The sequence below is a fragment of the Bradyrhizobium sp. USDA 4353 genome, assembly GCF_054063215.1.
Window position 1 is genome coordinate 1,013,749 of the sequence record NZ_JBSSGB010000001.1, and the last position, 461,373, is coordinate 1,475,121.

General features: G+C 66.2%; 390 protein-coding genes, 3 tRNA genes, 1 other RNA gene and 7 pseudogenes (2 of these 401 cut by a window edge). 196 read left to right on the plus strand and 205 right to left on the minus strand.

Going from position 1 to position 461,373, the window contains the following annotated elements; genetic code table 11:
• Positions 1–315, plus strand: partial view of an amidohydrolase family protein gene (locus ACVILH_RS04555; RefSeq protein ID WP_456711825.1) — the 3' portion only. Its footprint begins 891 nt before the window's first position; the window shows 315 of its 1,206 coding nt (coding positions 892–1,206); its start codon lies off the left edge, out of view; the stop codon is at positions 313–315.
• A 6-nt stretch (positions 316–321) separates the two neighbouring features.
• Here the strand turns inward: ACVILH_RS04555 and ACVILH_RS04560 are convergent, their stop codons facing one another.
• The 5 genes from ACVILH_RS04560 to ACVILH_RS04580 all read right to left on the minus strand — a co-directional run bounded on the left by ACVILH_RS04560 (position 322) and on the right by ACVILH_RS04580 (position 6,471).
• Complete coding sequence (locus ACVILH_RS04560) at positions 322–1,554, minus strand: carboxylate-amine ligase (RefSeq protein ID WP_456711826.1); 1,233 nt, start codon at positions 1,552–1,554, stop codon at positions 322–324.
• 19 nt (positions 1,555–1,573) lie between these two features.
• On the minus strand, positions 1,574–3,346 hold the full coding sequence (locus tag ACVILH_RS04565; RefSeq protein WP_456711827.1) for an N-acetylglutaminylglutamine amidotransferase: 1,773 nt from the start codon (positions 3,344–3,346) through the stop codon (positions 1,574–1,576).
• A gap of 68 nt (positions 3,347–3,414) precedes the next feature.
• Positions 3,415–4,200: a class II glutamine amidotransferase gene (locus ACVILH_RS04570; protein WP_456711828.1), complete on the minus strand. Its 786-nt coding sequence runs from the start codon at positions 4,198–4,200 to the stop codon at positions 3,415–3,417.
• A 41-nt stretch (positions 4,201–4,241) separates the two neighbouring features.
• On the minus strand, positions 4,242–5,129 hold the full coding sequence (locus tag ACVILH_RS04575; protein WP_456711829.1) for a phosphatidylserine decarboxylase: 888 nt from the start codon (positions 5,127–5,129) through the stop codon (positions 4,242–4,244).
• Between the two features lie 85 nt (positions 5,130–5,214).
• Positions 5,215–6,471, minus strand: a complete 1,257-nt coding sequence (locus ACVILH_RS04580) for an NAD(P)/FAD-dependent oxidoreductase (protein WP_456711830.1) — start codon at positions 6,469–6,471, stop codon at positions 5,215–5,217.
• A gap of 176 nt (positions 6,472–6,647) precedes the next feature.
• Here ACVILH_RS04580 and ACVILH_RS04585 point away from each other — a divergent pair, with 176 nt between their 5' ends.
• Positions 6,648–7,175: a DUF4142 domain-containing protein gene (locus ACVILH_RS04585; protein WP_456711831.1), complete on the plus strand. Its 528-nt coding sequence runs from the start codon at positions 6,648–6,650 to the stop codon at positions 7,173–7,175.
• Positions 7,176–7,199: 24 nt separating this feature from the next.
• Here the strand turns inward: ACVILH_RS04585 and ACVILH_RS04590 are convergent, their stop codons facing one another.
• The 3 genes from ACVILH_RS04590 to ACVILH_RS04600 form a co-directional block, all read right to left on the minus strand.
• Positions 7,200–7,406, minus strand: coding sequence for a hypothetical protein (locus tag ACVILH_RS04590; RefSeq protein ID WP_456711832.1), 207 nt, complete (start codon positions 7,404–7,406; stop codon positions 7,200–7,202).
• 68 nt (positions 7,407–7,474) lie between these two features.
• Positions 7,475–8,251, minus strand: coding sequence for a succinate dehydrogenase iron-sulfur subunit (locus tag ACVILH_RS04595; RefSeq protein ID WP_456711833.1), 777 nt, complete (start codon positions 8,249–8,251; stop codon positions 7,475–7,477).
• 107 nt (positions 8,252–8,358) lie between these two features.
• Positions 8,359–9,246 carry a LysR family transcriptional regulator gene (locus tag ACVILH_RS04600; protein ID WP_456711834.1) on the minus strand — a complete coding sequence of 296 codons (888 nt, stop codon included), beginning with the start codon at positions 9,244–9,246 and terminating at the stop codon, positions 8,359–8,361.
• 110 nt (positions 9,247–9,356) lie between these two features.
• On the opposite strand from ACVILH_RS04600, the gene ACVILH_RS04605 reads away from it, so the two are divergent.
• On the plus strand, positions 9,357–9,776 hold the full coding sequence (locus tag ACVILH_RS04605) for a CidA/LrgA family protein (protein WP_456711835.1): 420 nt from the start codon (positions 9,357–9,359) through the stop codon (positions 9,774–9,776).
• Positions 9,751–10,461 (plus strand): LrgB family protein, encoded by a 711-nt coding sequence (locus ACVILH_RS04610; RefSeq protein ID WP_456711836.1) that lies wholly within the window; start codon positions 9,751–9,753, stop codon positions 10,459–10,461. The genes ACVILH_RS04605 and ACVILH_RS04610 overlap by 26 nt, the downstream gene beginning before the upstream one ends.
• On the opposite strand, the gene ACVILH_RS04615 is transcribed toward ACVILH_RS04610, so the two are convergent.
• The 6 genes and pseudogenes from ACVILH_RS04615 to ACVILH_RS04640 all read right to left on the minus strand — a co-directional run bounded on the left by ACVILH_RS04615 (position 10,451) and on the right by ACVILH_RS04640 (position 16,563).
• A complete protein-coding gene (locus tag ACVILH_RS04615; protein ID WP_456711837.1) occupies positions 10,451–11,284 on the minus strand; it encodes a type 1 glutamine amidotransferase in 834 nt (277 codons plus the stop codon). The genes ACVILH_RS04610 and ACVILH_RS04615 overlap by 11 nt on opposite strands.
• Positions 11,285–11,317: 33 nt before the next feature.
• Positions 11,318–12,149 (minus strand): annotated as a pseudogene (locus tag ACVILH_RS04620) (hypothetical protein).
• 91 nt (positions 12,150–12,240) lie between these two features.
• Entirely contained in the window at positions 12,241–13,077 is an 837-nt protein-coding gene (locus tag ACVILH_RS04625; RefSeq protein WP_456711838.1) for a dienelactone hydrolase family protein, read from the minus strand.
• Positions 13,078–13,178: 101 nt separating this feature from the next.
• A complete protein-coding gene (locus ACVILH_RS04630) occupies positions 13,179–13,583 on the minus strand; it encodes a hypothetical protein (protein WP_456711839.1) in 405 nt (134 codons plus the stop codon).
• Positions 13,584–13,715: 132 nt separating this feature from the next.
• Positions 13,716–15,695 (minus strand): SPFH domain-containing protein, encoded by a 1,980-nt coding sequence (locus ACVILH_RS04635; RefSeq protein ID WP_456711840.1) that lies wholly within the window; start codon positions 15,693–15,695, stop codon positions 13,716–13,718.
• Positions 15,696–15,873: 178 nt separating this feature from the next.
• A complete protein-coding gene (locus ACVILH_RS04640; RefSeq protein WP_456711841.1) occupies positions 15,874–16,563 on the minus strand; it encodes an HAD family hydrolase in 690 nt (229 codons plus the stop codon).
• A gap of 149 nt (positions 16,564–16,712) precedes the next feature.
• On the opposite strand from ACVILH_RS04640, the gene ACVILH_RS04645 reads away from it, so the two are divergent.
• The 3 genes from ACVILH_RS04645 (at position 16,713) to ACVILH_RS04655 (ending at position 21,388) form a co-directional block, all read left to right on the plus strand.
• A complete protein-coding gene (locus ACVILH_RS04645; protein WP_456711842.1) occupies positions 16,713–17,381 on the plus strand; it encodes a hypothetical protein in 669 nt (222 codons plus the stop codon).
• A 129-nt stretch (positions 17,382–17,510) separates the two neighbouring features.
• On the plus strand, positions 17,511–19,550 hold the full coding sequence (locus tag ACVILH_RS04650) for a YgiQ family radical SAM protein (protein WP_456711843.1): 2,040 nt from the start codon (positions 17,511–17,513) through the stop codon (positions 19,548–19,550).
• A gap of 869 nt (positions 19,551–20,419) precedes the next feature.
• Positions 20,420–21,388 (plus strand): IS110 family RNA-guided transposase, encoded by a 969-nt coding sequence (locus tag ACVILH_RS04655; RefSeq protein WP_456711844.1) that lies wholly within the window; start codon positions 20,420–20,422, stop codon positions 21,386–21,388.
• 716 nt (positions 21,389–22,104) lie between these two features.
• Here the strand turns inward: ACVILH_RS04655 and ACVILH_RS04660 are convergent.
• A complete protein-coding gene (locus tag ACVILH_RS04660) occupies positions 22,105–22,545 on the minus strand; it encodes a hypothetical protein (protein WP_456711845.1) in 441 nt (146 codons plus the stop codon).
• 506 nt (positions 22,546–23,051) lie between these two features.
• Positions 23,052–24,284, minus strand: a complete 1,233-nt coding sequence (locus ACVILH_RS04665) for an NF038122 family metalloprotease (RefSeq protein WP_456711846.1) — start codon at positions 24,282–24,284, stop codon at positions 23,052–23,054.
• A 260-nt stretch (positions 24,285–24,544) separates the two neighbouring features.
• On the opposite strand from ACVILH_RS04665, the gene ACVILH_RS04670 reads away from it, so the two are divergent.
• The gene (locus ACVILH_RS04670) at positions 24,545–25,495 is read left to right on the plus strand and encodes an aldo/keto reductase (RefSeq protein ID WP_456711847.1); all 951 of its coding nucleotides are present in this window, start codon (positions 24,545–24,547) and stop codon (positions 25,493–25,495) included.
• A gap of 276 nt (positions 25,496–25,771) precedes the next feature.
• Positions 25,772–26,887 (plus strand): TAXI family TRAP transporter solute-binding subunit, encoded by a 1,116-nt coding sequence (locus ACVILH_RS04675; RefSeq protein WP_456711848.1) that lies wholly within the window; start codon positions 25,772–25,774, stop codon positions 26,885–26,887.
• 42 nt (positions 26,888–26,929) lie between these two features.
• Here the strand turns inward: ACVILH_RS04675 and ACVILH_RS04680 are convergent, their stop codons facing one another.
• A complete protein-coding gene (locus tag ACVILH_RS04680; RefSeq protein ID WP_456711849.1) occupies positions 26,930–28,366 on the minus strand; it encodes a sensor histidine kinase in 1,437 nt (478 codons plus the stop codon).
• The gene (locus tag ACVILH_RS04685; RefSeq protein ID WP_456711850.1) at positions 28,366–29,037 is read right to left on the minus strand and encodes a response regulator transcription factor; all 672 of its coding nucleotides are present in this window, start codon (positions 29,035–29,037) and stop codon (positions 28,366–28,368) included. Before ACVILH_RS04685 ends, ACVILH_RS04680 begins: the two co-directional genes overlap by 1 nt.
• A 485-nt stretch (positions 29,038–29,522) precedes the next feature.
• On the opposite strand from ACVILH_RS04685, the gene ACVILH_RS04690 reads away from it, so the two are divergent.
• From ACVILH_RS04690 to ACVILH_RS04760, 15 genes are all read left to right on the plus strand, one after another.
• The gene (locus ACVILH_RS04690) at positions 29,523–31,082 is read left to right on the plus strand and encodes a glycosyltransferase family 39 protein (RefSeq protein ID WP_456711851.1); all 1,560 of its coding nucleotides are present in this window, start codon (positions 29,523–29,525) and stop codon (positions 31,080–31,082) included.
• An 864-nt stretch (positions 31,083–31,946) separates the two neighbouring features.
• Complete coding sequence (locus ACVILH_RS04695) at positions 31,947–33,380, plus strand: SWIM zinc finger family protein (protein ID WP_456711852.1); 1,434 nt, start codon at positions 31,947–31,949, stop codon at positions 33,378–33,380.
• A gap of 2 nt (positions 33,381–33,382) precedes the next feature.
• Positions 33,383–34,777, plus strand: a complete 1,395-nt coding sequence (locus ACVILH_RS04700) for a DUF5691 domain-containing protein (protein WP_456711853.1) — start codon at positions 33,383–33,385, stop codon at positions 34,775–34,777.
• Positions 34,778–34,806: 29 nt separating this feature from the next.
• Entirely contained in the window at positions 34,807–35,910 is a 1,104-nt protein-coding gene (locus ACVILH_RS04705) for an ATP-binding protein (protein ID WP_456711854.1), read from the plus strand.
• Between the two features lies 1 nt (position 35,911).
• Positions 35,912–38,293, plus strand: coding sequence for a DUF5682 family protein (locus ACVILH_RS04710; protein ID WP_456711855.1), 2,382 nt, complete (start codon positions 35,912–35,914; stop codon positions 38,291–38,293).
• Positions 38,290–39,474 (plus strand): VWA domain-containing protein, encoded by a 1,185-nt coding sequence (locus tag ACVILH_RS04715; protein WP_456711856.1) that lies wholly within the window; start codon positions 38,290–38,292, stop codon positions 39,472–39,474. Before ACVILH_RS04710 ends, ACVILH_RS04715 begins: the two co-directional genes overlap by 4 nt.
• Before the next feature lie 103 nt (positions 39,475–39,577).
• Positions 39,578–39,796, plus strand: coding sequence for an addiction module protein (locus ACVILH_RS04720; RefSeq protein WP_456711857.1), 219 nt, complete (start codon positions 39,578–39,580; stop codon positions 39,794–39,796).
• Positions 39,793–40,089, plus strand: coding sequence for a type II toxin-antitoxin system RelE/ParE family toxin (locus ACVILH_RS04725; RefSeq protein WP_456711858.1), 297 nt, complete (start codon positions 39,793–39,795; stop codon positions 40,087–40,089). Before ACVILH_RS04720 ends, ACVILH_RS04725 begins: the two co-directional genes overlap by 4 nt.
• Before the next feature lie 582 nt (positions 40,090–40,671).
• Positions 40,672–40,995, plus strand: a complete 324-nt coding sequence (locus ACVILH_RS04730) for an STAS domain-containing protein (RefSeq protein ID WP_456711859.1) — start codon at positions 40,672–40,674, stop codon at positions 40,993–40,995.
• A gap of 103 nt (positions 40,996–41,098) precedes the next feature.
• A complete protein-coding gene (locus ACVILH_RS04735; protein WP_456711860.1) occupies positions 41,099–43,165 on the plus strand; it encodes a chemotaxis protein CheA in 2,067 nt (688 codons plus the stop codon).
• Positions 43,165–43,665 (plus strand): chemotaxis protein CheW, encoded by a 501-nt coding sequence (locus tag ACVILH_RS04740; protein ID WP_456711861.1) that lies wholly within the window; start codon positions 43,165–43,167, stop codon positions 43,663–43,665. The genes ACVILH_RS04735 and ACVILH_RS04740 overlap by 1 nt, the downstream gene beginning before the upstream one ends.
• Positions 43,662–45,485, plus strand: a complete 1,824-nt coding sequence (locus tag ACVILH_RS04745; protein ID WP_456711862.1) for a methyl-accepting chemotaxis protein — start codon at positions 43,662–43,664, stop codon at positions 45,483–45,485. Before ACVILH_RS04740 ends, ACVILH_RS04745 begins: the two co-directional genes overlap by 4 nt.
• A gap of 36 nt (positions 45,486–45,521) precedes the next feature.
• Entirely contained in the window at positions 45,522–46,007 is a 486-nt protein-coding gene (locus ACVILH_RS04750) for a chemotaxis protein CheW (RefSeq protein ID WP_257170207.1), read from the plus strand.
• Positions 45,988–46,869, plus strand: coding sequence for a CheR family methyltransferase (locus ACVILH_RS04755; protein ID WP_456711863.1), 882 nt, complete (start codon positions 45,988–45,990; stop codon positions 46,867–46,869). Before ACVILH_RS04750 ends, ACVILH_RS04755 begins: the two co-directional genes overlap by 20 nt.
• 13 nt (positions 46,870–46,882) lie before the next feature.
• Entirely contained in the window at positions 46,883–47,977 is a 1,095-nt protein-coding gene (locus ACVILH_RS04760; protein ID WP_456711864.1) for a protein-glutamate methylesterase/protein-glutamine glutaminase, read from the plus strand.
• A 90-nt stretch (positions 47,978–48,067) separates the two neighbouring features.
• Here the strand turns inward: ACVILH_RS04760 and hisC are convergent, their stop codons facing one another.
• From hisC to ACVILH_RS04775, 3 genes are all read right to left on the minus strand, one after another.
• Positions 48,068–49,141 carry a histidinol-phosphate transaminase gene (gene hisC, locus ACVILH_RS04765; protein WP_456711865.1) on the minus strand — a complete coding sequence of 358 codons (1,074 nt, stop codon included), beginning with the start codon at positions 49,139–49,141 and terminating at the stop codon, positions 48,068–48,070.
• Positions 49,142–49,234: 93 nt separating this feature from the next.
• Positions 49,235–49,311: transfer RNA gene (locus tag ACVILH_RS04770), tRNA-Arg, on the minus strand.
• 203 nt (positions 49,312–49,514) lie between these two features.
• A complete protein-coding gene (locus ACVILH_RS04775; protein WP_456711866.1) occupies positions 49,515–50,990 on the minus strand; it encodes a sensor histidine kinase in 1,476 nt (491 codons plus the stop codon).
• A 505-nt stretch (positions 50,991–51,495) separates the two neighbouring features.
• On the opposite strand from ACVILH_RS04775, the gene rpmH reads away from it, so the two are divergent.
• The 10 genes and pseudogenes from rpmH (at position 51,496) to dapE (ending at position 60,570) form a co-directional block, all read left to right on the plus strand.
• On the plus strand, positions 51,496–51,630 hold the full coding sequence (gene rpmH / locus ACVILH_RS04780) for a 50S ribosomal protein L34 (RefSeq protein WP_006609582.1): 135 nt from the start codon (positions 51,496–51,498) through the stop codon (positions 51,628–51,630).
• Positions 51,631–51,661: 31 nt separating this feature from the next.
• Positions 51,662–52,078, plus strand: a complete 417-nt coding sequence (gene rnpA / locus ACVILH_RS04785; RefSeq protein WP_456711867.1) for a ribonuclease P protein component — start codon at positions 51,662–51,664, stop codon at positions 52,076–52,078.
• Positions 52,079–52,100: 22 nt separating this feature from the next.
• A pseudogene (yidC, locus tag ACVILH_RS04790) lies at positions 52,101–53,967 on the plus strand (membrane protein insertase YidC).
• Between the two features lie 138 nt (positions 53,968–54,105).
• Positions 54,106–54,771: a ribosome biogenesis GTP-binding protein YihA/YsxC gene (gene yihA / locus ACVILH_RS04795; RefSeq protein ID WP_456711868.1), complete on the plus strand. Its 666-nt coding sequence runs from the start codon at positions 54,106–54,108 to the stop codon at positions 54,769–54,771.
• On the plus strand, positions 54,768–55,136 hold the full coding sequence (locus ACVILH_RS04800; RefSeq protein ID WP_456711869.1) for a DUF423 domain-containing protein: 369 nt from the start codon (positions 54,768–54,770) through the stop codon (positions 55,134–55,136). The genes yihA and ACVILH_RS04800 overlap by 4 nt, the downstream gene beginning before the upstream one ends.
• A gap of 75 nt (positions 55,137–55,211) precedes the next feature.
• Positions 55,212–56,108, plus strand: a complete 897-nt coding sequence (gene argB, locus ACVILH_RS04805; RefSeq protein ID WP_006609577.1) for an acetylglutamate kinase — start codon at positions 55,212–55,214, stop codon at positions 56,106–56,108.
• Positions 56,109–56,188: 80 nt separating this feature from the next.
• Positions 56,189–57,253 (plus strand): DUF1036 domain-containing protein, encoded by a 1,065-nt coding sequence (locus ACVILH_RS04810; protein ID WP_456711870.1) that lies wholly within the window; start codon positions 56,189–56,191, stop codon positions 57,251–57,253.
• Positions 57,254–57,457: 204 nt separating this feature from the next.
• A complete protein-coding gene (locus ACVILH_RS04815; RefSeq protein ID WP_456711871.1) occupies positions 57,458–58,153 on the plus strand; it encodes a pyrimidine 5'-nucleotidase in 696 nt (231 codons plus the stop codon).
• Between the two features lie 357 nt (positions 58,154–58,510).
• Positions 58,511–59,356 (plus strand): 2,3,4,5-tetrahydropyridine-2,6-dicarboxylate N-succinyltransferase, encoded by an 846-nt coding sequence (dapD, locus tag ACVILH_RS04820; protein ID WP_456711872.1) that lies wholly within the window; start codon positions 58,511–58,513, stop codon positions 59,354–59,356.
• Between the two features lie 59 nt (positions 59,357–59,415).
• On the plus strand, positions 59,416–60,570 hold the full coding sequence (gene dapE, locus ACVILH_RS04825; RefSeq protein ID WP_456711873.1) for a succinyl-diaminopimelate desuccinylase: 1,155 nt from the start codon (positions 59,416–59,418) through the stop codon (positions 60,568–60,570).
• A gap of 19 nt (positions 60,571–60,589) precedes the next feature.
• Here dapE and ACVILH_RS04830 read toward each other — a convergent pair whose 3' ends face one another.
• The 4 genes from ACVILH_RS04830 to def form a co-directional block, all read right to left on the minus strand.
• The gene (locus ACVILH_RS04830; RefSeq protein WP_456711874.1) at positions 60,590–62,647 is read right to left on the minus strand and encodes a methyl-accepting chemotaxis protein; all 2,058 of its coding nucleotides are present in this window, start codon (positions 62,645–62,647) and stop codon (positions 60,590–60,592) included.
• Between the two features lie 158 nt (positions 62,648–62,805).
• On the minus strand, positions 62,806–63,543 hold the full coding sequence (truA, locus tag ACVILH_RS04835; protein WP_456711875.1) for a tRNA pseudouridine(38-40) synthase TruA: 738 nt from the start codon (positions 63,541–63,543) through the stop codon (positions 62,806–62,808).
• A gap of 116 nt (positions 63,544–63,659) precedes the next feature.
• The gene (gene fmt, locus ACVILH_RS04840) at positions 63,660–64,595 is read right to left on the minus strand and encodes a methionyl-tRNA formyltransferase (RefSeq protein ID WP_456711876.1); all 936 of its coding nucleotides are present in this window, start codon (positions 64,593–64,595) and stop codon (positions 63,660–63,662) included.
• 142 nt (positions 64,596–64,737) lie between these two features.
• Positions 64,738–65,265 (minus strand): peptide deformylase, encoded by a 528-nt coding sequence (def, locus tag ACVILH_RS04845; protein WP_456711877.1) that lies wholly within the window; start codon positions 65,263–65,265, stop codon positions 64,738–64,740.
• Between the two features lie 169 nt (positions 65,266–65,434).
• Between def and ACVILH_RS04850 the strand changes: the two genes are divergently transcribed.
• Both ACVILH_RS04850 and ACVILH_RS04855 read left to right on the plus strand, forming a co-directional pair.
• A complete protein-coding gene (locus ACVILH_RS04850; RefSeq protein WP_456711878.1) occupies positions 65,435–66,691 on the plus strand; it encodes a DNA recombination protein RmuC in 1,257 nt (418 codons plus the stop codon).
• A 43-nt stretch (positions 66,692–66,734) separates the two neighbouring features.
• A complete protein-coding gene (locus tag ACVILH_RS04855) occupies positions 66,735–68,117 on the plus strand; it encodes an AmpG family muropeptide MFS transporter (RefSeq protein ID WP_456711879.1) in 1,383 nt (460 codons plus the stop codon).
• Between the two features lie 11 nt (positions 68,118–68,128).
• On the opposite strand, the gene ACVILH_RS04860 is transcribed toward ACVILH_RS04855, so the two are convergent.
• The 7 genes from ACVILH_RS04860 to ffs all read right to left on the minus strand — a co-directional run bounded on the left by ACVILH_RS04860 (position 68,129) and on the right by ffs (position 73,067).
• Entirely contained in the window at positions 68,129–68,536 is a 408-nt protein-coding gene (locus ACVILH_RS04860) for a DUF6915 family protein (protein WP_456711880.1), read from the minus strand.
• A 22-nt stretch (positions 68,537–68,558) separates the two neighbouring features.
• Positions 68,559–69,257 (minus strand): hypothetical protein, encoded by a 699-nt coding sequence (locus ACVILH_RS04865; protein WP_456711881.1) that lies wholly within the window; start codon positions 69,255–69,257, stop codon positions 68,559–68,561.
• Positions 69,258–69,354: 97 nt separating this feature from the next.
• Positions 69,355–69,780 carry a hypothetical protein gene (locus ACVILH_RS04870; protein WP_456711882.1) on the minus strand — a complete coding sequence of 142 codons (426 nt, stop codon included), beginning with the start codon at positions 69,778–69,780 and terminating at the stop codon, positions 69,355–69,357.
• A 20-nt stretch (positions 69,781–69,800) separates the two neighbouring features.
• Positions 69,801–70,400, minus strand: coding sequence for a recombination mediator RecR (gene recR, locus ACVILH_RS04875; RefSeq protein WP_008964175.1), 600 nt, complete (start codon positions 70,398–70,400; stop codon positions 69,801–69,803).
• Positions 70,401–70,632: 232 nt separating this feature from the next.
• Positions 70,633–70,953 (minus strand): YbaB/EbfC family nucleoid-associated protein, encoded by a 321-nt coding sequence (locus tag ACVILH_RS04880; protein WP_006611474.1) that lies wholly within the window; start codon positions 70,951–70,953, stop codon positions 70,633–70,635.
• Between the two features lie 20 nt (positions 70,954–70,973).
• A complete protein-coding gene (locus ACVILH_RS04885) occupies positions 70,974–72,824 on the minus strand; it encodes a DNA polymerase III subunit gamma/tau (protein ID WP_456711883.1) in 1,851 nt (616 codons plus the stop codon).
• A gap of 146 nt (positions 72,825–72,970) precedes the next feature.
• An RNA gene (gene ffs / locus ACVILH_RS04890) (signal recognition particle sRNA small type) lies at positions 72,971–73,067 on the minus strand.
• Positions 73,068–73,215: 148 nt separating this feature from the next.
• Between ffs and ACVILH_RS04895 the strand changes: the two genes are divergently transcribed.
• From ACVILH_RS04895 to ACVILH_RS04915, 5 genes are all read left to right on the plus strand, one after another.
• On the plus strand, positions 73,216–73,635 hold the full coding sequence (locus tag ACVILH_RS04895; RefSeq protein WP_456711884.1) for an HIT domain-containing protein: 420 nt from the start codon (positions 73,216–73,218) through the stop codon (positions 73,633–73,635).
• Between the two features lie 3 nt (positions 73,636–73,638).
• Positions 73,639–74,577, plus strand: coding sequence for an NAD(+) diphosphatase (gene nudC / locus ACVILH_RS04900; RefSeq protein WP_456711885.1), 939 nt, complete (start codon positions 73,639–73,641; stop codon positions 74,575–74,577).
• Between the two features lie 115 nt (positions 74,578–74,692).
• On the plus strand, positions 74,693–75,193 hold the full coding sequence (locus ACVILH_RS04905; protein WP_006611470.1) for an Lrp/AsnC family transcriptional regulator: 501 nt from the start codon (positions 74,693–74,695) through the stop codon (positions 75,191–75,193).
• A gap of 142 nt (positions 75,194–75,335) precedes the next feature.
• Positions 75,336–75,665 carry a hypothetical protein gene (locus ACVILH_RS04910; protein WP_456711886.1) on the plus strand — a complete coding sequence of 110 codons (330 nt, stop codon included), beginning with the start codon at positions 75,336–75,338 and terminating at the stop codon, positions 75,663–75,665.
• A gap of 19 nt (positions 75,666–75,684) precedes the next feature.
• A complete protein-coding gene (locus ACVILH_RS04915; protein WP_456711887.1) occupies positions 75,685–77,151 on the plus strand; it encodes a methyl-accepting chemotaxis protein in 1,467 nt (488 codons plus the stop codon).
• 57 nt (positions 77,152–77,208) lie between these two features.
• On the opposite strand, the gene ACVILH_RS04920 is transcribed toward ACVILH_RS04915, so the two are convergent.
• The 4 genes from ACVILH_RS04920 to ACVILH_RS04935 all read right to left on the minus strand — a co-directional run bounded on the left by ACVILH_RS04920 (position 77,209) and on the right by ACVILH_RS04935 (position 83,469).
• Entirely contained in the window at positions 77,209–78,708 is a 1,500-nt protein-coding gene (locus ACVILH_RS04920) for a phosphomannomutase/phosphoglucomutase (protein WP_456711888.1), read from the minus strand.
• Positions 78,709–78,899: 191 nt separating this feature from the next.
• On the minus strand, positions 78,900–79,400 hold the full coding sequence (locus tag ACVILH_RS04925; RefSeq protein ID WP_456716871.1) for a TIGR02281 family clan AA aspartic protease: 501 nt from the start codon (positions 79,398–79,400) through the stop codon (positions 78,900–78,902).
• A gap of 160 nt (positions 79,401–79,560) precedes the next feature.
• Positions 79,561–82,035, minus strand: a complete 2,475-nt coding sequence (gene hrpB, locus ACVILH_RS04930) for an ATP-dependent helicase HrpB (RefSeq protein WP_456711889.1) — start codon at positions 82,033–82,035, stop codon at positions 79,561–79,563.
• A 114-nt stretch (positions 82,036–82,149) separates the two neighbouring features.
• Positions 82,150–83,469 (minus strand): UDP-glucose dehydrogenase family protein, encoded by a 1,320-nt coding sequence (locus ACVILH_RS04935; protein ID WP_456711890.1) that lies wholly within the window; start codon positions 83,467–83,469, stop codon positions 82,150–82,152.
• A 151-nt stretch (positions 83,470–83,620) separates the two neighbouring features.
• Here ACVILH_RS04935 and ACVILH_RS04940 point away from each other — a divergent pair, with 151 nt between their 5' ends.
• From ACVILH_RS04940 to ACVILH_RS04950, 3 genes are all read left to right on the plus strand, one after another.
• Positions 83,621–84,673 carry an acyltransferase family protein gene (locus ACVILH_RS04940; RefSeq protein WP_456711891.1) on the plus strand — a complete coding sequence of 351 codons (1,053 nt, stop codon included), beginning with the start codon at positions 83,621–83,623 and terminating at the stop codon, positions 84,671–84,673.
• 282 nt (positions 84,674–84,955) lie between these two features.
• Positions 84,956–88,030 carry a DNA polymerase I gene (gene polA, locus ACVILH_RS04945; RefSeq protein WP_456711892.1) on the plus strand — a complete coding sequence of 1,025 codons (3,075 nt, stop codon included), beginning with the start codon at positions 84,956–84,958 and terminating at the stop codon, positions 88,028–88,030.
• Positions 88,031–89,009: 979 nt separating this feature from the next.
• Positions 89,010–90,188 (plus strand): glycosyltransferase family 87 protein, encoded by a 1,179-nt coding sequence (locus ACVILH_RS04950; protein WP_456711893.1) that lies wholly within the window; start codon positions 89,010–89,012, stop codon positions 90,186–90,188.
• A 126-nt stretch (positions 90,189–90,314) separates the two neighbouring features.
• Here ACVILH_RS04950 and ACVILH_RS04955 read toward each other — a convergent pair whose 3' ends face one another.
• Positions 90,315–90,941 (minus strand): glutathione S-transferase family protein, encoded by a 627-nt coding sequence (locus ACVILH_RS04955; protein ID WP_456711894.1) that lies wholly within the window; start codon positions 90,939–90,941, stop codon positions 90,315–90,317.
• Between the two features lie 192 nt (positions 90,942–91,133).
• On the opposite strand from ACVILH_RS04955, the gene pyrE reads away from it, so the two are divergent.
• Together pyrE and ACVILH_RS04965 are read left to right on the plus strand one after the other, a co-directional pair.
• The gene (pyrE, locus tag ACVILH_RS04960; protein ID WP_456711895.1) at positions 91,134–91,691 is read left to right on the plus strand and encodes an orotate phosphoribosyltransferase; all 558 of its coding nucleotides are present in this window, start codon (positions 91,134–91,136) and stop codon (positions 91,689–91,691) included.
• 241 nt (positions 91,692–91,932) lie between these two features.
• On the plus strand, positions 91,933–92,781 hold the full coding sequence (locus ACVILH_RS04965; RefSeq protein ID WP_456711896.1) for a DUF2865 domain-containing protein: 849 nt from the start codon (positions 91,933–91,935) through the stop codon (positions 92,779–92,781).
• Between the two features lie 48 nt (positions 92,782–92,829).
• Here ACVILH_RS04965 and ACVILH_RS04970 read toward each other — a convergent pair whose 3' ends face one another.
• Positions 92,830–93,261, minus strand: coding sequence for a hypothetical protein (locus ACVILH_RS04970; RefSeq protein ID WP_456711897.1), 432 nt, complete (start codon positions 93,259–93,261; stop codon positions 92,830–92,832).
• A 133-nt stretch (positions 93,262–93,394) separates the two neighbouring features.
• Here ACVILH_RS04970 and ACVILH_RS04975 point away from each other — a divergent pair, with 133 nt between their 5' ends.
• The 3 genes from ACVILH_RS04975 (at position 93,395) to ACVILH_RS04985 (ending at position 97,411) form a co-directional block, all read left to right on the plus strand.
• The gene (locus tag ACVILH_RS04975; RefSeq protein ID WP_456711898.1) at positions 93,395–93,658 is read left to right on the plus strand and encodes a hypothetical protein; all 264 of its coding nucleotides are present in this window, start codon (positions 93,395–93,397) and stop codon (positions 93,656–93,658) included.
• 196 nt (positions 93,659–93,854) lie between these two features.
• Positions 93,855–96,362, plus strand: a complete 2,508-nt coding sequence (locus ACVILH_RS04980; protein ID WP_456711899.1) for a glycogen/starch/alpha-glucan phosphorylase — start codon at positions 93,855–93,857, stop codon at positions 96,360–96,362.
• Between the two features lie 233 nt (positions 96,363–96,595).
• Positions 96,596–97,411: an acyl-CoA thioesterase gene (locus ACVILH_RS04985; protein WP_456711900.1), complete on the plus strand. Its 816-nt coding sequence runs from the start codon at positions 96,596–96,598 to the stop codon at positions 97,409–97,411.
• 246 nt (positions 97,412–97,657) lie between these two features.
• Here ACVILH_RS04985 and ACVILH_RS04990 read toward each other — a convergent pair whose 3' ends face one another.
• Positions 97,658–99,271 (minus strand): phosphoenolpyruvate carboxykinase, encoded by a 1,614-nt coding sequence (locus tag ACVILH_RS04990; protein ID WP_456711901.1) that lies wholly within the window; start codon positions 99,269–99,271, stop codon positions 97,658–97,660.
• 944 nt (positions 99,272–100,215) lie between these two features.
• Positions 100,216–100,944, minus strand: coding sequence for a HugZ family pyridoxamine 5'-phosphate oxidase (locus ACVILH_RS04995; RefSeq protein ID WP_456711902.1), 729 nt, complete (start codon positions 100,942–100,944; stop codon positions 100,216–100,218).
• Between the two features lie 216 nt (positions 100,945–101,160).
• On the opposite strand from ACVILH_RS04995, the gene ACVILH_RS05000 reads away from it, so the two are divergent.
• The 5 genes and pseudogenes from ACVILH_RS05000 to ACVILH_RS05020 all read left to right on the plus strand — a co-directional run bounded on the left by ACVILH_RS05000 (position 101,161) and on the right by ACVILH_RS05020 (position 105,249).
• Entirely contained in the window at positions 101,161–101,862 is a 702-nt protein-coding gene (locus tag ACVILH_RS05000; RefSeq protein WP_006611449.1) for a response regulator transcription factor, read from the plus strand.
• A gap of 199 nt (positions 101,863–102,061) precedes the next feature.
• Positions 102,062–103,868, plus strand: a pseudogene (locus ACVILH_RS05005) (stimulus-sensing domain-containing protein).
• On the plus strand, positions 103,865–104,317 hold the full coding sequence (locus ACVILH_RS05010) for an HPr kinase/phosphorylase (protein ID WP_456711903.1): 453 nt from the start codon (positions 103,865–103,867) through the stop codon (positions 104,315–104,317). Before ACVILH_RS05005 ends, ACVILH_RS05010 begins: the two are co-directional and overlap by 4 nt.
• Before the next feature lie 204 nt (positions 104,318–104,521).
• Entirely contained in the window at positions 104,522–104,923 is a 402-nt protein-coding gene (locus ACVILH_RS05015) for a PTS sugar transporter subunit IIA (protein WP_006611446.1), read from the plus strand.
• A complete protein-coding gene (locus ACVILH_RS05020; protein ID WP_456711904.1) occupies positions 104,920–105,249 on the plus strand; it encodes an HPr family phosphocarrier protein in 330 nt (109 codons plus the stop codon). The genes ACVILH_RS05015 and ACVILH_RS05020 overlap by 4 nt, the downstream gene beginning before the upstream one ends.
• 233 nt (positions 105,250–105,482) lie before the next feature.
• On the opposite strand, the gene ACVILH_RS05025 is transcribed toward ACVILH_RS05020, so the two are convergent.
• The gene (locus ACVILH_RS05025) at positions 105,483–107,087 is read right to left on the minus strand and encodes a glycosyltransferase family 39 protein (protein WP_456711905.1); all 1,605 of its coding nucleotides are present in this window, start codon (positions 107,085–107,087) and stop codon (positions 105,483–105,485) included.
• A gap of 116 nt (positions 107,088–107,203) precedes the next feature.
• Between ACVILH_RS05025 and lepA the strand changes: the two genes are divergently transcribed.
• Both lepA and ACVILH_RS05035 read left to right on the plus strand, forming a co-directional pair.
• Positions 107,204–109,015, plus strand: coding sequence for a translation elongation factor 4 (lepA, locus tag ACVILH_RS05030; RefSeq protein ID WP_456711906.1), 1,812 nt, complete (start codon positions 107,204–107,206; stop codon positions 109,013–109,015).
• Between the two features lie 152 nt (positions 109,016–109,167).
• A complete protein-coding gene (locus ACVILH_RS05035; protein ID WP_456711907.1) occupies positions 109,168–111,135 on the plus strand; it encodes a methyl-accepting chemotaxis protein in 1,968 nt (655 codons plus the stop codon).
• A gap of 183 nt (positions 111,136–111,318) precedes the next feature.
• On the opposite strand, the gene ACVILH_RS05040 is transcribed toward ACVILH_RS05035, so the two are convergent.
• The gene (locus tag ACVILH_RS05040; RefSeq protein ID WP_456711908.1) at positions 111,319–111,717 is read right to left on the minus strand and encodes a rhodanese-like domain-containing protein; all 399 of its coding nucleotides are present in this window, start codon (positions 111,715–111,717) and stop codon (positions 111,319–111,321) included.
• A gap of 99 nt (positions 111,718–111,816) precedes the next feature.
• On the opposite strand from ACVILH_RS05040, the gene ftrA reads away from it, so the two are divergent.
• A complete protein-coding gene (gene ftrA / locus ACVILH_RS05045) occupies positions 111,817–112,803 on the plus strand; it encodes a transcriptional regulator FtrA (RefSeq protein WP_456711909.1) in 987 nt (328 codons plus the stop codon).
• A 220-nt stretch (positions 112,804–113,023) separates the two neighbouring features.
• Here the strand turns inward: ftrA and ACVILH_RS05050 are convergent, their stop codons facing one another.
• The gene (locus ACVILH_RS05050) at positions 113,024–115,249 is read right to left on the minus strand and encodes a putative bifunctional diguanylate cyclase/phosphodiesterase (RefSeq protein WP_456711910.1); all 2,226 of its coding nucleotides are present in this window, start codon (positions 115,247–115,249) and stop codon (positions 113,024–113,026) included.
• A gap of 410 nt (positions 115,250–115,659) precedes the next feature.
• On the opposite strand from ACVILH_RS05050, the gene mepA reads away from it, so the two are divergent.
• The 4 genes from mepA to ACVILH_RS05070 all read left to right on the plus strand — a co-directional run bounded on the left by mepA (position 115,660) and on the right by ACVILH_RS05070 (position 117,893).
• Complete coding sequence (mepA, locus tag ACVILH_RS05055) at positions 115,660–116,601, plus strand: penicillin-insensitive murein endopeptidase (protein WP_456711911.1); 942 nt, start codon at positions 115,660–115,662, stop codon at positions 116,599–116,601.
• Positions 116,602–116,782: 181 nt separating this feature from the next.
• Positions 116,783–117,298, plus strand: coding sequence for a hypothetical protein (locus ACVILH_RS05060; protein ID WP_456711912.1), 516 nt, complete (start codon positions 116,783–116,785; stop codon positions 117,296–117,298).
• A 63-nt stretch (positions 117,299–117,361) separates the two neighbouring features.
• The gene (locus ACVILH_RS05065; RefSeq protein WP_456711913.1) at positions 117,362–117,580 is read left to right on the plus strand and encodes a hypothetical protein; all 219 of its coding nucleotides are present in this window, start codon (positions 117,362–117,364) and stop codon (positions 117,578–117,580) included.
• Positions 117,567–117,893 (plus strand): type II toxin-antitoxin system RelE/ParE family toxin, encoded by a 327-nt coding sequence (locus tag ACVILH_RS05070; RefSeq protein WP_456711914.1) that lies wholly within the window; start codon positions 117,567–117,569, stop codon positions 117,891–117,893. Before ACVILH_RS05065 ends, ACVILH_RS05070 begins: the two co-directional genes overlap by 14 nt.
• Positions 117,894–117,909: 16 nt before the next feature.
• On the opposite strand, the gene ACVILH_RS05075 is transcribed toward ACVILH_RS05070, so the two are convergent.
• Complete coding sequence (locus tag ACVILH_RS05075; RefSeq protein WP_456711915.1) at positions 117,910–119,703, minus strand: potassium/proton antiporter; 1,794 nt, start codon at positions 119,701–119,703, stop codon at positions 117,910–117,912.
• Between the two features lie 209 nt (positions 119,704–119,912).
• Here ACVILH_RS05075 and ACVILH_RS05080 point away from each other — a divergent pair, with 209 nt between their 5' ends.
• From ACVILH_RS05080 to ACVILH_RS05095, 4 genes are all read left to right on the plus strand, one after another.
• Entirely contained in the window at positions 119,913–121,238 is a 1,326-nt protein-coding gene (locus ACVILH_RS05080) for a mechanosensitive ion channel family protein (protein ID WP_456711916.1), read from the plus strand.
• A 280-nt stretch (positions 121,239–121,518) separates the two neighbouring features.
• On the plus strand, positions 121,519–123,111 hold the full coding sequence (locus tag ACVILH_RS05085) for a hypothetical protein (protein ID WP_456711917.1): 1,593 nt from the start codon (positions 121,519–121,521) through the stop codon (positions 123,109–123,111).
• A 100-nt stretch (positions 123,112–123,211) separates the two neighbouring features.
• Complete coding sequence (locus ACVILH_RS05090; protein WP_456711918.1) at positions 123,212–123,469, plus strand: hypothetical protein; 258 nt, start codon at positions 123,212–123,214, stop codon at positions 123,467–123,469.
• A gap of 58 nt (positions 123,470–123,527) precedes the next feature.
• Entirely contained in the window at positions 123,528–125,348 is a 1,821-nt protein-coding gene (locus ACVILH_RS05095) for a S8 family serine peptidase (protein WP_456711919.1), read from the plus strand.
• A gap of 71 nt (positions 125,349–125,419) precedes the next feature.
• Here ACVILH_RS05095 and ACVILH_RS05100 read toward each other — a convergent pair whose 3' ends face one another.
• Positions 125,420–126,139: a LuxR C-terminal-related transcriptional regulator gene (locus ACVILH_RS05100; protein WP_456711920.1), complete on the minus strand. Its 720-nt coding sequence runs from the start codon at positions 126,137–126,139 to the stop codon at positions 125,420–125,422.
• A 420-nt stretch (positions 126,140–126,559) separates the two neighbouring features.
• On the opposite strand from ACVILH_RS05100, the gene map reads away from it, so the two are divergent.
• Both map and ACVILH_RS05110 read left to right on the plus strand, forming a co-directional pair.
• Positions 126,560–127,384, plus strand: a complete 825-nt coding sequence (gene map, locus ACVILH_RS05105; RefSeq protein WP_456711921.1) for a type I methionyl aminopeptidase — start codon at positions 126,560–126,562, stop codon at positions 127,382–127,384.
• 86 nt (positions 127,385–127,470) lie between these two features.
• Positions 127,471–128,274 (plus strand): intradiol ring-cleavage dioxygenase, encoded by an 804-nt coding sequence (locus ACVILH_RS05110; RefSeq protein WP_456716872.1) that lies wholly within the window; start codon positions 127,471–127,473, stop codon positions 128,272–128,274.
• On the opposite strand, the gene ACVILH_RS05115 is transcribed toward ACVILH_RS05110, so the two are convergent.
• Both ACVILH_RS05115 and mddA read right to left on the minus strand, forming a co-directional pair.
• Positions 128,275–129,465: an MFS transporter gene (locus ACVILH_RS05115; RefSeq protein WP_456711922.1), complete on the minus strand. Its 1,191-nt coding sequence runs from the start codon at positions 129,463–129,465 to the stop codon at positions 128,275–128,277.
• Positions 129,466–129,669: 204 nt separating this feature from the next.
• Entirely contained in the window at positions 129,670–130,449 is a 780-nt protein-coding gene (gene mddA / locus ACVILH_RS05120; RefSeq protein ID WP_456711923.1) for a methanethiol S-methyltransferase, read from the minus strand.
• 168 nt (positions 130,450–130,617) lie between these two features.
• On the opposite strand from mddA, the gene ACVILH_RS05125 reads away from it, so the two are divergent.
• Both ACVILH_RS05125 and radC read left to right on the plus strand, forming a co-directional pair.
• Positions 130,618–132,171 carry an alpha/beta fold hydrolase gene (locus tag ACVILH_RS05125; protein ID WP_456711924.1) on the plus strand — a complete coding sequence of 518 codons (1,554 nt, stop codon included), beginning with the start codon at positions 130,618–130,620 and terminating at the stop codon, positions 132,169–132,171.
• 90 nt (positions 132,172–132,261) lie between these two features.
• Positions 132,262–132,975 (plus strand): RadC family protein, encoded by a 714-nt coding sequence (gene radC / locus ACVILH_RS05130; protein WP_456716873.1) that lies wholly within the window; start codon positions 132,262–132,264, stop codon positions 132,973–132,975.
• A gap of 45 nt (positions 132,976–133,020) precedes the next feature.
• Here radC and ACVILH_RS05135 read toward each other — a convergent pair whose 3' ends face one another.
• Positions 133,021–133,827 carry a Crp/Fnr family transcriptional regulator gene (locus ACVILH_RS05135; protein ID WP_456711925.1) on the minus strand — a complete coding sequence of 269 codons (807 nt, stop codon included), beginning with the start codon at positions 133,825–133,827 and terminating at the stop codon, positions 133,021–133,023.
• On the opposite strand from ACVILH_RS05135, the gene ACVILH_RS05140 reads away from it, so the two are divergent.
• The 3 genes from ACVILH_RS05140 (at position 133,819) to ACVILH_RS05150 (ending at position 136,501) form a co-directional block, all read left to right on the plus strand.
• Positions 133,819–134,025, plus strand: coding sequence for a hypothetical protein (locus ACVILH_RS05140; protein ID WP_456711926.1), 207 nt, complete (start codon positions 133,819–133,821; stop codon positions 134,023–134,025). The genes ACVILH_RS05135 and ACVILH_RS05140 overlap by 9 nt on opposite strands.
• A 14-nt stretch (positions 134,026–134,039) precedes the next feature.
• The gene (locus ACVILH_RS05145) at positions 134,040–135,713 is read left to right on the plus strand and encodes a methyl-accepting chemotaxis protein (protein WP_456711927.1); all 1,674 of its coding nucleotides are present in this window, start codon (positions 134,040–134,042) and stop codon (positions 135,711–135,713) included.
• A 74-nt stretch (positions 135,714–135,787) separates the two neighbouring features.
• Positions 135,788–136,501, plus strand: coding sequence for a hypothetical protein (locus ACVILH_RS05150; RefSeq protein ID WP_456711928.1), 714 nt, complete (start codon positions 135,788–135,790; stop codon positions 136,499–136,501).
• 4 nt (positions 136,502–136,505) lie between these two features.
• Here ACVILH_RS05150 and ACVILH_RS05155 read toward each other — a convergent pair whose 3' ends face one another.
• Positions 136,506–137,366, minus strand: coding sequence for a DMT family transporter (locus ACVILH_RS05155; protein WP_456711929.1), 861 nt, complete (start codon positions 137,364–137,366; stop codon positions 136,506–136,508).
• Positions 137,367–137,470: 104 nt separating this feature from the next.
• On the opposite strand from ACVILH_RS05155, the gene ACVILH_RS05160 reads away from it, so the two are divergent.
• Positions 137,471–138,931 carry an aminotransferase-like domain-containing protein gene (locus ACVILH_RS05160; protein ID WP_456711930.1) on the plus strand — a complete coding sequence of 487 codons (1,461 nt, stop codon included), beginning with the start codon at positions 137,471–137,473 and terminating at the stop codon, positions 138,929–138,931.
• Here ACVILH_RS05160 and ACVILH_RS05165 read toward each other — a convergent pair.
• The 8 genes from ACVILH_RS05165 to ACVILH_RS05200 all read right to left on the minus strand — a co-directional run bounded on the left by ACVILH_RS05165 (position 138,925) and on the right by ACVILH_RS05200 (position 147,250).
• Entirely contained in the window at positions 138,925–139,254 is a 330-nt protein-coding gene (locus tag ACVILH_RS05165) for a hypothetical protein (protein WP_456711931.1), read from the minus strand. The genes ACVILH_RS05160 and ACVILH_RS05165 overlap by 7 nt on opposite strands.
• A 91-nt stretch (positions 139,255–139,345) precedes the next feature.
• Positions 139,346–141,001 (minus strand): PAS-domain containing protein, encoded by a 1,656-nt coding sequence (locus tag ACVILH_RS05170; RefSeq protein WP_456711932.1) that lies wholly within the window; start codon positions 140,999–141,001, stop codon positions 139,346–139,348.
• 150 nt (positions 141,002–141,151) lie between these two features.
• Positions 141,152–142,804 (minus strand): PAS-domain containing protein, encoded by a 1,653-nt coding sequence (locus ACVILH_RS05175; RefSeq protein ID WP_456711933.1) that lies wholly within the window; start codon positions 142,802–142,804, stop codon positions 141,152–141,154.
• A 113-nt stretch (positions 142,805–142,917) separates the two neighbouring features.
• A complete protein-coding gene (locus ACVILH_RS05180) occupies positions 142,918–143,517 on the minus strand; it encodes an AprI/Inh family metalloprotease inhibitor (protein WP_456716874.1) in 600 nt (199 codons plus the stop codon).
• 92 nt (positions 143,518–143,609) lie between these two features.
• Entirely contained in the window at positions 143,610–144,593 is a 984-nt protein-coding gene (locus tag ACVILH_RS05185; RefSeq protein WP_456711934.1) for a 2-hydroxyacid dehydrogenase, read from the minus strand.
• Complete coding sequence (locus ACVILH_RS05190) at positions 144,593–145,378, minus strand: ABC transporter permease (protein WP_456711935.1); 786 nt, start codon at positions 145,376–145,378, stop codon at positions 144,593–144,595. The genes ACVILH_RS05185 and ACVILH_RS05190 overlap by 1 nt, the downstream gene beginning before the upstream one ends.
• Positions 145,379–145,404: 26 nt before the next feature.
• Positions 145,405–146,205, minus strand: a complete 801-nt coding sequence (locus ACVILH_RS05195) for an ABC transporter ATP-binding protein (protein WP_456711936.1) — start codon at positions 146,203–146,205, stop codon at positions 145,405–145,407.
• A gap of 25 nt (positions 146,206–146,230) precedes the next feature.
• Complete coding sequence (locus ACVILH_RS05200) at positions 146,231–147,250, minus strand: ABC transporter substrate-binding protein (protein WP_456711937.1); 1,020 nt, start codon at positions 147,248–147,250, stop codon at positions 146,231–146,233.
• Positions 147,251–147,329: 79 nt separating this feature from the next.
• Between ACVILH_RS05200 and ACVILH_RS05205 the strand changes: the two genes are divergently transcribed.
• The 3 genes from ACVILH_RS05205 (at position 147,330) to ACVILH_RS05215 (ending at position 152,184) form a co-directional block, all read left to right on the plus strand.
• Positions 147,330–148,166 (plus strand): creatininase family protein, encoded by an 837-nt coding sequence (locus ACVILH_RS05205; protein ID WP_456711938.1) that lies wholly within the window; start codon positions 147,330–147,332, stop codon positions 148,164–148,166.
• Positions 148,167–148,554: 388 nt separating this feature from the next.
• The gene (locus ACVILH_RS05210) at positions 148,555–150,537 is read left to right on the plus strand and encodes a carbohydrate porin (protein WP_456711939.1); all 1,983 of its coding nucleotides are present in this window, start codon (positions 148,555–148,557) and stop codon (positions 150,535–150,537) included.
• 336 nt (positions 150,538–150,873) lie between these two features.
• Entirely contained in the window at positions 150,874–152,184 is a 1,311-nt protein-coding gene (locus ACVILH_RS05215) for a hemolysin family protein (RefSeq protein ID WP_456711940.1), read from the plus strand.
• Between the two features lie 1,237 nt (positions 152,185–153,421).
• Here the strand turns inward: ACVILH_RS05215 and ACVILH_RS05220 are convergent.
• Positions 153,422–154,798 (minus strand): annotated as a pseudogene (locus tag ACVILH_RS05220) (IS30 family transposase).
• A gap of 397 nt (positions 154,799–155,195) precedes the next feature.
• Between ACVILH_RS05220 and ACVILH_RS05225 the strand changes: the two are divergent.
• Entirely contained in the window at positions 155,196–156,929 is a 1,734-nt protein-coding gene (locus ACVILH_RS05225; protein WP_456711941.1) for an ABC transporter permease, read from the plus strand.
• A gap of 15 nt (positions 156,930–156,944) precedes the next feature.
• Complete coding sequence (locus tag ACVILH_RS05230; RefSeq protein WP_456711942.1) at positions 156,945–158,246, plus strand: ABC transporter ATP-binding protein; 1,302 nt, start codon at positions 156,945–156,947, stop codon at positions 158,244–158,246.
• A 226-nt stretch (positions 158,247–158,472) separates the two neighbouring features.
• On the opposite strand, the gene ACVILH_RS05235 is transcribed toward ACVILH_RS05230, so the two are convergent.
• The 3 genes from ACVILH_RS05235 to ACVILH_RS05245 form a co-directional block, all read right to left on the minus strand.
• The gene (locus tag ACVILH_RS05235; RefSeq protein WP_456711943.1) at positions 158,473–160,095 is read right to left on the minus strand and encodes an FMN-binding glutamate synthase family protein; all 1,623 of its coding nucleotides are present in this window, start codon (positions 160,093–160,095) and stop codon (positions 158,473–158,475) included.
• 246 nt (positions 160,096–160,341) lie between these two features.
• Positions 160,342–161,907 carry an acyl-CoA synthetase gene (locus ACVILH_RS05240; RefSeq protein WP_456711944.1) on the minus strand — a complete coding sequence of 522 codons (1,566 nt, stop codon included), beginning with the start codon at positions 161,905–161,907 and terminating at the stop codon, positions 160,342–160,344.
• Positions 161,908–162,117: 210 nt separating this feature from the next.
• Positions 162,118–162,891 carry a ferredoxin--NADP reductase gene (locus tag ACVILH_RS05245; RefSeq protein WP_456711945.1) on the minus strand — a complete coding sequence of 258 codons (774 nt, stop codon included), beginning with the start codon at positions 162,889–162,891 and terminating at the stop codon, positions 162,118–162,120.
• 288 nt (positions 162,892–163,179) lie between these two features.
• Here ACVILH_RS05245 and ACVILH_RS05250 point away from each other — a divergent pair, with 288 nt between their 5' ends.
• The 3 genes from ACVILH_RS05250 (at position 163,180) to ACVILH_RS05260 (ending at position 166,993) form a co-directional block, all read left to right on the plus strand.
• Positions 163,180–164,133: an ATP-grasp domain-containing protein gene (locus tag ACVILH_RS05250; RefSeq protein ID WP_456711946.1), complete on the plus strand. Its 954-nt coding sequence runs from the start codon at positions 163,180–163,182 to the stop codon at positions 164,131–164,133.
• A gap of 110 nt (positions 164,134–164,243) precedes the next feature.
• Positions 164,244–165,383: an FAD-dependent monooxygenase gene (locus ACVILH_RS05255; protein ID WP_456711947.1), complete on the plus strand. Its 1,140-nt coding sequence runs from the start codon at positions 164,244–164,246 to the stop codon at positions 165,381–165,383.
• Positions 165,380–166,993 (plus strand): benzoate-CoA ligase family protein, encoded by a 1,614-nt coding sequence (locus tag ACVILH_RS05260; protein ID WP_456711948.1) that lies wholly within the window; start codon positions 165,380–165,382, stop codon positions 166,991–166,993. The genes ACVILH_RS05255 and ACVILH_RS05260 overlap by 4 nt, the downstream gene beginning before the upstream one ends.
• A gap of 38 nt (positions 166,994–167,031) precedes the next feature.
• Here ACVILH_RS05260 and ACVILH_RS05265 read toward each other — a convergent pair whose 3' ends face one another.
• On the minus strand, positions 167,032–167,541 hold the full coding sequence (locus tag ACVILH_RS05265; RefSeq protein WP_456711949.1) for a MarR family winged helix-turn-helix transcriptional regulator: 510 nt from the start codon (positions 167,539–167,541) through the stop codon (positions 167,032–167,034).
• On the minus strand, positions 167,531–168,163 hold the full coding sequence (maiA, locus tag ACVILH_RS05270; protein WP_456711950.1) for a maleylacetoacetate isomerase: 633 nt from the start codon (positions 168,161–168,163) through the stop codon (positions 167,531–167,533). The genes ACVILH_RS05265 and maiA overlap by 11 nt, the downstream gene beginning before the upstream one ends.
• Before the next feature lie 101 nt (positions 168,164–168,264).
• Between maiA and gtdA the strand changes: the two genes are divergently transcribed.
• Positions 168,265–169,302: a gentisate 1,2-dioxygenase gene (gene gtdA / locus ACVILH_RS05275; protein ID WP_456711951.1), complete on the plus strand. Its 1,038-nt coding sequence runs from the start codon at positions 168,265–168,267 to the stop codon at positions 169,300–169,302.
• Positions 169,303–169,307: 5 nt separating this feature from the next.
• Here gtdA and ACVILH_RS05280 read toward each other — a convergent pair whose 3' ends face one another.
• The 8 genes from ACVILH_RS05280 to ACVILH_RS05315 form a co-directional block, all read right to left on the minus strand.
• Positions 169,308–170,135: an ABC transporter permease gene (locus ACVILH_RS05280; protein WP_456711952.1), complete on the minus strand. Its 828-nt coding sequence runs from the start codon at positions 170,133–170,135 to the stop codon at positions 169,308–169,310.
• Positions 170,128–170,901 carry an ABC transporter ATP-binding protein gene (locus ACVILH_RS05285; protein WP_456711953.1) on the minus strand — a complete coding sequence of 258 codons (774 nt, stop codon included), beginning with the start codon at positions 170,899–170,901 and terminating at the stop codon, positions 170,128–170,130. The genes ACVILH_RS05280 and ACVILH_RS05285 overlap by 8 nt, the downstream gene beginning before the upstream one ends.
• A gap of 41 nt (positions 170,902–170,942) precedes the next feature.
• Positions 170,943–171,944: an ABC transporter substrate-binding protein gene (locus ACVILH_RS05290; protein WP_456711954.1), complete on the minus strand. Its 1,002-nt coding sequence runs from the start codon at positions 171,942–171,944 to the stop codon at positions 170,943–170,945.
• Between the two features lie 121 nt (positions 171,945–172,065).
• On the minus strand, positions 172,066–172,758 hold the full coding sequence (locus tag ACVILH_RS05295) for an alpha/beta hydrolase family protein (RefSeq protein WP_456711955.1): 693 nt from the start codon (positions 172,756–172,758) through the stop codon (positions 172,066–172,068).
• 60 nt (positions 172,759–172,818) lie between these two features.
• Entirely contained in the window at positions 172,819–174,834 is a 2,016-nt protein-coding gene (locus ACVILH_RS05300; protein ID WP_456716875.1) for a methyl-accepting chemotaxis protein, read from the minus strand.
• A gap of 35 nt (positions 174,835–174,869) precedes the next feature.
• Positions 174,870–175,850: a TRAP transporter substrate-binding protein gene (locus tag ACVILH_RS05305; RefSeq protein ID WP_456711956.1), complete on the minus strand. Its 981-nt coding sequence runs from the start codon at positions 175,848–175,850 to the stop codon at positions 174,870–174,872.
• A gap of 260 nt (positions 175,851–176,110) precedes the next feature.
• Complete coding sequence (locus tag ACVILH_RS05310) at positions 176,111–176,755, minus strand: nucleoside-diphosphate sugar epimerase (protein WP_456711957.1); 645 nt, start codon at positions 176,753–176,755, stop codon at positions 176,111–176,113.
• A gap of 141 nt (positions 176,756–176,896) precedes the next feature.
• Positions 176,897–179,212, minus strand: a complete 2,316-nt coding sequence (locus ACVILH_RS05315) for a Tex family protein (RefSeq protein WP_456711958.1) — start codon at positions 179,210–179,212, stop codon at positions 176,897–176,899.
• 196 nt (positions 179,213–179,408) lie between these two features.
• Between ACVILH_RS05315 and ACVILH_RS05320 the strand changes: the two genes are divergently transcribed.
• Positions 179,409–181,469 carry an ATP-dependent helicase gene (locus ACVILH_RS05320; protein WP_456711959.1) on the plus strand — a complete coding sequence of 687 codons (2,061 nt, stop codon included), beginning with the start codon at positions 179,409–179,411 and terminating at the stop codon, positions 181,467–181,469.
• A 229-nt stretch (positions 181,470–181,698) separates the two neighbouring features.
• On the opposite strand, the gene ACVILH_RS05325 is transcribed toward ACVILH_RS05320, so the two are convergent.
• Entirely contained in the window at positions 181,699–182,658 is a 960-nt protein-coding gene (locus ACVILH_RS05325) for a fatty acid desaturase (protein ID WP_456711960.1), read from the minus strand.
• Positions 182,659–182,672: 14 nt separating this feature from the next.
• Entirely contained in the window at positions 182,673–183,698 is a 1,026-nt protein-coding gene (locus ACVILH_RS05330) for an alpha/beta fold hydrolase (RefSeq protein WP_456711961.1), read from the minus strand.
• A gap of 822 nt (positions 183,699–184,520) precedes the next feature.
• Here ACVILH_RS05330 and ACVILH_RS05335 point away from each other — a divergent pair.
• Entirely contained in the window at positions 184,521–185,642 is a 1,122-nt protein-coding gene (locus tag ACVILH_RS05335; RefSeq protein WP_456711962.1) for an LLM class flavin-dependent oxidoreductase, read from the plus strand.
• Positions 185,632–186,444 carry a hypothetical protein gene (locus ACVILH_RS05340; protein ID WP_456711963.1) on the plus strand — a complete coding sequence of 271 codons (813 nt, stop codon included), beginning with the start codon at positions 185,632–185,634 and terminating at the stop codon, positions 186,442–186,444. The genes ACVILH_RS05335 and ACVILH_RS05340 overlap by 11 nt, the downstream gene beginning before the upstream one ends.
• An 80-nt stretch (positions 186,445–186,524) precedes the next feature.
• Here the strand turns inward: ACVILH_RS05340 and ACVILH_RS05345 are convergent.
• Positions 186,525–188,622 (minus strand): annotated as a pseudogene (locus tag ACVILH_RS05345) (tetratricopeptide repeat protein).
• 340 nt (positions 188,623–188,962) lie between these two features.
• Here ACVILH_RS05345 and ACVILH_RS05350 point away from each other — a divergent pair.
• Positions 188,963–192,496, plus strand: coding sequence for an autotransporter domain-containing protein (locus tag ACVILH_RS05350; protein WP_456711964.1), 3,534 nt, complete (start codon positions 188,963–188,965; stop codon positions 192,494–192,496).
• Between the two features lie 244 nt (positions 192,497–192,740).
• Here ACVILH_RS05350 and ACVILH_RS05355 read toward each other — a convergent pair.
• Together ACVILH_RS05355 and ACVILH_RS05360 are read right to left on the minus strand one after the other, a co-directional pair.
• Positions 192,741–192,817, minus strand: a tRNA-Arg gene (locus tag ACVILH_RS05355).
• 96 nt (positions 192,818–192,913) lie between these two features.
• Positions 192,914–193,942, minus strand: coding sequence for an alpha/beta hydrolase (locus ACVILH_RS05360; protein ID WP_456711965.1), 1,029 nt, complete (start codon positions 193,940–193,942; stop codon positions 192,914–192,916).
• A gap of 304 nt (positions 193,943–194,246) precedes the next feature.
• On the opposite strand from ACVILH_RS05360, the gene ACVILH_RS05365 reads away from it, so the two are divergent.
• The 3 genes from ACVILH_RS05365 to ACVILH_RS05375 are packed head-to-tail and all read left to right on the plus strand — an operon-like array spanning position 194,247 to position 196,754.
• Positions 194,247–195,170, plus strand: coding sequence for a spermidine synthase (locus ACVILH_RS05365; RefSeq protein ID WP_456711966.1), 924 nt, complete (start codon positions 194,247–194,249; stop codon positions 195,168–195,170).
• Entirely contained in the window at positions 195,167–195,784 is a 618-nt protein-coding gene (locus ACVILH_RS05370; protein ID WP_456711967.1) for a fused MFS/spermidine synthase, read from the plus strand. Before ACVILH_RS05365 ends, ACVILH_RS05370 begins: the two co-directional genes overlap by 4 nt.
• A gap of 25 nt (positions 195,785–195,809) precedes the next feature.
• On the plus strand, positions 195,810–196,754 hold the full coding sequence (locus ACVILH_RS05375) for a M28 family peptidase (RefSeq protein WP_456711968.1): 945 nt from the start codon (positions 195,810–195,812) through the stop codon (positions 196,752–196,754).
• A gap of 15 nt (positions 196,755–196,769) precedes the next feature.
• Here ACVILH_RS05375 and ACVILH_RS05380 read toward each other — a convergent pair whose 3' ends face one another.
• Positions 196,770–198,896: a phytoene desaturase family protein gene (locus ACVILH_RS05380; RefSeq protein ID WP_456711969.1), complete on the minus strand. Its 2,127-nt coding sequence runs from the start codon at positions 198,894–198,896 to the stop codon at positions 196,770–196,772.
• 414 nt (positions 198,897–199,310) lie between these two features.
• Here ACVILH_RS05380 and ACVILH_RS05385 point away from each other — a divergent pair, with 414 nt between their 5' ends.
• The 3 genes from ACVILH_RS05385 to ACVILH_RS05395 all read left to right on the plus strand — a co-directional run bounded on the left by ACVILH_RS05385 (position 199,311) and on the right by ACVILH_RS05395 (position 201,087).
• Positions 199,311–199,973 (plus strand): hypothetical protein, encoded by a 663-nt coding sequence (locus ACVILH_RS05385; RefSeq protein ID WP_456711970.1) that lies wholly within the window; start codon positions 199,311–199,313, stop codon positions 199,971–199,973.
• 194 nt (positions 199,974–200,167) lie between these two features.
• A complete protein-coding gene (locus tag ACVILH_RS05390; RefSeq protein WP_456711971.1) occupies positions 200,168–200,785 on the plus strand; it encodes a YidB family protein in 618 nt (205 codons plus the stop codon).
• A 35-nt stretch (positions 200,786–200,820) separates the two neighbouring features.
• Entirely contained in the window at positions 200,821–201,087 is a 267-nt protein-coding gene (locus ACVILH_RS05395) for a GlsB/YeaQ/YmgE family stress response membrane protein (protein WP_456711972.1), read from the plus strand.
• Positions 201,088–201,170: 83 nt separating this feature from the next.
• On the opposite strand, the gene ACVILH_RS05400 is transcribed toward ACVILH_RS05395, so the two are convergent.
• The gene (locus ACVILH_RS05400) at positions 201,171–201,953 is read right to left on the minus strand and encodes an SDR family NAD(P)-dependent oxidoreductase (RefSeq protein WP_456711973.1); all 783 of its coding nucleotides are present in this window, start codon (positions 201,951–201,953) and stop codon (positions 201,171–201,173) included.
• Positions 201,954–202,202: 249 nt separating this feature from the next.
• On the opposite strand from ACVILH_RS05400, the gene ACVILH_RS05405 reads away from it, so the two are divergent.
• From ACVILH_RS05405 to ACVILH_RS05415, 3 genes and pseudogenes are all read left to right on the plus strand, one after another.
• Complete coding sequence (locus ACVILH_RS05405) at positions 202,203–203,267, plus strand: acyl-CoA dehydrogenase family protein (protein ID WP_456711974.1); 1,065 nt, start codon at positions 202,203–202,205, stop codon at positions 203,265–203,267.
• 487 nt (positions 203,268–203,754) lie between these two features.
• A pseudogene (locus ACVILH_RS05410) lies at positions 203,755–204,913 on the plus strand (acyl-CoA dehydrogenase family protein).
• 241 nt (positions 204,914–205,154) lie between these two features.
• Positions 205,155–205,961, plus strand: a complete 807-nt coding sequence (locus tag ACVILH_RS05415) for an enoyl-CoA hydratase/isomerase family protein (protein ID WP_456711975.1) — start codon at positions 205,155–205,157, stop codon at positions 205,959–205,961.
• A 324-nt stretch (positions 205,962–206,285) separates the two neighbouring features.
• Here the strand turns inward: ACVILH_RS05415 and ACVILH_RS05420 are convergent, their stop codons facing one another.
• The 3 genes from ACVILH_RS05420 to ACVILH_RS05430 form a co-directional block, all read right to left on the minus strand.
• Positions 206,286–207,044: a VOC family protein gene (locus ACVILH_RS05420; protein WP_456711976.1), complete on the minus strand. Its 759-nt coding sequence runs from the start codon at positions 207,042–207,044 to the stop codon at positions 206,286–206,288.
• 21 nt (positions 207,045–207,065) lie between these two features.
• Positions 207,066–207,872, minus strand: a complete 807-nt coding sequence (locus ACVILH_RS05425) for an enoyl-CoA hydratase (protein ID WP_456711977.1) — start codon at positions 207,870–207,872, stop codon at positions 207,066–207,068.
• A 106-nt stretch (positions 207,873–207,978) separates the two neighbouring features.
• Entirely contained in the window at positions 207,979–209,199 is a 1,221-nt protein-coding gene (locus ACVILH_RS05430) for an ABC transporter substrate-binding protein (RefSeq protein ID WP_456711978.1), read from the minus strand.
• Between the two features lie 157 nt (positions 209,200–209,356).
• Here ACVILH_RS05430 and ACVILH_RS05435 point away from each other — a divergent pair, with 157 nt between their 5' ends.
• The 3 genes from ACVILH_RS05435 to ACVILH_RS05445 are packed head-to-tail and all read left to right on the plus strand — an operon-like array spanning position 209,357 to position 212,713.
• Positions 209,357–210,154: a thermonuclease family protein gene (locus ACVILH_RS05435; RefSeq protein WP_456711979.1), complete on the plus strand. Its 798-nt coding sequence runs from the start codon at positions 209,357–209,359 to the stop codon at positions 210,152–210,154.
• 49 nt (positions 210,155–210,203) lie between these two features.
• Complete coding sequence (locus ACVILH_RS05440) at positions 210,204–211,670, plus strand: M48 family metalloprotease (protein WP_456711980.1); 1,467 nt, start codon at positions 210,204–210,206, stop codon at positions 211,668–211,670.
• A gap of 50 nt (positions 211,671–211,720) precedes the next feature.
• Positions 211,721–212,713 (plus strand): hypothetical protein, encoded by a 993-nt coding sequence (locus ACVILH_RS05445; protein WP_456711981.1) that lies wholly within the window; start codon positions 211,721–211,723, stop codon positions 212,711–212,713.
• 19 nt (positions 212,714–212,732) lie between these two features.
• Here ACVILH_RS05445 and ACVILH_RS05450 read toward each other — a convergent pair whose 3' ends face one another.
• The 7 genes from ACVILH_RS05450 to ACVILH_RS05480 form a co-directional block, all read right to left on the minus strand.
• A complete protein-coding gene (locus ACVILH_RS05450; RefSeq protein ID WP_456711982.1) occupies positions 212,733–213,149 on the minus strand; it encodes a hypothetical protein in 417 nt (138 codons plus the stop codon).
• Between the two features lie 319 nt (positions 213,150–213,468).
• A complete protein-coding gene (locus tag ACVILH_RS05455) occupies positions 213,469–213,717 on the minus strand; it encodes a hypothetical protein (protein ID WP_456711983.1) in 249 nt (82 codons plus the stop codon).
• An 87-nt stretch (positions 213,718–213,804) separates the two neighbouring features.
• Complete coding sequence (locus ACVILH_RS05460) at positions 213,805–214,632, minus strand: CarD family transcriptional regulator (protein ID WP_456711984.1); 828 nt, start codon at positions 214,630–214,632, stop codon at positions 213,805–213,807.
• Positions 214,633–215,133: 501 nt separating this feature from the next.
• Entirely contained in the window at positions 215,134–215,472 is a 339-nt protein-coding gene (fdxA, locus tag ACVILH_RS05465; RefSeq protein ID WP_456711985.1) for a ferredoxin FdxA, read from the minus strand.
• Between the two features lie 117 nt (positions 215,473–215,589).
• The gene (locus ACVILH_RS05470) at positions 215,590–215,919 is read right to left on the minus strand and encodes an RNA-binding S4 domain-containing protein (protein WP_456711986.1); all 330 of its coding nucleotides are present in this window, start codon (positions 215,917–215,919) and stop codon (positions 215,590–215,592) included.
• Between the two features lie 12 nt (positions 215,920–215,931).
• Positions 215,932–219,471 (minus strand): helicase-related protein, encoded by a 3,540-nt coding sequence (locus ACVILH_RS05475; RefSeq protein ID WP_456711987.1) that lies wholly within the window; start codon positions 219,469–219,471, stop codon positions 215,932–215,934.
• A gap of 552 nt (positions 219,472–220,023) precedes the next feature.
• Positions 220,024–220,872, minus strand: coding sequence for a DUF3108 domain-containing protein (locus ACVILH_RS05480; RefSeq protein WP_456711988.1), 849 nt, complete (start codon positions 220,870–220,872; stop codon positions 220,024–220,026).
• A 556-nt stretch (positions 220,873–221,428) separates the two neighbouring features.
• Here ACVILH_RS05480 and rpmB point away from each other — a divergent pair.
• Together rpmB and ACVILH_RS05490 are read left to right on the plus strand one after the other, a co-directional pair.
• Positions 221,429–221,737 carry a 50S ribosomal protein L28 gene (gene rpmB / locus ACVILH_RS05485; RefSeq protein ID WP_456711989.1) on the plus strand — a complete coding sequence of 103 codons (309 nt, stop codon included), beginning with the start codon at positions 221,429–221,431 and terminating at the stop codon, positions 221,735–221,737.
• 327 nt (positions 221,738–222,064) lie between these two features.
• Positions 222,065–223,327: a T6SS phospholipase effector Tle1-like catalytic domain-containing protein gene (locus ACVILH_RS05490; protein WP_456711990.1), complete on the plus strand. Its 1,263-nt coding sequence runs from the start codon at positions 222,065–222,067 to the stop codon at positions 223,325–223,327.
• Between the two features lie 48 nt (positions 223,328–223,375).
• On the opposite strand, the gene ACVILH_RS05495 is transcribed toward ACVILH_RS05490, so the two are convergent.
• The 3 genes from ACVILH_RS05495 to ACVILH_RS05505 form a co-directional block, all read right to left on the minus strand.
• The gene (locus tag ACVILH_RS05495) at positions 223,376–223,561 is read right to left on the minus strand and encodes a hypothetical protein (protein WP_456711991.1); all 186 of its coding nucleotides are present in this window, start codon (positions 223,559–223,561) and stop codon (positions 223,376–223,378) included.
• A gap of 146 nt (positions 223,562–223,707) precedes the next feature.
• A complete protein-coding gene (locus ACVILH_RS05500) occupies positions 223,708–223,950 on the minus strand; it encodes a transcriptional regulator (RefSeq protein ID WP_456711992.1) in 243 nt (80 codons plus the stop codon).
• Between the two features lie 128 nt (positions 223,951–224,078).
• Positions 224,079–224,285, minus strand: a complete 207-nt coding sequence (locus ACVILH_RS05505; RefSeq protein WP_008966330.1) for a cold-shock protein — start codon at positions 224,283–224,285, stop codon at positions 224,079–224,081.
• Positions 224,286–224,768: 483 nt separating this feature from the next.
• Here ACVILH_RS05505 and rpsU point away from each other — a divergent pair, with 483 nt between their 5' ends.
• Positions 224,769–225,086 (plus strand): 30S ribosomal protein S21, encoded by a 318-nt coding sequence (gene rpsU / locus ACVILH_RS05510; protein ID WP_456716876.1) that lies wholly within the window; start codon positions 224,769–224,771, stop codon positions 225,084–225,086.
• A 49-nt stretch (positions 225,087–225,135) separates the two neighbouring features.
• Here the strand turns inward: rpsU and ACVILH_RS05515 are convergent, their stop codons facing one another.
• The 11 genes from ACVILH_RS05515 to cobS all read right to left on the minus strand — a co-directional run bounded on the left by ACVILH_RS05515 (position 225,136) and on the right by cobS (position 238,287).
• A complete protein-coding gene (locus ACVILH_RS05515; RefSeq protein ID WP_456711993.1) occupies positions 225,136–225,333 on the minus strand; it encodes a hypothetical protein in 198 nt (65 codons plus the stop codon).
• Between the two features lie 214 nt (positions 225,334–225,547).
• The gene (locus ACVILH_RS05520; RefSeq protein ID WP_456711994.1) at positions 225,548–227,170 is read right to left on the minus strand and encodes an ABC transporter ATP-binding protein; all 1,623 of its coding nucleotides are present in this window, start codon (positions 227,168–227,170) and stop codon (positions 225,548–225,550) included.
• 171 nt (positions 227,171–227,341) lie between these two features.
• Positions 227,342–228,181 (minus strand): ABC transporter permease, encoded by an 840-nt coding sequence (locus ACVILH_RS05525; protein ID WP_456711995.1) that lies wholly within the window; start codon positions 228,179–228,181, stop codon positions 227,342–227,344.
• Positions 228,178–229,149, minus strand: coding sequence for an ABC transporter permease (locus ACVILH_RS05530; protein WP_456711996.1), 972 nt, complete (start codon positions 229,147–229,149; stop codon positions 228,178–228,180). Before ACVILH_RS05530 ends, ACVILH_RS05525 begins: the two co-directional genes overlap by 4 nt.
• Before the next feature lie 82 nt (positions 229,150–229,231).
• Positions 229,232–230,779 carry an ABC transporter substrate-binding protein gene (locus tag ACVILH_RS05535; protein WP_456711997.1) on the minus strand — a complete coding sequence of 516 codons (1,548 nt, stop codon included), beginning with the start codon at positions 230,777–230,779 and terminating at the stop codon, positions 229,232–229,234.
• Between the two features lie 290 nt (positions 230,780–231,069).
• Positions 231,070–231,495, minus strand: coding sequence for a hypothetical protein (locus ACVILH_RS05540; protein ID WP_456711998.1), 426 nt, complete (start codon positions 231,493–231,495; stop codon positions 231,070–231,072).
• Between the two features lie 77 nt (positions 231,496–231,572).
• Complete coding sequence (locus ACVILH_RS05545) at positions 231,573–232,673, minus strand: LLM class flavin-dependent oxidoreductase (RefSeq protein ID WP_456711999.1); 1,101 nt, start codon at positions 232,671–232,673, stop codon at positions 231,573–231,575.
• 216 nt (positions 232,674–232,889) lie between these two features.
• Positions 232,890–234,002, minus strand: coding sequence for an NADH:flavin oxidoreductase/NADH oxidase (locus tag ACVILH_RS05550; protein ID WP_456712000.1), 1,113 nt, complete (start codon positions 234,000–234,002; stop codon positions 232,890–232,892).
• A 97-nt stretch (positions 234,003–234,099) separates the two neighbouring features.
• Positions 234,100–235,173 carry an esterase-like activity of phytase family protein gene (locus tag ACVILH_RS05555; protein WP_456712001.1) on the minus strand — a complete coding sequence of 358 codons (1,074 nt, stop codon included), beginning with the start codon at positions 235,171–235,173 and terminating at the stop codon, positions 234,100–234,102.
• A 70-nt stretch (positions 235,174–235,243) separates the two neighbouring features.
• A complete protein-coding gene (gene cobT, locus ACVILH_RS05560; RefSeq protein WP_456712002.1) occupies positions 235,244–237,145 on the minus strand; it encodes a cobaltochelatase subunit CobT in 1,902 nt (633 codons plus the stop codon).
• A 143-nt stretch (positions 237,146–237,288) separates the two neighbouring features.
• Positions 237,289–238,287: a cobaltochelatase subunit CobS gene (cobS, locus tag ACVILH_RS05565; RefSeq protein WP_257167879.1), complete on the minus strand. Its 999-nt coding sequence runs from the start codon at positions 238,285–238,287 to the stop codon at positions 237,289–237,291.
• A gap of 297 nt (positions 238,288–238,584) precedes the next feature.
• Between cobS and ACVILH_RS05570 the strand changes: the two genes are divergently transcribed.
• A complete protein-coding gene (locus tag ACVILH_RS05570; protein WP_456712003.1) occupies positions 238,585–239,241 on the plus strand; it encodes a DedA family protein in 657 nt (218 codons plus the stop codon).
• Positions 239,242–239,257: 16 nt separating this feature from the next.
• Here the strand turns inward: ACVILH_RS05570 and ACVILH_RS05575 are convergent, their stop codons facing one another.
• The gene (locus ACVILH_RS05575) at positions 239,258–240,481 is read right to left on the minus strand and encodes a citrate/2-methylcitrate synthase (protein ID WP_456712004.1); all 1,224 of its coding nucleotides are present in this window, start codon (positions 240,479–240,481) and stop codon (positions 239,258–239,260) included.
• An 81-nt stretch (positions 240,482–240,562) separates the two neighbouring features.
• Between ACVILH_RS05575 and ACVILH_RS05580 the strand changes: the two genes are divergently transcribed.
• Positions 240,563–241,648, plus strand: coding sequence for a citrate synthase/methylcitrate synthase (locus tag ACVILH_RS05580; RefSeq protein WP_456712005.1), 1,086 nt, complete (start codon positions 240,563–240,565; stop codon positions 241,646–241,648).
• A gap of 41 nt (positions 241,649–241,689) precedes the next feature.
• On the opposite strand, the gene ACVILH_RS05585 is transcribed toward ACVILH_RS05580, so the two are convergent.
• On the minus strand, positions 241,690–242,334 hold the full coding sequence (locus tag ACVILH_RS05585) for a J domain-containing protein (protein WP_456712006.1): 645 nt from the start codon (positions 242,332–242,334) through the stop codon (positions 241,690–241,692).
• Between the two features lie 110 nt (positions 242,335–242,444).
• On the opposite strand from ACVILH_RS05585, the gene ACVILH_RS05590 reads away from it, so the two are divergent.
• The gene (locus ACVILH_RS05590; protein WP_456712007.1) at positions 242,445–242,714 is read left to right on the plus strand and encodes a BolA family protein; all 270 of its coding nucleotides are present in this window, start codon (positions 242,445–242,447) and stop codon (positions 242,712–242,714) included.
• 18 nt (positions 242,715–242,732) lie between these two features.
• Here ACVILH_RS05590 and ACVILH_RS05595 read toward each other — a convergent pair whose 3' ends face one another.
• The 3 genes from ACVILH_RS05595 to ACVILH_RS05605 form a co-directional block, all read right to left on the minus strand.
• Positions 242,733–244,037, minus strand: a complete 1,305-nt coding sequence (locus ACVILH_RS05595; RefSeq protein ID WP_456712008.1) for an HlyC/CorC family transporter — start codon at positions 244,035–244,037, stop codon at positions 242,733–242,735.
• Between the two features lie 75 nt (positions 244,038–244,112).
• Positions 244,113–245,261, minus strand: a complete 1,149-nt coding sequence (gene aroB, locus ACVILH_RS05600) for a 3-dehydroquinate synthase (RefSeq protein ID WP_456712009.1) — start codon at positions 245,259–245,261, stop codon at positions 244,113–244,115.
• The gene (locus tag ACVILH_RS05605; RefSeq protein WP_456712010.1) at positions 245,258–245,926 is read right to left on the minus strand and encodes a shikimate kinase; all 669 of its coding nucleotides are present in this window, start codon (positions 245,924–245,926) and stop codon (positions 245,258–245,260) included. Before ACVILH_RS05605 ends, aroB begins: the two co-directional genes overlap by 4 nt.
• Positions 245,927–246,082: 156 nt before the next feature.
• On the opposite strand from ACVILH_RS05605, the gene ACVILH_RS05610 reads away from it, so the two are divergent.
• From ACVILH_RS05610 to ACVILH_RS05625, 4 genes are all read left to right on the plus strand, one after another.
• Positions 246,083–246,229: a hypothetical protein gene (locus tag ACVILH_RS05610; protein ID WP_008966351.1), complete on the plus strand. Its 147-nt coding sequence runs from the start codon at positions 246,083–246,085 to the stop codon at positions 246,227–246,229.
• 171 nt (positions 246,230–246,400) lie between these two features.
• A complete protein-coding gene (gene xerD / locus ACVILH_RS05615) occupies positions 246,401–247,357 on the plus strand; it encodes a site-specific tyrosine recombinase XerD (RefSeq protein ID WP_456712011.1) in 957 nt (318 codons plus the stop codon).
• A gap of 219 nt (positions 247,358–247,576) precedes the next feature.
• The gene (locus ACVILH_RS05620) at positions 247,577–248,539 is read left to right on the plus strand and encodes an acetyl-CoA carboxylase carboxyltransferase subunit alpha (protein WP_456712012.1); all 963 of its coding nucleotides are present in this window, start codon (positions 247,577–247,579) and stop codon (positions 248,537–248,539) included.
• Between the two features lie 303 nt (positions 248,540–248,842).
• Entirely contained in the window at positions 248,843–250,300 is a 1,458-nt protein-coding gene (locus ACVILH_RS05625) for a L,D-transpeptidase family protein (RefSeq protein WP_456712013.1), read from the plus strand.
• Between the two features lie 498 nt (positions 250,301–250,798).
• On the opposite strand, the gene ACVILH_RS05630 is transcribed toward ACVILH_RS05625, so the two are convergent.
• On the minus strand, positions 250,799–253,249 hold the full coding sequence (locus tag ACVILH_RS05630; RefSeq protein ID WP_456712014.1) for an adenylate/guanylate cyclase domain-containing protein: 2,451 nt from the start codon (positions 253,247–253,249) through the stop codon (positions 250,799–250,801).
• Between the two features lie 252 nt (positions 253,250–253,501).
• Positions 253,502–255,613 (minus strand): AsmA family protein, encoded by a 2,112-nt coding sequence (locus tag ACVILH_RS05635; protein ID WP_456712015.1) that lies wholly within the window; start codon positions 255,611–255,613, stop codon positions 253,502–253,504.
• A 212-nt stretch (positions 255,614–255,825) separates the two neighbouring features.
• Here ACVILH_RS05635 and ACVILH_RS05640 point away from each other — a divergent pair, with 212 nt between their 5' ends.
• Entirely contained in the window at positions 255,826–256,500 is a 675-nt protein-coding gene (locus ACVILH_RS05640; protein ID WP_456712016.1) for a Crp/Fnr family transcriptional regulator, read from the plus strand.
• Positions 256,501–256,775: 275 nt separating this feature from the next.
• On the plus strand, positions 256,776–258,410 hold the full coding sequence (locus ACVILH_RS05645; protein ID WP_456712017.1) for a glycosyltransferase family 39 protein: 1,635 nt from the start codon (positions 256,776–256,778) through the stop codon (positions 258,408–258,410).
• A 39-nt stretch (positions 258,411–258,449) separates the two neighbouring features.
• Here ACVILH_RS05645 and ACVILH_RS05650 read toward each other — a convergent pair whose 3' ends face one another.
• The 4 genes from ACVILH_RS05650 to ACVILH_RS05665 form a co-directional block, all read right to left on the minus strand.
• Positions 258,450–261,566, minus strand: a complete 3,117-nt coding sequence (locus ACVILH_RS05650) for an efflux RND transporter permease subunit (protein ID WP_456712018.1) — start codon at positions 261,564–261,566, stop codon at positions 258,450–258,452.
• Complete coding sequence (locus ACVILH_RS05655) at positions 261,566–262,492, minus strand: efflux RND transporter periplasmic adaptor subunit (protein WP_456712019.1); 927 nt, start codon at positions 262,490–262,492, stop codon at positions 261,566–261,568. Before ACVILH_RS05655 ends, ACVILH_RS05650 begins: the two co-directional genes overlap by 1 nt.
• Positions 262,493–262,665: 173 nt before the next feature.
• Complete coding sequence (locus tag ACVILH_RS05660) at positions 262,666–263,343, minus strand: OmpA family protein (protein ID WP_456712020.1); 678 nt, start codon at positions 263,341–263,343, stop codon at positions 262,666–262,668.
• A 140-nt stretch (positions 263,344–263,483) separates the two neighbouring features.
• The gene (locus ACVILH_RS05665; RefSeq protein WP_456716877.1) at positions 263,484–264,968 is read right to left on the minus strand and encodes a caspase family protein; all 1,485 of its coding nucleotides are present in this window, start codon (positions 264,966–264,968) and stop codon (positions 263,484–263,486) included.
• Between the two features lie 324 nt (positions 264,969–265,292).
• On the opposite strand from ACVILH_RS05665, the gene ACVILH_RS05670 reads away from it, so the two are divergent.
• Entirely contained in the window at positions 265,293–266,099 is an 807-nt protein-coding gene (locus ACVILH_RS05670; protein ID WP_456712021.1) for an N-acyl homoserine lactonase family protein, read from the plus strand.
• 778 nt (positions 266,100–266,877) lie between these two features.
• Here ACVILH_RS05670 and ACVILH_RS05675 read toward each other — a convergent pair.
• Positions 266,878–267,852 (minus strand): L,D-transpeptidase family protein, encoded by a 975-nt coding sequence (locus ACVILH_RS05675; RefSeq protein ID WP_456712022.1) that lies wholly within the window; start codon positions 267,850–267,852, stop codon positions 266,878–266,880.
• A 199-nt stretch (positions 267,853–268,051) separates the two neighbouring features.
• Between ACVILH_RS05675 and ACVILH_RS05680 the strand changes: the two genes are divergently transcribed.
• Positions 268,052–268,912: an efflux RND transporter periplasmic adaptor subunit gene (locus tag ACVILH_RS05680; RefSeq protein WP_456712023.1), complete on the plus strand. Its 861-nt coding sequence runs from the start codon at positions 268,052–268,054 to the stop codon at positions 268,910–268,912.
• 369 nt (positions 268,913–269,281) lie between these two features.
• Here ACVILH_RS05680 and ACVILH_RS05685 read toward each other — a convergent pair whose 3' ends face one another.
• Positions 269,282–270,145, minus strand: a complete 864-nt coding sequence (locus tag ACVILH_RS05685) for a caspase family protein (RefSeq protein ID WP_456712024.1) — start codon at positions 270,143–270,145, stop codon at positions 269,282–269,284.
• 453 nt (positions 270,146–270,598) lie between these two features.
• Between ACVILH_RS05685 and ACVILH_RS05690 the strand changes: the two genes are divergently transcribed.
• From ACVILH_RS05690 to ACVILH_RS05705, 4 genes are all read left to right on the plus strand, one after another.
• The gene (locus tag ACVILH_RS05690; RefSeq protein WP_456712025.1) at positions 270,599–272,323 is read left to right on the plus strand and encodes a hypothetical protein; all 1,725 of its coding nucleotides are present in this window, start codon (positions 270,599–270,601) and stop codon (positions 272,321–272,323) included.
• A gap of 381 nt (positions 272,324–272,704) precedes the next feature.
• Entirely contained in the window at positions 272,705–273,430 is a 726-nt protein-coding gene (locus tag ACVILH_RS05695) for a thermonuclease family protein (protein WP_456712026.1), read from the plus strand.
• Between the two features lie 154 nt (positions 273,431–273,584).
• On the plus strand, positions 273,585–274,772 hold the full coding sequence (locus ACVILH_RS05700) for a pyridoxal-phosphate-dependent aminotransferase family protein (protein WP_456712027.1): 1,188 nt from the start codon (positions 273,585–273,587) through the stop codon (positions 274,770–274,772).
• Positions 274,773–274,780: 8 nt separating this feature from the next.
• Entirely contained in the window at positions 274,781–276,880 is a 2,100-nt protein-coding gene (locus tag ACVILH_RS05705) for a S9 family peptidase (protein WP_456712028.1), read from the plus strand.
• 190 nt (positions 276,881–277,070) lie between these two features.
• Here ACVILH_RS05705 and ACVILH_RS05710 read toward each other — a convergent pair whose 3' ends face one another.
• The 5 genes from ACVILH_RS05710 to ACVILH_RS05730 all read right to left on the minus strand — a co-directional run bounded on the left by ACVILH_RS05710 (position 277,071) and on the right by ACVILH_RS05730 (position 282,354).
• Positions 277,071–277,790, minus strand: a complete 720-nt coding sequence (locus ACVILH_RS05710; protein ID WP_456712029.1) for a ribonuclease activity regulator RraA — start codon at positions 277,788–277,790, stop codon at positions 277,071–277,073.
• 167 nt (positions 277,791–277,957) lie between these two features.
• A complete protein-coding gene (gene araD / locus ACVILH_RS05715) occupies positions 277,958–279,694 on the minus strand; it encodes an L-arabinonate dehydratase (protein ID WP_456712030.1) in 1,737 nt (578 codons plus the stop codon).
• Positions 279,691–280,551, minus strand: coding sequence for an ABC transporter permease (locus ACVILH_RS05720; protein ID WP_456712031.1), 861 nt, complete (start codon positions 280,549–280,551; stop codon positions 279,691–279,693). The genes araD and ACVILH_RS05720 overlap by 4 nt, the downstream gene beginning before the upstream one ends.
• Before the next feature lie 10 nt (positions 280,552–280,561).
• Positions 280,562–281,326, minus strand: a complete 765-nt coding sequence (locus ACVILH_RS05725; RefSeq protein ID WP_456712032.1) for an ABC transporter ATP-binding protein — start codon at positions 281,324–281,326, stop codon at positions 280,562–280,564.
• The gene (locus ACVILH_RS05730) at positions 281,326–282,354 is read right to left on the minus strand and encodes an ABC transporter substrate-binding protein (protein ID WP_456712033.1); all 1,029 of its coding nucleotides are present in this window, start codon (positions 282,352–282,354) and stop codon (positions 281,326–281,328) included. Before ACVILH_RS05730 ends, ACVILH_RS05725 begins: the two co-directional genes overlap by 1 nt.
• Positions 282,355–282,479: 125 nt before the next feature.
• Here ACVILH_RS05730 and ACVILH_RS05735 point away from each other — a divergent pair, with 125 nt between their 5' ends.
• Positions 282,480–283,190, plus strand: a complete 711-nt coding sequence (locus ACVILH_RS05735; RefSeq protein WP_456712034.1) for a GntR family transcriptional regulator — start codon at positions 282,480–282,482, stop codon at positions 283,188–283,190.
• A gap of 30 nt (positions 283,191–283,220) precedes the next feature.
• Here the strand turns inward: ACVILH_RS05735 and ACVILH_RS05740 are convergent, their stop codons facing one another.
• Positions 283,221–285,347, minus strand: a complete 2,127-nt coding sequence (locus ACVILH_RS05740; RefSeq protein WP_456716878.1) for a HAMP domain-containing methyl-accepting chemotaxis protein — start codon at positions 285,345–285,347, stop codon at positions 283,221–283,223.
• Between the two features lie 118 nt (positions 285,348–285,465).
• Positions 285,466–287,556 (minus strand): methyl-accepting chemotaxis protein, encoded by a 2,091-nt coding sequence (locus ACVILH_RS05745; RefSeq protein ID WP_456712035.1) that lies wholly within the window; start codon positions 287,554–287,556, stop codon positions 285,466–285,468.
• Between the two features lie 387 nt (positions 287,557–287,943).
• Here ACVILH_RS05745 and ACVILH_RS05750 point away from each other — a divergent pair, with 387 nt between their 5' ends.
• Together ACVILH_RS05750 and ACVILH_RS05755 are read left to right on the plus strand one after the other, a co-directional pair.
• Complete coding sequence (locus tag ACVILH_RS05750) at positions 287,944–288,378, plus strand: response regulator (RefSeq protein ID WP_456712036.1); 435 nt, start codon at positions 287,944–287,946, stop codon at positions 288,376–288,378.
• A complete protein-coding gene (locus ACVILH_RS05755) occupies positions 288,359–291,970 on the plus strand; it encodes a PAS domain S-box protein (protein ID WP_456712037.1) in 3,612 nt (1,203 codons plus the stop codon). The genes ACVILH_RS05750 and ACVILH_RS05755 overlap by 20 nt, the downstream gene beginning before the upstream one ends.
• A gap of 60 nt (positions 291,971–292,030) precedes the next feature.
• Here the strand turns inward: ACVILH_RS05755 and ACVILH_RS05760 are convergent, their stop codons facing one another.
• The 10 genes from ACVILH_RS05760 to ACVILH_RS05805 form a co-directional block, all read right to left on the minus strand.
• Positions 292,031–292,666: a response regulator transcription factor gene (locus tag ACVILH_RS05760; RefSeq protein WP_006612093.1), complete on the minus strand. Its 636-nt coding sequence runs from the start codon at positions 292,664–292,666 to the stop codon at positions 292,031–292,033.
• Positions 292,667–293,113: 447 nt separating this feature from the next.
• Positions 293,114–293,623, minus strand: coding sequence for a response regulator (locus tag ACVILH_RS05765; protein WP_456712038.1), 510 nt, complete (start codon positions 293,621–293,623; stop codon positions 293,114–293,116).
• Positions 293,624–293,817: 194 nt separating this feature from the next.
• Positions 293,818–294,138 (minus strand): PilZ domain-containing protein, encoded by a 321-nt coding sequence (locus ACVILH_RS05770; protein ID WP_456712039.1) that lies wholly within the window; start codon positions 294,136–294,138, stop codon positions 293,818–293,820.
• A 35-nt stretch (positions 294,139–294,173) separates the two neighbouring features.
• Positions 294,174–295,040, minus strand: coding sequence for a CheR family methyltransferase (locus ACVILH_RS05775; protein ID WP_456712040.1), 867 nt, complete (start codon positions 295,038–295,040; stop codon positions 294,174–294,176).
• A gap of 30 nt (positions 295,041–295,070) precedes the next feature.
• A complete protein-coding gene (locus ACVILH_RS05780; RefSeq protein WP_456712041.1) occupies positions 295,071–295,460 on the minus strand; it encodes a response regulator in 390 nt (129 codons plus the stop codon).
• Positions 295,461–295,489: 29 nt separating this feature from the next.
• Complete coding sequence (locus ACVILH_RS05785; protein ID WP_456712042.1) at positions 295,490–295,966, minus strand: chemotaxis protein CheW; 477 nt, start codon at positions 295,964–295,966, stop codon at positions 295,490–295,492.
• A 27-nt stretch (positions 295,967–295,993) separates the two neighbouring features.
• Positions 295,994–298,792, minus strand: coding sequence for a hybrid sensor histidine kinase/response regulator (locus ACVILH_RS05790; RefSeq protein WP_456712043.1), 2,799 nt, complete (start codon positions 298,790–298,792; stop codon positions 295,994–295,996).
• Positions 298,793–299,039: 247 nt separating this feature from the next.
• Entirely contained in the window at positions 299,040–299,435 is a 396-nt protein-coding gene (flbT, locus tag ACVILH_RS05795) for a flagellar biosynthesis repressor FlbT (protein WP_456712044.1), read from the minus strand.
• A 195-nt stretch (positions 299,436–299,630) separates the two neighbouring features.
• Positions 299,631–301,178 (minus strand): flagellin N-terminal helical domain-containing protein, encoded by a 1,548-nt coding sequence (locus ACVILH_RS05800; RefSeq protein ID WP_456712045.1) that lies wholly within the window; start codon positions 301,176–301,178, stop codon positions 299,631–299,633.
• A 296-nt stretch (positions 301,179–301,474) separates the two neighbouring features.
• Positions 301,475–302,221: a histidine kinase dimerization/phospho-acceptor domain-containing protein gene (locus ACVILH_RS05805; RefSeq protein ID WP_456712046.1), complete on the minus strand. Its 747-nt coding sequence runs from the start codon at positions 302,219–302,221 to the stop codon at positions 301,475–301,477.
• Between the two features lie 702 nt (positions 302,222–302,923).
• On the opposite strand from ACVILH_RS05805, the gene ACVILH_RS05810 reads away from it, so the two are divergent.
• The 5 genes from ACVILH_RS05810 to ACVILH_RS05830 all read left to right on the plus strand — a co-directional run bounded on the left by ACVILH_RS05810 (position 302,924) and on the right by ACVILH_RS05830 (position 308,012).
• Positions 302,924–303,646: a Crp/Fnr family transcriptional regulator gene (locus tag ACVILH_RS05810; protein ID WP_456712047.1), complete on the plus strand. Its 723-nt coding sequence runs from the start codon at positions 302,924–302,926 to the stop codon at positions 303,644–303,646.
• 278 nt (positions 303,647–303,924) lie between these two features.
• A complete protein-coding gene (locus tag ACVILH_RS05815) occupies positions 303,925–304,314 on the plus strand; it encodes a response regulator (RefSeq protein WP_006614400.1) in 390 nt (129 codons plus the stop codon).
• Positions 304,315–304,538: 224 nt separating this feature from the next.
• On the plus strand, positions 304,539–304,952 hold the full coding sequence (locus tag ACVILH_RS05820; protein WP_456716879.1) for a response regulator: 414 nt from the start codon (positions 304,539–304,541) through the stop codon (positions 304,950–304,952).
• 6 nt (positions 304,953–304,958) lie between these two features.
• A complete protein-coding gene (locus tag ACVILH_RS05825; protein WP_456712048.1) occupies positions 304,959–307,511 on the plus strand; it encodes an ATP-binding protein in 2,553 nt (850 codons plus the stop codon).
• A 255-nt stretch (positions 307,512–307,766) separates the two neighbouring features.
• Positions 307,767–308,012 carry a hypothetical protein gene (locus ACVILH_RS05830; protein ID WP_006614403.1) on the plus strand — a complete coding sequence of 82 codons (246 nt, stop codon included), beginning with the start codon at positions 307,767–307,769 and terminating at the stop codon, positions 308,010–308,012.
• A 108-nt stretch (positions 308,013–308,120) separates the two neighbouring features.
• Here ACVILH_RS05830 and ACVILH_RS05835 read toward each other — a convergent pair whose 3' ends face one another.
• Positions 308,121–308,708 carry a response regulator transcription factor gene (locus tag ACVILH_RS05835; protein WP_456712049.1) on the minus strand — a complete coding sequence of 196 codons (588 nt, stop codon included), beginning with the start codon at positions 308,706–308,708 and terminating at the stop codon, positions 308,121–308,123.
• A 315-nt stretch (positions 308,709–309,023) separates the two neighbouring features.
• Here ACVILH_RS05835 and ACVILH_RS05840 point away from each other — a divergent pair, with 315 nt between their 5' ends.
• The gene (locus ACVILH_RS05840; RefSeq protein WP_456712050.1) at positions 309,024–310,172 is read left to right on the plus strand and encodes a hypothetical protein; all 1,149 of its coding nucleotides are present in this window, start codon (positions 309,024–309,026) and stop codon (positions 310,170–310,172) included.
• A 240-nt stretch (positions 310,173–310,412) separates the two neighbouring features.
• The gene (locus ACVILH_RS05845) at positions 310,413–310,796 is read left to right on the plus strand and encodes a hypothetical protein (protein WP_456716880.1); all 384 of its coding nucleotides are present in this window, start codon (positions 310,413–310,415) and stop codon (positions 310,794–310,796) included.
• Between the two features lie 35 nt (positions 310,797–310,831).
• Here the strand turns inward: ACVILH_RS05845 and ipdC are convergent, their stop codons facing one another.
• Together ipdC and ACVILH_RS05855 are read right to left on the minus strand one after the other, a co-directional pair.
• Positions 310,832–312,469, minus strand: coding sequence for an indolepyruvate/phenylpyruvate decarboxylase (gene ipdC, locus ACVILH_RS05850; protein WP_456712051.1), 1,638 nt, complete (start codon positions 312,467–312,469; stop codon positions 310,832–310,834).
• Between the two features lie 124 nt (positions 312,470–312,593).
• Positions 312,594–312,794 carry a hypothetical protein gene (locus tag ACVILH_RS05855; protein WP_456712052.1) on the minus strand — a complete coding sequence of 67 codons (201 nt, stop codon included), beginning with the start codon at positions 312,792–312,794 and terminating at the stop codon, positions 312,594–312,596.
• A gap of 172 nt (positions 312,795–312,966) precedes the next feature.
• Between ACVILH_RS05855 and gmd the strand changes: the two genes are divergently transcribed.
• Entirely contained in the window at positions 312,967–314,058 is a 1,092-nt protein-coding gene (gmd, locus tag ACVILH_RS05860; protein ID WP_456712053.1) for a GDP-mannose 4,6-dehydratase, read from the plus strand.
• Positions 314,059–314,110: 52 nt separating this feature from the next.
• On the opposite strand, the gene ACVILH_RS05865 is transcribed toward gmd, so the two are convergent.
• Positions 314,111–315,025 (minus strand): acyl-CoA acyltransferase, encoded by a 915-nt coding sequence (locus tag ACVILH_RS05865; protein ID WP_456712054.1) that lies wholly within the window; start codon positions 315,023–315,025, stop codon positions 314,111–314,113.
• A 178-nt stretch (positions 315,026–315,203) separates the two neighbouring features.
• Entirely contained in the window at positions 315,204–316,424 is a 1,221-nt protein-coding gene (locus ACVILH_RS05870) for a hypothetical protein (RefSeq protein ID WP_456716881.1), read from the minus strand.
• Between the two features lie 132 nt (positions 316,425–316,556).
• On the opposite strand from ACVILH_RS05870, the gene ACVILH_RS05875 reads away from it, so the two are divergent.
• Complete coding sequence (locus tag ACVILH_RS05875; protein WP_456712055.1) at positions 316,557–317,741, plus strand: glycosyltransferase family 4 protein; 1,185 nt, start codon at positions 316,557–316,559, stop codon at positions 317,739–317,741.
• Positions 317,742–317,747: 6 nt separating this feature from the next.
• On the opposite strand, the gene ACVILH_RS05880 is transcribed toward ACVILH_RS05875, so the two are convergent.
• The 10 genes from ACVILH_RS05880 to ACVILH_RS05925 all read right to left on the minus strand — a co-directional run bounded on the left by ACVILH_RS05880 (position 317,748) and on the right by ACVILH_RS05925 (position 331,572).
• Positions 317,748–318,923: a glycosyltransferase family 4 protein gene (locus ACVILH_RS05880; protein WP_456712056.1), complete on the minus strand. Its 1,176-nt coding sequence runs from the start codon at positions 318,921–318,923 to the stop codon at positions 317,748–317,750.
• Positions 318,916–319,938, minus strand: a complete 1,023-nt coding sequence (locus ACVILH_RS05885) for a polysaccharide deacetylase family protein (protein ID WP_456712057.1) — start codon at positions 319,936–319,938, stop codon at positions 318,916–318,918. The genes ACVILH_RS05880 and ACVILH_RS05885 overlap by 8 nt, the downstream gene beginning before the upstream one ends.
• Positions 319,935–321,455 carry a lipid II flippase MurJ gene (locus ACVILH_RS05890; protein WP_456712058.1) on the minus strand — a complete coding sequence of 507 codons (1,521 nt, stop codon included), beginning with the start codon at positions 321,453–321,455 and terminating at the stop codon, positions 319,935–319,937. Before ACVILH_RS05890 ends, ACVILH_RS05885 begins: the two co-directional genes overlap by 4 nt.
• Entirely contained in the window at positions 321,452–322,831 is a 1,380-nt protein-coding gene (locus tag ACVILH_RS05895) for an O-antigen ligase family protein (RefSeq protein ID WP_456712059.1), read from the minus strand. Before ACVILH_RS05895 ends, ACVILH_RS05890 begins: the two co-directional genes overlap by 4 nt.
• Entirely contained in the window at positions 322,828–323,985 is a 1,158-nt protein-coding gene (locus tag ACVILH_RS05900) for a glycosyltransferase family 4 protein (RefSeq protein ID WP_456712060.1), read from the minus strand. Before ACVILH_RS05900 ends, ACVILH_RS05895 begins: the two co-directional genes overlap by 4 nt.
• Positions 323,982–326,252: an exopolysaccharide transport family protein gene (locus ACVILH_RS05905; RefSeq protein ID WP_456712061.1), complete on the minus strand. Its 2,271-nt coding sequence runs from the start codon at positions 326,250–326,252 to the stop codon at positions 323,982–323,984. Before ACVILH_RS05905 ends, ACVILH_RS05900 begins: the two co-directional genes overlap by 4 nt.
• A gap of 24 nt (positions 326,253–326,276) precedes the next feature.
• Positions 326,277–327,431: a glycosyltransferase gene (locus tag ACVILH_RS05910; RefSeq protein ID WP_456712062.1), complete on the minus strand. Its 1,155-nt coding sequence runs from the start codon at positions 327,429–327,431 to the stop codon at positions 326,277–326,279.
• Between the two features lie 375 nt (positions 327,432–327,806).
• Positions 327,807–328,499 (minus strand): DUF2848 domain-containing protein, encoded by a 693-nt coding sequence (locus ACVILH_RS05915; protein ID WP_456712063.1) that lies wholly within the window; start codon positions 328,497–328,499, stop codon positions 327,807–327,809.
• 70 nt (positions 328,500–328,569) lie between these two features.
• A complete protein-coding gene (locus ACVILH_RS05920; RefSeq protein WP_456712064.1) occupies positions 328,570–329,892 on the minus strand; it encodes a DUF3422 domain-containing protein in 1,323 nt (440 codons plus the stop codon).
• A 996-nt stretch (positions 329,893–330,888) separates the two neighbouring features.
• Entirely contained in the window at positions 330,889–331,572 is a 684-nt protein-coding gene (locus ACVILH_RS05925) for a DUF3387 domain-containing protein (RefSeq protein ID WP_456716882.1), read from the minus strand.
• On the opposite strand from ACVILH_RS05925, the gene ACVILH_RS05930 reads away from it, so the two are divergent.
• The 3 genes from ACVILH_RS05930 to ACVILH_RS05940 all read left to right on the plus strand — a co-directional run bounded on the left by ACVILH_RS05930 (position 331,559) and on the right by ACVILH_RS05940 (position 333,628).
• Positions 331,559–331,786 (plus strand): type II toxin-antitoxin system Phd/YefM family antitoxin, encoded by a 228-nt coding sequence (locus ACVILH_RS05930; protein ID WP_456717167.1) that lies wholly within the window; start codon positions 331,559–331,561, stop codon positions 331,784–331,786. The two genes, ACVILH_RS05925 and ACVILH_RS05930, sit on opposite strands and share 14 nt — an antisense overlap.
• Before the next feature lie 300 nt (positions 331,787–332,086).
• The gene (locus ACVILH_RS05935) at positions 332,087–333,391 is read left to right on the plus strand and encodes a PQQ-dependent sugar dehydrogenase (protein ID WP_456712065.1); all 1,305 of its coding nucleotides are present in this window, start codon (positions 332,087–332,089) and stop codon (positions 333,389–333,391) included.
• A gap of 63 nt (positions 333,392–333,454) precedes the next feature.
• Positions 333,455–333,628: a hypothetical protein gene (locus tag ACVILH_RS05940; protein WP_009030065.1), complete on the plus strand. Its 174-nt coding sequence runs from the start codon at positions 333,455–333,457 to the stop codon at positions 333,626–333,628.
• Positions 333,629–333,852: 224 nt separating this feature from the next.
• Here ACVILH_RS05940 and ACVILH_RS05945 read toward each other — a convergent pair whose 3' ends face one another.
• On the minus strand, positions 333,853–334,734 hold the full coding sequence (locus tag ACVILH_RS05945) for an NAD-dependent protein deacetylase (protein ID WP_456712066.1): 882 nt from the start codon (positions 334,732–334,734) through the stop codon (positions 333,853–333,855).
• Positions 334,735–334,779: 45 nt separating this feature from the next.
• Here ACVILH_RS05945 and ACVILH_RS05950 point away from each other — a divergent pair, with 45 nt between their 5' ends.
• Positions 334,780–334,932 (plus strand): hypothetical protein, encoded by a 153-nt coding sequence (locus ACVILH_RS05950; protein ID WP_456712067.1) that lies wholly within the window; start codon positions 334,780–334,782, stop codon positions 334,930–334,932.
• Positions 334,933–334,935: 3 nt separating this feature from the next.
• Here the strand turns inward: ACVILH_RS05950 and ACVILH_RS05955 are convergent, their stop codons facing one another.
• Genes ACVILH_RS05955 through ACVILH_RS05975 form a run of 5 tightly spaced genes read right to left on the minus strand, consistent with a single transcriptional unit; the run spans position 334,936 to position 339,616 of the window.
• Positions 334,936–335,841 (minus strand): polysaccharide deacetylase family protein, encoded by a 906-nt coding sequence (locus ACVILH_RS05955; RefSeq protein WP_456712068.1) that lies wholly within the window; start codon positions 335,839–335,841, stop codon positions 334,936–334,938.
• Positions 335,842–335,845: 4 nt separating this feature from the next.
• Positions 335,846–336,643, minus strand: coding sequence for an ABC transporter permease (locus ACVILH_RS05960; protein ID WP_456712069.1), 798 nt, complete (start codon positions 336,641–336,643; stop codon positions 335,846–335,848).
• Positions 336,643–337,509, minus strand: coding sequence for an ABC transporter permease (locus ACVILH_RS05965; RefSeq protein WP_456712070.1), 867 nt, complete (start codon positions 337,507–337,509; stop codon positions 336,643–336,645). The genes ACVILH_RS05960 and ACVILH_RS05965 overlap by 1 nt, the downstream gene beginning before the upstream one ends.
• Complete coding sequence (locus ACVILH_RS05970) at positions 337,506–338,585, minus strand: ABC transporter ATP-binding protein (RefSeq protein ID WP_456712071.1); 1,080 nt, start codon at positions 338,583–338,585, stop codon at positions 337,506–337,508. The genes ACVILH_RS05965 and ACVILH_RS05970 overlap by 4 nt, the downstream gene beginning before the upstream one ends.
• Positions 338,582–339,616, minus strand: a complete 1,035-nt coding sequence (locus ACVILH_RS05975; protein WP_456712072.1) for an extracellular solute-binding protein — start codon at positions 339,614–339,616, stop codon at positions 338,582–338,584. Before ACVILH_RS05975 ends, ACVILH_RS05970 begins: the two co-directional genes overlap by 4 nt.
• Before the next feature lie 199 nt (positions 339,617–339,815).
• Here ACVILH_RS05975 and ACVILH_RS05980 point away from each other — a divergent pair, with 199 nt between their 5' ends.
• Positions 339,816–340,562 (plus strand): GntR family transcriptional regulator, encoded by a 747-nt coding sequence (locus ACVILH_RS05980; RefSeq protein WP_456712073.1) that lies wholly within the window; start codon positions 339,816–339,818, stop codon positions 340,560–340,562.
• 16 nt (positions 340,563–340,578) lie between these two features.
• Here ACVILH_RS05980 and ACVILH_RS05985 read toward each other — a convergent pair whose 3' ends face one another.
• The 3 genes from ACVILH_RS05985 to ACVILH_RS05995 form a co-directional block, all read right to left on the minus strand.
• A complete protein-coding gene (locus ACVILH_RS05985) occupies positions 340,579–342,174 on the minus strand; it encodes a hypothetical protein (protein ID WP_456712074.1) in 1,596 nt (531 codons plus the stop codon).
• Between the two features lie 97 nt (positions 342,175–342,271).
• The gene (locus ACVILH_RS05990; RefSeq protein WP_456712075.1) at positions 342,272–343,780 is read right to left on the minus strand and encodes a glycosyltransferase; all 1,509 of its coding nucleotides are present in this window, start codon (positions 343,778–343,780) and stop codon (positions 342,272–342,274) included.
• 602 nt (positions 343,781–344,382) lie between these two features.
• Positions 344,383–344,880, minus strand: a complete 498-nt coding sequence (locus tag ACVILH_RS05995; RefSeq protein ID WP_456712076.1) for a YchJ family protein — start codon at positions 344,878–344,880, stop codon at positions 344,383–344,385.
• A 498-nt stretch (positions 344,881–345,378) separates the two neighbouring features.
• On the opposite strand from ACVILH_RS05995, the gene ACVILH_RS06000 reads away from it, so the two are divergent.
• A complete protein-coding gene (locus ACVILH_RS06000; protein ID WP_456712077.1) occupies positions 345,379–346,431 on the plus strand; it encodes a hypothetical protein in 1,053 nt (350 codons plus the stop codon).
• Between the two features lie 551 nt (positions 346,432–346,982).
• On the opposite strand, the gene ACVILH_RS06005 is transcribed toward ACVILH_RS06000, so the two are convergent.
• Positions 346,983–347,732 (minus strand): DUF7168 domain-containing protein, encoded by a 750-nt coding sequence (locus ACVILH_RS06005; RefSeq protein WP_456712078.1) that lies wholly within the window; start codon positions 347,730–347,732, stop codon positions 346,983–346,985.
• Positions 347,733–348,057: 325 nt separating this feature from the next.
• On the opposite strand from ACVILH_RS06005, the gene ACVILH_RS06010 reads away from it, so the two are divergent.
• From ACVILH_RS06010 to ACVILH_RS06020, 3 genes are all read left to right on the plus strand, one after another.
• Complete coding sequence (locus ACVILH_RS06010; protein ID WP_456712079.1) at positions 348,058–349,113, plus strand: sugar phosphate isomerase/epimerase family protein; 1,056 nt, start codon at positions 348,058–348,060, stop codon at positions 349,111–349,113.
• Positions 349,114–349,125: 12 nt separating this feature from the next.
• Positions 349,126–350,301 carry a Gfo/Idh/MocA family protein gene (locus ACVILH_RS06015; protein WP_456712080.1) on the plus strand — a complete coding sequence of 392 codons (1,176 nt, stop codon included), beginning with the start codon at positions 349,126–349,128 and terminating at the stop codon, positions 350,299–350,301.
• A gap of 268 nt (positions 350,302–350,569) precedes the next feature.
• Positions 350,570–350,773, plus strand: a complete 204-nt coding sequence (locus ACVILH_RS06020; RefSeq protein WP_456712081.1) for a hypothetical protein — start codon at positions 350,570–350,572, stop codon at positions 350,771–350,773.
• Positions 350,774–350,875: 102 nt separating this feature from the next.
• On the opposite strand, the gene ACVILH_RS06025 is transcribed toward ACVILH_RS06020, so the two are convergent.
• The 3 genes from ACVILH_RS06025 to ACVILH_RS06035 all read right to left on the minus strand — a co-directional run bounded on the left by ACVILH_RS06025 (position 350,876) and on the right by ACVILH_RS06035 (position 353,427).
• Positions 350,876–351,382 carry a deoxyribodipyrimidine photolyase gene (locus ACVILH_RS06025; RefSeq protein ID WP_456712082.1) on the minus strand — a complete coding sequence of 169 codons (507 nt, stop codon included), beginning with the start codon at positions 351,380–351,382 and terminating at the stop codon, positions 350,876–350,878.
• Positions 351,383–351,523: 141 nt separating this feature from the next.
• Positions 351,524–352,099, minus strand: a complete 576-nt coding sequence (locus tag ACVILH_RS06030; protein WP_456712083.1) for an FAD-binding domain-containing protein — start codon at positions 352,097–352,099, stop codon at positions 351,524–351,526.
• Positions 352,096–353,427, minus strand: coding sequence for an ABC1 kinase family protein (locus ACVILH_RS06035; RefSeq protein WP_456712084.1), 1,332 nt, complete (start codon positions 353,425–353,427; stop codon positions 352,096–352,098). The genes ACVILH_RS06030 and ACVILH_RS06035 overlap by 4 nt, the downstream gene beginning before the upstream one ends.
• 776 nt (positions 353,428–354,203) lie before the next feature.
• On the opposite strand from ACVILH_RS06035, the gene ACVILH_RS06040 reads away from it, so the two are divergent.
• Together ACVILH_RS06040 and ACVILH_RS06045 are read left to right on the plus strand one after the other, a co-directional pair.
• Positions 354,204–354,845, plus strand: coding sequence for a DUF6036 family nucleotidyltransferase (locus tag ACVILH_RS06040; RefSeq protein WP_456712085.1), 642 nt, complete (start codon positions 354,204–354,206; stop codon positions 354,843–354,845).
• Positions 354,846–354,875: 30 nt separating this feature from the next.
• Entirely contained in the window at positions 354,876–355,082 is a 207-nt protein-coding gene (locus ACVILH_RS06045; protein WP_456712086.1) for a nucleotidyltransferase family protein, read from the plus strand.
• A gap of 296 nt (positions 355,083–355,378) precedes the next feature.
• Here ACVILH_RS06045 and ACVILH_RS06050 read toward each other — a convergent pair.
• Positions 355,379–355,468, minus strand: a tRNA-Ser gene (locus ACVILH_RS06050).
• 482 nt (positions 355,469–355,950) lie between these two features.
• On the minus strand, positions 355,951–357,093 hold the full coding sequence (locus ACVILH_RS06055; RefSeq protein ID WP_456712087.1) for an ROK family protein: 1,143 nt from the start codon (positions 357,091–357,093) through the stop codon (positions 355,951–355,953).
• Between the two features lie 360 nt (positions 357,094–357,453).
• Between ACVILH_RS06055 and rplU the strand changes: the two genes are divergently transcribed.
• The 3 genes from rplU (at position 357,454) to ACVILH_RS06070 (ending at position 358,969) form a co-directional block, all read left to right on the plus strand.
• Positions 357,454–357,837 (plus strand): 50S ribosomal protein L21, encoded by a 384-nt coding sequence (rplU, locus tag ACVILH_RS06060; RefSeq protein WP_456712088.1) that lies wholly within the window; start codon positions 357,454–357,456, stop codon positions 357,835–357,837.
• Positions 357,838–357,969: 132 nt separating this feature from the next.
• Entirely contained in the window at positions 357,970–358,239 is a 270-nt protein-coding gene (rpmA, locus tag ACVILH_RS06065; protein WP_009026714.1) for a 50S ribosomal protein L27, read from the plus strand.
• Positions 358,240–358,378: 139 nt separating this feature from the next.
• Positions 358,379–358,969: a GNAT family N-acetyltransferase gene (locus ACVILH_RS06070; protein ID WP_456712089.1), complete on the plus strand. Its 591-nt coding sequence runs from the start codon at positions 358,379–358,381 to the stop codon at positions 358,967–358,969.
• Between the two features lie 172 nt (positions 358,970–359,141).
• Here the strand turns inward: ACVILH_RS06070 and ACVILH_RS06075 are convergent, their stop codons facing one another.
• On the minus strand, positions 359,142–360,059 hold the full coding sequence (locus tag ACVILH_RS06075; RefSeq protein ID WP_456712090.1) for a DMT family transporter: 918 nt from the start codon (positions 360,057–360,059) through the stop codon (positions 359,142–359,144).
• Positions 360,060–360,260: 201 nt separating this feature from the next.
• On the opposite strand from ACVILH_RS06075, the gene obgE reads away from it, so the two are divergent.
• The 13 genes and pseudogenes from obgE (at position 360,261) to ACVILH_RS06140 (ending at position 372,221) form a co-directional block, all read left to right on the plus strand.
• Complete coding sequence (obgE, locus tag ACVILH_RS06080) at positions 360,261–361,331, plus strand: GTPase ObgE (protein ID WP_456712091.1); 1,071 nt, start codon at positions 360,261–360,263, stop codon at positions 361,329–361,331.
• A gap of 315 nt (positions 361,332–361,646) precedes the next feature.
• Positions 361,647–362,780 carry a glutamate 5-kinase gene (proB, locus tag ACVILH_RS06085; protein WP_456712092.1) on the plus strand — a complete coding sequence of 378 codons (1,134 nt, stop codon included), beginning with the start codon at positions 361,647–361,649 and terminating at the stop codon, positions 362,778–362,780.
• Between the two features lie 64 nt (positions 362,781–362,844).
• On the plus strand, positions 362,845–363,135 hold the full coding sequence (locus tag ACVILH_RS06090; RefSeq protein ID WP_456712093.1) for a type II toxin-antitoxin system prevent-host-death family antitoxin: 291 nt from the start codon (positions 362,845–362,847) through the stop codon (positions 363,133–363,135).
• On the plus strand, positions 363,128–363,595 hold the full coding sequence (locus ACVILH_RS06095; protein WP_456712094.1) for a hypothetical protein: 468 nt from the start codon (positions 363,128–363,130) through the stop codon (positions 363,593–363,595). The genes ACVILH_RS06090 and ACVILH_RS06095 overlap by 8 nt, the downstream gene beginning before the upstream one ends.
• 78 nt (positions 363,596–363,673) lie before the next feature.
• Positions 363,674–364,963 carry a glutamate-5-semialdehyde dehydrogenase gene (locus ACVILH_RS06100; protein ID WP_456712095.1) on the plus strand — a complete coding sequence of 430 codons (1,290 nt, stop codon included), beginning with the start codon at positions 363,674–363,676 and terminating at the stop codon, positions 364,961–364,963.
• 66 nt (positions 364,964–365,029) lie between these two features.
• Entirely contained in the window at positions 365,030–365,653 is a 624-nt protein-coding gene (locus ACVILH_RS06105) for a nicotinate-nucleotide adenylyltransferase (protein WP_456716883.1), read from the plus strand.
• Positions 365,654–365,958: 305 nt separating this feature from the next.
• Positions 365,959–366,330, plus strand: a complete 372-nt coding sequence (gene rsfS, locus ACVILH_RS06110; RefSeq protein WP_456712096.1) for a ribosome silencing factor — start codon at positions 365,959–365,961, stop codon at positions 366,328–366,330.
• A gap of 57 nt (positions 366,331–366,387) precedes the next feature.
• Positions 366,388–366,870, plus strand: a complete 483-nt coding sequence (gene rlmH, locus ACVILH_RS06115) for a 23S rRNA (pseudouridine(1915)-N(3))-methyltransferase RlmH (RefSeq protein ID WP_456712097.1) — start codon at positions 366,388–366,390, stop codon at positions 366,868–366,870.
• Positions 366,871–366,903: 33 nt separating this feature from the next.
• Positions 366,904–368,275: pseudogene (locus tag ACVILH_RS06120) on the plus strand (murein hydrolase activator EnvC family protein).
• Entirely contained in the window at positions 368,272–369,624 is a 1,353-nt protein-coding gene (locus tag ACVILH_RS06125; protein WP_456712098.1) for a S41 family peptidase, read from the plus strand. The pseudogene ACVILH_RS06120 and the gene ACVILH_RS06125 overlap by 4 nt, the downstream one beginning before the upstream one ends.
• A gap of 169 nt (positions 369,625–369,793) precedes the next feature.
• Positions 369,794–370,999 carry a divergent polysaccharide deacetylase family protein gene (locus tag ACVILH_RS06130; protein WP_456712099.1) on the plus strand — a complete coding sequence of 402 codons (1,206 nt, stop codon included), beginning with the start codon at positions 369,794–369,796 and terminating at the stop codon, positions 370,997–370,999.
• An 83-nt stretch (positions 371,000–371,082) separates the two neighbouring features.
• Entirely contained in the window at positions 371,083–371,589 is a 507-nt protein-coding gene (locus ACVILH_RS06135) for an RNA pyrophosphohydrolase (RefSeq protein WP_456712100.1), read from the plus strand.
• 134 nt (positions 371,590–371,723) lie between these two features.
• Complete coding sequence (locus ACVILH_RS06140) at positions 371,724–372,221, plus strand: RNA pyrophosphohydrolase (RefSeq protein WP_456712101.1); 498 nt, start codon at positions 371,724–371,726, stop codon at positions 372,219–372,221.
• A gap of 296 nt (positions 372,222–372,517) precedes the next feature.
• On the opposite strand, the gene ACVILH_RS06145 is transcribed toward ACVILH_RS06140, so the two are convergent.
• The 6 genes from ACVILH_RS06145 to ACVILH_RS06170 all read right to left on the minus strand — a co-directional run bounded on the left by ACVILH_RS06145 (position 372,518) and on the right by ACVILH_RS06170 (position 379,534).
• Entirely contained in the window at positions 372,518–374,209 is a 1,692-nt protein-coding gene (locus ACVILH_RS06145; protein WP_456712102.1) for an adenylate/guanylate cyclase domain-containing protein, read from the minus strand.
• Positions 374,210–374,374: 165 nt separating this feature from the next.
• Positions 374,375–374,782, minus strand: coding sequence for a F0F1 ATP synthase subunit epsilon (locus ACVILH_RS06150; protein ID WP_456712103.1), 408 nt, complete (start codon positions 374,780–374,782; stop codon positions 374,375–374,377).
• A 94-nt stretch (positions 374,783–374,876) separates the two neighbouring features.
• Positions 374,877–376,319, minus strand: a complete 1,443-nt coding sequence (gene atpD / locus ACVILH_RS06155) for a F0F1 ATP synthase subunit beta (RefSeq protein WP_006609208.1) — start codon at positions 376,317–376,319, stop codon at positions 374,877–374,879.
• 90 nt (positions 376,320–376,409) lie between these two features.
• Positions 376,410–377,288, minus strand: coding sequence for a F0F1 ATP synthase subunit gamma (locus tag ACVILH_RS06160; protein WP_456712104.1), 879 nt, complete (start codon positions 377,286–377,288; stop codon positions 376,410–376,412).
• Positions 377,289–377,444: 156 nt separating this feature from the next.
• A complete protein-coding gene (gene atpA / locus ACVILH_RS06165) occupies positions 377,445–378,974 on the minus strand; it encodes a F0F1 ATP synthase subunit alpha (protein ID WP_008961301.1) in 1,530 nt (509 codons plus the stop codon).
• Positions 378,974–379,534 carry a F0F1 ATP synthase subunit delta gene (locus tag ACVILH_RS06170; RefSeq protein ID WP_456712105.1) on the minus strand — a complete coding sequence of 187 codons (561 nt, stop codon included), beginning with the start codon at positions 379,532–379,534 and terminating at the stop codon, positions 378,974–378,976. The genes atpA and ACVILH_RS06170 overlap by 1 nt, the downstream gene beginning before the upstream one ends.
• Before the next feature lie 653 nt (positions 379,535–380,187).
• Between ACVILH_RS06170 and ACVILH_RS06175 the strand changes: the two genes are divergently transcribed.
• Positions 380,188–380,736 (plus strand): septal ring lytic transglycosylase RlpA family protein, encoded by a 549-nt coding sequence (locus ACVILH_RS06175; RefSeq protein ID WP_456712106.1) that lies wholly within the window; start codon positions 380,188–380,190, stop codon positions 380,734–380,736.
• 155 nt (positions 380,737–380,891) lie between these two features.
• Here ACVILH_RS06175 and ACVILH_RS06180 read toward each other — a convergent pair whose 3' ends face one another.
• Positions 380,892–383,102, minus strand: coding sequence for a primosomal protein N' (locus tag ACVILH_RS06180; protein WP_456712107.1), 2,211 nt, complete (start codon positions 383,100–383,102; stop codon positions 380,892–380,894).
• 345 nt (positions 383,103–383,447) lie between these two features.
• Here ACVILH_RS06180 and ACVILH_RS06185 point away from each other — a divergent pair, with 345 nt between their 5' ends.
• Together ACVILH_RS06185 and ACVILH_RS06190 are read left to right on the plus strand one after the other, a co-directional pair.
• Positions 383,448–384,431 (plus strand): tyrosine recombinase XerC, encoded by a 984-nt coding sequence (locus ACVILH_RS06185; protein WP_456712108.1) that lies wholly within the window; start codon positions 383,448–383,450, stop codon positions 384,429–384,431.
• 81 nt (positions 384,432–384,512) lie between these two features.
• A complete protein-coding gene (locus tag ACVILH_RS06190; protein WP_456712109.1) occupies positions 384,513–385,103 on the plus strand; it encodes a DUF4337 domain-containing protein in 591 nt (196 codons plus the stop codon).
• 132 nt (positions 385,104–385,235) lie between these two features.
• Here ACVILH_RS06190 and ACVILH_RS06195 read toward each other — a convergent pair whose 3' ends face one another.
• From ACVILH_RS06195 to ACVILH_RS06250, 12 genes are all read right to left on the minus strand, one after another.
• Positions 385,236–385,775, minus strand: a complete 540-nt coding sequence (locus tag ACVILH_RS06195) for a hypothetical protein (protein ID WP_456712110.1) — start codon at positions 385,773–385,775, stop codon at positions 385,236–385,238.
• A gap of 130 nt (positions 385,776–385,905) precedes the next feature.
• Positions 385,906–387,309, minus strand: coding sequence for a dihydrolipoyl dehydrogenase (gene lpdA / locus ACVILH_RS06200; RefSeq protein ID WP_456712111.1), 1,404 nt, complete (start codon positions 387,307–387,309; stop codon positions 385,906–385,908).
• 45 nt (positions 387,310–387,354) lie between these two features.
• Complete coding sequence (locus ACVILH_RS06205; RefSeq protein WP_456712112.1) at positions 387,355–388,101, minus strand: SDR family oxidoreductase; 747 nt, start codon at positions 388,099–388,101, stop codon at positions 387,355–387,357.
• A 9-nt stretch (positions 388,102–388,110) separates the two neighbouring features.
• Positions 388,111–388,491 carry a hypothetical protein gene (locus ACVILH_RS06210; protein ID WP_456712113.1) on the minus strand — a complete coding sequence of 127 codons (381 nt, stop codon included), beginning with the start codon at positions 388,489–388,491 and terminating at the stop codon, positions 388,111–388,113.
• 12 nt (positions 388,492–388,503) lie between these two features.
• Positions 388,504–389,742 (minus strand): 2-oxoglutarate dehydrogenase complex dihydrolipoyllysine-residue succinyltransferase, encoded by a 1,239-nt coding sequence (gene odhB, locus ACVILH_RS06215; RefSeq protein WP_456712114.1) that lies wholly within the window; start codon positions 389,740–389,742, stop codon positions 388,504–388,506.
• A gap of 144 nt (positions 389,743–389,886) precedes the next feature.
• Entirely contained in the window at positions 389,887–392,844 is a 2,958-nt protein-coding gene (locus ACVILH_RS06220) for a 2-oxoglutarate dehydrogenase E1 component (RefSeq protein WP_456712115.1), read from the minus strand.
• 136 nt (positions 392,845–392,980) lie between these two features.
• Positions 392,981–393,865 carry a succinate--CoA ligase subunit alpha gene (gene sucD / locus ACVILH_RS06225; RefSeq protein WP_009031544.1) on the minus strand — a complete coding sequence of 295 codons (885 nt, stop codon included), beginning with the start codon at positions 393,863–393,865 and terminating at the stop codon, positions 392,981–392,983.
• A 56-nt stretch (positions 393,866–393,921) separates the two neighbouring features.
• Complete coding sequence (sucC, locus tag ACVILH_RS06230; RefSeq protein WP_456712116.1) at positions 393,922–395,118, minus strand: ADP-forming succinate--CoA ligase subunit beta; 1,197 nt, start codon at positions 395,116–395,118, stop codon at positions 393,922–393,924.
• Between the two features lie 125 nt (positions 395,119–395,243).
• Positions 395,244–396,212, minus strand: coding sequence for a malate dehydrogenase (mdh, locus tag ACVILH_RS06235; RefSeq protein WP_456712117.1), 969 nt, complete (start codon positions 396,210–396,212; stop codon positions 395,244–395,246).
• A 226-nt stretch (positions 396,213–396,438) separates the two neighbouring features.
• On the minus strand, positions 396,439–397,620 hold the full coding sequence (gene zapE / locus ACVILH_RS06240; RefSeq protein WP_456712118.1) for a cell division protein ZapE: 1,182 nt from the start codon (positions 397,618–397,620) through the stop codon (positions 396,439–396,441).
• Between the two features lie 144 nt (positions 397,621–397,764).
• Positions 397,765–398,304, minus strand: coding sequence for an RNA 2',3'-cyclic phosphodiesterase (gene thpR / locus ACVILH_RS06245; protein WP_008964385.1), 540 nt, complete (start codon positions 398,302–398,304; stop codon positions 397,765–397,767).
• 205 nt (positions 398,305–398,509) lie between these two features.
• Positions 398,510–399,142: an arylesterase gene (locus tag ACVILH_RS06250; RefSeq protein ID WP_456716884.1), complete on the minus strand. Its 633-nt coding sequence runs from the start codon at positions 399,140–399,142 to the stop codon at positions 398,510–398,512.
• Positions 399,143–399,197: 55 nt separating this feature from the next.
• Between ACVILH_RS06250 and ACVILH_RS06255 the strand changes: the two genes are divergently transcribed.
• The 4 genes from ACVILH_RS06255 (at position 399,198) to ACVILH_RS06270 (ending at position 404,274) form a co-directional block, all read left to right on the plus strand.
• On the plus strand, positions 399,198–399,932 hold the full coding sequence (locus ACVILH_RS06255; protein ID WP_456712119.1) for an ABC transporter ATP-binding protein: 735 nt from the start codon (positions 399,198–399,200) through the stop codon (positions 399,930–399,932).
• Positions 399,929–402,499, plus strand: a complete 2,571-nt coding sequence (locus ACVILH_RS06260) for an ABC transporter permease (protein WP_456712120.1) — start codon at positions 399,929–399,931, stop codon at positions 402,497–402,499. The genes ACVILH_RS06255 and ACVILH_RS06260 overlap by 4 nt, the downstream gene beginning before the upstream one ends.
• Positions 402,500–402,791: 292 nt before the next feature.
• Positions 402,792–403,583, plus strand: coding sequence for a Bax inhibitor-1/YccA family protein (locus ACVILH_RS06265; RefSeq protein WP_250172563.1), 792 nt, complete (start codon positions 402,792–402,794; stop codon positions 403,581–403,583).
• 163 nt (positions 403,584–403,746) lie between these two features.
• Positions 403,747–404,274 (plus strand): N-acetyltransferase family protein, encoded by a 528-nt coding sequence (locus tag ACVILH_RS06270; protein ID WP_456712121.1) that lies wholly within the window; start codon positions 403,747–403,749, stop codon positions 404,272–404,274.
• Between the two features lie 297 nt (positions 404,275–404,571).
• On the opposite strand, the gene ACVILH_RS06275 is transcribed toward ACVILH_RS06270, so the two are convergent.
• The 3 genes from ACVILH_RS06275 to acnA all read right to left on the minus strand — a co-directional run bounded on the left by ACVILH_RS06275 (position 404,572) and on the right by acnA (position 409,060).
• Positions 404,572–404,937 (minus strand): DUF2794 domain-containing protein, encoded by a 366-nt coding sequence (locus ACVILH_RS06275; protein WP_006609304.1) that lies wholly within the window; start codon positions 404,935–404,937, stop codon positions 404,572–404,574.
• A 430-nt stretch (positions 404,938–405,367) separates the two neighbouring features.
• Positions 405,368–406,150, minus strand: a complete 783-nt coding sequence (locus ACVILH_RS06280; RefSeq protein ID WP_456716885.1) for a DUF1223 domain-containing protein — start codon at positions 406,148–406,150, stop codon at positions 405,368–405,370.
• Positions 406,151–406,339: 189 nt separating this feature from the next.
• Positions 406,340–409,060, minus strand: a complete 2,721-nt coding sequence (gene acnA / locus ACVILH_RS06285) for an aconitate hydratase AcnA (protein ID WP_456712122.1) — start codon at positions 409,058–409,060, stop codon at positions 406,340–406,342.
• A gap of 223 nt (positions 409,061–409,283) precedes the next feature.
• Between acnA and ccmA the strand changes: the two genes are divergently transcribed.
• The 5 genes from ccmA to ACVILH_RS06310 all read left to right on the plus strand — a co-directional run bounded on the left by ccmA (position 409,284) and on the right by ACVILH_RS06310 (position 412,616).
• Entirely contained in the window at positions 409,284–409,913 is a 630-nt protein-coding gene (gene ccmA, locus ACVILH_RS06290; RefSeq protein ID WP_456712123.1) for a heme ABC exporter ATP-binding protein CcmA, read from the plus strand.
• A gap of 376 nt (positions 409,914–410,289) precedes the next feature.
• Positions 410,290–410,958 carry a heme exporter protein CcmB gene (gene ccmB, locus ACVILH_RS06295; protein ID WP_456712124.1) on the plus strand — a complete coding sequence of 223 codons (669 nt, stop codon included), beginning with the start codon at positions 410,290–410,292 and terminating at the stop codon, positions 410,956–410,958.
• Between the two features lie 107 nt (positions 410,959–411,065).
• A complete protein-coding gene (locus tag ACVILH_RS06300; RefSeq protein WP_456712125.1) occupies positions 411,066–411,842 on the plus strand; it encodes a heme ABC transporter permease in 777 nt (258 codons plus the stop codon).
• 1 nt (position 411,843) lies between these two features.
• Entirely contained in the window at positions 411,844–412,023 is a 180-nt protein-coding gene (ccmD, locus tag ACVILH_RS06305) for a heme exporter protein CcmD (RefSeq protein ID WP_011923618.1), read from the plus strand.
• Positions 412,020–412,616 (plus strand): DsbE family thiol:disulfide interchange protein, encoded by a 597-nt coding sequence (locus ACVILH_RS06310; protein WP_456712126.1) that lies wholly within the window; start codon positions 412,020–412,022, stop codon positions 412,614–412,616. The genes ccmD and ACVILH_RS06310 overlap by 4 nt, the downstream gene beginning before the upstream one ends.
• A 99-nt stretch (positions 412,617–412,715) precedes the next feature.
• Here the strand turns inward: ACVILH_RS06310 and ACVILH_RS06315 are convergent, their stop codons facing one another.
• Together ACVILH_RS06315 and ftsY are read right to left on the minus strand one after the other, a co-directional pair.
• Positions 412,716–413,318, minus strand: a complete 603-nt coding sequence (locus tag ACVILH_RS06315; RefSeq protein WP_456712127.1) for a septation protein A — start codon at positions 413,316–413,318, stop codon at positions 412,716–412,718.
• An 84-nt stretch (positions 413,319–413,402) separates the two neighbouring features.
• Positions 413,403–414,350, minus strand: a complete 948-nt coding sequence (gene ftsY, locus ACVILH_RS06320; protein ID WP_456712128.1) for a signal recognition particle-docking protein FtsY — start codon at positions 414,348–414,350, stop codon at positions 413,403–413,405.
• A gap of 60 nt (positions 414,351–414,410) precedes the next feature.
• Here ftsY and ACVILH_RS06325 point away from each other — a divergent pair, with 60 nt between their 5' ends.
• Positions 414,411–415,319: an RluA family pseudouridine synthase gene (locus ACVILH_RS06325; protein WP_456712129.1), complete on the plus strand. Its 909-nt coding sequence runs from the start codon at positions 414,411–414,413 to the stop codon at positions 415,317–415,319.
• A gap of 51 nt (positions 415,320–415,370) precedes the next feature.
• Here ACVILH_RS06325 and mtaB read toward each other — a convergent pair whose 3' ends face one another.
• Together mtaB and dapF are read right to left on the minus strand one after the other, a co-directional pair.
• On the minus strand, positions 415,371–416,693 hold the full coding sequence (gene mtaB / locus ACVILH_RS06330) for a tRNA (N(6)-L-threonylcarbamoyladenosine(37)-C(2))-methylthiotransferase MtaB (protein ID WP_456712130.1): 1,323 nt from the start codon (positions 416,691–416,693) through the stop codon (positions 415,371–415,373).
• Positions 416,690–417,559: a diaminopimelate epimerase gene (dapF, locus tag ACVILH_RS06335; protein WP_456712131.1), complete on the minus strand. Its 870-nt coding sequence runs from the start codon at positions 417,557–417,559 to the stop codon at positions 416,690–416,692. Before dapF ends, mtaB begins: the two co-directional genes overlap by 4 nt.
• A 171-nt stretch (positions 417,560–417,730) precedes the next feature.
• Here dapF and ACVILH_RS06340 point away from each other — a divergent pair, with 171 nt between their 5' ends.
• Positions 417,731–418,471, plus strand: a complete 741-nt coding sequence (locus ACVILH_RS06340) for a GyrI-like domain-containing protein (protein WP_456712132.1) — start codon at positions 417,731–417,733, stop codon at positions 418,469–418,471.
• 5 nt (positions 418,472–418,476) lie between these two features.
• Positions 418,477–419,190 carry an SIMPL domain-containing protein gene (locus ACVILH_RS06345; protein WP_456712133.1) on the plus strand — a complete coding sequence of 238 codons (714 nt, stop codon included), beginning with the start codon at positions 418,477–418,479 and terminating at the stop codon, positions 419,188–419,190.
• A 219-nt stretch (positions 419,191–419,409) separates the two neighbouring features.
• Here the strand turns inward: ACVILH_RS06345 and ACVILH_RS06350 are convergent, their stop codons facing one another.
• The gene (locus ACVILH_RS06350) at positions 419,410–420,402 is read right to left on the minus strand and encodes an MBL fold metallo-hydrolase (protein ID WP_456712134.1); all 993 of its coding nucleotides are present in this window, start codon (positions 420,400–420,402) and stop codon (positions 419,410–419,412) included.
• A gap of 392 nt (positions 420,403–420,794) precedes the next feature.
• Between ACVILH_RS06350 and ffh the strand changes: the two genes are divergently transcribed.
• The 9 genes from ffh to ACVILH_RS06395 all read left to right on the plus strand — a co-directional run bounded on the left by ffh (position 420,795) and on the right by ACVILH_RS06395 (position 428,684).
• Positions 420,795–422,345 (plus strand): signal recognition particle protein, encoded by a 1,551-nt coding sequence (gene ffh, locus ACVILH_RS06355; RefSeq protein WP_456712135.1) that lies wholly within the window; start codon positions 420,795–420,797, stop codon positions 422,343–422,345.
• Positions 422,346–422,485: 140 nt separating this feature from the next.
• A complete protein-coding gene (gene rpsP / locus ACVILH_RS06360; RefSeq protein ID WP_456712136.1) occupies positions 422,486–422,818 on the plus strand; it encodes a 30S ribosomal protein S16 in 333 nt (110 codons plus the stop codon).
• Positions 422,819–422,946: 128 nt separating this feature from the next.
• Positions 422,947–423,516, plus strand: a complete 570-nt coding sequence (gene rimM, locus ACVILH_RS06365; protein ID WP_456712137.1) for a ribosome maturation factor RimM — start codon at positions 422,947–422,949, stop codon at positions 423,514–423,516.
• Positions 423,517–423,657: 141 nt separating this feature from the next.
• A complete protein-coding gene (locus tag ACVILH_RS06370) occupies positions 423,658–424,323 on the plus strand; it encodes a TapB family protein (RefSeq protein WP_456712138.1) in 666 nt (221 codons plus the stop codon).
• Positions 424,324–424,383: 60 nt separating this feature from the next.
• Complete coding sequence (locus tag ACVILH_RS06375) at positions 424,384–425,061, plus strand: hypothetical protein (protein ID WP_456712139.1); 678 nt, start codon at positions 424,384–424,386, stop codon at positions 425,059–425,061.
• A gap of 63 nt (positions 425,062–425,124) precedes the next feature.
• Entirely contained in the window at positions 425,125–425,898 is a 774-nt protein-coding gene (gene trmD, locus ACVILH_RS06380; RefSeq protein WP_456712140.1) for a tRNA (guanosine(37)-N1)-methyltransferase TrmD, read from the plus strand.
• Between the two features lie 107 nt (positions 425,899–426,005).
• On the plus strand, positions 426,006–426,386 hold the full coding sequence (gene rplS / locus ACVILH_RS06385; RefSeq protein WP_006611497.1) for a 50S ribosomal protein L19: 381 nt from the start codon (positions 426,006–426,008) through the stop codon (positions 426,384–426,386).
• 482 nt (positions 426,387–426,868) lie between these two features.
• On the plus strand, positions 426,869–428,275 hold the full coding sequence (leuC, locus tag ACVILH_RS06390) for a 3-isopropylmalate dehydratase large subunit (RefSeq protein WP_456712141.1): 1,407 nt from the start codon (positions 426,869–426,871) through the stop codon (positions 428,273–428,275).
• A gap of 193 nt (positions 428,276–428,468) precedes the next feature.
• A complete protein-coding gene (locus ACVILH_RS06395; protein WP_456712142.1) occupies positions 428,469–428,684 on the plus strand; it encodes a hypothetical protein in 216 nt (71 codons plus the stop codon).
• Positions 428,685–428,766: 82 nt separating this feature from the next.
• Here the strand turns inward: ACVILH_RS06395 and ACVILH_RS06400 are convergent, their stop codons facing one another.
• The 4 genes from ACVILH_RS06400 to ACVILH_RS06415 form a co-directional block, all read right to left on the minus strand.
• Complete coding sequence (locus ACVILH_RS06400) at positions 428,767–429,408, minus strand: hypothetical protein (RefSeq protein ID WP_456712143.1); 642 nt, start codon at positions 429,406–429,408, stop codon at positions 428,767–428,769.
• Positions 429,409–429,708: 300 nt separating this feature from the next.
• Entirely contained in the window at positions 429,709–430,008 is a 300-nt protein-coding gene (locus ACVILH_RS06405; RefSeq protein WP_456712144.1) for a hypothetical protein, read from the minus strand.
• A 93-nt stretch (positions 430,009–430,101) separates the two neighbouring features.
• Positions 430,102–430,386, minus strand: a complete 285-nt coding sequence (locus ACVILH_RS06410) for a hypothetical protein (protein WP_456712145.1) — start codon at positions 430,384–430,386, stop codon at positions 430,102–430,104.
• Between the two features lie 219 nt (positions 430,387–430,605).
• A complete protein-coding gene (locus tag ACVILH_RS06415) occupies positions 430,606–430,914 on the minus strand; it encodes a hypothetical protein (protein ID WP_456716886.1) in 309 nt (102 codons plus the stop codon).
• A gap of 136 nt (positions 430,915–431,050) precedes the next feature.
• Here ACVILH_RS06415 and ACVILH_RS06420 point away from each other — a divergent pair, with 136 nt between their 5' ends.
• From ACVILH_RS06420 to ACVILH_RS06440, 5 genes are all read left to right on the plus strand, one after another.
• Positions 431,051–431,449: a metallopeptidase family protein gene (locus ACVILH_RS06420; protein ID WP_456716887.1), complete on the plus strand. Its 399-nt coding sequence runs from the start codon at positions 431,051–431,053 to the stop codon at positions 431,447–431,449.
• Between the two features lie 94 nt (positions 431,450–431,543).
• Entirely contained in the window at positions 431,544–432,146 is a 603-nt protein-coding gene (gene leuD, locus ACVILH_RS06425; protein WP_456712146.1) for a 3-isopropylmalate dehydratase small subunit, read from the plus strand.
• Positions 432,147–432,230: 84 nt separating this feature from the next.
• A complete protein-coding gene (locus ACVILH_RS06430) occupies positions 432,231–433,028 on the plus strand; it encodes a hypothetical protein (protein WP_456712147.1) in 798 nt (265 codons plus the stop codon).
• Between the two features lie 99 nt (positions 433,029–433,127).
• Positions 433,128–433,544, plus strand: a complete 417-nt coding sequence (locus tag ACVILH_RS06435; protein WP_456712148.1) for a hypothetical protein — start codon at positions 433,128–433,130, stop codon at positions 433,542–433,544.
• Positions 433,545–433,580: 36 nt separating this feature from the next.
• Complete coding sequence (locus ACVILH_RS06440; protein ID WP_456712149.1) at positions 433,581–433,952, plus strand: c-type cytochrome; 372 nt, start codon at positions 433,581–433,583, stop codon at positions 433,950–433,952.
• Between the two features lie 25 nt (positions 433,953–433,977).
• Here ACVILH_RS06440 and ACVILH_RS06445 read toward each other — a convergent pair whose 3' ends face one another.
• Positions 433,978–434,856, minus strand: a complete 879-nt coding sequence (locus tag ACVILH_RS06445; protein WP_456712150.1) for an HpcH/HpaI aldolase/citrate lyase family protein — start codon at positions 434,854–434,856, stop codon at positions 433,978–433,980.
• 102 nt (positions 434,857–434,958) lie between these two features.
• Here ACVILH_RS06445 and ACVILH_RS06450 point away from each other — a divergent pair, with 102 nt between their 5' ends.
• The gene (locus ACVILH_RS06450) at positions 434,959–435,603 is read left to right on the plus strand and encodes a carbonic anhydrase (protein ID WP_456712151.1); all 645 of its coding nucleotides are present in this window, start codon (positions 434,959–434,961) and stop codon (positions 435,601–435,603) included.
• A gap of 59 nt (positions 435,604–435,662) precedes the next feature.
• Here ACVILH_RS06450 and ACVILH_RS06455 read toward each other — a convergent pair whose 3' ends face one another.
• Both ACVILH_RS06455 and ACVILH_RS06460 read right to left on the minus strand, forming a co-directional pair.
• A complete protein-coding gene (locus tag ACVILH_RS06455) occupies positions 435,663–436,229 on the minus strand; it encodes a TIGR00645 family protein (RefSeq protein WP_456712152.1) in 567 nt (188 codons plus the stop codon).
• A gap of 288 nt (positions 436,230–436,517) precedes the next feature.
• On the minus strand, positions 436,518–437,552 hold the full coding sequence (locus ACVILH_RS06460; RefSeq protein WP_456712153.1) for an aspartate-semialdehyde dehydrogenase: 1,035 nt from the start codon (positions 437,550–437,552) through the stop codon (positions 436,518–436,520).
• Between the two features lie 114 nt (positions 437,553–437,666).
• Here ACVILH_RS06460 and ACVILH_RS06465 point away from each other — a divergent pair, with 114 nt between their 5' ends.
• Both ACVILH_RS06465 and ACVILH_RS06470 read left to right on the plus strand, forming a co-directional pair.
• On the plus strand, positions 437,667–438,470 hold the full coding sequence (locus ACVILH_RS06465; RefSeq protein WP_456712154.1) for a hypothetical protein: 804 nt from the start codon (positions 437,667–437,669) through the stop codon (positions 438,468–438,470).
• Positions 438,471–438,686: 216 nt separating this feature from the next.
• Entirely contained in the window at positions 438,687–439,064 is a 378-nt protein-coding gene (locus ACVILH_RS06470; RefSeq protein ID WP_456712155.1) for a hypothetical protein, read from the plus strand.
• A 1,105-nt stretch (positions 439,065–440,169) separates the two neighbouring features.
• On the opposite strand, the gene ACVILH_RS06475 is transcribed toward ACVILH_RS06470, so the two are convergent.
• The 4 genes from ACVILH_RS06475 to leuB all read right to left on the minus strand — a co-directional run bounded on the left by ACVILH_RS06475 (position 440,170) and on the right by leuB (position 445,456).
• Positions 440,170–441,111, minus strand: coding sequence for a substrate-binding domain-containing protein (locus ACVILH_RS06475; RefSeq protein WP_456712156.1), 942 nt, complete (start codon positions 441,109–441,111; stop codon positions 440,170–440,172).
• A gap of 81 nt (positions 441,112–441,192) precedes the next feature.
• A complete protein-coding gene (locus ACVILH_RS06480) occupies positions 441,193–442,230 on the minus strand; it encodes an ABC transporter permease (RefSeq protein ID WP_456712157.1) in 1,038 nt (345 codons plus the stop codon).
• The gene (locus tag ACVILH_RS06485) at positions 442,227–443,747 is read right to left on the minus strand and encodes a sugar ABC transporter ATP-binding protein (protein ID WP_456712158.1); all 1,521 of its coding nucleotides are present in this window, start codon (positions 443,745–443,747) and stop codon (positions 442,227–442,229) included. The genes ACVILH_RS06480 and ACVILH_RS06485 overlap by 4 nt, the downstream gene beginning before the upstream one ends.
• Positions 443,748–444,343: 596 nt before the next feature.
• The gene (gene leuB / locus ACVILH_RS06490; RefSeq protein WP_456712159.1) at positions 444,344–445,456 is read right to left on the minus strand and encodes a 3-isopropylmalate dehydrogenase; all 1,113 of its coding nucleotides are present in this window, start codon (positions 445,454–445,456) and stop codon (positions 444,344–444,346) included.
• 259 nt (positions 445,457–445,715) lie between these two features.
• Here leuB and ACVILH_RS06495 point away from each other — a divergent pair, with 259 nt between their 5' ends.
• On the plus strand, positions 445,716–446,906 hold the full coding sequence (locus tag ACVILH_RS06495) for a YbfB/YjiJ family MFS transporter (RefSeq protein ID WP_456712160.1): 1,191 nt from the start codon (positions 445,716–445,718) through the stop codon (positions 446,904–446,906).
• 351 nt (positions 446,907–447,257) lie between these two features.
• Here ACVILH_RS06495 and ACVILH_RS06500 read toward each other — a convergent pair whose 3' ends face one another.
• The 3 genes from ACVILH_RS06500 to ACVILH_RS06510 form a co-directional block, all read right to left on the minus strand.
• On the minus strand, positions 447,258–448,040 hold the full coding sequence (locus tag ACVILH_RS06500; RefSeq protein ID WP_456712161.1) for a molybdopterin-dependent oxidoreductase: 783 nt from the start codon (positions 448,038–448,040) through the stop codon (positions 447,258–447,260).
• A gap of 15 nt (positions 448,041–448,055) precedes the next feature.
• Positions 448,056–448,685, minus strand: coding sequence for a cytochrome b/b6 domain-containing protein (locus tag ACVILH_RS06505; protein ID WP_456712162.1), 630 nt, complete (start codon positions 448,683–448,685; stop codon positions 448,056–448,058).
• Positions 448,686–448,884: 199 nt separating this feature from the next.
• The gene (locus ACVILH_RS06510) at positions 448,885–449,439 is read right to left on the minus strand and encodes a fasciclin domain-containing protein (protein ID WP_456712163.1); all 555 of its coding nucleotides are present in this window, start codon (positions 449,437–449,439) and stop codon (positions 448,885–448,887) included.
• A 481-nt stretch (positions 449,440–449,920) separates the two neighbouring features.
• On the opposite strand from ACVILH_RS06510, the gene ACVILH_RS06515 reads away from it, so the two are divergent.
• Positions 449,921–450,289, plus strand: a complete 369-nt coding sequence (locus tag ACVILH_RS06515; protein WP_456712164.1) for a hypothetical protein — start codon at positions 449,921–449,923, stop codon at positions 450,287–450,289.
• A 6-nt stretch (positions 450,290–450,295) separates the two neighbouring features.
• On the opposite strand, the gene ACVILH_RS06520 is transcribed toward ACVILH_RS06515, so the two are convergent.
• Complete coding sequence (locus ACVILH_RS06520; protein ID WP_456712165.1) at positions 450,296–451,483, minus strand: DNA topoisomerase IB; 1,188 nt, start codon at positions 451,481–451,483, stop codon at positions 450,296–450,298.
• Between the two features lie 381 nt (positions 451,484–451,864).
• Between ACVILH_RS06520 and acs the strand changes: the two genes are divergently transcribed.
• The 7 genes from acs to cysN form a co-directional block, all read left to right on the plus strand.
• Positions 451,865–453,817, plus strand: coding sequence for an acetate--CoA ligase (gene acs / locus ACVILH_RS06525; RefSeq protein ID WP_456712166.1), 1,953 nt, complete (start codon positions 451,865–451,867; stop codon positions 453,815–453,817).
• A 105-nt stretch (positions 453,818–453,922) separates the two neighbouring features.
• On the plus strand, positions 453,923–454,642 hold the full coding sequence (locus ACVILH_RS06530; RefSeq protein WP_456712167.1) for a hypothetical protein: 720 nt from the start codon (positions 453,923–453,925) through the stop codon (positions 454,640–454,642).
• A 189-nt stretch (positions 454,643–454,831) separates the two neighbouring features.
• Positions 454,832–455,365 carry a L,D-transpeptidase gene (locus ACVILH_RS06535; protein WP_456712168.1) on the plus strand — a complete coding sequence of 178 codons (534 nt, stop codon included), beginning with the start codon at positions 454,832–454,834 and terminating at the stop codon, positions 455,363–455,365.
• Positions 455,366–455,529: 164 nt separating this feature from the next.
• Positions 455,530–457,560 carry a methyl-accepting chemotaxis protein gene (locus ACVILH_RS06540; RefSeq protein ID WP_456712169.1) on the plus strand — a complete coding sequence of 677 codons (2,031 nt, stop codon included), beginning with the start codon at positions 455,530–455,532 and terminating at the stop codon, positions 457,558–457,560.
• A 99-nt stretch (positions 457,561–457,659) separates the two neighbouring features.
• Positions 457,660–458,679, plus strand: coding sequence for a sulfotransferase family protein (locus ACVILH_RS06545; protein WP_456712170.1), 1,020 nt, complete (start codon positions 457,660–457,662; stop codon positions 458,677–458,679).
• The gene (gene cysD, locus ACVILH_RS06550; RefSeq protein ID WP_456712171.1) at positions 458,676–459,647 is read left to right on the plus strand and encodes a sulfate adenylyltransferase subunit CysD; all 972 of its coding nucleotides are present in this window, start codon (positions 458,676–458,678) and stop codon (positions 459,645–459,647) included. Before ACVILH_RS06545 ends, cysD begins: the two co-directional genes overlap by 4 nt.
• On the plus strand, positions 459,647–461,373 hold the 5' portion of the coding sequence (gene cysN, locus ACVILH_RS06555; RefSeq protein WP_456712172.1) for a sulfate adenylyltransferase subunit CysN. Its footprint extends 169 nt past the window's final position; only the first 1,727 of its 1,896 coding nucleotides appear in the window; it begins with the start codon at positions 459,647–459,649; the stop codon falls past the right edge of the window. Before cysD ends, cysN begins: the two co-directional genes overlap by 1 nt.

A 461,373-nucleotide genomic window follows, 5' to 3' on the forward strand; every position in this document is an offset into this window, starting at 1 on the left:
AACGACAACATCCGAGATAGCTGGTGGCCCTATGGCGACGGCGACCTTCTGAACCGCGCAATGATGGTCGGCTACCGCTCCGGCTTCTATATCGATGACGACCTGCGCAGCGCTTTCGACCTGGTTACCGGCGCCGGCGCAAAAGCCTTGCGGCTGTCCGACTACGGATTGCAGGTCGGCGCACGCGCCGATTTCGTGACGCTGAACGCCGAGCACGTCCCGGAAGCCGTGGTGGCCGTTCCCAAGGGACGCTCCGTCTACAAGGACGGCCGTCTCGTCGCCCAGGACGGCCGCGTCATCAGAGCAGCGGCGTAGGAAACGTCACTGCGCCTTCTCGGCCAGCGCCTGCAAGCGCGGGGGCTCGGCACGCGACACCGTCGCGGCCTCGATCCACTGCATCACCGCCGACAGCTGACCGCCGGACGCGCGGTACGCCTGCAACTGATAGTCCGCCGAGCTGCCGAACTGCATGATGGTCCGGCAGCGCTCGACCTCGGCACCACAACCCAAGGCCTCCGCATGCGGCGTCACGTCGGCGATCATCTGGTTCAGGATCTCCTGCCCCGTCACCGGGCCATCCTCAGTGACGAACAGGCAATCCGTGCCATAGCGCTGCGCCCGCCATTTGTTCTCGACCGCGATCGCACGCTCGACATTGCCGACGGCATCGGCAAGCTGCGGGTTGAGATCGAGATGGCGCGCCAGGCAGCGATACAGTGACGCCACGGCGACCGCGTCGTCGACCGCGGTGCAGACATCAGGCGCGCGCAACTCCAGGGTCGGATGCCGCAGCGACGGCCGCATCGCCCACCAGACGTGGCTCTCATCCGGCATCACGCCGGACTTCGTGAGTGCCGCGACATAGCGATCATAATCACGCTTGGACGTGAACAGCTCGGGCAATCCCGTGCGCGGCAGCTCGTCATAGGCGGCGAGGCGATAGCCCTTCAGCCCGGTCTCGCGCGAGTTCCAGAACGGCGACGACGCCGACAGCGCAATGAACACCGGGATGTAGGGGATCATCGCCCGCATCACGGCGAAGCGGCGTTCCGGCTCCGGCAGCTGAACATGCACATGCATGCCGCACAGCATGTTGCGCTGGCCGACGAAGCGCAGATCCTCCATCATCTCGGCATAGCGCGGCTTCGGGCTGGGCTGCGAGTTGCGCCACGTCGCCGTCGGATGGGTCGAGCAGGCCAGGATGGTCAGGCCGTATTGAGCCGCGACAGCGGCGACCTCGCGCCGGAGAAATTTGAGCTCCTCGCGGGCATCGCCGACGTCGACATGCACGTTCGTTGCGACCTCGAGCTGGGATTGCAGCATCTCGCGCATCGCCTGCCCGCCGGTCGACCAATTGGCCGCCTCGAACAGATCGTCGGGGGTGCGGATCGCGACATCCAGGGTCCGCGCATCGACCAGGAAATACTCCTCCTCGATGCCGAAGGAATATTCGGTGATGTCCTCGCCCCCCGTCGCCGAGCGGATGACCAGGCGACGTTCGTCATCGCTCAGGCCGAGCCTAAGGCGTTCGAGAATTTTCGGGTCCAATGCCATCGAATCAATCCTGTCAGATTCAAATGCCGTGAGTCTGCAGCCAGGCCTCCAGCAGAGCCGCCTGCCACAGCCGCGAATGACCCTTGGGACTCATCTCGGCTTCAGGGTGTTGCAGCATGTGGTCGACGAAATCGCGCAGATACAGCCCGCGAGAGCGCGCCTTGTCGGCGTTGAGCACGTCGCGCACGTAGTCGAGGAACGGCCCGCGCAAGTACCGCAGAGACGGCACCGGAAAGTAACCCTTCGGGCGATCGATCACCTCGGATGGCACGCAGCGGCGCGCCGCCTCCTTGAGGATATACTTGCCGCCATTCCTGACTTTCAGCTCAGGCGGAATGCGCGCGGCGAGCTCGACCACCTCGTGATCGATGAACGGCACCCGCGCTTCCAGCCCGAACGCCATCGTCATGTTGTCGACCCGCTTCACGGGATCATCGACCATCATGATCTCGGTATCGATCTGCAGCACCTTGTCGACGGCCGATGCGCGATCATGACCGGCGAAAAACCGCTCCACCAGGTCGAGGCTCACATCCTCGCCGATCAGATCCGGCGTCAGCAGCCGCTTGAGATCGGCATGCTGCCAGTCGAAATAGGCGCTCTGATATTGCTGCACGGGATCGTTCGCCGACAGGAAGCCGGGATACCAACTGTAACCGCCGAACACCTCGTCGGCGCCCTGCCCGCTCTGCACCACCTTGACGCGCTTGGCGACCTCGGAGGACAACAGGTAGAACGCGACGGCGTCGTGGCTGACCATCGGCTCGGACATTGCGGCGATCGCATGCGGCAAGGCTTCCAACGCGCGGTTGCCGCCGATCCTGATCTGCTCGTGATTGGTGCCGAACGTGCGTGCGATCACGTCCGAATAGCGGAACTCGTCGCCGCTGTGCTCGCCGACGGCATCGAAGCCGATCGAGAAGGTGCGGATGTCCTCATGTCCCAGCTTGGACAGCAGCGCGACCAGCAGCGATGAATCGAGACCGCCGGACAGCAGAACACCCACCGGCACGTCCGCGACGCGGCGACGATCGACCGCCGCGGTCATCGCGTCCAGCACCGCGTCGGACCATTCCTCGTGACTCATCGCTCGGTCCGTCGGACGTTGCTCGCCGACATTGAAGTGCCAGTAGCGCTCGCGCCGCTGCGTGCCGTCCGGCTCGATGGTGAGCAAGGTCGCGGGCTCGAGCTTCTTCACGCCATTGAGTATCGTGCGTGGCGCCGGGACAGCCGCATGAAAGCTGAAGAAATGGTGCAGCGCCGTCCGGTCCAGCGAGGTATCGACGTCGCCGCCCGCGAGCAGCGCCGGCAGAGACGAGGCAAAGCGGAAGAAGCCCGGCCCTTCGGTGTAGTAGAGCGGCTTGATGCCGAGCCGATCACGCGCCAGCACCACGCGACCGCTGTCGCGCTCCCACAGCGCGAAGGCGAACATGCCCTTGAAGCGCTGCACGCAGGACGTGCCCCAGGCATGGTAGGCCTTGAGGATCACCTCGGTGTCGCCGTCAGAGAAGAAGCGATAGCCTTTCGCCTGCAACTCGGAGCGAAGCTCACGGAAATTGTAGATGCAGCCGTTGAACGCAATGCCGAGCCCGAGCGCCGCATCGATCATCGGCTGCTGCGCGGCAGAAGACAGATCTAGAATGCTGAGACGACGGTGGCCGAGCGCGATGCCGCCTTGGACATAGAGCCCTGCCGCATCGGGACCACGCGCCTGCATGGCATCGTTGACTCGGCCGAGCGCCGCAAGCGCAGGCTGGCCCGAGGACCTGATTTCACCACAAATGCCGCACATCGCGGTTCCGAACGCTCCTGCTGTTCTACGTACCTCCTACAACCCTCTGTGATCGCTTACGTTCCTGGTCAAAAGCCGCTGGCGCCGCAGCAAACAGCGGAACGATCTCGGCCGGTCGCGACGCGCGCGCAACGAGCACGTGATCCGGCGGCACCTCGATCCAGTCCGGCTCCCTGTCGTACGGCTCCGAGACGGCGATGACCTGATCGCCGTCTTCGCGGTAATAGAGCGAGTTGGCGCGATCGTTTTCGGCGAAGCGAAACGCGTAGAGATCGTGACCGTTTGATAATGCCGACGTGAAGCGCAGATGCTCGCGCAAGCCGTCCTCGTTGACGAGCTCGCAGAGCGCACGCATCACCTTGCGCGTCGCGCCGATCGGGTCCTGATCGATGCCCGCGCCGACGATGGCGAGAAAACACCGCCTCGGAATCCGTGGTGCCCAAGCGCGACGGATAGAGCGCATCCGGGATCAGCGCCTCGACCTTGCGGCGCAGCCTGTTCCAGCTGCCGACGAAGCCGTTGTGCATGAACAGCCAGCGCCCGCAGGCGAAGGGATGGCAATTCTGTCGCGTCACCGCCGTGCCCGTCGCCGCACGCACATGGGCGAAGAACAGATGCGAGTGCAGGTGACGGCAGAGATAACGCAAGTTCTCATCCGACCAGGCTGGCCGCGTCTCGCGATACAGCCCCGGCTCCGGATGGTCGCCGTACCAGCCGAGGCCGAAGCCATCGCCATTGGTGCCGGCGGTCGACTCGAGCGCGCGGATGCTTTGGGTGACCAGCGAATGCTCGGGCTCGGTGACATAGTGTTCAAACGCGGTCGTCTCTCCGCGATAGGCGATCCAGCGGCACATGGCGGCGCTCCAATGCGATGGGATGGCTTTGGCGCGAGCGGCTACGCGCAATGCGCGATCGGCTCGCCCAGCCGAACGAAGGTCTCGATCCCGCGCGCGGTGTTGTCGAGCAGATCGCGCGCGGGCATCCAGCGGCCGGGCTCTCCGAACAGCACGACGGCGGAGCCGCCGAAACGGAAGGTCGACTTCTCCTGCCCACGGCTGAAGGGGCGCGCGAACGGATGCTGCTGCACGATCCGCCCGACCGTCAACGCGCCGATCTCGACGAAGCCGACCACCCCGAAATGCGCGGTTCGGAGCAATTGCACGACGCGCTCGTTCTGGAACAAGAGCCCGGGTTGATGCTGAAGCGCGTTGCGGTTGACGGTCCAGAGCCGCCCGCCGATCCGCTGCTGATGAATGGTCTCGCCGTCATCGATATAGTGCAGGTGATGATAGTCGACCGGCGCCAGCCGCGCGCCAATCACCGGGCCTCCTGCGAAGCGCGCGGCGAGCTCGGCATTGCCCAGCAGATGTTCCGGCCGCAACGAAGCGCCCTTGATCGGAAACTCCATGTCAGGACGCAGCTTCTCCCAAGCGAAGTAGCGCGCTTCGGCATACGCGCCCATTTGCTCGGCCCGCTCGGGAAAGCTGCGCATCCCGTCCCGAAACCTGCGCTCGAAGAAGGCGGCATAGGTCCGAAACGGCCCGGGCTCAAACTGCGACATGTCGATGCCGTGCTTGCGGATGAACGGCTCGATCTTGCGCGCACTGAATCGCGTATCCTGATAGGCGGCGATCAGCCAATCGATCGCGGGCTGCGACTGCAGCCATTGCATCCATGACCGGCGTGGCTCGCTCTCATAGGTCGCCGGACTATCGTCCATGAACTCCTGGAACACGCGACCGGACGCTCGGTCACAGACAGGAAGCGGCAGCGGCTTGCTCACGATCACGTCTCCTGCTGAGCTTCGAGGCAACCGGAAACGCCTCGCGCCATTCCAGGTTCCATCACCTCTCGGGAACCGGCACTCATCACGAGATGAGGCGCGCGCCGCGTTGGAACGTCAGGTACTCCCACAGCCAGTTGAGGGCCACCGTGATGCGGTTGCGCAGACCGATCAGGAAGTAGATGTGTACTACGCCCCAGAACGTCCAACCGAGCAGCCCCGTCAGCTTGAGGTGCTTGAGCGACACCACGGCAGACTTTCGCCCGATGGTCGCGAGGTCGCCCTGATGGTGATAGACGAACGGCGACGGACTGCCGATCGTACCGCTCACGTCGCGCGCAATCAGCTCGCCGACATAGCGGCCCATCTGCTTCGCCGCCGGCGCGAGCCCCGGCACCGGCTTGCCGGCGCTTTGGGCTGCGGCGATATCGCCGACGGCGAAGATGTTGGCGTGCGAGGGCACCCGGAGATGATCATCGACGATGATCCGCCCGGCGCGATCGGCCTGTGCGCCGATCCAACTCGCCGCTGGTGTCGCGCGCACGCCGGCGGCCCATAACAGCGAACAGCACGCGATATGGCGGCCGTTCGACAACGTAACGCCATCGCCCGTGCAATCGGTGACGGCTGCGCCGGTGATCACCTCCACATTCATTCGTTGCAGCGCGTTTCGCGTGTAGTCCGACAGTTCGCCTGCAAAGGTCGAGAGCAGCCGCTCGCCGGCCTCGATCAGCACGACCTTGGCTGATTGTGGATCGATGCGCCGAAAGTCACCGGCCAGCACGTTGTGGGCGATGTCCGCGATCGAGCCGGCCATCTCGACGCCGGTCGGGCCACCGCCGACGATGACGAACGTCATCAGCTTGCGACGGAGAGCTTCGTCGTCGGTCCGCTCGGCGCGCTCGAAGCAGGTCAGGAGCTGGCCGCGAATGCGGGTGGCATCCTCGATGGTCTTCAGACCCGGCGCGAAGCGCGCCCATTCCGGATGGTTGAAGTAGGACGTGGTGACGCCGGTCGCGAGGATGAGATAGTCGAAGGGCATCGGCGGCCCTTCCGAGGTGATCACCGCTGACGCGTCGAGGTCGACGCGATCGACCTCTGCCATGATGACGGTGGCATTGGTCTGGTCCGACAGGATCGCGCGGATCGGCCAGGCTACATCCGCTGGCGACAAGGCAGCGGTCGCGACCTGGTACAGCAGAGGCTGGAAGCAGTGATGGTTCTTGCGATCGATCAGCGTGACCGATACGTCCGCTTGCGCCAGCGCGCGGACCGCTTCAAGACCGGCAAAGCCGGCCCCCACCACGACGACTGAGCGTTTCGATGCTGCGTTCGTGTCCATGATCGAAGTTGCTGGCCGCCGGGGCAAAGGCATCCGGCAGCGAAGGGGCTCTGCGCACCGTTAAGACCTGCACTCGCGCGACGTTCCTAAGCACGACGCTGAGGAGAGCCCCTGCGCAAAAATCCGATCATCTCAGCGGATCTCCATCGAGAGCGTAGACAAGTAGGAACGAAGGTTTGCTGCGCCGGTCATTAGCTGACAACTCAAAAGGGAGATTCGTCTTGCAACGCAGATCATTTCTTCTCGCACTGGGCGCCCTCGGCTTGAGCGCAGGCGCCACACAGGCGCGGCCGCGCATGGTCGCCGACTTCCGAACCGCCGATCTCGCGGGGGGCGCGTTCGCGATGACGACGAGTCAGCTCGCCCTGACACGCACCGGCAACCCTGATGTCATCAATTTCGCTAATGCCGAGATCGCCGAGCAGGTGCAGGTCGCCACGGCCCTGGGCGCGGCGCCAGGATCGGCGCCGATGCGCACCGACCATGCCGTTCTGCTTCGTCAGCTCGAAGCCGTGCCCGCGGGCGGCGCATTCGACCGGATGTATGTGCAGGGTCAGATCAGGGGCCATCGCGAGCTTCTTGCGCTCAACAGCGCCTATCTGCGCACTGGCGGCAATCCGCAGGAGCAGCAGGTCGCGCAGATGTCGCTGCCGCTCATCCAGCGTCACCTCGCCATCCTGGACGGACTGCGCGAAATGGCGTAGTTGCGGTCGAGAATGGGCGCCGGCCTATCCGGTCGGGCTTGGATTGGAGTCGCCTGGCTCCGGCAGCATGCCGGTGCCCGGCGTCTTCTCGGAGTCGGTCAGCTCCGGACGTGCATGCGGTCCCGCCGGAGGAAGCGTTTCGTTCGCGGGCTTCCTCGACTCGCTGTCGCTGGCCCGTCTCGGGTCTTTGCCCGCCTCATCGGCCGGCTTCTCGCGATCATGGTCGCTCATCGATTTGCCCTGTCGGCTGGAGTGTTCGCACCGGGCGATCGACTTGTGTCGATACGCGCCGTTCCCGCTCACATCTTGCGCGCCACGAGCTTCATGCGCAGCTCCGAGATCGCCTCGCCGGGATTGAGTCCCTTCGGGCAGGCCTTTGCGCAATTGAGGATGGTGTGGCAGCGATAGAGCCGGAACGGGTCCTCGAGAATATCGAGCCGCTCGCCGGTGGCCTCGTCGCGGCTGTCATTGATCCAGCGTGCCGCCTGGATCAGCGCTGCCGGACCGAGGAAGCGCTGCGAGTTCCACCAATAGCTCGGGCATGACGTCGAGCAGCACGCACACAGGATGCACTCGTAGAGGCCGTTGAGCTTGTCGCGATCTTCCTCGCTCTGCCGCCACTCCTTCTGCGGCGTCGGCGTTTTGGTCTGAAGCCAAGGCTCGATCACCGAAAGCTGCGCGTAGAAATTGGTGAGATCCGGCACGAGATCCTTCACCACCGGCTGGTGCGGCAGCGGCAGCAGCTGCACCGGCCCATCATGGTCGCTCATCGACTTGGTGCAGGCGAGCGTGTTCTGACCGTTGATGTTCATCGAGCACGAGCCGCAGATGCCTTCGCGGCAGGAGCGGCGGAAGGCCAGTGTCGAATCGATGTTGTTCTTGATCCAGATCAGGCCGTCGAGCACCATCGGTCCACAATCCGACGTGTCGACGTGATAGCTGTCGATCTGCGGATTGCCGCCGATATCGGGATTCCAGCGATAGATGCGAAACTCGCGTAGCGTGATGCTCTTCGGCTTGGGCCACGATTTGCCCTCGCGAAGCGCCGAGTTCTTCGGGAGTCGGAATTCAGCCATGACGGAGTCTCGGGCGTTGGAAGATCGTTAGCCGCGACCAACCACCCGATCAGCCGCGCGTTCCTACGCGGCTGAAGCGACAATGTCGCATCATTCCTATTCGCCCATCACTCCCGGGCCTCGCCACGCTCGCGCACCAGCCTGAGCCATGCCGCCGCAGCCGGCGACAGATAGGCCCCCCGCCGCCAGGCCATGGCCAAGGTCCACTCGGTCTCTGGCTCGTCGAGCAGAACGAGACTGATCGGCACCTGCGTGCGCTGGGTGGCGATCATGCGCGGCAGGAACGCGACGCCGAGACCGGCGCCGGCGAGCTCGGCGATGAAGTCGATCTGGGTGCTGCGCGCCGCCACGATCGGCTCAAAGCCGTTGCGCCGGCAGGCCTCGCGAAGGATGCGGTTCAGCGCGAAGCCGGCCTCGAACAGCACGAACGGGGTCTCGCGCAACGCCGCGAGCGTGATGGTCTCATGCCGGGCGAGCGGATGATCGACTGCAATCAGCGCCATCAGCGGCTCCCGACGGACGATTTGCGCGGCGAACTCGTCCGCGATCGGCGGCAGCAGCCCGGCGAAATCGATATCGCCCGCGGCGAGCAGCTCGCTGAGGCGGTCGCTGCCGTGCTCGACCAGCCGGATCTCGATATCGGGATAGAGCTGGCGGTACAGCGCGAACAATGGCGCGAACAGCGTGGCGGATCCGATCGGCGGCAGGCCGAGGCGCAGCACGCCGCGCTTCAGGCCGCGCAACTCCGCCAGCTCCGCCTGCAGGTCGTCACGCTCGGCCAGCAGCCGAATGGCCCGGCGGTAGACGATCTCGCCGGCGGCGGTCATTCGGCTCTTGTGGCCGAGCCGGTCCAGCAGGGGCAGGCCGAGCTCGTCCTCGAGCTGCTTGATCGCCTTGCTGACGGTCGACTGCGTCGCAAAGACCGTCTTGGCGGCCTGCGAGAAGCCGCCCTGGCGAACGACTTCGGTGAAGGTTTTCAGCGCCTTGAGTTCCATAATGGTGAGCAATATTCCATTTTGGACTTGAAGTCATTCAATCAATTCATTTTCTACATGTTGCATTGCGTCATATCCTTGCTGCGCCGGGACGATTTCGGATCAGAGCCATGACGCAGCGCAACATCACCATCCCCCTTCAACGCCTGCTTCGCCGCAGCCGCATGCTTCAGATCGGGCTTTTGGGCCTGTTCTGGGCGACCGGCGAGATCCTGGCGCGGTCCACCGGTCTGCCGCTGCCCGGCGGTATCATCGGCATGGCGCTGGCGCTCCTGCTGTTCCTGGCGGGCGGGCTGAAGGTCGCGAACATGAAGCGCGGCGCCAACTGGATGCTGGCTGAGATGCTGCTGTTCTTCGTGCCGGCGGTGCTCGCGCTGCTCGACCATCGCGAGCTGTTCGGCCTGCTGGGCCTCAAGATCTTCGCCGTCATCATCGTCAGCACCACCGCCGTGATGTGCGTGACCGCGCTCACCGTCGACCTCTGCTATCGCTGGACCGAACGTCATGACGCTGGCAATGCTGTGGCGTGAGCCGCTGGTCCAGGCTGCGGTCTGGTCGCTGGCGACGGTCCTGTTGTATCTGCTTGCCAAGCGCGTGCACCGACGCTGGCCGCGCTGGTGGCTGATGCCGCTCGCGGTGGCGCCGGCGCTTCTGATGATCGCGGCGCTCGCGCTCAACGTCTCCTATCGCGACTACATCCGCGGCACGCATTGGCTGGTGGCGCTGCTCGGTCCGGCCACGGTGGCCTTCGCCGTGCCGATCTATGAGCAGCGCGCGCTGATCCGCCGCCGCTGGCCACTGCTCCTCGCCGGCATGGTCGCCGGCAGCCTCACCGCCGTCGCGACCAGCTGGGCGCTGGCCTATGTGCTCGGCATCGACGGCGAGTTGCGGCTGAGCCTGTTGCCGCGCTCGATGAGCACGCCGTTCGCGATGGAGGTGTCCGGCGAGATCGGCGGCATTCCGGACCTCACTGCGGTGTTCGTCGTGCTCACCGGCATCATCGGAGCCGCGGTCGGCGACATCGTGCTGGCGCGGCTGCCGCTGCGCTCGACGCTCGCCAAGGGCGCGCTGTTCGGCGTCGGCGCGCACGGCGCCGGCACCGCGCGCGCCCACCAGATCGGCCGCGAGGAAGGCGCGATCGCTGGCCTCGTGATGGTGCTGGTCGGCCTGATGAACGTGGCGCTGGCCCCGCTGATCATGCAGCTCATGAAGTAGCTCGCAGCGAGCCGATCCAGTTGCTGATCTCGGCCTGGCGCAGCCCGTCCTTCGCCACGTCCTGATCGAGCCCGAGCCGCCACAGAATGTCGCGCCGGGCACGATCATGGTGGAGCGCGGCGAGATCGGCCGCGTAGCTTTCGAGCTCGGCCATATCGGCGAAGAAGCCCTCTTCCACCAGCGGATGGCCGATGCGCCTGATGACCCAGGCGACGTCTTGCAGGCTGAATTCCGGGTGATATTGCACGCCCCAGAAACGGCCGCGGCCGCTCCTGATCTCGGCCGCCTGCACCTCGCTGAAAGCATTGCGGGCCGTGACCGTCGCATCCGGCGGCAAGGTCGTCACGATGTCGCTATGGATCGCCGGCGCATCGAACACCTCGCCACGCCCCGTATGCAGGGCATGGCCGCGGCCCGCCTCCGTCAGCGCGATCTTGCGCGCGAAGCCGACCTCCCGGCCGGCCGGATTAAGCGACACCTCGCCGCCTGCGGCCACCGTCGCGAGCTGCAGGCCCCAGCACGAGCCGAACATCGGCACGCCCTGGGCGAAGATCGTTCGCACCAGCTCGATCTGGCGCAGCGCCTCGGGCTCACGCTGATAGATGTTGAGCGCCGAGCCGGTGATGACGATGCCCTGATAGGCGTCGATCGGCTGCGGCAACGTCGCATCCGCATCAGCCGGCGTGGCGATGTCGACGATCGCGTCCGGCGCCAGCGCGCGCAGCACGTCGGCATAGCTCTCCGATGGCGTGTGCCCGGCAACCTCCGCCCAGCGCCGGCGTCCGGCCAGCGAGTTGCCTTCGAGGACGAGCAATTTCAGCACCTCATTCTCCGAATTCTCATCGCAACCGTCGCCTTACTGCTGATCAAGGACACCGCGCAGGAAGCGCGCTCCGCTCCCGCACCTCGGTGCGGTTGAGGATGGTGTGAACGTCGGCGTCGATCACCATCACCTCGGCCTTCGGATCATCCTTCAGGGCCGCGGCGCAAGAGCCAGTCACGGCGCGATCCTTGTTCCAGGGATTGGCCGCCGAAAAATACGGGTCGCGCGCCGAGATCGCATTGAGCACCGGCTCCTTCGGGCCAATGCCGAGCCGTGGGGAAGTAACAAAGTAGTTGTCCTCGCAGGACCAGGAATAGATCAGCCGCGCGGCGACGTCCTTGCCGGCGTAGCGGCCGACTGCCACCGCGCCCTCGCTGGTGCCGGCAATGACGACGCGCTGACGGTCGACCCAGCTCCAGTCGCGCGACGCCTTCAGCGCGTTCTCCAGCTCGGCCAGCCGGAGCGCATGGACACGCTCATAGATCGCGACATCGACGGGCGACGTATAGGTCAGCCGGTCCGGGATTGCGAGACTGTCGGGCGCGACCGACGCAACGCTGAGCTCGTCCGCCAACCAGGCCTGAAACTCCTTGATCGCCGGAGCCACGCCGCTCGAGCCGTGCATGACGATGACCAGCGGCACAATGCCGATCACGTCAGGCGCATCCTCGGCATACCCCTCCCAGCGCCGCCCGCCGGCCAGCACCGGCGGCAGCACGAGATTGGCCTTCGCCCAGGTCAGCGCGACGTTCTCAGGCGACGGCTCCAGAATCGACCCCTTGGTGTCCCCGGGCTTGTCGGCAGCGAGGACGGCGGTCGCGAACAGCAGCGTCAAACCAGCCAACAGACAGCGCAACAAGACCATCGCCAGGACCGACCTTTCGCAGCGGACAACACGGCAGCAACTCGCGTGGTTCATCTCACGACGTAGCGATCGGCACAAGCTGGTGGCAATGCTACTTTCCAAGATGAGCTGCCAGGAAATCATGCATCTCCGCGGTCGAGCGCGCCGTCGCATCCGGATCGTATTGCAGCCAGTGGCCAAAGTAGGACCGGCCCGGCCGGGGCGTATCGAAGGAATGATAGGCGCCAGGATAGACCTCGAGCTTCACGGGAGCCCCTTTGTCCGGGCGTAGCGACATCCATTGCTGGCAGTCCTGCGCCGGCGTCCAATCGTCCTTGTCGCCGATCAGGATCAGCGTGGGCACCGCCAGCCATCTCGAGGCGACACCGCATCGGGGATAGTAGGCGACCGCGACCTTGAAGGTCAGGTCCTCGGGCACCTCGTAGATCTTGACATCTCGCACCGAGGCAAGCCGCATCGCAGCGATGCCGCCTTGTGAGGAGCCGACGACGCCGATACGCGCGCGATCGACGAAGGGAAGCGACGCGAGATATGCCATTGCTCCCCAGGCATCGGCTTGACGATCGACCCCGGGACGCGTGCAGGCCTGCGTCAGTCCGCGGGCGCCGAAGCTGTCAACGGCGAGTGCGACGTAGCCCCAGCCGGTCAACAGCCGCGCGAAACGCTGGCGCGTCGGCTGGCTGAGCCCGCCACATCCGTGCAGGTACACGATCGCCGCGAACGGGCCATCGCCTGAAGGTTTTGACAGATATCCGCCGATGGCCTGGCTCGAAGCGCCCACCATCTCGCCGCGCTCCAGGGCCATGCGCTGTTGAAGCTGGCCCATGACGTAGGGCGCGGAGTTGAAGGTGACCGGCTCATCGAAGGTCTGAGCCAGGGCGCGCTGCGGCAGCCAAACCAGCGTGATCAGCAGTGCGACGCTCAACATGAACCGATGCATGGCGCGCGAGCCCTCGTGAGACCGGCGGCAGCATAGGTGCGATGGACGCGAGAATCCATCGGGATCGGCGAGCGCGCAGGCGTCGGGGATCAAGAGCGCCGGCAACGGCCGCGCAAGTGGCGCAAGTGATGGCGTGGGGTCACTGCCGCACACAAGAAGATGCTCGGCAAGCGAGGTGCTGGATTCGTCACATCCAGCGCGCGGCCGCAATCGCGAACGAGATGCAGCCACGGTGGGGCCGAGGACGACGGCAGCATCTCTTGGCGGGGCTCGTCCGCAGGGCTGTGAAGCTCCCGCGGCATCAGCACCATCAGCGTGGCCCTGAGACCTCTCAGGATGACCTTCATGGCGCGAGACCGCCGTGCCGACCGATGCCGGCTCAACGCCAGCGGGCGACCTCGGCGCTGTTCGGTCGCCGCTGTGGTTTCCTCGGCGGGCAGCAGCACGCGAAGCGGCTGCTCCGATGGACCGGTTGCAATCAACATCTTGCGCATGCGTCTCACCTTCGTGTTCTGGCGACCGATGCATCAGCCGCGTTCGATGCGACCATTGCGCCAGGTACGGTGACGGCGAGCTGTTGGCGGATGTCAGCCAGATGTCAGCTCGCCGTCCCACGTGCCTCGCTCCTACTGCCGCGCGCTGCGCGGGGCTTCGCGCTTCAGCTGCTCCAGCGCTTCCGGCATCATGCGGCCGAACATCGAGCTCAGCATCGCCGTCGGGATCAATCCCGAATTGCCGCTCTCCTGCCCCGGCCCGCCGGACATCAGGAATTGCGGCACCAGCGGCTGGTTGATCCGGGTCAGCGCGTCGGCGAATTTCGCGAAGTTCTGCTCGGCCAGCCTGAACTCCGGTCCGCCGTAAGCATCGACCGCGAGCTTGGTCGCTTGCGCGTTGGCTGCACCGACGGCGAGCGCGCGATCCGCCTCGCCCTGGCCCTCCAGCCGCGACTGCTCGCCGACGGCGGCCGCCGTCACCTTGCGCGTCTCGGCATCCTTCTGCGCGCGGGCGAGCGCGGCCGCGCCTTCGTTCTCGTTGACGCGGATCTGGATCAGCGACTGCGTCAGCGCGGCCTGCGCCGCGGCGGTCGCCTTGGCCTCGTTGAGCGTGCGCTCCTGGATCGCGGCCTTCTCCTGCTCCTGGAAGGTCTCGACCTGCTCACGCGCGACCTGGCGCATGCGCAGCTGGATCAGGATGTTCTCGATGGTCTGGTCGCCGGGCGCCGCCCGCGGCGTGCCGATCAGCACCTCCTGCAGCTCGAGCGAATAGCCCTCGAACTTCACCTTCATCTCGGCCGCGGACTCCTCCTGAATGGCGGCGCGGTTCTGCAACAGCTCGATCAGGGTCATCTTCTGCGCAATGTTCTTGAAGAACGCACTGACCATCGGGTCGAGCGTCTGCTCGACCAGCTTCTTCACGTCGCCGAAGCGCTGGATGATCATCGGCGCCTTCTTGTAGTCGATGTGCATCACCACCGAGAGCGGCAAGGTCGGCTCGAACGCGTCCTTGGTGATCAGCGAGATCTCCGACAGGTTTTCGTCGAGCTTCATCGCGCCGACCTCGCCGCGCACCCATTTGAGGATGAAGTTGACGGTCGGGATGATCTCGATCTTGCCGGCATAGGTGTTGAACGCGTATTTGCCAGGCAGCAGCGGATCCTTCCAGACGCCGCGGCCACCGTTCCTGACGAGCTCGCCATGGCGATAGGTCTCGCCCGACACGTCGGCCATGTGCGGGCCGGTGTAGAAGATGACGACGCCGACATTGCCTACGGGGATGATGGTCTTCGGCACGTTCTCGACGGTGGCGAACAGGCGGTTGATGTACCAGGTGCCCTCGACGATGACCTGAAGCTGACGGCCGCGATGGCCGCCGGCGGCGAGGAATTTCTCGGGCTCCTGGAAATTGTTGTGAAAGGTCGCGGCGTCCCGCAGCTCGGTGCCGACCTCGGGCGCGATGATCTCGCCGGGAGGCAGCGACGGGCCGTCATGTACGGTGACGATGCCGACCAGGTCATGATCGGCCGCCAGGATCACGGGCGTGAAGCCCCAGCGCTCGGCGATCGTCAGCTGCATGGCGTCGAGCACGATGCGCTCCTGGTCGCTCAGCGCGTGACCATAGACGCGCTCGTCGGTGATGATGGCGAACTGCGTCGTGTTGATCGCATAGGTGCCCTCGCGCAGGATCTTGCGCTGCGGACCCTTCTGGCCGCCGGCCAAAAGAAAGCGGCGTGCATCCTGGAAGTCGCTCCTGTCCTCGCTGTCGTTGGCGCCCAGCACCTGGGAGGCGCCAAGCGGCGCGCCGTCGCGGGCAAACACATAGGCGATCTTGCCCTGGCCGACCGTCACCAGATCGGAGGTGTGGATTCGGTACATGAAGGGGAAGAACAGGTGCAGGCCGCCGCGCAGCACCTCCGGCTCGAAGCCGGCCTCGCCGTTCAGCGCGATGAAGCCGTCGGCGACGGAGCCGCGGATGCTCCAGAGCTTCTCGACGATGCCGACCTGGTTGTTGGGGATGTAGCGGATGACGTTGGAAAGCTTCAGCAGTGCAAGCAACGCAATGATCGCCCCGGCCGCGAGGGCCGGCTGGATCACAGTGGTGATGTCCATGAGGGGTCTCCAAGTCGCGCATGGCCGGGGCGGCTGCTGCCGCCGCGCTGTCACCGCGCGCGATCATGCCGATCGATGTCGGCGCGCGAGAAACTAGACCTCCTGCGGATTTTTCAAAGACCATCGCCGCCGAAATATTTCGTCTCCCTGGTTTGAACCTGCGTCGCGATGCGGCGACTCAATCGCCTCGCAAACGCCGCTGCACCAGCGCCAGCAACTCGGGGTCGTCGAACGCCGCGGCGGACAGCGCGGCTCCCGCGGCGATCAGATCGTCATGGCCGAGATTGGTCCGCATGCCCACGGTGACGATGCCCGCGGCGGTTGCCGCCGTGATGCCGGCGCGGGAATCCTCGAAGGCGACAGCGCAGTCCGGCGCGGCATCCGCGGCACGCAGCCCTTCGAGATAAGGCAGCGGGTGCGGCTTGCCGTGCGGCAGCTCGTCGCCAATGATGACGGCGCGAAACCGGTCGGCGATGCCGATCCCCTGCAGGATCAGCTCGGCATTGGCGCGCGGCGCGTTGGTCACCGCGACCACCGGCACGGCCGCCGCCGCGGCCTGATCGAGCAGCGCCATCAGGCCCGGCAGCGGCTCGACCTTGCCGGCGGCGAGGCTGCGAAACACCGCCTCCTTTTCCGCCATGATTTCGACGCGCCGCTCGGGCGGCTCATCGGGCAGAAACTCGGCGCCGATCGACGCATTCGAGCGGCCGAGCAGTTCGCGTGCCGCCCGCGGACGGTCGAACACGTGGCCACGAGGCCCGAATACGGCATTGAACGCCTCGATATGCAGCGCATCCGTATCCGCAAGCGTGCCGTCGATGTCGAACAGCAGCACCGGCCGCCTATTAAGAACGCCTCGCATCAGCAAATTGACCTCAAACTCATCCGGATGTTGACGTGATCTGATCCAACTCTCGACCACAGCGGCTGTCGTTATCTCCGAAACGGCGTGAAACCGCGACGGGGGAAATTGCGATGATCGGCCATTTGCAAGCGACGTCCCATTCGAGATCCATCATGACGCTCGGCGCGGCCTCGGCGATGCTCACGGCCATGCTGCTCGCGGCCCCCGGCCCGGCGCAGGCGAGCGAGGACATGGTCAACGGCCAATACTGCAACTCGATGTGCAAGGCCTACATGTCCTGGTCCAATCGCATGTTGGCCATGACCCAGCCGAACTATGCCCGGCCTCAGGTTCGCGTGGCGGTCCCGCACAACCCGACGCCGGAGAAGATGGCCAAGGCGGAATCGAAGACGGAATCCAAAGCGGACAAGGCCGAGCCGCGGGTGACGCAGCATCCCGCCAAGCCGCACCGCCCAGCCAACATGAACTCCTTCGCGCAGCTGCCCGCCGGCGCCCATGCCGGACAGGCCGCCATGGACCCGCCGCAGGGCGACGACAGCTCGGTCGCCTCTGCCGGCGCAGAGATGGGCCGCATGCTGTCGGCCGATCCGCAGCCCGCGGTGGCCGGCCTGCGCGGTAGCACCACCGACGGCGCCGACATGCGGCTGGTCTCGATGCGCGACAGCGGCATGGCGCAGGGCCCGATGACGGTCGGCGAAGCCGGCAGCTCCCGGTCCCGAATGCCGTCGATCTGGATCATGCTCGCTGCCGCGGCGCTGCTGGCGTTTTTCGGCCATGGCTGGCTGAAGCGGCGCACCGAGGCGAACCACGGTCTGAACTGACACCCGACCGACCGGAACGGCCCTCCCGCGATACCCCGCGGGAACCATTCCGGACAAATTGATCGTCCGCCGCGGGCTGCGACAGGCGGCTCGGTTGAACTGACAGCCCCGTTTCTTTATGCGTGGGCGATGAACATCGCCCTCACCGCCCCGCCCCTGAGCGCTCCGTCCTTGAGTTCCTGGCCGCGCCACCGCGCCGACCTCAAGCCCGCGCCGTTCCTGCCGATGAGCCGGAAGGAAATGGACGCGCTCGGCTGGGATGTCTGCGACATCGTGCTGGTCACCGGCGACGCCTATGTCGACCATCCCTCCTTCGGCATGGCGATCATCGGCCGGCTGCTCGAGGCCCAGGGCTTCCGCGTCGGTATCATCTCGCAACCCGACTGGCATTCGGCCGAGCCGTTCAAGGCGCTCGGACGCCCGCGCGTGTTCTTCGGCGTCACCGGCGGCAACATGGACTCCATGGTCAACCGTTACACCGCCGACCGCCGCATCCGCAGCGACGACGCCTATACGCCGAACGGCGAGGGCGGCAAGCGGCCGGACCGCTGCACGCTCGTCTATGCGCAGCGCTGCCGCGAGGCGTTCAAGGATGTGCCGGTCGTGCTCGGCGGCATCGAGGCCTCGCTGCGTCGGATCGCGCATTACGACTACTGGTCGGACAAGGTGCGCCGCTCGGTGCTCGCCGACGCCAAGGCGGACATCCTGATCTACGGCAATGCCGAGCGTGCCGTGATCGAGGTCGCGCACCGCATCGCCGGCGGCGAAGCGCCGAAGGAGATCCAGTCGGTGCGCGGCACCGCGCTGTTCCGGAAGGTCCCCGAAGGTTTCGTCGAGCTGCACGCCGACGATCTCGATTCCGCCGACGAAGGCGCCGCGCGCGAGAAGGGCGACGTCGTCATCCGGCTGCCGTCCTGCGAGCAGGTCGAGGCCGACAAGGAAGCCTATGCGCGGGCCTCGCGCGTGCTCCATCGCGAGAGCAATCCCGGCAATGCGCGCCCCCTGGTGCAGCGCCACGGCGACCGCGACCTCTGGCTCAATCCGCCGCCGATCCCGCTGACCATGGCGGAGATGGATAGCGTCTACGACCTGCCCTATGCCCGCGCGCCGCATCCCTCTTACGGCGAGGCCAAGATCCCGGCCTGGGACATGATCAAGTTCTCGGTCACGATCATGCGCGGCTGCTTCGGCGGCTGCACCTTCTGCTCGATCACCGAGCATGAGGGCCGCATCATCCAGAGCCGCTCGGAAGGCTCGATCCTGCAGGAGATCGAGCGTATCAGAGACAAGACGCCGGGCTTCACCGGCGTGATCTCCGACATCGGCGGCCCCACCGCCAACATGTACCGGATGGCGTGCAAGGACCCGAAGGTCGAGGCGGCGTGCCGCCGGCCGAGCTGTGTGTTTCCGGAGATCTGCCCGAACCTCAACACCTCGCATGACGATCTCATCCGGCTCTATCGCAAGGTGCGGGAGGTCCAGGGCGTCAAGCGCGTGATGGTCGCCTCCGGCGTGCGCTACGATCTCGCGGTCGAGAGCCCGGCCTATATCAAGGAGCTCGTGACGCATCACGTCGGCGGCTATCTGAAGATCGCGCCGGAGCATACCGAGCGCGGCCCGCTCGACAAGATGATGAAGCCGGGCATCGGCACCTATCACCGCTTCAAGCAGATGTTCGATGCCGCCGCCGCGCAGGCGGGCAAGAAGTACTATCTGATCCCGTATTTCATCGCGGCGCATCCGGGCACGTCCGACGAGGACATGATGAACCTCGCGCTGTGGCTGAAGAAGAACCGCTACCGCGCGGATCAAGTGCAGACCTTCCTGCCATCGCCGATGGCCACGGCCACCGCGATGTACCACACCGGCGTCAATCCCTTGCGCGGCGTCCGCCATGGCGCCAGCGACAAGGTCGAGGCGATCAAGGGCCTGAAGCAGCGCCGGCTGCACAAGGCGTTCCTGCGCTATCACGACCCGGACAATTGGCCGGTGTTGCGCGACGCGCTCCGCGCCATGGGCCGCGCCGACCTGATCGGCTCGCGCCCGGATCAACTGGTGCCGGCGCATCAGCCGCCGGGAACGGGCAAGGCGGCCGTGACGCGGCGGCCGGTACGGCCCGAGCAACGGCCGCAGAAGTTCACGACCAAGGGCGTGAAGATCAGGAAGTAGTTGGCAGCCGTCGTCTTGTCATGAAGCGCGCTCTCGCCTCCTCTCCGCTGTCGTCCCGGGCCTGACCCGGGACCCAACCACAGGGAGATGTTTTGGGCACGCCTTGAGCCACTAGCCTGCCTTAAACACCCGCTGGTGGTTATGGGTCCCGGCTCAAGGCCGGGACGACACCGAGGTCGTTGTAAGGCCGTTCCAACTCGCAGGCGTGATGCGCATAGCTCATGCGTGCGCCTCCGCCTCACATCCATTGTACGACTTTCCAAACAGCCCACCACAGCCCCGCGGCGCGTCCGCGCCCGGGTCATGCTGCCGACATCGCCCTCGACAATGAGAGGGCGCGGGGAAGGCCGGACCTCGACTGAGGCCCGTGGCCCGCCTGCGGAAAAAAATGCAGGCGGCAGGTACCACAGGTCCAGCCGGACGACCCGGCCTTCCCCGCGCGGCTGGTTTTAACGGCTGCTTCGCGCTCTCCCTGGGGACCGGCTTGTTGCCCCCATCACCGCCGAGACGCGTCTTCCGCATCATCGACCGGCTTGACCTCAGCCTCGGGAGGCCAGGACCACGCGACTTGACCGTACGCATCCGGCTCGCTCGTCGGCCCGCTTGCGCGAGAGCCCCAAGCCCGACACGTCCACCGCTCCCCGCTCGCTACGCTCCGTGACGATCGGCCGAAACGCCCCTTGTGTTCAGAAATTCTGTCAGAATGTGCGAACGGGCGGTTCTCGCAAAACCGCCCGTCGCTGGATCTGAGCCCGTAACGCCCCAAACGCGGCAGAGCCTGTATCAGAGCGAGGGACAGCTCCGGTGATCTTCCTCAACCCGAACAGTTGCAAGGGCTTCGAGCCCATACAAGGCAAGGAAGGGAGTGGATGATGACACAGATCGCAAATGGTGTCGCTGGTATCGATGTGGCCAAGGACAAGGTGGACGGCTGCATTCGGAAACTCGGAGTACGGCAGACATTCCCGAGCAGTTCGCTTGGGCATCGCCAGTTGGTGGCCTTGCTTCGCAAGCACAAGGTGACCAAGGCCGTCATGGAGGCCAGCGGCGGCTATGAGCGCGAATGGGCCAAGGCGCTGCGCGAGGCCGGGATAGAGGTGCGGATCGTTGATCCCAAACGGGTTCGCAGCTTCGCCTTGTCGGCGGGTCGACTGGCGAAGAACGACACGATAGACGCAGAGATGATCGCCTGGTTCGCCGAGACGTTCGACGAGGCACCGAGCCAGATCTACGATGCTGCACGCGAGGAACTGGCGGGGCTGGTGAAAGCGCGCAAGAATCTGATGGATCTGAAAACCCGTTTGCAGAACCAGACCGAGCATGTTGTGCCGGGATTGGCGCAGAAGGCCCATTCCCAGGTGTTGAAGACGCTCGCGGCTCAGATTGCGAAGCTCGAGGCTGCGATCTTCGCCAGGGTCAAGGCGACGCCGGAATTTGCCGAGCGCGCCGAGATCATTGAAAGTGTGCCGGGGCTTGCCGTCATGACCTCCGCGCTCCTCATCGCAGGAGCGCCGGAACTCGGCAAGGTGAGTGATAGGATCGCCGCTGCCCTGATCGGTGTTGCCCCTTACGACGACGACAGCGGCAAGCGCCGAGGCGAGCGCCACATCAAGGGAGGTCGGCGCTGGGTGAGAAACGGCCTGTTCCTTCCCTGCCTCGGAGCAGCGACGCAGCATAATCCGGTGCTCAAGACCTACTATGAACACCTCATCGCCAAGGGCAAAGAGCCGAAAGTTGCCCTCATCGCCTGTATGCGCAAGCTGATCATCATCCTCAACACGATGATCGCCCGCGGCGAAAAATGGAATCCCAAGCAGCCGCGCGTTGCGATGAGCTGATCGAGCGCCACATGCGCTCGGTTCACGACCGAGCGCATGCCAAGCCAACAGGACGGCGAGCGGACGGGGTCAAGGCCTTCAGCCGCCGAAGGCGGGGGCGCGTCTCGCGCCAGCCTTGAGGCCGGCCGTTCGCCGGCCTACCTCAAAAGCACAGTTGCTCTTCATCGCGAACGGGATGGCCGAGAGCATCGATCTGATTTGCCCGACGACACAAGCCGGTGAGCGTGCGACAAACTGGCTCGACGGGCACTTGGTGCATGATAGCAATGCGGAGATTGCCCGTCGGGCATGGCGGCGACGTCGAGCACCGCCGAGTAACAATGCGAGACCATAGCGAGCAATTGCGTCGCTGGGGGGTCCAACATATACTCGATTAACGCTGCGAACGAAGGACGATTTCGTGACGTCGACCACCTTGACCGTGAACGTCGATGCGAGCGTGAATGAGCGTCTGGAACGGCTGGCCAAGCGCACCGGTCGGAGCCTCACGTGGTCGCGGCTGAACTGATCAACGACTCGCTTGATTTTTATTGAGTCGCACGCGGAGGGAATCCAGCAGGCCATCTCGTCATTCGATCAGGGTGAAGGCATCCCCCATGACGACGTCAGGGATTTGGATTGCGTCCTGGGGAAGTCCGACCGAAAAGCCGGTGCCTGCGACCGCGCTCGTCGCTTCGATATCCTAGTGGCTGTCGTGGACCGCTCACCGCTCCGAGCTAACAGCTCGAATCCCCGCTAGCCCATCGATAGATCCGGCTGCTCAACGGACCCGCTCCCATCGGATTGCTGACCTTGATGGTCACGCGCGAGCCGGAGCCGGACTTTTCGATGCGCGCCGCGACGAAGTAGTTCATCCGGATGCCATAGCTGCCTGCGACCAGGCGAAACTCCGCGAAGCCGCGGTCGCGGTGGATCTCGCCTTCGGCTTCGATCTGTCCCCCGCCCGGGTTGGCCGGATTGCCAAAGACCGGGACAGGCGGGTTACAGCTTTTGCCGGTCTCGATCAGGCGACGGTAGATCTCCTCGTAGCTTTCGGAAAAGCTTCTGCTGTCGGCGACGTCGCGCGAGTTCAATCCCTCCGGCGACGCCGCGCAGCCAACGAGCAGCGCCACGGTGGCGGCCGTTACCGCCGCGCGCAAAGCGAACTTCATTCCCATGAACGGTCCCCAGCGCCGAACGGTCGCCTCGCCCCCGAGTGATCACCGTCGTCATCGCGCGACCTGAAGGATATGCGAGTTCCCGTAAGCCGCGCAACACGCGACACGCCGGGTCCGGTGCTTCAGCCCCGGACGTCTCCCGACGATAGCCCTACCAACAGCGCCCGATGGCGGAAATCTCGGAACGATCGCCGCCGGCTCCCGTTAATTCCAATGCCTCGGATCGAACTCGCCAAGCCGCTCTCTCGAGCGATGCAGATCTATCGCCGCGTGGCCAGACACGATCTGGACCAGGGAACGCGGCGCGCGTTGGCGCGGCACATGCGGGGGATGGCCGAACAGGGCATGCATGATCCCGGGCGGCTGACCGTCTGCGGTCTGAGCTATTTGCGGCAACTCGAGAGGCAGCGCGACCGCGAGCGATCCTGACCGGTCGCGTGAAACGCGGTGTAGAGCATGCGTTGATCGGATCTCGGCCGATCAATCGTATGCCATCGCGCACTTGCTCAGTTCGCGCTGATCGCATGCAGATGCATCGCGAGCATCATCGGGTCGTGGTGAGACTCTGTGGAGTAGGACGCGTAGCTCGCGGTGTGATCATGGCTTGCCCCGGACTCGGTGCCGTTGGCTGCGGCCGCATCGGCTTGCGCATTCGCCAGCACCTGGGCAGCGCCGGCGGCATCGCCGAGCTTGGTCAGGCTGGCCGCCGTTTCGGCGGCCACCGCCGAGGCGATCGCAGCAGCCTGCGCCGGGGTCTGCATCGGCGCGGCGACGCCGGCGGCCTGGGGGAGCTGGGCGAGCAGCGCAGCGGTGTCCGGCGTCTTGATGTTGTAGCCGAGCGTTTCCAGCACGACGAGGTCGATCGGCGACAGCGTCTGCGAGGTCGTGGGGTTGTAGAACTCGTTCAGCGGATCATGGGCGCCCTGGATGCCGGTGTTGAGGAAGTCGGCCGGATCCGACATCTGGCCGTAATCGGCGATCTTGGTCACGCCGCCGTCGAGCGAGAAATAGGCGGGAGGGCCGGCGGCGATGTTGTTGTTGATCAGATTGTGGCCGGCCTTCGTGAAGTCGAACAGGTCGAAGATGTCGAGATTGCCCGGCGAGGGCACGCGGCCCAGCGCATGCGACAGCTCGTGCAGCGCGACGCCGACCAGCGACTGGTTGGGAATGTCGGTGTTGAAGACGGCGAAGCCGTCCTGGGTGGTCGCATCGTTCGGATTGATCAGGCCGAGCACCTTGGCCTGCGCATTGGCGACGAACACCTGGGAATGGCCCTGCACGGCCCTTGTGGTCGGCAGATTGTCGAACACGGTGTCGCCGGCCGCGGCGTGATCCTGCAGATCGGTGCGGAGCTGCGTGTAGTTGGCGAGCACGCCATTGCTGACATTGGCGCCGGCGCCGCCGCCGGTGCCGGCGAAGTCGATCGCGAGGTTGACCGTGGCCTTGTCGGTGATCGCCGAGGACAGGATCGCAGCCGCCTGCTCGACGCCGGCGCGGAAGCTTTCGGGCGCGGCCGCCGCCGCGGCATCGAAGTTCAGATTGAAGGTGAGGCCGCCGGTGTGGACCGAGACGGTCTCCGAACCGTCGGCATGCACGACCGGAGCCGAGACAGCGCCGGCGGGCAGCGTGAACGGCGTCGCGGCCGCAGCCGTCGCGGTCGTCGTGTTCTTCGCCGCAGCCGTGTCCTGCATCAGGGCATCGGAGCTCAATCCGAGCTGGTCATAGGTCAGCGTGTTCATTGGCCGGACTCCCTCCCGTGCCCCGCATCCTCATTTGCGAGACGTTCGCAATGGGCGGACCATCATCGGCAACTAAGTGCAAAGTCTGACGCCGTCGGACCCTCTTCAGGGCATCGGTGCCACGGTTTGGATGCGCGAGGCGCGCCTTGCCATGCTCCCGCCGCGCTGGTCAGTCGCGGCGAACGCAGGCAATCTGTCGCCGGCGTTCCGCCACACATCCAGCCACAGCTTTATCAGCCCGTCCGCATCGAGAGATCGTCATGAAGCATCGTCAGCTCGGCCGCTCCGGCCTCAATGTTCCGCCCCTCTGCTTCGGCTGCAACGTGTTCGGCTGGACCGTCGACGAAGCGGCATCATTCCGCCTGCTCGACAAGGTGCAGGACGCCGGGATCACCTTCCTCGACACCGCCGACGTCTATTCGCGCTGGGTACCCGGCCACACCGGCGGCGAGTCCGAGACCATCATCGGCAAATGGATGAAGCTGCGCGGCAACCGCGACAAGATCATCCTGGCCACCAAGGTCGGCATGGACATGGGCGACGGCAAGGTCGGACTGAAGCCGGACTACATCGCGCGCGCGGTGGACGATTCGCTGCGCCGGCTGCAATCCGATGTCATCGATCTCTATCAGTCGCACAAGGACGACGAGACGACGCCGCAGGAGGAGACGCTGGCGGCCTATGACAGGCTGATCAAGGCCGGCAAGGTGCGGGTCATCGGCGCCTCGAACTTCTCCGCCGAGCGGCTGCAGGCCGCGCTCGATATTGCCAAGGCCAACAATTTGCCGCGCTATGAGAGCTTGCAGCCGGACTACAGCCTCGCCGAACGGTCAGTGTATGAAGGCGCGCTGCAGCGCGTGTGCGAGCAGAACCAGGTCGGCGTCATCACCTTCTTCTCGCTCGCCGCGGGCTTCCTCACCGGCAAATACCGCTCCGAGGCCGATTACGGCAAGAGCCCGCGCGGACAACGCGGCATCCCGAAATACATGAACGAGCGCGGCATGCGCATCCTCGCTGCACTCGACGAGGTGGCGAAGGAGACCGGCGCCCAGCAGGCCTCCGTCGCGCTGGCGTGGCTGCTCGCAAAGCCGTCGGTGACGGCGCCGATCGCCAGCGCGACCAAGCCGGAGCATGTCGATACCTTGGTCGCGGCGACGCAGCTCGCGCTGACGCCCGATCAGGTTGCGCGGCTCGACGCCGCAAGCGCTTGAGTTGTTAGTTCGTTCATCTGGAGCACGGCGCGGCGCGTTGACGCATCGCGCCGTGGACTACGCAGATCTTCCGCACAACGCAATTCCAGCACAGGCGTGGAGCCAGTCGGGCTAATTTGCAGCGTCTCGAGCAGCATTGGGGGCATCGCCTCGCCGCGGCCAAAATTCGGCCCGGATCGAAACGTTAAGTGCGTTGCCAAATTAGAAAGACTCAAAGGGAAAGCGTTGGGGGCAGGTGTGTCGCGTGTTCGTCTGTGCGTACTCGTTTCGACAATCATGCTGGCGGCTACTGCGGCGTTCGGGCCCGGTGCCGAGGCACAGCAGCAGCCGCGTCCGGCTGCCGGCGCGGCCAATGTCGGCAATCTGCCGGATCGCGAGTCGCTGAACTCCGGCACGGTCACGGTCATCACCGCGCCGATCGGCGGGCCGATGTCGGTGATGGGCTCGGACATGGCCGCGGTGCTCGACGACGGCGAGAATCTCCGCGTGCTGCCGATCCTCGGCAAGGGCTCGGCACAGAACCTCGTCGACATCATCATGTTGAAGAACATCGACATGGGGTTCGTTGCGACCGACGCGCTGGAATTCGTCAAGACGGAATATAACATCCCGGACATCGCCCAGCGCGTCCGCTACATCGCAAAGCTGTTCCACAACGACGTCCACATCATCGCGCGGCGCGAGATCCGCTCGCTCGAGGATCTCAACGGCAAGCGCGTGTTCGCCGAGCGCTCGATCGGGCTGCCGGCCGCGCACACGATCTTCCGCCGCCTCGGCATCCGCGCCGACATCGACTCGGTGACGGACCCGACCGGCGGCCTGCAGAAGCTCGTCGACGGCCAGGGTGATGCCTGGATCGCCTCGGTGTCGAAGGACGCGCCGATCATCAAGGGCATCAAGAACGACGGCGGGCGGCTGCATCTGCTGCCGGTCCCGTATGACCGCGCGCTGCAGGACATCTATCTGCCGACGTCGTTCTCGTCGGAGGAATATCCCAATCTGGTGCCGCCGGGCACCAAGGTGGACGCGGTCGCGGCCTCGACCGTGCTGATGGTGTATAATTGGCCGGAGAATAGCGACCGCTATCGCCGCACGGCGCGGTTCGTCGATGCGCTGTTCGGCAAGATCCAGGTGCTGCAATCGCCGCCGCGGCATCCGAAATGGCGCGACACCGTGCTGTCGGCGCCGGTGCAGGGCATGATCCGCTTCAAGGCGGCGCAGGATTGGCTCGATGGCGCACGCGCGGTGCAGTCTCCCACGAGTGATGGCAATCCGGCCGAGTTCCGCAAGTTCCTCGACGAGCGCAAGGCGCAGGCGCGGATGTCGTCGGACGAGGCGGCGAAGCTGTATAGCGACTTCCTGAAATGGCAGCGGAGCAAGGACGCGCGCTGAGGCTGCGGATCGAGGCCGGCAGCAAGCCCAACGCCGCGACGGCTAGGCCTTTGCAGCGGCGCGGCGCCGGAGCGGCAGCGCCGCTTCGCCTGCCACGGATACGCTCGCAGGCTTCTGCGCTGCGCGTGCAAAGCTCAGCTCGACCGTGGTGCCGCCGCCCGGCGTCTCCCGCAGCTCGATGCGGCCCTGATGCGTCGCCATGACCTGCGACACGATCGACAGACCGAGACCCATGCCGTCGCCGCGCGCATGTCCGCGCTCGAACGGCTGCAGCAGGCGCTCGGGCTGATCGGAGTCCAGACCGGGGCCGGAATCGATCACGCTCAGCTGCGCCGCCGGGTTGACGTCGACGAGGATCGGACCGCCCGTGCCGGCATGCGTGACGGCATTCCTGATCAGGTTCGACAGCGCCACCGCGATCGCGGGCTCCGAGCCTTGAATCCAGACCGGGGTCTCGGGTGCGACGAAGCCGATCTCGAGGCCGGCCTTCAGCGCCATCGGCACATGCTCGGCCGTCACGCGCCGCGCCAGCGCGACGAGATCAATCTCCGTCAACTCCACCGGCTCCATCGAGATGCGGGCGAGCTGCAGCAGCATGGTGACGATCGACGACAATTTCTGGTTCTCGGCCACGAGCCGTGTGCGCAGAGCGGGGTCCTCGATCGTCTCCAGCATCGTCCGCGCATTGGTCAGCGGCGTTCGCAGCTCATGCGCGGCATTGGAGAGGAAGTTGCGCTGCGCCTCGGCGGCATGGTCGATGCGCGACAGCGCGCGGTTGAACGCGGTGACCAGCGGCAGCAGCTCCGCGGGCGCATCCTGCTCGGGCAGCCGGCGGCCGTCGGGCACGCCGTCGATCAGCTCGGCCGCCCGCGCCACCGCGCGAACCGGGCGCGCGATCAGCGCCGGCATGAACACCAGCGCCGCAACCACGGTCGCCAACAGGACGAGAATGATCGGCAGCGCGACGATCGTCGCATCGGTCAGCGTGCCCAGCATCAGCTGGGTCGAGGTGTAGGCGACGCCGCCGGTCTCGATCCAGACCTCGCCGACCGGCGTGTTGCGGACCGCGGTCATGCGCTTGAGATTGCGGGTCTCGCCGTCGATGACATAGGCCAGAAAGCTGGTGCCGTCCTGCGTTGACGGGTTCTTGTGCGGCCGCCATTTCGGGAGCGGGCCATAGCTGACCTCTCCGCTCTTGTCCGAGACGACGTACCAGAAGGTCGGAAAATCCTGGATGATCTTGTCGAGCCGCGCCGTCTGCTTGACGAGCAGCTTGCCGCCGGCATCGCGCGCCACCGCCTCCTTCAAGGCATCGGCGACATCGGCCGCGCCCCAGGTGCCGTCATCGTCGCCGCCGAACCGGATCAGCAGGGCGGCGGCGCAGATCAGCATGATCGTGCTGACGAGGCCGATCAGCGTCGCCGACAGCAAGGTGATGGAGCGCCGGATGCGCGCGAGCTTCTGCCATCTGACCCGCATCACTCGCCGCTCATGAGATAGCCGAGGCCGCGGACCGGCTTGATGGTGGCCTTGCAATGGGCCTCGCGCAAGCGACGGCGCAGCCGCGACACATGCGCCTCGATCGCGTTCGACTGGATCTCGTCCTCGAAGCCGTAGGCCGCCGATTCCAGCGTCTCGCGCAGCACTACACGGCCACTGCGGCGAACGAGCGCTTCGAGGATCGCAAGCTCGCGGCGCGGTACGACGATCGGCGTCTGATCGACGGTGACCGCGCGGTTGACGATGTCGTAGCTCAGGTTGGCGATCGAGACCATCGCGCCGCGATCGAGCGACAGCCGGCGCAGCACGGCGCGGGCGCGCGCGACCAGCTCGATCGGCTCGAACGGCTTGGCGACATAATCATCGGCGCCCTCGTCGAGCGCGCGGGCGATATCGGCGGGATCGTCGAGCGCGGTCAGCACGACGGTGGCCGGGCTCGGCTTCTGCTGCCGCAGGTCCGGCAACAGCTCCAGCCCGTCGCCATCGGGCAGGCCGCGATCAATCACGACGAGCTCGAAATTGCGCACGGCGATCGCCGCGCGGCCCTCATCCAGTGTGGTGACGACGTCGGACGAGCCGAAGGCCGTTGCGAGCGTATCCCGCAGCCAGATTCCGAGCTGCGGATCATCCTCGACGACCAGTACGCGCACGCTGTTCTCCTGCATGATAGGCAAGCCGGGGTCTTCTATCATTACGAACGGATTACAAGAGGATTACGTCGCCAACACCCACGTACCATTCTCGAAAAGCTCCTGATCGCAAGAGGGAGTTTTGCCCGGGCGCGGCCGAGCGCGTATTGTCTTGGTCGCATGGCCCGCGCTGAGGGGGATGCCGCGATCCGCATCTTCGACAGCACAAGCACGGTTGGCTTGTGCGTCGGAGCCCTTGCAATCGTATGACATGAGGACAACGGCCCGGGATCACGCTCCGCCGGTCAATCGCCGCTATGGCTTGACGTCAGTCTGTCGTAATCCTCTCCGCAGAGAACTTGAACAAACAAGCAAGCCCCAAGGAATCCTTCACATGAAGCCGGACGCATGATCGACCGTACAGGGCGGCAGCCAATTCCGGTTCCATCAGCGGCAAGGTCCCGGCGAACGTCGCATCCGGCGCACCGTCATTGATGCCATCCGGAATGTTCTACGATCTGTCTTTCTCCGCGGCCGCTGAGCGGTCGGACCGTAATCCGGCGGCGTGGCGCCGGCCGCTGCTGTGCTGGCTCGACGGCGTCGAGACCGGCTGGGCCGTGCCGCTGCTGCTGGCCGTCTTCGTCGCGGTGTGGACCGGCTATCTCGCGATCGCCTATGGCGGCGCCGGGCTGCACCCGGACGTCCTGGAGACCTGGAGCTTCGGGCGGCATTTCGACTGGGCCTATGCCAAGCATCCGCCGCTGATGGGCTGGGTCGCCGGCGCCTGGAGCGCGCTGTTTCCGGCGACCGACTGGTCGCTTCACCTGATGGCGATGACCAACGCCGCGCTGGCGCTGTGGTTCGTCGACCTGGTGTCGCGGCGCTTCATGACCGGCGACAAGCGGGTCATCGTGCTGCTGCTGCTGATGCTGACGCCCGCCTACCAGTTTCATGCGCAGCGCTTCAACGCGAACTCGGTACAGCTCGCGACATGGCCGCTCGCCACCTACTGCTTCCTGCGCGCGTTCGAAACGCGCAACGTGCTCTGGTCGGTCGCGACCGGCGTCGCGGCTGCGCTCACGCTGCTCGGCAAGTATTATTCGGTCTTCCTGCTGATGAGCTTCGCGCTCGCCGCGTTGGCCCATCCGCAGCGGCGGGCCTACTACGCCTCGGCGTCGCCCTGGATCTCGGCGGCGACGGGGCTCGCCGCGTTGTGGATGCATCTGGACTGGCTCGCCGCGAACGATGCAGCCCCCATTCATCACGCGATGACCCATGCGAGATCGGACATCTCGACCTCATTGCGGGATTCGCTGTTCTTCGTGCTCGGACTGGCAGCGGCGATGGCCGTCGCCGCCGTGACCTGGATCTTGGTCGCAGGCACCAGGATCAAGCGCTTAGGTTCGGAGATGGCCGCGCTGGACGATGGCCTGAGGCTGCTGTTCTACATCGCGATCGGCACGGTCGTCCTGCCCGTGATCAATGCGCTGGTGATGGGCACCGACCTGCCCTCGTTGTGGGCGCTGCAGGGATTGTTCCTGTTCGTGGTGGTGATCGTCGGGGGCGCCAGCTATGAGATCACGCGCTTTCACACCGTCAACATGGCGGTGTTGACCGCCGTCATCGCCCTCGTCGCGTTCACGATCGGCGCTCCGCTGCACGCATTCTATCGCAACAACCACGGCTATGAAGAGGGCCGCACCTTCTATCGGCAGACCGCGGAGGAGGCGACGCGGCTCTGGCGCGAGCAGACGGGAACGCCGCTCGAGCATGTCAGCGGCACCGAAAGCCTCGCGCTGGCCACGGCATTCTACAGCCCGGACCATCCCCATGTCGGCCTGCTCGCGACCGCGCAGCAGCGGCTGCAAGAGGCCGAACGGAACACCAGCGGCACCAAAGGCTGGGCTTTGCTCTGCTTCGAGGACCAGCAGGATTGCATCAAGGCCGCCGAGGCGATCGCCGCGGCCGGAGCGAGCTCCAACCGACACGCATTCACCGTGCAATCGCGCCTGTTCGGATGGCCGGGGCGAACGCGCGGCGTGGTCGCGTTCCTGGTCACCCGCTGATTGGTGCCAACGTCCGTCCAAAAAGGACGGACCAAGAAGAAAGGCCCCGCACTGGCGGGACCTTTCCCATCATGGTCAGGCTAATCGTAGACGCGATAACGGCGATGAACCACGCGCGGCGGGAGGTCATCATCATAGCTGTACACATAGGTGGGAGCTGCCGTCGCGAGCCGCTTCGGCAACGCGAACCAGGCCGGACGATGCGGTGACGACGGGATGAAACGGACTGCAGCGCCATCATCGCAGGCCGTCCGGGTGTGTGTGGGGCTGGGGTCACAGCCCGGACGACCTGCTCGCTGGACTCCGACGACGTTCGAAGCCATACGGCACCAGCTCATGATGGTAGACGCCGCAGTCGGGACGGAGCCGACCCCGTGAGGCCGGTTCAGCTCTGCAACGCCGATCCATTGTCTTTGCGGTCGAACCACACATTGCAGATCGGCAAGCTATCAATGCCGACAACGCAAATGGCTTTGCGAGTTCGATGCGTCCTCGACCGTAAGGACGTGAGGACATTGCAGTCCCGGGCTTACCGCAGCATTACATTCTGCGCGCCGATGCCGAGCTTGCAGCTATCGTGCGGATGAAAATCGAATTCGCGCGCTCTGCTCGCAGCGCTGGGAGATATCTTCCCCGCCACATGCGGGCAGTTTTCCCGGCATGGAATTGGATCAATTGCAACGAAGGTCATGGCAAGCTGGACGCCGCCGGACACGTGTTCTCCCGATCGTCACCAGATTTTCTCATTCCTCGGTGCAACGTAGCGATGATGCGAATCGGCGGGCGTCCCGCCTGACGTGTTGTGCGGCTCTCCTGCCATCTGCTAGGGAATGCGCCATCGCGATCGACCGGTTGGGAGAGTGGGTGTCTCTGACACGCGAACGGATCGAGGGGCTCGCGCCCGACCAGGCCTCGCTTGCCGCAGCGCTCAAGCTGGTGAAGCCCGCGAGCTGGCCGGTGCTGGCTGCCAGCACCGATGCCGAGACGCTGTGGGGCGAGTGCCAGGGTTCCGGCTCGACGCCGTACCGGGTCGTGACGGCCGCCGATGGCGGCGGCTACAAATGCACCTGCCCGAGCCGCAAGTTTCCCTGCAAGCATGTGCTCGCCGTGCTGTGGCTGCGGGTCGACAAGCCGGAGCGGTTCGAGAACGCAAGCCCGCCGCAATGGGTCGAGGATTGGAGCGCACGGCGGCGCGGCAGCAGCGGCCGCGCGCCCGGCAAGCCGAAGACCGAGGGCGATGAGACCAGCGCGGCGCCTTCGCTCGATGCGGCGCTGGCCGAAGCCGCGACGCCGGCCACGGTCGATCCGAAGGCGGCGGCGCGCGCCGAGGCGCAGCGCGAGCGCATCAAGGCCGAGCGCGAGGCCGCGATCCTCGCCGGTCTCGACGAGCTCGACCGCTGGATCGCCGATCAGCTCAATCAGGGCCTTGCCGATTTCGCCACGCGCGCGGCAGCGGCCGCGCGCACGCTCTCGACGCGTCTTGTTGATGCCAAGGCCGGCGGCCTGGCCGCGCGGCTCGAAGCGCTCGGCACCGAGCTGTTTCGCGTCGGCGACGAGCGCCGCGCCGATCTGGCGATCGAGCGGCTGGGCGCGATGACCTTGATCGCCTCGGCCTATAGGCACCAGGACCGCCTACCGGCGCCGCTGCGCGAGGATGTCAGGCGCGCGGTCGGTTGGTCGGTACGCCGCGAGGAGCTGCTGGCCGACGCCACTGCGCCACGCGCAAGCAGCGTCTGGATCGTCGCCGCCAATTTGTCCGAGGTGCAGCCCGACAAATTGCGACGGCTGGAGACGTGGCTGGTCAACGCACGCGACGATGTCAGTCAACCGCGCGCCGCTGTGCTGATCGACTTCGTGCCGGTCTCCGGCGGCGGCGCCGGCTTTCCGTTCACACCCGGCGAGGTGATCGACGGCGAGATCGTGTTCTATCCCTCAGCGGCGCCTTTGCGTGGGCTGCTGGCGAGCCGCAAGACCGCGGCCGCCGCAGCGTCGTGGCCGCGGCCGCTGCCGGGGCTCACGCCGGCGCTCAAGGACTACGCGGTGACGCTTGGCGTGCTGCCATGGCTGGAGCGCTGGCCCTTGCTGCTGGCGAATGTCGGGCTGCGCACCGTGGGCAAGGGCGCGCTTGCGATCACTGACGCCAGCGGCGCGGCCATCGCGGTCGAGCGCGGCCAGTCCGATCAGTTGATGCCGCTGCTTGGTCTCGACGGCCTGTCAATGCTGTGCCTGTGGGACGGCCGCATCGCGCAGGTGCTCGCCGCCGATACGCCGCTCGGCCGCTGGCATCACGAGGATTGACGATGGCGAGCCCGATCGATCCGCAGACCCACGCCCGGCTGCGCCAGTCCTTCCTGCTCGGCCTGACGCGCCAGCCGCTGGCCGTGCCAGCCGCCCTCACCGAGCTGTTGCCGCGAGAGCGCGAGCCGGCGCTGCCGCTGCTCGCGCTGGCGGCGCAATGGCAGCGTTTTGCCGGCGCGCCAGCGCTCGTCGCCGATGCCGTTCCCGACGCCGCGCGGCGGCTGCACGAGGACGCGCGGCCGATCCTGCCGGAATCCGCGCGGCGCGCATTGAAGGCGTTGGCGCGCAGCGTCGAGAAGTCGCTCGCGTCCAACGTCCTGCCGCTGGCGCTGCGCCGTATCCACGCCAGCGGCTGCCGGCTGCATCCGTTCGACCTGCCGGACTTTGCCGCCCACATCAAAGCCGAGGCCGGCGACCAGGGCCTCGCCGAACGCGCCTTTCTCGCGCTGATCGCCGCCGACTCCGACGAGGATGCGGCGAAGGGCCTGTTCTTCGAGCGCATCACCGTCGAGACCTGGACGACCTTTCCGAAGGCGCAGCGCCGTGCCTTCGTCGCCGGGATTCGCCGCGACAATGCCGCTGAAGGCCGGGCGCTGATCGAATCCGTCTGGAAGAGCGAGCCCGCGCCCGTGCGGGCCGCGCTGCTCGATGCGCTGGTGGTCGGGCTCGGCGACGAGGACAAGCCATTCCTGGAGAGCCTCGGCACCGATCGCGCCGACAGCGTCAAGCAGCTCGCTACTCAATTGCTGACGCGGATCGAAGAACGTGCCGAGCGCGGAACTCGCTTGGCGGAAGCGGCGCAATGCTTCAAGCGCACGGGCTCCTTGCTGGCCAAGATCGGCCTCGGCTCGGCAGCGACGCTGACCTTCAAGCTGCCGAGCGATGGGCTGAAATGGCAGGAGACCGAAGCGCTGCGCGAGCGGCTGTTCGGCGGCCTGCAGCTCTCCGCGCTCGCAGAAGCGGTTGGCGCACCGCCCGACGCGCTGATCGCGGCGCTGCCGCCGAGCGAGCATCGCGTGCTGATGCTGCTGATGGACGCCGCCGCGGCCGAGGGCGACGATGACACGGTGATGCGCATCATCGGCGCACGCCTCGGCGCCGGCGAGCAGCTCAACGGCTACACGTTGATGTCGCTTGCGACGAAGGCCCGCCAGCCGCTGGCCCCGTCGATCGCCGAACGCTCGCTGGCGTCGTCCGCCTGGCAGAAGACCGTTCAGGAGCTCGCTGAGGCGACCACGCCGGCCGCGCAGAAGGATGACGGTCGCCTGGTGCTGATGGCCGCGCTGATGCCGTCAGCGACGATCTCCGCGTTCACCGCCTCGCTCGCTGCCCTGCCGCTCTCGACGAGCCGGGCAGCGAAGGACTTCACCGATCTCGTTCTCGCGCTGCCCGCGTGAGCACGCCACATGATGCCGGGAGTACGCCCATGACCACCGCCGATGCGAGCCCCAAAGACGGCCAGCTACGCCGCTCAGCCGAAGCGCTCCACGCTCATGAGCTCGACGCGCTGGCGCAGGAGGATACGAAGCCGCGGCCGGCGCAATGGCGGCTGTCGCCGCAGGCGGTCGTCACTTATCTGATGGGCGGCCGCACCAAGTCCGGCGTCGAGATCTCGCCGAAATATATCGGCAACCGCCGGCTGATCGAGACCGCGGTGGCGACGCTCGCGACCGATCGCGCGCTCCTGATCCTCGGCGTGCCCGGCACGGCGAAGTCGTGGGTGTCGGAGCATCTGGCCGCCGCGATCTCCGGCTCGTCCGAGATGATCGTGCAATGCACGGCCGGCACCGACGAGAACCAGATCCGCTATGGCTGGAACTACGCGCTGCTATTGGCGAAAGGCCCCTCGCGCGAGGCGATGGTGGCGACGCCGCTGATGCGGGCAATGGAGGCGGGAAGGATCGTGCGCTTCGAGGAGCTGACACGCATGCCCTCGGACGTGCAGGATACGCTGATCACCGTGCTGTCGGAGAAGCTGATGCCGATCCCGGAGATCAACGATTCCATTCACGCCACGCGCGGCTTCAACATGATCGCCACGGCGAATGCGCGCGACAAGGGCGTCAACGAATTGTCGTCGGCGCTGAAGCGGCGCTTCAATGTCGTGGTGCTGCCGCTGCCCGCCGACCTCGACGAAGAGGTGAAGATCGTCACCAAGCGCGTCGGCGAGATCGGCGGCGGCCTGGAGCTGCCGACCATTGCGCCGGCCGACCAGGAGATCATGCGCATCGTCACGGTGTTCCGCGAGCTGCGCGACGGCCAGACGCTCGACGGCCGGCTGAAGCTCAAATCGCCATCCGGCTCGCTGTCGACGGCGGAGGCGATCGCGGTGACTATCGGCGCCTGGGCCGAGGCCGGCCACTTCGGCTCCGGCGTGATCGATGCGCAGAGCATGGCGGCCAATCTGGTCGGCGCGATCGTCAAGGACCCGGTGCAGGACAAGGTGGTGCTGCAGGAATATCTCGAGACGGTGGTGCGCGAGCGCAAGCCCTGGGCCGATCTCTACGGCGCCATCCGCGACGTGATGTGACATGGCATCAGCGCAGCCCGATCGCCTGCATCTCCTCGGCATAAGGCATCACGGGCCGGGCTCGGCGCGCGCGGTGCTCACGGCGCTCGATGCCGCCGATCCCGCGGTCGTGCTGATCGAAGGGCCGCCGGATGCCGATGAGCTGATCAGTTTCGCCGCCTCGCCCGCGATGGTGCCGCCGATCGCGCTGCTGGTGCACGCGCAGGACGATGCAGCGAATGCGAGCTTCTTTCCGTTCGCGGTGTTCTCGCCGGAGTGGCAGGCGATCCGCTGGGCGCTGGCGAAGCAGCGTCCGGTCCGCTTCATCGATCTGCCGGCCTCGCATCGGCTCGCCGAACGGGCCAAAGCGGCGAAGCGAGAGGATGATGCGGGCGAGGCCTCGCCGGAGGACGCCGGCGCAGCCGCGCCGGATCAGCCTGAGACGATCGATCCGGAGCTCGCGCAGATCCGGCGCGATCCGCTGGCCTATCTCTCGACCCTGGCCGGCTATGACGACAGCGAGGCCTGGTGGAATGCGCTGGTTGAGCAGGGCACGCACGGACCGGAGATCTTTGCCGCGCTGGAAGCGGCGATCGGCGCGCTGCGCGAGAAGATCGATCCCCTGCCCTATCAACCCGCCGACGAAGCGCAACGCGAGCTGCGCCGCGAGGCGCATATGCGCCTGGAAATCGCCGCCGCGCTCGGCGCGCAGGAAGGCCCTGTCGCCGTGGTCTGCGGCGCCTGGCACGTGCCGGCGCTACGCAAGAAGGTCGCGCTGAAGGACGACCGCGCGCTGCTCAAGGGACTGCCGCAGGTCAAGGTGACCGCGACCTGGGTGCCGTGGACCGAAACGCGGCTTGCCGCGTCGTCAGGCTATGGCGCCGGCGTGATCTCTCCCGGCTGGTACGCGCATCTGTGGCAGGGGCTGGAGCACGGTGAGAGGACTGCGCGCGATGCCACCGGCTTCACGACACGCTGGCAGGCGCGCGTGGCCGAGCTGCTGCGGCGAAACGGCCGACCGGCGTCGACGGCATCGGTCATCGAGGCGTCGCGGCTGGCGATCACGCTCGCCGCGTTGCGCGACGTCGCGCTGCCGGGATTGGCGGAGATGCGCGAGGCGAGCCTCGCCACGCTGTGCGAAGGCGAGACCGCGCTGTTTCGCCTGATCGAGCAGCAGCTCATCATCGGACAACGTGTCGGCGAGATCGACGACAGCGTGCCGCAGATGCCGCTCGCCGCGGATCTCGCGCGCTGGCAACGCAAGCTGAAGCTCAAGCCCGAGGCGCTGGACAGCGACATCGCGCTCGATTTGCGCAGCGAGGCGGGCCTCGCCAAGTCGCAGCTGCTGCATCGCCTCGCCTTGATCCAGGTGCCATGGGGACGGCTGCAGGGCTCCGGACAGAGCCGCGGCACGTTTCGCGAGAACTGGCGGCTGCGCTGGGAGCCGGAATTCTCGGTGCGCCTGGTCGAGGCGCTGGTGCATGGCACGACGGTCGCGCAGGCCGCAAGCAACGCGGCGATCAGCAACGCGCAGACGGCGACGTCGCTGAGCACGGTCGCGGCCATCGTGCGCGGCTGTCTCGAAGCCGGCCTGAGCGAGGCCGCCGAGACGACGATCGCGCTGCTGCAACAGCGCTCAGCCGCCACCAGCGACGTCAGCGATCTCACCGAGGCTGTGCCGCCGCTCGCAGAGATCCTGCGCTATGGCACCGCGCGTGAGCTGCCGACCGAGGCGCTGCGGCTTTTGGTGATCAGCCTGGTCGAGACGATCTGCGCCGGTCTCGTCTATGCCTGCCGCAACCTGCAGTCCGATGTCGCCGCCGATCTGCGCGGCCGGCTGGCGCGGCTCGACGCTGCGATCGGACTGATCGAGGATGCCGGCCTGCGCGAGGGCTGGCGGCGCGCGCTGGCCTCCGTCACCAATGACGCGGCGGCGCATCCCCTGTTGAAGGGGCTGGCGAGCCGGGCACTCTATGATCATGGCGTGGTCTCGCCGGAGCAGACGGCGCTCGCTCTGTCGCGCGCACTGTCGCACAGCGTGCCGACCTTGCAGGCCGGCGACTGGCTCGACGGCTTCCTCGGCCAGAGCGGCCAGGTGCTGCTGCACGATCACGCGCTGCGCCGGATTATCGACGGCTGGCTCGCGGCGATCGATGACGAGGCGTTCAACAATCTGTTGCCGGTGATGCGCCGCGCTTTCTCGAGCTTCGATCGCAGCGAGCGACGGCGGCTGCTCGATGAGCTCGCGAAACAGCGTCCGCTGGCTGCGGCGACGACGACCGAGGCCGCGCCGTTGCAGCCGCTCACGCCGCTGCCTGCCGGCACTGCCGATTTCGAGGCCGCGCTGCCGCTGCTGCTGACGATCCTCGGCGCGGACCGGCCGATGAAGGATGCCAAGCGATGAGCGATGATGCTGACGCCGAGCGCAATCGCCGCTGGCGCCTCGTGCTCGGCGGCGACGATCAGGCCGGGCTGTCGGATCGCGACCGCAGGCTCGATGCCGCGCTCGCCGGGCTCTATGACGCCGGCTCCGGCGGCAAACGCGGCGGCGGACGCCGTGGCGGTCTCGGCGGCTCGGCGCCGCGGGTGGCGAGCTGGCTCGGCGACATCAGGGAGTTCTTTCCCGCGCCGGTCGTGCAGGTCATCCAGAAGGATGCGTTCGAGCGGCTCGGTCTCAAGGAGATGCTGCTGCAGCCGGAGTTTCTCGCCGCGCTGGAAGCCGACGTGCATCTCGTCGCCGATCTGATGGCGCTGCGCTCGGTGATGCCGGAGAGGACCAAGGCGACGGCGCGTGAGGTGGTGGCGAAGGTGGTGAAGGAGCTGATGGAGAAGCTCGACGCCCGCACCACCGAGACCATCCGCGGCGCGGTCGATCGCCGCCGCCGCACAAGGCGGCCGCGCGCTGGTGACATCGACTGGCCGCGCACCATCGGGAAGAACCTGCGGCACTGGCAGGCCGAGCATCGCACCATCGTGCCGGAGACATTGGTCGGCCACGCCCGCGCGGCGCGGCGGACCAATCTGGAGGAGGTCATCCTCTGCGTCGACCAGTCAGGCTCGATGGGGACCTCGGTGGTCTACTCCTCGATCTTCGCGGCCGTGCTGGCCTCGATCCCGGCGATCGCGATGAAGCTCGTGGTGTTCGACACCAGCATCATCGATCTCACCGAGGAGCTCGCCGACCCCGTCGAGGTGCTGTTCTCGGTGCAACTCGGCGGCGGCACCGACATCAACCAGGCGTTGGCCTATTGCGAGCGCCTGGTGCGCGAGCCGTCACGCACGCACATGGTGCTGATCAGCGATCTCATCGAAGGCGGTATCGCCGAGCAGATGCTGGCGCGCGCGAAAGCGCTGGTCTCCTCCGGTGTGAACCTGATCGTGCTGCTCGCGCTCAACGACGACGGCCGCCCCGCCTACGACGCCAGGCACGCCGCGATCCTGGCTTCGCTCGGCTGCCCGGTGTTCGCCTGCACCCCGCACCAGTTTCCCGAGCTGATGGCCACCGCGCTGAAGCGCCAGGACATCTGGTCCTGGGCCGCCGCGCAGGACATCAAGCTGGTGCGGCCGGAGGACAAGGGGAGCTAGCGGGCTGGCCTATTGGAAGCACGCCCGATCATCTGTCCGAAGCCTGTTCTTGAGGAGTTGCTACTGCGTCGCTAATCTACAACTGTAGCAGCGAGGAGCGAAGATGAGCAGCAAGGCCAAAACGCTGACCGAGCAGGCACGTGCTCTGCCCCCGCAGGATCGCATAGCACTGGTTGAGGACGTGCTCGACAGCCTGGATCGGGCCGATCCCGAGATCGATCGACTCTGGGCGCAGGAGGCGAGCGACCGGCTGGCGGCCTACCGGCGCGGCGAGCTCGCAGCCAGAGATCTGCACGACATCATCGCCAAATACCGGCCGTGACGGTTCGTTTTGTTGAGATCGCCGAGATCGAGCTCGACCAGGCGATCCAGTGGTACGGCGCACAGGCGCCGGGCTTGGACAACGCGTTTCTGCTTGAGGTGCTCTCGGCCGTGGACCGCATCGCGCGTTTTCCGGAAGCCTGGCACCCAATCGGCGAAGGTATTCATCGATGCCGTCTCAGCCGATTTCCATACGGGCTGATCTACACCCTCGACGGTGATGATATCCTCGTCTTGGCTGTGGCGCACCTGCATCGCCGCCCCGACTACTGGCGTGATCGGCTGAAGCGATGACCCGCCCGCTCGCCTGAGACGAAGCCTCTGCGCCTGCGATCTGGCGAGAGCTCAATCCGGGCTTGGCCAGCCGAAGCGCACATTGAGGTTCGATGCCGCGTTCAATGCGTCGATCAGCAAAGCGCGTGGCCAGGCCGGCATCTTCGGCCAGCATGTTACGATGGCTGTCGGGTTGCGGCTTCTGATGATTCTCGACGAGCGGCCTGCCGCCGGCTGCGGCGATCGGCCGCGCGACCGACGTCTGACAGGCTCGATCGGATCACCCCGGATCTTACCGGTCGTAGTTCGACGGGGCCAAGCCTGACCATCTCGGGTCGGCCTCCATCGATTGCACGTCCATGGGCACAACGATCCAGCGATCGGTATCTTATACCCGGCGATGCGCCTTTTCCTCCGTGAAAGCCCGGATGCGAGCGGCGCCTCGCATCTGCGTAGCGCACATCAATGATGCACAACGAGCAGCTAATTAGATCGTCCGATTTGAATCGAGTTATCTGGATGCGCGAAATGCGCAATGCACTTTAGTGAATCTCTAATGCGCGTTTTGCACGATGCCGCCACGACGTGCTCGCTGGAGACGTGATGGTGTCTGAGTATCTGAAGTCGAAACAGGCCGTAAAACTACCGGCCGATTGCAGCATTTCTGCAATCCGGGAAGTCCACGGCATGATCCGCGACGCGTTTGAACAGCCCGCTGCGCTCGAGATCGACGGCTCCTGCGTCGACAAGGCGGATGTGACCTCGATCCAGCTTCTCATTTCAACCGCGAAGACCGGACGCGCGCATGGTCGCGCCGTCGCGCTGACGGCCCCCTCCGAGGCTCTGCGCAACGTCATTCGCCGCGCCGGCTTCGCCGGCGATGCCGCGGTCGATCATCACTTCTCGCACAAGATGGATGGCATCTGATGGCGACCATCCTGACCATCGGGGAGAGGGTGAAGTCCGCCGCCGACGCAGCGGGCTGCAGGTCCGATCGACTCATCTGCACCATGGCTCGGCGGGTCCGCTCATGAGCACCCCCGATTGGACCGAATCCTTCCGGCAGGAATCATCCGAGCTGCTCGAGACGCTCGAAGGCGCGCTGCTCGATCTCTGCGATCAGCCTGACGACCGCGAGCTGATCGATTGCGCGTTCCGCGCCCTGCATACGATCAAGGGCTCGGGGTCGATGTTCGGCTTCGACAAGGTCGCCAACTTCACGCACGAGTTCGAGACCGCCTTCGACCGCGTCCGCAAGGGCGAGATCCCGCCGACGCGCGAGCTCATCACGGTGGCGCTGGCGGCCAAGGACTACATCCGCGCGCTGATCGAGGCGCCTGACAGCACCGACCAGATCATCGGCGACGGCATCCTCGACGACCTCCGGCGGTTTGTCGCGCCGAGTACGGATCAGGAGACAGGTTCACCACAACCAGCGGCGTCTCCCGTCGTAGCCGATGAGGAGCCGCGCGATGACACCGCCCTGGCCGGGTGGCGCCTGCATCTGGAGTTCGAGTCGCACATTCTCCGCAACGGCTCGAATCCGCTCCATCTGCTCGACGATCTCTGCAGGCTCGGCCCCTGCTTCGCCGTCGCTCTGATCGATGACGTGCCGCTGCTCGACGCGCTCGATCCCGAGGAGTGCTACCTGAAATGGGACGTGACCCTGCACTCCGCCTGCAGCAGGGAGATCATCGACGATATCTTCATGTTCGTCATCGAGGAGATGACGCTGACGGCCACGCCGCTGTCGCGTCGCGAGCTGTCGCCGGCGGCGCAACCGCCGACGCCGAAAGCCCCCGCGCCGCGCACCGCCATTTCCGATCCGGCGCCAGCACCGACGCCGGCGCCAGCGCCCAACGAGGCAGAACGGGCGCCGGAGCCGCGCCGCGAGGAGCCCAAGCGCAGCGACGATCGCGGCATTGCGACCGTGCGCGTGCAGGCGCGCCGCCTCGACGAGATGATGGACCGCGTCGGCGAGCTCGTCATCGCGCAGGCCCGGCTCAGCCAGCTCGCCTCCGCAAGCTCCGACCCGTCGATCAAGATCATCGCCGAGGAGATCGAGCGCCTCGCCGGCAGCCTGCGCGACAGCACGATGGGCGCGCGCATGGTGCCCATCGGCTCGCTGTTCGGCCGCTTCCGCCGCCTCGTCCACGACCTCTCGCTCGAATTGTCGAAGCCCGTGGACCTGATCACGTCGGGCGAGGACACTGAGCTCGACAAGACGATGATCGAGTGCCTCGCCGATCCGCTGGTGCATCTGATCCGCAACGCGATCGATCACGGCATCGAGCAGACCGCCGTGCGCAACGCCGCAGGCAAGACCGAGAAGGGCCGCATCGAGCTGCATGCGATCCATTCCGGCGCGCAGGTGCTGGTGACGGTGCGCGACAACGGCGCCGGCCTGAACACGGCGCGCATCCGCGCCAAGGCCGAGGAGCTCGGACTGCTGGCGCCGGACGCCGAGCTGTCCGACGCCGACATTCACCAATTCCTGTTTCATCCGGGCTTCTCGACGGCGCAGACGATCTCGGCGCTGTCCGGCCGCGGCGTCGGCATGGATGTGGTCAAGCGCACCATCGAGAACATGCGCGGATCGATCGACATGGCCACGAAGCCCGGCGAAGGCACCACGGTCACGCTGCGCCTGCCGCTGACGCTCGCGATCATCGAGGGGCTGATGATCCGGGTCGGCGAAGGCCGCTACATCATTCCGCTGTCGGCAGTGGAGGAATGCGTGGAGCTCACCGCCGCAGACCAGCGCGCCCGCGGCCGCAACTTCCTCAACATCCGCGGCGACCTCGTGCCGTTCCTGATGCTGCGCGACATCCTCCACGCCACCGGCTCGCCGGACGAGTATCAGAAGACGATCATCGTCTCGACCGGCGAGACGCGCGTCGGCCTCGTCGCGGACCAGATCATCGGCAGCCACCAGACGGTGATCAAGTCGCTGTCCAAGCTGCATTCCGACGTCACGATCTTCTCCGGCGCCACCATTCTCGGCGACGGCACCGCCGCGCTGATCCTCGACGTGCCGCAGCTTGTCGGGCTTGCACAGGCGCATGCCGACAAGCACCATCTGAACGAGGCCGCCTGATGGCCCAGCAAGTCCAACAAGCCGCTGCCGCCTCGACCGATCATGCGCTTCAGGTCGTGATGATCGGGCTCGGCGACGAGAAATTCGCGCTCGACGCCGCGATCGTGCGCGAGATCATCGATCCCGTGCCGGCGACGCGGGTTGCCGGCGCCAAGCCGTTCGTACCGAGCATCATCAATGTCCGCGGCAATATCGTGCCGCTTGCCGATCTCAGGCTTCGCTTTGGGATGCCGCTGACCGAGGCCTCCGCCGATACCAGGATCGTGGTGGTCGAGATCGCGGTCGAAGGCGAGCCGGTGCTGGTCGGGGTCATCGCCGACAAGGTCTACGAGGTCAGCGAGATCTTCCATGCCGACATGCAGCAGACGCCGCGCGTCGGCGTGAACTGGAAACCCGAATTCATCCGCTGCATCACCAAATGGCGGGACGAGTTCGTGATCGTGCCGAATATGGAACGCATTCTGAATCAGTCGAGCAAGACTTCTGAGGGGCTACAATGAGATTCACGGTTAAGGCCAAGCTGGCTGCATCGTTCGGCGTCGTGATCCTGCTGTCGATGATCGCGGGGGCCGTCGGCTACATCAAGCTCACCGACACGATCGCGATGACGGATAGTATCGTGGCGGCGGCGGGGCGCTTGGAAAAAGGCATGGAGCTGGAGACCACGCTGCTGTTCCAGGTCCGCGCCGAGAAGAATGCGCTCCTGACCAGCTCAGACGCCGAGTTCGACCGCTTCACGGCGGAGATCGCGACGCTGCGCGCACAGATGATCAAGACCAAGGACGAGATCTATGCCGCCGCGACCGAAAGCGGCCGAAAGCTGCTGGACCAGGTTGCGGTTCAATACGGCAATCTCAACGCTCTCCAGGACGAGGCGCTGAGGATCGGCAGGGCGGACCGCGCGAAGGGCGCCGCCAGCTCGATGAGTGACGTGCGCAAGGCGGTGGGACAGACGACCAACGCCTTGAGCGAGTATGTTCACTACGTGCAGGGGCTGATGGCGTCGCGCGCCGAGCAGTCCAGGTCCGAGGGCGCCCGGTCGCAGATGTTGATGCTCAGCCTCGTGGCTGCGGGGCTGCTGGTGGGCGTGATATCTGCGCTGTGGATCGCCATCAACATCAGCCGCGGCCTCAGCCGCGCCGTCGGACTCGCGGAAGCGGTGGCGGTCGGCGATCTCAGCCAGACCATCGAGCACAAGAGCAACGACGAAGTCGGCGATCTCATCAAGTCGCTGAATGCCATGACGGCGAACCTGAAAACGATGGCCATCGTGGCCGACGAGATCGCCAACGGCAACCTCGTCATCGAAGCCAAGCGCCAGTCCGACAAGGACACGCTCGGCATGGCGCTGGAGCGCATGGTGGAAAGGCTTCGCCAGATCGTGTCCGAGGCCCTCACCGCAGCTCAGAACGTCTCAGCCGGCAGCCAGGAGCTCTCGGCCAGCGCCGAGCAGTTGTCGCAGGGCGCAACCGAGCAGGCGTCCTCCGCCGAGGAGGCCTCCTCGTCGATGGAGGAGATGGCGGCGAATGTGAAGCAGAATGCCGAGAATGCCAGCCAGACCGAGAAGATCGCGGCGCAGTCGGCCAAGGATGCGGAAGCCAGCGGCACGGCCGTCGGCCGCGCGGTGGAGGCGATGCAGACCATCGCCGGCAAGATCACCATCGTGCAGGAGATCGCGCGGCAGACCGATCTGCTGGCGCTCAATGCCGCGGTCGAAGCGGCGCGGGCCGGCGAGCACGGCAAGGGCTTTGCCGTCGTCGCCTCCGAGGTTCGCAAGCTCGCGGAACGCAGCCAGGCGGCGGCCACCGAGATCGGGCAGCTGTCGAGCGAGACGGTCAAGGTCGCACAGGAGGCCGGCAGCATGCTGGCGAAGCTCGTGCCCGACATCAAGCGCACGGCGGAGCTGGTCGAAGAGATCACCGCCGCATGCCGCGAGCAGGACGTCGGCTCGGCGCAGATCAACCAGGCGATCCAGCAGCTCGACCAGGTGGGTCAGCAGAACGCCAGCGCCTCGGAGCAGGTGTCGGCGACGTCCGAAGAGCTGGCGGCCCAAGCCGATCAGTTGCAGGCGACCATTGCCTTTTTCCGCATCGACGGGGGCATCGCACAGAACGGGGCCGAGTCGGCCGCCCCGATCGACGCCGCCGTCAGCCAACTGCGGAGCAAGGCTGCCAGCATGGCCGCGGCGGACCGCAGCCCTAAGAAGCCGGCCCCCGCCAAGTCCAGGCCCGCGCGTGCGGTCAAGGCCGCCGGCGGCGGCGGCTTCGCCTTCAGCCTCGACGACGGCGAGGACGAGCGTGATGCGGACTTCCGGCGCTAGGTCGAGGTATCGCGAGAGCAGAGGACAGGACTCAGCATGGCCGAGACCTCACAATATCTGACGCTTGGTCTGGCGGGTGAAACCTTCGGCATCAGCATCCGCAACGTTCGCGAGATCCTCGATATGAGGCCGATCTCGCGGCTGCCGCACGCGCCGCACTTCCTGCTCGGGATGATCGACGTGCGCGGCAGCGGCTATCCGATCGTCGATCTGAGATTGAAGCTCGACCTGCCGAGCGTGCCTGCGACGGAGGCGACGCGGATCATCATTCTCGATGTCCCCGTCGGCAACCGCCTGGTCGGGGTCGGCTTCGTCGCCGACTGCGTGTTCGAGGTCACCGACATCGACGAGAGCTCGGCTGAGCCCGTTCCGGAGGTCGGCGGCCGCTGGACGTCCGACTACATCGCCGGCATCGGGCGGAAGGGCGACAAGTTCGTCATTCTGTTCGATCTGGCGAAGCTGATGGCTCAGACCAGCCTGCCCGGCGCAACCCTCGGTGATCATGCCCCAGCCGCAGCTTAAGCCCGGCTGGGCGGAGACATTCGGTAGCGCGGGGACGTTGTCCGATGCGCATTTCCGCGCGCTCGCGCAGCTCATCGAAGCACAGGTCGGCATCCAGCTGCCGCCGGCCAAGCGCTACATGCTGGAGGGCCGGCTGCAGAAGCGCGTCCGCGCGCTCGACCTCGCCAGCATGCGCGAATATGTCGATGCCCTGTTCGACGCGGATCGGTTCGAGGACGAGCTGGTCCACTTGATCGACGTCGTGACGACCAACAAGACCGACTTCTTTCGCGAGCCGGCCCATTTCGATTTCGTTCGAAACACGGCAGTCCCCGAACTGATGAAGCTGCGTGGCGGCGGGCCTCAGCGCAACCTGAAGCTCTGGAGCGCCGCGGCCTCGACCGGAATGGAGGCCTACACGATGGCGATCGTGATGGATGACATGATCCGAGGAGGCTTGCGCGCCGACTTTCGCATCCTCGGCACCGACATCTCGAATCCCGTTCTGCGGATGGCGAAGAAGGCGATCTACGACATCGAGGCGCTCACGCCGGTGCCGGAGCATCTGGCGAAGCGCTATTTCCTGCGCTCGCGCGATCCGTCGCGAGCGGAATGCCGCGTGGTGCCCGAGCTGCGCAGCCGCGTCAATTTCGAGCGCATGAACCTGATGGACACGACGTACCCTGTGGACCGCGACGTCGACATCATCTTCTGCCGCAACGTCCTGATCTATTTCGACAAGCCGACCCAGCGCAAGGTCGTCACCCGGCTCTGCTCGCATCTGCGGCCCGGAGGATATCTGATGGTGGGGCACTCCGAATCCATGGTTCACAATGTCGTGCCGGGTCTGAAGCAGATCCGGCCGACGATCTTCACCGTGTAGACGAGGCGATCGCATGACCAAACAAAAGGTGCGTGTGCTGATCGTGGACGATTCCGCGTCTGTCCGGCAGATCATGACCTCGATCCTCGGTGAGGATCCGGAGATCGAGGTGACGGGGACGGCAGCGGATCCCTTCGCGGCGGCGCGCCGGCTGCAGATGCAGCTGCCCGACGTCATCGTGCTGGACATCGAGATGCCGCGGATGGACGGTCTCACCTTCCTGCGCAAGATCATGGCGCAACATCCGATCCCGGTGGTGATCTGCTCCTCCGCCACCGACGGCAGCTCGCAGCTGACCTTCGAGGCGCTCGAGGCCGGCGCCGTCGATATCGTCCCCAAGCCGCGCGTCGACACCCGCCAGGCCTTGCTGGAGTCGTCGGGACGGCTGCGCGACGCGGTGAAATCTGCGGCGCGCGCACGGGTCCGGCCGCGCTCGGAGCGCCGCATGCTCGTCGAGAAGAAGCTGACCGCCGACGCCATCATGCCGCCCCCGGTGGAGACGCGCTCGCGGCCAACGACGGAACGCATCGTCTGCATCGGGGCCTCGACGGGCGGCACCGAGGCGCTCGCCGACGTGCTCGAGGCGCTGCCGGCGGACTGCCCGGGCATCCTCATCGTCCAGCACATGCCGCCGGGCTTCACGGCAGCCTTCGCGCGCCGCCTCGACTCGATCTGCGCGATCCACGTGAAGGAGGCGGAGGACGGCGAAACGGTGCATGCCGGCTGCGCCTATATCGCGCCGGGAGCACGGCACATGCTGCTGCAGCGCTCGGGCCTGCGCTATCACATCGCGATCAAGGACGGCCCGCCGGTGTCGCGTCATCGCCCCTCGGTCGACGTGCTGTTTCGCTCGACCGCGCAATATGCAGGGCGCAATGCGCTGGGCGTCATCATGACCGGTATGGGCGATGACGGCGCGCGAGGACTGCTGGAAATGCGCAAGCTCGGCGCGGCCACGCGCGCGCAGAACGAGGAAAGCTGCGTCGTCTTTGGAATGCCCAAGGAGGCGATCGCCCATGGCGCGGTCGAGAAGGTTATCAGCCTTGATCAGATTCCCCGCGAGATCGTCAAATGGCACCAGGCCGGCCACCCGGCAGCGGCGAGCTAATCGAGATGAGCGACGCGATCCGATGTCCAGCCCCCCGTCCCTCTCGCCACCTGCGTCGGGACGCGCTGCGCGGTTCGAGCCTGGCCGCGATCAGTCGGGCTGCGGGCTCGCCAGAATTTCGCGCAAGGCGTCGGTCAGGCGCGCCAGCTCCGCCGCCGAGCCGATCGTGATGCGCAGATAGTCCGCGATGCGCGGCGCGGTGAAGTGGCGCACCAGCACCGCACGTTCGCGCAGGCCCGCCGCGAGTGCTGGGCCTGAACGGTGCGGGTGACGCGCGAAGAGGAAATTGGCGCTCGACGGCAGCACCTCGAAGCCGAGTTCGGCCAGCGCGGCGGTGAGATCCGCGCGATTGCGCATGATCTCCGAACGCGTCTGCTGGAAATGCGCCTCGTCCTCGACCGACGCGATCGCCCCTGCCTGGGCGGGACGGCCGAGCGGATAGGAGTTGAAGCTGTCCTTCACCCGCGTCAGGCCCTCGATCAGCTCGGCATTGCCGATCGCATAGCCGACGCGCAGGCCAGCCAGCGCGCGCGACTTGGACATCGTCTGCACCACAAGCAGATTGGGATGCTCGGCGATGAGCGGGATGGCGGTCTCGGCGCCGAAATCGACATAGGCCTCGTCGATCACGAGCACGGTGTCGCTGCGGGCCGCGGCAAGCCGCGCGATCTCCGCGAGCGGCAACGCGATGCCGGTCGGCGCATTCGGGTTGGCGATGATCACCGGCCCGGGACGGCCGATATAGTCGTCGATCCGCACGCGCATCCCGGCATCAAGCGGGACGGTCGTGGTGTCGATCCCGAGCAGGCGGCAATAGACGGGATAGAAGCTGTAGGTCACGTCCGGAAACAGCACCGGCTCCGACTGCTTCAACAGCGCGGCGAAGGTGTGCGCGAGCACCTCGTCGGAGCCGTTGCCGACGAACACCTGCGCGGGCGAGACTTGGTGATAGTCCGCCAGGACCTCGCGCAGGCGGGTGGCCTGCGGATCGGGATAGAGGCGCAGCGCATCGGACGCCGCCGCCCGGATGGCTTCGATCGCCCTGGGCGACGGTCCGAACGGGCTCTCATTGGTGTTGAGCTTGACGAGGCCCGGAATCTGCGGCTGCTCGCCCGGCACGTAGGGCGACAGCCCGCGGGCCAGCTCTGACCAGAAACGACTCACGACCGTTCTCCAGCGGACACGAACGTCGGCACCCGACGCAGCGCCGGGCGACAGAAAAAGTACGGATACGAGGGATGGGGTTTCATGAGCAAATGGCGCGCCCGGAACGATTCGAACGTCCGACCCTCAGATTCGTAGTCTGATGCTCTATCCAGCTGAGCTACGGGCGCGTTTTCGCTTTTGGCGGGCTCCAGGCCAGAAGGCTGGATCCCGGAAGGCCGGAGCGGCAAATGCTGGCAGGCCTTGCGAAGGGCCTCTGACTAACGGCTCGGAGGCCGGTTGGCAAGGCTGCAGCGCGACATTTTGTGACCCTTTTTTTGGGGACGGCTCCGGCGGAGGCGGACGGCTTGGCGTCGGGAACGCCCGGGCTGGCTCATGCGCTGGCGCGCTCGTTCCAGAACGTCTGGAGCTCGACCGGGCGGTCGGGGATCGTGATCCGGAAGGTGGCGCCCAGGGTGCCCTCGACCAGCTGGATGTCACCGTCATGGGCCCGCACCAGTTCGGCGGCGATGGCGAGGCCCAGCCCCGAGCCGCCCGGACGGCCGGCGCCCCGGAACGCCTCGAACAGGTGCTCCCGCACCTTGGCCGGTACGCCGGGACCGGTGTCGGACACTTCCAGGATCGCCACCGCGCCCTCGCGTCGGCCGGTGATGCGGATCTGGCGCACGCCCTCGTCGGCCGCGAGGCTGTCCAAGGCCTGCGCGGCATTGCGCACCAGATTGAGCAGCACGCGGAACAGCTGGTCCGGATCGGCATCGATCTTCAAACCGCGCTCGATCGCCGCGACCCAGGTGATCGAGGCGTCCGGCGCCAATCCCGCGGTCTCGCGCACCTCGGCCACCACCGACTCCACCGCGACCATGCGGCGGTCCGGCGCCGGCTCCTGCACCTTGCCGTAGGACAAGGTCGACTGGCAGAACGCGATGGCGCGCTCCAGCGAGCGCATCAGCTTCGGCGCGAAGCGCTGCACCCGCGGATCGGGCACGCTGGCGAGCTGATCCGACAACAGCTGCGACGAGGCCAAGAGGTTGCGCAGATCGTGATTGATCTTGGAGACCGCGAGGCCGAGCGCGGCGAGCCTACTCTTCTGATGCAGCATCGAGACGAGGTCGCGCTGCATGTCGGCGAGCTCACGCTCGGCGACGCCGATCTCGTCGGAGCGCTGGCTCGGCACGATGATTCGCGCCGCGCTCTCGGGATTCTCATGGAAGCCCACGAGACTCGCGGTCAGCCGCCGCATCGGCCGCACGAACAGGTAATGCAGGGCCAGATAGACCAGCGCCGCGGTCAGCATCGCGAGCAGCAGGGAGACGCCGAGCAGGTTGCGCGAGAAACGGTACATCGCCCGGCGCAGCGGCTTCTCGTCGGTCACGACCTCGATGAATTGCGCGCGGCCAGGCGACGGACCGATCACGCGCATGGTGTGATCGCCGGTCTCCATCATCATCTTCAGCGAGTTCACGATCGACGACCACACGGTCATGTCGCGCATGTCGTAGTCATGATCGATCGAGGCCGGCAGATCGGCGCTGGCGAGCAGCCGGCGCTGCTGACCCATCTTGATGGCGACGCCGCGCGCATTGATCGAGGTCAGGATCTGGCGCGCCAGCGAATCCGGCACCATGCCCGAGGGCGCAGCGTCGAGCACCAGCGCGGCGGTATTGGCGGCGGCCAGGCGGTCGTTGAGGCGGTTGGTCCAGAAATTCGCGATGGCCGGCACGTAAACCAGGACGGCCGCGATCATCACCAGCGGAATGGTCAGCAGCAGCAGCTTTCCGGACAAGCCGAGCCGGCGCGACCGCTTCGGTCGCAGACGCTCCAGGATCGGCTGGTTGTCGCTCTCTGTCACGTATCGCCCTTGTAAGAGACACCCCCACCCTTACGGGTCCGCAAGATGGGACTGCACCGGAGTCCGGTCAAATTACGGATCGCTCATGTTGAGGTTTCCAAACCGTTCATAATGGAACCCAGAATTGCGCGATCCTGATCGTCCTTGGCCCGACCGAGACATGGGTCTAGCGCTCCGTTTGCGTCCCGGTCTTGTACGCTATTGATCTGGCCACATGACCGGACGCTGACCAGCATCGATGACCACGGCGCTTACGCCGCCTGCTTCAGCCCCTGTCTCATGCGTCGCTCGAGCGGCCGGTCGGACGTCTTGCCGCGATTGACGAAGGCGGGACGCTCCCTTATAAGCCGCGCCAACCGTCCGCGATGACCCGGCTTGCCCGGGGCGGCTCGATTTCAGGGCCGGCAGCGGTCCGTTTCGGGCCAGGAAGCATCACCGGACATCCTCGACATTTCAAGCCGGCAAGTTGTCAACTGGCAAATTGCCCGTCAGCGGAGATCGACCCGTGAAGCGGACCTATCAACCCAGCAAACTGGTGCGCAAGCGCCGTCACGGCTTCCGCGCCCGCCTCGCGACCACCGGCGGCCGCAAGGTTCTGGCCGCGCGTCGCGCCCGGGGCCGCAAGCGTCTCAGCGCCTGAAGCCAGGGCGTCCGTCCCGGAGATTTCCATCATGGATCGGCTGCGGCAGCGGGCGGACTTCCTCGCCGTTGCCGATGGCGTGCGGGCGAACAGCCCTGCCTTCGTGGTCCAGCGTCGTGAGCGCGCGGACCAGGGCCCGATCCGGATCGGCTTTACCGTCACCAAGAAGAATGGCACCGCCACGGAGCGTAATCGCATCCGTCGGCGGTTGCGCGAGCTTGTGAAACGGCTCGATCCCCTGTCGATGCGCCCGCACAGCGACTATGTGCTGGTCGGCCGGCGGGACGCGCTGTCACGCGACTTCGATATCATGCTCGCCGACCTCCAGGCGACGCTCCGCCGCCTCGACCGGCCGCAGGCCAAGCAGCAGATCAAGCCGCAGCCGCGCAAAACCTCGGATGCGAGCAGGCGACACGCTCCCACGCGCATTCCCGTGAAACCGGATTGAACGACGAGACGATAAGAAAACGATGACCGACAATCGCAACACCATTCTCGCCGTCATTTTGTCCGGCCTCGTGCTGATCCTCTGGCAGGTCTTCTACAACGGCCCGCAGATGGAGAAGCAGCGCGCACAGGCGCAGCTGCAGGCCGAGCTCGCCAAGAAGCAGGCGCCGGCGCAGCCTGACGGCACCGCGCCGTCGGCCACGCCGCAGCCGAACGCGAGCGGCTCCGGCACCCCGAGCGCGCCCGGTGGTGCGACGGCTCCCGCCACAGGCGTGATGCCGCGGGACACCGCGATCGCCGCGACACCCCGCGTCAAGATCGACACGCCGCGGCTGACCGGCAGCATCTCGCTGAAGGGGGCGCGCCTCGACGATCTCGCCTTCGTGCAATATCGCGAGACGGTCGACCCGAAATCGCCGGCCATCGTGCTGTTCTCGCCGTCCAACACCGCCGAGCCCTATTACGCCGAGTTCGGCTGGGTCGCCGCACCCGGCGCCAAGGTCCAGGTGCCCGACCAGAACACGGTGTGGCAGCAGGACGGCAGCAACGCGCTGACGGCGACGACCCCGGTCAAGCTGACCTTTACCAACAGCGACGGCCTGACGTTCAAGCGCACCGTCTCGGTGGACGAGCACTATCTGTTCACGATCAAGGACGAGGTCGCCAACGCCGGCAGCGCGCCCGGTCACGCTGTATCCGTTCGGCCTGATCTCGCGCCACGGCACGCCGCACGTGTCAGGCTACTACATCCTGCATGAGGGCCTGATCGGCTATCTCGGCGAGAAGGGCCTGCAGGAATACACCTACAAGAAGATGGACGACGACAAGACGGCGAAGTTCGACGTCACCAATGGCTGGCTCGGCATCACCGACAAATATTGGGCGGCGGCGCTGCTGCCGATGACGGATGCCCGCCTGACCGCCAACTACTCCTCGAAGCTGGTCGACAATCAGCATCGTTACCAGACCGATTACGTCGAGGACGCTCGGACCGTCGCGGCCGGCGGCTCGGCCACCGTCTCGACCCGGCTGTTCGCCGGCGCCAAGGAGGCCGGCGTCGTCGGCATGGGCTTCCCGATCGGCGGTCTCGGCGGCTACAATCAGCAGCTCGGGCTCAACCATTTCGATCTCTTGATCGACTGGGGCTGGTTCTACTTCCTGACCAAGCCGATGTTCCTGGCGCTCGACTTCTTCTTCCGCTTCTTCGGCAATTTCGGCGTCTCGATCCTGCTGGTGACGGTGCTGGTGAAGCTCTTGTTCTTCCCTCTCGCCAACAAGTCCTACGCCTCGATGGCGAAGATGAAGGCGATCCAGCCGCAGCTTCAGGCGCTGAAGGAGCGCTATCCGGACGACCGGATGAAGCAGCAGCAGGAGATGATGGAGATCTACAAGAAGGAGAAGATCAACCCGGTCGCCGGCTGTCTTCCGGTCGTGCTGCAGATCCCGGTGTTCTTCTCGCTCTACAAGGTGCTGTTCGTCACGATCGAGATGAGGCACGCGCCGTTCATCAGCTGGATCAAGGACCTTTCGGCGCCGGATCCGACCAATCTGTTCACGCTGTTCGGCCTGATCCCGTTCGACCCGACCCAGTTGCCGCTGTTCGGGCACTACCTCGCGCTCGGTATCTGGCCGATCATCATGGGCATCACGATGTGGTTCCAGATGAAGCTGAACCCGACGCCGCCCGATCCGACCCAGGCGATGATCTTCAACTGGATGCCGCTGATCTTCACCTTCATGCTCGCGGGCTTCCCGGCCGGACTCGTGATCTACTGGGCCTGGAACAACACGCTGTCAGTGCTTCAGCAGAGCTACATCATGCATCGCAACGGCGTGAAGGTGGAGTTGTTCGACAACATCCGCGGCACGTTCAAGAAGAAGCCGGCGTGACGGCCAAGGCGGCTTGAGAAAGTCGGCGGCGCCATTGGCGACCGTCATTGCGAGGAGCGCAGCGACGAAGCAATCCAGAGTCCTTGCTCAGCCCTGGATTGCTTCGCTTCGCTCGCAATGACGAGGCGAGAGCATTTCATGACCACCAGCGCCGACACTGATGAGCGCCTGATCGAAAAGGGCCGCAAGCTGTTTGCGCAGGCCTGGCGCTTCACCCACGCTTCGCCGTCGATCGCGAGCCTGCCGCCGATGTCGGGGCAGATCGAGATCGCCTTTGCCGGCCGCTCCAATGTCGGCAAGTCCAGCCTGATCAACGCGCTGACCGGCCAGAATGCGCTGGCACGCACCTCGCACACCCCGGGCCGCACCCAGGAGCTGATCTTCTTCGAGGGACCGGCGAATGCGTCGCTGCGGCTCGTCGACATGCCCGGCTACGGCTATGCCGCCGCCGCCAAGACCAAGGTCGCGTCCTGGACCGAGCTGATCCACCAGTTCCTGCTCGGCCGCGCCTCGCTTGCCCGCGTCTATGTGCTGATCGATGCCCGCCATGGGCTGAAGGAGGTCGATCAGGAGATTCTCAAGACGCTCGACCGCTCCGCGGTCAGCTACCAGCTGGTGCTGACCAAGGCCGACCAGATCAAGCCCGCCGAGCTCGCGAGCCGCATCGCCGAGACCGAGGCCGCGCTGGCCAAGCATCCGGCGGCCTTCCCGCAGGTGATGGCGACGTCGTCGCGCTCCGGCACCGGCATGCCCGAGTTGCGCGCCGCGATGGCGCGGCTGCTCGAGGAGCGCGGCGCATCATGATGCGGTGGCGAATCCTGGTCGCGCTGGCCGGGCTGATGGGCGCTGCCGGCGTCGCGCTGGCCGCCAAGGCCGCGCATGATGCCGATGCGTCGCGGCTCGCGACGGCCTCCACCATGCTGCTGTTCCACGCCTGCGCGCTGCTCGGCACCGTCGCGCTGGCCGAGCGCGGCGTCGTGGCCAGGCGCATCGGCCTGATCGCCGCGATCGGCTTCGTCCTGGGACCGGCGCTGTTCGCGGGCGATCTCCTGATGCGGCAATTCGCCGGTGACCGGCTGTTTCCGTTTGCAGCACCGATCGGCGGCAGCCTGCAGATCGCAAGCTGGATTGCGCTTACGGTCTGTGCGCTGTGGCCGCGCCGGGCCTGATCCGGCGCTTTGCGCCCTGCCCGGCAATCGGCTAGAACGCGGCGCGACGCCCCCGACAGCCGAGACCTCCCAGACATGACCGACGCGACCACCATCAGCCCGCTCGATCAAGCCCGTATCCTGTCCGAAGCGCTCCCGCACATGCAGGAGTATGACGACGAAACCATCGTCATCAAATATGGCGGCCACGCCATGGGTGACGAGGAGACCGCAAAGGCCTTCGCGCGCGACATCGTGCTCTTGGAGCAGACCGCGATCAACCCGGTGGTCGTCCACGGCGGCGGGCCGCAGATCGCGACCATGCTGAAGCGCCTCGGCATCGTCTCCGAATTCGCCGCAGGTCTGCGCATCACCGACGCCGCGACGATCGAGATCGTCGAGATGGTGCTGGCCGGCTCGATCAACAAGCAGCTGGTCGGCTACATCAACGAGGCCGGCGGCAAGGCCGTGGGCCTGTGCGGCAAGGACGGCAACATGGTGCGTGCCGTCAAGGCGACCCGCACGATGGTCGATCCCGACAGCCACATCGAGAAGGTGGTCGATCTCGGCTTCGTCGGCGAGCCCGACAAGGTCGATCTCACGCTGCTCAACCAGCTCATCGGCTACGAGCTGATCCCGATCCTCGCACCGCTGGCGACCTCGAAGGAAGGCCAGACCTTCAACGTCAACGCCGACACCTTCGCGGGCGCCGTCGCCGGTGCGCTGAAGGCCAAGCGGCTGCTGCTGCTGACCGACGTGCCGGGCGTGCTCGACAAGTCGAAGAAGCTGATCCCGGAAATCTCGATCAAGGATGCGCGCAAGCTGATCGCCGACGGCACCATCTCCGGCGGCATGATCCCGAAGGTCGAGACCTGCATCTACGCGCTCGAGCAGGGCGTGCAGGGCGTCGTGATCCTCGACGGCAAGGTGCCGCACGCGGTGCTGCTCGAGCTGTTCACCAACCAGGGCACGGGCACGCTGATCCACAAGTGAGCACATTGCCCCCTCTCTCTCCGTCATGGCCGGGCCTGACCCGGCCATCCACGTCTCGCGGCGAGGCCGGAGCGAGAGACGTGGATGCCCGGGTCAAGCCCGGGCATGACGACGCGGGAAGAGCACGGCAAACAAACTCTTTCTGGACTCGTGTTGCGCCGGCCTTGGTGGTCGCGCTTCTTCCATTTCTCGCCGCCACCCCCGCACGCGCCGACCTCAAGCTTTGCAACCGCATGAGCTATGTCGTCGAGGCCGCGATCGGCATCGACGAGAAGGCGGCGACCGCGACGCGGGGCTGGTTCCGGCTCGATCCCGCCACCTGCCGCGTGGTGCTGCAGGGCACGATGACGGCGGATCGAATCCTGCTGCATGCGCGCGCGCTCAGCCTCTATGGCGCTTCGCCGATCGCCGAGAACGGCAACGATCAGCTATGCGTGGCGGCGTCCGACAATTTCGTCATCGCCGCCGCACGGCAATGCCGCACCGGGCAGACGCCGGCGGCGTTCACGCAGGTGACGCCGACCAAGACCGATGACGGCACCCTGATCGCCTATCTCGCCGAGAGCGCCGAATATGACGATGAGCAGGCACGGCTCGCCGGCATCCAGCGGCTGCTCGGCATCGCCGGCTATGACGCCTCGCCGATCGACGGCGTCGACGGGCCGAAGACGCAGGCCGCGCTCGCCGCGTTCCTGAAAAGCCGCGGGCTGGCGTCCGACGTCGTCTCGCAACCGAGCTTCTTTGCCACGATGGTCGATGCCGTGCAGACTCCGTCTCCTGTGGGACTGACCTGGTGCAACGACACGCCGCACAAGGTCATGGCCGCGGTCGGCACCGATGACGGGCGCACCGTGGTCAGCCGCGGCTGGTATCGCATCGATGCCGGCAAGTGCCTGCATCCCGACATCACCGGGCAGCCGAAAAAGGTCTACAGCTTTGCGGAAGCAGTCGACGACGACAACCGCACCATCAAGCTGAAGAACAAGCCGCTGAATTGGGGCGGCCTGGTGCAGCTCTGCACCCGCGAGAACAAGTTCGAGACCACCGAGCAAGGCGATTGCCCGAGCCGCGGCTTCACCGCGACCGGCTTCACCGCCGTCGACATCACCCGCGGCGGCAAGACGCTGCGCTTTGCGCTGCCGTGATGCTGGCTCAATGATGCCCAGGACGCCGGCCAACCCACAGTCGTCATCCCGGCGAACGCCGGGATCCATAACCACCGTCCGTGGTGAAGGCCACCGGCGTCAGCCATCCTGCCACAAGCGACATCACGCGGTATGGGTCCCGGCGTTCGCCGGGACGACAGCAGAATGTGCCGCCCTAGCCGGGCAGAACCGATCGAGGCAGACATGACGAAATCCCCCCGCGCCTTCGATCACGTGGACACCTGGGTGTTCGATCTCGACAACACGCTGTACCCGCATCACGTCAATCTCTGGCAGCAGGTCGATGCGAGGATCGGCGAGTTCGTGTCCAACTGGCTGAAGGTCGGTGCCGACGAGGCGCGCCGCATCCAGAAGGACTACTACCGCCGCTACGGCACGACGATGCGCGGCATGATGACCGAGCACGGCGTGCATGCCGACGACTTCCTGGCCTACGTGCACAAGATCGACCACTCGCCGCTGGAGCCGAATCCGGCGATGGGCGCGGCGATCGAACAGCTGCCGGGGCGCAAGCTGATCCTGACCAACGGCTCGGTCGATCATGTCGACGCCGTGCTGGCCCGGCTCGGCATCCGCGATCACTTCCACGGCGTGTTCGACATCCTTGCCGCCGAGCTGACGCCGAAGCCGGCGCGCGAGACCTACGACAAATTCCTCGGACTGCACGACGTCGATCCGACCCGCGCCGCGATGTTCGAGGACCTCGCCCGCAATCTGGTGGTGCCGCACGACCTCGGCATGACCACCGTGCTGGTGGTGCCCGACGGCAGCAAGGAAGTGGTGCGCGAAGACTGGGAGCTGTCGGGGCGCTATGATCCGCATGTGGACCATGTGACGGATGATCTGACCGGGTTCTTGCAGCGGCTGGTAGGCGCCTAAAGTCGCCGTCGTCCCGGCCAGGCGAAGCGCCCGGCGTAGATGAGGCGCGACGGCCTTCCGACAAACTCAGTGTCGTCCCGGGCTTGACCCGGGACCCATATCCACCGGCGGATCTGTGGGGCACCCAACTGGCTAATGATGTGCCCAACACGTCTCCCAGTGGGTATGGGTCCCGGATCGGCGCTCGCGCGAGAGAGCCTTCGCATGAGCGGACAGCCGGGCGCTCCGCTTGTCCGGGACGACAGCGGTGGGTGCCTTGACTCCCCTGCCCCAAACTCCGAAAAAGCCCGCCTGCCCCACCCTGCTCGTACATGACCGGCCCAGGCGACATGCCCGGGACCAAGCGAGGATCGACCGATGTCACTGTCCGCCCTGGAATCCACCATCAACAGCGCCTTCGATGCCCGTGACGGGGTCTCGACCTCGACCAAGGGCGAGGTTCGCGACGCCGTGGAGAGCGCGCTGGAGCTGCTCGACAAGGGCGAGGCCCGCGTCGCCGAGCGGGCTGCGGACGGCAAGTGGAGCGTCAACCAGTGGCTGAAGAAAGCGGTGCTGCTGTCGTTCCGCCTCAACGACATGAGCGTCATCCCCGGCGGCCCCGGCCACGCGTCGTGGTGGGACAAGGTGCCGTCGAAGTTCGAGGGCTGGGGCGAGAACCGTTTTCGCGATGGCGGCTTCCGGGCCGTGCCCGGCGCCATCGTGCGCCGCTCGGCCTTCATCGCCAAGAACGTCGTGCTGATGCCGTCGTTCGTCAATCTCGGCGCCTATGTCGACGAGGCCACCATGGTCGACACCTGGTCGACGGTCGGCTCCTGCGCCCAGATCGGCAAGCGTGTGCACATCTCCGGCGGCGTCGGCATCGGCGGCGTGCTGGAGCCGCTGCAGGCCGGCCCCGTCATCATCGAGGATGACTGCTTCATCGGCGCGCGCTCGGAGGTCGCCGAGGGCGTCATCGTCCGCAAGGGCGCGGTGCTGGCGATGGGCGTGTTCCTGGGCGCCTCGACCAAGATCGTCGACCGCGAGACCGGCGAGACCTTCGTCGGCGAGGTGCCGGAATACGCGGTGGTGGTCCCCGGCGCTCTGCCGGGCAAGCCGATGAAGAACGGCCAGATCGGCCCGTCGACCGCCTGCGCCGTCATCGTCAAGCGCGTCGACGAGCGCACCCGCTCCAAGACCTCGATCAACGAGCTCTTGCGCGACTGATCGTCCAGGCCCGGGCGGCCGCACTAGCCGCCGCCCGAACGGCCATGATAAGCGAGGGCATGACCGATGCCCTTACCATCACCCGTGATCTGATCCGCTGCCCCTCCGTCACCCCGGCCGACGCCGGGGCGCTTGGCGTGCTCGAAGCCCTGCTGAAGGATGCGGGCTTCACGACGCATCGCGTGACGTTCTCGGAAGCCGGCACCGCCGACATCGACAATCTCTACGCCCGCATCGGCACCGAAGGACCGCACATCACCTTCGCCGGCCACACCGACGTGGTGCCGCCTGGTGATGAAGCCGCATGGAGCCTCGGCGCCTTCTCCGGCGAGGTGAAGGACGGCTACATCTATGGCCGCGGCGCCGTCGACATGAAGGGCGGCATCGCCTGCAGCGTCGCCGCGGCGCTGGACTATCTCCGCGACAATGGCGGTCAGCCGAAAGGCTCGATCTCGTTCCTCATCACGGGCGACGAGGAGGACGTCTCGATCAACGGCACCATCAAGCTGCTGCAATGGGCAGCGGAGCGCGGTGAAAAGTTCGATCATTGCGTGCTGGGCGAACCGTCCAATCAAGAAGTCATGGGCGACTGCATCAAGATCGGCCGCCGCGGCTCGCAATCCGGCACCCTGATCGTCGAGGGCAAGCAGGGCCACGTCGCCTATCCGCACCGCGCCTCCAACCCAGTGCCGGACATCTCCCGCCTGATCGTGGCCCTCTCGGACGAGCCGCTGGACAATGGCAGCGCGCAATTCCAGCCGTCGAACCTCGAATTCACCACCGTCGATGTCGGCAACACCGCGACCAACGTCATTCCCGGCCTGGCCCGGGCGAAGTTCAACATCCGCTACAATGACTGCCATACGCAGGACTCGCTACGCGCGCTGGTCGAGGAGCGGCTTGCAAAAGCTTGCGGCAACCGCATCCGCGCCCGCATCGACTGGCTGCCGTCGAACTCCAACGTTTTCCTGACCAAGCCGGGTCCGTTCACCGATCTTGCGGTCGCTGCGATCGAAAGCGTGACGGGGCGCAAGCCGGAGCTTTCGACAACGGGCGGCACCTCGGATGCGCGCTTCATCTCAAGCTACTGCCCGGTGATCGAGTTCGGCCTGGTCGGCCAGACCATGCACCAGATCGACGAGCGCGCCTCGGTAGCCGACATCGCGACCCTGACCAAGATCTATCGCGGCATTCTCGATCGCTATTTCGCCTGAGCGGCGCGCCTGACTCGGATCAGGCGGCCTTCACCTCCGCCAGGAACTGATCGACCTCGCGGCGCAGGTCGGTGGCCTGGCCGGCGAGACTCGCTGCAGAATCCAGCAGCGAGCGCGCCGATCCTCTGGTATCGGCGGCGGCAGCGCTCACCAGTGCAATCGACGACGAAACATCGTTGGTGCCGCTCGCGGTCTGCTGCACGCTGCGGGCGATCTCCCGCGTCGTCGCGCTCTGCTCGGCCACCGCGCTTGCGACGGCTCCGGTGACGCCGCTGATCGTGTTGACGACGGCCGCGATCTTCTCGATCGCAGCGACCGTGCTGCCGGTCTCGTTCTGGATCGCCGCGATCTGGCTCTCGATCTCCTCGGTGGCCTTGCTGGTCTGCGACGCCAGGCTCTTCACCTCGGAGGCGACCACGGCAAAGCCCTTGCCGGCCTCACCCGCACGCGCCGATTCGATCGTGGCGTTGAGCGCGAGCAGATTGGTCTGCGAGGCGATCGCGCGGATCAATTGCACGACGTCGCCGATGCGGGTGGCGCTGCCGGCGAGCGTGCGCACCTTGTCGGTGGTGTCGAGCGCCTGGCTGGTCGCATTCGACGATTCCGACGCGGCTTCCGCGATCTGGCGGGTGATCTCCTTCATCGATGCGTCGAGCTCTTCGGATGCGGCCGCCACCGTGTTGACGCCGGAGGTCGCCTGCGCCGCGGCCTCCGCGACAGCCGTGGCACGGGACGCCGTGGTGCTGGCCGAGCCGTCGAGCGTTTCGGCCGACTGCTTCAGCCCGCTGGCGGCATCGCTCAACCGGCCGCACAGCGTGTCGATCACCTCGCCGAAGCGGCGGGTGAGCGCCTCGATCTTCTGCCGGCGCGCATCGCGCCGCGCCTCGGCATCGGCGCCCTGCAGCGCCAGCCGGTCGGCCTCCGCAGACTTCTCCTGCAACACACCGATGGCATTGGCGAGGGTGCCGACCTCGTCGGTGCGGTCACGATAGGCAATCGCCACGTCGCGCTCGCCGCCAGCGATACGACCGATCAGCTCGGTCAAGGTCGAGAGCGGCTTGATGACGCGGCCGTTGAACCAGATCGTGCCGAGCGCGGCAGCGGTGATGTTGACCACCAGCAGGACGAGCGCAAGGACGAAGCGAGCCTGGGCTTCGCTGATCGCGGCCTCGCTCTGCCGCAGCGCCTCGGTCAGCGCGGCATCACGCAGGGGCAGGATAGTGTCGAGGATCGGGAACAGCGAGCGCAGGAACTGATCGGGATCGAGCTCCAGCACCTTGCCGCGGTTCGGCGCCACCTGCGACGTATAGAGCTCGCCGCCGCGCGCCCAATAGCCGTTCTCCACCTCGGCGATCGCGGCGAAGATCGGCTTCTGATCGATCTCGGCCGCGGCGAGCTTGGCCGTCGCCCAGATGCGGTCGATGCGTCCCTTGAAGGCCGCCAGCGCCTCGGCCGGCTCGCCGGCCATCGGCTGCTTGGTCGCGATCATGCGAATGAGCGTGGTCGTGGCACGGCCGGCCCAGTCGCGCAGGTCCCAACCGATGACAGCCAGCCGAGCCGCCTGGCCGACGGCGGGATTGGCCGCATTGATGCGGCGAACGATGACCTCGACATGGCTGCCGGTCGCTTCCTGCACCGTGAACATCTGCGGCACGTAATCGCGCACGATCGCGTCGGGCCTGGACGACTTGGGCTGGGCCACCGCGTCGAGCGCCGTGCCCCGCAGCGACTTCAGCTTCTGCTCGATCGAGTCCAACGCCGTCAGGTCGTCACGCAGTTGCGCGAGGCTGCGTGCCTTGGCGAACGCCTCGTCCGATCCACCGGTGATCTTCTTGAGGGCCGCCAGCTCCTCGGCCGTCGCCGGATTGGCGGATGCGAGGCGCGGGTTCACCCAGGCGCGCTCGATGTTGAGCTTCTCGGGCAGCCGAAGCATGGCCGCGAGCAATTGCGCATCGCTTCCTGCCGTCCGAGCCGCCTGCAACGAGGTCAGCTGCTGCCAGGCGAACAACACGGTGGCGAGCAGGCCGATCACGGCCCCGAGCAGCAAGGAGAGCAGGAACACTTGACGAATGCGCACGACAGACCTCGCTGAACAACAGCCTCCAGGTTCGATACCAGCGAGGATTTCAATTTGAAGTTAAGAATGTCCGTCCCGCGCTGCCCAACCGGAACTAATTAGGACAGAAATTCTCATATGTTAACAACACGGACCAAAGGCCTGCTGCGGAACCGACCTCAGTAGTCGACCTTCACCAGGTAAAGTCCTTCCGGCGGCGCGACGACGCCGCAGGCTGCGCGATTGCGCGCGGCGAGCGCGGCTGCGAGATCGTCGGCGCTCCAGCGGCCCTGCCCGACCCACACCAGCGAGCCGACCATCGAGCGCACCTGGCTGTGCAAATAGGAGCGCGCTGACGTGATGACGGTGATGGCATCACCGTCCCTGACGACATCGAGCTGATCGAGCGTCTTCTCCGGCGACTTCGCCTGACATTCTGTGTCACGGAACGTCGTGAAATCATGCTTGCCGATCAGGCGTTGGGCAGCGGCATGCATCGCATCGGAATCGAGCCGCTGGGGCACGCGCCAGACGCGGCCGACCTCGAGCGCGAGGTTGGAGCGGCGATTGACGATGCGATAGCGGTAGTGCCGCTTGCGCGCGGAGAAGCGGGCCTCGAATGAGTCGGGCACGATCTCAGCATCGAGCACGGCGACCGGGTTCGGCCGCAGATGCGCGTTGAGGGCGTCGCGCAGCTTGTCCGTCCGGAACTCTTTCTCGATGTCGCAATGCGCGACCTGCCCGGTGGCGTGGACGCCGGCATCGGTGCGCCCCGAGCCGTGCACGCGGGTGGCCACGCCGCAGGTCGCCTGCACCGCATTTTCCAGCGCGCCCTGCACCGACGGCAGCGTCTCCTGCAGCTGCCAGCCGCAGAAGGGAGTGCCGTCATATTCGATGGTGAGCTTGTAGCGGGGCATTGCCTCGATCGCATGTGGGCGTCATTGCCGGGCTTGACCCGGCAATCCATCCAGGAACGAAGCTTGTTCGCGAGATGGATGCGCGGGTCAAGCCCGCGCATGACGAGCTGAGATGGTCAGCCGAAGCGCAGGCCCGGCGCGACAGGTGTGCCGCGCAGGAAATCCGCGGCCTTCATCGGGCCCTTGCCGGCGCGCTGCAGCTCGGTGACGCGGATGGCGCCGTCGGCGCAGGCGATGGTGAGCTGGTCGTCGAGGACGGTGCCGGGCTCGCCCGCACCGTCGGCAAGCGCACAGCGCAGGATCTTCAGCCGCACGGCTTCGCCATCGAGCACGACCTCGCTCCAGGCGCCGGGGAATGGGGACAGGCCGTGGATGTGCCGCAGCACGGCGTGCGCCGGCTTCGCCCAATCGATCCGCGCCTCCACCTTCTCGATCTTGGCGGCGTAGGTCACGCCGTCCTCGGCCTGCTTCCTCAGCGTCAGCCCGCCGCGCTCCAGCGCGGACATGGCGCGCACCATCAGGTCGGCGCCGATGCGGGAGAGCTTGTCGTGCAGATCCGAGGCGGTCATCGCATCGGTGATGGGAAGGCGCTCGGCCATCGCGACGTCGCCGGTGTCGAGACCGACATCCATCTTCATCACCATCACGCCGCTCTCGGCGTCACCCGCCATGATCGCGCGATTGATCGGGGCGGCGCCGCGCCAGCGCGGCAGCAGCGAGGCATGTAGATTGTAGCAGCCGAGCCGGGGCGTATCGAGGATCGCCTGCGGCAGGATCATGCCGTAGGCGACGACGACGGCGGCGTCGGCCTGGTGCGCGCGGAAATCGGCCAACGCCTCCTCGGTCTTCAGCGTCTTCGGCGTGAGCACGGGAATGCCGAGCCGCCGCGCCTCGGTCTCGATCGGCGTGGGCACCAAGGCGAGCCCGCGGCGGCCACCCGGCTTCGGCGCACGGGTGTAGACGGCCACGATCTCGTGGCCGTGGCCGGCGAGCTCGAGCAGGGTCGGCACGGCGAAATCCGGCGTGCCCATGAAGATCAGGCGAAGGGGCATGCAGCTCACTCGATGCGTTCCCTCCCCCCTTGTGGGGGAGGGTTAGGGAGGGGGGTGAGCCCAGGAAGCGGTGGGCGTGGGCCCGCCTCTCACCACCGACGGGAGAGAGCCCACCGGGCAAGCCGATGGGTCGCGAACTCAATCACTCGCCCGCGCGCTTGGCGGCCTTGGTGAACTTCTTCATCACGCGGTCGCGCTTGAGCTTCGACAGATAGTCGATGAACAGCACGCCGTTGAGATGGTCGATCTCGTGCTGGATGCAGGTGGCGTAGAGACCCTCGGCATCCTCCTCGCGGACGACGCCGTCGAGATCGGTGAAGCGCACGCGCACCCGCGCCGGCCGCTCGACCTCCTCGTAATATTCGGGGATCGACAGGCAGCCTTCCTCATAGACCGACAGCTCATCGGACTTGGCGATGATCTCCGGATTGATGAAGACCCGCGGCTCGCGCTTGGTCTCGCCGCCCGCATCTGGCTTGGCCAGATCCATGGTGATGACGCGCAGGGGTTGCGCGACCTGGATCGCCGCAAGCCCGATGCCGGGGGCGTCGTACATGGTCTGAAACATGTCGTCGACCAGCTGCCGGATGTCCGGTGTGACCTTCTCGACAGGCTTGGACACCAGCCGCAACTGCTTGTCGGGCAGGATGATGATTTCTCTGAGGGACATGGCGCGCGATTTAAGCCCCGAAGCAGGCGCGGTCAATGTGATGGCGCGCGGTTAAGACTTCGCTAACCATGAATTTCAACGATCCGTTAACCATACTTCTTAACCCGGCCTTAACCATAAATGTTCTCTCTTCGTTCGCGACACTTTGCGAATCGGATAGACGGGGGTGATGACTGCCAGCCAACAGCTGAATCCTGCGCTGAATTCTGCGCTCAATCCTGTCGTCGTCATGATCGGCGACCTGCCCGTCCGCGCCAGCGACGCGCTGATCGGGTTCGGCGTGCTGGTGCTGCTGCTGCTGGTGATGATCGGCCTGGCGGTGGCCCGCTCGGGACGGCGGAGCGCCGAGCTTGCGGCCCAGCAGGCAATGCGCACCGAGGAGATCGAACAACGGTTCGGCGAGATGATCCGGGTGCAGAGCGAGGCCTCCGGCCGCGTCGACGCCATGGCCCAGTTGCTCGCCGGCCGCCAGGTCGACCTCGCCCGCAGCGTCAACGAGCGCCTCGACGCCGTCACCCACCGCGTCGGCCAGTCGATGGAGCAGACCACGCGCCACACGATGGATTCGTTGCGCGTGCTGCACGAGCGGCTCGGCATCATCGACAATGCCCACCGCGATCTCAGCGAGCTGACGACGCAGGTCACGACCTTGCGCGACGTGCTCGCCAACAAGCAGTCGCGCGGCGCGTTCGGCCAGGCGCGGATGGAGGCGATCGTGCAGGACGGGCTGCCGAAGGGCAGCTACGCGTTCCAGTACACGCTCGCCAGCGGCAAGCGGCCCGACTGTGTGGTGTTCCTGCCCGATACCAGGCCGCTGTGCATCGACGCGAAATTTCCGCTGGAAGCCGTGACCGCGCTGCACGATGCGGAGACCGAGGACGAGAAACGCGCCGCCGCACAGCGTCTGCGGACCGACGTGCTGCGCCACGTCAACGACATCGCCGAGAAGTACCTGGTGGTCGGCGAGACGCAGGACACCGCGCTGATGTTCGTGCCGTCGGAGTCTGTCTATGCCGAGATCCACGATGGTTTCGACGACGTGATTCAGAAGGCCTATCGTGCGCGCGTCGTGCTGGTGTCGCCGTCGCTCTTGATGCTCGCGATCCAGGTGATGCAGCAGATCATGAAGGATGCCCGCATCCGCGACGCCGCCGACCAGATCCGCAACGAGGTGATCCATCTCGGCGACGACCTCGGCCGGCTGCGCGAGCGCGTGCTCAAGCTGCAAAAGCATTTCGGCGACGTCGGCGAGGATATCCGCCAGATCCTGATCTCCGCCGACAAGATCGAGAAACGCGCCGCGCGCATCGAGGAGCTGGATTTCGGCAAGCAGGACGCACCGATGGACTCGCCGCGGATCGCGCCGGCTGCAAGCACGACGCCGGACCTGTTTCCGCTGGCGGGGCGGATGCAGGCGGGGGAGTGATGGCGGCGTCGCGACAGCCGTCCAAATCTGCTACCACCCCGCCATGACCGCACCCGACGCGACATCCGACCTCGCAGCGACCGCTGCAAAGCCCGAAGCCAAGCCGGCTCCCACCTGGCGCGAGAGCATGGCCGTGTATCTACAGCCGCGCGTGCTCGTGGTGCTGTTCCTGGGCTTTTCCTCGGGCCTGCCGCTAGCGCTGTCCGGCTCGACCCTGCAGATCTGGATGCGCGAGCTCGGCGTCGATCTCGGCACCATCGGGCTGTTCGCGCTGGTCGGCACGCCCTACACGCTGAAGTTCCTGTGGGCGCCGCTGGTCGACGCCCTGCATGTGCCGCTGCTGACGCGCGCATTCGGGCGACGGCGCGGTTGGCTGGTGTTCGCGCAGCTCTTGCTGATCGCAGCGATCCTGCTGCTGGCTCTGACCGACCCGGCGCACGCACCGTTCATGGTCGCACTGGCAGCGCTGCTGGTCGCCGCCACATCATCGACCCAAGACATCGTCGTCGACGCCTTCCGCGTCGAGAGCCTGCCCGAGAGCGAGCAGGCCGCGGGCATGGCGGCCTATGTCGCGGCCTACCGCATCGGCATGCTGGTCTCGACGGCCGGCGCGCTGGTCGTGGTCAGCGCGTTCGAGAGTTCGGGACTGACCCGCCCGGTGTCATGGATGTGGGGCTACGTCGTGATGGCCGCGCTGGTGCTGATCGGCACGATCACGGCGCTTGCGGCGACGGAGCCGACCCAGTCGAAGCAGGCCGAAGCCGCGATGGGCGCAGACACCGCCCTCACCCGTGTCGCGCATGCTGCCGCCGGCGCCTTCCTCGAATTCCTCGGCCGACGCGATGCGCTGGCCGCGCTCGCCTTCGTCGTGCTGTTCAAGTTCACCGACGCCTTCTCCGGAACGATGACCGCGCCGTTCGTCATCGATCTCGGCTTCACCAAGGTCGACTACGCCGCGATTGTGAAGGGCGTCGGCCTCGCCGCCACGCTCGCCGGCGGCTTCGCCGGTGGCTTCGTGGCGCGGCGCTATTCGCTCGCCACGAGCCTCTGGATCGGCGGCATCGTGCAGGCGCTCGCGAACCTGTCGTTCTCCTGGCTCGCGATCGTCGGCGTCAATCAATGGGCGCTGGCGCTGGCGATCTCGGCGGAAAACTTCACCAGCGCGATCGGCACCGTGATCTTCGTCGCCTATCTCTCGGCCTTGTGTAAGAACCCGCTGCATACCGCGACCCAATATGCGCTGCTCACCGCGCTCGCCGCCGTCGGCCGAACCTATCTGTCGTCAGGCGCGGGCTACGTGGCCAAGGCCACTGGCTGGCCGCTGTTCTTTGTCATCTGCGTGCTGGCGGCGATCCCGAGCCTCGTGCTGCTGGCGTGGCTCCAGCGCCGCGGGCACTTCGATACGCTGGGACCCGTCAAGGTCTGAGACCCGGCGGGTCAGCGCTCCAGCGACGCCGCATCATCCTGCGGCTGCTCGCCTCCGGGCGCGCCTGCAGCCTGCCGCTCGTCGGTTTGCGGGCGAAACGGCGTTCGTCCCATCCAGGGCTGGACCTCCAGATGTTGCAGCCAATCCTTGACGGTCGGGATCCAACCCAGATCGTCCTTGACGTGCTGCTCGCCGATCGTCCTAACAGGAATGACCTTGCCGATGCTGTTGGTCAGAGTTGCGCCGAAGATGGCCTCGCACAGGAATATCCCTTCGCTGTGGTGACGCAGGGCGCGATGGCGAACGTCGGCCAGATGCGCCTTGCTTTCGTCGAACCAGTCGTGGATCGCCAGATAGTCGGCGGGCTCTCCACCGAACAGGCGGGCCGAGCGAACAGCGTGGTGATAGGGATGCGCCATGATCGCCTCTCATAGGCCGCCGCTATTTTGCGATGATGATGTTCTGCACGACCGGATCGGCGTTACGATCATCGGTGATGGTGCATGCTTCGAGGTCGACCCAGAACGCCCCGTACATGCAGTATTCGCCGGTCCCATATCCTCCACCGAACAGCAGCATGGCCCACTCCTCGACCAGCTCATCCGACATGACGGCGCGCAGCTCGGCGAGCTTTTGATGCCTGAAGCTGGCTGCGGATCGGAAACGAGATCCAACGGTCCGCAGCTGATCATGAACGCCGATGTCGAGAAGCCGCGCGGCCAGCGCATCGAGATCGAGGCGATCCCCCGCCTCGTTCTCGTAGTGATCGAGCCAGGAAAATCCCTCGTCGTGACCGCCATCGTAGCGGCAATAAGCCCGCCTGGCGCCGGCCGCGCGCAGCGGCGGAACCAGCGCCCCGAACAGCAATTGCTGGCGGCGCTGGTTGTCCAGGATCTCGCGGCTGATCTGCGCCGACGATATCCGCCGGCCGAACAGGCCACGGAAAAAGCTCCACCTTGCGGCGCGCACAGGCGGTGCGGTGATTTCCCCGTCAGGGGTCAGCAGTGAGAAAGGGACCGGCTCCTGTTGCCCGCCGAATTCGGGCGCAGGCAAATAGACGAAGTCGCTGGCCCGCGGATCCGGCGGATCGGAGTCCTCGTCGTGCCACTCGCGCTCAGATTCGTCGTAGATGAACGGCATTGCCTTCTCTCCTCTGCGGCGCGACACGCTAACCCGCGGCGGTCGAGGCAAGGAAGGACCATCGCGCAACAGCTATGACCGAGCGAGGATCGCGCGCTCAGCGCTTCACCAAGGTCCACTTGGTCACGACCGCCTCGCTGATCTGCCCGGCATCCTGCGCGCAGGCGATCTCGTCGACCTTCACCGCGATCTGCTTGCCGAGCAGCCCCTTGAGCTGCGAAGCCTGCGCGGGTGTCGCAGTGACGAGTTGAAAGGTCTCCGGGCCGGTCTCGAGATTGCACAGGCCGCTCGGCGGCGGCAGGCGGCGGGGCTCGCTGGTGATCTGATAGGCGGATGACGGCTGGCCCGGCTTGGCGCCCTTGACCTTCAACGCGGTCAGCTCGCCCGACAGCACGTCGCCGGTGTTCAGCGGCTTGCCGGCCTTCTGCGGCGCGTCGCCCTGCTGGGCGAGCACTGACGCTGCCGAGAGCGCCATCCAAATCGCGCCCAAAGCCAGCCGTTTGCCGAATCCGCGTTTCGTCATCATTCCACTTCCGTTTGTGCTTAGAACAAGGTCCGCTGCCGCATCGCGGCCGAGAGCGTGCCTTCGTCGAGATAGTCGAGCTCGCCGCCGACCGGCACGCCATGTGCAAGCCGCGTGACCTTGACGTTCGCCTCCTGTAGGAGGTCGGTGATGTAATGCGCGGTGGTCTGGCCATCCACCGTCGCGTTCAGTGCGAGAATGATCTCGGACACCTCCGGCGCATGCGCCCGCTGCACCAGCGCGTCGATGGTGAGGTCCTGCGGACCGACGCCGTCGAGCGGCGACAAGGTGCCGCCGAGCACGTGATAGCGGCCGTTGGAAGCCTTCGCGCGCTCCAGCGCCCAGAGGTCGGCGACATCGGCGACGACCACGATCATGGCGGGATCACGCCGCGGATCGGTGCACACCGTGCAGGGGCTCTGCGTGTCGATGTTGCCGCAGGTCTTGCAGACCTGGATGCGGTCGATCGCGACCTGTAGCGCCGACGCCAGCGGCACCATCAGCGCCTCGCGCTTCTTGATCAGATGCAGCGCAGCACGCCGCGCCGAGCGCGGCCCGAGACCGGGCAGGCGCGCAAGCAGCTGGATCAGGCGCTCGATTTCAGGACCGGCGACAGCCATCAGGTCACAATAGGTATGAGGGACAGCCCGTCATTGCGAGCCGAACTGGCCGCCGCGAGCGTGCGTCACCTCTCCCCGTTGGGGAGAGGTCGCGCCGCAGGCGCGGGTGAGGGGGTTCAGCAGGATGGAGGGACCTGTTGCCCTCACCCGGATTGCATCTGGCGATGCAATCCGACCTCTCCCTTCGGGAGAGGTGGATCTCATCTGCCGCACCCCACGAATGCATCATGAACTAGCCGAAGCCGAAGCCGGGCGGCAGGCCGAGCTTGCCGGTGATGGCCTGCATCTTCTCCTGCATCGCGGCTTCCGCCTTGCGGCGCGCATCGCCATGCGCGGTGACCAGCAGATCCTCCAGGATCTCGGCCTCCTCCGGCTTCAACAGCGACGGATCGATCTTGATCGACTTCACGTCCATCTTGGCGGTCATGCGCACGGCGACGAGACCGCCGCCGGAGATGCCCTCGACCTCGACATTGCCGAGTTCCGCCTGCATCTCCTGCATCTTCGATTGCAGCTGCGCCGCCTGTTTCATCATGCCGAGAAAGTCAGCCATCGGAGCACCTCGTCATCAGCTTAGAAATCATCATCATCATTGTCGGAGTCGGACTCGTCAGGCGGCTCGACAGCACTGGCGTCCGATTCGGGCGGCTCGGGGGCGAGGCGGCGCACTTCGACCACCTTGGTACCCGGGAACCGCGCCAGGACCTCCTGCACGCGCGGATCGGCTTCCGCGGCCGCCTCGCGCTCGCTCTTGGCGCGCAGGTTCTGCTCGCGCAAGGTCGCCTGGCCCTGCTCGTTGGACACGATCACGGTCCAGCGCCGACCGGTCCAATCCTCCAGCTTGCGCCCGAGGTCCGAGACAAGCGAGCGCTGCGCCGTCCGTTCCAGGGCGATCTCCAGCCGGCCCTCCTCGAAACGGACCAGCCGAACGTCCATCTCGAGCGCGCTCTTGGTGATCAAATCGCGATTCTTGCCGGCGAGCGCCACGAGCTCCTGGAAGCTCCCGATGCGCAGCGCCGGCTGATCCTGTGATGCCGGCGCCGGCGATGTCATCGCCTGCGGCCGCATGCCGCCGCCGACCGCAGCCAGCGTCGGCCCCTGCGTGCGCGGCGCCGGCTGCATCGGCGTCGAGCTCATGATCGCCGGCGCGCCCGCGCTCATGCTGTGCGCCGGTGCAGAGCGTCCGCCGCCACCGTTCGTGACGACCGGTGATCCCCCGCCATTCTGGTCGATCATGCGAATGGCTTCATCGGGCGTCGGTAGATCGGCCGCATAGGCGATGCGCACCAGCACCATCTCGGCGGCCGCCGCGGGACGCGTCGCGCCCTGCGTCTCGGCGATGCCCTTGAGCAGCATCTGCCACATCCGCGACAGCACGCGCATCGACAGCTTGGTCGCGAAATCACGCGCGCGCAGCCGCTCGGTCTCGCTGAAGGCGACATTGTCGGCGGTGGCCGGAACGACCTTCACGCGGGTGACGAAGTTCACGAACTCGGCGAGATCCGACAACACGACCACCGGATCGGCGCCGACGTCATATTGCTCGCGGAATTCCTTGAACGCAGCCGCGATGTCGCCGCTCGCGAGGTGATGAAACAAATCGATGACGCGGGTGCGATCGGCCAGCCCCAGCATCTGCCGGACGTCGTCGGCTCGCACTTCACCAGCGCTGTGCGCGATGGCCTGGTCGAGCAGCGACAGCGAATCGCGCACCGAGCCTTCGGCGGCGCGCGCGATGATGCCGAGCGCCTCGGGCTCGATCGTCACGCCCTCCTTCGTCGCGATGCCGGCAAGGTGCTTCATCAGCACGTCGGCCTCGACGCGGCGCAGATCGAAGCGCTGGCAGCGCGACAACACCGTGACCGGGACTTTTCGGATCTCTGTCGTCGCAAACACGAATTTGGCGTGCTCCGGCGGCTCCTCCAACGTCTTGAGGAAGGCGTTGAACGCCGCCGTCGACAGCATGTGGACTTCGTCGATGATGTAGACCTTGTAGCGCGCACTGGCCGGCGCATAACGCACGCTGTCATTGATCTGGCGAACGTCGTCGACACCCGTATGCGACGCCGCATCCATCTCCAGGATGTCCATGTGCCGGCTTTCCATGATCGCCTGGCAATGGGTGCCGAGCACCGGCATGTGGATGGTCGGCCCCTTCACCGAGCCGTCGGGCAGCTCGTAATTCAGCGCGCGGGCGAGGATGCGGGCCGTCGTGGTCTTGCCGACGCCGCGGACGCCGGTGAGAATCCAGGCCTGCGGAATGCGGCCGGTCTCGAACGCGTTCGAGACCGTGCGCACGACGGCCTCCTGGCCGATCAGATCCGCGAAGCTGGAGGGGCGGTATTTGCGCGCCAGGACCCGGTAGGGCTTGGCGGGAGCGTCGGCGCTGTCGGGCGGAACGGGTGGGGCGCCAGCGTCAGTCATCGAGCGATCCGCAAGTGAGCATTCCAGGCCGGCTTCGATCGCGGTCGTCGACGCCAACAGCCGCGACGCAATCAACCGGAGTGCGGTCGAGCGCCCGCCCTGCGCGGGGTCCCCGCCAACTTTGCGCGATTCGCTCGAGAAAACAGGTAGGAGACTGACGAGCGACCCGATCCGGACCTCGTTAGGGCTGCTTCCTTCCGGACCTGACCCGGTTGGCGAGTGGCTCGTCCACCGCCAATCTCCCGCTGCCTATTTGGGGCCAAACCGTCCGGAAAGCAAGCGCGAGCTTCGCCGGCCCGGCCCGCCATCCCGCGGGCTTGTGCCGCAGCTCGGAAAGGCTTTAGGTGCCGCAGCGCTTCCCGCATGAACGTCCTGCCAGGAACCCCGCCGCATGCCCGAATCAGCCTGGTCGCTGCATCCGCAATTGGCGAAGGACACCATCAATATCGGCGACCTGCCGCTGTCGCGGGTGCTGGTGATCAAAGACGCGAACTATCCCTGGCTCTTGCTGGTGCCGCGGCGGGAGGGCGCCGTCGAGATCATCGATCTCGACGAGGTCGCCCAAGCACAATTGATGACCGAGATCACGCGGGTGTCACGCGCGGTCAAGGAGATCACCAAATGCGACAAGCTCAATGTCGCCGCACTCGGCAACATGGTGCCGCAGCTGCACGTCCACATCATCGCGCGCCGCACCAGTGACGTCGCCTGGCCGCGCCCAGTGTGGGGCGTCGCCCCACCGGTGCCGCACGACCCGCAGGAGGTCGAGAGTTTCATCAGCGCTGTCAGGCGCAAGATCTGGCTAGGGTAAGAGATGTCGCCATTCGACCTGTTTCCGCTGGGCAAGCCGGCCTTCGTCGGCCATCCGATCGAGCGCGCCGCGCATCTGCGTTTCCATGACGACAAGCTGCTCGCCTTCGAAAGCCAGCCATCGACGCGCGCCTATGTCGTGCATCGCGATTCACTGGTGCTCAAGCGCGACGGCGACCAGCTCCGCGCCCTGCTCACCATCGACGAGGCGCTCAAGTTCGGCGCCAATCCCGGGACGATCTTCCTTGGCCTGCAGGACGGCGCGGCCGTGTTCGGCATGGGCATCTCGCCGGCGGCGGTCGAGAAGCTCGCCGGCCGCGAGGACGTGTCCGTGACCGAGTTGCGCGGCTTGGCCATGCAGGGCGCAATCCCGGTGGACCAGCTCGCGACCATCGCGATGGCCAAGTCGATGGTGTCCTGGCATCAGCGCCACGGTTTCTGCGCCAATTGCGGCACCAAGACCGCGATGCGCGAGGGCGGCTGGAAGCGCGAATGCCCTGCTTGCAAGACCGAGCACTTTCCGCGCACCGACCCCGTGGTGATCTCGCTGGTCGCCTCGGGCGACAAGTGCCTGCTCGGCCGACAGAAGCAGTTTCCGGCCGGAATGTATTCGTGCCTTGCGGGCTTCGTCGAGGCAGCCGAGACGATCGAGGACGCCGTGCGCCGCGAGGTGTTCGAGGAATCCGGTATCCGCTGCACGGATGTCACCTACTACATGACCCAGCCCTGGCCGTACCCGTCATCGCTGATGATCGGCTGCAGCGCGCGGGCGCTGAATGAGGACATCGTCATCGACCACAACGAGCTTGAGGACGTCCGCTGGTTCAGCCGCGACGAGGCCCGGCTGATGCTGCAGCGGCAGCATCCGGATGGACTGGCGGGACCGCATCCCTTCGCGATTGCCCATCATTTGGTCGGCCGCTGGCTGAGCGACGCGACCTAGCGGTAATTGAAAACCGTCAGGGATTTGACCGCTCGGCCTGAACGGCCCATCCTTGCCTTGGAACGATTTTCTCTATATGAGGGTTTCCTGACCTTCATATGGAACAAATTTCTCCATGTCCGACGTCTCCGCCCAGAGCCCCGAAGCCAACCGCCGGCTCGACGCCATCGACCGCAAGATCCTGATGGTCTTGCAGGAGGACGCCTCGTTGTCGGTCGCCGAGATCGGCGACCGGGTCGGACTGTCGTCGACGCCGTGCTGGAAGCGGATCCAGCGGCTTGAGGCCGACGGCGTGATCCTGCGCCGCGTCGCCCTGGTCGATCAGAACAAGATCGGGCTCGGCATCTCCGTGTTCGTGTCGGTCGAGAGCGCCGACCATTCCGACGCCTGGCTGAAGAAATTCGCCGAGGCCGTCAGCTCAATGCCGGAGGTGATGGAGTTCTATCGGATGGCCGGCGACGTCGACTACATGCTGCGCGTCGTCGTTGCGGACATGCAGAGCTACGACGTGTTCTACAAGAAGCTGATCAGCGCCGTTCCGCTCAAGAACGTCACCTCGCGCTTCGCGATGGAGAAGATCAAATCAGTGACCGCGCTGCCGGTGCCACCGGTGTAGTTCGGCGCACCTATTTGGACCGCTCCTCTCCGAGTCCCCACCAGGAGCGAGAGCAGACTTTTGTTTTTCGTCGCCGTTCTTTTGTTTCGTTTCCAATCATCGTTTACCGGAAGTTATCTCCATCCATCTATCTTCGGATGTGATGATTTCCGGTGCAACCATACCTTCGTCGTCGCGCGCCTGGCTGAATGCAATTGCCCTTTTGATCGCGAGCTTTGTCGGGGTGGCAGCGCTGTCGCTGCAGGTGCATCCCGGACGCGAGATCGTGGCCGTCGCCTTTCCACCCTGGTGGAGCGCGCAACAGACGATGCTCGCTGCAGCATCGGCTGACGCCGCTCTCGTGCGCACGACGACGTTTTCGTCGTTGCTGGTGGTCCGGCCCGGTGATCAAGACGGCTTGGCGCGACTGCGCGAGGCGGGAGCCTGGCTCGTCATCGACCCACAGGCGGTCTCCGCCTGCTTCGCAAAATGAATGATATTGGGGAGTGGAAATGACCGGCGAGACGGACGATCTGGCAATGCTCCGCGATACGACCAGCAAAGTTCTGCTGGCGGTGCTGTGGATTCACGTTCCGCTCGCTCTCATCATCGGGCTGTCGCGCGGCGACTGGATGATGCCGACCATGATGATGGCCGTCTTGGCCGCCGTCCCGACGCTCTCCTGGCGCAGCGCCGGCGATAGCCTGTCGACCCAGCTGACAGTCGCGGTTGCTCTCATGGGCGGCGTCTCCGTGCTCGTCTACCAGATGTCCGGACATGCATGGCAGATCGACATGCACATGTACTTCTTCGCGGCGCTGGCCTGTCTCGTCGCCTATTGCGACTATCGGCCGATCCTGGCCGGCACGATCGCGGTCGCGCTTCATCATCTGGTGCTGAACTTCGTGTTTCCGGCCGCGGTGTATCCCGGCGGGGCCGATTTCGGCCGCGTCGTGCTGCACGCGGTCATCCTCCTGATCGAGGCGGGCGTCCTCGTCGCACTCGCGCTCAAGCTCACTCAGCTGTTCGAAACCAGCATGCGCAAGACTGCGGAAGCCAATGCGGCGATCGCAGCCGAAGCGCGCGCCAACGCCGAGCGGATCGAGGCCGAGCAGCGGATCAAGCAGCAAAGCGATCTCGCCCGGCGCGAGCTCGCGGAAGGCTTTGAACGCAAGATCGGCGGCATCGTCGAAGCCGTGGCCGTCGCTGCGAACGAGGTGCAGAACCTGTCATCTCTGATGAGCCGGAACAGCGCTGACGCCTCGCGCCAGACGTCTGCCGCGGCTCACGCCTCGCAGCGGGCCTCGACCAATGTCGAAACGGTCGCGGCCGCGACAGAGCAGCTCACGGCGTCCATCGGCAGCATTTCCCAGCAGGTGACCCGCTCGGCGGAAATCGCTGCCAAAGCCGCCGAGGAGGCGCGCCGCACCAACAGCGTGGTCGAAAGCCTCGCCGCGGGCACGCAGAAGATCGGCGAGGTGGTCACGCTGATCCAGACGATCGCCAGCCAGACCAATCTGCTCGCGCTGAACGCCACCATCGAAGCCGCCCGCGCCGGCGAGCACGGCAAGGGCTTTGCCGTCGTGGCCAGCGAGGTGAAGGCCTTGGCCAATCAGACAGCCAAGGCAACCGAGGAGATCTCCAGCCAGGTGCAGAGCATCCAGAGCGCCACGGGCGATGCGGTCAGCGCCATCCAGCTGATCGGCGGGACCATCGCGGAGATCGACGGGATCTCCAAGGAAATCGCCACTGCGGTCGAACAGCAGGGGCTCGCGACCGGCGAGATCTCCGGCAATGTGCAGCAGGCCTCGGAAGGCACGCGGCTGGTCAGCCAGAGCATGGGCAGCGTGACGAACGCCTCCAACGAGACCGGCGGCGCTGCATCCCGGCTGCTGGAATCCGCGAACGGCCTGTCCTCGCAATCGGCTCGGCTCAAGTCAGAGGTCGATCAGTTCTTGAAATCGCTGCGAGCCGCCTAGTTCGCATCGTTGGACGTCTGCGAGCATGCCTCTTGGGAGGGCATGCTCGCGCTCGCGTCAGATCGTCTGGTTGTAGGCGCCGACTTGTGGATGCGTGCGCAGCACGATGTTCACGGCCTCGAACATGTCGTGCATGCGCCGCTCCGACACCGGGCTTTCCACCACGACGACGAGCTCCGGCTTGTTCGATGACGCCCGCACCAGGGCCCAGCTGCCGTCCTCGACCGTGACACGCACGCCGTTGACGGTGACGAGGTCGCGGATCAGCTGACCGCCCACCTTCCCGCCCTGCTGCTGCAGCGCCTGGAAGTGCTTCACCACAGAGTCGACCACGCCGTATTTGACCTCGTCGCCACAATGCGGCGACATCGTCGGCGACGACCAGGTTTTTGGCAGCGCCTCCTTCAGATCCGCCATCGACTTGCCGGGCGCGCGGTCGAGCATCTCGCAGATCGCGATTGCGGAGACGAGACCGTCGTCATAGCCGCGGCCGAACGGCTTGTTGAAGAAGAAGTGGCCGGACTTCTCGAAGCCGGCGAGCGCGCCGAGCTCGTTGGTGCGACGCTTCATGTAGGAATGACCGGTCTTCCAATATGCGGTCTTCGCGCCCTGCGCCCGTAGCACCGGGTCGGTCATGAACAGGCCCGTCGACTTCACGTCGACCACGAACTGCGCATTCTCATGGATCGCCGACATGTCGCGCGCCAGCATGACGCCGACCTTGTCGGCGAAGATCTCCTCGCCGGTGTTGTCGACGACGCCGCAACGATCGCCGTCGCCGTCGAAGCCGAGGCCGACATCGGCCTTGTGCGCGAGCACGGCGTCGCGGATGGCGTGCAGCATCTCCATGTCTTCGGGATTGGGATTGTATTTCGGGAAGGTGTGATCGAGCTCTGTATCGAGCGGAATCACCTCGCAGCCGATGGCTTCGAGCACCTGCGGCGCGAACGCGCCCGCGGTCCCGTTGCCGCAGGCGGCGACGACCTTCAGCTTGCGCTTCAGCTTGGGACGGTTGGTGAGGTCGGCGATGTAGCGCGCCGGGAAATTCTCGTGAAACTGATAGGAGCCGCCGCCGGTGGTCTTGAACTCGGCGTTGAGCACGATCTCCTTCAGCCGAGTCATCTCCTCAGGGCCGAAGGTCAGCGGCCGGTTGGCGCCCATCTTCACGCCGGTCCAGCCATTGTCATTGTGCGAGGCGGTGACCATCGCGACGCAGGGCACGTCGAGATCGAACTGCGCGAAATACGCCATCGGCGTCACGGCCAGGCCGATGTCGTGCACCTTGCAGCCCGCGGCCATCAGGCCGGAGATCAGCGCATATTTGATCGAGGCGGAGTAGCCGCGGAAATCATGGCCCGTCACGATCTCCTGCTTCACGCCCCGTTCGGCGATCAGCGCGCCCAGCCCCATGCCGAGCGCCTGCACGCCCATGAGGTTGATCTCCTTGTTGAACAGCCAGCGCGCGTCATATTCGCGGAAGCCCGTCGGCTTCACCATCGGCTCGGACTCGAAGGCGTAGGTGTTGGGGACCAGGGCGGGCTTCGGCTTGGGAAACATCAGGGGGAGCCTCGGGAAAATCACATCAAAGGACAAAGCAGTCGTGCGAGGCACGACGTCATCGGACAATGGCAGAAGGCAGATGAATGCAGGCAACAATCGGGCAGGATGGCCCTCCCTGCCCGCTCGATCACCGAGCCTGCTGGTATATGGGAGCCGCCAAGGCGTCGGCCAAGCCGATGTGGCGGAGCCTATTGCTCCAGCACCATCTGGCCGTTGGCATAGGCGAAGCGCTTCAGCTTCGACAGGAAGGACAGGCCGAGCAGGTTCTCCGACAGCGCCGCATCGGGCAGCACCAGCGCGTCGACGTCGCGCACGGTCAGCTCGCCGAGCTCGACCATCGCAAGCTTGGCCCGCGCCGCCTTCACGGTGCCGTTGGCCGTGGTCACCGTCGCGGTGTAGTCGCCACGCGCCGGGCGCAGGCCGAAGCGGGCGGCGGAGGTTTCGTTCAGCGCGACCATCGAGGCGCCGGTGTCGATCATGAAGCTGATGCGCTGGCCGTCGATGCGGCCATCGGCGCGAAAATGGCCGCGGCGGTCGGTCGGGACGCTGAGGCTGCGCTGGCCGGCGGCAGGGGTATCCACGGTCGCGCTGCGCACGGAGGTCGTGGCGGACGCGGGCGCCGGCGTCAGGCGATCGGCCAGTTGCGCCATGAAAGTGCCGAGGCCGACGAGAACGGCCGCGAAGATCATTATATTACGCATGACGCAACGCCCGACTTTACCCCGCAACCGACTTGACCATGAAAGCCGCTGACGGGCGACTGAGGCGGAGCGGCTGCCGCTGCCATTTTGGCGAAAACGATGAGCGAAGCGTTAACGTTGCCAGAGCAGACGGTATAATTTGCATCGCTCACGTCCCCCGCGGCTTGGCGCGCCGGGTCGGCATGGCGCTGGCGGGATCCTCGGGCCAGGGATGCCTGGGATAGCGGCCGCGCAGGTCGGTGCGAACAGCGGCATAGGAGCCGCGCCAGAAGCCCGGCAGATCGCGCGTCACCTGCACCGGGCGCTGCGCCGGCGACAGCAGCTCCAGGACCAGCGGCACGGCCCCCCTGGCGATCGAGGGGTGGACGTTGAGCCCGAACAGCTCCTGCAGCCGCACGGCGATGGTCGGGCCCTGCTCGGCCTGGTAGTCGATCGCCAGCATGGTGCCGGTGGGCGCCTCGAAATGGGTCGGCGCCTCCTTGTCGAGCCGGGCGCGCAGGTCCCAAGGCAGCAGCGCCATCACGGCGTCCGAGACGTCGCCCGGAGAGACCTCCTTGAGGGAGGTCTTGTCGGAGAGCAGCGGCACAAGCCAGTCGTCGCGCCGGGCGCTCAGTCCGGCATCTGAGAGGTTCGGCCAGCTGTCGCCCTCCGCCTTGCGGAGGAAGGTAACCCGGTCGCGCCACTGTTTGGCGGCCTTGGACCAGGGCAGCCGGTCGAGGCCGGCGGCACAGATGCCTTCGGCAAAGATGCGCGCGGTCTCCTCCGACGGCGTCAACGCCACCGGCGCATCGGCCATCACGATCGCATGCAGCTTGCGCCGGCGCCGCGCCCGCAGCGCCATCGCGCTCGGGTCAAAGCTGACCTCGTCCTTGGCTTCGATCTGCGCCGCGAAATGACGCTCGATGTCCTCGATCGCAAGCGGCGCCGCGAGCAGGATGCGACCGCTCGCGGCCGTGCCGGTCAACTCGCCTACTGCGATATAGGGCACCCGCGCCAACGACGAGGTTGGCTCGACGGCAGCGCCACGGCCATTGGCGAGCACGAAGCTGCCATTACCGCGGTTGCGCGCGACGCGGTCGGGGAATGCGAAGGCCAGCATCAGACCGGTGGTCAGCTCCCCTGTCCCTTGCGGCGATGAGGACGTACCGACCTGCTGCGCCCAGCGCCGCGCCATGTCACGCGCGCTCTGCGCCCGCGGCGAGCGATCGCGGCGGAGCTGATCGAGCCGGACCTCCAGGTCGACGCTGTCGCCGCCGAGGCCGCGCTCGGTCAGGATCGCCGCGATGTCGGCAGCCTGCGCGGCCGCGCCGTAATCGGCGGCATCGACGATCATCCGTGCCAGCCGTGGCGGCAGCGCCAGGGCGCGCAGCCGCCGGCCCTCGTCGGTGAGGCGGCCATCGCCGTCGAGCGCGCCGAGCTCATTGAGGAGGTCGCGCGCCTCCTTCCAGGCCGGCTGCGGCGGCGGATCGAGGAAGCTCAAGCTTGTGGGATCGCTGACGCCCCATTGCGCGAGGTCGAGCACCAGCGAGGACAGGTCGGCGCTGAGGATCTCGGGCTGCGTATAGGCGGCGAGCGACGCGGTCTGCGGCTCGTCCCAGAGCCGGTAGCAGACGCCGGGCTCGGTGCGGCCGGCGCGGCCGCGGCGCTGGTCGACGGCGGCACGCGAGGCGCGGACCGTCTCCAGCCGGGTCAGGCCGATATCCGGCTCGTAGCGCGGCACCCGCGCCAATCCAGAATCGACCACGATGCGCACGCCCTCGATGGTCAGCGACGTCTCGGCGATCGAGGTCGCCAGCACCACCTTGCGGTGCCCCTTCGGCGCCGGCGAGATGGCGCGGTCCTGGACCGCGGCATCGAGTGCGCCGAACAGCGGCACGATCTCAATGCTCGCGTCGTGAACGCGCTCTGCCAGCATGGTCTGGGTGCGCCGGATCTCGGCGGCCCCCGGCAGGAACGCCAGCACCGAGCCGGCATCCGCGCGCAGCGCGCTCGCGATGGTCTCCGCCATCTGCCGCTCGACCCGCGCATCCGGCTTGCGGCCGACATAGCGGGTCTCGACCGGATAGGCACGGCCCTCGCTCTCGACCACCGGCGCGTTGCCGAGCAGGCTGGCGACGCGGGCGCCGTCGAGCGTCGCCGACATCACGAGGATGCGGAGGTCCTCGCGCAGGCCCTGCTGCGCATCGCGCGCCAGCGCCAGGCCGAGATCGGCGTCGAGCGAGCGCTCGTGGAATTCGTCGAACAGCACTGCGGCGACCCCGGTGAGCTCGGGATCATCGAGGATCTGCCGGGTGAAGATGCCCTCGGTGACGACCTCGATGCGGGTCGCGCGCGAGATCTTCGAGCCGAAGCGCACGCGATAGCCGACGGTATCGCCGGCGCGCTCGCCGAGCGACTTCGCCATCCGCTCGGCGCTGGCGCGGGCCGCGATGCGGCGCGGCTCCAGCACGATGATCTTCTTGTCCCCGACCCAGGGCGCATCGCGCAGCGCCAGCGGCACCCGCGTGGTCTTGCCGGCGCCCGGCGGCGCCACCAGGACGGCGGTGTTGCTGCGTGCGAGCGTGCCGGACAACTCGTCCAGCACGGCATCGATGGGCAGCGGTGTGTCGAAGCGGAGGGGCAATCGATCAACCAATCATCACCCGCCGCGGCGGGTGATCCAGTCAGCGCAGACCGCCAGGCGCATGGCGATAGTCGTCCTGCATACCCCGCTTGCGCCGGATATGACAACGCCATGTCATTCGGCCTTCACCGACGGCCGGCCGACGCTCTCGTAGACGAAGCCATGGGCGGCCATCTCGTCGGGGCGGTAGACGTTGCGCAGGTCGACCACGACGGGACTGGCCATCACCTGCTTGAGGCGGTCGAGATCCATGGCGCGGTACTGCACCCATTCGGTGACCAGCACGATCGCGTCGGCGCTGGTCGCGCAGTCATAGGGATCGTCGTAATAGGCGATCTCCGGCAGCTCCTTCTTGGCCTGCTCGATGCCGACCGGATCATGCGCGCGCACCTTGGCGCCCATGTCGAGCAGCCCCGTCACCAGTGGGATCGACGGCGCCTCGCGCATGTCGTCGGTCTCCGGCTTGAAGGTGAGGCCGAGGACGGCGACCGTCTTGCCGCGCAGATTGCCGCCGACGGCATGCGCGACCTTGCGCGCCATCGCGCGCTTGCGGTTGTCGTTCACCGCCAGCACGGATTCCACGATGCGCAGCTGCGTGTCGTAGTCCTGCGCGATCTTGATCAGCGCCCGCGTGTCCTTCGGGAAGCACGAGCCGCCGAAGCCGGGACCGGCATGCAGGAACTTCGAGCCGATGCGATTGTCGAGGCCGATGCCGCGGGCGACCTCCTGGACGTCGGCGCCAACCTTCTCGGCGAGATCGGCGACCTCGTTGATGAAGGTGATCTTGGTGGCGAGAAACGCGTTCGCCGCGTATTTGATCAGCTCGGCGGTGCGCCGCGCGGTGTACATGACCGGCGCCTGGTTCAGCGACAACGGACGATAGATGTCGCCGAGCACCTTGCGGCCGCGCTCATCGTCGGTGCCGACCACGATGCGGTCGGGCCATTTGAAGTCGCGGATCGCGGCGCCCTCGCGCAGGAATTCGGGGTTGGAGGCGACGACGACATCGGCCTGCGGATTGGTCTCGCGGATGATGCGCTCGACCTCATCGCCGGTGCCGACCGGCACGGTCGACTTGGTGACGACCACCGTGAAGCCGGTGAGCGAGGCTGCGATCTCACGCGCCGCGGCATAGACGTAGGTGAGGTCGGCATGGCCGTCACCGCGCCGCGACGGCGTGCCGACAGCAATGAACACGGCGTCGGCGTCCGCCACCGGCTGCTTGAGATCGGTCGTGAAGTCGAGCCGCTTGGCCTTCACATTGGTCGCGACCAGCGCATCCAGGCCGGGCTCGAAGATCGGGATTTCTCCGCGATGCAGCGCGGCGATCTTGCGCTCGTCCTTGTCCACGCAGGTCACCTGGTGACCGAAGTCGGCGAAGCAGGCCCCGGACACCAGTCCCACATAGCCCGTGCCGATCATCGCAATTCGCATCGAAACCCATCCTTCAAGGTTAATACTTCAGCGTCTTAAACCATTTGCGGTTCAGGGGGAATTTAGAAAACGGCATGACGTTTGGATGACAAAGAGGAGTTTTAACGGCTCTGCTCCACAATGCGGCAGCTCCGCGCCAGAGAGGGACAGCATGACCGCGAATGGTACGCCGAAATCGGCCGGAACCGAGGCGCGCATCGACTGGGTCGACTACGCCAAGGGTATCTGCATCATCATGGTGGTGATGATGCATTCGGTGCTGGGCGTCGAGCTGGCCGCCGGCGAGACCGGCTTCATGCATGCCGTCGTCGCCTTCGCAAAACCGTTCCGGATGCCCGACTTCTTCCTGATTTCCGGCCTGTTCCTGCCGCTGGTGATCGACCGCGACTGGCGCACCTACATCGACCGCAAGGTGGTGCACTTCGCCTATTTCTACGTGCTGTGGGTGACGATCCAGTTCGGCTTCAAGGCGCCCGGCTTTGCCGCGGCCTCCGGCTGGCAGCATGCCGGCTACCTGTATCTCGAATCCTTCATCGAGCCGTTCGGCACGTTGTGGTTCATCTATCTCCTGCCGATCTTCTTCGTCGTCATCAAACTGACACGGAAGGCCCCGGCGCCGGTGATCTGGGGCATCGCGGCCGGCCTCGAAATGGCGCACATCGTGACCGGCTGGACTGTCATCGACGAGTTCTGCGCCCGCTTCGTCTACATCTATTCGGGCTATCTGTTCGCGAACTACATCTTCGCGCTGTCCGAGCGGGCGCGGACCCAGCCCCTGCTCGCCGTCGCCGGACTGCTGGCCTGGGCGGTGATGAACCAGGGCCTCGTCACGCTCGGCGTCAGCGAATGGCCGGTGATCTCGCTGCTGCTCGGCTATGCCGGCGCGGTCGCCATCATTATCGCCGGCACGCTGCTGGCACGCGCGCGCCTGCTCAACGCGCTCAGGTTCTGCGGCGAGCATTCGATCGTGATCTACCTCGCCTTCTTCCTGCCGATGGCCGCGACCCGCACCGTGCTGCTGAAGAAGGGGATCATCACGGGTATCGGCGCGATCTCGCTGCTGGTGACCATCGCCGGCGTGCTCGGTGCGCTCGCGATCTGGCGCCTCGCGCTGCGCGCCGGCGCCCGCTTCCTGTTCGAGCGCCCGATCGCGTTCTGGATCGCACCGCCGAAGGCGCGTGTCGCGATCCAACCCGCAGAGTAGCCTCACCCTCGGTGTCGTCCCGGGCGAAGACCCGGGACCCATAGCCACCGTCCTCCGTGTTGGGCATGCTGTGGCTCCAGCTTGGCGCCTCACGACCGCTGCGGAGTATGGGTCCCGGGTCGGCGCCCCGCCGCCGCTTCGCGCCGTCGGGGCTTGCCCGGGACGACAGCGGAATATGACGCGCCTGACGAGCGCTCCACAGCGCCCGAATTGCGTGGGGAACGCGTCCGAATCTGCCGTTCCGAGGGTGTCAATCCCGGCCAAATTCCCTACATTGCGGCCATGCCCAAAGCCCCCCAGAAAGCCGCCGTCACGCCCGCCGCTCCTGTGCCCGCCACCAAGAATTTGGCCAAGGGTGCGGCCAAAGGCGACCATGTGTTCCTGGTCGACGGCTCGTCGTATATTTTCCGCGCTTATCACGCGCTGCCGCCGCTCAACCGCAAGTCCGACGGCTTGAACGTCAATGCCGTGCTCGGCTTCTGCAACATGCTGTGGAAGCTGTTGCGCGACATGCCCGAGACCGACCGGCCGACGCATCTGGCGATCGTGTTCGACAAGTCCGAGGTCACGTTCCGCAACAAGATCTATGCGGAGTACAAGGCGCACCGGCCGCCGGCGCCGGATGATCTGATCCCGCAATTCGCGCTGATCCGCGAGGCCGTGCGCGCCTTCGACCTGCCCTGCCTGGAGCAGGGCGGCTTCGAGGCCGACGATCTGATCGCGACCTATGCTCGGCTTGCCTGCGAGCGCGGCGCCACCACCACCATCGTGTCCTCGGACAAGGACCTGATGCAGCTCGTCAACGACTGCGTCACGATGTACGACACGATGAAGGACCGCCGCATCGGCGTGGCCGAGGTCGTCGAGAAGTTCGGCGTGCCCCCGGAGAAGGTCGTCGAGGTGCAGGCGCTGGCCGGTGATTCCACCGACAACGTGCCGGGCGTGCCCGGCATCGGCGTCAAGACCGCGGCGCAACTGATCAACGACTATGGCGATCTCGAGAGCCTGCTGACGCGCGCGGGCGAGATCAAGCAGCCGAAACGGCGCGAGGCGCTGATCGAGAACGCCGAGAAGGCGCGGATCTCGCGCCAGCTGGTGCTGCTCGACGACAAGGTCGAACTGGAGGTGCCGCTCGACGACCTCGCGGTGCACGAGCCGGACCCGCGCAAGCTGATCGCCTTCCTCAAGGCGATGGAGTTTTCGACGCTGACGCGGCGCGTCGCGGAGTACTCGCAGATCGATCCGGCCGATGTTGCTGTGGACGAACAGCTGAGGAGTAAGGCGGGCACTGCTGCCTCCGTTCCCTCCCCCCTTGTGGGGGAGGGTCAGGGAGGGGGGTCCCCCACGAACGGTCCCGCCGGATCCCCCCCCTCCCCAGCCCTCCCCCACAAGGGGGGAGGGAGCCCCCGCACCGGTGATCCGCGCATCGACAAATCGGCGATGAGCAAGGGCACGCCGGCTGGTCTCGCCGAGACCCGGGCGGAGGCGGCGAAGAGCGCGCGGATCGATCGCGACAAGTATCAGACGGTGCGGACGCTGCCCGAGCTGAACGCGTGGCTCGCCCGTATCCATGATTTCGGCCGGGTCACCATCGACGTCAAAGCCAGCTCGATCGATCCGATGCAGGCAAGCCTGTGCGGCCTCTCGCTGGCGCTGGCGCCGAACGACGCCTGCTACATCCCGCTGGCGCATCGCCAGGCCGGCGACGGCGGCGGCCTGTTCGATGCCGGGCTCGCGCCTGACCAGATCAAGGCGAGCGAGGCGCTCGCGGCGCTGAAGCCGGTGCTCGAATCCGCCGGGCTCTTGAAGATCGGCTACAACATCAAGTTCATCGCGGTGCTGCTGGCGCAGCACGGCATCACGCTCGAGAACGTCGACGACATTCTGCTGATGAGCTACGCGCTCGACGCCGGGCGCGGCTCGCACAAGCTGGACTCGCTGGCCGAGCACGTGCTCGCTCATGCCGTCCTCAGCGAAGGCGAGCTGATCGGCAGCGGCAAGAACAAGCTGACCTTCGAGCAGGTCGCGATTGATCGTGCGACTGCACATGCAGCTGAGGCGGCCGATGTCATCCATCGCGTCTGGCGCGTGCTGAAGCCGCGGCTCGTCGCCGAGCGTATGACGGCCGTGTACGAAACGCTGGAGCGGCCGCTGGTGTCGGTGCTGGCGCGCATGGAGCGGCGGGGCATTTCGATCGACCGCCAGGTCTTGTCGCGTCTCTCGGGCGACTTTGCCCAGACCGCCGCGCGCGTCGAGGCCGAGTTGCAGGAGCTCGCCGGCGAGCCGATCAATGTCGGCAGCCCCAAGCAGATCGGCGACATCCTGTTCGGCAAGATGGGCCTTTCCGGCGGCACCAAGACCAAGACCGGCGCGTGGTCGACCTCGGCCTCTGTTCTCGACGACCTCGCCGAGCAGGGCAATGATTTCGCGCGCAAGATCCTGGAATGGCGCCAGGTCTCCAAGCTGAAATCGACCTACACCGACGCGCTGCCGACCTACGTCAATCCGCAGACGCATCGCGTGCATACCACCTACGCGCTGGCGGCGACCACAACCGGCCGGCTGTCGTCGAACGAGCCGAATTTGCAGAACATCCCGGTGCGCACCGAGGATGGCCGCAAGATCCGCCGCGCCTTCATCGCGACACCAGGCCACAAGCTCGTCTCGGCCGACTATTCGCAGATCGAGCTGCGGCTTTTGGCGGAGATCGCCGATATCCCGGTGCTGAAGCAGGCGTTCAAGGACGGCCTTGATATTCACGCGATGACGGCGTCGGAGATGTTCGGCGTGCCGATCAAGGACATGCCGAGCGAGGTCCGCCGCCGTGCGAAGGCGATCAATTTCGGCATCATCTACGGCATCTCCGCCTTCGGCCTCGCCAACCAGCTCGGCATCGCCCGCGAGGAGGCCTCGGCCTACATCAAGCGCTATTTCGAGCGCTTTCCGGGCATCCGCGCCTACATGGACGAGACCCGCGATTTCTGCCGCAAGAACGGCTATGTCGTCACGCTGTTCGGCCGCAAGTGCCATTACCCGGAGATCAAGGCCTCCAACGCCTCGGTCCGCGCCTTCAACGAGCGCGCCGCGATCAACGCGCGCTTGCAGGGCACGGCGGCCGACATCATCCGCCGCGCCATGACGCGGGTCGAGGACGCGCTGGCTGCGAAGAAGCTGTCGGCTCAGATGCTGCTGCAGGTGCATGACGAGCTGATCTTCGAGGTGCCGGAGGACGAGGTCGCCGCGACCTTGCCGGTGGTACAGCACGTCATGCAGGACGCCCCCTTCCCCGCGGTGCTGCTGTCGGTCCCGCTGCACGTGGACGCCCGCGCCGCCGACAATTGGGACGAGGCGCATTGAGCTGATCATACGGCGCCCCCCGCCTCATTGACTAGTGGTGTGAGCCCGGCCGCATCGCCGATCTCTCCTGTCGTCCCGGCCTCGAGCCGGGACCCATACCCCCAGGGAGCGGTTCGAGGCAGGCTGGCCATTGGCATTTTGCCCAACACGACCGCTGCGGCGTATGGGTCCCGGATCGGCGCCGTGTCGCGCTGGCGCGCGTCACGGCTTGTCCGGGACGACGGCGGAGTGAGAGGGCGCATTCACGATTCAAACAGCTGAGGACATGAGGGGCACGGTTTCGCAATCTCGCGGCACGTCGTGCCGGAGGCTTGCGATCAGTCCGCCCTCGCAAATAGTGCAAAGGGCGCAGGGAAGGCCGGGCCTCGACTGAGGCCCGTGGCCCGCCTGCGGAAAAAAATGCAGGCGGCAGGTACCACAGGTCCAGCCGGACAGACCCGGCCCTCCCTGCGCGATGGGTTTAACGTCTGCTCCGTGCTCTCCTCGGGGACCGGCTTTCTTGCCCCCGTCGCCTGCGCGACACGTCATGTCACGCCGACTTAGCGCCAGCATCGGGGCGCCAGGACCACACGGCTTGAACGTCCGCGAGCTGTCCATCGTCCAGCGCCAAAGCACCCGACAGACCCGCGGCCACCGCTCCCCGCCTCAACGTATCGTGACGACGCGTACGCCCCTCTGCATGAGGACGGGATGCGCGGAGTAGAGCATGATTTCGGAAAAATAGCAACATCTTTTTTGGGCGGCATGCCGCGTCATACTTACAACAGACGTCCATCGAGGTCGCTCGGCGCGCGGCGGCTTTACCGATCGTTAGGCACGATGAGATCACGCGTGGTGATCCGGATCGCGGGTAACACGGCGTGCAGCGTCCCCTGGCAGAGTTGGCCGGCCCGCTTGCGAGCGATCGCATGGCGGCGCTGATCATGCTCCTTCAACGACCGTGACGATGGTGCCGAAGACACTGGCCTCGACGAGCTCCATGACCGCGATCTCAGCCGCACCTCCGCTTGCGACGCGCGACCGGCGCGCGGTGCTGGCTCTGCTGATCGCGGCTGCGCTCTACAACGGCGTGTATCTCGTCACCTGGTGGCTGTCGTCCCCGCAGCCCGCATTCGGCGACTTCTCCGGCCTATGGTCGTTCGGCAAGTTCGCAGCGCAGTTCGGCGCCGCGATCTATGATCCGGTCGCGCTCGCCGCGTTTCAACAGAGGCTGGATCCCGCGCTCGGCGGCGGCGGCTTTCCCTATCCCTATCCGCCAACCTTCCTGCTGGCGCTGATTCCGCTCGGCATGATGGCGCTGCCCGCAGCCTATGTCTGCTGGATGGGCGTGACGTTCGCGGCCTATGGACTGGCGACGCTCGGCCGCGACTGGCGCTCGCCGTTCGGGCTCGCGCTGCTTGCGGCGCCGACGACCCTGATCAACGCAATCACCGGGCAGAACGGCTTTCTCTCGGCCGCGCTTCTGATCGGCGGGCTGCGCCTGCTCCCCCGTCATCCCGTCATCGCAGGCAGCCTGCTCGGCCTGCTCGCCTACAAGCCGCAATTCGTGCTGCTGATGCCGGTCGTGCTGCTGGCGTCACGTCGTTGGATCGCCATTCTGTCGGCGATCGCCACGACAGCGATCGTCGCCGTCGTCACCAGCGCGGCCCTCGATCCCTGGATCTGGCTACAATGGATGGTGAGATTTCCGGACTATCAGGCGCAGCTCGGGGCCAACCAGGCCAGCCTCGATCACATGATGCCGACGGTCATCGCCGGACTGCACGCGCTCGGCGCGCCGCCTCCGGTCGGCGTCATGATCCAGCTCGTGCTCTCCTGCGCGATCGTCGTGATGGTCTGGAACGCCTGGCGGCGCGGCATGACGGATCGGGCGATCGCGCTGGTCGCGGTCGGCAGCATCCTCGCGACGCCCTATGCAATGATCTACGACATGCCGATGGTGGCGGCGGGGATCGTAATCCATTGGAAGGCACGACGCGAGGCCGGCGCGCCGATCGCGCCGCTGGAGATCGGCCTCGTCATTGCGCTCGGGGCCTGCCTGCTCGCGATGATCGGGCACTCCGTGCCGCTCGCCGCCCCTCTCCTGCTGACGCTGATGGTGCTGAGCATCGGCGGCGCCTTGCCGGCTCAACGAGCGACTCTCAACCCCTTGCCCTGAGAGCCCGCCGCAGGCGGGCGTCTCGAAGGGCGAGGCCCAATGTGGCCTCATGGTCGAGACGCGCCGTAATCGCGGCGCTCCTCACCACGAGGGTCTGGCACCGAAAACAGCGCCGCACCTTCCACATCAATCCAGCTTCGCCTCCATGCCGCGCTTCACGGCGGGGCGGGCCATCAGCGCGTCGTACCAGCGCTTGACGTGGGAGAAGTCGGCGAGGTCGACCTTGTGGCGGGGGTGGCGCCAGGCCCAGCCGAGGATGGCGAAATCGGCGATCGAGAGTGGACCGGCGACGAATTCGTGCTGCGCCAGGCGGCGGTCGAGCACGCCGTAGAGCCTGACGGTCTCTGCCATGTAGCGCTTCAGGCCGTAGGCGCGGTCCTGCTCGTTGTCGAGCGCGATGAAATGATGCACTTGGCCCGGCATCGGGCCGAAGCCGCCCATCTGCCACATCAGCCATTCATAGACCGGGATCCGCGCGGCGAGCGACTTCGGCAGGAACTGGCCGGTCTTTTCCGCCAGATAGAGCAGAATGGCCCCGGATTCGAACACGCTGACCGGCTTGCCCTCGGGGCCCTCGGGATCGACGATCGCCGGGATCTTGTTGTTCGGGCTGATCGCGAGGAACGCCGGCGCCATCTGGGCGCCCTTGGTGATGTCAACCGGGATGACACGGTAGGGCAGTCCCATCTCCTCCAGCGCGACCGAGATCTTGCGGCCGTTGGGCGTGTTCCAGGTGTGCAGGTCGATGGTCATGCGGCGCGTCCTCGCGAAATGTCTTGCGAATTATCTTGCTTGGGCTGTCGCTTCCCCTTAGCTCGAAACCGCGTCCGGCTCCAATCGTAGCGTTGTTGATGGGACATCCTGGCCGCTGGCCTCGGCCGTCCGGCCCCGATAGATTGCGCCACCCAGAATTCACCTAAGAACCGACCCCCAGGGGAAACCGCCGTGTCCAAATCCGCCTCCCGCGCCCGCCTCCTCGAGATCATCCGCAGGCGCTCGTTCGGGCGCGGCGAGGTCACCTTGGCGTCCGGCCGCAAGAGCGATTTCTACTTCAATCTCAAGCCGACCATGATGGACCCGGAGGGCGCGACGCTGCTCGCCGAGCTCACCTATGAGGCGCTGAAGGACGAGGGCTTCGACTATATCGGCGGGCTGGAGATGGGCGCAGTGCCGCTGGCCGGCGCGATCGCCCAGATCTCCTGGATCAAGGGCCATCCGATCGCCGCCTTCTTCGTCCGCAAGAAGCCGAAGGAGCATGGCGCAAGGCTCGCGATCGAGGGCCTGACCCGCGACGAGACCCTGGCGGGAAAACGCATCGTCGTGGTCGAGGACGTCACCACGACCGGCGGCTCGGCCATGAAGGCGGTCGAGGCGCTGCGCGAGGCCGGCGCCGAGGTGTCGCTGGTGTTCACCATGGTCGATCGCGAGGAAGGCGCGGCCGAGGCGTTCGCCGCCGCCGGCCTGCCGTTCCAGGCGCTCTACAAGGCGCGCGAATTCCTCTGAGGCGCTGGCACCCAAGGGAGTCCAGCACACCGACCATGAACCCGCCAAGAGGCGTGTTCATGGAGAGGGTTGACGGCGCGGCGGCTTTCGCGGTCCGCGCACACCGCTCATTTACCAACGCCCATTAAGGTTACCGCAAAGCTGATGGCGCCATGCCGTGGGCATGGCCGGCTCGTTCGCGCATCATTGGCGTGGAGCAGCCGCGGCCGCCAGACCTTTGCGGTGAGAGATGGAGTGGGCGTTGCGTCACGTGTTGTCGTTCCGGCGGGTGCCCCGCCGCGTCGCCGTCGCGACCATGATCGGCCTGGCCGCCTCGCTCGCGCTGGCGCCGCAGATGGCCTCGGCCGAGGGCCTGTTCGATTTCCTGTTCGGCGGCTTCAACAAGCCGCAGCCGCAACGGCCGGCGCCCCAAGGCAGCTTCTTCGCCGATCCGTTCGGCACCAATCCGCAAACTCAGCCGCAGCAGCGCGCGGCGTCGAGCGGATCGGGCGCGGCGTTCTGCGTGCGCAGCTGTGACGGGCGCTATTTCCCGCTGACCCGCGGCCTCGCCTCGCCGGCGCAGATGTGCCAGGCGTTCTGCCCGGCGAGCCCGACCAAGATCTATTACGGCTCCAACATCGACTACGCGACGTCGGCCAATGGCGAGCGCTATGCCGACAGCGAGACTGCGTTCGCCTATCGCCAGGCGCTGCGCGCCGACTGCACCTGCAACGGCCGCGATCCCGCGGGGCTGGCGCCGGTCGACCTGTCGCTCGACACCTCGCTACGTCCGGGCGACGTCGTCGCCACGAGCGACGGGCTCGTCGCCTATTCGGGCCCGCGCGGCAGCGGCGGCCAGGCGGCCGACTTCAAGCCGGTCGCTTCCTATCCCGGGCTGAACTCGGACATGCGGGCCAAGCTGAGCGAGATGAAGGTGGCGCCGGTGCGCGCCGAGATGCTGGCGGCCGATGCGCTCGCCGCCATGCCGCCGCCGGAGACCAATGCCGGTGGTAGCAATGCCGGTAGTGCCAATGCCGGCAATGTCAGCGTGGCGCCACCGCTGACGATTGCGCCGAAGCCTTCCCGCGCGAAGCGGGCGGATGTGGATTGAGCCCGGACCCGTCATTGCGAGCTTCGCTCGTCATGACGGAGTGTTGGCCTAGCGCCCCACGATCACGCCGATGACGTTCGGCGCCTCGAGATATTTCTCCTCGATCGCCGCGCGCGCAGCGGCGCGGTTGTCCGGCGTCAGCAGCCCGCGCTTCTCGGCCAGGATCATCCAGCAGAAGCCCCACCAATCGCTCAGCATGCCCTCGTCGTCGACCAGATCGTAGCCCTGCTCGGCGGCGAAGATGCGCGCCCGCGCCTCGTCCAGGCCATCGAGGAAGGTGTGGTCGGTGGCCGAGAACAGATCGTCGGAGATGTCGTCGGTGGTGTAGCCCCAGACCGACATGCAGACGGCGTTGAACGCCCGGTCGATCTGGTCGTCGTCCACCGCCCGCCGGCGCGCCGTCTTGTGCAGTCGCGTCAGCGTGCGCGCGAAATCGGCAATGCGGGTCAGGGCCAGGGGATCGAAGGCGATGTTGGACATGGTGTCCTCGCGTGATGCACTGATGCCGGAGTGAGCGGATCGAATCGCTAAGGGGATAACGATCGCTTGCCAAATTGTTCTTAATTTGTTCTTTGAGAATTGTCCATCCCCTCTCAGGACGCGCACAGCCCTCATGGACAATCTCGACGCCCTGCCTGTTCACGCCAACGCTGATGCTGCCCTGCGCAAGCGCCTCAACTTTCTGTTGCGGGAGCTGTGCGTCGACTGGGGGTTTTGCAGCCGCCTCACCGCAGACGATCTGCTGTCGGCCGGCAAGGTCCCAACTGCACGGGCGTTCGCCGAGGCCGTGCTACAGGCTGAGGGCATGACCGCAGAATTGGAGCGCACCTGGCGTCGCCGAATCGAGCAGTTGTTCATTGCTCGCTGCGGGCGGTGAGGATCGGTCGGCGACCTCACACAGCATCTGCGCAACTGCAAAACAATTTCGGGCGCGTTCCCACCGCGGAACTCCGGCCCAGACTTTGCATATTTTTCCATCACCTTGCTGTGCGGACCAGCCTTTCCCCGGGTTTCGGACCGCGCGCAACCATCGTATGCTTTTACCGGTTCCTCGTAGCATCACAGGTTTCAAGGTGACAGATCAGCCGTCCCAGCGCAGCTTCGTAAGCACCGGCCAGCCCGTCGACGAACTGGCCGTCGCCGAGATCAAGAGCGACATTCTGGCGAAGCTTCGGCTCGCGATCGGCAAGGAGGCGAGCCAGGCGACGCAGCAGGACTGGTATCACGCCGCGGCGCTGACCTTGCGCGACCGCATCGTGCACCGCTGGCTGACCGCCGACAAGGAGAGCTACGACGCCGGGCGCAAGCGGGTCTATTATCTCAGCCTCGAATTCCTGATCGGCCGTCTGTTCACCGACGCGCTCAACAATATGGGCCTGATGAAGGTGTTCGAGACCGCGCTCGGCGATCTCGGCGTCGGCTTGACGGACTTACGCAAATGCGAGCCGGATGCCGCGCTCGGCAATGGCGGCCTGGGGCGGCTGGCGGCGTGCTTCATGGAGAGCATGTCGACCTTGCAGATCCCGGCGATCGGCTACGGCATCCGCTATGATTTCGGCCTGTTCCGCCAGGTCATCGTCGACGGCTGGCAGCACGAATATCCCGACGTCTGGCTGTCGTTCGGCAATCCCTGGGAATTCCAGCGCCCCGAAGTGGTCTATCACGTCCATTTCGGCGGCGGAGTCGAGCATGTCGACGACAAGGGCCGCGACCGCGCGATCTGGCATCCTGGCGAGACCGTGCAGGCAGTCGCCTATGACACGCCGATCGTCGGCTGGCGCGGCCAGCATGTGAATGCGCTGCGGCTGTGGTCGGCGCGCTCGCCCGATCCGCTCAAGCTCGACGTGTTCAACTCCGGCGACTATCTCGGCGCATCGGCCGAAGAGGCGCGCGCGGAGGCGATCTGCAAGTTCCTCTATCCCAATGACGAGAGCCCGGCCGGGCGCGAGCTGCGCTTGCGCCAGGAATATTTCTTCGTCTCGGCCTCGCTGCAGGATCTCGTCAAGCGGCATCTCGGCTCCGACGGCCAGTTGCGCAGCCTGGCGCAGAAGGCCGCGGTGCAGCTCAACGACACGCATCCCTCGCTCGCGGTGGCCGAGCTGATGCGTATCCTGGTCGACCTGCACAATTTCCGCTGGGACGAGGCCTGGAAAATCACCGTCGCGACCTTGTCCTACACCAATCACACGCTGCTGCCGGAGGCGCTGGAGACCTGGCCGGTCGAGCTGTTCGAGCGGCTGCTGCCGCGGCATCTCGAGATCATCTACCGCATCAATGCGCAGCATCTGGCACTCGCCGAGCAGCGCGCGCCTGGTGATATCGACTATCGCGCTGCGGTGTCGCTGATCGACGAGAAGAGCGGCCGCCGCGTGCGCATGGGCCAGCTCGCCTTCGTCGGCTCGCACCGCATCAACGGCGTCTCGGCGATGCATTCGGACCTGATGAAGGAGACCGTGTTCCACGATCTCAACCATCTCTATCCCGGCCGCATCACCAACAAGACCAACGGCATCACCTTCCGGCGCTGGCTGACGCTCGCCAATCCGAAGCTGACCAGCCTGCTGCGCGAGGCATGCGGCGACGCCATCGTCGACGATCCGACCTTGCTCTCGAGCCTGGAGAGCTACGTCGCCGATAGCGGCTTTCACCAGAAGTTCCGCGCCGTGAAGCACCACAACAAGATCCAGCTCGCGCGGCTGATCGGCGAGCGCATGAATGTGCGGCTCGATCCGAGCGCGCTGTTCGACGTGCAGATCAAGCGCATCCATGAATACAAGCGGCAGCTGCTCAACATCCTCGAGGCTGTGGCGCTGTATCTGGACATCAAGGACGATCCGCAAGGCAACTGGGTGCCGCGGGTGAAGATCTTCGCCGGCAAGGCGGCGGCGAGCTACCGCTACGCCAAGCTGATCATCAAGCTGATCAACGACGTTGCGGAGGTGGTCAATAACGACCCGGCGATCGCAGGCAAGCTCAAGGTCGTGTTCATGGCCGACTACAATGTCAGCCTTGCAGAGATGATCATTCCCGCCGCCGATCTGTCCGAGCAGATTTCGACGGCGGGCATGGAAGCGTCCGGCACCGGCAACATGAAGCTGGCGCTGAACGGCGCGATCACCATCGGCACCTTGGATGGCGCCAATATCGAGATCCGCGACAATGTCGGCGCCGAGAACATCGCGATCTTCGGCATGGAGGCGCCCGACGTCATGCTGCGCCGCCAGCAGGGCCTGGATGCCACCGACGTGATCCGCCGCTCGCCGCGGCTGGCGCGCGCCATCGAGGCGATCGCCTCCGGCCTGTTCTCGCCCGGCGAGCCGGGCCGGTTCGAGCCGATCGCGCACGCGCTGCGCCATCTCGACCACTACATGGTCTCGGCCGATTTCGACTCGTACTACGCGGCGCAGCGCGGCGTCGATGCGCGCTGGCAGTCGGAGCCCGCCTGGACCCGCGCCTCGATCCTCAACGTCGCGCGCATGGCGTGGTTCTCCTCCGACCGCACCATCCGCGAATATGCCGACGACATCTGGAACGTGCCGGTCGGCCCGGTGGCTACGCTGCCGCATGCGCAGCGGGCGTGATGGCGCGGAGAACGTAGTTGCATCGTCATGGCCGGGCTTGTCCCGGCCATCCACGTCGCTCGGCATTCTGGGAACCGCGTGGATGCCCGGGACGAGCCCGGGCATGACGGAGCAACTAACCCGTACAGTCGCTCGTCGCGATGTCCCTGAGCAAGAATCCGTGACGTCATTGCCGGCGCCTTCGATTGCTTTTCACCTGACGGCCATCATACGATGATCGTCAGGAGGAACGCATGACCGAGACGCCAGTCCATCTGTTCGACGAGGCCACCCGCGTCACCGCGGGCGACAGCCGCTGGCAGGGCCGCACCAGCCCGGACTACTGGGCCTTCGTCGGGCCGTTCGGCGGCGTCACGGCAGCCACCGTGCTGCGCGCGCTGATCCAGCATCCGCAGATCGCCGGCGATCCGCTGGCCGTCACCGTGAACTATTGCGCGCCAATCGCGGAGGGTCCGTTCGATCTCGACGTGCGGCTGGTGAAAGCCAACCGCTCCTCGCAGCACTGGTGCGTCGAGCTGAGCCAGGGCGACGCCGATGCGGCGACGCTGGCGACCGCCGTGTTCGCCGAGCGGCGGCCGTCCTGGTCGCATCAGCCGGCCATCAAGCCGGACGCGCCGCCGTTCGATCACGTGAAGCGCTATCCCGACGCCGGAATGTCCTGGACCAAGCAATACGACTTCCGCTTCGTCGAGGGGCGTCCGGATTTCGGCAGCGCTGCGGGCGAGCTGCGCAGCGCCTATTCGCGGCTGTGGATCTCTGACCGCAAGCCCCGCAAGCTGGATTGCCTGTCGCTGCTGTCGATGTCGGATGCGTTTTTCGGCCGCGCCTTCCACGTCCGTGGCGAGCTGATCCCGTTCGGCACGGTGTCGCTGACGACCTACTTCCACGTCAGCCGCGAGGAATTAGCCGCGGAGGACATCACGCATGTGCTCGCCACCGCGGATGCCAAGGTGTTCAACCGCAGCTATCAGGACCAGCATGGCGAGCTGTGGTCACCATCGGGGCGCCTGCTCGCGACGACGACGCAGATCGCGTATTTCAAGGCGTGAGAGCCCAAGGCGCTTCAACAATCTCGGTGTCGTCCCGGCCTCCGCGCCGGGACCCATAGCCACCGTCCGAAGTTTTGCGAGCGCTGGAGCTGCCTTCCCGTTTCAACGACGCCGTCCTGTGGCTATGGGTCCCGGCTCAAGGCCGGGACGACAGCGGTGGGTTTGGCGCGACCTCGGCTGATCCGCGCTTGGCGCAGAGACAAAGGGTCAGCCGCAGAGCGGCTGACCTCTCGAGCTTGCAGAGCCCTACTCCGCCGCCAGCTTCACGTCCGGCGCGGCAGCGCGGACGTCGGCGTCGACCTGGGCTTCGAACTTGGCGAAGTTCTTCTGGAACATGCCGACCAAAGCGCGGGCGGTCTTGTCGAACTCGGCCTTGTCGGTCCAGGTGTTGACCGGATCGAGGATCTCGCTCGGCACGCCCGGCAATGCGGTCGGGACCGCGAAGCCGAAATATTTGTCGGTGCGGAATTCGACATTGCGAAGCGAGCCGTCGAGCGCCGCCGTCAGCAGCGCGCGCGTCACCTTGATCGGCATGCGCGAGCCCGTGCCGTACTTGCCGCCGGTCCAGCCGGTATTGACCAGCCAGCAATCGACATTGTGGTCGGCGATCAGCTGGCGCAGCATGTTGCCGTAGACGGAGGGATCGAGCGGCAGGAACGGCGAGCCGAAGCAGGTCGAGAATTCCGGCTGAGGCTCGGAGCCCAAGCCGCGCTCGGTGCCGGCCACCTTGGCGGTGTAGCCGGACAGGAAGTGATACATCGCCTGCGCCGGCGACAGCTTTGCGATCGGCGGCAGCACGCCGAAGGCGTCGGCGGCGAGCATCACGACGTTCTTCGGATGCGGCGCGCGGCCGGTGCGCGAGGCGTTCGGGATGTAGTCGAGCGGATAGGCCGAGCGGGTGTTCTCGGTCTTGGAGCCGTCGTCGAAATCGGGGACGCGGCTGTCCTCATCGAGCACGACGTTCTCCAGCACGGCGCCGAAACGGGTCGATGCCGCGAAGATCTGCGGCTCGGCCTCTTGCGACAGCTTGATGCACTTGGCGTAGCAGCCGCCCTCGAAATTGAACACGCCGGACGGACCCCAGCCATGCTCGTCATCGCCGATCAAGGTACGGTTCGGATCGGCCGACAGCGTGGTCTTGCCGGTGCCCGACAGGCCGAAGAAGATCGCGGTGTCGCCGTTCGGGCCGACATTGGCCGAGCAGTGCATCGGCATCACGCCGCGCTCGGGCAGATAGTAGTTGAGCGTCGTGAACACGCTCTTCTTCATCTCGCCGGCATAATAAGACCCGCCGATCAGGACGATCTTGCGGGCGAAATCGATGGCCACGACGTTCTGCGAGCGCACGCCGTGCCGCTTCGGATCGGCGCGGAAGCTTGGCATGTCGATGATCGTGAGCTCCGGCACGAAGGTGTCGAGCTCGATTGTCTCCGGGCGGATCAGCAGCGTGCGGATGAACAGCGAGTGCCAGGCGAGCTCGGTGAACACACGCGTCTTGATGCGGAAGGTCGGATCAGCGCCGCCATAGAGGTCCTGCGCGAACAGGCTCTTGCCCTCGGCGTGCTTGAGGAAGTCCTGGTACAGCGTCTCGAATTGCTCGGCCGTGATCGACTGATTGCCCGCCCACCACATCTTCTCGGTGGAGGCGTCGCGAACGGTGAACTTGTCCTTCGGGCTGCGGCCGGTGAATTCGCCAGTGTCCGCGCAGAGAGCCCCGTCGGCCGACAGCACCGCCTCGCCTGCCGCCAGCGAGTACTGATAGAGCTGGGGAGCGCCGAGATTCCAATGCACCTGCCTGAGGTTCTTTAAGCCGAACTTGTCGGCACCGAAGGCGCCGTTGCGAATACCCGTCTCTTGCACGAAGAACCCTCCTGAGAGCCGCACCGGTTGCGCGCGTGTCGTGGCGCGTCGTGCGGCGACCGTTACCGTTTACATCGCCCTGTCCAAGCGCGGTCGCCGACCTAATACTGACCAACGCTGGTCTTGCCAAGACGATCCGACCGAATTCGTTATTGCAAACAGCTGATGCACGTAGCTCATCTTCGCTGCGCAAATGCACAGGGCAGCAGCAATTGCTCATGGAGTGGAATGCATGCTGCGGCGCAACAGATAGATAACGTGCTTTAGTTTCATCCGCAGAACGAATGACGCCAAAACCGAAGGATACGCGCTGGAAGGTGAAGATGACCCCCCGCGCAACGCCAGCCAGGCGTGCCGCAGCCCTTCGTTGCGACTCATGGTCGGACGCTGTTTCAACCCTGGGAACGCGATGATGGACGATCTCGAGCGCGCCGGAGCTTGGAGCTGACTTGGTCTTCGCACAGAAGCTGCACCGCCCGTGCGGCGGCCCCTCACCCCAGCCCTCTCCCCGTGAAGAACGGGGAGAGGGAGCGCACCGCCTTCGCGGCTCGTAGTGGGTCTCATCTCATTTGATCTCGCCCGCTCGTTGATGCCACCGCAGGCTCGGTGCGGACGCTGCAAACCTCTCCCCGCGCTTTGCGGGGAGAGGTCGGATTGCGCAGCAATCCGGGTGAGGGGCATGGCAGGCGCGGAGCTCAGGGCGGGGTCCGTCGGAAGGGCACAACGGCTCCGTATCGAATAGCAATCATTCGAGCTGGCTTCAATCATCGCACGAAGCTGGCACAATGAGTTCGTGACAGAGAAGCGGCACCACCCGTGCGGCTGCCCCCTCACCCCGACCCTCTCCCCGTAAGAACGGGGAGAGGGAGCGCAGCGCCCGAGAGGCGGCTGGTGCAATCAGATCGATATACAGTCGAGCTAACTATTAGTCCTTCGACTAAGTACTAGCCTTTCGCCCTCGCCTCATCCGCCAACCGCACCAGCATCTTGCGCAATCCTCCCGGCGTGGTGACGCGCTCGGGGAAATCGAGTCGCAGCGTCCTGCCGCCGGCCATCAGATCCAATCCGTCGGGATCGCAGCCGCTGCAACGCCACTCCGCGGCATCGGCGCCGAGCAGCCTCGTCGCGTACAGCCCGAGCGCATCGCGGTGATCCTCGTTCATGTGATCGACGGCGCCCTGCTCAGCCGCCAGCAGCTCAGCGGCATCGTACACATCGGTGAGAAACTGCTCGGGCGTGAGATCGACGATGCGGCCGAATCCGGCGACGAGATGGGTGCCCGCGGGACGAATGACGAAGAACGCGAAGTCGGCAAAATCGGCGTAGTCGCTCGCTGAGGGATGCGCATTGAGATACCGGCGGCGCAAGCTCTCCCTGTTCTCATCAGTTGCTTGTTCGGCCTTGCCCGACAGCATGATCCGAGCACCTTCGAGCGGATCGCCGGGCGCGCGTTCATCGAGCATCAGCGACACGCGCGCATCGGCGAGAACGTTCTTGGTATGCACTGCTAATCGCGAAATCAGGATGATCGGCGCACCGTCGGCGGCGGTCGCGACATTGACGAGGGAACAATACGGATCGCCCGAACCCGTCATCAGGGTCGCGAGCGCGCCCTGCCGGCTTCGGCGCAGCAGGGAGCGGGTCACGCGATTAGGGTTAAAGCTCGCAGACATCGTCTTTCCCTCGTCCATCCGGTTGCAATGAAGGCCTTTTTTCGGCTAAACGGGCCACAAACTTGGGCGCGGCACAAGACTTTGCCATGGTATTTGTGGAACTCGGTCACACTTCAGCCCAGCTTGCATTGCTCGTTGACCATGTTCGAAGCCCAAATACGCGGCCCTTACTTGATTCTCGAAGTCTCGGCGTAACCAGACTCTGAAAGCAGGCTCATGCCCACAATCGCCTTGGTCGATGACGACCGTAACATTCTGACATCCGTGTCCATCGCGCTAGAGGCCGAGGGTTACCGGATCATGACCTACACCGATGGCGCATCGGCCCTGGACGGCTTCCGCACGAGCCAGCCTGACCTCGCCATCCTCGACATCAAGATGCCGCGCATGGACGGCATGGAGACGTTGCGGCGCCTGCGTCAGAAGTCCGACCTGCCGGTGATCTTCCTCACCTCCAAGGACGAGGAGATCGACGAGCTGTTCGGCCTGAAGATGGGCGCGGACGATTTCATCCGCAAACCGTTCTCGCAGAGGTTGCTGGTCGAGCGCGTCAAGGCGGTGCTGCGCCGCTCGCAGCCGAAGGATCCGACGGCGCTGCCGAAGGAGAACGACGCCAAGGCGCTGGACCGCGGCCTGCTGCGCATGGATCCCGAGCGGCACACCTGCACCTGGAAGAACGAGCCGGTCACGCTGACGGTCACCGAGTTCCTGATCCTGCAGGCGCTGGCGCAGCGTCCGGGCGTGGTCAAGAGCCGCAACGCGCTGATGGACGCGGCCTATGACGACCAGGTCTATGTCGACGACCGCACCATCGACAGCCACATCAAGCGGCTGCGCAAGAAGTTCAAGATGGTCGACGAGGAGTTCGAGATGATCGAGACCCTCTACGGCGTCGGCTATCGCTTCAAGGAAACCTGAAGCATCGCCAAAAGCGACGTCATGCGAAATTGCGCGCTGACGTCGCGCCCTTGATTCGATAGACTAAGCTCCCGAGCGCCCGTTGGGGCGCGGATGCCGGAACGGGGCCGCTGTTGCGGCGATATTCGGTGCGGCGACATGAGCTCTCGCGAGAGCCCGCCGCACATCCCTTTCGAACAACGGAATCGGAGCACGTCCATTGCTCGATCGCACGCAGCCTGACTCAGCCTTGAATGCCCAGGAGGCGGCGTCGATCGCCTCCGACGTGGCGGACGAGACGCCGCAAGTGTCCGGCTGGCAGCGCCCGGTGAGCTGGCTGCGCCGCGCCGGCCAGTTCCTGTTCGCGCTGTCGTTCTCGAGCCTGACCCGCCGCATCGTCTCGCTGAACATCGCCGGCCTGCTCGCTCTGGTTGCGAGCATCCTCTATCTCTCGCAGTTCCGGGCCGGCCTGATCGACGCGCGCGCGCAGAGCCTCCTGGTGCAGGCGGAGATCATCGCCGGCGCCATCGCCGCCTCCGCGACGGTGCAGACCAACACCATCACCATCGACCCCGAGCGGCTGCTCGATCTCAAGCCCGGCGAGAGCTATGGCGCGCCGGACGAATATTCGCCGCTCGACTTCCCGATCAATCCCGAGCGAGTCGCCCCCGTCCTGCGGACGCTGATCTCGCCGACCAAGACGCGCGCGCGGATCTATGATCCGAACGGCGGGCTGCTGCTCGACAGCCGCAATCTGGAAAACGTGCTGCGCTTCGACCTGCCGCCGCCGTCGAGCGAGAAGCCGGGCTTCGTCGAGCGCGCGCTGATCTCGGTGCGCACTTGGCTCAATCGCGGCGACCTGCCGCTGTATCGCGAATACGGCCCGGAGAACGGCAACGGCTACGAGGAAGTGACGGGACGCGCTGAAGGGCCAGAAGCGCAGCATGGTCCGCGTCAACTCGCGCGGCGAGGTCATCGTCTCCGTCGCCGTGTCGGTGCAGCGCTCGCGCACGATTCACGGCGCCTTGATGCTGTCGACGCAAGGCGACGACATCGACCAGATGGTCACCGCCGAGCGTCTCGCGATTCTGAAGGTCGGCGGGGTCGCCTCCGCCGTCATGATCGTGCTGTCGCTGCTGCTCGCCAGCACCATTGCAGGTCCGGTGCGACGGCTTGCCGATAGCGCCGAGCGCGTCCGCCGCCGCATCAAGACCCGCGTCGAGATCCCCGACTTCACCCGCCGCCGCGACGAGATCGGCCATCTCTCCGGCGCGCTGCGCGACATGACCGATGCGCTCTACGCCCGCATCGAGGCGATCGAGATGTTCGCCGCGGACGTTGCGCACGAGCTGAAGAACCCGCTGACCTCGCTGCGCTCCGCCGTCGAGACCTTGCCGCTGGCGCGCAACGACAACAGCCGCGCCCGCCTGCTCGCGGTGATCGAGCACGACGTCAAGCGGCTGGACCGGCTGATCTCCGACATCTCCGACGCCAGCCGGCTCGATGCGGAGCTGCAGCGCCAGGACATGACGCTGGTCGACCTGCGCCGGCTTTTGAACACGCTGACCTCGGTCGCCAACGAGACCAAGAAAAACGGCACCGACGTCGCCGTCGAGGTCCGCTTCGAGGGCCGCGGCGTGAACGACACCTTCTCGGTGCCCGGCCATGATTCACGGCTGGGCCAGGTGATCTCGAATCTCTTGTCGAATGCGCAGTCGTTCTCGGCGGCCGGCGGCAAGGTGCGCATCACCTGCCGCCGCGTGCGCTCGGAGATCGAGATCACCGTCGATGATGACGGTCCGGGCATCCGCGAGGACGCCCTGCAGCGCATCTTCGAGCGCTTCTACACCGACCGGCCGCACCAGGGCTTCGGCCAGAACTCGGGCCTCGGCCTGTCTATCTCCAAACAGATCATCGACGCCCATGGCGGGCGGATCTGGGCCGAGAACCGGCCTGGCCCGGTCGACGCCGACGGCAATCCGACCGTGGCGGGCGCACGCTTCATCGTCCGGCTGCCGGCGTCGTGACCGCCGACACGGCCAGCATCCATGCCTCCGCCGTCAAGGTCGGGGATCGCGCCGTGCTGATCCGCGGCCCCTCCGGCGCCGGCAAATCGCGCCTCGCCTTCGATCTGATTCTCGCCGGACGCGCCGGACAGATCCCGCCGGCCGTTCTGGTCGGCGACGACCGTGTTCATCTCGCCACACGCGGCGGAGAAATATGGGTCAGCCCTGCCCCGTCCCTGGCCGGCCTGATCGAGATTCGCGGCCTCGGCATCCGCGCCTGCGACCACGTGTCCGGCGCGCCGATTGGTCTCATTGTCGATTTGATGGCCGAGGATGCCGAGCGGCTGCCACCCCGCGAGGCGCTCCGCTGGCGCGAAAATGGTATCGAATTGCCGCGGATCCCGGTAGGGCGGGGGTACGAGCCCCTGCCGCTGGTTGTGGCTGCGCTAACCACGACCGAGAGTTCATGACCCGGTAATCTTTCGGCCAATTGTGTGAAGCGAATTGGTAACCATATCACCCCCACTATCGCGACCCGATAGACCGTCGCCAGCTCCCCCGCCCCTACCTCTGAATCCGGGAGAATCGCGAATATGCCCTCTTGCGCGGGGGCTCCGGATGGTCAAAGTGGCGCGTTCGTGCGGTGCACCCAAGGCGCCCGCGAGGAGTATCCGATGATTGGCCTGGTACTGGTGACCCATGGGCGCCTCGCCGACGAGTTCCGAGCGGCGCTCGAACACGTCATGGGTCCTCAAAAGCAAATTGAAGCGGTCACGATTGGCGCCGACGATGATTCCGATCTCTGTCGCAGCGACATCATCGAAGCCGTGAACCGTGTGGACACCGGCGACGGCGTCGCCATCCTCACCGACATGTTCGGCGGCACGCCGTCGAACCTTGCGATCTCCTGCATGAGCCGGCCCAAGGTCGAGGTGCTCGCGGGCATCAACCTGCCCATGCTGGTCAAGCTCGCCAAGGTGCGCGAGGAGCGCTCGCTGCCCGACGCCATCGCGATGGCGCAGGAGGCGGGACGGAAGTACGTGACCATCGCCAGCCGGGTGCTTGCCGGCAAATGAGCGACGAGGACGCGCCGCAGGACAATATCGCCGGGCCGGCCGTGCCTGCTGATGCGATCTCGCGGGAGCTGCTGATCACCAACAAGCGCGGCCTGCACGCGCGGGCGTCGGCCAAGTTCGTGCAGATGGTCGAGAAGTTCCAGGCCGAGGTCTGGGTGACGCGCGGCGGCGAAACCGTTGGCGGCCGCTCGATCATGGGCCTGATGATGCTGGCGGCGGCGCCGGGGACGAAGATCCTGGTGTCTGCGAAAGGGCCCGAAGCCGAGGCCGCGTTGCAGGCCATCACCGATCTGGTGAACGACAAGTTCCACGAAGAAGGCGTGTGAGGGTCTCCAACCTCGCCCCGCTTGCGGGGTCGCGACGAGCTTCGCTCGCGCTGAGAGGTCGGATTGCGTTGTCGGATGCAATCCGGGTTAAGGGAGTACAGGTCTCGCTACGAGCACTTCCCGTGCGGCTGCCCCTCACCCCAGCCCTCTCCCCGTAAGAACGGGGCGAGGGAGCGCACCGCCGCTTCCGCGGCATCTTCGCCGAAAACTCAGAGTCGATCGCGCGACCGCAGCTACCTCGCCGGCCCCTGAATATACACCTTCCAAACGATTGCAGGGCCTGCCAGGCCGTGGAAGAAGCGCTGGGTGGTCATGACCAGGGGCTCGGCGTGGGGCGCTTCCTTGGTCATCCAGGCCTCGCAGGAGGCGATGCGGTTGTCGGTGGTGTCGCAGACGCCGATGAAGCCGTCGCGCTTGAGGTCCTCCAGCGTGCTCAGGCCGGAGCCCCAGGTCTCCTCCGCCGTATAGGGCACCGTGAACGGCCGCGGATGGTCGGGGCTGTAGAACGTCATCGGCGTGTCCATCTCGGAATAGCCGGCGGCATGTTTCCAGGGCGAGCCGAACCGGGCGTGCCAGGCCTGGGTCAGTTGTTGCGCGAGCTGCGACCTCGCGCCATAGCCGGTGACGCCGTTCGGGTTGGCGGCCATCTCGCGCCGGGCGATCCAGGGCGAGGCAGCCAGCGTCAGCAGCGACAGCACCAGCCAGACCGCGGCGAGCCGCGGCAGCATGGTGAGCCTGAGCCGCAGCGCCGGGATCGCAACCAGCGCCAGCGGCACCAGGAAGAACAGCGAGATGCCCCAATCGGTCTTCATGTAGATCGTGAAGGCGAGGCCGCCGAGGGGCGGCCCGATCGCGACGATCGCCTGCACCCACCAGACATTGAGCGCCTGGCTGCGATTGACGCCGGGATTGGGACCGCGCCGCCAGTTGTGGAAAGCGAACCGTGGCGGCCAGGCGAGCACGAGCGCGGCCAGCGCCACCGGCAGAGCGAGCAGCGCGAGATTATGCCCGACATAGCCGAGCACGAGCCCGGCGGCGCGGCCGCGATCCGACAGCGAATAGACGTCGCCGGCATAGGTGAGCGGGACGAAGTCGACCTGCCACAGCCACACCAAATGCGGAACCATCGCCAGGACCATGGTGGCGATCGCGACCCACGGCGCCGGCGAGGCCAGGAAGCGCATGCGCTCCGGATGCAGCAGCGCGGCGAGGCCGATGGCGCCGATCATGGTCAGCACCCAGTATTTAGTCATCAGCGCCGCCGCGCCGGCGAGGCCGAGCCAGATGCCGGAGACGACGCTGCGCTTCTCGAAGGCGTTCAGATACGCCAGGACCACCAGCGGCAGGGTCAAGAGCTGGACCAGATCGGCGTTGTACTTGAAGCCCTTGAAATTGAAGATCGGGTACAGCGCGACCATCACGACGACGAAGAACGCCCGGCGGCGGTCGACCACCTTCAGGCTCGCGAACCAGACGATGACCAGCCCGCAGCCCGCCATCGTCATCGCAAGCGCATAGGTCGCCCAGTCCTTGACCGGAAACACCGAGAACCACAGCCCGGCGATCCAGCCCGACAGCGGCGGATGCTTGCCATAGCCCAGCAAGAAGCGGCTGCCCCAGGCATAGGCTTCGGCAACGTCCATATGGACGTCCTGGGCCGCCTTCAGATTGGTCAGGATCGCGGTCCACAGCACCACATGGACGAGAACGAAGGCGATCACGACCCCAAACGAGGTCGCGGGCGCAGTGGCGCGCGCCACCAGCCATGCGGCCAAACGCTGCGGTCCCAAGCGATGGCGCGGGCGGACCGCCTGATGCGGCAGAGAGGTACTCGACATCCGCCCTCGGTAGCCTGTTTTCGGCGCACAGGGAATCAGCTTGGCGTGAAGAAAGGCCCTGGAAATTCAGCAATATGGTTGCTGGTTGGGGGCTCGGGATGCTATTTGCGCGGCCCATGACGACCGTCCCCATTCCCAACATCCGCAACTTCTCCATCGTCGCCCATATCGACCATGGAAAGTCCACGCTTGCCGACCGCCTGATCCAGATGACCGGCGGGTTGTCGGACCGCGAGATGGCGGGCAAGGAGCAGGTGCTCGATTCGATGGATATCGAGCGCGAGCGCGGCATCACCATCAAGGCGCAGACCGTGCGCCTGCAGTACCGCGCCAAGGACGGCAAGGATTACATCTTCAACCTGATGGACACGCCCGGCCACGTCGACTTCGCCTACGAGGTCTCGCGGTCGCTGGCGGCCTGCGAGGGCTCGCTGCTGGTGGTCGACGCCAGCCAGGGCGTCGAGGCGCAGACGCTCGCCAATGTCTACCAGGCGCTCGACAACAACCACGAGATCGTCCCGGTCCTGAACAAGATCGATTTGCCGGCGGCCGAGCCCGACAAGATCAAGCAGCAGATCGAGGACGTCATCGGCATCGACGCCTCCGACGCGGTGATGATCTCGGCCAAGACCGGGCTCGGCATTCCCGACGTGCTGGAAGCCATCGTCACCCGCCTGCCGCCGCCGAAGGGCGACCGCGACGCGACCCTGAAGGCGCTCTTGGTCGACAGCTGGTACGACGTCTATCTCGGCGTCGTCGTGCTCGTGCGCATCGTCGACGGCGTCATGAAGAAGAACAGCCGCATCCGCATGATGGGCACCGGCGCGGCCTATGACGTCGAGCGCGTCGGCTTCTTCACCCCGAAGATGCAGCAGGTCGACGAGCTCGGCCCCGGCGAGGTCGGCTTCATCACGGCCGCGATCAAGGAAGTCGCCGACACCCGCGTCGGCGACACCATCACCGACGACCGCAAGCCGGTGTCGGAGATGCTGCCGGGCTTCAAGCCGGCGATTCCGGTGGTGTTCTGCGGCCTGTTCCCGGTCGACGCCGACGATTTCGAAACGTTGCGCGCGGCGATGGGCAAGCTGCGCTTGAACGACGCCAGCTTCTCGTTCGAGATGGAGACGTCAGCCGCGCTCGGCTTCGGCTTCCGCTGCGGCTTCCTCGGCCTGTTGCACCTGGAGATCATCCAGGAGCGGCTGTCGCGCGAGTTCGATCTCAACCTGATCGCGACGGCGCCTTCCGTCATCTACAAGATGAAGCTCACCGACGGCGAGGAGATCGAGATCCACAACCCCGTCGACATGCCCGACGTGGTCAAGATCGCCGAGATCCAGGAGCCGTGGATCGAGGCCACCATCCTGACGCCCGACGAATATCTCGGCAGCGTGCTGAAGCTCTGCCAGGACCGCCGCGGCAATCAGAAGGAGCTCACCTATGTGGGCGCCCGCGCGATGGTCAAATACGACCTGCCGCTCAACGAGGTCGTGTTCGACTTCTACGACCGGCTGAAGTCGGTCTCCAAGGGCTACGCCTCGTTCGACTATCACCTGACCGACTACAAGCCGGCCGATCTCGTGAAGATGCAGATCCTCGTCAACAACGAGCCGGTCGACGCGCTGTCGATGCTGGTGCACCGGACCCGCGCGGAAGGCCGCGGCCGCGCGATGGTCGAGAAGATGAAGGACCTGATCCCGCCGCACATGTTCCAGATCCCGATCCAGGCGGCGATCGGCGGCAAGGTGATCGCGCGCGAGACCGTGCGCGCGCTGCGCAAGGACGTCACCGCCAAATGCTACGGCGGCGACATCACACGCAAACGGAAGCTTCTGGAGAAGCAGAAGGAAGGCAAGAAGAAAATGCGGCAGTTCGGCAAGGTCGACATCCCGCAGGAAGCCTTCATCGCCGCGCTCAAGGTGGATAGCTGAGGCGCGGCACCGGCTCGCCTCGCGGGTCTCCTCAGCACGATAGCTTGAAGAAAGTCCGGATTTCGCTGCAAAACCAGCACTTCCGTACAACTACGGTATCTCTTCCTTAATGGTATTCTGGGACCCTTGCTGCAAAGCAAGGAATGCCCCGAATGTCCCGCCTTCGATCGATCTCCGCCCGCCTCATCGTCGCGCTCTCCCTCACCGTCGCCATCGCCTGCGCCGTGCTCGGCACCTTCTCGGTGATCCAGCAGCGCGCGCTGACCCGCCTCGCGCTGGAGCAGCAGCTCAAGCTGCAATTCGACAGCGTGGCGGCCGGCATCGACTATGAGGGCCGTGCGGCGCTCGCGGTGAGCTCGACGCTCGCGGGGCTGCCGCCGGTCGCCGACGCCTATCTCAAGGGTGACCGCGACGCGCTGGGCGCGCTGCTCGGCGGCGCGATGACCTCGCTGAAGGCGCAGGGCATCCCGCTGGTCAATGTGTGGGCGCCGCCCGCCACCAACTTCTATCGCGTGCACGAGCCGAAGGTGTTCGGCGACGACACCTCGAAGCGCCGCCTGACGGTGGTTCAGGCCAACCAGACGGGACGGCAGATCGCCGGCGTCGAGCAGAGCCGGCTGTCGCTCGGCATCTTCGGCATGACGCCGATCATGCGCGACGGCAAGGCGATCGCGACCGTCGATGTCGGCGCCGCCTTCGGCAAGGAGTTCGTCGACCGCGCCAAGCAGCGTTTCGGCATCGATCTCGCCGTGTACTGGATCAACGAGGGCCAGCCGAAGCGGCTGTCGTCGACGTTCGGCGACGATGTCGTCGCCACGACCGACGAGGTGCAGGCGGTGTTCAAGGGCGCGCCGATCCAGCGCGACGCGATGCTGTCCGGCCGGCCGGCCGCGGTCTATGTCGGCCAGATCAAGAACTACGCCGGCGACCCGATCGCCGTGCTCGAGGTGATCAAGGACACCACCGCCTATGAAGCCGCCGCCGCCAGCGCGCAGCATCAGCTGATCCTCGGCACGCTGGTGATCCTGCTGCTCGCGGTCGCGGTCGCGCTGTTCGTCGCGCGCGGCATCTCTCGTCCGCTGGTCGCGATCACCGCCGTGATGCACCGGCTGTCGAGCGGCGACACCGATGTCGCGATCCCCGGGGGCGAGCGCAAGGACGAGCTCGGCACCATGGCCCAGGCCGTCGACGTGTTCCGCCGCAACATGATCGAGACCGCGAGCCTGCGCGAGGCGCAGGAGGCGAGCCAGCTTCAGGCCGAGCACGACAAGCAGGCGCTGCAGCGGCAGATGGCCGATCGTTTCGAGGCCGACGTCAAGGGCGTGGTGTCGTCGGTGGCCAAGGCGACGGCCGACATGGAGCGCGTCGTCGAGGAGATCACGATCAGCGTCAACGGCACCTCGCAGCGCACGGCGGCGGCTGCGGCCGCCTCCGAAGAAGCTTCGAGCGGCGTGTCGACGGTCGCCGCGGCGTCGGAGGAGCTCGCCTCCTCCGTCACCGAGATCGGCCGCCAGGTCGCGCATTCGAGCAAGGTCGCCGATGGCGCCGTCATCAAGGCGAAGCAGACCACCGAGATGGTCGGCAGCCTCGCCGCCGCCGCCGAGAAGATCGGCGACGTGCTGCGCCTGATCGACGCGATCGCGAGCCAAACCAACCTGCTGGCGCTGAACGCGACGATCGAGGCGGCGCGTGCCGGCGAGGCCGGCCGCGGCTTCGCGGTCGTCGCCGCCGAGGTCAAGGAGCTGGCCGGCCAGACCGCCAAGGCGACCGAGGAGATCGCCGGCCAGGTCACCTCGATCCAGGCCGCGACGGCGGACTGCGTCACCGCGATCGGCGGCATCAGCACCACGATCCAGGAGATCAGCGGCATTGCGGCCACCATCGCCGCAGCGGTCGAGCAGCAGGGCTCGGCGACGCGCGAGATCGCGCGCAGCGTCCAGCAGGCGGCCTCCGGCACCACCGAGGTGTCGCAGAACGTCGTCGGCGCCAGCGACGCCGCCGAACAGTCGCGCCAGCTCGCCGATCACGTCATGGTCGCCACCCGCGACCTCGGCAAGCGCGCCAACGACCTGTTCAAGAGTGTCGATACGTTCCTCGCCGGCCTGCGGCAGGCGGCGTAGCGAGACCACCTACACTGCCGGCCACAAATTCGATGTCGTCCCGGCCTCCGAGCCGGGACCCAGCCACCGGCTGGCGTGAGGCAGGCAACTGCCAGCCCCGTCCCTCGACAGCTTCCGCGGTATGGGTCCCGGCGTTCGCCGGGACGACACCGAATGTTGGCGCGAGAGCCGGGCTCCCAAAAATCAATCGCCGGGCGTCAACGCAAAGCCCTCGTCGAGCCAGCCGGTGATGCCGCCGATCATCATCTTCACGGGCAGGCCGAGCCCCGCGAGGCGGATGGCGGCGCGGTTGGCGCCGTTGCAATGCGGGCCGGCGCAGTAGACCACGAAGACCGTCCCCGCCGGATACGCAGCCATCCGCTCGGCGGTCATGCTCCGGTGCGGGATGTGAACGGCGCCGGCGATGTGTCCCTTCGCGAACGAGGCCGGGCCGCGAACGTCGACCAGGATGAAGTCCGGATCGGCGCTGCGCAGGCTTTCATGCACGTCCCAGCAATCGGTCTCGTAGGCCAGCATCGCCTCGAAATGCGCGAGCGCCTGCGCTGATGGAGCGGCCGGCACTTCGGTGACGTAAGTCGTCATGGTCTCTCTCCTGCGACGTTGCGTGAGCTGGGCCAATCTCGCGCATGACGACCGGCATCCCAAGTGACGGATCTGACAAAGTCCGGTAAGTTTCCGCCAATGTCACGCGCCGCCGCCAGACACCTTGATCCAGATCCCGGCCTCGTCGCCGTCATCACCTATGACGGGCTGTGCACGTTCGAGTTCGGCATCGCCGTCGAAGTGTTCGGACTGCCGCGGCCGGAGTTCGAATTCCCCTGGTATCAGTTCAAGGTCGTGTCGGCGGAGAGCCGGCGATCGCGGGCGATCGGCGGTGTCGTCGTCGAAGCCGATGCCCCGCTGGCACGCCTGAAGGACGCCCGCACGATCATCGTGCCGGGCTGGCGAGACCGCAACGAGCGCCCGCCGGAGCGGCTGCTGCGCGCGATCGCGCAGGCGTCCGCGCGCGGTGCGCGCTGCCTCTCGATCTGCTCGGGCGTCTTCGTCCTCGCAGCAGCCGGCCTGCTCGACGGCAAGCGCGCCACCACGCATTGGCGGCACATGCCCGATCTGAAGCGGCTCTATCCGGACATCCGGATCGAGGACGACACCCTCTATGTCGACGAGGGCAATGTCATCACCTCGGCCGGCAGCGCCGCCGGCATCGACGCCTGCCTGCATCTCGTGCGTCGCGATTTCGGAGCCAAGGTTGCGAATGCGGTCGCGCGGCGCCTGGTGATGCCGCCGCATCGCGACGGCGGCCAGGCGCAATATGTCATCGCGCCCATCCAGGCGCGCCCGGGACGCACGATCGGCGAGGTCATGGACTGGGCAAGGGGGCGACTGTCACGGCCGATCGCGATCAGCGCGATGGCGAAGCGCGCGCGGATGAGCGAGCGCACCTTCCTCAGGCGGTTCAACGAGGCCACCGGATCGGGCCCCGCAGCGTGGCTGCAGCAGGAGCGCATGGCGCGGGCGCGCGAGCTCCTGGAGAGCGGCACACTGCCGCTCGCCGACATCTCGGCGCAATGCGGCTACCAGTCGCTCGAAACCTTCCGCGTCGCTTTCCGCCGCAGCATCGGCACATCGCCTGCCGCCTATCGGGCGCGGTTCAGAGCACAAGGTTGAGGCGCATCGGTCGAAGTGAGCTGACGGCTTCGATCTCGACCTCTCCCCAACGGGGAGAGGTCGGCGCGAAGCGCCGGGTGAGTGGGTTTATCCGCACGGTCAGTCGCACCTGATCCCCTCACCCGGATTGCATCTGACGATGCAATCCGACCTCTCCCTTCGGGAGAGGTGGACGTCCCCGGCAGCGGTGAGCCTACCGGAAGAACGCGACGGGCTTCGCTCAGGCCACCATCGCCTTGCCCGACGACGAGCCATCCGCGGCATCGCGCTGCGCCTGGAGCAGGCCGACGATCTCGGCGTTCGGCCGGGGACGGCTGAACAGATAGCCCTGCGCCTCGTGGCAACCTTCGGCACGCAGGCAGCGCAGCTCGGCTTCGGTCTCGACGCCCTCGGCGGTGATGGTCACGCCGAGACCCTTGCCGAGGCTGACGATCGAGCGGACGATCGCCTGCGCCTCGCGGTTGGCGGCGAGGTCGCGGATGAAGGACTGGTCGACCTTGATCTTGTCGAACGGGAAGCTGCGCAGATAGCTCAGGCTGGAATAGCCGGTGCCGAAATCATCCATCGAGATGCGCACGCCGAGCGCGCGCAGCGCATGCAGGGTCGCGAGCACCTGGCCGCTCTCCTCCAGCACCAGGGTCTCGGTAATTTCGAGCTCGAGCCGGCTCGCCGGCAGGCCGGATTGCTTGAGCGCATCCATCACCAGCGACAGCACGTTGCCGACGCGGAATTGCAGCGGCGACATGTTGACGGCGACGCGCACCGCGTCGGGCCATTTCGCGGCGTCGCTGCAGGCCTGGCGCAGCATCGAGCGGCCGAGCCCCGAGATCAGCCCGGTCTCCTCGGCGATCGGGATGAACTCGGACGGCGGGATCATGCCGCGCTCCGGATGCGGCCAGCGCACCAGCGCCTCGAAGCCGGTGATGCGCCCGGTCACGAGATCGATCAGCGGCTGGTAATGCGGCTGCAGCAGGTCGCGCTGGATCGCGTCGCGCAATTCGGTCTCGATCTTGCGCCGGCTCTGCGCCCGCGCATCCATGCCCGACTCGAAATAGCTGAACGAGCCGCGCGTCTCGGTCTTGGCGCGCGACAGCGCCATGTCGGCGTTCTTCAGGAGCTTCTCGGCATCGTCGCCGTCGTTCGGCGCCATCGCGATGCCGATCGTCGCGCCGATGGTCACCGAGCTGCCGTCGATCAGATAGGGATCGGCGATCGCCTGCAGCAGCCGGCGGCAGAGCTGGGCGGCATCCTCGGGGCGCGCCAGGCCGCCCTGCACGACCGCGAACTCGTCGGAGTTCAGTCGCGCCACGATGTCCTCCTGGCGCAGGATCGAGCGCAGCCGCTTGCCGACGCCACGCAACAGCCGGTCACCCACGGCGTGGCCCAGCGTGTCGTTGATCGACTTGAAATGATCGAGGCCGAGCACCAGCACGGCGATCTTCTCCGAGCCGCGCCGCCTCTGGATCAGCTTGTCGTCGATCTGCTGGCGCAGCAAATTGCGGCTCGGCAGGCCGGTCAGCGCATCATGCTGCGCGAGGAAAGCGAGCCGCGCCTCGGCGCGCTTGCGTTCGGTGATGTCCATCAGCGCCAGCAGCACGGCCGGCTGATCGTTGTGGACGAGATGGCGCAGATAGATCGCGAGGTCGATCAGGGTGCCGTCGGCGCGGACATGCTTCCAGGTGCGCGCCGCCGTCTCCTCGCTCGACTGCTCTTCGCCCCAGGGCGTCTCGCTCTCATAGGCCTGCAGGTTGCGGATGCTCAGTTGCTCGAAGGACTTGCGGCTATAACCGTAATGCTCGACCGCGGCCGCGTTGACGCCGAGCACACGGCCGTCATCCCGGGCACAGACGATCATCGGCACCGGGTTGCCGTCGAACAGCAGCCGAAACGATTCCTCGCGCTGCTTCAATTCGGTTATGTCGACGCGCAGGCCGACGATGCCGCCGTCGCCCGTCAGACGCTCCTCGATCAGGATGGTGCGGCCATCCGAGAGCTTCTGCTCGTGGCGTCCGCTCGGGTGAAACAGTCTCTCCAGCCGCTCGGCGATCCATTCCTCCTCGCGGCCCGCCGCTTCCGGATACTCGCCGCGCGCCACGCCGATGCGGATCGTGTCCTGCAGTCGCGCGCCGGACGCGAACAGGTCGGCGCTGCGCTTGTAGATCTCGGCGTATTTCTTGTTCCAGAGAATATAGCGGCCGTCGGAATCGAGAAAGACGATGCCCTCGGGCAGCAGGTCGATCGCCTCCACCAGCCGGTCATGCGCCTTCTTGGCCTCGCCGATCGCGGCTTCCGCCTCGGCGCGGGTGCTCGCCATCTCGACGGCGGTGTCGGTCGCGCGCTGGTTGTGACGCCCCAGCTTCGGGGTGGGCCGCACCGGATGGATCGAATCACGGGCGCGGGGCGCGCGATTGAGCTTCTTTGCTTTATTTGGCCGAACGGGCCGCATCGCGGTGCCTCACTCTCCTTCTCGGAGCCAGTTTTCGGCCAAGTGTCTGAAAAAATGGTATCTTGATGCAGCGGGATGACAGCTAAAGGTTACGTGAAATACGAGACACACTCGCGTATCACGCGAGAAGGCCATGTGCCTTGGGGCCGCCGGACGGCACGGCACAACTAGGAGTAAGTGAACCCGGTTGCCGCGCGGCTCAAATGACACGCATTCCGTGCATTCGCCGCTCAGACATCGTCCATCTACCGAACGAACTCAGGCAATTGAGCTATGTTACACCGGGTTCCCCAAATCCAGAGCAGGGTTACGCAAGCGTTAACAGCCTGGGTTTCCCACATCACAAATGCTGGACGGGATGTGACCAGCCCCTGCCTTTTCTGCCGGCGGACAGCCGCTACACTCGCTGCATGCACGCCCGCCTGATTCTGTCCGCCGCGTTGACCATGGCCGCACTGGCCGTGGCCACGCCCGTTCTCGGCCAGGACAAGGGCAGCATCGAGCCCAAGGCCCTGCCGCCGCTGGCCAACCCGGATGATCCGAGCACGCCGGCCAAGGAGCTTTTCGCCCGCAGGATCCTGCCCTCGGCGCAGCCGACCAAGGTGATCGGCACCTACAACCGCGGCTGCATCGCGGGCGCCGAGCGGATGCCGATCAATGGCGAGGACTGGCAGGTGATGCGGCTGTCCCGCAACCGCAATTTCGGCCACCCCAACATGATCGCGCTGCTGAAGCGGCTGGCGGACCACGCCCGCAAGGACGCCGGCTGGCCGGGCATCCTGGTCGGCGACATCGGCCAGCCGCGCGGCGGCCCCGCACTCAGCGGCCATGCCAGCCACCAGATCGGGCTCGACGCCGACATCTGGCTGACGCCCATGCCCGAGCACCGGCTATCGCGCAACGAGCGCGAGGAGATGTCGGCTGTCATGATGGTGCGCCCCGATCGCCTCGACGTCGATCCGCGCGTGTTCACTGCGGGGCATCTCGCCGTGATCCGCGCTGCCGCGAAGGAGCCTTCGGTGCAGCGCATCTTCGTCAACGCCGCGATCAAGAAGGCGCTGTGCCGCGGCGCCAAGGGCGACCGCGGCTGGCTGACGAAGGTGCGGCCGTGGTGGGGCCACGACTATCATTTCCACATCCGCATGGTGTGCCCGCCCGGCAACCCCGACTGCCATGGCCAGACCGACCAGGAGGGCGGCGACGGCTGCGACGACCTCGACTACTGGTTCTCGGACGCGGTGCTGCATCCGCCGCCGCCGAAGGAGCCGCCCAAGCCGCCGCAGCCGATCACGATGGCGCAGCTGCCGCCGAGCTGCCGCGCCGTGCTGCACGCGCCGGACGCCAAGAATTGACGAGAATTGAGATGCGAGCGCTGACGCGATCGCGATTCGCCGCGACGCAGGAATGCGCTAGGATGCGGATGCTCGCGCCGTAAGCGCAGCATCCGAACGGGATGACGGTCCCACCTCCAGACAATCATGTGATGCCGCGCGCAGCGCTTCGCGCTGCGTGGCTCAACCTTGCGAGTCCGTCATGCCCCCGATCCGTCGCGCCGCTGCCACCCTCCTCCTGAGCCTCGCCGCAGGCGCAACCTCGGAGGCCGCCGAGCCGAGCGGCTGCGACAAGTTCAAATGGGACATCGCGCGCGAGCGCGCGGCGCTGACCTCCACCGACCGCAAGACGCTCGATTCCGGCGCCGAGATCGCAGCGCTGCCTGCCTCCGGCCTGTCGCTCACGCTGCGTCCGCACGCCGACGCCAGGCTGCCGATCGCGCCGGAACGCGCGCCGAAGGACGGCAGCTTCGCCGGCTTTGCGCAGATGACGGCAGCGCCCAAGGCGGGCGTCTACACCGTCAGCCTGTCGGCAGCGGGCTGGATCGACCTCGTGCAGGACGGCAGGATCCTCAAGCCGATCGCCTTCAGCGGCGCCACCGATTGCGACGGCATCCGCAAGACCGTGAAATATGAGCTGTCCGCGCAGCCCTTCGTGCTGCAGATCAGCGGCGCACCGGACACGACGATCTCGGTCGCGATCCTGCCGGCGGAGTGAGCTTGCAGAGCAGCTCGCGAATTACGGGATGCGCGCCTATCGGAGATGCGGTATCATGTCCCCATGATCAAGGCATTGGAGCACGCAATTTCGGCGCTTGAGCGGCTACCCGCGGCGGATCAGGAGCAGATCAGCCGGGAACTGCTTGCGCATGTCGATAAACTTCAGGCACTTCGCGACATGCTCGACCAGGGCATTAAGTCTCTCGACCCCGGCAAGGGTCAGCCACTGGATATCGAAGAGTTGATCAAGCGGAAAAACGCAGGACATGTCCGCGGGTGAGCGTCGCGCGCTCTGGTCGCCAGAGGCCGCCAGCGATCTGGATCGTCTCTGGGACTATCTAGCCGATGCTGCCGGGTCACCGACCGCCGACCGCATCCTTCGCGATGTTCAGCGCACCGCGACCGTCCTGATCGAATTTCCGCATGCGGGGCGCTCTCGCGACGAGTTGCAGCTAGGTCTACGTTCGATATCGGTCGGCGCTCACGTCGTCTTCGACCGAGTCACGACGGATGGACCGCAGATCGTCCGTGTCATCGATGGACGGCAAGACATAGTCGCGATCTTCGCAAACCAAGATCCCCCGGCGAATTAGCACAAGGAGCCGGCCCTCACACCCCCGCCACCGACGACCAGACATCGGCGAGCTTGCGCCTGACCTGCTGCTTGCGGGTCAGCACCGGCTGCGGCTCCTCGTCCTCGGGCAGGCGCAGGCCGACGACGTTGACGCGGCCGCCGGAGATCGAGCGGGCCACCAGCACGATGGTGTCGAGCGCGACGGTGGCGCCTTCTTTCGGCGCATTGTCGAGATGAATGTCGAAGTAATCGGCGAGCGTCAGCTTGTCCTCGCCCTCGCCGAGCTTGACGCCGTAGATGCCGGCAACCTCGTCGAGCGTATGCTCGGCCGAGACCATGAAGTCGCCGAGCAGATGCGGATCGGGCGCCGAGGACGGCGGCATGTCGACGAAGAAGCGGTCGAGCGACTCGGCCTTTTCCGGCGGCGCCAGCAGATAGAGATAGTCCCCCGGCGCGACCGGCTCGGCCTCGGCCGGGGACAGGATCTGCTCGTTGCGGATCACCAGGGTCGGCTTCGACCAGGACGGGATCAGGCCGCGGCGAAAATACAGGCTCTTGGGTCGGATCGCATAGCCGACCAGCTGCTGCTCGAGCTGGCCGGGCAGATCGAGCTCGATGCGGCGCGGGCCGCGATCGGTGCGCGGCAGCGCGACGTGAAGCTTGCGCGCGGCGACGCCGAGCGTCCAGCCCTGCGCGAGCAGCGAGATGATGACGACGACGAAGGCGACGTCGAAATAGAGATAGGCGTTGGAGAGACCGACCAGCATCGGGATCGAGGCGAGGAAGATCGCGACCGCGCCGCGCAGGCCGGTCCAGGCAATGAACGCCTTCTCCCGCCAGTTGAAGCGGAATGGACGCAGACAGAGAAACACCGCGACGGGGCGCGCCACCAGCATCAGCACCAATGCGACCGCGATCGCAGGCAGGAGGCTGTCGAGCAGCCGTTGCGGCGACACCAGGAGGCCGAGCAGCACGAACATCACGATCTGCGCGAGCCAGGTCGCGGCATCGAGGAAAGTGACGACGGAGTTATGCGCCCGCGTCGGCCGGTTGCCGACGATGAGGCCGGCGAGATAGACCGCCAGGAACCCGGAGCCATGCGCGATCTGCGCCGCGCCGAAGATGACCAGCGCCGCCGTGGTCACGAACGGCGCATGCAGGCCCTGCGGCAGCGCAACCTTGTTGAGGCCGATCACGACCAGCCGGCCACCGACGATGCCGAACAGCGTGCCGAGCACGGCCTCGCGGACCAGCTCGAACACGAAATGCCCGACGCTGCCATGGCCGACCGAGATCAGCTCGACCAGCATCAGGGTCAGGAACACGGCGAACGGATCGTTGCTGCCGGATTCCGCCTCCAAGGTCGCGCCGACGCGCGGGCGCAGGCGCAGGCCCTGCGCATGCACCAGCAGGAACACCGCCGCCGCATCGGTCGAGGCGATGACGGCGCCGACCAGCATCGCCTCGGTCCAGCCGAGGTCGAGCGCATATTTCGCGACCGGCGCGGTGATGAACGCGGTCAAAAGCACGCCTGCGGTCGCAAGCACCATCGACGGCGCCAGCACGGTGCGAATGCTCTGGAAGCGCGTGCGCAGGCCGCCGTCGAACAGGATCAGCGCGAGCGCCACCGAGCCGACCAGATAGGTGGTGCGGACGTCCTGAAATTCGATATGACCAGGGCCGGAATCGCCCGCCAGCATGCCGATCACCAGGAACACCAGCAGCAGCGGCGCACCGAAGCGCAGCGCCAGCAGGCTGGACAGGATCCCGGCCATGACCAGGATCGCGCCGAGGAGGATGGCAATGCTGACGGCGTCGAGGGATGTCATGAAAAAACGTTGATGGATCCGAGTTTTACATCCTTATCGTCGCCACACTTGCACGCCAACCGGATTTGCTCATATCGCGGCGATATGCCCATTTTTCCATCCCAGCCCTCGTTCGGGGTATATTTCGCGGCAATCGCTTGTAACGAAAACGAACTAAATCCCGCCGATCGGGCCGACCCGCGCCGCCATTCCTCTCCGAGACCCCGCTGATGGACCTCGACCTGTTCGATTTGAAAGACATTCTGGAATTCCTCCAGACCGTGGCCCGCTCGATCGGAGCCGAGGTCACCTCGCCGTGGTTCTACCTTCAGCTCGGCCTGGTGCTGAGCGGCGCCGGCATCGCCTTTGCGGCGAGCGCTGCGGTGCGCGCCCGCATCGACGTGACCTCGCTGGCGATGGGCTGGCCCGGCCCGCTGCGGCAGCTGCTGCGGGTGCTGCTGGAGAGCGTCACAACGGTCGTGTTCGTGATCCTGATGCGGATCGCACGCACCGGCATGGTGCTGTGGACCTGGCCGAGCCGCTCCTACCTGCTCGCGGTGGCGCTCAAGCTGGCGCTGGCCTGGCTCGTCATCCGCCTGATCACCTCGGTGATCCGCAGCACCTTCATCGTGCAGATCGTGTCGATCTCGGCCTGGCTGGTCGCGGCGCTCAGCATCATCGGCCAGCTCGACAATGTCGTCGACGCGCTCGACTCCGTCTCGGTCGTGCTCGGCGGCCTCAGGCTGACGCCGCTTTTGGTGATCAAGCTCGGCGTGCTGCTGCTGGCGGTGCTCTGGCTGACCAACATCGCCAGCAATTTCGTCGAGAGCCGGATCACCCGCTCCACCGACCTGACGCCGTCGATCCAGGTGCTGCTGATCAAGATGGTCCGCATGGGCCTGATGATCCTCGGCGTGGCGATCGCGATCAGCGCCGTCGGCATCAACCTGTCGGCGCTCGCGATCTTCTCCGGCGCCGCCGGTGTCGGTATCGGTCTGGGCTTGCAGCGCATCGTCGCCAATTTCGTCGCCGGCATCATCCTGCTCGCCGACAAATCGGTGAAGCCGGGCGACCTCGTCACCATCGGCGACAGCTCGGGCCGCATCAGCGCGATGAACACGCGCTACATCTCGGTCGCCGCCGGCGACGGCCGCGAGTTCCTGATCCCGAACGAGGACCTCGTCACCCAGAAGGTCACCAACTGGACCTACACCGACAAGAACACGCTGGTGAAGGTGAACTTCGGCACCAATTATGACGCCGATCCGCGCGTCGTCGTCAAGCTTGCCACCGACATCGCGGCCGAGATGCCGCGCACGCTGAAATCAAAAGCGCCGACCTGCCTGCTGACCGAGTTCACCGAGGCCGGCATGAAGTTCTCGCTGACCACATGGATCGCCGATCCCAGCTACATGGACAGCGTCAAGAGCGAGGTGATGCTGGCCCTGTGGGACGCGTTCAAGCGCGAGGGCATCCGCGTGCCCTATCCGGTGCGCGAGCTGCGGGTGCGCGGCGGCGCGCTGCCGGTGGAGACCACGGTCGAGGTCCCGACCTGATCACAGCTCCATTGATGAGAGGTCCATGCGTCGGATCGACGCATGCGGCCGCGAATATGAAGTAGTTCATAGTTCACGCCGGAGTGAAGGTGCACAGCGCCTCCGCTCCATGTGCACGGTATCGACGCGAAGGCCTGTGCCTCCACGTGTACCGAATGATCCATTCACCACCTGTCCTGCCCTTTCTATCGTCGGCGTGCTCAGCGATCCCCGTCGTTGTCGCGTGACGGTTCGCGATCGCAAGCAAATCGAAACGATCGGCGACCCCAGGAGGAAGACAATGGACGGACAACAGGTGAATGGCGCACTTCAGGCGGGCGTGCCTTACGGTCTGCTTGCTGCGCAGCAGTTGGCGCCACAAGGCTTCGTCGGCAATCTGCTCGGCCAGATCGGCGCCCCCGTCGGCAATGCGATCGGCGGCGCCTTCGGCAACGCCGGTCTCGGCCAGGCGCTCGGCGGCGGCATCGGCCAGATCGCCCAGCGCTTCCTGCCGTTCGACGCCGCGCCGCAATTCGTGCCACAGGGCTTCGTCGGCAACCTGCTCGGTCAGATCGGCGCACCCGTCGGCAATGCGATCGGCGGCGCTTTCGGCAATGCCGGTCTCGGCCAGGCGCTCGGCGGTGGCATCGGCCAGCTCGCCCAGCGCTTCCTGCCGTTCGACGTCGCGCCGCAATTCGTGCCGCAAGGCTTCGTCGGCAATCTGCTCGGTCAGATCGGCGCACCCGTCGGTAATGCGATCGGCGGCGCTTTCGGCAATGCCGGTCTCGGCCAGGCGCTCGGCGGCGGCATCGGCCAGATCGCCCAGCGCTTCCTGCCGTTCGACGCCGCGCCGCAATTCGTGCCGCAGGGCTTTGTCGGCAACCTGCTCGGTCAGATCGGCGCCCCCGTCGGCAATGCGATCGGCGGCGCCTTCGGCAACGCAGGTCTCGGCCAGGCGCTCGGCGGCGGCATCGGCCAGATCGCCCAGCGCTTCCTGCCGTTCGACGCCGCGCCGCAATTCGTGCCACAGGGCTTCGTCGGCAATCTGCTCGGTCAGATCGGCGCACCCGTCGGTAATGCGATCGGCGGCGCCTTCGGCAACGCAGGTCTCGGCCAGGCGCTCGGCGGCGGCATCGGCCAGCTCGCCCAGCGCTTCCTGCCGTTCGAGGCTGCGCCGGAGCTCGCTCCGCAGGGCTTCTTCGGCAACCTGCTCGGCCAGGTCGGCGCTCCGCTCGGCGGCGCCATCGGCGGTGCCTTCGGCAATCGCGGCCTTGGCAATGCCATCGGCGGCGTCGCGGGCCAGCTCGCCCAGCGCTTCCTGCCCTTCGAGGCCGCACCGGAGCTCGCTCCGCAGGGCTTCTTCGGCAACCTGCTCGGCCAGGTCGGCGCTCCGCTCGGCGGCGCCATCGGCGGTGCCTTCGGCAATCGCGGCCTCGGCAACACCATCGGTGGGGTGGCCGGGCAGCTCGCCCAGCGCTTCCTGCCGTTCGACGCCGCACCGCAATTCGTGCCGCAGGGCGTGCTCAGCAACGTCCTCGGCCAATCGCGCCTGCCGTTCACCAACACCCTGTATGGCGGATCGCCCTTTGCAGGGGTGCCGCAACAGCCGGTCGGCATCCTGCCGTTCGACGCCGCGCCCGAGCTTGCGCCGCAAGGCCTTCTCGGCGGCTTCCTCGGCAGCACGCTCGGCGGTCTCGGCGGCGGCTTCATCGGCAAGGCGCTCGGCAACCGCAATCTCGGCCAGACCATCGGCAGCACTGCCGGCGGCATCCTCGGCGGGATCCTGCCGTTCGATGCCAGCCCGCAGCTGGCGCAGGGCGGCTGGGGCCAGACCGGTTTTGGCACTGTGCCGATCGCCTCTGTCTATCCCTACCAGGGCGTGACCTATCACTGAGCCGGCACGCCGGTGTGAGGCTGGACGCAGACGTTGCAAGTTTCCCCCGGGCGGCTCGATAGTCGCCCGGGGGAAACCCGAGACAGTGAGGACGACCATCATGACCGACAGCTTCACCACGGACGGCTCAAGCGATCAGTTCATCGTTGCGGGACGTAGTACGTCCGACACTCCCCAGCTCACCGCGTTCGAGGACGCGCTGAAAGGCATTGCCGGAGCGTCCATCGTTTCGAAGGGCGGACGCCCGGACCAGCCACACCTCGTCGTGAATCTGAGATTGAAAGACGCCGAACAGCTCAAATCGCGCTTCGGCTCAGCATTGATCATCGAGCGGAACGCCAAGCTCAGTCCGTTCTGACGGAATCAATGCCATGCGCCGATCCGACAAGCAGCAGAGATCCCAGGAGAGAGACGCTATGGCCGACAACAATTCGAGCGACAACTCACCGGGCCAAGGCAAGGGCCCGAATGGCCGCGCCAATGCCGCCCCCAACAAGACCGATGCGGCTTCGCCGACGGTGGAGCCCACGGTGAAGACGAGACGATCACGCTTCCTGGTCGCGGCACGTCCACTGCCCGGCGTGCAGCCGATGGCGGTCGACGCGATCGCGACGACTCTCAACAACATGCCGGATGTCCAAATCATCAGGCAGGTGAAGCCGAGCGGCTTCGGCGCCTTGTCGGCCGGAGGCGGCGGCGGCGGGATGCCGGAGATCGTGGTCGCCGAGATGGATCCGGCGCGCGGCGCGGCGCTGCGGGCCAGCGCGCCGCCGAACGTCATTGTCGAGCACGATGCACTGCTGCGTCATGCCGACGATCTGTCGATGGCCTTCAACAATGCGATGACAATGCAGCCCGGCATCGGCATCGACGTGCGGCTGCGCGTCGTCGGTGCCAACGGACAGCCGCTGCCGAAGGCCACCGTCTATGTCTACGGGCTGGGCTTCCCCGGCCAGGGTGTGACCGACGACAAGGGCGAGGTCACGGTGACCGTGTTCGGCGGACCGCTGGAGACGATCCAGGCGATCTACGTCAAGCCGAGCGCCAACCACTGGGATCGCATGTTCGAGCGCCCGGCGCTGTCCGACGGCATCAATACGCTGCAGCTGCAGCCGTTCGCCGCGACCTTCCAGGGCTTTCCGGGCGCGCCCTATGTCGGCTGGGGCCAGCAGCTGATGAAGCTCGATCAGCTCGATCCGTCGCTGACCGGCCAGGGCGTCAAGGTCGGGATCATCGATTCCGGCTGCGACAGCAGCCATCCGCAGCTCACCCATGTCACCCGCGGCATGGATTTCACCAACAACAAGGACGGCGCGAGCTGGACCAGGGACACGATGTCCCACGGCACGCATTGTGCCGGCATCATCACCGCGGCGATTTCAGGCCAGATGAAGGCGGTGCGCGGCTTTGCGCCGATGGCCGAGGTGCACGCGTTGAAGGTGTTCCCCGGCGGCCGCTTCAGCGACCTGATCGACGCGCTCGACCAGGCGATCGCGCGCGGCATCGATGTCGTCAATATGAGCCTCGGCAGCGGCGAGCAGTCCGAGCTCGTCGCGCACAAGCTGATCGAGGCGCGGCAGAACGGCGTCGCCTGCATCGTGGCGGCCGGCAATGCCAGCGGCCCGGTGCAGTTCCCCGGCAATCAGCCGTCGGTTCTCACCGTGTCCGCGATCGGCAAGCTCGGCGAGTTTCCCGACGACAGCTATCACGCCCGCACTGTGGTGCCGAACCTGGTGGCCGGCGCGATGTTCTCGCCGCGCTTCACCTGCTTCGGGCCGCAGATCGCGGTGGCCGGTCCAGGCGTCGCCATTCTGTCGACCGTGCCCGGCGGCGGCTACGCGGCGTGGGACGGCACCTCGATGGCGACGCCGCACATCACCGGCATGGCCGCGCTGCTGCTCGCCCATCACCCGCTGTTCCGCGACACGGCCAAGGCCCGCAACGAGCAGCGCGTGTCGCAGCTCTATCAGCTGCTCGCCAGCACCGGCGTGCGCTATCTCGGCGATCCCACCCGCGAAGGCGTCGGCGTGCCGGACCTGCAGCGCGTCGCAGGCCTCAGCGCAGCGCCTCAGGCCGGCAACATCGCCACCGCGTCGGCGGCGCCGTCGCTCGGCACGATCAGCTTCGGCGTGCCGTTCCAGGGCTCGCCGTTCGCGAATGCTTTCCTGCAGCCGCAGATGATCAACCCGGCGCTGCTGCAGGGCTTCCTGCAGATGCGCAACGCCGGACTGATCTGAGGACAGTCGCAGCCGAAGCGAAAGATCCGCCGGCGCAATGCCGGCGGATCGAGCCCGCGAGACTGATTGAGCTAGCCGCCTTGACGCTGGTGATGTGCGCGCAGCCGATGGGCGGCCTGGTTGCGCCGGCGCACATTGAGCTTCTCGAGGATGTTGTGCACGTGATTCTTGACGGTGCCGACCTCGATCCGAAGATCTCGTGCGATCTCCTTGTTCGACAATCCCACCTCGATCATCTGCAGGATCTCGCACTCGCGCGGCGTCAGCTCGCCCAACCGCAACTTCGTCGCAGGTAGCGGTGGAGCCGGATCCGGCTGCACCTCCGGCTCGGCCACGAGCGAGATCTGCTCGCTGCGGCCGCCGGCGGTCAGCCGGTCGACCTCGGCGATGACGTCGTCGATCGATCCGTCGCGCGGCACGCAGCCCGCGATGCCGCGGCCGATCGCCGACAAGGCCGGCGCTGCGATCTCGGGGACGCCGATGGCGAGGATCTCCAGATCCGGCTGCTCACGCAGCAGCGCCGTCGCGCGCTCCAGACCGTGCCATTCGCCGACATCGAGCAGAACCAGATGCGGACGAGCCAGCGCGACGAGACCGAGAGCGCCGCGGTGATCGACCGTATCGATCACCTCGAGCCGATCGTTCTGTCCCAGCCTTGCGCCGAGCGCCTCGCGAAACACCCGCGTTTCGCTGACGATCACGATGCGGATCTTGCCCATGACCGCGTCGGGCACGTCTGCCGGAAGCGCGGGAACCGGCAGGATGTCGAGGTCGAGGGCACGTCGCGACATTGGAAACTCCCAATCGCAAAATGGCTGCAGCGGTCCGGCCGGACGTGTGCCCGACAGAGACTGGGTGGATTGCAGGTGAAATGATGCTGGGAATTGAACAACCTTTGGGCGAATTTTGCCCCACAATCGTGACAGGAACGTGGTCGGAGCGGCTGCGCGGTTCGTCGCAGCTGCCGGCGAAAAACTGGTATGATGCTGCCAGGAATGGACATCTGCGCAGTCTCCTCACGCACCAACAATGGACTTGCAAATGCACCCTGAAGGTGTGTCGCGACACGATGCAAAACGTTCGAAGATTCATGCGGGAACAAGCACCTACCGCCTGATCGGCCCCGGCCGCGCAAACCCGGCTTGCACGGGGCCGCACGATCATTAAATTAGGCGATCACCCCTCGACATGTTCGGAAACGAAACAGGCCCATGAGCTATATCGAAGCCACCGACACCGCTGCGCGCAAGAACGGCCAGATCAAGCTGCATGGTCCGAGCGGCTTTGCCGGCATGCGCACGGCCGGCGCGCTGGTGTCGAAGTGCCTCGATGCGCTCACCGACATCGTCAAGCCGGGCGTGCCGACCTCGCGGATCGACGATGTCGTGCGCGACTTCGCCTTCAGCCACGGCGCCTATCCGGCGACCTTGATGTATCGCGGCTATCGCTACTCGACCTGCACGTCGATCAACCACGTCGTCTGCCACGGCATGCCGAACGACCGTCCGCTGAAGGAAGGCGACATCATCAATGTCGACGTCACCTTCATCGTCGACGGCTGGTACGGCGATTCCAGCCGCATGTATGCGATCGGCCCGATCTCGCGCAAAGCCGAGCGGTTGATCGAGGTCACCTATGAGTCGATGATGCGCGGCATCGCCGCGGTGAAGCCCGGCGCCACCACCGGCGACATCGGCCACGCCATCCAGAGCTTTGTCGAGCCGCAGGGCATGAGCGTGGTGCGCGATTTCTGCGGCCACGGCCTCGGCCGGCTGTTCCACGACGAGCCGAACATCATCCATGTCGGCCGTCCCGGCGAGGGCGTGCTGCTCAAGCCCGGCATGTTCTTCACCATCGAGCCGATGATCAATCTCGGCAAGCCGCATGTGAAGATCCTGTCCGACGGCTGGACCGCGGTCACCCGCGACCGCTCGCTGTCGGCGCAGTTCGAGCATTCAGTCGGCGTGACCAATGACGGCGTCGAGATCTTCACCTTGTCGGAGCGCCATGGCGAGAAGCCGCTGACGCAGGTGTGAGCGGCCGCACGCCATCCCGCGTCTGATTGTTGCCATTCCCGGCTGCTCGACTGCCGTCTTCATGCATGTGATTGCAGGAGGCGTCTCTGACCATCGCAACCCGCCGCGGCGTCATCGGCCTTCTTTCAGCGAGCGCGGCGCTGCTGACGTCGCGCGCATCTGCGGCCGCGGAAACCCAAGCCGCCTCGACGCCCGCCGACGACGCCTGCATCCTGACGCCGCAATCCGAATCCGGGCCGTATTATCTCGATCCCAAGCTGGTGCGCGCCGATATCGCCGAGGGCCGGCCCGGCGTGCCGCTCGCGTTGCGGCTGCGCGTGATCGAGGCCGGCGCCTGCACGCCGGTATCAGGCGCGCGCGTCGATGTCTGGCACTGTGATGCCCGCGGCATCTATTCGGGCTATGCGGGCCAGGGCGACAATCACAAGCTCGACCAGAGCGGCAAGACGTTTTTGCGCGGCACCCAGATGGCTGACGCTGCGGGATGGGCCGGCTTCACCACCATCTATCCCGGCTGGTATGCGGGCCGCGCGACGCACATCCATTTCCGGGTGTTCGTCGACGAGGCGACGGTGCTGACGGGACAGACCTTCTTTCCCGAGGCGCTGAACGAGTTCATCTACACCAACGTGCCGGACTACACGGGCCGGCCGAAGCAGCGCCTCGTCATCAACGCCAATGACCGCGTCGCCACCGACGCCGATCCTGATCACCGGGCCTATTGCGCGATCAAGGAGGAGCGCGATCGCTACCTCGCGACCTTGACGCTCGCCGTGAGCCGCAAGCCGGCCGCCGCCGTCGAGATGCCCACCGGGAAGCTGCCGCCGGCGCCGTGGATCAAGGACCGGCTGGCCGCACTGGTGCCCGGACTGAAACGCAGCCCGTTCTGATCAGCGCGGCTCCGTCATGAAATAAGCGAGCGCCGCGACCGGCAGCGCGATGCCGAAGGCGGCCGCGAGCATCCAGCCGCCATGCGCATAGGCGTAAGCGCCGATGCCCGAGCCGGCCGCACCGGCGACGAAGAACGTCGTCATGTAGAGGCCGTTGAGCCGGCTGCGCTGCCCGGCCCCGAGCACGAACAGCACGCGATAGCCGAGAATGAGGCTGAGCTGCACGCCGCAATCGATCGCGACGGCGGCGATGACAAGCGTCGTGAGCGATGCGGTGCTCCCCAGCGGAAACACCAGCGTCAGGGCAAAGCCGATCAGGCAGAGCAGCATCGCGGCGACGGAGGCCGGCCGGGTCCAGCCACGATCGGCGATGCGGCCGGCGATCGGCGCCATGATCGCGCCGCCGACTCCGACCAGCGCAAACAGAGCGATGCCGGACTGCGACATGCGGAAATCAGGCCCGGCCAGCAGCAGCGGCGAGGTGGTCCAGAACACGCTGAAGCAGCTGAACAACGCGGCCTGATACAGCGCGCGGCGGCGCAGCGCCGGCGTGTCGCGATAGAGCTCGACCATCGAGCCGAGGAGCTGGCCGTAGCTCAGCCGCGCCGCGGGCTCGCGCGGCGGCAGCGCGACACGCAGCACCACGGCCAGGATGACCATGGCGAGCGCCGATCCCGCATAGATCACGTGCCACGACGCATGCGCGGCGACGAAGCTCGCCACCGGGCGCGCCAGCATGATGCCGAGCATCAGCCCGGTCGAGACGTTGCCGACGGTGCGGCCGCGGATCGCTTCCGGCGCCATGTGCCCGGCATAAGGGATCAGGATCTGCACCGCGACCGAGCCGACGCCGATCAGCAGCGCCGAGAGCAGGAAGGTCGCGGGGCTCGTCGCCAACGCCGCGCAGCCCAGCGCCGCCGCGCCCACGACCATGGTGGCGATGACGAGCTTGCGGTTCTCGATGAGGTCGCCGAGCGGGACGATCAGCAAAAGCCCCGCGCCATAGCCGATCTGGCTCATGGTCACGAGCAGCCCCGCAAGCTGCGGCGGCAGGCCGAGATCGGCGCTGATCGGCCCGATCAGCGGCTGCGCATAGTAGATGTTGGCAACGATCAGCCCGCAGGAGAAGGCCAATAGCAGCGTGATCCAGCTCGAGAGGCTGTCGGCGCTCTCGGACGTGACGGTGGTCAATGGAACTCTCCCGGGGCGGGACGGAAATCCCTGGGTCGCAGATATGAGCTTTGAGTTGCGATATTGCGTCGCAGCAACAATGCCTGACATAGGTGCTGAAGGTCCGCCACACCAATTCACGTCTACGTGGGCGTCGCTGCGGGCATAGGCCGCGCGCCGACCTGCACACCTGCGCCTGTCAGGACAGGCGCAGGTCCATCGCGGCTAACGCACCTCGCCCATTTCCCCGTCCGCTTCGGAAACCTGCCGGCCGCCGATCAGCCGCGGCAGCAGCATCGGAACCCGGCGGCGGTAGCGCTGATAGGCCTCGCCGAACTGCGCGACCAGATCGCGCTCCTCCAGCCACAGCCCGACCAGGATGTAGCCGGTGCTGAGCGCGGCGAACAGCAGATGCCCGAGGCTCATCACAGGCGTCGCCCAGAACGCCAAGAGGAAGCCGAGCATCAGCGGATGCCGGACCAGGCGATACAGCAGCGGCGTCTTGAACGGCTGAGCCGGCGGCTGCGCGCCACGCATCGCCGACAGCGCCTGGCGCAGCCCGAACAGATCGAAATGATCGATCATGTAGGTCGAGGACAGCGCGACCAGCCAGCCGAGCCATTGGATGCCGGTCAGCAGCACGGCAGCGGCGCCCTGAACGTGCCAGACGGGTGCCGGGATCGGGCGCCACTGCCAGAACAGCAGCAGCAGGATCAGGCTCGACAGCAGCACATAGGTGCTGCGCTCGGCGGCCTTCGGAATGATCTGCGTCCAGACCCGCTTGAAGCCCGGCCGCGCCATCACGCTGTGCTGGATCGCGAACAGGCCAAGCAACAGCCCGTTGATGACAATGGCATCGACGGGATCGGACGGCGGACCGACGTCGATCGTCTTCGATGCGAGCAGGTCATGATTGCCGACGAAACCAAGCGCCCACACGAACGACACAAGGAAGACGGCATAGCTCATGGCGGCGTAGAACAGGATGAGGAGACGTGCGAACATGGATGCTTTCCTGTTGTGTGGACGCAGCGTTGGCGGGACGGGATCGGTCACCCCGAGACGCGCGCTGGGATCGTGTCCGCCTGCTAGCAGGCGAGCGTCCTCTCAGCGTCCCCCGAAGCGCCCATGACGGAATCGCCGCAAACGTCATCATTGCAGGTCTCAATCCCCATGGCCCGGTTCAGCGTACGGACATCAGGCTTTCCGGAGATTCGCCGGGACGGCGAGCCGTGCCCGCTGCCGTTGCGCAAGGGGCTCGCGCTGCTGGTCTACCTCGCCGAGGCCAAAGGCGCCGTCGCGCGCGACGTCGCCGCGACGATGTTCTGGCCTGACAGTCCCGAGGACGTTGCGCGAACGCGCCTGCGCCGCCTGCTGCACCGGATTCAGCTTGCGCTCGGCGACGGCGTCCTCGCCACCGACCGCACGAGCTTGCGCTGGTCTGAAACGGTCGCGCTGGAGGTCGATGCCCACGAGTTCGAAGCGGCCTGCGATCGCGGCGACTTCGCGCTGGCCTGCCGCCTCTATCCGGGCGACTTCCTCGACGGCTTCACGCCCGGCGACTGTCCGCAATTCGACGAATGGGCGTTCTTCCGGCGCGAGGCGTTGCGCGGCCGGGCCGTGCAAGCCTTGGAGCGCGTCGTCCAGGACAGCAGCGCCGCCGGCGACTACGCCACCGCCGTGGCCCATGCCCGCCGCCTCGTCGCGCTCGATTCCCTCAGCGAGGTCTATGGCCGCGCGCTGATCCGCAGCCTGATGCTCGCGGGCGACCGCGCCGGCGCCGAGCGTCACCTGGAGGCGCTGACGCAGCAGCTTCGCGACGAGCTCGGCGTCGCGCCCGAGCCGAAAACCCGCGCGCTGCTGAATGCGTCGACGCGTGTCGCGGAGCCGCCGGCCACGCGCTATATCGGCGGCGGCGGCGTTCATCTCGCCTATCAGACCTATGGCGCGGGGCCGCTCGACATCCTCCTGCTGCCGGGCTTCGTCTCGCATGTCGAGCGCGTCTGGGAGGAGCCGCGCAGCCGGGCGCTGCTGTCCGCGCTCGCCGCAATGGGCCGCCTGATCCTGTTCGATCGCCGCGGCATCGGCCTGTCCGACCGGGTCGGCTTCAGCCCGAGCGTTGACGCCACCACGCGCGACATCGAAACCGTGCTCGACGCCGCCGGCAGCCGCCGCACAGTGCTGCTCGGCGCCTCCGAAGGCGGACCAGCCTGCATCACGTTCGCGGCCCAAAATCCGGAGCGCGTCGCCGGCCTGATCCTGTTCGCCTCGCTCGCCAAGGGCAGCGCGACACCGGACTATCCGCACGCTCTGCGAGCCCGCCAATATGACATGTGGCTGCGACAGCTGGTGACGGGCTGGGGCGGCCCGGCCGGCATCGAGGCGTTCGCGCCGAGTCTCGCCGGCGATCCGCAGGCGCGGGCCTGGTGGGCCGGCCTGCTGCGGGCGGCCTCGAGCCCCGGCGCCATCAAGGGCCTGCTCGAAGCGCTCAGGGAGACCGACGTCCGGCATCTGCTCGGTCGGGTGGCCGTTCCGACCTTGGTGCTGCACCGTCGCGACGATCGCGCCGTGCTGGTCGGGGCCGGCCGGCATCTCGCCAGCCACATCCGCCAGGCCCGCTTCGTCGAGCTCGACGGCGCCGATCACTGGATGTTCGCCGGCGCGCAGCAGCCGGTGCTCGCCAGCATCGCGGACTTCATCGCGGGCCTGCCGGCGCGAGCGGGATAGCTACGCGATCGCCGGCGCGGCGCCTCACCGCGCGGCAGGATCGAGCACTTCGAGGTTGCAAAATGCCGAGGCCGCGGCATGCTGGCGCCGATGCCCGACAAAGCCCCTGCCCCGAACGACGCGCCGCCCGAGACGCCGCATTATCTCGGCCATCGCCAGCGGCTGCGCGAGCGATTCCACTCTGCCGGCCCGGACGCGCTGAGCGACTATGAGCTGCTGGAGATGGCACTGTTTCCGGCGCTGCCGCGGCGCGACGTCAAGCCGCTCGCGAAGGCGCTGATCAAGACGTTCGGCTCGTTCGCCGAGGTGGTGCATGCGCCCGAGCCGCGGCTGCGCGAGATCGACGGCATCGGCGATGCCGTGATCACCCAGCTCAAGCTGATCGGCGCCGCCGCGCACCGCATCGCCAAGGGCGAGGTGCGGCAGAAGCACGCGCTGGCGTCATGGCAGGACGTCATCACCTATTGCCGCACCAGCATGGCGTTTGCCGAGAAGGAGCAGTTCAGGCTCTTGTTCCTCGACAAGCGCAACCAGTTGATCGCCGACGAGGTGCAGCAGACCGGCACCGTGGACCACACGCCGGTCTATCCCCGCGAGGTGATCAAGCGCGCATTGGAGCTGTCGGCCACCGCGATCATCCTGGTGCATAATCACCCTTCCGGCGACCCGACGCCGTCGCAGGCCGACATCCGCATGACCAAGACCATCGTCGACATCGCCAAGCCGCTCGGCATCACCGTCCATGACCACATCATCGTCGGCAAGAACGGGCATACCAGCCTGAAAGGCTCCGGGCTGATGTGAGCGGACAAAGCAGCTGCGCCATCCCGCACGACAGAACGCCGATGCTCAATCGCGCGCCGCGGCGCGGTCGCAGCCCGGCAGATCATGGAACGTCACAGCGCCATCCGATACGCTCATCAAGCCACTCTCGCGCAACTGCGCCAGCACGCGGCTGACATGAACGGTGGTCAGGCCGGCCGCATCGGCGATGTGCTGGTGACGCAGCGGAAAAGAATAGCGGCGCCCTTCAACCAGCCCCTCCGGAACGAGCTTGTTCATGGTGCCGAGAACCAGAAATGCAATCCGTCCCTGGGCGGAGCGCTGCGCGAGCGCGGACGCCAGATCGTAAGCATCGCGCATCTCCTGCATCAAGAGATCGAGCACCAGCGACATCAATGGCGGCGTCGCCAGACATGTCTCGCGCAGCTTGCGCGCCGAGTAGCTGCAGAGCTGAACGTCCGTGAGTGCCTGCACCGGCGTATCGCTCTGCGGCACGGACGGTTCTGAGAATGCCGCTTCCGTAGACACAACCTGGCTGGGCAGAACGATCTTCACGATGGAGCGGCGTCCGTCCGGAAGAATGCGGTAGCGGAACGCCCATCCGCTGCACAAGATCAGCGCTCGCGCGTTTTTCGCGATCTTCTGACCGGCTGCAACCGTAAAGAAGCGTTGATCCAGCGCAGCTCGATCGGCTGCATCGACCGGCGCCGCGAGAATGGCGTCACAGAGCCCTCCTGCAGGGCACGAGAGACACCTGCGAGGCTGCTCCGGGGGCGTCATTGGATCGACCTTTTGAAATCCAGCCGCGCCATTGCCGCCAGAAGTTATTAGTCGAAACCACGCCCAACAACACGCATCAATAACATGGATCAAGTGCTCCTGTTCAATGTTAAGACAATTGCTTCTTTATTAGTTCGACGCGAGCGCAAGTGGCACGAATCACTAGAGAAACTCGAAGCGCTCGATGCAGGCTTGGGTGTCGCACCGGACTTTTACGGGCTGCAGCACGTTCATCGCGGCAATGCGAAGGACTCAGCACGGCGCTTTGCAGCATTTCGTGGACACGATTGAAGGACTATCCTCAGATGTTTGCACGCAAGACCACCACCAATGCTGACGCCAAGCTCGCCGCAATCGGGCGCTCCGCGGCGATGATCGAATTCGAGATGGACGGCACGATCCGGACCGCGAACAAGAATTTTCTCGATGCACTCGGCTACCGCCTGGAGGAAATCGAGGGCAAGCACCACTCGATGTTCGTCCCCGCCGATCAGCGCGATACGCCCGCATATCGCGAGTTCTGGTCACGACTCAATCAGGGCGAATATCAAGCAGCCGAGTTCAAACGCATCGCTAAAGACGGCCATGAGGTCTGGATCGAAGCATCGTACAATCCGGTGCTCGATCGCAATGGCAAGCCGCATATCGTGGTCAAGATCGCGACCGACATCACCGCCAAGAAAATCGCGAGCCTGAAGGACGCCGGAAAGATCGCGGCGCTCGACCGTTCGCAAGCCGTCATCGAGTTCGGCATGGATGGCACCATCGTCTCCGCGAATGAAAACTTCCTCAAGGTCATGGGCTATGAGCTCCGGGAGATTCAAGGCCGTCACCACAGCATCTTCGTGGAGCCGGCGGAGCGCGACAGTGCCGCCTATCGCGAGTTCTGGGCCAAGCTGAACATGGGCGAGTACCAGGCCGCCGAGTACAAGCGCATCGGCAAGAACGGCAGGGAAGTCTGGATTCTGGCGTCCTACAATCCGATCCTCGACGACAGGGGCAAGCCGATCGCGGTCGTCAAATTCGCGACCGACGTCACGGCCACGAAACTGAAGAACGCCGATCTTGCCGGGCAGATCTCGGCCATCGGCAAGTCGCAGGCCGTGATCGAGTTCAACATGGATGGCACGGTGATTTCCGCGAACGAGAATTTCCTCAAGGCGTTGGGCTACACGCTCGAGGAAATCCGCGGTAAGCACCACAGCATGTTCGTTCCCCCCGACGAACGCGACAGCACGACCTATCGCGACTTCTGGGCGAAGCTGAACCGCGGCGAATACCAGGCAGCCGAATACAAGCGCATCGGCAAGGGCGGCCGGGAGGTGTACATCCAGGCCTCCTACAATCCGATCATGGATTTGAACGGCAAGCCGTTCAAGGTGGTCAAATACGCCACCGACGTGACGCGCCAGGTGCTGGTGCGCATGGGCAATGAGCGCGTTCGCGGCATGATGGAGTCGGTCGCCGCCGGCGCCGAGGAGCTCAATGCCTCCGTGCGCGAGATCTCCGAGGCCATGACCAAGTCCCGCGAGACTGCGATGGGCGCCGTCGACCGGGTCGGCGCCGCCGATACGCAGGCGCAGAACCTGTCCAACGCGACGCAAGCGATGAGCGGCATCCTCGATCTCATCGACAACATCACCGGGCAGATCAACCTGCTGGCGCTGAACGCGACGATCGAATCGGCGCGCGCTGGCGAGGCCGGACGCGGCTTCGCCGTGGTCGCGTCTGAGGTCAAGAACCTGGCCACGCAAGCCAAGCACGCCACCGACAAGATCGGACGGGAGATCGAAGGTCTCAACAGCATCTCCGGCGAGGTCGTCCTCGCCCTCGGAGAGATCAAGCAGGCGATCCACAATGTCAGCGAATACGTCACCTCGACGGCGGCCGCGGTCGAAGAGCAGAGCACCGTGACGACCGAGATGTCGAACAGCATGCAGCGTGCCGCGGCGGAGGCTTCCAAGATCGCGGGCGGGTGAGTGGCACCCATCCGCTTGAACCGATCGACCGTGGGGCGTCACCCAATCGGGTGAGGCCTGCACGGAGATCATTCATGCGAGCGGCTTGGCTCGGACTTGCCCTGAACCTTCTCGCGGCCAGCGCGGCGACCGCCTATGACGCCACCGACCCGGCGAATTGCACCGGCATCGGCTGGGACGATGCGCGGCCGCTGACGGTTGCCCGGGTGGCCGCGCAGCCGCGCGTGAACTTCGTCAAGAGCCCCTATGACGACGACTTCAAGGCCGCGAGCTGCCCCGCCGCGACCGATGCCTGCCGGAAGAAGAGCTACCTCGTGAGCCATGATTGGGTGCTGGTCGGCAGGACACGGGGCGACTTCACCTGCGTCACCTACCAGCCGCCCGGCGCGAAGAGCCAGACCTGGACCCGCGGCTGGCTGCCGCGAACGGCGCTCGCGCCGGTCGCGCCGATGGCCGCGCCCGCGCTTGCGGACTGGACCGGCACCTGGGTGCATCCCGGCGGCCAGCTCACGATCAAGCCGGCGGGCGAAGGCCGGCTCAAAATCGAGGGTGACCAGGTCGTGCCGGCGGGCCGCGATCTCAACAACGGCTCGATTGCCGCCACCGTGCAGCCGAAGGGCGGCGTCATCGCCTTCGTCGAGGATGGCTCCACGCCGTTCGAGCAGCCGAACGCCGGCGACGAATGCCGCATGCGCCTGCAGCGCATCGGCGCCCTGCTGCTGGTCGAGGACAACAATGATTGCGGCGGCGCCGGCGTCACCTTCACCGGCCTCTATCGCCGCAGATAGCGCCTCACGCCCAGCGCCGCGCCATCGCGACGCTGAGCACGACAATCGCCGCGGCACCGAGCATGGCGGCGGACACCGGCTCGTGCAGCAGCAGGCTCGCAAAGGCGAGCCCAAGGAAGGGCTGGAGCAGCTGCAACTGGCCGACGCTCGCCGTGCCGCCGCGCGACAGGCCGCGGTACCAGAACGCGAAGCCGACGAACATGCTGAAGACGGAGACATAAGCGAGCCCCAGCCAGGCCGGCGCGGTGATCGGATCCGCTGATACAGGCCATGTCAGCAATGACAGCGCCAGCATCACCGGCGACGACAGCAGCAGCGCCCACGAGATCACCTGCCAGCCGCCCAGTCTCCGGGTCAGCACGGCGCCTTCGGCATAGCCGAGGCCGCAGACGATAATGGCCGCGATCATCGCGAGATCGCCGATGGGTGAGGCCGCGCCGTCCTGCGCCAGCGCGAAGCCCGATACCGCGGCAGCGCCGAGACCCGCGAAAAGCCAGAACAGCGGCCGTGGCCGCTCGCCTCCGCGCAGCACGCCGAACAAGGCCGTCGAGAGCGGCAGCAGGCCGATGAAGACGATCGCATGCGCCGAGGTGACGTGCTGGAGCGCGAGCGCGGTCAGCAGCGGAAAGCCGATGACGACGCCGAGCGCGACGATCAAGAGCGACGGCAATTCGCGCCGTCCCGGCAGCGGCTGCCGCAGCGCTGCGAGGCACAGCGCCGCAAGCAGCGCCGCGAGCGTGGCCCGCGCGCCGGTCAGGAACAACGGCGCGAAGCCGTCGAGCGCGGCGCGCGTCGCCGGCAGCGAGCCGCTGAAAATGGTCATGCCGATGGCGCCGCTGCCCCAGCCGTCGATCGATCCCTTCATGTGAACCTCCGTCAAGGCCCCCTGCTTAGCTGCGCGCGCCTTGCCGTGACAGCAACAGAACAATACAAACTTGCAAAACTGTACCGATATATGTGGTGATACACTTGCGCCCTTCGCACTCGGAGCCGCGTCCGCCCGGCCTCAGAACGACGGCGGTCGTCGACGCCATCCGGCAGCGGCTCGCGACCCGCGCGCTCGCGCCGGGTCAAAGACTGCCGTCGATCCGCGCCTTCGCCGCGTTGATGGGCGTCGCGCCGGCGACCGTGGTCGAGGCCTATGACCGGCTGGCGGCGCAGGGCGTCATCCGCGCCCGCCGCGGCTCCGGCTTCTATGTCGCCGATGTCGCGTTGCCGCCGCTGGCGCTGACCGAAAGCGAGCCACGCCGCCCCCGCGCGGTGGATCCGTTCTGGGTGTCGCGCCAGTCGCTCGATGCCGATCCTGCGACGCTGATGCCGGGCTGCGGCTGGCTGCCGCCCGACTGGATGCCGCAGGATGCGCTGCGTCGCGCGGTCCGCGCGGTGGCGCGCAGCGACGGCGGCCTGCTGACCGACTATGGCAGCGCCCGCGGCTCGGCGGCGTTGCGGCGCGTGCTGCAGAGCCGCCTTGCCGGCCTCGGCATCGACGCGTTCAGCGAGCAGATCATGCTGACGTCATCGGGCACGCAGGCGATCGACCTGATCTGCCGGATGCTGCTGCGGCCGGGCGATACCGTGCTGGTCGACGATCCCTGCTACTTCAACTTCCTGGCGCTGCTGCGTGCGCATCAGGCGCGGATCGTCAGCGTGCCCATGACCGCGAGCGGCCCGGACGTCGCGCAGTTCGAGACGGTGCTCGCGGCCGAGCGACCGCGGCTCTACATCACCAATTCCGGCCTGCACAATCCGACCGGCGCGACGTTGTCGCTGCAGACGGCACATCGGCTGCTCAACGCCGCCGCCGCGCATGAGGTGATCATCATCGAGGACGACATCTACGGCGACTTCGAGCCGGAGCCGTCGCCGCGTCTCGCCGCGCTCGACGGCCTCGCGCGCGTGATCCTGATCGGCAGCTTCTCCAAGACGCTGTCGGCGTCGATCCGCTGCGGCTATATCGCGGCGCGCGCCGACTGGATCGAGCCGCTGATCGACCTGCAGATCGCGACCGGCTTCGGCGGTCCCGGACAATTCGCCGCAGAGGCGTTGGCTCAGGTGCTGACCGGCGGCAGCTACCGCAAGCATGTCGAGGAGTTGCGCGCGCGTCTGGCGCGGGCGCGGCCGCGCATCGCCGCGCGGCTGCAGCGGCTCGGCATCACGCCGTGGCTGATGCCGCGCGGCGGCTATCATTTGTGGTGCAGGCTGCCGGAGGGATGCAATGCGATCGCAGTGGCCGAGAGCGGGCTCGCCGACCGGATCGTGATGGCCCCGGGAAACGTCTTCAGTGCGGGCCAGGCGGCCGATGCGATGATGCGCTTCAACGTCGCGCATTGCGACGATGCGCGGGTCTTCGCAGCCCTGGAGCGCGCGATCGGACGACCGGCTGCCGCGCAGCCGGCGCGCAACGCGATGAAATCAGAAGAGGCTCAGTAGCAGTAGCGCGGGTGCGCGCGGACCCAGGAGCCGTCGCCGCGCTGCAGATAGCAGCCGTTGCGATAGGCGTAGTAGCCGCCACGCCGGCGCTCGCCGTCAGCCGCGATCGCAGCGCCCGTGCCTGCCCCGATCACCGCGCCGATCGCAGCGCCACGGCCGCCCCCGATCGCACCGCCCAGGATCGCGCCGCCGGCGCCACCGAGGATCGCACCACCGAGCACGTCCTGCGCGGCCGCCTGATGCAGCGGCGCGACGGTCGCGAGCGTCAGCAGCGCTGCGGCCGTGATGCGGGCGGCAAAGGAAATCCCCAGACGTCGGGTCATGAGCAGGCCTCCGTTTCCAGGCACGCTAGTCCGCCCGGCCTGGCCGTTCTTGATGCAGATCAAGGCGACGTCAAGGCAGCAGAATTCCGCCTCACGCTGCGGCACGCTGATCGCGCGTGCGGTCCTCGATGATGCTGAGCAGGAATTTCGGCTCATCGCCGCCGATCACCACCGGCAGCCGGCGCATGACGATCTCACGCATGCCGTTGTTGCCCGGCGTCGCGATGCTGCAGGCCTGCGGTGCCGGATCGACCGCCTCGGCCAGCATCTCACGGTGGAGGCTCTCGAGCTGCGTCCCCGTCGGCTCCGGAAACAGCTCGCTCGCCGTGCGGCCCAGGATGGCGGCGCGTCTCACGCCCAGCAGCTGCTCGGTGGCCCGATTGACGAATACGTAACGCAGGCTGCGCGCGTCGGTGGCGAGCACGGCCTGGGGAATGTTCTCAAGCAGCACTGCGAGAAAGTACTCGGCCCGCGCCAGCATGCGCTCGTTGCGCCGATGGACCGTGAAATCCTCGTGCGTCGCGACCCAGCCGCCGCCATCCATCGGCCGCTCCGAGATGCGGATGACGTGATCGTCGGCCAGCTCGGTCTCGGTGATGCACGGCCTGCGCGCCTTCATCCGCGACATCAGGTCGGCGAGATACTGCTCGACATCGCCCGTGAACACGCCGCTCTTGACGCGGTGGCTCAGGATGTCGCGCATCGCCGCGCCCGGCTTCGCGATGGAGGCCGGCACGCCGTAGATGTTGCGATACTGCTCGTTGACGACCAGCACCGTCCCGGTCTTGTCGAGCATGATCAGACCCTGCGCCATGTTCTTCAGCGCGGCTTCCAGGCGCCATTTGCCGGTCAGCGCGCGTTCCTCGAGCTGCTCGCGCTCTTTGGTGAACTCCGCATGGTCGCGCTCGACCTCCTGGCCCTGCAGCTCGAGCTCGCTCACGCGCGAAGCGGCGTCCTGATAGGCTTCGACCGCTCTCGCCACCTGCCCGATCTCGTCGTCTCGCTTGGCATGCGGGATGACGAGCTTGATCCGCCCGCCGGCGATCCGGCCGGTGGCCTGCGCGATCTCCAGCAGGGGATTGACGACCGTAGCATGCAGCAGATAGGCGGCAATGCCGGTGAAGCCCATGAGCACTGCGCCGAAGGCGAACAGGGTCAGCGAGACCCATCGGCTCTGATCGGCCATCGCCGCGATGTTGCGGGTGCGGTTCTCATAGACGCGAGCCAGCCGCTCGAGATCCTCGTTGAGCGCGGTCCGGACGGCGCGGTTCTCGTCATTGTCGCCGAGCTCGCGGGCGGCGGTCGAGCCGACTGCCAATGTCCGGCGCGCCATCTCCCTGCGGAACGCGACGAACTGATCGATCCGCCGCTTGAATGGCGCGAACAGCTCGGCGTCCTCGGCGCGCACCAGCTCCTGCCACTCACCCACCGCCTTGACCAGCTCGTCGCACTTCTGCAGCAGCGCTTCGGCGTAGCGACGTGCAACATTGCGCTCGGGGGACATGTAGATGCCGCGGGATTCCATCACGACGGCGTAGATCAGCGCATTGGTGCGCTCGATCTGTCGGTTGGCGCTGTTGGCATTGCCCAACAGCTGCGTCAGCTGGCGCTGCTCGTGGAACGAATATAGCGCCCCCGACATCAGCAGCGCGATGAGCACCGCGAAGACGGCCGCGCCGCCGGAGATGCGATCCTTGACACTGGACGTGGTGAACCGCGCCTGCAGATCATGCCATGGCTTGATCATGGCTCGCTCCTCAATTCGGGAGCCTATCGCAGCAGCAATCTCTAAATGGAGAATGGGATCGATCCCGGCTCCAGAGAAAGCGCAATTAACTTAGAAAAAACTCGCCCTTTCGGCTCGCTCGGCCAGGACAGGCGGCATCCTGGCGCAACATCACGCTGCGGCGCGCTGGGCCTGGGTGCTGTCCTCGATGATGCTGAGGAGATATTTCGGCTCGCCGGTTCCGACCGCGATCGGAAGCCGGCGCACGACCACATCGCGCGGACCGTTGCCGGGGGTCACGATGCTGTGGGCGCGCGGCTTGTCATCGGCCCGTCCCGCCAGCTGGTCGCGGGCAGCTTCCTCCAGCTGCGAGCCGCTCGGCTCGGCAAACAGCTCGCGCGGCGTGCGGCCGACGATCTCACTGCGCGCAACACCGAACAGCTTCTCTGCGGCGTGATTGACGAACACGTAACGTATGGTCTCCGCCTCCGTCGCAACCACCGCCTGCGGGATGTTCTCGAGCAGCGCCGCGAGGAAATATTCGGCGCGCGCGAGCTTGCGCTCGGCACGGCGCTGCGCGGTGAAGTCCTCATGCGTTGCAATCCAGCCGCCACCATCCACCGGACGCTCCGAGATGCGGATGATGCGGCCGTCGCCGAGCTCGACCTCGAAGATCTCGGGCCGGCCCTCCTTCATGCGCTGGCGGAGCGCAGCGAGAAACTCCGACGGCTTCTCCTTGAGCAGGCCGATCTTGGCGCGATGCGCGAGGATATCGCGCACATGGGTCCCAGGCTTGGCGATCGAAGCCGGGATGTTGTACAACTTGCGGAACTGATCGTTGACCATCAGCACATAGCCGAAGCTGTCCATCATGATCATGCCCTGCGCCATGCTGGCGACGGCCGCGTCGAGGCGTTGCTGGCTGCTGAGCGCGCCCTGCTCGAGCCGCTCGTGCTCGCGCAGGATGTCGGTGTATTGCCGCTCGATCTCGACCTCGTGCTGCTCCAGCTCCTGCAGGCGGAATGCGCCATCCTGATAGGTCGCCACGGCTTGCGCGACCCGGCCGATCTCGTCGTGACGCCGCGCATGCGGGATCTTCAGCTTGATGCGGCCGGCGGCGATGCGGTCGGTGACACGGGCGATGTCGAGCAACGGCATCAGCACGCCCCAGCGCAACGCCAGCGCCGCAGCCGCGATCAGCAGCACGATGATCGCGCCGAGCGCGCCGAGATAGAACAGGACGAGGCCGCGCGTCTCGACGGTCTCGCCGAGCTCGCGCATGCGGCCGTCATACAGGAGCGACAGCTTCTCCAGATCCTCGTTCAGCGCGGTGCGGACGGCACGGTTCTCATCATTGTCGCCGAGCTCGCGGGCTGCGGACGAGCCGACCGCGATCGTGCGGCGCGCCATGTCCGTGCGGAACGCCATGAACTGATCGATCCGCTTCCGGAACGGGGCGAACAGCGCCGCGTCCTCGTCGCTGACCTGGGCCTGCCATTCCTCGACCACCTTGGCGAGCTGCGCGAGCTTCACGAGCTGCGAATCGGCGTAGCGTCGCGCCACGTTGCGGTCGAGCGACATATAGATGCCGCGCGACTCCATCACGACGGCATAAATCAGGGCGTTGGTCCGGTCGACATTCCGGGAGACGGCGGCGAGCTGCTCGAGCCGCTCGTAGAACTGCCGCTGCTCCACAAGCGCGGAGAGCGCCCCCAGCGTCGACAGCATCACCAGGACGGCGAACGCCGCAGCGGCGGCCGAGATCTTGTCGTTGAGGCTGAACGACGGCAGCGACCTGTAGAACCTGCGCACCAACTCCCGCATGGCCGGCTCCCTCGTTGGAACACAACCATCAGACGCAGGACGCGTAAACAACAAGTTCCGGCCTTCAACCCCGCGCGCAACCAATCATTAACCAATCGGCCGCCGAGGAGCCTTTACTGCCGAAGCATGATCAGCGGATTGGCGCTGTCCGGCACCAGCCGCCATTGCGCGTTGTCATCGGCCTCGAACCGCCAGGTCTCGCCGCGCGCCGACATCAGCATCATCTGGCCGTGCTCGAGCCGCCACTGCGTCGGCGCGAAGGCGGCGACGGTGGGATCGCATTTCGGCTTCACGAACACCTGGAAATTGTCGTTGCCGGCATCGGTGTTGGTCAGCACCAGGCTGCAGACCACGGCGCCATTGCCGCGCACCATGGCCCAGTCGCCGATCATCTGGTCCATCGACTTGGCCAGCGAGCGCGCCGCGGCAAGGTTCTGCAGGATGTAGACGCCCTCGCCCTGGCGCAGCCCCTCGAAGATGCCGGCCTCGACCTCGGTGAAGTCGATCACCGCCTCGCCATTGGCCGATTGCAGGCTGACGATGTCGCCGAGCCCCTTCACGGTCCAGCCGGCGATGTCCTTGGTGAAGGGCAGCGCGGCGGCGCAGGCAGGCTCCATCTCGAGCTTCAGCCCGCGCGAGGCCGCGTCGGGCTTGAACGTCATGACGCAAGTCTTGCTGCGCTCGGTGGTCGCAAGCTCCCACTGCCCGATCATCGCCTTCTTCAGGTCGGCCGCGTCCTGCGCAACGGCAGCGGCGCTCGCGACCGAGGACAAAAGCGCGATCAGCAAGGGGAGCAGGCGTTTCATCAGCGGCCTTTCACCGGCGTTTCCGGAACGGGCGTCAGCGGCGGCTTGCCGGCAAACCAGACCTTGAGGTTGTCGACCACCAGCTGATCCATCGCGTTGCGGGTTACGATGGCAGCCGAGCCGATGTGTGGCAGCAGCACGACATTGTCCATCGCCTTGAGCGCGTCGGGCACCGCCGGCTCCTTCTCGAACACGTCGAGGCCGGCTGCGAGAATGGTGCCGGACTTCAGCGCGTCCACGAGTGCCGCCTCGTCGATCACGGAGCCGCGGGCGACGTTGACAACCACGCCGCGCGGGCCGAGCGCCTTCAGCACCTCGGCGTTGACGATTCTGTTGGTCGAGGCGCCGCCGGGCACGATCACGACCAGCGTGTCGACGTCCTTCGCCATCTGCAGCAGGTCGGGATAATGCTTGTTGGCGACGCCGGCGGCCGGGTTGCGCGAGTGGTAGACGACCGGGACCAGCGAGGCCTCGAGACGGCGCGCGATCGCCTGGCCGATGCGGCCCATGCCGACCATGCCCACGGTCCGGTCACGCAGCGAGCCGACGCTGAGCGGATAGGGCTTCTCGCTCCACTCGCCCGCGCGCACGAAGCGGTCGGCCTTGATGAACTCGCGACAGGTCGCGATCAGCAAACCGAGTGCGACGTCGGCGACCTCCTCGGTGAGCACGTCGGGCGTGTTGGTGACGATGATGCCGTGCTGTCCGGCATGCGCCGCTGCGACATGGTCATAACCGACGCCGAAGCTTGCGATGATCTCGAGCTTCGGCAGCATCGCCATGATCGCGGCATCGGTCTTCACGGTGTGGAAGGTGACCGCGACGCCGCGGATGCGGCCCTTCACATCCGCCGGCAGCGCTTCGAGATCCGCCTGCGTCTGCGCATGGTGCACGTTGAAGCTGTCCGGGAACCCCTTCTCCAGGATCGGCCGCAGCGGCCCATAGATCAGAACATCGACCTTGTCAGACGAAGTGGCCGCCATCAGCTATCCTTTCCAAGAGCACTTTCGTGCCAACGCCGCAAAACGAGGTGCGAAACTAGCGCCAGCAAGCCATAGATGACAATCCCGGCGACCGACAGCAGCACCAATGCCGCGAACATGCGAGGTATGTTGAGTCGGTAGCCGGATTCCGCGATGCGATAAGCAAGGCCCGATCCCGCGCCGGCGCTGCCGGCCGCGATCTCCGCGACGACGGCGCCGATCAGCGACAGGCCGCCGGCGATGCGCAGGCCACCGAGAATGTAGGGCAGCGCTGCCGGCAGCTTCAGATAGCGCAAGGTCTGCCAGCGCGAGGCGCCATAGAGCTGGAACAGGCCGGCGAGATTGCGATCGACCGAGTTGAGCCCAAGCGCGGTGTTCGACAGCACCGGAAAGAAGCCGACGATCCAGGCGCAGGTCACCACCGCGGTCTGCTGCGGCAGATAGATCAGCAGCAGCGGCGCGACCGCGATGACGGGCGTGACCTGCAGCACCACGGCATAGGGAAACAGCGCCCATTCCAGCCAGCGCGACTGGTTGAACAACAGCGCCAGCGCGATGCCTCCGAGCGCGGCGGCGACGAAGCCTTCGAGCGTCGTGATCAGCGTCGTCAGCAGCGACTGCGCCAGAATGTCCCAGTCGGCAATCAGCGTCTTCAGCACCAGCAGCGGCCCCGGCAGCACGTAAGGCTGGATGCCGTTCAGGCGGACGGAGAGCTCCCACGCCGTCATCACGGCGATGAAGACGATGGCCGGAGAGACGAGGCTTGCCAGCCGCGTGCCCGTCATCAAGACTCGTCGCTTGCCCACGACGCTCACAGCGCGTGCACTCCGGCGTAGGCCGGCGCCAGCGCATCCGAGACACGGCGGCAATACGTCGAATAGGCTGGCGAGGCACGGAACGCATCGTCACGCGTCTCCGCACCGATGTGAATCTCGGCGCTGATATGCCCGGGCCGCGCCGTCATCACCAGGACCCGCTGCGACAGATAGACCGACTCGAACACCGAATGCGTCACGAACAGGACGGTCATGCTCAGCTTCCGCCACAGCGCCAGCAGGTCGTTGTTGAGCCGGAAGCGCGTGATCTCGTCAAGCGCGGCGAACGGCTCGTCCATCAGCAGGATGTCCGGCCGCGTCACCAGCGCGCGGGCCAGCGACGCCCGCATCTTCATGCCGCCGCTCAATTCGCGCGGAAACGCGTCGGCGAAGTCGGCGAGCCCGACCTGCGCCAGCGCCGCATCGATCCGCGGCCGCGCCTCCGCTACCGGCACATGCGCGAGCTTGAGCGGCAGGCCGACATTGTCGCGCACGCTGGTCCAGGGCATCAGGGTCGGCTCCTGGAACACGAAGCCGATGCGATGACCGGGATGCGTCGCCGCCGACGCCGCCGCGATGTCGAGCGTGCCGCGGCTCGGGCTGGCGAGCCCCGCGATCAGCCGCAACGCGGTCGACTTGCCGCAGCCGGACGGACCGAGCAGCGAAACGAACTCGCCCTTGCCGATCGCAAGATCGATCGGCCCGAGCGCGGCGACGCCGGACTCATAGACCTTGGTCACGCCGCGCAGCCGCACCGCGACATCGGCGGCGCGCGCGGACGAAGGGGATGCACTCATCTGCTCACGACGCCGCTCACGCGTCCTACTGCTTCGGCCTGAGATCGACGCCGACGCCCTTGTTGACGAAGCGCAGCGTGTAGGACTTGCGGTAATCGATGGTCGGCTTGACGACGCCCGCCCGCACCATCTTGTCGAAGAAGCTGGTGATGCGCTCCTCGGTCATCGCGCCGATGCCCTTGGCCACGCTGTCGCCGGAATCGACGATGCCGTATTCCTTCATCTTGGCGACCGAATAGGCCAGGAGATCGTCGCTCATCTCCGGGTTCATCTTCTTGATCAGCGCATTGCCCGCGGAGTTGTCGCCATAGATGTAAGTGTACCAGCCGATGATCGAGGCATCGACGAAGCGCTGCACCAAATCCGGCTTGCTCTCGATCAGGTCGCGCCGGGTCTCGATCAGGGTCGAATAGGTGTTGAAGCCGTTGTCGGCGAGCAGGATCACGCCGGGCTTGAAGCCGGCGGCGCGCTCGACCGCAAACGGCTCTGACGTGACATAGCCCTGCATCGCGCTCTGCGGCGTCGCGATGAACGGCTGCGGGTTGAAGGTGTAGGGGCGGACGTTCTTCTCGGAGAAGCCGTATTCCGACTTCAGCCATTGATAGTAGCTGGAGATGCCCTCCTTGGAGACGAACATCGTCAGCGGCTTCAGCTCCTCCAGCTTGGTGACCTTGGACTCCGGGTGGGTCAGGAACACCTGCGGGTCCTTCTGGAACATCGCCGCGATCGACACCACCGGCACGTTGTTGGCGACCGCATCGAACGCCATCAGCGTGTTCGCCGCCATGAAGAACTCGATCTTGCCGGAGATCAGCAGCATCCGATTGTTCTCGTTCGGACCGCCCGGCACGATCGTCACGTCGAGCCCGTAGCGCTTGTAGGTGCCGTCGGCGACGGCCTGAAAGAAGCCGCCATGCTCGGCCTCGGCGACCCAATTGGTGCCGAACGAGACCTTGTCCAGGGTCTGGGCCTGGACCGCCGAGACCATTCCGCCCGCGACCAGCAGCGCCGCCATTAACGTTCGCGCGAGAAGCGATTGCGCCATGTCTGGTCTCCCCGGTTCTTTCTGGCTGAACATGTTAAGATCGTCAGGTGATAACTACCCTGCCCGACGGACGAAGGAAATGGCCCGCGCGATGACCGTGCCGCCCCGCGATTGGACCGAGTTGACCTGGCCTGCTCTGGGAACGCCCGAGGCGGCCGGCTGGATTGCGGTGCTGCCGCTCGCCGCCACCGAGCAGCACGGCCCGCATCTGCCCCTCGGCACCGACGTCTACATTGCCGAGGCCTATCTTTCCCGCGTCCGCACGCTGCTGCCGCCGACCTTGCCGGTGACATTCCTGCCGGTGCAGCCCCTGGGCATCTCGACCGAGCACATCGATTTTCCGGGCACGCTGACCGTGCCGACCGAGGTCGCGCTGCGGAGCTGGCGCGCGATCGGCGACAGCGTCGCGCGCGCCGGCATCCGCAAGCTCGTGATCGTCACCAGCCATGGCGGCAACAGCGCCGCGATGACCTTGGTGGCGCAAGACCTGCGCGCCGCGCACCGCATGCTGGTGGTGACGACCTCCTGGTCGCGCTTCGGCGCGCCCGACGGACTGTTCACGGCGGACGAGCTGCGGCACGGCATCCATGGCGGGGCGGTCGAGACCTCGATCATGCTGGCTCGTCATCCGCAGCTCGTGCGCAGCGACGCCATCGCCGATTTCGCATCATCGGGCGCCGAGTTGGAAAAGACCTATCGGGTGCTGTCGACGCAGCGGCCGGCGCCGCTGGCCTGGCAGACGCAGGATCTGAACCCGAGCGGCGCGGTCGGCGACGCCACCCAGGCCTCGGCCGAGAAGGGCGAGCGCGTGCTCGACCACGGCGCACGCGCCTTCTGTGCACTTTTGGAGGAGGTCGAGCGGTTCGACGTGACGACGCTTCGCGCAGGCCCACTCGCGAGCACGCCAACTCATTAACTGGAACCGCAGCCGGACCGTCCCCGGACGCTTCGATGCCGGGCCTTCGCCTGGGCTGGCGGGCTCACGCCCTCCGCGCCGAACGGCACAGCCGCGCTGTTCGCCACCCCAGGCCGTCCACCATCCCCATCCGTTCGACAGCCCGCCCAGCGATCCTGGGGCGCCGGTCTGTTGCACGAACAACACACCCCCTGACGAACATGCTCGCCAAATCGGCCCGCATTGTAGTTGCGAATTAATCGCAATATAAATCATCCCCAAATTGCCGCTGCTCATCCACACTTCTGATCGAAGTTCGGCTACTCCGTAATCTTCTCGTGACTGTGCGCGGGCAATCAGGTGTGACGTTGCTTGTGTCGTGTGCTTCTGCCTTGGGGAAACTGCCGCCATGATCCGCTCGAACTGCACCCCGGAGATGATCCTGGCCGGCGCCATGATCGCCGCGCTGGCGGCGCCTGCTGCCGCGGCCGACCTGCCGGTCAAGGCGCGGGTGGCGCAGACCGTGTTCGACTGGACCGGGCTCTATGTCGGCGGCCATGCCGGCTACACGCGGGACCATGCCCAGGCGTCTTTGGCCGATCCGACCGGCGCGGCGAGCGCGGGCAGCCCGTTCAGCGGGCTCACCGGCGGCGTGCAGGCCGGCTACAATTGGGTGACCCGCTCGGGCCTGCTGCTCGGGTTGGAAGGCGACTTCAGCTTCCCGAACTATCTGACCTCCAACCATACCGTGGCGATGCTCGGCACGCCCGGCTCGAACGTCTCAGAGCTGTGGGACTATGTCGCCACGGCGCGCGGCCGCGTGGGCTACGCCCAGGGTGACTGGCTGGTCTATGCCACCGGCGGCCTCGCCTGGACCGGCGGCCGCTTCATCAACACGACAGCGACGGACAACGAGAAGCGGCTCACGACGCGGCTTGGCTGGGTGGTGGGTGCCGGCATCGAGCGCGGCTTTGCGCCGCACTGGAGCTGGCGGCTGGAATATCTTTACAACCGCTTCGAGAATGGCGGCGTCAATTTCTCGAACGGCGCCAGCTACACTTCCACGCTGGACTTCCAGACCCTGCGTGTTGGCCTCAACCGCAAGCTCGATTTCGCTGATGGTCCCGAGCTCAAGCTCAAGAACGATCCGTCCGACACGGAATCGGATCGCTGGGAGATCCATGGCCAGTCCACGGTCATCGGCCAGGGTTATCCGGCGTTCCGCGCCGCCTACACCGGCCCCAACAGCCTGACGCCGGCACGCCAATTCCAGGAGACCTGGAGCAACAGCCTGTTCATCAATGCGCGGCTGTGGGACGGCGGCGAGGTCTACTACAATCCCGAGCTGCTGCAGGGCTTCGGCCTCAGCAACACCGTCGGTCTCGCCGGCTTCTCCAATGGCGAGGCGCAGAAGTCGGACTTTCCCTACCCGCACTACAACACGTCGCGGCTGTTCCTGCGCCAGACCTTCGGCTTCGGCGGCGAGCAGGAGCAGCTCGGCGGCAGCCAGCTGCAGCTCTCCGGCAAGCAGGACATCTCGCGCCTGACGGTCCAGATCGGCAAATTCCCCGTGCTCGACGTGTTCGACGGCAATGCCTACGCCAAGGATGCGCGCAAGGACTTCATGAACTGGTCGGTCTGGGCGCCCGGCGCCTTCGACTACGCCGCCGACAAGCTCGGCCTGACCTATGGCGCGACCGCGGAATTGAACCAAAAGAGCTGGGCGCTGCGCGCCGGCTATTTCCTGATGGATGCAGTGTCGAACTCGAACAATTTTGACATGAACGTGTTCCGGCGCGGCGAATACGTGCTCGAGCTGGAGATGCGCTATCAGCTGTTTTCGCAGCCGGGCCATCTGCGCACCATCGGCTGGTTCAACAGCGTGTTCGCCGGCAGCTATCGCGAGACGCTCGACAATCCCGCGTTCAATCTCGACATCAGCCAGACCCGCCGCGGCCGCAGCAAATACGGCTATGTCGTCAGCTTCGATCAGGCGCTGTCGGACGAGCTCGGCCTGTTCGGCCGCTGGAGCTGGAATGACGGCAAGACCGAGATCATGGCGTTCACCGACATCGACAACAGCCTGTCGCTCGGCGCCTCGATCAAGGGCAATCGCTGGGGCCGCCCGGACGACACGATCGGCATCGCCGGCGTCACCAACGGCCTGTCCCGCGACCACCGCGCCTTCTTGGCCGCCGGCGGCGTCGGCCCGCTGATCGGCGACGGCGCGTTGAACTATCGCCGCGAGAGCATCATCGAGGCGTACTACGCCTATTCGATCAACAAATACCTGACCTTCACGGCCGACTATCAGTTCGTCAACAACCCCGCCTACAACGCCGACCGCGGCCCGGTGTCGATCTTCTCCGGCCGCCTGCACGGGGATTTTTGAGCGACGGGCTGAGCCGTTCAACCGAGCTTGACGCCAGTGAGAGCCACATATCCCAAGGCATAATAGGTGTCGTCCCGGCCTCGAGCCGGGACCCATACCGCGGACGCTCTCGAGGAACGTCACTGCCAGTTGCCTGCCTCATCACCACCGGTGGCTGGGTCCCGGCTCAAGGCCGGGACGACAGCGGAGCATGACGCGCCGCTGGTGGCCCAGGTCGACCAGCGTTCCCACCGCATCCCCCATGCGCGCACCGCAATGCAGCAATGGGCGGCGGCCATCCCCATATGCTAGGACCTGTCCCCATTCCCGCCCGTCCGGGCGCCACACCAGGTCGCAATGCTCTCCGCTGAACTCGCCATCATCGTCGTCCTCATCGTCGTCAACGGACTGTTATCCATGTCCGAGCTGGCCATCGTGTCGTCGCGCCCCGCCCGGCTGGCGCTGCTGGCGGAAAAGGGCGTGTCCGGCGCGCGGCGGGCGCTGACCTTGGCCTCCGACCCCGGCCGCTTCCTGTCGACGGTGCAGATCGGCATCACCCTGGTCGGCGTGCTCTCCGGCGCCTTCTCCGGCGCCACGCTCGGCCAGCGCCTCACGCAATGGCTGCTCGAGGTCGGGATGAGCGCCTCGGTCGCCGACATCGTCGGCGTCGGGCTCGTCGTCAGCATCATCACCTATGCGACCCTGATCGTCGGCGAGCTGGTGCCGAAGCAGCTCGCGCTGCGCGATCCCGAGGCGATTGCGGTGCGCGTCGCGCCGGCGATGCAGGTGCTCGCCAAAGTATCGCTGCCGCTGGTGGTGCTGCTCGATCTCTCCGGCAAGCTGATCCTGGCGCTGCTCGGCCGCTCCGGCGAGGCCGAGGAGAAGGTCTCGGAAGCAGAGATCCACCATCTCGTCCGCGAGGCCGAGACCGCCGGCGTGCTCGAGCCCGGCGAGAAGGAGATGATCGCCGGCGTGATGCGGCTCGGCGACCGCCCGGTCGGCGCCATCATGACGCCACGCCCGGAGGTCGATGTCGTCGACCTCAACGATGACCCCAAGGCGATCCGCGAGCTGCTCGCCAAGAGCCCGCATTCGCGCCTGCCGGTGTCCGACGGCGAGCGTGACCGCCCGATCGGCGTGCTCCAGGCCAAGGATCTGCTGGCGGCTTATTTGCGCGACGAGACGCCGGATTTGCGCAGCCTGGTGCGCGAGGTGCCGATCATTCCCTCCACCGTCGACGCCCGCGACGTCATCGCGATCCTGAAAGTGGCGCCGGTGCATATGGGCCTCGTGCACGACGAATACGGCGCGTTCGAAGGCGTCGTGACGGCCGCCGACATTCTCGAATCGATCGTCGGCGCGTTCTCTTCAGAAGACGGCCCGCCCGAGCCCGCCTGCGTCCGCCGCGACGACGGCTCGCTGCTGGTCTCCGGCTGGATGCCGCTCGACGAGTTCGCCGATGCCCTCGCCATCGACGTGCCGCCGCATCGCGGCTACCACACCGTCGCCGGCCTGGTGCTACAGCACTTCGGCAGCGTGCCCGATGTCGGCCAGAGCTTCGAGCTCGACGGCTGGCGCTTCGAAATCATCGACCTCGACGGCCGCCGCATCGACAAGATCCTGGCCACAAAGCTCGCACCCGACGGCGGCGAGCCGAATGTGGGGTAGGTGAGCCTCTGTAGGATAGTTGAGCCCCTCCTCTTGCCACACGAACGGTACGCTCCCTCTCCCCGTTCTTACGGGGAGAGGGCTGGGGTGAGGGGCAGCCACGCGGGTGGTGCCGCTACTAATTAGCACCTGCCTGCGAATCCGAGAGAGCCGAGACGCAGCGCCGTATGTGCCATGCCCCTCACCCGGATTGCTGCGCAATCCGACCTCTCCCCGCAAAAGGGCGGGGAGAGGTGCACTATGCATGCCGCGCATTCTTGCCCCGATTGTTGCGACACTCATCGCCGCACGACAGGTGCGCCCCCTCTCCCCGTTCTTCACGGGGAGAGGGTCGGGGTGAGGGGCAGCCACGCGGGTGGTGCATCCTATTAGCACCGACCCATGAGTCCGATAGACCTGCGTCGCGGCTTCGGTGGTGCCATGCCCCTCACCCGGATTGCTGCGCAATCCGACCTCTCCCCGCAGAAGGGCGGGGAGAGGTGCACTGTGCACGCCGCGCATTATTGCCCAGATTGTTGCGACACTATCATCGCCGCACGACAGGTGCGCCCCCTCTCCCCGTTCTTCACGGGGAGAGGGTCGGGGTGAGGGGCAGCCACGCGGGTGGTGCCGCTACTAATTAGCACCTGCCTGCGAGTCCGAGAGAGCCGAGACGCAGCGCCGTTCGCGCCATGCCCCTCACCCGGATTGCTGCGCAATCCGACCGCTCAGCGCGAGCGAAGCTCGTCGCGCCCCCGCAAAGGGCGGGGAGAGGTGCACCGTGCGCGCGGCACGCCGTTTGCCACAAACAACATCCCGATCGACGATTCGCCCGTCGGGCAGAGTGCCAATCTCCAAGACGCCGGCAGACGGCAGATTCACCATTCGGAAGCTCTGCGTCAAAACACTCATTTCCCGAACGCGTCCAATGAGAAGCCTCGTTTCAAGATCCCCCGCGCAAATAAATCGCTTCCGAAAATCATAACTCCCGTTCTATCCTCCCTCCGTTCCGGTCCGGATGAGGGGCGTACGCGTCGTCACGAACGTTGGACCGGCAATGCGATGGACGTGATGGCGGCGCTGGACGAGCGCTGGCATCACGGACGGCGAAATCGTGTGGTCCTGACCTCCCGACGCTGAGGTCCGCGGCAGCGCGCGTGACGCGTGTCGTCGCCACGGTGGCCAGAAGCCGGTGCACCGGGGAGAGTACGTATAAGCCGTTAAAACCGATCGCGCAGGGAGGGCCGGGTAGGCGGCCTCAAGCGGTCGTCGCAACATCAAGTGTTTTCATTCCCGACAGCAACTCGTCAAGCGCCTCGGCTGGGGTTTTCCATCCCAGCGTCTTTCTCGGCCTGGAATTGAGCGCTGCGGCCACAGCGGCGATCTCGTCGGCATCGTAGATGCTCAGATCTGTGCCCTTCGGAAAGTACTGCCGCAGCAGGCCGTTTGTGTTCTCGTTGGTGCCACGCTGCCAGGGGCTCCTTGGATCGCAAAAGTAGACTTGGATTTCCGTAGCGATCGTCAAGTCGCTATGCTTGGCCATTTCGGCCCCCTGATCCCAAGTGAGCGAGCGGCGCAGTTCCTTGGGCAAGGTGATGATGGTGCGCGTGATCGCATCGCGTACCGCTTCAGCTCCGTGTCCGGAGAGCGCAGGACCATCTTTCGTACGGGGGCCGTCGTCAAACCCTGGCAACCGTGGAAGGTGCAGGAGCATTGTAAACCGCGTGCTGCGTTCGACCAGCGTGCCGATTGCCGAACTCTCGGAGCCAACGATCAGATCCCCTTCCCAATGTCCCGGCACGGCGCGATCCGCGACTTCAGCCGGACGCTCACTGATCATGATCTCCGGCGAGACGAAGCCTCTGCTGCGCTTCCGCGTGCGCGCTCGAGGCACCCGCAGCGCACGTCCCGTTCGCAAGCAGGCCGTCAACTCGCGATTCAGCGCTCCTCTGCTCTGAACAAAAAGTGCCTGGTAAATGGCTTCGTGACTGATCCGCATCGTCTCGTCATCCGGGAAGTCGATCGGCAAGCGTTAGGCGATCTGCTCGGGGCTCCAGGCTTTTGCCCATCGCCGCTCCTGGTCCGAACCCGCACGATAGGTCTTCCGCCGAGCGCCGCCTGGAGGCGCGACAACTCCAGCCAGCCGTTCTTCAACATAAGTGCGCAAGGCCGCGTTGCTTGCAAGCTTGCTCGGCTTGGGACGCCGGGCCGATCGATCTGCATGCCACTGGGCGGCCGTCGCCCGATAGGCCATCTTGCCGCCATGCGTCGCAGCATTGCGATCGAGCTCACGAGAGATGGTCGAGGGAGACCGATCAAGGCGCCGTGCTATTTCTCGTACAGAATGGCGCTGCGCATGCAGCAGTGCAATCTCTTCGCGCTCAGAAAAAGAGAGGTATCGTCCGGAGAGCGGCTTCGCCGACGGCCTGAACATCGCTGGTACCACGCCGCCTGCCTTTCGAAACAACCGGGGGCCGACAGCATCGGCCAATCCAGCGGCCAGCGCAGCATTCTCGCTGTTCAACCCAGCGGCAATCCCCCGCCAAAATTTCTGCTGTTCCGCACGTCCCGCAACTGGTGGGCGCCCCATCGATCCCAGCTTGCCTCGCGTTGACCATCTCTTTCGAATCCCCATCGCAACCTCCTCATCGAGTGTTGCGACGACCGATTGAATCCGCCGTCTGTCCGGCTGAACCTGTGGTACCTGCCGCCTGCACTTTTTTCCGCAGGCGGGCCACGGGCCTCAGTCGAGGTCCGGCTCTCCCTGCGCCCTCACAAGTCCCGAGGGCCACCCATAGGGCACGCCCCGGACATCACATGTCGCGGGAACGTGAAGACGCGGCCTGCATATCCTTTGATAGGCCGGTCGAGACCGGAATTCCCGGTCGTCAGCGCTTGAAATCAAACCATCACAGAGGGCACTTAGGGTGCCGATTCGGCCGGCGAGCCTGCCGGCGCGACCAGCCCTCAAGGCCATGACGAGGACCCGTCCGCAGCCCCGAGGGCTGCGGCCGACGAGACGAGACACGCCGATGCTGCTCCAGGACATCAGGACCACCGTGCTCCGCGAGGCCGTGCGCCCCAACATCTGGGACGTCGTCGCGCTGATCATCGTGGTCGGCGCGATGGTGCTGATCGTCTATGGCGGCGAGCAGACCACGCTGCCGCTCTCGGCGCTCGACACCGCCCCCGTCTCGCTCGACCCGTCCAACCTGCCGCTCTACGCGCTGCGCACGACGCTCCGCATGCTGCTCGCGATCACCTGCTCGTTGGTCTTCACCTTCGTCTACGCGGCGCTGGCGGCCAAGAGCCGGCGCGCCGAGATCGTGCTGATCCCGCTGCTCGACATCCTGCAATCGGTGCCGATCCTCGGCTTCCTGACCTTCACCGTCGTGTTCTTCATGAACCTGTTCCCGGGCAAGGTGCTAGGCGCCGAGCTTGCCTGCGTGTTCGCGATCTTCACCAGCCAGGCCTGGAACATGACCTTCAGCATGTACCAGTCGATGCGCAACGTGCCGAAGGATCTCGAGGAGGCGACGCGCAGCTTCCACCTCTCGGGCTGGCAGCGCTTCTGGCGGCTCGACGTTCCCTATGCAATGCCCGGCCTGATCTGGAATGCGATGATGTCGATGTCCGGCGGCTGGTTCTTCGTCGTGGCGTCGGAGGCCATCACCGTCGGCAACACCACGGTCACTTTGCCCGGCATCGGCTCCTATGTCGCGCTCGCCATCCAGCAGAAGGATCTCGCCGCGATCGGCGCCGCGCTGCTGACGATGCTCTTGGTGATCACCGCCTATGACCAGTTGCTGTTCCGGCCGATCGTGGCCTGGGCCGACAAATTCCGCTTCGAGCAGACCGCGTCAGGCGATCCCCCCTCATCCTGGATGCTCGATCTGTTCCGGCGCACCCGCGCGCTGCGCTCGCTGTCGATCCCGTTCGCGGCGATCAACCGCTCGTTCTCCAACCTGCGGATCAACTGGCCGAAGGCCTGGAGCGGCCCGGTGCGCCATGCGCCACCGTCGCAGCTCGTCGACGGCCTCTGGCTCGCCGTGGTCATTCTCGGCTGCGCCTATGCCGGCTGGAAGACCTATCTGTATCTATCTGCAACCCTGGCACCGTCGGACCTCCTCAGCGCGATCGGCTACGGCATGATCACGCTGATCCGCGTCGCCGTGCTGATCGCGCTGGCCTCGCTGATCTGGGTCCCCGTCGGCGTCTGGATCGGGCTGCGGCCCAAGCTCGCCGAGCGCATCCAGCCCCTGGCGCAATTCCTCGCCGCCTTCCCGGCCAACCTCGCCTTCCCCGTGTTCGTCGTGCTGATCGTGCGCTACGGCCTCGACGCCAATGTCTGGCTCAGCCCGCTGATGATCCTGGGCACGCAGTGGTACATCCTGTTCAACGTCATCGCCGGCGCCAGCGCCTTCCCGACCGATCTGCGCGAGGCCGCCGCGAGCCTGCACCTCACCGGCTGGCGCTGGTGGTTCAAGGTGGTGCTGCCCGGCGTCTTCCCCTATTACATCACCGGCGCCATCACCGCGTCGGGCGGATCGTGGAATGCGGCGATCGTGGCCGAGGTCGCGAGCTGGGGCGACACGCACCTGACCGCCTCCGGCCTCGGCGCCTATATCGCAGAAGCCACCGAGCGCGGCGACTTCCCGCGCGTGGTGCTCGGCATTGCCGTGATGTGCATTCTCGTCACTCTGTTCAACCGGCTGCTGTGGCGGCCGCTCTATGCCTTCGGCGAACGCCGGCTGCGGCTCGGCTGACCGGGAGAGATCATCATGCGCGACCAGGTCAAGGACACCTCGCTGATCGAGATCAAGAGCGTGAGCCGGATGTTTCCCAAGGGCAGCGGCGAGGATCTCGTCGTGCTGGAGAAGGTCGATCTCACCATCCGCGCCGGCGAGATCGTCGGCCTGCTCGGCCGCTCCGGCTCGGGCAAGTCGACCTTGCTGCGGATCATCGCGGGCCTGGTGTCGCCATCATCGGGCGAAGCCAAGTGCCGCGGCGAGATCATCGCCGGGCCGCCGCGCGGCGTCGCCATGGTGTTCCAATCCTTCGCGCTGTTTCCCTGGCTCACCGTGCTGCAGAACGTCGAGCTCGGCCTGGAGGCGCTCGGCATCGACAGCGCCGAGCGGCGCAAGCGCGCGCTGGCCGCGATCGACCTGATCGGCCTCGACGGCTTCGAATCCGCCTTTCCCAAGGAGCTGTCCGGCGGCATGCGCCAGCGCGTCGGCTTCGCCCGCGCCCTCGTGGTGCATCCCGACCTGCTGCTGATGGACGAGCCGTTCTCCGCGCTCGACGTGCTCACCGCGGAAACGCTGCGCACCGACCTCGTCGATCTCTGGATCGACGGCCGGCTGCCGATCAAATCGGTGCTGATGGTGACGCACAACATCGAGGAGGCGGTGCTGATGTGCGACCGCGTGCTGGTGTTCTCCTCCAATCCCGGCCGCGTCGCCGCCGAGTTCAAGATCGACTTAGCCCATCCGCGCAACCGGCTCGATCCCGCGTTCCGCCAGCTCGTCGACAGCCTCTATGCCCGGATGACGCAGCGGCCCGAGCCGAAGCTGCCGAGCACCGCCAGCGCCGGCGTCGGCATGGTGCTGAGCCACGTCTCCTCGAACTCGATCTCCGGCCTGATCGAGGCGCTCGCCGGCGAGCCGTACAAGGGCCACGCCGACCTGCCCGTGCTGGCCGGTCACCTGCAGCTCGAAGTCGACGAGATCTTTCCGCTGGCGGAGGCGCTGCAACTGCTGCGCTTCGCGCATCTCAGCGAAGGCGATCTGACCTTGACCGAGGCCGGCCGCCGCTTCGCTGATCTCGAAACCGACGAGCGCAAGAAGCTGTTCGCGGCGCATCTGATGGAGAACGTGCCGCTGATGGGCCTGATCCGCCGCGTGCTCGACGACCGTCCGTCACACGCCGCACCAGCCGCGCGCTTCCGCATCGAGCTCGAGGACTACATGTCCGAGCAATATGCTGACGAGACCCTGCAGACCATCGTCTCCTGGGGCCGCTATGCTGAACTCTTCTCCTACGACGAGCAGTCGGAAACGTTCAGCCTGGAGAACCCGCATTAGCTCCGCGACCGCCCCACCCTCCACTGTCGTCCCGGGCAAGTCCGGCAACGCGAAGCGTTGGCGGACGCCGACCCGGGACCCATACCGCGTGATCTGTCTTGTGGCAGGCGGCGTGTTGAACCTTTCGCACAACAAACAACGGCCGGTGCTTCTGGATCCCCGCTTTCGCGGGGATGACACCGAGGGGGAGGACGCGGCGCGCGCAACGAATAACGGTGTGCCGATCTCACGCCGCCGCAAACGTATCCGGCCGCGCCATCGCCCAGGCATCGCGGAAGCGGACATCCTGCGTGCCCTCGAGCAACTCACCCGGCCGCAGCGACGGATAGAGTTTTGCGAAGGAGGACACCTCCGTGGTCGACGTCCGCTGTGAGAAGTGGATCGGCCGCAGATCCTGCGGATGCTCGAGGCCGGCCGCCGCCAGCAGCTCGGCCAGTGCATGCAGGGTCGCGTGATGATAGTTGTAGACACGCTGGATCTTGTCCGGGACGACCAGCGCGCGGGCACGCGTTGGGTCCTGCGTCGCGACGCCGGTCGGGCACTTGTCGGTATGACAGCTCAGCGACTGGATGCAGCCGAGCGCGAACATGAAGCCGCGCGCCGAGTTGCACCAATCGGCGCCGATCGACATCGCGCGGGCCATATCGAAAGCGGTGGCGATCTTACCGGAGGCGCCGATCTTGACGCGGTCGCGGATGTTCATGCCGACCAGCGCATTGTGCACGAAGTTGACGCCCTCGCGCATCGGCATGCCCAGATGGTCCATGAACTCCAGCGGCGCCGCGCCGGTGCCGCCCTCATTGCCGTCGACCACGATGAAGTCGGGATAGATTCCGGTCTCCAGCATCGCCTTGCAGATCGCCAGGAACTCCCAGGGATGGCCGATGCACAGCTTGAACCCGGCGGGCTTGCCGCCCGACAGCCGCCGCATCTCGCCGATGAACTGCATCATGCCGATGGGCGTCGAGAACGCGCGATGCGCCGGCGGCGAGATACAGTCCTCGCCCATCGCCACACCGCGGATCTTGGATATCTCCTCGGAGACTTTCGCGGCGGGCAGCACGCCGCCATGGCCCGGCTTGGCGCCCTGGCTGACCTTGAGCTCGACCATCTTGATTTGGTCAGTGGCCGCGACACGCGCGAAGGCTTCGGGATCGAAGCTGCCGTCACGGTGACGGCACCCAAAGTAGCCCGAGCCGATCTCCCAGATGATGTCGCCGCCCATCTCGGCGTGATACGGGCTGAAGCCACCCTCGCCCGTGTCATGGGCGAAGCCGCCGCGCTTGGCGCCGCCGTTCAGCGCACGCACCGCGTTCGGGCTCAGCGCGCCGAAGCTCATCGCGGAGATGTTGAACACCGAGGCCGAGTACGGCTTCGCGCAATCGGGGCCGCCGATCTGAATCCGGAATTTCTCCTCCGCATGCGGCTTGGGCGACACCGAATGGTGCATCCACTCATAGCCCTCGCGGTAGACGTCCTCCTGGGTGCCGAACGGGCGCTTGTCGAGCACCATTTTCGCGCGCTGATAGACCACCGCGCGAGTATCGCGCGAGAACGGCATGCCGTCCTTCTCGCTCTCGAAGAAATACTGCCGCATCTCCGGCCGGATCTCCTCGAGGATGAAGCGCAGATGCGCCGAGATCGGGTAGTTGCGCAGCACGGCGTGGCTGCTCTGCAGCAGGTCCCTGACGCCGAGCGCGGTCAGCGCCCCGAAAATCAGCAACGGAATGAGCACGAGATCGAAGATCTTGCGATCATAGATGCCGAGGATGAGCAGCAGAGCGGTCGCCGTGGCGCAGATCGTCAGCACGATGTAGCGCGGCGAGAACGGAAGCAGCAGCGTATCCATGGAAAGCCCCGGAGCGGATCGTGGACGGTCGGTACGGACGATACTACGCGCATCACGAAACAATCGTTACACACGCGCGTGCGAATGGCCATCGGCGGTATCACATCGTCGAGTGCCAGCCGCGACCGAAGGGGGTGCCAGGATAGGCCTGCGCCAGGCGCGCGGCGGCGGCGCCCGAGCCTAACGGATCGACCGAATCTTCGGGCCTGCCCAGGCGGTCGATTGACCCGACCGCCGCACGCTGTCTCAGCCGTCGGCGAACAGGCCGGAATGCGCCTCGCGGAGCTGCCGCTTCAAGAGCTTGCCGCTCGGGTTCTTCGGCAGCGCATCGACGAACACCACGCGCTTCGGCGTCTTGAACGAGGCCAGCCGGCTCGAGGCCTGCTTGAGCAGCGCCTCCTCGGTCAGCTCGCATCCGGACTTCACCACGACCATCGCCACGACGGCCTCGACCCAGCGCGGATGCGGCAGGCCGACCACGGCGACCTCCGACACTTCCGGGATCTGGTACAGCGCCTCCTCGACCTCGCGGCTGGCGACATTCTCGCCGCCGGTCTTGATCATGTCCTTCTTGCGGTCGACGATGGTGATGTAGCCTTCCTCGTCGATGGTCGCGAGATCGCCGGAGTGAAACCAGCCGCCCTGGAAGGCGGCGGCCGTGCGCTCGTCATCGTGGAAGTAGCCGAGCATCAGATGCGGCGAGCGGTGCACGACCTCGCCGACCTCGCCCGGCGCGACATCCTTCATGTCGTCATCGACAACGCGGGTCTCGACGTTGAGCACGGCGCGGCCGCAAGAGCCGGGCTTGCGCAGCTGATCCTCCGGTCCGAGCATCGTCGCGAGCGGCGCGATCTCGGTCTGGCCGTAGAGATTCCACAGCCGCACCTTGGGCAGCCGCTGCGCCAGCTCGCGCAGCACCTCGACCGGCATGATCGAGGCGCCGTAATAGCCCTTGCGCAAGGTCGACACGTCAGTGGTCTCGAACAGCGGCGAGCGCAGGATCGAGATCCACACCGTCGGCGGCGCGAAGAACGAGCTGATGCGGTGCTTGGCGATCAGCGGCAGCAGATTGTCGGGCGTCGGAAACGCCGTGATGATGTTGGTGGCGCCGACATAGATCGAGGGGCCGAAGAACACGTCGAGCTGCGCGCAGTGATACAGCGGCAGCGCATGCAGGGTGACGTCGTCCGCGGCGATGCCGGCGTCGACCACGCAGCTCACATACTGCCAGATGACCGCGTCATGGGTCAGCATCGCGCCCTTCGGCAGCGACTCCGTCCCCGAGGTGTAGACGATCTGCGCGACATCGCTGCCGGCGATCTCGACGGCAGGCACCGTTGCGGTGGAAGCGGCGAGCTCGGCGAAATCGATCATGTCGCCCTGCCGATCGCTCGGGCCTTCCGAGGGAAGCCAAATCAGTTGCTCGACAGCCGGCGCCAAGTCCTTCGCGGCGCGCGCCACACCCGCAAAGCCGCTGTCGGTCGCGAGCAGCCGCGCGCCGGCATGCTTGAGGATGTAGGCGACCTCCTCCGGCTTGAGCATGAAGTTGATCGGCACCAGCACCGCACCGAGCCGCGCCAACGCGAAGCGCAGCGCGGCGAAGGCGTGCGAATTGCGAGCGAGGATGGCGACACGCTCGCCCTTGCCGACGCCGCGGGCGGCCAGACCTGCCGCGAGGCGATCGGTGATGGCGTTGAACTCGGCGTAGGTCCAGCTGGTGTCGCCGCAGATCACGGCCGTCTTTGCGGGCGTGCGCGCCGCGCTCCGCCGCAGGAGGTCACCGAGCGTCTGCCTGCGAACGATGGAATCCATGGCCTTTCCCCTTGCTGTCACGGGGATGGCTGCCTGGCTGGCAATCCGCGTCCCCTCCCTGGTGCGCGCCGGACGTCTGAAGGTCCGGCTTGGCTTGCGAAAATCGCACAGCCGCTTCGGCGCCTGCAAGGAGGATATTGCCAACGAAAAGAGCGCCCCGATTGCGTCGAGGCGCTCTTTGTCGAATTCCAAGACTGCGAGGTCGGCGGCTCAGCGCTCAACGAACGCCTTCTCGATCACGAAATGACCGGGCTCGTTGCCGCTGCCCTCGAGGAAGCCGCGCGACTCGAACATGGTCTTGAGCTCTTCCAGCATCGCCGGGCTGCCGCACATCATCACGCGGTCCTTGGCGATATCCAGATCATGCTGGCCGAGGTCGTTGAACAGCTGCTGCGACGAGATCAGGTCGGTGATGCGGCCGCGGTTGCGGAACGGCTCGCGGGTGACGGTCGGATAGTAGTGCAGCTTGCCTTCGAGCAGCTCTCCGAACAGCTCGTCCTCGCGCAGCTTGGCGACGACGCTCTCGCCATAGGCGAGCTCGGCGACCTGGCGGCAGCCATGGACGAGCACGATGCTCTCGAAGCGATCGTAGACGTCCGGATCCTTGATCAGGCTGGCGAACGGAGCGAGGCCGGTGCCGGTCGACAGCAGCAGCAGCCGGCTGCCCGGCAGCAGATTGTCAGGGATCAGCGTGCCCGTCGCCTTGCGGCCGACCAGGATGGTGTCGCCTTCCTTGATCTTCTGGAGGCGCGAGGTCAACGGACCGTCCTGCACCTTGATGCTGAAGAACTCGAGTTCCTCCTCGTGATTCGCGCTCGCCATGCTGTAGGCGCGCAGCAACGGGCGGCCCTCGACCTCGAGGCCGATCATCGCAAACTGGCCATTCTGGAAGCGGAAGCCCGCATCACGGGTCGCCCGGAAGGAGAACAGAGTGTCCGTCCAGTGGTGAACGGAAAGAACTTTCTCTTTATAGAACGCGCTCATGTCGTTTGTTTTTTCACGTGGGCTGAAGTTGGAAGAAACAAGTCGTGACGAGGCAGGACCGCAAAAAACCCTATAGATCCCAGCGATTTTCGGCGCCTGATGTACGTGAAAACAGCGAATAATCAACCCGCATGGCTGCACCATTGATCACGATCAAACGCATGCCGGCCCATACTGGATCGCTGCCGCCGGTCGTTCATTCGTACACAAACGATCTGGGCAATTTACTTGCCGAGATTGTGACTTTCCAGCACTTTAATTCCGCATATCCGGCCTAATCCTTGAGCAATGATTAACCATCCCCACCGCCAGCTCGCTGCCGTCACCCGCTATTGCGCCGAACGCGGGATTTTGCTCGACGTCCGGGAGGACGGCTGGTTGCTGGTGCTTGGCAATGCCACCAGACGTCACCTGATCTTCGGCTATGATCTCGGCCTGAACAGTGCGGTGGCGCACAGAATTGCCTGCGACAAGGCGGCGACAGCGGCACTGCTCGGGGCCTCCGGGGTTCCGGCGGTTCCGCACGCGCTCTTCCTTGCGCCGACGGTGACGGGGGTCATCGAGCCCGATTGGGCATCCGTTCTGGAGTTGCTCGAGGCCCATCCAAACGGTCTTGTGGTGAAGCCGAACGAGGGAACGTCGGGGCGCGGCGTCACGCGCGTCTATACCTCGACCGAGCTGAAGGACGCGCTCACGCTCATTTTCGAGACCGGCGCCAGCGCAGCGATTGCGCCGCTATTGGAGATCGCCGACGAGGTCCGGGTCATCCTGCTCGATGGCGTTCCGCTGATCGTCTATCGCAAGCAGCGGCCGGTCGTGACCGGCGACGGGGTTCATTCCCTGCGAGAGCTCGCGCTGAAGGCGGTGCCAGTCCAGCAGCAGTCACAAGTATTGCGGCGTCTCGCTGCGGAATTCGACGCATCGGCGCAGCACGCGATCATCCCGCACGGCGAGCACCGCCTGCTGAGCTGGCGGCACAATCTCGAATGCGGCGCCCGGCCGGTGCTGCTGACCGACGGCGAATTGCGCGAGACCTGCACGGCGCTGGCGCGGGCGGCCGCACGCGCGATCAGCATCCGCTATGCGTCCGTCGATGTCGTGATGGCCGACGGGCATTGGCGGGTGCTCGAGATCAATTCTGGTGTGAAGATGGAGGCGCTTGGCGAGCAGGCGCCCGAGCTGGTGGAGGCGGCCATTTTCGCCGCGCTCGACGCGGTCTTCGGTCGCGATCCCCAGGGATGAGCGGCAGACGCGCCCCAAGCCTCGCAACAAGATTTCTCTAGCCTCCATGAGAATGAGGGATTAGTCTCCGGTCCAAAATAAACAGTATACTGTCAATTGGGAGAACGTCCTTGCGCATCGCCGTGCTCGGCGGCGGCCCTGGCGGGCTGTATTTCGCCTATCTCTGGAAGAAGCAGCACCCTGCCGCCGTCGTCGATCTGTTCGAGCAGAACCCGGCCGGCGCGACCTGGGGCTTCGGCGTCGTGTTCTCCGACCAGGCGCTGGAATTCCTCCGCGCCGATGACCCCGACACGGTGGATGCGATCGCACCGCGCATGCAGAGCTGGCGCAACATCACGCTCAATCTTCATGGCGAAAGCGTCGAGATCGACGGCGTCGGCTTCTCCGCAATCGGCCGGCTCGAATTGCTGAAGCTGCTGCAGGCGCGCGCCGAAAGCGCCGGCGTCGTCGCCCGCTACGGCACGATGATCCAGTCGCTCGATCAACTCTCCGGCTACGACCTGATCGTTGCCGCTGACGGGCTCAACTCGCTGGTTCGGCGGAGCTTCGAGGGCGATTTCGGCTTCTCGGTGTCCTACTCGAGCAACAAGTTCGCCTGGTACGGCACCAGCAAGACCTTCCCGACGCTGTCGCAGACCTTCGTCAGGACGGATCGCGGCACCTTCAATGCGCATCATTATCGCTACGCGCCCGACATGAGCACGTTTCTGGTCGAGTGCGATCGCGCCACCTGGCAGGCCTACGGCTTCGCCGAAATGTCGGTCGATGAGTCCCGGCGCGTCTGCGAGCAGGTCTTTGCCGATACGCTCGACGGCCATTCGCTCGTCTCCAACCGCTCGGTCTGGCGCAATTTCCCGTGGGTTTGGAACGAGCAATGGTGGCACCGGAATATGGTGCTGATCGGCGATGCGCTCCACACTGCGCATTTCTCGATCGGCTCGGGGACGCGGCTCGCGATCGAGGATGCCATCGCGCTCGCTAGAGCGATTGATGCCGAAACCGATCTCTCCGGCGGCCTCGCGCGCTACCAGGCGGAGCGGCAGCCGATCGTGAAGAAGCTGGTGACCGCCGCCCGCACCAGCGCCGATTGGTATGAAAAATTCCCATCGCATATGAAGCTCGGTTTGATGGACTTTGCCTACAGTTACATCACGCGCTCCGGTCGCATCGACGACGCCAGGCTGCGCGCGATGGCGCCGCAGTTCATGGCGCGCTACGAGTCATCGCGCATGGAGGGAGGCCGGGCATGACACGGGAGATCGCCGATCAGGTTCCTTCGGACAGCGCCGGTGCCCGCGAGATCGGCTTCGCGATCCCTGCGCGCTACAACGCCAGCCGCGTGCTGTTCGACAATCTCACCAGGGGCAACGCGAGTAAGCCTGCGCTGATCGGCCCGGCCGGCCAGCGCAGCTACGCCGAGCTGTGCGCCGAAGCCTGCCGGTGGGGCAACGGCTTTGCGTCGCTTGGGCTTGCCCGCGGCGACCGGGTGCTGCTGTTCCTGGACGACACGCCGGCCTACCCGGCCGCCTTCTTCGGCGCGGTGCGCGCGGGCTACGTGCCGCTGCTGATCAACACGCTGACGCCGCCCGACCTGCTGCAATTCTATCTCGCGGATTCCGGCGCCAAGGTCGCCGTCGCAGATGCGGAGTTTGCCGGACGCTTCGACACCCAGGCTTGCACGGCTACAGCGCTGCAGACCCTCATTGTCGTCAACGGCGAGGCGCCGACCACGGCGGCGCCGTCGACCATTGCCGTCGACCGGTGGCTGGTCAATTTCGCCACGGAGCTCGCGGAAGCCGACACCCACCGCAACGAGATGGCGTTCTGGATGTACTCGTCAGGCTCGACCGGCCGCCCGAAGGGCATCGTCCATCTGCAGCACGACATGGCCTATAGCGAGCAGGCGTTTGCGAGGAACGTGCTGCGGCTGAGGCCGGACGACATCTGCTTCTCGGTGCCGAAGATCTTCTTCGCCTACGGCTTCGGCAACGCCATCACGTTTCCATTCTCGGTCGGCGCAACGACTCTGCTGCTGCCCGGCCAGCCGAAGCCCGCGGCGATCTTCGACGCGATCAGCCGCTTCCGTCCGTCCGTGTTCTTCGGCCTGCCGACGCTCTACACCGCGCTGACCAAGGCCGAGGGCACGGAGGAAGCCGACTTCTCGTCTCTGCGCCTGTCGGTCTCTGCGGCCGAAGTGCTCTCCGCCGAGGTCTTCAACGGCTGGAAGAGCCTCACGGGATTGGAGATCGTCGAAGGGCTCGGCTCGACCGAGGTGCTGCACGTCTATCTCTCCAACCGCGAGGATCGCAAGAAGCTCGGCGCCGCGGGCCTGCGCGTGCCTGGCTACGAGATCGCGCTGCGCGACAAGGACGGCCACGACGTGGCGACCGGCGAGGAAGGCATTTTGTGGGTCCGCGGCGATTCCAACACGCCGCTGTATTGGAACCGGCCGGACAAGACCGCGGAGACGATCCGCGACGGCGGCTGGATCTACACCGGCGACCGCTTCGTGCGCGATGCCGACGGCTTCCACTTCTTCCGCGGCCGCGCCGATGACCTCGTCAAGATCTCCGGCCAATGGGTCTATCCGCTCGAGGTCGAGCTGTGTCTGGCCGAGCATCCGGACGTCAGGGAATGCGCCGTATTCGCGCATGAGCTGCCCGACAGGCGGATGAGCTTGAAGGCGGTCGTGGTGACCAACGGCGAGGCCCGCGATGAGCCGGCCATGACCAGGACGCTGCAGGACTACGTCAAGGCCAAGCTGCTGCCGTACAAATATCCGCGTGAGATCGTCTTCATCGACGAGTTGCCGAAGACCGGCACTGGCAAGATCGACCGTCAGGCGGTGATGCGGCTATGAACGAACACCGTCCGCGGAGGATGCACGAGCACCAGAGTTCAGCCGGCTTTGCCGAGATGCTCCAGCGCGTCCTCGGCACGCAGCGGCACCCGCGACACCTCGTTGTTGAGATCGACCAGTTGCGACAGGAGCGCCATCAGCGCCTTGCGGTCGGCCGCCTTCAGCGGCGCCAGCATGCGCGCCTGCGCCCGGTCGACGGCCGGCATGATGTTCCGCAGCAGCGCCGCGCCGGCCTTGGTCAGATAGAGCAGCTTGACGCGCTTGTCCTCTGCCGACGGCTTGCGCTCGACATGACCCTTTGCCTCGAGCCGCTCAATGACGCTGCCGAGCGTGGAGCGGTCGAAGGCGATCACTGCGGACAGCCTGGTAGCATCGATGCCCGGGTGATTCTGGATCGCAACCAGCGCGGCATATTGCACGGGCGTGAGATCGAACTCGCGGCATTCTTCTACGAAGATGGACACTGCGATCTGCTGCATGCGCCGGAACAGATAGCCCGGCTTGGTGTAGACCGCGTCCATCGTGATATCAGGCGGCTTACTCGGCATCGGGCTGGCGCTCCGGCGCGGCATCCGCAAAGGCCGACATGGCCTTCGCGGCGGCCTCGGCCTGCAGCAAACGCGGGAACGCCGCGACATCGACGCCGAAGCGACGCGCATTGCCGAGCTGCGGCACCAGGCAGAGATCAGCCAGGGTCGGCGCGTCACCGAAGCAGAACGGGCCGGGCTCATGCTTGACCAGAGCCTCACAGGCCGCCAGGCCCTCGCGATTGGCCCAGCCGGCCCATGCCGTAACCTTGTCCTCGGGCAGGCCAAGCTCGCGCAGCCGCGCCAGCACCTTCAGGTTCTGCACCGGATGCGTGTCGCAGGCGAGCACCTGCGCGAAGGCGCGGACGTGGGCGCGGCGCAGCGGATCCTTGGGCAGCAACGGCGGCGCGGGGTGGGTCTCGTCGAGCCATTCGATGATGGCGAGCGACTGGATCAGCGTTGCCCCGCTGTCGTCCTCCAAGGTGGGAACGAAGCCTTGGGGATTGAGGGCGAGATAGGCGGGCGCTCGCTGCTCGCCTTTCCGGAGGTGGTGCGGAAGATGCTCGGCGGTGAGACCCTTGAGGTTCAGCGCGATCCTGACACGATAGGATGCGCTGCTGCGGAAATAGCCGTGCAGCTTCATCGTGGCACTCCTCCCGAAATGATAGCTCTGGTTGTCATTGACGGTAATCTGATTGACAGTATACTGTCAATCAATAACGACATCTGATCGGGAGGGCGCGCATGGCCGCAGTTTCGACCCCGGAACGCGAGGCTTTCTACAAGAAGATCGACGGCGAGAGCATGACGGCGCTGTGGACGGTGATGAGCGATCTCATCACGCCGGAGCCGAAGAGCGCATGCCGCCCGCATTTGTGGCAGTTCGCGGCGATTCGCGACTACATGATCGAGGCCGGGCGGCTGATCACGGCGAAGGAAGCCGAGCGCCGCGTGCTCATCCTGGAGAACCCGGGGCTGCGCGGCCAGTCCAAGGTCACCACCTCGCTCTACGCCGGCATCCAGATGGTGATCCCCGGCGATATCGCCCCGGCCCATCGCCACAGCCAGTCGGCGCTGCGCTTCGTGCTGGAGGGCAAGGGTGCATTCACGACGGTCGACGGAGAACGGACACTGATGGAGCCCGGCGACTTCATCATCACGCCGTCGATGACCTGGCATGATCACGGCAACGAAACGTCAGAGCCGATGTTCTGGCTCGATGGTCTCGACATCCCTCTGGTGCAGTTCCTCGATGCCTCATTCGCGCAGGGATCGCAGGAGGACCAGCAGAAGGTCGCGCGCCCCGCCGGCGACAGCTTTGCGCGTTACGGCCACAATCTGCTGCCGGTCGACGCCAAGCGCAGATCGCGGACGTCGCCGATCTTCAACTATCCCTATGCCTATACGCGCGAGGCGCTGGAGAAAGCCAAGCGCAGCGAGGAATGGGATGCGTGCCATGGGCTGAAGCTGAAGTTCTCCAATCCGGAGACCGGCGACTTCGCGATGCCGACGATCGGCACTTTCATCCAGCTGCTGCCGAAGAGCTTCAAGAGCGCGCGCTATCGCTCCACCGATGCCACGGTCTTTACTGCGATCGAGGGCCGGGGGCGCAGCCGCATCGGCGACCAGACGTTCGAATGGGGGCCGCGCGATCTGTTCGTGGTGCCGAGCTGGCAATGGATCAGCCACGAGGCGGAGGAGGATGCCGTGCTGTTCTCATTCTCCGACCGTCCGGTTCAGGAGAAGCTCGATTTGTTCCGCGAGGATCGCGGCAATGCGTGAGGCGCTCAGCGCCAGTGCAGCAGCCGCGCTTCGAGCAGGCTGATCAGCCGGCCGATCGCGAGGCCGAACAGCGACAGCATCAGGATGCCGGCCATCAGCTGATCGGTCTGCATCAGATTGCCGGCCTGCAGCACGAAGGTGCCGATGCCGGTCTCGGCGCCGATCATCTCCGCGGAGACCACCAGCATCAGCGCCACGGACGCGGTGATGCGGAAGCCGGCCAGGATCGAGGGCAGCGCGCCGGGCCAGATCACCTTGCGCACGATCGTCGGGAACGGCACGTCAAAACTCTGCGCCATGCGGATCAGATTGCGCGGCACCGCGTCGACGCCGCTATAGACCGAGATCGCGGTCGAGAAGAACACGCCGAGCGCGATCGTCGCGATCTTCGGCTGCTCGCCGATGCCGAGCCAGAGGATCAAGAGCGGCAGCACGGCGATCTTCGGAATCGGGAACAGCGCCGAGACGAAGGTGATGCCGACGCTACGTGCGATCCGCCACAGCCCGATGGCGAAGCCGACGACGATCCCGGTCGCAGTGCCCAGCGCCCAGCCCGAGAGGATGCGCAGCACCGAGGCCGAGACGTGCTGCCAGAGAGCGCCACTCTCGGCGAGCCGATACAGCGCACGCAGGATGCCGAGCGGCGTCGGCAGGAACAGCGGATTGATCAGCGCGAGGCTGCCGATCGATTGCCACAGCCCGAGCACGGCGGCGAGCGCAAGCAAGCCTGCCCAACGGCTGGACGCCGGCGTGAATCCGCCGCCGCGGAAGCGCACCGGCTTGGTGTCTACATCACCGGTGCGATGCCCGTCGGCTGGGGTGCGATCAAGCATGCTGAACCTCGCGCTCGGCATCAATCGCCTCGGTCCGGATCAGCGACCACAGCTCGTTCTGGAGATCCAGCAATTGCGCGCGCATCGCGGCATCACCGCGGGCGCGCCGGGCGGTCGGGATGGTGACGACCTTCCGGATGCGGCCAGGACGGCGGGACAGCACGACAATCCGATCAGCGAGCCGGACGGCTTCCTCGAGATTATGCGTCACATAGACCGCGCCCATCGTGCCATCGGCGAGCAGGTCGACGAAGTCTTCCATCAGCAGCTCACGGGTCTGCGAGTCCAGCGCCGACAGCGGCTCGTCCATCAGCAGGATCGCCGGCCGGACGACGAGCGCACGCGCGATGCCGACGCGCTGGCGCATGCCGCCGGATAATTGCTTCGGAAAGGCCGACCTGAACTCGGCAAGCCCCGTCCGTCTCAACGCATCGTCGACGGCGGCAGTCCGTTGCGGCGCAGATAGCGATGTATGCAGGAGCGGAAAGGCGACGTTGTCCGCGACGCTCGCCCATGGCAGCAGGGCGAAATCCTGGAACACGAAGGTCAGCGGGTTCAGACTGCCAAGCGGCGGCGCGCCGCGCAGCAACGCCTGTCCCGCACTCGGCTGCAGCAGTCCGCCGAGGATCGAGAGCAGCGTGCTCTTGCCGCAGCCCGAGGGACCGACGACGGCCACCACCTCGCCGGCGCCGACGGTGAAAGAGACACCGTCGAGCACATGGAGCGCATCGAAACGGTGGCTGATGGTGTCGGCGATCAGGTCCATCTCAAATCATCCGCCGCAAGTCCGGACGTGTCTCCTGCCCATCAATCCGGCTTCACATACTCTTTTGCGATGATCGCGGCCGCATCGTAGCCCTGGTCTGCAAAGCCCTGGGCCTGGAGCCATTTGACCTGACTGTCGATGTTCTTCACGTCGAGCTTGCCCTCGGGATCGATATAGGCGCAGTTGCCGACGACTTGGTCGACCGGCAGGTTGGTGTATTTGCCGATGATCTCAAGCAACGGCTTCGTCTTCTCGTCGATCGCAGCGTTGCCGTCCTTCACGGAGGCGAGCACCACGTCGTGATATTCACGGTCGGCGCGCTGCAGCGCCTCCAGCAGCTTCGTGACGACGGCCGCTTTGGCCAGGGTCTTCGGCCCCCCGAAGACTCCGCTGACCTGCCAGGGCGTCTCGTCGCCGACCCAACCCAGGTGCTTGACGGCGCCCTCCTCCATCAGCTTGCGCGCGACGGAGACCGGCATCAGCGCCGCATCCACCGTCTCACCCTTGATCGCAGCAGCCATGTTCGACATCGACTGCAACGGCACGATCTTCACGTCGGCGAGCTTGAATCCGTATTTGTCGGCGAGCAGACCGACCGAATAGTGGAAGCTCGACCCGACCTGGGTCATCGCCACGCGCTTGCCCGCGATGTCCTTCGGCGTCTTGAGACCGGCCTCATAGGCTTTGTTGCTGGCGAAGTAGCCGATCAGCGGAAAGCCGGGGCGATCGCGGCTCATGCCGGCGATGATCTTCAAGGCTCCCTTGCCGGCAAGGTTGTACAGCCCGGCGGTGAAGGCGGTCACGCCGACATCGACGTCGCCGGTTGCGGTCGCCACGGCGATCGGCTGCGCCGCATCGAAGAACTTCAGCTCGACATCCAGCCCGGCCTCGCGGAAATAGCCCTTGTCGAGCGCGATGAACACGGGCGCTGACGATGACAGCCTGAGAACGCCGAGCCGCAGCCTGGTGTCCTCGGCACGAGCAGCGCTGATCGACGCCAAGATGACAATGGCCGTCAGAACCAGGTTCAAGCACCGCAACATCAAGCTCTCCAAGATCCGGCCCCTGCGGGCTTTCAGCCCGGGGGTTGGTGCCGACTTGTTGCAATATTTCGTGCCCGATGTCGCGGCAAATTTTTTGTGGCGTTCGCTGCACTCTGCCCGCTCAGATGCTGGGAGCGCCGAGGGTGTCGACCCATGCCGCGAAAGCTTGCGCCAGCTCGTCCAAGACTGCCTCATCGTTCCTGCCGGAGCGCGCGGGAACGTGGAAGGCGTGATCGGCCTGCGCGATGCAATGCAGCGTCGCGCGCGCCCCCAGCCGCTTCACGACCGGCTTGAGCAGCGCCATGTCCGCGAGCTTGTCGCGCGTGCCTTGCACGAACAGCATGGGCACCTCGACCGCGTCGAGATGGTCAGCGCGCGCCACGGACGGCTTGCCGGCGGGGTGGAGTGGGAAGCCGAGGAAGGCCAGCCCGACCACACCGGGCAGCGGATCCAGACTTTGCGCTTGCGAGGTCATACGCGCGCCGAACGATTTGCCGCCGGCGATCAGCCGCAATTGCGGACATAGCCGCGCAGCCTCCGTGACAGCGGCGCGCACCGTGGCGTGGGCGAGCGCGGGCGGATCGGGGCGCTTGCTGCCCTTCTCCATATAGGGAAACTGGAAGCGCAGCGTCGCGATGCCGTGCTCGGCCAAATGCTCCGCCGCATCGTTCATGAAGGCATGGGTCATGCCGGCGCCGGCCCCATGGGCGAACACGAAGCAGGCGCGCGCCTGCGGGGGCTTGATCAACAGCGCGGACACGGTGCCCGCGCCGTCGATCGAAATGGAGAGGGAGCGCGCCTGGCGGTCGGTCATGCCCATTTTTGTGGGACGCGCCAGTCGCGAGTCAACTCCATCATCGTCGGCCGAGAGGCGTCACGCCGCGGTCCGGATCGTCTGCAGGAAGTCGTCGACATTGCTCCGTAGCGATGCGGCCTGCTGTTGCAGCGCGGCAGCCGCGGTCAACGCAGCCTCGGCGCCGGCGTCGGTCTGGCCGGCGACCGCTTTGACATCGCCGATCTCCTGCGTCACCGCGGCGGTGCCGTTGGCGGCCTGCTCGACATTGCGGGCGATCTCGCTGGTCGCAGCGCCCTGCTGCTCCACAGCGGCTGCGATGGCGTTGGAGATTTCCGCGATCTCGCGCACCGTCGTGCCGAACTGCGCGATCGCCCCCACCGTCTCCTCGGTCGCGCTCTGGATGGTCGCGATCTGGCTCGAGATCTGCTCGGTCGCCTGCGCCGTCTGCGAGGCCAGGTTCTTCACCTCGCTCGCAACGATCGCGAAGCCTCTGCCGGCCTCGCCGGCGCGCGCCGCCTCGATGGTTGCATTCAGCGCCAGCAGATTGGTCTGGCTCGCGATCGCCTGGATCAGCTGCACGATGGTTCCGATGCGCTCGGCAGCGCTGGACAGGCCGTTGATCAGCTCCGAGGTGCGCTCGGTTTCCTGCGTCGCGCGGCTCGAGACAGTGACCGAGCGCTGCACCTGGCCGGAGATCTCGCGGATGGACGCGGCAAGCTCCTGGGTCGCCGACGCGACGGTCTGCACGTTGACCGACGCCTGCTCGGCGCGGCTTGCCACCGCCTCCGCGAGCCCGCGGCCGCGCTCGGCCACCCGCGCCAGCTCCTTGGCGCTCTGCCCCATCTCGCTCGCGCGTCCGCCGACGCCGCTGATCACGCCCTGCATGCCCTGCTCGAAACGGCCGGCGAGATCGGCCATCATGCGCGCACGCTCAGCTTCAGCCGTCTCGCGCTGCGCGGCAGCTTCCTGCTCCATCCGGCGAACGGCGAGCGCATTGTCGCGGAACACCTCGACCGCACGCGCCATCCGGCCGATCTCGTCACGGCGCTCGCCGCCGGGGATCGGCTGCTCCAGCTCTCCAGCCGCGAGCGACTGCATGCGATCGGTCATGCTACGGATCGGCGACGAGACGCTGGCACCGATCAGCCATGCCAGAATGGCGCCGAGCACGACCGCACCGACGGCAGTGACGATGATCGTCTGCCTGGTGTCCACAACCGCCACTGCGGTCTTGGAGCCCTGCTCTGAACGCGCTGCGCCGAGTTGCTTGTTGATCTGCGTCACCTGCGCTTCGATGGCCGTCGTCACCCTGGCAAGCTCGGCCTGCTTGGCGCGAAGGTCCGCGGCAATCTTCATCACATCCTCGAACGCCGCGTTATCGGCGGTCAAGGCGTCCTTGAGCGCGGCCACCAATGCCTTCAGCTTGGCGTCGTCCACCGTGGCCAGTTCAACTTCGGTGTCGGCGACCGCCAGCTTAGCGTAGACGAAGGTGAGCTTCGCATCCTCGGCGTCGCTCGGCGACAGCGTGTTCGTGTAGCGCATCACCGAAACGCGGACCGCGTCGACGACGCTTGCGAGCCGAAGCGGATGGAGCAGCGGCTCACGACCCGCCCGATTGGCGAGCGCGACCTGGATGCCGCCGATATTGACGCCCAGAACGCCGCCGAGCGCCTCGGTCTTGTTAGTCGCCGCTCGCAACCGGTCGACCGCGTCGGCCGCAGCCCCGAATGCGGCGCGGTATGCGCCGAGCTCAGTTCGGACCGAGCCGGCGCCATCGGCGATCACCTTCAGCTTGCCGGATTGCTTCTCGACCTCATCAGCGAGCGTGCCGACCGCATCGATGGCCCTGCCTGCCGCATCCTTGTCGCCCACGCTCCAGGTGCGGATGAACTTCTCCACCGCACCATTGGCCGTGAGCAGCGCGGCCCGCACCTGCGACATGCCCGCGTCGCCCGCTGCGCTGGCGACGAGCTCATCGACGGTGCCGCCGATGCGCCCGACCTGGCTCATGGCGAAGCCGCCGAGCAGCACGAGGAAGCTCAAGATCAGCGCAAAACCGCCGAAGATCCGCGGACGAATCCCGATCCACGACATCATCGAAGAGAGTTTCATGGCCATGTCCGGCTGTTTCACTGAGTGGACCTGATGGTGGCGAGCAGCTCCTTGCCGAAGCGCTTCTCGAATTCCGGATCGAGCGGCTTGACCGCGTCGACGAACGTCTTGCGATCGAACGTCTCGACAACCTCCATGCCGCCCTTGCGCAGCTCATCGAGGCTCTTTGCATCGAGCTGTGCCTGCCAGGTCAACTCCGCCGCGGCCTTGGCGGCTGCGACCAGCGCGTCGCGCTCGCCTGGGCCGAGTTGCTCGAATGTCGCGCGATTGGCGACGAAGACGATCGGAGCGAAGAAATGGCCGGTGAGCGTCAGATGCTTCTGAACTTCCTGAAAGCGGTTGCCGGCGATCGTCGCAACCGGATTCTCCTGGCCATCGAGCCGGCCGTCCTTGAGCGCCGCATACACCAGCGGAAAGTCCATCGGAAGGACCTCGGCCCCGAGTGCCTTGAAGGTCATCTGATAGACGGGGTTGGGGATCACGCGGATCTTCAATCCCTTGACGTCATCGACGGTGCGGACCGGCCGCCTCGAATTCGTGAGATTGCGGAAGCCCTGCTTGCCGAGCGCCAGCAGGACCAATCCCTTGTCGGCAAACTTGGCGCCGATCGCGGCGGCAACGGGCCCAGTCGCGACAGCCTTGGCGTGAGCGGTGTCGCGAAACAGGAAGGGAATGTCGAAGACGCCAAGCTCCGGGACGACGGCGCTGGCGACGCCGCCCGACACGACCGCGATATCGACCGCTCCGGTCCGCGCCGCCGCCAGGATGGCCGACTCGCCGCCGAACGCGTTGCCCGTGCGTTCGTCGACGATCAGATTCTTTCCGGTGAGCGACTCCAGCTTGGCGCGAAACTCGTCGGAGCCGAACTGCTGCGGGCTCTGCGGCTGTGAGTTGAAGACCAGCGATACCATTCGGGGCGAAGCCGAAGCTGGATGCGAGCCGAGCAATGCCGCTGTCATCAGTCCCGCAACAAAAATATCTCGAAGCTGTCTGCGCATGAGATCCCGAGCTCGTTGTTCTCATCGCAGTGGTAGCAGGCAGATATGGTTAAGGCGTTAAAAGCGGGCACAAGCCAATTCTTCAACTCACAGAATGTCATAGGTTAATCATCAGGATCTGTTTGCGCGGAGAACTAACACTCTCCGGCCGCTGCCCGTAAAACTACGGCCTTTCCTCGCGATCGTCAGACCGCCTGAGCCAATCTCGAGTTTCTGATAAATGGAAGTCGCGATCCGAGGCCGCAAGGGTGGCGGACCAATTATCGACGCATATCGCCAGATAGAAGAACCTTAGTCCCGGTTGCGGTAGGAACCGTGGACAACAGCGCCTGCGCGACATCGGCCGCGAGGATCGGCTTGTAGTTCGGCGGAATGAGAAAGCCGACCAGTTGGTTGAGCCTGTTGCCCCATTCCTCGCCCGGCCTGGCCGGCTGTCCCAGCTCCTCTCGCGGGCCAATCAGCAGCGAAGGCCGGGCGATCACGCGACCGGCAAACGGCAGCGCCACCAGATCGTCTTCGAGCTCGCCCTTCACGCGGCTGTAGAAGATGCGCGACTTGGCGTCGGCGCCCATCGCGCTGACGAGCCCGACGCGCTTGGTGCCACTGGCGAGCGCGGCCTTGGCGACGGCGAGGTTGGCGTCGTGATCGACCGCGCGGAAGGCGGCCTGGCTGCCGGCGACCTTGATGGTCGTGCCTAGCGCGAGGTAGAGCTCGTCGGCCACAGGCAAAGGCGGCAACGCAGCGACGTCCACGACGTGAGCCGTCAGCTTGGGTGAAACGATTGTTGGCGCCCGGCGGCCGAGGACGTGAATATGATCGACCGTGAGATCGGCGAGCAGGCCGCGCAAAAGCTCGCGGCCGACGAGGCCGGTCGCTCCAGCGATGATCACCGTGCGCTTCGCCATCTCCGCTCCCCCGGACAGCAGTATGAGGAGAGGTAAGCATCGCGAGCCGGGTTCGGAAGACCGGCAATTCGCTTTTCGTTCAACGTCGCGGAATGAGGTGTCATTCCGCGACGTGCAACTGTGTTACGGGGCGTTGTCGCCTCAGGCGCCCTTGCGGCGCTCCTGGGCTTTCGCCAGCGCCGCGGCGAAGGCGCCGCCGCCCGACGGTTTCTCCTCGCGCGTGGTCATGCGCGCCGCCGCCGGCGGCCGCGCGCTGGTGCGCTTCTCGCCCTTGGCGGGCAGCGGGTCGGACAGCCGCAAGGTCAGCGAAATGCGCTGCCGCGGCACGTCGACATCGAGCACCTTCACCTTCACGACCTGGCCCGGCTTCACCACCTCGCGCGGATCGTTGATGCGCTTCTCGGACATCGCCGAGATGTGGATCAGGCCGTCCTGGTGCACGCCGATGTCGGCGAAAGCCCCGAACGCGGCGACGTTGGTGACGGTCGCCTCGAGGATCATGCCGGGCTTGAGATCGGTGATCTTCTCGACGCCTTCCTGGAAGGTCGCGGTCTTGAACTCCGGCCGTGGGTCGCGGCCGGGCTTCTCCAGCTCCTTGATGATGTCGGTGACCGTCGGCACGCCGAAGCGCTCGTCGGCGAATTTCGCCGGGTTGAGCGCCTTCAAGGTCTTGGTCTCACCGATCAGCACCTTGATGTCGCTCTTGGTCGCTTCGAGAATCTTCTTCACGACCGGATAGGCTTCGGGGTGCACGCCGGATGCATCGAGCGGATTGTCGCCGTCGCGGATACGCAGGAAGCCGGCGCACTGCTCGAACGCCTTCGGTCCCAGACGCGGAACGTCCTTGAGCTTGTCGCGGGTCGGGAACGGACCGTTGGCATCGCGATGCGCGACGATGTTCTGCGCCAGGGTCTCGCCGATGCCCGACACCCGCGCGAGCAGCGGCGCCGACGCCGTATTGAGATCGACGCCGACCGCGTTGACGCAGTCCTCGACGGTGGCATCCAGCGCGCGCGCCAGCTCGTACTGATTGAGGTCGTGTTGATACTGGCCGACGCCGATCGAGGCCGGCGGCACCTTGACGAGCTCGCCGAGCGGATCCTGCAGGCGGCGAGCGATCGACACCGCGCCGCGGATCGAGACGTCGAGATTGGGGAATTCCTTGGCGGCGAATTCCGAGGCCGAATAGACCGACGCGCCTGCTTCCGACACGATCGCCTTTGTCAGCTTCAAATCCGGCTTCAGCTTCATCAGGTCGGTGACCAGCTTCTCGGTCTCGCGCGACGCCGTGCCGTTGCCGATCGCGACCAGCTCGATGCGATGCTTGATGCAGAGCTGCGCCAAGGTCAGCATGCTCTCGTTCCACTGCCGCTGCGGCTCGTGCGGGTAGATCGTGGCGTGGTCGACGAACTTGCCGGTGCGATCGATGACCGCGACCTTGACGCCGGTGCGGAAGCCGGGATCGAGGCCGAGCGTGGCGCGGCCGCCGGCGGGCGCTGCGAGCAGCAGATCGCGCAGGTTCGCGGCGAACACGCGCACGGCCTCCTTCTCGGCCTCCTGCCACAGCCGCATGCGGACATCGAGCGCGAGCGAGGTCTTGATGCGCGTGCGCCAGGCCCAGCGCACGGAGTCGGAGAGGAACTGATCGGCGGGGCGGCCCTGGCGCGAGATGCCGAAGGTCACCGCAATGCGGTTCTCATACAGCGACGGATCCTTCGAATCCTCCGGCTCGCCATCGCCGAAATCGAGCTGCAGGATCTCTTCCTTCTCGCCGCGCAGCATCGCCAGGATGCGGTGCGAGGGCAGCTTGGTGAACGGCTCGGAGAAATCGAAGTAGTCGGCGAACTTCGCGCCTTCGGTCTTCTTGCCGTGGCGCACCGTCGACTTCACGGCGCCGCGCGTCCACATCTCCTCACGCAGCGAGCCGACGAGATCGGCGTGCTCGGCGAAGCGCTCGACCAGGATCGCACGCGCGCCGTCGAGCGCAGCCTTGACGTCCTTGACCGGGTTGTCGCCGTCCTTCTTGATGAAGGCTTTCGCTTCCTCTTCCGGGTTCTTCATGGGATCGCCGATCAGCATGTCGGCGAGCGGCTCGAGCCCGGCTTCCTTGGCGATCTGCGCCTTGGTGCGGCGCTTCTCCTTGAACGGCAAATAGATATCTTCGAGTCGTGCCTTGGTGTCGGCGGTCGCGAGCGCCAGCTCGATCTCCGGCGTCATCTTGCCCTGCGCCTTGATGCTCTCGATGATCGCGGTGCGCCGCGCATCCATCTCGCGCAGATACCGCAGCCGCTCCTCCAAGGTCCGCAGCTGCGTGTCATCGAGCATGCCCGTCGCTTCCTTGCGATAGCGCGCGATGAACGGAACGGTCGCGCCGCCGTCGAGCAGGTCGATCGCGGCCTGGACCTGGGCGTCCCTGACAGAGAGCTCAGCAGCGATGATGGAGGCAAAATTCGACACGGTGTTCTTCCGAGATTCGTGACGGGGCTGATTGGATAGGAGTCCGCACGTCCCAGCGCAAGCGGCTGGCGGACGCTCTGTGGGCAACCGTGGCAAAAAAGACCGATTGCGAATCATGTAAAACGCTGCCGGAAGCGGGCCATGTCGTTGCGCGCATGGCGCAAATCGCGGATTCTTCGGCGCTGAGGGGCGATTCGTGCAGGCAGCGGCCGCGACATATCTCGACGATCTCAATCCGGAGCAGCGCCGCGCCGTCGAGCATGGCGGTGCGCTGGCCGCACCGGGACCGCCGCTGCTGATCATTGCCGGCGCGGGCTCGGGCAAGACCAACACGCTGGCGCATCGCGTCGCGCATCTGCTCGTCAACGGCGCCGATCCGCGCCGCATCCTGCTGATGACCTTCTCGCGCCGCGCCGCGGGCGAAATGAGCCGGCGTGTCGAGCGCATCGCGCGCAAAGTGCTGGGCAGCCAGGCGGAGGCGATCACGTCGGGGCTGACCTGGGCGGGCACGTTTCATGGACTTGGCGCGCGGATGCTGCGCGAATACGCCGAGCGCATCGGCCTCGATCCCGTGTTCACGATCCATGATCGCGAGGATTCCGCCGACCTGATGAATTTGGTGCGGCACGAGCGGGGCCTGTCCAACACGCAGCGGCGCTTTCCGAGCAAGGGAACCTGCCTTGCGATCTACTCGCGCTGCGTCAATGCGGACATGCCACTCGACGAAGCGCTGGTGCGGCACTTTCCCTGGTGCGCGGAATGGGCGGGCGAGCTGAAGGGCCTGTTCGGGGCTTACGTCGAGGCCAAGCAGGCGAACGCAGTGCTCGACTACGACGATCTGCTGCTCTACTGGGCGCAGATGATGGCGGACGAGATCATCGCGCGCGAGATCGGCGAGCGCTTCGATCACGTGCTGGTCGATGAGTATCAGGACACGAACCGGCTGCAATCGCAGATCCTGCTCGGACTGAAACCTGATGGCGCGGGCCTCACCGTGGTCGGCGATGACGCGCAATCGATCTACGCGTTCCGCGCCGCCACCGTGCGCAACATCCTGGAATTTCCCGATCAGTTCAGCCCGCGCGCCGACATCGTCACGCTCGACCGCAACTACCGTTCGACGCAGCCGATCCTCTCCGCGGCGAATGCCGTGATCGGACTGGCGCGCGAGCGCTTCACCAAGAATTTGTGGACCGACCGCACCGCCTCGCGCAAGCCGCAACTGGTGACGGTGCGCGACGAGGCCGACCAGGCGCGCTACATCGTCGAGCAGGTGCTGGCCAAGCGCGAGGAAGGCATCGTGCTGAAGCAGCAGGCGGTGCTGTTCCGGACGTCGTCGCATAGCGGGCCGCTGGAGATCGAGCTGACACGGCGCAACATTCCGTTCGTGAAGTTCGGCGGGCTGAAGTTTCTCGATGCCGCGCATGTCAAGGACATGCTGGCCTGCCTGCGCTTCGTCGAAAATCCGCGCGACCGCATCGCCGGCTTCCGCGTGCTGCATCTGATTCCGGGGGTCGGTCCGGCGTCGGCGCAGCGGCTGCTCGATGCCATCAGCGAGAGCGCCGATCCAATCAGCGCGTTGTGCGCACAGCCTGCGCCGGCGCGCGCGGGCGAGGATTGGACGGCGTTCGTGCGCACGCTGGAACAGTTGCGAATCTCCGATTGGCCCGCCGACATCGAGCGCGTCAGGCACTGGTATCAGCCGCATCTCGAACGCGTGCACGAGGATGCGGAGGTGCGCAGCGCCGATCTGCTGCAACTCGAGCAGATCGCCAGCGGCTATCCGTCGCGCGAGCGCTTTCTCACCGAGCTGACGCTCGACCCGCCCGACGCCACCTCCGACCAGGCCGGCGTGCCCTTGCTCGACGAGGACTATCTGATCCTCTCCACCATTCATTCCGCCAAGGGCATGGAGTGGAACGCGGTGCATGTGCTCAACGTCGTCGACGGCTGCATGCCGTCCGATCTCGGCGCGGGATCCAACGCCGAATTGGAGGAGGAGCGGCGGCTGCTCTACGTCGCGATGACCCGCGCCAAGGACGACCTGCATCTGCTGGTGCCGCAGCGCTTCTTCGTCCATGGCCAGCCGGTGCGCGGCGATCGTCATGTCTACGCCTCGCGCACGCGGTTCATTCCGGAGGCACTGGTGCAGTTGTTCGAGCGCGTCAGCTGGCCGAAGGTGCAGGCGGGGGCGGCATATGCGAGCCAGGGGCCGCGGATTGATCTGGGGGCGAGGATGCGCGAGCGGTGGCGGTGAGCTGACGGAGTTGCAACGCTCACGAGGTACCAATGACTGCGCCCTCTCCCCTTGTGGGAGAGGGCATCGCAGCTATCAACGACATACTCTCTTGGGTGAGGGGTTGCCTCAAATTCAGGTCTGAGTTCGTGGCAACCCCTCACCCGGCTTTCATGCTGCGCATGAAAGCCACCCTCTCCCACAAGGGGAGAGGGTGCACCATCTGCGTGGCGAGGAGTTCGGCACGAACTCATAATGAATTGGCCTTTGTAGTCCACTGCGCGCGAAACCACGCCAGCGTTTGCCTTGTCACCGCCACATACCCCTCGCCGCGATACTTGATCTCCCCATCGACGATCGCATGCAGCTTCGGCAGCGCGTGGAACGGCACGGCCGGATAGGCGTGGTGCTCGACGTGGTAGGGCATGTTCCAGGCGAGCCAGTGCACGAATTGCGTGGTGAAGGTGGTGCGGGTGTTGTGAAAGGCGCTTTTCGTGTGATCGCAGCCGGTGTGCTCGGCGTAGAGATAGGGGCGCAGAATCAGTTGCCCCAAGAGTAGCGGCAGCACCCAGACCCACAGCAGGAGCACGCTGTGCAGCGCCAGCGAGGCGAGCAGCAGCAGCGCGTAGCCGACGACGTAGAGACGCGCCTCGCGCACGATGATGGCGCGGCGGCCGGCGGGGACCCAGGGGACGGTGACCTCGTCGGTCAGGGCATGCTTGAGCAGCAGGCGGAGCCGGCCGGCCACCTGCACCAAGCCTGAATAAGCAATCGCGAGCTGCATCTCGGAGCGCGGCTTGGGGCCGACGATCAGCTCGGGATCGCGCAGGGGATCCTGGGTGTGGCGGTGATGCTCCCAGTGGAACAGGCAGTAGTACTCATAGGGCAGTCCGATCAGGAAGCCGGAGAGATTGCCGACCGCGACGTTCAGCCTGCGGCTGTCAAACGCGGTCTTGTGCGCGGTCTCGTGCACGGCCATGAACAGGAAGGCGATCAGCACGCCCTGCACCGGCAGCAAGGGCAGTGCCCACAGCACACCCTGCGTCGAGGCGATCGCTGCGATCAGCGCACCCACCGCGACGATCGCGCCGTAATGGCTGAGGGTGCGCAGCGCGCCCTTGAGGTTGGAGCGCGTGCAGAGCTGCTGCAGCACCGGCGGTGTCAGCAGCTTCGGGCGGGGCGCGAATTCGTCGGTGGGCACATCGGTCATGTCGAACTCTGAGGTCAGCTTTGCAGAAGCGCGGAGACGTTGGCTTTGAGGAAGTCGCGATCGGCGGGAATGCGGACGGGATTGCCGGCGCGATGGCCATGGACCGATGGGATCGGCCGCAGCGCGGCGGAGCGCGCATTGACCAGCTTCGGCAGCTCGCGCTCATTGTCGCGCCAATCGAAATAGCGGTCGGTCTGGCCGGGCATCAGCAGCATTTGCGCCGTGATGGCAGCGAGCGCGCGATCGAGATCGCCGCCATAAGCCGCGCATTTGCTGATGTCGCCGCCCTGCCAGATCGCGATCTGGGTCAGCAGATTGTTGGCGTCGCGATGCGCGAAGGCGGTGTCCCAGGTGGCGGCGAGATAGTCCTCCTGCGAGCCAAAGCCCTGCTCGCGCCAGACCTCGTCGCGGTAGAACTCGTAGGACATCGCCCATCCCGCATAGATGCGGCCCATGGCGCGCAGGCCGGCCACGGGCTTTTCCACGAAGCGGCCGTTGCGATACGCGGGGTCGGCGATCAGCGCCGCCTTCACGGCGTCGAGGAACAGATGATTGTAGGGCGAGCAGCGCGCGCTGCCGCAGACGACCGCGGCGCGCTCGACCACGTCCGGATGGAGCGCCGCCCAGTGATAGGCCTGCATGCCGCCCATCGACCAGCCATAGACCAGCGCGAGCTTCTCGACTCCGAACTGCTCCGCCAGGAGCCGCTTCTGGACCGCGATGGCGTCGTGATAGCTGATCGCCGGGAACGGCGTCTCACCGACCGGCGTGTTCGAGGGCGACGACGACAGGCCGTTGCCGAACAGGTTCGGGATGATGATGAAGTATTTGTCGGAGTCCAGAATGCCGCCGGGCCCGATCAGCCATTCGATGTCGGTGTGCTGGGCGCCGAACGAGGTCGGATACAGGATGACATTGTCCTTGGCCGCATTCAGCGTGCCATAGGTCTTGTAGGCGAGGCGCAGCGACGGGAACGTCGTGCCCGATTGCAGCAGGACGTCGCCCGCATCGAAGATCTGATAGTCGCTGTCTGCCACCATGCGCGTGATTCCGTCTGACGAACTCGGTCGAGCCTAGGTGATGCACAGCCGACCCACACGCCTATTTTTTCACATGGCATGACCGCGCAGGAGGCGCACGCGGCCTCCTGTCCGCGGCGGACAAGCGCCCGCGTTCTCGCGGCCGATTGCGCCCGAGTTCGGCTGGATGGAACACCCTCGATAAAGATGAGGGCGCAGGGAATGCCGGGTGCTGGCCGCAACCCATGGCCCGCCTGCGGAAAAAAAATGCAGGCGGCAGGTACCACAGGTTCAGCCGACAATCCGGCATTCCCTGCGCGATGGGCTTACGGCTGCTCCGTGCTCTCCCTGGGGACCGGGCGTTCTTGCCCCCATCGCCCGCGCGTGCCGTTCGGCAGCGATCGCAGACTTGGCCTCAGCATCGGGAGGCCAGGACCACACGGCTTGACCGTCCGCAACGGATCGTTCGTCGGCGCGACTTGCGTCACGCTGCAACCCGCCACGGCCACCGCATCCCCGCCTCGCGTCTCGTGACGACCGCGCGTACGCCCCTCATCAATGAGGCGGGATGGGCGCAGTAGAGCATAGTTTTCGGAAAAACGAAAGAAAAATCTTGGTCAGCCGACGACGAATTTCATTCATCGGCGCTCGCGTGCCGACGATTGCCTCAAGGCCGGTGCAACCTCTCCCCGTGAAGAACGGGGAGAGGGAGTGCACCGGCGTGTGGGAGAACGACGGCCTGCCGAAACCCTGTGTTTCGCCATCGCCCGCTTGCAATCCGGTTCCGGCCCTTCCAGCTGACACCGGGAGGCCGTAAGACGGCGCGACGCAATGGAATGGCACATGACCGCAGCACTCGAATTCGGCCTGGATACCTTCGGCGACGTCACGCGCGGCACGGACGGCGCGATCGCATCGCATGCCCAGGTGATCCGTGACGTGGTCGAGGAGGCCGTGCTGGCCGACCAGCTCGGCATCGATTTCATCGGGCTCGGCGAGCACCATCGCGGCGACTTCGCGATCTCGGCGCCGGAGGTGGCGCTGGCGGCGATCGCGGCGCGGACCACGAAGATCAGGCTGGGCTCGGCGGTCACGGTGCTGAGCTCGGACGATCCGATCCGCGTGTTCCAGCGCTTCGCCACGCTCGACGCGGTGTCGAACGGCCGCGCCGAGGTGATCCTCGGCCGCGGCTCGTTCACCGAATCCTTCCCGCTGTTCGGCTTCGACCTCAAGGATTACGAGACGCTGTTCGAGGAGAAGCTCGATCTGTTCGTGAGTCTCCTGCCGCAGCAGCCGCTGACCTGGCAGGGCAATCTGCGCCCGCCGCTGCGCGATCAACTCGTCTATCCGCCGGTCGAGCATGGCCGGCTGAAAGCCTGGATCGGCGTCGGCGGGAGTCCTGAGTCCGTGGTGCGCGCGGCGCATTACGAGCTGCCGCTGATGCTCGCGATCATCGGCGGCGATCCGAAACGGTTCGCGCCCTATGTCGATCTCTATCACCGGGCCATCAAGCAGTTCGGCCGCGCGATGAATCCGATCGGCGTACATTCGCCGGGGTATGTCGCCGACACCGACGCGCAGGGCGCGCGAGGAGCTGTGGCCGGACTACAAGGTGATGCGCGACCGCATCGGCCGCGAGCGCGGCTGGCCGCCGATGGGCCGCGACGAGTTCGTGCAGGAGGCCGATCACGGCTCGCTCTATGTCGGCTCGCCGGAGACGGTGGCGCAGAAGATCGCCGCGACGATCAAGGCGCTCGGCCTGTCGCGGTTTCAGCTGAAGTACTCGGCGGGGCCGCTGCCGCATGCCAAGCTGATGCGCAGCATCGAGCTGTATGGCCAGGTGGTGGTGCCGCGGGTCAGAGAACTGGTAGCGCAGGAGCAAGGGTAGGCAGACCATCGATGAACTCAATGTTCTCCCGCATTCCTCTTACTCTACGTCGCGGAACGCTCGAAAGTGAACCGTGAGACCTTTCTCGATCACTTGCTGCTCGCGAGTGAACAGAGCCGGACGTTCGCCGAACGGTTCGTCACGGATATCCTGCCCAACGAGTATGCCTTCTGGATCGACCTGAATTGTTCCTATGACGGTCACCCGCTCGCGGAGGATGAAGTTACTTTTCCCGAAGACAACACGAAGGGGCGCATCGGTCCACTGACGGCGGATACGGCGGTCGACTTGTTATGGCGGGACCACCGCATCCCCGAGTGGATCGATATTTCCGTCTTCGAAACGGACCAGCAGAGGACCCATTTCGAGCTGCGCTGCTGTGGACGCTTCAGCGCCGCGCCCCAACGGCTCTATTATGGCTCGACGGATAGGGCGCCGTTCGGGGTCAAGGGACCCGTCTTCCCCCCGCACATTGTCGTTTCAAACGAGACGGGGCGCCCTTCCAAGAAATTCAGCTTAGCTGAGGCTCGTGCCAATAAGCTCGACCAGGCGTCGCCGAAAGTCACCCTGACAGAAGCTGCCCGTCGTGATAGTCTGTATCGAATGCAGGAGGCGGCGATGGAAGACCTTCTCTTGGCTTTCGTGACATCGGCCATGTCGATCGGCTTCGTGGCCTATCTCGCACATGCGGGGATGGACACCCTTGTGGTGCTCCTGTCCTTGGCATCGATGCCTGTCGTCGGCTATCTCGCCTATGAGCGCGGACGCAGCCAGCGGCGCTGGATCTACGTTGCGCTGTTTCTCGGCCCCCTCGCGCTTCCGCTGCTCTACTTCGTCTCCGCGATCTCCAGCTGGACCCGCAAGGAAAACGCCGCCTGATCCCGACCGCGGATGTGCCGGCGTCCCAGATTCTCTCGAAACGACGATCCGAGCACGGACGCTCTGGTTCATCCCCGCTTCTATTCCGGCAGCAACAGCTCCCGCTCGCCCGCTGCCACTCTTGCCAGCTGCTCGGCCGCCCGGGCCAGCACCCCGTCCCACGCCCGCGGCTTCTCCTGCCGGAGCAGCCGCATGGTCGGATACCACGGGGCGTCGGCGCGATCGCGCAGCCAGCGCCAATCGAGCGCATAGGGCAGGAGCACCCACACCGGCTTCGCCAGCGCGCCGGCGAGATGCGCCACCGACGTGTCGACGGGAGATGACGAGGTCGAGCGCGGCGACGGCGGCCGCGGTCTCGGCAAAATCCGTGAGCAGCGGCGCGAGGTCGATGACCTCGGTGCCGAGTTCGACGAGCGCGGGCGCATCGTCTGGGCGCGCCTCCTTCTGCAGGGAATAGAGCTGCACACCCGGCATCACCAGGCGCGGCAACACGTTCTGCGCGGTGAGCGAGCGCTGGCGGTCGCCCTTGTGCCGGGGATTGCCGGCCCAGATCACGCCGACCTTCAATGACGGCGCGCGGCCGAGCACGTTGCGCCACGCGGCGACCCTGACCGGATCGGCCGCGACATAGGGCACCTCGGCCGGGATCGTCTCCAGGGTGGTGCCAAAGATATGCGGCAGCTCCATCAGCGGCAGCTGCAGGTCGAATGGCGGCAGCGGCGCGCCGCGCGGCACGACGGTGACGCCCTCGAGGCTGCGCAGCAGCGGCGCGATCGCCGGCTGCACCTGCAGCACGATCGGCCCGCCCATCATGCGCACGCGCGACAGATAGCGCACGAATTGCAGCGCGTCGCCGATGCCGTATTCGGCAAACAGCAGCAGCGTGCGGCCATCGAGCGGCTCGCCCTGCCATTCCAGCGCATCGAAGCGCGGCATTCCCGCCGAGAGATCAGCGCAGTCGCGGCCCCAGCGATGCTCGGCAAAGCCGCTGGCGAGATCGCCGCACATCAAAAGGAAATGCGCGTGATTGTAGCGCGCCAGCGCATCGTCGGGCGCGAGCGCGATCGCTTGATGCGAGGCTGCCAGCGCGGCATCGATGTCGCCGGCGTTGCGCAAGGCCACCGCGAGATTGGCGTAGCCCTTGGCATAGGCGGGATCGGCGGCGACCGCGCGGCGGTGCGCTGCGACGGCCTCATCGATCTCGCCACGCCGCTCATGGATAATGCCGAGATTGGTGTGGGCCGGCGCATGATCGGGCTGCAGCGCCAGCGCATGCTCACATGCCGCCATCGCCGGGTCGAGCTGGCCGATGCCGCACAGGCAGGCGCCGAGATTGCTGAGCACGACGACATCGGCCGGATCGAGCAGCGCCGCGCGGCGATAGGCCTCGACGGCCTCGGCCGGACGTCCGGCTTCGTGCAGGGCATGTCCCAGCATCCCGGCGGCATGGGCGTCATCGGGCGCGAGCTCGGCGGCGCGGCGATAATGGCTCACGGCCTCCATGAAAAGGCGCTGCCTGTAGAGCACGTCTCCGAGGCCGAGATGGAGGCCGGCATCATCAGGCCGCGCGGCCAGCGCCTGCTGATAGGCCGGCACTGCCGCATCCTTCGCCTGATCGGCCAGGAGCTGCGCCAACGCACGCCAGGCATCGGGATAACAGGGATCGCGCTCGAGCAGCGCGCGATAGGCGGCTTCGGCGTCGTCGAGCCGGCCCTGCCTCGTCAGCGCGAGCGCCAGATTCCAGCGCGCGCGCAGCAGCCCGGGATCGAGCGCGAGCGCCTGGCGATAGGCGGCCTCGGCCTCGGCCAAGCGCGACAGCTCGAGCAGCGCGCTGCCGAGCCTGCTGTGAATGTCGGCATCATTCGGCCGCAGCGCCGCGGCTTGCGCGAACGCATCCGCCGCGCCGGCATGCTCGCCCTTGACCGCCAGCGCATCGCCGAGCGTCACATAGGCCGGCGCATGCTGGGGATGCCGGGCGAACAGGCGCGCGAGCAGCGCTGCGCCCTCCGCCATCCGGCCGTCGGCGAAAGCCAGGATCGCAGACAGATGCAGAGCCGGCAGGTGATCAGGCGCGGCATCAAGGATGTGGCCGCAGAGATCGCGGGCCGGGCCGGCGCGCCCGGCATGATAGTGACCGGCCGCCTCGGTCAGCAGCCGGTCAACGGAAACAGCGCCCATGACATCCCCAGATTTCGCTTTCGGATGCAGGGTTCAACGGAGCGCTCGGTTATTTCAGGCGCGCCTACAACCGAAGGCGTTCGCGTCGACCGCGCCACACCAAATCGTTAGTAGGATTCCCGCTCGACGGCGCAGCACGCTGCGTCATGACTTGGTAGTTGTGTGTCTTTTCGACGACAGACACCGACCAAAGCCGATCGCTAACAATCCGTTAAGAATCTGAAACAAAGGCCCAATAGTGACGGCTTCGGGACAAAACGTCGCGGCTGTGACGGCGGCGGTCCCGCCGGAGTCCGCAAGCGTTTCCGGCATCGCTTTTCTTTGTCTGGGAACCGTCGGAATGTCGTCGTCTGCTTATCTGAAGTTCTGGAAATATGCCGCGCTGGGCTCGGCGCTGCTGCCCTTCGCCGCCAAGGCCGGCGATATCCCGACCACCCCGCCGGTGAACTTCACCAATTCGAGCATGGCGACCACCGGCTCGACCATGGTCAATGTGGTCGATTCCTACATCAACCTGATGCTGAATGATCCGACGCTGACCAACGGCAAGGGCGTCATGGAGCAGAACCTCGCGACCGTGGTCCGCATGACGCAGGCACGCACGGCGGCGCAGACGCTGGAGGCGATCCACGACGACCGCACCAGCCAGCAATACAGCGTGCTGAACGGGCTCGGCGTGCTCACCGGCTATTTCATGACCGGCACCGGCGCCTCCGCGAGCGGCACCACGCCGAACAGCCTGACGCCCACCACTTACGCGCCGTACACGCTGCAGAACTTCCAGGCCAACATCAACTATCTCAACAGTGCGAGCTGGGGCGCGACGACCTTCGGCAACGGCAGCGCGACGCCGCTCGCCCAGGCGGTCAACTTCGTCAACAACACCGTCCGCGCCAACTCCTCGACCGAGCCGAGCAAGCGCACCTTCGAGCGCTACATGGGCTCGACCGCGCCGGTCACCAACCCCGGCGCATTCGGCGCGTCGGTGAACCAGACCACGGTGAGCCCGCTGGCCGCCGCCTTCGTCAACTACAACGCCACGACCAAGACCGGACTGACCACGGCCGACACGGCCAACATCGTCGTTCCCAGCTACTACGGCAACCTGACGATCCCCGCGGTCTACGGCAACGCCACCAACTGGGTGCGCGGCTTCACCGTGACCCAGGCGATGATCGACGCGCAGAACACCGCGAACGGCACCAGCCTGGGCTATCTCACCGTGCCGAATGTGGGCAACATCGTGAACGGCGTGCTGCAGCCGACGCAATTCGTGGTCGGCGACTACGTGCCCGGCATCGGCGCGGCGGCGCGGCCCTATCGCCTGTCGACCGACGTCAACGTGCCGACGCCGCTGTTGCAGATCATCAACAGCACCAACCCCTACGGCGACGGCGGCTTCATCAGCGGCCACACCAATTCGGGCTATACGCAGGCGCTGGGCCTCGCCTTCCTCGTGCCGCAGGAATATCAGAGCCTGCTGGCGCGCGCCGCCGACCTCGGCAACAACCGCATCCTCGCCGGCATGCATTCGCCGCTCGACGTCATCGGCGGCCGCACCTTCGCCACCGCGATCGCCGCCACCAATATCTACAATGCGCTGTATGATTCCAACGGCGACCGCGTCGACTGGACCAATCCCGCCAACACCAGCGCCTACGCGGTGTACCAGGCCTACACCCAGACGCAATCATATCTCTCGTCATCCTGCGGCACGGTCAGCGTGCAGGCCTGTATCCAGCAGGCGCAAGGCGGCGCGGCGACGATCGCGGCGGCCTCGAAGGACGTCAATTTGAGCTCGACCGATCCGTCGAGCTACACCTATCGCATGACCTATGGCCTGCAGCTCGCCGGCGTCAGCACCACCCTGCCGGAGAACGTGCCGGTGCAGGCGCAGGTGCTGCTGCTGACGCGCTTCCCCTATCTCAGCGACGCCCAGCGCACCGAGATCCTGAGGACGACGGCGCTGCCCTCCGGCTACGCGCTGCTCGACGGCAATACCTGGGACGGCTGGGGCCGTATCAACCTCTACCAGGCGGCCTATGGCTATGGCGCGTTCAACAGCGCCGTGTCGGTGACGATGGATGCTGCGCAGGGCGGCTACAACGCCTTCGACATCTGGAGCAACGACATCTCCGGCACGGGCTCGCTGACCAAGAGCGGCACCGGCACCCTGGTGCTCGCCGGCAACAACAGCTATAGCGGCGGCACGACGGTGAACGGCGGCGCGCTGGTGGTCGCGGCAGGTGCCACAGTGACGAGCCCGATCAGCGTCACTGCCGGCGCGACGCTCTCCGGCCTCGGCACCGTCGGCAACGTCAATGTCGCCGGCACGCTGGCGCCGGGCTATCAGGCGGTGACGGGCCTCACCGGCCAGGCCGGCAAGCTCACCGTGCTCGGTAGCCTCGCCTTCACCAGCGGCGCGACCTATGCGCTGCAGCTCACGCCCGGCAGCTTCAGCACGACGAGCGTCTCCGGCACGGCGACGCTGAACGGCCAGGTGACCGCGACGTTGGCCAGCGGCGTCTATGCGGCGGGCAGCAAGGTCGCGATCGTCTCGGCCGGGGGCGGCGTGAGCGGCCAGTTCTCCGCGCTCAACTATACGACCACCGGCATCACCAACGTCACGCCGACCTTGAGCTATGACGGCCAGAACGCCTATCTCACGCTCAAGCAGGCGGCGCTGCCGTCGCTGCCGGCCACCGGCGTCAGCGGCAACGGCCAGCAGATCTACAGCGCGCTCAACAACGCGGTGAACAAGGGCGGCACGCTGCCGACCTCGCTGCAATCAATCTACTTCCAGACTCCGGCCGGCGTCGGCGCCACGCTGAACCAGCTCGCCAGCCAGAGCGCGCCGGCGGGCACCCAGAGCGTCGGCCAGAGCATGACCGGCTTCATGACCACCGTGCTCGATTTCGGCGGCAACGGCCGATCCGGCGCCGGATCGAATCCCGGCGGCTCGCCGATGCTGGCCTATGCCGAGGCGAGCGGACCGGCCGCCAAGGCGGGCAAGATCTTCGCCAAGGCGATGCCGATGGAGCCGAGCTGGGCGGTGTGGGGCTCGGCCTTCGGCGGCGGCGGCCATATCGGCGGCGATGCCGCCTCCGGCAGCCAGGACGTCTCGACACGGATCTATGGCCTCGCCACCGGCGCCGATTATCGGCTGGCGCCGGACATGACCGTGGGCTTCGCGCTGGCCGGCGGCCAGACCAGCTTCAGCGTCGCGCAGGGCTCGGGCTATGGCAGCTCGGATTTCATCCAGGCGGCGGCCTATGCGACCAAGCGCTTTGGCCAGGCCTATGTGTCCGGCAGCCTCGCCGCCGGCGCGCATTGGATGTCGACGACGCGCAACCTCACCGCCGGCGCGATCGAGACGCTGCGCGCGAGCTACACGGCGCCGACGCTCGCGGGCCGCGCCGAGACCGGCTACCGCTTCGATCTCGGCTTCGCCGGCCTGACGCCCTACGCCGCGCTGCAGCTGCAGCAGGTGTGGACGCCCTCCTACACCGAGACCAGCTCGCTCGGCGCAGGCGGCTCCGCGCTGACCTTCGCCGCGCGTGACACCACCCTGCCGCGCACCGAGCTCGGAGTCTGGGCCGATCGCCGTCTGTCGGAGAGCTTCCTGCTGCGCGGCCGGGCCGCCTGGGCCCACGACTACAACCGCGACGCCACTGTCAGCGCCACGTTCCAGACCCTGCCCGGCGCAAGCTTCGTCACCACGGGCGCCCGCACCGCCGCCGACTCGGCGCTGCTGTCGGGCGTCGCCGAGGTCGCGCTGACCTCGCACATGACGCTGTCGGGCCAGATCGACGGCCAGTTCGCGCCCCAGGCCTCGTCCTGGGCCGGGACGGGGCGGATCAGATATCAGTGGTGATCTGAGGGCGCCTCGCCACGCTTCAAGCCGCGTCCTAAGGGGCGCGGCTTTTTTCTTGATCTTGGCGGTTTTGAAGCCGCTGGCGAGGCCGAGCGCGCAGCGCCAGCACAGCCAGAGCGCCAGAGCCCGTTATTGATCGCGCTGATGAGCACGGATGCGCTCCACCGGACCCACGATCAGGCGAGAATGATGCGCGCGTCGCAATATGATCTGGAGAGGTCTGCGCACACATGCTGCGGCAGAATGGCGATCCCGGCATGACTCGAACATGCGACCTACGGTTTAGGAAACCGCCGCTCTATCCAGCTGAGCTACGGGACCGGAGCCTGCACCGACGTGCATCTGCTTCGGCGTCTCCATAGCAGACCCGGGCCGGGATCGGAAGCCTCTGTCCCGGCGCGATCATCGCAAGAGGGATCAAGGCGCCGTGTCACATCCGGGGACATCGAACAGGGCCTTGAGCCCGCAGGACGAGGTGAACATCCGGTCGCCATTGTGGCCGACGCCGGCGACGTCCCAGAGGCGATGGTTGGGCGTGCCGCCGTCGCGCGCGGCCATGACATTGGCGTAGGAATGGCCGCGGACATAGCGCGTCGGCCCCTGTGTCTCGGCCATGCAGCTCTTGTCCAGCGCGGGATGGTCCGGATCGGTGTCACGAGTGCCGAGCAGATAGATCACGCGGCGGGCGACATAGGTGCTCTCGAGCTCGGCTGAAGTCGGCGCCGCCAGATAGGGCGGCCGGTCGGCCATGCCGTATTTCCAGCGGTCGAAGCCCGGACAGGTCGCGGCGATCGCGGCCTCCGGCCGCTCGGCGGAGAAATAGGCATAGGACGAGGGATTGGCGACGACATAGCGCACCGCGACCTGCCGCTGCGTCAGCGCCGCCTCGCCGTGGCCGGCGATCGCATAGCGCTGCACCACCTGGCCACCGCCGGAATGGCCGGCGATCACGACCTCGCTCAGGGCCGGGAACAGCGAGCGATCGGCCAGGCGCGCCAGAATCGCGTTCAAGGCCTCGAACGAGGAGACGGCCTGCGGCGCGATGGCGGCATCGCCACCCTGCCAGCCCTCGAGCGTCCAGCGCAGGGTCTCTGGCGGCAGCCGATGCTTATCGACATCGAGCTCGGCGAGGAATTGCGGCACGACCAGCAAGGTCGTGGCCCCGGCCGTGCCGGCAGCATCGCGGGCCTTGATCGCCGTTTTGTAATAGACGTCGGCGTTGCGCAGCCGGCCGTGCAGGACCAGCACGGCACGCGTGATGTCGGGCTGCGGCTGGGTCCACGGCCGGGAGACGTAAAGCGGCAGAACGCCGCCATCGCCGACCGTGATCCGCTCGTCGGCCACGACCGAGACCGGCCGCCGGTTCGGCGCGGTCTCGTCCTGAGCCCATGCGAGCCCGCCCACCAGCGCGAAACACGCGATCAGCGCCCCCTTCAACCCCATCATGGCTCCCTTGGACCGATGCGGCACGCCGCTGCCGTGCCGCGTTCACCATAAAACGCCCGCAGCGGGAACAGAAGACCGGCCGCCGCCGGCCGATCACAGCCCCGTTGGCCGGGGCGGTTTGACTATCCGGCAGGCAGCCGATGGTCTAAGAGAACGGCGCCGATGCGGAACCGGCCTCGGGATCGCCGTATTGGTCGTGCCTGAGCGCGGCTCGTGACCGAGGGACGGCCGTCCCGCGCCACGGCGCCGCCGAGCCAGGCGCGCCCGCTCCATCTTTTCAAGCCGAGGGGAAACAGACAGTTCGATGCTCATCCGGTCGGTCATTTCAGGCGCGTTCGCTGCTCTCCTCTCGCTGGCATCCGCGCAGGCGCAGGACACCCGCAATCTCCTGGAGTCCAAGGAGTCGCTCTACAACAACATCTATGTCTATGAGCAGGCGCCTTACCGCAGCATGACGTTCGGTCACAACCGGCGCATCTATACCGAGAGCGTCTACAACACCCGTGACGAGCTCGACCTGCCGGTCGACTATACCCGCTTCATGACCGCGAGCGTGATGTACGCCAAGAGCGTCAGCTCGATCCTGGAGATCGGCTTCGGCGGCGGCCGCACCGCCTGGTACCTGCACCGCTTCCTGCCCAAGGTGCAGGTGACGTCGGTCGAGCTCGATCCGACCGTGCTGGAGCTCGCCAAGAAATATTTCGGCATCAAGGAGGAGCCGAACTTCCACGTCGCCAACCGCGATGGACGGCTGTTCGTGCAGGAATCGAAAGAGCGCTACGACATCATCCTGATCGATGCCTATCGCGGGCCGTTCGTGCCGTTTCACCTGCTGACCAAGGAGTTCTACCAGTTGGTCAAGGACCATCTCGCCGAGGGCGGCGTGGTGGCGCAGAACGTCGAGCCTTCCACGATGCTGTTCGACGCCGCGGTGAAGACCATCCACAGCGTATTCCCGCAGGTCGACTTCTACGAGGCCGGCGGCAACATCGTCATGGTCGCCTATCCCGGCGACGAGCGGAAGGCCGAGGATCTCGCCGGAATCGCGCAGGAGCGCGACAAGGAGTTCGGCTTCCGCTACAAGCTCGCCGACATGCTGGCGCAGCGCAAGCGCATCGACATCGACAACGGCCAGGTGATCGACGCCAAGGCCAAGATCCTGACCGACGACTTCGCGCCGGTGGAGGCGCTGAAGAGCATCGAGCGCCACAACAAGAAGCTGCCATGAGCGAGCAGGTGTCCCGCGCTGGCATGCTGGCGATCTATATCTGCTCGTTCCTGGTCGGCTGCGTGCTGATGGGCTTCGAGATGCTCGGCAGCCGCTATCTCAATCCGTATTTCGGCAGCGGCATCGGCGCCTGGGCGAGCCTGATCTCGACCGTGCTGTGCGCGCTCGCGATCGGCTATTTCGCCGGCAGCGCCATCGTCGACCGCCAGCCGACCACGCGCACCATCGGCATCATGATCCTGGTCGCCGCGGCCTATATGGCGCTGGTGCCGGCGACCGCCGACGCAGTCATGGCCGACATTCTCGACAGCCTCGGCGACGGTCCGATGGCGACGCTGCTGGCGGCGACGGCGCTGCTGCTGGTGCCGCTGACCCTGCTCGGCACGTTCTCGCCGATCGCGGTCAGCCTCTTGACCCGCTCGGCCGGCGAGGCCGGGCGCGTTGCGGGACTGGTATATGGCGTCTCGACCATCGGCAACGTCGTCGGCACGCTGGTCACGACCTTCACGCTGATCCCGACCATCGGCTCGCGCGCGATCACCTATTATTTCGCCGTGGCGCTCGCCGCTTGCGCCGGCATCCTGTTCATTCCGTTCGGCAAGAAGACGTCCTGACATCAATCATCGAAGAGCTTTGCGCATGACCGAGTTCTGGCCCCGCCTCGCCGCGACTGCGGCAACGGCCGCGTTGCTGCTGACCTCGCTGCCCGCGCGGGCGGCGGAGGCCCAGATCGAGCTGTGGGACGGCCAGCGCGCGCTTGGCCACATCGCCGATCTCCTGAAATTCACCCCGCGCTCGATGGGCGAGCCGGGCCACCAGAAGACCATCGACTACATCAAGGCGGCGATGGCCAAGAGCGCGGCCGAGGCGGTGCTGACGCAGAGCTTCACCGCCAAGGGCGACGACGGCAAGGCGATCCCGCTCACCAACATCATCGCCCGCTTCCAGGCGCAGAACCCGCGCCGCATCATCGTCGCCACGCATTACGACAGCATCATCAAGGCCTATCGCGATCCGAAATCGCCGGATGCGCCGATGCCCGGCGCCAACAACTCGGCCTCGGCGGTCGCGCTGCTGCTGGAGACCGCGCGCGTGCTGTCGCTGTCGCCGAAGCCGGACATCGGCATCGACTTCATCTTCTTCGACGGCGAGGAAGGGCCGAAATCGCTCGGCGCGGGCGATCCGACCTGGCGTCCGCTGGGCTCGCCCTATTTCGTCACTAAGCTGAAGGACTACTATCCGATGGGCAGACCGGAGAAGGCGGTCGATTTCGACATGGTCTGCGACAAGGACCTCAAGCTGCAGCCGGAGCCGTCGTCGCTGCATTCGGCGCTGCCCGAGGTGAAGAAGTTCTGGGGCATCGGCAGCCAAATCGCGCCGCTGGCGTTCTCGCCGGAGCCGACCGCCTATCCGATCAGCGACGACCACACCGCCTTGCAACAGGCGGGCATTCCAAGCTTCCTGGTCATCGACTTCGACTACGAGCCCTATTTCAACACCACGCAGGACACGATCGAGCAATGCTCGGCGCAGAGCCTGGAGACCGTCGGCCGCACGCTGCTGCGCTATCTCTATACGCCCTGAGGGCGCGTCGCGTATTTACGCGACGGCCAGCGCGGGCTGCGGCTGCGCAGCCGGCGCCGGCTGGCGCGCCAACAGGCCCGGCAGCAGCGCCTCGGCGGCCTCCGCGCCCGAGATCACCACGGCCTCGACGCCTGCGCCCGCATTGCCGCCGCCGGCGATGACGAGATTGGGCAGCGGCGCCTTGGCGCCCTTCAGCCGGCCCGCGCGGGCCACGCCATAGATCGAGCCGGCGCTGGCGAGATCGTAGCGCGCATAGGTCACGGGGCTGGCATCGGTCCGGTAGACGATGTGCTGCGACAGGCCGGGAATGATGGTTTCGGCGGCCGCGATCATGGCATCGCCGAGCTGCTGCTTGCGGGTCTCGTAGTCCTTCGAGCGGCGCCACGCTTTCCAATCGTCGCCGCCCTCCTCTCCCGCGAACCAGGCCTTGGCCTCATCATGCGGGATCAGGGTGATGATGGTCATAGTCGCGTGTCCCTCCGGCGCCGCGGACGGATCGAGCTTGGACATGACGGCGAGGCCGATGCCCATCGGCGTGTCGAGATGGGTCGCGGGCGCAACGTCCGGGACGAAGTCCAAGCCGAGATGCACCGAGAAGCAGGAGTTCGCCGGCGCAATGCCCCGGGCGCGGGCGCGGAAGGCGGCCGGCAGATCGTCGGGCGCGAGGAGCTCGGCGAAGGTGCGGCCGAGATCGGCGTTGGACACGACCGCCTGCGCGCGGATCGCGCGGCCGTTGCCGAGCACGACGCCGGTGGCGCGGCCCTGCTCGACGAGGATGCGCGTGACCTTGGATTTCAGCCGCACCTCGCCGCCGCGAGCGGTGATCGCATCCGCCAGCACGTCCGCGAGATGGCCGGAGCCGCCGACCGGATAGAAGCCGCCCTTGAAGTAATAGCCGAAGATCGGGACCATCTGCGCGCAGCTCAGCGTCTCGCTGCCGTCACCGAGATAGCCGGTGAGCGCATTGAGCATGGCGATCAGTTCGGGATCCGAGACATGGGCTGCGACCAGCTCATCGAACGGCCGGTTCATCCAGCGGAAGGCCTGCGGATGCTTGCGCGGAAAGGCCAGCATCTCCTCGATCGTTGCGGGCATGCCGGGAATGCCGCTGCGGCCGTGGCCGGTCGCATACATGCTCTCGAAGATGGCGTGGATCGTGTCGAACAGCTTGACGAGCCCGTCCGCGCTGGCCGGAAACATCGCGCAGAGCTGGCGGACATAAGCGCGCCAGTCCGCGGGCACGTCGATGCGGCGGCCGGCGAGATGGTAGGAATGGGTGACGCGCTTCCATTGAATGCGGTCGGCGACGCCGAGCCGGCGCAGCACGCTGTCGACCGGACCGCCGGGCCAGACGCCGGAGAAATCATGCGGGCCGGCATCGAAGCGGTACAGCACCGGTCTGTTGTCGTGGTGCGCCTTGCGCAGATAGCTGTGGCAGAAGCCGCCGGGCACGACGTGATGGTCGAACACCTTCACCTTCAGCCCGGCTTCCGCGAGCAACGCCGCGGCGGTGAGGCCGGCGATCCCGGCGCCGATGACCGCAACGTCGCAATCCACGCTATCTGTGGCAGCGAAGGCCGGCGCCGGCCAATGATACTCCTCGCGCGACTGCCGCATGCGCTGCAGCGCCTGGCGGATCGCGAAGCGCGGACCGAAGATCGAGATCAGCGCACCGGCCACGACGATGGCGGTCGTGAGCCAGGACGACACGCCGGCCCAGCGGCACAGGCCGAGCACGATGAAGAGCACGCCCCACAGGCCGGTCATCAGCATGTTGATCAGATGGAACTGCGGCGTCGCGGCACTGTCGGCATAGGCTGATCGGGAATAGTCCGCGGTCCACGGCCTGCCGACGGCGAGCGAGGCGAAGCTGATCAGGCCGAGCGCCGCGAAGGACAGCCACAGCGCATTGGTCGCCGTCCAGCTCGGCGCGACGTCATTCGCGATCGCCAGCAGCACGAACAGCGCGAGGCCGCCGAGCTCGAGCAGCGCGAGCTCGCCGCGGGAGGCGCGCCAGAGATTGCCGGCGAGTGCGATCGCCAGCGCCGACCACACCGCCCACGCCGGCTGGTTCCACGCCAGCAGCGCCCAGAGCGCGACAAAGGGCAGCAGCGCCAGCTTCACCGTGAGGAATACTTTCATGACAAACTCCTCCGCGCGCCCCTGGGGCGACAACAATCTTTCCGCTGTCAAGATAAATCCCTACGCCGGAACCAGGCGCCGGTCAACGCAAATCTTTCCATCGTCAAGATTAGATTCGTCAACTACGGCGGGAGAAAAATGGTAAAATCATGCCGCGTATCGCACGGGCGCCACAGCTAAGGGCTGTTTGAGGGTCGGGCGGCCCTCAGGCGCCCTCAGACTGTGGCAATGGGATCACGGAACCACGGCAAACAAAGAAGAAATTCGCAATTTACGCAGCATTGGAGTCACACCTCGCCGCAAATTGGCGACAATCTGCGGTCATCTGAGGCGAGGAGACGCTGAGGATTGCCGTTCGTGTACCGCCCCCATCTGCCAGTATTGGTCTTTGCAGCAATCACCTGCCTGCCCGCCATGCAACCTCAACGCGCGCATGCCGAGTGGTGGAGCCGTTCCCCCTCCGATTTCGAGGAATGCGCCGACGCGGCCGAGAAATCCGCCACCAAGGAGGAGAAGACCGCGGCGCTGGCGCAGTGTAATGCGAAATTTGCCGGCAGGCGGAAGGTCGGCGGCGGCTACGTCTATTACGACTTCATGCAGGACCGCAGCTTCGACATCGCCGGGCCCAACCCGACACCGGAGGAGCAGAAGTTCATCGACCAGCAATACACGCAATATCTCGAGCGCCAGCGGCACGCCAATATGAGCTCGGCGATGATGCCGCGGCCGCAGCCGCAGGGGCTGCAGTCGCCGACGCTGAAGGAGATGACCGCCCGCGCTGCGATCGAGCCGCCGAAGCCGGCCATGCCGGCTCCGCCGCCGCTGCCGCGCCCGGCCAAGCCGCCGGGCGCTTCAGCGCAGCCGGGGCAGACGCCGCCCGGCGCCACGGCCGAGACGCGGGCACGCATCAAGGCGGCGCAATGCGCCAAGGATGGCGGCCGGCGTGATTCCTTCTCGTGCAACTTTCCCGTCCTGTCCGAGAAGCTCGACGAGCTGAAGCGGATGTTCACCGGCCCGAGCCAGACCGCGACGGGACCGGCCGCGAAGTCGCCGAAGCGGGCGGACGCCAAGAACTAAGCCGCACTGAGGCGCTCGCAGGCCCGGCCTGAAACGCCTGTTCATCCAGCCGTCATCCCCATGATGTCAGAACATGCTGCGCCGAGCGGTGCAGCGCGGCGGCACTCGCACGCGCGGCTTGCGACTGCCCGCCGCTTGTCACGCCCCAGGCAAGCCCATAGCTTGAGCCGCGTGGGGCGCAGGAGGCAGGTCACATGGGTCTACTCGATATCCTCAACGGCATGCAGAACGGCCCGCATGGGCCGTCTCATCCGTCCACCGAGAAAAACGGCGGCATGTCGCCGATGACGATGGCGATCCTCGCGCTGCTCGCGTGGAAAGCCGTGAAGCACTTCTCGCAAGGCAGCCAGCAGCCGAACGCAGCGCCAACGCCCGTTCCGCCGCCGCAGCCGGCCCCACAGGGCGGACCTCTCGGCGGCGCATTGGGTGGCGCGCTCAGTGGCGGGCTTGGCGGAGGGCTTGGCGGCAGTCTTGGGAACATCCTCGCCGGCGGCCTCGGCGGGCTGCTCGCAGGCGGTGCCGCGGGCAGCGTGCTGTCCGGCGGACTCGGTGACCTGCTCCGCCAGCTCCAGGAGAAGGGTCATGGCGACACCGCGAACTCATGGGTCAGCCCCGGCGAGAACAAGCCGATCTCTCCCGGCGATCTCGCCAATGCGTTGGGCGCCGACCAGCTCGATCAGCTCACCGCGCAAAGCGGCCTGTCGCGCGAGGAGCTGCTCAACGGCCTCAGCCAGTATCTGCCGAAGGTGATCGATCAGCTGACGCCGGACGGCCGGGTGCCGACCGAGCACGAGCTGGCCGGCCGGATCTGAGCGACTCCGACGAGTTGACGGGAAGGACGACACTCATGTTGCACATTCTGATCGTCGGGCTGGTCGCCGGCTTCCTCGCACGATTGATATCACCCGGACCGAACAATCCGTCCGGCTTCATCCTGACCATCGTGCTCGGAGTCGCGGGCGCGTTTCTCGCCACTGCGGTCGGGCAGGCGATCGGGCATTACAGCCCCAACGAGGGCGCGGGTTACGTCACCGCGACCCTCGGTGCTGTTGTCGTGCTGTTCATTTGGAACCGGCTGGTGGCGAGCGGCACAATTCGCGACTTCAATCGCTAGCCGCTGCCACTCCCGTCTTCGCAATCCAGAGGCCTTGCTGGGCCCTGGATTGCGTCACCGTTGATCGGCGCGAGGCGCCGGTCTCATCCCAACAGATGCATCCCCGCATCCATGCGCACGACCTCGCCGGTCATCTGCCCCGATGCAGGGCTGGCGAGGAAGGCGACGAGCTGGGCGATGTCCTCGGCCGATGAGGCCGTGCGCAGCGGCACCCGCGCCACCACCGCATCGCGCACCTGCTTGGCGCCGGCCTCGCCGCGGCCCTTGGTGAACCAGGGCGTATCGATATAGCCGGGGCATACCGTGTTGACGCGGATCGAGGGCGCGAGCGCACGCGACAGCGACAAGGTCATCGTGTTGAGCGCGCCCTTGCTCGCGGCATAGGCGATCGACGAGCCGACGCCACTGATGCCGGCCACCGACGACACGTTGACCACGGCGGAGGCGCGCACCGCCTGCTTGGCCGCGGCTTCGAGCAGCGGCCGCGCGGCACGGATCATCTGGAACGGGCCGATGGTGTTGACCGCGTAGATGCGCTGGAAATCCTCGGCCGAGAGCCCGTCGAGCTGATCATGCGGCACGTGCTTGGTGGTGCCGGCATTGTTGACCAGCACATCGAGCCGGCCCCATGGCGCGGCGGCTGCGACGATCGTCTTGCAGTCCTCGTCGCGCGACACGTCGCCCTGCACGACGATCACCTCGACGCCTTCCTTGCGGCAGAGATCGGCGGTCTGCTCGGCCTCGCTCTTGCTGTTGGCGTAGTTGACGACGATGCGCATGCCGGCTTTCGCCAGCAGCAGCGCGGTCGCCGCTCCGAGACCGGACGCCGAGCCCGTCACGATCGCGCAAAGACCCTTGGTCGGCATTTCCGTCTCTCCCTGTTGTCGCCTTTCGATCTTCTTAGCCAAGTTCGCGCAGCCTGCAAATCGGCCGCGCGGCGGCCCCCGCCAATCTCCGCAGCGCGGAAATCGCTGCGCCCCATGCGACGGATGAGCATGGCGTTGCGACGCCGACGCTTGTCAGGCCTTGCGCATGCGCTCATCATGCCGCGCAAACATCCGGCGCGTCGCGGGAGCTGCGGCGCGCGAGGCAGAACGATCAGGACGAGGAACGCCGTGGCGGACGCTGAGAACATCGTGGTTGCGACCGCGGAGAAGATCTTCGCCGATCTCGCCGACCCGCAAACCATCAATCACGACAAGGACGGACGCTGGGCGGCGCCGCTGTGGCAGGCGCTGAGCGAGGCCGGCCTGCCGCTGGCCTGGGTCGCCGAGGAGCTCGGCGGCGCCGGCACCGATCTCGCCGACGGCTTTGCCGTGATCAATTCCACCGGGCGTTTCGCATTGGCGGTCCCGCTCGCCGAGACGCTGCTCGCCGGCTGGCTGCTGCAGCAGGCCGGCATCGCCTCGCCCGACGGCGCGATGACGATCGCACCGGCGAGGCCGAAGGACAGGATCACGCTCAACGTCGACGGCACATTATCCGGCCGCGTGCGCGGCGTGCCGTTCGCGACAAGCGCAGAGCATATCGCGGTCGTTGCCGACGGGGGAGACGGCGTCTCGATCGCCCTGGTCGCAACAGCCGGGTTGCGCATCGATGCAGGCCTGTCGCTGGCCAATGATCCCAGCGACACCGTCACCTTCGATCACGTCGTGCCCGTCGCAATCGAGCGTGCACCGGCCGGCTTCGATCAGGATCGCCTGATGCTGATGGGCGGCGTCGTGCGCGGCCTGCAGATCGCCGGCGCGCTGGATCGGCTGCTCGAGATCAGCGTCCGCTACGCCGGCGAGCGCGTCGCCTTCGAGAAGCCGATCGGCAAATTCCAGGCGGTGCAGCACAATCTCGCACGGCTCGCCGGCGAAAGCGCGGCGGCGAGCGCAGCTGCGACCTCCGCCGCCGATGCGATCGCGCGCGCAGACGTGTTCGACGACGCCATCTTCCTCGAAGCCGCCGCCGCCAAGATCCGCTGCGCCGAAGCCGCCGAGAAAGGCGCGGCGATCGCGCATCAGGTCCACGGCGCGATCGGCTTCACCACCGAGCACATCCTGCATCGCTTCTCGTTGCGCGCGCTGGCGTGGCGCGACGATTTCGGCTCCGAGAGCCATTGGGCTGTCGCCCTCGGCCAGCGCGTCGCCGCCCGCGGCGCCGATGAATTATGGCCGCTGGTCGCCTCACGCTGATGGAAGACGCGATGAACGATTTTCATTCGGTTCGTTGTGATGGTTTGGCAGGGCGCGGTGCGCTCCCTCTCCCCGTCCTTCGCGGGGAGAGGGTCGGGGTGAGGGGCCGCCGCACGGGACGTGTGAGTGGAGCGCTGGCGCACGAGTCGGATGGAGCTACGATGCGGCTACGCTTGTGCCATGCCCCTCACCCGGATTGCTGCGCAATCCGACCTCTCCCCGCAAAGCGCGGGGAGAGGTTGCACCGTCCGCGCGGCACGAGCTTGCCCAGAATGATCGGCTTTTCCCTGCCACCGCAACACGAACTACCGCCGCCCGACCGGTGCGCTCCCTCTTCCCGTTCTTCACGGGGAGAGGGTCGGGGTGAGGGGCAGCCGCACCGGAAGTTTGTGCGGCTGGGGGCGAATCGTCTCACTCGAATTTCAAATCCTGTGCGCGCGCAAGCATACGTATCACCCAACTCGCCCCTGCTCATGGAGCTCTGCTCATGACCGCGCTGCGTTTCGATCCGATCCGCCTGCCACCCGAATGCGAGGAGTTGCGCAAGGAGGTGCGCGCGTTCCTCGCCGAGGAGATCGCTGCTGGTACCTTCAATCCCTATCAGCCGCTGCGCGAGGATGCCGATGCGCGCGAGTTCTCGCGGCGGGTCGGCGAGCGCGGCTGGATCGGCATGACCTGGCCGAAAAAATATGGCGGCCACGAGCGCACGTTCCTGGAGCGCTATGTCGTGACCGAGGAGATGCGCGTCGCCAACGCGCCGGTCCGGCGCTTCTTCGTCGCCGACCGCCAAAGCGGGCCGGTCCTGCTGCGCTACGCCCCCGACCATATCAAGGCGGACATCCTGCCGCGCATCTGCCGCGGCGAGCTGTGCTTCGCGATCGGCATGAGCGAGCCGAACTCCGGCTCAGACCTGTTCGCCGCCAAGACGCGCGCAACCAAGACCGACGGCGGCTGGCTGATCAACGGCTCGAAGATCTGGACGACCTCGGCGCCACATGGCCGACTACATGATCGCGATCTTCCGGACGTCGCCCTCGACCAAGGAGAACCGCCGTCACGGCCTGACGCAATTCCTGGTGAACATGACATCGCCGGGCATCAAGGTGAATCCGATTGGCCAGATCACCGGCCAGAAGGAGTTCAACGAGGTCGTCTTCACCGACGCCTTCGTGCCCGATGATCATCAGCTTGGCGAGATCGACGGCGCCTGGAAGCAGGCGACGTCAGAGCTCGCCTATGAGCGCTCCGGGCCGGAGCGCTTCCTCGAAACCTATTACGTGCTGACCGAGCTGGTGCGCGCGGTCGGCCCCGATCCCGACACGCGCAGCGCCGAGGGCATAGGACGGCTGGTGGCGCAACTGCATGCGATGCGGCGGATGTCGGTCTCGGTTGCCGGCATGCTGCATGCCGGCAAGGAGCCGGTGGTCGAGGCCTCGATCGTCAAGGATGTCGGCACGGTGTGGGAGCAGCAGCTGCCGCACCGCGTGCGCGACCTCGCCGCCTTCGTCGAGGAGGACGCGGGCAATCGCGAGACGCTGGAAAATCAGCTGACCTTCGCCATCCGCACCGCGCCGAAGCTGACGATCCAGGGCGGCACCACGGAAGTGCTGCGCGGCATCATCGCGCGCGGGCTGGGGTTGCGGTGAGTGGGCTTCTTAGCTCTGCCCGCCTGAGGAGGCGCGACCGGCTTCGCTCGCACTGGGAGGTCGGATTGCATCAAGATGCAGTACAGATGAGGAGATACAGGTCTCACCACACACACTTCCCGCGCGGCTGCCCCTCACCCCACCCCTCTCCCCGTAAGAACGGGGAGAGGGAGCAGACCGGCTTCTGCGCAGCAACCGCGCCCGCGTCCTGCAGACGATGAGTATCTTCTCGGAGACCCACATGACCCACTTCCCTGACATCGGCGTCGAGATCCATGGCCATGTCGGCCTGATCGAGATCCGCCGGCCGCCCCTGAACTTCTTCGATATTTCGCTGATCAACCAGATCGCGGATGCGCTCGAAGGGTTCGATCGCGACATCGAGATTCGCGCGTCCGTGCTCGCGGCCCAAGGCAAGGCGTTCTGCGCCGGGGCCAATTTCACCGATCCCGCACGCCAGGCGCAGGACGCGGCCGAAGCGAAAGGCGATCCCGCCGACAGCCTCGGCGCGATCAACCATCTCTACATGCAGGCGGTGCGCATCTTCCGCTGCAAGAAGCCGGTCGTCGCCGCCGTGCATGGCGCGGCCATCGGCGGCGGGCTCGGGCTCGCGGTGTCGGCCGATTTCCGAGTCACCTGTCCGGAGGCGCGGTTCTCCGCCAACTTCACCAAGCTCGGCTTCCATCCGGGCTTTGGTCTCACGGTGACCTTGCCGGAGTTGATCGGCAAGAACAACGCCGAGCTGATGTTCTACACCAGCCGCCGCGTCACCGGCGAGGAGGCCTACAGGATGGGCCTCGCCAATGAATGCGTGCCGCAGGACCAGGTGCGCACGGCCGCGATGAAGCTCGCCGCCGAGATTGCCGAATGCTCGCCCCTCGGCCTGCTCTCCACCCGCGCCACGATGCGCGCCAACCTCGCCGACCGCGTGATGGCCGCCACCGAGCACGAGCTCACCGAGCAGACGCGGCTGCGCGCGACCGAGGATTTCAAGGAAGGCGTGAAGGCAACGGAGGAGCGGCGGTTCGCGAACTTCAGGGGACGGTGAGCGGATTGCGCGGTCTCACGACACAGACTTCCCGTGCGGCTGCCCCTCACCCCAACCCTCTCCCCGTGAAGAACGGGGAGAGGGAGCGCACCGGCCGCGCGGCGACAGTTCGTGTAGCTATTAGAGCAGGACTATCACTTGACTTGTTTGGGCAATTGCTCTCGGCGCGGGCGCCGCAACCTCTCCCCGCCCTTTGCGGGGAGAGGTCGGATTGCATCGAAGATGCAATCCGGGTGAGGGGCATGGCACATACGCAGCCCACATCGCAGTCCATCGGACGGGCACGCAGATCCCCAGCGACGAAATCCAACACGAACTCACAACTCACGCGACCGGTGTAAACGTCACACCACCGATTTCGAAACCGCCACCCGACACCGCGTAGCCGTGCGCCCGTGCGGCGCCTATGACGCGCTCCACATCCGTCACACGAAAAGCCAAGCCGCTCATCAGCTCACGCTCGCCGGCTTCGATGCGTATCTCCGCGTTCGGCAGATTCAGCCGAACACCTTTGCCGCCAGCCGACGGCACCACATCCAGAATTCGTCCCCAATGCGCCGCGAGCGATGCCGGATCGGGGCTCTGCAGCACGACCTCGCTCAGCGCCGTCGTGACATCGCTACGGATCGCGCGCGTCCAGTCAGGGCCTGCGGGCGGATACGGCCCGAGCACCTCGTCGCTGCCGTCGGTGTGATTCAGCTCGATGAACGCTGCGCGGCAGTCGCGCGGATGCAATTGCACGCCGTGATAGGGCGGATGATCGATCACATTGGCGGTGCGCACGCCCATGGCATTGGCGCGGGCGGCGCGCCCGTCGGGATCGTCGCAGGAGAAGATCACCATGTAGCCGCCGCGCCCGCCGGACTTGTCGAGGAAGCGTCCCGCGGCGGTGCCCTCGCGGGTCGGCGCGACCACCTCGAGCAGGATCGGCCCGACCGGCAGCAGCGCGTTCTCTAATCCGTATTTGCCGACATGGGGATCGCGGTAGCAGACCTCGAGCCCCATGATCGCGGCGATGTCGGACACCACCGGCTCGAGGCTGCGCGCGACGAGGCAGATCTGGCGCAAATGGAGATAGGGCATGGCGCGCGAGCTTCCAGAAACCTACCGTCCGTGAAACACCGGCGCACGCTTCTCGACGAACGCCTGCGCCGCCTCCTTGTGATCATCAGTCTCGCTGCAGCGGGAGTGATGCACCGCTTCGGCGTCGAAGCAGGCTTCCAGCGTCATCGTCTCGGCGTTGTTGATGTTGCGCTTGATATAGCCGAGCGTGACGCTCGGACCCTGCGACAGCGACAGCGCCAGCTCGCGCGCGGCGGCCTCGACCTCGGCATCGGGCACCACCTTCGTCACCATGCCCAGCGCCAGCGCCTCCCTCGCGCTCAGGATCGGCGAGGTCAGATACAGCTCGCGCGCCTTGGCGCTGCCGAGCAGCTGGGTGAGGAAATAGGTGCCGCCGAAATCACCTGACAATCCGACCTTGGCAAAGGCCGTCGTGATCTTGGCGGATTCGCCGGCAACGCGCAGGTCGCAGGCGAGCGCGATCGACAAGCCCGCGCCAGCCGCGGCGCCGTCGATCTGCGCCACCACGGGCTTCTGCATCTGGTGCAGCAGGCGCGACACCTCCATGCGCTCGCGCAACGTCGTCACCTTGGTCTCGAACGACGGCGCGGTCTTTACGTGGTCTTTGGCCTCCGCCATCGCCTTGACGTCGCCGCCGACGCAGAATGTGCCGCCGGCGCCCTTGAGCAGCACGGCGCGCACCTCCGGATCATTGGCCGCGCGCTGCGCCGCCTCGACCAGTCCCTTGGTCAGGTCGCTGTTGAGCGCATTGCGCCGCTCCGGGCGGTTCATCGTGATGGTGAGCAGGCCGGAGTCGAGGTGTTGCAGGACGGTGCTATTGGTGGTCATGGCGGAGGTCTCCGATTTAGCCGTCATTGCGAGGAGCGAAGCGACGAAGCAATCCAGAGTCCCGGTGTCGCCCTGGATTGCTTCGCTTCGCTCGCAATGACCACGGTTACTTCTTCACCAGCGGACAGCGCGAGGCCTCCAGCGACTGGAACGCCTCGTTGCCCGGCACGGTGGCGAGCAGCTTGTAGTCGTCGGACTTCGCCTTCGACTCCGACGGCTTCTTGACCTCGAACAGATACATGTCGTGCACCATGCGGCCGTCCGCGCGGATGCGTCCGCCCTTCGCGAACATGTCGTTGATCTCGGTCGCCCGCATCAGCTTCATGACGGCGTCGGGATCGGTGGTGCCGACGGCCTTCACCGCCTTGAGATAGTGCGTCACCGACGAGTAGACGCCGGCCTGCGCCGAGGTCGGCACGCGCTTGGTACGCTCCATGAAGCGCTTGGTGAAGGCGCGGGTGTCGTCGTTGAGATCCCAGTAGAACGCCTCCGCCACCAAGAGGCCCTGCGCGGTCTCCAGGCCGACGCTGTCGATGTCCGAGACGAAGGCAAGCAGCGGCGACAGCTTCTGGCCGCCTTTGGCGATGCCGAACTCGGCGGCCTGCTTGATCGCGTTGATGGTGTCGCCACCGGCATTGGCGAGCCCGATCACCTTGGCCTTGGAAGCCTGCGCCTGCAGCAAGAAGGACGAGAAATCCGAGGTGTTGAGCGGATGGCGCACGCTGCCGAGCACCTTGCCGCCGGACTTGGTCACGACCGCGCTGGTGTCTTTCTCGAGATCCTGGCCGAACGCGTAGTCGGCGGTGAGGAAGAACCAGCTGTCGAGCCCCGACTTCACCGCGGCGAGCCCGGTGACGTTGGCCTGCGCGAAGGTGTCGAACACGTAGTGCACGGTGTAGGGGCCGCAGGCCTCGTTGGAGAGACGCACCGAGCCCGGGCCGTTGAAGATGATGATCTTGTTGCGCGCCTTGGCGATCTCGCCGGCGGCGAGCGCGGTGGCGGACGCCGCAACATCCCAGATCATCTCGACGCCCTGGTTGTCGAGCATATCGCGCGCGATGTTGGCAGCGAGATCGGCCTTGTTGAGATGATCGGCCGCGATCACCTCGATCTTGCGTCCCAGCACCTCGCCGCCGAAATCCTCCACCGCCATCTTCGCCGCGGCCTCGCTGCCGGGACCGGTGATGTCGGCGTAGAGGCTCGACATGTCCAGGATGCCGCCGATCTTCAGCGGCGGCTTGCTCTGCGCATGCGCGCCGGCCGACAAGGTCAGCGCAAGCGCCAGCGTAAACAAAGACGCCGCGGCGCCGCCGGTCGTTCTGCTCATCAAAATTCCTCCCTGCGGGCACGTCGCTACATGGCGATGGCCTCATTGATAGTTCGTATCATGGCGCACGCGCGAGCACGCGGCAAGCGTTCAGCAAAGACGATCGGCCGCGCTGTTTTCCGCTCAATGGAATGGATAAAGCATGTCATGATGCGTCATGGCGCGCACACGCATCATCGCTGCCCGACGTTGGCTTCTCGCCTGCAACCTGACGCTGCTCGGCCTTGGGGCATCCGCGCTGGCGAGCCATGCCGCGCCCTGCATGTTCGCCGAGCTCGGCGAGGGGCATGTCAGCGAGATCATCGATGCGCGCAGCTTCCGATTATCCGATGGCCGCGAGGTGCGGCTGGCCGGGATCGAGCCGCCGCCGGCCGAGCTCGCAGCCGGAGCGATCGAGACGCTCGGCGCCCTGCTGCGCGACCGCGACATCGTGCTGCGCGGCGATGACGACGCGCCGGACCGCTACGGCCGGCAGCGCGCCTTCGCCTTCCTGGCGGGGGCGGATCAGCCCGTGCAAATCGGATTGCTGAGGGACGGAGTGGTGCTGCGCGGAACGGACGTGCCGGATCGCGACTGTGCGGCGAGTCTCGGGGCAGCCGAGGATGAGGCGCGCACGGCGTCGCGCGGCGTCTGGAATATTAGAACCGTCATAAAAAACGCGGAAAGTCCAGACGATATTTTGGCTCGCGTAGGGCTATTTACGGTTGTCGAAGGCAAGGTGTTGTCCGTACGACAGACAGGGACAACAACTTATCTGAACTTCGCTCGTAGCTGGACACGAGGCTTCGCGGTGATTATTCCAAAGCGTATGGTGGCGGTATTGGAAGGTGCCGGCATCGAGACAAAATCACTTGCGAATCGGCGGGTTCGGGTGCGCGGTTGGGTCGAAGCGCATCAGGGCCCGAGACTGGAACTGAGCCAGATCGCCCAGATCGAGATTTTGAGCGGCAACTGAGCCGCAAAGGTACGTGAGTAGCGACGTGAACGTGTCTGTTCGAGCGCGCATGACGATGGTGAGCTGCTGTTCGCGGATCGCACCAGCTTTGCTGTGCGTCGGACTGGCGCTGGGCGGCTGCAGCGACATGGGCAAGCTGCAACAGGCGACCGCGCCGATGCCGACGCCGCGGCCGAAGCCCGCGATGGTGCAGACCACGCCGGCGAGCGACCGCGAGCACGAACGAATCCTTGCAACCTATGGCGGCGCCTATGAGGATCCGCAGCTCGAAGGCCTGATCGGCAAGATCGTCGACCGGCTCGTCGCTGCGTCCGACCGTCCCGACCAGGGCTACAAGGTCACGATCCTGAACTCCGGTGCGGTCAACGCCTTCGCGCTGCCGACCGGGCAGCTCTACGTGACCCGCGGCCTAATCGCGCTCGCCAACGACACCTCGGAATTGTCGTCGGTGCTGAGCCACGAGATGGCGCATGTGCTGGCGCGGCATGCCGCGATTCGCGAGGACCAGGCCCGCCAGGCCGCCGTCGTGACCCGCGTCGTCTCCGACATGGGCAATGATCCGGACCTCACGGCGCTGGCGCTGGCCAAGACCAAGCTGACGATGGCGAGCTTCTCTCGCACCCAGGAGTTCGAGGCCGACGGCATCGGCGTCGGCATCTCCGCCAAAGCCAAGTTCGACCCCTATGGCGCGGCGCGGTTCCTCACCTCGATGGAGCGCAATGCCGAGCTGAAGGCCGGCAAGGTCGCGATCGACCCGCGCGCGCAGGACTTCCTGTCGTCGCATCCCGCGACGCCGGAGCGGGTGCAGAACGCGGCGGCGATCGCCAAGCAATACGTCTCGGCCGAGGCCAAGGAGCATGACCGCGAGAGCTATCTTGCGGCGGTCGACAACATCGTCTATGGCGAGGACCCGAGCGAGGGCTTCGTGCGCGGCCGGCGCTTCCTGCATCCGAAGCTCGGCTTCACCTTCCAGGCGCCGGAGAACTTCACGCTCGACAACACTGCGCAGGCCGTGATCGGCGTGCGCGAGGGCGGCGCCCAGGCGATGCGCTTCGACGTGGTGCGCGTGCCGGCCCAGCAGACGCTCGGCGACTATCTCAACTCCGGCTGGATGGAGAACGTCGACAAGTCCGCGACCGAGGAGCTGACCATCAATGGCTTCCCGGCGGCCTCCACGACGGCGAGCGGCGATCCCTGGCAATTCAAGGTCTATGCCCTGCGGGTCGGCAGCGACGTCTACCGCTTCATCTTCGCCTCGCGGCAGAAGACCACCGAGAGCGAGCGCAACGCCCGGGAAGCCGTCAACTCGTTCCGCCGCCTCAGCCTGGAAGAGATCCAGTCCGCCCGGCCGCTGCGGATCAAGGTGATCACGGTGCAGCCCGGCGACACCGTCGAATCCCTCGCCCACCGCATGACCGGCGTCGACCGCCCGATCGAGCGCTTCCGCGTCCTCAACGGCCTCGACGCCCGCGCCCAGGTGAAGGTGCGTGATCGCGTGAAGATCGTGGTGGAGTGACAGGAAGCTGAGGGTTCGGGAGCCGGCGCCTGGAGAGTGCAATATCGGCCATGACCTCTCCCTCCCCGACGCCTCACCTGTTCCTGTTGTCTTTGTTCGATCGTGAACAATGGTGCCCGGTGTTGCAGGCTCGTTTCGCGGTCACCGATCGTCTTCGGCTTTGCGACCTGCTTGGCGCAACCGGAGAGGCCGAGCTGGATCAGAAGATCTTCCATCTCAACGATGCCGAAGCGCTGAAGCTCTGCGAGGCGTTCGGGATCAGCCTCGACTGGGCTGCCCTCGACTTCCCCGATCGCGAGTTCATCGTCGATCGCATCCAATCGATCCAGGAAGCTCCCTATCTGATCCACACCGGCTACGAGCTGCCGCTGCTGCTCGACGGCCGCAAGAAGCTGGCGCGGTTCATTGAGGCCTATCCGCCCATAAGCTTTGCAGGCGAGGAGCGGTTCGACCACTGGGTCGCGGCCGGCCGGCTGCACAAGGAGGTCGAGCTCGAGCCGTCCGGCAATGAGCGGACGCAGGCGGGTGGCCGTCAGGGCACGAGGCACGTCTACTTCACCGCCAAAGGTGAGGAGTGGCGCATTCCCGCGATGAAGATGGTCTGGAGGGCCGGCGGCTGGAACGAGCATTTCGAACGGCTGGAGGGCATGCTGTTCGGCTACGAGGACTGGCAGAACGAATGGTGGATCGAGCGCGGACTGCGCGGCGGCGGCTTCGGCGGTATGCCGCATTGCTGTGCCGTCACGAGTGAGGGGCTGTGCTGGATCAAGCAGGCCGGGTACCGGGCGCTGCCTCCGATCGCGGTGCCGGAGCTCGTGCTCGACGATTATGATCCTCAGCGGTCGATCGACGAGCAGATGTCCCGGCTCGAAAGGACCGATGCGGTGGCGCTGGCGGTGTTCAGCGTCGATTGGCGGGCCTTCTCACTCTGGGGCACGGAAGCCGGGCCACATCGCCTCCCGGCGTCGCGCATTGCCGAGCTGAACGAATTGCTGCTGCGGCCCATCATGATCGTACCGCGGCAAACCGGCTTCAAGGACTGATCTGCCGCACCGGTGCCGCTCAATGCGGCCAGCCGGGTGGCGGTCGCCGCGCTGGCATTCCTGGAAACAGCGGCTCGCGGCGCTCGATGCAGACCAGCAGTTGCGCGAGACGCACCAGCTCGGCGGGGTCGCAGCCCTTGCCATGCAGCTCGGCGGGGTCGCAGCCCTTGCCATGCAGCGCGACAAAGTCGGCGAGGCGCCGGAGCAGGTCCCGTTCCTCGGAGCTGGTGGTGATCAGAAGCTGCGGATCCGGGACGGGGCTCCCCTCCTCATAGAGGAACAGCTCGCGGTGATGCAGTCCGCCAGCATCGGGCATCGCCGATCGCTGCAGCCACAACGCGATCAGGCGGTCGTCCTTCGTCGCGAAACGCGCTTCGTATGAGCCACCGTCGCGGAAGATGTCCAGGGAGATCAGTCTTGCCAGCGCATCCGACATGTCGAGGTTCCGGCGCTCCCGCGTCCTAAGGCGGCCTACCCAAGTCGCAAGCAGAGGTGCGGGGAGAATGTGAAAGCGCAGATCCGGCAGCCGCGCCGACGCCACGGGCGTTCAGTTTCCGTCCGATCCTGGTCAGCAGTTCGACCGCAAGTCCGAGATACGAGAGCAGAAGGAGCAGCGCGGAGACAAGCTCGAAATTGCCAAGCCCCGAGACGTGGCCTTGGTAGGTTCCCGCCTGGGTGAAGCATTCATACGGGGACTGGCCAGCCATGGCGAGCAGCGACCAGGCTGCGCACGGCCAGCAGCCCGAGGGTGAGGTTCAACTGACGGCCACCGTGCCGCGGACCAGCACCATCGGGAGGGCAGCGACAAGCAGTATGACGCAGAGGTCGCTGACTGGCGTCGGCTGGCCGAAAGCCATGCCCTGGCTCGCGCAAAAGTCATCATAGGCTTTCCCGGCGATCGGTTGCGCATGACGATAGACCAACATTGCGCCTGCATAGGCCAACACGCCCGCGAACCGGCAGATCTTACGCAGCGGCGCGATGGAATGCAGAGCGACCGGCATGACGAGTCATGACCTCCCAAACAAAAAGCCCGACCTTGCGGCCGGACTTCGTAAGCAACTAATTGGAAAAACGCGCTGTAAGGACCGTCAGGCAGCTTCATCCGCCACGGCGGTGTCGTCGCCGTCGATGTCGTCACCCTCGGCGTCGGCATCGCCCTCGGCGACCGCGTCGGCCTCGGTCTTGGCACCGCGGCGCGGGCTCTTGGCGAGCTGCGTCTCGATCTCCTTGACGGCCTCGGTCTCGGTCGAGTGCTGCACAACCGCGATCTCGCGCGACAGACGGTCGAGCGCCGCTTCGTAAAGCTGGCGTTCGCTGTAGGACTGCTCCGGCTGCGACTCCGAGCGATAGAGATCGCGCACGACCTCGGCGATCGCGACGATGTCGCCCGAATTGATCTTCGCTTCGTACTCCTGGGCGCGACGCGACCACATCGTGCGCTTGACTCGGGCGCGGCCCTTGAGGGTCTCCAGCGCCTTCTTCACCAGCGCCGGCTCGGACAGCTTGCGCATGCCGACATTGGCGACCTTGGCGGTCGGCACGCGTAGCGTCATCTTGTCCTTGATGAAGTTGATGACGAACAGCTCGAGCTTGGCGCCCGCGATCTCCTGCTCCTCGATGGCCAGGATCTGGCCGACGCCGTGAGCCGGATAGACGACGAACTCGTTGGTCTTGAAGCCCTGACGCTGGGTCGGCAATTTCTTCTCCTCGACGCGCGGCGCGGCCGCAGCGGGGGCAGCCGGCTTGGCGGCAACGGGGGTCTTGGTGGCAGCAGGGGCAGCAGCAGGAACGGCCGTCTTGGTGGCCTTGGTGGCAGCGGCAGCCTTGGCCGGAGCGGCCTTGGCAACAGAGTCCTTTTCAAGAGTGGTCTTCGCGGCGGATGCTTTCGCGGCAGTCTTGGCAGTCTTTTCAGGCATTGCGCTTCTTTTGTTCTTGGTGGACTTGGCAGCCGAGGCCTTTGCGGCAGCCCGAATCTCCTTTACAGGAGCCCGGGCACGGCCCTTGGAAACGCTGCGGCTGGCCGCGGCGGCTTTTTTTGTACTCTTGGAAGCACTCTTTTTACGCGTTTTCTGTGACACAGCCTGCGCGCGGAACTGCCACGCCCCTGTTTGATGTTGCGGGAACCTAAAAGGGCGGCCAAAAAAGTATACGCATGGCCGGGTTCGGCTCTGAGAATGTGCCATATATAGCACATTTCCCGCAAAAATCAATGATTTAGAGGCCTCAGGGGCGGTATTGTGACGGATCCACGAAGTTAGGGTTAAGTGAAGCGTGCCAGAATCGAACACGTCTGCGGCGCTCGTTCTCGCACTGCAAGATGAGCGCTAGGCCGTTGTTTCCGCGCGGCTAATCAGATCGGCCGGCATGTCCGTATCAAGCCACCGGCGCCGATCCAGCGCCGGTCATTGCGGGAGTCCTCAGTCTCCGGCGCCAGCCTTCGACGAAAAATATTTCTCGAACTTGCCGGCCTCGCCGTCGTGCTCCTTGGCGTCCGCCGGCGGATCCTTCTTCTGGGTGATGTTCGGCCAGGCCTTGGCGTATTCGGCGTTGACGCCGAGCCACTTTTCGAGCCCCGGCTCGGTGTCCGGCTTGATCGCGTCGGCCGGGCATTCAGGTTCGCACACGCCGCAATCGATGCATTCGTCCGGATGGATCACGAGCATATTGTCGCCCTCGTAGAAGCAGTCTACCGGGCAGACCTCAACGCAATCGGTGTATTTGCATTTGATGCAGTTTTCGGTGACGACGTAAGTCATCCAGGGCTCCGGAACGAACGATCAACAAATCGGCAGGCCTGCACTAGCGCAGGACGTGGTGTGTCGCAAGTGAAGCGGGGCGAAGAACTGAATCGCGGATGGCTTTGACACAGCCGCTCACGATCGTCCGCTCGCCTCGACATCATCATAGAGCCCGCGGACCGAGGTCGCGTCGCCACGGCGCTCGGTAAAGCCGGTGACCCTGAGCACGCGCACATTGCGATCGAGCGCGATCGTCAGCACGTCCCCGATCTTCACGCCGTGGCCCGGCGAAGTCTCGCGGACGCCATTGATGCGGACATGGCCCGAGGAGACCAGGGCGGCGGCGCTGGTGCGGGCTTTTACCACCCGCGCGTGCCACAGCCATTTGTCGAGGCGCTGGCGCTCTGAAGGGGCGTCGGACGTCGTCGTGGTCCTCTCGGGCGTGGTCGCGTTGGCTCGGCGCATGCCGCGCAGAGATCAGTCCTTGCGGTTGTTCGCCGCAAGCTGCTCCTTGAGCGCAGCCAGCTTGGCGAATGGCGAGTTCGGATCGACCGGCCGGTCGCGACCACCGCCGCCGCTCGAGGCGTAGGGCCGCAGCGCCGGGCCGCTGTCGCGCTTGTCGCGGCCGCCCTTGCCGAAGTCGCGGCCGCCGCGTCCCTCGCGGTCGCCGCCGAACTTGCCGCCGCCCTTGTTGCGATCGCGGTTCTGGTCGCGACCCTGATCGCGTCCCTTGGCGTCGTGATCGCGGCGCGGCCCGCGATCCTCGCGCGCCGGCACGGCACCAGCGGCAGCCTCGCCGCCTTCGCGCGGCGGGCCCTTGCGGAAGTCCTTGCCGAACTCCTTGACCCGGTCGCGACGGCCATGGCCGCGATGCTGGCGGTCGCCCCGCCCTTCGCCCTCGGCCGGCGCGGCCCCGGCGGCCGCCTGCTCGCCGCCCGCTGCCGCTTGGCCACGGTCGTGCTGCGGGCGGTGATGCCGATTGCGCTGATGATGCTCATGGCGCGGACGACGCTCCTCCGAACGGCCGCCGGGCCGCCAGACCTCGACCAGCACGGGCTCTCCGGCGGGTGCAGCCTCGGTCGCAGCGGCAGGCTCCGCTGCATCGGCCGGCGCTGCTGCGGCGGCTTCGGGCTGGGGGGCTTCCGGCGCGATCGCCTCGGGCGGCGCTTCGGCCGCCAGCTCGACGGCCGCGATATCAGCCGCTTCGGCCTCGACGGCGGCAGCCTCGACCGCGGGGGCCTGCTCTGGCGGGGTCGGGCTGACGAAATCAACGGTCGGCAGCGACGACAGGGCAGAGACCGGCGCAGGCTCAGCGGCCGGCTCGGCAGCCACGTCCGGCACTGCCATCACCTGCTCGGTGACCGGCGCGGCGGCGGCTTCGGCCACGGTCGGCGCGGGCTCGCTCGCGCTCGCCTCGAGTGACTCCGCCGGTGCCGCTTCGGCCGGCGCAGCGTCGGGGGCGGCGGCATCAGCAGCAACGTCGGCCGGCTTCTCGACAGGCGTCTCTACCGGTTTGGGCGGCAGCGGCGGCCGCTTCTCCATGCGATAGCCGAGCGCGCGCAGGATCGAGGCGAAGTCCTCGCCGGCGGAGCCGGTGAGCGAGGTCATCGCCTGGGTCACCACGAAGCCGCGGCCGTCGAAGGCGCCGGCAGGCTTCTCGCCCTGCGTATTCTCGCGCCACGCCAGAGCGGGACGAATCAGATCGGCAAGCCGTTCCAGGATGTCGACGCGCACGGCGCGCTCGCCCGCCTGCTTGTAGCCGAGCACGCGATAGGCATCGCGCGGCAGCGCCTTGTCGACCGGGAACGAGGTGCGGCCGGAGCTCGCCAGATGCTGCGCGCCGGTCAGTGCGGACATGTCGACATTGCCCTGCTTCTCGGCCCACAGCAGCGCCGCGAGCGCGCGCGCGGCCGGCTTGAGCAGCGCCGGGACGTAGATGTGATAGGCGCCGAAGCGCACGCCATATTTGCGCAAGGTGGCGCGCGACGGCTGGTCGAGATCCTTCATCTCGGCCGCGATCTTGTTGCGCTCGATGACGCCGAGCGCCTCCACCAGCTGGAAGGCGATGCCGCGCGCGATGCCGGTGATGTCCTCGGCCTTGGACAATTCGAACAGCGGGCCGAGCAGCTTTTCGATATGCGTCTTCAGCCACAGATCGAGCCGCGCCTGCACCTTGTCGCGCGCAGCACCGGTGAGCCGCTCATCGGCAATGATGCGCAGGCGCGGATGCAGGGCGTCATCGGCCGCGACCAGCTTGGCGACGGCATCGCCGGTCCAGCGCAGCGTGCCGTCGGCAGTGAGCACGATATGCTCGTCCGGCGCATTGGACAGCTTCTCGGCACGCGCCTCGATCTCGCCGGCCAGCGCCTTCTGGGCAGCAGCCTGCAAGGCCTTGGCCTCGGAGCCGGCCTCGGCGGCGTCAGGGGCGAAGGTGAATCCATCCAGGCGGCCGATCGCGTGCCCTTCAACGATCACTTCGCCGGTCTTGCCGATTTCCGTATTCAAAACACTGTTCTCCCGCAGGCGCCGCATCAATACACTGGTACGACGATCAACGAAACGCTCTGTGAGCCGTTCATGAAGGGCGTCTGACAATTTATTTTCGAGGTCGCGGGTAATTCCCTGCCAATAGTCCGGGTCACGCAGCCAATCTGGCCGATTGGCGACGAAGGTCCAGGTGCGAATTTGTGCAATCCGCCCGGACAGCGTGTCGATGTCGCCGTCGGTGCGATCAGCCTGATCGACCTGGGCCGCATACCAGGCGTCGGGAATGCGCCCCTTCTGCATCAGGAAGCCGAACACCGTGGTGACCAGCTCCGCATGCGCGGCCGGCGACAGCCTGCGATAATCGGGGATCTGGCAGGTCTCCCAGAGGCGCTCGACCGCGGTGGCGCCATGCGCCATGTCGCGCACCTCGGCGTCGCGCGCGGCGTGATCGAGCACGCGCAGATCCTCCGCGATCGGCGCCCGCGTCAGCGCCTCATGACCGGGTGCCAGCGCCAGGGACACCTGCAGCGCGCCGAGCGAGGCGAAATCCAGCTTCGAATTGCGCCATTGCAGCACCTTCACGGTATCGAAAGTGTGGTTCTGGAGCGCGTTGACCAGCTCGGGCTCGAACGGCGCACAACGCCCGGTGGTGCCGAAGGTCCCGTTGCGCGTTGCGCGCCCGGCACGGCCTGCAATCTGGGCAAACTCCGACGGCGTCAGGCGGCGGAACTGATAGCCGTCATATTTGCGGTCGGAGGCAAAGGCGACGTGATCGACGTCGAGATTGAGGCCCATGCCGATGGCATCGGTGGCGACAAGATAGTCGACGTCGCCGTTCTGGAACATCGCGACCTGCGCGTTGCGCGTGCGCGGCGACAGCGAGCCGAGCACGACCGCGGCGCCGCCATGCTGACGGCGGATCAATTCGGCGATCGCATAGACCTCGTCGGCGGAGAAGGCCACGATCGCGGTCCGGCGCGGCTGCCGCGTGATCTTGCGGTCGCCGGCAAATTCGAGCTGCGACAATCTCGGCCGCGTCACCATCGAGGCGCCCGGCAACAGCCGCTCGATGATCGGGCGCATCGTCGCTGCGCCGAGCAGCAGCGTCTCGTCGCGGCCGCGGCGGTTGAGGATGCGATCGGTGAAAACGTGGCCGCGCTCGAGATCGGACGCGATCTGGATTTCGTCGACGGCGAGGAAGGACACGTCGAGATCCCGCGGCATCGCCTCGACGGTCGAGACCCAATAGCGCGGATTCTTGGGCTTGATCTTCTCCTCGCCGGTGATCAGCGCGACGGCCTCGCTGCCGACCCGATCGGCGATCTTGTTGTAGACCTCGCGCGCGAGCAGCCGCAGCGGCAGTCCGATGATGCCGGAGGAATGCGCAAGCATGCGCTCGATCGCAAGATGTGTCTTGCCGGTGTTGGTCGGACCGAGCACGGCGGTGACGCCGCTTCCGGGAGCACGGTCGGATGCGCGGTCGGACATGCGCTCGAAAGGCGAGGCAGCCGAAGAAGACGGAAAAGCCATTCGTTAAATTTGGGTCTCGAAGCCGGCGTTGCAGGCGCGCGGGTCAGGCGCGATGGATGCTTAATTTGTCGTCGTTACTGAGAGGCTGCGCTCCTCACCCTGTCTCACATTGTGACGCATATAGGGACGCAGCTTAAGCTTCGGAACGCCTTGAGAACGAATCACGAAGGAATCGGTGACTCCAACGTCTTTCCGGCTTCGTTCACCGCAACATCTCGCGCTCTGCGATCTCATCAGCACTAGATCAAGTTTTCGCGGGCTCCACAAGCAACGCTTTCGCGAGGGAACCGGCGCGCGTCCACGCGAGTCCCGAGTCGAATCAGATCGGCGCAAGAGTCAAACGGATTCACGTGCGATGAGACGGGATCGGTATGCACGCTGTTGAACTGCTCATTGCGGGGATGTGCTGCACGGAAATCCCGCGACAGCTCCAGCGCCCATCAGGCAGCCGAAGCCTCGACGTCCCGGCACCGCGTCCGCAGTCCTGGTATCAGCCTCTGACGCGGCGTCCGGAGCGAGGCGCGCAGTGCAGGCAAGAGTGGGAGCAGAGCGCTACTGCGTCTTGGCGACGTGCGGGGTCGCCTGGGTGATGAAGGTCGTCGCTTCCAGCATCGCGGTGCCGAATGAGGTCGGGATGACCACCCGGAACGGCACCAGCACCCGCGTGCCGGCGAGCGGCACGAAGAACACTTCCATGTTGCGGGCCTGGGCGAGATATTTGATCACCGGCCGGTCGGGAATGTAGCCCGCGACCGGCGTGAAGTAGATCGCGCAGACCAGCGCCGGGCCGCGATAGCCTTTCTCCGCCTTGACGTTCTCCATGCGCTTGTAGTCCAGCTTGAGCTCGTAGCGCATCCGGCCGTCGAAGATCGGCGCCGCGCCACGGCAGGACTCCGGCGACAGCAACTCGCCATTGCCGGGCACCCTCACCAGCGACGCGGTCATCGGATCGAGCACGCCGCGCTTATGCGCGTCCGTGACGGGGATGCGGTCGGCATCGACCGGCGGCGTTGGCTCGATGGCGAAATCCTTCACATTGCCGTTCTGCAGGTTGATACGGATCTGCTCGGACTTCTTTCCCGTCGTGGTCGAGGCCTGGTAGCTCTGGGCGACCAGCGCGCCGTTGACGACGCGGCCCTGCACCGAGCCGGCGCCGGAGCCCTGCGAGAAGCTCTTCAGCAGGCCGGCGGTGCCGCCCTGCGCGGAGGCGCCGTACTGATCGTCGCCGATCTCGATCGCCCAGGTGCCCTTCCCCACGGGAATACCGGCCAGCGACGCCTCGTATTGCGCGTCCAGCCGGGCCTGAGCGTGCGCGCTCTGCGCCAGCAGCAACAGGCAAAGGGCGGAACCGGCCGCGATCAGGCGACGCGAGAGGAATGAGGGAGCCGAGATGATGGTCACGTGAGGGATGATCCTGCCGATCCGCCTGCCTGAGCGCCGGACTGATCCGGCGCGCCGTCCTTGCTACTTAAGCCAAAAACGCCTTCGAACAACGCGAACCGTCCGACTTCGGCGGTTTGTCCAGCGGTTTACGCCCGAAAAGCCCCGGACGATCGCCCTCTGCCATGCCGGAACCGCGCATCCTTATTTTCCGGCACCGCGCCAGGACCTCGCCATTCTGGCGCTGGAGGTTGTTCGCGGGATCCTATCCATCACGCCGGAATGCGCCCTTTATATGGTCTAAACTGCGAGCTATACCTTTGATTATACGTCCGCTTTTCTGCCGAACGGGCAGTGCGGCCGGCCGTCGCGGCCGCCTTCCACGCGCGCAGCGGCCGGACGGCGGCTGCGGCCCGCCAGGAGGCCCGCGATTCGCCGGCAGCTTCAAAACCTTGACGAAAAGCCGCGTCCCCCCTATAGACCCGCATCTCCCAGAGACGAGCTGGACGAGTTTTGGACCCCCGCGGCCCGCCGATATGAGCGGACGAAGGGCGGGGATGAGAGAGGATTTATTGCCATGTCGCGGCGCTGTGAACTGACGGCCAAGGGCCCCCAGGTTGGCCACAAGGTCAGCCACTCGAACATCAAGACCAAGCGGCGCTTCCTGCCGAACCTGTGCAACGTCACCTTCATCTCGGACGTGCTCGGCCGCAACGTTCGCCTGCGCGTCTCGACCAACGCGATCAAGAGCGTCGACCACAATGGCGGTCTCGACGCCTATCTGCTGAAGGCCAACGCCGCGGCGCTGTCGCCGCGCGCCCTCGAGCTGAAGCGCGCCATCGAAAAGAAGGCCGCCGAGGCCGCTCCGATCGCCAAGGCGAGCTGAGCTTCATAGATTTGATCGCCGGCCGGCGCGAGCGGGACGACGGCAAAGCAAGTTTGGAGAACGGCTGGATCGCAAGATCCGGCCGTTTTCGTTTGCGGGCAGCTCCGCAGCCCCGCGCAACGAATGCGCGGCGGCGGTGAGGCCCCCGGGCACGTCGTGACCACACGTTCGCTAGACAGCCACGGACGCACGAGGACAGCCAAGGACGTCGAGCACGGCACGTCTGGGCGTGCGACCCAGACGAAGTGTCATGACTATCAACCTCCCCAAGCTCGGCCGGATGTTCTACACTCGCTGCGGTAGCATTATCGCGGACATTCCTTTGTCATGAAGAATATTGTCATCTGCTGCGACGGCACCGGCAACGAGATCAGCGAGAACATCTCGAACGTCCTCAAGCTGTATCGTTGCCTGCGCAAAACCGACAAGACGACGCCGCACCAGGCCGTGTTCTACGACCCCGGCGTCGGCACCCTGACGCAGCCGGATAGCTGGCATCGCTTCAAGACCAATTTCAACATGGTGCTCGGGCTCGCCACCGGCTACGGCCTCGATGACAACGTCATCAAGGCCTACTGCTTCGTCGCGACGCACTACGAGGAAGGCGACAAGATCTTCCTGTTCGGCTTCTCGCGCGGCGCCTATACGGTGCGCGTGCTGGCCGGCCTGATCCACAAGGTCGGCCTGATCTCGCCCGACCAGATCAACCTCGCCGGGTCCGGCGTGATCGCCTACAAGAAATATTCCTCGGACAATCCGAAGGCCGGGCGCGGCATCACCAGGGAGCTGGAAAGCACCGAGGAGGAAGGCCCGATCCCGGAGAGCCGTGACGACCAGGCGGCGCAGTTCGCGCGCATCACCTCGTCGCGCTGGCCGACCATCCACTTCGTCGGCGTGTGGGATACGGTCGCCAGCGTCATCGTGCCGCGCACCGATCGGCTGTTCGCGCTGCCGAGCCTGGAAGAGCTGGCGTTCACGATCAGCAATCCCAGCGTCAAGATCTTTCGTCAGGCGGCCGCGATGGACGAGCGGCGCTGCATGTTCCGGCTGAAGCCCTGGGAGATGCCGCAGACCTTCACGCCGAACCGCTTCAACAAGGCCAAGGCGGGACCGCAGGACGCCAAGCAGGTGTGGTTCGCGGGTGTGCATTGCGACGTCGGCGGCGGCTATCCCGAGGCGCAATCAGCAGCCTCGAAATACCCGCTGCTCTGGATGATCGACGAGGCGGTCGAGGCCGGGCTTGCGGTCAATCCGCGCACCGTCAATCAGCTCGCCTGGGGCATCCAGCGCAAGAACAGCCCGTTCTCTTATGTCGAGCCGAGCATCCGCGGCCCGCTGCACAATTCGATGACGCCTGCTTGGCGGGTGCTCGAATATCTGCCGAAGCGGGCGAAGTACAAGGAATGGCCGGAACGCAAGGTGCATTTCGGCTTCTACATTCCCGATTGCGAGCCGCGCCTCATTCCAGACGGCGCCTTCATCCATGAGAGCGTGCTGATGCGCATCGCGGAGTCGACGGACTACCGGCCGGTCAATCTGCCGGCGACCTATGAGCGCGTGCCGCTGCCGGTGAAGCAGAAGACGGAATAGAGCGGCGCGCGCGGCGCCGGCCTTCAATGGCACAGCGCCTGCGACGCGTCAGATCATCTTGAGATGAATCACGCCGTCCGTGACTTCGCCGCGCGCGAACTGCTCGCGGGCGCGCTGCTCGAATGTTGTCCGGTTTCGTTGCAGATAGGCCAGCGCCTGGTTGCGGGTGCAGAAGCTGGTCTCGAGCTGACAGACCTGTCGCGTCGAGCCGATTGCGAGCGCAAAGGCGATCATCTGGCCTCCCTCGGAATCGTCCCTGGAAATGCGAACGTCTCTCGCGGCGGATTTGGGCACATCAGCCTCCTCGGCAGGAAGGTGGAACCTGTACGCGGAACGCTGGCTTCAAAACCAAGAACGAACATCGTCGCGCGCGGTTCGAACTATCGAGCGACCTTCTTGCGCCGTTTGGTGGTCGCGGTCGACGCGGCGTCAACGCCTGTCGCTGCGTCCTGCGCCTCCTTGGCAAGCCTGAGCGCGCGCAGCCGCTCCATATTGCTGCGGACCGCGGTCGCACGCCGATCCCATTCGGCCATCGCCTTGGCCCCGTCCTCGGCGGCGAGCTGCCGGCGCTGCGCGCGGGCGATGCTTTCAGCCGAAGGCTCTGATGCTCGCTTCGTCGCCATCGACCGATCCCTTCCCGAGAGTTGCAAATGGCCTCAAAAACGCGAGCAGCCCGCTCAACCCATGAGATCGAGCGGGCAAACCGGCCATTTCAGTACATCCGTGAAATGGCTAGAGATCGATCAAGCGATCAGATCAGCGAGAGGTTCTCTGCGCTGGTCTTGCCGCGCATCTTGTCGGTCTTGACGTCGTAATTCAGCTTCTGACCTTCGGCCAGGCCAGCGAGACCAGCACGCTCGACGGCGCTGATGTGAACGAACACGTCGTTCCCGCCGTCCTGCGGCTGAATGAAACCAAAACCCTTCTGACCGTTGAACCACTTCACGGTACCCTGCATGTCTATCTCCAAGCGCTTTATCAAGCGTATTCATCGCGCGAACACCGCACGATCTCATCATTCAACTGAGCGATGACTTTGGAAATAGCCCGCGGGCACATTCAGAAAGGCACAGCGGCTAATCGAACAATATGAAGGTAGACCCTTTCCTGGGGATTACAAGGGCGCGCGGCAAATATAGTTTGCGGCCGGTGGCACCGCACCTCAACGCGCTGGCAATATCAAGGGTTCGCGCATATCTTGCTGAGCACCATCGGTAACGGCCCGGCCATCGATGGCTGAGAGACAGATCGTGCTCCCGCCTTCATACGAAGCGGATCACCATGTCTCGGCGCAGCTCTCATTACGTTTCTCATTACAGCGCGTTCAGCTCATCATTCTGATTCTGAAGCAGACAAAGCTGATCGTGGCGTGATCGCTGGCGCCGCGCTGATCGACTCCACACCACAGACACTCATCGCGAGATGAAGAAGGAGGATGCTTTTGCAGGTACTCGTTCGTGACAATGACGTCGAGAAGGCGTTGCGCATTCTCAAACGCAAGATGCAGCGCGAGGGCGTGTTTCGCGAGATGAAGCGCCGCCGCGCTTACGAAAAACCGTCGGAGCGCAAGACGCGCGAAAAATCCGATGCGGTCCGGCGGCAGCGCAAGGTCGCGCGCAAGCAAGCGATCCGCGAGGGGTTGCTGCCCGCGCCGGTGAAGAAGGTGCCGACGGCACGCCCTGGCGCGCTTCCATCGACGAGCTCGACTCGGACCGAGCGGCCGCAGGGCCAGCTCGCCTCGGCGACGTCGCGGAGCTAAGCACGAAGAGTATCAGCTCGGCTGATGGCGAACTGAACGAAGCCGGCGCTCACGCCGGCTTTTGTTTGCCGGCGATGTGTTTGCTGTCGGTCCCAGCCGCCTCGCGCGCGAGGCGCTCGGCTCGGAGGCGCTCTCGGTTCTGATTGAACGCGCTCTGCGCCTTCTCGTAATCGCTGACGGGAGCCGGAGCCGGCTTGAACGCCTTGTGGGCTTCGAGCACCGCGGCCGTGGGCCTACGCTCAGACATCGGGATTTCCTTATTGCAGTGGTAAACGCAGCGGCACGTGCCGGCGAGACTGGCACAGGACGGCCACGGTTCAGTGACGGCATCCGACAAACGTTTCGCAAGCTCGCGACCGGGAGCGGATGCTGATCGGGACCGACCTGGGCGCAGAAGCCCCCGGTTCAGGTCGCGCGTGATAATGCTATAACCGAAATGCGCCGATTATGTTGCAACTCATTTATGCTTCCAGTCCGGCCGTTTGAGGCTTGCGCCCCGGAACAGCCGCGAGCAGCTCGCGCGTATAGGGATGCTCCGGATCGGCGAACAGCGCCGCCGTCGGCTTCAGCTCGACGATCTCGCCCTTCTGCATCACCGCGATGCGATCACAGATCTGCGCGGCGACGCGAAGGTCGTGGGTGATGAACAGCATCGACAGGCCGAGCCTCGCCTTCAGGTCTTCCAGAAGGCGTAGCACCTGCGCCTGAACGGAGACGTCGAGCGCCGACACCGCCTCGTCGGCCACGATGATCTCAGGATCGAGCGCCAGCGCGCGCGCGATGCCGATGCGCTGGCGCTGGCCGCCGGAGAACTCGTGCGGGTAGCGCTCGACGGCACCGGCATCGAGCCCGACGAGCCCCAGCAGCTCCTGCGCGCGCTTCAGCGCCGCATCCAGCGCCGTACCGCGCGCGACCATGCCGTCGGCGATGATACGGCCGACCTTGCGCCGCGGGTTCAGCGACGCGAACGGATCCTGGAAGATCATCTGGATGCGGTGACGCTGTGTGCGCAGCGCGCGTCCTTCGAGCGCGGTGAGATCGACGTCGCCGATGCGTACCGTGCCGCGATCGGCCTCGATCAGCCGCATGACGAGCCGTGCGACGGAGGATTTGCCCGAGCCAGATTCGCCGACGAGGCCGAGCGTCTCGCCCTGATGAATCGCGAAATTCACCGCGTGCGCTGCGCGAGTCTCGCGGTTCGGACGGAACCAACCGGTCGGCGTCACATAGGTCTTGTCGAGGCCGATGACCTCGATCGCCTTCGGCTGGTCCTCGCGCGTGGTGCGCGGCGGCGGATCGAACGAGGGTACCGCGGCGAGCAGCGCCTTGGTGTAGTCGTGCTGCGGATTGCCGAGCACGGTCGCGGCCGTGCCCTCCTCCACCACCTTGCCATGGCGCAGCACCACGACCTGGTCGGCGATATCCGCGACGACGCCGAAATCATGGGTGATGAACATCACCGCCATGTTGTGGCTGGCCTGGAGATTGCGGATCAGCTTGAGGATCTGCGCCTGCGTCGTGACGTCGAGCGCGGTGGTCGGCTCGTCGGCGACGAGCACGGCCGGCTCGAGCGCCAGCGCCATTGCGATCATCGCGCGCTGGCGCTGGCCGCCGGAAAGCTGGTGCGGATAGGCGCGGATGATGCGTTCGGGATCGGGCAGGCCGACCTCGCGCACCAGCGCCAGCGCTTTGGCCCGGCGCTCGGCCGGCGTGAGCAGATCGTGCGCCTCGAACACCTCCATCAACTGGTCGCCGATCCGCATCAAGGGATTGAGCGCGGTCATCGGCTCCTGGAACACCATGGCGATGCGGCGGCCGCGCAGATCGCGCCAGCCGTTGTCATCCACCTTGAGCAGATCACGTCCCTCGAAGCGGATCTCGCCGCCGTCGACCTGCACGGTGTCCGGCAGCAGGCCGAGCAGCGCATGCGCGCACATCGACTTGCCCGAGCCGGACTCGCCGACAACGCAGACGATCTTGCCGGCGGTGAGATCGAACGACACGCCGTCGACGGCGTGGGCTCGCTCCGCGCCTTTGGGCAAGGCGATACGGAGATTCTTGATGGCGACGACGGGGTCAGACATCGCTCACCTGCCGCAACGCCAAGATTTCGTAGGGTGGGCAAAGGCGCGCCGATGCCGCGCGTTGTTTTGCTGCGCTCATTCCCGCGCCGTGCCCACCATCAGCAGACGAGATCGACAATCGGTGGGCACGCTTCGCTTTGCCCACCCTACGGCAGTCATGATCAGCCATTCTCACCTGCCCTCGCGCGACAGGCGCGGGTTCAATGCGTCGTTCAGACCCTCGCCGATCAAATTGAGGCCGAGCACCGACAGCAGGATCGCGACGCCGGGAAACACCGTGATCCACCACGCCTGGCGGATCACGGTGCGGCCGGCGCCGACCATGTAGCCCCAGGAGATCAGATTGGGATCGCCGAGGCCGAGGAACGACAGCGAGGACTCCAGCAGGATCGCGGTGGCGACCATCAGCGAGGCCAGCACGATCACTGGCGACAGCGCATTCGGCAGGATCTCGCGCCAGATGATCCAGGCATTGCTCTGGCCGGTGACGATCGCGGCCTGGACGTATTCGCGCGTCCGCAAGGAGAGCACCTCGCCACGCACCAGCCGCGCGACCGGCGGCCAGCTCACCAGGCCAATCGCGGCGACGATGGAATAGATCGAGGGCTGCAGGATCGCGACCAGCACGATGGCCAGCGCGAAGCTCGGGATGGTCTGGAAGAACTCGGTGAAGCGCATCAGCGCGTCGTCGACGCGGCCGCCGAAATAGCCCGCGATGGCGCCGAGCGGCACGCCGACGATGAGCGCGACAAATGTCGATACAAGGCCGACCAACAGCGAGACGCGGGCGCCGAAGATCAGGCCGGCCAGCACGTCGCGTCCGAGCGCGTCGGTACCGAGCGGCACCTTCGCGAGCGTGAACGGCGGCACGAACGGCCGCTGCACCATGCGCCAGGGCGAGTTGGGGAAGTAGAACGGTCCGGCGACAGCGATCACGATCGCCAGCACGAGAATGACCAGTCCGATGATGCCGCTCGGGCTGCGCAGCATGGTGCGCCAGAACTGTCTCATGAGGCGTACTCGATGCGCGGATCGACCAGGCGGTAGACGAGGTCGGTGACGAGGTTGAAGATCAGCACCATGGCCGAGGACACCACGAACACGCCGAGCAGCAGATTGTAGTCGCGCTGGATCAGCGCGTCGTACATCAGCCGGCCGATGCCCGGCCAGGCGAACACGGTCTCGGTCAGCACGGCGCCGCCGACCAGCGTGCCGGCGTGAACGCCGGCAAGCGTGACGACCGGCAAGAGCGCATTGCGCAGCACATGGCGGCGCAGGATGACGCCGTCCCGCAGTCCCTTGGCGCGCGCCGTTTTCACGAAGTCGAGCCGCTTCACCTCCAGCATCGAGGCGCGGGTCATGCGGGTGTAGGTCGCCATGAAGAACAGGCCGAGGGTGGCGGCCGGCAGCACCAGATGCGCGCTGACATCGAGCGCGTGGCGCAGGCCGGTGTAGCCGGCGCCGACGGTCTCGTAGCCGAAGCTCGGCAGCCAATCGACCCAGACGGAAAACAGGAGAATTGCGATCAGCGCGATCCAAAACAGCGGCGTCGCGTAGAAGACCAGCGCCAGCACGGTGATCGCCGTATCGAGGAACGTACCGGCGAAGCGCGCGGCCAAGGCGCCGAACAGGACGCCGAGCGCAAGCGAGATCGCAAACGCCGACAGCGTCAGCAGCAGGGTCGCGGGCAGCCGCTCCGCGATCAGCTTGGCGACCGGCGCCTGCTGGCGGAACGAGAAGCCGAGATCGAGGGTCGCGATGCCCTTGACGTAGATGAGGAGCTGCTCCGGCAGCGGACGATCGAGGCCGAATTTCTCGCGCAGCTGCGCAACGAACATCGCATCCGAGGCGCCGGCTTCGCCGGCCATGACGACAGCGGGATCGCCCGGCGCCAGCCGGATCAGGAAAAAGTTCAGCACGATGATGGCGAGAAGGACGATGACGCCCTTCGCAACGCGCTGGGCGATGAAGGAGAGCATAGAGGGCCCGTGATGGTCAGCTCGGCACGATCAAGTGAGGCGCTGGAGCGCGGCGCTGATCGCCGCGCTCCCTGGACAGCCGCTATTTATCGAGCCAGGCGTCACGGAAGCCGTCGTTGACGCCGACGCCTGTGGTGATCAGGTTCTTCACCTTGCACTTGGTGATGGTCGGGAACTGCAACTCGAGCAGCCAGGCCACGGGGACATCCTCGACCAGGATCTTCTGCACCTTGTCGTAGGCCTCCTTTCGCTTGGCGTCGGTCGGCGCGGTGGCTCCTTCCGCAAACAGCTTGTCGACCTCGGGGTTGGAATAGCCCTCGACATTGTTGAACAGCTGGCCCTTGGCGATCGCGGAGGTCAGGTAATTGCGGGAGACGCCGAGCGCCGGATCGCCATATTGGTAGACGTAGGTGAAGGCGAGATCGTAGTCCCAGTCCATGATCTTCTGGTTGCCGCCGGGCACGTCGGTCGCGATCGTCTCGATCGTCATGCCGACGTCCTGCAGGTTCTGCTTCACGGCTTCGCCCCAGCGCTGCCAGGTCTCGCCATAGGCCAGCGGCAGCATGCGGATCTTCTCGCCCTTGTAGCCGGCCTCCTTCAACAGCGCCTTGGCCTTGGCGGGGTCATACGGATATTTCGGCACGTCGTCGCTGTAGAACTTGATGGTCGAGGCGGACGGGCCGGTCGCGACCTTGCCGAGCCCGTTCCAGATCACGTCCTTGGCGAAGTCGCGATCGATGGCATACATGATCGCCTGCCGGACCTTCTTGTTGGCCAGGACCGGGTTGCGGTTGTTGAGCCACATAAAGGACAGCGGCGAGAAGAATTCCCAGCCGGCGCCGGTGACGCAGGCGCCCGGCAGCTTGGAGACACGCGGCACGTCGAAATTCTCGATCGAGCCGCCCGGCAGCACATCGACCTTGCCGGTCTCGAACGCGACTGCGCGCGCCGCGGCGTCGGGAATGATCTGCCAGTAGACCTCGTCGAGATAGGGCTTGCCCTTCTCATGGTAAGCAGGATTTTTCACCATACGGATGAACGAGCCCTTCTGCCATTCCTTGAACATGAAGGGGCCGGTGCCGATGGGCGCGTTGTTGTTCGGATTCGTCTTGTAGTCGGTGCCCTCGTAGAGATGCTTCGGCACCATCGGCAAAGAGCCGACCTCGAAGATGCCGATGAACGGCCCGAACGGCTCCTTCAAGGTGAACACCACGGTGAGATCATCGGGCGCCTCGACCTTCTCGACCATCACGAGATTGTTGCGGGCGCGTGCATGCGTCTGCTTCAGCATCTCGATCGAGAACAGCACGTCGGCCGAGGTGAACGGCTTGCCGTCGTGCCAGGTCACGCCCTTCTTGAGCTTGAACGTATAGACCTTGGCATCAGGGCTGATGGTCCAGCTCTCGGCAAGGCCGGGCAGCGGCTCGAGCTTGGGGCTGTAGCGCAGCAGGCCCTCGAAAATGTTGCCGGATACCATCTGCGTCGGACCGTTCTGGATCATCGCCAGCATCAGCCCGGGCGGCTCCGGCTGGATCACTGCATTCACGACACCGCCGACCTTCGGCTCCTCCGCCTGAGCCGCGGATAATCCGCAGCCGATGACCAATCCCAACAGCACCCGCTTCAACATGATCAGCTTCCCAAATGGCCTAGGAAGAGCGGGATGCATCAAGCGCGCCAACGCGCGTCAAAGCGTCATGCGGCGTTTCGATGCGGCACTTGCTTAGGACGCATGGGAATTCAACTGGGCAGTGATTTCGCCCGGTTCAGCGCCATGCTTTGCGGCGCGGACAGCGCCATACTGGCGCCGGGCAGCCCATACGAACCTTCTTAGTTCCACAGGACAGAACCTGCTGAGAGAAGCCAACCGTGGCGCCGGATGAAACGCGCGACGATCGCAGCACAAAAAGTCGCCATTGCTTAGCTGCGCATCCGCGCGATCGCACCGGCGACGATCTGCATCAGCACGCCGATGACCCAGCCCGCCATGATCAGCGTGGTCCAGGCGATATGCGGATCCTCGCGCAGGATGATGATGCCGACCGCAAGGAAGGCGGTCAGCGTGGCAAGGAACGTTCCGACCGCGCTGAGAAGCTCGGCAGCATCGATCTTCCGTTCCGCCGGCGTCCCCTGCTCATGCGGATGGAACGGGATCTGCGGCGTGTCGATCCCCAGATAGAAGCCGAACGCACCTGACACCATCATCAGCAACAGAAAGCCCTGCGTGGTCAGGGCCGGGATGCTGGAGCCGACATGGGCGCCGACGAACAGGCCGCAAGCGGCGCCGGCCAGCGCAAGACCGGAGCGCTCGAGGAGATGGGCGAATTGTCGCACACGAAGACGCATGATCAGTCCTCGCAACAGCGGATCGGCGGAGGCCGCCGATCCGGTCGTCATCAACGCAAGATTTGATTAACGGATTGCTACGCCGCCCTGGTCATGTCGGCATTGAGATGGCGCAACCTCGGCATCACCTCGTGCTTCAGCAGCCGCAGGGAGTTGTGCCAGGCTTCCGGCTTATGCTTGTAGTCGAAGCCGAACACGCACAGCGTTCCGAAGCCGCCGACCTCGTGCCAGATCTTCTCGATCTTCTCGGTGACCGTCGCCGGCGAGCCGATGATCCAGTTGCGCTTGGCGCAATAGTCCACCGTCACGTCGGAGTCGGGGACATCGGGCGAATGCTTGAGATAGTCCTTGAAGCCGAAATGGCTGAGCAGCGGCAGGAAGTACTCGCCCATCATCCGGCCCATCATGTCGCCGGTCGACAGCCGCCACGCCTCCTCGTCGGTCTCGGCGACGAACACCTCGCGCACCAGCCGCCAGTCATTGCGGCTCGGCTTGCGGCCGGACTTCGCCGCGCCCGCCTCGACTGAATCCCAGTGCGACGACACATAGGCCGGGTTGAGGTTGAGGCTCATCGGAATGAAGCCGCGCTCGCCGGCGAGCTTGAGCGTGTCCGAGTTCTTCGAAAGACCTGCAACGCCGATCGGCGGATGCGGCGCCTGCACCGGCTTGATGTGCGGCTTCAGGAAGTCGAACATCACGTCGGGCTTGGTCACCGTCCAGTACTTGCCCTTGTGCGTGAACGGCGCTGGCTCGTTCCAGAGACGCAGGATGATCTCGAGCGCCTCGCGCGTCATCTCGCGGTTCTGCCCGCTCATGCCGTCGACGTTGAACATCGCCCAATCGCTCGGCAGACCCGATGCGGCAATGCCGAAGTTGAGCCGGCCGTCGGAGAGATGATCGAGCATCGCGACGCGGTTGGCGAGCTCGGCCGGGTGATGATAGGGCAGCAGGAAGCCGCCGGGGCCGAGGCGGATGTTCTTGGTCTCGCGGAACGCCTGCGCCAGAATCAGATCGGGCGCGGGATGCGGCTCCCAGGGCGCGGTGTGATGCTCGCCGATCCAGGCTTCCTGATAGCCGAGCTCATCGAGCCAGCGCAGGACCTGAAGGTCCCACTCCTGCCCTTCCTTCAACCCGCACTCCGGCGGATGCGAGGGCATCGTGAAGTATCCGATTTCCATGGCGCTTTCCTCTCGCGTTTATACTGCGGCGCACCTTTGTGATGCGCTCATCGTCACGCGAGACGAAACACGACCAACGGAGTCGGCAACGCCGCACGTGGTCTGCGAAGTCTAGCACTTCGTTAGACAGCGGCAATCGTCCGCTGTGTCGCTGGCGGAATGATGACCCGCGGATTTCTGCAACGCAGATCCGCGGTCACCGTGATCAATTGCACGTCAGCGTGCGCCGAACGTCGTCCGGCCGAACAGCTCCTTCTGCGTCGACGGCTGCGAGCGCCAATATTGCGGAGGTGCGGCGACCTGGCCGCCGAGCTCGGCCGCGGCGTGCCAGCCCCAACGCGGGTCGTAGAGCATGCCGCGGGCGAGCGCGACCATGTCGGCCTTGCCGGAGGACACGATCTCCTCGGCCTGCTGCGCCTGCGTGATGAGGCCGACCGCCATCGTCGGCAATCCCGTGGCCTTCTTCACGGCCTCGGCAAACGGCACCTGATAGCCAGGCCCGAGCGTGATCTTCTGCAGCGGAGACACGCCGCCGGAAGACACATCGATCCAATCGACGTTGCGGCGCTTCAGCTCGTTGGCGAAGGCGATGGTCTGGTCGAGATCCCAGCCGCCTTCGACCCAGTCCGTCGCCGACACGCGCATGCCGACCGGTCTGTCAGAAGGGACAACGGCGCGCACGGCATCGAAGACCTCGAGCGGGAAGCGCATGCGGTTTTCCAGCGAGCCGCCGTAGTTGTCGCTGCGCTGGTTGGCGATCGGCGACAGGAACTGATGCAGCAGATAACCGTGCGCGCCGTGCAGCTCGATCGCATCGATGCCGAGCCGCGCGGCACGTTGCGCCGCGGAAACGAACGCATCGCGAATGCGAACCAGGCCGGCAGCGTCGAGCGCCTCCGGGGCCAGTTCGCCATCCTTGTGCGGCAGCGCCGAGGGCGCGACCGTCTGCCAGCCGCCTTCGGCAATCGGAATTTGCTGGCCGCCATCCCACGGCTTGTGGCTGGAGCCCTTGCGGCCGGCATGGGCGAGCTGCATCGCGATCGCCGTCTTCGAGTGCTTGCGCACCGAGGCCAGGATCGGCTTCAGCGCGGCTTCCGTGGCATCGTCCCACAGCCCGAGACAGCCCGGCGTGATGCGGCCGATCGGCTCGACATGCGTGGCCTCGATGCAGAACATCGCCGCGCCCGACAGCGCCAGCGTGTTGATGTGGGTGAAGTGCCAATCATTGGCGGCGCCGTTCTCGGCCGAGTACTGGCACATCGGCGAGACGACGATGCGATTGGCGAGCTCGAGGCTGCGCAGCTTGATTGGAGTAAACAGAGCGCTCATGCGAGGTTCCGGGCTGGAAGTTGATCGTGTGATCTGATCGACGAGTGTCGACGATGGCAGGGGCGCGGTCAACGCATCCGCTGCAATGCGACACGGCTCATTCCAGCAATGTGAACTGCAGCAACAAGGTGCGTTGGATCATCGAGAAGTTATCATCCGACACCAAGGTCAGCACGGTCTCGCCGTCCGGCGTGACATGCGCGTCGATGCCTTCGAGATTGTCGATCTCCTGGCCAAGATCGGCGGCGAAGATCGCGGGACCATCGACCAGGGCACCCGGCGCGATCTGCGCCAGCGGAAGCCGCCGGATGCGAATGCCGACGCCGTTGAACAGCGAGAATTTTCGTTCCAGCACCAGCAGATCGCCGGACGGCAGCAGCACAGCGTCGCTGACGTCGAAATCATTGCTGCGGACGATGCTGAACTGTCCTGGAGACGGGCCGCCGATCAGGAAGGCCAACAGGTTACCATTGGCATCGAGGCCACGTTCGGAGATCGCGATGACAGTGCCGGCGATCGGCAGGCGCTTCGGCACGACGACCAGCGCTTCGAGGCCCTTGTTGTTGGGCAGGCGCTTGGCCGCAGGCGGCAGCGGGATGATCTCGCCGCGCGCGCCGACACCGCCCTTGGCGAAGTCGTAGCGCAGCAACTGATTGACGCGTTCGAGGCCGACATAGACGATGTCGCCATCACGGGCGAGCGACTCGGAATCGTACCAGCCGCGATCGGTGATCGGGCGTCCATCGGGACCGAGCAGCGGAGCCGCTTCGACATCGGCAAGCCCCGCGACCTCACGCCCGGAATAGGCGATGCGGCCGGTGAACCAGCCGCCCTTGTCGCTGATGGCGAGGAAGCGCTCGCCCTTGGCATCGAGCCGGATGCCGGAGAGCCCGCCGAAGCCCGGATAGGACGAGGTCAGCGTCACTCCGCTGCGATACTGCAGCATGCCGAAGCGCAGATGGGTCCGGTCGCGCAGATCGAACGACGGCAGCGGCCGCGCCTTCACCTCGATCTTGGTGGCCGTTGTGACGGAGTGCTCATCCACAGCGGCCCGGCGACGGACCGGCGGTGTCGACTCTGCGAGCGCGCCGCCGGACCATGCGAGTGCCGACGCTCCGCCGAGGGTCAGCGCCAGAAAGCGCCTGCGGTCGGAGATCGCCTGCAGCGGCATTGTCAGCGGGGCCCCCTCCCCCACCTCCTCCCGTCGGGAGGAGGGACGCGTCCGGCCTTCGGCCGGCGGATCAATGCAGCTTGCGCTTCGGCGCCCGCGTTGGCTGCTGTGGCGCCGCGTGCGTCTCGGTGAACAGTTCGGCGAGCTTCTCGGTGATGGCGCCGCCGAGCTCCTCGGCGTCGACGATCGTGACCGCGCGGCGATAGTAGCGGGTTACGTCGTGGCCGATGCCGATCGCGATCAACTCGACCGGCGAGCGGGTCTCGATCTCCTCGATGATGTGACGCAGGTGACGTTCCAGGTAGTTGCCGGGATTGACCGACAGCGTGGAATCGTCGACCGGCGCGCCGTCCGAGATCATCATCAGGATCTTGCGCTGCTCGGGACGACCGAGCAGGCGCTTGTGCGCCCAGTCCAGCGCCTCGCCGTCGATGTTCTCCTTCAGCAGCCCCTCTCGCATCATCAGGCCCAGGTTCTTCCGCGCGCGGCGCCAGGGCGCGTCGGCGGCCTTGTAGATGATGTGGCGGAGATCGTTGAGGCGGCCGGGATTGGCCGGCTTGCCGGCGGCGAGCCACGCCTCGCGCGACTGCCCGCCCTTCCAGGCGCGCGTCGTGAAGCCGAGGATCTCGACCTTGACGCCGCAACGCTCCAAGGTGCGGGCGAGGATGTCGGCGCAGGTTGCGGCGACCGTGATCGGGCGTCCGCGCATCGAGCCGGAATTGTCGAGCAGCAGCGTGACGACGGTGTCGCGGAAGGTCGCTTCCTTCTCACGCATGAACGACAGCGGCTGATAGGGATCGATGACGACGCGCGACAGCCGCGCCGGGTCGAGGATGCCCTCTTCCAGATCGAACTCCCAGGCGCGATTCTGCTGCGCCATCAGCCGGCGCTGCAGCCGGTTGGCAAGCCGCGCCACGATGCCTTGGAGATGCGCGAGCTGCTTGTCGAGATAGGAGCGCAGCCGCTCCAGCTCGTCGTGATCGCACAGATCCTCGGCCGCGATGATCTCGTCGAATTTCGGCGCGAACGCATGATACTCCGGCCCGCGCGGCTCGTTGGCGCCGTTGCGGTTCGGGCGCGTGGCCTCGCCCGGCGTCTCGTCGTCACCGAGCTCGCCGTCATCGAGCGTATCGGAGGCGGAAGCCTGCGCCGCTTCCATCGCGCTCTCCGACATCTCGTCCGACGTCGTCTGCGCCTGGTCGGCACTCATCTCCTGCGCGGCATCGGACTCAGGCGAGCCTTCGGCGCCGGACTGGTCATTGTCGCCGTCGCGGTTGTCGTCGTTGTCCTCGTCCTCTTCCGAATCGGCATTGCGCTCGTCGCCGAGATCGAGCGCCGACAGCAGGTCGTGAACGAGATCGCCGAACTTGGCCTGGTCCTCAGTGAAGCGGCCGAGCTCGTCGAGCTGCGAGCCGATCCGGTCCTCCAGGAAAGGGCGCCAGAGATCGACCACCTTGCGCGCCGCATTCGGCGGCGCCATGCCGGTCAGGCGCTCGCGCACCATCATCGCCAGCGCATCCGACAGCGGCGCGTCGGCACGGTCAGTGATCTCGTCATACTTGCCGCGATGGAAATGATCGTCGAGCATCGCCGTGAGGTTCTTGGCGACGCCGGCCATGCGCTTTGCGCCGATGGCCTCGACGCGCGCCTGCTCCACCGCCTCGAACACGCCGCGGGCCTGCGGATTGCCGGGGATCAGCTTGCGGTGAATCTTCGGATCGTGACAGGCGATCTTGAGCGCGATCGAGTCGGCGTGGCCGCGCACGACAGCCGCATCGCGCTTGGTCATCTTGCGGGCCGGCTCCGGCAGCCGCGCCTTGCCCGGTGCGAGCCCCGGCCGCTCGGCGGCAAAGGAGACTTCGAGCTCGGGCGATCGCGCGATCGCGCGCAAGCACCCCGTCACCGAGCGCTTGAACGGCTCGGTCGGCGCTTCCTTGGTACCGGGACGGAGTTTGCTGTTGGATGTGGTCATCTTGTCCCTGCGGCCTGTCGTCCCGGCGAACGCCGGGACTCATAGCCACCGGCGGTCATCTCATCGTGTCGACGCCAACTCCGGCGCATCGCCGAAACGTCACAGCGTATGGGTCCCGGCTCAAGGCCGGGACGACGCCTTAATCAGCTCAGCGCGACGTTGATGGCGGATTCCGGCAGCTCGGCATTGAAGCAGCGCTGATAGAATTCCGCGACCAGCGGACGCTCGAGCTCGTCGCATTTGTTGAGGAAGGTCACGCGGAAGGCGAAGCCGATGTCGCCGAAGATCTCGGAGTTTTCCGCCCAGGTGATCACCGTGCGCGGGCTCATCACCGTCGACAGATCGCCATTGGCGAAGGCGTTGCGCGTGAGGTCGGCGAGCCGCACCATCTTGTTCACGGTGTCGCGGCCCTGCGCGTTCTGATAGTGCTTGGCCTTGGCCAGCACGATCTCGACTTCCTCGTCATGCGCCAGGTAGTTCAGCGTCGTGACGATCGACCAGCGGTCCATCTGGCCTTGGTTGATCTGCTGCGTGCCGTGATAGAGGCCGGAGGTGTCACCGAGGCCGATGGTGTTGGCGGTGGCGAACAGGCGGAACGCCGGGTGCGGCTTGATGACCTTGTTCTGGTCGAGCAAGGTCAGCCGGCCCGAGACTTCGAGCACGCGCTGGATGACGAACATCACGTCCGGACGGCCGGCGTCGTATTCGTCGAACACCAGCGCAACGTTGTGCTGCAGGGCCCAGGGCAGGATGCCGTCACGGAACTCCGTGACCTGCTTGCCGTCCTTGACCACGATCGCGTCCTTGCCGACGAGGTCGATACGGCTGATGTGGCTGTCGAGGTTGACGCGCACGCACGGCCAGTTGAGGCGGGCGGCGACCTGCTCGATATGGGTCGACTTGCCGGTGCCATGGTAGCCCGTCACCATGACGCGGCGGTTCTTGGAGAAGCCGGCCAGGATCGCGAGCGTGGTCGCGCGGTCGAAACGGTAGTCGGCATCGACCTCGGGGACATGCGGGTCGGTCGCGGAAAAGGCCGGCACCTCAAGGTCGCTGTCGATCCCGAACACCTGCCGCACCGACACCTTCATGTCGGGCACACCGGTCATCTCCTGCGCATTGGTCGTAGCGGCGGTCGTCATTCATCCTCCGAGGTCCCGGGCAATCCCGAAACCAGATTTCATGGTTTGGCTGCGGTTGAAGGGCTTCGAACGCCAGCCTAGCAGAGAGCACGCGCGGGCAGAAGCCTAAGCCTTGATCAAAGTTCCGTCGTTATATCATCGAGATAGGCATGGGCCGACGTTTTTGGAAGGCTGCCCTGCGTATCACGCCACCTTTTGGCCGCGAACAGCACGTCCAGCATTCTGACGTGGCACTCCGGGCCGGGGTTCCTAGTTATTGAAGGCTTCGTCATATCCCCGTCATCGGCAGGACTCGTGGTGGCCCATTTCCTCGACCCCTTGATCGCCTTCGTCTCCGCCCATGCGGGACTGGCCTATCTCACTCTGTTCCTGGCGGCGCTGCTGGAGGCGGTCCCGATCGTGGGCTCGGTGGTCCCGGGCACGACGATCATCCTGGCGCTAAGCGCGCTGATCCCGGGTGGCGAGCTGACCTTGCAATGGGTGCTGGCGGCGGCCATCCTCGGCGCGGTGATCGGCGACGGCGGCGCATTCTGGGTCGGCCATCGCCAGCAGCGCGAGATCCTGACGGCTTGGCCGTTCTCGAATTACCCTCGCCTGGTGGCGCAGAGCGAGGCGTTCTTCCACCGCTTCGGCACGCTCGCGATCTTCTTCGCCCGGTTCGTGGCGCCGATCCGCGCCGTGGTGCCGATCACGGCGGGCGCGCTCGATATTCCGCCGGCGCGGTTTTACGCCGTGAACATCCCGGCGATCGTGCTGTGGGCGTGCGCGCACGTCCTGCCGGGCGTGTTCGCCGTGCAGCTGCTGCATCGCTACGGCGGCATCCCGCATCACAGCCATATCGCGAAGTCGACATGGATCATCGCGGCGGTCGCTGGCACGATCGTGGTCTGGCTGGTGCTGCGCATTGTGCGGAAGCGGCGCGAGACGCAGCTGGCGGCGGGGTCTGCGGAATAGTCACCGGCCGGTTCTGCTAAAGCGTCTCCAGGGTGGCGGCGCGTCCCGGGATGGGCCCGGTGTAGCGGGCCCGCGGCCGGATCAGGCGACCGAACTGCAGTTGCTCGCAGGCATGCGCGATCCAGCCGACACAGCGCGCCATCGCGAACAGCGCCAGCTCGCTGCCGGCCGGCAGCCGCAGGCTTTGCACCAGCACGGCGAGCGCATAATCGATGTTGACGAACTCGCCGGTGGCCTCCGCGATCCGCTCGGGCACCTCGCGCGTGAATTTGCGCGGAGCCCCGGCGCGCGTCAGCGCCTCCAACAGCGAGATCGCGCGTGGATCGCCGCGCTTGTAGACGCCATGCCCGAAGCCGGCAAAGCGCTCGCCCAGCGCCACACGTTCGCGGATCAACGGCGCGACGTCGCGGTCGATCAAGGCCTTCACCAATTGCGAGGCCAGCACGCCGGCGCCGCCATGCTGCGGTCCCTTGAGCGCGGCGAGGCCGGCGATGACGGCATCATAGAGGCTGAGGCCGGTCGAGGCCGCGCAGCGGACAGTGAAGGTTGACGCGTTCAGCTCGTGATCGGCCAGCAGCACCAGGGTGCGGCGGATCAGGTCGGCCGCATGCTTATGCTCGGGCGCCCAGGCATTGGCGACCTGAACATGGAGAGGCTCGGCGCAAGGCGACGCATTCAGCATCGTCGCGACCACCAGCCGAACGATGCGAGCGCCAACCAATGCGCGGCCGTCGGGAGCGCGATTGAACGCGGCTGGATCCGCATTTGACGCGAGCGCCAGCACGGCGATCGCGCGGTCGATCGGCGCCGCGCGCCGTGCCGCTTCCGCAATCAGGCGCATCTCGTCCGAGACGTGCGGCATGTTCTCGGGCGCGAACGGATCAATGGCCGTGACGTCCCACAGCAGGGTCGCCGCATGCTCCAGCGTGTCCCGCTCCGACAGCTCGACGCAATTGACGCCGCGATAGATCGGACCGGCTTCGGTGATCGTCGATACGGCGGAATCGAACACCGGCAGGTCGGCATCGAAGCTGCGGAACGCGCGCGGCTCGGGCGCCGGCGCGCGCCGCTCCTTCAGGGCCCGGATGTCCTCGGCACGATAGCGGTTGCTGCGCGAATCCGGCGACGGCTCCGAACGGACCAAGCCGCGGCTGACATAGGCGTAAAGCGTCGCGGGGGTGATCGCGAGCTCGGCGGACGCCTCGCGGGCCGATAGGTAAAGGCCATTGTCTTTTTTCATATTGATCAGCTTAATCAAGATTGATCAATCTGTCGACCGGGCGAATCGTAGCGCGTAACCATTCACGCAGGAGATCGCGCCATGACCATCCAGCTTTCGAAGTCCCCCATCGGCCTCGATGGCATCCCGGCCGCCGAGACGGTGCTCAGCCATGTCGATGGCCAGCAGGGCGAGCTCATTATCGCAGGCCACCGCGTCGACCTCGCCGCTGCCAGCGGCTTCGAGGGGGTGACAGCCCGGCTGTGGAGCGCCGCGACCAAGCGCACCCTCAGCGAGGCCGAGGTCCGTGCCAGCCTCGGGCAAGCCCGCCAGCGCGCCTTCGCGCGGCTGCCGGAACTGCTCGCCGCGACCGCTGGTCTATCGATCATCGACGGCTACCGCGCCGCCATAGCGGCCCTGCGCCCCGAGCCCGAGCTGGACGACGATGCGACGATCGTCGGTGCCGGCCCGGTGATCGCCGGCGCCCTGGTGCAGCGCGCCCGGGGCACGCAGCCGATCGCACCGCATCCCGAGCTCAGCCACGCCGCCGACACCCTGCGCATGGTGCGCGGCGACACGCCTGGCGATGGCGAGGTGGCGGCGCTCGACACCTATCTCGTGACCGTCAGCGATCACGGCATGAACGCCTCGACCTTCGCTGCCCGCGTCGTCGCCTCCACCCAGGCCGACCTGTTCGCATCGGTCACCGCCGGCTACTGCGCCCTGACCGGCCCGCTGCATGGCGGGGCGCCGGAGCCGGTGTTGGAGATGCTGAACGCGATCGGCAGGCGCGAGAACATCAAGCCGTGGGTGGATGCGGCGCTGGCGCGGGGGGAGCGGCTGATGGGGTTCGGGCATCGGATCTACCGGGTGCGGGATCCGCGCGCCGATGTCTTGAAGGCCGCGATCGAGCGGCTGGCGGGGAGCGGGGCGGATCTGCCGTTCGCGAGCGAGGTGGAGGCTTACATCCGCCAGGCGCTGCGGCAGAAGAATCCGGAGCGGGTGCTCGACACCAATGTCGAGTTCTTCACCGCCATCCTGCTCGATGCGCTGAAGATTCCGCGCCAGGCGTTCACGCCGATCTTCGCGGTGGCGCGCGCCGCAGGCTGGACCGCGCATGCGAGGGAGCAGCAGCGGACGGGACGGTTGATCCGGCCGAGTTCGGCCTATATCGGGCCGAAGCCCTGAATTCGGAACAACGCGCGCGGCAGCTCACACGCTGCCGCGTGTCAGCCCTTCACCACCGTCTTCAGGTAGTTGTAGGCCTTGATGATCTCGATCAGGCGATCCTCGGTCGAGCGGTCGCCGCCATTGGCGTCGGGATGGTGCTGCTTCACCAGCGCCTTGTACTTGACCTTGACATCCTCGAGCGTGGCGTCGGGACCGAGGCCCATCACCTGCAGCGCCTTGCGCTCGGCATTGAACACCTTGCGCGTCTCGGCCTTCGGCGGCGCGGACTGCGCACCCGGACGCCAGCCGGCGCGGCCGTTGATCTCGGCAAACACGCTGAACGGATCCGACGCATCGCCGAGATCGCTCTCGGCATTGCCCTTGCCGCGCTTGCCCGCGGTGTTCGCGCCCATCTTCCAGGTCGGACGATGCCCGGTCAGCGCATCCTTCTGATAACGCGCGACGGCATCGGCATTCATGCCGGAGAAGAAATTATAGGACTGGTTGTACTCGCGCACGTGATCGAGACAGAAGTGCCAATACTCGCGCTGGTTCTCGCGCCCCTTGGGCGCGCGGTGCGAGCCACGGTTCGTGCAGTCCGGCCATTGGCAGGGCTGAGCCTCCTCGCGCACCGGCTGCCGCGAAGCCGCCTTCTTGGGCTTGATGCGGATGGAGTCGAAGAATTTGTTTGAATCGATCGGCATGGCGGACTTTGACTACGCAACGCGAAAAGCTTCAAGTCTTGACATTGCGAATACCTCAGGCGGGGACCGCCGATTGACGAAAAATAATTTGATGCGTATTTCCAGAGACCATGCGGACCCAGGATGCTATCATCAAAAAGTTGCGCGAAGCTTTCACTCCGGAAAGCCTCGACGTGCAGGACGAGTCACATCTGCATGCAGGCCACATGGGACACCGCGACAGCGGTGAGACCCATTTCCGCGTGTATATTGTGTCGCAGGCCTTCGCCGGCAAGAGCCGCGTCGATCGCCACCGCCTGATCAACGCCGCATTGTCAGAGGAACTTGCCGGCTCCGTGCATGCGCTCGCGCTGCATGCGAAGGCGCCGGGCGAAGCGTGATCTGACAACTTCCACCGATTAGAACGCCGTACCCGCACGGCGCGGACGTGTCTCCTCCGTTTCTCCACGGGGCACCGGTACGATGCGCAGCGCGGTGATGCGATTGCGCTCCCGGCGCAGCACGCGAAAGCGGAAGCCGTGGAACGTGAAGCTCTGCCCGCGCTCGGGGATCGAGCGCGCCTCGTGAATCACCAGACCGGCAACCGTCGTTGCCTCTTCATCAGGCAAGGTCCAGTCCATCGCGCGATTGAGATCGCGGATCGGCACCGAGCCGTCGACGACGACGGATCCATCCGGCTGAACGCGCACGCCGGCGACCTGCACGTCCTGCTCGTCGGAAATGTCGCCGACGATTTCTTCCAGGATGTCCTCGAGCGTGACGATGCCTTCGACCTCGCCATACTCGTCGACGACAAGCGCGAAATGCGTCTTGCGGCGGCGGAACGCCTTCAGCTGTTCCGACACCGAACGCATCTCCGGAACGAACCACGGCGGCAGCGCCAATGACGCCACGTCGATATGCGTCACATCGCCCTCGGCGGCGCGGATCGCGCGCAGCAGATCCTTGGCGTGCAGCACGCCGATGATGTTCTCCGGCGTATCGCGCCACAGCGGGATGCGCGTGTATTCCGACGCCAGCACCTCGCGGACCAATTCCTCCTGCGGCAAGTCTGCGTTCACCATCACCATCTCGGTGCGGTGAACCATCACGTCGGACACCTGCAGCTCGCGCAGATCGAGCAGGCCGCCGAGCATGTCGCGATCCTGCTTCTCGACCTTGCCTTCGTGATGCAAGAGATCGACCGCGCCGCGCAAGCGTTCCGTCGGTGACAGGATCGGCTGGTTGGCGCCGACCTTGAATCCGATCAGCCGCATCAGCCCGCGCACGATCGCCTCGATCACGGCGAGCACCGGACCGAGCACGAACACGGTCGCACGCATCGGCCGCGCCACCGCAAGCGACACGCGGTCCGGCGCGTTGATCGCGATGGTCTTCGGCAGCACCTCGGCGAAGATCACCACGAGCGCCGTCATCACGCCGGTCGCATAGAGCACGCCGACCTCGCCGAACCACGCGGTGAAGATTCCGGTGGCGAGCGCCGAGGCACCGATATTGGCGATGTTGTTGCCGAGCAAGAGCGCGCCGATCAGCCGCTCGCGCATGTCGAACAGGCTCGACACCACATCGGCGTCGCGATTGCCCTGCTTCGACAGCCGCAGCATCGAGGCGCGGGAGGCGCCTGTGAGCGCGGTCTCGCTCAGCGCGAAGAAGGCCGAGCCCGCGAGGAGGAGGATGACGATGGTGAGTGTGAGCCAGTCCATGACGCCGATGTCACTCTCGATGGAAGCCGCCGGTGATGCGCGGGCACTGCTCAACGCGGCGTAAAGCGCCAGGGATCAGCCGCGGCTCTGCAATTTGGCCTGCAGGAAGTCGCGCACTCGCGCCGGATCAACGTCCTTGGCAATGACCGCGCGGCCGATCGCTTCCATCAGGATGAAAGTCAGCTTGCCGCGCTTCACCTTCTTGTCCTGCGCCATCAAGGCCAAAAGCCGGTCGGCGTCGCCGACGCCCTCCTGGGCAAACCCGGCGATATCCTGGAGATGGGTCGGCAAACCCACGGCGGCAAGGTGACGCTCGATGCGCGTGACGTCATCGGGCGGCAGCATGCCGAGCTCGGCCGAGAACTGCGCCGCCAGCACCATGCCGACCGACACGCCCTCGCCGTGGAACAGCCGGTCGGAGAAGCCGGTGATCGCCTCCAGCGCATGACCGAAGGTGTGGCCGAGATTGAGCAGCGCGCGGTCGCCGGTCTCGCGCTCGTCGCGGGCGACGATCGCGGCCTTGGCACGGCAGGAGGTCGCGACCGCATGCTCGCGCGCCGCGCCGCCCTTGACGATGTCGGCGTGGTTGGCCTCGAGCCAGGCGAAGAAGCTGGCGTCGCCGAGCAGGCCGTATTTGGCGACCTCGGCATAACCGGCGCGGAACTGGCGCGGCGACAAGGTGTCGAGCACCGCAGTATCCGCGATCACCAGCACGGGCTGGTGGAAGGCGCCGAGCAGGTTCTTGCCCTGCGGCGAGTTGATGCCGGTCTTGCCGCCGACGGAGGAATCGACCTGCGCCAGCAGCGAGGTCGGCACCTGCACGAAATCGACGCCGCGGCGCAGGATCGCCGCCGCGAAGCCGGCGAGATCACCGACCACGCCGCCGCCGAGCGCGATGACGAGATCGTTGCGCTCGATCTTGGCCGCGATCAGCGCCTCGCTGACCTTCTCCAGCCCGGCATAGGTCTTGGATCCCTCGCCCTCTTTCACCACGATGGTCGAAGTGGGGATGCCGGCCTCGGCCAGGATCGCTTCAGTCGGCTTCAGCCAATGCGCGGCCACGGTACGGTCGGTGACGATGGCCGTACGGACGCCCGGCCGCAGCGCCGCGATGCGCTGCCCGAGCGTCGCCAGCACGCCGCGGCCGATGACGATATCATAGGCGCGGTCGCCCAGCGCGACGTCGACGATGATCGGATCGGAGTGCTTGAGAGGTGCCGTCATCGGATCGCGCTCATGGCCTGTGCGGAGTTGGATGGACCCGGATCGGATTGCGGCGGAGTCGCCTCGGCTTCTGTCATCGGCGCCGGCGACAAGAACGCCTGCAGCGCCTCGATGCAATCCTCGACCACCCGGTCATGCGGCACGTCGCGCGAGTAGATCGTGAGGTCGGCCGTCTGGTAGACCGGCTCGCGCTCGGTCAGCAGCCGCGCCACCGTGCCGTCGGGATCGGCGGTCTGCAGCAGCGGCCGGTCGGCCCGCCGCCGCACCCGCCGCATGATCACGTCGGCATCCGCCTTGAGCCATACCGAGACGGCCTTGTCGTGGATGCGCTGGCGCGTCTCCTCGCGCATGAACGCCCCGCCGCCGGTCGCCAGCACGGCCGGCCCGCTTTCGAGCAGGCGGGCGATGACCCGGGCCTCGCCGTTGCGAAAATAGTCCTCGCCGCGGGACTCAAAGATCTCCGGTATGGTCATGCTGGCGGCGGTCTCGATCTCGGTGTCGGCATCAACGAAGCGCAGCCCGAGCCGCGCCGCCAGCCGCCGGCCGACGGTCGATTTGCCGGCGCCCATCATCCCGACCAGCACGATCAGCCGCTTGCCGAGTCCCGCGAGAATCGCGGCCTCCGGAGCGGCTGGGCTGGGTACGGGTTGGGTCATCTCGGTCATCCCTCCGCTTCTAACCCAGCCCCTGCTGCTTTCAAAGGCATCCTGTTCCGCGACGCGCAACCGGCAGAGCAGAGCAAGGGGGCCTGCCGGGCTTGCCAGCCGGGTGCGAACATGTTGGATGAAACCGTTCCATCCCCGGTGGCCCGCGCGAGCCTGATGCCCAGCCTGTTCCGCTTCCTGACCGTGATCGCCGTCATCGTCGGCGTGGTCTATGGCGCGATCTACGCGCTGGCGAATTTCGTCAACCCGAAGCCGCGCGAGATGACCGTGTCGATCCCGCCGGACAAGTTCCAGAAAAAGTGAGCTGCGCGGTTGCGGCCGACCGAAATGCCACAGGGCATTGATTAAGATTTTTACGGTTGTCTGAGACGGCCTGGCGCCGCGATATCGGCCAGATTCGCAGTCACCGCTCGATGTGCCGGCGCGAATTTTTCGAACTGATTCGATCGCCTCGGACCCAGCGGAATTCACGATATGAAGGTCAAGGCCTCCGACGCCCGGCTGATGAGCCTGTTCCTGGACATGATGGCCGCGGAACAGGGGGCCGGCGAGAACACGCTCGACGCCTACCGCCGCGATCTCACCGATCTCTCCGAGTTTCTCACCCGCAAGAGCAACAGCTTCGCCGCGGCCGACACCCAGGCGCTGCGCGATTATCTCGCCGATCTCGATATCAGGGGATTCAAATCCTCCAGCGTGGCGCGGCGGCTGTCGGCGATGCGGCATCTGTTCCGCTTCCTGCTGAGCGAGCGCATCCGCAGCGACGACCCCGCCGCGATCCTGTCCGGCCCGAAGCGCGGCCGCGCGCTGCCGAAAGTGCTGTCGATCGGCGATGTCGACCGCATGCTGACCAAGGCCAAGGAGCTCTCCGAGGCCGCCGATGTCTCGCCGTCGCAGCGGCTGCGCGCACTGCGGCTGTATTGCCTGCTCGAGGTGCTCTACGCCACCGGCCTGCGCGTCTCTGAGCTGGTGGCGCTGCCGCGCACCGCCGCACGCAATGACGCCCGCATGATCGTGGTGCGCGGCAAGGGCAACAAGGAGCGGCTGGTGCCGCTGAACCAGGCCTCGCGCCAGGCGATGGCGGACTATCTGGCTGTTCTGGACAAGCAGAAGCCGGAGAAGAAGGCCAGCGCCACCTTCGGCAAATGGCTGTTTCCCTCGTTCGGCGAGAGCGGCCATTTGACCCGGCAGCACTTCGCCCGCGACCTCAAGGAGCTCGCGGTGGCGAGCGGCCTGCCGGCCCGGCTGGTGTCGCCGCACGTGCTGCGCCACGCCTTTGCCAGCCACCTGCTGCACAATGGTGCCGACCTGCGCATCGTGCAGACCCTGCTCGGCCACACCGACATCTCGACCACCCAGATCTACACCCATGTGGTCGAGGAGCGGCTGAAGAGCCTGGTGCGCGACCTGCACCCGCTGGCCGAGACGTGATCCCGCCCCACACCTTCCCGCAACCAAATCCGCCGGGCTGACGCGCCGCCCGCTTGACTTCCCGGCCGTCTGCCCCGAAAGAGCGCCATCCTGCCCGCTCTCCCGGCATGACGCCTGGATGCGGCGCACCGATCGACCCTTAAGCTCCTGAAGCCCCTCAACTTCAGGTCCGAAGGCCGAACCGATATTGTCTCCCAGCGCTCTTCCTTCAGCTCTTCCATGCCGGATCCCATGCGCAGCTACCTCGATTTCGAAAAGCCCGTTGCCGAGCTCGATTCCAAGGTCGATGAACTCCGGGCGATGGCCGCCTCCGGCACCGATATCGGCGAGGAGGTCAGCCGGATCGAGGAGAAGGCCGGCCAGGCGCTGGCCGATCTCTATGCCAATCTGACGCCGTGGCAGAAGACCATGGTCGCGCGGCATCCGCAGCGGCCGCACTTCACCGACTTCGTCAATGCGCTGTTCACGGAGTTCACGCCGCTCGCCGGCGACCGCAAGTTCGGCGAGGACGCCGCCCTGCTCGGCGGCTTCGGCCGCTTCCGCGGCGAGCCGATCTGCGTGATGGGCCAGGAAAAGGGCGCCACGACCGAATCCCGCCTCAAGCACAATTTCGGCATGGCCCGCCCCGAAGGCTACCGCAAGGCGGTGCGGCTGATGGAGATGGCCGAGCGCTTCGGCATTCCCGTGCTGTCGCTGGTCGATTCCGCCGGCGCCTATCCCGGCATCGGCGCCGAGGAGCGCGGCCAGGCCGAGGCGATCGCCCGCTCCACCGACGCCTGCCTGGCGCTGGGCGTGCCGAACGTCGCGATCATCACCGGCGAGGGCATGTCGGGCGGCGCGATTGCGCTGACCACCGCCAACAAGGTGCTGATGCTGGAGCACGCGATCTACAGCGTGATCTCGCCGGAAGCCGCGTCCTCGATCCTCTGGCGCGACGGCACCAAGGCGCAGGAAGCCGCCAACAGCATGAAGATCACCGCGCAGGACATGCTGCGTTTCGGCGTGGTCGACACCATCCTGAAGGAGCCGGTCGGCGGCGCCCACCGCGACCCCGCCGCGATGATCGCGGCAACCGGCGAGGCCATCGCCCAGGCCTTCGACGAGCTGAAGGGCCTGGATGGCGATGCCATCCGCAAGCAGCGCCGGCAGAAGTTCATCGAGATCGGCCGCAAGCTGAGCTGAGCAGCCCGGGTCATCCGACCGGCTCCGGACGCTCGCGGATTTGTGAGTCTTTCCAGCCGTTTGGCCGCATTTCGGCCCATCCGGCACGCTCTGTTGTTTAGAACTTGTTGACCACGAGGGCCTCCGCGCCGCGGCACCGCCGCAGCGCGGGTTGCGGCTCTCGGGGGCAGAGGATACAATTTTAATCATTGGTTTGACGGTGGCATGACGCGCGGTCGACCGGGGATCATTCCAGCTTCCTGGCCGGCGGATCGAGACGAGAATGGGGTGTCGCGGCATGCTGGGTTTGCGGGGAGCTTTGCTTTGATCAACCGCGCGTTCGTCCGGGTCCTGATGACCTCTGCGGCGTTGGCCGCCGGTGCGCTGCTGACCGGTTGCAACAGCGATCAGGTCGCGCTCGCCACCAATGCCAAGGCCAACCAGCCGGTGCCGCCGAAGCTGGTCGCAGCCATGACCGAGAAGGACATGGACGCGCAGTCGCCGATCCTGGTGCGCGTGTTCAAGCAGGAGGCCGAGCTCGAGGTCTGGAAGCAGGACCGCTCCGGCAAGTTCGGACTGCTCAAGACCTATCCGATCTGCCGCTGGTCGGGCGATCTCGGACCGAAGGTGCGCGAGGGCGACCGCCAGGCGCCGGAGGGCTTCTACTCGATCAATCCCAGCCAGATGAACCCGCAGTCGGCGTATTATCTATCGTTCAACACCGGCTATCCGAACGCGTTCGACAAGGCGCTGGGACGCACCGGCTCGCAGCTGATGGTGCACGGCGACTGCTCCTCGCGCGGCTGCTTCGCGATGACCGACGAGCAGATCGCCGAGATCTATGCGCTGGGCCGCGAGTCGTTCTTCGGCGGCCAGCGCGCCTTCCAGTTCCAGGCCTATCCGTTCCGGATGACGCCGGTGAACATGGCCAAGCACCGCAACAACCCGAACATGCCGTTCTGGCGCATGATCAAGGAAGGCTACGACGCCTTCGAGGTCACCCGGCAGGAGCCGAAGGTCGACTTCTGCGAGAAGAAATACGTCTTCAACGCCCAGAAGCCGCCGGGCGCGACCCGCGATCCGGTGTTCGACGCCGCCGCGAAGTGCCCGGCCTATGTCGTGCCAGACGAGATCACGACCGCCGTGCGCGAGAAGCAGCAGGCGGACGAGGCCGAATACGCCAAGCTGGTCGCCAAGGGCACGCCGGTCGCCAAGCTCAATACCGGTATCGACGGCGGCATGAATCCGATTTTTGCCTCGCGCGTGCCGGGGGCATCGACCGGCCTGTCGGACGCCGGCGAGGCGCCGGGCCTGTCGCTCGCCAACTTCCAGGCGGCACCGGGCACGATCCCCGGTCACGTCAACCCGCCGCGTGCGCCTGATGCGAACGAGGTCACCGAGACGCCGGCGAGCGCAGCGCCAGCGCCAGTGACGACGTCCTCGACCCGTGTCGCGGCCGTCAGCGCGCCGGAGAAGCCGAGCTTCATGTCGAGCCTCGCCCGCAAGGTCGGGATCGGCGGTACTGCGGCGGCTGAGACCACGGCGGCGACGAAGCCCGCCGAGAGCAAGACCGCAGAGACCAAGCCGGCGCCGAAGCCGGTCGCGGCCAAGCCGGCGGAGACCAAGCAGGCCGCCGCACGGCCGCCGTTCAAGCCCGCCGCCAGTGACACGCCGGCAACGACCGCCTCCGCCCCCGCCCAGACCCAGGCCTCCCTGGTCTCCGGCGCCGCCCCCGTGCTGCCGTCGAACTCGTTCGACAGCCGGTTTGCCGGGTTCAAGTAAGAAGGCCACCGCGACATCACGCGGATCGCCATTCCGGTTAGCCATGTATACGTGGAAGCAATATCGGCGCGTCGATGTCGGTGCGCTCCCTCTCCCCGTTCTTCACGGGGAGAGGGTTGGGGTGAGGGGCAACCCCGCCCACCGACCGCGCTGAGAGCCCCCCTCACCCGGATTGCATCTTAAGATGCAATCCAGCCTCTCCCCGCACGCGGGGAGAGGCTGGCAGCGAGCGTCGCGCTCGACTGTCCCGACTCATGAGCATCAGCCTCGTGTCATGAAGAAGATCGAAAGCCGAGGGGCCGTGCTGCACATTGGACCAGCAACACCATCGTAGCCCGGATGAGCGGAAGCCTGCGCCCGGAGGGCGGAGGCGGACGCGACATCCGGGGTTTCACGAGCCGCCGCGATGAACCCGGATGTCGCTCACGCCGACGCCGAAGAGCGTCGGCTGACGCTCATCAGGGCTACAAGGGCCCTCATCCGGCGTCGGTCTGCGCCTCAGGTCGCAGCCGACCGGCGTGGCTCCTCCATGACATCCACGGCTTCGACGCTCTCGCCGCGCCAGCGCAGGATCTCCATCGCCAGCACCGGGTGGTTGAAGCCCTTCAGGTGCAGATCGTCGATCGGCCGCGCGTCGACCGAGCCTTCGACCATGCCGTAGACACGCCGCGACGCGATCACCTGGCCGGCCTTGGCGGCGTCGCAGAGGCGGGAGGCGAGGTTGGTGACGCTGCCGATGGCGGCGTATTCCAGCCGGTTCTCGAAGCCGACCTGGCCGAGCGTGGCGTAGCCGACGGCGATGCCGACGCCAAACCCTAAGCTGTGGCCGCGGTTCTTCCAGCGCTCAGTCAGCCCGCCGATCTCCTCGCGCATCTCCAGTGCCATCTTCACCGCGCGGGTGGTGTGGTCCTCGAACGGGATCGGCGCGTTGAACAGGATCATCACGCCGTCGCCGGCATAGCGGTCGAGCGTGCCTTCATATTTGAAGATCAGCTTGCCGAGCGCGGCGTGATACTCGCGCAGCACGTTCATCGCCTCTTCGGGCTCGGTCGTCTCCGTGAACGCGGTGAAGCCGCGGAGATCGCAGAACACGACCGTGACTTCGCGCCGATGGCTCTCCAGCAGTGAGTCATGCCCATCCGACGAGGCGATGATCTGCGCCACCTGCGGCGCCAGGAAGCGCTCGAGCCGACGGATGCGCTCGATCTCGGCGAGCTGCTTCTCGACGCGGTCCTCGAGCGACTTGTTCCACTCGCGCAATTGCTCGGTCTGCTCGGTGAGCTTCTCCGCCTGCTGCTGCACCGTGGCGTGCGTCAGCGCCAGCTCGCGGCCCTTCTGGTCGACCTCGGTGAACAGCCGCGCGTTGCGCATCGCCAGCACCGCCTGGTTGGCGAAGGTGCGCATCAGGCCGATCAGGTTGGGCGGGAACGCGCCGGCGGAGCGCCGGAGCACCACGAGCGCGCCGAGCACGCCCTGCTGATCGACCAGCGGCGTGAACAGCACGGCATGGAAGCCGGCGGCGACCGCCACGTCGCGCAGCGGATGCTCCGGCGCGCTGTCGAGCTCGGCGATCGCGATCGGCTCGCCGCTGCGCACGGACTCCGACAACAGGCTGGTCTGCTCGTCGAGCACCGCGTGCGCGCCGGTCTGATCAACACCCTTGGCTTCCACCAGCCGGAAGCGGCGCTCGCCGGCATCGTAGGAATAGATCAGCACGGCGTCGGCCGCGGTGATCTCCAGCGCGCGCGCCGCCACCGTCGGCAGCACGGCGTTGAGATCGAGCGAAGACGCCACCGCGCGGCCGACCTCCTCCAGCACCTTCAGCTCGTTGATCGACTGGGCGAGATCGCGGGTGCGCTCCTCGACCTTGGCTTCCAGCACGGCATAGGACTGCGCGAGCTGGCCGGCCATGCTGTTGAACTGGTCGGCGAGCTCCTCCAGCTCGTCATGCGTCTTCACCTCGATGCGCTGCTCGAAATCACCGGCACCGAGCCGGCGCGCGCCGGCGCGCAGCGCCGTGATCGGCACGAGCATGCGGCGGGCCAGCAGCGAGCCGGCGAAGATCGCCACCGCCAGGCCGAGCGCGATCAAGAGCGCGCCGCGCAGCAACTGATCGCGGATCGGCGCCAGCGCATGCGCGGTGGATTGCTCGAAGAACACGACCCAGCCGAGCTTCGGCAAGGTCGCCGCCGCCGTCAGCACGGAACGCCCGTCGCTGTCGGTGCCGGACGCCAGCGGCTCGCCGTCCGGCGTCAGCACGGCGGCCACCTGCGGCAGCTTGGCGAGGTCCTGGCCGACCGCCGGCCCCTTCGCCGAGCTTGCCAGCACCAGGCCCTTGGGATCGACGACATAGGCGATGCCGACCTTGCCGACCTGCGCCTCGCTCATGAAGTCTTCGAGAAAGTCGAGGTCGATGTCGGCGACCGTCACGCCGGCATTGAAGCCGGAATGCGCGACCGAGATCGACATCATCGGCAGCGCGCCCTTGAAGGTCACGGCCGAGAAATTGCTGCCATGCGTGACGGTGTCGGTGAAGCGCAGGTCGCGGGAGAGATCGTTGCCCGACGCGAACGCGATCGCGGTGCGGGAGACGCGGAGCTGCTCGCGGCCCTGGCCGTCGAGCTGATAGAGCTGCCGCACCGCCGGCGCCTGGCTCAACAGCTGCACATAATCGGCGCGGCGCAGCTCCAGCGTATTGGCGCTCGCGCGGGTCACCCAGCTGATCTGTCGCTGCAGGTCGGAGACCGCCTGATCGATCCGCCGGGCGCTGGCATCGGCCTTCTCGGCCATCGCGGCGGTGAGGCTCGCCTTGGTGGACTGGTAGCTGATCCAGGTTTCGGTCGCGCCGTTCACCGCCAGGACGAACACCACGAGTCCGACCAGCGACGTCACATATTTGGCGAACAGGCCCTGCCGCAGCGACCAGCCTCTGTTCTCGACCCCGTTCATCCAGACCCCTCGCGCGGCATGACCGAGGTGAGACCCCCGGATGGGCGCGTCCGCCGCCGTCCTTACGGCTGCGATACAGCAGAGGCGGGCCTCTCATGCGCCGAGACGTTCCGCCATCGACATCCGTTTAGCACAGAATGCGGTGCAGTACGGCGGTGATGCGGGAGCCACCCACATCCGGCGATGATGGCTCAAATGGCGGCCGGCAACCTCCTCCAAATGGAGGAGGCGAGCCAGATCATCGGCCGCATGTTACCGATTGAAGATGCGCTTCAGCACGTCATTCATCGGCTGGCTGTCCGTCGGGCCGTCCTGCGGGGCTGCTGGCGGAGTCCCGCCCGCCGAGGCGCCCTGGCCGGCATCCGTCGGAGGTGGCGCCGGCGCGGCCTGGGGAGCCTGGAGCAGCGGAGCCGCGCCTTCGCCCGGGTTGAGCGTCCGGCCACGGCTTCGCGCCGGCGGCTGCGTCCCCTGCTGCAAGCCTTGCTGAATGAGACTGCCGATGGCCGCGCCGAGGTCGCCGCCAAGCAGGTCGGATTGCCCGGCAGCCGGAGCCTGCGCGTTCGGTGTCGACGGCGCCGCGTTGGGCACCGCGCCGCCGCCGGACGTCGCGTTTCCGATCAGGCCACCGATGCCGTTGATCAGATTGTTGAGCCCGGCGCCATCCTTCCCGAACAGGCCCTGCCCCATCTGCTTGAGCTTGGCGTAGGCCGCATCGGGATTGTCGAGGATGCCGGCCATGTCCGGATAGAACCGCGGCTGGCTCCAGGGGCCGTCGATCACGACGGGAATGCCGAGGCCGATGGGATCGGCGATCCGGCCCTGCCCTTCGGTGGTCATCACGAGCTTGGGCTCGACGCGCATCGCAAGCGCGCGGTTGCCGAGATCGATCGTGCCGGCGCCGGTGACCTTCACCAGCGGCCCGATCAGATTGAGGTCGCTCGTCACCGCCTGGCCGCGCTCGACCTGGAACGAGGCCGAGAGCTGGGTGAGATCGGTGGTCAGCTCCTTGGAGTCCTGCCAGCCGGACAGCGGATTGCTGGTCAACGAGCGGATCATCTGGGCGACGTTGATGCCGCGGATCGCGCCATCCTGGAACAGCAGGAAGGCCGAGCCACTGAGATTGCTCATGATCGCCTGCTGGCTGGCGCCGCTGGAGCGCAGCGCGAGCTTACCCTGCAGCCGCGCATCGAGCTTGTCGAAATCGGCGAGGTTTTGCAGCAGCGGCAGCGCTTTCAGCCCGACGAGATCGCCGTGCATCGCATAGGCCGGATTGCCGGTGGAGGCATCGACCACGAGCTCGCCGCTGATCTGGCCGCCATAGGCGCCGAGATTGGCGACGGTCGCCTTCAGCAGGCCGCCGGCCAATGAGGCCTCGAGATCGAGCGGCCCGATGCGGGCGCGGGCGAGACCGACATCGGTCGCCGACAGCTTCACCCGTGCGTCGACGTAGTTCAGGCCACGCAGATCGATCGCGGCCGTGCTCCAGCCTGAGGTCCGCGACGAGGTTGGCGCCGCAGCGCCCGGAAGGTCCAGCCGGCGGACGTCGAGGTCGACCTTCACCAGCGGCTTGCTGGCGAGGTCGACCGAGGCCCAGCCGTTGAAATCGCCACCGCCGAGCGTGCCGCTGAGGCCGTTGATCATCACCAGCGGCCCGTTCAACCTGATGTCGGCGCGGCCGGCCAGAACGCCGGAGAATGCGCTTGCCATGCCGATCTTGAAATCGACCGGCACGGTCTGGCGATCGACCGGCAGCGCCGGCGCGGTCGCGGTGATGTCGAAGGTGACCGGACGGTCGCCGGCTCGCGCGGTGCCGTCGATCCTGATCTTGCCGTCATCGTTTAGCGACGCCGTCGCGGCGATCGCTTCGAGGCGGTTTTCAACGCGGTCGCGCGGGTTGGAGAGAATGACGGCGCCGTCCTTGACGATGACGCTGCTGATCCGGACCGGCGGTGCGGCCTCCGGCTTCGCCGCGGCGCGGTTGCGCGGCGGATTGTCGCGCAGCCGCTCACGCAGCAGCGGCAGATAGAGCGTCGGCCTGTCGATGACGATCTCGCCGATCTCGGGCCGGCCGGACCACAGGCTCGACAGCGTCATGCCGGCCTGGAGCCTCGCGATCGTCAGCCGGTTGTTGCCGTCCTTGTCCTTCGGATCCTGCAAGGTGACGTCGCTCAGCGTCGCCTGCAGCGACGGCCACAGGCTGACGCTCGCCGAGCCCGCAATGGTCAATTTATAGCCGGTGTCGCGCTCGACGCGGTCCTGGATCGCCACCGTCAGGAAGCTCGCCGGAAGTCCAAAGGCGAGCGCGACTGCGAGCACGACGAGGACGGCGCCCAGCAAGCCGCCTGCGATCTTCACTGCTTTCATATCGATGTCCCAAGCGCGACGGCGAGCGGTCTCCACGGGTTAGCATGCGACAACGCCGACCCGGTTCAATCTCAATTTTTCCCGGAACGAAGATCGCCCTGGGAGCGACCAACCTAGTCGTAAGCCCATGCGCCGTTATGTGACTTGCGACACACTTCCGCCAGCGCGGAGTCTGTAACTGGGGCCCTGAAACCACCGCCGAAGGTATAGTGATGAGCAAGCAGGCCGAATTTGCGGTCATTCTGAAGATGAACCCGATGTTCGCGGATCTCGGCTCCGACGAGTTGCAGCGTCTCGCGAGCCTGTGCCACACCCAGCATCTGTCGGCGGGCGAGCTGTTGTTCCAGAAGGGTGATCCCGGCAACGCGCTGTTCGGCGTCCGCCGCGGCCAGATCCGGATCGAGACCGGCGCCACCGACGGCTCGCGGCTGACGCTCAACTTCATGGGACCCGGCGATCTGTTCGGCGAGGTCGCCGTGCTCGACGGACAGGAGCGCACCGCCGACGCCACCGCCGGCGAGGCGACCGAGCTGTTCGTGCTGCGACGTGAGGATTTCCTCAGCTTCCTCGAGCGCGAGCCCAAGGTCGCGATCAAGATCATCCAGCTATTGTGCCAGCGCATCCGCTGGCAGAGCGAGCGGATGGAGGAATCGGTGCTGCAGCCGCTGCCGATCCGGCTGGCGCGGCGGCTGTGCGCGCTGGCGGAAGATTTCGGCTCCGAGGTGCACATCTCGCAGGAGCAGCTCGGCGTCTTCGTCGGCGCCGCGCGCGAGAGCGTCAACCGCCAGCTCCAGGCCTGGCGCAAGGACAAGATCCTCGATTTGCAGCGCGGCCGCATCCTGCTGCACGACCTGACCAAGCTTAACACGATCGCGCGGAACGATTAGGCGGGCCGCATCAGGAAGCCCCCTGTCGTCGCCTCGCCCTGATGAGGGCCAAACCGCGTCCGCCGCATGGCGCGCGCGGCCGATCATGCATCGTTTCGTATCGGCGCCGGCCAAACATGATCGCAATTGGGCCACCGCACCTCACAATTTGCGACATGAACTGTTTTTAACAATTCTAACCGTATGAGTTCGGCATCGAAAGCGCCGTCCGCCTGCGCGTGTTGCGCGCGGGATGCGACGCATCGTGCCGGAGCAACCTGGTTGGAAGCGAGTTCATGAGTCTTGCGTTGCCGGCGATGGGGATCGAGACGAGCGGCTCGATAGCCCGCTGGCGTCGAGGTCTTTCGATCTGGATCGATGCCGTCGAGGACGGTTGGGCGGTGCCGCTGCTGATCGCAGGCTTCGTCGCGATCTGGATGGTGTATTTCTCCATCGCCTATGTCGGCGGCGATCTGCATCAGGACGTGATCGAGACCTGGTCGCTCGGCCGCAGCTTCGACTGGGGCTCGACCAAGCATCCGCCCTTGATGGGCTGGGCCGCGCGAGCCTGGACAACAGTCTTTCCGCTCACCAACTGGTCGTTCAACCTGCTGGCGCTGACCAATGCGGCGGTCGGGTTGTGGGCCGTCGACCGCATCACGCGCCGCTTCGCGCGCGGCGACAAGCGCATCGTCGTGCTGCTGTTGCTGACGGTGCTGCCGGTCTATCAGCTGCACGCGCAGCGCTTCAACGCCAACGCGGTGCTGCTGTCGAGCTGGCCGCTCGCGACCTGGTGCTTCCTGCGCTCGTTCGAGACCCGTGGCGCCGGCTGGGCCGTCGCCGCCGGCCTGACCGCCGCGCTCGCCATGCTCGGCAAATACTACTCGATCTTCCTGATCGCGAGCTTCGCGATCGCCGCGCTGTGTCACCCCGAGCGAAAGCGCTATTTCAGCTCGCAGGCGCCCTGGATCGCGGCCCTGACAGGGCTCGTCGCGCTGACCCCTCATTTGGTCTGGCTGGCAATGACCGGCGCGCAGCCGTTCACGCACGCGATCGCGCATCACACCGGCAAGACCAATGCTGCCGCGCTGATCGAAGGCGGCGGCTTCCTGCTCGCGATGTCCGGGATCGCCGGCATCCCCGGCCTGATCTGGCTGGCCATGGCGCGGCCGCGTCCGGCCCGCGTGCTCAACGACGCGCTCAGCCTCGCGCCGGGACTGCGTCTGCTTGCGGTGATCAGCATCGGCACTGTGATCCTCCCCGCGCTGACCTCGGCGATCTTCGGCACCGACATGCCGCCGCTGTGGGGCTTGCAGGGTGTGTTCCTGCTCGTCGTCGTCATCGTCTGCGGCGCGAGCTACCAGGCTACGCGGGAGCTGACGGTCAACCTCGCCGCAATCGCGATCGCCATCGCGGCGTTCGCCGCCGTCGTCGTGGCGCCGTTGCACGCGCTGTACCGAAACTACGTCCCGCTCAACGAGGGCCGCAACTTCTATCAGCCGGCCGTGACCGAGCTCGACCGGCTGTGGCGGAACGCAACCGATAGCCCGCTCCAAGCGGTGGGCGGCGATGATGGCCTCGCTTTCGCGGCCGCGTTCTACGGCGCCGATCATCCTCAATACGACATGGGCCTCGTGCATCCGCGTGAGCTGCTGCCCACCGGCGACGTGCGGCGCACCGAGGGCTGGGCGGCGCTGTGCTACGATGCCGACATCTCCTGCGTTGCTGGCATGGAGGCTGCGGCTGCGCGGGCCGGACATTCGGTCCGCGTTGACTTCACGCTGCGGACCAATCTGTTCGGCTGGCAGGGCGCCAGCCAGGGCTTCGTCGCGCTGATCGTGCCGCCCGAGGCCAGCCCGCCGGCCCAGACCACGCCGGGCGTTGCCGACGATCTCAGCGCGCGGCGACGGCTGCCGTCGCAGGCGAACTAATCCACCGCCGAGAATTCTGCGCAACGCGATGAGCGTGCGCTACGGCTTCGGCTCCTGCGCCGCCGGCACGTGGTCGGCATGCGGCGCGGCCTCGGCGTCGGAAGAGACGATCAGCCTGCGGCCGAGCCGCGCGAATAGCGAGCCGACATCGTCCATCACCAGGAACATCGCCGGCACGAACAACAGCGACAGCACGGTCGAGAACACCAGGCCGCCGATCACTGCGAGCGCCATCGGCGAGCGGAATTCGCCGCCGGCGCCGACCGCGAGCGCGCTCGGCATCATGCCGGCGACCATTGCGATCGTGGTCATCACGATCGGCCGCGCCCGCTTCATGCCGGCGTCGATGATTGCCTCATCGCGCTTGGTGCCGGCGTGGATGGCCTCGACCGCGAACTCCACCAGCATGATCGCGTTCTTGGTCACGATGCCCATCAGCATCATCATGCCGATATAGACCGGGATCGTGAGCTGCTTGCCGGTCAGGATCAACGCGGCGATGGCGCCGCCGATCGACAGCGGCAGCGAGAACAGGATCGTGATCGGCTGCAGGAAGGTGCCGAACAGCAGCACCAGCACCGCATAGACGATCATCAGGCCCGCGGTGATCGCGGTAATGAAGCCGGAGGCGAGCTCGTTGATGCTCTCGGCGTCGTCGGACGGGATCAGCTTGACGCTCGCCGGCATGCTCTTGCGGACCGGCAGATCGTCGATCTGCTTGGTCGCATCGCCGAGCGCGCCAAGGCCGACGAGATCCGCCGACACGGTGGCCTGCCGGCCGCGATCGTAGCGGCTGATGCTGGTCGGCCCCTGGTCGAGCTTGATGTCGGCGACGACCGACAGCGGCACGCCGCCCTTCTCGCCGAACTGGCCGAGCGGCACACGCAACTGTTCGAGCGTCTTCACGTCGCTGCGCGCGGCATCCTCGAGCTGCACCCGGATCGGGACCAGGCGGCCACCGACATCGTATTTGGCAAGCGCAGGTCCGACGTCGCCGATGGTGGCGACGCGAATGGTCTGTGACAGGCTTTCCGTCGAGACGCCGAGGCGTGCAGCCAGATCGGCGCGCGGCTGCACCCGCAGCTCCGGCCGGTCCAGCGAGGTGTCCGACACCACGTTGGAGATGATCGGAATCCGCTTCATCTGCGACGCCAGCTCGCTGGCGACATTGTCGACCAGCTTGGGGTCGGGGCCCGTCAGCACCAGCTTGATCGCGCGCAGGCCGTTCTCGTCCGTGAACCAGAAGCGGATGTCGGGAATCGTCTCGAGATCCCTGGTGATCGCAAGCTCGAGATCCTTCTGGGTGATCTTGCGCTCGGTCTTAGGCGTGTAGTTCACGATCATCCCGGCGCGGCGGACCTCCATCGCGCCCTGCAGCCGGCCACCGTCGACGAACACGCTGCGCACCTCGGGCCGCTTGCGCAGCCGCGCCACGATGTCCTCGGTGACCTTCTCGGTGTAAGCGAGCTGCGCGCCCGGCGGCAGCTCGATCGCGAGCAGCGAGCGGGCGGCGTCCTGGGCCGGCAGAAAGCCCTTCGACAAAAGGGTCCAGCTCCAGATCGAGGCCGCGAAGATCCCGAGGCCGACCAGGATCGTGACGTAATAGTGCCTCACCGACCAGGTCACGATGCGATGATACGCCCGCAGGATGAAGCCGGGCGGCGGATCCTCGTGATCGTGATGCTTCATGAAATAGGCCGCCAGCATCGGCGTGACGAAGCGCGCCGCCAGCAGCGAGAAGAACACCTGCACCGAGACGGTGATGCCGAACTGCTTGAAGAACTGACCCGCGATGCCCGACATGAAGCTTGCGGGCGCGAAGATCGCGATGATGGTGAGGCTGATCGCGATCACAGCCAGGCCGATCTCGTCGGCGGCGTCGAGCGCGGCGCGATAAGGCGACTTGCCCATCCGCATGTGGCGGACGATGTTCTCGATCTCGACGATGGCGTCGTCGACGAGAATGCCGGTCGACAGCGTGATCGCCAGGAACGAGACCATGTTCAGCGAGAAGCCAAGGATGTCCATCGCCCAGAACGCCGGGAAAATCGACAGCGGCAGCGAGATCGCGGCGATGATCGTCGCGCGGAGATCGCGCAGGAACAACAGCACGATGACGACGGCGAGGATCGCACCCTCGAACAAGGTCGAGATCGCCGCGTCGTAATTGCCCTTGGTGAATTCGACCGACGTATCGATCAGCTTCAATTCGACATCGGGATGCGCGGCCCTCACCTGGTCGATGCGCTTCTGCACGGCGGCCGCGACGACGACGTCGCTGGCGCCCTTGGCGCGCTTGATGCCGAGCGCGACCACCGGCTCGCCATTGAAGCGCGCGAAGGTGCGGCGATCGGCGATGGTGTCGGTGACCGTGCCGAGATCGGCGAGCCGGACCTCGCCGCCGCCGAACAGCGGGATCATCGTGTTCGACAGCTCGTTCAGCGTCTTGGCGCCGGCGAGCGTGCGGATCGCCTGGTCGTTCTTGCCGATCTCGGCGCGGCCGCCGGCGACGTCGACATTGGTGCCGCGCAGGCTCTGGCTGACATTGACCGCGGTGAGGCCCATCGCCTGCAGCCGGTCGGGATCGAGCGAGACCAGGATCTCGCGCTCGACACCGCCGATGCGCTCGACCTGGCTGACGCCGCGGACGCCCTGCAGCTCGCGCTTGACCACGTCGTCGACGAAGAACGATAGCTGCTCCGGCGTCTTGCCCGGCGAGATCGCCGCATAAGTCACGATCGGCAGGCCGATCTTGTCGACGCGCGAGATCAGGGGCTCGGTGACGTTCTGCGGCAGGTCGGAGCGCACCCGCGTCACGGCATCCTTGACATCGTTGATGGCGCGGTCGGTGTTGGTCTCCAGCGCGAAGGTGATCGTCGTGACGGAGAGGCCATCGGTGATCAGCGACTGGATGTGGCGCGCGCCTTCGACGCCGGAGACGCCGTCCTCGATGATCTTGGTGACCTGCGATTCAAGCTCGGACGGCGCGGCGCCGAATTGCGCCACCGCCACCGAGATCACCGGGATGTCGGCATTCGGCAGCCGCGTCACCGCGAGCTTGGTGAAGCTCATCCATCCCAGCACCAGCAGGATGATCGAGAAGAGAATCGAGGGCAGCGGGTTCCGGATCGACCATGCCGAGATATTCAGTGCCATCAGCGTACCCGCGTGCGATCGATGTCTTCGGCGAACATGGTCTTGATCTGGTCGCCGTCATGCAGCGAGCTGCCGGCGTCGGCCACGACGACCTCGCCCTCGGCCAGACCTTCGAGAATTTCGGTCGACGTATCCGACACCAGCCCGACCCGGACCCGGCGGGTCTCGACCACGTCGCCCTTCACGACCTGGACGGTGAGATGATCGATCGCCGTGTTGGGAATGGCGACGCCGCAGCTGCGCCGGGCGTCGATATTGGCGCGCGCGAACATGCCAGGCTTGAGCGTCGGCGTGCTGGACAGCGCGATGCGGACATGGCCGAGCTGCGTGGTGCGGTCGACCTGGGGCGACACCACGCGGACCCGGCCATTGAGATCAGGCGTGTTGTCGCGGCTGATCCGCGCGGGCACGCCCGGCGCCAGCTTGAGCAGATGGATGCTCGGCACCTCGGCATCGAGCTCGAGCTCGTTGTTGACGGCGATGCGGAACATCGGGCCGGCCTGCGGCGAAGCCGGCGCGCCGACGATGGTGCGGACCTCGGTGACCAGACCGGAGGCCGGCGCACGCAGCGACACCGGCCGGCCGGCTGCAGCCGCCGGCGCGCCCGGTTGCGGCGGGGGCGGGGTCAGCCGCGCCAGCTCCTGGTTCTCGGTGACGGTGTCGCCCTCCTTCACCAGAACGTCGGTGACACGCGATCCCTCCTGATCGGCGCCGACCACCGCCTCGCGGCGCGGCACGACGAAGCCGGTGACCCGGACGAGATCCGAGAAGCAGGCCTTGCCCGCCTTGGTGACGAGCACCTGGGCCTGCATGCGCGGCTCCTCCGCCGCCTCATGCGGGCGGTGTTCGTACCAGTAATAGCCCGCGAACAAAGCGACGAAGACGACCAGGCTGGCGGCGGTTTTGAGAGACTTCGGCAACGTCATCGGAGGCGGGATCCGGGCGGCTCGAGATGCAGTTTTGTGATGGAGCGCGAGCTCCTGCGGGCAAAGCGCGGCACGTTCCGACACAATGATGCGCCCCGCAAGGCTGCGAGACGCATCCGGTCACCTCGATCTCTGACCACGCGACCTCCGAGGGCGCTCTTGCAGAGGCGCAGCTACTTGGCCGCCGCCGTCTTGCTCTGCATGTTGACGACCTGCACGCGGCGGTTCACCTCGGCCAGCGGCTGGCTCGGATCCTTCAGCTTGCTCTTGCCGTAGCCCACGGTGACGAGGTCGGCGCCTGCGATGCCGAACTTGTCGACCAGATAGCGCTTGATCGCATCGGCGCGGCGCTCCGACAGGTCCTGGTTGTAGGCGTCGGCTCCGGCGGCATCGGTGTGGCCGGCGACGACGAAGGTCGAACCCTTCAGCTCGGGGCTGGTCAGCGCGCGGCCGAGCGCCTGCACCGAGGCCATCGACTTCTGGCTGATATTGGCCGAGTTGTAGTCGAAGGTGATCTCGAGATCGATGTTCGGCTTGGTCTGGGCGACCGCCGCGATCTCCTCGCGCTCCGCCGTCGACAGCGATCGCGTCGCGCGACCGCGGATGCTCTGCAGGAACTTGTCCTGCGCCGGAGTGACCGCAGGCGCAGCCTCCGCCGGCGGCGCCATCGACAGTCCGCGGGTCAGCGGCTTCTTCGGACCGGCCAGCGCGCGGACGATCTGATCCTCGGTCACGTCCTCGGCCGCAAAGGCCGTGGTGACGCTCAGCGTGGCGGCCGCGGTCAGCATCGTGGCGACCAGGAGGCCGGTCAGCCCGGCGGCCTTGCTCGGATTCGTCTTCGGTGCGGTCATTGCCAATCCCTCCTCGCGCGCCAACTCACGCGAACTCATCTCCCGCCGCATCGCGAACGCCCGCGCGATGTCGGCTGTTCGCGGTTATGTCGGTCCGACGCGCCCGATGGTTCGAGGCGGCCGGCTCGCTCCGCCAAAAATCAGCGGACGCCGTAGCTTTCGAAGTCGCGGACGACGTTCGGATCGATCGCCTTGGCATTGGCGATGTCGAGCGCGCCCTCCTGCGCCGCGCCATTGCGCTGCTTGGCGAGGCCGCGGCCATACAGCGACGACGTCAGCCGCGGATTGACCTTCAGCGCGGCATCGAAATCGGCGATCGCATTCTTGACCGCGCCGCTCTTGAGATTGACGAGACCGCGGCTGTCGAGCGCGTCGACGAAATTCGGCCGCAGCCGCAGCGCCTCGTTGCAATCACGCAACGCCGGCTGCAGCTCGCCGACCACGGTACGGGCCCAGCAGCGATTGTTCAGCGCCTCGACATCCTTCGGATTGATCCGGATGGTCTCGTCGAAGTCGCGGATCGCCTGCGCATAGGCGCCCTTGCTGGCATAGACCTGGCCGCGCTTGTACAGCGCTGCCGCGTCGTCCGGGTTGGCCGCGATCTTGGCAGTCAGGCTCTTGATCGTCGGATCGTCGGCCAGCGGATCCACCGGCACATTGGCGGTCGGCGAATTGGTCGGCGCGGGCGTCGGCGTTGGGACAGGCGGAACAGGCGGCAGCGGCGGCGCTAGCTCCGTCTTTGGCGGCGGCGGGGGCGGCGGAGGTGGAGGCGGCGGTGGCAGCGCTGGTGTCGGCGACGGGGACGGCGTCGACGTCGGCGTGGGGGTCGGCTGCGGGGTGTTGTCCGCCGTCACGGTCGGGCGTGGGCCGCCGGTGCCGGGCACGAAGGAGAAGTCCTCCGCGAGCGACGACGAGATCCACGGCACCTGCTCGCTGCGCGAGGCGCGCGTGACGCCGACGCGTGTCCTGTTCAGCGTCTCCTCCGCGGTGAGATCGGGAACACGGATCTCCTTCAGCAGCTCCTGCACGAACAGGCTGCGGTCGCGGCCGGTGTCCGACACGACCGTGGACAAAGCGGCGGAGTACATGACCAGAGTACCACTCGGCGCGATCACCGGCGCGAGCCCGGACGAGGCGGTGCGGAAGCGTCGCTCATAGGGATTGCGGCGGGACGCATCGAGCAGCGCGATCTTCACCCCGGCGCCGCGGCTGTTGATCTCCTGCAGCACCTGCTCGAGGCTGATGCCGTCGCGGCGCACATCGGCCTCCTGCCAGATCTGCGCATCGACCGGAATCATGTAGCTGGTGCGGTTCGACTGAATGCCGTAGCCGGAGAAGAACAACAGCGCGACCGAGCCTGGCTTGATCTTGCCATAAAGCCGATCGAGGCCGCGGCGCATCGCATCGCCCGTGGCGTTCTCCAGCGTGTCGACGGTGAAGCCGTCGCGCTTCAGCTCATCGGTGAGGTCGCGCGCGTCGTTGACGGGTTCCTTCAACGGCGCTTCGGCGTCGGGATATTTCGCATTGCCGATGACCAGGGCGAAGCGGTCGCCGGCCGCGCGCGCGGGGCCGGACCACGCGACTGAGAACATCAAACCGAGCAGCAACAGCAGGCGAAGCGTCATCACGATGGCGGTCCAGCGGTCCAGCAAACAGGCGCCGTCCAGCTTGCGCCGCGGCGACCATATCCCACGCGTCAGGCATTATCAAATCGCCGTGACGACACGTCAACCGCTTGCCGCAGTTGAAGAATCGCCAGAGCGGGCGGATGTCGCGGCCGTCCTTCGATCGCCACGCCCGCCATGGTGCAACGGAGCAACGGAGCCGACGGTGAGCGGCCTCACACTGTGTCGGCGGGGCCAGCGATCCGGTTCGCTTCAGGCCGCGATTGACCGCGGCGCCCGGCGGTGGCTCGATATGGGCGTAACGCGAACGACGAGACCAGCCTCATGGGGAACGCCGAGATCTACGCGCTGCGCTATGCAACGATGGCACAGCGCACGCTGCACATGAACTTCCTGCAGCCCGATCCACACGACAGCGCGGCGCAGGACCTCGATTATTTCGTCTGGCTGATCCGCAGTGACGGCCGCGACATCCTGGTCGACACCGGCTTCAACGCCGCGGAGGCGGCGGCGCGCAACCGCAAGCTCCGCTGCAACCCGGTCGATGCGCTGGACGCTTTCGGAGTCAGCGCCGCCGACATCCGCGACGTCATCGTCACGCATCTGCATTACGACCACGCCGGCAATCTCGACCGCTTCCCCAACGCGCGCTTCCATGTGCAGGAGCGCGAGATGGCCTATGCGACGGGACGCTGCATGTGCAACGGCCTGCTGCGCCACCCGTTCTCGGTCGAGCACGTCACCACCATGGTGCGCCACGTCTATGGCGAGCGCGTCACCTTCCACAATGGCGACGGCGAGATCGCGCCTGGAATCACCGTGCACCGCGTCGGCGGCCATTCCGACGGCCTGCAGGTGGTGCGCGTCGCCACCGCCCGCGGCCCGGTCGTGCTCGCCTCCGATGCCGCGCATTATTACGCCAACCTGCAGCGCCGCAGCCCGTTTCCGATCGTCTACAATATCGGCGACATGGCGCAGGGCTGGGAAACCATCGAGCGCCTCGCGGGCCATCCGGACCGCTACATCCCGGGGCACGATCCGCTGGTGACCGAGCTGTATCCACGCGTCAACGAGGCGGTCGATGCGTATGCGCTGCACGTGGCGCCGAAGCGGTCGTTTGCGACGTCATGATGCTTGCCAGACCGATGCATCGATGAGGCCGCAGCGGCGCGTCACGTCCTTCACCATGTAGGGTGGGCAAAGGCGCGCCGCACGCTATCGCAGCGGGCACATTCTTGAGCGCGCCGTGCCCACCATCGGCATCACGGACGCGAATGGTGGGCACGGCGCGATATACTACCCGTTCAACTCATAGAGTCGGGCGCGCCTTTGCCCACCCTACGGACCGAATGCGCACAGCAAGCGCGCTGCCAGATGCAGCGCCCTCTCCCCCAAGGCGAAGCAAAGCTTCGCTAAGGCGGGAGAGGGCATGTGCGGCTCATCCGTGCACGCAGTTGGGTGAGGGGTCTCTCTCCGCGGACGACGCTCGTGGAAAGATACCCCTCACCCAAGCGAGTTTGTTGATCCAGCGTGCATGCCCTCTCCCGCAAGGGGAGAGGGCGCAGTCATGAGCACTGCGCCAGATGGAGCCTTCAATGCTGAGATCAACCTCGGCATAGTCATACAAGGCAGTTGCGGCGCCCGATTCATAACACGTCGAACTAACAGCCAGGCGCACTACTTTCGCCACCCACAAACCAAACGCCAGCAGCGAGCGCATTGCCCGATACAGCGCCCTCTCCCCTTGCGGGAGAGGGCATGTTCGGCCCGTCCGCGCATGCGGTCGGGTGAGGGGTCTCGCTCCGCGGGCAACACTCGCGGAAACAGACCCCTCACCCAAGCCAGTTTGTTGATCCAGTGTGCATGCCCTCTCCCGCAAGGGGAGAGGGCGCAGTCATGAGTACTGCGCTCACCGCAGCTCCACCACCGCCTTCTTCGACAGATGCTGGCCGAGGAAGGTCGCGTCCCAGTTGGTCAGGCGGACGCAGCCGTGGGATTCGGTTTTGCCGACCTTGGAGGGTTCGGCGGTGCCGTGGATGCCGTAGCCGTTGCCGATGGAGAGGCCGATCCAATAGGACCCGACGGGGTTGTTGGGGCCGGGCTTGATGGTGAACGGCTTGCGCGCCTTCACGCCCTTGAACTTGTAGTCGGGGTTGTAGCGGTAGTTCGGATTGGCATCGATCGAATCGACCTTGAAGCTGCCGACCGGCGTCGGCTTGTCGTCGCTGCCGACGGTGGCGGGAAACACGGCCACCGGCTTGCCGTCCTTGTCGAAGGCCTGCACGGTCTCGGTCGTCTTGTCGATGTCGAGCCTGGTGATCTCCGGCACCGTCTCGTCCGGCTTGAGCACGTTGGCGACAGCGATCTCCTCGCCTTCCTTGTCGAGCTTGCTGTTGGGATTGAGCGCTGTCAGCAGCGCCTCGCTCATGTGAAACTTTTCCGCCAGCGCCTCGCGCGGCGAGGTGTAGCCGATCCGCGGCAGGTCCTTCATGTCCTCCATACGCTTCGGCAGCTTCTTCAGGAATGGTCCCTTCAGGTCGTTGCGGGTGATCTTGTAGGTGACGATCGCCGGCGCCGGGTCCTGGCGCAGCGCGTCCCACAGCTCCGGCGTCAGCTTCGATCCGCTCGGCTGGCCCTTGGCCCGGGCGAAGGCATCGAGCGCCTTGCGGGCGTTGTCGCCGAAGCGGCCGTCGATCTCGCCCGGCGAGACATGGGCGCGGTCGAGCAGCACCTGGGCGCGGATCGCCACCGGATCCATCTTCTCCTCGGCAGGTCCCCGCTTGCGCAGCTCGGCGTTGTTGACCGCATCGGCGGTCAGCTCCGCGGCGCGGGCGGGCATCGCGAGCGCAACTAGGAGCAGGAGCGGTATCCAGGGCCGAAGCATGATTCGTGATCCTATCAGGCGGGAAACGGCATCAACGTGGCGGCCGGGGATAAGTTCGGACCCGCGGCTGTGGGCGCTGAACGTCGTCAGGGGCTGCTGCGACTATGCAAGGAGACGGGTCTGCTGGCCCGGCGGCGGCGCGTCTGCTATCTGCCGCGAAAGGCCTGCTCGATGAATTGGGTCTCAAGGATCGGTTCGCATGGGAAAGTCCGGACTTGCCATCATGGCCATCGCCGTCATGGCGCTGACGCAGGCCGCAGCCGTGGCTGACAACGCCGACGCGCCGAAGGGCGCCGCGGTCAGCGTGCTCAAGGCCAGCAAGGCGTGCTTCGACAATACGGTCGAGGTGTCCGGCCTGGTGCTCGCCCGCGACGAGACGGCGGTGCGGCCGGACCGCCCGGGGCTCAAGGTGGCCGAGGTGATGGTCGATGCCGGCGACACCGTCACGGCGGGACAGAATCTGGCGCGGCTGACGCCGCCCGAGGGCGGCACGATCATGATCCAGGCGCCGGTCGCCGGCACCATCCTGACCTCGACCGCCACGATCGGCGCGTTCGCCTCGGGACGCGGCGAGGCGCTGTTCTCGATCATCGCCCGCAACGAATACGACCTGGTCGGGCTGGTGCCGTCGGCGCAGATCGGCAAGCTCGCGGTCAACCAGACCGCGCGGATCCGGATCGTCGGCGCCGGCGAGCTCGACGGCAAGATCCGTCGCGTCGCGCCGACCGTCGAGCCCAACAGCCAGCTCGGCCAGGCCTTCATCGCCATCACCGGCACGGCGAAGCTGCTGGCCAATTCGTTCGGCCGCGCGATTATCAAGATCGGCCAGAGCTGCGGCGTCGCGGTGCCGCTGACCGCCATTCTCTACGACGCCGACGGCACCGTCGTGCAGGTGGTGCGCGCCCAGCGCATCGAGACCAAGCGCGTCGAGACCGGCCTGATGGCCGGCGGCCAGGTCGAGATCAAGGACGGCCTCGCCGAAGGCGACGTCGTCGTCTCCCGCGCCGGCGCGCTGCTGCGCGAAGGCGACCCGGTGCGCCCGGTGATGGCGAGCAATTGAGGGCGGCGAAGCGGACGTTGCGCTCCCTCTCCCCGTTCTTCACGGGGAGAGGGCTGGGGTGAGGGGCGGCGCACGGGAGGTGCAGCGGTACACGCGACCGTCGCCCAATCACCCTGGAGCCATCGTGCCCGTCCGATGGAGTTCAGATCTGGATTGCGCTCGTGCCATGCCCCTCACCCGGATTGCTGCGCAATCCGACCTCTCCCCGCAAAGAGCGGGGAGAGGTTTGCACCGGCCCCGGATGACTCGGGCGGTCGGCCCCTCTCGGCGCTTGGCAGCGAGCAAGCAACACGGCCTGCGGCGCCACAACTAACAAGAGCGCTAGTCGAGATATTGCAGAGAGGATGAGAGGGACTGCGTGGCCGCCGCTCAGCTGCCCGCGTTCGCCACGTCGGCGCTGAGGCGGATGTCCTCGACCAGCGAGGACGACACCATCGGCACCTGCTCGCCGTCGGTGCTGCGCGCGATGGCGTTGCGGGTCTTGGTGAAGACGGTCTCCGCGCTTGGGCTGCGGCCGAGCTGGTTGAGCAGCTCGGAGACGAGCATGCTGTTGCTGCGATCGCGGGGATCGTCGAGCACCTTGCCGGGCGTGGCCGACGACAGGATCAGCGCGTTGGCGGGGGCGTTGATCGGCGCCAGCCCGTGCGAATAGGAGCGGAAGCGGCGCTCATAGGGATTGCGGCGGGAGGCATCGACCACGACCAGCTTGGCGCGGGCGCCCTGCTCGCGGACGGCGTCGAGCAGCCCCTCGATGCTGGTGCCCTCGCGGCGCACGTCGGATTCGCGCCAGATCTTGGCGTCGACCGGGATCATGTAGCTCTCGCGGCCGGCCTGGATCGCGTAGCCGCCGAAGAACAGCATCACCACCGAGTCCGGCTTGATGCGCGAGGTCAGGCGCGCGACCGCACGCGTCATGTCCTCCTTGGTCGCGTCCTCGACGACGTCGACATCGAAGCCGTCGCGACGCAGCGCAGCGGTGAGCGCGCGCGCATCGTTGATCGGCTGCGCCAGCGGCGCATTGGCATCGGGATAATGCGCATTGCCGACGACCAGCGCGAGGCGCGCGCCATTGCCGGTCGCGGCGGTGCTCTGCTCGGTCGCGGCCGCCTTGACGCCGTCGGACACGCGCTTGTTCAGGGCAGCATGCGCGCCGAGCGCGAGCGACACCGTGCACAGAAGCGCGGCGGCGATCACGGCCGAACGGCGAGAGAGAGAGGTCTGCCCTGCGGTCATCACGTCAATCCTGGTCCGAGCCGATCCAGTCGATCCAAAGGGTCGCACCCTTTGGTCGCGCCGGCGCCTCTGAGGTTTGAGGGGTTGCGAGACGATGTGTCGTCGAATTGCGCGCAATTTGCGGCGCCGCAACGAAGAAAGGCTTAACCCGATCACGCCGCCAGGGCAACATCGGAACACCGTTGACTTATCAAGCACTTGGAAATTAAGGCAAATTTAACCATGGCGCCGATCTCCAAACGACCCCGGCGGGACCGCTCGGCGGCCACATTGCCGCCAAATCCACAGCCCGCGCAGTGATGCCGGTCACGTTGTCTTTGGCCGCGCCGCATGTCAGTTTGAACGTCCTTTTGAGTGTCAGTTTGATCGATGCATGCGCGTGACGAGCCGTTTGCGGGGCGTTTCGAGCAGCACCGGCGTCAGTCCCTGCCCCAAAACCCGCGAGTCCCGACGTTGAGTTTGCAGTATTTCGCCGGAGCGGCCTGCCGCGCGCTCACCGCCCGGAAGGATGGCCCCTCGCTGTATGAGGTCTGCGATCCCATCCTGCGCCAGCCCGGCAGCGGCGACCCGCATCTGTCGAAATTCTACCGGACCGCGCTCGGCAACCCCGCGCTGCGCACGTTGCTGCGCCGCGCCGGCCTGACTGAGCTAAACGATCCCGCACGCCTCAATGCGCTGCGCCAGGCGCTGGTTCTCGCCCGCGACAATCCGACGCCGGATTGGCAGGCGGTCGGCCGGCCGGTTGCTGAGCTGGTCGACAGCGTGGCCTTGAGCCACCCAGCCCCGCCGCGCCGGACCGGCACCGTGGCGATGCCGCCGGCCGGCGAGATCGACCGGGTGATCCGCGCCTGCGGGGCGGACCTGCTCGGCTCGTTCGGCCGCAACGGCTTCATCCCGACCTACGCCGCGTTCAACCTGATCGGCGACCCCGACATGACGGGCCGTGAGGTCCTCATGGCGCTGCAAGGCCTGGACGCGCGCGGCTACAAGAACTCCACCTTGCTGTTCAACCTCGCCCGCGTCTTCATCGCCCGCTCGCCGGCCGCCGCCGTGATCAATCCGCCCTGGCGCGGCATCGCCGAGCCGATGTGGGAGCCGGTGCAGATCCGGCATCGCTCGGCCTATTACGACGCGTTCTTCACCGAGGCGCTGCTGAGCTATCTCCAGACCGGGCTTGCCTCCTCAGAACAGACCAGCGCAGCGCGCGGGGCGATTGCGGCGATGGTCGAGTTCTGCCTCAAGACCAGCCGCGAGGAGGTCCGCGGCGCCGACGGCAACAACTATCACGTTGTCACCGCACTGGCGCCGCACCCGCATCCGCGGTTCTCGCGCTTCTTCACCCAGATCAAGCAGGACCTCGGCTTCGGCGTCTACGTGCCGGATTGCGACACCACGGCGTGCTCGTTCTCGGCGGCGACGCAGGCCGGCTCTGATGACCCGATCCTGAACCAGCCGGTGGTCGATTTCTACGCCGGCTATCAGGTGCGCGCCGGCGGCAATGAGCCGCGCGTGACCGTGCCGATCAACGACAATATCGACTATGAGGGCGGGGTGGCGACCTGGATCGACAGCCTGGCTGGCGAGCGGCCCTATGGCAACGACCTCGATCCGACCTTGAATCTCGACGTGCTCGAGGTCTCGTTCCGCAATCTCGCGCGCTGGCAGATCCTCGAGACGCAGGCGCGGCTCGACTTCGTCAGGCGCGTCGTCGGCTTCCAGCTTCGGCTGGTGACGAGCGGCGCCTTCGCCGATCCGCGCTCGCACATCTATTACCTGCCGGAGCTGTACTGCGCCTATTTCGGCCGCTGCTACCACGCGTTCATGGCGCTGCCGCCGGCCGCACGCCAGGCGATCGACCCCGACGGCGCGTTCGAGCTGATCCGGTTGCGCGTGCTCGCTTATGTCGAGGACGAGCTGGTCGGCCGCGAGATGAACCCGTTCGACGCCGCGCTGGCGCTGATCGCGCTCGGCCATCTCGGCGGCAATGCCGCGAGCTTCGCGCCGGCGGTGCATTGCATCGTTGCGTCATTCGGCGAGGGCGGCCGGCGGCATCCGTACCGCGCGTATGAATGGAACAAGATGAAGACTCCCACGCGGATCCTGGTGGGTGGCCCGGAAGTGACGTCGGCGTTCGTGCTGATGGGCCTGGCGCTGGCGCGGCGGGTGGCGGTGGGTTGATGGAACGAGATATCACGCCAACCGCGGTCGACTCCCCTCCCCCTTGCGGGGAGGGGTCGGGGGTGGGGGTCCACGAGTCGCGATCTCAATGAGATGCGCGGTCCTGCTGAGCACCTCGATTGCGGAAAAGAACCGTCAAAAGGCTCGTCTGAGCGTCGCATAATGGCTGAGCTCAGCGCCCGGAGACCCCCACCCCCGACCCCTCCCCGCAAGGGGAGGGGGAGCGCACCGTCGCCGTGGCTCACGGGCTCGCTTTTCAACTTATCAGGCCCACTATCGCGCGAAGTTGAGCAAAACAGACAATCGCGGCGCTGGAACCGCGGGACAATCCGCCGCACAATCACGGGAATTGTCCATCCCAAGGACGACCCGCGCCCGTTCATGTCGATGAAACCCGCTCTGCTCGCGCTGCTCCTGCTGCTTCCCTCCGTCGCGTCCGCCGCCGACATCACTGGCATCGCCAAGGTCCGCGAGGCCGACAATGTGCTGATCGGCACGACGCGCGTCCGGCTTGGCGGCATCGATGCGCCGTCGGTCGACCAGCTCTGCCTGAACAAGGACGGCGAGCGCTGGACCTGCGGCGTGGCGGCGCGCGACGAGCTGATCAAGCATGCCGACGGCAAGAGCTGGGTCTGCCATCCGCGCTCGATCGACCGCCGGGGACGACAGGTGGCGCGCTGCGACGTCGATGGCGAGGACATCCAGAAATGGCTGGTGCGCAACGGCTGGGCGCTGGCCTACCGCACGATCTCCCACGACTACGAGCCTGATGAGGCCGAGGCGCGCGCCGCCAAGGCCGGCATGTGGCAGGGCGCGTTCATCGCCCCGTGGGACTGGCGGGTGCGCAACAAGAAGACCACGATCCTCGGCGCCACCAAGCCGCCGGAGGGCGCGCGCAACATCCTGCTCGCCTCGGCCTCGGGTCCCGTCGCTCCGTCACCGGACTGCACCATCAAGGGCAACGTCAACGGCGCCGGCGAGTGCATCTATCATACGCCCACGAGCCGCTGGTACGCGCAGATCAAGATGCATGTCGCCAAGGGCACGCGGTGGTTCTGCTCGGTCGAGGAGGCCGAGGCCGCCGGCTGCCGCGAGACCCGGCGCTAGGCCGGGCCGGCGAGGCATGCCAGCCTCCCGGCTTCTCCGGCTTTCCTTATGCCGCTTCGCCACGTAAAACTGCCTTGAAGCTACCTTGGGTCCGCCGCGTGCCAGGACCCGTCTCCATCCCAATCGCAAGACCATATCGCCAAGGACACTGACAATGACCGTTCGCGCGGGCCGGGAGTTTCTGGCCATCCCGGGACCCACCACGATGCCCGACGAGGTGCTGCAGGCGATGCACCGCCCGGCGCTCGACATCTACTCCAAGCAGATGGTGGAGCTGACCGACGGCATCATGTCCGACCTCGGCCGGCTGTTCGCCACCAAGGGCAAGACCTACATCTACATCGCCAACGGCCATGGCGCCTGGGAGGCCGTGCTCTCCAATGTGCTGTCGCGCGGCGACAAGGTGCTGGTGCTGGAGAGCGGCCGCTTCGCGATCGGCTGGGGCAATGCGGCCAAGGCGATGGGCGCCGAGGTCGAGGTGCTCAGAGGCGACTGGCGCCGCGCGGTGCGGCCAGCCGAGGTCGAGGCGCGGCTGCGCGCCGACAAGGAGCACACCATCAAAGCGATCGTGGTGGCGCAGATCGACACGGCCTCGGGCGTCGTCAACGACGTCGAGGCGATCGGCCGCGCCGTCAAGGCCTCGGGCCACCCCGCGCTCTACATGGTCGACACCGTAGCCTCGCTCGGCTGCATGCCGTTCGAGATGGACGCCTGGCACATCGACGTCGCGATGTCCGGCTCGCAGAAGGGCCTCATGACCCCGCCCGGCCTCGGTTTCGTCGCCGCCAATGACCGCGCACTCGAGGCGCACAAGCGCGCCAATCTGCGCACGCCCTACTGGGACTGGAGCGAGCGCGAGGGGACCGAGCATTATCGCAAATATGGCGGCACGGCCCCGGTGCATCTGCTGTTCGCGCTGCGCCAGGCGATGGACATGTTGTTCGGCGAAGGGCTGCCGCACGCGTTCCGCCGCCACTATTTGCTCGCCGAGGCCGTGCGCCGCGCGGTGGCGAAGTGGAGCGAAGGCCAGGTGATCGGCTTCAACATCGAAGATGCTGCCGAGCGCTCCAACACAGTGACCACCGTTCTGGTCGGCGAGGGCTATGATCCCGCCGTGCTGCAGACCTATTGCAAGGAACAGTGCGGCGTCGTGCTCGGCACCGGGATCGGCGATCTCAGCGGCAAGGCCTTCCGCATCGCCCATATGGGCCATGTCAACGCGCCGATGGTGCTGGGCACGCTCGGCGTGATCGAAATGGCGCTGGTGGCGTTGAAGATCCCGCATGGCCGCGGCGGCCTCGATGCCGCGATCCAGTGGCTCGGCGAGAGCGTGACCGCATAAGGAGAGACATGACCGACATCAGCACCCAGGCGCCGGTGGCGCCGCGCCGTACGTATTCCTTCACCCGTCACGGCATCACCGTGCAGGACGACTATGCCTGGCTGAAGGATGCGCGCTGGCAAGAGGTGCTGCACGATCCCACGCTGCTCGATGCTGATATCCGCGCCTATCTGGAGGCCGAGAACGGGTATGCCGAGTCCGTGCTCGGCCACACCGCGCCGCTGCAAAAGACAATCGTGGCGGAGATGCGCGGCCGCATCAAGGAGGACGATTCCTCGGTACCGTCGCCGGACGGTCCCTACGCCTATTTTCGCAAGTACCGCGAAGGCGGGCAGCACGAGCTGTTCTGCCGCACGCCACGCAACGGCGGCGCGGAGACGATCGGGCTCGACGGCGATGCGCTGGCGCGCGGTCATGAGTATTTCAAGTTCGGCGGCAGCCGGCACTCGCATGACCACAAGCTCGTGGCGTGGAGCGCCGACACCAAGGGCTCGGAATACTTCACCATCCGCGTGCGCAACTGGGAGGGCGGCGATGACCTCGCCGATATCGTCGAGGAGACCGACGGCGGCGTGGTGTGGTCGCGCGACTGCAAGAGCTTCTTCTATGTGAAGCTGGACGACAACCATCGCCCGATGCAGGTCTGGCGGCACAAGCTCGGCACCAGGCAGGCTGACGACGTGCTGGTGTATGAGGAAAAGGACCCCGGCTGGTTCACGCATGTGCACGAATCGACCTCGGGCCGGTTCTGCGTCATCGCCGGCGGCGATCATGAAACCTCAGAGCAGCGGCTGATCGATCTCGATCATCCCGAAGCGCCGCCGCGTCTGGTCGCGGCGCGCGAGAATGGGGTGCAATATTCGATCGCCGATCGCGGTGACGAGCTGTTCATTCTCACCAACGCCGACGGCGCGATCGACTTCAAGATCGTCACCGCGCCGCTGGCATCGCCCGAGCGCAGCAATTGGCGCGACCTCATTCCGCACCGCGCCGGCATCTACGTGCTCGACCACGATCTCTATGCAGGCCATCTGGTGCGGCTGGAGCGCGCCAATGCGCTGCCGTCGATCGTGATCCGTGATTTGAAGTCCGGCGATGAGCACGCGATCGCCTTCGCCGAGGGCGCCTATTCGCTGGACGCGATGGGCTCCTACGAGTTCGACACCACCAACCTGCGCTTTGCCTATTCGTCGATGACGACGCCGTCGGAAGTCTATGACTACGACATGGTGACGCGCGCCAAGACCCTGCGCAAGCGCCAGGAGATTCCCTCCGGACACGATCCGGCCGACTACGTCACCACGCGGATCATGGCCAAGGCTGACGACGGAGCCGAGGTGCCGGTGTCGCTGCTGCACCGGCGCGACTTCAAGGTCGACGGCTCCGCGCCGCTGCTGCTGTATGGCTACGGCTCCTACGGCCATGCGATGCCGGCATCGTTCTCGGCCAACCGGCTGTCGCTGGTCGACCGCGGCTTCGTCTACGCCATCGCGCATATTCGCGGCGGCACCGACAAGGGCTGGGGCTGGTATCTCGACGGCAAGCGCGAGAAGAAGACCAACAGCTTTGACGATTTCGCGGCCTGCGCCCGCGCGCTGATCGCGGCGAACTACACCAGCGCGAAGCGCATCGTCGGCCATGGCGGCAGTGCCGGCGGCATGCTGATGGGCGCGGTCGCCAACCGCTCGGGCGAATTGTTCGCCGGTATCGTCGCTGAGGTGCCGTTCGTCGACGTGCTCAACACGATGCTCGACGACACCCTGCCGCTGACGCCGCCGGAATGGCCCGAATGGGGCAATCCGATCGAGAGCGAAAAGGATTTCCGCACCATCCTGTCCTACTCGCCCTACGACAACGTCGCGGCCAAGGAGTATCCGGCGATCCTGGCGATGGCCGGCCTGACCGACCCGCGCGTCACCTATTGGGAGCCGGCAAAATGGATCGCGCGTTTGCGCGCGACGATGACCGGAGGCGGCCCGGTCGTGCTCCGCACCAACATGGGCGCCGGCCACGGCGGCGCATCGGGCAGGTTCAATCGGCTGGACGAAGTCGCAATCGTCTATGCGTTCGCGCTGTGGGCGGTGGGGCTGGCGGACCGGACGGTCTGAGCGGCGACCGGCAAGCGTGAACTGATTGCCCGGCAGCTCACCACATCAACGGTGTCGTACCGGCCTTGAGCCGGGACCCATAACCACGGCCGGAGGTTGTTGAGCACGCCGGGGCTACGTCCTTCGTTATCACACCGCCCTGTGGCTGGGTCCCGGCTCAAGGCCGGGACGACAGCCGAGGGTTTGACACCTACCTGTTGTTCTTCGCCCGCCATGCCGCGAAGTCGGCGGGGGTCTGTGGATCGGTCGGCGGATAGAGGCCGAGGATGGAGCGGCCCTGGGCCACCTGCTCGGCGACGAAATCCTCGAAGGCGGTCATCTCGAAGGTTTCGTCCGCGATCTCGTCAGCCAGATGGGCAGGAATCACGATGACGCCGTCGGCGTCGCCGAGAATGACGTCGCCGGGAAACACCGGCGCGTCGCCGCAGGCGATTGGGCCGTTGATCTCGATGGCATGATGCAGCGTGAGATTGGTCGGTGCGCTCGGCCGCTGGTGGAAGGCAGGAATGCCGAGCTTGGCGATGTCGGCGGCGTCACGGAAGCCGCCATCGGTGACGACGCCGGCGACGCCGCGCTGCTGCAGCCGGCTGACGAGAATGGCGCCCGCGGACGCCGCGCGCGCGTCCTTGCGGCTGTCCATCACCAGCACCGCGCCGGGCGGGCAGTCCTCCACGGCCTTGCGCTGCGGATGGCCGCGGTCGCGGAAGACCTCGATCGTGTTCAGATCCTCGCGCGCCGGGATGTAGCGCAAGGTGAAGGCTTCGCCGACCATGGTCGGCTGCTGCGGGCTCAGCGGATGGACGTTCTGGATGCACTGGATGCGCAGCCCGCGCTTGAACAGCGCGGTGGCGACGGTGGCGGTCGAGACGGTCTTGAGCTTATTGCGGGTGGCGGTGCTGAGTTTGGTCATGTCTAGGGCTTGCTCGCTGCGCTCCCCTCCCCCTTGCGGGGAGGGGTTGGGGGTGGGGGTCCACACAGGCAGTGTCGCTTGGGGTACCCCCCTCCCCGCCCCTCCCCCACAAGGGGGGAGGGAGCGCACTGCGGTCGTGGCGAGAGCGCTGCCTCTCGCCCCATGAACTAATAAATCGCCGGCTCCTTCACGGGCGCGCCGAAGCCGGTCTCCAGGAAGTCGAAGTCGCAGCCATCATTGGCCTGCTTGATGTGGCGGGCGAACATCCAGCCATAGCCGCGCTCGAAGCGCGGTGCGGGTGCAGTCCAGGCGGCGCGGCGGCGGGCGAGCTCGTCCTCGGGCACATCGAGATTGATGGTTCGCGCGGCGACGTCGAGGGTGATGAGGTCGCCGTTCTGCACCAACGCCAGCGGGCCGCCGATATAGGACTCGGGCGAGACGTGCAGGATGCAGGCGCCGTAGCTCGTGCCGCTCATGCGCGCATCCGACAAGCGCACCATGTCGCGGACGCCCTGCTTCACCAGCTTGGTCGGGATCGGCAGCATGCCCCATTCCGGCATGCCCGGGCCGCCTTGCGGGCCGGCATTGCGCAGGATCAGAACGTGGTCGGCAGTGACGTCGAGATTCGGATCGTCGATCGCCTTCTTCATCGACGGATAGTCGTCGAACACCAGCGCCGGACCTGTGTGCTTGAGGAAGCGCGGCTCGCAGGCCGAGGGCTTGATGACGCAGCCATCGGGCGCGAGGTTGCCCTTGAGCACAGCGAGCGCGCCTTCGCGGTAGATCGGGTTCGACTGCGGCCGGATGACGTCGTCATTATAGACGCCGGCACCTGCGATGTTGTCGCCCAGCGTGCGGCCGTTGACGGTGATGCAGTCGAGATGGAGATGCTCTCTCATCCGGCTCATCAGTCCGGGCAGGCCACCGGCGTAGTAGAAGTCCTCCATCAGATAAATGTCGCCGCTTGGCCGGACGTTGGCGAGCACCGGCACCTTACGGCTCGCGGCCTCGAAATCGTCGAGGCCGATGGCGGCGCCGGCACGGCGCGCCTGCGCGATCACGTGAATGATCGCATTGGTGGAGCAGCCCATCGCCATGGCCACCGCGATCGCGTTCTCGAACGCCTCGCGCGTCTGGATTTTCGACGGCGTCAGATCCTCCCACACCATCTCGACGATGCGGCGGCCGCATTCCGAGCTCATGCGGATGTGCTCGGCATCAGCCGCAGGAATCGACGAGGCGCCGGGCAAGGTCATGCCGATCGCTTCCGCGATCGCGGTCATGGTCGAGGCCGTGCCCATGGTCATGCAGGTGCCGTGGCTACGGGCGATGCCGGCCTCCATCGCGTTCCAGTCGGTATCCGACAGCTTTCCGGCGCGGCGCTCGTCCCAATACTTCCAGGCGTCAGAGCCGGAGCCGAGCGTCTTGCCCTTCCAATTGCCGCGCAGCATTGGCCCTGCCGGGAGATAGATCGCCGGCAGGTTCATGCTGGTGGCACCGAGCAGCAGCGCCGGCGTGGTCTTGTCGCAGCCGCCCATCAGCACGACGCCGTCGACGGGATGGCTGCGCAACAGCTCCTCGACGTCCATCGCCAGCATGTTGCGGTAGAGCATGGTGGTCGGCTTCAACAGCGACTCCGACAGCGACAGCGCCGGCAGCTCGATCGGAAAGCCGCCGGCCATCAGCACGCCGCGCTTCACGTCGTCGACGCGCTGCTTGAAGTGCATGTGGCAGGGCTGCGCATCGGACCAGGTGTTGACGATGGCGATGACCGGACGGCCCTTCCACTCCTCCTGGGCATAGCCCATCTGCATCACCCGCGAGCGATGGCCGAACGAGCGGAGATCGTCGGGCGCGAACCAGCGCGCGCTGCGCAGCTGATCGGGTTGCTTGCGTTCGGTCATGATTGGGTGCCCCAAGTCAACACGGTCTTGCGCTCGATGGTCCGGAAGATCAGGTTCTCGACCACGAGGCCGATCAGGATGACGGTCAGAAGGCCGGCGAAGACGGCGGGAATTTCGAGCAGGTTGCGGTTCTCGAAGATGAACCAGCCGAGGCCGCCCTGACCGGAGGAGACGCCGAACACCAGCTCCGCGGCGATCAGGGTGCGCCAGGCGAAGGCCCAGCCGATCTTGAGGCCCGTCAGGATGGCGCCGAAGGCCGCAGGAATCAGGATACGGATCACGTAGGAGAAGCCGGTGAGGCCGTAATTGCGGCCGACCATGCGCAGCGTGTTCGACACGCTCTTGAAGCCGGAATGCGTATTGAGCGCGACCGGCCACAGCACCGAATGGATCAGCACAAACACGAGACTGCCGCTGCCGAGCCCGAACCAGATCAGCGCCAGCGGCAACAGTGCGATGGCCGGCAGCGGGTTGAACATCGCGGTGACCGTCTCGAGGAAGTCCGTACCGATGCGGGTCGAAATCGCCAGCACGGTCAGGATGGCGGCGAGCGTGATGCCGGCCGCATAACCCATGAACAGCACCTTTAGCGACGTCCAGGCGCGCATCGGGATGGTGCCGTCGCGCACCTTCTCCCACAGCGCTGCGATGGGGTCGGAGAAGGTCGGAAACAGCAGCGGATTGTCGAGATAGCTGCCATAGGCCTGCCAGATCGCCGCGAGCACGACGATGATGAGGGTCTTGCGGAAGAAGCCGTCATTCCACAGCAGCTCGAGCACGCTCAGCTTGCGCTCGACATCGGCAGGCCCTGAGCTTACCGCCGACGTATCGCGCAGGATGATCTTGGCGTCAGCCATTCAGCCCTCCTCAATGCGCCGTTGCGGGTTCGGAGAACAAGAGATCATGGATCTGCTTCTCCAGCCGCGCCGCGCTGCCGTCCTCGGCCGAGACCTTGTCGACGTCGATCACCTCCGCCTTCACCCGCCCGGGATGCGGCGACAGCAGCAAAATGCGGTTGCCGATCTTGATCGCTTCCGCGATCGAATGCGTCACAAACAGCACCGTGAACTTGGTCTCGCCCCACAATTGCAACAGCTCGTCCTGGCAGGTCCGCCGCGTCAGCGCATCGAGCGCGGCGAACGGCTCGTCCATCAGCAGGATGTCCGGCTCCATCGCCATACCCCGCGCGATCGCCACGCGCTGCTTCATGCCGCCCGACAGCGTATGCGGATAGGCGTCGACGACGCGCGTCAGCCCGACCTTCTCGATATAGGCGCGCGCCCTGCTCTCGGCTTCCTTGCGCGGCATGCGCCGCGCCGTCAGCAGCGGGAACATGACGTTGGCGAGCACGGTCTTCCACGGCAGCAGCTGGTCGAACTCCTGGAAGATCATCATGCGGTCGGCGCCGGGCCCGGTGATCTCGCGGCCGTTGATCCGCATGCGGCCTTCGCTCGGCTTGATGTAGCCGCCGACGGCTTTCAGCAAGGTCGACTTGCCGCAGCCGGAGGGACCCAGCAGCACGAAGCGGTCGGAGCGATCGACCGAGAAGCCGACCCGCTCCGTCGCGGTGATCACGGCACTGGAGGTCTTGTAGCGTAGCGTGACGCCATCGACATCGAGGAGCGCGGACATCAGTTGCCCTTCAGATCATGCGCGACCGGCAGATAATAGTCGGTCCAGGCTTTCGGCTGGGTCTTGATGGTGCCGATCTTGGCGAGATGCGTCGCGAACTTCATCGTGCCCTGCGGCTCCAGATTCCACTCCATCATGCCGGGCTCCTTGAGCCAGACCAGCAGATCCTCGACCGAGGTCTTGTCGCCGGTGATCTCCTTGTAGATCTCAACCGCCGTCTTGGTGTCGCTGCGGATCAGGTCATGCGCTTCCCTCGTGGCGTCACGCACCGCCTGGATGATCTTCGGATTGGCGTCGGCGAACTTCGTGGTGGTGAAGAACTGCGCCTGGCTGAGCGGGCCGCCCATCACATCGGGCGAGTTCAGCACGACATGCGCGCCCGGCACGTTCTTCATTTCCAGGAACGTGTAGGGCGGGATCGAGAAGTGGTTGTGGACCTCGTGCTGCGGATTGGTCAGCGCGGTGTAGGCATCGGGATGACCGAGCTGCACGGTGTTGGCGTCGAGCTTGTTCCACTGGTCGGCGCCGAACGCCTCGGCGGCGGCGATCTGCAAGACGATCGCTTGCGTGGAGACCTTCACCGTGGGCACCGCGATCTTGTCGGTCGGACCAAAGTCCTTGATCGACTTGATGTTAGCGTCACGGCTGATCAGGGTCATCGGCTGCGCCGAGGTGGCGACGATGCCCTTCACGCCGCCGCGGGTGCGGTCCCACAGCAAGAGCAGATTGCCGGTGCCGGTGTTGAGGATATCGACGCTGCCGGACAGCAGCGCATCGGTCTGCGCCCCGCCGCCGGAGAAGGTCAGCCATTTCGTGGTGACGCCGGGGACGCCGAGCGCCGCGGCATGCTTCTCGATCAGCTTGTTCTTCTCGATGATGTGGCTCGGCATGTAGAAGATGCCGGGCTGGCGCGACAGCGAGACCTCGGTCTTCTGCTGCGCGGCTGCCGGACCGTTCCAGGTCGCCGCGACGAGCAGCGCCGCCAGCAGACCGGCCCGCGGGACCGAGCGCCCGAGTTTCTCCAACATGCGACATCCCTCCTTCGCGCGCCGGCTCCTTCTTGACGACCGGTCACCAAATGCACTAATGCATTAGTGCATTTCTGACAAGCACTGTTCGTCGCCTGCGACATTACAGCCGGACGTTCGCCCTCATGGCCCTGCCCGCGACGCCACCTGCCTCCCTCCCGCCCGAGCGGCTCGACCCGAGCCGGCGCGCGGCTCCGCAGGTGTTCGAGCGGCTGCGCGACCAGATCATCGGGCTGGCGCTGCCGCCGGGGGCGCCGCTGTCGCGCACCGCGCTGCAGTCCGAGTTCGGCCTGAGCTCGACGCCGATCCGCGACGCGCTGATGCGGCTGGCCGAGGAAGGGCTGGTCGAGGTTTTCCCGCAGCACGCGACGCTGGTCAGCCGCATCGATGTCGGCCGGGCGCAGCAGGCTCAGTTCCTGCGCCAGGCGCTGGAGCTCGAGATCGTGCGCCTGCTGTCGTTGACGCCGGTCGCCGCGCCGACCGATGAGCTCTACGCGCTGATCGCCCAGCAGCGGCGCTTTGCGAAGGACGGCGATTTCGCGTCCTTCACTGTCGTCGACAACGCCTTCCACGAGCGGCTCTACACCGCCGCCGACAAGCACGAGCTATGGACGCTGGTGCGCAGCCGCAGCGGCCATATCGACCGCCTCAGGCGGCTGCATCTGCCCTCGCCCGGCAAGGCGCAGACCATCCTGCGCCACCACAAGCAGATCGTGGACGCGATCGCCGCGGGACAGCCCCACGCAGCACAGAAGCATCTGCGCGAGCACCTGACGGGCACGCTGAGCGATCTCGCCACCATCCGCAGCCTCTGGCCGGACTATCTCAGCGGCTAGCGCCGCGGCCGGCCGATCCGCACCGCGATGTCAGGCCACCCGCCGCCCCGTGCGCCCTTTGGCGCGACGCTCAGGACCGCGGTAATTCGGGTCGTCAGCAACGCGACGGTCGAACGCGCCGCTGCGCAGCCTGATGAAGAACTCCTCGACCTCCGCCGCGAGATTTTCCGCCACGCGCGAGACGTTGTCGGACGCATTGCGAACGCTGTCCGCCGACTGGCTGGTCTCCTCGATGGCCGCGCTGACGGTGGAGATGTTGGAGGCCAGCATCTTGCTGCCCGATGCCGCCATCTGGACGTTGTGCGAGATCTCCCGCGTCGCCGCGCCCTGCTCCTCCACCGCGCTGGCAATCGCAGTGGTCACGTCGGCCATCTGGCGCATCGCCGCCGAGACCTCCTTCACCGAGGAGACCGCGTTGCTGGTCGAGCTCTGGATGCCCTGGACGTGCTGGCTGATCTCCTGCGTCGCCTTGGCGGTCTGCTCGGCCAGCGACTTCACCTCCTGCGCGACGACGGCGAAGCCGCGGCCCGCCTCGCCCGCGCGCGCCGCCTCGATGGTCGCGTTGAGCGCGAGCAGGTTGGTCTGCGCCGCAATGGCCTGGATCAGGTCGACCACGGTCGAGATGCTCTGCGCCGCCTGAGCGAGGCTCTCGATCTCGGCCTCGGAGCGGGCGGTGGTGGCATTGGCATTGCGCACTGTCGCGTTGGAGAGCTCGATCTGCCGGCCGATCTCGACGATGGAGCTCGACAGCTGCTCGGCGGCGGAGGCCACGGTCTGCACGTTGACGGCAGTCTTCTCGGATGCGCCGGCCGCGGACGCCGCCTGATCGGTCGCATGGCCCGCGATTCCCGTCAGCGACTCCGCCGTGCTCCTCATCACGCCGACATTGTCATCGACCTCGGACAACAGCTCGGTCGACTTGACGCGGAAGTCCTCGACCGCCAACTCCATCGTGCGGTTCATGGCCTCGCGCGCCTCGGACTCGCGCACATAGTTGGTCGAGGCCTGCTGCTGCGCGATCACATTGTCACGGAACACCGCCACAGCCTTGGAGACATCGCCGATCTCATCACCGCGCGCGGCGGTCTTGAACTCCACCGTCGTGTCGCCTTCGGCCAGCAGGGCGGAATCCGTCACGAGCTCCCGGATCGGCCGCGTGATCGAGCGCGCGACGGCGATCGCAATGCCGATTCCCAGCACCAGGCCGACGGCGAGCAGCGTCCATTCGGCGAACAGCAGGCGCTCGACCGTCGCGGCGACCTCGGCCGACTCCTTGACGAGCACGTCCTGCTGATTGGTCTTCAGGCCGCCGCCGAACGTGCCGTCGGCGCGCGTCTTGCCGTCCAGCAGCTCGAGGAGCTTGTTGGCCCGCGGCGCCGCCTCGGTCGCCAGCAGGAACACGGCCGCGTTCCATTGCGGCGACTGCCGGATCGCGAAGATCCTGTCCGGCAGCGGTGCGAACGCCTCGCTCGCCTTGACGACCTTGTCGAAAGCCACCTTCTGCGACGGCGTCAGCAGCGCGGACTGACCGACGATGGTCGCGATCGCATTCTTGTAGTTGGCCGACGGGCCGGCGACCTTGTCGCGATCGGCGGGATCGCCCGAGGCGACATAGAGGCGGAGCTGCGAGCCTGCCGCGGCGAGGTTGCCGCGCACGTCGGCCATCGTCTTCAGCAGGCGCTTGCGCTCGGGCGTCGCCTCGAGGCCGTTCTCCTCGTCGATCATCTTGGTGATCTCGGCGAACATCGTCGCGATCAGCGGCGAGGCTTCGGTCCCGAGCAGCTTCGTCGCGGGATACGCGTCAGCCGTGAAGGCGATCGCTTCGGCCTTGTCCTGGGCAGCCCTGAACTCCGAGATCAGCGACTTGGCCTCGCCCCATAGCGCGCGGTTCTCCGCGAGCTGGAAGCCCGCGGCCAGGCGGTCGAATTGCTGGATCGATTTGTCGAACTCCATCCACAGCGCGGCGCGGCGCTGCTTCATCTCGGGATCACCCGTGAGCAGATAGCCGCGCAGGGACGCCAGCGTCGCATGAAGATCGGCCACGAGCTGAGTGCTGGTGATGGCGACCGGCGATCTGAGATCGACGACCTTGCGGAATTTCTCCGAGACATCGGAGACCGCCCAGGCCGAGTAGCCGACGGCGCAGCCGAGCAGCATGCAGATCAGACCAAAGCCGGCGAGCAGCCGGCTCTGGATCTTCACATTCGAAACGAAACCAGACATTGCAACCCCCAAGACATTCCAGACCGCCCGGCGCTTGGCCAGGGCGGCCAACTCACGCAATCTTCATCCGTCTGCCGGCGTTGCCGGCATCGGCGTTCTGCCGGCGCTCCGGTCCTATGTAGTTCGGATCGTCGCCCTGGCGGCGATCCAGCGGACCGGTGCGCAATTTCACGAAGAAGCTCCTGACCTCGCCCGCCAGACGCTCGGCGGCCTGCGAGACCTGGGCCGACGAGTCCGACACCTGGTCCGCCGAGCGGTTGGTTTGCCGGATCGCATCGCTGACGGTGGCGATGCTCGCGGCCAAGGTCTGCGAGCCCGACGCCGCCATCTGCACGTTCTCGGAGATCTCGCGGGTGGCGGCGCCCTGCTGCTCGACCGCGCTGGCGATCGCGCCTGTGACCTCGTCGATCTCGCGCATGGCGACGCCGACCTGCTTTACCGAGGCGACCGCATTGCCGGTCGAGGTCTGGATACCCTGGACGTGCTGGGCGATCTCCTGCGTTGCCCTGGCTGTCTGCTCCGCCAGCGACTTCACCTCCTGGGCGACGACCGCGAAGCCGCGGCCGGCCTCGCCGGCGCGGGCCGCCTCGATCGTCGCGTTGAGCGCGAGCAGGTTGGTCTGCGCCGCAATCGCCTGGATCAGGTCGACCACCGAGGAGATGCTCTGCGCCGCTTGGGCCAGGCTCTCGATCTCGCTTTCCGAGCGGGCGGTGGTCGTGTTCGCGGAACGCACCGTGGCATTCGACCGATCGATCTGACGCCCGATCTCCTGGATCGATCCTGCGAGCTCTTCGGCAGCGGCCGCCACGGTCTGAACGTTCGACGCCGTCCGTCCCGAGGCATCAGCGGCCGAGCCGGCCTGCTCGGTCGCCTGCTGCGCGATGCTGGTCAGGACGCTGGCCGTCTGCTTCATCCGGGCGGCATTGTTGCCGACCTCGCCGAGCAGGCCTTCGGCCGCACGGCGAAACTCCTCGACCGCCTGCTCCATGTTCCGGTTGACGGCATCACGCTGTTCTGCCGCTTCGGTCACCTTCCGAGCCGCCTGCTGTTGCGCCAGAACATTGTCGCGGAACTTCGCGACGGCCACCGCCAGCTGGCCGACCTCGTCGCGGCGGCGCGCGCCGAGAAATTCGACCGAGGTATCTCCGGCCGACAGCCGTGCGGACTCGTCGACAAGGACCTGCAGCGGCTTGCTGATGCTGCGCGTCAACACGAGAGCGCCGGCCACGGCGAGCAATGCGGCGACGATCGCCGTGGCAAGCTGCACCTCCGATGCCCCCTTGATCAGGTTGATGGCTTCCGCGACCGTCGCAACATAACTCGATCGTATGCCGCTCTCGACCTTTTCGATGCGGTCGATGGCCGCCGTTGTCAGTGGTGCAATTTCCCGTGCATAGATCTCGTTGCCGCGAAGCAGATTGCTGGAGGCTTGCTCGAAGCTGTTGGCATAGGTCGCAAGATCGGCCTTCACGGTCGCGAGCTGCGGCGCCGACCCGCCCACGCTCTGCGTTTCGAGCGCTGCGATCTGCGCGCGTAACCGCCCGAGCTCTGCCGCGAAGCCTTCGCGCTGCTTCACCTCGTGCGTAGCCAGGTGCCGCCAAACGAAAATACGCGCCATGCTGACGCTCATCTCCAAGGCAACAAACCCTTGTGCATGTGGCGTGCCCTGAGCGGAATCGATCAGCTTGCGGAGGTTGGCCGCGAGACGCTCGCCATCGGCGAACAACGCGTCGCGAGCGGTAAAATAGGCCTGGAAGGCGGTGCCGAGCGCCACCCGCCTGTCCTCAAGTGATGCAATCTCCGGCTGCAGCAGCCGATAGGCGGCGAGCCGCTCCTGCGACACCGTGCGACGGATCGTCTCCTGCAGTGTCGCCGTCGCGCTTGCCAGCCGGACCTCAGCCTCATCATAAGCCGCCTGATCGCGATAGGCCTGGTAGCGAAGCAATCCGCGGGATGAGGCGTGGAGATCGGCCGATATCTTCGCCACGCTGAGCGCGTTCTGCGACTGGTCAGCCATGCGGAGGACCTTGGTCGAGATGGTTCCCAGCTGCCAGAAGCCGAAGGCGGCCGTTGCGAGTCCGATCATGACCAGAACGCCGAAACCAAGGGAGAGCCGAGTTCCGATCTTCAGATTGCCGAGCATGAAATGACCTCCACTCCAAATTCATGTCGCCGCGAATGTGCCCAAAGCTTATGCAGCTAGGCGCAAGGGCCAACACAAGCAAAACGAGAACCTTTTGGATCTTTCTATCGATCAAATTAAGCGAATGTGAAGGGTTCTAACCGTACAACTACGGCGCGAGTGCCTCACAAGGAGGCAGCGGCCTGATTTCAAGCAGGCCCAACGGGCGCGGTCCATGGCGCGCCCCTGGACACAGCTCGGTTCACTCGACTTCCCCCCCGCACGATCCCCGCCAGTTCACCGTGCATGTGACTTGGTCCGTGAAGCGCTTGCGGCGCGCCCGGAATTAGGCAAAACCTTTACAACTGACCGTTGGTCTTGCTGCCAGCCATTCGGGGAGCGCGGAGCGTGGCGAAGATACTGGTCGTGGATGACGACCCTGTCATGCAGCTGACCATTCAGCGCGTGCTCGAGCGGGACGGCCATGTCGTGACGGCTGCCGGCGACGGCCAGAAGGCGCTCTCACGGTTCAACGAAGAGAGCTTCGACCTGGTGGTGCTCGACATCTTCATGCCGGGGATGGACGGGCTGGAGGCGATGCGGCTGATCCTCAAGCGGAGCCCGAGCGTTCCCATCATCATGACGTCAGGACGGCCGCAAACCCCGAGCTCGGTGGCCGAGCCCGATTATCTTACCATGGCCACCAAGCTGGGAGCCGTGTCCGCATTGCCCAAGCCGTTCAAGCCGGCGACCCTGCTGACGATGGTGTCCGATTGTCTTGCCGCCGCCGGCAAGCAGACTGCTTCACCCCGGCCAGACCACGATGCTCCTCCGAACTCCTGACAGCCGACCCGGCGCATCCCTGATGAGCGGCGCCCCGGGCGGGAGCGAGGTCGGCGGCCTTGGCCGCCGCATGACGCTGACGACACGGCTGGCGATCGCGATGATCCTGCTGGTCGCCATCGCCGTGTTCGCGGTCGGCTGGCTCGGCTATCGCAGCCTCGAGCGGGCGCTGCTGCCGCGCGCTTTGGACCGCATCGAATCGCATTCGCGCCTGATGGCGACCGAGCTCGAGAACTATGTCGGGAACGCGCGCAACGACCTCACCGCGTATCGCTCGACGCCGAACCTCGCAACTTTGATGCGAACGATGAAGACCGGAATTCCGGATCCGCTCGAAGGACTGCCCGCCCAGTCCTGGCGCGAGCGCGTCGCGTCGCGCTATTTCGCCGAGCTGCAGGCCAAGCCGACCTACGCGATGATCCGCCTGGTCGGGATCGAGAACGATTATCGCGAGCTGATCCGCGTCGACCGGCTCGGGCCGGACAACGCCGTCCGGATCGTTCCCGAGAACCAGCTGATCGCGCGCGGCGAGCGCAACTACATCAAGGAGACGTTGAGCCTGCCGCCCGGCGGCATCCGCATCTCGCCGATCGTCCTCGACGGCAACACGACGGACCCCAGGACCGGCGTGCCGATGCTGTGCGTCGGCACGCCGCTGTTCGGGCCCGACGGCAAGCCGTTCGCGATCCTGCTGCTCGATCTCGACATGCGTCCAATCTTCGCGCATCTGCGCAAGGCCGCGCGTCCGGGCGGTCAGATCTATGTCGTGAATGCCCGCGGCGACTATCTGTTTCATCCCGAATCCGACCGCGAGTTCGCCTCGAAGCGCGGTCAATCGACGCGTTGGCAGGACGACTTTCCGGCGCTCGCCAACGCGACAGGCGCGGCGGAAGGCTTTGCGCGGATCGTGCACGACGATGCCGACCGCCCCGGCGGCGTCGCCTTCGCGCCGGCGCTGCTGGCGGGGCAGGAATGGATCGCGGTGATCGAAACGATCCCGAACACTGCGTTCATGGCGCCCGCGCTCGCCATCCGCAAGACGGCGGTCGAGGTCGGCCTGATCGCGATGCTATGCGCCGCCGCGCTGGCTTTCGTGGTCGCCCGCTCGCTGACGCGCCCGATCAACCAGCTGACGCAGGCGGTCGAGGGCGTCGGCCGCGGCGAGGCCGTGAAGATCCCGCTCGAGGCGGTCGGCGAGACGGGCGTGCTGGCGCGCGCCTTCGCGCGCGTGATGGAGGAGGTCCGCGCCAAGACCGCCGAGTTGGAGCGCGAGGTCCAGGAGCACTATTTGACCGAGGCGGCGCGCGACCATTTCGCGGCCCGCGAACGCCTCTACAGTGCCGCGGTGGAATCGTCGAACGACGCCATCGTCACCATGGCGCTGGACGGCAGCATCACCGCCTGGAACCCGGCCGCCGAGACCATGCTGGGCTATTCCGCCGAGGAGGCCGTCGGCCGCCAGGCGGACTTCCTGGTTCCGCCCGACCGCTTGGCGGAGGCGCAGGATCTTCTGGTGCGTGTGGCGCGCGGCGAGCGGATCCAGCACTTCGAGACGGTGCGCATCCGCAAGGACGGCGAGCCCGTTCTGGTCTCGCTCAGCGTCTCGCCGATCAAATCGCCAAGCGGCCAGATCATCGGCGCCTCCAAGATCGCGCGCGACATGACCGAGAGCCGCAGGACCGAGCAGGCCTTGCGGCAGCAGACCGAAGAGCGCCGGCGCATCTTCGAGACCTCGCAGGACCTCATCCTGATCACCGACCGGAGCGGCGTGCTGGTGCAGGTCTCGCCCAGCGTGGAGGCGATCCTCGGCTACAAGCCGGCCGAGATGATCGGCCGCAGCGGCGCCGATTTCATCCACCCCGACGATCTCGCCAAGGCCCGTGAGGAGCTGCGTGCCGCACGCCTCGGGTTGCGCGCACGCACCTCCGACGGGCGCTACGTCCACAAGGACGGGCGCGTCGTCACGCTGTCCTGGACCTCGAACTGGTCGGAGCCGGTGCAGCGCTATTTCTTCATCGGGCGCGACATGACGGAGAGCCGGCTGGCGCAGGAGACCCTGCGCGAGAGCGAGCAGCTCGCCCGCAACATCGTCGAAACGGCGCTCGATGCGTTCGTGCAGATCGACGACAAGGGCGCGATCCTGAACTGGAACTCGCAGGCCGAGAAGATCTTCGGCTGGTCGCGCGCCGAGATCATCGGCAAGGACGTGTTCGACGTCATCACGGTCCAAGGCGAGGGCGAGGAGTTGCGCGCCGCGCTCGGTCGCATCGTGATGACCGGCCAGGCCTCCGCGCTCGGCGTCGGACGCCGGCGCGAGGTGATGGTGAAGCGGCGCGACGGCCGCGAGTTCAAGGCCGAGGCGAGCGTCACGGCGCTGAAGACCCGCAATGGCTTCGTGCTCAACAGCTTCTTCCGCGACCTGACCGACAAGATCGCGACGGAGGAGCGGATCCGCCAGTCGGAGAAGATGGAAGCGATCGGCCAGCTCACCGGCGGCATCGCGCATGACTTCAACAACATTCTCACGGTGATCACCGGCACGATCGAGATCCTCGCGGCCGCGGTCGCCAAGGAACCGCAGCTAGCCGCGATCACCCGGATGATCGACGAGGCCGCCGCGCGCGGCGCCGATCTCACCCAGCATCTGCTGGCCTTCGCACGCCGGCAGCCGCTGCAGCCGCGCGAGGTCGATGTCAACACGCTGATCATCGACACTGCGAAGCTGCTGCGGCCGACGCTGGGCGAGCAGATCGAGATCGAGTCCGTGTTCCAGGACGAAGCCTGCGTCGCGCATGTCGACCCCAACCAGCTCGCCACGGCCATCATCAATCTGGCGCTCAATGCCCGCGACGCCATGCCGAATGGCGGCAAGCTGCTCCTGGAGACGGGCTGGGGCGATCTCGACGAGAACTATGCGAGCCTCTACGACGACGTCCGGCCCGGCCGTTACGCGATGATCGCGGTGAGCGACAGCGGCAGCGGCATTCCGGCTGGAATCATCGACAAGGTCTTCAATCCGTTCTTCACCTCGAAAGGTCCCGGCAAGGGCACGGGGCTCGGCCTGTCGATGGTGTATGGCTTCGTGAAGCAGTCGGCTGGCCATATCCGGATCTACAGCGAGGAAGGACACGGCACCACGATCCGCATGTACCTGCCGCCCGGAACCGACGGCGCAGTCGTGTCGACGACGGGAACCGCGCCGCCCATCGAAGGCGGCCATGAGACGATCCTGGTGGTCGAGGACGATCGATTGGTCCGCGGCTACGTTCTCGCTCAGCTCCACGCGCTGGGCTATGCCACGCTCGAGGCCGGCAACGCCGCCGAGGCGCTCACGATCACCAACGCGGGCGAGCGCTACGATCTGCTGTTCACAGACATCATCATGCCGGGAACGATGAACGGACGTCAGCTCGCGTCCGAGATCCAGCGGATCCGCCCCGGCCAGCCTGTGCTGTTCACCTCCGGCTATACCGAGAATGCGGTCGTGCATCACGGCCGTCTCGACGAGGGGATCCTGCTGCTGCCGAAGCCATATCGCAAATCCGAGCTGGCCAAGATGATCCGCAAGGCGCTCGCGGCGACCGACGCTTGACGAGCGGGGCCGGCAGGCCGGCCATGACAGGGCAGCCCCGCGGCAGCCCTGCTGCGGGTCTCAATTGGCGCGGGAGGCCGTCATCACGATGCGGATCAGATCCGCAGCGTTGCGCGCGCCGAGCTTCTTCATGATGTTGGCGCGGTGATCCTCGATCGTCCGCGGGCTGATGCCGAGCGTGCGTCCGGCTTCCTTGTTGGAGGCGCCCGCCGTGAACTGCTCGAGAACCTCGCGCTCGCGCCGCGTCAACGGCTCTCGGCCGGGGAAATGCAGCGAGCCGATCTTCGGCGAGGCGTTCTCCTTCTGCCGCCGCGCGAAGGCGCCGATCGCCTCGTTCAGGCGGGCGACGATCTCGCTGCCACGAAACGGCTTCTCGATGAAGTCGAGCGCGCCGTTCTTGATCGCATTCACCGCCATCGGAATATCGCCCTGGCCCGAGATCATGAAGATCGGAGCCGGATAGTCCTCGCCGTGCAGTTCCCTGAGAATGTCGAGGCCGGATTTTCCGGGGATGTGCACGTCGAGCAGAATGCAGGATGGCGTCCGGCTTCGCGCCACGGCCAGAAGCGCGGCGCCATCCGCAAAGCAGATCACCTCATATCCACCTGCCGACAGAACCATCGAGAGGGTGTCGCGCACGGCTGGGTCGTCATCGACGACAAAAATCTCACCGCGGGAAGTTGTTTGTTCGGCCATGGGCGAGTGCTCTTGCAAAGAGAGAAGAAACAATGAAAGCGCGTTTTATGATACCATACTTGTGCGGTGTTTTGGGCACCCGTATTTGTACGGCTTATGACCTCAACCCACAAGTAGTAGCTGCGGATGGCAACCGCCATCACGAGAACACGATCTGAACACGATCACAAGGCAGTCCTTGTGGATCACATGCTGCCTTGCAAAACAGGGAGCGACCGACTCGATCATGATCGATGTCAGTCGCGGAGCGGGCGGGCCTCGCCGATCCATGACGATGCGACCCCCGCGTTCCATGGGCGATCCGTCCTGCGGCTGATTGGATTTCTGCACGACATTCGACACAGGGACGCAGGCCCGTCGCCTGCATTGCCCTTGTTTTGATCACGCTGCGGCTGAGCCGCAGCGTTGACCATCTTTACGACCCGCGAGCATGACCGGATGGTCCGTTCAAGACCGATGCTTTGCGGCAACACCTTCGGCGGCGACGCCGCCCCAGGTGTGAACCACCGGCAGGCCGAGCGCCGTCTTGCCGAGATTGGCGAGGTAGATGCGCAAGGCGGCCAGATCGACCGGCTTCGGCAGACTCTGCAGATCGATCCCGAGCGAGCGGGCATAGAGTCGCGCCGCGATGCGCCGCGCCGCGTCCATGCCGCTGATCACGATCACGGAGCCCGCGAAGCGGCTGTCGGCGATCGCCTTGAGGACCTCGGTGCCGTCTCCGTCCTCGAGCATCAGGTCAAGCGTCACGCAATCGAACCGCTTGCCGCGCACCTCGCGGATGGCATCGTTGCAGGTCGCCACGACCGTGACTGCATGGCCGGCCTGCTTGGCCGCGAGCGAAATCAATGTCCGCTGTGCCGCGTCGTCGTCGACGACGAGAAGCTGGAGAGCGCGCCGATCGCCCTCCTCCACAGCCCCGGGCTGGCTGGTCGCAGGTTCCGAACTCATGACCGACATTGGTCGTTCCTGGCAAAATTGACTGACTTCCTCGTCATACACATCCGATCCTGCGGCCAAGTAAAAACGGCGTCCGAAAAACGGCCTGCCCGCTTAGGACTTGCGCAGGAGGTTCGGCAGGTCGTCGCACCAGCTCGATGCCAGAACCGTCACGTGCAGGCGGCGAACGATCCGCCGGGCCACAGCCACGAGACTTAGTTGACGGTCGCTTCCTGGCCGGAGGATGCGCCACGCTTCTTCTTGTTCTTGCCCTTGATGAACTGAATGTCCATCTCGGCGCCGTTGACCCGGACCAGCTCGCAGCGACGGTAGGCCAGGCCCGTCGAGGACAACAGCAGAAAGAACTCCTTGAGGTTCAATCCCTGAATCGATCCTTCGACGGTCAGCACTGCGTCATTGTCCGAGATGGCGTTGAGCTGACAATCGCGCCGCCAGGTGCCGTCGATGCCCATGATGCAGACATCGTAGCCCCGGCTGAACGTGACGCGCTCCGTACCTTTGTTCTCTTCAGACATCTTTGTGTCCTGCTCTGGTGTCGTGACGGCGAGATCTAGGTGCCGGCGGCCGCGACCCTGGCGCCCGGCAGCGGCGCCTTCGCCGTGGAGGCCACCCCGCTCGGGCGATACAGGCCGCGACGGTCCGCCAGCGGCTTGAACACGTCGGTCAGACCGACCACCGTTTCCGCAGCACCAAGCACCAGGAAGCCGTCCGGCTCCATCAGCTTCGCGAGCCGGCCGAAGATGTTGATCTTCGTATCCTGATCGAAATAGATCAGCACGTTGCGGCAGAACACGACGTCGAAGGTGCCGAGCTGCGAGAAATCGTGCAGCAGATTGAGCTGGCGATGCTGCACCATGCCGCGCACATCGGAATTGATCTGCCAGAGCTCGCCGGCCTGCTTGAAGTACTTGACCAGGAGCTGGATCGGCAGCCCGCGCTGCACCTCGAACTGGCTGTAGAGGCCAGCCTTGGATTTCTCCAGCACCTCCTGGGACAGGTCGGTCGCGATGATCTCGACGCGCCATCCGCTGAGGGCAGCGCCCATCTCCTTGAGCGACATCGCCAGCGAGTACGGCTCCTGTCCGGTCGAGCAGGCCGCGCACCAGATCCGGATCGACTTGCGATTGGCGCGCGCCTTCAACAGCTCCGGCATGATCACGTCGCGGAAGTGATCGAACGGCACCTTGTCGCGGAAGAAGAACGTCTCATTGGTCGTCATCGCCTCGACGACCTGGCTGATGAGCGTGCTCGATCCGTCCTTCAGCTTCTGGACGAGGTCGCTGATGCTGGCGAGACCGGCCTTGCGTGCGAGCGGCAGCAGGCGGCTCTCGATCAGATATTGCTTGTCGGCAGACAGATCGAGACCTGACTTATCTCGAAGCAGCTTGCGCAGGAATTCATAATCTGGCTGGTTCACGGACGGCCTCTTCTGGGCAGACGAAGGGGATCAGGCGGATTCGGCTGAGAGCGCCTGGATGAGACCGACTTCCTGGAACTTCGCGGCGACAATCTCCTTGTCGAACGGCTTCATGATGTATTCGTTGGCGCCGGCATTCAGCGCGCGCGAGATGTGATCGATGTCGTTCTCGGTGGTGCAGAACACCACTTTCGGGGTCTCGCCACTCGGCATCCGGCGCAGACGTCCGAGGAAATCGTAGCCGTCCATCACCGGCATGTTCCAGTCGAGCAGGATCGCGTCCGGCAGGCTCTTGGTGCAGAGCTCCAGCGCCTGCTCGCCATCCTCCGCCTCGACGACCGAGAAGCCCAGCTCCTCCAGGATGCGGCGCGCGATCTTGCGCACGACGCTGGAGTCATCCACGACCAGACAGGTTTTCATTTTGTCTCTCCTATGAGACGGTTGAGGGGCTAAGCGGCGATTGCCGCCTTGGGCATGAGTTCGAGCACGCGATCGACATCGAGGACGACCATCAGCTGGCCGTCGAGGCGGTGCACGCCGCCCGCAAACTTCGCCATGCGTGGATCGAGATTGACCGGGTTCTCTTCCCGGCCAGCCTCGGGCAGCCGCAGCACCTCGCCGATCTGGTCGATCAGGAGGCCGTAGGACTCGCCGCGCAGATCGACGCCGACCGCCATCGGCGGCTTGCCGTCATCGGCCTTGGCAAGGCCGAGCCGCGCCCGCATGTCGACGACGGTGACGATGCGGCCGCGCAGGTTCAAGACGCCGGCAATCTCGGCCGACGACAGCGGCACCCGCGTCACCCGCTCCGGCATGAACACGTCCTGCACCCGCGAGATCGGCAGGCCGAACAGCTGGCCGCCGATCACGGCGGTCACGAACTCGGACGCCGCGCCGTCGGAGATTTCGGTCTTGCTGCTGCTCATCGCACACTTCTCCTGCTGGTCGTCATATCAAGCCGCACGCTTGGCCGCTTCGGCGCGTTCACGCTCGTCGAACTGATCCTTCAAGGACGCGATCAGGCCGGGACGGTCGAACTTGGCGATGTAGTCGTAGAGGCCGGCCTGGCGGCCACGCTCGACCGCAGCCGGCGAAATCAGCGACGACACCGCGATGACCGGCAAATGATGCAGGTTCTGGTCGGCGCGGATGGTCTCGGCGAACTCGAAGCCGTTCATCTCCGGCATCTCGATGTCGGTGACGACGATGTCGAAGGTCTGCCCTGAGCGCAGCGTGGCGAGGCCCTCGATCGCCGATGAGGCCGTGCGCACCTTGTAGCCGGCCGACTTCAGCACCGGCGCCAGCATGTTGCGGAAGAACGGCGAGTCGTCGACCAGCAGCACGGAGCGGGTCAGCGCCTCGGTGCTCATCTCCTTGCGGATGAACCAGTCGGCGAAGGCCATCGGCAGGAAGTGGCCGACGTCGATCACCTCGGTCGCCTGGCCCTTGATCACGGCCGAGCCGAGAATGCCGTCCTTGGCGCCGGAGACCTGGATGTTGAGCCGCTCCTCGACGATGTCGATGATCTCGTCGACGACGAGGCCCATCGCGCGGGTCTCGTCGGCGAACACCAGGATCGGCTGCGACCCGGTGGTCTGCACCGCAACGCCTTCCATCTGCACCAGCGGCATCAGCTGATCGCGGTACTGCACCATGTAGCGGCCGTTCGAGATCTCGATCTTGTCGGCCGCGATCTCCTCCAGCCGCGTGACCAGCGCCAGCGGCACCGCCTTGGGATGCGCCGTGCCGGCGCGGAACACCAGGAGCGAGGTGAGCTGCTCGCCGCCGATCGCATGATGCGCGGCATGCTCGTCGGCGACAGCCTGCGAGGCGGTGCCGGCGGCGCCGAGCGCCTTGGCGATGCCGTTGGGGTCGATGATCATGATGACCGCGCCGTCGCCCAGGATGGTGTTGCCCGAGAACATGTCGATGTGACGCAGCTTGGTCGACATCGGCTTGACCACGATTTCCTCGGTGTGGAACACGCAGTCGACCACGATGCCGAAGGTCTGGTTGCCGACCTGGGTCACCACGATGAAGCCGTTCTCCGGATCCGACGACGATCCGTCGTCGATCTTCAAGAGCTTCTTCAGATGCATCAGCGGCAGCAGCTTGTTGCGCAGGCGCAGGACGGCGGTGTCCTTGATGCGCTCGATGCGATGCTCGGAGTTGGCGCGCGCACGCACCAGCTCGACGACGGCCAGCTGCGGGATCGCGAAGCGGTCGCCGCCGGCCTCGACGATCAGCGCCGAGACGATCGCGAGCGTCAGCGGGATCTTGATGGTCACCGACGAGCCTTCGCCGGCAACCGACTTGATGTCGATGGTGCCGCCGATCTGGTCGATGTTGGTGCGCACCACGTCCATGCCGACGCCGCGGCCCGACACCGAGGTGACGGCGGCCGCGGTCGAGAAGCCCGGCTCGAAGATGAACTTGTGGATCTGCGCTTCCGTCATCTTCTCGAGCTCGGCCTCGGTGACGAGACCGTTCGCCAAGGCCTTGGCCTTGATGCGCTCGGTGTTGAGGCCGCGGCCGTTGTCGGCGATGCAGATGATGATGTGACCGCCTTCATGATAGGCGGAGAGACGGATCGTGCCCTGGTCCGGCTTGTTGGCCGCTGCACGCTCAGCGGGGGTTTCGAGACCATGGTCCGCCGAGTTGCGCACCATGTGGGTGAGCGGATCCTTGATCAGGTCGAGCACCTGGCGGTCGAGCTCGGTGTCGGCGCCGTGCATCTCGAGCTCGATCTGCTTGCCGAGCTCGGTCGCGAGATCGCGGACGATGCGCGGCAGCTTCTGCCAGGCATTGCCGATCGGCTGCATGCGCGTCTTCATGACGCCCTCCTGCAGCTCGGCGGTGACGTTCGACAGACGCTGCAGCGGCACCTTGAACTCGGTGTCCTCGTTGCGGCGGGCGATCTCCAGGAGCTGGTTGCGCGTCAGCACGAGCTCGGAGACCATCGTCATCAGATGCTCGAGCGTGTCGACGTTGACGCGGATCGACTGGTTGGCGACCTTGTCGCTCTCCTGCACCTCGCCGTCGGCATTCGCCTTGGCGCGCGCCGCCTTCTTCGGAGCTTCGGCTTTCGCCTCCGCCTTGGCGGGCTCGGCCTTGGGCGCAGGCGCCTTGGCTTCTGCAGGCTTGTCGGCAGGTTTCGGCTCGGCCGCCTTCTCATGCGCCGGCGGGGTCTCGATCGCGGTCTCGCGGAAGGCGCGCTCCAGCTCGTCGAGCGAGACCTCGCCCGGACGCAGCGGACGCTCTAGCGTCTGATCGATCAGGCTGCCCTGCGTCGTCGCGGGGGCGGGCGCGGCGGCTGCGGGCGCTGCCGGGGCCAGCGGCGGCGCGGCTTCGCCTGTGCCCGCGGCCATCGCGGCCATGCCGCGCTCGACCATCGCCTCGAGCTCGCTGATGAGATCGCGGTCCTCACCTTCGGGCTCGGACTCATTGGCTTCGAGCTGCGCCAGCAGATCTTTAATGCGGTCGATGGTGGTCAGGATCAGTGTCACGGCCTCGCCGGTCACCGGCATGCCGTCACGGAATTTGCCCATCAGGGTTTCGGCAGCGTGCGCCAGTGCTTCCAGCCGCGGCAGGCCGAGGAAGCCGCAGGTCCCCTTGATCGTGTGCACCAGGCGGAAGATGTTATCCAGGATCTTGGCGTTGTTCGGCTCCTGCTCGAACCGCACCAACTGATTGTCGACGGTATCCAGGCTCTCGCTGGTCTCCGTCAGGAACTCACGCAACAGATCGTCCATGAAACTGGCCTTCCAAGAAGTGACGTTGCGATCGCAAGGCGACCGCTGATCCTGTCAGAGCGATGGTCGGTCCAGTGCTTTTGCCAGGGGCGAGCGGATCGAAACCGCCCATCGCTCGGCTCAACGGACTTTCCTGGTTCCATCGTTAGGCGGGGCTTTTCTCCGTCCCGTTAATTTTAACGTCCGTGCAAATACGGACCGTATATTCATCATCGGGCGCGCCGGCCGTGCGGACGCCGCCCGACGGTCAGGGCACCGCTTCGGCCTGCACCGCGGCGCGGTCCTCGCGCTCGATCAAGGCCCGGATTTCCTTCAGCGCCTTGTAAAGTGCGCCCTCGGTGACGTGACGGTCCACCAGCTCGGCCTGGCCGGCGGCATCCGGAAGCGCCCTGCGCAATTCGTTCATGCAGGCGAGATAGGACGCGCGATAGCGGATCGCGTCGTTCTTCAGATACATCGTCTGGACACAGAGGTAGAGGCGCTTCGCGGGCGTATCGGCCGTCTCAGCGGTGACGGTGTCACGTTCGCGCAGGATCGGCGCATCACCTTCGACGATGAAGCGCGCGCGCGTGTTCGAATTCACGATCACGCTGTCACCGATCACGATGCGCTCGAACGGCTTCAGCTCGACCCGCAAGGGCATGGCCCAACTCTCCTGGCGGGAGCGGCATCGCCGGCGTGCGGCGTTCTCTTCGACGGGCACGTCGCGTGCATCTCCGCGCCTCTGCGCAGCATCCGTCGATGTCGAACCAGACCGGCGTGGATCCCGGATCGTCTAGCCGAAAGCGGCGGGGACATGCCCCGCCGCCTCCGATTTTCGATAGGTGCCGCCCGCGCCTTAGCGCAGCAGCTGCAGCACGCTCGCCTGCGACTGGTTGGCGAGCGAGAGCGCGGACACCGCGATCGACTGGCGGGTCGACAGCGCCTGGCTGTTGGCCGCTTCCTCGTTGGTGTCGGCGAGCGTCAGGTTCGACGAGCCGGTCTGCAGCACGTTGATCAGGTTCTTGTTGAAGTCCTGACGGACCTGCACGACCGACAGGTTCGAACCGAGCGTCGAGGCCTCGTCGCGCAGCGTGGAGCTGGCGGTGTTGAGCACCTTGATCACCTTGTTCGCCGAGTTGTTGTCGAGGAAGTCGGTGCCCGAGGTCAGGCTCGAGAGGCCGAGGCCCGCCGAGTTGAACGTGACACCGGTGATCGACAGCGTCGACTTGCCGGTCTCGTTGAAGGTCAGCTTCAGCGTGTCGCCATTCAGCAGGTTGATGCCGTTGAACGACGAGTCGGCAGCGGTCGTGTTGATCTGCGCCAGCACGTTGTTGTACTGCGAGACCAGGTTGGCACGCTGCGTCTGCGCCGTCGCATCCGCCACCGGAGCCGCCGCCGTCAGGCCGTTGAAGGCCTGGCTGGAGCCAGCCGCCGTACCACTGATCGCACCGATCGTGGCCGAGGCCGCGTCGTTGGTCGTGGTGATGGAGATCTTGCCGGTCGACGAGTCGACGGAGGCCTGCAGATTGTTGGCTGCGAGCTTCGCGTTGAGGTCGTTCAACGAGTTCACCTGCCCTGTTCCTAGGCCGAAGGTGATACTGGTCGCCGTGCCACCTCCTGTGGCACCGATCGTCAAGGTCTGTCCTGCCAGGCCGTCGCCGACAGCACTCAGTCCGAGCTTGGCCAAGGTGCCGCTGCTGCCCGAGAGCGTCAATCCAGCCGCCGGAGGCGTCAGGGTGATCGCACCCGCGGTGATCGACGAGCTCACGCCAGTCGCCGTCTGGATCGCCGACAGCAGGTTCGACACGGTGTCGCCGATGCCGATGCTGGTGCCGGTCGAGGACGTGCCGGTGACGAAGCTGAAGGTCGTGCCGTTGACGACCAGCGTCTCACCCGAGGTGATGCCGGTGGCCAGGTCGTTCGACGAGGTGCCCGCGGTGCCCGACAGCTTGGTGCTGCCGGTGATCGCGACAGCGGTCGTGTTGTCGTTCAGCACGGCCGTGCCGGTCACAGCCGTCGTGCTGGCGCCCAGCAGGCTGGTGGCGGTCGCGCCGGTGAGAGCGGCGGAGGTCACGCTCGACTTGGTGGAATAGCCCACCGCGCTCTGCAGGACCTGGTTGGCGATCGACTTGGCGCTGTCGACGAGCTTCTGCAGCGAGGTGATGCCGGTGTTGGCAGCCTGCAGGACCTGCACGCCGTTGCCGATACCATCGAGCAGATTGGAGATGTCGGAAGCGCGGTTGTCGAGCCCCTGCGCGGTGAAGAAGTTGGTCGGGTTGTCGAGCGCCGAGTTGACCTTCTTGCCCGTGGAGAGGTTGTTCTGGGTGGTGGCGAGGAGCTGAGCCGTCGACTGCAGCGAGAGCAGATTCTGGCGGACCGACGCCGAGAGTACGATACCTGACATTGTCATTCCCTTCTGGATGAACATGAGATCGCCGAACCGTTCTGTCGGCGATGGGGCAGACTGTTCCCAGGAATCCTACCCGTTCCTTAAATTGACTTCGGAACGGCCGCGCATCGGCTCCGCTGCCGCCGTTAATCCTAATCGGCTGCTAATCAACTTGATTAAATACGAGAAAACCGGCGGGTTTCGCCGATTTGGATCGGTCGACGCCGCGCGGAGCCGCCGCCGGCGCCGCGTTTCGGCGACGACGGAGCTCAGTCGTTAGGACGTTGCTAACTATGTCGGCCGCCAGCGGACTAAATCAGATCAGGCCGCGCCCGGGGCAGAACGATCTCGATGCTCGCCGCCGCCGCGGGCGCGCCGAGCTCGAGGCGTCCGTTCGAGCGCCGGACGAAATCCTCGACCATCCGAATGTCATTGAATATCGGCGCGGCAAGCGCAGCGTCGTGGTCATGCGCCGAGGCCCGCAAGACGATCCGAACCTCGCCGTCGGATGCGGGCGCATCGACGCAGACGGCCTCGATGTCGATCTTACCCCCGGCAGCCATGCCGTTGCGCGCGGAGATCGCAAGGCACAGCAGGGCGGCCATCAGCTGTCCCGGATCGACGAACACCGCCGGCACATCCGAAGCGTCGGACGTCGTGACCTCGACCTCCGTGCCGAGCGTCGGCCGCAGCAGCCGCCCGACATCCGTCAGCAGCTCCGCCAGCTCGACCTTGCACGGGCGCGGCGGGCGTCCTCGCGCAAACGACAGCAGTTGCGACGTCAATCGTGCCCCGCGCGTTGCGGCCTCGTCGATCAGGCGCGCCACGGCCGCGAGCTCCGGCCTGTCCTCGACGGCTTCGGCGAGAATGTCGATCGTCCCCGTGATTACCGTAAGGATGTTGTTGAAGTCATGCAGCAGGCCGCCGGCGACCTGACCGACGATCGCGAGCCCGGGATTGACGTCGGTCATGGCCGGATCAGCGCTCTCGCTCGCAGGGCGCGCGGCATGATCTGCTGATGACGGTTGGTCGGTCCGTTGATGGATGGGAAGCGCCATGAGTCCTAAGCTATCAGTTGAGAGAGACGGCAGGTTTGCCAGGAGCAGGTTGGCCAGGAGAGAGTTTGCCAGGAGAACGCGCACAGGGCGGCGCGGCAGTGGTCAGCTTCGCCGCGGCCTTCAGCATCATTGCTGACCCTTGATCGCGCATCGATCGCTCTCCCGCTGAGTGCATCATCAGCCTGAGGACCTCGCTTTCAGCGATGACGATCAGATCGTCACCGCTGGAGCAGGAGGAGACTGATGCCACTCATCCGAGACCAGAGTTGCATTCCGACGGACAAAGATCCGTCAACGAATCAGCGCGCTTGTTAGCGATTTTGGCCTCAGGATGTCCGCTGTCAATGATGACGGCAGGCGGGCTCCTCCTCGCGAAGAGCCAAGCGCGAGAACTCCGCGACAGCGTCGTGATCATCGAGGACGGCGCCTTCACGCCGGCTGAGATCGCCGGCGCCACGTGCCACGGACACAGCCTGTATACAGACCGCGTTGAATCGCAGCATGCCTCATAGGAACGTTGCATCAGTAGAACGATTGGTCTGTTTCGCGCCCCTCTGCACGACAACGAGCACAACATCAATCAGCAGACGCAACTGGGAATCTTACCTGTTATTTTTCTTGTCAGCGGGCGTGACGCAGTTCTATGGAACCATGAGTGCATTGAGATCCGAGAGGCTCCGTACTGCAATGCAGGAGATGGCTTTGGACCCCAGCTTGCGTTCTCCGAACGGCTTCCTGTCATCGTTATCAGACGATGATTTCGAGCTGATCCGCCCCTATCTGCGGACCGTCGATCTGGTGCAGGACTCCGTGCTCGCCGAAGTCGGCGAGAAGCTTGCGCGCATCTACTTTCCTCATCGCGGCGTCATCTCCCTGGTGGTGAACCTGGCGCGGGGCGAACGGGTGCAGGTCGCCATGATCGGGCGGGACAGCTTCTTCGGCAGCATGTCGCTGCTCGCGGGGGGCGATCCGGTCGTGCTCAACAGCGCGGCCGTCCTCGTGCCCGGCACCGCCTCCGTCGTCGACATCGACCGTGTCAGGATCGCAGCCGAGCAGAGCTCGACCTTCCGCGCGCTGCTGCTGAGGCACGCGCTCGCCATTTACGTGCAGAGCCAGCAGACCGCCGGCTGCAACGCGGCTCATACGGTCGAATCCCGGCTCGCCCGCTGCCTGTTGCAGACGCATGACCTGTCGGGCGGCAACAAGCTCTACATCACGCAGGAATCGCTGGCGCAGATGATCGGGGCGCGTCGCAACAGCGTGTCGCTGGTGGCGAGCACGTTGCAGCAGGCGGATTTCATTCACTATAGCCGCGGCCATATCGAGATCATCGATCTGGACGGGCTGAAGAAGACCGCCTGCGAGTGCTATGGAGCGGTCAGGTCGCACTACGAGAAGCTGGTGCGTCCGCGCTCCCTGCCCTGAGCGTCGCGCCGGCCCGCGCAGCGCGGATCGAGCGGCCCCCGATCAAGACTCCGCCGTACGCTCCGCGGCTGCCGACCAGGTTTCGGACGCTGTTCCGTACAACTACGGTCCACCGCACGATCCGTACCGCCGACCGCGGCGGAATTAACGCGCTGTTCAACGGGCACTGATAATTGTCGAGGTGCTGACGAGCGCGAGTTCCAAGAAGCGTCGAATAATGTTCGTGCTGACCTATCTCGCCCGTGTTCGGCTTTTGACCAAACGCGCGGAGTAATGACATGGCCTTTGATCTGTCGATGCCGATCCTGGTGGTCGATGACTACGCCACTATGATTCGGATCATCCGCAACCTGCTGAAGCAGCTCGGATTCGAGAACGTCGACGACGCCAGCGACGGATCGGCCGCGCTCGCCAAGATGCAGGCGAAGAAGTATGGCCTGGTGATCTCCGACTGGAACATGGAGCCGATGACCGGCTACGACCTGCTGCGGGAGGTTCGTGCGAGCCCGGAGCTGTCGAAGACTCCGTTCATCATGATCACCGCCGAGTCCAAGACCGAGAACGTGATCGCCGCCAAGAAGGCCGGCGTGAGCAACTACATTGTCAAACCGTTCAACGCGGCGACCCTCAAGACCAAGATGGAAGCGGTATTCGGGCCCGCCGAATAGACCCGCCTGGCGAGTGCTGCAGACCGCGGCCGGACATTCGTCCGGCCGTTTTTCTGTTCGAACAACGAACCGGCATGACCTCGCAAAAGCGCAATTCGATCGTTCGGCTGAACGCACTCCGTAGTTGTACGGAAACCAAAATTTACGAGGGGGTCAGAGCCGGCCGATAGACAAGAGCCTGCTTGCCGACAACCGTGCGAGGCCGGCAACGGGACAGAGAATTCATGCGCAACGAACTCCTCGTGATCGAAGATGCCGACGTGCATCTCTCCATCTTACGGAAGATCGCAGCCCAGGCCGGCTTCAACACGACCGGCGTCACCTCGGTCGACGCCGCCGCTCAGATCCTTCAGACCAGACATTTCGACTGCGTGACGCTCGATCTCGGGCTCGGCGAGCGATCGGGAACCGAGGTTCTCGACCATCTTGCGGAGCTCAAGTTCCGGGGACCGGTGCTGATCATCAGCGCATCCGAAGAAGACGCGCTCTACGAGTCCCTGCGCCTCGGAAGCTTTCTCGAGCTGAACGTCTACCCACCCTTTCCCAAACCGATCAATCTGACGCTGCTCAGGCAGACGCTGAAGCAGATCGCACACAAGACCGACCACGAGCGGCTGGTGAAAGCGGCGGGCCGGTAGCGGACAATGAGCAACAAGAAACGTTTCCTGGGAGCGCCGGCGGCCATCGCGCTGATCCTGATCTGCATCATCGCCGGCAGCAACCTGTTCTTCCTGAGCAATCTGCGCGAGAGCGCGCTTCAACATGCCGAGGAAGACCTCAGCCGCCACAGCCTCACGCTCGCCGAGAATGCCGACCGCACGGTGAAATCCGTCGATCTCGTGCTCTCCAGCGTTCGCGATTATCTCGCGCGCGGCGGCGCCATCGATGAGGACGCCTATCGCAAGATCGCCTCCGACCATCAGACCCATCTGCTGCTCAAGGAGAAGATCGCCGGCCTGCCGCAGATCGATGCTGTCACCCTGATCGACAGCCAGGGCAAGCTGCTCAACTTCTCGCGCTACTGGCCGATCCCCAGCGTCAATATCGCCGACCGCGACTATTTCAAGGCCTTGAAGGGCGATTCGACGCTCAAGACCTATGTCTCGGCACCTGTTCAGAACCGCGGCGACGGCACCTGGAACATCTATTTCGCCCGGCGGCTGGACGATTCGAAGGGCGAGTTCATGGGCCTGATGCTCGGCGCCATGTCCGTGCCCTATCTCGAGAACTTCTTCGGCTCCACCTCGCTGGGGCTGGAAGCGGCGGTGTCGCTGATCCGGGAGGATGGCACGCTGCTCGCGCATTTCCCGCCCACCAGCGAGATCGGCAAGCCGACCTCGGGCTTCGGACAGCGGACGCTGTCGGCCGGCGGCGTGCTGCGCGAGCCCTCGGGACGAACCGGCGAGATGCGGCTGCGTGCGGCGCAGATGCTGCCGAACTATCCTGCGATGATCGTCATCTCGGTGCCGGAGCAGCATGTGCTGAAGGCCTGGCGCGCGATGGCGACGCTGCTCGTCATCACCTCGCTGATGAGCGCGATGGCGGTCCTGGCTGCCGCAGTCCTGATCTCGCGCTGGTGGGAACGCCATGAGCACCTGATCGAGGCGGCCGAGGCGGCCAATGCCGCGAAATCCACTTTCGTCGCGATGATGAGCCACGAGATCCGCACGCCGATGAACGCGGTGCTCGGGCTTGCCACCACGCTGCTGGAAACCAATCTCGACCCCGAGCAACGCCGCTCCGTGGTCGCGATCCACAATGCCGGCGACAATCTGCTCGAGATTCTCAACGACATCCTCGACTTCTCCAAGCTCGAATCCGGCCAGCTGTCGCTGGAGGACATCGCCTTCTCCGCCGAGGCGCTGGTCCACAATACGCTCAGCATCATCGGCCCGCGCGCCTCCGCCAAGGACTTGAAGCTGCGCAACGTCAGCGATCCCACGCTGCCGCCGGCGCTGGTGGGCGATGCCGGCCGCATCCGCCAGATCCTGCTCAACCTCGTGTCCAACGCGGTCAAGTTCACGTCCTCGGGCGAAGTCGTCGTGACCACGCGCTGCATCGAGAAGGACGACGAGAAGGCGACCGTGGAATGGACGGTCACCGACACCGGCATCGGCATCGCCGAGGACAAGATCGGCGCGCTGTTCGCGAATTTCGTGCAGGCCGACAATTCGATCAGCCGGCGCTTCGGCGGCTCCGGCCTCGGGCTCGCAATCTGCAAGCGCCTGACCGAGCAGATGGGCGGCGACATCAAGGTCACCTCGACACTGGGCCGCGGCTCCACCTTCTCTTTCCGCCTGACATTGCCGATTGCCGAGACGGTCGCGGTGCCCGAGCAGAACGACGACAGCATCTACGCCTCGCTGCAGAACCGGATCGCCACTTATGGCCGGCCGCTGCGGGTGCTCGTGGTCGACGACAATCCGACCAACCGTCTCGTCGCGACCAAGATGCTCAAGGACTTCGATGTCCAGACCGACACCGCCTGCGACGGCGCCGAGGCCGTCACCGCGGCCAGCCGCTTCAACTACGATCTGATCCTGATGGACGTTCGCATGCCGGAGATGGACGGCTTCCAGGCGACGCGAACCATTCGCGCCCGAGGCGAACGCCGCTCCAACGTACCGATCATCGCCTTCACCGCGAACGCCTTCATGGAAGACATCCGCGCCTGCCGCGAGGCCGGCATGAACGATTTCGTCGTCAAGCCGGCTCGCAAGAAGGCGCTGGTGGAAGCCATCCTGCGCGTGCTGCCTGGGCCGACGCCGATCATGGAGATGGTGGCTGCAGATGTCGCCCCGCTGGTGCCGGCGGGGCAGGACGTCAGGCCGGCCGAGATGACCGCGGAGGCGGAGGTTGCACCCGAGCCGGCGCTCGATCGCGAAGCCTATTCGGAGCTCGTGGGTGAGATCGGCGACGACGCCGCCCAGGAGATCCGCGATGTGTTCTTCAGCGAAACGGATGCGAGGCTGAAGCTGTTCCGCAAGCTGTCGCTCGACGGCGAACGGATCAAGATCGGCCGCGAGGCCCACTCGCTGAAGAGTGCGGCCGGCACCTTCGGCTACCGGCGACTGGCGACCTATGCGCTGGCTTTGGAGAAGAGCGCGCCTCGTCTGTCGGCCAAGGAGTATTCCGAGCTGCTCGACAACATCGACGCCGCCTACGCCGCGGCAAGGGCCCAGGAGCTGCAATACTGAAGCTCGCCGCGATCTGTAACTGCGGTCACGGATCGGCGCCCTGAGGCGGCTCGCGCCGCCGCAGATCCCTCGTGCTTCGATCAGCCCGATCTTGGCGAAGCGAGACGACCAACAAATCGTTCACAACGGGGATTCGTAGAACGCGATCTTCATATTCCCTACCAAGGGGTTGACGCCGTACTTCTACGGTTCACAATTTTCACAATCAACTAATCATGAGCTGCGACACTCGGGGTCACATAGGAGATGTGTCCCATGTTTACTTTTGAAACCGCCGACCAGAAGGAAGTCAGGCGTTTCCGAATTGCGCAGTTCAACGGTCGGACCGCGACCGTGAAGTCCGGTGGCTCGACGATCACCGGCCACGTCCGCTCCGTCATGGAAAAGGAAGCAAGCGTGCCGCCGCGCTGGACGATCACGATCGTGCCGACGCCGCCCAAAGCCCAGGCCCCGCTGCGGCCGACCTCGCGGGTTCGTCCCTTCGCCGAGGACTACTTCTAGCCGCCAGGCGGCGCGCACCCGCTCCGTTCGCCGAACGGAGCGGCTCCCGTGATGACGTCGGCCATTCCCCTCAGACCCGAACGCGAAGTCCGCCCAGATCGGATGAGATCATCCGATCTGGTTGAGAAGCGCTGCGCGCACGAGCTCTGCGGTGTTGCGCGCCCCGAGCTTGCGCATGGCCTCGGCGCGATGGCTCTCGAAGGTGCGCGGGCTGATGCCCATGCGCAAGGCGCCTTCCTTGTTGGAATGGCCTTCGCTGATCAGCTTGAGAACCTCGCGCTCGCGCGGGGTGAGCGAATTGCTGGCACGGCCGGAGCGCGCCATGGCGGCGATCGGCGCCGGTCCGCTAGCCGCCGTCCGTGACAGTGGAGCAGGCTGTCCCTGCGCGCCGGACATTCTGCTCACGAGGGCGCAGACGCGCTCGGTCTGCTGCAGCGCGTTGTCGACCACCAGCTGGACGTGACGGCGTTCGCCAGGGCTTCTGGCGATCTCGTCGCTGCGCTGCTTGATCTCGCCCATGTAAAGCATCAGCGCGGTGAGCGATCCGTTGAGCTGCTGCGCGAGAGCGAGCGCGTCCTGATCCCCGGCGTGGAGCGCGCTCTCCCGGTGCCCCGAAAGGCCCTGGTCGTTAACTTTCGTGTCCGCCGGAATGGGGGCGGCGCGATCGTCGGAAAGGCTGTTGCCGAGCTGTGCCATGGCTCATCATGTCGCAGCCCCGGCTTTAACATGGTTAATATCTGAGCCCGTAGCAATACGGGTCGCAGCGCTAACTCGCGCAATCGTCGATAATTTCTCCCACAGGTTGTTGTCAGCAAGAGTTAACCCGCCAGGAGAGCCATCGCTTGACGGCCGAAGTGAAAGGAGCCTCGATCGGGAGTTCCAGGCCAATCGTGCATTCCTACGATTGTTTACTGATATTAATTCGGCACCAACTGTTTCGTGGTTCGATGCCCCCGTTCTCGTCCCCTGAGACGAGCGGTTGAGACCTCGAGCTGACAGCCAGACACGACAATGGGCCCCGTCGACCGGATCTGGGAATTCCTGCAGCGGTTGTCGCCGTTGACGCGGAGCTGCTTGCTCAGCGAGCTGGAGCGGCTGGAGCTGAGTGGGGTCGAGATGCCGGGGTCGGCGGATCTCCAGGCGCGTTTGCGCGCCGAGATCCGCAACAGCGGCGCCGGCGGTCATCGCACCATCAATCCGTCGCGCTACTTCTTCATGCCGATCGAGCAGCTCCTGATCGACGGCTCGCCGGAGCATGCCAATGAAGGCCGCATCGCGCGGGGGTCGCTGACCCCGATCTGGGAGTGGATTTCGCGCGACCTGCTGCCGACTATGGCACGCGACTACAACGCGCAGATGAAGGATCTGATCGCCGCAGACAAGCAGCGCGAGATCCGCCAGGCGGCCAGCGCATTTCAGACCAAGGTCACGAAGTCGCTGGAAGGCACGCTGGCGCGGGCCGACGGCATCGAGCAGGTCCGCACCAAGCTCAAGGCCTACACCGCCTCTCCGTCCGTGTTCGACGACGTGGTCAAGCTGATGAAGGCGCTGCGCGCCCGCGAGGAGCTGGCGAAGTTCGCCGATTCGCTGCCGGACAAGATCGCCGAGTTCGACGACCCCCAGGTCAAGAAGATGGCGTTGCTGCTCGATGGCCTGCGCAAGAAGGAGCCGGAAGCCGTTCCCTTTGCCTTGACGCTGGTCGCCAAGCGGCTGAAGGAGCCTTGGCAGGTGATGCGGCTGGCGACCAAAGCTGCGCGCAGCAAGAACGTCGCGGATGTGATCTCGGCGCCTTACGCGGCGACCGTGCCGATGGTGCTCGACCAGCTCGAGGACAAGCGCCTCGCGCTGCGGATCGCGCTGAAGAACAACCGCGTGGTGACGGCCAAGGAAATCCTGACCAGCATCTATGACATCGAATATGCCATCCAGGTCCGCATCGACCGGATCGAGGAGTCGGAATGGGGCAACCGTCTCAACGCCATCATGAGCAACACGGACAAGATGGTGCAGGCCGAGGTCAAGCGCTTCCCCGATGAGGTCGGACATGTGCTCGGCTCCAACCGGCTGCGCAGCCATCGCTCGCTGGGGGACCGCCTCACCTATTTCGCCTGGAAAGGCCGCGACGCGATCAAGACGGCCCTGCGCTCGGCGACCGGCTGACGCCCTTCCGCATCCGGCGCTCCGCCGTAACGGCCCCGGACGGGGCTCGCCGCCCCAGGCTTGACAGCTCCTCTCCCGCTTCGCACCTCCAGTCGCTCAGGAACACGGCGGCATCGCCATCGTCTTCTCTGCACAAATCCGTGGCGTGTCATCGCGCCGACGATCAGACGGATTATCTTGAACCATGGAACGATGGAGGACGATGTGAAGGCGAGCAGGATATTGCTGATGGCACTGGCGATGGCATGTGGCGCGCTGACGAGCTCGAACAGCAGCGCACAGAGCGCGCCCGAGTCCGCCGCCGCAGCGCCGACCGCGGACAACGCCGTGCTGCTGACCATCTTCCTCAAGCACGATCAGTCGCGGCCGCTGAGCGAGCTCAACGCGCAGCTCGAGCGCCAGGGCTTTTACAAGGCGTTCCCGCCGGCCGGCATCGAGGTCGTGAGCTGGAACGTCGTGATGGGGATCGGCCAGGTGGTGACGCTCCGCCTGCCTGCCTCACGCCTGCGCGAGGTCAACCGCATCTTCGAAACCACGGCGTGGGGCGCGTATCGGACCGAGTTCTATCCGACCTATGACTACAAGGCGATCGGGCTCGCCAATCACGACAAGGCGGTGCAGTAGCTCCGGCCCTGGTCGTATTGATCCTGCCGCAGCTCTCAGCCTTTCGCCATGCGCTCGCGGGCCGATTTGAAGCCGGCCACGAAACGGGCTAGCGTGTCCGAGGTCTTGCCGCGCGGCAGCATCACTTCGACCAGCGAGAAACGGCCGCGACGCTGGAAGGCACGCTCGAGCGCGGCGACGAGCTCGCCGCGGGTGGTGACCCGCTCACCCGCCCCACCGATGGAGTTGGCGATCTCGGCATAGTGCCAGTCGTCGAGGTCGTTGAACCGCGACTCCGGCTGGAACACGCGCAGCATCTCCCAGCTGCAATTGTTGAACAGTACGACGATCGGATCGAGGCCGTAGCGGCGGCAATTGCCGAGCTCCCAGCCGGTCATCTGGAACGCGCCATCGCCGACCAGGATCAGGGGCCGCAAGCCGGTCGTGGCGACCCCGATGCCGGCGGGCACGCCGAACCCCATGCCGGCATAATATCCGGGCGCGGCGAGCGCCGTGTTGTCGATCTCCATCGCCGTGAACAGGCAATCGCCGATGTCCGAGGTCATCGGCATCCGGCCGTGGCGGTCGAACATGTCATTGATCGCGGTCGCGATGTCCGACGGCGCGATCGGCTGGTCATCGGCGACGAGCCCGCGCGGATAGGCCGAGCGCTGCCGGGGCAACCCGCCGGCGGCCGTCCGCGGCGTGGCGCGCTGCTCCAGCGCATCGATCAGATCACCGAGCGGCATGTCGCGATAGGCGTGATGGCCGATCTGCACCTCGCGGCTGGAGGCCAGGATCATACGCCGTGCATCCGGCGCGCGGTTGGACAGCGCGAAATTGGTATCCGACAGGATGACGCCGAGCATCAGCACCAGGTCGGCATCCTCGACCAGATGCGTGATCGCCGGATTGCCCGCCGCGCCCAGATAGGTGCCGGCGACGACATCGTCGGCCTTGTCCAGCAGGCCGCGTCCCATGAAGGTCGTCACCAGCGGCAGCCCGAGCTTGCGCGCCAGCGCCGCAATCCGATCCTCGACGCCGTAGCGGCGGATCTCGACGTCGACGACGATCACCGGGCGCTCGGCTCGGGCGATCCGCGCCAGGATCTCGTCGACGCATTCGTCGAGCGCCTCCTTGTCGGCCCGTCGCGGCGGCAGCGGCACGACGGGCTCGACCTCGGCATCGACCATGTCGCGCGGGAATTCGAGATAGACCGGCAGCGACATCTCCCTGGCGCTGCGCAGCACGCGCGCGATCTGCGCGGGCGCCGTGGCGGGATCCGAGAGCACGGCCTGATCGCAGGTGATCTCCTTGAACACCGCGAGCTGCGTATCCACCGTGCGCGCCTGATGGTGCAGCAGGAAGCCGGAGACGCGCTCGCGCGCACCCGGTGCGCCGGCGATGACGACGACCGGCGAGCGCTCCGCATAGGCGCCGGCCACCGCATTGACGACATTGAAGGCGCCGGCGCCATAGGTGACGACGGAGACCCCGAGCCCGCCATGATAGCGGGCCGCGGCATCGGCCGCGAAGCCGACCGCCGGCTCATGGCTGAGCGTCACGCTCGGCAGGATGTTGCTGTCCTCGATGACCTTGAACAGCGGCAACACGAAATCGCCGGGAATGCCGAAGATCTCGCGGGCCCCATGGTCCTTGAGAGCGGCGAGCAACGCATGGGCAAGAGCAGGCATCCGGACCCTCCGAGTGCGCGTGGCGTCCGACCGGTGCTACACGATCAGGACCACCCTGCCAATGAGACGCCGCTTGGTCGCTGCGAGCCCCTTGTGGCGCTCGCAGTGTAAGATCCGTCCGTGGTTACCTGCCCGTGAGCAGGACAGCCTGGACGGAAGGACTGGCCGGCGCTGCGCCATGCGGCGCCGCCAGAGTCACACCGAACAGCAACATGACCGCCATCATCATGCCCAGTTTCATGATGACGGTCCGGCGATCCGTGATCGGCAGAAACAAGAAGAACAGCAGCATAGCTGCCAGCACCAGATCGAGAATGTAGAGCATGGATGACCTCCTCCGTTGCCGGGGACAATGATCCATGAGGGAGATTTCGACTGTGCCGGTCATCACGGAGCGAAGGCATCTGCCGCAAAGGTCTGGCCCTGGGCGCAAGCCGGGCTGGCCGGAGGCCACACGGACGATGCGGCTGCGGTTCAATCGGGGGCACTGATCTCTTATGGCCAAGAAGCGGGCCCTCATCACCGGCGTGACGGGGCAGGATGGCGCCTATCTCGCCGAATTGCTGCTAAGCAAGGGCTACGAGGTGCACGGCATCAAGCGCCGTTCGTCGTTGTTCAACACTGATCGCATCGATCACCTCTATCTCGACCCTCATGAGCCGGATCCGCCGTTCCGCCTGCACTATGGCGACCTGACGGATTCCTCCAGCCTCATCAGGATCGTTGGCGAGGTGCGCCCGCACGAGATCTACAATCTCGCAGCCCAGAGCCACGTGGCCGTGTCGTTCGAGGAGCCGGAATATACGGCCAATGCCGATGGTCTCGGGACGCTGCGGCTGCTGGAGGCCATTCGCATCGTCGGGCTCGAGAAGGACACGCGGTTCTACCAGGCCTCGACCTCCGAGCTCTACGGGCTGGTGCAGGAGGTCCCGCAGCGCGAGACCACGCCGTTCTACCCGCGCTCACCCTATGCCGTGGCCAAGCTCTATGCCTATTGGATCACCGTGAATTATCGCGAGGCCTACGGCCTCTACGCCTGCAACGGCATCCTGTTCAATCACGAGTCACCCGTGCGGGGCGAGACGTTCGTCACCCGCAAGATCACCCGCGCGCTGGCCCGCATCCGCCTCGGTCTGCAGGACCATCTCTATCTCGGCAATCTCGACGCCATGCGCGACTGGGGCCATGCGCGCGACTATGTCGAAATGCAATGGATGATGCTGCAGCAGGACGAGGCCGAGGACTACGTCATCGCCACGGGCGTGCAGCATTCCGTCCGCGATTTCGTCGCGCTCGCAGCGGCGGAGATCGGTCTCACGCTGGAATGGAAGGGCAGAGGGGTCGACGAGAAGGGCTACGATGCCGCGACCGGCAAGTGCCTCGTCTCGATTGATCCGCGCTACTTCCGTCCGACCGAGGTGGCGACCCTGCTCGGCGATCCCTCCAAGGCGAAGCAGAAGCTCGGCTGGGTGCCGCAAACGACATTCGAGGAGCTGGTGCGCGAAATGATGCGCGAGGATCTCGAATCGGCAAAGCGCGACGAGCTCATCAAGCAGCACGGCTTCCGCTATTGCGCCCACCACGAGTGAGCCGTCCGCAACGCCGGCCAGAGCACCTCGATCGCGCTGCATCCGTCATAGCTCACGCGTCGAACAGCGCAGCCTCGGTGAACGCGAGGTCGCCGAGGCGCGGCGGGTGCGGGCCCTTGGCATATTTGCGGCCGCGCTTGTCCGAGTACCAGCCGACGAGCTCCGGCATCGCGGCGTTGGCGTCGAGCCGGACCAGCAGGCCGCCGCGCCGGAGCAGGAAACGCCCGAGGTTGCCGGCAAGCCGCGTGAGGTCCGCCATATCGCGGCAATACAGCAGACGGTAAATCGGCAGAATGTTCTTCACGCGGTGCTTCTGAAACACGAACGGGCTGGCGACCCCGGCCTCGCGCGCGACCACGCTCAGGCAGCCCCAATCCGCGTGCTGCCGCAGCAGATCGATCTCATAGGTGGAGAGACCTTCAACAGCACTTTCGACGAGTTCATCGATGGTCACGCCGGCCACCGGCCGGGACAAGGCCGGCGCGGCGTAGATCTGGCCGCTGCAATACACCGAGAATCCCTGCGCCTCGACCTGCGGCCAGGTGTGCGGGGCCGGCGTGATGTTGAAATAGGTCACGGTCTTGTCACGCGTCGCCGCGCGCACCAGCATCGAGCTGAACGCCCGGAACGCCGGCTCGACATACCAGCTCGAGACATTGGCCCTGACGACGACAGCACCGTCATCGGCCTGCACGTTCGAGAACAGCAGCAGGATGACACCGACCGGCACACCACCATGATCGAGGCAATAGCCGAAGGCCGGAAAGCCCGCCGGCCGCGGGCGCGCCGCGTGGCGCTCCAGCCCGCGCAGCCAATAGGCCTCGCTGCGGAAAGCAAATCCGCGTGTCAGCAGCGCTGCGACCGCGGCAAGGTCCGCGGTCCTGATTTCGCGAATGCGCACGCCGGCGACGGGCTGTGCCTGCGCCGCCGTGTCACTCACCGTCTCAGCCTTCCTGATCGGCTGCATTCCAGCATCACCCCAGAGCTGTCCCGCACCGGGAGGTGCAGGAGGGATCCGTCACGCATGCAATTATCGTAAAAAGCTCGGGGCGCAGTGAGCCACGTCGTGCCGGCCTTACCATCGGGTTAACGGCGTCAGCGAAACCCGGACGTAGTGGCGGCTCGACCGGTGTCCGGCACGCCGATCACGTCCGCGGTATGCGAAACATATAGGTCTCATCGGCATTGAGGCCGTCGACAAAGAAGCGGCCAGGCGTCACGTCGATGCGACGCTGCAACCCATCCCATCCCCAGACCTCGAGGCTGCGCGCCCACGCCGGCAGCTCGATTTCCACGGCACGGCCAGGCCGGTCGGTCCAGCCGGCAATGTTCTGCCACACGATCAGCTCGGCATCCGCGCCGCTCAGCCGATACAACGCGAGGCGGCGGTCGATCGACACGATCCGCATGTGGCCGGCGAGCTGCAGCACCGTCTTCAGCACCTGGCTGCGCGCCTCCGGGACCCACGGGTCCTTGCCGCTGGCCATGGCGTAAGCGAGACCGTCGACATCCGGCGTGTCGCCGAGATTCCACGGGAAGGCGATGACGGACACCGGCGAGCGGCCATCCTTCCCGACGACGGCGAGCTGATCCCAGATCGCACTCAGAAACAATCTGGCCGCGACCTGCTCGCCCTCCCAGGCCCCGGCCCGGGCGATGTTGAACTCGGTGCTGTAGAAGTTGACGTCGCGGGTCAGGCCCATCGCCTGCTTGATCCGATCGAAGCAGGTCTGCACCGAGAAGGCACGTCCCCTCGTCATCGGATACCCGCGGTCATTGTAGTAGGTGTGCAGGTCGATGCCGTCGAGCCGCCCATCCGCGAGCAGATCGGCGATCGCCGGGCCGTAGCCGCGCAACGTCGCATCGCCGTGCGAATTGCAGGTCGCGAAGCCGCCGGGAACCACGCGCAGCTTGGGGTCGATGCTGTGGACGCCGTCGGCCAGCCCCGCCAGCGCGTCGTGATAGTCCTGGCGCGGGATCGTCGCCTGCACGTCGGGCTCGTTGACCGCCGTGAAGATCGTCGCGCCCCAGTCCAAAATACCGTTCTCCCGGCCCCAGTCGCCGCCGGGGCGAAACCGCTTCGCCATCGCCGCTCCAGCGGCGAACCAATCCTGATAAGAGCCGATCGGCTGCGGCGGGTTCAGCGTCTGATAGCTGCCCTCATATTCGAGCAGGATCAGCGGCGTGATGCCGTTCTTGTGCGCCTCCAGCATCGCGGCGTCGAAATCCCGCGGCGTCGGCACCCGCGCCAGCGTGCGCCAGCCATAGGAATCCATCCGCCCCATCCGCGCGCCGACGCCGTGCAGCGCCTGATAGAGCTCGCTGCTCTTGCCGGCGAGATGCGTCACGAGATTACCGCCGCCGATGCGATCGCGGATCGTGGAACCGTTGAGATCGTCGGCAAGGCCAGGCCTTGCCGAGCCAAACGTTAAGAGCGCTATGCTAATGACCAGCAGATTGGAACGAAGTCGCAAGGCCTAATCCCGTAAATATCCGTAATGACTTTTGAGATCGTCCAGGTCGTTCAAGAGATAAGCAATGCCGGCGGCGTGGAAACCGTCGCCATCGAGCTGGCGCGCGTTTTCGGCCGGAATGGTTTATCGAATGTCGTGCTGGCGAGCGCGGTCGCCGAGAATCTCGAACGGTCGATCAAGGTGGAGCGCGTCGCGCCATGGCTGGCGCGGATTCCGACCCGCGGAGTGTTCCGGCACATCGGCCGCGCCATCGTGGTCCCCCTGTTCACGCTGGCGGCCACGCGGGCGCTGGCGCGTCATCCCGACGCCGTGGTCATCAGCCACGGCGACAGTCTCAAAGGCGACGTGCTGATCGTCCATGCGGTCAATGCGCAGAGCCTTGCAGAGAAGCGCGCCGCCGGCCGCTGGCGCTGGCTGCTCAACCCGATGCATCTCTGGGTGGCCTTGCGCGACCGCTTCATGATCGGCGGCCTGCGCTATCGCGCCTTCGTCGCTGTCTCCGAGAGGGTGACCGCGGAGCTACAACGCATCTATCACGTGCCGCCGTCGCGTATTCACGTCATCTCCAACGGCATCGATCTCACCCGGTTCAAACGCGACGAAAGAGCCGGCCAGGAGATCCGCCGCGAGTTCGACATTCCCGCCGACGCACGCGTGCTGCTGTTCGTCGGCCACGAATTCAGCCGCAAGGGACTGGCCCATGCCGTCGGCGCGCTGGAGAAGCTCGGCGATGACGCGTGGCTGCTCGTCGTCGGCTCCGACAATCCCGCTCCCTACAAGAAGCTTGCGGACAAGGCGCGTGACCGGTTGATCTTCGCCGGCGCACGCGCCGACATGCCGGCGCTCTACTCCGCCGCCGACGCCTTCGTGCTGCCGACGAGCTATGAGACCTTCTCGCTGGTCTGCATGGAGGCGATGGCCTGCGCCGTGCCGGTGTTCGCAACCCCGGTCGGCGGCATCGAGGACTATCTCCACGACGGCATCAACGGCTTCCGCATCGAGATGGACGCTCAGGACATCGCGGCGAAGATCGCCGCTGCCTTTGCCGATCCCGCTCTGCTGGAACGCCTGCGCCAGGGGGCACAGACCACCGCGCAGGCCTATGGCTGGGATCAGGTCGGACTGACCTATATCGAGCTGCTGCGACGGATCGATGCAGCCAAGCGCGAGGCGAGCCGGTCGACGATGCCGCTGTCAGCGAAAGCGTGAGGCTCGCTAGCTCGCCCGCAGCGGCCGCGGCGCTGTCAGGCGCGAGGCATCTCTCGACTGATCCGCCGCTCGGCAGGCGGCTTCGATCGCGGTTGCGACTGCATCGTAGGTGAATCGCTGGAGCACATTGGCCCGTGCGGCCTGAGATTTTGCCTCCATCCGAGTTCGATCTGCGTTGAGCTCGTCGAGCAATTCACGCAGGCGTTCGGGATCCTGCTCCGGCACGATCCAGCCGCCGGCGCCGATGACGTCGGGAATGGCGCCGCAGGTCGATCCGATCACCGGAATGCCGCAGGCCTGCGCCTCGATGATCACCCGGCCGAACTGCTCGCGCACTGCGTTCGTCGTCCGCGTCAGCAGCAGCAGCGCATCGAGGCTACGCAGGAACGCGGCCACTTCGGCAGGCGCGGCCCAGCCCTGGAACGCGACGCGGCTACGCAGACCGAGCTCGTCTATGCGCTGGCGCAGATGCGCCTCTTGCGGCCCCTCGCCCATGATGCTCAGCGTCGCTGCCGAAGGGCTGCGCGCGAGCGCCTCCAGCGCATCATCGAGCCCCTTCTCGACCACCAGGCGTCCGACATAGCCGAGCCGGAGTGGTGATTCCGAGGACCGTACGATGGGCGTCTCCGCCGGCGCGAAGGTCGCGAGATCGACACCATAGCCGATCGGCGTCACCGGACCGGTGTAGCCACGCGCCCGCACGACCTCGGTCGCATCGGGGCTGCGCGACAGGATGTGATCGGTGCGGCCGAGGACGAATTTGCGGATCGTCTCGAACGGCGGCGGAAGCCGCTTGAGGATGTTCTGATCGACCTCGAGCACCAGCGCCGCGCGCCCGCGCAGCATCTGCGCCTGCAGCGCCACAATGCTCCACGGCTCCTCCCAGAGATGGATGACGTCGGGATCGAGCTCGCGCAGCAGGCGGCGCAGCGCCGGGTAGAAATGCAGGTACCATTTCATCGGCCCGGCTTCGGACAGCCGGATCGGCAGCCGATGCACGGGGAATCCGTCGTCCGACGCCGGCGCCTGGATTGTGCGGCCGAACTCTTTCCAGACCTCGGGCATCACCAGATGCAGGTCGACATCGGGGCGCGATGCAAGGAAACGATAGCGCAACCGGCCGGCCTCGCTGCTGGTGGCCGGATGCGCGATCGAGACGATCCGCAGGCGCCGGCTAGACACGGCCCATCACCCGCGCTGCAGCCCCGCTGAGACCCGTCAGATGCAGCTCCATCGCCGCCAGGCTGCGATGCGCGCCGTTCATGGTGTTACGGGGAATCGAGAATGCATCCTGGCCGGAGTGAACCAGACCCTTGCGCGTCGTCGCGGCGCTGGCAAATCCCGCCTCACGCGCCAGTGCGAAATCGCGCGGACCGCAATCGGCCGCGCGGCCGTAAGGAAAGGCGAAGTGCCTGACCTCGATGCCGAGCCGCGCGTTCAGGCGCAGCCGCGCGTCGGCCAGCTCCTTCAGCGCGTCCTCGGGTGACAGTGACGAAATCCGCGCATGCGATACTGTATGCGCGCCGATCTCGACCAGCGGATCCCGCGCGAGGGTCTCGAGCATGTCCCAGGAGATCGCGTGCGTCCAATGCATCGCCTCGATGTCGATGCCGTTGGCGGCGCAGAACGCGGCGTAGCAGCCCGCGGCCTGCGGACCATCCCAGCGCGCCGCGACCTCGGCGAACACCGCGCGGCGCTGCTCGTCGCTCGACGGCGCGATCCGCTCACCGTCGATCCAGAGGCTGTTCGTGTTCAGCAGCGCATCTTCGAGGCCCGCGGCCCACAGCGGCAAGGTGCCGTCGGGAATGCCTGTTGTCACGAACAACGTCACGGGGACGTTGTGACGACGAAACACAGGGAACAGAAGCTCGAAGGTGTCGCGATAGCAATCGTCGATCGAGATATTCACATAGCGGCCGGCCGGCTCGTCGCTGGCGGAGCGGCGCAGCGCTTCATCCATCGTCACCACGTCCCAGCCCTGTTCCAGCACATAGGCCAGGAAGCGATCGAGGAAACCGGCATCGACGTAGAAGTCGCGATTGGGCAGACGCTCCCACTGGTCGGACGGCGCCGTGCGATGGAACGTCAGGCAGCAGCCGCGCGGGCCGAGCACGCGATCGGCGGCCTTCGCGAGCGGCAGGACGAATGCGCTGGAGGCCATCATGGCCTTGGCGGCGGCGAGGGCCAACAGGGTCAACTCAGCTCTCCCTTCATCTTCAGCGTGCGACGCACATGCCGGAATGCCGAGCCCACCACGTTCGGCAGCAGAATGCCGATCGCGAAGGCGAGGCAGATCAGATAGGCGACGCCGCCGGCGAGCAGACGCGGCAACAGGCCCGGCACGGCGTTCTGGATCATCATGCCGAGCACGGCCATCAGCGCGGTCGGCAGCAGCGCCAGGCCGATCACCAGCAGCAGCTTGCGCGCATCGCCGAGCACGAACACCACGCCGAGCAGCAGCACCAGGCTACGGATCGCCTCGCCGACGCCGAGCAGCTGCATGCCGGCTGCCGGCGACGGATCGAACAGCGGCATCAGCAGATTGAAGCCCATATTGGCGAGATAGGCGCAGACGATGATCAGCGCCGCCACGCCGTTGCGGCCGGCGCCGTTGAGCAGACGGATCAGGATCCAGCCGAGCGTCGCAGCCCAGACGCCGCAGGCGATACCCTTGAGCGCATGCGAAGTCAGGAGCAGCGCCTCGTCGCCGAAAGCGCCGCGGAAATAGATCAGGCGCACGATGTCGGTCGAGAACACCAGCAGGAACGCCGACGCCGGCAAGGTCAGCGCCAGCAGCGGCCGCAGCAGCGCCTCGGTCTGCGCGCGCGGATCGCGCGGCGCGTGCTGCGACAGCACGGCCATGCCGAGCGGCTGGCTGATCAGGAGCAGCGCGCTTTCGGTCAGAGAGCGCGCGTAGTCCAGCGAGGCGACAGCGCCCGTCGTCAGCCGCGAGGCGGTGAAGCGCTCGATCCAGACATTGCCCTGCTCGGCCAGCGGCAGCGCAAGCAGCACGCGGAGCCGGCGGAAGAACTCGATGCCCTTGTCGATGACCATGCGCGCGGTCAGACCGGAGACGCTCAGCGCGCCCTCGCGCCACAGCGAGAACAGGCCCCAGGCCGCAAGTCCGTTGAAGGCAACCGTGAAGGCACAGGCGAGCATATAGGCGTCGCCGCTCAGCACCAGCAGGCCGATGCCACCGATGACAGCGACGTTCAACAGGCTGGCACGGAGATTGGTCAGCCGCGTACGGCCGAGCGCGATCTCGCCTGCCGCCAGCACGTTGAGCACGGCGGAGGCCGGCATCGCGAGCGACATCATGCGCACGAAATGCAGCGTCAGCACGCGGCCCTCATCCGAGAAGCCGCCGACGACGGCATTCACCCAGATCTCGCCGAGCAGCAGGATCACCGCCATGACCAGCGTCGAGACCGCAGCGATCACGATCGTCAGCGCGCCCAGGCTGCGCGCGGCATCAGGACGCTGCAGCGCCTCGCGATGCATCGGGATCATGATCGCCGGCACGCTTTCGTTCTGCAGGAAGGCGAGCGGAATCAGCACGGCGGCCATGGCAGCGCGAAAACCGTCGGCGATGAGGGTCGCGCCGAGCACATGCGCCATCAGCACCTCGCGCGCAAAGCCCAGCAACTTGCTGGCGAGCGCGCCGCTGATCAGGAGCGCACTGAAGCGCCGCAGCGAAGGACCGGAGGCGCTCATGTCGCCTCCTCGGCCGGAAGGGCTGGAACGAGCAATGCCGCGAAGGTCCAGAACAGGAAGCCGTTCTCGCCCGAGGTGATGTTGGCGAGCGGCAACTGCACAAGGGCACCGAGCGCCAGCGCGCCGACGATCACGGCGTCCGGCGATCTGTCGGACCACGCCGCGGCCAGCGCGTTGCCGATCGCCCACAACAGCGCCGTCAGGCAGAAGCCGCCGATGACGATGCCCATCGTCAGCCAGCAGGCGATGATCATGCCGTCGACCGGCATGGCGCCGGCGGCGCCGACATCGGTGATGGTGAAGCCGGTGCCGAACAGCGAGCTGTCCGGCAGATTCCACAAGGTCACGAACTCCTGCAATCGCTCCTGCGCGCTGCCGTCCTTGGTGCCCTCACTGAGCGATGAGAGGCGGTCCGCCACGACATCACCGAAGGGCGTTAGCGTCGCGGCCAAGACAACGGCGACGGCGAGGCTGATGAGGATCAAGCCGGCGCGACGGCGGGTCTCCGCAAACAACAGGCAGAACAGCAGACCGACCGCGAGCGAGATCCAGGCGGTGCGATACATCGACAACAGGAAGCCAAGGCCGGCCGGCAGCGCCAGCAACAGCGCCGGCCACGAGCGGCGGCCGAAGGCGATCAGCAGCAGGCCTGCCGCTGTGAAGGTGGCATAGGCCGCAGGCGCATTCATCGTGCTGAACGAGCGCACGCCGTAGGGAACGGGCTGGCCGATCGAGATGATCGGCGCGAACTCCATCCAGTAGCGATCCCAGTCCGGCGGATCGACATATTGGTAGAGCGCGTAGAGACCGGTGACCGGAAGAATGATCACGAAGGCGGAGGTGGCGGCATCGATCATCTCACGACGATCTGCGCTCAACATCAGCACGGCTGCATAGAGCAGCGGCGCCAGCCATTTCAGCGGACCGGACGCGGCATTGTTCCAGTCTGCCTGGGCAAGCGAGAGCAGACCCGCATAGACGACGCACATCGCGACGATGCCGAGCGGCCAGATCCAACGCGCCGGAACCTGCCGCTCTTCGAGCAGCCGCGGCAGCGACAACACCGGCGCGAGGATCGCGAACAACGGGCCGATCAGCATCAGGCCGAGCTGATCATAGCCGGCCGAGAGATCGACGAGGCGGCGGACGAAGGGCGCGAAGCTGAACAGGATCAGCGCGGCCTGCAGATGCACAGCCGGCCCCTGCCGCCACGCGTACCAACCCACGCCGCCACAACCGAGCACGAACAGCGCCCGCGAGGCGCCGCCGAGCACCCCGGGCACCAGCGCCGTCACCGCGAGCACGCCAATCGCCGCCGCCCAGCCAGGCAAGCGCCAGTCGCGTTCGGATGGAGCGGAGGTGAGGATCGTGCTCACACCGCCGCTCCCGCGCGGACGTTGCGGATCAGCAGTCCGATCGAGTCGAGCATGCGCGTCAGGCTGTATTGGGTGCGCGCGCGGCGCGAGGCGTAGGCAAGTTGCGGCGCCAGAACGGAGGGCTCCGACAAGACGCTGTCCAGAGCTTCAGCCAGAGCGCGCGCATCGCCCGGCGGCACCAGCATCCCGGCCCGGCCGTGCTCCAGAATATCCGGCGCGGCGCCCGCATCGGTGGCGATGACGGGGACGCCGGCCAGCATCGCTTCGACCAGGGTGCGGCCGAACGGCTCCGGATCGATCGACGGATGAACCATCACATCGACCGCCTGCATCAACAACGGCACATCGGCGCGATGGCCGAGGAAGTGAATGCGATCGGTGAGGCCGAGCTCGGTGACCTGCCGCTTGAGCTGCGCCGCGTAATCCTGCTCACCAAACAGCGCGTCGCCAACGATGATGCCGTGAACACCAGGCAGTCTGGCCAGCGCCTCGACCAGCACGTGCTGTCCCTTCCACTGCGCCAGTCGGCTGAACACGCCGACCAGCGGCCCCGGCGGCAGGCCGAGCCGCTGCCGCAATTCCTGGCGCGACACCGGGACAGGCTCGACGGACAGACCATTGGGCACGATCTCGATCAGCGAGCGCCGTCCGCCAGCCTCGATGAACGCGGCGGCCGCTGCTTCCGAGGGGACGACAACCTTCGCCGCGAAGCGGTTGGCGAGAAACACCTGCGTCCGGCGCTGCATCACACCGAAATGCGCCGGGCTGATGATGTCGTGAAGATGCCAGATCAGCGGCTTGCGCGCGACGACATTGGCGATGGCAGCCAGCACGAACGCCTTCTGCGAGTTGGCGTAGACGACGTCATGCCGGCGCGCGAGGCGGGCCAGCTCGGCGGTGATCGCAGCCAAGCCTCCGGCCAACGGCAATGCCTTGAGCCAAGAGCTGTCACGCCGGAACCGCGACAGGCCGATGCCCCAACGCGACACGGCGACAGAGAGCCCGCGGTCGGACAACGCCTTTGCCAGTGGGCCCTGCTCGAACAGGAAGGCCGATGACTCCTGGCGCCCCTGCACGACATCGAGCAGGATCAGCTCGGCTCCGCCGATCTGCCCGGTGTGATCAACGAACAGGACGCGTTCGCCCGACATCATCCGGCCTCGGCATAGGCTGCAGCGGATGCCGCCTGCCCCGTGGCCGTGGCGCGCGGCTCGGCTTCGGCCATGGTGACGACGATGCCGACGTCGGCCGCGCCAAGCGCCCGGCTCTTGGTCACGGTCGCAACCGCCGGCTCGATCAGGGAGCGATCGCTGCGCACGCAGACGATCACCCAATCCGTGCCGGCCAGGAAGTCGTCCCGCTGCGACGACAGCGGCGTATCGACGATGACAGCGTCATAGCCATCGAGACCGGCGAGCAGGCTGTCGAGACTGATCACGTCGAGGATGTCGCCAACCGGACCGGCCGCGACTCCGGCGGGCAACACATCGAGGGACGGATGCGCCGTGCGCAACACCATTTCGTGCAGCGGCCGGCCATGCTCCAGCGCGCCCAGCCAACCCGGGCTCGGAGCAAGCGCCATGACCTGGGCGACGCTCGCATGCGCGATATCGCACTCGACCAGCAGCACGCGACGGCCGGCAGCGGCAAGATGCTCCGCGAGCACACAGGCCATCGTCGTCTTGCCGTCGCCGGCGTCAGGCGAGGTGACGACAAGCCGCTGCGGTCGCGCGGACGCGTCGAGCCCCAGCTCGTGAACCAGGTCGTGCAGCATTACTTGGAATTCCACGTCCTCGGAGGCGAGGCGCAGAACGTGCGGGATCGCGAGCGGCTGATGACCCTGCAGGATGGCGCCCAGCGCGGACATCTGGCGCAGGCTCTTCAGACGGGGCAGGCAAGCGAGGATCGAGACGTCGGCGACGCTGGGAAGATGAGATTTCCGCTCGGACGCCGGCGGCTCGTTGGAGGCGGCTGACAGTTCCGCCTGCTCTGGCAGATCGGGAACGCTGGCCGGCGCATCAGCGATGGGAGTGACGACTTCGCTGCCGGCCAACTCCGGCACGGGCGCCGGAGATGTCTGAGCGGGACGCAGACGCGCCAGCGGATCGACGAGCAACGCGGCGGCGACGCCGAAGATGATCGCGAGAGTCAGGCCGGCGGCCAGGAACGGCACCTTCTTCGGGAAGAACGGCTTGCTCGGCAATTCGGCGAGGCTCACGAGACGCGTGCTACCGCGCAGGACGCGTCGCTCCGTCTCGAGCTCACTCGCCTTCTTGTAGAGCTCGGCATATTGCTGGCGCTTGATCTCGGTGTCGCGCACCATGCTCTCGATCGATGCCTCGTCGAGCGTGGCCGAGCCGGCCTCAGCTTTGGCGGCGTCCATCTGCTTCTTCAGCGAGCTCACCAGCGCATTATTGGCATCGAAGGTCTTCTGCGCGCTCGCCGCGATGGTCTGCATCTCCTCCAGCAACCGCTGCTGAATCGTCGCCTGCTCGCGCGTCAGCGCCAGGATCGACGGATGCTTCGGACCGAGCACGCCGGCCGCACTGGCGAGCTGCGCGCTCACGGTGGTCAATTGCTGCTTGAGGTCGGCGATGGTCCGGCTCTGCAGCACCGACGGCGCATCGGTCGGGCCACGCTCCTGCTCGGACTTGATCTCCTGCAGCCGCGCGGCAGCCTCGGCGCGGGCGGCTTCCGCCTGCGACAGTTGCTGGCCGATGCTGGTGAGACGTTCCGAGGAGATCGGCGCATTCGCGCCGCGCATCAGGCCCTTGGTGCGGCGGAACTTCTGGATCTTGTCGTCGGCCTCGCGCAGTTGCTGATCGAGCTGCTTCAGCTCCTGCCACAGCCAGGAGCTCGCGACCTCGCGGCTGTTGGCGCCTTCGGTGCGCTGATCCTCCAGGAAGGTCTGCGTCAGCGCGTTGGCGAGCAGCTTCGCTACCTCGGGGCTGCCCGACTGATACGAGATGTTGATGACGCGCGAGCGCCCAGCGGAGGCGATGCTGAAGCGGCTGTCGACGTGATCGATGAAGGCGCTTGGCTCGGTCTTGAGGCGCTGGCACGCATCTAGCGATCCCCACATCCGGCCGCGCTCGCATTCGCCGACCACGGCGTCGACGACACCGGGCGACGACATGATCTGTCGCAGCAGGCGCGGCGAACGGATCACCAGCAGTTGGCTTTCCATGTCGGCGGGATCGCCGATCTTCTGCGCCCACGCGGCCGACGTGTTGGCGCCCGGCTCCTGCTCGGCGATGATCACCGACGCTGTCGCGAGATAGCGCACCGGAAGCAGAACGAGAGCAGCGACCGCGATCGCCAGCACCGTGCCGGCCACGAGCGCGAACACGCCGCGGCGGCGCCAGATCCGGGCAACGGCATCAAAGCCGGACAAGGCCTCGTTGAGAGCCGCCTGCCTCATGATCTGCACTCACACCACATGTCGCTACGCGATCAGACGGGTCGCGCGGCCTTGATGGCCGTCACGGAAATGATCGAGCTCCTCGTTGACCGCCGCCACGAACTGGCTGCGGAAGCGCTCGGCCGTGAAGAAGCCGGCGCGCTGGCGGCAATCGAGGCGCGAGATCGATTTCTCCCTGGCCACGAACGACCGCACGCAGGCGGCGATCGCCTCGGGCTCCGGCGAATCGAAGAACATGCCGGTCGGGCGCGGCCCGGTCGTGAGGATCGACTCGCGCGCGCCGCCGCGGCCAAGCGCCAGCACCGGCGCGCCTTCCGACTGCGCTTCCACCGGGATGATGCCGAAATCCTCCTCCGCCGCGAACACGAAGGCCCGCGCGGTCGTCATGAGGTCGCGCAATTGCTTGTCGGGCACGAAGCCGGCGAATGTCACGTTCGGCCCCGCGATCGCCTTCAGGCGCGCCGCTTCCGGGCCGTCGCCGGCGACGACCAGCTCGAGGTCCGGCATCGCATTGAAGGCGCGGACGATCGGCTCGATGCGCTTGTAGGGCACAAGCCGGCTCGCGGCGAGGAAGTGGTTGCCGACGGGCAGGATCGCATCGCGCTGCCCGATGGTCACCGGCGGATAGATCACCTTGGCGTCGCGGCCGTAGATCTTCTTGATACGGCGGGCGACAAATTGCGAATTGGTGAAGATGGCGTCGGGACCATGCGCGGTGCGCGCGTCCCAGATCCGCATCTTGTGCAGCAGCGCGCGGGCGATCCAGCCCTTGACGCCCGTCGCGTAGCCGCTCTCCTGCAGATATTGGTGCTGCAGGTCCCAGGCATAGCGCATCGGCGAATGCACATAGGCGATGTGCAGCTGCTCCGGCCCGGTGAGCACGCCCTTGGCCACCGCGCAGCTCGATGAGATCACGAGATCGTAGCTCGACAGATCGAGCTGCTCGATCGCGAGCGGCATCAGCGGCAGATAGGAGCGGTGATGCTTTCGCAGAAACGGCATGTTCTGCAGGAAGCTGGTGTGCGACTTCTCGAAGCCGAGCCTGGCGCGATCCTCGGGACGCAGCAGGTCGAACAGCGTGAAGACATCAGCGCCGGGATAGCAGCGCAAGATCTCCTGCAGCACCTTCTCGGCACCACCGAGAACGTAAAGCCAATCGTGGACGATCGCGACGCGCATCGCACTCTCCCAATTCCCGGGGTATTTAAACAAACCCTTAAGGGAGGTGTTCACGCGCACAAAACCAATCCTAAACTTCTAGTTAATCGCCCTTCTCCTCCGACCCGTCGAATCCGCTGCTAACAAGTAAGGATCAATTAAGGATCGGCAAGCCGCATGCGTCTCAGATGATGCCAGATGTGTGCCGGACCAGAACGCGAAACAAGGCTTTGGCCCGCTTTGGCACACTCGGGCACCATAGGCGGTCTTGCTTAACAGGCCCTTGCGATCGGCAATGTCTGCGCCGAGCATCATCGCTCGCGACGACCGCGACCACGCGCCGCGGCGTTTTAGTTAACGCGGGCCGCTGCACACGAACGTGATGGCGGCGCGCGGTCAACCGGCAATGACGAGCTGGGCGATCGCATAGCCGTGGCGGATGGTGCGGTTCCGCACGGGATCGACGAGCTCGAACTCGAAACGATCGGCCGGACGGATGCCGCCCTTCGCTGCAAATGTTCCGCCGAACATCGCGGTGCCCTCGGGCAGGCCGGCCTCGCCATAGCGGCGCGCGATCAGATCGGACGGCGGCAGCATGCCGCTCAGCGCGCCCTCCTGGTACAGCACGCGCTCGCCATCAATGGTGGCGTAGGCGCGCAGCATCAGCTGGTCCCAATGCGCGGCGACGTCATCGACCAGCCACAGCTCCGGCGCCACCGGCTTGTCGCACATCTGCTTCGACACGGTGATGTTGTAGGTCTCAACCTTGCGGTCGGTATGATCGGAGCCGACGCCGACGTAGAGACGCCCGCCGGATTTCACCAGCACGAACTCGACCTCGCCGGAGGAGTCGCCGCCGGAGACCTCGATGCCGTCCGTCGTCGTCAGCCGGCTCGCCGCGACCTCGTAATAGATCGGCGTCGTCGCCGGGCGGGGGATGCCGAGCTCTTCCAGCTCGGCGATGTGCTTATCGCGCGCGACGGGATCGCGCCCGGTCCAGCCGGCGATGACGAGGCGGTGCAGCGTAAGCGGCTGCCGCGTTGCCGTTCCATCCGCGTGAACCAGGAAGTCGATCGTCGCGCCGCTCATCGTCGCATTGCCCCTTGAACACCAGCCCGCCGCTTAGCCGCACCCGGGCATGCTGGCAAGCGCGGTCCACTCAGTCCTTTGCCCTCTCCGCCTCGTGATCCTCCTTGAGATGCCGCTTGCGGATCTGGTGGGTGGTGAACCAGATCAGCGCGATCGCGACCGGCACGAAGGCGGCGGTGGCGAAGGTCGGATCGACCGGCAGGCCGGCATCATGCGCGCCCTTGGCGAGATAGCCGAACAGGCTGACGACGTAGTAGCCGATCGCGGCCACCGACAGGCCCTCGACCGTGCTCTGCAGCCGCAGCTGCAGCTTGGTGCGCTCGTTCATCGAGCGTAGCAGGTCGCGGTTCTGCTCCTCGAGCTCGACGTCGACGCGGGTGCGCAACAGGTCGGCGGCGCGGGCCAGCTTGCGGGACAGATTGTCCTGCCGGCGCTCCAGCGTGTTCAGCGTTCGCATTGCCGGCGCGATGCGCCGCGACAGGAACGACGACCAGCTCGAATAGGGCGTGATCGGCTCGCCCTCGATCACGGTGAGCCGCGCCTGCACCAGGTCCCAATAGGCGCGGCTGGCGCCGAAGCGGAAGAGCGAGCCGGTGGCGCCGCGCTCCAGCGACGCCGCGAGCTCGGTGAGTTCGTCGAGCAAATGGTTGTTGATCTTCAGCGTCTCGGCGCCCTGCATCTCCGCCAGCACCTCGCCGAGCCGCCGCTCGATGCGGTCGACCTGCGGCGCCAATTCGAGGGCGGCGGGCAGGCCGAGCAGCGCCAACGTGCGATAGGTCTCGAGCTCCAGCACGCGCTGCACCAGCGCGCCGAGCCGCTCCGGCGTCGGTCCCTCGATGCAAACGAGGATGCGGGTGAAGCCGTCGGCATCGAGCCGGAAGTCGGAGGCGAGCGCACCGATCGAGCCCTTCACCGCAACGAACGCGAGACTGCTCTTGTCGAACAGCGCCTCGGCGCGCTTCACCGGATCGGTGACGCTTTCGACACCGAGCTTGACCGCGACCAGCAGCTCGCCGGACAGCTTGAGTTCGCCGATCAACGCCTGCAGCTCCGGCGCGATCTCGCCGAAGGCGAGCTTCGGTGCATTGGCCGGCGGGCTCCAGATCCAGGTGAAGGTGGCGAACTCCGAATGCTGCTCCCAACGCAGCCGCGCGGCGCCGATCACCACCTGATGATGCTTGATGCCGGGCTCCGGCGCCGGCGCGCCATGTTGCGCGCAGAACGACGCGAGGCTGTCGCGGTCGGCAGTCACGCTGTCGCCCTTCGCCATGACGGCGAAGCGGATGACGGAGACCGGCGGCGTCAGCGGCGTGAAGGGGCGCGCATGCACCTCGTTGAGCACGCTCTCGCGCAGGGCATGCTGGGTGAACGCGGACATGTCGAGCGCGGTCATCGCGAGCGACCGGATGCGGGAGCGATGCCGATGGCTGCGACTCGCGCAGCGCCTGAATTGACCACTCCGATCATCCCCCGCTTCCCCCGACTTCTGATCTCGCTTCGCGCGCCCCACCGGCGAGCGCGCGCAGTGTTCAGCCACTGTAGCGCAATTCGATGACCGCGCCACGGCCCCGGCGGTGCGCGCCGTCGCAGTTCGCCGCGTCTTCCGACTCACCGACGCGCCCCGCTCCGACGGCGGTCGACTCCCCTCCCCCACGCCGCAATCGCGTCAGCGATTGTCGGCAAGCGGGGAGGGGTCGGGGGTGGGGGTCCCCACCGCACGCTTTTCATCGATCGCAGACACACCAAAACCTCCCGCGGCGCTTCCGCGCCCGAGATCATGTTCAGCGACACCCTCCGACAATGCCGAGGGCGCAGGGAAGGCCGGACCTCGACTGAGGCCCGTGGCCCGCCTGCGGAAAAAAATGCAGGCGGCAGGTACCACAGGTTCAGCCGGACAGACCCGGCCCTCCCGCGCGATGGGTTTAACGGCTGCTCCGAGCTCTCCCCGGGGACCGGGCTTGTTTGCCCCCGTCACCTGATGACACGTCATGTCACCTGAGGCTTAGCGCCAGCATCGGGGCGCCAGGACCACACGGCTTGACCGTCCGCGAACTGCCAATCGTCCATCGCAAAAGCACCTGACAGGCCCGCGGCCACCGCTCCCCGCCTCAACGTATCGTGACGACGCGTACGCCCCTCTGCATGAGGACGGGATGTAGGGAGTAGAGCATGATTTCGGATTTCTGGCAATAGAAATTTTTCGAGCGAGTAGACCGCCCCGCATCACCCAGGACGGTCCTCACGGCAGCGCTGCCTCCCCTCGCCCTGAGGAGCCCGCCGTAGGCGGGCGTCTCGAAGGGCGAGGCCTGGATCGGGGCCTCATGGTTCGAGACGCGTCGCAAGGGCGACGCTCCTTACCATGAGTGGCGCGCTCCAATCCGACGCTATCCTACGCCACCGCCCACTCCCGCGACAGCTCCTCGGCCTGCTCCAGCACGGTACGCGTCGCCTTTTCCTGAAGATCCGGCGGATAGCCATATTTGCGCAGGATGCGCTTGACCAGAACGCGCAGATTCGCCCGGACGTTCTCGCGCATGGTCCAGTCGATCGTGACGTTGGCTCGAACAGCTTTGACCAGCTCGCGCGCGATGGTGCGCAGCGCGTCGTCGCCGAGCACCTTCACGGCGCTGTCGTTGGTCTCCAGCGCATCGTAGAAAGCCACCTCGTCGTCGCTCAACCCGAGCTCGACACCGCGTTGCGCCGCGTGCCGCATGTCCTTGGCGAGCTGGATCAGCTCCTCGATGATCTTCGCGGTCTCGATCGCGCGGTTCTGGTAGCGCAGCAGCGACTGTTCCAGCATCTCCGAGAACGCTCGGGCCTGCACGACATTGCGGCGCGATCTCGTCTTGATCTCGCCTTTCAGCAGCTTCTGCAGCAGCTCGACCGCGAGATTGCGCTGCGGGCCAGCGACCCGGGAGATTGGTGGTCGATGATTTGGGAGGGGGATGCAAGTCCCTCCTGGGGCGCTGTGGAGATGTCGCGCACGGCGGCCGTTGCATCCGGATAGCCCATCCGGGAGACTGGCACGGTTCCGTTTTGCCGAACAAGGGAGCGATGCCGTGAAAATCCAGATCGCGGATGCCGCAGAACGGCTCGACGAACTCGTCCGCCGCGCGGAGGCAGGCGAGGAGGTGGTTCTCGCAGAGGGCGACCGGGAGGTCGCGCGACTGGAGCGGATCACACCAGCCAGACCAGGAGCAGACGGGACGGCTCGCAGCAACACGCTCGGCGAATTTCTGCAGACGTCGCCGCTATGCGGTGCCGCTATCGATGTGAGCCGGCTGTAGGACGGCTAAGCGGAGCGAATGGCATCGAACGTATAAAGATCGTTGCGAGGCGAGGCGGAGTCGGGAGCAATCTGGTCGTTCGCACCGCCCGTGTGGACCCCCACCCCCAACCCCTCCCCGCAAGGGGGAGGGGAGCCCAGGCAGCACGCTCAATGGATGGCATTCTTGGCCGGTTCCGCAGCCCGCGTCTGCGGGCACGCAGTTGTCACGGCGGACGTGGTAGATCATAACGACAGCGTCTTCCGCCGTCGCCCGACGGCCACTCACCACATTCGTCTGCCCAATCCCGACAGGACTCCCATGACAACCCTCTCCTCCATCGTCGCGCGCGGTGTCGCGCTGGTTGGCAATGCGGCGCTGCAGTGGCGCAAATTGCAGGGGGACACGCCGCAGCCGGCGTGGGGGGCGGCGCCGCAGATTCCGCAGGCGAAGCCGCAGGGGATGCTGCCGACCTTGAAGATGCCGACGGCACGCGGCTGGAAAGATGGCGAGACGCCGGTGGCGGCGCCGGGGCTGAAGGTGAATGCGTTCGCGACCGGGCTCGATCATCCGCGCTGGATCTACGTGATGCCGGACAGATCGGTGCTGATCGCGGAGGCGACGCAGGTGCCGAGCCCGGTGCGCAACATGTTCGGCTATGCGATGCAGGCGACGATGCGCCGCGCCGCCGCGCTCGGCGTCAGCGCCAACCGCATCACGCGGCTGGTCGATGCCGACGGCGACGGCACCGCCGAGAAGCGCAACGCGTTCATGGAGAATCTCAGCCAGCCGTTCGGCATGGCGCTGGTCGGCGACACCTTCTATGTCGGCAACACCGACGGCATCGTCGCCTTCCCCTACTCTGCCGGTGCCGAGCGCATCAGCGCTGCCGGCAAGCGTCTCACCACGTTCAAGCCGGGCGGGCACTGGACGCGCAGCCTGCTGGTCAGCCCCGACGGCACCAAGATCTATGCCGGCGTCGGCTCGCTCAGCAACATCGCCGAGCAGGGCATGGAGGTCGAAGAAGGCCGCGCCTGCATCTATGAGCTGGACATTGCCAGCGGCGCGTCGCGTATCTTCGCCGCCGGCCTGCGCAATGCGGTCGGGTTGGCGTTCGAGCCGAATACGAAGGTGCTGTGGACCGTCGTCAACGAGCGCGACGGGCTCGGCGACGAGACGCCGCCGGACTATCTCACCTCCGTGCGCGAGGGCGGCTTCTATGGCTGGCCCTATTGCTATTGGGGCAAGACGGTCGACGACCGCGTGCCGCAGAATCCGGCGCTGGTGGCGACCGCGCTGACGCCGGACTACGCGCTCGGCGGCCACACCGCCTCGCTCGGCCTGTGCTGGCTGCCCGCGGGCACCCTGCCCGGCTTCCCGCAGGGCATGGTGATCGGCCAGCACGGCTCGTGGAATCGCAGCAAGCTGTCCGGCTACAAGGTGGTGTTCATCCCGTTCGAGAACGGCAAGCCGTCGGGCCCGGCGCGCGACATTCTGTCCGGATTCCTCGCGCCCGACGAGAGCTTCTCCTACGGCCGCCCGGTGGGCGTGACGCTCGGGCCGGACGGCTCGCTGCTGGTCGCCGACGACGTCGGCAACTGCATCTGGCGCGTGACCGCGGCGTAGCGGAACCGGGCTGGCCTCGGGCCGTTGTCGCCGGGACAACGGAACAGTCCCGAGGAGAGTCCCATGGCCGACAACGTCAATCCGAACCAGAAGCAGCCCGGCGAGAAGCAGGAAGGGCAGTATCACTACAATCCCGGCAATCAGTCGGGGAAGACCATCGATGTGGGCAAGCCGGAAGGCGAGCAGGTCAACAACAAGGACCGCATCGAGCAGCGCGAGGAGCCGCAGTCGCGGTAAGGTGTTGCGCTCGTGTGAGCCCATTTGGCTCGTGAGCCCAGCTTTCGCACCGACGACGGTGCGCTCTCTCTCCCCGTTCTTCACGGGGAGAGGGCTGGGGTGAGGGGCGGCCGCGCGGGCGGTATCAGTTGGACCCGCGCACCGGAAGTGGCCGCGGATAGACCTGTACCCCCTCACCCGCGCAAGCCAGACGATCTCGCGACTCACGCATTGACGCTCGCTCCCTACCCCTCCAACAAAAACGCCAGCGCCTGATCGCACGGCGCCTCGACCTTCAGCGACAGCAGATCATCCGCCCGGGTGCGACCGAGATTAACGGCGGCGATGGGGATGTTGCGGTCGGCGGCGGCGCGGACGAAGCGGAAGCCGGAATAGACCATCAGCGAGGTGCCGACCACGAGCATGGCGTCGGCCTGATCGACGTGATCGCGCGCGGTCGCGACGACCTCGCGCGGCACGGTCTCGCCGAAGAACACGACATCGGGCTTGAGGATGCCGCCGCAGGCGCGGCAGGCCGGCACGGTGAAATCGGCGAAATCGACGCCGTCCAGATCGGCATCGCCATCGGGCGCGTCCGCGGCATCGTGCGCGAGCCAATGCGGATTGGCGTGCGCCAGCTCGTCCTGGAATTCGGCGCGCGACAGGGTCGCGCCGCAGCCCATGCAGCGCACGCGATCGAGCCGGCCGTGCAGGTCGATCACGTTGCTGGCGCCGGCGGCCTGGTGCAGGCGGTCGACGTTCTGCGTCACCAGCAGCGAGCTCTTGCCCTGCGCCTCCAGCCGCGCCAGCGCGTGATGCGCGCCGTTCGGCTGGGCGCGGCCGAAGCGCCGCCAGCCGACCATGCTGCGCGCCCAATAGCGCCGGCGGGTGTCCTCGCCACCCATGAAGGCCTGGTAGGTCACCGGCGGCGTGCGCTTCCACTGCCCGTCGGTGTCGCGATAATCGGGAATGCCGGAATTGGTGCTGCAGCCGGCGCCGGTGAGAACGACGATGCGGCTGTGGCTGTCGAGGAAGGCTTTCAGCGCTGTGGGATCGACCATGGCCTCGCACATGTAGTCGCCGGAACCCCGCTGCGCCAGACCGTCGCAGCGCGGGGATGCCGACATGAACCAATGCGCGCCGCAGCGCTTGTCCCGCCGGGAGGGCCTGCCATGACGCCACGCAACGGACACGACCGCGGCCTTTGGCCGCTGGAGGAGCCCGACGACGAGTTGCCGGCCGAGGACGAGCGCGACCTCGCCACCGGCGAGGGCGGCGACATCGAGCTGCCGCTCACGCCGGACGACCTCGCCGAGGACGACTGAGCGTCAGCGTGCCGGCGGCACTGTCGCGAGCCAGTGCCGGGCGATGTCGGCGCGCGGCGCGATCCAGGCGGCGCCGCTGCCGGTGATGTGCGCGAGAATGCGGTCGAGCGCACCGATGCGGCCGGGGCGGCCGATCATGCGCAGATGCAGCCCGATCGAGAGCATCTTCGGCGCGCTCGCGCCCTCGCGCGCGAGCCAGTCGAAGGCGTCGATGACGTAGTCGGCGAAATCGGCGCCGCGGAAGCGCGAGCCGTTGAAGAACTGCATGTCGTTGCTGTCGAAGGCGTAGGGAAGCACCAGATGCGGCCGGCCGGCGACGTCGACGTAATACGGCAAGTCGTCATTATAGGCGTCGCTGTCGTAGAGGAAGCCGCCCTCTTCCACCAGCAGACGGCGCGTGTTCGGCGAGCTTGCCGAGCGCGTATGCCAGCCGACCGGCCGATGTCCGGTGACGCGCTGGATGGTCTCGACCGTGCGCGCGATCACCCGCCGCTCCTCGGCCTCGGCCATGCCAGCATGGCTCTCCCAACGCCAGCCATGCGCGGAAATCTCGTGGCCGCGCGCGACCGCATCGCGCGCGAGCTCCGGCGAACGCTCCACGGCGCGGCCGCAGGCGCTGACCGTGACTTTCACGCCGTGCGCATCGAACAGGTCCATGATCCGCCACCACGCCGCGCGCGTGCCATATTCGAAATGGCTGTCAATGCAGGGATCGGGGCCGTCGAGCCGGTGCACGACCTCGTAGATCGCCTCGTTGCTCGCATCGCCGTCGGAGATCGAGAACTCCGCGCCCTCCTCGAAATTCACCACCAGCGACACCGCGACGCGCGCGCCATCAGGCCAGTGCGGCTGGGGCGGCTTGCCGGCGTAGCCAACGAGATCACGGCGAAAGGCAGGTTGTGAGCTCATCGAACTAGTCCGCGGTCCCGGCCATGCGGTGCAGCCCGACCAGGCGATCGCTGATCAGCAGCAGCACGAGCGTGCCGGCGAGAATGAGCGTGGAGAGCGCGGCGAGCGTCGGGTCGGGCGCCTCCTCGATATATTGCAGCATGCGGATCGGCAGTGTCTTGGAGCGGACATCGGTCAGGAAGATCGACACCGGATAGTTGTCGAACGAGGCCAGCAGGCTGAACAGGCCTGAGATCAGGAACGACGGCGCCAGCGCCGGCACCATCACGCGCAGCACGCTACCGGCATAGGTGCAGCCGAGCGTGCGCGCGGCCTCGATCAGGGTGAAGTCGAACCGCGAGAGCCCGGCGATCATGGTGCGCGCGACATATGGAAGCGTCACCACGAGATGCGCAACCAACAGCGCGCTCCCGGTCGCGGTGAAGCCGATCATGCGGAAATATTGCAGCAGCGCGATGCCGAGCACGAGGCCGGGCATCATCAGCGGCGAGACCAAGAGCGTGCCGAGCGCGGTCGCGCCGGGCAGCTTGCCGCGGGCAATGGCGATGGCAGCCAGCGTGCCGGCGACCAGCGACAGCGCGGTCGACAGCAGCGCGATCTGCAGCGACAGGAATAGCGATGGCCAGAAGCCGTCGAGCCGGCCGATGCGGCCATACCAGCGCAGTGAGGCGCCCGACAACGGCAGGTCGAACACCGGCGTCGGCGAGAACGAGGCGGCCGCGATCACGGCGAGCGGCAGCACCAGGAACAGCGCGAGGCTGATCGCGAGCACCCAGCAGATGACGATAGCTGCTCGCGACATCACTTGGGCTCCCGCGACAACAGCGTGCTCAGCGCGACGACGATGACCGCGATCGCCAGCAGCACGACGCCGGCGGCGGCGCCGAAGCCGGGCTCGCGCGCCAGCAGGTAGGCTTTCGCAATGGTGGTGGCGAGCGTCGGATATTTCTCGCCGATCAGCAGCGTCGGCACGACATAGGCCGAGACCGACAACGAGAACACCAGCGCGACACCGGCGATGATGCCGGGCAGGGTCAGCGGCAGGATGACACGGACAAACACAACCGGCGGCGAGGCGCCGAGGGTCGCCGCGGCCTCCGCATAGCGGCCATCGAGCTGCGCCACCACGGCGTAGATCGGCAGCACCATAAAGGGCAGGAAGATGTTGACGGCGCCGACGATCAGCGCCGTCTGGGTGAAGATCATCCGGATCGGATCCTCGATGATCCTGAGCGCAATCAGCACCGTGTTGATGAGGCCGTCGCTGCGCAGCAGGATCGTCCAGGCGAACGCCTTGACGATGACCGACGCCGCGAGCGGCAGGAACAAAGTCGCTAGCAGGATGGAGCGGAGCGCGCCGCGCGCACGCGCCAGCGCGAAGACGGCGGGATAGGAGATGAGGAAGGCGATCAAGGTCGTCAGCAGGCCGAGCCGTAGCGAATTCCAGATCACACCGAGATAATAGGGCGTGCCGAGCAGCCGCACATAATGGGCAACGGTGACGCCGCCCTTCGGATCGAGCACGCTGACGCCGAGCAGCAGCGCCAGCGGCAGCACGAACACCAGCGCGATGATCAGGAGCGACGGCGCGACGAAGCCGAACGCGGCGAGCCGCTCGCGATCCGGCGCGGGCTTGACGACAGGGGCCGGCAGAACTGCGTCGGTCATGGCGGGGCTTCCGCAGCGAAAGCAAACGTCTCGGCGACCGGCCAGGCGAAGCGAACCTCATCATGCACGCGCGGCAGCTCGGCTTCGCGTCCCGACAGTTCGGCTAGCAGGCTGGCGCCGGCACCGGCGTCAACATCGACGAGCGTCCGCGAGCCCTGGAACACCACCGAGCGCACGCGACCGGACGCGGCGTTCGCGCCGTCCACGGCGCCGAGCCGCAACTGCTCCGGCCGGGTCGCCACGATCACCGACGCGCCCGGCTGGAACGCGCCGCGCGCCGACAGCCGGCCGACCGGCGTCACCACCTCGACCATCCCGTCGCTGCCACCAACCACCTGGCCCGCGATGCGCGTCGAAAGGCCGACGAAGTTCAGCGCGAACAGACTGGCGGGTCGGGCATACAGCTCGCGCGGCTCGGCGAGCTGCTCGATGCGCCCCTTGTTCATGACAGCGACGCGGTCCGACATCGTCAGCGCCTCGTCCTGGTCGTGGGTGACGAAGATCGCGGTCGCCTTCACCTCCTGCAGCAGGCGGCGCAGCTCGACCTGCATCTCCTCGCGCAGCTTGCGATCGAGCGCCGACAACGCTTCGTCGAACAGCAGCACGTCGGGTTCGACAGCGATCGCGCGCGCCAGCGCCACGCGCTGCTGCTGACCGCCCGACAAGGCCGAGATGCGGCGGCCGCCGAGATGGCCGAGCTTGACCAGCGCCAGCGCCCGCGCCACCGCGCGGTCGATCTCGCCCCTCGGCGTGCCGCGCACCTTCAGCCCGAACGCGACGTTGCCGGCGACGGTGAGATGCGGAAACAGCGCGTAGCTCTGGAACACGACGCCGACATTGCGCCGGTGCGGCGGGACATGGGTGACGTCGCGTCCGGCGAGCTGGATCGTGCCGCTGTCCGGCGGTGCGAGGCCGGCGATGGCGCGCAAGAGCGTGGTCTTGCCGCAGCCGGATGGGCCGAGCAAGGTGACCAGCTCGCCGCGCCGGATGGTGAGGTCGATGCGCTCGAGCACGGTCGCCGCACCATAGCGCTTCGAAACTCCGCTGATGACGAGATGCGGCGCGGCCTCGCTCATGTCATCTCCTTGCTCCAGCGGTCGACCCAGCCGGCGCGGTTCTTGGCGATGAAGGCCCAGTCGGGCGCGAACAAGGATGCGGGATCGGGGTAGCCGGCGGGCAGCGGCGTCGCCTGGTTGGTCGGCGCGATGAAGGCAGTCTTGGCCAAAATGCTCTGTGCTTCCGGGCTGAGATAGAAGTCGATCACGGCATCGGCGAGATCGCCGGCCGGAGCGCCTGTCACCTTGGCGATGCCCGACGGCATCGAGAAGCCGCCATCCCTGGGGATCGCGAGATCGACCGGCGAGCCGTCCGCTTTCCGGATCAAGGTGTAGGCCGAGAACTGGCCGCCGATCATCCAGGCTTCGCCCTGCTCCAAGAGATTGATGGCCTGCGGCGCATTGGTATAGACGTTCAGCAGATTGGCCTTCAGGCTCTTGATCTTCTTGAAGCCGGCGTCGATGTCGTATTGCGCCTCCTTGTAGGGCTTGCCGGTTTCGAGATGCGCGGCCGCCAGGAGGGTCCAGAAGCCCTCGGTGTTGGACAACGACGGCACGACGATCTTGGAGTCGTATTTCGCGTCCCACAGCTCGGCCCAGCTCACCGGCGGCGTCTTCATGCGTTTGGTGGAGTAGGCGATGCCGGCCCACGGCTTCTGATAGTTGGCCCACATACCATCCTGATGCACGCTGTCGCCGACCAGCTTGCCGAGATTGGGAATGCTGGAGGACGACATCTTGGTGATCAGCCCTTCGGCGGCCGCGGGCAGCATCACCGGGTCGTCCATGATCACGACCGAGATCTTCGGGCTCGCCTTGTCGGCCTGCATCTTCTGCAGATTGGTCAGCGAGTTCGTGCCCTCATAAAGCACCTTGCAGTCGAGCTTCTTCTCCAGCACCGGAAACAGGTCGGCGTTGAAATATTTCGCGGCACCGGCGGGGCCGCCGATCACGATCTCTTTCGGGGCGGCGCGCACCAGAGCGGGCGCGGCGAAGGTGGCGGCGAAGGCCGCACCTGTCTTCAGGAGGCTGCGGCGGGAGAAGGCGTGCATGAGATGATCCCGTGTGAGCTGTCGCGTGGCTTGTATGGAGGGGATCAGCAAGCGTCGTGCCAAATGTGCACATTTTTATATTATTGCGTAATGCCAGTGGCTTGACGCTTTTGCACGTCGCGTAGACGGCCCAGCGGCGGGCAGAATGTGCACATTTTTTGGAGGTGACCTGCCGCGCCATTGGGCCTAGCAGTTGGGCATGACGATGCGAGCGCAGCGAATCGGGAAGGCCAATCCCGCAGAGGACGAGGCGGTCTATCAGGCCATCCTGCGCGCGCTGCTGGAGGGCAAGCTCAAGGCCGGCACCAAGCTCGCCGAGACGCCGCTGGCGTCGATCTTCGGCGTGTCGCGCGAGCGCATCCGCAAGGTGCTGCACCGGCTCGGCGCCGAGCGCCGGCTGGAGATGATCCCCAATCGCGGCGCGCGGGTGCCGCGGCCGACGCTGGAGGATGTCAGGCGGGTCTATGAGGCGCATCGCGTGCTCGAGGCCGGTGTGCTCAGCCAGCTGGTGTTGCGGATCGATGACCTCCTGCTCGCCCGCCTCGACGCGCATCTCGCCGAGGAGCGCGCCGCCGCCCAGCGCGGCGACCGCGCCGCCTCGGTGCGGCTGTCGGGCGCATTCCATGTCCATCTGGTCGATGCGCTCGGCAATCCGGAATTGTCACGCATGCTGGGCGACCTGCTCAGCCGCTCCTCGGTGATGGTCTCGGTGTACGAGCCGGCGGCGCAGTCGATCTGCGCCGTCGACGAGCACGGCGCCATCGTCGACGCGCTGCGCGACCGCGATCTCTTGCGCGCGATCGCGGTGTCGCGCGAGCATTTCCTGCATGTCGAGGGCCGGCTGCGGCTCGATGCAACCGAGCCCCCGGAGAGCGAGGATCTCTCGGCGATCTTCGCCCCCGTCAAACCGCTGCGGCGCAAGGCGCGCTCGGCACAATCGGGATGACTGCGCCGGCGCATGGTCAGCTCCGCGGCGGGCTCGCGGGCGCGCACCAGGGCAGCGCCAGACGCGGCAGGTAATAGCCGCTCCACTCGCAGACATGTTCGGGCCCCTGGCGCTTCAGCGCCATCTTGACCGGCTCGGCCTGGCTGATGCCGACGTGCAGCACCAGCAGCGCGGCGGCCACGGGATAGGCGAAGCGGGAGAAGCTGACATCGGCGAGGCGCTCAAGCAGGACCATGCCGGCGATGATGATCAGCGGATCGGTGAACACGAAGTACTCGATCTTCAGGCCGCGGCGAACGCCGAGCGTGTCGATGCCGATGGCGGTGAGCAGCAGCAGCGTCGCCTGCAGTGCGGCCAACCGCTCGCCGCGCCTGAGCGCGACGACGATGCCGGGGATGATCAGCCAGGTCAGGAACACCGTCGGCCGCGCCGACGGTTGCAGCACGAAGGTGTAGCGCCTGACGACGCCGAGCAGGCCGGACAGCAGCAGGCCGATCGCGCCGCTGACACTGCCGGCGGCTTCGGGCGCGTCGACATAGGTGATCATCTTCTCCAGGGGATTGAGCACGACGACGACATTGTTGAGGTCGTAGCTGAGATCGAGGGCCAACAGGCCGATGGCAGCACCGGCCACCGCTGCGAGCAGCGCGGCGAGCGTCTCGGCCGTGCTCACCCGCCGCAACCGCGAAAACAGCAGCATGCAGGCTGCGACGAGACCGAGCAGCGCAAGCTGATAGACGCCGAAGCGCCCGAGCAGCAGCGGCTTGAGGCCGGCGGCCGTGGCGTTCGCCGGAGCGAAGCCGGCTGCCAGCAACGGCCACGCAGCGCTCGCGGCAACAGTTGCAACGAGAACTGCGGCCAGGACGGCCGCCCAGGCGGGCGGCGTTCGCCAGAATGCCGTGCTCGCGCCCGTCTCACTCCCGAACGGCAGCACCAGAACCGGCATTGCCGCGATCAACAGGATGGCATGCACCTTGTTGGTGAGCCCGAGCATGCAGAGCAGCGCGGCGAGCCCGACGATGAGCGGGCGGGCGTTGCTGGCGTGCCGCGCGGCGATGATCAGCAGCATCAACGCGAGGATGCAGAACGAGGCCGCGATCATCTCGCTGCGCAGGATGCGCAGATGCATCTGCACGCCGCCGGAGAACGCGAAGGCGGTCACGGCGAGCGTGGCGATCCGCCAGTCCGGCACCAGACGGCGCGCCAGAGCGGCAAAAGCGATGAGGATGCCGGCGGCGGTGAGCAGCGCGGCGACGCGTCCGGCATGAACCGCAGATGTCATCGCCGCATCGAACGCTGCGCGATCCGACGCAAGCGGGATTGCCGACAACGTCCAGGCGTCGAGCAGGCCGAGCCGATGCAACCCCGCGAACCAGGCCTTGACCGAGAGGATGGTGAGATAGGCCGGGTGATCGAAGAACACCTGCGCGCCGCCATCGTTCATGGCGAGCGCGTTGTAGATCACCATGAAGTCCATGTCGGCATTGCGCCAATAGACGGTGAAGTAGGCGACGAGGAGGAACGAGACCAGCGAGAGCAGCAGCGCCATGGCCACGCCGCCGCGCCAGCCGAATAGCGTGAGGCGGTCGAGCGAGTCTTTGCTTTTGATCATGCCGACATCGCACGAGCGGGGCGAGGGAGCGCATCGCGAACGACGTACGACGCCGCGTCCAACGTCGGCGGCGTGGCGCGCATCGCTCCACCCATCCTCAGATCGCCTTGATCTTGAAGAATGCGAACACGACCATCTTCAGCAGCATCCAGCCGTGGCGGAAGCGGGAGATCTGGGTTTCGCCGTAGCTGCGCGCGGCGTAGCGGATCGGCAGGTCGATGGTCTTGAGGTTCAGTTTCGAGGCACCGAAGATCAGGTCGAAATCGCCGAACGGATCGAAATCGCCGAAATACGCCTTGCCGGCCTTGAGCCTCACATAGTCGCTGCGGCGGATCACCTTGGTGCCGCACAGCGTGTCGGTGTAGCGCTGGTTGAGCAGCCATGAGAACAGATAGGAGAAGGTCTTGTTCGCGATCAGGTTGAGGAAGCGCATCGCGCCCTCGTCCATCGGATAGACCAGACGCGAGCCGTTGATGAACTCGCCCTTGCCCGACCGCAGCGCCTCGAAGAATTTCGGCAGCTGCTCCGGCGGCATGGTGAGGTCGGCGTCGAGGATCATCAGCACGTCGCCGCGCGCGGCGTCGAACGCTGTGAACACCGCATCCGCCTTGCCCTTGCCCGGCTGGCGCATCAGCTTGATGTCGTGATCCGGAAAGGCGGCGCGCACCCGCACCATTTCTTCGTAGGTGCCATCCTTGCTGTGGCCTTCGATGAAGATGATCTCGATGTCCTGGCAGAACGCGGCGATGCGCTGCACCGCGGGCGCGATGTTGCCGCGCTCGTTGCGGGCGGGGATCACGACGGTCGCCGAGCGGACATCGTCGGACACACAGCGCATCGACCGCGCCACCATATAGTGCCGCAGCGACAGCGCGCGCAGGCCGGGAAGCACGCTGAGGAAGCGATTGGCAAAGCGGCCGACGCCGGCAAGCCGCAGCGGCGACAGCAGGCGCTGCTCCGACTTCACGGCGTCAAAATCGGCGAGACAAGCGAGATTGCGCAGGTCCGCCGGCGACAGCACGTTCTGGTCGGGCTGCGGCATGCGCAGGCCCATCGCCTCCGCGGCCTTCAGAAGCGGATACCAGAGGTGCGAGAAGTGGCCGATGACGAGCCGGGTCTCGCGCGTGCACAGCGGATGGAGGCGCTCGATGAAGCGCTGGCAGTCGTCGAGCAAGCCGATGGTGTCGAGCACCAGGATGACATCGAACGGGCCGGACACGGCCATGAAGGTTGCGGGATTTTCGGCGTCGCCGGCGATGAAGGTGAGATCGGGATGCCGGTCGCGGGCGATCGCGATCTGCTTGCTGCTGATGTCGATGCCGACGCCATAGGACGGCGTCAGCGCCGCCAGCGTGTCGCCGATGCCGCAGCCGATCTCCAGCACGCGGCTGCCCGGTGGAATCAGGAAGCGCAAGTAGCGCTCATCCTCCGCATGGAAGTAGGCGGACTTGTCGCGCCAGCCGGCGCGGGTTTCGGCGAAGCGGTCGGCATGATCGAGGATGGCGGCCTTGCGTGGCGACAGGACGATCGGCGCGGAGGTCTCGACGGCCGTGGCCCGCGTCTGCTCCCATTTGTCCTGCCGGATCTGCTCTCTCGCTTCCGTCACCTGACACCATCCTTGTTGGCCTGCATGCTTCTACGCCAGCCGCATTGGGCGGGGTGATGGCGGAATTGGGGTGACGGGGCCCGGCGTCGACAAGACGCGTATCGAAGCATGACAACAAGCAGCCGCAAACGATGCCACGGCGCTGTCCGCGCCCGGGCTTTGCAAATCGTTCGCACTCTCGCAGGCGCAGGGAATGCCGAGTGCTGGCCGCAACCCATGGCCCGCCTGCAACAAGAAAAGCAGGCGGCAGTCACCACAGGTCCAGCCGATCAACCGGCATTCCCTGCGCGATGGGCTTAACGTCTGCTCCGCACTCTCCCCGGGGACCGGCTTGTTTGCCCCCGTCACCCGATCACACGTCATGTCATCAGGGCTTGGCGCCAGCATCGGGGCGCCAGGACCACACGGCTTGAACGTCCGAAAGGCTTGCCAATCGTCCAGCGCATCAGCAGCTGACAGGCCCGCGGCCACCGCTCCCGGCCTCTACGTATCGTGACGACGCGTACGCCCCTCTGCATGAGGACGGGATGCCCGGAGTAGAGCGTGATTTCGGAAAAATAGCAAGTTCTAATTTCGCGAATCCGAAACGGCGCGGCAGCAGCTCAACGGCCGCAGCAGAACTTGAGCTTCTTGCCGCTGCCGCACGGGCATGGATCGTTGCGCCCGACCTTTGCGGTCGCGGCTGCCCGCTTCGGCTCGCTGACGACCGCCCGCGTCTCGCCCTCGACGAAGCGCCACGCGCCGTCGCCGTCGCGGCGGAATTGCGAGACCTCGTGATGCTCGACGGTCTTGCCGGACTCGCGATACGTGGCGACGAAGCTGACGACGCCGTCGGCGTCGCCCTCCTGCCCGCGCGCGGTCGAGACGATGCGCAGGCCGAGCCAGGTCGCGCGCGTGGCCCAGCCCTTCGCCGCGACGGCATCGAAGGCGCCGCGCGGGTCGCTGGCGAGCGTCGCTTCGATGTAGCCGATGTCAGCGCGCGTATAGGCCGTGTAGCGCGACCGCATCAGCGCCTCGGCCGTCGGCGGCAGCGCATCACCGCTGAGATACGGAGCGCAGCAGCGATCGAAGACAAGGCCTGAGCCGCACGGACATGGCATCGTTTGCGAGAGCTCCGATTCTGACGCGGTATTCTAGCTTAGCCCGCGGCCTGCGGCACTGATGTTCGATGACCGAACGCATCCCCTTCACGCGCCGGTTGTGACTCCAAAGCCGCAGCGTGCCACTGTTCGCTGTGGCGGCGGGCGCCACACGCTCGGCGCGGTTTCGAAACCGGCGAATCCGTGTTAACCATTGGTTAAGAACAAGGGTGTTGGGCGCACGGCTGACCTGCCCGGCCCCGCGCGGACCAAACTTTCCGGGCGCCGCCTCATTACGTGGCGCCTGTGACCGCAGCCCACCGCATCATCGGCGGCGCGGGCGCGTGAGACGCCAACGATTTCTTCGCGCGACGCCAGCCAGGCCGCAAGAAACTCAGGCCCGCCTTCGATACGGGCCGCTGCTCATCTCCCGATCCCTGAGTGACCCAGATGCCGGCGCGATGAGCGTTGCGTGCAAACGCAGACTCGTGCCCATCGTTAACCGCTGGAGCAGCCCCGATGGCTGACGAGTCCGTCGTTGCGTCGATCATCCCCTGGCGAGAGCCGAAAACGGCCAAGCCGCGTCCGAAACGTCCCAAGGTCGTCAAGCCGCGGCCGCGCGCCAAGGCGGACAAGGCCGACAAATCCGAGAAGATCAAAGCGGCGCTCGATGACGAGATGCTGGCGTCCGAGACGCTGATCATGCCGGACTTCCTGGAGCTCGTGAACGAGCCCGCGAAAACGCCGGTGAAGACACCGGCTGCGGCGGAGACGTCACGGACGGAAGCGGCCGCGAGCGCAGCCTCCGCGGCGATGTCGCCGCCGGCCCCGCCGGCCACGGTGGCGCCACGCGAGGCGCTGCAGCCGCTCGACGGCGAGATCGTTGCGCCCAGTGCGCCGGTGGCTCCGGCCAAGGTCGAAGGTCCGCGCCTCACCGTCTCCTCGGTGCTGCTGCAGCTCGCCGCGCTGGCGCTGGCCGCGGTCGGCATGGCGATGAACGGCTGGTTCGCACATTCGCTCGGCTCGAACAGCACCGCCGGCTGGATGTTCCTGGCGATCGGCGTCACCGCCGACCTGGTCGCGCTGGTGATGCCGACCTGCGCCGCAAGGCTGTGGCACGCCCGCCATCGCGCGTCGGCGCTCGCCGGCTGGATGGTGTGGGTAATGACGTTCGTGTTCGCGCTGACCGCGGGCATCGGCTTCGCATCGACAAACATCAGCGACGTGACCTTGGCGCGCGCCTCGCGCGTGACGCCCGCGGTGCAGGCAGCGCAGACAGCGCTCGGCGATGCGATGGCCGCGCGGGACCGCGAATGCAAGGGCGGCGTCGGCAAGTTCTGTCGGGAGCGCGAGGCTGCCGTCGCCGAGCGCCGCCAGGCGCTGGACGCCGCGATGGCCGCGGTGAGCAAGACCGCCGATCCGCAGACCGAGGCCGCGATCAAGCTTGTGGCTTGGATCTCGCAGGGACGGCTGACGCCGTCACCCGACGACTTCGCGATGCTGCGCCTGATCCTGCTGGCGCTCCTGCCGCAGCTCGGCGGCATCCTGCTGATGGTGGGGCGCAGAGTGTGAGCTCCACGATCTTCCGCGCCACTCATTCGGGCCCGATGTCCTTGAAGATCGCTTGCTTCTGTGCGGCCTGTTGGCCGGCCGTGTCGAGATGGTCCTTCACTTGGCTTTCCAATCCAGCCCACTGCTGTCCAGCTCAGTCTTACTTGGGACGCAATGTCGAGACTGTACTCGACCAGGTGAAGCAGGCCGGCAGCGAGTCCTGGTCGGTATTGAGCGCGGCCCTGCGAGTCCCACAAGGCGTTCGACACGGCCAACCAGGCGGCGTGGAATGCGCTGAACGGCACAGGTCCGAAGAGTTGAGCCGGAGACTCACGTGACGCATCGGCCCTGTTCAGACTGTCGGCACACCATCCGTCACATTCGACGAGATCGCGTTGCGCTTGAACGAGCCGATCCGGCCGCCGCTCGCAAGCAGCCCTGTCGTGTCGTGAACGCTGGCGAAAGAACCGCGCGTTTTCCGCACTTTCGCCGGTTAGAGAGAGAGAGGGACCAGTCTGCGATCCTGCCCTAGGCGCGGCCCGGATACTACTTGGGAAGCCACTTCGATCGCGTCACCCACCGCTGCGCTTCGCCCCGCCGCCGAGGCCGGGATTGATCGCCACTGTCGCGCCGGCGGCGCCGCCGGCCTCGTAGGCGGTCATCGACACTGTCCGGCTCGTGCTTCGGGCCGAGCGCAGGTTCAGATCGAGCTTGCCGAACTCGGCATCGACCACCGAGGTCTTGACCACGACCAGGCCGCGGCCGCTCGAGGCGTTGGCCTGATCGCGGCTCTTCTTCATCGCGACCAGCCGCTCGGCGATCGAGGCGACCATGCCGAGCGCGAAGGAGGCGTTGGCGAGGTGGCGGTCCTGGTGGCGGAAGCGAGCATAGTCGATCGTGGTCTTGTAGCGGCCGAGCTCGGCGCGCACGGAATTGTCGATCAGCTCGGTCAGGTAATGCGCAACCTCGACATCCGCAGGCAGGCCGAAGAACACGTAGATGTTGTCGCCGGCCGTGTTCTTCTCCCGCCACACCCGGCAATCGCAGAACAGCGCGATGGCGCCGATGCAATCGTCGATCGGAATGCGCTTCTTGCGATGGGTCTCGTAGACCTTGCGCTCGCAGGACGAGGCCTTCAGTTCCAGGTCCGACAGCGACAGATCGTGGCGGTCGAGCAGCTCGGCCACCTTGGCCGCCGCCGCCAGCGCCTCGTCCTCGGTGCAGCCATTGGCGATGGTCTTGGCACGTAAGGCCTGGATGCGCGCCTTGAGCTTGTCCAGCGCTGCGGCATCGGAGGCGGTGAATGTGGAGGCCTGGCTCAACGGTGAATATCCATCAGACGAGGACTTGAAGCCTGCGCATCGCGCTGGGCCTGTAGCGAGAGCGCCCCACGATCGCTATCGGCTTGGCTCTTATACCCCGGCTGAGTAGATCCCGGCTCGGCGGATAGCTCAATCAACGGCTTTTTCCACGTCGTCCTCTTCGCCCCTGTCCCTACGGCCGGCTTGGCGCTGGCCGGCCCAATCGACGCAGCAAATTGAGACTGGTCGAAAAATGCGCAGCGGTTCCGACATGGCGGACACGCCGATGCGATGGCAAGATCGCGCTCCGCAGCACGCGCCAATCCACGCAAGAAGGGAGCATGCGATGAAGCAGATCAAGGGACCGGCCATCTTTCTCGCCCAGTTCGCGGGCGACGCGGCGCCGTTCAATTCCTGGGAGTCGATCTGCGGCTGGGCCGCCTCGCTCGGCTATGAGGGGGTTCAGATCCCGACCTGGGATAGCAGGCTGTTCGATCTGCACAAGGCATCGGAGTCGCAGGATTATGCCGACGAGGTGAAGGGCATCGCGGCGCGGCATGGGCTGGCGATCACCGAGCTCTCGACCCATCTGCAGGGCCAGCTCGTCGCCGTTCACCCGGCCTATGATGCGGCCTTCGACGGGTTCGCGGCGCCGGAGGTGCGCGGCAATCCGGCGGCGCGCACGGCGTGGGCGGTTGACCAGGTCAAACGGGCCATCCTGGCGTCGCGGCGGCTCGGGCTGACCGCACATGCGACGTTTTCCGGCGCCCTGGCGTGGCCCTATATCTACCCGTGGCCGCAACGTCCGGCGGGTCTCGTCGAGGCGGCGTTCGATGAGCTCGCGCGACGCTGGCGGCCGATCCTCGATCATGCCGAGGAGCATGGCGTCGATCTCGCCTATGAGATCCATCCGGGCGAGGACCTGCATGACGGCGTGTCCTACGAGATGTTCCTGCAGCGGGTGGGCAACCACAGGCGCGCCAATCTGCTCTACGATCCCTCGCACTTCGTGCTGCAGCAGCTCGATTATCTCGACTACATCGACATCTATCACCAGCGCATCAAGGCGCTTCACGTCAAGGACGCCGAGTTCAATCCGACCGGACGCCAGGGCGTCTATGGCGGCTTCCAGGGCTGGGCCGATCGGGCCGGCCGCTTCCGCTCGCTGGGCGACGGCCAGGTCGATTTCGGCGCGATCTTCTCCAAGCTGACGCAATACGACTACGGCAGCTGGGCCGTGCTGGAATGGGAGTGCGCCATCAAGCATCCCGAGCAGGGCGCGCGCGAGGGCGCCGGCTTCATCAGGAGCCATATCATCGAGGTCACCGAGAAAGCGTTCGATGATTTCGCCGGCTCCGGCGCCGACAACATCGCGAACCGCAAGATGCTCGGCCTGGCTTGAAGGGAGGAGCAGATGGCCATCAGCGCAAGCCATGAAGCCGGCCGACACGATCGCATCAGATTGGGAATGGTCGGTGGCGGACAGGGCGCCTTCATCGGCGCCGTGCACCGCATCGCCGCGCGCATCGACGATCAGTTCGAGCTGGTCGCCGGCGCGCTCGCCTCCGATCCGGAACGCGCCAAGATCTCCGCGAGAGAGATCGGCATCGCGGACGAGCGCGCCTATGGCTCGTTCGAGGAGATGGCCAAGGCGGAAGCCGCGCGTCCCGACGGCATCGAGGCGGTCTCGATCGTCACGCCTAACCACATGCACGCCCCCGTCGCCAAGGCCTTTCTGCAGGCCGGCATCCACGTCATCTGCGACAAGCCGCTGACGACGACCGTCGTGGAAGCGGAGGAGCTGGTGGCGTTGGTGCGGTCGACCGGCAAGGTGTTCGTGGTGACGCACAACTACACCGGCTATCCGATGGTGCGGCAGGCGCGGGCCATGATCGCGAGCGGCGAGCTCGGCGATCTCAGGCTGGTGCAGGCCGAATATCTCCAGGACTGGCTGACCGAGCCGCTCGAGCAGAGCGATCAGAAGCAGGCGGCGTGGCGCACCGACCCCGCCCGCTCCGGCCCGGGCGGCTGCATCGGTGACATCGGCACCCACGCCTACAACCTCGCCTGCTTTATCAGCGGGCTCGCGCTCGATGAGCTGCTCGCGCAGCTCACGACCTTCGTTCCGGGACGGCGCCTCGACGATGACGTCCAGATCCTGCTGCGATGGAAAGGCGGCGCCAAGGGCATGCTGTGGGCGAGCCAGGTCGCCGTCGGACACGAGAACGGCCTGACCTTGCGCATCTCCGGCAGCAAGGGCGGCCTCGAATGGGCGCAGGAGAATCCGAACCAGCTCTGGTTCACGCCCTATGGGAAACCCAAGCAGCTGCTGACCCGCGGCGGCGCCGGCACGCTCGGCGCAGCCACCCGCGTCACCCGCATCCCCTCCGGCCACCCCGAGGGTTATCTGGAGGGCTTTGCGACGATCTATGCCGAGGCGGCACAGGCGATCCGAGCGGCCAGGCGTGGAGAGAAGCCGGATCGCGCGGTGCTGTTTCCGACCGTCGAGGATGGACTCGCCGGCGTGAAATTCATCGATGCGGCGGTGAGATCGTCGGCTGCGAAGGGCGAGTGGGTGCGGATGAATTGAGGGATGGATGGCTTGACTGATCCCGCAAGGCGTCGTTGTCGCAGCGATCAGGCGGTGAGCGAGGCGGCCCAAGAGCGCCGTCGCGAGCAAGGCGTCGGATGGCAAAAACAAATTGATGCGGAGAGCGACAGGTCCCCTTCTGATCCAACCTGCTCCGCGCACCGTTGCGACCTCAGCCCCCGACGCGGTGCATTGGCTGCGGGCCGGGCGTTTGTCTTCAGAGCCGGTATGATCCGACATGCAAACCCGCTGCCCGAAATGTACGACAATGGTCCGGTCGAACGACGGCGTCACATGGGAAATTCTCAACAAGGGGTGCGTCGAGCTGGTGGATACGCCATGGGCCGACAAGCCCGAATTCTGCCCGACGCTCTCGCAGGTCACGGAGCCCGAGGTCGCTTTGCCGGGGGTTACCAACCGCAGCGCCGTGCTGGCTGAGATCGAAAGACGGAAGGTCGTCGAGTTGCCGTGAGAGCAGGAGCTCCGTCACGCGCCGCACTGTGCAAATGGCTCGAATGGAGCGAGCGGCTCAGTAGTGGCATCGTCGCAATGCTTGCGATCAACGAAGACATGTTCAACGAGATAGCTCCAGCTCCGCCAACAGCAGCGGAATCCGCTCCCGCACCTTGAAGAACCCGGCCGTTGCGAACGGCCATAGCGTCGCGTCCCACGGCCGTCGCCATTCGGCGAGCGTAAGTCCTGCGGCTGCGAGCGCCGGCTCGGCTGCCGTGAGCCAGTCGCGCAGCGGCCCCTGCGGCACCTCGGCGGTGATGATCTGCGTCACGCCGGCGTCTCGCGCGCAGGCGACCAGCATCGCCGGGTCCGTCGCCGTCAGCGCGGTGGCTGTCATGCCAGTGCGCGTCGCTGCATCGCGCAGCGCGGCGGCCTCGAATGCCACGACATTGCTTGCCACCGGGCGCGGCGAGCGCAGATGCGACGCCGACAAGGTCGCCGCGCCGCGCCAGGCGAAGCCGTCAGACTCGAATCCGGTCAGGCCACAATCCTCCTCCGTGATCAGCCACAGCGACGGCGCGTCGCGCCGGGGCGCGACGAGTGCGCGCAGCGGCTGCAGCGGCGGCAAGCCGTCCGGCTCCTCGCTCTCCAGCCCCTCCGCCGGCGTGGCGATCTCCTCCGGCCGCGGCGCGAAGCGGCCGCCGCTATACTGCGCGATGTTCGAAGCCGTTGCCGCATAGAATTTGCCGCTTGTGTGCAGCCCGGCGACCTAGCGCCAGCCGAGCGTGTTCGAGGCCGGATCGCCGTCGAGCAGATGGCGCAGGAAAAAATCCGCGCCGAGCCGCCACGGCAGGCGGAGCGTGAAGATCCACAGCGAGGCGAACCACATCCGCGCGTGATTGTGCAGCGTGCCGGTGGCGACGAGCTCCTGCGCGAAGGCATCGAAGCAATCGAGGCCGGTGCGTCCGGCCTCCGCCGCTGCCACACGCGCCTGCAACGCGCCGTCGGCGGCGAGCCGCGCCAGATCCGTGTCGCGTCCCTGGACATACTGCGCCCAGACCTGCGGCCGCCGCTCCAGCCAGCCCTTGAAATAGCTGCGCCAGATCACCTCCTCGACGAACTTGTCGGCCGCGCCGCCATGCGCCGCGACCGCGGCGCGCACGACCTCCTCCTCGGTGACGAGCCGCCGGCGGATCCAGGGCGACAGGCCCGAGACGGCCTGCGGCCGGCCCGGCCCATGATCATGGTTGCGTCCCGCCGCATAGGCGCGGCCGAGCCGCGGCAGCACCGCCTGCAACTGCGCCAGTCCGGCTTCGCGAGTGGCGATGGGCGTCTCCGCGCTCATGCGCGGTACGGCGCGACGCAGGCCGCGCAATCCACTTTCGCGCGTAGTTGCGTCGCGAGCAGATACAGGCCGCCGATCTTGCGGTGGAGGAACAGCGTCGCGGCCGGCGGCACATGGATGAGGTCGCGGTCGAGGCCGAGCGCGAGGCCGCGGTCGCGCAGCTCCGCCAGCAGGTCGTGGCGCGCGAAATCGTATGGTCCAACTTGGCGCAGCGGCGCCATCGCACGCAGGAACATGTCGACGATCGCCTCCTGATGACGCGGCGCCGTCGCGGCGTCGAAATAGCCGATGCTCTGCATGGCGGCGCGGCTCGCTGCGCGGTCGGCATCGAGCCCGGCGGCGAGCAGCGCGCGGAACGAGGCCTGCAGCTCCGGCGCGATGGGCCTGACAGCGCCGAAATCCAACAGCACGATTCGTCCGCCGTCCGGCGTGACGCGGAAATTGCCGGGATTGGGATCGGTCTGCATCGCGCCGAATACGAACAGCTCGCGCATCATCAGGTCGATCAGCCCGGTCATCGCGGCGTCGCGCGGCGTGGGCTCCGCCGTCGCCAGCGACGCGATCGGCCGGCTGTCGACAAACTCCATCGCCAGCACCTCCGGCGTCGACAGCGCCGTCACCGGCGCAGGCACCACGAAGCGCGGATCATCGCGCAGAAAACCGCCGAAGGCGCTGAGCTGCGCCGCCTCCGCGGCATAGTCGGCCTCCGCATGCAGTTGCGCCTTGGCGGCGGACAGCAGCGGCGAGATGTCCATCTCACGCGGCAACAGGCCGGGCAGGCGCAGCAAGGTGGCGATGTTGTCGACGTCGCTGTCGATGCTGGCGCGCACGCCGGGATACTGCACCTTGATGGCGAGGCGCTGGCCGTCCAGCGTCTCGGCGCGATGCACCTGGCCGATCGAGGCCGCCGCGAACGGCCGCATCTCGAAGCTTTTGAACCGCGCCCGCCAGCCGTTGCCCCAGGCCCGCGCCAGCACCGGCTCGAGCTGCGGCGGCGGCATCGGCGGCGCCGCCTCCTGCAGCTGCGCCAGCAGCGCCGCGGCCTCCTTCGGCAGCACCAGCCCCGGATCCAGCGACAGCATCTGCCCGAGCTTCATGGCCGCGCCGCGCAGCCCGGCGAGGCCGCTGGCGAGCCGCATCGCCTGCGCCGGCGCCAGCAGCAGCTCCGGCAACCCCGGCCGCCGCCCCTGCGCCAGCTGCCGCAAGCCATCCGTCACCACGCCGCCGGCGATCCCCGCCGCGATCCCACCCAGCCGCAACAGCCGCCCCGGCCGCGACGACGGCACGGCGGAGAAGCGCGGCAACGGACGGTCGGAAGCAGAACTCATCGGGCGGAACTCCAGGGGCATGGCAGCTATACGAACGAACCCTGCCCCCGGTTCTCCCGGCTCTCGGCGCGCCAAGCTTACGACGCCTCGCAATGGTGCTGCATCGAACTTCGGTCCTTTCCGGATCATGCTCTCGGAGCGTGGCTCCGCAGGTCGCAGAGCAAGAGCCGGAGCCATCGTTCGGCCCGAAGATGTGATCTTGGGCACGACAGAGCGTCGGTGCTCGGTAGCGGCTCCGGCAGGCTGCTCCCTCCCTACGGGCAAGGCCGAGGGGAAGGACGGACAATTGAGGGTAAGTCGGCCAGCCGGCCTAAGTGGGGACCTTTTCTGTTGCTCAGCGTCTGCTATATTTGGCTGAGGTTCACGAATGTCTGGCCTTGAAAAGAGCCGTCAATGGGCGACGGACTGAACGAAGGGGTCGTGGGCGATACCGCAAAGCTGATGATGCATCGGCTTATCGTGCGGATGCTTCGTCGCGACCCATCCTTGGTCGAAAAGGCCAGGGTGGTTCATGAACGTCAGGCGGACCAATTCGCCGGTTGGCCTTTCGTGCGCGAATGGCAAGACCTGCTTTCGCTCCCCCCTAGCGAATTGGCATCGAAGCTTATCAGTCGCGACCGGGAGATGGTTCGCCTGCGGAACACGTCACCGTTCTATCTCGCCGAAGGCGTCGATTTCCGCGATTATGACGTCCGAGTTCGCCTCAGAAGGGCAGCGAGAAGAGTTGTCCGACGGGGACTAAGCGCTCAATTGGCTGCGCCACCTGCGCCTGCCCCATGACCGCGAATCGTCGTTTTCGGACGTTGGACGACCTCCTCAGGGTTGTCCGTGCACTCGCCTATGAATTCAATACAGATACCGTTTTCGTCGTCGGCAGTCAGGCTATTTTGGCATCTATGCCGGACGCACCTGAGCCCGCCCGGGCGTCGCCTGAGATCGATGCTTTCCCAGCCAACGCCCAGATATGGGAGATCGGGGAAGCGCTACGGTCAACGGATGGCGTTCCCCCTTTGGCGTCGGAACACATCGATGGATTGTTCGGACAAGGCAGCCAATTTGACGCAACGCATGGCTTCTACATCGACGGCGTCGACGAGACGACTGCGAAGTTACCTCCCGGATGGCAAATGCGTGCTGTCACTGTACGGGATGAAGTCGCTGGCCGGACTGTGTTCGGTGTCGCGCCCGGCACTGAGGATCTGATCGCCTCCAAGGTTTTACGTCTGGAGAATCGAGACAAGGTGTTCGTCGAGGCAATACACGCGCAAAGACCTCTCGACCTTGATCTGATCGAGCAGAGGATTCTGGAAATTCCGGACACCGATTCGGCAATCCAGCAGAGAGCGGTCAACTACATCAGAAGTCTGAGGCCGGAGGCGCCCAAGCTGCCATGGTCGTCCTCGGACGAGGAAGACTAGCGTCTGCGGCATGCCGCGATCTTCGGGTCCGTGGCGCGCGGCGAAAACGGACCGGACAGCGATGTCGACATCCTGGTTGACCTCGATCCCGAGATGGTCGACGACCTCCTCGCCGACAGCCAGGTGCAACAGGCCCTTCAGGACATCATCGGACGACCGGTCGACATCGTCATGCGTGGCGACAACAGGCCGGAGTTGGTTGCCGCGGTCGTGCGGGATGGCATTCATGCCTGTTGAACACGCCCGCATCGACAGCCTCAGGGACATCGTCAAACGCGGCGATCAGGTGGCGGGATTACGGCGGGATTACGGTGACGCTGCACTCTATCTACTAAAGATCGAGCGATACGACGCCTAGCGCGGTCGGACAGCAACACCGCGCAATCGCAAAAAGAACGCGATGGCGCGCATGCCACCGTCGAGGAGAATGCGCTCCAGAGCGAGGTTGGCGGCGCCGACGGTGCCGTCCTCCGGGCCATTGTCTCGCCTGAAGGCGGACTTTCAGCTTGTCAAGAGCCGTACCTGACGGAGAATGGCGGAGAGGGAGGGATTCGAACCCCCGATAGGCTTGCACCTATGCCGCATTTCGAGTGCGGTGCATTCAACCACTCTGCCACCTCTCCAGGCGCAAATCAGGGGCGAGGCCCTGTGGTCGGGCGCCCTTCTAGGGCACGGCGGCGGGGGTGACAAGGCGGGGGAGAGGATATTTCCAACCGAAAACCGCCGGCGCGGCCGAGAGCGGCCGGGGAATGCGTCCGAGGCGAGCGGCGCAGGGGGCCCGGCATACGGGGCGCCAAGACGGGTGGGACCGCCGTACGCTGACACATACCGGCGGCCCCGTGTCGCTACATCTTGGGGAAACCGACGGAAGAGACGGGGGTCAATCCGGCCGGCCTGAGCGACGCGGCGGACCCTGGGGCATCGGAGCGTGCACTGCAACGCAAAGCGTTTCTTAACCTAACCAGTCAAGGTTACCGGGCTTTGCCCCACTATCCAATTGGTGTTGCGGTACTTTTTCGAAGGCCGCGGGGTCCCGGCACCGGCTAGGGCGACTATGCTGCGCAACATGTTGCACCGGGCGCAGCGGCCTGGAGAGCCCATCGGTTCAATCTTTCTTCTTTTTGGCGGCCTTCTTGTCGTCCGCCTTCTTGTCCTCGGACTTCTCGTCCTTGTCCTTCCGGCCGTTCTCCTTGCGGCGGTTGGTGAAGCGGGCATTGCCGAGGCCGGTGCCGATGGTCAGCACGCCCCAGCGCTCGAACTCCTGCATGAACGGCACCTCGGAGAGGCCCTGCACGACGCCGTCATTGTGCATCAGCACCGCGGTGTCGTGATCGCCGATCATCGGGATCGCCTCGACCAGGCTGGCCGGCAGGTTGAACTTGCTGCTCTCCCAATTGCCCGGCAGGTTCTGCGCACCCTTCTCGATCGAGCCGTCCTCGTTGATGACGCCGGGACAGGCGATGCCGATGAACGGCGCGAGCCTGAGGCCCTCGGTGTCGGCCTCCTCGATCAGGCCTTTCAGCATCTTGGCGAGCCGCTTCACCGCGCCTTCCCGCGTGGGCTCGTCGTCGGCATGGCGCCAGAGGTCTGACTTCCAGACCGACGCCTTCGAGAGGTCCGGGGTCTTCTTCCAGCAGGTCTCGACGACGCCGCACCGGATGTTGGTGCCGCCGATGTCGACCGCGAGGATGCTGTCATGGGCCTCGAAGATCCAGGACGGCGCCAGGTGCAGCGCGCCGATCAGGCCGGCATCATCGGGATGGTAGCGGATCGGCTCCAGCTCCACCTCGAAGCCTTCGTCCTTCAGGATGATCTCGGTGCGGGCGATGGCGAGCTCGCCCAGGCGGGAATCGCGAAAGCCGCCGCCGACCACGATGCATTCGGTCTTGGCCCAGGCCTTGGTGCGCAGAAAACGGCGGGTGACATGGGCAAGCTCCTGGGCGAACTCCTCGATCGCCGAATGCACCACGGCGGAGGCCTCGGTGTCGTCGCCGACCAGGATTGCGTCCAGCGCCTTCTTGCTGATGGTCTCGCTGTCCTCGTCCCCGAACGGGTCCTTGCCGGATTTGCGTAAGGGTTTGCGCCAGCGCTCCAGGATCTTGCGGAAGGCGCCCTTGGAGGCGCGGTCGCCGAGGAAGCCGTCCTCGTCCTTGAGCTCGATGTTGAAGCTGTCGATCTCGACCGACGGCAGCCGCGCGGCGCCGTGACGGGCAATGCCCGTGGTCTTGGTCATGACGTCGTCGGCCATCTGGTCCCTGCTCCGTGTGTCCTGCGTTAACTGCGGACGGAACAGATGGTTCTGGGGGGAGACAGCGAATAGCGAGGAGCGAATGGCGAATAGGGAGACCCCCTTCCCCACTCGGTGCTCCCTATTCGTCACTTGCCCTTGTCCTTGACTCGTCGGTCCGGGCCGCTATAAGCGCCCGATCGACCGGCGCGAGCTTCTCGCGCCGATTGTCGTTGCGCGTATCGGACTGGCCTTGATGCCAGGGACACGCCGACGCCGGCTCCGATCGGGCCGGACCACATGAACCATAACGACTGAACAAGAAGCCGACCCGGGGCGTCAGCGCACCGAGGCCGGGATCGAACACGAAGGATGAGAACGATGTTCGCAGTCATCAAGACCGGCGGCAAGCAATACCGCGTCGCCCCGGATGATGTGCTCGAGATTGGCAAGATCGACGGTGAACCCGGCACGATCGTGCAGCTGAACGAAGTGCTGGTGGTCGGTGGCGACACCCCGGTGCTGGGCATTCCGGCCGTGGCCGGCGCGTCCGTGGCCGTCGAGGTGCTGGACCACAAGCGTGGCCCCAAGGTCATCGCGTTCAAGAAGCGCCGCCGCAAGAATTCGCGCCGCAAGCGCGGCTACCGGGACGAGCTGACCTTGATCCGCGTCTCGGAGATCCTGACCGACAACGCCAAGCCGACCAAGGGCCCGCGGCCGAAGAAGGCCAAGGCGGACGCCCCGGCGGCCGAAGCCGCGGAGTAACACGCAGGCGCGCATGGCGCGCCGCATCGGCTTCAAACCTTCATCGCGCGGATTTTTCGTCCGCCCCCAGCAAATGTGAATGATCCCTTAGCGGAATCGCGCTAATGGTGATCGCGAGATCGGAGACGAGCAATGGCTCATAAAAAGGCAGGCGGTTCATCCCGCAACGGACGCGACTCCAAGGGCAAGCGCCTCGGCATCAAGGCGTTCGGCGGCGAGCGCGTGATTCCCGGCAACATCATTGCGCGTCAGCGCGGCACGACCTGGCATCCCGGCCTCAACGTCGGCATGGGCACGGATCACACGTTGTTCGCCAAAATCGAGGGCGTCGTCGAGTTCCATGACCGTGCCAACCGCACGTTCATCTCGGTACGCCCGGTACTCGCAGAGGCTGCTGAGTAAGATACGGTGGAACAATTCGCGTCCGCCGGGTCCTGACAAACCGGCGGAGCGCCAGATGGCTCCAGGGGAGGCGGGACAACCGGCCTCCCCTTTTCATTTTCGCTGATCGATTGATCCCGAAGCGTCGATGGAGCCCGACATGCTGCAGGACATCACCACTCCCACCTTGCGCGAGGCGAGACCTTGCGTCCTCGAGACACCCCGGCTGGCCCTGCGTCCGCCCGTGCTCGCGGACGTCAAAGCGATCGCCCGGCTCGCCGATGACCGGCGCATTGCCGAGAACACCCGCCGCCTGCCGCATCCCTATTCCGAGGTCGACGCCGCGCGCTTCGTGCGCGCGCTGGAGCAGAGCGGCGAGACGGCGTTCGTGATCGAGCATCTGGATGCGCCGATCGGCATCGTCGGCATCAACCGGCCGGCGTCGGGGCGCGCTGAGCTCGGCTACTGGCTGGGCGTCGAGCATTGGGGCCGCGGCTTCGGCACCGAGGCCGCGCGGGCTGCGATCGATGACTTCTTCGAGGGTGGTGAGGACAATGTGCTGATCGGGCATGCGCGGGTCAGCAATCCGGCCTCGCGCAACATCCTCGAAAAGTGCGGCTTCCAATGGACCGGCGTCGAGCTGCACCGCTTCGAGGTGATCGGCTCCTCGGCTCCGGTCGATGCGTTCCGGCTCACGCGCGGCGTGTGGGCGTCGCTGAAGGCCTGGGCGAATACGGGGCGGCGGCGATAGGCGGGACCACCCTCCCCTGGAGGGGGAGGGTCGATCGCACGCGAAGCGGGCGAGCGGGGTGGGGTGATCTATCAGCGAGCGCTGGAGCCAGAGGAGAGATCACCCCACCCCGCCTGACGTTTCGCTTCGCTCAACGTAAGGCGACCCTCCCCCTCCAGGGGAGGGTAGCAGCTCAGACCGGCGGATTCACCGCGCCCGCGCCTTGCCCCAGGCTGCGCTCCCGCAGGTAGATGTACAGCCCCGCGCCGATGATGATGATGGCGCCGATGATGGTCGCCGGGTGCGGCACGTCGCCGAACACGGCGAAGCCGAACAGCACGGCCCAGACGATCATCGTGTACTGATAGGGCACGACCACCGACGCCGGGGCGAGCTTCAGCGAGCGGTTGACGCAGAACAAAGCGGTCACCGAGATCAGGCCGGCGGCGGCGAACAGCACCAGGCTGCCGGGCGTCGGCGTCACCCAGCCGAACGTGGACATGGCCGCGCCGAGCAGGAAGGTGCCGACGAATTGCGACGACGCCATCACGATGTCGGGCGTCGAGCGCAGCGAGCGCGTGATCAGCATCAGCACCGCGAATGACAGACTGCCGCCGAGCGCGATCAGCGCCGGCAGGCTGAAGGTCTGCGCCGAGGGACGCAGCGCAATCAGCACGCCGCAGAAGCCGATCAGGATCGCGGTCCAGCGCCGCCAGCCGACATGCTCGCGCAGCACCAGCGCCGACAGCGCGGTGACGAAAATGGGGCCGGCGAGATAGTAGGTGATGACGTCGGCGAGCGGCAGATACACGGTGGCGAGGAAGAACGCCGCGACCTCGAGCGTCGACAGGATGACGCGCACGAGCTGCAGCCAGGGCCGTTCGAGCCGCAGGAACGCCGCGCGATTGCGCCAGATGAACGGCGCGAGCAGCAGCAGCGCGGCGCAGGCGCGCAGCCACAGCAGCTGGCCGACGGCATAGGTCGACACCAGGAACTTGCCCAGCGCGTCGCCGAACGAGAACATCGCAATCGACAGCAGCATCAGGCCGATGCCGGCCAGCCGCGCGGAACGCTCGTCATTGGCGGTAGAGATTCGGGACAACACGCTCATGATCGGGCTGCCTTATCAGGCGCGCTGCCGGTGCTCCAGCCCTTCCGCGGAAAGCGTGGCGCAGGCCTGCCGCAACCCCGGCGCAAGGCTCGCCCACCCCTTGCGCAGCGCTGAGATACCGCTCGAAATTAAGGCTTCCGGCCGAATTAAACCCATTCCGCGGTTGCCGTGGCGGCCCACCTCGCTTACGTAGGGCGCATCATGAAATTCCTCGATGAAGCCAAGGTCTATGTGCGCTCCGGCGACGGCGGCAACGGTTGCGTTGCGTTCCGGCGCGAGAAGTTCATCGAGTTCGGCGGGCCGAACGGCGGCAATGGCGGCCGCGGCGGCGACGTCATCATCGAGGCCGTCGACGGCCTCAACACCCTGATCGACTACCGCTACCAGCAGCATTTCAAGGCCCAGCGCGGCGGCAACGGCTCCGGCAAGGATTGTCATGGCGCCGGCGGCAAGTCGGTGGTGCTCAAGGTTCCCGTCGGCACCCAGGTGTTCGACGAGGACCGCGAGACGCTGATCCACGACTTCACCGCGGTCGGCGAGCGCTTCGTGCTGGCCGAGGGCGGCAATGGCGGCTTCGGCAACGCCCATTTCAAGACGCCGACCAATCGCGCGCCGCGCCATGCCAACCCGGGCCAGCCCGGCGAGGAGCGCTGGATCTGGCTGCGCATGAAGCTGATCGCGGATGCCGGCCTGGTCGGGTTGCCGAATGCCGGCAAGTCGACCTTCCTGTCGAAGGTATCCGCCGCCAAGCCGAAGATCGCAGACTATCCGTTCACCACCCTGCATCCGCAGCTCGGCGTCGTGAACGCCGATGGCCGCGAGTTCGTGCTCGCCGACATTCCCGGCCTGATCGAGGGCGCGCATGAGGGCGCCGGACTTGGCGACCGCTTCCTCGGCCATGTCGAGCGCTGCCGCGTGCTGCTGCACCTCGTCGACGCCACCTGCGAGCATGCCGGCAAGGCCTACAAGACGGTGCGGCACGAGCTGGAGGCCTATGCCGGCGAGCTGACCGACAAGGTCGAGATCGTCGCGCTGAACAAGATCGACGCGGTCGATCCGGACGAGTTGAAGAAGCAAAAGGACCGGCTGAAGCGCGCAGCGAAGAAGACGCCGCTCTTGATCTCCGGCGCGACCGGCGACGGCGTCAAGGAAGCCTTGCGCAAGCTCGCCGACATCATCGGCGAGCAGCCGGTGTCGAACAAGGCCAAGAGCACGGCCGACACGGCCGCGACCGAGGAGCCGTGGGCGGCGCCGGTCCCGCCGCAGGGCTGATGCCTCGACGGGACCTTGCGTCGCGGGCTGCGGCCGTCGCATAAGTCGCATCGACGTTCCGCTGGCTCACCCTGAAGTCTGCTGGCGGCATTCAACCGGATTTTCGAAGGCCCTAACCGCGCATTCGGTGCGCTCCCTCCCCCCTTGTGGGGGAGGGTTGGGGAGGGGGGTGCCGCGATGGCGGTCTTGCCGTGTGGACCCCCACCCCCGACCCCTCCCCGCAAGGGGGAGGGGAGGACACCGGCCGCGCGGCGACGACCCGCCTTGATCCAGCGACACCTGTCCGAAGAAGCTGACCCTGACCGAACCTCCGCCATGGCCCCCCGTCTCGAAAATTTCCGCCGCATCGTCGTTAAGGTCGGCTCGTCGCTGCTGGTCGATTCGGAGGCCGGCGAGGTCCGCGCCTCCTGGCTGACGGCGCTGGCTGCCGATATCGCCCGGCTACATAGCCGCGGCTGCGAGCTGCTGGTCGTGTCCTCGGGCTCGATCGCGCTCGGCCGCAGCCGCTTGAGGCTGCCGCGCGGGCCGCTGAAGCTGGAGGAGAGCCAGGCGGCGGCCGCCGTCGGCCAGATCGCGCTGGCACGGATCTGGTCGGAAGTGCTCGGCGCCCATGGCATCGGCGCCGGGCAGATCCTGGTGACCCTGCAGGACACCGAGGAGCGGCGGCGCTATCTCAACGCGCGCTCGACGATCGGAAAGCTGCTGGAATGGCGTGCGGTGCCGGTCATCAACGAGAACGACACGGTCGCGACTGCGGAGATCCGCTACGGCGACAATGACCGCCTCGCCGCGCGCGTAGCGACGATGGCGAGCGCAGATCTGCTGGTGCTGCTGTCCGACATCGATGGCCTCTATACGGCCCCGCCGGCGCAGGATCCGAACGCGCGGCTGATCCCGGTGGTCGAGAGCATCACCGCCGACATCGAGGGCATGGCCGGAAGCGCCGCATCGGAATTCTCCCGCGGCGGTATGAAGACCAAGATCGAGGCCGCCAAGATCGCGACCACCGGCGGGACCCACATGCTGATCGCCTCCGGCAAGATCGAGCATCCGCTGGCGGCGATCGCCAATGGCGGCCGCTGCACCTGGTTCCTGACGCCGGCCAATCCGGTCACCTCGCGCAAACGCTGGATCGCCGGCTCGCTGGAGCCGAAGGGCACGCTGACGATCGACGCGGGCGCCGTCGCCGCGCTGCGCGCCGGGAAGAGCCTGTTGCCGGCCGGCGTGATCAAGGTCGACGGCCAGTTCGCCCGCGGCGATGCCGTGGTCGTGCGCGGGCCGGACACCCACGAGATCGGCCGCGGCCTCGTCGCCTATGACGCCGACGACGCCGAGCGCATCAAGGGCCGGTCGTCGCCGGATGTCGCGGTGATCCTGGGGATGTCCGGCCGCGCCGAGATGATCCATCGCGACGATCTGGTGATCGGGCCGGCGGGGGCGGCGGGATAGAATCCCAACGGAACTTGCCTCTCCCCGCTAAAATCCGTAAAATACGGGAAATTTGGAGGCGAAGATGGCCCGTGCGGCGGCGACTGACCTGGCCAAAAATTTCGGCGAATGGCACGAGAAGGCCATGCGGGAGCCCGTGGTCATTACGAAGCACGGCCGCGAAAGCGCCGTTCTGCTCTCCGCGGAGACCTTCCAGAAGCTCGTCGATGGCTATCGAGAAGTCATTCCGGCGACCGACCTGACCGATGCTCTCGCAGGCGCCGTGGTCAACAGCGAGATTCCTGAGCAATACCGTTGGGACGAGACCGACGACGAGGTCACCGACGAGCGTCGGGGCGTCGGCGTGAATGAGTGAGGTCGTCACTCGTACCGCCCTTCCGCAACGCCCGATGCCTGGTCTGGTGATCTGTTATTCGTACCTGTGGCATCGCGAGGCTGAGAAGCGCCAGATCGAGGGACTGAAGAACCGCCCCTGCGCCGTCGTCCTGACATATGAAAAAATTCCGGTCTTCCCGGACCGCATCGTCGCCGACGTCGTTCCGATCACCCATGCCGCGACAGCCGACGCCGTCGAGATTCCGATCGCCGTCAAACGGCGCATGGGCCTAGACCAGGATCACTCCTGGATCGTGACCAGCGAGCTGAACCGGTTCTTCTGGCCGGGCCACGACATCCGCCGCGCGCGCGAGGAGTGGCAGCCGGGCGGGCCGATGTGGCACTGGGGCTTCCTGCCGGTCGGCCTGTTCAACAACGTCAAGGACGCCGTGCTTCGGCATAGGGCCTCTGCCACGCTCACGGTCACGCCTCGCTCCTGAGCCTCTGAGGCACCTCAGCCTTCGCACACGCTCGATTTTCGTGTTAGATGACGGACTTACTTGAAGGTTGAAACGCCCATGACCGCGCCTCTCAAAGCCATCGACGGCAGTGCCGATCTGCCCCAGCTGATGAACGCCCTCGCCCAGCGCGCCCGTGCCGCGGCGCGGGTGCTGGCGCTGGCGCCGGCGGAGCAGAAGAACCGGGCGCTGGAGGCGATGGAGCGGCTAATCCGCGACCGTGCGGATGCGATCATCGCCGCCAATGCCGAGGATGTCGCCGAGGCCAAGGCCGGCGGCATGGCGGGGTCCTTCCTCGATCGCCTCACGCTGACGCCGGCCCGCGTCACTGGCATGGCCGATGGCATCGCGGTGGTGCGCGGAGTCGCCGATCCCGTCGGCGTGGTCACCGAGAGCTGGCAGCGGCCGAACGGCATGACGATCGAGCGCGTGCGGGTGCCGCTCGGCGTCATCGGCGTGATCTTCGAGAGCCGGCCCAATGTCGCAGCCGATGCAGGCGTCTTGTGCCTGAAGTCCGGCAATGCCGTGATCCTGCGCGGCGGCTCGGACTCGTTCCGCTCCTGCCGCGCGATCCATGAGTGCCTGGTCGACGGCCTGCGCGAAGCCGGGCTGCCGGAAGCCGCGATCACGCTGGTGCCGACGCGCGATCGAGCCGCGGTCGGCCTGCTGCTGTCCGGCCTGAACGGCGGCGTGGACGTGATCGTGCCGCGCGGGGGAAAGAGCCTCGTCGCGCGCGTCGAGGCCGAGGCGCGCGTGCCGGTGTTCGCGCATCTCGAAGGTGTCAACCACGTCTATGTCGACGGCGCCGCCGACCTCGAGATGGCGAAGTCGATCGTGCTGAATGCCAAGATGCGGCGCACCGGCGTGTGCGGGGCGGCGGAGACCTTGCTGATCGACCGCGCCTCTCAGGACAAGATCAAGCCGCTGGTCGGCCTGCTGATCGACGCCGGCTGCGAGGTGCGCGGCGACGATGCGGTACGGGCCGCCGATGCACGCGTAAAGCCGGCCAGCAACGAGGATTGGGACACCGAATATCTGGACGCGATCATCGCCGCGAAGGTGGTCGACGGGGTCGACAGCGCGATTGCGCATATCCAGGCGCACGGCTCGCACCACACCGATGCGATCGTCACCGCGGACGATGCTGTCGCCGACAAGTTCCTCAATGAAGTGGACTCCGCCATCGTGCTGCACAACGCCTCGACGCAGTTCGCCGATGGCGGCGAGTTCGGCTTCGGTGCGGAGATCGGCATCGCCACCGGCAAGTTCCATGCACGCGGGCCGGTCGGCGTCGAGCAACTGACCAGCTTCAAATACCGCATTCACGGCACCGGTCAGACACGGCCGTGACCGCCGTGTTCCGTCGTTGAGTTGCAGGAGCAGCAGGCGGTGACAGCCGTGAGCGACCACGCCGCCATGCGCCTTGCGATCCGTCAGGCGCTGCCGCCCCATAGCGACGGCATGCGCATCGGCCTGCTCGGCGGCTCGTTCAATCCACCGCACCAGGCGCACCGCGCGATCAGCCTGTTCGCGCTGAAGCGGCTGCAGCTCGATCGCGTGTGGTGGCTGGTGACGCCAGGCAATCCGCTCAAGGACAATGGTGGGCTGCATGCGCTGACCGAGCGCGCCGCGGCGGCGCGTAAGGTCGCGGCTGACCCGCGCATCGAGATCAGCTGTCTCGAATCCGTCATTGGCACCCGCTACACTGCGGATACCATCGACTATCTGCGCCGGCGTGCCTCGCGTCTGCGCTTCGTGTGGATCATGGGCGCCGACAATCTCGCGCAGTTCCATCGCTGGCAGAAGTGGCAGCACATCGCGGCCCAGATTCCGATTGCCGTGGTCGATCGCCCGCCCCGCAGCTTCCGTGCCCTGAACGCCCCTGCGGCCCGCGCGCTGGCGCGGTATCGCATTGCCGAGGCCGATGCCAGCCGGCTGGCGGACCGCGCCGCGCCGGCCTGGGTTTACCTCACCGGGTTGAAAATGAGCCTGTCGTCGACCGGGCTGAGGAACCCGGACGGCAGCTGGAAGTCGTTCTGACATGCGCCCGGATGGCCTTCCGGTGGCATCAGACGTGCATCGAGTTCCCAGTTCCCGTCGTGGTCCGAGGCGGGGGATCAGGTGAATGCCGGACCAGACAACCGTGGGGACTGGATTGTTGAAACCGTTAACCCCACATGCCTAGTATGGTCTGCAGGCCGGGACGGATTCGGCCTGCGATACAGTGAAAGGAATGGTCCCTGACCACATCTGTATTGTCCCAGTCGGCCTTACCGAAGACCAAGGCAACGACGAGAACGTCCACTGCCAAGTCTGCGCGTAACGCTTCGACCCCCGATGCAGCCTTGCAGGCGCGACCCGACGCCGACAAGCCTCACGCGGATAACACGCTGCGCACGATCCTCTCCCGCCTCGAGGACATGAAGGCGGAGGAGACGGTCACCATCGATCTTCACGGCAAATCGGCGTACTCCGACTACATGGTCATCACCACGGGCCGCTCCAACCGGCACGTCGGATCGATCGCGGAGAACGTCGCGAAGGGCCTAAAGGAAGCCGGGACGAAGAAGCTTCATATCGAGGGCCTGCCCAATTGCGATTGGGTTCTGATCGATTCCGGCGACGTGATCGTGCACGTGTTCAGGCCGGAGGTCCGCGAGTTCTACAACCTCGAACGGATGTGGACGCAAGGGCCGAACCCGGCGAAGACGGTCTAGGCCGCCGGACGCGGGCTGCCGATGCGAATCGGAACGCGCACGTGCTAGGGCGTGCGCATGCGCCTGATCGTGGTCGCCATCGGCCGGTTGAAGCAGGGTCCGGAGCGGGAGCTCGCGGAGCGATACCGCGAGCGTTTCGACGACATCGGCCGCAAGCTCGGCTTCCGCGGCCTCGACATCCATGAGATCCCGGAAAGCCGCGCGCGCGACGCCGCCACCCGCATGACCGAGGAGGCCGCCGCGATCGGCGCGGCCATTCCCGACAAATCGGTCGTCGTCTGCCTGGACGAGCGCGGCCAGAACATCGACAGCACAACCTTTGCGGGTCATCTCGGACGCTGGCGCGACGAGGGCATCGCCGCGGCGGTCTTCGTGATCGGCGGCGCCGACGGACTTTCGCCGGAATTCCGGCGCAGAGCCAAGCTCGGGGTTGCTTTCGGCGCCGCGACCTGGCCGCACCAGATCGTCCGCGTCCTGCTGCTCGAGCAAATTTACCGTAGTGCTACGATCCTGGCCGGCCACCCCTATCACCGCGCTTGAATCAAGGACGATGGGAGCACAATAAGGACCTCGATGTTCGCCGCGCGGCCTCCCATTCGCACCTTGATGTCCGTCCCCCGCGGCCGGGCGTGCCACGCGTCGCTGATCGCGCTGATGGTGGCCCTGCCGGTCATGCCGGCGGTCGCGCAGAGCGGACTTCGCCCGTCGATCTCAGGCGCGACACCGCAAAATCCGCCGACGCCGGAGCAGCTCAAGCAGCGCGAGCAGGAGCTCGAGGCTGCGCGCGCCGCGCAAAAGGCGGCGGCCGAGGCGCAGGAGCGGCTCAAATCCGATATCGCCGCGCTCGGCGAGGATCGCGGCAAGCTCAATCAGCAGCTGATCGACGTCGCCGCACAGGTGCGCACCGTGGAGACCCGTGTCGGCGAGGCCGAGATCCGGCTGCGCGGGCTGGATGGCCGCGAGCAGGACCTGCGCAATTCGCTGGAGGCGCGACGCACGGAGATCATTGAGGTGCTCGCCGCGCTGCAGCGCGCCGGCCGCCGCACGCCTCCCGCCTTGCTGGTCCGGCCCGAGGACGCGCTGCAATCGCTGCGCACGGCCATGCTGCTGGGCTCGGTGATTCCCGAAATGCGCGGCCGCGCCGAGAAGCTCTCCACAGACCTCGGCGAGCTGGTCGCGATCCGCAAGACCATCGCCTCCGAGCGCGACAAGCTCGCCGGCGACCGCGACAAGCTCAGGACCGACCAGACCCGCCTCGCCGCCCTGGTGGAGGAGCGCCAGCGCAAGCAGGCCTCCGCCGAGAAGGACATGGAAGCGGAGAGCGCCCGCGCCGCCGTGCTGGCCCAGCAGATCGACTCGCTGCAGAGCCTGATCACGACGATGGAGCTCGACCTCAAGAGCGCGGCCAAGGCGGCGTCCACGGCGAGCCTGCAAGGCGTCCCGGTCAACGCCAAGCCGGACGCGAATGCGCTGCGCAACCCCACGCGCAAGGCGCCGGCGATCGCCTTCGCCTCGACCAAGGGGATGCTGACCTATCCGGTCAACGGCAACAAGATTCGCGAGTTCGGCGCGTCAGACGGCGCCGGCGGTTCCGATAAAGGCATTTCTTTGGCAGCCCGGCCCGGCGCCCAGGTCACAACCCCGTGTGATGGCTGGGTTGTTTATGCCGGTCCCTTCCGCAGCTACGGACAACTCTTGATCCTCAACGCCGGTGGCGGGTATCATGTCCTGATCGCCGGGATGGAGCGCATTTCCGTCAACATCGGGCAGTTTGTTCAGACGGGAGAGCCGGTCGCGACCATGGGTACGACGTCCCAAGTCGCCTCCATTCTCGCAACGAATGCGAGTCAACCAGTGCTCTATGTCGAGTTCCGCAAGGACGGCACTCCAATCGATCCAGGCCCATGGTGGGCCGCAAATGAAGGGCGAAAAGGTACGCGGATGATGCGTAAGACTTCGGTAATTCTCCTGAGCGCGGCCACCGGTGCGGCATTGACCTTGTTCGTGTCGCAACCGCGCGCAGTGTTGATGGGATCGACCGCGCGCGCCGCGACCGCCGATACCTATCGCCAGCTCAACCTGTTCGGCGACGTGTTCGAGCGGGTGCGTAGCGACTATGTCGAGAAGCCCGACGATTCCAAGCTCGTCGAGTCCGCGATCAGCGGCATGCTCTCCGGCCTCGATCCGCATTCGAGCTACATGGATGCGAAGAGCTTCCGCGACATGCAGGTGCAGACCCGCGGCGAGTTCGGCGGCCTCGGCATCGAGGTCACGATGGAGGACGGCCTGATCAAGGTCGTGTCGCCGATCGACGATACGCCGGCGTCCAAGGCCGGCATCCAGGCCAACGACATCATCACCAATCTCGACGACGAAGCCGTGCAGGGCCTGACCCTGAACCAGGCGGTCGAGAAGATGCGCGGCCCTGTCGGCACCAAGATCAAGCTGAAGGTCATGCGCAAGGGCGCCGACAATCCGCTGGACGTGACGCTGACCCGCGACAACATCCGCGTCCGCTCGGTGCGCTCGCGCCCGGAGAGCGACGACATCGCCTACATCCGCATCACCACCTTCAACGAGCAGACCACGGAAGGCCTGAAGAAGAGCATCGCGGATCTGCAAGGCTCGATCGGCGACAAGCTCAAGGGCTACATCATCGACCTCCGCAACAACCCCGGCGGCCTGCTCGAAGAGGCGGTCACGGTGTCCGACGCGTTCCTGGAGCGCGGCGAGATCGTCTCGACCCGCGGCCGCAATGCCGAGGAGACGCAGCGCCGCTCCGCGCATGCCGGCGACCTCACCAAGGGCAAGCCGGTGATCGTGCTGATCAACGGCGGCTCGGCGTCGGCGTCCGAGATCGTGGCCGGCGCGCTGCAGGACCACAAGCGGGCGACCTTGGTCGGCACCCGCTCCTTCGGCAAGGGCTCGGTGCAGACCATCATCCCGCTCGGCGCCGGCAACGGCGCGCTGCGCCTGACCACCGCGCGCTACTACACGCCGTCCGGCAAGTCGATCCAGGCCAAGGGCATCGTGCCCGACATCGAAGTTCTGCAGGACGTGCCTGAGGAGCTGAAGTCGCGCACCGACACCAAGGGTGAGGCCTCGCTGCGCGGCCACCTCAAGAACGACGGCGACGAGAAGACCGGCTCGCAGTCCTACGTGCCGCCGGACGCCAAGGACGACAAGGCGCTCAAGATGGCGGCGGACCTGCTGCACGGCATCAAGAACAGCGCCAATACCCCCGCGCCGACTGAAAAGGCCGCGGCCGACAAGCCGGCCAAGGCCGCCAACTGAGGCTGCGAACGGCGAAATCGATTGTCTGGTTTGAAGGGCGGCCTCCGGGCCGCCCTTTGCTTTCGGGCGGGTCGTTATCCGTCTCCGCCGATCTACGGGCTCGCGGACACTGCGCCTGCGCCCGAATCCCCGCCGTGGTATCGTCGACCCGATTGATTCGGGAATTTCGATGACAGAAACGGCCGATGAGCTGAGCGCCCCGCTCGGGCAGACGGAAAAGCGTCGCAGGCGCCGCATTCGGCTTCCCTTTACAGCCCTGCAGGCGCTCGCCGTGCTGCTTGGCCTGTTCCTGGTCGTATTCGCAGGCTTTGCGCTGTTCGGCGACAATCCGCTCGGCGGCGAGCCGGTCGCCCGTGTCGCCATCAACGAGGGCGCCAAGTCGGAGGACAAGGCAGCCAAGCCCGAGACCAAGCCTGACGCCAAAGCGGACCATGGCTCGGCGGCTGCCAAGCCCGATGGCGAGCGCAAGACAGTTACCATCATCGACGGGTCGAGCGGTGCCCGTCAGGAGGTCGCGATCGGCACAGGCGGCGAGGCCACCGAGCCGGGGTCGGCTGCTCCGGCGAGCCAGATGCCCGGCGTCGATCCGCGCCTCCTGGAGAAATCGCGCTACGGCATGATCCCGGTGATGGCCGACGGAGTGAAGCCGTTCACGGCCTATGCCGCCGACGCCGACCGCGCCAAGGCGGCGCGGATGCCGGCGGTGGCGATCGTGATCGGCGGGCTCGGCGTCGGCGCCGCCAAGACCGTCGATGCGATCATGAAGCTGCCGCCGGCGGTCACCCTGGCCTTCACGCCCTACGGCTCCGATCCGTCCAAGCTCGCCGAGCGGGCGCGGGCGCAGCGCCACGAGATCCTGCTGCAGGTGCCGATGGAGCCCTATGACTATCCCGACAACGATCCGGGCCCGCAGACCTTGCTGGCCACGCTCGGTCCGGACCAGAACATCGACCGCCTGTTCTGGCATATGAGCCGGCTGCAGGGTTACGTCGGCATCGGCAATTTCATGGGCGCGCGCTTCGTCGCGACCGAGGCGGCGATGCAGCCGATCGTCAACGAGGCCGCCAAGCGCGGTCTGGCGCTGTTCGACGACGGCGCGGCGCCGCGCAGCGTGGCGGCATCGCTCGCCACCGGGCGCGCGATGCCGTTCGCCAAGGGCGACGTCGCCATCGACGCGGTGCCGACCTCGGTCGAAATCGACAACGCGCTGGCCAAGCTGGAGAGCCTCGCCAAGGAGCGCGGCGTGGCGGTGGGGACGGCCTCGGCGCTGCCGGTGTCCATCGACCGCATCGGCAGCTGGATCAAGGGGCTCGACCGCAAGGGCATTCTGCTGGTGCCATTGACAACCGCGATGCTGAAATCAAAATCGAATTGAACGCGCGTTCGCCGCCGAGACGGCGACGCGAGGCGGGGCCTGCGCAACGATGCGCCGGGGCACCGCAGGAAGGCCGAGACGGAATGACGCGCTACGAGGACCTGCCCTACCGCACCTGCGTCGGCATCGCGCTGATCAACTCGGAAGGGCTGGTGTTCATCGGTCGCCGTGCCGGCGGCATCGAGCATGTCGACGACACCCATGTCTGGCAGATGCCGCAGGGCGGCGTCGATCCGGGTGAGGACGCCTGGGAAGCCGCCAAGCGCGAGCTCTATGAGGAGACCAGCGTCCGCTCCGTCGAGAAGCTGGCCGAGATCGACGACTGGCTGACCTATGACATCCCGCGCACGGTGGCGGGACGGGCCTGGAAGGGGCGCTATCGCGGCCAGCGCCAGAAATGGTTTGCGCTGCGTTTCACCGGGGAGGACACCGAGATCGACGTCGAGCGCCCGGGCGGCGGCCACCACAAGGCCGAGTTCATCAATTGGCGCTGGGAGCCGATGCACAATCTGCCGGCGCTGATCGTGCCGTTCAAGCGGCCGGTCTATGAGCGGGTGGTGAAGGAATTCGCGCCGCTGGCGAACGGCTGACCCCCGCAGATCGGCCACGACGCGGGTCTTGAAACCGTGTCATACGCTTGCGCTGCAGAAAATCTCTGCAGATCCGTCGCGACAACGCCGTCACGCTGCGTTGCTATGCCGAGCGACGATCCACGGATGCGAGCATGATCGAAACCAGACCCTATCGCCCGAATGTCGGCATCGCGCTGCTCAATGCCGAAGGCCTTGTCTTCCTCGGACGGCGCTTCCGCGACGACGGTCCGGAAATCGTGCTGCCCGGCCTGGAATGGCAGATGCCGCAGGGCGGAGTCGATCCCGGCGAGGACCTGCAGGCGGCCGCGCGGCGCGAGCTATGGGAGGAGACCGGCATCCGCGACGCCGATATCCTCGCCGAGTCCGATTGGCTGACTTACGAGTTTCCGCCGTTCGCCGATCCGAACCACCGGCTCGCGGGCTTTCGAGGACAGCGCCAGAAATGGTTCGCGATGCGCTTCACCGGCAGTGAGAGCGACATCGATCCGGTGACGCCGCGCAACGGCATGCCGGCCGAATTCGACTCCTGGCGCTGGGAGAAGCTGGCGCGCGTGCCGGAGCTGGTGGTGCCGTTCCGCCGCGAGGTGTACCGCGCCGTGGCGCAGGCGTTCGCGCATCTGGCCGCGTGAGTGAAACACGTCGTTCAGCGACGCACCTGCCCGATGCAGCGCCCTCGCCCCTTGTGGGAGAGGGCATGTTCGGCCCATCCGCGCATGCGGTCGGGTGAGGGGGCGTTTCCGCGAGCGCGACTCGTGGAGAGAGACCCCTCACCCAACCGAGCTTGCAGAACTTCCATACATGCCCTCTGCCACAAGGGGCGAGGGCGCATTCACGTGCAGCGCAGCTCGTCGCTCTAATTTAGTACACCACGATGACAGCGGGCGGTTCTGAGTGAGACGGCCTTCGGGTGATAAGCTCTCGCCGCCTAATTATCCTCGACCGTGAACGGGCCGATCGCGATCACGCGACAGTCGCTGTCGCGGGTGGCGCAATCGGCCAGCGCGCCGCCGATAGCGGTTTCCTCGCGGTCGCCGTTCAGGCCATAGCCGGGATGACCAGCCGTCCCGACAGCGATCGCATTCCATCCCGAGCTTGCGGCGGCGAGGCGCCGCGCGACCTCATCCCGGGACTCCGAAGCGATCGCCGTGTGGCTTGCCACATGAAAGAAGCCGGTTGCCTTCATCACCGTCGGCACCGGCACCACGAACGTATCGTCGAGCGCCACGATGATGCAGGCGGTTCCGGCCTGCGCCCCGCAGGCCTCGAGATTGCGCCGGACCACGTCGTCGACCAGGTCGCCGCCGACGCTGAAGAAGAACTGGCCGCCGGGCCCGAGCGCGATCGCCTTGGTGCGTCGCGCAGGGCCGTAATTCGCCGCCAGCCGGTCGCGGCCGGTATCACGGATCAGCGGCATGTCCGCCGCGCTGAAGGCGCGCTCCGTGAGCGGGTCGTGACGCACCCAGGGCTGCGGCGGCAATGGCGGCCGGCTATGCGCGTAGACGACGTCGTCGCCGACGGCATAGAGCTCGCATTTGCGCGGCCCGTTCGAGGCCTCGGCGCGCTGGTGGCATTGCTCGAGCGCCGCCGTCTTTGCGGCCTCCTCTGTGGACTGCCCGGTGACGTAGGCGCTGACGCCGTTGATCGTCGTCGCGAACGCCTTGTAGCCCTGGGCCGGCGCATAGTCGCGCGCGAGGGCGATGCGGGTCCGCTCGCTGACGAACGGCACGGCGTCGGGCGCGAACTTCTCGGCCGCCACGACGGGGCCGGCTTGCGGAGATTGTTGCGGCTGTGGCGAAGGCGAGGCCTGCGCGCTGCTTGGCGCGACCGACGGCTCTGGCGATGGCGACGCGGAGGCCGACGGTTGCCCGGATGATTTCGGCGTCGCCGACAGCCGCGACAGCGCCTCGGCTGCGGCTTTGGCCGCATCGCGCTGCGCGGGGTGCGGATCGCGATGGTCGAGATAGAGCGCGGTGCCGACGCCAACGGCCACCATCAGCACCACGACCGCGACGCCGGCCTGGAGCAAGCGCTTGCCGAATGACACGGGCGCGCTCTTGTCCTTCGGCTTTGCGTAGGTGCCGTCCTCGCGGCGCATCGCCACGCGATAGGCATGCACCGGCGTGGGAATGTTCTTGACCTCGCGGGCGCCCATGTCGGCGAACTGCACCGACAGCTTGTTGGCGACCTGCTCATGCACCGCGCGCGAGATGCAGATGCCGCCGACATCGGCGAGACCCTCGAGACGTGCAGCGATGTTGACGCCGTCACCGAGCAGATCGCCGTTGCGCTCGACGACATCGCCGATGGTGATGCCGATGCGGTAGCTCATCTGCCGGTTCGGCGGAAACGCCATGTTGCGCGTGCGCAGGCTCTCCTGGATGTCGATCGCGCAGCGCACGGCTTCGACGGCGCTCGGGAATTCCGCGAGCACGGCATCGCCGGCGGTGTTGAAGATGCGGCCGCCGGCACGGGCAATGAAATCGTCGACGACCTCGCGATACGCCGCCAGACGCCGCAACGTCTCCTCCTCGTCCTCGGCGACGAGGCGCGAATAGCCGGCGATGTCGGCCGCGAAAATCGCCGCGATCTTGCGCTTCAGGACGATCTGCTCTGCCATGTCACCACGCCCGCTCGAACGGCCGGGAGCATGCAATCAGATCGGTGAGCACGCAACCCGCATCCCTTGAAGTAGTCACTCCCACGCACGCAACGTTCGAGCCGACAAACGAAAATGGCCGGGCAGAGCCCGGCCATGAACAATCGTTTACATTCGGTCGCTCGATCAGTGCAGCGCCGTGGAGTTGAGCTGCTGCTGGATCGTCTTGAAGTGATCGAGCCGCTCGATCGCGCGATCGAGCTCGTTGCCCTGCTTCTCGTTCAGCTTGGCTTCCATGCCGGAGATCTCGGCGGCGAAGGCGGTCTGGTCCAGCTCCTTCAGCGACGTCGCGACGTCGGCGAGAATGGTGAGACCCTTCTCCGAGATCTCGGCGAGGCCGCCGAGCACGATGATCTTCTGCTGCGTTCCGCCGGTGGTCACCGTCAGAATGCCCGGGCGCAGGGTGGCGACGAACGGCGCGTGGCCGGCCAGCACGCCGAAATCACCCTGCTCGCCGGGAACGTCGACCTGGTCGACCTCGCCCGAGAAGGCGATCTTTTCCGGCGAGACGAGATCGAAGTGGAAAGTAGCCATGAGAAAACCTGCTGATAGCGAGTAGCGAAGTGCGAGTGGGGGAAGGAAGCAGCGGATAGAACCCTATTCGCTACTCCCTATTCGCCATTCGCCCTTAGGCGGCTTCCGCGGCCAGCTTCTTGCCCTTCTCGACCGCCTCTTCGATGGTGCCGACCATATAGAAGGCAGCCTCCGGCAGGTGGTCGTACTTGCCTTCCACCAGGCCCTTGAAGCCCTTGATGGTGTCGGCGAGCTCGACGAACTTGCCCGGCGATCCCGTGAAGATTTCGGCGACGTGGAACGGCTGCGACATGAAGCGCTCGACCTTGCGGGCGCGCGCCACGGTCAGCTTGTCCTCTTCCGACAGCTCGTCCATGCCCAGGATGGCGATGATGTCCTGCAGCGCCTTGTAGCGCTGGAGCACCTGCTGCACCTGACGGGCGACCGCGTAGTGCTCCTCGCCGACGACCAGCGGGGAGAGCATGCGCGAGGTGGAGTCGAGCGGGTCGACCGCCGGATAGATGCCCTTTTCGGCGATCGAGCGCGACAGCGTCGTGGTCGCGTCCAAGTGGGCGAACGAGGTCGCCGGCGCCGGGTCGGTCAAGTCGTCGGCCGGCACGTAGATCGCCTGCACCGAGGTGATCGAGCCCTTGGTGGTGGTGGTGATGCGCTCCTGCAGCGCGCCCATGTCGGTGGCGAGCGTCGGCTGATAACCCACCGCCGACGGGATGCGGCCGAGCAGCGCCGACACTTCCGAGCCGGCCTGGGTGAAGCGGAAGATGTTGTCGACGAAGAACAGCACGTCCTGGCCCTTGTCGCGGAAGTCTTCCGCAATGGTCAGGCCGGTCAGCGCGACGCGGGCGCGGGCGCCGGGCGGCTCGTTCATCTGGCCGAACACCAGCGCGCACTTCGACTTCACGCTCGGATCCGGATTGTGCGGATCGGCGTTGACCTTGGACTCGATGAACTCGTGATAGAGGTCGTTGCCCTCGCGGGTCCGCTCGCCGACGCCAGCGAACACCGAGTAACCACCGTGCGCCTTGGCGACGTTGTTGATCAGCTCCTGAATCAGCACGGTCTTGCCGACGCCGGCGCCGCCGAACAGGCCGATCTTACCGCCCTTGGCGTAGGGAGCGAGGAGGTCGACGACCTTGATGCCGGTAACGAGGATCTCGGCCTCGGTCGACTGGTCGGTGTAGGTCGGCGCTTCCTGGTGGATGGCGCGGACGTTGTCAGCCTTGACCGGGCCGGCTTCGTCGATCGGCTCGCCGATGACGTTGATGATGCGGCCGAGCGTACCCTCGCCGACGGGAACGCGGATCGGAGCGCCGGTGTCGGTCACTTCCTGGCCACGGACCAGACCTTCGGTCGTGTCCATCGCGATCGCGCGCACGGTGGATTCACCGAGATGCTGCGCGACCTCGAGCACGAGGCGGTTGCCGCCGTTCTTCGTTTCCAGCGAGTTGAGAATTGCGGGCAGGTGACCTTCGAACTGAACGTCGACGACAGCGCCGATCACCTGGGTGACGCGACCGATCTGGTTGGCTGCGGTAGCCATCTCATCTCTCTCCTTACGATCCGAATTTCGGGCCGCGGTTCTTTGAACCGCGCATATTGAACGTGTTGGCTTCGAGCGGGCGCTGCGCGGTTAGACCGCCTCGGCGCCCGATATGATTTCGATCAGCTCCTTGGTGATCATCGCCTGACGCGTGCGGTTGTAGACCAGCGTCTGCTTGCGGATCATCTCACCGGCGTTGCGGGTGGCGTTGTCCATCGCCGACATCTGCGCGCCGTAGAACGAGGCGTTGTTCTCGAGCAGCGCGCGGAAGATCTGGACGCCGACGTTGCGCGGCAGCAGCGCGGACAGGATCTCGTCCTCCTCCGGCTCGTACTCGTAGAGCGCGACCGGGGCGGCGTTGGCTGCGGGCGCCTCGACCACCAGCGGGATGATCTGCTGGGCGGTCGGGATCTGCGCGATCACCGACTTGAAGCGCGAATAGAACAGCGTGCAGACGTCGAACTCGCCGGCGTCGAAGCGGGAGATCACCTGCTTGGCGATGTCCTCGGCATGGACGAAGCCGATCTGGCGCACCGAGCGCAGGTCGACATGGGCGATGATCTGCTTCTCGAACTGGCGGCGCAACTGCTCGTAGCCCTTGCGGCCGACGCAGAAGAATTTCACTTCCTTGCCCTGGTTCATCAGGGCCAGCGCGCGCTCGCGGGCGAGGCGCACGATCGACGAGTTGAACGCGCCGGACAGGCCGCGCTCGCCGGTGCACACCAGCAGCAGGTGGACCTGATCACGGCCGGTGCCGGCCAGCAGCTTCGAGCTCGCCGGCGAGCCGGCCGACGCAGCCGCGATGTTCGAGATGACCGCGTCCATCTTCTCGGCATAGGGACGCGCCGCCTCGGCCGCCAGCTGCGCGCGGCGCAGCTTGGAGGCCGCGACCATCTGCATCGCCTTGGTGATCTTCTGCGTCGCCTTGGTCGAGGCGATGCGGACCCGCATATCTTTCAGTGACGCCATGGCTCGTTTAGCTCACCCCGGCGGCCGATCTCAAAAGGACCCGGCCGCTCAACCCATCTAAATCCTCAGCGCCAGGCCGTGCGCCTGGCGTGACGTCTTGGTCCACGTCGGAAGACGTGAGGTGGCCGGTCGCCCGGCCACCGCCTCCCGATCCGATCAGGAGAAGGTCTTGGCGAAGCCTTCGACCGCCGCCTTCAGCTTGGCCGCGCTGTCGTCCGACAGATCGCGCGTGTCGCGGATCGTGTTCAGGAGATCAGCGTGCTTGCCGCGCAGCAGCGACAGCAGGCCGTCCTCGAAGGCGCGGACCTTGTTGAGCGGAAGGCCGTCGAGGAAGCCGTTGGTGCCGGCCCAGATCACGCAGACCTGCTCTTCCATCTTCAGCGGCGAGAACTGCGGCTGCTTCAGGAGCTCGGTCAGGCGCGAACCACGGTTCAGAAGCCGCTGGGTCGCGGCGTCCAGGTCGGAGCCGAACTGCGCGAAGGCCGCCATTTCGCGGTACTGCGCCAGCTCGCCCTTGATCTTGCCGGCGACCTTCTTCATCGCCTTGGTCTGCGCCGAGGAACCGACGCGCGACACCGACAGACCGACGTTCACGGCGGGACGGATGCCCTGGAAGAACAGGTCGGTCTCCAGGAAGATCTGCCCGTCGGTGATCGAGATGACGTTGGTCGGGATGTAGGCCGACACGTCGTTGGCCTGGGTTTCGATGACCGGCAGAGCCGTCAGCGAACCCGCGCCTTGCGTCTCGTTAAGCTTGGCAGCGCGCTCGAGCAGGCGGGAGTGCAGGTAGAACACGTCGCCCGGATAGGCTTCGCGGCCCGGCGGACGGCGCAGCAGCAGCGACATCTGGCGGTAGGCGACGGCCTGCTTGGAGAGGTCGTCATAGATGATGACGGCGTGCATGCCGTTGTCGCGGAAGTACTCGCCCATGGTGCAGCCGGTGAACGGCGCCAGATACTGCATCGGGGCCGGATCGGACGCGGTCGCGGCGACCACGATCGAGTATTCCAGCGCGCCCTGCTCTTCCAGGACCTTCACGAACTGGGCGACGGTCGAACGCTTCTGGCCGACGGCCACGTAGACGCAGTACAGCTTGATCTTCTCGTCAGGCTGCGCGTTGAGCGGCTTCTGGTTCAGGATGGTGTCGAGCGCGATCGCGGTCTTGCCGGTCTGGCGGTCGCCGATGATCAGTTCGCGCTGGCCACGGCCGATCGGGATCAGCGCGTCGATCGCCTTCAGGCCGGTGGCCATCGGCTCGTTGACCGACTTGCGCGGAATGATGCCCGGCGCCTTGACGTCCACGCGCTTGCGCTCGGTGAACTGGATCGGGCCCTTGCCGTCGATCGGGTTGCCGAGAGCGTCGACGACGCGGCCGAGCAGGCCCTTGCCGACCGGGGCGTCCACGATGGCGCGGGTGCGCTTGACGGTCTGGCCTTCCTTGATCTCGCGGTCGGCGCCGAAGATGACGACGCCGACGTTGTCTGTCTCGAGGTTCAGCGCCATGCCGCGGGTGCCGTTCTCGAACTCGACCATTTCACCGGCCTGGACGTTGTCGAGACCGTAGACGCGGGCGATACCGTCACCGACGGACAGCACCTGTCCGACTTCGGTGACTTCGGCTTCCTGCCCGAAATTCTTGATCTGGTCCTTGAGGATCGCGGAAATTTCCGCGGCGCGGATGTCCATCAGCCTGCCTCTTTCATCGCGTGCTTGATCGAGTTGAGTTTGGTGCGAAGCGAACTATCGATCATGCGGCTGCCGAGCTTGACGACGAGCCCGCCGATAATCGCTGGATCGACTTTCACGTTGAGCGCGACGTCCTTGCCGGTCACCGTCTTCAGTGAGGCCTTGAGGGCGTCGAGATTCTTATCGGAGAGCGGCTCGGCGACGATGACGTCGGCCGTGGCTTCGCCCTTGTATTTGGCGACCAGCGCGTTGAAGGCGCGGATCACGTCCGCCACCGCGAACAGGCGGCGGTTGGTGGTCAGCACCCGCAGGACATTCGCCGCGACGCCGCCGATGCCGGCCTTGTCGAGCACGGCGTTGAGGGCCTTGAGCTGCGTGTCCGCGCCGAACACCGGACTGCGGACGAGACGCTTGAGATCGGCACTCTCATCGAGAAGGGCATTGAACTTGTCGAGATCGGCCTTGACCGCATCGACGGACTTTTCGTCACGGGCCAGTTCAAACAAGGCCGTCGCGTAACGACCGGACACACCGGACACGGAGGGATCTTCAGCAGCCACAGACGCGCTCTTTTTATAGGTGCTCAACCCGCAAGATCAAAACCGGCGCGCTGATGCAGCGCAAACCGACTAAGTTCCTGGAATTCAAGCAGGACTTTGATTTTCGATCGCCGCGGGAGCAGCTTGATCACGAAAAGCGGCGCTTTGCTAACATAGCGTACGCGCAGCCGCAACAAGCGGCGGCCCGCTATTCGGCACGTTGTTGCCGCGGCGCGATGGACGGCGCGAGCGGCCATGGCAGAGCCCGCCAGCGCGAGGCATCGCGCCTGATCTCGGTACCGCCCGCCCTCCATCTGGTTCCACCTGTTGCTGCATGGCCGCTATGCCCGTTTGGCCTTGCATGGTGCTGGAGTAGGGTTGGGCGTGGATCGCCCGCTTTGACCGGTATTACTTGTCAAGAGGCAATCAAGCTCAATGAGGACTTAACTCGACAGTAAGCGCAAGTATTAAGAAGTTAATGAAGTGTTAAACTGTCGGATTACGGAATTTTCCGTGATGAACGACACGGCGCCAAAGATAATCCGAGACGAACGGAACAATTTCTACTGCCCCATTCGCGCCTCATTGCGCCATCAAACGGCGCGCGCCTCAACACCTGACGGGGGTCCACTGGCTGCAGAACGCAGCAATACTGTTTCGAGGGACTGATCTAGATGCTGAAACTGAAGAACCTCTCGGCTGGCAAGATCGCCGGCTCGCGTACCGCGCTCGCCGTTGCCGTCACGCTCATCGTCGGCGGCACCACCACCGAAGCCTCGGCCCGCTCCAGGCATCACCATCATCACCATGCGCGCCACCATCATCATCACGGCGCGCGCCAGGCCGCTCAGCCCGCGGCAGACTCCTTTTCGAACGGCTGGTCGAACAACTCGTCCTGGATGAATTCCAACGCCTCGGTCGCGCCGACGTCCGGCACCGGCCGCAGCTTCTCCGGGATGGCGTCGTACTACGGCAACGAGTCCGGCAGCCGCACCGCCTCCGGCCAGCGCATGAACGCCAACGCCATGACCTGCGCCCACCGCTCGCTGCCGTTCGGCACCAAGCTGCGCGTCACCCATGGCGGCAACAGTGTCATCGTGACCGTCAATGATCGTGGTCCGTTCATCCGCGGCCGCGTGCTCGACCTCTCGACCGGTGCCGCCCGCGCCATCGGCCTGACCCGCTCCGGCGTCGGCCGCGTGACGGCCGAGGTCGTGTCGTAAGCCACCCATCTATCCGCACGTCATTGCGAGCGCAGCGACGCGATCCAGGAGCCTCGTCGGGACTCTGGATTGCGTCCGCCGTCGCCCTTCGGGCTATGGCGGACAAGTCGTCGCTGCGCTCCTCGCAATGACGGTGGAGAGGGCGGTGCCACCCGCTACAAGAAGCTCTGCGGGTCGACATCGACCTCGAGCTTGAGATTGCCCTTGGGCTTCTCGGCATGCGCCAGCCAGTGGCGCAAGTAATCCGACAGATCGAAATTGCGCGCCGACTTGAGCAGCAGCCGGAAACGGTAGCGGCCCTTGATCACGGCCAGCGGCGCCTCGGCCGGGCCGAGCAGCAGCACGCCCTCTTCTTGCGGCGCTGACGCCACCAGCCGTCTTGCAAACCCTTCCGCCGTCGGCCGGTCGCCGGCCGAAATGATCAGGCTCGCCAGCCGGCCGAACGGCGGATAGCCGGTGCGTTCGCGCGCCTCGATCTCGCTGGTGTAGAACGCCTCGCGATCGCAGGCGATCAGCGCCTTCATCACGGGATGCTCGGGCTGGTGGGTCTGCAGATAGCCGCGGCCCCGGCCCTGCTCGCGGCCGGCACGGCCGATCACCTGGTTCAGCAGCTGCCAGGTGCGCTCGGCGGCGCGCGGATCGCCGTTGCCGAGGCCGAGATCGGCATCGACGACCCCGACCAGATTGAGCCGCGGGAAATTGTGGCCCTTGGCGACGAGCTGGGTGCCGATGATCAAGTCGACCTTGCCTTCCGCGATCTCCGTCAGCTCGGCGCGCATCGTCTCGATCGAGGTGATCAGGTCGCTGGACAGCACCATGCTGCGCGCGTCCGGAAACAGCGCCGCTGCTTCCTCCTGCAACCGCTCCACGCCGGGGCCGACGGCGACGAGCGACTCCTCGGCGAAGCAGTTCGGGCAGGCGATCGGGCGCGGCATCGAGAAGCCGCAGTGATGACAGACCAGCCGCTGGCGGAAGCGGTGATCGACCAGCCAGGCGTCGCAGATGGTGCAGGCGAAGCGGTGGCCGCAGCCGCGGCACAGGGTCAGCGGCGCATAGCCGCGGCGGTTCAGGAACAAAAGCGCCTGCTCGCCGCGTTCGATCGCGGTGCGGATATGGCCTGCCAGCCGCGGCGAGATGTAGCGGCCGCGCGGCGGCGGCTCGCGGCGCAGATCGATGGCCTCGATATGCGGCATGTGCTGGCCGCCGAAGCGCGACGGCAGCGCCACGCGCTGGTAACGGCCCTTGCGGGCATTGACCTCGGTCTCGACCGAGGGCGTGGCGGAGGCCAGCACGACCGGGAATTTGGCGATGTGGCCGCGCACCACGGCCATGTCGCGGGCGTGGTAATGCGCGCCCTCGTCCTGCTTGTAGGCCTGGTCGTGCTCCTCATCGACGACGACGAGACCGAGATCGGCATAGGGCAGAAACAGCGCCGAGCGCGCGCCGACCACGACCGGCGCCTCGCCGGCGGCGATCGCCGCCCAATTGCGCTGGCGCGTCCGCGGCGTCAGCTCGGAATGCCATTCCAGGGGACGCACGCCGAAGCGGCGCGAGAAGCGGTCGAGAAACTGCCCGGTCAGCGCGATCTCCGGCATCAGGATCAGCGACTGCCGGCCGCGCCGGACAGTTTCGGCCACCGCCTCAAAATAAACTTCCGTCTTGCCGGAGCCGGTGACACCGTCGAGCAGCGCGACCTGGAAGCCGCCATAGGCGGCCAGGGCCCGCATCGCCTCGACGCCGGCGAGCTGGGCGTCGAAAAACTCCGGCTGGGCGAAGGACGGGTCTGGGGTGGGCGGCGACAGCGCGCGCGGCATCGCCTCGACCGTCAGCGTGCCCTCGTCGACCAGGCCGTCGATCACGCTGCCGGAGACGCCGATCTCGCGGACGAGGTCGGACTTGCCGTGCAGCAGGCCGTCCGACACCGCCTCGATCACCCGCCGTCGCGCCGGCGTCAGCCGTTTCGGCGGCTCGCCGACCAGACGGACGCCGAGACGGACACGTTCGGGGCCGAGATGCTCGCCCATGCGCAGGCACATCCGCAGCACCATGCCGCGCGGCGACAGCGTGTAATTGGCGACCCAATCGACCAGCGACCGCAACTCGGGCTTCAGCGGCGGCACGTCGAGCTTCTCGCTGACGTCCTTGAGCCGGTTGTGCAGCCGCGGATCCGGATTGGCGTTCTCCGCCCACACCACCGCCAGCACCTCGCGCGGGCCCAGCGGCACGCCGACGACGTCGCCCGGCTTCAGCGCCATGCCGCGCGGCACGCGATAGGAGTAGGTGTGATCGAGCGCGACCGGAACCAGCACATCGACCACGCCGGCCGTGCTGGTGGCACCTGGAAAGAGATCGGTCGGGCGGTTCATGCGGGCGGAGATAGCCTTGCTCGGACGGAAGCGAAAGCCGCCCGGCAAAGTTAGCGAACGGTAAAGGTCGGGGATGGGATATATGGGATCGTCATGAGATGAGGTCGAGCACTTTCGGCGTCGGCGGTGCACCCTCTCCCCTTGTGGGAGAGGGTGGCGCGAATGAGCGGAGCGAGATTCGCGCCGGGTGAGGGGTCTGTCTCCGCGGATAGAGACCCCTCACCCGGCTTCGATGCTTCCGCATCGAAGCCACCCTCTCCCACAAGGGGAGAGGGTGCACCGCGCACGTCGCCGCCGGTTCGATCGACATCATGAGGACGATGAAGCGGCAGGTGTGCGCGATCAATGGCAAAGACCGCAAAAGAGACTGACAACGCGCCCGAGCTCCCCGACCTCATCGGCGCCGACGAGGGCGTGGTCCGCGCGATGATGCAATGGCTGGCCCATCTACGCAGCGAGCGGCGGCTGTCTCCGAAGACGGTCGAGGCCTACGCCCGCGACGTCCGGCAATGCCTGCAATTCCTTTGCACCCACTGGGGCGAGCCCGTCACGCTCGCCCGCTTCGCCGCGCTGGAGGCCGCCGACATCAGAGCCTTCATGGCGATGCGCCGCGCCGACGACATCGCCGGACGCTCCCTCATGCGGACGCTGGCCGGCCTGCGCTCGTTCGGCCGCTTCCTGGAGCGCGAGGGCCAAGGCAAGGTCGGCGCCCTCTCCGGCGTGCGCGCGCCGAAGATCGCCAAAAGCCTGCCGAAGCCGCTGCCGATGGACTCCGCCAAGCGGCTCGCTGACGCCGACGAACGCGCCGGCGAGGCCCGCGAGACCTGGGTGCTGGCGCGCGACGCCGCCGTGATGGCGCTGCTCTACGGCTCCGGCCTGCGCATCTCCGAGGCGCTCGGCCTGAAGCGCCGCGAGGTGCCACGTCCCGGCGAAGGCGACGTGCTGATCGTGACCGGCAAGGGCAACAAGACCCGTATGGTGCCGGTGCTGCAGAACGTGCTCGCGCTGATCGATGAATACGCCAAGCTTTGCCCCTACCCGCTCCCGGCCGACGGCCCGATGTTTCTCGGCGCCAAGGGCGGCCCGCTCAGCCCGCGCATCATCCAGCTAGCGATGGAGCGGCTGCGCGGCGCCCTCGGCCTGCCCGACAGCGCGACGCCGCATGCGCTGCGGCATTCCTTCGCGACGCATCTGTTGTCGCGCGGCGGCGATCTGCGCGCGATCCAGGAGCTGCTCGGCCACGCCTCGCTGTCGACCACGCAGGTCTATACCGGGATCGATTCGGAGCGGCTGCTGCAGGTCTACGCCTCGGCGCACCCGCGGCGCTGACACCTTTTCGTCACATCGTTTCCCTTGCGCGACCACGGCGGTTGCGGCAATCGTCGCGGCAGTCGATCCGGAGGGGAACAGATGGGCGCACATGAAAGCATGGAGCATGCGGAGCACGCCGAGCACGCGTCGGGCTCGAACAAGAAGATCGCGCTGCTGATCTCGGTCATCGCGCTGTTCCTGGCGCTTGCCGAGACCTTGGCGAAGGGCGCGCAGACCGAATCGATCAGCAAGAACGTCGAGGCGTCGAACCTCTGGGCGTTCTTCCAGGCCAAGACCGTGCGGCGCACGGTGGTGCAGACCGCCGCCGAGCAGGGCAAGCTGAACCTGCCGGCGCTGCCCGACGAGGCCACCAAGGCCAGCCTGCAGAAGCAGATCGACGACTGGCAGAAGAACGCCGCGCGCTACCGCTCGGAGCCGGAGACCGGCGAAGGCAGCGAGCAGCTCGCCGCCCGCGCCAAGCACGCCGAGGAGGAGCGCGACCTCGCCACGGCAAAGTATCACCATTACGAGCTCGCCTCGGCCGCCTTCCAGATCGGCATCGTGCTGGCGTCGGCGACAATCATCACCGGCATGATGGTGTTGGCCTGGGCCTCCGGCGCGCTGGCGCTGGTCGGCATCGCCATGACTGCGCTCGGGCTGTTCGAGCCGCATCTGTTGCATCTGCATTGAGGCCGGGGACGCCGTCTGTCGCCACATCGTCATGGCCGGGCTTGTCCCGGCCATCCACGCTGTTCGGCATTCTGCGAACGACATGGGATGCCCGGGCCTTCGCCGCGTCGCGGCTTCGCGCGGCGACCGCCCTCAGCGCGCCTGCACGCTGCGGCGGAAGCGCAGGATCTGGCGGACCACGCGGGACGACCAGCCGCTGGTGTTGGCGCGGAGCAGGTCGCTGATGACCTCGCGGATGCGCTGCTTGACCGGATCGACCAGCTCGGCCGCCTTGCGGCGCAACGTCAGCACAGCTTCATAGAGCCAGGCGAACCAGCCCATCTGTAGCAGCTTGGCGCGCGTGACGTCGAAGATGAACGCGGTGATGCCGACGCCGACCATCTTGCCGAAGATGATCGTGACCAGCGCCAGCTTCCACTGGTGGTGCATCAACAGCCACATGCCGACCAGCTTGAGCGGAAACAGCAGCACCACCGGTACGAGGAAGACGACCAGGGTGAGCGGCGGCGACAGCGTCTCGATCCGCGCGGCGAGCCAGTGCTTCACATGGCGCAGCGGGATCGCGGCGACGATCCGCGCCACGATCGGCTCGAGATGGTCCCACAGCCAAGCTTCGATCAGGAAGATGATCGCGAGCAGGACCCAGAACGGCTGAAGCAGGCGGCGCAGCATGGCACTCCATCTCGGCCCCGGCCTCAGCAGCGAGGCCGCCATGACATTGCGACCTCGCAGCTTGCCAATTGGTTCAACGCGGCCGGCAGGCCATTTTGTCGCACCTGCCGATCACGCTACCGGGTGTCGATCACATGTGGATGGCACGCTTGGCCACTGCAAGTGCGGCTTCCTTGACGGCCTCCGAGCGGGTCGGATGGGCGTGACAGGTGCGTGCCAGATCCTCGGCGGAGCCACCGAACTCCATCAATACGGCGGCTTCGTGGATCAGTTCGCCAGCCTCCCGGCCGATGATGTGGGCGCCGAGCACGCGATCCGTCTTCGCATCTGCGAGGATCTTCACGAAGCCGTCAGTGGTCTGGTTGACCTTGGAGCGGCCGTTCGCGGTAAACGGAAACTTGCCGACGGTGTAGGCGACACCGGCCTGCTTCAGCTCCTCCTCGGTCTTGCCGACCGAGGCCACTTCGGGCGTCGTATAGACCACGCCGGGGATCACGTCATAGTTCACGTGGCCGGCCTGGCCGGCGAGAATCTCGGCGCAGGCCACGCCCTCGTCCTCGGCCTTGTGCGCGAGCATCGGACCGGCGACGACGTCGCCGATGGCGTAGACGCCGGGCACGCTGGTCGCGAAGTGGTGATCGATCTGCACGCGGCCGCGATTGTCGAGCACCACGCCCGCCTCCTGCAGGCCGAGGCCCTCCGTATACGGCACGCGGCCGATGGCCACGAGCACGACATCGGCTTCGATCTTCTCAGGCGCACCGCCGGCCGCCGGCTCGATGGTCGCCGCGAGCGTTGCGCCTGATGTATCGACGCCGGTGACCTTGGCGCCGAGCTTGAAGGCAAAGCCCTGCTTCTCGAGGATGCGCTGGAACTGCTTGGCGATCTCGAGGTCCATGCCGGGCAGGATGCGGTCGAGGAATTCGACCACGGTGACCTTGGCGCCGAGGCGGCGCCACACCGAGCCGAGCTCGAGGCCGATCACGCCGGCGCCGACCACGAGCAGGCTGGATGGCACCTTGTCGAGCGCCAGCGCGCCGGTCGAGGAAACGATGCGCTTCTCGTCGATCTCGATGCCCTTGAGCCGCGCAATATCCGAGCCGGTGGCGATGACGATGTTCTTGGTCTCGACGGTCTGCGTGGCGCCATCGTTGCCCGCAACCTGCAGCTTGCCGGTGCCGAGGATCTTGGCCCGGCCCGCGAGCACGTCGATCTTATTCTTCTTCATCAGGAACTCGACGCCCTTGACGTTGCCGTCGATGCCCTGCTGCTTGAAGCTCATCATCGACGGCAGATCGACCTCGGGCTTCGAGACCTTGATGCCCATCTTGGCGAAGGAGTGCCCGGCCTCATCGAACAGCTCCGAGGCGTGCAGCAGCGCCTTCGAGGGCATGCAGCCGACGTTGAGGCAGGTGCCGCCGAGGGTCGCGTTTTTCTCGACCACCGCCACCTTCATGCCGAGCTGCGCTGCGCGGATGGCGCAGACATAACCACCGGGGCCGGTGCCGATGACGACGAGATCGTAAGTAGCCATGATCGAATGTTCCGTAAGCTTTGAAGTCAGAGATAACGACGGTCGTCAGCGTCCGCCCGACACGTCGAGAATGGCCGAAGTGACATAGGAGGCCTCGTCCGACAGCAGCCAGACGATGGCATTGGCGATTTCCTCCGCCGTGCCGACGCGCTTCATCGGCACGTTGGGAGCGAGACGATGCGCCCGATCGGGCTCACCGCCGGAGGCGTGAATTTCGGTATCGATCAGGCCGGGCCTGATCGCGGCGACGCGAATGCCTTCATTGGCGACCTCGTGGCCGAGGCCGATCGTGAAGGAATCGATCGCGCCCTTCGAGGCGGCGTAGTCGACATAGGTGTTCGGCGAGCCGAGCTTGGCAGCAACCGACGACAGGTTGATGATCACACCGCCCTGCCCGCCATGCCGCGTCGACATCCGCTTCACGGCCTCTCTTGCGCAGAGAATACTGCCGGTGACATTGACCGCCATCAAGCGCTCGATGCGCTCGGCGCTCATCTCGTCGACGCGCGTCGTCGGCCCGACGATGCCGGCATTGTTGATGAGCGCACCGAGCGTGCCGAACTTGTCGGCCGCCTTGAACAAAGCGAGGATGTCATGCTCGCGGCCGACGTCGCACTTCACCGCGATCGCCTTGCCGTTCTTGGCCTCGATCGCCGCGACCGTGCTCTGCGCCGCCGCCTCGTTCGAGGCGTAGCCGACCACGATCTTGAAGCCACGCGATGCGGCGGCGATGGCGGTGGCGCGCCCGATGCCGCGGCTGCCGCCGGTGATCACTGCAACCCTGTCGGTCATGATTACCTCCTAGGATCTAGCCGCTTCGGTTATCGTCCATCTCGTCGTGAGATCGGGATCGGTGACCGTCTCGCCCGTGGAGCCCAATGTGTAGCGTCCGGGACTTGCCGGCTGGAAAGCCTGCAAGTCGGGCGGCAATGTCATGGTTTGCCCTTCCCATGTCTTGCCTTCGCAGGTGATCGAGATGCCCTGAGGCGTGGCACTGACGATGCGGCCCCACGCCTGAACTTGCGACGTCACGGTCTCCCCGTCGGGTTCGACATAGGTGATGCCGACGAGAACGAGCTGGCCGACGAAGCCGTCCGCTTCCTCCTGATCCCAATCAGGCGGGGTGCCGTCGGAATCATCCGCCGGCATCCAGGGAGGTCGAGCTGCGGCTTCATCCGACACAGCGCGATCCGCTCAGAGATCCAGAACGAGCCGCGCCGGATCTTCCAGGCTCTCCTTGACGCGCACCAGGAAGGTCACGGCTTCCTTGCCGTCGATGACGCGGTGGTCGTACGACAGCGCCAGATACATCATCGGGCGGACCTCGATCTTGCCGCCGACGACCACCGGCCGCTCCTGGATCTTGTGCATGCCGAGGATGCCGGACTGCGGCGCGTTCAGGATCGGGGTCGACATCAGCGAACCGTAGATGCCGCCATTGGTGATCGTGAAGGTGCCGCCCTGCATCTCGTCGATCTTGAGCTGGCCGTCACGGGCACGGCGGCCGAAATCGGCGATGCCCTTCTCGATGTCGGCGATCGACTTGTGGTCGCAGTCGCGCACGACCGGCACGACCAGGCCCTTGTCGGTGCCGACGGCGACGCCGATGTGGTAGTAGTTCTTGTAGATCAGATCTGATCCGTCGATCTCGGCATTGACGGCCGGGATATCCTTCAGCGCCTGCACCACGGCCTTGGTGAAGAAGCCCATGAAGCCGAGCTTGGAGCCGTGCTTCTTCTCGAACACGTCCTTGTACTGGCTGCGCAGCGCCATGACGTTGGTCATGTCGACCTCGTTGAAGGTCGTCAGCATCGCCGCGGTGTTCTGCACATCCTTGAGGCGGCGCGCGATGGTCTGGCGCAGCCGGGTCATCTTGACGCGCTCCTCGCGCGCGGCATCGTCGGCCGGCGACGGTGCGCGGACCTGCACGGCCGCGGCCGGCTGATTGACCGGGGTCGGCGCCGAGGCGGCGCGCTCGATTGCGGCCAGCATGTCACCCTTGGTGACGCGGCCGTCCTTGCCGGAGCCGGGAACGGTGGTGGCATCGACGCCGCTCTCGGCGGAGAGCTTGCGCACCGACGGAGCCTGCGGCGTATCGGCCGGCAGCGTCTTGGCGGGAGCGGGCGCCGGAGCAGGAGCCGCGGCGGGCTTCGCCGGAGGCGGCGCGGGCGCAGCAGCGGCCGGCTTGGCGGCGACGGCGCCATCATTGATCTGGCCGAGCAGCGCGCCGACGGCGACGGTCTCGCCGTCCTTGGCGATGATCTCGCCGAGCGTGCCGGCCGACGGCGCGGGCACCTCGATGGTCACCTTGTCGGTCTCGAGCTCGACGAGCGGCTCGTCGACGGCGACGGCGTCGCCCGCCTTCTTGAACCAGCGGCCGATGGTGGCCTCGGTGACGGATTCACCGAGCGTCGGAACGCGAATGTCAGTCATGGTCTTTATCCTCAATAACCCCGTGCGGTCATAAAGCCCGTCCGCCATCGCCTTGCGGCGCGCAAGCGATGCGGTACGGACGATCAACGCGATGGACTGGTACTTGCGCCCCGCAAGAGTTGCGAGGCGCCTTCAAAGGCAGGTTCAGTTCAAGGCTTCGTCGAGCAGCGCCTTCAGCTGGGCGAGATGCTTGGACATCAGGCCCGTGGCGGTCGCAGCCGACGCGGCGCGGCCGGCATAGCGCGGACGCTTGCTCTTGCCCCCGGTCTGGTTCAGCACCCATTCGAGATACGGCTCGATGAAGTGCCAGGCGCCCATGTTGCGCGGCTCTTCCTGGCACCAGACGACCTCGGCGTTCTTGAAGCGGCCGAGCTCGGCGACCAGCGCCTTCAGCGGCACCGGATAGAGCTGCTCGATGCGCATCAGATAGATGTCGTTGAGTCCGCGCTTCTCGCGCTCGTCGTAGAGGTCGTAATAGACCTTGCCGGAGCACAGCACGATGCGGCGGATCTGGTCGTCCGGCACCAGCTTGGTCTTGTCGTCCGCCTGCATCTGGGCGTCATCGTACAGGATGCGGTGGAACGTCGTGCCCTTGGCCAGCTCCTCGAGCCGCGACACCGCCCGCTTGTGGCGGAGCAGCGACTTCGGCGTCATCACGATCAGCGGCTTGCGGATCTCGCGATGCAGCTGACGACGCAGCACGTGGAAGTAGTTCGCCGGCGTGGTCGGATAGACCACCTGCATGTTGTCCTCAGCGCACATCTGCAAGTACCGCTCGAGGCGGGCCGACGAATGCTCCGGACCCTGGCCCTCATAGCCGTGCGGCAGCAGGCAGACGAGGCCGGACATGCGCAGCCATTTGCGCTCGCCCGACGAGATGAACTGGTCGAACAGCACCTGCGCGCCGTTGGCGAAGTCGCCGAACTGCGCCTCCCACAGGGTCAGCGCATTCGGCTCGGCGAGCGAATAGCCGTATTCGAAGCCGAGCACGGCCTCTTCGGACAGCAGCGAGTTGATGACCTCGAAATGGCCCTGCTCACTCGCCAGATGATTGAACGGCGTGTAGCGGCTCTCGTCCTCCTGGTCGATCAGCACCGAATGGCGCTGCGAGAAGGTGCCGCGCTCGCAGTCCTGGCCGGACAGCCGCACCTTGTGGCCCTCGAGCAGGAGCGAGCAATAGGCCAGCGCCTCGCCCGTGGCCCAGTCGAGGCCGATGCCGCTGTCGATCGCCTTGGCGCGGTTCTCCAGGAAGCGCTGGATCGTGCGGTGCAGGCGGAAGCCGTCCGGCACCTTGGTGATCTTGCGGCCGATCTCCTTGAGGCGGTCGATCTCGACACCGGTGACGCCGCGGCGCGCTTCCTCTTCCTGGTCGGCGGACTTGAGGCCCGCCCACTTGCCGTCGAGCCAGTCGGCCTTGTTCGGACGATAGGAGGTGCCGGCCTCGAACTCGGCGTCGAGACGGGCGCGCCAATCGGCCTTGGCCTTGTCGACCTCGCCCTCGGTCATCACGCCTTCGGCAACCAGGCGCTTGGAGTAGAGCTCCAGGGTCGTCGCGTGGCCGGCGATCTTCTTGTACATCACCGGCTGGGTGAACGCGGGCTCGTCGCCCTCGTTATGGCCGTGCCTGCGATAGCAGAACATGTCGATGACGACCGGCTTGTGGAATTTCTGCCGGAACTCGATCGCGACCTTGGCCGCGAACACCACCGCTTCCGGATCGTCGCCGTTCACGTGGAAGATCGGCGCGTCGATCATCTTGGCGACGTCGGACGGATAGGGCGACGAGCGCGAATAGCGCGGATAGGTCGTGAAGCCGATCTGGTTGTTCACGATGAAATGAATCGAGCCACCGGTCCGGTAACCCTTGAGGTCCGACAGCGCGAAGCACTCGGCCACGACGCCCTGGCCGGCGAAGGCGGCGTCACCGTGCATCAGCAGCGGCAGCACCGAGTTGCGCATATCCGGCGGATCGCCGTGCTGGTCCTGCTTGGCGCGGACCTTGCCGAGCACCACGGGGTCGACGATCTCGAGATGCGACGGGTTGGCGGTCAGCGACAGATGGATGCGGTTGCCGTCGAACTCGCGGTCCGACGAGGCGCCGAGGTGATACTTGACGTCGCCTGAGCCTTCGACGGCGTCCGGGTTGGCCGAGCCGCCCTTGAACTCGTGGAACAGCGCGCGATGCGGCTTGCCCATGACCTGGGTGAGCACGTTGAGGCGGCCGCGATGCGGCATGCCCAAGACGATCTCCTTCACGCCGAGATTGCCGCCGCGCTTGATGATCTGCTCCAGCGCCGGGATCAGCGACTCGCCGCCATCCAGGCCGAAGCGCTTGGTGCCGGTGAACTTGACGTCGCAGAACTTCTCGAAGCCCTCGGACTCGACCAGCTTCTGCAGGATGGCGCGACGGCCCTCGCGGGTGAACGAGATTTCCTTGTCCGGCCCCTCGATGCGCTCCTGGATCCAGGCCTTCTGCGCCGCATTCGAGATGTGCATGAACTCGACGCCGAGCGTCTGGCAGTAGGTGCGCTCGCAGATGGCGACGATCTCACGCAGCGAGCCGTATTCAAGGCCGAGCACGTGGTCGAGGAAGATCTTGCGGTCGTAATCAGCCTCGGTGAAGCCGTAGGAGCGCGGATCGAGCTCCTCGCGGTTGCGCGGCGCCTCGATGCCGAGCGGATCGAGCTTGGCGTGGAAATGGCCACGCATGCGGTAGGCGCGGATCAGCATCAACGCGCGGACAGAGTCGCGGGTGGCCTGGTTGACGTCGGCCGGCGACAATTCGACGCCCTTGGTCTGCGCCTTCGCCGCAATCTTCTCGCCGACCTTCTTCTCGACCACCGCCCAATTGCCGTCGAGCGCGGAGGTCAGCTCGTCGCGGGGGGAGACCGGCCAGTTGCTGCGCGCCCAGGAGGGGCCCGAGGCGTTCTTCTGAACGTCGGCCGGCGCGTCCTTCAGGCTCTTGAAGAACTCCTGCCACTCCGGATCGACCGAGGCGGGGTCCTTCTCGTAGCGGGCGTAGATCTCATCGATGTAGGTGGCATTGGTGCCCTGCAGAAAAGACGACAGGGCGAAGGCGGCGTTCGCATCTTGGCGAGACATGGTAGCGTCCTGGTAATTTCGATGCGCCCAATGAAAACGGCGCAATGCCTGACCCCGTGGAAGGGGTCAGGCTCGGGTTAGGACGGTTTACCTTATTCTTTGTAAAGATGCGCCCCGAAAAGTACTAAACCCTGAATCAGGACTTCAACTTTTCGACGAGCGTCTTGCCGAGGCGGGCCGGGGACGGAGACACCGTGATACCAGCCGCTTCCATCGCGGCCGTCTTCGAGCCGGCATCGCCCTTGCCGCCCGAGATGATCGCGCCGGCATGGCCCATGCGGCGGCCGGGAGGGGCGGTGACGCCGGCGATGAATCCGACCATCGGTTTCTTCCGACCGCGCTTGGCTTCGTCCTTGATGAACTGCGCCGCGTCCTCCTCGGCCGAGCCGCCGATCTCGCCGATCATGATGATCGACTCGGTCTTGGGATCCGCCAGGAACATCTCTAGCATGTCGATGAACTCGGTGCCCTTGACCGGGTCGCCGCCGATGCCGACCGCGGTGGTCTGGCCGAGACCCTCGGAGGTGGTCTGGAACACCGCCTCATAGGTCAGCGTGCCGGAGCGCGATACGATGCCGACCGAGCCGGGCTTGAAGATGTTGGCCGGCATGATGCCGATCTTGCATTCGCCGGCGGTCATCACGCCGGGGCAGTTCGGCCCGATCAGGCGCGACTTGGAGCCCACAAGCGAGCGCTTGACGCGGACCATGTCCAGCACCGGGATACCCTCGGTGATGCATACGATCAGCGGCACTTCGGCGTCGATCGCCTCGCAGATCGCGTCGGCTGCGCCCGGCGGCGGCACGTAGATCACGGATGCGTCGGCACCGGTAGCCTCGCGGGCCTCCTTGACGGTGTCGAAGACGGGCAGGCCGAGATGGGTCGAGCCGCCTTTGCCCGGCGAGGTGCCGCCGACCATCTTGGTGCCATAGGCGATCGCCGCCTCGGAGTGGAAGGTGCCGTTCTTGCCAGTGAAGCCCTGGCAGATGACCTTGGTGTTTTTGTCGATGAGGATGGACATCGTGCTTTCTCTAAACAGCGTTGCGGTGAGGAATAAGCGAGCGCCTGAACCGGCGCTCAGCCTCCCTTGACGGCCTTGACGATCTTCTGCGCGGCGTCGTCGAGATTGTCGGCGGGCAGCACGTTCAGACCGGACTCGCTGATGATCTTCTTGCCAAGATCGACATTGGTGCCTTCGAGGCGCACCACCAGCGGCACCTTCAGGCCGACTTCCTTCACCGCGGCCACGACGCCCTCGGCGATGACATCGCACTTCATGATGCCGCCGAAGATGTTGACCAGGATGCCCTTCACGTTCGGGTCGGCGGTGATGATCTTGAACGCCGCCGCGACCTTCTCCTTGCTGGCGCCGCCGCCGACGTCGAGGAAGTTGGCGGGCTCCATGCCGTAGAGCTTGATGATGTCCATCGTCGCCATGGCGAGGCCGGCGCCGTTGACCATGCAGCCGATGGTGCCGTCGAGCGCGACGTAGTTGAGGTCGTACTTCGAGGCTTCGATCTCCTTGGCGTCCTCCTCGGTCTCGTCGCGCAGCGCGACGACTTCCGGGTGCTTGAACAGCGCGTTGGAGTCGAACGACACCTTGGCGTCGAGCACGCGGAGCTGGCCCTGCTTGGTCACGACCAGCGGGTTGATCTCGAGCATCGCCATGTCCTTGGCGACGAACGCGGTATAGAGCTGGGTGGTCAGCTTCTCGGCCTGCTTGGCGAGGTCGCCGGTGAGCTTGAGCGCCTTGGCGACGGCGCGGCCGTGATGGCCCATGACGCCGGTGGCCGGATCGACCGAAAAGGTGATGATCTTCTCAGGGGTGCTGTGCGCGACGTCCTCGATGTTCACGCCGCCTTCGGTCGACACCACGAACGCGACCTTCGAGGTCTCGCGATCGACCAGCAGCGACAGATAGAATTCCTTGTCGATATCTGAGCCGTCCTCGATGTAGAGGCGGTTGACCTGCTTGCCGTCCGGGCCGGTCTGCACGGTGACGAGCGTCGCGCCGAGCATCTGCTTGGCGAATTCGTTGACCTCGTCGATCGACTTGGCGAGGCGGACGCCGCCCTTGTCGCCGGCCGAGGCTTCCTTGAACTTGCCCTTGCCACGGCCACCGGCGTGGATCTGGCTCTTCACGACCCAGACCGGACCGCCGAGCGTCTTCGCCGCGGCATCGGAGTCCTCCGGACGGAGCACCGGCACGCCCTTGGAAATCGGCACGCCGAACTCGTGCAGCAGTGCCTTGGCCTGATATTCGTGAATGTTCATAAGTGGTTGCTCCCCGAACCCGCGATGGGGTGACTGCCGGATCCATTAAAACAGGACGCTTGGTATACCATATACCAAGCGTCCTGCAACTCGATCGGGCGGGTCAGAGGCCCGCCCGATTACGTTCAGCGGCCGAGCAGGTCGGGCGCGATCTTCTTGCAGGCGTCGACCAGGCCCTGCACGGCGGCGACCGACTTGTCGAACGCCTCGCGGTCCTTGCCGGCCAGCTCGATCTCGACGATACGCTCGACACCCTTCGAGCCGATGACGACGGGCACGCCGACATACATGTCCTTCACGCCGAACTCGCCGTTGAGATAGGCGGCGCAAGGCAGCACGCGCTTCTTGTCGCGCAGATAGCTCTCGGCCATCGCGATCGCCGAGGCGGCCGGGGCGTAGTAGGCCGAGCCCGTCTTGAGCAGGTTGACGATCTCGGCGCCGCCATTGCGGGTGCGATCAACGATCTCGTCGATGCGGGTCTGCGAGGTCCAGCCCATCTTGACGAGGTCGGGCAGCGGGATGCCGGCAACGGTGGAGTACTTGGTCAGCGGCACCATGGTGTCGCCATGGCCGCCCAGCACGAAGGCGGTGACGTCTTCCACCGAGACGTTGAACTCATCGGCCAGGAAGTAGCGGAAGCGGGCGGAGTCGAGCACGCCGGCCATGCCGACGACCTTCTTGGCCGGAAGGCCCGAGGCCTTCTGCAGCGCCCAGACCATCGCGTCGAGCGGGTTGGTGATGCAGATGACGAAGGCGTCGGGGGCGTACTTCTTGATGCCGGCGCCGACCTGCTCCATCACCTTGAGGTTGATCGACAGCAGATCGTCGCGGCTCATGCCCGGCTTGCGCGGCACGCCGGCGGTGACGATGCACACCTTGGCGTTGTCGAGCGCCTCGTAGGAGTTGGCGCCGGTGTAGTGAGCATCGAAGCCGTCGACCGGCGAGGACTGCGCGATATCGAGCGCCTTGCCCTGCGGGACGCCTTCGGCAATGTCGAACATCACGACGTCGCCGAGCTCCTTGAGGCCGACGAGGTGAGCCAGCGTTCCGCCGATCTGACCGGAGCCAATCAAAGCAATCTTGTCGCGCGCCATGGCAAATTTCCTTTTAACCCGAAGGGGTGAGGGAGGTTGAAAAGTCGAGTGGGTGGTTATCCCTTTCGCCCGGGCCGTTCAAGTCACGCTATGGCCAATTGGCGGGCGTGCCTTGATTTCGATCAGGACCGGACGACGGCTGCTGATGATCCTTTCAGCATGATTGACGTGGCCTTTTCGCGGCTGTGTGCCCGACGCCGGGCGCTGCCGGAGAAAGCGGTGTTTGTCAGGTTTCGACCAGTCCCGTAGAAGTCCCGGACGCCGCCGAGTCCTTCCGGCCGTGCGGCAAGGCCAGATAGGACTCCGAGCCCATCTCGATCAGGCGCGAGGAGGTGCGCTTGAACTCCATCGCCTCGATGCCTTCGGTCGCCACGTAGAGCGAGATCGGGTCGGCCTCGGCCGAGGCGATCAGCTTCACGGCATTGTCGTAGAGCGTATCGATCAAGGTGATGAAGCGCTTGGCGGCGTTGCGCTCGGCAAAGTCCATCACCGGAACGTGGTCGATCAGGATCGTATGATAGTCGTGCGCGAGCCGCAGATAGTCGGACGCCGCGAGCGGCTTTTCGCAAAGGTCCGCAAATCCGAACCGGGCGACGCCGTTGGCCGAGCACGGGACGTGCAGGATGCGTCCCTTGATCGTCATGTCGCGCGGCTTGCAGCGGGCGTTGCCGGTCAGCCTGCCCCAGGCCTTGTCGAGCGCGGCGCGCGCATCGACGTCGGCCGGCACCAGCCACATCTTCACGCCGGCGAGCTTCTCGAGCCGGAAGTCGGTGCGCGCGTCCAGCCGCACCACGTCCATGTGGTCGGCGATCTGCTTGATGAAGGGCAGGAACAGCGCGCGGTTGAGGCCGCCTTTGTAGAGGTCCTCCGGCGCGACGTTGGAGGTCGCGACCACCACGGTGCCGAGCTCGAACAATTTGGCGAACAGCCGTCCCAGGATCATCGCGTCAGCAATGTCGGTGACGTGGAATTCGTCGAAACAGAGCAGCCAGGCCTGGTCGAAGATCGCCTGCGCGGTGAGCCCGATGACGTCGGCATCGGCGAGCTCGCCGCGCGCGATGTTCTGGCGATAGCCATAGATGCGCTCGTGCACCTCGGCCATGAACTCGTGGAAATGCGCGCGGCGCTTGTGCTCGACCGGACAGGTCTGGAAGAACAGGTCCATCAGCATGGTCTTGCCGCGACCGACCTCGCCATGGACATAGAGGCCGCTCGGCGGCTCGCTCTTGTCGGAAAAGAGGCGACCGAACAGGCTCTGCTTGCGCGCGGGCTTGTAGGTCGAAAGCCTGCGCTCAAGCGCGGCCAGGGCATCGGCGACCTCGGCCTGGGCCGGGTCGGCTTCGATCGCGCCGGTGTCGACCAGCGACTGATATTGCGCGCGGAACGCGTCTGAGGGCGTGGACAGCATGAGCCCACTCTAGGTCATGAGACTAACGGAAAATGCAATCCGCAAATGGTGGAAGCCGCCATGCAGCGGGGCTGTGGGATCGTGGTATATGGCACGCAAACACGGCGATGCGCGTTAGTTGCAGGCTAAGGATGGTCGGCGGCCTCAGGCGGCGCACAGATCGTAGGCGTCCTCGACGACATAGGGGCCGCCTCCCGTGGACGCACGGGACGAGAACAGCACGAAGCGCTCGGCCATGAACACCCGGCTCGGAAAGTAGCCACGGACCGAGAGATAATCGGCGACATCCTGGCTCGACGCATCATGCAGCCGCGCCAACGTGACATGGGGCACGAATTTGCGCCCCTCCGGATCGAGCCCGATCCGCTGCATCATCCGCTCGAGCTCCGCCTGCAGCTCGATCAGCGGCCGGCTCGGCGCGATGTTGGCGACCACGGCGCGCGGCTTGCGGCCGCCGAAGCTGGAGAGGCCCTGCACCGTGACCTCGAACGGCTTGCGGTTGACCCGCCACAGCATCGCCGCGATCTCGTTGGCGGAGGCGCCGTCGATGTCGCCGATGAAGCGTAATGTCACATGATAATTTTCGGGATCGATCCAGCGGGCGCCGGGAAGGCCACCCCGCAGAGTGGAGAGGGTCTGGCCGACTTCGGCCGGGATCTCCAGTCCAGTAAACAGACGCGGCATCGTTTCAGGACTCCCGATGCTGGAGGCTGATCTCGAAAATTGACGAGATCATGCCTTGACGAGGTGATCGACGACGAATCGCCAATGCAACATTCCTACCGAACTTATATGACTCCGCGACGGAGGGGACGTTAACGCGGTGAAAACCTGCGGAAAACCCGGTCCTTAAGGTTATCGCAAATGATCGGCTGACGGTTTCGTTCCTTCATTGCCCACGGAGCGGACGCAGGAATGCTTCGACCGTAGGCAGCATCCGGGAGACGATGATGTCGACGCCGGCAGCCGTGGGATGAATGCCATCCGCCTGGTTCAGCTTGGCATCGGCGGCCACGCCGTCGAGAAAGAACGGGTAGAGCGGGACGTCGAACTGCTTGGCGAGATCGGGGTAGATCGCGTTGAATTTCGCGGCGTAGTCGCTGCCGTAATTCGGCGGCGCCAGCATGCCACACAGCATGACGGCAATGCCGCGCGCCTTCAGCCTGGTGACGATCTCGGTTAGCGCCTTGCGCGTAACCGCGGGGTCGATGCCGCGGAGGGCATCATTGGCGCCGAGCTCGACGATGACGGCCTCGGTGCCGTCGGCCACCGACCAGTCGAGCCGGTCGCGACCGCCGGAGGAGGTGTCGCCGGACACCCCGGCATTGGTGAGGTCGATCGGCAGCCCGTTGGCCTGCAACGCCTTTTGCAGCTTGGACGGAAACGAATCCGACGCCGAGAGGCCGAGGCCGGCGCTCAGGGAATCGCCGAGGACGACGAGCTTGATCGGCTTGATGGCGTCACCGGCGGCAAACACCGGTCCGGCTGTCATCAAGGCGAGCATCAACACGAGTATGTGCACGAAGATGCGTCCGCGCCCCTCGACCCGGCTTGCGGAGTTGCCATATGACCGAGCCATGGACAGTCTCATCGAAACCTCGCGTTTGGCCGGCACTGCGCCGGACACCATTACCATCTCCAACGTCAACCTCTCGCTCGGCACCGGCGCGGCGCGGGTTCATATCCTCAAGGACATCAGCCTGCGAGTGGGACAGGGCGAGACGATCGGCCTGATCGGCCCCTCGGGATCGGGGAAGTCCACGCTGCTGATGGTGATGGCGGGGTTGGAACGTCCTGACAGCGGTCAGGTGGTGGTCAATGGCACCGCTTTCAATGCCCTCGACGAGGACGCCCTGGCCCGGTTCCGCGGCCGCCAGGTGGGCATCGTCTTCCAGTCCTTCCATCTGATCCCCACCATGACTGCGCTGGAGAACGTCGCCGTGCCGCTGGAGCTGGCCGGCCATTCCGGCGCCGCCGAGCGCGCCGCCCGCGAGCTGGAGCAGGTCGGGCTCGGCCACCGGCTGCACCATTATCCGACACAGTTGTCCGGCGGCGAGCAGCAGCGCGTGGCGCTGGCCCGCGCCCTCGCCCCCGACCCGGCCATCCTTGTGGCGGACGAGCCGACCGGCAATCTCGACGAGTCGACCGGGCGGCAGATCGTCGACCTCCTGTTCACCAAGCATGCCGAGCGCGGCATGACGCTCGTGCTCGTGACCCATGACAGCGGCCTGGCGCACCGGTGCGACCGGGTGGTGCGGCTTCGCTCGGGACGGATCGAGGCCGACGGCGTGCACGAGACCGCCGACGCATGAGCACACTTTCCGAACCGCTCCCCGGCCGCCGCATGGCGGCGCTGCCGGCGCGCTACGCCCTGCGCGAGCTGCGTGGCGGCCTGCGCGGCTTCTATGTCTTCATCGCCTGTATCGCGCTCGGCGTGCTGGCCATCGCCGGCGTCGGCTCGGTAGCGGCAAGCCTCAATGACGGCCTCGTCCGCGAGGGCCGCAACTTGCTGGGCGGCGATGTCGCGTTCTCGCTGTTTCAGCGCGAGGCCAAGCCTGAGGAGATCGCCTTTTTGCGCGGACGCGGGCAAGTCTCGCTCGCAGCCACCTTGCGGGCCATGGTCCGGGCGGGTGATTCCAAGCTGGCGCTGGTCGAGCTCAAGGCGGTCGACAACGCCTATCCGCTGCTTGGCAAGGCCGAGCTGCAGCCCGACCTGCCGATCGCCGACCTCCTGGCCGAGCGCGACGGCGTGTTCGGCGCGGCCGCCGATCCGGCGCTGCTGGCCCGGCTCGACATCAAGGTCGGCGACATCGTCAGCATCGACACCGTCCGCTTCCAGATCCGCAGCGCATTGCAGGCCGAGCCGGACAAGCTGTCCGGCGGCATCGGGCTCGGACCGCGCTTCCTGATCAGCGAAGCAGCCTTACGCGCCACGCCGCTGCTGCAGCCCGGCAGCCTGGTGCGCTGGACCTATCGCGTCCGGCTCCCGGACAACGCGACCGACGATCGCGCCGCGGCCCGCTTCATCGCCGACACCCGCGAGACCCTGCCCTCCGCCGGCTGGGAGATCCGCAGCCGCAGCAACGCCTCGCCGCAGTTGGAGCGGACGATCGGCCGCTTCACCCAGTTCCTCACGCTGGTCGGCCTCGCGGCACTGCTGGTCGGCGGCGTCGGCGTCGCCAACGCCGTGAAGAGCCATGTCGACCGCCGCACCGAGGTGATCGCGGCGTTCAAGGCGCTCGGCGCCACCAGCCGCGACGTGTTCGGCATCTATTTGATCCAGGTGATGGTGCTGGCGACGATCGGTTCGATCATCGGACTCTGTGCTGGCGCCGCCCTGCCCTTCGCCATCGTCGGGCTGTTCGGCAAGATCCTGCCGCTGCCGGTGATCCCGGCGGTGCACCCGGACGAGCTGGCGCTGTCCTTCCTCTACGGCCTGCTCACGGCGCTCGCGTTCGGTCTGTGGCCGCTCGGGCGCGTCCGCGACGTTCCGGTGGCCGCGCTGTTCCGCGAGGCTGTCATCGCCGAATGGCACCGGCCGCGCTGGAGCTATCTGGCGCTGATCGCCGGCACCGTCGCGCTGCTGATCGCCGTCGTCGTCGGGCTGTCGTACGACAAGAAGATCGCCGCGGTGTTCGTCGTCGCCGCCGCTTTGGTGTTCGTGCTGCTGCGCGGCATCGCGGCTGTCGTGATGGCGATCGCGCGAGCCGTGCCGCGCAGCCGCTTCCCGATGCTCCGGCTCGCGGTCAGCAACATCTACCGCCCGGGTGCGCTGACGCCGTCCGTCGTGCTGTCGTTGGGACTAGGGCTCGCGGTGCTGGTCACCATCACCCAGATCGACGGCAATCTGCGGCGGCAGTTTCTGGCGCAACTGCCGGAGCAGGCGCCGTCGTTCTTCTTCATCGACGTGCCCTCCGGCGAGGCCGACCGCTTCCGCGACTTCCTCAAGGGCATGGCGCCGCAATCCACCGTCGACGACGTGCCGATGCTGCGCGGCCGGATCGTCTCCGCGCGCGGCGTGCGCGCCGAGGACCTCAAGGCGTCCGCGGACACCGAATGGGTGCTGCAGAGCGACCGCGGCCTGACCTATACCGGCGAGATCCCGAAGGGCTCCAAGGTCGTCGAGGGCGAATGGTGGGGCGACAATTACAGCGGCCCGCCGCTGGTCTCGATCGAGAAGCGGATCGCTGACGGTCTCGGCCTCAAGCTCGGCGACGACATCGTCGTCAATGTGCTCGGGCGCGACATCACGGCGAAGATCGGCAACATGCGCACGATCGACTGGCAGGGCATGGGCATCAACTTCGTGCTGGTGTTCTCGCCGAACGCCTTCAAGGGCGCGCCCCACACCCACGTGGCGACGCTGACCGAGGCACGCTCCGACGCGGCCGAGGACGCCCGCGTCATCCGCAAGGTGGCCGACGCTTTCCCGATGGTGACGAGCGTGCGGGTGCGGGAGGTGATGGAGACGGTCGGCTCGGTGGTGTCCAACCTCGCGCTCGCGATCCGCGGCGCCAGCGCGGTGACGCTGATCTCGGCGATCCTGGTGCTGGGCGGCGCGCTCGCCGCGGGTCACCGTCACCGGGTCTATGACGCCGTCATCCTGAAGACGCTGGGCGCCACGCGGCTGCGGCTGCTCGGCGCCTACGCGCTCGAATATCTGATGATCGGTTTTGCCACCGCTGCGTTCGGCGTGATCGCAGGCTCCATCTCCGCCTGGCTGATCGTGACCCGGTTGATGACGCTCAGCTTTGCCTGGCAGGCCGGCAGCGCCGCGCTGGTGGTGCTGGCCGCGCTGGTGGTGACGGTGGGCCTCGGCCTGGCCGGCACGCTGCTGGCGCTGAACCAGAAGCCGGCAACGGTTCTGAGGAACCTTTGACGCGCTGACATTTGAGCTATTGTGCGGTCATGCCGCACGGTTAACGGGTTTTTCACGGCCCAAACGCGCGCGGAGCGACATTCAGCCGCGCGTGGAAGCTTGCACCAAATATGCTAGTTTCCCATTTAAGGATGGGCTCAGAAAGCTGCCAAAGAGCTCTGCGAAAAGATGGCGAATTTGCCGATGACGCAAATTTAATATCGATGGCAGCGTTGATGAGATAGGGTTTTTCGAGAACCGGCCAAGGGTCCTGCCAGGACCGGGCTGCCGGGCAACCAACGGGAATTCGACCATGTCGGACCTAGACCGCAACTATGCTTCACCCTTTGGCCGGGTGGCCGGGCGCGCCGATGCCGCGACCGTCGACGCCGGTCTGCGCGCCTACATGCTGCGCATCTACAACTACATGAGCATCGGCCTGGCCATCACCGGCCTCGCGGCGCTCGGCGTCTACATGGCGTCGGTGACCGGCGATCCGGCAGCCGGCGTGTTCAAGTTCGGCAACGCCTATCTGACGCAGTTCGGCTACGCGATGTTCGTGAGCCCGCTGAAGTGGCTGTTCATCCTGGCCCCCTTGGTCATGGTGTTCGCGATCTCGGCCGGCATCAACCGCCTGGCGCCGTCGACCGCGCAGATCCTGTTCTGGGTGTTCTCGGCCTTGATGGGCATCTCGCTGTCGTCGATCTTCCTGGTGTACACCCACACCTCGATCGTGCGGGTGTTCTTCATCACCGCGGCGACCTTCGGTGCGCTCAGCCTGTACGGCTACACGACCAAGCGTGACATGACGGGCATGGGCTCGTTCCTGTTCATGGGCCTGATCGGCATCGTGCTGGCGAGCCTCGTGAACCTGTTCCTGGCGAGCTCGATGCTGCAGTTCATCGTCTCGGTGATCGGCGTGTTCGTGTTCGCCGGCCTGACCGCCTGGGATACGCAGCGCCTGAAGAACGAGTACATCTACGGCTACGCCTCCGCGGGCGGCGACATCGCCGAGCGCGCAGCGATCACCGGCGCCCTGTCGCTGTACCTGAACTTCATCAACCTGTTCACGCTGCTCTTGCAGTTGCTGGGACAGCGCGACTGATCTGATCGCTCCGACGAGCGACCTTCGAAGCCCCGGCCTCAGTGCCGGGGCTTTTCTTTTGTGCCGCACGCCGTCTGGGGCGACCGGTTGATCTCCCGTTCTGCGAACGGCAGCCATGCCCCGCGCAGGTTGAACCGCTTTCGCGCGCTGGTATGGTCTGGCCATGCCCAGCATCGAAATTCGCCCGACCACCGAGGCCGACCTTCCCGCCATCACCGCGATCTACGGCCAGGCCGTGCGCGAAGGCACGGCCACCTTCGAGCTCGATCCGCCGGATCTCGCGGAGATGACCCGGCGCTTCCGGGCGCTGACCGACGGCGGCTTCCCTTATTTCGCCGCCGTGCTGGATGGCGAGGTGGTGGGCTATGCCTATGCAGGGCCGTACCGGCCGCGGCCCGCTTATCGCTTCACCGTCGAGAACTCCGTCTATCTCGCGCCCGCCAGCCAACGCCGCGGCATCGGCATGCGCTTGATGCGGGCGTTGATCGCGGCGTGTGAGGAACGCGGTTTTCGCCAGATGATCGCGGTGATCGGCGACTCCGCCAATGCCGGCTCGGTCGGACTGCACACCGCCTGCGGCTTCCAGATGATCGGCACCCATCCGAGCGTCGGCCTGAAGTTCGGCCGCTGGCTCGATACGGTCATGATGCAACGGCCGCTCGGAAGCGGCAGCAGCGACGTCCCGGCCTGAGCACCGCTGAGGACCAGATCAGAGCGCGCTCTGATCCCGTGGAAGCGCCTCCGCCGCTGCTCTGCGCGGATTGTCGCAACTTTTCCGATGATGACGACCACGGGCGCCACGATCTCAGTCTCACCCTCCCCTGGAGGGGGAGGGTCGATCGCACGCGAAGCGGGCGAGCGGGGTGGGGTGAAGCCGCGAAAACCGGTTCGAGCGGAGAGATCACCCCACCCCGGCTCACATGCGCTTCGCGCATCTGAGCCGACCCTCCCCCTCAAGGGGAGGGTGACAGCGGGGTCGCCTCGTGCGTCAGACCAGCGCCGGCTTCGGCGCGATCGCGAGCAGCACGCGCTCCAGCTCATGGCCGCGGCGCAGGATCAGGCCGGTCGCCGAGATCACGCTGTACATGCCCTGCTTGCGCGCCAGCCGCGGATCCTTCTCGATCCGGTAGAGCGGCACCTCGGAGGCGCGGCGGAAGACAGAGAACACCGCGCGGTCGCGCAGGAAGTCGATCGAGTAGTCGCGCCACTCGCCGTCGGCGACCATGCGGCCGTAGAGATTGAGGATGCGGTTCAGCTCGAGACGGTCGAACGTCACCCGGGTCGGCGCTGCGGCCGCGTTGCGCGCCGCCGCGCGGTTCTCGCTGGGATCGGCATCCTCCGGCGTGAGGTTCATGAGCGTCCTCCTGTCATCTGTGTGACATGATCGCGCCAACCGGCGTCAGCCGCAAGGGGCGGTTTTCATGACCGAACTTGGCAGCTTCGTAGAGATGCGCGAGTTCCGCGAACACGCAAGCGTCACGGGATCGTTAGCAGAATCATAATCGCGCCGCCTTTCCGCCCAGGGACTGCCCCCGGCCTTAGGCATAAGATTCGTGTGCGTTGGCCCGGTCCTTTCGGTTCCGGATTCCTCAGCCCCCAGCCCCCCGGGGTCGTCAGGATCGGGTCTATTCACAAGTAATGGCAAAGGGCCAACGCAAGTTGGTCCTTTTGCTTTTTGGGCGGGAGCTCGCGCGACGATGTTGCGACGCGCGTCAGCCCTGAAGCTGGACGCGTCGCGCCGTCGATCAAGCCATCTTGAATTTGAAGATGAGGGGCGAAAGGGCTCAGCGCTCGGGAGCGCGGCTCGCCGCCGACGTCCGGGTGAGCAACGGCAGATCCGAGCGAGCCGCGCCGAGCATCAGGCCGGGCCGGTCGCGGCTGCCGTCCTGCACATAGACGACGGCGCCATCGACGCCCTCACGGGCGATCTTCTCGAGCGGGACGCTCCAGCTTGCCGACGCCCCAGTCCAGTCGCCCAGCTTCATCAGACTGCGGACGACATTGTAGTAGGTCAGCTCCCGGCCGCCATTCTCGCCGCGCGCGACCTGGATCGGAACGACGCGCGCGATCGAGCAGACCCAGACCTCGCCATGCTTACGGGCCGCATGCTCATCGGCGGCAGCGACCGACACGGTCAGCTCCTGGCCTTCGATCGACAGGCGGACCGGCACCGACATCACGGCGCCGCCGCGGCCTGTATCCTCGATCGCCCCTTCGATCGCCTCGCGATCGCTGCCGATCACATGCACCGCGCCATTGACCACGGCCTGCGGGGTGTAGACCTCGCGATCGCCGCGGGCCCGTGAATAAGCGCGCTGCCGGGCCGTGAAGCGCGAATCCGCCAACGTGTCCTTCCAGCCGAGATAGTCCCAATAATCGATCGGCAGGGACAGGGTGATCACGGAGGGATCGTGTGAGAGGTCACCGAGCAGCTTGTCGGCCGGCGGACAGGACGAGCAGCCCTGCGAGGTGAAGAGTTCAATCACCGCACGAGGGTCGGCAGAGGCCGGCCGGACGAAAGCGATGACCGCACAGACACCAAGAGCCGCGCGCGACCACCACGACATCTGTCCACTCATCGCCACTGTCCCGTCTGGACCACCGTCCGCTGCGCTCGCGCGCGTCACCACCTACGCGATGCCGTCCTCTTAGTTAATAAACCGAAAATGCAAAGGAGGCGGCCTCTGTCTTAGGCCGCCTCCTTCATCACCCGCTACTCACTTCAGAGTGAGCCAAACTGTCGCATCCCGCTTTGGTTAAGCGGCGAGCTTGCGCAGCACGTAGTGCAGGATGCCGCCGTTCCGGTAGTAGTCGAGCTCGTCCAGCGTATCGATGCGGCAGAGCAGCGGCACCTGCTGCGACGCACCGTCGGCCGAGACGATCTCCGCGGTCAGCGTCTGGCGCGGCTTGAGATCACCCTGCAGGCCCTTGATGGTGACCTTCTCGTCGCCCTTGAGGCCGAGCGAAGACCACGAGGTGCCCTCCTGGAAGGTGAGCGGAAGCACACCCATGCCGACCAGGTTCGAGCGGTGGATGCGCTCGAAGCTCTGGCAGATCACGGCGCGAACGCCGAGCAGGCGGGTGCCCTTGGCGGCCCAGTCGCGCGACGAGCCGTTGCCATATTCGGCGCCGGCGAACACGACCAGCGGCACGCCCTCTTCCTGGTACTTCATGGCGGCGTCGTAGATCGACATCTGCTCGCCGTCGGGCCAGTGCTTGGTCAGGCCGCCCTCGGGGATGTTGCCGTCGGCGCCCTTGAGCATGAAGTTCTTGATGCGGATGTTGGCGAAGGTGCCGCGCATCATGATCTCGTGATTGCCGCGGCGGGTGCCGTACTGGTTGAAGTCGGCGGGGCGGACCTGGTGCTCGCTGAGGAACTTGCCTGCGGGCGAGGTCAGCTTGATCGAACCGGCCGGCGAGATGTGGTCGGTGGTGATCTTGTCGCCGAACAGCGCCAGCACACGGGCCTCGACGATGTCCTTGATCGGCTCAGGCTCCTTCTTCATGCCCTCGAAATACGGCGGGTTCTGCACGTAGGTCGACGACATGTTCCAGCGATAGGTCTCGCTCTCGACGGTCTTGATCTTGCGCCAGTTGGTGTCGCCCTTGAACACGTCGGCGTAGCGCTTCTTGAAGATCGAGGCCTTGACGAACTTCTTGACGAAGTCATTGACCTCCTTCGTCGTCGGCCAGATGTCCTTCAGGTAGACCGGCTTCTTGTCCTTGCCGATGCCGATAGGCTCGACCGCAAGGTCCTTGGTCACGGTGCCGGCGAGCGCGTAGGCGACGACCAGCGGCGGCGAGGCCAGGTAGTTGGCCTGCACGTCCGGTGAGACACGGCCTTCGAAGTTGCGGTTGCCCGAGAGGACCGCCGCCGCGACGACGCCGTTATCGTTGATCGACTTCGAGATCTCCTCCGGCAGCGGGCCGGAATTGCCGATGCAGGTGGTGCAGCCGAAGCCGACCAGGTTGAAGCCGACCTTATCGAGGTCCTTCTGCAGGCCGGAGTTCGCGAGGTACTCGGCAACCACTTGGCTGCCCGGGGCGAGCGAGGTCTTCACCCACGGCTTGGCCTTGAGGCCCTTGGCGGCGGCGTTGCGGGCCAGCAGGCCGGCGCCGATCAGCACGCTCGGGTTCGAGGTGTTGGTGCAGGAGGTGATGGCGGCGATGACGACGTCGCCATGGCCGATGTCGAAATCCTTGCCCTCGACCGGGAAGCGCTGCTCGGCGGCATCCGGCTTCTTGTACTCGCCGGCCAGCGCGGTGCCGAAACCTTCGGCCACGGCAGGCAGCGCGATGCGGCCCTCGGGACGCTTCGGACCGGCCATCGACGGCACGACGTCGCCGAGATCGAGGTTCAGCGTCTCGGTGAACACCGGGTCGGGCGACTTGGCGGTGCGGAACAGGCCCTGCGCCTTGGCATAGGCCTCGACCAGCGCGACGCGCGGGCCCTTGCGGCCCGAGGTCTTGAGATAGTCGATGGTCGCGGTGTCGACCGGGAAGAAGCCGCAGGTCGCGCCGTATTCAGGAGCCATGTTGGCAATGGTCGACTTGTCGGCGACCGAGAGATGGTCGAGGCCGGGGCCGAAGAACTCGACGAACTTGCCGACCACGCCGAGCTTGCGCAGCATCTGGGTGACGGTCAGCACGAGGTCGGTCGCGGTGACGCCTTCCTTCAGCGCGCCGGTCAGCTTGAAGCCGACGACGTCAGGCAGCAGCATCGACAAGGGCTGGCCGAGCATGCAGGCCTCGGCCTCGATGCCGCCGACGCCCCAGCCGAGCACGGCAAGACCATTGACCATGGTGGTGTGCGAATCGGTGCCGACCAGCGAGTCCGGATAGGCGACCTCGAAGGTACCCTTGGTGCGGCCGACCGTCATCTTCTCCTTCTTGGTCCAGACCGTCTGCGCCAGATATTCGAGGTTGACCTGGTGGCAGATGCCGGTGCCGGGCGGGACGACGGAGAAGTTCGAGAACGCCTTCTGGCCCCACTTCAGGAATTCGTAACGCTCCTGGTTCTGCTTGTACTCCTCGGCGACGTTCTTGCCGAACGCCTTGTTGTCACCGAAGTAGTTCACGATCACCGAGTGGTCGATGACGAGGTCGACCGGCACCAGCGGGTTGATCTTCTCGGCATCGCCGCCGAGCTTCTGCATCGCGTTGCGCATGGCGGCAAGGTCGACGACCGCCGGCACGCCGGTGAAATCCTGCATCAGCACGCGCGCCGGGCGGAAGGCGATCTCGTGCTCCAGCGACTTCTTGCGCAGCCATTTCGACACCGCGACGATGTCGTCCTTGGTGACGGTGCGGCCGTCCTCGTTGCGCAAGAGGTTCTCGAGCAGCACCTTCATCGAGTACGGCAGCTTCGAGATGTCCTTGAGACCGTTCTTCTCGGCTGTGGGCAAGCTGTAATAGATGTAGCTCTTCGTTCCGACCTTGAGGGTCTTGCGACACTTGAAGCTGTCGAGCGAGGTCATGCGTGGGAATCCCAATTGATCTGTATACCCTGAGGGGGTATTTTCGAACCGTCAGCGCGAGGCGCCGGATGGCTTGCAGCGGGCGATTGTGTGCTGCATCAAGGTCGGGCTTATAGAAGCTTTCTAACTGCGTCGCTACAGAGACAATCAAGTCCCGGCGTCGCATCACCCACAAATTCTCACACGCTAGCCATCAATTTCGTAAGGGCTGTCACGACCCGCCATGCAGCTGTCTCCACCACCGTCTCCGAGGCTGTTCGGACAAGACGTCAGATGCGTGCGCGGCGGCCGCGAGGTGTTCTCAGGCCTTGCTTTCGAGGCGCGCGCGGGCGAGGCGCTGGCCGTGACGGGACACAATGGCGCGGGCAAAACCTCGCTGCTGCGGCTGATCGCAGGCCTCTTGCTGCCGGCGGGCGGCACCATCGCCATCGAGGGCGGCGAGGGTGAGCTGACCGTGCCGGAGCAGGCGCATTATCTCGGCCACCGCGACGCGCTGAAGTCGGCGCTCAGCGTGCGCGAGAACCTGACGTTCTGGGCCGACTTTCTCGGCGGCGGAATGACCCGTACAATCCCGGATTGCCTCGCCGCCGTCGGCATCGCGCACGCGATTGATCTGCCCGCCGGCTATCTGTCCGCCGGCCAGCGCCGCCGGCTGTCCCTCGCCCGCCTGCTCGCCGTGCCGCGGCTGCTGTGGCTGCTGGACGAACCGACCGCGGCGCTCGATGTCGCGGGCCAGGCCATGTTCGCAGGCCTGATGCGCGAGCATCTCGCCGGGGGTGGATTGATCGTTGCCGCCACCCATGGGCCGCTGGGTATCGACGCTCGCGAGCTGCGGATCGGAGCAATGGCGTGACTACTCCCCTTCCTATCTTCCCCGCCCCACCCAGCGACCTCTCCGTTCCCTCCCCCCTTGTGGGGGAGGGTCAGGGAGGGGGGTACCCCACGACGCGCTCTGAATTGTTCGCAAAGAATCAAACGCTCCAAGCACCGGCCCATCAGCCCCCTTCCCACTTGCGGGGAAGGCAACCGGCCGCATTCGCGGACGGCTTCTTCAAGGTACGCCGAAGCAGAGCTTCGGCTATGGGTGGGGGTCCACACGGGCAGTCTCGCCCGGAGCCACCCCCCTCCCTAGCCCTCCCCCACAAGGGGGGAGGGAACGCAGTGTGCTCGGGGAAGGGGCTCGGCTCTCCCCATGGCGATGCGACCTCATCTTGCGAGGCTTCCATCACATGACAGCCCTCGGTGCCCTCATCCGCCGCGACATCCGGATCGCGCTGCGCATCGGCGGCGGTGCGCTGATTGGCGTGCTGTTCTTTCTCACCGTCGTCGTGCTGATGCCGTTCGCCGTCGGCCCCGACCTCGCCCTCCTCACCCGGCTCGGCCCAGCCATCCTCTGGCTCGGCGCCCTGCTCGCCAGCCTGCTGACGCTCGACCGGCTGTTCACCGCCGACCACGAGGACGGCTCGCTCGACCTGCTCATCATGAGCCGGACCCCGCTGGAGCTCGCCTGCGCCGCCAAGGCGCTGGCGCACTGGCTGGCCGCCGGCCTGCCGCTGGTGATCGCCACGCCCGTGCTCGGCCTGCTGCTGAATCTCGATGCGACCGCCACCGGCGCCGTCGCGCTGACCCTGCTCGCGGGCACACCGGCGCTGACCTTCATCGGCATGATCGGCGCGGCGCTGGCGGTGACGATGTCGCGCGGCGGCCTGCTGCTGGCCGTTTTGGTCCTGCCGCTGTCCATTCCGGTCCTTATCTTCGGCGTCGCGGCGTCGCAGGCTGCCATCGTGGGTCCGCTCCCGTTTGGGGCGCCGTTCTCGATCCTGTGCGCGCTGTCGCTGGTCAGCTTCGTGATCGGTCCGTTCGCGGCTGCAACCAGCCTGCGCAACGGCCTGGACTAAGGGAACACCGGCGGGGTTTGACCATGATCAACTTGACCATGATCAACTCTTGGCCAGCCATGCCGTGCTGATGGACTGCAAACGCTTCCCCCTTTAACAAGGTTTTCATGTCGCTGATCGACCTCGCCAATCCCACCCGGTTCCTTGCGCTCGCGGCGCGGCTGCTGCCGTGGCTGGCGCTGGTCACCGTCGTGCTGCTGGGCGCCGGCCTGTACCTGTCGGCGCTCGCCCCCGACGACTACCAGCAGGGCGCGACCGTCAAGATCATGTTCATCCACGTGCCCAATGCGTGGCTGTCGATGTTCGTCTGGGGTGTCATGAGCATCGCCTCGCTCGGCACGCTGGTGTGGCGGCATCCGCTCGCCGATGTCGCCGCCAAGGCCGCCGCCCCGATCGGCGCCAGCTTCACCTTCCTGGCCCTGCTCACGGGCTCGCTTTGGGGCAGGCCGATGTGGGGCACCTATTGGGAATGGGACGCCCGGCTGACCTCGGTGCTGATCCTGTTCCTGATGTATCTCGGCCTGATGGCGCTGTGGCGCTCAGTCGAGGACCCGACCCGCGCCGCCCGCGCCGCCGCGGTGCTGACCTTGGTCGGCGCCATCAACCTGCCGATCATCAAGTTCTCGGTCGACTGGTGGAACACGCTGCACCAGCCGGCCTCGGTGATGCGGATGGGCGGCCCGGCGCTGGACAAGTCGTTCCTGATCCCGCTGCTGGTGATGGCGATCGGCTTCTCCTTCCTGTTCGTCACCCTGCACGTCGCCGCCATGCGCAACGAGATCCTGCGCCGTCGCGTGCGCAGCCTGCAGATGATGCAGGCGCGGGCCTACCCAGGCAGTGCGCCGTCCGGCGGCGCGGCCAGCCAGATCGTGGGAGCGGCCTGACATGGACCTCGGCCCCTACACCTCCTTCATCGCGACCTCCTACCTCGCCGCGGCGCTGGTCGTCGTGCTGCTGATCGCCTGGATCGCGATCGACTACCGCACCCAGAAGGCGCGACTGCGCGCGCTCGAGGACAGCGGCATCAGCCGCCGCTCCGGCCGCGCCGCCACGGACATGCAATGACCGACCAGACCGCCCCCGAGGCCGCGCCGCGCCGGCGCTCACTGTTGATGCTGCTGCCGCTCGTGGTGTTTCTCGGGCTGGCCGCGCTGTTCTGGTTCCGGCTCGGCAATGGCGATCCGTCGCGAATTCCCTCCGCGCTGATCGGCCGACCCGCGCCGGCAACGCCGCTGCCGCCGCTGCCCGAGCTCGCCAAGGACGGCACGGCTGTGCCCGGGCTCGACCCGGCCGTGCTCAAGGGCAGGGTCAGCATCGTCAACGTCTGGGCCTCCTGGTGCGTGCCGTGCCACGACGAGGCGCCGCTGCTGGTCGACCTCGGCCGCGACAAGCGTTTCCAGATCATCGGCATCAACTACAAGGACGCCGCCGACAACGCCCGCCGCTTCCTCGGCCGCTACGGCAACCCCTATGACGTCGTCGGCGTCGACGGCAATGGCCGCGCCGGCATCGAATGGGGCGTCTACGGGGTACCCGAGACCTTCGTCGTCGGGCGCGAGGGCACCATCGTCTACAAGCTGGTCGGCCCGATCACGGCGCAGAACATCGATGCGGTGTTGAAGCCGGAGATCGAGAAGGCGCTGAAGGCGGGATCTTAGCCCCGGCGTCATTGCGAGGAGCACAGCGACGAAGCAATCCAGAGTCCTTGCTCGGCTCTGGATTGCTTCGCTTCGCTCGCAATGACGGCGGTAGCAGAGCTACCCCTTGCTTACATCCCCTTCCGCCGCATCGCTGGCCGCCAGCGAGGCCGGGTCCTGGTGGTAGCGCTTGATCAGCGGCATCTGGGCGATGGCGAAGATCATGGTCAGCGGCAGCACGCCGAAGGCCTTGAAGCCGACCCAGAAATCCGTGCTCTGCGTGCGCCAGACGATCTCGTTCAGCACCCCCATGGCGGCGAAGAACAGCGCCCAGCGGAAGGTGAGAATGCGCCAGCCTACTGATGTCAGATTGAACATCTGATCGAACATGATCGCGATGAAGGAGCGGTTGAACAGCAGCCCTCCGCCGAGCACGGCCGCAAACAGGCCGTAGATGATGGTCGGCTTGACCTTGATGAAGGTCTCGTCGTGCAGCACCAGCGTCAAGGTGCCGAACACGATCACGACGACGGCCGTGACCAGCGCCATCAGCGGAATGTGCCGCGTCACGACATAGGACGCGATCAGCGCCGCGATGATCGCGACCATGAAGGCACCGGTCGCGGCGAACAGATTGAACTTGGCGTTGACGACAAAGAACACGATCAGCGGGCCGAGCTCGGTGGCCAGCTTGAACAGCGGATGCGGCTGGGTCTTGTCCATTCCATGTCCTGTTGGCTGTCGTCGGCGGCGACGCAGCGGGTCCGGTCGTCTTCGATGCCACCGCGCCGGAGCGGCGCGCCGGCGTCAATCCTCGATGCCGGCGATCGCCCGCGCAAAATCTTTCGCCGCGAACGGCTGCAGATCCTCGACGCCCTCGCCGACGCCGATGAAGTGCACCGGCAGCTTGAACTTCTCCGACAGCGCCACCAGGATGCCGCCGCGTGCCGTGCCGTCGAGCTTGGTCATCACCAGGCCGGTGACGCCAGCCGTACGATGGAACGCCTCGACCTGCGACAGCGCATTTTGTCCCACGGTGGCGTCGAGCACGAGCAGCACCGCATGCGGCGCCGAGGCGTCGACCTTGCGAATGACGCGCACGACCTTCTCGAGCTCGTTCATCAGCTCGGCCTTGTTCTGCAGCCGGCCGGCGGTATCGATCAGCAGGATGTCGCGGCCCTGCTCCTTCGCGGCGGTGATGGCGGTGAAGGCGAGGCTGGCGGAATCCGAGCCTTGTGTGCCCGCAATCACCGGGGCCTTGGTGCGCTCGCCCCAGACCTTGAGCTGTTCGATCGCGGCGGCGCGGAAGGTGTCGCCCGCGGCCAGCATCACCTGCTTGCCTTCGGAGGCGAATTTCTGCGCGAGCTTGCCGATCGTCGTGGTCTTGCCGGAGCCGTTGACGCCGACCACGAGGATCACGAACGGCTTGTGACCGGGCTCGATCGTCAGCGGCTTCGCCACCGGCGACAGCACCTTCTCGACCTCGGTCGCGACCACCGCCTTGACCTCGTCGGCGCTGATCGCCTTGTCATAGCGGCCGGCGCCGACGGCTTCGGCGATCCGTGCAGCCACGCTGGTGCCGAGATCGGCGCGCAGCAGCACGTCCTCGATGTCGTCGAGCATCGCGCTGTCGAGCTTGCGCTTGGTGACGAGGTCGGCCACGGCCGTGCCGAGCGCGCCGGAGGTGCGCTTCAGGCCGTCCGACAGCCGCCGCCACCACGACCGCTTGGGTGTTTCGGAGGTGGTATCGTTCATGGCGTGGTGTTAGCCCTTTCCTCCCGCAAACGAAAGCCTCGCACCCGCATTACGGTTTCCATGGACATTAACCAACCCACCGATGAGGAGATGCTCGCCCGCGTACTCCACCGCGACGGGCTGATGCTGGTGATCGACAAGCCGGCCGGCATCCCCGTGCACAAGGGACCGAAGGGCGGCCCGAACCTCGAAGCCTCGTTCGATGCGCTCCGCTTCGGCCTGCCACGCCCGCCGGTGCTGGCGCATCGGCTGGACAAGGACACCTCCGGCTGTCTCGTGCTGGGCCGCCATCGCAAGGCAACGGCGTCGCTCGGGCTTTTGTTCAAGCATGGCAAGATTTCGAAGACGTATTGGGCGGTGGTCGAAGGCGGCCCGGAGGCTGACGAAGGCGTGATCGAATTGCCGCTGGCGAAGCTGAATGCGGAGCGGGGCTGGTGGCAAAAGCCGGACCCGAACGGACAGCCGGCAGTGACGAAATGGCGGGTGCTGGGGCGCTCGTACGCACCCCCCACTGCCGTCCCATCCCCTGGCTCGCCTCTCACTTGCGGCACCGACTCCCCTCCCCCTTGCGGGGAGGGGTCGGGGGTGGGGGTGGGGGTCCCCACGAGCGGTCTCGCCCGGAGCCACCCCTCTCCCCAACCCTCCCCCACAAGGGGGGAGGGAGCGCAGGGCGCTCGTAGCGAGAGCGAGGCCCTATCCGCCAACACGACCAAACTCACCTGGCTCGCCATGGAACCCATCACCGGCCGCACGCACCAGCTCCGCGTACACTCTGCCGCATCCGGCTGGCCGATCGCCGGCGACAACATCTACGGCAACGGCCCCCGCTTCGGCGAGCCGCGACTGCATCTGCACGCGCGCGAGATTTCGATTCCGCTATCGAAGAACAAGCCGCCGGTGCACGTGGTGGCGCCGGCGCCGCTGCACATGCACGAGCGGCTCCGGCTGTGCGCGTGGAATGGCGAGTAAGCCCGTCTTTCTCCACGCGTCATGGCCGGGCCTGTCCCGGCCATCCACGTCTTACGTCGTGGACACAGCGTGGATGCCCGGGTCAAGCCCGGGCATGACGGAGTTCTGGGCCAATAGTCGCGCACTATCATGTCCGGTGATGACGAGCCGCTGCACGGAGCCCGGCTCGCCGCCGCTGATAGCCACAGGCAGATAATGCTCCGTCCGGCCCTGCGTTGCGCTCTCGATCAGCACCTCGCGCGCGCAGCCGATCTCGGCATCCAACCGCCGCCGCAACGCCGCCTCTCCCGCCGCCCGCAGTCGCCGCGCCCGATCGCGGATCACAGCGCCATCGACCTGCGGCATGCGCGCGGCCGGCGTGCCGGGACGGGGCGAATAGGGAAAGACGTGCAGGAACGTGAGCCCGCATGCCTCGACCAGGTCGAGCGAACGCAAAAACATCTCCTCGGTTTCCGTCGGAAAGCCTGCGATCAGATCAGCGCCGAGCGCGATCTCCGGCCGCAGCCGACGCACCTGATCGCAGAACGCAATCGCATCCGCACGCGCGTGCCGCCGCTTCATCCGCTTCAGGATCAGGTCATCGCCGGCCTGCAGCGACAGATGGAGATGCGGCATCAGCCTGATATCGCCGGCGAGCGCATCGAGCAGATCGGCATCGGCTTCGATCGAATCGATCGAGGAGATACGCAGGCGTTTCAGCTCCGGCACGTGACGCAGGATCTGCTTCACCAGCCGGCCGAGCTTCGGCGTTCCGGGCAAATCCGCGCCGTAGCTCGTAAGATCGACGCCGGTCAGCACGATCTCGGCATGTCCGCGCTCGGCCAGCGTCCGCACCTGATCGACCACCGCCCCCATCGGCACCGAGCGTGAATTGCCGCGACCGAACGGGATGATGCAGAAGGTGCAGCGGTGGTCGCAGCCGTTCTGCACCTGGACGAACACGCGCGGCAGGCCGCGCTGAAAACCGTCGACGAGATGCGGCGCCATCTCGGTGACGGCCATGATGTCGGACACCGCAACTTTTTCCGACGCATCGATGCCGAACCGCGGCGCCGCCAGCGCCTGCGCCGCCGCGCGCCATGCCTCAGGCTGTAGCTTGTCCTCATTGCCGATGACGCGGTCGACCTCGGGCATATCAGCGAACATCGCGCTTTGCGTCTGTGCCGCGCAGCCGGTCACGACGATGCGCGCATCGGGACGCTCGCGCTTCAATTTGCGGATCGACTGTCGCGCCTGCGCGACCGCCTCGTTGGTGACGGCGCAGCTGTTGATGACGATGGTGTCGTCGGCGCCCGACGCCTCGGCGTGCCTCGCGATCAGCTCGGATTCGAACGCGTTGAGCCGGCAGCCGAAGGTGACGACGTCGACGCTCATGCGACGCTGGCGAACAGCTCTGGCTCGAACCGCCCCTCGAATTCGAACGTCGCGGTGCCCGTCATCAGCACGTGGTCATCGCGCTCGCGCCATTCGATCGTCAGCTCGCCGCCGGGCAAGGTCATGTGGACAAGGCGGTTGGCGCGTTTCAGCCGCGCGGCCGCCACGGCCGTCGCGCAAGCCGCCGAGCCGCAGGCCCTGGTCAGCCCCGCGCCGCGCTCCCAGGTGCGCATCGTGATGTGATCGCGGTCGACGATCTGCGCCAGCGTGATGTTGGCGCGCTCCGGGAAGATCGGGTGGTTCTCCAGCAGCGGACCGAAGCGCTCGAGGTCGTAGGAATTGACGTCGTTGTCGACCCAGAACACCGCGTGCGGATTGCCCATGCTGACCACCGACGGCGAATGCAGGATCGGCGCATCGATCGGACCGATCTGCAGCTCGATGTAGCGGGTGTCGCGGAACTCCTCCGCGAGCGGAATCTCCTGCCAGCCGAACTTCGGCGCGCCCATGTCGACGGTGTAGAGCTCGGGCGACGGCCCCTGCCAGCAGTTCAAAAGGCCCGCGCGGGTCTCGAACGTGGCGCTGGTCTGGCCGGTCTTGCCGAACACTTGGCTCACCACGCAGCGCATGCCGTTGCCGCAGGCGCCGGACTCCGAGCCGTCGTTGTTGTAGATGCGGATGAAGGCCTCGGTGCCGTCGAGCCGCGGCCGCTGCAGCACCATCAGCTGGTCGTAAGGAATACGCGATGCAACCGCCCGCGCCTCGTCAGGCGTGACGACATGCTTCACGTCGCGCAGGTCCAGCACGACGATCTCGTTGCCGATGCCGTTCATCTTGACGAAGCTGTGGTTGGCCAGCGCGCTCATGAAAATATCCAAATTGTGTCCGCCTTATATGGCGAATGGCGCCGCATTGACCAGTCCGCAGGGGGACATGACGCATCTGTCATGGGACGCCGCGCCGCCGGGCATGATAGGTACCGGTCCATTCGCCGGCTCGAACCGGGCAAAACAGCACGGCCACTGGAGAATAGTCGAATGAATCTCAGCACTTTCCGCCTCGTTCTGGCCGTGAGCTCGGTCGCGCTGGCGCTGGGCGGCCCGATCGCCCGGGCGCAGGCGCCGTCCGCCTCCCCGGCTCCGGCGGCCTCAGCCTCGCCCGCGCCCGCCCCGAGCGCGATGCCTGCCCCCGCAGCCTCGGCCAGTCCGTCCCCTTCAGCCAGCCCGACGCCGGCCGCCAGTGCCAGCCCCTCGCCGTCATCCTCGCCCGCAGCCCAGGCTCCGGCCACTCCGCCCGCCGCCGCGCCGAGCCAGACCGCCGACGCCTTTGGCGACGAGATCAAGCTCGAGGCCAAGAAGGTCGTGCTGGTGAAGGGCACCGCCAATTGGGACAATGCGTTTGACACGCTGATCGACTCCTTCAAGGCGCTGTCGACCACACTGGACAAGCAGGGCGTCAAGCCCGCCGGCAATGGCATGATCGTCTACACCTCCACCGACGACAACGGCTTCACTTATCTCGCGGAGATGCCGATCGAGCAGGAGCCGAAGACGCTCGGCAAGGGCATGAGCATCGGCCAGTCGCCCGAGGGCAAGGCGCTGAAATTCGTCCATCGCGGCTCCTACGACAACATGGACAACACCTACGAGGCGATCACCAACCATCTCGACGAGCGCCGCCTCGAGGCCAAGGACACCTTCATCGAGGAGTACCTGACCGATCCCCTGAAGACGGCCGAGGACAAGCTCGTCATCAACGTCTACGTCCCGCTGAAGTGAGCGCCATGATGATCAGACCGCTGCTCGTCGCCGCGATTGTGGCCTCGACCGCCCTGCCCGCGCTGGCGGACGACATTGCCCGGCAGGACACGCCGGCGATCACGGTCAGCGGCGAAGGCAACGTGCAGGCGCCGCCGGATCTGGCGCAGATCGATGCCGGCGTCGCCTCGGACGCCAAGACCGCGCGCGAGGCGGCCGAGGCCAACAACACCGCGATGGCCAGGGTGTTGCAGGCGCTGAAGACGGCGGGGATCGCCGACAAGGATGTGCAGACCTCGCGGCTATCGCTGCAGCCGCAATATGCGCAGAACCGGCCGGGCCAGCCGGCTGTCACCGGCTATCGCGCCAGCAATCGCGTGACGATCAAGCTCCACGACGTGGCCAAGGTGGCGAACGTGATCGATGCGGTGGTTGCCGCCGGCGCCAACGATGTCGGCAACGTCTTCTTCAGCGTCGCCGAGCCGTCCAAGCTGCTCGACCAGGCGCGCGAGAAGGCGGTCGCCGATGCCCGCCGCAAGGCCGAGATCTACGCCAAGGCTGCCGGCGTCACGCTGGGCCAGCCGCTCAACATCGCCGAGGACGGCGCGCCGACCCCGGTGTTCCGCGCCAAGACGTTTGCTGCCCCAATGGCAGCCGGCGCACCGACCCCGGTCGCACAGGGTGAGGAGACGCTGTCGGTCACGGTCAGCGTGACCTGGGCGATCAAGGCGGCGCAGTAACAGTAAGGCGCCCCTGCTTCCGCGCCACGCATGCACGTCAAGCCGCGAGCCGACGGCGCACCTACAAACTCGCTGTCGTCCCGGCCTCGAGCCGGCCCCATACTCCGCGGCGGATGTTGTCGCGCGAGGTGGAGCTATCAGCCTTCGCAAAAATTCATTCGGTGGTTATGGGTCTCGGCTCAAGGCCGGGACGACACCTGTTTTGTAGCGACGGTGTAGTTAAATCTCCACGACCTGCCCCGGCTTGAGTACGCCGAACCGCTCGCGCGGAATCCCGGCGGAATCGAGCGCGGCATGCAGCGCGTGCACCGGCGCATCGATGGCCTCGTCCGTCAGCTGGAACGTGCCGTGGTGATGCGCCAGCGCGGCCTCGGCGCCGCAATCCTGCAGCGCCTGCACGGCATCCTCGGGGTTCATGTGCTGGTCGCGCATGAACCAGCGCGGCTCGTAGGCGCCGATCGGCAGGATCGCAAGCCTGATAGGCGCATGCGCTTCCGCGACGCGGCGGAAATGCTTACCCGTGCCGTAACCGGAATCGCAGACGATGTAGAGCTTGCCGCGCGGCGTCTCCAAGACAAAGCTCGCCCACAGCGCCTTGTTGCGATCGAAGATGCCGCGCGCCGTCCAGTGCCGGGTCGGCACCAGGGTCACCGCGACCTCGTCGTTCAGCGGCACGCGGTCATGCCAGTCATAGGCTTCGGCGCGGATCTTCGAATCCGCATCGGTCATTGTCAGATCGTTGCCGAGCGGCGTCACCACGCGCGGCGCGAACTTCGCCGTCAGCCGCGACAGCGTGCTGATATCGAGATGGTCGTAGTGGCCATGCGACACCAGCACGACGTCGATATGCGGCAGCGCCTCGAAGGCAATGCCGGGATCGTTGTGCCGCCGGGGCCCGGCGAACGAGAACGGCGACACCCGCTCGGACCAGACGGGGTCGATCAGAATGTTGAGCCCGCCGGTCTGGACCAGCCAGCTGGCATGGCCGATGAAGGACAGCCGCACCGCCTCGCCGTCGATCCGGTGCGGCGGGGTATCCGCATGCGGGCTCGGCGCCCACTCGGGCCATTTCGAGCGCTTGCCGTTGCGGTCGAATTGCCAGCGCAGCACCTGGGCGAGGGATTTGGGCGGAACGCCGTCGGGATCGTAGAAGCGCTTGCCGTCGAAATGGTCGGTGACGGGGCCGGAATAGGTCCTGGAACGGCGCAGCAAGGGCGTCCTCGCGGGGGAAAGCTGAACTGCTGCAGGAGGTAAGCAGCCCCCTAGAGTCCGGCAACGGGGCGCCCGAAAGCAAGTTTCCTTGACTTTTCCCTCTGCGGAGGGTTTAACCCGGCCGAATTTCGGAAAGTTTCGTCTTTTCGAGCCACCGCCCGGCCCTGGAGGCCGGAGGTCAACGCCCGACAGCGCTGTGCGCCCTCGGGCGCAAAGGTGTTTGGAGATTTGGTCCGGTGTCAACACCGGGCGACACTGCGGCTCCCTCTCCCGTGGGGAGAGGGCTGGGGTGAGGGGTTACGGTGCAAACCGTCGTCCCGCACCCCTCACCCGGATCGCTGACGCGATCCGACCTCTCCCCGGTGGGGAGAGGTGAAGAAGGGATAACGGCATTGTTCGACAATCTGTCGGAAAGGCTTGGCGGCATTCTCGATCGGCTGACGGGGCGCGGTTCGCTCTCGGAGGCCGATGTCGACGCCGCGATGCGCGAGGTCCGTCGGGCGCTGCTCGAGGCCGACGTCGCGCTGGAGGTTGTCCGCAGCTTCACCGACCGCGTCCGCGAGCAGGCGATCGGCGCCACCGTCGTCAAGTCGGTCACCCCCGGCCAGATGGTCGTGAAGATCGTCCATGACGAGCTGGTCAAGACGCTCGGCGACGACGGCCAGACCATCGACCTCAACGCGGTGCCGCCGGTGCCGATCATGATGGTCGGCCTGCAGGGCTCCGGTAAGACCACCACCACCGCCAAGCTCGCCCGCCGCATGGTCCAGCGCGACAAGCGCAAGGTGCTGATGGCCTCGCTCGACGTCTACCGTCCGGCCGCCATGGAGCAGCTCGCGGTGCTCGGCCGCGATTTGGACATCCCGACCCTGCCGATCGTCGCCGGGCAGATGCCGCCGCAGATCGCGCGCCGCGCCATCGAGGCCGCCAAGCTCGGCGGCTATGACGTGGTGCTGCTCGACACCGCCGGCCGCACCACGCTCGACGAGGACATGATGAAGGAGGCCGCCGAGATCAAGGCGGTCGCCAATCCGCACGAGGTGCTGCTGGTCGCGGATTCGCTGACCGGCCAAGACGCCGTCAACCTCGCCCGCTCGTTCGACCAGCGCGTCGGTCTCACAGGCATTGCGCTGACCCGGATCGACGGCGACGGCCGCGGCGGCGCCGCGCTGTCGATGCGCGCCGTCACCGGCAAGCCGATCAAGCTGCTCGGCACCGGCGAAAAGACCGACGCGCTCGAGGACTTCTATCCCTCGCGTATCGCCGGCCGCATCCTTGGCATGGGCGACATCGTCTCGCTGGTCGAGAAGGCCGCGGCGAATATCGACGCCGAGAAGGCCGCGCGCGCCGCCGAGAAGATGCGCAAGGGTCAGTTCGATCTCAACGACATGCGCGAGCAGCTCTTGCAGATGTCGCAGATGGGCGGCATCAGCGGGCTGATGGGTATGATGCCCGGCATCTCCAAGATGAAGAACCAGATCGCGGCCGCCGGGATCGACGACAAGATCCTGAAGCGCCAGGTCGCGATCATCGATTCGATGACGCGCGAGGAGCGCAAGCATCCCGACCTGCTCAAGGCGAGCCGCAAGAAGCGTATCGCTGCCGGCTCCGGCCAGAGCGTCGAGCACGTCAACAAGCTGCTCAAGATGCACCGGAACATGGCCGACGTCATGAAGGCCATGGGCTCCGGCAAGCGTGGCCCGCTCGCCGGCATCGCCCAGGCGATGGGCTTCGGCGGCGGTGGCGGCATGCCCTCGCCGGAGCAGCTCAAGGCGCTCGCCGAGAAGATGCCGGGCGGCATGCCCGGCGGCGGCCTGCCGAATTTGCCGAAGGATCTTCCCGCCGGCCTGCGCGGTGGTTTGCCCAATCTGCCGGGCCTCACCGGCCTCAGCGGCAAGCCGACGCTGCCGGGCCTCGGCCTCCCTCCCGGGAAGAAGAAATGACCTCACTCCCGTCATTGCGAGGAGCGAAGCGACGAAGCAATCCAGAGTCGCGCATGCCGCTCTGGATTGCTTCGCTTCGCTCGCAATGACGACCTCCATCCAACTTCACATCGCTACATCGACCTCATAGGAGAACTTTCATGTCCGTCGTCATTCGTCTCGCCCGTGCCGGCACCAAGAAGCGCCCGGTCTATCACGTCGTCGTCGCCGACTCGCGCTTTCCCCGCGACGGCCGCTTCATCGAGCGTCTCGGCCACTTCAATCCGCTGATGCCGAAGGATAACGAGGCGCGCCTCAAGCTCGACATGGAGAAGGTGAAGGCCTGGCTCGCCAAGGGCGCGCAGCCGTCCGACCGCGTCGCCCGCTTCCTCGACACCGCCGGCGTCAAGAAGCGCGAAGCCCGCAACAACCCCGAGAAGGCCGTGCCGCGCAAGGAGCGCAAGGCCCAGGCCGAAGCCGCCGCCAAGGGCTAAGGTCCGTTGACGATCGTGGCCTCATGCTTCGAGACGCACGGCTTGCGCCGTGCTCCTCAGCATGAGGATCTGGCTCCTCGTCCTGAGGAGCGCGCCCTTGCGCGCGTCTCGAAGGACGGGGCCCGCTGATGTCCAAACTCATCTGCGTCGCCAAGATCGGCGCCGCGCACGGTGTGCGCGGCGAGGTCCGTTTATGGACCTTCACTGAGGATCCGCTGGCCGTGCTGCATTACGGCCCGCTGACCACGAAGGACGGCAGCCGCTCGCTCGAAGTCGCGAAAGCGCGCGAGGCGAAGGATCATCTCGTCGCCAGCTTCAAGGGCATCACCGACCGCAACGCCGCCGAGCGCCTCAACGGCCTCGAGCTCTACGTTCCGCGCGATCGTCTCCCCGAGACCGATGACGATGAATACTACCATGCCGACCTGATCGGCCTGGCTGCCGAGACCACGGCGGGCGCCCCGCTCGGCCGCGTGCTCGCGATCCATAATTTCGGTGCCGGCGATATCATCGAGATCGCCCCGCCCTCCGGCAGCACCTTGATGCTGCCGTTCACCAATGCCGTCGTGCCGACGGTGGATCTCGCGGGCGGCCGGGTGATCATCGAGCTACCGACCGAGATTGAAGGCGAGGATCGATCGGCGTCAGAGGAGGACGCTGCCGCCGCGCCGCGTCCCAGCGAAAGCGGCGACCGATAGCCGCCGGCGGCCCCATCGTCGGCGCGGTCGCGACGTGATCTCGACCGGCAAAAATCTCCAGCGGCACTTAACGTCAGAGTTCCCTTGGGGTAATTACCTACCCGATGGAACTTCTACGTGTCCCCTCGTCTGGAGCTGCCCATGCGCCGTGCTGCCTTGTTGATGTGTTCAATGCTCGTTGTGTCCGGATTTGCAGCACGAGCCGAAACGGCGGCTCCGGCGGCGCACCAGGACGCGATCGAGACGATGGAAGACGCGCAGACGGGCGACCATTGGACCTACGAGATTCGCGACGAGATCGCTGGCACGTTGAAGTCGACAATGGTGCAGACGATCACCGACGTGGGCGCTAGCGAGATCGGGGTCCAGGTGACCTGGCTGGGGAATTCCGACACCGGTTTTCTCACCTTCGACCGCAACTGGAACGTCAAGACCAGCGGCGCTTGGCGCTACCAGCAGGGCGATGGAACCGGCATCAGCCCTCCCCTTTCCGTCGGCAGGAGCTGGCCCATCAAATCGAACGATATCAACCCGTCCAACGGGATCAACTTCCGGCGGACCGGAACGAGCAAGGTGGTCGGGCAGGAGAGCGTGACCACCAAGGCGGGCACATTCGAATCCTACAAGATCGAGACGACGCTGCAGGGCGTGAATGCCAAGGACCCCTCGCGCAAGATGCAGCTGACACAGACGATGTGGTATGCGCCGGCGGTTGATCACTGGATCAAGCGGACATCGGAAACGCGGATCGACGGTCACGTTCAGGGCAAGACCACGATGGAGCTCGTCGAATACGGACGACGCTGAGGCCGGCGAGCGAAGCCCGCCAGACCGCACGATCGTCCCTCCCTGTTCCGGAAAATCACCATGCGCGCATTGCTCGCCTCGCTGCTCTGCCTCGTCACCCTTCCCGCCGTGGCGCAACAGGCGCCGACCTCTTCGGACAGCGCCAAGCCGACGCCATCGCCCGCCGTCGCGATGGACGAGCCGCGGCCAGGCGACCATTGGACCTATGAGCTGCACGACGAGATTTCCGGAAAGACGATCGCCAAGCGGACCGACACCATCACTGAGGTGACTCCGACGCAGATCGCGATCATTTTCACCAACGAAGCGGACAAGGACAAGAAGGGCTTCCTTGTCTACGACCGAAACTGGAACCTGAAATCCAGGGAGGCCATGAGATTCACGCCGCACGATGGCCTCGGCGTCGTCCAGCCGTTGTCGGTCGGTGCAGACTGGAATCTGAAGGTCGAGCAGGTGAACACGGAAAAGGGTTTCACCTGGAAATGGTCCGGCAAATCGAAGGTCAGCACGCAGGAGCAGGTCAAGACCAAGGCCGGGACATTCGATGCCTACAAGATCGAAACCAATTATTCGTTCTACCCTGTCCGTAATCCGTCGCTCAAATCCGAGACCGTCATGGTGACATGGTACGTCCCGTCGGTCGATCACTGGGTTCGACGCACGGTCACGACCCGATCGGACAACCTGCTGCGCGTCAATCACACCATCGAGCTGGTGGACTACGGGCGCAAGGAGTGACACGGCGGGCACGCGCTACGCCACTTTCACCTCGAAGCAGCGCCGATTAAGGTTCGGCGCATCATGACCGCTTCGCCCTCTCCCATTGCGCCGTGGCACGCGACCGTGCTGACGCTGTTTCCCGAGATGTTTCCCGGGCCGCTCGGCGTGAGCCTGGCCGGCCGCGCGCTGGCATCAGGCATTTGGTCGCTGGAGGCGCGCGACATCCGGGCCTCGGCCACCGACAAGCACCGCAGCGTCGATGACACGCCCGCCGGCGGCGGCCCCGGGATGGTGCTGCGGGCCGACGTGCTGGCCACCGCGATCGACGCAGCGGCTATCGCGCCGGACCGTCCAAAGCTGCTGATGAGCCCGCGTGGTCGGCCATTGACCCAGGCCTTCGTGCGAGAGCTCGCCGACGGCCCCGGGCCGCTGATCGTCTGCGGCCGCTTTGAAGGCATCGACCAGCGCGTCATCGACGCGCGCGAGCTCATCGAGGTCTCGATCGGCGACTACGTGCTGTCCGGCGGCGAGATCGCCGCGCTGGTGCTGATCGACGCCTGCGTGCGGCTGCTGCCGGGCGTGATGGGCAAGCTCGAATCCGGCACAGACGAGAGCTTCTCCGACGGCCTACTTGAGTACCCGCAATATACGCGGCCGCAGGTCTTCGAGGGCCGTACGATTCCGGATGTGCTCACCTCGGGCGATCACGCCAAAGTCGCCGGGTGGCGCCGGGCGCAATCCGAGGCTCTCACCGAGGCGCGCAGGCCGGATCTCTGGGCCGAATGGCAGGCGCGTCAGCCCCGGGAACAAAGCAGGACCAGCCAAAAAGCGCCAAAAAGCACGACAGACGGGTGACAAGCCTCGCGCTTTGCCTTATAGGAGCGCCCAATTCCGCAAGTGACGGCAGGAACAAGCGCAGCCCGCGTGACCCGGCTGGGCGCGCCGCCGATGGAGATTTACCCGTGAACCTGATTCAGCAGCTCGAAAAAGAGCAGTTTGACAAGCTGTCCGCCAACAAGACCATTCCGGAGTTCGGCCCGGGCGACACCGTGATCGTCAACGTGAAGGTGGTCGAAGGCGAGCGCACCCGCGTGCAGGCCTATGAGGGCGTGTGCATCGGACGTTCCGGCGGCGGCATCAATGAGAGCTTCACCGTCCGCAAGATCTCCTATGGCGAGGGCGTGGAGCGCGTGTTCCCGATCCTCTCCCCGATGATTGACTCCATCAAGGTCGTGCGCCGCGGCAAGGTGCGTCGCGCCAAGCTGTATTACCTGCGCCAGCTGCGCGGCAAGTCGGCCCGCATCGTCGAGAAGCAGGACCGCCAGACCGCGGTCAACGAGTAATCGTTGCTTCCAATGGATTGACGAAAAGCGCGGGCTGGCCCCGCGCTTTTTTGTTTTGCTCTGCCCCGCCGTCATTGCGAGGAGCCAACGGGTCCGCGCGAAGCGCAGCCCGATGACAAGCTCCGCGACGAAGCAATCCAGAGTCCTTGCTCAGCCCGGGATTGCTTCCGCCTTCGCTCTTCGAGCTTCGGCGGAGACCTCGCTTCGCTCGCGATGACGCCTGGCGACAAACGCATCTCGCACTCCGCGGCTCGCGTGCTATATATCTCCCTGAAATGGTTCTAGATCGCACCAGCATGGCCTGCCGCCGCGTCGTCATCGACGATCATAGCCGGCTGCCCGGGCGGTTCTTCGGACGGTTCGCGACGTCGGCGACCTCTGAGCTTAGGCGCGCGCTGTAAGCCGCAGCGCCTCGTCCTGATTGTTCGCGCGTGCCCGCCACGCGCTCAGTTTCACACCTTCATTCCCGGGAGCATTCGCTCATGTCGAAACCGACCACGCTGTACGACAAGATCTGGAACGACCATCTGGTGCACGAAGCCGAGGACGGCACCTGCCTGCTGTATATCGACCGTCACCTGGTCCACGAGGTCACCTCGCCGCAGGCGTTCGAAGGCCTGCGCATGACCGGCCGCAAGGTGCATGCGCCGGCAAAGACGCTGGCCGTCGTCGACCACAACGTCCCGACCACCGACCGCTCCAAGCCGAACCCGGATCCGGAGAGCATCGAGCAGATCAAGACGCTGGCCGAGAACGCCAAGGACTTCGGCATCGAATATTACAACGAGTTCGACCGCCGCCAGGGCATCGTGCACGTCATCGGCCCCGAGCAGGGCTTCACTTTGCCTGGCACCACGATCGTCTGCGGTGACAGCCACACCTCGACGCATGGCGCGTTCGGCGCGCTGGCGCACGGCATCGGCACGTCAGAGGTTGAGCATGTGCTCGCGACGCAGACGCTGATCCAGAAGAAGGCGAAGAACATGCGCGTCACCGTCGACGGCAAGCTGCCGGACGGCGTGACAGGCAAGGACATCATCCTCGCCATCATCGGCGAGATCGGCACGGCCGGCGGCACCGGCTACGTGCTGGAATATGCCGGCGAGGCGATCCGCGCGCTGTCGATGGAAGGCCGCATGACCGTCTGCAACATGTCGATCGAGGGCGGCGCCCGCGCCGGCCTGGTCGCGCCGGACGAGAAGGCCTACGACTTCCTGCGCGGCCGCCCCAAGGCGCCGCAGGGCGCGGCCTGGGATGCGGCGATGCGCTATTGGGAGACCTTGCGCTCCGACGAGGGCGCGCATTTCGACCACGAACTGCGCCTCGACGCCGCCAAGCTGCCGCCGATCGTGACCTGGGGCACCTCGCCCGAGGACGTGATCTCGGTGACCGGCATGGTGCCGGATCCGGACAAGATTGCTGATGAAGCCAAGCGTATCTCCAAGCATCGCGCGCTGAAGTACATGGGCCTGACCGCGGGCACCAAGATCACCGACATCAAGCTCGACCGCGTCTTCATCGGCTCCTGCACCAACGGCCGTATCGAGGATCTGCGCGCCGCCGCCAAGATCGCCGAAGGCAAGACCGTGTCCGGTCATGTCAACGCGATGGTCGTGCCGGGATCGGGTATCGTGAAGGAGCAGGCCGAGGCCGAGGGTCTGGACAAGATCTTCATCAAGGCCGGCTTCGAATGGCGTGAGCCGGGCTGCTCGATGTGCCTCGCCATGAACCCGGACAAGCTGGCGCCGGAGGAGCGCTGCGCCTCGACCTCGAACCGCAACTTCGAGGGCCGTCAGGGTTTCAAGGGCCGCACCCATCTGGTGTCGCCCGCGATGGCCGCAGCCGCCGCGATCGCCGGCCATTTCGTCGACGTGCGCGACTGGCGCTGAGCTGATGTCGCTGGCGCAGCAGAGCTGCACGGCGACCGATTGACCAACGAACGCGGCGGCTTCGGAAGGAGCCGCCGCGTTTCTTTTCGACTCAACGTCGACACGACTTGGCAAGAGCTCCTTAAACCTCGTCGCGCACAATCCTACCGCCGGGCGCGTTGCGCCGGCGGAGGAACGTGCCGAGGAGCCCACGATGGCCGATAAGCCGGAATACGTCGACCTCATCCGCGATGCCACGCGTCAGCGCCGCAAGACGCCGCCCGCCAAGATCATCGCCAAGGCTGAAGAGCCGAAGGAGGAGCGACGGCTGTCGAACTGGCCGCCCGGGCGGTTCGCGAAATGGCGGCTGGAGACGCTGGTGCCGTGGAAGCTGACGGTGAAGAACTGGCAGTTCAAGGACTGGCTCTGACGCAGCGCCGAATTCATCCCGCTGAAACGACAGAAGGACGCCGCTCGGCGTCCTTCGTCGTGTCGATCAGGCTGTCAGTTCGTCAGTAGTAGCGCCAGTGATGGCGGTGGTGACGATGGTGCCACCGGTGATGATGGCGCCAGTGATGACCCCGCCAGTGCCGGTAGTGGCAGATGCGGCGCGGGCCGTAATAGGTGTAGACGATCCGGCAGCGGCGATACGGGTAGTAATAGGCCGTCGTGTAGGTCGGATAGTAGTAGCTGCGGTAGCCGTAGAAGTGCCGGCGATGATGATGGTAGTACGGCCGGTAGCCGTAATGCGGGTAATGGTGGTAGCCGCCACCGCCATGGAACACCGGCCGCGGACCGCTTCCACCATGAAACACCGGACCGCCGCCGTGGAACACCGGACGCGGTCCGCCGCCGAAGCCATGGCCGCCGCCGTGAAAGGCAGGCCCTCCATGGAAACCGCCGCCACCGTGAAAGCCGCCCCCACCATGGAAGCCGCCTCCGCCATGGAAGCCACCGCCCCCACCGTGACCGCCGGGTCCTCGCACCTGGATCAAGGCGTCAGACGACACCTGTTTTGCCGGCCCTGCGCCTGGACTGACAGGCGACATCGCCGCCGCAGGACGACCTGACGCACCCGCGAAAACAAACAGCGCCGCCGCCGCAAGACTGAGGCGACGAACAAGACCAGCACGCTGGTCCTTCATCCTCATCATGGTCCCTTCTCCCTGAATGCCGTGCAATAACGATGGACCCATGCAGCGCCCTTGCTGGTCGTCCGATCGGTCGATTGGCGCACCCCCACATGAACGTAGAGATAGCGACGTGAATGCGGCATGAATGATGCACGCTGCGCGCGCATCTGCGGCGTGGCGTCGCGGCAGAGGATCAGCGTGTGAGTCTCGAGGGAGACTGGGACAGCGACAAGGCCGTGCTGCTCGTGCAGGGGATTTTGCAGCTAAGCGTGCGCAAGTCATTCGATCAGCGAACGCCGACAATCGCGGGCTGCGTGCGCTTCAATCGTGGAATGGCGTGAACAGGACGAAAGGGCCCGGCGGAACAGCGGGCACGTAGTCGACGGGGCGGCCATAGTAGCGGGGCGGCATCACAATTGATCTCGTCGCTTTCCACGAACGGGCGTGCCTGCGCGTGCCGGACTCCGTCGCGGTCGTCGAGCGACTCGCATCAACGCCGAAGGAAGCTGCGATCGCCGGAGAGGTGGCAGCCGAGCTTGCCAGCAGCATCGAGAGCATCACGATGCCGATCCAGGTCTTGCTAGGAGTCTTGGTGCGAGTCTTGGTGATCGACCTTTTCATGGCAGACCTCCTTGCCAGCCTACCAATAGCGTACAGGCCCGCGAAGCGGGCCTGTTTGATGTCGATCATGCACGACGGCGCTGAGGCGGTCGCTCACCAGCGGCCGTGATGGCGATGCCCGTAGTGATGTCCATAGTGATGCGGACGCCAGTGGTGGCGGGGATAGTAGTGATGCCGCGGGTAGTAATGCCGGCGCGGATGCCAATGGTGGCGACGACCATGCCAATGCGCCTGAGTGGTCTCCTGCACGGCGCCCTGCTGCACTGCTGTCGCAGCGCCTGGATTGCTCAGCGACAGCGCCTCTGCGCGCTGCGCAGGCGCCGCCAAAGCCAAGACGGCGCCGACCGCCGCAATGCCCAACAGCTTCATCACAGTCATGAACTTCTCCTTCGATCGCCTGACATCACGCCGGGCACCGCGCACCGCCATCTCCGCTGATGGCCGCCGCTGCGGTACGACGCAGATCAGTCTCGAACGAGCGACGTGAATGGGACCTGAAGACCTGCGCCCGGGCAGAATGCCGAAATGCCGCACGCGGTTCCGCATGATATCGCGACATATCGGCACTGTGTCACAGCTGTCACGCGGCAGAGCAGATCAACCGCGCCGCCAGGTGCAGCTCATATGCGGCACGATGACCGTGCCGCTCGGGCGATGCTCCGGAACATAAGACGCGTCGCACACGCGCACCGCATTGGGACCGGGATTGTAGCGCGGCACGACGTCCGGATCCCAATGGCCCTCATAGCGGCGCGGATAGATCATGATGCGCCGCGGGCGTCGCTGTGCGGAAACGTCCGTGTCGCTCCGAGCGGCGTGAAGCTCCGTCCGGGCCGCCGGCTCCGCCCGCACGCCTGCCGACATCGACATCACGACGGCCGCAACCAGCGCCGTCCCGGCCAGCATCACCGACTTCTGTCGCATGCGTCCCCCACATCCAAATCGCGCGCCGCGGACGGTCGCCGTTTTCACTGCCCGCGTCAACCGCTGCGCGCGGCAGAAAGCGGGATGCAAGATGATCAAAGCCGGGCTAGAAGGCGGCATGTGGACCGATCTGAAAGCCCCCTCGCTCGCCGACATGGAAGCCATGGCGCACGAGATGTTCGAGCGCCTGCCGGAGCATTTCCGTGGGATGTGCGAGGGCGTCATCATCCGGGTCGACGACTTCCCGACCGAGGAGGTGCTCGATGAGATGGAGGCGGAGAGCGAGTTCGATCTGCTCGGCCTGTTCCAGGGCACCGGGCTGCCGTTCCGCAGCAATGACGACCTGCCGCGCCTGCCCAACATGATCTGGTTGTATCGCCGCCCGATCCTGGATTACTGGGCCGAGCACGACGAGAGCCTCGGCCACATCGTCCGCCACGTCCTGATCCACGAGATCGGGCATCATTTCGGCATGTCCGACGAGGACATGGAGGCGATCGAGGCCGCCGCCGACTGACCGGCGCGGCCGATTTTCCGGCCAATTTGACTTTATCCGCCTCGCCAATCGGGCTAAACAGCGGCCTGCTCGATATTCTCGAAGGTGCTCCCCGATGGACAAGTTCACCACGCTGGAAGGCGTCGCCGCGCCGCTGAAGATCATCAATGTCGACACCGACATGATCATCCCCAAGCAGTACCTCAAGACCATCAAGCGCACCGGCCTCGGCAAGGGCCTGTTCTCGGAGCAGCGCTACAAGGACGACGGCAGCGAGAACCCGGATTTCGTGCTCAACCAGCCGGCCTATCGCAACGCCAAGATCCTGGTCGCCGGCGACAATTTCGGCTGCGGCTCGAGCCGCGAGCACGCCCCCTGGGCGCTCTTGGATTTCGGCATCCGCTGCGTGATCTCGACCTCGTTCGGCGACATCTTCTACAATAACTGCTTCAAGAACGGCATCCTGCCGATCCGCGTGTCGCAGGCCGATCTCGACAAGCTGTTCGACGACGCCGAGCGCGGCGCCAACGCGACCCTGACGGTCGACCTCGCTGCCCAGGAGATCCGCGGCCCGGATGGCGGCACCGTCAAGTTCGAAATCGACCCGTTCCGCAAGCACTGCCTGCTCAACGGGCTCGACGACATCGGCCTGACGCTCGAGAAGAAGGCCTCGATCGACAGCTACGAGGCCAAGCTGGCCGAGCGCGCCTGGGCCTGAGCCCTTTCTGACCGAACAGAGTTCGCGGGCCCCGGACCACGTCCGGGGCCTTGTTTCGAGAGTAGTCCGAGCACAGGTCCGCCGTTGACGCGCGTATTGCCCGAGGTCGTCACCTTCTGGCGCGGACCGCTCGACCGGCTGCGCCAGACCTGCCTGCGCTCGCAGCTCGCCGCCGGCCACAACGTCACCGTCTACAGCTTCGATCCGCTGCCCGGCCTGCCCGACGGCGTCGGCAATGAAGCGGCCGAGGCGATCCTGCCCTATGCGTTCTCCGAGCGTCTGCGGCCGGCGCAGCCGGACGGTAGCTGGCGCGACTGGACGACCTTGCAGTTCAGCGACTTCTTCCGGATGCGGCTGATGGCGCAACGCGCCGGCCTCTGGCTCGATGCCGACGTGCTGCTGCTGCGCCCAGTCGAGATCGACCCCGCGCTGCCCTATTTCGCCTGGGAGCGCCCGCGGCAGCTCGGCAACTCCGCGCTGTATCTGCCGCCGGACGATCCGATCGTCGCCGAATTCGACGCGCTGATGGCGCAGGACGCGCTGACCCCGAACTGGCTGTCGCTGCGCCACCGCGTCACCTTCGCGCTGCGTCGCCTGCGTGGCGGCTCCGACCGCCTGTCGGACATCCGCGTGGCCATCTTCGGGCCCGCAGCGCTGACCGCGCTGGCCCGCCGTCACGGCTCGCTGCGACATGCGCTGCCGAAGCGCAGCTTCTATGCCGTGCACGCCGAACCGAAGGCGTTCTTCGACCCCAGCGACTTCTCCGGCCTGATCAGCGATCCCGGCATCATCGGCCTGCACATCTCGCCGAAGGGCCGTGGCGGCGAAGCGCCGATTCCGGGCAGCCTGTATGCCTGGGCCACGGAGCGGTTCGGCGCCTGACAGTCTGCGCCCTCGGCAAGGCTGTTCCGCTGCTTGATCTACCGCAACGTCCGCGCGGTCAGGCGGTGATTGATTGCAGGCAATCATCGGAGACGAGCCATGCCTGCCCAAGCCAAGCCCTATCCCCGCGTGCAGTTTCTCATCGACACATTCGCACAATGGCTGCGGCACCGGCGCGAGCTGAGCGAACTCCGGCAGCTCGACCGCGACGACTTCGAGCGCATCGCGATGGACCTCCAGGTCACGCCGGCCGATCTCGATGAGCTGGTCCGTCAGGGCGAGCACGCCGCCGACGAGCTGCCGCTGATGCTCAAGGCGCTCGGCATCGACGAGGCGGCGCTGGGCCGTGCCGAGCCGCTGGTGCTGCGCGACATGGAGCGGGTCTGCGCGATGTGCAAGGACAAGCCGCGCTGCCATCGCGACCTCGCGGCGGGCACCTCCGGCGCGCATTACGAGGAGTACTGCCTCAACGCGCCGACCATCGACCGCCTGGGCGTCGCCGTCACCAAGCACTGATCGCCTTTCTCCCATTCCCCGTAGCGGAGCGACGCGATGAGCATGCCCAACCTGCACCGCAACACCTGGCTGCATATCGGCGCCGCGCTGCTGCTCGCGCTCGTCGCGATGCTGCTGATCCGGCTGCACTATGCCAACGGCGCCACACCCGCGGCGGAGAGCGTGCAGGCGGGCCGCAAGCTGGCGGAAGCCTGGTGCAGCCCGTGCCACGCCATCGATGCGAGCGCTGCCAGGGCCCAGACCCGCACCGCGCCCGATTTCGCGGCGGTCGCCAACATGCCGTCGACGACCGAGCTGTCGCTGAAGGTGTTCCTGCAAAGCAGCCACCCGACGATGCCCAACGTCATCCTGACGCCGGAGCAGCGCGGCGATCTCGTCAACTACATCCTCAGCCTCAGGCAGATCTGACGCGGCGCGTCCTCCTCCGTCTCAACTACTTCGCCATCTCGGCGATCGCATCAGAAATGGCGATGGTGCGCTTGGCCATGTCCGCGTGCAGCCGCTCGACCATACGGCCGTCGATCTGGATCGCACCGCGCGACGCATTCTCCGGCAGCTCGAACGCGGCGAGGATCTTGCGGGCCTCCGCGACCTCGGCCGCCGGCGGCGTGAAGATCGCGTTGCAGGTGTCGATCTGGCCGGGATGAATCAGCGTCTTGCCGTCGAAGCCGAGATCGCGGGCCTGGATGCATTCCTGCGAGAAGCCATCGGTGTTGGCGAAATCGCTGTAGGGACCATCGAGAATTTCCAGCCCATGCGCGCGCGTCGCCAGGATGCAATGGCTGATCATCGGCAGCATCGTCGAGCGGCCCGGAACCATGCGGATGCGGGTCTCGCGCGAAATGTCGTTCGGGCCGAACACGAAGCCGGCGAGCCGTGAGCCTTCCTCATGCACGGTGGCCGCGAGCAGGTCGGCATCGAGCACGGCGCGCGCGGTCTCGATCATCGCCCACACCTTCAACGCCGGATCGGCGCCGACCTCGGCGAGGCGGTTCGTCACCAGGCGCAGATCGTCGGCGGTCGAGACCTTGGGAACCAGGATGCCGTCGGTCGCGGTCTGGCCGGCCATGGCGACATCGTCGCTCCACCATGGCGTATCCAGGCTGTTGATGCGGATCAGAAGCTCGCGCTTGCCATAGCCGTCGGCGGCGACCGCCTTGGCGATCTGCTCGCGCGCGGGCGCCTTGGCGTCGGGCGCCACGGAATCCTCGAGATCGAGGATCAGCCCGTCGGCCGGCAGGTTCCGTCCCTTCTCCAGCGCGCGGGCATTGGAGCCGGGCATGAACAGGAGACTGCGGCGCGGGCGGATCATTTCGGCGTTTCCCTTGGTTTATTGAGCCGGCCCGCGATACCATTTCGGCCACCGGGCCGAAAGGCTTGTTCCCGCAGGCCTCGTGTGTTTAAGGCAGGGCCCATGATCTCGTTTCCGCAACGTCTGCTCGAAGGTTATCGCGCCTTCACCACCCAGCGCCTTCCCACCGAACAGAGCCGCTATCTGGAGCTGTCCGAGCGCGGCCAGTCGCCCGAGGTGATGGTGATCGGCTGCTGCGATTCCCGCGTCTCGCCCGAGGTCATCTTCGACGTCGGCCCCGGCGAATTGTTCGTGCTCCGGAACATCGCCAACCTTGTGCCGATCTATCAGCCCGATGCCAACGCGCACGGCGTCTCGGCGGCGCTGGAATATGCCGTCACGGTGCTGAAGGTGAAGCACATCGTGATCCTCGGCCATGCGCAATGCGGCGGCATCCGCGCCTTCGTGGACAAGGCGGCGCCGCTGTCCCCGGGCGACTTCATCGGCCGCTGGATGTCGATGTTCATCAAGCCCGGCGAGGTCGTCGAGCAGCGCGACCAGGAGAGTTTTCAGGACTTCGTCGTTAGGATCGAGAAGGCCGCGGTGTTCCGCAGCCTCGAGAACCTGATGACCTTCCCGTTCGTGCGCAGCCGCGTCGAGGCGGGAGATCTGCAGCTTCACGGCGCCTATTTCGGTGTGTCCGAGGGCTCGCTGTTCGTGCTCGACAAGGCGAGCAAGGAATTCAAGAGCGCGCGTTCCGTCGCGTAGCGAAGCGGGAGATGCGAGGAACTGGTCTGCCGTCATCACTCCTCGCTACTCGCCCCCTCTCAATGATCGCCCGACCAGCGGTCGGAGAGCGCCAGCATCACCGTCGACACCACGAAGGTCATGTGCACGCCGACCAGCCAGCCGAGCTTGACCGAGTCGTAGCCGGCGTCGAGATTCATGAAGGCCTTCAAGAGCTGGATCGCCGAGATCGCGACGATCGAGGCCAGCAGCTTCTGTTTCAGTCCGGCGAAATCGACCTTGGTCATCCACTCAGGCCAGTCCGGATGGCCGCCGGGATCGATGCGCGAGACGAAGTTCTCATAGCCCGAGAACACCACGATCAGCACCAGATTGCCGGTCAGGCAGACGTCGATCAGGCTGAGCACGCCGAGGATGATGTCGCTTTCCTTGGCGGTGGGCAGATGGACGACGCTCTCCCACAGCAGCAGCGCGAACTTGAACAGCAGCACCACGAGGCTGACGACGAGGCCGACATAGAACGGCGCCATCAGCCAGCGGCTCTTGAACAGGAAGCCTTCGAGGCCACGTTCGAGCGGACCGGGTGCGTGCTTGGCCGGCGCGGGCACTTGCGCCGCTGACGGCTCGGTCTTGCTGCTCTCTGCCACGCGCGGCCTCACCCGGAATTCGCTCTGTCGTCCAAACAAGTCATGCAGCCTGCCGGCTGAAAACCTCTCCCCGCTTACGGGGAGAGGTCGGATTGCATCGACAGATGCAATCCGGGTGAGGGGGTACAGGTCTCACGGCCGACACTTCCCGTGCGTCTGCCCCTCACCCCAACCCTCTCCCCGTAAAGGACGGGGAGAGGGAGCGCACTGCCGTTGCCGGCGATAGCTCGAACACGACTTGCCGAGGTACGAGCCTCGTGGCGGATTTGCCTCGCGCCGGGTCGCTGCTTACGCGGCCTTCTTCTTGGCGGTGATCAGTTTGCGGTTGATCAGCACTTCCGCGATCTGGATCGCGTTCAGCGCGGCGCCCTTGCGGAGGTTGTCGGAGACGCACCAGAAGGCGAGGCCGTTCTCGACGGTGCCGTCCTCGCGGATGCGGCTGATATAGGTGGCGTCCTCGCCGGCGGCCTCATAGGGCGTGACGTAGCCGCCCGGCTCGTGCTTGTCGATCACGAGGCAGCCCGGCGCGTTGCGCAGGATGTTGCGCGCTTCGTCGGCCGTGATCGGATTCTCGAACTCGACATTGACCGCTTCGGAGTGGCCGACGAACACCGGCACGCGCACGCAGGTCGCGGTCAGCTTGATCTTCGGATCCAGGATCTTCTTGGTCTCCGCCATCATCTTCCACTCTTCCTTGGTGAAGCCGTCTTCCATGAAGACGTCGATCTGCGGAATGACGTTGAAGGCGATGCGCTTGGGAAACTTGTTATTGACCAACTCGTCGTTGGTGTAGACGGCCTTGGTCTGCGAGAACAATTCGTCCATCGCATCCTTGCCGGCGCCGGACACCGACTGATAGGTCGACACCACGACGCGCGTGATCTTTGCCTTGTCGTGCAGCGGCTTCAGCGCGACGACGAGCTGCGCGGTCGAGCAGTTCGGGTTGGCGATGATGTTCTTCTTGTTGAAGCCGGCGGTGGCGTCGGCATTCACCTCCGGCACGATCAGCGGCACGTCCGGATCCATGCGCCAGGCCGACGAATTGTCGATCACCACGGCGCCGGCGGCGCCGATCTTCGGCGACCATTCCTTCGACACCGATCCGCCGGCGGACATCAGGCAGATGTCGATATCGGCAAAATCGTAGTGCTCGAGCGCCTTGCACTTCAGGGTGCGGTCGCCATAGGACACCTCGACACCGACGCTGCGGCGTGACGCCAGCGCCACGACCTCGTCGGCGGGGAATTGGCGCTCATCGAGAATATTGAGCATTTCCCGTCCGACATTGCCGGTCGCGCCGACCACTGCGACTTTGTAACCCATCGTTCACTCTCCGAAGAAATTTGGCCGATCGCGCGTACAAGCGGAAACGGAAGCGGCAGCGCTTCTATGCGAGAAACGTCCCTGACACAACGTTACCACGACGTCTCGCATTCGATGCATCCCGATTCGGCCAGCACAGCCGCGACGATCCGCAAGTCCCGCATCTCGCCCGGCCTCAAAGCCGTGGCGGACGAGGTGTGCGGCACCTTTGCGCGTCTGTTCGCCTATGTGGGGGCTCTGGCGCTGATCGCCATGCTGGGCGTGGCCGCCTGGAACCGGCTCGACAGCGGCGATGACGCACCCGCCGGCCGCGCCGGCTGGACCCTGGCCGATGCCGCCGTGCCCGCGTTCTCGCTGCGCCTCACCGACCAGCCCGACCGCACCGCGACCTATACCGTGCTGAGCCACGCTGCCGGCGGCCGCAAGGACGTGCTGCGCTGGGGCGAGCCGGCCGACCGGCCCGCCGCCGAGATCGAGGTCTACCGGATCGGCCCGGAGCGCGAGGGCATGCGCAACCCGATCGGACATCTCGCCGCCCGCATGGGACGCCCGGCGCCCGAGCTCGAGGCGGCCGGGATCATCGACAGCCGGTTCGGCCCGGTCAGCCTGCTGCGCCAAGCCGGCGCGCCGGATGGCCCGGGAGCCTGCCTCGGCTTTCTCAAGACCATTGCCGTGCCGGCGCTGCGGATCTCGGGCTGGTCGTGCCAGGGCGTCGCGATGCAGACCCGGCGCGCGGCGGTCGGCTGCATGCTCAACCGCCTGACCCTGTTGTCGTCCCCCGGCCGCGACCCCGCCCTGGCGGAGCTGTTCGCCCAGGCCGAGCCGCGGCGCGCCGATTGCGATGCCCCGGGGCTCGCCAAGACCCTCAACGACTGGATCACCGCGCTCGACAATCCCCGGCTGCGCGGCACGTTTTGACCGCCGATTTGCGTCTGTGTGTTGCGGGCTGCCGCCGCGCCCTGGTCGCGCCGGCAAGTGACGGAAATTGATGCAACTTTCCCGCCACAGCCGGAATTTATCTTGCGCGCCGTCGCGGGAATGACCTTGTGATGCCACAGCCGACCCAGATATTGTGCGGGCCAAATCATGCGCATGGCGAGCGCCCGCCCCTTTAGGCGCGAGGAAGAGGACGTGATGATTGAATTTCCTGCTGCGACCCGGGTCATGGCCCTGGCGGTGATCGCCGCGACCGGCCTTGCCGTCACGTCTTTCGCCGTCACCTCCGCCGAGGCCGCCACCACCAAGCGCCGCGCCGCGGCGGTCACGTCCAACGGCCCGAACTATTCCTACCAGTCCGGCCCGCGCACCCGCATCTACATCACCCGGCGCTCGTTCCTGGATGGCGGCACCGAAGTGCTGCCGGGCGACCGCAAGTTCTCGGACTACGCCTTCCCGCCGGCGGTCGGCTACCCGTCCTTCGCCCGCGAGAACCTGAACCGCCCGATCGACCGCCAGCCGCTGATGCCGCCGTCCGACCTCGGCGGCTACCCGCAAGGCATCCCGCTGTACTGAGCGGCGCGACATCATGGAATGACGAAAGGCCGGGCTCTGCCCGGCTTTTTGTTGTCTGCAACCGTCATCGCTTCGTCGTTCTCTGCCGATCATTGTCGCCAACCTTGGCTCGAGCGTCTGGCTGACCGGCACGCTCCATCCGGCATTTCGGCGCGGTGCTTCATCCTCGCGCCCGCTTTTCGCGTCCGAGTGCTGTGGTCCGTTCGGCCCTCATTCAAAGCGAGGGCGCAGGGAAGGCCGGGCCTCGGCTGAGGCCCGTGGCCCGCCTGCGAAAAAGAATGCAGGCGGCAGGAACCACAGGTACAGCCGGCTTGACCCGGCCCTCCCTGCGCGATGGGCTTCACGCTTACTCTGCGCTCTCCTCGGTGTCCGGCTTGTTAGCCACCGTCGCCCGGCGGATCATCATCACCACCAAGCTTGGCGCCAGCTTCGGGGCGCCAGGACCACACAGCTTCACGTCCGCAAGAGCCTCGTTCGTCCGCACATCTCAACGACATGCTGCGCGCCCTCGCGGCCACCGCATCCCCGCCTCACGCCTCGTGACGATCGCGAAACGCCCCTCGTGGCGAGACGGGATGGCCATGAGAAAACACGAATTCCGGAATTACGAAAGCGAAAATTTCGCCCCGGGCTGGGCGATCGAGCTCATCGGATTGACTGCGCAGGCGAAATGAGTTTTTCGGCGCAGCCGATTTTGGGCTGGAAGATCCGCGACCGCCGCGGTTGAGCCGCGTCTATCGCGCAAATTGAGGAGCTGATTTGCCCGACGAGCAGTCGTCGTCCTTTTGAAGCACGGGCGCTCGCGAACTTGAAGCTCATCACGGAAGTATTTTTCACTTGGAGACGAGCGCGCTGCCTGTGAATGCGCCCTCTCCCCTTGCGGGAGAGGGCATGTAGGACAGCGCAGCAAGCTCGGTTGGGTGAGGGGTATCTCACCACGAGTGAGGCGTGCGGAGAGAGACCCCTCACCCGACCGCATCCTTGGAGAGGCCGCGCATGCCCTCTCCCGCAAGGGGAGAGGGCGCTGTATCGCACAGCGCGCTGACAAGCTCGATCACGTGGGTGGACGAAGACGCGCTCACTCTTTGCCGACCTCGCCTCATTCTCAATCATACAGCACCGCCGCGATCTTCGAGTCGCCGATGTTGGATTTGTCGTACCAGTAGAAGCCGGTGTCGGTGACCTTGGGCAAGGTCTCGCCCTTCAGCGCCTTGACCGCCGAGTCCACGGTGCAACTGCCGATGCCGATCGGGTTCTGGGTGATGGCGCCGGCCATTTCGCCGGAGAGGATCGCGGCCTTCTGCTGCTTGCCGGAATCGTAGCCGATCACGACGATCTTCTTCTTCATCTCCTTGACGCCGTTGAGCACGCCGATCGCCGAGCCTTCATTGGCGCCGAAGATGCCCTTGACGTTCGGATTGGCCTGCAGGATCGACTTGGTGATCTCGGTCGACTTGAGCTGATCGCCGCCGCCATATTGCACGCTGACGATCTTGATGTTCGGATGCTTGTCCTTCATCTGCTTCAGGAAGCCGTCGCGGCGGTCGATGCCGGTGCGGCTGGTCTGGTCGTGCACGACGACGGCGACCTCGCCGGCATCGCCGATCAAGCCCGCCATCTTGTCGGCGGCGAGGCCGGCGGCCGCGAGATTGTCGGTGGTGCAGGTGGTCAGCGGGATGTCGCTGTCGACGCCGGAGTCGAAGGCGATCACCGGGATCTTGGCGGCCTGTGCCTTCTTCAGCAGCGGAATCGCCGCCTTGGAGTCCAGCGCGGCAAAACCGATCGCCTGCGGCTTCTTGGCGAGCGCGGCCGAGAGCATGTCGATCTGCTTGTCGACCATGGCCTCGGTCTCCGGCCCCTCGAAGGTGATCTTGACGTTGGCGGCCTTGGCGGCCTGCTCGGCACCGAGCTTCACCGCCTGCCAGAACTGATGCTGGAAGCCCTTGGAGACGAGGGGAATGTAGGTGTCCTCGGCACGGGCGGCCGTTGACGCGCCGGCGATGACGAGCGCGCCGAGCGCAACGCTCAGAAGATGCTTTTGCAACATGGGTGTTTCCTCTGGTTTGTTAGTTGATCGTGTCGTCGTGGAGATCGTCTCGGCAGGCCGGCGGTCGCGTTCTCCTCGCGGTCAGGCGCGCTTTCTGCGCAGCATGTCGGCATAGACGGCGAGAATGATGATGATGCCGGTGACGACGAACTGCCATTCCTGCGCCACCGACAGGATGCGCAGACCGTTGGTCAGCACGCTCATGATGAAGGCGCCGATGATGGTGCCCAGGATGGTTCCGGTGCCGCCGCTCAGCGACGTGCCGCCGATCACGACCGCGGCGATGGCATCGAGCTCATAGCCCTGGCCGAGCGCGGGCTGCGCGGAGTTGATGCGCGAGGCGATCAGGAGGCCGGCCACGCCGCAGATCGCGCCGCCGAGCGCATAGATGATGATCTTCCAGCGGTCGACATTGACGCCGGAGAGCCGCACCGCCTCCTCGTTGCTGCCGATCGCGAAAGTGTAGCGGCCGAGCGCGGTACGGTTGAGAACGATGGAGGCGAGCACCGCCATCACGATCAGGATCAGCGCGGCGTTGGGAATCGGCAGGTCGGGCACCACGGCGCCGAGCAGCGAGTCCTGCGAGATCATCGAGAAGCTCTCGGTGTTGGTGAAGTAGATCGGCTTGCTGCCGGAGACGACCAGCGCCAGGCCCTTGAGCACCAGCATCATGCCGAGCGTAGCGATGAACGGCGGCACCTTCATCTTGGTGATGACCGTGCCCGACAGCGCGCCGCTGAGGGCACCGGTGGCAATCGCCGCGACGATGCCGGTCCACATCGGCAGCTCCCAATAGGTCAGGAACACGCCCGCCATGACCGCGCAGAACGTCATCAGCGTGCCGACCGAGAGATCGATGCCCGCGGTGATGATGACGAAGGTCGAGGCGATCGCCAACACGCCGTTGACCGCCGTCGCCTGCAGGATGTTGATCATGTTGTCGGTCTGCATGAAGGCCGGCGACGCGAAGCTGAAATAGATCATCAGCAACACCAGGCTCGCAAAGGCCAGGAGCTTCTGCAGCGCCGCGGGTCCGAGCAGCCGGCGACGCAATGCGGCGACAGCGCCGCTGGTTGCCATGCTCTCCTTGTGGTCCTTGACCAGTGCCGGGTCGCTCATGCCGCCGTGCCTGCCTTCATGGTGTCGCGCTGGGTGGCGAGCTGCATGATCCGCTCCTGCGTGGCTTCGTCCGGCAAGAGCTCGCCGGTGATGCGGCCCTCGCACATCACGATGATGCGGTCGCTCATCCTGATCACCTCCGGCAGCTCCGAGGAGATCATCACGATCGCCTTGCCCTGGTCGGCGAGCGAGCGCAGCAGCCGGTAGATCTCGTTCTTGGCGCCGATGTCGATGCCGCGCGTGGGCTCGTCGAAGAACAGGATGTCGCAATCGCGATCGAGCCATTTGGCGATCACGATCTTCTGCTGATTGCCGCCGGACAGCAGCCGCACCTCTTGCGTCGCCGAGGGCGTGCGGATGTTCAGCATCCTGATGAAACGGCCGGCGGTGTCGCGGATCGCGCGCTTGCGCAGCATGAGCTTCATCGCGAGATAGTTCGGAAGATTCGACATCACGACGTTGGACTCGACGTCCATGCCGGTGGCAAGCCCGAAGCGCTTGCGGTCCTCGGACAGATAGCCGATGCCGTTGTTGACCGCATGCGCCGGCGTTCGGATCGTCACCCGGCGGTCGTTGACGCGGATCTCGCCGGTGGGCACCGCATCGGCGCCGAAAATCGCGCGCGCGACCTCGGTGCCGCCGGCGCCCATCAGGCCGGCGAAGCCGAGGATCTCGCCCTTGCGTAAGGTGAAGCTGACGTCGCGCACCAGAGGACCGCAATTGAGATGGCGCACCTCGAGCGCGACCTCGCCGGGCGGTGCTGCGCCGACGATGCGCGCGTCGCTCAAGCTGCGGCCGACCATCATGCCGATGATCGTGTCGATCGGCGTCGTAGCGGTCGGGACGGTGGCGACATATTCGCCGTCGCGCAGCACGGTGACACGATCGGAGATCTGCTTCAGCTCGTCCATCTTGTGCGAGATGTAGACGATGCCGACGCCGCGCGCCTTCAGCGCGCGGATCATCTTGAACAGCTCGGCGATCTCGCGGTTGTTCAGCGCCGCCGTCGGCTCGTCCATGATCAGGACGCGGGACTTGAACGACAGCGCCTTGGCGATCTCGACCATCTGCTGCTTGGCGACCGTCAGCCCGCCGACTGTCGTGCGCGGGTCGATCGCCAGATTGAGCTGGGCGAGCAGCTCCGTCGCCTGCCGGTTCAGTTTGTCCTCGTCGAGCAGGAGCCCGAACGCCTTCATCGGCTCACGCCCGATGAAGATGTTCTGCGCCACCGTGAGGTGGTTCATCAGCTGCAGCTCCTGATGAATGATGCCGATGCCGGCGGCCTGCGCCTCGCGCGGGCCTGGGAAATCGACGCTCGCGCCGTCGTAGAGGATCTCGCCGCTATCCTTGCGGTAGACACCGGCGAGGATCTTCATCAGGGTCGACTTGCCGGCGCCGTTCTCGCCCATCACGGCATGCACCTGGCCGGCGAGCAGCTCGAACCTGACATTGTGCAGCGCCCGAACGCCGGGGAAGCTCTTGCACAGGCCGTGAACGGAGATGAGCGGCGCGCTCATGGGTCAGCGCGTGTGGCGAAAGGAGTCACGGACGATGGCCGCGTCATTGCAGCGAGGCTGCTGACGCCCAAGCGCATGGCGAGCGACATATCGCATCGCAGCCGCGATCACTTTCATCCTCCCAACCTTCGCAGTCGTCGCTGCCGACATCCGCGAGTCCGCGTCCCTTCATTGGCGCGGCGTTGAGGTCAGGCTAGTCATCCCCGGATGAAAGTCCATAGGTAAAATTGACAGGCGCAGGCGAATGCGGCGAGCGATGTGAGCACCGGCGACGATGGCGGATGCGACGACGGGATTCTTGACGCTTGACCGAACGCGCAATTGCGAGTCGGAGTCGAGCTAGTCCGACAACGACGGTGAGCCCCCCTCCCCCTTGCGGGGAGGGGTCGGGGGTGGGGGTCCCCGGGCGACGCTCTCTGATGAGTTCGCGTCGCGACGCGCGACGCTGAAGAATGATCGTCGGGAAAGAGTAGGACCTTACGCAGAACTGAGTTCACCGGGTGTGAGACCCCCACCCCCGACCCCTCCCCGCAAGGGGGAGGGGGGCGCAGCGTTTGCGTGGCGGAGAGCTCGGCCCCAATCGGCAGCCGCTCCAACTACGCCGTGAGCTTCTCCAGCTCCTTGATGATCGCCTCGCCCATCTGCGTGGTCGAAGCCGGCGTCGAGCCCTCGGCCTTGATGTCGGCGGTGCGCAGGCCTGAGGCCAGCACGGCGGCGATGGCGGCATCGAGCTTGTCGGCCAGCGCGCCCATGTCGAAGGAGTAGCGCAGCGCCATGCCGAACGAGGTCAGCATCGCGATCGGGTTGGCGAGGCCCTTGCCGGCGATGTCGGGGGCCGAGCCATGCACCGGCTCGTACAGCGCGCGGCGCTTGTGGGTCTTGGCGTCGACCTCGCCGAGCGAGGCCGACGGCAGCATGCCGAGCGAGCCGGTCAGCATCGCGGCGATGTCGGAGAGCATGTCGCCGAACAGATTGTCGGTGACGATGACGTCGAACATCTTCGGATATTTCACGAGGTTCATGCCGCCGGAATCGGCGAGCTGGTGCTCGAGCGTGACGTCCTTGTACTCGCGCGCGTGAACGGAGGTGACGACCTCGTTCCAGAGCACGCCCGACTTCATGACGTTGCGCTTCTCCATCGACGTCACCTTGTTCTTGCGCTTGCGCGCGAGGTCGAAGGCGACGCGGGCGATGCGCTCGATCTCATAGGTGTCGTAGACCTGGGTATCGACGGCGCGCTTCTGGCCGTTGCCGAGATCGGTGATGGTCTTGGGCTCGCCGAAATACACGCCGCCGGTGAGCTCGCGCACGATCATGATGTCGAGGCCCTCGACGATCTCGCGCTTCAGGCTGGAGGCATCGGCGAGCGCCGGATAGCACACGGCGGGACGCAGGTTGGCGAACAGGCCGAGATCCTTGCGCAGGCGCAAGAGGCCGGCCTCGGGGCGGACCTCGTAGGGCACGCCGTCCCATTTCGGACCGCCGACGGCGCCGAAGATGATGGCGTCGGCCGCCTTGGCCTTGTCCATGTCGGCTTCGGAGATCGAGGCGCCGTGCGCGTCGTAGGCGGAGCCGCCGACCAGGCCCTCTTCGGTCTCGAACGAGGCGAGCCCCTTGCTGTTGAGCCAGCCGATCAGCCGCTTCACCTCGGCCATGACTTCGGGGCCGATGCCGTCGCCGGGCAGCAAAAGGAGTTTTTGGGTCGCCATGGTCGTTGTCCTCGCGGGGCTTTCATGCCCGGAGCAAGCCCGAGCATCGGTCTGGGATTGCCGGCCTGCCGCCGATCGGGGCGAGGGCGGGCGGCAATGCGCCTGTCGAAATCGGCGGAGTGCTAAAGCGCTCCTGCGCCCTTGGCAAGCCACCATTGCCGGGCCACCTCTTCTGGTGCGGGGAGACGAGCGATAATGTGCTCGATATCAGCCGCCGTGCAGCATGATTTGCCGGCCGATCGCCGCGCCGGAGCATGTCTTGCCAATCTCCCGTTCCGACCCGACGCCGGTCCATCCGGCGTTGACCAATCTGACGCTGTCGCTCGGGCCGATCATCGGTCTCGGCATCGGCCGGTTCGCCTATGCGCTGGTGCTGCCGGACATGCGGGAGACGCTGCACTGGTCGTATTCGGCGGCCGGCTTCATGAACACGGTCAATGCCGCCGGCTACCTGATCGGCGCGCTGATCGCCTCGCAGACGGCGCGCCGATTCGGCGGGCTGGCCGCGGTGCGCGGCGGCACGCTGGCGGCACTCGCCTCGCTCGTAGTGTGCGCCATGACGGGCGACTTCGTCATGCTCAGCCTGGCGCGGCTGGTGACCGGAATCGGCGCGGGCGTGGCCCTCGTCGTCGGGGGCGCGCTGGCGGCACGGGTCGCCTTGGCGCGGCCGGCGCAGGCGAGCTTCGTGCTCAGCCTGTTCTACGCCGGGCCTCCGCTCGGCATCGTCATATCAGGCCTGATCGCGCCGTTCGTGCTGCAGGCGTTCGGGCCGGGCTCATGGTGGATCGTGTGGGCTGTGCTCGCGGGCGTCGGCGTGGTGATGATCGTGCCGCTGCTGCTGATGCGCCTGCCATCCAACGCGGCCATGCCGGAGAACCGCGCGGACCGCGTGTCGCTGCGACCGATGGCGATCTATCTGTTCGGCTACTTCCTCTACGGCGCCGGCTACATCGCCTATCTCACCTTCATGATCGCCTATGTCCGCGATCTCGGCGGCGGCGCGGCGGCGCAATCCGGCTTCTGGTGCCTGATCGGGCTGGCCGGTTTCACCACGCCCTGGGTGTGGCGCCGCGTGCTCGCGCTCGATCGCGGCGGCTGGCCGACGGCGCTCATTCTCACCGTGAATGCCGTCGGCGCCGCCCTGCCCTCCCTGGGCCATTCGCCGGTCATGCTGACCTTGTCGGCCGCGGTGTTCGGCCTTGCGTTCTCGACGGTGACCACCGCGACGACCGCCTTCGTGCGCTTCAACCTGCCGCAAGCCGCGTGGCCCCGCGCGATCGCGGCGCTGACGATCTCGTTCGGCATCGGCCAGACGCTCGGCCCGTTTGCCGTCGGCGCGATCACCGACGCAATGGGGAGCTTGACCTACGCGCTGAACGTCTCGGCCGCGCTGCTGCTGCTCGGCGCGGCGATGGCGGCCATGCAGGGCAAGCTCACGCGAAAAACGTAGGGTGGGCAAAGGCGCAAGGCACGCAGGCGGATTGTTGCGAGATGCTCGCGCCGTGCCCACCGTTCTTGCGCGGCGCTGGGTGGTGGGCACGCGACCGACCTGCGGGCGGCTGCTTTGCCCACCCTACGGACCACGCGCTCGGTGCAAAGCGAGCGGAGGCCCACGGACCGCGCCTAACAACCGGTGTCATCCCGGCGAACGCCGGGACCCATACGCCGCGGCGGACGTGATGGGCAAAATGCCAATGACCAGCCTGCCTCGAACCACTCCCTGTGGGTCTGGGTCCCGGCTCAAGGCCGGGACGACGGCGGAGAGTGTGGCGGCGATCGCGATTCAATTCGCCAGAAGCAATCAACTCCCGCTGAACGAATTATAACCCTGGTCCTCCCAATAGCCGCCCTTGTAGTCGTTGGTGACTTCCATCGCGACCACGTATTTGGGGTTCTTGAAGCCGAGCTTGGTCGGAACACGGATCTTCATCGGGTAGCCGTAGGCGCGCGGCAGGATCTGGTCGGCGAACTTGAACGTCATCTGGGTCTGCGGATGCAGCGCGGTGCGCATGTCCAGCGGCGAGTTATAGCCTTGCGCATCCGCGCAATTGAACCAGACATATTTGGCGCGGGTGTCGGCGCCGATCAGCTTGAGGAAATCGCGTAAGGGAGTGCCGGTCCAGGAGCCGATCGCGCTCCAGCCTTCGACGCAGATGTGGCGCGTGATCTGCTTGACCTGCGGCAGCGCATGCAGCTCGTCCAGCGTCCACGACTTCTTGTTGTCGACGAGGCCGCGCACCTCGAGCTTCCAGTCGGCGGCGTCGATCTCCGGCGCCTCGTCGAGCGTGTAGTACGCATTGAACGGGAACGGTTTTGTAATTGCGCTTTCCGGGAAGGTCGGCGCCAGCGCGTCGGGATTGAAGATCCAGGACTGCACGGCGTCGTTGAACTTGGAGACCTTCTTGAGCAGCTCCTCGGCGGTGTCGCCGTCGACGACGTCGCAGCCGGTCAGCAAGGTCAGCGCGCCCAAGCTGGCGCCGCCGGTCAAGAAGCGTCGGCGGGTGAGATCGGGCATCGCCTTGATCGAATCCTTGATCAGGAGCCGCTTGTCGACGCCGGGAATGAGGAACGGACGCTTGGCCATGATGATCTCTCCTCGTTAGCGACCGATGATCATCGCGCGCAGGCTCTTCGGCACCAGGAGCGCGAGCAGGATGTGGATGACCAGGAAGGCGCAGATCAACGCCATGCAGACGAAATGAACGTAGCGCGCCGCCGGATAGTCGCCGAACAGCATGACCAGCCAGTGCAGCTGCACCGGCTTCCAGATCGACAGGCCCGAGAGCACCACGACGATGCCGACCAGGATGATGCCGAGATAGAGCAGCTTCTGCACCGCGTTGTACACCGTGAGATCGGCATGCGAGAGCTTGAAGGTCAGCGCGGCCTTGATGTCAGCGAACACGGCGCCCGGCGAGATCGGCAGCAGCTTGCGGCGGAAGCGGCCGGTGGCGAGGCCGGTGACGAGGTAGGCGAGGCCGTTGAGAATCAGGAGCCACATCGCGGCGAAGTGCCACAGCAGCGCGCCGCCGAGCCAGCCGCCCAAGGTGATGCTGCGGTCAAAGCGGAAATCGAACAGCGGCGAGGCGTTGTAGATCTGCCAGCCGGACATGATCATCAGGATCATCGCCACGGCGTTGATCCAATGCATGACCCGGACCCAGGCCGGCTGGATCACCTTGGCTTTCTCAGTGCTGATCGTCGTATCGGTGGCGGCGATGCTGGACATGGCGGACTCGGTGGTTCGGGGTGGTTCCAGGCAGATATACGCCAAAGCCTGGCCGCCCGTTACGGGCTCAAACCGGCAAATCGATGCTTTCGGAAGCAGGGCTCTCACAAAAAAGCGAGCCGGGGTGGGCCCGGCTCGCTCGTGGTCACATCCGCGAGGAGGAGGAGGAAACGGATGCGACCGGTGCTCCGGTGCGGTCTTACGACGCCGGCATCAGCACGGTGTCGACCACGTGGATGACGCCGTTGGACTGGTTGACGTTCGGGATCGTGACGACAGAGGTGCCGCCCTTGGCGTCGACGATCATGACGTTCTTGCCCTCGCGCTTGACGGTGAGCTGCTCGCCCTCGACGGTCTTCAGCGTCTGGCCATCCTTCAGGTCGGCGGCCTCGAGCTTGCCGGGCACGACGTGATAGGTGAGGATCTTGGTCAGGGTCGCCTTGTTCTCCGGCTTGACCAGCGTGTCGACGGTGCCGGCCGGCAGCTTGCCGAAGGCGGCGTTGGTCGGCGCGAACACCGTGAACGGACCCTTGCCTTCCAGCGTCTGCACGAGGCCGGCGGCCTTCACCGCGGCGACCAGCGTGGTGTGATCCTTCGAGTTGACGGCGTTCTGCACGATGTTCTTCGACGGATACATCGCCGCGCCTCCGACCATCACGGTCTTCTCCTCGGCGCGCGCGGGCGCGACGGCGATCGAGGTCAGCGACAGCGCGCTGAAGGCGGCGGCAGCAAGGAAGGCAATGCGCTTGGACATGGGTAGCTCCTGAAGAGGACTGCGGCAGGGCCGCGTGATGAGTTCGACTGCGACACCGATGCTGATGTGAGCGATGTGCTCTTGCGTCGTGTCGGGCCGAGCTACGCGCGCTTCGGGAGGCGAGTTTCGCGGCATAATTTAACGTGATCCGTGAAACCAATGGCGGTTGAGATCGTCTCGCGGACTCATTGGTCGAGATGTCGCGCGCCGCAATGTCGCAGAGCTTAAGGAGCTACCAGCGCGAGGTCGGCCAATGGCCGATGGACTGCTCGTCGCGCTCGGTCATTAACTACGATGCCATGCGAGCCCGGCCGAACCTGCCGAAGACATTGCGAGTAAGACTTTCTTAAGGTTGATTGGTCGCCACGGCGCCGGCTGCGGGAAGGGGATGTCCTGCACTGTCCGGCGCGATCGGCGGGGGTTTCCAACAGTGAACAGAACGATCTGGATTGCGGGGTTCTGCCTCGTGATAATCTGCTGCTTGCTCGCAACCAAGATGGTGCTCGCCGCGGTGACGCCCGGCGACCTCAGCGGCGAGACGACGTCGTCGCTGACCCGCGAGCCGATCCCCGGCGTCGATACCTTGAACGAAAGCGATGTCAGCTTCGCGGTGCAGCCGGTCGATCGCAACGAGAACGTGAGCCTGCCGCTGGTCTCCAAGGCCGTGCGCGCGCAGGGACGTAACGCGTCGGTTGCCCGCAGGGCCAAAGCGGCGGACAAGAGGACCGTGCAGCGGCCGGGCAAGCGCGAGGCTCTGCCTGCAAAGAGCGCGGCGGTGCCCTGCAAGCAGCTCGATCCGATCGCGCGCTTCCTCGCCTCGGCCAAGATCGGCCCGCGTTGTCAGGCTTGATGTGTCTCAGGCGGAGACGGCCGTCACCACCTGCGCCAGGAGCTGCTCGCGCTTGGTCTGCGAGCGCTGGCCCTTCATGGTGGCGGCGAAGCGTTCGAGGATGCCGTCCTCGAACGCGGTGACGATGGTGTCGTGCACATAGCTCTTGCGGCAGATCGCCGGCGTGTTGGTGAGCTCGTCCGCAGCGGCGCGGATCGCTTCCAGGATCTGCTTCTTGCGCCCGCGCGCGCTCGCCGCCGGCGTGATCCGCGACAGCGTCTCCAGCGCGACGGCGGAGGCCATCAGCGTGCGGAAATCCTTGGCCGAGATCTTGATCCCGGCGATCTCGCGCAGGAACGCGTTCACCTGCGTGGTCGAGACGGCGCGCACCACGCCCTGCGCGTCGCGATATTGGAACATGCGCCGTCCCGGAAGGCCGCGCAGGATGCCGACGGCGCGCACCAGCTTGGCGGCGTCGCATTCCTTGCGCACCGCCTTGCCGCCCTTGGCCTTGAAGGTCAGCACCAGGCTGTCGTCCTCCAGCAGAACGTTCGACTTCAACAGCGTCGCGGCGCCGCGGGTGCCGTTGAGGCGCGCATAGGACTCGCTGCCAGGGCGTATCGCAGTGCGCGCGATCAGCTCGATCACGGCAGCCAGCGCAAACTCGCGCGTCGGCTCCTCGCCAGCCAGATGCTTCGACACCGCACGGCGGATGCGCGGCAGCGCGCCGACCAGCTTCGCCAGGCGATGCGCCTTGCGATGCTCGCGCACCTTCTCCCAATCGGTGTGATAGCGGTATTGCAGCCGCCCGGCGGCATCGATGCCGACGGCCTGGAGATGCAGGTTGGGATCGGGCGCGTAGCGCACCTCGCGATAGGCCGGCGGCACCGCCATCGCATGCAGCCGGCGGATGGTGCCGGCATGGCGGATCTGGGTGCCGTTGGCGCGGATGAAGGTGTAGCTCTTGCCGCGCTTGATGCGGCGGATCGTCAGCTCGCTCTGGTCGCCGAGCTTCAGCCCGATGCGCTTGGCCAGTTCCTCGACCGTGGTCTTGGCATTGGCCTGCGCATTGGCGGTCTTGGCGTGGGCGAGATCCTTCAGGGTCAGCTTGCGGCGCGCCGGCTTCGGCGGCCACTGGCCCAGCGCCTTTGCGAGCGCGACCTCGGCATCGGCCGCGCCGACCCGGGAGCCCTCGAAATTCTGCTGGTCCATCATTGCTTTAGACGCCCTGCCGTCGTGTTCATCCGCTCAATGCCCCGGGCCGCATTTTGGTTCCGGCCCGGTTATCCACAGCTTCCACGCGATTTAGGGCGTCAGAGCGCGGATGGCGAGTCCCTAAATTCAGGCAAAACGGTCATTCATTACCGCAAACGAGCCTCTGTCGGGGTAACCTTGACGATATCGACCGGATCGCCGGAGTCGGAGACGTCGGCAAACGCAACCTCCGCGCACAAATCTTTGATCCTGCGCAGACCGCCTCCCCGCCGAAGGTTCTACTTGTCTTGCCTTGTCGCCGCCGGTTACGCGGACGCATAGTGGAAACAACGACGGCCTGTGACGGGGTTCATCCGCAGGCCGCATGGTGGAGGGTGTGAAATGTCCGAGAAGATCTACGACGTTCCGGCCGAGTGGGCGAAACGTGCCTTCGTCGACGACGCCAAGTACCAGGAGATGTACGCGCGCTCGATCAAGGACCCGAACGGCTTCTGGGCCGAGCAGGCCAAGCGGATCGACTGGATCCATGCCCCCACGAAAATCGAGAACGTCTCCTACGCCCCCGGCAACATCTCCATCAAATGGTTCGAGGACGGCGTCCTCAATGCGGCCTACAACTGCATCGACCGCCACCTCGCCACCCGCGGCGACCAGACCGCGATCATCTGGGAAGGCGACGATCCCGCGGACTCCAAGCACATCACCTATCGTCAGCTGCATGACGAAGTGTGCAAGATGGCCAACATCCTGCGCAACCGCAACGTCAAGAAGGGCGACCGCGTCACCATCTACCTGCCGATGATCCCGGAGGCGGCCTATGCGATGCTGGCCTGCGCCCGCATTGGCGCCATCCACTCGGTGGTGTTCGCCGGCTTCTCGCCGGATTCGCTCGCCCAGCGCATCAAGGATTGCGACTCCAAGGTCGTCATCACCGCCGATGAGGGCCTGCGCGGCGGCCGCAAGGTGCCGCTGAAGGCCAATGTCGACGCGGCGCTGAACAAGGTCGACAATGTCGACTGGGTCGTCGTGGTCAAGCGCACCGGCGGCAAGATCGAGATGAACCCGACGCGCGACCTCTGGTACCACGAGGCCGCGGAGATGGTGACGACCGAGTGCCCGGTCGAGCACATGAACGCCGAGGATCCGCTGTTCATCCTCTACACCTCGGGCTCGACCGGCCAGCCCAAGGGCGTGCTGCACACCACCGGCGGCTATCTCGTCTACGCCGCGATGACGCACCAATATGTGTTCGACTACCACGAGGGTGACGTCTACTGGTGCACCGCCGATGTCGGCTGGGTCACCGGCCACAGCTACATCCTGTATGGGCCGCTGGCGAACGGCGCCGTCACCTTGATGTTCGAAGGCGTGCCGAACTACCCGGACAATTCGCGGTTCTGGAACGTCATTGACAAGCACAAGGTCAACATCTTCTACACCGCGCCGACCGCGATCCGCGCGCTGATGCAGGGCGGCGATGGCCCGGTGACGAAGACCTCGCGCGCGTCGCTCCGCCTGCTCGGCTCGGTCGGCGAGCCGATCAATCCGGAGGCGTGGGAGTGGTATCACCGCGTCGTCGGCGACGGCCGCTGCCCGATCGTCGACACCTGGTGGCAGACCGAGACCGGCGGCATCCTGATCACGCCGCTGCCGGGCGCGACCAAGCTGAAGCCGGGCTCGGCGACGCGGCCGTTCTTCGGCGTGGTGCCGGAGATCGTCGACGCCGACGGCCACCCGCTGGAGGGTGCCACCGAAGGCAATCTCTGCCTCACCCGGTCCTGGCCCGGCCAGATGCGCACGGTCTATGGCGACCACGCCCGGTTCGAGATGACCTACTTCTCGACCTACAAGGGCAAGTACTTCACCGGCGACGGCTGCCGCCGCGACGCCGACGGCTATTATTGGATCACCGGCCGCGTCGACGACGTCATCAACGTCTCCGGCCACCGCATGGGCACCGCCGAGGTGGAAAGCGCGCTGGTCGCCCATGCCAAAGTCTCGGAGGCCGCCGTGGTCGGCTATCCCCACGACATCAAGGGCCAGGGCATCTACGCCTATGTCACCCTGATGGCCGGGGAGACGCCGAGCGAGGAGCTGCGCAAGGAGCTCGTCGCCTGGGTGCGCAAGGAGATCGGCCCGATCGCCTCGCCCGACCAGATCCAGTTCGCGCCGGGCCTGCCCAAGACCCGCTCCGGCAAGATCATGCGCCGCATCCTGCGCAAGATCGCCGAGGACGAGCCGGGCGCGCTGGGCGATACCTCGACGCTGGCCGATCCCGCTGTCGTCGACGACCTCGTGCAGCACCGCCAGAACCGCAAGGAGAAGCAGGCCTAGCTTATGCCTGCGTCACCCCTTCGGAAACGATTGGAGAACGCGGCCCGGATGGGCTGCGTTCTCTTGGTTTTGGCGGCTGGACTTCGCCCCTCGGCGGCGCAACTGATGCCGCAATCGCCGGAGCTGAAGGCCTCGACCGCGTTCTTCTACAAGGATCCGCGCCTCGAAGGCCTCGTCAATGTCTTCGCGACGTTGAAGTCCGAAGGTCGCGATTGGACCCACTACCCTCCGGTCGCCGGCCTGCTGGCGCGGTCGTTCGCGCTGCATCCGGACTGGATCGAGCGGCTGGTGCCGCCGGCAGACGACAGCAAGGCGGCCTCGGCGTTCCTCGCCGCGCTCAGGCTCTCGGGCCATGCTGCTGAAGCCGGCAAGTATCGCGACCGGTTTGGCGCCAATGGCCTGGACTCCACATTGGAAGATCAGTTCAGCCGCGCGCCTGCCCGGCTCGAGGACATCACCATCAGGACGCCGACCGACCTCGACCTGCTGTGGGGCGCCTCCTTCGTCGAGGGAGATGGACGCTACGTCCGTATGATCCTCGACTTCTTTGCGTCGATCACCGATCAGTCCGAGCTGATTGCGCTCGACACCGCGCGAATCACCGTGGCGATGGTCGGCGGCCCGAAGGACATCTACGACCAGCTCAAGCAGCGCTATGACCCGGCCCAGCGCGGCCGGATGGTCGTGGCCGCCGCCGCGTTGTGGGCCACCGGCGCGAATGCGCGCCAGCACGACTACGTCCGCGAAGCGACGGCAGACTATATCCGGGACCACAAGGGCACGTCGGCTGTGCGGGCGCTCTCGGCGATCACTGGCCTCAAATGAGGCTGAGGTCCGCGGGACTGGGCACACGAGCTCGAGCCTGAGAGGGCGGCCAGCAGTCGCCGATAAAAGGTTTGCCATCGACTGTTGTTTTTCGGTCATTTACTTGCGGACGAAGTTTTCATCTCCTCAAGCCATCCGAGCGCTCCCGGCTGGGGGAGCGCGACTGCGGACCGGGCTGAGGGGATGACGATGCGGATGGGAGCGGTTGGGCTGGCCGCGAAGGCCGCGATGGTGGCTGCGTCGGTGCTCGGCGCGCTGGTGATGGCGAGCAGGACGGCGTCCGCGCGCCCCGAGCTGGTCGACATCGCCGGCGATTATTCGCCCGGCACGATCGTCGTGAAGACCGGAGAGCGGAAGCTCTATCTCGTGCTCGATGGCACCCACGCCATGCGCTACACGGTCGGCGTCGGCAAGGCCGGGCGGCAATGGGCCGGCACCACCAAGATCGACGGCAAGTACAAATATCCGGCCTGGGCGCCGCCGGCCGACGTCAAGCGCGACAAGCCGAACATTCCCGACGTCATTCCCGGCGGCTCGCCGCAGAACCCGATGGGCGTCGCAGCGATGACATTGGCGGGCGGCGAATACGCGATCCACGGCACCAATGTGCCGGGCTCGGTCGGCGGCTTCGTCTCCTATGGCTGCATCCGCATGCTCAATACGGATATCACCGACCTCTATGAGCGGGTGTCGATCGGCACCACGGTGGTGGTGACGCGCTGACGAACGCCCGGCGTACGCAGGGAAAATCACCCGTAGAATAGGGTTCCCTCTCCACGGTTCCAGCGTGGAACTTTTTACCTGTAGTTGTACGGATTGAGGTATTTATATCTTCGTTAATCTTGGTTGAGCCTACTACCCCCATACAACTCTGGGGTGGGTGGGGAATGTTTGGGTTCAATTTCAAGATCGGAACAAAGCTCGGCATTACAGCCGGAATCGGCGTGGTTCTGGTGGCGGGCATGCTGGCGAACCAGATCGTCGGCAACCAGTCGATCGCCGAGCTGACGCGTCTGGCCGTCATCAACATGGCCAACAAGTCCAATGCGCAGGGCGCCGACGCGGCGCTGCTGCGCGCGCAGCTCAATCAGCAGGAGATCGCCCGCGCGACGACGCCGGACCGGCTACAGGCCAGCCTGCGGGCATTGCAGGCGAATCTCGCTGCAGCGGGTGCCGAGGTCGACGCCGCAAGACAACGCGCGACCCGCGCCGTCGCTCAGCAATTATATGCCGAGATACGTCAGCTGATCGACAAGGCTGCCGCCGCCGGCGCGGACTTCACCGCGGCGCGCGCCGACGTGCTCACCAAGGCCGCGGCGCGCGGCCAGGCGTCGGATGCTTGGCAGCGCGGTTTTCCGAAGTTCTTGTCTCTACCGGGTCTCGCCGCTTCGCCGAATCATCTCAGCATAGAAGCGGAGCTGCGCGCCGCCGACGCCGCGCTGGCTTCTGCCCGCGCCGCCAGTTGGCGGTTTGCTTCGACCGGCGAAGCCGCGCAGCGCGACATCGTGATCGCCGACTCGAACAAGCTGGTGGCCGACCTGCAGAAGGCCCGCTCGCTTGCAGGCGAAAAGGAGCTGCAGGCCGGCATCGACGAACTCCTGACGGTCGCGACCTCTTTCAAGACGGCGGCCGTCGACTGCTTCAAGGCCGACGAGGCCAGCAGGCGTCTCTTCGAAGAGAAGGTCGCCACCACGGATGAAGAGATCCGCAAGCGTCTCGGCGAGGGCGCCAAGATCGCCACCGACATGCTGTCGCTGCGGCAGAGCCAATTGTCCGGCGAGATGGAGCGCGTCGGCAATGTGGCCATCCTGGTCGGCGCGCTGGTGGTGCTGATCCTGATCGGCTCAGCCGTGTTCTCCTCGCTGACCATCGCCCGCCCGATCCGGCGCGTCGGCGACGTGCTGCTCGAGCTCGCGGGCGGCAACAAGGCGGTCGAGATTCCCTACACGCAGCGCGGCGACGAGGTCGGCGACAATGCCCGCGCGGCCCGCACCTTCAAGGAGAATCTGATCCGCATCGAGCAGATGGAGCAGGACCAGAAGAACCGGGACAAGATCGCGGCGCAGCAGCGCAAGGCTGAGATGATGAAGCTCGCGGACGCCTTCCAGGCGGCCGTCGGCGGCATCGTCACCACCGTGTCCTCGGCGGCGCATCAGCTCGAGGGCGCGGCCGGCACGCTGTCGGGCACGGCCAACCAGACGCAGGCGTTGTCCAGCATGGTGGCCGCCGCCTCGGAGGAAGCCTCGACCAATGTCGGCGCGGTCGCCTCCGCGACGGAGGAGATGAGTGCCTCGGTCACCGAGATCAGCCGCCAGGTGCACGATTCCAGCCGCATCGCCAATGAGGCGGTCAAGCAGGCCGAGCGCACCGACGGCCGCATCAACGAGCTGCAATCCGCCGCCGGCCGCATCGGCGATGTCGTCAAGCTGATCACCGCGATTGCCGAGCAGACCAACCTGCTGGCGCTGAATGCGACCATCGAGGCCGCGCGTGCCGGCGAATCCGGGCGCGGATTCGCCGTGGTCGCAAGCGAGGTCAAGGCGCTCGCGGCGCAGACGGCGAAGGCGACCGAGGACATCGGCACGCAGATCGCAGGAATGCAGGCGGCGACACAGGAATCCGTCGCGGCGATCAAGGAAATCGGCGCAACCATCACGCAGATCTCCGACATCGCGGCCACGATCGCCGCCACGGTCGAGCAACAAGGCGCAGCGACGCGCGAGATCGCCCGTAACGTCGGCGAAGCCGCCAAGGGCACGGCCGAGGTGGCGGAGCGGATCACGGAGGTGAACCGCGGCGCCAGCGCCACCGGAACGGCCTCCGGCCAGGTGCTCGACTCCGCGCGCTCGCTGACGCTCCAGAGCAGCAACCTCAAAGTCGAGGTCGAGCGGTTCCTCGACACGGTCCGCGCGGCCTGATCGACCGGCGCGGTCGCGCTCCGCGGCCGCGCCCCCGCACTCATTGCATCCCGAAGCACATTCTCAAACCAATTTCGAAACTCAGACAGGGGCAGGCACATGCTTCTCGACGTGACGTCGGCTGATTCCATTGCAGAGATGGCCACTCTGATCCGCACCGAGCACCCATCCCTCGACACCATGCCGCTGGCGCCGGTCGGCGCATTCCAGAGCAGGACCGTCACCTTGGAAACGCTGATGCGCGAGGTGACGGAGTGTCTCGCCACGACGTTCCGAGAGCGTCCGGCGCAGGACTTCCCGATGCTCTATTTCGCCTGCGGCAAGGCCCGCGTCGGCTCGACGGCGCTGAGCAATCTGTTCGGCATGACCGGGATGCCGTCCTATTATCAGCCGCTGAAGGCCATGCTGCGCGATGCGATGGTCGGCCGGCCGCTGACGCCCTGGATCATTCCGTCTTCGGCGGACGAGCCGAACCTGTTCAGCAAGGAGACGATCGGCCCCTACGTGATCGCGGAAAGCCTGTTCAATCCGTTGAAGCTCTTGATCGATGCGGGATATCCGAGCCAGCGGCTGCACCTGATCGCGCTCGATCGCGAGCCCGCGAGTGCGCTCGCATCCTGGCTAGACAAGCTGATCTCGCGCGCATCGGACAGCACGCTGCTGGCGCATTACGTGATCGCCGCGCTGAGCGCGGCACGCGTGACGGACTACGCGAGGCAGCACGGCGTGCCCGTGACTCATTATGTGTACGAGGTCAGCAAGGAGCCGATCGCATCGGTGCGCGTGCTGTTCGACCGTCTCGGGCTGTCGGGAAACTTCGCGGAGAACGCCGTCACGAGCTGGCAGCAGCCGGGACAGGGGCATGCGACCAACGCGCGCGTCATCTTTCCGAGCGAGGCCCCGATCTACAAGGTGCCCAATCTGCACACCTCCGACAGCGCCTATCGCTACCAGCCTCGCGCGACGGGCGCCGTGACTCAGCCCCAGCTCGAGCTGCTGGAGCGCTGCGGCGTCAATGATGTCTATCGCGCCTCCATCGCGGCCTGCATCCGCGATCTCGGCCTGAATGCAGCGACATCGGCGCGTCTGTTCGGCGAGCGTGCAGGAGTGGCGGCATGAATGGGACCATTCATCACGCGCCCAGCATCACACCCGCACTCCAGCCGGCCGAGACAGCGCCGCAGCCATCGGTGCTCAGCCATCTGCGCCGGCTCGAGGCCGAGAGCATCGCGATCCTGCGCGAGGTCGCGGCGGAATTTCGCAAGCCGGTGATGCTGTATTCGATCGGCAAGGATTCGTCCGTGCTGCTGCACCTCGCGATGAAGGCGTTTCATCCGGGCAAGCCGCCATTCCCGCTGCTGCACATCGATACGACCTGGAAGTTTCGCGACATGATCGCGTTCCGCGACCGGCGCGTGCGCGAGCTCGGCATGGAGCTTCTCGTGCATGTCAATCCGGAAGGACTGGCCCAGCACATCGATCCGTTCGTGCACGGCTCCGCGCTCTATACCGACGTCATGAAGACCCAGGCGCTGCGGCAGGCGCTGGACATGCACGGCTTCGACGCGGCGATCGGCGGCGCGCGGCGCGACGAGGAGAAGTCGCGCGCCAAGGAGCGCGTGTTCTCCCATCGCAGCATCACCCATCGCTGGGACCCGAAGAACCAGCGCCCGGAGCTGTGGACGCTCTACAACACCCTGCTCGCGCCCGGCGAAAGCATGCGCGTCTTCCCGCTGTCGAACTGGACCGAGCTCGACGTCTGGGACTACATCCGGCTCGAGAGCATCCCGATCGTGCCGCTGTATTTCGCAGACTTGCGGCCGGTGGTCGAGCGCGACGGCGCGCTGATCATGGTCGATGATCATCGCATGAAGCTGCGGCCGGGCGAGACGCCGGAATGGCGATCGGTCCGCTTCCGCACGCTCGGCTGCTATCCGCTGACTGGCGCCGTGCCGTCCACCGCCGCCGATCTCGACGCGATCGTGCGCGAGATGATGACCTCCCGCACCTCCGAGCGGCAAGGCCGAATGATCGATCGCGACAGCACGGCCTCGATGGAGCGCAAGAAGGTGGAGGGCTATTTCTGATGGCCGCTCACACCGCGCGCATCGGGCGGGCGCACGACGCCGCGCGACCTCATGCCCAGGACAAGCCGACCTTGCGCTTCGTCACCTGCGGCAGCGTCGATGATGGCAAGAGCACGCTGGTCGGACGGCTGCTCTATGATTCGAAGATGCTGCTGGACGACCAACTCGACGCGCTCAGCACCGACAGCAAGGTGGCGGGCACCAGCGGGCCGGCGCTCGATTTCGCGCTGCTCGTCGACGGCCTGCAGGCCGAGCGCGAACAGGGCATCACGATCGACGTCGCCTACCGGTTCTTCGCCACTGCGCGCCGCCGCTTCGTTGTCGCCGATACGCCAGGCCACGTGCAATATACGCGCAACATGGCGACCGGCGCCTCGCAGGCGGATCTCGCGGTGGTGCTGATCGACGCCCGCAAGGGCGTGGTGAGCCAGACCCGCCGCCATAGCCACATTCTCGCTCTGCTCGGCGTGCGTCACGTGCTCGTCGCGGTCAACAAGATGGATCTGGTCGATTTCGACGCCGATCGCTTCACCGCTATCGCGATCGCCTTCCGGACCATGGCCGGACAGCTCGGCATCGCCGACGTGCAATGCATTCCGGTGGTGGCGTGCGACGGCGACAACATCATCGATAGCAGCGCACGCATGCCCTGGTACGATGGGCCGAGCGTGATGGAGCATCTCGAGCAAGTCGACGTCTCCGACGGCATCTCAGGCCAACCGTTCCGTTTTCCGGTGCAATGGGTCAACCGGCCGAATGCCGAGTTTCGCGGCTTCAGCGGCCGTATCGCCAGTGGCACGCTCCGCTGCGGCGATCCCGTGGTCGTGCACCCCTCCGGGCGGCGCAGCCGCGTCTCCGGCATCGTTACGGCCGACGGCCGGCTGCAACAGGCCGTCTCCGGTCAATCGGTGACGCTGCTGCTCGCGGACGAGATCGATGCGAGCCGCGGCGATGTGCTCACCTCAGGCGCTCCGCCTCTGGTGACCGATCACATCACCGCGCATCTGATCTGGTTCGATGACGAGACGATGCGGCAAGGCCGCCGCTATCTGCTCAAATCGGGAACGTCGTCGATCGGCGCCGCGGTCTCGGCGATGAAGCATCGCGTCGACATCGACACGATGGCGCATCAGGCCGGGTCGACGTTGGACGCCAACGAGATCGGCTGCGTCGAGATCGCGCTCGACCGGCCACTGGTCTGCGATCCCTATCGCGACAACCGCGATCTCGGCAGCTTCATCCTGATTGATCCATTCAGTCGGCACACGGTGGCGGCGGGGCTGATCGACGCGCCGCTGCGCCGGCCGGCCAATATCTCCTGGCACCCGATGACGGTCGACAAATCAGTACGCGCGCGCCTCAAGCAGCAGAAGCCCTGCGTGCTCTGGCTCACCGGACTGAGCGGCGCCGGCAAGTCGACGATCGCCAATCTCGTCGACCGGCGGCTGTGCGATCTCGGCCGCCACACCGCGCTGCTCGACGGCGACAATCTTAGGCATGGCATCAACCGCGATCTCGGCTTCACGCCGGAGGCGCGGGTCGAGAACATCCGGCGCGTGACCGAGATCGCCGCGCTGTTCGTCGAGGCCGGCCTGATCACGCTGGTGTCGCTGATCTCGCCGTTCCGCGCCGATCGTGAGATGGCGCGCAAGCGATTCGCCGACGGCGAGTTCATCGAGGTGCATGTCGCAACCGCGCTCGCCACCTGCGAGGCGCGCGATCCCAA

Coding starts and splice junctions, on each gene's coding strand:
- ACVILH_RS04560 (WP_456711826.1), bottom strand. CDS start 1,554: ATGGCATTGGACCCGAAAATTCTCGAACGCCTTAGGCTCGGCCTGAGC.
- ACVILH_RS04565 (WP_456711827.1), bottom strand. CDS start 3,346: ATGTGCGGCATTTGTGGTGAAATCAGGTCCTCGGGCCAGCCTGCGCTT.
- ACVILH_RS04570 (WP_456711828.1), bottom strand. CDS start 4,200: ATGTGCCGCTGGATCGCCTATCGCGGAGAGACGACCGCGTTTGAACAC.
- ACVILH_RS04580 (WP_456711830.1), bottom strand. CDS start 6,471: ATGGACACGAACGCAGCATCGAAACGCTCAGTCGTCGTGGTGGGGGCC.
- ACVILH_RS04590 (WP_456711832.1), bottom strand. CDS start 7,406: ATGAGCGACCATGATCGCGAGAAGCCGGCCGATGAGGCGGGCAAAGAC.
- ACVILH_RS04595 (WP_456711833.1), bottom strand. CDS start 8,251: ATGGCTGAATTCCGACTCCCGAAGAACTCGGCGCTTCGCGAGGGCAAA.
- ACVILH_RS04600 (WP_456711834.1), bottom strand. CDS start 9,246: ATGGAACTCAAGGCGCTGAAAACCTTCACCGAAGTCGTTCGCCAGGGC.
- ACVILH_RS04605 (WP_456711835.1), top strand. CDS start 9,357: ATGACGCAGCGCAACATCACCATCCCCCTTCAACGCCTGCTTCGCCGC.
- ACVILH_RS04610 (WP_456711836.1), top strand. CDS start 9,751: ATGACGCTGGCAATGCTGTGGCGTGAGCCGCTGGTCCAGGCTGCGGTC.
- ACVILH_RS04625 (WP_456711838.1), bottom strand. CDS start 13,077: ATGTTGAGCGTCGCACTGCTGATCACGCTGGTTTGGCTGCCGCAGCGC.
- ACVILH_RS04630 (WP_456711839.1), bottom strand. CDS start 13,583: ATGCGCAAGATGTTGATTGCAACCGGTCCATCGGAGCAGCCGCTTCGC.
- ACVILH_RS04635 (WP_456711840.1), bottom strand. CDS start 15,695: ATGGACATCACCACTGTGATCCAGCCGGCCCTCGCGGCCGGGGCGATC.
- ACVILH_RS04645 (WP_456711842.1), top strand. CDS start 16,713: ATGACGCTCGGCGCGGCCTCGGCGATGCTCACGGCCATGCTGCTCGCG.
- ACVILH_RS04650 (WP_456711843.1), top strand. CDS start 17,511: ATGAACATCGCCCTCACCGCCCCGCCCCTGAGCGCTCCGTCCTTGAGT.
- ACVILH_RS04655 (WP_456711844.1), top strand. CDS start 20,420: ATGATGACACAGATCGCAAATGGTGTCGCTGGTATCGATGTGGCCAAG.
- ACVILH_RS04660 (WP_456711845.1), bottom strand. CDS start 22,545: ATGGGAATGAAGTTCGCTTTGCGCGCGGCGGTAACGGCCGCCACCGTG.
- ACVILH_RS04665 (WP_456711846.1), bottom strand. CDS start 24,284: ATGAACACGCTGACCTATGACCAGCTCGGATTGAGCTCCGATGCCCTG.
- ACVILH_RS04670 (WP_456711847.1), top strand. CDS start 24,545: ATGAAGCATCGTCAGCTCGGCCGCTCCGGCCTCAATGTTCCGCCCCTC.
- ACVILH_RS04675 (WP_456711848.1), top strand. CDS start 25,772: ATGCTGGCGGCTACTGCGGCGTTCGGGCCCGGTGCCGAGGCACAGCAG.
- ACVILH_RS04680 (WP_456711849.1), bottom strand. CDS start 28,366: ATGCGGGTCAGATGGCAGAAGCTCGCGCGCATCCGGCGCTCCATCACC.
- ACVILH_RS04690 (WP_456711851.1), top strand. CDS start 29,523: ATGTTCTACGATCTGTCTTTCTCCGCGGCCGCTGAGCGGTCGGACCGT.
- ACVILH_RS04700 (WP_456711853.1), top strand. CDS start 33,383: ATGGCGAGCCCGATCGATCCGCAGACCCACGCCCGGCTGCGCCAGTCC.
- ACVILH_RS04705 (WP_456711854.1), top strand. CDS start 34,807: ATGACCACCGCCGATGCGAGCCCCAAAGACGGCCAGCTACGCCGCTCA.
- ACVILH_RS04710 (WP_456711855.1), top strand. CDS start 35,912: ATGGCATCAGCGCAGCCCGATCGCCTGCATCTCCTCGGCATAAGGCAT.
- ACVILH_RS04715 (WP_456711856.1), top strand. CDS start 38,290: ATGAGCGATGATGCTGACGCCGAGCGCAATCGCCGCTGGCGCCTCGTG.
- ACVILH_RS04720 (WP_456711857.1), top strand. CDS start 39,578: ATGAGCAGCAAGGCCAAAACGCTGACCGAGCAGGCACGTGCTCTGCCC.
- ACVILH_RS04730 (WP_456711859.1), top strand. CDS start 40,672: ATGGTGTCTGAGTATCTGAAGTCGAAACAGGCCGTAAAACTACCGGCC.
- ACVILH_RS04735 (WP_456711860.1), top strand. CDS start 41,099: ATGAGCACCCCCGATTGGACCGAATCCTTCCGGCAGGAATCATCCGAG.
- ACVILH_RS04740 (WP_456711861.1), top strand. CDS start 43,165: ATGGCCCAGCAAGTCCAACAAGCCGCTGCCGCCTCGACCGATCATGCG.
- ACVILH_RS04745 (WP_456711862.1), top strand. CDS start 43,662: ATGAGATTCACGGTTAAGGCCAAGCTGGCTGCATCGTTCGGCGTCGTG.
- ACVILH_RS04750 (WP_257170207.1), top strand. CDS start 45,522: ATGGCCGAGACCTCACAATATCTGACGCTTGGTCTGGCGGGTGAAACC.
- ACVILH_RS04755 (WP_456711863.1), top strand. CDS start 45,988: ATGCCCCAGCCGCAGCTTAAGCCCGGCTGGGCGGAGACATTCGGTAGC.
- ACVILH_RS04760 (WP_456711864.1), top strand. CDS start 46,883: ATGACCAAACAAAAGGTGCGTGTGCTGATCGTGGACGATTCCGCGTCT.
- rnpA (WP_456711867.1), top strand. CDS start 51,662: ATGGATCGGCTGCGGCAGCGGGCGGACTTCCTCGCCGTTGCCGATGGC.
- yihA (WP_456711868.1), top strand. CDS start 54,106: ATGACCACCAGCGCCGACACTGATGAGCGCCTGATCGAAAAGGGCCGC.
- ACVILH_RS04800 (WP_456711869.1), top strand. CDS start 54,768: ATGATGCGGTGGCGAATCCTGGTCGCGCTGGCCGGGCTGATGGGCGCT.
- argB (WP_006609577.1), top strand. CDS start 55,212: ATGACCGACGCGACCACCATCAGCCCGCTCGATCAAGCCCGTATCCTG.
- ACVILH_RS04815 (WP_456711871.1), top strand. CDS start 57,458: ATGACGAAATCCCCCCGCGCCTTCGATCACGTGGACACCTGGGTGTTC.
- dapD (WP_456711872.1), top strand. CDS start 58,511: ATGTCACTGTCCGCCCTGGAATCCACCATCAACAGCGCCTTCGATGCC.
- dapE (WP_456711873.1), top strand. CDS start 59,416: ATGACCGATGCCCTTACCATCACCCGTGATCTGATCCGCTGCCCCTCC.
- truA (WP_456711875.1), bottom strand. CDS start 63,543: ATGCCCCGCTACAAGCTCACCATCGAATATGACGGCACTCCCTTCTGC.
- fmt (WP_456711876.1), bottom strand. CDS start 64,595: ATGCCCCTTCGCCTGATCTTCATGGGCACGCCGGATTTCGCCGTGCCG.
- def (WP_456711877.1), bottom strand. CDS start 65,265: ATGTCCCTCAGAGAAATCATCATCCTGCCCGACAAGCAGTTGCGGCTG.
- ACVILH_RS04850 (WP_456711878.1), top strand. CDS start 65,435: ATGACTGCCAGCCAACAGCTGAATCCTGCGCTGAATTCTGCGCTCAAT.
- ACVILH_RS04855 (WP_456711879.1), top strand. CDS start 66,735: ATGACCGCACCCGACGCGACATCCGACCTCGCAGCGACCGCTGCAAAG.
- ACVILH_RS04860 (WP_456711880.1), bottom strand. CDS start 68,536: ATGGCGCATCCCTATCACCACGCTGTTCGCTCGGCCCGCCTGTTCGGT.
- ACVILH_RS04865 (WP_456711881.1), bottom strand. CDS start 69,257: ATGCCGTTCATCTACGACGAATCTGAGCGCGAGTGGCACGACGAGGAC.
- ACVILH_RS04870 (WP_456711882.1), bottom strand. CDS start 69,780: ATGACGAAACGCGGATTCGGCAAACGGCTGGCTTTGGGCGCGATTTGG.
- recR (WP_008964175.1), bottom strand. CDS start 70,400: ATGGCTGTCGCCGGTCCTGAAATCGAGCGCCTGATCCAGCTGCTTGCG.
- ACVILH_RS04880 (WP_006611474.1), bottom strand. CDS start 70,953: ATGGCTGACTTTCTCGGCATGATGAAACAGGCGGCGCAGCTGCAATCG.
- ACVILH_RS04885 (WP_456711883.1), bottom strand. CDS start 72,824: ATGACTGACGCTGGCGCCCCACCCGTTCCGCCCGACAGCGCCGACGCT.
- ACVILH_RS04895 (WP_456711884.1), top strand. CDS start 73,216: ATGCCCGAATCAGCCTGGTCGCTGCATCCGCAATTGGCGAAGGACACC.
- nudC (WP_456711885.1), top strand. CDS start 73,639: ATGTCGCCATTCGACCTGTTTCCGCTGGGCAAGCCGGCCTTCGTCGGC.
- ACVILH_RS04905 (WP_006611470.1), top strand. CDS start 74,693: ATGTCCGACGTCTCCGCCCAGAGCCCCGAAGCCAACCGCCGGCTCGAC.
- ACVILH_RS04910 (WP_456711886.1), top strand. CDS start 75,336: ATGATTTCCGGTGCAACCATACCTTCGTCGTCGCGCGCCTGGCTGAAT.
- ACVILH_RS04915 (WP_456711887.1), top strand. CDS start 75,685: ATGACCGGCGAGACGGACGATCTGGCAATGCTCCGCGATACGACCAGC.
- ACVILH_RS04920 (WP_456711888.1), bottom strand. CDS start 78,708: ATGTTTCCCAAGCCGAAGCCCGCCCTGGTCCCCAACACCTACGCCTTC.
- ACVILH_RS04925 (WP_456716871.1), bottom strand. CDS start 79,400: ATGATCTTCGCGGCCGTTCTCGTCGGCCTCGGCACTTTCATGGCGCAA.
- ACVILH_RS04935 (WP_456711890.1), bottom strand. CDS start 83,469: ATGCGAATTGCGATGATCGGCACGGGCTATGTGGGACTGGTGTCCGGG.
- ACVILH_RS04940 (WP_456711891.1), top strand. CDS start 83,621: ATGACCGCGAATGGTACGCCGAAATCGGCCGGAACCGAGGCGCGCATC.
- polA (WP_456711892.1), top strand. CDS start 84,956: ATGCCCAAAGCCCCCCAGAAAGCCGCCGTCACGCCCGCCGCTCCTGTG.
- ACVILH_RS04950 (WP_456711893.1), top strand. CDS start 89,010: ATGACCGCGATCTCAGCCGCACCTCCGCTTGCGACGCGCGACCGGCGC.
- ACVILH_RS04955 (WP_456711894.1), bottom strand. CDS start 90,941: ATGACCATCGACCTGCACACCTGGAACACGCCCAACGGCCGCAAGATC.
- ACVILH_RS04970 (WP_456711897.1), bottom strand. CDS start 93,261: ATGTCCAACATCGCCTTCGATCCCCTGGCCCTGACCCGCATTGCCGAT.
- ACVILH_RS04975 (WP_456711898.1), top strand. CDS start 93,395: ATGGACAATCTCGACGCCCTGCCTGTTCACGCCAACGCTGATGCTGCC.
- ACVILH_RS04985 (WP_456711900.1), top strand. CDS start 96,596: ATGACCGAGACGCCAGTCCATCTGTTCGACGAGGCCACCCGCGTCACC.
- ACVILH_RS04995 (WP_456711902.1), bottom strand. CDS start 100,944: ATGTCTGCGAGCTTTAACCCTAATCGCGTGACCCGCTCCCTGCTGCGC.
- ACVILH_RS05000 (WP_006611449.1), top strand. CDS start 101,161: ATGCCCACAATCGCCTTGGTCGATGACGACCGTAACATTCTGACATCC.
- ACVILH_RS05015 (WP_006611446.1), top strand. CDS start 104,522: ATGATTGGCCTGGTACTGGTGACCCATGGGCGCCTCGCCGACGAGTTC.
- ACVILH_RS05020 (WP_456711904.1), top strand. CDS start 104,920: ATGAGCGACGAGGACGCGCCGCAGGACAATATCGCCGGGCCGGCCGTG.
- ACVILH_RS05025 (WP_456711905.1), bottom strand. CDS start 107,087: ATGTCGAGTACCTCTCTGCCGCATCAGGCGGTCCGCCCGCGCCATCGC.
- lepA (WP_456711906.1), top strand. CDS start 107,204: ATGACGACCGTCCCCATTCCCAACATCCGCAACTTCTCCATCGTCGCC.
- ACVILH_RS05035 (WP_456711907.1), top strand. CDS start 109,168: ATGTCCCGCCTTCGATCGATCTCCGCCCGCCTCATCGTCGCGCTCTCC.
- ACVILH_RS05040 (WP_456711908.1), bottom strand. CDS start 111,717: ATGACGACTTACGTCACCGAAGTGCCGGCCGCTCCATCAGCGCAGGCG.
- ftrA (WP_456711909.1), top strand. CDS start 111,817: ATGTCACGCGCCGCCGCCAGACACCTTGATCCAGATCCCGGCCTCGTC.
- ACVILH_RS05050 (WP_456711910.1), bottom strand. CDS start 115,249: ATGCGGCCCGTTCGGCCAAATAAAGCAAAGAAGCTCAATCGCGCGCCC.
- mepA (WP_456711911.1), top strand. CDS start 115,660: ATGCACGCCCGCCTGATTCTGTCCGCCGCGTTGACCATGGCCGCACTG.
- ACVILH_RS05060 (WP_456711912.1), top strand. CDS start 116,783: ATGCCCCCGATCCGTCGCGCCGCTGCCACCCTCCTCCTGAGCCTCGCC.
- ACVILH_RS05065 (WP_456711913.1), top strand. CDS start 117,362: ATGATCAAGGCATTGGAGCACGCAATTTCGGCGCTTGAGCGGCTACCC.
- ACVILH_RS05070 (WP_456711914.1), top strand. CDS start 117,567: ATGTCCGCGGGTGAGCGTCGCGCGCTCTGGTCGCCAGAGGCCGCCAGC.
- ACVILH_RS05075 (WP_456711915.1), bottom strand. CDS start 119,703: ATGACATCCCTCGACGCCGTCAGCATTGCCATCCTCCTCGGCGCGATC.
- ACVILH_RS05080 (WP_456711916.1), top strand. CDS start 119,913: ATGGACCTCGACCTGTTCGATTTGAAAGACATTCTGGAATTCCTCCAG.
- ACVILH_RS05085 (WP_456711917.1), top strand. CDS start 121,519: ATGGACGGACAACAGGTGAATGGCGCACTTCAGGCGGGCGTGCCTTAC.
- ACVILH_RS05090 (WP_456711918.1), top strand. CDS start 123,212: ATGACCGACAGCTTCACCACGGACGGCTCAAGCGATCAGTTCATCGTT.
- ACVILH_RS05095 (WP_456711919.1), top strand. CDS start 123,528: ATGGCCGACAACAATTCGAGCGACAACTCACCGGGCCAAGGCAAGGGC.
- ACVILH_RS05100 (WP_456711920.1), bottom strand. CDS start 126,139: ATGTCGCGACGTGCCCTCGACCTCGACATCCTGCCGGTTCCCGCGCTT.
- map (WP_456711921.1), top strand. CDS start 126,560: ATGAGCTATATCGAAGCCACCGACACCGCTGCGCGCAAGAACGGCCAG.
- mddA (WP_456711923.1), bottom strand. CDS start 130,449: ATGTTCGCACGTCTCCTCATCCTGTTCTACGCCGCCATGAGCTATGCC.
- ACVILH_RS05125 (WP_456711924.1), top strand. CDS start 130,618: ATGGCCCGGTTCAGCGTACGGACATCAGGCTTTCCGGAGATTCGCCGG.
- radC (WP_456716873.1), top strand. CDS start 132,262: ATGCCCGACAAAGCCCCTGCCCCGAACGACGCGCCGCCCGAGACGCCG.
- ACVILH_RS05140 (WP_456711926.1), top strand. CDS start 133,819: ATGGATCAAGTGCTCCTGTTCAATGTTAAGACAATTGCTTCTTTATTA.
- ACVILH_RS05145 (WP_456711927.1), top strand. CDS start 134,040: ATGTTTGCACGCAAGACCACCACCAATGCTGACGCCAAGCTCGCCGCA.
- ACVILH_RS05150 (WP_456711928.1), top strand. CDS start 135,788: ATGCGAGCGGCTTGGCTCGGACTTGCCCTGAACCTTCTCGCGGCCAGC.
- ACVILH_RS05155 (WP_456711929.1), bottom strand. CDS start 137,366: ATGAAGGGATCGATCGACGGCTGGGGCAGCGGCGCCATCGGCATGACC.
- ACVILH_RS05165 (WP_456711931.1), bottom strand. CDS start 139,254: ATGACCCGACGTCTGGGGATTTCCTTTGCCGCCCGCATCACGGCCGCA.
- ACVILH_RS05170 (WP_456711932.1), bottom strand. CDS start 141,001: ATGATCAAGCCATGGCATGATCTGCAGGCGCGGTTCACCACGTCCAGT.
- ACVILH_RS05175 (WP_456711933.1), bottom strand. CDS start 142,804: ATGCGGGAGTTGGTGCGCAGGTTCTACAGGTCGCTGCCGTCGTTCAGC.
- ACVILH_RS05180 (WP_456716874.1), bottom strand. CDS start 143,517: ATGATCGGGCAGTGGGAGCTTGCGACCACCGAGCGCAGCAAGACTTGC.
- ACVILH_RS05185 (WP_456711934.1), bottom strand. CDS start 144,593: ATGGCGGCCACTTCGTCTGACAAGGTCGATGTTCTGATCTATGGGCCG.
- ACVILH_RS05190 (WP_456711935.1), bottom strand. CDS start 145,378: ATGACGGGCACGCGGCTGGCAAGCCTCGTCTCTCCGGCCATCGTCTTC.
- ACVILH_RS05195 (WP_456711936.1), bottom strand. CDS start 146,205: ATGAGTGCATCCCCTTCGTCCGCGCGCGCCGCCGATGTCGCGGTGCGG.
- ACVILH_RS05200 (WP_456711937.1), bottom strand. CDS start 147,250: ATGGCGCAATCGCTTCTCGCGCGAACGTTAATGGCGGCGCTGCTGGTC.
- ACVILH_RS05205 (WP_456711938.1), top strand. CDS start 147,330: ATGGCCCGCGCGATGACCGTGCCGCCCCGCGATTGGACCGAGTTGACC.
- ACVILH_RS05210 (WP_456711939.1), top strand. CDS start 148,555: ATGATCCGCTCGAACTGCACCCCGGAGATGATCCTGGCCGGCGCCATG.
- ACVILH_RS05215 (WP_456711940.1), top strand. CDS start 150,874: ATGCTCTCCGCTGAACTCGCCATCATCGTCGTCCTCATCGTCGTCAAC.
- ACVILH_RS05225 (WP_456711941.1), top strand. CDS start 155,196: ATGCTGCTCCAGGACATCAGGACCACCGTGCTCCGCGAGGCCGTGCGC.
- ACVILH_RS05230 (WP_456711942.1), top strand. CDS start 156,945: ATGCGCGACCAGGTCAAGGACACCTCGCTGATCGAGATCAAGAGCGTG.
- ACVILH_RS05235 (WP_456711943.1), bottom strand. CDS start 160,095: ATGGATACGCTGCTGCTTCCGTTCTCGCCGCGCTACATCGTGCTGACG.
- ACVILH_RS05240 (WP_456711944.1), bottom strand. CDS start 161,907: ATGGATTCCATCGTTCGCAGGCAGACGCTCGGTGACCTCCTGCGGCGG.
- ACVILH_RS05245 (WP_456711945.1), bottom strand. CDS start 162,891: ATGAGCGCGTTCTATAAAGAGAAAGTTCTTTCCGTTCACCACTGGACG.
- ACVILH_RS05250 (WP_456711946.1), top strand. CDS start 163,180: ATGATTAACCATCCCCACCGCCAGCTCGCTGCCGTCACCCGCTATTGC.
- ACVILH_RS05260 (WP_456711948.1), top strand. CDS start 165,380: ATGACACGGGAGATCGCCGATCAGGTTCCTTCGGACAGCGCCGGTGCC.
- ACVILH_RS05265 (WP_456711949.1), bottom strand. CDS start 167,541: ATGCCGAGTAAGCCGCCTGATATCACGATGGACGCGGTCTACACCAAG.
- maiA (WP_456711950.1), bottom strand. CDS start 168,163: ATGAAGCTGCACGGCTATTTCCGCAGCAGCGCATCCTATCGTGTCAGG.
- gtdA (WP_456711951.1), top strand. CDS start 168,265: ATGGCCGCAGTTTCGACCCCGGAACGCGAGGCTTTCTACAAGAAGATC.
- ACVILH_RS05280 (WP_456711952.1), bottom strand. CDS start 170,135: ATGCTTGATCGCACCCCAGCCGACGGGCATCGCACCGGTGATGTAGAC.
- ACVILH_RS05285 (WP_456711953.1), bottom strand. CDS start 170,901: ATGGACCTGATCGCCGACACCATCAGCCACCGTTTCGATGCGCTCCAT.
- ACVILH_RS05290 (WP_456711954.1), bottom strand. CDS start 171,944: ATGTTGCGGTGCTTGAACCTGGTTCTGACGGCCATTGTCATCTTGGCG.
- ACVILH_RS05295 (WP_456711955.1), bottom strand. CDS start 172,758: ATGACCGACCGCCAGGCGCGCTCCCTCTCCATTTCGATCGACGGCGCG.
- ACVILH_RS05300 (WP_456716875.1), bottom strand. CDS start 174,834: ATGTCGTGGATCGGGATTCGTCCGCGGATCTTCGGCGGTTTTGCGCTG.
- ACVILH_RS05305 (WP_456711956.1), bottom strand. CDS start 175,850: ATGCGCAGACAGCTTCGAGATATTTTTGTTGCGGGACTGATGACAGCG.
- ACVILH_RS05310 (WP_456711957.1), bottom strand. CDS start 176,755: ATGGCGAAGCGCACGGTGATCATCGCTGGAGCGACCGGCCTCGTCGGC.
- ACVILH_RS05325 (WP_456711960.1), bottom strand. CDS start 182,658: ATGACCGATGTGCCCACCGACGAATTCGCGCCCCGCCCGAAGCTGCTG.
- ACVILH_RS05330 (WP_456711961.1), bottom strand. CDS start 183,698: ATGGTGGCAGACAGCGACTATCAGATCTTCGATGCGGGCGACGTCCTG.
- ACVILH_RS05335 (WP_456711962.1), top strand. CDS start 184,521: ATGACCGCAGCACTCGAATTCGGCCTGGATACCTTCGGCGACGTCACG.
- ACVILH_RS05350 (WP_456711964.1), top strand. CDS start 188,963: ATGTCGTCGTCTGCTTATCTGAAGTTCTGGAAATATGCCGCGCTGGGC.
- ACVILH_RS05360 (WP_456711965.1), bottom strand. CDS start 193,942: ATGATGGGGTTGAAGGGGGCGCTGATCGCGTGTTTCGCGCTGGTGGGC.
- ACVILH_RS05365 (WP_456711966.1), top strand. CDS start 194,247: ATGCTCATCCGGTCGGTCATTTCAGGCGCGTTCGCTGCTCTCCTCTCG.
- ACVILH_RS05370 (WP_456711967.1), top strand. CDS start 195,167: ATGAGCGAGCAGGTGTCCCGCGCTGGCATGCTGGCGATCTATATCTGC.
- ACVILH_RS05375 (WP_456711968.1), top strand. CDS start 195,810: ATGACCGAGTTCTGGCCCCGCCTCGCCGCGACTGCGGCAACGGCCGCG.
- ACVILH_RS05380 (WP_456711969.1), bottom strand. CDS start 198,896: ATGAAAGTATTCCTCACGGTGAAGCTGGCGCTGCTGCCCTTTGTCGCG.
- ACVILH_RS05385 (WP_456711970.1), top strand. CDS start 199,311: ATGCAACCTCAACGCGCGCATGCCGAGTGGTGGAGCCGTTCCCCCTCC.
- ACVILH_RS05390 (WP_456711971.1), top strand. CDS start 200,168: ATGGGTCTACTCGATATCCTCAACGGCATGCAGAACGGCCCGCATGGG.
- ACVILH_RS05395 (WP_456711972.1), top strand. CDS start 200,821: ATGTTGCACATTCTGATCGTCGGGCTGGTCGCCGGCTTCCTCGCACGA.
- ACVILH_RS05400 (WP_456711973.1), bottom strand. CDS start 201,953: ATGCCGACCAAGGGTCTTTGCGCGATCGTGACGGGCTCGGCGTCCGGT.
- ACVILH_RS05415 (WP_456711975.1), top strand. CDS start 205,155: ATGACCCACTTCCCTGACATCGGCGTCGAGATCCATGGCCATGTCGGC.
- ACVILH_RS05420 (WP_456711976.1), bottom strand. CDS start 207,044: ATGCCCTATCTCCATTTGCGCCAGATCTGCCTCGTCGCGCGCAGCCTC.
- ACVILH_RS05425 (WP_456711977.1), bottom strand. CDS start 207,872: ATGACCACCAATAGCACCGTCCTGCAACACCTCGACTCCGGCCTGCTC.
- ACVILH_RS05430 (WP_456711978.1), bottom strand. CDS start 209,199: ATGAGCAGAACGACCGGCGGCGCCGCGGCGTCTTTGTTTACGCTGGCG.
- ACVILH_RS05435 (WP_456711979.1), top strand. CDS start 209,357: ATGGCGCGCACACGCATCATCGCTGCCCGACGTTGGCTTCTCGCCTGC.
- ACVILH_RS05440 (WP_456711980.1), top strand. CDS start 210,204: ATGACGATGGTGAGCTGCTGTTCGCGGATCGCACCAGCTTTGCTGTGC.
- ACVILH_RS05445 (WP_456711981.1), top strand. CDS start 211,721: ATGACCTCTCCCTCCCCGACGCCTCACCTGTTCCTGTTGTCTTTGTTC.
- ACVILH_RS05450 (WP_456711982.1), bottom strand. CDS start 213,149: ATGTCGGATGCGCTGGCAAGACTGATCTCCCTGGACATCTTCCGCGAC.
- ACVILH_RS05455 (WP_456711983.1), bottom strand. CDS start 213,717: ATGCCGGTCGCTCTGCATTCCATCGCGCCGCTGCGTAAGATCTGCCGG.
- ACVILH_RS05460 (WP_456711984.1), bottom strand. CDS start 214,632: ATGCCTGAAAAGACTGCCAAGACTGCCGCGAAAGCATCCGCCGCGAAG.
- fdxA (WP_456711985.1), bottom strand. CDS start 215,472: ATGACTTACGTCGTCACCGAAAACTGCATCAAATGCAAATACACCGAT.
- ACVILH_RS05470 (WP_456711986.1), bottom strand. CDS start 215,919: ATGCGCCGAGCCAACGCGACCACGCCCGAGAGGACCACGACGACGTCC.
- ACVILH_RS05475 (WP_456711987.1), bottom strand. CDS start 219,471: ATGGCTTTTCCGTCTTCTTCGGCTGCCTCGCCTTTCGAGCGCATGTCC.
- rpmB (WP_456711989.1), top strand. CDS start 221,429: ATGTCGCGGCGCTGTGAACTGACGGCCAAGGGCCCCCAGGTTGGCCAC.
- ACVILH_RS05490 (WP_456711990.1), top strand. CDS start 222,065: ATGAAGAATATTGTCATCTGCTGCGACGGCACCGGCAACGAGATCAGC.
- ACVILH_RS05495 (WP_456711991.1), bottom strand. CDS start 223,561: ATGATCGCCTTTGCGCTCGCAATCGGCTCGACGCGACAGGTCTGTCAG.
- ACVILH_RS05500 (WP_456711992.1), bottom strand. CDS start 223,950: ATGGCGACGAAGCGAGCATCAGAGCCTTCGGCTGAAAGCATCGCCCGC.
- ACVILH_RS05505 (WP_008966330.1), bottom strand. CDS start 224,285: ATGCAGGGTACCGTGAAGTGGTTCAACGGTCAGAAGGGTTTTGGTTTC.
- ACVILH_RS05515 (WP_456711993.1), bottom strand. CDS start 225,333: ATGTCTGAGCGTAGGCCCACGGCCGCGGTGCTCGAAGCCCACAAGGCG.
- ACVILH_RS05520 (WP_456711994.1), bottom strand. CDS start 227,170: ATGTCTGACCCCGTCGTCGCCATCAAGAATCTCCGTATCGCCTTGCCC.
- ACVILH_RS05525 (WP_456711995.1), bottom strand. CDS start 228,181: ATGAGACAGTTCTGGCGCACCATGCTGCGCAGCCCGAGCGGCATCATC.
- ACVILH_RS05530 (WP_456711996.1), bottom strand. CDS start 229,149: ATGCTCTCCTTCATCGCCCAGCGCGTTGCGAAGGGCGTCATCGTCCTT.
- ACVILH_RS05535 (WP_456711997.1), bottom strand. CDS start 230,779: ATGTTGAAGCGGGTGCTGTTGGGATTGGTCATCGGCTGCGGATTATCC.
- ACVILH_RS05540 (WP_456711998.1), bottom strand. CDS start 231,495: ATGCGTCTTCGTGTGCGACAATTCGCCCATCTCCTCGAGCGCTCCGGT.
- ACVILH_RS05545 (WP_456711999.1), bottom strand. CDS start 232,673: ATGGAAATCGGATACTTCACGATGCCCTCGCATCCGCCGGAGTGCGGG.
- ACVILH_RS05550 (WP_456712000.1), bottom strand. CDS start 234,002: ATGAGCGCTCTGTTTACTCCAATCAAGCTGCGCAGCCTCGAGCTCGCC.
- ACVILH_RS05555 (WP_456712001.1), bottom strand. CDS start 235,173: ATGCCGCTGCAGGCGATCTCCGACCGCAGGCGCTTTCTGGCGCTGACC.
- cobT (WP_456712002.1), bottom strand. CDS start 237,145: ATGACCACATCCAACAGCAAACTCCGTCCCGGTACCAAGGAAGCGCCG.
- cobS (WP_257167879.1), bottom strand. CDS start 238,287: ATGACGACCGCCGCTACGACCAATGCGCAGGAGATGACCGGTGTGCCC.
- ACVILH_RS05575 (WP_456712004.1), bottom strand. CDS start 240,481: ATGAAAAAAGACAATGGCCTTTACCTATCGGCCCGCGAGGCGTCCGCC.
- ACVILH_RS05580 (WP_456712005.1), top strand. CDS start 240,563: ATGACCATCCAGCTTTCGAAGTCCCCCATCGGCCTCGATGGCATCCCG.
- ACVILH_RS05585 (WP_456712006.1), bottom strand. CDS start 242,334: ATGCCGATCGATTCAAACAAATTCTTCGACTCCATCCGCATCAAGCCC.
- ACVILH_RS05590 (WP_456712007.1), top strand. CDS start 242,445: ATGCGGACCCAGGATGCTATCATCAAAAAGTTGCGCGAAGCTTTCACT.
- ACVILH_RS05595 (WP_456712008.1), bottom strand. CDS start 244,037: ATGGACTGGCTCACACTCACCATCGTCATCCTCCTCCTCGCGGGCTCG.
- aroB (WP_456712009.1), bottom strand. CDS start 245,261: ATGACGGCACCTCTCAAGCACTCCGATCCGATCATCGTCGACGTCGCG.
- ACVILH_RS05605 (WP_456712010.1), bottom strand. CDS start 245,926: ATGACCGAGATGACCCAACCCGTACCCAGCCCAGCCGCTCCGGAGGCC.
- ACVILH_RS05610 (WP_008966351.1), top strand. CDS start 246,083: ATGCCCAGCCTGTTCCGCTTCCTGACCGTGATCGCCGTCATCGTCGGC.
- xerD (WP_456712011.1), top strand. CDS start 246,401: ATGAAGGTCAAGGCCTCCGACGCCCGGCTGATGAGCCTGTTCCTGGAC.
- ACVILH_RS05620 (WP_456712012.1), top strand. CDS start 247,577: ATGCCGGATCCCATGCGCAGCTACCTCGATTTCGAAAAGCCCGTTGCC.
- ACVILH_RS05630 (WP_456712014.1), bottom strand. CDS start 253,249: ATGAACGGGGTCGAGAACAGAGGCTGGTCGCTGCGGCAGGGCCTGTTC.
- ACVILH_RS05635 (WP_456712015.1), bottom strand. CDS start 255,613: ATGAAAGCAGTGAAGATCGCAGGCGGCTTGCTGGGCGCCGTCCTCGTC.
- ACVILH_RS05640 (WP_456712016.1), top strand. CDS start 255,826: ATGAGCAAGCAGGCCGAATTTGCGGTCATTCTGAAGATGAACCCGATG.
- ACVILH_RS05645 (WP_456712017.1), top strand. CDS start 256,776: ATGAGTCTTGCGTTGCCGGCGATGGGGATCGAGACGAGCGGCTCGATA.
- ACVILH_RS05650 (WP_456712018.1), bottom strand. CDS start 261,566: ATGGCACTGAATATCTCGGCATGGTCGATCCGGAACCCGCTGCCCTCG.
- ACVILH_RS05655 (WP_456712019.1), bottom strand. CDS start 262,492: ATGACGTTGCCGAAGTCTCTCAAAACCGCCGCCAGCCTGGTCGTCTTC.
- ACVILH_RS05660 (WP_456712020.1), bottom strand. CDS start 263,343: ATGACCGCACCGAAGACGAATCCGAGCAAGGCCGCCGGGCTGACCGGC.
- ACVILH_RS05665 (WP_456716877.1), bottom strand. CDS start 264,968: ATGACGCTTCGCCTGCTGTTGCTGCTCGGTTTGATGTTCTCAGTCGCG.
- ACVILH_RS05670 (WP_456712021.1), top strand. CDS start 265,293: ATGGGGAACGCCGAGATCTACGCGCTGCGCTATGCAACGATGGCACAG.
- ACVILH_RS05675 (WP_456712022.1), bottom strand. CDS start 267,852: ATGCTTCGGCCCTGGATACCGCTCCTGCTCCTAGTTGCGCTCGCGATG.
- ACVILH_RS05680 (WP_456712023.1), top strand. CDS start 268,052: ATGGGAAAGTCCGGACTTGCCATCATGGCCATCGCCGTCATGGCGCTG.
- ACVILH_RS05685 (WP_456712024.1), bottom strand. CDS start 270,145: ATGACCGCAGGGCAGACCTCTCTCTCTCGCCGTTCGGCCGTGATCGCC.
- ACVILH_RS05695 (WP_456712026.1), top strand. CDS start 272,705: ATGTCGATGAAACCCGCTCTGCTCGCGCTGCTCCTGCTGCTTCCCTCC.
- ACVILH_RS05700 (WP_456712027.1), top strand. CDS start 273,585: ATGACCGTTCGCGCGGGCCGGGAGTTTCTGGCCATCCCGGGACCCACC.
- ACVILH_RS05705 (WP_456712028.1), top strand. CDS start 274,781: ATGACCGACATCAGCACCCAGGCGCCGGTGGCGCCGCGCCGTACGTAT.
- ACVILH_RS05710 (WP_456712029.1), bottom strand. CDS start 277,790: ATGACCAAACTCAGCACCGCCACCCGCAATAAGCTCAAGACCGTCTCG.
- araD (WP_456712030.1), bottom strand. CDS start 279,694: ATGACCGAACGCAAGCAACCCGATCAGCTGCGCAGCGCGCGCTGGTTC.
- ACVILH_RS05720 (WP_456712031.1), bottom strand. CDS start 280,551: ATGGCTGACGCCAAGATCATCCTGCGCGATACGTCGGCGGTAAGCTCA.
- ACVILH_RS05725 (WP_456712032.1), bottom strand. CDS start 281,326: ATGTCCGCGCTCCTCGATGTCGATGGCGTCACGCTACGCTACAAGACC.
- ACVILH_RS05730 (WP_456712033.1), bottom strand. CDS start 282,354: ATGTTGGAGAAACTCGGGCGCTCGGTCCCGCGGGCCGGTCTGCTGGCG.
- ACVILH_RS05735 (WP_456712034.1), top strand. CDS start 282,480: ATGGCCCTGCCCGCGACGCCACCTGCCTCCCTCCCGCCCGAGCGGCTC.
- ACVILH_RS05740 (WP_456716878.1), bottom strand. CDS start 285,347: ATGCTGCTCGGCTGCGCCGTCGGCTACTCGGCCTGGGCGGTCTCCGAT.
- ACVILH_RS05745 (WP_456712035.1), bottom strand. CDS start 287,556: ATGCTCGGCAATCTGAAGATCGGAACTCGGCTCTCCCTTGGTTTCGGC.
- ACVILH_RS05755 (WP_456712037.1), top strand. CDS start 288,359: ATGCTCCTCCGAACTCCTGACAGCCGACCCGGCGCATCCCTGATGAGC.
- ACVILH_RS05760 (WP_006612093.1), bottom strand. CDS start 292,666: ATGGCCGAACAAACAACTTCCCGCGGTGAGATTTTTGTCGTCGATGAC.
- ACVILH_RS05765 (WP_456712038.1), bottom strand. CDS start 293,623: ATGTCGGTCATGAGTTCGGAACCTGCGACCAGCCAGCCCGGGGCTGTG.
- ACVILH_RS05770 (WP_456712039.1), bottom strand. CDS start 294,138: ATGTCTGAAGAGAACAAAGGTACGGAGCGCGTCACGTTCAGCCGGGGC.
- ACVILH_RS05780 (WP_456712041.1), bottom strand. CDS start 295,460: ATGAAAACCTGTCTGGTCGTGGATGACTCCAGCGTCGTGCGCAAGATC.
- ACVILH_RS05785 (WP_456712042.1), bottom strand. CDS start 295,966: ATGAGCAGCAGCAAGACCGAAATCTCCGACGGCGCGGCGTCCGAGTTC.
- ACVILH_RS05790 (WP_456712043.1), bottom strand. CDS start 298,792: ATGGACGATCTGTTGCGTGAGTTCCTGACGGAGACCAGCGAGAGCCTG.
- flbT (WP_456712044.1), bottom strand. CDS start 299,435: ATGCCCTTGCGGGTCGAGCTGAAGCCGTTCGAGCGCATCGTGATCGGT.
- ACVILH_RS05800 (WP_456712045.1), bottom strand. CDS start 301,178: ATGTCAGGTATCGTACTCTCGGCGTCGGTCCGCCAGAATCTGCTCTCG.
- ACVILH_RS05805 (WP_456712046.1), bottom strand. CDS start 302,221: ATGGCGCTTCCCATCCATCAACGGACCGACCAACCGTCATCAGCAGAT.
- ACVILH_RS05815 (WP_006614400.1), top strand. CDS start 303,925: ATGGCCTTTGATCTGTCGATGCCGATCCTGGTGGTCGATGACTACGCC.
- ACVILH_RS05820 (WP_456716879.1), top strand. CDS start 304,539: ATGCGCAACGAACTCCTCGTGATCGAAGATGCCGACGTGCATCTCTCC.
- ACVILH_RS05825 (WP_456712048.1), top strand. CDS start 304,959: ATGAGCAACAAGAAACGTTTCCTGGGAGCGCCGGCGGCCATCGCGCTG.
- ACVILH_RS05830 (WP_006614403.1), top strand. CDS start 307,767: ATGTTTACTTTTGAAACCGCCGACCAGAAGGAAGTCAGGCGTTTCCGA.
- ACVILH_RS05835 (WP_456712049.1), bottom strand. CDS start 308,708: ATGGCACAGCTCGGCAACAGCCTTTCCGACGATCGCGCCGCCCCCATT.
- ACVILH_RS05840 (WP_456712050.1), top strand. CDS start 309,024: ATGGGCCCCGTCGACCGGATCTGGGAATTCCTGCAGCGGTTGTCGCCG.
- ACVILH_RS05845 (WP_456716880.1), top strand. CDS start 310,413: ATGGCATGTGGCGCGCTGACGAGCTCGAACAGCAGCGCACAGAGCGCG.
- ipdC (WP_456712051.1), bottom strand. CDS start 312,469: ATGCCTGCTCTTGCCCATGCGTTGCTCGCCGCTCTCAAGGACCATGGG.
- ACVILH_RS05855 (WP_456712052.1), bottom strand. CDS start 312,794: ATGCTCTACATTCTCGATCTGGTGCTGGCAGCTATGCTGCTGTTCTTC.
- gmd (WP_456712053.1), top strand. CDS start 312,967: ATGGCCAAGAAGCGGGCCCTCATCACCGGCGTGACGGGGCAGGATGGC.
- ACVILH_RS05865 (WP_456712054.1), bottom strand. CDS start 315,025: ATGCAGCCGATCAGGAAGGCTGAGACGGTGAGTGACACGGCGGCGCAG.
- ACVILH_RS05875 (WP_456712055.1), top strand. CDS start 316,557: ATGACTTTTGAGATCGTCCAGGTCGTTCAAGAGATAAGCAATGCCGGC.
- ACVILH_RS05890 (WP_456712058.1), bottom strand. CDS start 321,455: ATGAGCGCCTCCGGTCCTTCGCTGCGGCGCTTCAGTGCGCTCCTGATC.
- ACVILH_RS05900 (WP_456712060.1), bottom strand. CDS start 323,985: ATGATGTCGGGCGAACGCGTCCTGTTCGTTGATCACACCGGGCAGATC.
- ACVILH_RS05905 (WP_456712061.1), bottom strand. CDS start 326,252: ATGAGGCAGGCGGCTCTCAACGAGGCCTTGTCCGGCTTTGATGCCGTT.
- ACVILH_RS05910 (WP_456712062.1), bottom strand. CDS start 327,431: ATGCGCGTCGCGATCGTCCACGATTGGCTTTACGTTCTCGGTGGTGCC.
- ACVILH_RS05915 (WP_456712063.1), bottom strand. CDS start 328,499: ATGAGCGGCGCGACGATCGACTTCCTGGTTCACGCGGATGGAACGGCA.
- ACVILH_RS05920 (WP_456712064.1), bottom strand. CDS start 329,892: ATGACCGCGCTCGACATGTCCGCGTTCACCCAGCATGCCCTGCGCGAG.
- ACVILH_RS05935 (WP_456712065.1), top strand. CDS start 332,087: ATGACAACCCTCTCCTCCATCGTCGCGCGCGGTGTCGCGCTGGTTGGC.
- ACVILH_RS05940 (WP_009030065.1), top strand. CDS start 333,455: ATGGCCGACAACGTCAATCCGAACCAGAAGCAGCCCGGCGAGAAGCAG.
- ACVILH_RS05945 (WP_456712066.1), bottom strand. CDS start 334,734: ATGTCGGCATCCCCGCGCTGCGACGGTCTGGCGCAGCGGGGTTCCGGC.
- ACVILH_RS05950 (WP_456712067.1), top strand. CDS start 334,780: ATGACGCCACGCAACGGACACGACCGCGGCCTTTGGCCGCTGGAGGAG.
- ACVILH_RS05955 (WP_456712068.1), bottom strand. CDS start 335,841: ATGAGCTCACAACCTGCCTTTCGCCGTGATCTCGTTGGCTACGCCGGC.
- ACVILH_RS05960 (WP_456712069.1), bottom strand. CDS start 336,643: ATGTCGCGAGCAGCTATCGTCATCTGCTGGGTGCTCGCGATCAGCCTC.
- ACVILH_RS05965 (WP_456712070.1), bottom strand. CDS start 337,509: ATGACCGACGCAGTTCTGCCGGCCCCTGTCGTCAAGCCCGCGCCGGAT.
- ACVILH_RS05970 (WP_456712071.1), bottom strand. CDS start 338,585: ATGAGCGAGGCCGCGCCGCATCTCGTCATCAGCGGAGTTTCGAAGCGC.
- ACVILH_RS05975 (WP_456712072.1), bottom strand. CDS start 339,616: ATGCACGCCTTCTCCCGCCGCAGCCTCCTGAAGACAGGTGCGGCCTTC.
- ACVILH_RS05980 (WP_456712073.1), top strand. CDS start 339,816: ATGACGATGCGAGCGCAGCGAATCGGGAAGGCCAATCCCGCAGAGGAC.
- ACVILH_RS05985 (WP_456712074.1), bottom strand. CDS start 342,174: ATGATCAAAAGCAAAGACTCGCTCGACCGCCTCACGCTATTCGGCTGG.
- ACVILH_RS05995 (WP_456712076.1), bottom strand. CDS start 344,880: ATGCCATGTCCGTGCGGCTCAGGCCTTGTCTTCGATCGCTGCTGCGCT.
- ACVILH_RS06000 (WP_456712077.1), top strand. CDS start 345,379: ATGGCTGACGAGTCCGTCGTTGCGTCGATCATCCCCTGGCGAGAGCCG.
- ACVILH_RS06010 (WP_456712079.1), top strand. CDS start 348,058: ATGAAGCAGATCAAGGGACCGGCCATCTTTCTCGCCCAGTTCGCGGGC.
- ACVILH_RS06015 (WP_456712080.1), top strand. CDS start 349,126: ATGGCCATCAGCGCAAGCCATGAAGCCGGCCGACACGATCGCATCAGA.
- ACVILH_RS06020 (WP_456712081.1), top strand. CDS start 350,570: ATGGTCCGGTCGAACGACGGCGTCACATGGGAAATTCTCAACAAGGGG.
- ACVILH_RS06030 (WP_456712083.1), bottom strand. CDS start 352,099: ATGAGCGCGGAGACGCCCATCGCCACTCGCGAAGCCGGACTGGCGCAG.
- ACVILH_RS06035 (WP_456712084.1), bottom strand. CDS start 353,427: ATGAGTTCTGCTTCCGACCGTCCGTTGCCGCGCTTCTCCGCCGTGCCG.
- ACVILH_RS06040 (WP_456712085.1), top strand. CDS start 354,204: ATGACCGCGAATCGTCGTTTTCGGACGTTGGACGACCTCCTCAGGGTT.
- ACVILH_RS06055 (WP_456712087.1), bottom strand. CDS start 357,093: ATGGCCGACGACGTCATGACCAAGACCACGGGCATTGCCCGTCACGGC.
- rplU (WP_456712088.1), top strand. CDS start 357,454: ATGTTCGCAGTCATCAAGACCGGCGGCAAGCAATACCGCGTCGCCCCG.
- rpmA (WP_009026714.1), top strand. CDS start 357,970: ATGGCTCATAAAAAGGCAGGCGGTTCATCCCGCAACGGACGCGACTCC.
- ACVILH_RS06070 (WP_456712089.1), top strand. CDS start 358,379: ATGCTGCAGGACATCACCACTCCCACCTTGCGCGAGGCGAGACCTTGC.
- ACVILH_RS06075 (WP_456712090.1), bottom strand. CDS start 360,059: ATGAGCGTGTTGTCCCGAATCTCTACCGCCAATGACGAGCGTTCCGCG.
- obgE (WP_456712091.1), top strand. CDS start 360,261: ATGAAATTCCTCGATGAAGCCAAGGTCTATGTGCGCTCCGGCGACGGC.
- proB (WP_456712092.1), top strand. CDS start 361,647: ATGGCCCCCCGTCTCGAAAATTTCCGCCGCATCGTCGTTAAGGTCGGC.
- ACVILH_RS06090 (WP_456712093.1), top strand. CDS start 362,845: ATGGCCCGTGCGGCGGCGACTGACCTGGCCAAAAATTTCGGCGAATGG.
- ACVILH_RS06095 (WP_456712094.1), top strand. CDS start 363,128: ATGAGTGAGGTCGTCACTCGTACCGCCCTTCCGCAACGCCCGATGCCT.
- ACVILH_RS06100 (WP_456712095.1), top strand. CDS start 363,674: ATGACCGCGCCTCTCAAAGCCATCGACGGCAGTGCCGATCTGCCCCAG.
- ACVILH_RS06105 (WP_456716883.1), top strand. CDS start 365,030: ATGCGCCTTGCGATCCGTCAGGCGCTGCCGCCCCATAGCGACGGCATG.
- rlmH (WP_456712097.1), top strand. CDS start 366,388: ATGCGCCTGATCGTGGTCGCCATCGGCCGGTTGAAGCAGGGTCCGGAG.
- ACVILH_RS06125 (WP_456712098.1), top strand. CDS start 368,272: ATGATGCGTAAGACTTCGGTAATTCTCCTGAGCGCGGCCACCGGTGCG.
- ACVILH_RS06130 (WP_456712099.1), top strand. CDS start 369,794: ATGACAGAAACGGCCGATGAGCTGAGCGCCCCGCTCGGGCAGACGGAA.
- ACVILH_RS06135 (WP_456712100.1), top strand. CDS start 371,083: ATGACGCGCTACGAGGACCTGCCCTACCGCACCTGCGTCGGCATCGCG.
- ACVILH_RS06140 (WP_456712101.1), top strand. CDS start 371,724: ATGATCGAAACCAGACCCTATCGCCCGAATGTCGGCATCGCGCTGCTC.
- ACVILH_RS06145 (WP_456712102.1), bottom strand. CDS start 374,209: ATGGCAGAGCAGATCGTCCTGAAGCGCAAGATCGCGGCGATTTTCGCG.
- ACVILH_RS06150 (WP_456712103.1), bottom strand. CDS start 374,782: ATGGCTACTTTCCACTTCGATCTCGTCTCGCCGGAAAAGATCGCCTTC.
- atpD (WP_006609208.1), bottom strand. CDS start 376,319: ATGGCTACCGCAGCCAACCAGATCGGTCGCGTCACCCAGGTGATCGGC.
- ACVILH_RS06160 (WP_456712104.1), bottom strand. CDS start 377,288: ATGGCGTCACTGAAAGATATGCGGGTCCGCATCGCCTCGACCAAGGCG.
- atpA (WP_008961301.1), bottom strand. CDS start 378,974: ATGGACATCCGCGCCGCGGAAATTTCCGCGATCCTCAAGGACCAGATC.
- ACVILH_RS06175 (WP_456712106.1), top strand. CDS start 380,188: ATGCTGAAACTGAAGAACCTCTCGGCTGGCAAGATCGCCGGCTCGCGT.
- ACVILH_RS06180 (WP_456712107.1), bottom strand. CDS start 383,102: ATGAACCGCCCGACCGATCTCTTTCCAGGTGCCACCAGCACGGCCGGC.
- ACVILH_RS06185 (WP_456712108.1), top strand. CDS start 383,448: ATGGCAAAGACCGCAAAAGAGACTGACAACGCGCCCGAGCTCCCCGAC.
- ACVILH_RS06190 (WP_456712109.1), top strand. CDS start 384,513: ATGGGCGCACATGAAAGCATGGAGCATGCGGAGCACGCCGAGCACGCG.
- ACVILH_RS06195 (WP_456712110.1), bottom strand. CDS start 385,775: ATGCTGCGCCGCCTGCTTCAGCCGTTCTGGGTCCTGCTCGCGATCATC.
- lpdA (WP_456712111.1), bottom strand. CDS start 387,309: ATGGCTACTTACGATCTCGTCGTCATCGGCACCGGCCCCGGTGGTTAT.
- ACVILH_RS06205 (WP_456712112.1), bottom strand. CDS start 388,101: ATGACCGACAGGGTTGCAGTGATCACCGGCGGCAGCCGCGGCATCGGG.
- odhB (WP_456712114.1), bottom strand. CDS start 389,742: ATGACTGACATTCGCGTTCCGACGCTCGGTGAATCCGTCACCGAGGCC.
- ACVILH_RS06220 (WP_456712115.1), bottom strand. CDS start 392,844: ATGTCTCGCCAAGATGCGAACGCCGCCTTCGCCCTGTCGTCTTTTCTG.
- sucD (WP_009031544.1), bottom strand. CDS start 393,865: ATGTCCATCCTCATCGACAAAAACACCAAGGTCATCTGCCAGGGCTTC.
- sucC (WP_456712116.1), bottom strand. CDS start 395,118: ATGAACATTCACGAATATCAGGCCAAGGCACTGCTGCACGAGTTCGGC.
- mdh (WP_456712117.1), bottom strand. CDS start 396,212: ATGGCGCGCGACAAGATTGCTTTGATTGGCTCCGGTCAGATCGGCGGA.
- zapE (WP_456712118.1), bottom strand. CDS start 397,620: ATGCTGTCCACGCCCTCAGACGCGTTCCGCGCGCAATATCAGTCGCTG.
- thpR (WP_008964385.1), bottom strand. CDS start 398,304: ATGCCGCGTCTGTTTACTGGACTGGAGATCCCGGCCGAAGTCGGCCAG.
- ACVILH_RS06255 (WP_456712119.1), top strand. CDS start 399,198: ATGGACAGTCTCATCGAAACCTCGCGTTTGGCCGGCACTGCGCCGGAC.
- ACVILH_RS06260 (WP_456712120.1), top strand. CDS start 399,929: ATGAGCACACTTTCCGAACCGCTCCCCGGCCGCCGCATGGCGGCGCTG.
- ACVILH_RS06265 (WP_250172563.1), top strand. CDS start 402,792: ATGTCGGACCTAGACCGCAACTATGCTTCACCCTTTGGCCGGGTGGCC.
- ACVILH_RS06270 (WP_456712121.1), top strand. CDS start 403,747: ATGCCCAGCATCGAAATTCGCCCGACCACCGAGGCCGACCTTCCCGCC.
- ACVILH_RS06275 (WP_006609304.1), bottom strand. CDS start 404,937: ATGAACCTCACGCCGGAGGATGCCGATCCCAGCGAGAACCGCGCGGCG.
- ACVILH_RS06280 (WP_456716885.1), bottom strand. CDS start 406,150: ATGTCGTGGTGGTCGCGCGCGGCTCTTGGTGTCTGTGCGGTCATCGCT.
- acnA (WP_456712122.1), bottom strand. CDS start 409,060: ATGACCTCGCTCGACAGCTTCAAGTGTCGCAAGACCCTCAAGGTCGGA.
- ccmA (WP_456712123.1), top strand. CDS start 409,284: ATGCAGCTGTCTCCACCACCGTCTCCGAGGCTGTTCGGACAAGACGTC.
- ccmB (WP_456712124.1), top strand. CDS start 410,290: ATGACAGCCCTCGGTGCCCTCATCCGCCGCGACATCCGGATCGCGCTG.
- ACVILH_RS06300 (WP_456712125.1), top strand. CDS start 411,066: ATGTCGCTGATCGACCTCGCCAATCCCACCCGGTTCCTTGCGCTCGCG.
- ccmD (WP_011923618.1), top strand. CDS start 411,844: ATGGACCTCGGCCCCTACACCTCCTTCATCGCGACCTCCTACCTCGCC.
- ACVILH_RS06310 (WP_456712126.1), top strand. CDS start 412,020: ATGACCGACCAGACCGCCCCCGAGGCCGCGCCGCGCCGGCGCTCACTG.
- ACVILH_RS06315 (WP_456712127.1), bottom strand. CDS start 413,318: ATGGACAAGACCCAGCCGCATCCGCTGTTCAAGCTGGCCACCGAGCTC.
- ftsY (WP_456712128.1), bottom strand. CDS start 414,350: ATGAACGATACCACCTCCGAAACACCCAAGCGGTCGTGGTGGCGGCGG.
- ACVILH_RS06325 (WP_456712129.1), top strand. CDS start 414,411: ATGGACATTAACCAACCCACCGATGAGGAGATGCTCGCCCGCGTACTC.
- mtaB (WP_456712130.1), bottom strand. CDS start 416,693: ATGAGCGTCGACGTCGTCACCTTCGGCTGCCGGCTCAACGCGTTCGAA.
- dapF (WP_456712131.1), bottom strand. CDS start 417,559: ATGAGCGCGCTGGCCAACCACAGCTTCGTCAAGATGAACGGCATCGGC.
- ACVILH_RS06340 (WP_456712132.1), top strand. CDS start 417,731: ATGAATCTCAGCACTTTCCGCCTCGTTCTGGCCGTGAGCTCGGTCGCG.
- ACVILH_RS06345 (WP_456712133.1), top strand. CDS start 418,477: ATGATGATCAGACCGCTGCTCGTCGCCGCGATTGTGGCCTCGACCGCC.
- rpsP (WP_456712136.1), top strand. CDS start 422,486: ATGTCCGTCGTCATTCGTCTCGCCCGTGCCGGCACCAAGAAGCGCCCG.
- rimM (WP_456712137.1), top strand. CDS start 422,947: ATGTCCAAACTCATCTGCGTCGCCAAGATCGGCGCCGCGCACGGTGTG.
- ACVILH_RS06370 (WP_456712138.1), top strand. CDS start 423,658: ATGCGCCGTGCTGCCTTGTTGATGTGTTCAATGCTCGTTGTGTCCGGA.
- ACVILH_RS06375 (WP_456712139.1), top strand. CDS start 424,384: ATGCGCGCATTGCTCGCCTCGCTGCTCTGCCTCGTCACCCTTCCCGCC.
- trmD (WP_456712140.1), top strand. CDS start 425,125: ATGACCGCTTCGCCCTCTCCCATTGCGCCGTGGCACGCGACCGTGCTG.
- leuC (WP_456712141.1), top strand. CDS start 426,869: ATGTCGAAACCGACCACGCTGTACGACAAGATCTGGAACGACCATCTG.
- ACVILH_RS06395 (WP_456712142.1), top strand. CDS start 428,469: ATGGCCGATAAGCCGGAATACGTCGACCTCATCCGCGATGCCACGCGT.
- ACVILH_RS06400 (WP_456712143.1), bottom strand. CDS start 429,408: ATGATGAGGATGAAGGACCAGCGTGCTGGTCTTGTTCGTCGCCTCAGT.
- ACVILH_RS06405 (WP_456712144.1), bottom strand. CDS start 430,008: ATGAAAAGGTCGATCACCAAGACTCGCACCAAGACTCCTAGCAAGACC.
- ACVILH_RS06410 (WP_456712145.1), bottom strand. CDS start 430,386: ATGACTGTGATGAAGCTGTTGGGCATTGCGGCGGTCGGCGCCGTCTTG.
- ACVILH_RS06415 (WP_456716886.1), bottom strand. CDS start 430,914: ATGCTGGCCGGGACGGCGCTGGTTGCGGCCGTCGTGATGTCGATGTCG.
- ACVILH_RS06420 (WP_456716887.1), top strand. CDS start 431,051: ATGTGGACCGATCTGAAAGCCCCCTCGCTCGCCGACATGGAAGCCATG.
- leuD (WP_456712146.1), top strand. CDS start 431,544: ATGGACAAGTTCACCACGCTGGAAGGCGTCGCCGCGCCGCTGAAGATC.
- ACVILH_RS06435 (WP_456712148.1), top strand. CDS start 433,128: ATGCCTGCCCAAGCCAAGCCCTATCCCCGCGTGCAGTTTCTCATCGAC.
- ACVILH_RS06440 (WP_456712149.1), top strand. CDS start 433,581: ATGAGCATGCCCAACCTGCACCGCAACACCTGGCTGCATATCGGCGCC.
- ACVILH_RS06445 (WP_456712150.1), bottom strand. CDS start 434,856: ATGATCCGCCCGCGCCGCAGTCTCCTGTTCATGCCCGGCTCCAATGCC.
- ACVILH_RS06450 (WP_456712151.1), top strand. CDS start 434,959: ATGATCTCGTTTCCGCAACGTCTGCTCGAAGGTTATCGCGCCTTCACC.
- ACVILH_RS06460 (WP_456712153.1), bottom strand. CDS start 437,552: ATGGGTTACAAAGTCGCAGTGGTCGGCGCGACCGGCAATGTCGGACGG.
- ACVILH_RS06465 (WP_456712154.1), top strand. CDS start 437,667: ATGCATCCCGATTCGGCCAGCACAGCCGCGACGATCCGCAAGTCCCGC.
- ACVILH_RS06470 (WP_456712155.1), top strand. CDS start 438,687: ATGATTGAATTTCCTGCTGCGACCCGGGTCATGGCCCTGGCGGTGATC.
- ACVILH_RS06475 (WP_456712156.1), bottom strand. CDS start 441,111: ATGTTGCAAAAGCATCTTCTGAGCGTTGCGCTCGGCGCGCTCGTCATC.
- ACVILH_RS06480 (WP_456712157.1), bottom strand. CDS start 442,230: ATGAGCGACCCGGCACTGGTCAAGGACCACAAGGAGAGCATGGCAACC.
- ACVILH_RS06485 (WP_456712158.1), bottom strand. CDS start 443,747: ATGAGCGCGCCGCTCATCTCCGTTCACGGCCTGTGCAAGAGCTTCCCC.
- leuB (WP_456712159.1), bottom strand. CDS start 445,456: ATGGCGACCCAAAAACTCCTTTTGCTGCCCGGCGACGGCATCGGCCCC.
- ACVILH_RS06500 (WP_456712161.1), bottom strand. CDS start 448,040: ATGGCCAAGCGTCCGTTCCTCATTCCCGGCGTCGACAAGCGGCTCCTG.
- ACVILH_RS06505 (WP_456712162.1), bottom strand. CDS start 448,685: ATGTCCAGCATCGCCGCCACCGATACGACGATCAGCACTGAGAAAGCC.
- ACVILH_RS06510 (WP_456712163.1), bottom strand. CDS start 449,439: ATGTCCAAGCGCATTGCCTTCCTTGCTGCCGCCGCCTTCAGCGCGCTG.
- ACVILH_RS06520 (WP_456712165.1), bottom strand. CDS start 451,483: ATGATGGACCAGCAGAATTTCGAGGGCTCCCGGGTCGGCGCGGCCGAT.
- acs (WP_456712166.1), top strand. CDS start 451,865: ATGTCCGAGAAGATCTACGACGTTCCGGCCGAGTGGGCGAAACGTGCC.
- ACVILH_RS06530 (WP_456712167.1), top strand. CDS start 453,923: ATGCCGCAATCGCCGGAGCTGAAGGCCTCGACCGCGTTCTTCTACAAG.
- ACVILH_RS06535 (WP_456712168.1), top strand. CDS start 454,832: ATGCGGATGGGAGCGGTTGGGCTGGCCGCGAAGGCCGCGATGGTGGCT.
- ACVILH_RS06540 (WP_456712169.1), top strand. CDS start 455,530: ATGTTTGGGTTCAATTTCAAGATCGGAACAAAGCTCGGCATTACAGCC.
- ACVILH_RS06545 (WP_456712170.1), top strand. CDS start 457,660: ATGCTTCTCGACGTGACGTCGGCTGATTCCATTGCAGAGATGGCCACT.
- cysD (WP_456712171.1), top strand. CDS start 458,676: ATGAATGGGACCATTCATCACGCGCCCAGCATCACACCCGCACTCCAG.